Here is a 461,373-nt window from a genome sequence, read left to right on the forward strand (position 1 = left end):
AATAACTGCACGGAAATTCAAGCCACAGCGAGCAAAAATGTTAGAGTATGCTTTATATAAACGATCGTATACTTCATCTAAGCTCTCTTGTGTAGCATGGAAAGAGTATGCATCTTTCATTAGAAACTCTCTTCCACGTAATAAGCCGAAACGAGGTCTTTGCTCATCACGGAATTTTGTTTGAATTTGGTATAATGTTAACGGTAATTTTTTATATGATTTCACTTCATCACGCACAAGATCCGTAATTACTTCCTCATGTGTCGCTCCTAATGCGAATTCACGAGCATTACGATCTTTCATACGCATTAATTCAGATCCGTAAGAATACCAACGACCTGATTCTTGCCATAATTCCGCAGCTTGCATAGCTGGCATTAATAATTCTACAGCTCCTGCGCGCTCCATTTCTTCTCGAACGATACGTTCTACTTTGTGTAATACTTTTAATCCAAATGGTAGAAAGCTATAAATACCAGAAGCATTTTGACGCATAAAACCTGCACGAAGTAATAGCTGATGACTCTTAATTTCAGCATCAGCTGGAACTTCACGTAATGTAGGACTGAATACCATACTTTGTTTCATTTATTTGCACCTCTTCATTTTACTCTTACACGCAGTAAAACCCCTCACCTCGAGTTAGGTGAGGGATTTTATTCTACGAGCTCTATTTCATTATAAGTTTCACTTTATTTTACAAGAAAAACTTACGAATGTCATTCCAAGTTACAACTAACATAAGTAACATTAATAATGCAAAACCAATAAAGTGAACCATTCCTTCTTTTTGGCGATCAATTGGTTTCCCTCGTAACGCTTCAATTAAGAAGAAGAATAAACGGCCACCATCTAAAGCAGGAACTGGTAATAAATTAAATAAACCAAGATTAATGCTTAGAACTGCAGCTAAACTTAGTACACGCGTAAACCCATAATCTACAACTTGATCTGTTAGATTATAAATTCCTACTGGACCTGATAACTCATTAATAGAAAATTGACCAGTTACTAATTTAACAAGAGATTCAAAAATTAGTTTCGTCCATTGGTACGTTTGTTCAAATCCTGATTTAATAGAACCCATTACTGTTTTCTCTACAGGAGAATACACACCGATTCTACCAACTTCGTCTTTTCCTTCTTTATCGAGTGTTGGCGTTACTTTCACATTAAACTGTTCATTATCACGCTTTACTTGTAACGTAATTTCTTTATTTGGGTTTTCACGTACAATAGTAACAACATCTTTCCATGTACTTGTGTTTTTCCCATCAATAGCTTGAATTGTATCATTCTCTTTCAATCCAGCTTGCTGTGCTGCACTGTTATCCATCACTTTTCCGACCATTGGTTTGTCAATAGGAACCCCTTGTACAAATCCAAGAATCACAAAAATAACAAATGCTAAAATGAAGTTCATTGCAGGACCCGCAAAGATTGTTAAAGCGCGTTGCCCTAGTTTTTTCGAGCCAAATTGTCTATTATACGGAGCAATTTGAATTTCTTCCCCCGCAGTAATAATACGAGCCTTTTCATTCACTCGGAATGTTTGAAGCTCTTCCTCGTACTCTTCATAGCCCGAAATTGTTAAATTATGCTCCAAATCAGCTTGTTCGACTTCAATAACACGAACATTTGGATACTTTTCATATCCATCAAAAACTAATTTCACAACTTCGTCTTTTTCATTTAATACAAGGCCAACCTTTTTCCCAGGCTTTAACTCAACTGTGTCCGCATCCTCGCCGGCCATTCTTACATAGCCACCAAGGGGCAGTAATCGAATCGTATACACCGTTTCATTCTTTTCAAATGAGAATATTTTCGGACCAAAACCAATCGCAAACTCGCGGCATAAAATACCTGCTCTTTTTGCGAAATATAGATGCCCTAGCTCATGGAAAAATACGAGTGCACCGAAAATTAATATAAAGGCAATCGCTGTATTCAATTCCATAACCACCTTTGCTAAATTTGTTCCATCACAAACCGTCTTGTGGCCGCATCAATTTCCAAAATTTCCTCTAAGCTCGGTCGTGCAATGACATTGTGATGGTTCATTGCTTTTTCAATGAGGTCTTCCACTGTTAAGAAACCAATTCTCTTTTGTAAAAAGGCTTCAACAGCTACTTCATTCGCTGCGTTCATTACAGCTGGCATACTTCCACCTGCTTTTCCAGCTTCATACGCAAAACGTAAACAACGGAATCGTTCTTGGTCCATTTTCTCAAAATGCAACGTCCCTATTTCCCATAAGTTTAACTGTTTTGTGTCTGAAAGAGGCAATCTATCAGGATATGTAAGTGCGTATTGAATTGGTACTCGCATATCAGGTGAACCAAGCTGCGCCATTACACTACGATCTTCAAATTCAACCATAGAATGGATAATACTTTCTTTATGTAAAACAACATCGATTTGCTCATAAGGGATACCAAAAAGCCAATGTGCTTCAATTACTTCTAGTCCCTTATTCATCATTGTAGCAGAATCAATTGTAATTTTCGAACCCATTGACCAGTTTGGATGTCGAAGCGCATCTTCTACGGTCACATGATGCAATTCATCCCTCGTTTTATCACGGAAACTTCCACCAGAAGCCGTTATAATAAGACGAGAAATTCTTTTTTCATTTTCACCATTCAAGCACTGAAAAATAGCCGAATGTTCACTATCTACTGGAAGTAACGAAACATTATGTTTTCGTGCTGCTTCCATTACAAGATGTCCTGCAGTTACTAACGTTTCTTTATTTGCAATTCCAATTGTTTTTTTCGCCTCAATTGCACGAAGTGTTGGTAACAACCCTACGCTACCTACAACAGCATTTACTACAATCTCCGCATCTGGATGTAATGCTACTTCTAAAAGTCCTTCACTACCATATACAATTTTTGTATTACCAGAAACAGATTGTAATTTTAAAACATCTTCCTCTCTTTGCACAGAGACGATTTGCGGAGAAAATTCTTGAATTACCTTTACTGCGTAGTCAATATTTTTCCCTACAGAAAAAGCAACGAGACGGAATTGGTCTGGGTGCGAGCGTAATACATCTAAAGTTTGTGTACCAATTGATCCGCTTGCACCTAATAAACTAATGTTTTTCATGACTCCAACCCCTCGTTCATTTATTAATTGTATTGTAATAAGAAGTAGAGAATTGGTAAAACGAATAACCAACTATCTGTTCGGTCTAATATACCACCATGCCCAGGTAAAATTGTACCTGAATCCTTTACGCCATAATGACGTTTAAAAGCAGATTGTACTAAATCACCAATTTGTCCAAAAATAGAAATGATAATTGTCAGCACAATTAAAATTACTACATTCGATTCGACTGGGAAGAACACGTTGTAAACAAGTGCCACAATAATTCCACAAACGATACCGCCTAATGAACCTTCAATCGTTTTATTCGGACTAATTTCTGGCCACAATTTTCTCTTGCCCAATGCTTTTCCTACGAAATATGCGCCTGAATCAGTAGCCCATATAACAAATAATGCGCAAAATACATATTTAATTCCTAATATTCTCGTTTCATTTAAATATAAGAATCCCATTGCCACATATGTCGTTGCCATCAGTAAAAATGAAGCATTATCAAAAGTAAATGTATTCTTAGAAAGGACTGTATATGATAAAAGTAATAAAACAATCACAAATGTGATTTCCAATTTACCTAATCCAATCCATGTAAACAGTTCTGATGCACTACTTGGAATTAAAAGAATCCACAATAATACTGCAGCTAAAACTGTCGGTACTGAAATAAGCGTAAGCTTATTCATACGAATTAATTCATATAAACCTATAGAAGCAAGTGCATACACTAAAACCGTAAAAGGCACGCCACCGTATATTACGATGGGAATGAATAGCGCGGCAGCAACCACTCCAGTAATAATTCTCTGTTTCACTATCAAACCCTCTCTTTCTACACGCCTCCGAATCTGCGCCCTCTATGTTGAAAGTCAGTAATCGCATTTAGCAAATGTTCTTCTTTGAAGTCTGGCCAATACACGTCTGTAAACCAAAACTCCGAATATGCAATTTGCCATAACATGAAATTACTAATACGTAGCTCTCCGCTTGTTCGGATTAACAACTCTGGATCAGGTAAAGAACTCGTCATTAAGTAGGAGGAAAGCATTTCTTCACTTACCTCTTCAGAACGAATTTTTCCTTCCTCATTATCTTTCATCATATGTTGCACAGCAGAAACGATTTCATCTCGACTTCCATAGTTTAACGCGAAATTAAGAATTAATCCCGTATTCTCTTTCGTATCTTCCATGGCTTTCTCCATCGCTCTGCGTGTATGCGTAGGAAGACGATCTTTTTGCCCTATTACTCGGACTTGTACGTTTTCTTCAATCAATTCTGGTAAAAATGTACCTAGAAATTCTTCTGGAAGCTTCATTAAATAATCAACTTCCTTTTTCGGTCTTTTCCAGTTCTCAGTTGAAAAAGCATAGAGAGTTAACACTTTCACATTAAGTTTACTTGCAAATTTTGTAATTTTCTTTACAACTTGCATACCTTCATGATGTCCCGCAATACGAGGCATTGCTCTCCTCTTTGCCCATCTTCCATTCCCATCCATAATGATGGCAATATGTTCTGGGATATATCCTTTTTTCACTTCTTCAACGAGATGATCAAACGATGTGTCCTTTTTACCTTTAAAAAAAGGAAAGTTTTTAAACATCATTCATACCCTCCAGCAAGCAGACGTATGCCTAAAAGTGTAAAAAGACCCCCTTAAGAAGAGGGTCATATTTGCGAAGTTATCGCTATTACACTTCCATGATTTCTTTTTCTTTGTTTTTTGCGATTTCGTCAACTTTTGCAATATATTTATCTGTTTCTTTTTGGATATCTTCAGTATATCCTCTTAAATCATCTTCTGTAATCTCGCCAGCTTTTTCAAGCTTCTTAAGATCATCATTTCCGTCACGACGTACGTTACGAACAGCAACTTTTGCTTCTTCAGCATATTTTTTCACAACTTTTACAAGATCACGACGACGCTCTTCTGTTAGTGCAGGGAATGCAATACGAATTACAGTTCCATCATTAGAAGGGTTTAAGCCTAAATCTGCTTTTAAAATTGCTTTTTCAATATCACCGATAGAAGTTTTATCATAAGGTTGAATTACTAGTAAACGCGCTTCTGGAACTGTAATGTTCGCTAATTGCACAACTGGTGTTGGTGCACCATAGTAATCAACTTGTACCTTATCTAATACAGACGCGTTTGCACGACCAGCACGAACTGTTGCTAATTCACGAGAATAAGCAGCAACTGCTTTTTCCATTTTTTCATTTGAAGACTTCAATACTTGTTGTCCCATATTTATTTCCCCCTTACCACTGTTCCGATATTTTCGCCTAAAACGGCACGTTTAATATTACCTTTTTCCATAACTGAGAATACAATTAGTGGAATATCATTATCCATACATAGAGAAGAAGCTGTAGAATCCATTACACCTAAACCTTCTTTTAATACATCTAAGTAAGTAAGCGTTTCGTATTTTGTAGCTGTTGGATCAATAGATGGGTCCGCATTATATACACCATCTACATTGTTTTTCGCCATTAAAATTACATCTGCTTCAATTTCTGCCGCACGTAATGCTGCTGTTGTATCTGTAGAGAAGTATGGGTTACCTGTACCTGCTGCAAAGATAACAACACGTTTTTTCTCTAAGTGACGAACTGCTTTACGACGAATGTAAGGTTCTGCAACTTGACGCATCTCAATTGAAGTTTGTACACGAGTTTGAATTCCGATATTCTCCAAGCTATCTTGAAGAGCTAATGAATTCATAACTGTCGCTAACATGCCCATGTAATCTGCCCCTGCACGATCCATGCCCATTTCACTTCCAATTTTTCCACGCCAAATGTTACCGCCACCAACAACAACAGCAACCTCTACATCAAGTTCTGCAATTTCTTTTACTTGTTCCGCAACTGACTTAATAACAGTTGGGTTAATTCCAAATCCTTGCTCTCCAGCTAAAGCTTCTCCACTTAGCTTTAAAACGACACGATTATATTTCGGTTTACTCATAATGAACCTCCAATTGCTTACATCTTTATTTTAAAAAAGGGAACACAATGTGTTCCCTAATCTGTATTAGTTACTACCTTTTACTTGGTTCATTACTTCTTCAGCAAAGTTGTCTTCGCGTTTTTCGATACCTTCACCAACAGCGTAGCGAACGAATCCTTTTAATGTTCCGCCTTTAGACTCAACGAACTGACGAACTTTCATATCAGGGTTTTTAACGAATGCTTGGTCAAGTAAGCAAATCTCTTCGAAGAATTTGCCTAGACGGCCTTCAACCATTTTCGCAACGATTTTCTCAGGCTTGCCTTCGTTTAATGCTTGTTGTGTTAATACTTGACGCTCATGCTCAACTTCTTCAGCTGTTACAGCATCGCGGTCGATGTATTTAGGGTTAACTGCAGCGATGTGCATTGCAACATCTTTAGCAGCAGCTTCATCAGTAGAACCTTCAAGAACTGTTAATACACCAATGCGTCCACCCATGTGTAGGTAAGCGCCGAATGCATCTGCATCAGTTTTTGATACGATTTCGAAACGACGAAGTGTAAGTTTTTCACCAATTTTAGCGATTGCTTCGTTGATGTGCTCTTCAACTTTTTTACCGTTTTCCATTGTTTGAGCCATAGCTTCTTCAACGTTAGCTGGTTTGTTAGTTAATAAGTGAGCAGCTAATTCTTTAATTAGTGTTTGGAAACCTTCGTTTTTCGCAACGAAATCAGTTTCAGAGTTTAATTCTAAGATTAAAGCGTCGTTACCGTTTGTTTCGATGAAAGTTAAACCTTCAGCAGCAATGCGGTCTGCTTTTTTAGCAGCTTTCGCAATACCTTTTTCACGTAAGAAGTCAATTGCCTTCTCCATGTCGCCATTAGTTTCTGTTAAAGCTTTTTTGCAGTCCATCATACCTGCGCCAGTTTTTTCACGTAATTCTTTTACCATTTGAGCAGTGATTGCCATACTTTTCATCCTCCTAAAATATGTATTTATACCTTTTATAAAGGTGTTTATACCTTAAAAAAGGTGATAAAAGGCCGAACCCCTTATCACCTTTCCAACTTTGTTACGCAGTAACAGTTTCTTCACCTTGTTTTGCTTCAAGGATCGCGTCTGCCATTTTAGATGTAAGAAGTTTTACAGCACGAATTGCATCATCATTTGCTGGGATAACGTGATCGATTTCGTCTGGATCACAGTTTGTATCAACGATACCGATGATTGGAATGTGTAATTTGCGTGCTTCAGCAACTGCAATACGCTCTTTACGAGGGTCTACTACGAATAATGCACTTGGAAGACCTTTCATATCTTTAATACCGCCTAAGAATTTCTCAAGACGCTCTAACTCTTTTTTAAGTTGAACAACTTCTTTCTTAGGAAGTACTTCGAAAGTACCATCTTCTTGCATTCTTTCGATGTCTTTAAGACGCTTGATACGCTTTTGGATTGTTTGGAAGTTTGTTAAAGTTCCACCTAACCAACGTTGGTTAACGAAGTACATACCAGCACGAGTTGCTTCTTCTTTAATAGCTTCTTGTGCTTGTTTTTTAGTACCTACGAATAAGATGTCTCCGCCTTCAGCAGCGATGTCGCGCATCGTTCTGTAAGCTTCCTCAACTTTTTTCACAGTTTTTTGTAAGTCGATGATGTAGATACCGTTACGCTCTGTGAAAATGTAACGCTTCATTTTTGGGTTCCAACGACGAGTTTGATGTCCGAAATGAACACCAGCTTCAAGCAATTGCTTCATAGAAATTACTGACATAATATAGTTCCTCCTAAATGGTTTTTGATATCCTCCGTTTACTTCATCTCTAAGCGAAACTACAAACGTAGCACCAACACTTAAATCAGTAAACGTGTGTACTTTGTACTGACACCACTGCTTACTATATCATACTGAAATATTACAATCAAGTCGAAAATGCGAACAATGTAAAACTTTCTTTTTTCATACTTGAATTCTAGTATTACCAACCTTCTTTTCTTTTAAGCAAAAAAGTAAATACAATTAATAGTTTTCCCAGAAAACACGCTTATGACACTTTTCACAAGCATCTTCTATCCATTGCACAAAAAAACTCTCCTCAATTGAGGAGAGTTTTTTATAAATTAGTTTGTTTTTAATTTAGCAAGTTCTTGTAGAAACTTGTCGTTTAGCACTTTAATGTATGTTCCTTTCATACCTAAAGAGCGAGACTCAATAACACCAGCACTTTCTAATTTACGTAGTGCATTTACGATTACAGAGCGAGTAATTCCTACGCGATCAGCAATTTTACTTGCAACAAGTAAACCTTCTGTTCCATTTAATTCTTCGAAGATATGCTCAATTGCTTCTAACTCACTGTAAGATAATGAGCTGATTGCCATTTGAACAACAGCTTTACTACGCGCTTCCTCTTCGATTTCTTCTGCTTTTTCACGTAAGATTTCCATACCTACAACAGTTGAGCTGTACTCAGCAAGGATTAAATCATCATCTAAGAACTCTTGACCAAGACGAGCTAATACTAATGTACCTAGACGCTCACCGCCACCAACGATTGGTACGATTGTAGTTAAACCTTGACCGAATAATTCTCTGTTTTCTACTGGGAATGCTGTGTAAGCACTGTTCACATCTAAGTTTGAAGATGTTTCTGTAATGTTGAATAAGCTTTGTGTATATTCTTCTGGGAATTGACGTTCTGCAAGCATTTGCTTCATGCGTTCGTTTTCGATTTGTTGGTGAATTGCATAACCTAGTAATTTACCACGACGGCTAACTACGAATACGTTTGCTTCGATTACTTCACACATTGTGTCAGACATTTCTCTAAAGTTTACAGGCTTCCCTGCTGCGCTCTGTAATAACGCATTTAATTTTCTCGTTTTTGCTAATAATTCCATTTCAAAAGTTCCTCCTACATGTTACTCACATATTTTTTCATCACTTGGAAACTAGGGCGAGTCACCTGATGACACTATTACAAAATAAACTGGCTCACATCTTTATTTTTAGCAATTGTTGCTAATTTCTCCTCAACGTATTGAGGTGTTATCGTTATTTTCTCTAACGTAATTTCAGATGCTTCAAACGATAAATCTTCAAGGAGCTTCTCCATAATCGTATGAAGTCTTCTTGCTCCAATATTATCTGTATCCTGATTAACTTGATAAGCAATCTCAGCAATCTTACGAATAGCTTCGTCTGAAAATTCAATTTCTATACCTTCAGTCGCTAATAATGCCATATATTGTTTAATTAACGCATTGTCAGGCTCGATTAATATTTTAACAAAATCGTCTGTCGATAATTTTGTTAATTCTACTCGAATCGGAAATCTCCCTTGCAATTCCGGAATTAAATCCGACGGTTTAGACATATGGAACGCTCCAGCTGCAACGAATAAAATATAATCCGTTTTTACTGATCCGTATTTTGTCGCAACATTCGACCCTTCTACAATTGGCAGAATGTCACGTTGCACACCTTCACGTGATACATCTACGCTATTCGACTGCTTACCAGCAATTTTGTCAATTTCATCGATAAAAATAATCCCGAGCTGTTCAGCACGATAAACAGCCTCTTGTGTAACTTCATCCATATCAATTAAGCGCTGTGCCTCTTCATTTGTCAAGAGTTTTCTTGCTTCTTTTACAGAAAGTTTACGTTTTTTCGTTTTTTTCGGCATAAAACTTCCTAGCGCATCTTGGAAATTCATTCCCATTTGTTCCATGCCAGTTCCTTGTAACATATCAAACATGGAAGACTGTTGTTCAGTCACTTCAATCGATACAATTTCTTCTTCAAGAAGCCCTGCAGCAAGCTTTCTCTCCACATCTTGACGTTTCTTTTCGATTTCAACATCTTCTTGTGTATCAGACGTTTGATTCGAATTTTGAGCGCCTCCAAAAAGCATCTCTAATGGATTTTTGAATCCAGATTGCTTCTCCGGACTCGGCACTAAAATTTCAACAAGACGTTGATTCGCTTGCTCTTCTGCTTTATCTTGAACTTTCACTACCATTTCTTCTTTTACGATACGAACCGATGTTTCCACCAAGTCACGTACCATCGACTCTACATCTCTACCCACATATCCAACTTCTGTGAATTTTGTAGCCTCAACCTTAATAAAAGGTGCTCCAACGAGTTTCGCCATTCGTCGTGCTACCTCTGTTTTCCCAACACCTGTCGGTCCAATCATTAAAATATTTTTAGGCGCAATTTCGTCACGTAAATTTTCAGCTAATTTACTGCGGCGATATCGATTTCTCAACGCTACAGCAACCGCTTTCTTTGCGTCTTTTTGACCGATGATGTATTGATCTAATTTTTCCACAATTTGGCGCGGAGTAAAATGTAAATGCATATAAAATGCCTCCCTTACGATTCTACAATTCTTCAACAATTATGTTGTGATTCGTATAAACACAAATATCGCCAGCAATCTCTAAACTCGCTTTCGCAATTTGCTTCGCTGTTAAGTGTTCACTTGCATATTGCTTTAAAGCACGACCTGCAGAAAGTGCATAATTCCCACCAGATCCAATTGCTAAAATACCATCATCCGGTTCAATCACTTCTCCTGTACCTGAAACAAGGAGCATAGTTGTTTTATCCATGACAATGAGCATCGCTTCTAGCTGACGTAACATTTTATCGCCACGCCATTGTTTTGCCATTTCAACAGCAGCACGCTGCAAGTTGCCATTATACTCTTCTAATTTCCCTTCAAACATTTCAAAAAGAGTAAATGCGTCAGCAACTGATCCTGCGAAACCAGCTAAAACTTTACCTTGGAAAAGTTTACGAACTTTACGAGCTGTATGTTTCATTACAACAGCATTTCCCATTGTCACTTGGCCATCTCCAGCCATTGCACATTCTCCATTATGATGAACTGCAAATATCGTTGTAGCGTGGAAATTTCCCATAGAAAAAACTCCTTTATTTGTTTTTATAGCTTTTAAAGCAATTTATGCCCGCGGGTGATGCTTCATGTAAACAGAACGCAATCTTTCTTTAGAGACATGCGTATAAATTTGTGTCGTCGACAAATTTTCATGGCCTAATAGCTCCTGTACAGTACGTAAATCCGCCCCTTCATCTAGCATATGTGTAGCAAATGTATGCCTTAACATATGGGGACTTATCCGCATTGTCAGCGAAGCCTTTTTAATGAGTTCATTTAAAACATAACGAACCCCACGACTTGTTAGCGGTGTACCTTTCGCATTTAAAAATACCATATGAGAATCTTCGTCAGTCTTATTAACTAACTGTTTTCTCCCATTCTCTATATAAGTAATTAAAGAATCTTGCGCATAGCTTCCGAACGGAATATACCTTTGTTTTTTTCCTTTTCCCATTACTAAAATTGTTCCCACCGCAAAGTCAATATCGGTAAGTTGTAAATTGACACATTCACTCACACGGATCCCAGTCGCATACATCAACTCTAATAAAGCTTGATTCCTTTGACCTAATGGCGTTTCCGTGTCAGAAACTTCAAATAATTCCTCTAACTCTTCAGCATATAAAAACTTTGGGATTGACAATTCTTTTTTGGGGAGTGACGCAAGTGCAAACGGATTATCCTTTCGATAACCTTCACGCATCAAAAAACGATATAAACTTCGTAAGCTTGATACTTTTCTTGCGACAGATTTACGGGCTAACTTTTCATCGTGCAACGTCGTTAAGTACAAACGAACATCCGCGTATGTAACGTCTAAAAAAGAGGATATGCCTTCTCGTTCCATAAATTGCACAAAATGTTCTAAATCATTTTGATAACTTGCAATTGTATATTTTGAATAATTTCTTTCAATTTGTAAATATCCAACGAATAATTGTAACAATTTCTTCACATTCACACAACTCACCTCAATAAAGGCTACTAAATCGTATCACAACTTAGTAGCCTTTGCAAGAAATTTAACTAAATATTTACAAAATTTCGAATCGTTTCTAAAGCGCGTGCTGCGTACGCTTCATTTCGTTCTACTTTCTTTTTAATCTTCTTCTCTAACGGTGCAAATAGACCGAAGTTCGCATTCATCGGCTGGAAGTTTTTAGCGTTCGTTGCCGTAATGTAATTTGCCATGCTACCCATCGCAGTTACTGGCGGTAATACAACTGGCTCTTCACCTTGCACAAGACGCGCAGCATTAATTCCTGCTAATAATCCTGATGCTGCTGATTCAACATATCCCTCTACTCCAGTCATTTGACCAGCGAAGAATAAATCATCACGTTGTTTATATTGATATGTTGGACGAAGCAAATTAGGTGAATTAATAAACGTATTACGATGCATTACACCATAACGTACAATCTCTGCATTTTCCAATCCCGGAATTAACTGTAGCACTTCTTTTTGCGGTCCCCACTTTAAATGAGTTTGGAAACCTACGATATTGTATAAAGTTCCCGCTGCATCATCTTGACGTAACTGAACAACAGCATATGGCGTTTTCCCTGTTTTGGGATCTTCCAATCCAACAGGTTTCATAGGTCCAAATACTAACGTCTGTCTCCCTCTACTTGCCATAACTTCTACTGGCATACAACCTTCAAAGAAAATTTCTTTTTCAAACTCTTTTAAAGGCACCGTCTCAGCAGCAATTAGAGCCTCATAAAAACGATCAAACTCTTCTTCTGTCATTGGGCAATTTAAATATGCAGCTTCACCTTTGTCATAACGCGATTTTAAATACACTTTATTCATGTCAATGCTGTCTTTTTCTACGATTGGGGCTGCAGCATCATAGAAGTAGAAATAATCTTCTCCTGTTAATTCTTTCAATTTTGCAGAAAGATCAGGAGATGTTAATGGACCTGTAGCAATAATTGTCGGTCCCTCTGGAATATCTGTAATTTCTTCATTCATCACAGTTACATTTGGATGGTTCTTTACGTATTCTGTTACTTTAGCTGCGAACTCATGACGATCTACAGCTAAAGCACCTCCAGCTGGTACAGAGCACTCATCCGCCGCACGAATAATTACAGAATCCATTAAGCGCATTTCCTCTTTAATAACTCCAACTGCATTTGTTAAAGTGTTTGCACGAAGTGAGTTACTACATACTAATTCAGCGAATTTATCTGTGTGATGAGCTGGCGTTTGCCTTACCGGTCTCATTTCATATAATCTAACTTGGACACCACGTTTTGCAATTTGGTAAGCTGCTTCACTTCCTGCAAGACCTGCGCCAATGACGTTTACTACTTGTGTTGTCATTTATATCACCTTTCCTTTTCTTCCCGAAAAAAATGTGAGCAGTTACGCTCACATTTGTTGTTCTTCTTCATAATCGCACGAAATACATTGTACTTGCACGCCTTTTTTCAACTTTTTCTCTACAAGCATGCCTTCGCACTTCGGACACTTACGACCAATTGGCTTATCCCAAGATACAAAGTCGCATTCCGGATACGTACCGCACCCATAGAAAAGACGTTTCTTTTTATTACTACGGCGTTCAATAATTTGACCCTTATCACACTTTGGACAAGTAACACCGATTTCTTTCACAATCGGCTTTGTATTACGACAATCTGGGAAATTCGAGCAAGCCATAAATTTCCCGTATTTACCCATTTTAAAGACCATTGGGTGATTACATAATTCACAATCTTCCCCAGCTGGTTCATCTTTAATTTCCACTTCACGCATTTCTTTTTCCGCTTTTTCTAAACGCGGTTCAAAACCTACGTAGAAATCATCAACAATTTTTACCCAATTCGCATTTCCTTCTTCTACTTCATCAAGGCTTTGCTCCATATTGGCAGTAAATTCAATGTTAATAATTTCTGGGAAAAACTCTAAAATAAGTTCAATTACTATTTCACCAAGTTCAGTCGGAACGAAGCGTTTATTATCCAAACCTACATACCCACGCTTTTGAATTGTTTCAAGTGTAGGTACATATGTTGACGGTCTTCCAATTCCAAGTTCTTCAAGTGTTCTTACTAGGCGAGCCTCTGTATAGCGCGGAGGAGGTTGTGTAAAATGTTGCTTTGGTTCTAAATCCTTTGAAAATACAGTTTCCCCTACTTCTAAAGGTGGCAACATCTTATCCTTTTCTTCAGCACCATCATCTTTTGACTCTACATACACTTTCATAAATCCTGGGAACTTTACAACCGATCCACTTGCACGGAACTGAACATTGTTATTAATGAGTCTCGCTGTCACAGTATCCATTATAGCAGACGCCATTTGACTTGCAACAAATCGCTCCCAAATCAATTTATATAATCGAAGTTGATCACGACCTAAGAAACTTTTTAGTTCCTCTGGCTTTCTCATTACTGAAGTAGGACGAATTGCCTCATGCGCATCTTGTGCATTTGACTTTTTCGTTTCTTTCTTCTTTTCTGTTCCTATGTATTCCGTACCATACGCTTCAGTGATGTAAGTACGAGCCTCTGTTTGAGCTGTTTCTGAGATACGTGTTGAATCAGTTCTCATATACGTAATAAGACCTACAGTTCCTTGTTTTCCAAGATCTATCCCTTCATACAATTGCTGTGCAAGCATCATTGTTTTCTTTGCTCGCATGTTTAACTTACGTGCTGCTTCTTGTTGCAAGGAAGATGTTGTAAACGGTAATGCAGGATTACGTTTTCGCTCTTTGCGCGTTACATTTTCAACTGAAAACGCATTGTCTTTCATCTGTTCAATTATTTCATTCACTTGCGTTTCATTTGTTAATTGAACTTTTTCACCATCTACACCGTAAAAGCTTGCTTCAAATGTGTCTTTTCCTTTTACAAATTCTGTTTTAATTGTCCAGAATTCTTCAGGTTCAAAGTTTTGAATTTCCCTTTCACGCTCGATGATTAAACGAACTGCTACAGATTGTACACGTCCTGCACTTAATCCTTTTTTTACTTTCTTCCATAATAAAGGACTAATATTGTAACCAACAAGACGATCAAGTATACGTCTTGCTTGTTGTGCATCCACTAAATCCATATTAATTGCACGAGGATGTTTAAATGATTCTTTGATTGCATCTTTCGTAATCTCATTAAACACAACCCGACAATCTGATTCAACGTCCACATTTAACGTATTCGCTAAATGCCAAGCAATCGCTTCCCCTTCACGGTCTGGATCGGCCGCGAGATAGACTTTCTTTGCTTTTTTCGCCGCTGATTTTAAATCTTTTAAGACGGGACCTTTACCACGAATGGTAATATACTTCGGGGTGAAGTTGTTCTTTACTTCTATCCCCATTTGACTTTTTGGCAAATCGCGAACATGTCCCATAGACGCGACAACTTTGTATTTTTTCCCTAAATATTTCTCAATGGTCTTCGCCTTAGAAGGCGACTCCACGATTACGAGGTAATCTGACATGCTAGTGCCTCCTTAAGAGGTGGATTCAAGTCTTCATTAATCTTATTGATTTCTCTTGTTTTTGTCAATCAAGAATGAATATACCATACAGTGCCAATCTACCATTTGTCAATAATTGTTTAATAAAAACATAAAAATATAAGGTTAATTTAAAATCTCTTCCAAGATATCTTCTGCATTTCTTACTAGTTTTGCTCCTTGCTGAATAAGATGATTCGTTCCCGATGCCCCCTCTACAAATATAGGTCCAGGAAGCGCAAACACCTCTCTATTTTGCTCTAACGCAAGGTCTGCAGTAATAAGTGTTCCACTTCTCGATTTCGCTTCTACAACTAAAACACCTTTACTTATACCACTAATAATCCGGTTCCTTTTTGGAAAATACCATTTTTTCGGTGCATATTGCGGCGGATACTCTGTCAATAACAATATATATTCCTTCCACATTTCATATAAATGTCTATTTTCTTTCGGATACATAAAAGACAATCCATGCCCTAATATCGCAATAGTCGGGCAATGATGCCTTACTGTAATCTCATGAGACATTGTATCTATCCCTTTTGCAAACCCACTGACAATAAGCCACTCTCTTTCTAATAAAGGGTGTAAAATAAACTTCAAACTCTCATGACCATATAATGATGGTTCTCTCGTTCCAACAACTGCTAATTTATTTACTTTATTCAGGAAATCTTTCTCTCCTTTTCCATATAAAACGAAGGGAGGGTCTTGTATTTCACGTAATAATTGCGGATAATCTTCATCCCATATCGTTATATAAAAAATACGATTTCTCTCTAAATAAGATATATATTGCGGAAGATTTGAATTTTGAAGAAATTTTACTAGTTCTGAAGATTTTTTCGAGGATATTCCAGTGTAGTGTTCCATTTGTTTTTCGTTAAAATTATATATGTTCTTTAATTCTGGATCGACATATAGTAGCCTCTCCATCGCTTTCCAATAATCTGCTAGCAAGTAATGAACATGTAATAATCTCTCTCTTTTCATCTTGATTCTCCTTACCCATAATTTTTATTATGTAAACAGAAAAAAGTGTAAAAAGACACCCTCAAGTAAGAAGGTGTCTTTCAACAGATTAATAGTTTTTACAAGTCTCAAATAAACCTTTTTCTTTTAAAACAGAGATTAGCGTTTCTCCCATAACTGCTGGAGTTTCAGCTACTTTAATGCCACAAGCTTCCATTGTTTTAATCTTTTCAGCAGCAGTTCCTTTACCGCCAGAAATGATTGCACCAGCATGGCCCATACGTTTGCCAGCAGGCGCTGTTTGACCACCAATGAAGCCTACGACAGGTTTTGTCATATTAGCTTTTACCCATTCAGCTGCCTCTTCTTCTGCTGTACCGCCGATTTCACCAATCATAATTACAGCATGTGTTTCTTCATCTTCATTAAATGCTTTTAACGCATCAATAAAGTCTGTACCGTTAACAGGGTCTCCGCCGATACCTACAGCAGTAGATTGGCCAATACCTTCTTGTGTTAACTGATGTACAGCTTCATAAGTTAATGTACCAGAGCGAGATACGATACCAACATGACCTTTTTTATGAATATATCCTGGCATAATACCAATCTTACATTCATCTGGTGTGATTACACCTGGGCAGTTTGGTCCAAGTAAACGTGTATGTTTACCCGCCATATATCTCTTTACGTTTACCATATCTAATACAGGAATCCCTTCAGTAATACATACTACTAAATCAATTTCTGCATCAACAGCTTCCATAATTGCATCTGCCGCAAAAGCGGGTGGAACGTATACAACTGAAGCGTTTGCGCCTGTTGCTTTCACTGCATCTTCTACTGTATCAAATACTGGTACACCTTCAATATCAGTGCCGCCCTTACCTGGTGTTACACCACCGACAATTTTCGTACCGTATTCAATCATTTGTTTTGTATGGAATAAACCTTGAGAACCTGTAATACCTTGAACAATAACTTTTGTATCTTTATTAACTAATACGCTCATTTTTCTCCCCCGCTTTCTATTAGCCCACTAGTGAAACAATTTTTTGTGCACCGTCTGCCATAGATTCTGCTGCAACAATATTTAAGCCAGACTCATTTAAAATTTTCTTACCTAGTTCTACGTTTGTGCCTTCAAGACGTACAACTAAAGGTAACTCAAGACCTACTTGTTTCGTTGCTTCAATAACACCTTCTGCAATAACATCACACTTCATAATGCCACCAAAAATGTTAACGAAGATACCTTTTACATTTTTGTCAGAAAGGATAATTTTGAATGCTTCTGTAACTTTTTCTGCAGTTGCACCGCCACCAACATCTAAGAAGTTAGCTGGGTCACCGTGGTAATGTTTAATGATATCCATTGTAGCCATCGCTAAACCTGCACCATTAACCATACAACCGATATTTCCATCTAAAGGAATGTAGTTTAAGTCGTATTTTGAAGCTTCAATTTCTTTTGAATCCTCTTCATCAAGATCACGAAGCTCTAAAATGTCTTTATGGCGATATAACGCATTAGAATCAAAGTTTAATTTTGCATCTAATGCCATAACTTTACCTTCGCCTGTTGTAACAAGTGGGTTAATCTCAGCGATAGAGCAATCTTTTTCGATAAACGCACGATATAAGCCCATCATAAACTTCACAGCTTGTCCTACAAGCTCTTTTGGAATATTGATGTTAAATGCAATTCGGCGCGCTTGGAAACCTTGCAAGCCTACTGCTGGATCAATATATTCTTTAAAGATTTTTTCAGGTGTTTTTTCTGCTACTTCTTCAATTTCTGTTCCGCCTTCTTCAGACGCCATTAAAACAACTTGAGAAGTTGCACGATCTAAAACTAGACCTACATAATATTCTTTTTTAATATCGCAACCTTCTTCGATAAGTAAGCGTTTTACTTCCTTACCTTCAGGACCTGTTTGATGTGTCACAAGTGTAGTTCCTAAAATGCTTTCTGCATATGTACGAACTTCATCTAAATTTTTCGCAACTTTTACTCCGCCAGCTTTGCCGCGTCCACCAGCGTGAATTTGTGCTTTCACTACACATACATCTGTTCCTAATTCTTTCGCTGCTTCTACAGCTTCTTCTACTGTAAACGCAACCTTCCCGTTCGGAACGCTAACCCCATAGCTTCTAAGGACTGCCTTACCTTGGTACTCATGGATATTCATGGTCCCATCCTCCCCTGTTTTCCTGTTTTACTCGAAAAGTTTTTTAATGTTTAAAAAACATTACATTGCCATTGTATAAGATGATTGGCACGCTGTCTACAATAAAGTGTCAGAAAACTGAAATCGCTTTATTCTTTTTCGAAAATAGTAATGTTTATATGCCAAAATAAAAAAATAAGCTGTATATTTACAGCTTATTTTTGAATCATATCTTTAATTGGTGCGAATGACTTGCGGTGTTCATCTAGTACTCCATGCACTTCAATTGCCTCTAAATGTTGCTTTGTGCCATATCCCATATGTTGCTCAAATCCATATTCAGGATACTTCTCTCCCAGTTCTTTCATCATACGATCTCTCGTTACTTTTGCTATAATGGATGCTGCTGAAATCGAAACACTTTTCGCATCACCTTTAATAATTGATGTTTGCGGAATTGGTGTAGGAAGCTTCATCGCATCAATTAATAAATGTTGAGGTGTACAAGATAAATTTGCAACTGCATCTAACATCGCTTGTTTCGTTGCTTGGTAAATATTAATGTCATCAATAACTTGCGGTGATACAATTCCTACTCCAATTGCAATTGCTTGTACTTTTATTTCATCATAAAAACGCTCACGTTTCGCTTCACTCAACTTTTTCGAGTCATTTAACCCTGGAATATAAAAATCCTCAGGAAGAACGACAGCTGCCGTCACAACAGGCCCAGCCAATGGCCCGCGCCCTACTTCATCAATACCCGCGATATATGTGACCCCTTTTTCACGCAAAGCATTTTCATACTTGGACATTTCAAAAAACTTCTCTTTTTCTTTCTGTTCTAACTCTTTTTGTTTATACCACTTCAAAACGAGCTTTTGAACACCTTTTCGATCATCTTTCATTAACAGCTGAAAGCGATCATCTTCTTCATTCATAATTTCTTTCAATACATTTTCCGCTTCTTTTATCGTCATAGTTTGCATTTATACAAGCTCCTTTTTAAACATATCCAAAAAGAAAAGACGCACAAACGCACGTCTTATACTTCTTCTATTTTTTCCACATCTTCCACTTGCTCTCCAAACTCTTCCGGTGTTTCAAACGTCATTTTTCCAAGTTTGCCACCACGAAGCTCACGAAGCACAAGCTCAGATGTCTTATCATAATCAATCATTCCGCCGCCCATTAAGCAGCCTCTATTTTTTCCAATTGCATCGAATAATTCCACAATATCTTCTGGAATCTCATTTAAATTATAGCGTTCTTTCAAGCGTTCTGGATAATGTTTCTCCATAAAACGTAATGCGTAAACAGCTACATCTTGTAAATTTAAAATTGAATCTTTAATTGCACCCGTTGTCGCTAAACGAAGACCCACTAATTGATCTTCAAATTTAGGCCACAGAATACCTGGTGTATCTAACAATTCCATTTCCTTCCCAACTTTAATCCATTGTTGAGCTGTTGTCACACCTGGACGATCTCCTGTTTTAGCAATATTTTTCTTTGCCAATTTATTAATCAATGTAGATTTACCAACATTTGGTATACCTACAATTAATGCACGAATCGCTCTCGGTCTAATACCTTTTGCAACCATTTTATCAAATTTTTCTTTAACAAGCACTTTACAAGCTGCTGCAATTTCCTTCATACCTTGTCCAGCTTGCGCGTTAATCGAAATTGCCATATGGCCTTTTTCTTTAAAATATGCGATCCATTGTTTTGTTAAACGATCATCCGCCATATCCGCTTTATTTAAAACAACAAGCCTTGGCTTATGTGTAATGATTTCATCAATCATTGGGTTTCGAGATGATAATGGTAATCGAGCATCTACAAGTTCAATTACAACATCAATTAATTTTAATTTCTCCGTTACTTGGCGTCTAGCCTTCGCCATATGCCCTGGAAACCATTGAATTACCATGTTGCCACCTTCTTTTTCATTTATTTCACAATACGTGCGTCTTCTAACGGCCAATATAACATATTAGCTTTACCAATTACTTGATCCATTGAAATCGTACCGATTGAACGGCTATCTTTACTAAAACGACGATTATCACCTAAAACAAATAATCGATCTTTTGGAACGGTTTTCTTGCCTGTCATTTCTTCAAGATTAAAATCATATGTAAGCGGTCCGTCAGCAATTTGCTTTTTCTGCTTGTCTAAATACGGCTCCTCATAAGCCTTTCCGTTAACATACAGTTTATCATTACGATACTCTATTTCATCGCCTGGCAGGCCTATAATGCGCTTAATGTAATCTTTATCTTCTGTTGCTCGAAATACGATAATATCAAAGCGTTTTGGATCTCCAATGTGATAACCAATTTTATTCACAATCATTCGATCACGATCATGTAAAGTAGGTGCCATCGATACCCCGTCTACGAGAATTGGCGCAAAGAAAAACTGTCTAATAACACCAGCTAATACAACAGCAATCAAAATTGCCTTAATCCATTCCCAAAGTGAACTCTTCTCTTTTTTCATGCATTTCCCCTCCACGGTTATGTAAACTGCTCGTATTATACCAAAATTTCATATAGATTGGAAAAAGGGAGCTTGTGCATTTACAAGCTCCCATACATGTCTTATCGAATTTCTTTAATACGTGCTTTTTTACCGCGAAGGTTACGTAAGTAGTATAACTTAGCACGACGTACTTTACCACGGCGAAGTACTTCGATTTTCGCGATTCTTGGCGTGTGAACTGGGAATGTACGCTCAACACCTACACCGTAAGAAATCTTACGAACTGTGAATGTTTCACTGATTCCGCCACCACGACGTTTAATTACAACACCTTCGAAAAGCTGAATTCTTTCACGAGTTCCCTCAACAACTTTTACGTGTACACGTAAAGTGTCACCAGGACGGAATGAAGGAAGGTCAGTTTTTAATTGGCCTTTTGTAATTTCTGCGATTAATTGTTGCATATTAAATTCTCTCCTTTAAACAGATGCTCTTATAAAGTCTTAATAAATTACAGCGGAACATCGTTAATACGGCTACTGATTTCAGTAGCACAAATGTTATAATAGCATATTACTAGGCCTGTTGCAATAGCAAATATATGAAGTTATTACTGCTCTCGCTTTATTTCCTCAAGCCATTTTTTCTCTTGTTTAGATAACTCTCTCTCATCTAACAAATCCGGTCTACGCGTATACGTTCGACGCAAAGATTCCTTATGTCGCCATTCATCAATGTTTTTATGATTCCCTGACATTAATACATCCGGTACCTTCATACCACGAAAATCAGCCGGACGTGTATAATGAGGATGCTCTAATAAACCTGTACTAAACGAATCCTCTACTTGTGAAGCATGATTTCCTAGCACACCTGGCAAGAGACGTACAACACTATCAGTAATAACCATAGAGGCTAATTCTCCGCCCGTTAATACATAGTCACCAATAGAAATCTCATCCGTTACGAGATGCTCACGAATTCGTTCGTCATACCCTTCATAATGCCCACATACGAAGATCAAATGTTCTTCCCCTGCAAGCTCTTCCGCTTTCTTCTGCGTAAATCTTTCGCCCTGCGGACACATTAAGACAACTCTAGGCTTACGCTCTGTCTCTTTCGTCAAATCTTCTACAGCATCAAAAATAGGCTGAGGAGTAAGCACCATACCAGCTCCTCCGCCGTAAGGATAATCGTCTACACTATTATGCTTACTTGTTGTATAATCACGAAAGTTAACAACACGAAGGTTTACCGCTTCTTTTTCTTGTGCCTTCTTTAATATAGAAGATCCAAATACACCGGTAAACATTTCTGGGAACAACGTTAAAATATCAATTTTCATTATAGCAGCCCTTCCATTACATGAATGGTTACTAATTTATTTTCAATATTAACTTGAAGTACAACGTCATCGATATAAGGAATTAAGAGATCTTGACCCTTCGGGCGTTTAATTACCCAAACATCATTTGCACCAGGAGATAGAATCTCTTTGATTGTCCCTAGCGCTTCTCCTTCTTCCGTTACAACACTGCAACCAATAATTTCATGATAGTAGTATTCACCTTCAGCAAGTTCACCTAACTGCTCTTCTGGTACTTTTATTAAAGAACCTTTAAACTTCTCTACTTCATCTACATTGTTATATCCTTCAAATGTTAATAAATCGAATGTCTTATGTTGGCGATGAGAAGTTACCTTCACCGGAAGGTAGTCTGTGCCTTTCTCATTCGATATGTATAACGTGTTTCCTACTTTATATCGCTCTTCTGGAAAATCAGTACGAGAAATAACACGGATTTCTCCTCTTACGCCATGAGTATTTACAATTTTCCCTACGTTAAACCATTTTGTCATAAATAGTATGTCACCCCTGGTTTCTATATAAATTAAGCATCTCCATTTCACAGATGGAACATGCACTCTCTATTTAAATGTTAAAAAAGGGAGAGGAATAACTCCTCGCCCTTTTTTACGTTTATTGAATTTCCAGTGTTACTTTTTCATCATTATGATGTCCCACTGAATACAAGAGCATTCGAATCGCTTTCGCAACTCTCCCTTGCTTTCCAATGACTTTTCCAACATCCTCAGGATGTACAGTTAATCGATACTTTATCTCTCCGTTGCAAAGTTCCTGTGTAACTTTTACATCTTCAGGATAATCGACAAGAGGCTTGACAATCGTCTCGACTAACTTCTTCATAGTCATTGCCTCAATTACTTACCTTGTTTAGATAAGTGGAATTTCTCCATGATACCTTGGTTAGAGAATAAGTTACGAACTGTATCAGATGGTTTAGCACCATTTCCTAACCATTTTAATGCTGCTTCTTCGTTGATCTTAACTTCAGCTGGTTGAGCAACTGGATTGTAAGTTCCGATTTCCTCAATGAAACGTCCGTCACGAGGAGAACGAGAATCTGCAACAACTACACGATAGAAAGGAGTTTTTTTAGCTCCCATACGTTTTAAACGAATTTTAACTGCCATTTATAAAGCACCTCCGAATTTATTTCACACAGATAATTATATTAGCAAAAAGACTATTGCTTTGTAAAGTATTTTTTCTTAACAGAGCCATCTTTTTTTCCTTACATGAATGGAAACTTCAATCCACCTAGTCCTTTTTTCTTACCTTTTTGCATTCCCGTCATCGTCTTCATCATTTTTTTCATGTCATCGAATTGTTTAATTAGACGATTGATTTCTTGTACAGTTGTACCGCTACCTTTGGCAATGCGCTTTTTGCGACTAGCATTGATTATTTCCGGTTGTTCTCGTTCTAATTTAGTCATAGAACGAATAATTGCCTCAATATGCCCAATTTGTTTTTCATCAACTTGTGCATTTTTCAGCCCTTTAATTTTATTTGCACCAGGAAGCATTCCTAACAATTCATCAAGCGGCCCAAGTTGACGCACTTGTCCAAGTTGTTCTAGGAAATCGTCAAGCGTAAACGAAAGCGTACGCATTTTTTGCTCAAGTTCTTTCGCTTTCTCTTCATCAACTGTAGCTTGCGCTTTTTCAATCAATGTTAAGACATCGCCCATCCCTAAAATACGGGATGCCATACGCTCTGGATGGAACGCTTCAATTGCATCTAGTTTTTCACCCATACCAGCAAATTTAATCGGCGTGTTTGTTACAGCCTTAATAGATAATGCAGCACCACCGCGCGTATCACCATCTAATTTCGTTAATACAACACCTGTTAAACCTAACTGTTCATGGAAACTTTGCGCAACATTTACCGCGTCTTGTCCCGTCATCGCATCGACAACAAGGAAAATTTCATCCGGTTTCGCAACTTCTTTAACTTTCGCTAATTCATCCATTAGTTCTTCATCAATATGCAGGCGACCCGCTGTATCGATTAAAACATAATCGTGATGATCTTCTTTTGCTTTTGCAATCGCTTGTTTCGCAATTTCAACAGGACTTACTTGATCTCCTAAAGAGAATACAGGCATGTCCAATTGCTTCCCTAATGTTTCAAGCTGTTTAATCGCTGCTGGACGGTAAATATCCGCTGCAACAAGCATCGGTTTACGGTTATGCTTTTTACGAAGCAAATTCGCAAGCTTACCTGTCGTCGTTGTTTTACCCGCACCTTGCAGACCAACCATCATAATAACAGTCGGTGGCTTATTAGCAACAGCAATTTTGCTTTGCTCTCCGCCCATAAGTTCTGTAAGTTCTTCCTGTACAACTTTAATTACTTGTTGTCCAGGTGTCAAACTTTTCATTACATCTTGTCCGACAGCACGTTCAGACACACGCTTCACAAAATCTTTTACTACTTTAAAGTTAACATCTGCTTCTAAAAGAGCTAGACGAACTTCTCTCATCATTTCTTTCACATCGGCTTCAGAAACTTTTCCTTTGCCGCGGATTTTTTGCATTGTCTGTTGAAGTCGGTCGGCTAATCCTTCAAATGCCATATTGCCGCCCTCCTAATCTAATTTTTCGATAGCTTCAACAACTTGTTTCATTTCTTCATTTACATGCTCTTCTTCGCTGATTAGCTGTTTTAGCTTTGCAACAAGTCGCTGTCGCTCTTGAAACTTTTGAAGTAATACTAATTTTTCTTCATATTCTTCAAGCATCGCTTCAGTCCGTTTAATGTTATCATACACGGCTTGGCGACTTACATCAAATTCTTCCGCAATTTCACCAAGAGATAAATCATCTAGATAATAAAGCGACATATAACTTCTTTGTTTTTGCGTTAACAACGATTGATAAAAATCAAATAAATAGTTCATTCTCGTTGTTTTTTCGAGCATGTTGGATCATCCTTTGTTAAGTGATTTCCCTTTACATGAATTAGTTTACATGTAGTCCAAAAGAGTGTCAAGTTTTTTTCTTAACATCATATATTTTTTATAGAAAAAGAAGCGGAAATACCGCTCCTTTCACTTATACTTCTTCTGTTTCTACTAAGTTCGCAAATAAACCATACACATATTGTTCTGGATCAAACTGTTGCAAGTCATCCATTTGCTCTCCTAATCCAACAAACTTCACTGGTACATCCATTTCGTTACGAATCGCTAATACAATACCACCTTTAGCAGTTCCATCTAACTTCGTTAAAACAATACCAGTTACATTCGTTGCTTCACGGAATGTTTTCGCTTGGCTTAAACCGTTTTGTCCTGTTGTTGCATCAATAACAAGTAATACTTCATGAGGAGCACCTGGTACTTCACGCTCAATTACACGCTTCACCTTCTCTAATTCTTTCATTAAATTTACTTTATTTTGCAAGCGTCCTGCTGTGTCACATAGTAATACATCTACCTTACGTGCTTTCGCAGCTTGTACAGCGTCATACATAACCGCCGCTGGATCAGATCCAGATCCTTGTTTAATCACTTCTACACCAACGCGATCGCCCCATACTTCTAATTGTTCAATCGCTCCAGCACGGAATGTGTCTCCTGCCGCTAATAGGACTGACTTACCTTCTGATTTAAACTTATGCGCCAGTTTACCAATTGTCGTCGTTTTTCCTACACCATTAACACCAACAAATAAAACAACCGTTAATTGGTCCTCTTGCATATTAATTTCGTTACTAAAATCGCTGTCGCCTTTGTAAATTCCTACTAGTTTTTCTGAAATAACAGCTTGTACTTCTTTTGGATCTTGAATGTTACGACGTTGTACTTCTTCTTTCAATTGGTCAATTAATTCCATTACCGTCGCAACGCCAACGTCTGCACCGATTAAGATCTCTTCTAACTCTTCGAAAAAATCTTCGTCCACTTTACGGTAACGATAAACTAAATCATTCACTTTATCCGCAAATGAATTTCTCGTTTTTTCTAATCCTTGTTTAAATTTCTCTGTAACTGTATCCGTTTGTTTTGAAATTTTTTCTTTTAGTTTTTTAAAAAAACTCATACTTTCCCATCCTTCCTATTCACTTGCAATAAGCTCTTCTCCGGCGTCTAAACGAACCGAAACAAGTTTAGATACCCCTGATTCTTGCATTGTTACACCGTACAACACATCAGACTCTTCCATTGTACCTTTTCTATGTGTAATTACAATAAACTGCGTCTCATTACTGAATTTCTTTAAATACTGTGCAAAACGAGCTACATTCGCCTCATCAAGGGCTGCCTCTACCTCATCTAGTACACAGAATGGTACTGGGCGTACTTTTAAAATACCAAATAAAAGCGCAATTGCTGTTAAAGCACGCTCTCCACCTGAAAGTAAACCTAAGTTCTGCAGTTTCTTCCCTGGCGGTTGTGCTACAATATCAATACCCGTATTTAGTAAATCCTCTGGATTAGTCATTACTAAATCCGCTCTACCGCCTCCAAATAATTCAGAGAATACCGATTGAAACTCCATTCTAATGCCTTCAAACGTAGTAGAAAAGCGTTTTTTCATTTCTTCATCCATTTCGGTAATAAGCTGGTGCAATGTCGCTTTCGCTTCTTCTAGGTCGTCTCTCTGCTCTAGTAAGAATGTATGACGCTCCGCTACACGTTCATATTCATCAATTGCCCCTAGGTTCACTGTACCTAACTCTTCTATAGATAATTTGATTAATTTTACTTTCTTACGCGCATCTTCTGCAGGCATTGTCATTGTATATTTTAGTTTTGCCGCTTCAAATGAAATCGTATATGTTTCACGTAAATGTTGTAATCTATTTTCCAACTCTACATCAAGTCGATTTATTCTCACTTCTTGATCTTTCAACATTTCAAGAATATATTTATGTTTACCTGTCGTTTCTTTCAAATTGCGCTCTAAATGTTCTACCCTCTCTTGCAACGATACACGTTGTTCACGACGAGAGCGAATTAATTCTGAAGTTTGATTACGATCATATGCTTTCTTCTCAATCATATTCGTAATTTGCTCTTCACCACTTGAATTAGATGTCATTTCTTGTTTTAAGAACGCTAAATCCTCTTTCGTTTTTACAAGTGTCGCATCCGTTTCTTCTTTTTCCTTCGTCAATCGTTCAACTTTTTCTTTTTGATTAAATAAGCGTTGTTGCTTTTCAGCTACCAGCACTTTTAACTCCGTCATTTCTTTTTGAACTTTTTCTTTCGAAGAATGTTGCTCACTTTTTTGTTTTGTTAAAGCTACAATTTTACTATCTAACTTAGTGATATCAGCTTGAAGATTCGTTAAAATCCCTTCTAACTCCTCTTTACGCCCTTGCATTTTTACTCGATCTTGTAAAAACCCTTCAATCTCTAAATCATAAATAGACAATCGATCATTAATACGATGTTCTTCTAATTCTAGACGATTAATCTCTTCTCTTAATTTCTGCTCATCTACACGATCTACTTCTACAGTTTGCCTTAGTTCGCGTATTTTCACTTCTTTTTCTTGAATCTCTTGTTTTACTGCTTTAAGAAAGTTTTCTAACTTCATTGTTTTTTCTTCCATATCAGTTAACTTGCGAGTCCACTCTTCCAGTTCACGTTGGCGTCCTAATAAAGAAGATTTCGCTTGCTTTACCGCCCCACCAGTCATAGAACCGCCAGGATTCACTACATCACCTTCGATTGTTACAATGCGATAACGGTATTGCAGTTGTTTCGCCAACTCATTTGCTCCGCGTAAATCTTTCGCAACAATAACCGTACCTAATAAATTTGAAACTACATTTTCATATTTATTGTTGTACTGCACAAGTTCTGCCGCCACACCTACAAACGATGGGTGTTGATTTGCAATGCGTAATTGCTCAAATGATAAAGACCTGCTTTTAATAACAGCTTGCGGTAAAAACGTTGCACGTCCATGTTTATTTTGCTTTAAAAATGCTATCGCATTACGAGCATGCTCCTCTGTTTGTACAACAATATGCTGCATCGCTGCACCTAGAGCAATTTCCATTGCAACTTCGTATTCTTTCGGTACCGTTAACAGTTCCGCAACAGCACCCTCGATACCTTGCAACCTATTTTCTCTAGCTTTCAATACTTCACGTACACCTTGATAGAATCCAGAATAATCTTCTTGCATCTCTTCAAGCATTTCTTTTCGAGAACGTGCCTGTTGCACAAATTGATATGCTTGATACAGTTTTGTTTCATTTTCACTATACTGCGTCTTACATTTCCCAAGCGCCGCCTCTGTCTTCTGTATGTTTGAGAGAATGCCAGCTACTTTTTCTTTCGCTTGTTCGTAACTTTCTACAAGTTTCGTCTTTTTCGCTGTAATTTCCATACGCATTTCTACATATTTCGCATTCTCTTCATCTAGACGCTCGTTTTTAGACGTTTGCTGTTTAGATTGTTCTTCAATCATAGATAATTCATTACGATGACTAGCTTGTTGATTTAAAAGCTCAATATAGTCACCTTTTAAATTCTCAATCTGTTCCTCTAAATTGTCAGCAAAAGTAGCAAGCAGTTGCTCATTATCATGCAATTTTTGCTCCAACTCTTTTACTTCATTCACAAATTGCATTAAAGCTTCTGTACTTGACTCAATCTCACCATCGTAACTTTTAGTTTTCTCTGTTAATTCAACAATTAACTGCTCAAGTTGCGCACAATGCGTCGTAGCATTTTGCTTTCTCTCTTTTAACAACTCGCGCTGCCCTTCAAGTTTTTCTAGCTCTTTACTAGAAAGAAGAAGTACTTCTTGCAACGAGTCTACAGACTCATCTACCGCTTGTAATTGTCCTCGTAATTCCTCAAGCTCTTCTTCACTTTTTTGTAAATTCGTTGACATTTTAGCTTCTTCGTTTTTATTATGCCCAAACTGATTTCGAAGCGCTTCCCATTTCTCGTGCAATTCTTCAATTTCATGGACAATAAGCGCAGCTTCTACTTTCTCTAATTCTTCTTTATTCTCAAGATAATCTTTCGCAATAGAAGCTTGTCTTTCTAAAGGTTCTACTTGACTACTTAATTCATGAATTATATCTTGTACACGATTTAAGTTTTCTTGTGTTTCTGCTAATTTCCCTTCAGCTTTCTTTTTGCGAAGTTTGTATTTTAGTACGCCTGCCGCTTCTTCAAATACACCTCGACGCTCTTCTGACTTACTACTTAAAATCTCTTCCACTTTCCCCTGGCTAATAATTGAAAAAGCTTCTCTTCCCATACCAGAGTCCATAAATAAATCGATAATATCTTTCAATCTACATGATTGTTTATTAATATAAAAATCACTATCACCTGAACGAGATACACGACGTGTTACACACACCTCATTGTATTCAATTGGTAAACGTTGATCTTCATTATTTAAAGTTATTGTTACTTCAGCAACATTAACCGCTCTCCTCGTATCACTGCCTGCAAAAATAATATCCTCCATCTTTGCACCACGTAATGATTTTGCAGATTGTTCACCAAGTACCCAGCGAATTGCATCAGTAATATTACTTTTCCCGCTTCCATTAGGTCCTACTACAGAAGTTACACCTGGGACAAAATCAACAGATACACGCTCAGCAAAAGACTTAAACCCTGCTATTTCTAATCTTTTTAAAAACACGAAAGGCCTTCCTCCTATTCTCCGTCGTTATAAATGTTCTCTATACAAAAACAAGTATTATACGGATTTACCTTCTTTTTCATTATAAACAAAAAGAAAGTTTCATTCTATGCACAAGGAATCCCCCTCATTCAAAGGGGGATTCCTTATAGTTGTTCTTTTAATTTTTTCAATGCTTCTGCAGCAGCTTGTTGCTCTGCTTCTTTTTTCGACTTACCACTACCAAGACCTAAAGCTACGTTATTTAACGTAACACGTGACACAAATTCTCGATTGTGAGCTGGTCCTTTTTCTTGCAAAATTTGATACTCAACATTGCCACTGCCATCACGCTGAATCAATTCTTGCAACTGACTCTTATAATCCATCACATGAGAAAAAGCACCCTCATTAATTTTCGGATATACAATTTCTTTTAAGAATTCCCAAACTGTTTCTAGCCCTTGATCAAGATAAAGGGCACCAATAAACGCTTCAAAGACATCCGCTAATAAAGCTGGTCGTTCACGTCCACCTGTCATTTCTTCACCTTTTCCTAATAAAACAAGGCTACCAAATGACAATTCGTTCGCAAAACGAACAAGAGATGGCTCACATACAATAGCTGCACGTAGTTTTGTTAACTCTCCTTCGCTCATTGTCGGATATTTTTGAAACAGATACTGCGATACAGTCAGTTCCAATACTGCATCTCCAAGAAATTCAAGACGCTCATTATCTTCATGCGGTTTTTTTCGATGCTCATTCACATACGATGAATGCGTAAATGCTTGAATCAATAATTTTTCATCTGTAAACGTAATACCTATCTTTTCTTGAAACACTTTAAATGCTTCACGATATTTTGTTTCGTATTTTTTTTCTCTATATTTTCGGTACGGCATAGGTCCCTCCAGATATAAGCCAGAAAGCCCCGCTAAAAAACGGGACTTCACTTAAGCATTATAGATGACTCTCTATGTAAGTCACAGCATCGCCAACAGTAGCAATCTTTTCAGCATCTTCATCAGAAATTTCCATTTCGAATTCATCTTCTAATTGCATTACAAGTTCTACTACATCTAGGGAGTCTGCTCCTAAATCTTCCTTGAAGCTTGCAGCTGGTACTACCTCAGTCTCTTCTACTCCTAAACGATCAACGATGATTTTTGTTACGCGCTCTAAAACATCTGCCATTCCATTCACCTCCCCTCAAATATTATATTAAATATTGACCAAAAAAACTAGGTGAAATCGATTCTTTTATTACATTACCATACCGCCATCAACATTTAACGTTTGACCTGTAACATATTTGCTTTGATCAGAAGCAAAAAACGTTACAGCATTCGCGATATCTTTCGCTTCACCAAATTGAGCAGCTGGAATAACTTTTAACATTTCGGCTTTAATATTCTCATCTAGTACATCCGTCATATCAGTCGCAATAAAGCCCGGCGCAATTGCATTCACTGTAATATTTCGATTTGCTAACTCTTTTGCAGATGTTTTTGTTAATCCAATAACACCCGCTTTAGCAGCAACATAGTTAGCTTGTCCTGGGTTTCCTATAACACCAACAACCGAAGCGATGTTTATAATTCTACCGTGACGTTGACGCATCATATAACGAGATACTGCTTTTGTACATAAGAATACACCTTTTAAGTTTGTATTAATAACTGTATCCCATTCTTCTTCTTTCATACGCATTAATAAATTATCTTTCGTTACACCAGCATTATTTACAAGAATATCAACTTGTCCAAATGTATCTACTGTTTGTTTCACCATATTTGTAACATCATCAGCATTTGCAACATCTGCTCTTACCGCAATTGCATCAGAACCTAATTTTTTAATTTCATCTACTACTTCATTTGCTTTTTGTTCATTACCAGCATAATTTACTACTACATTTGCCCCTTGTTTCGCTAAATCAATCGCAATCGCGCGACCAATTCCACGTGAAGCGCCAGTTACTAATGCTACCTTCCCTTTTAACATCAGTTTTCTCCTCTCAAATTTGAAATGGTATCTTTTAATGTCTCTTCATCGTATATCGCATATGCTTTTACTGATGAATCAATTGACTTCATAAGTCCAGCAAGTACTTTTCCAGGTCCAATTTCAATAAATGTATCTACTCCCTGGTTCACCATATATTCAATAGACGGGTACCATAATACAGGCGAATAAAGCTGTTCGATTAACTTTTCTTGAATGTCTGCACCACGTGTAATAACTTCCGCCGTAACATTTGCAATAACAGGAATATTCGTGTCATGAATTGTAATTTCATTTAAAACACTTTGGAACTTCTCAGCTGCCGGCTTCATAAGTGAAGAATGGAATGGCCCACTTACTTTTAGTGGAATCGCTCTCTTTGCACCATTTTCCTTCGCTCTTTGAGAAGCAACCTCTACGCCTTGCTTCGTTCCAGAAATCACAATTTGCTTCGTACTATTCATATTAGCGATTTGCACTGCATATCCTTCACTTGTTACTTCTTCTGTAACTTGTTTCAGCATATGTGGGTCAGCACCTAATATAGCTGCCATTGCGCCTTCCCCGCCCGGAACAGCTTCTTCCATATATTCGCCACGTTTCCTTACAGCATATACAGCATCTTCAAAAGTTAATGCACCAGCTGCTACAAGAGCACTATATTCACCTAAACTATGACCAGCGACAAAGTCAGGTGTAATGTCATACTCTTTCAAAGCTGTCAAAATAGCAAAACTCGTTGTTAATAATGCAGGCTGCGCATTTGTTGTTAATGTAAGCTTTTCCTGCGGTCCTTCAAAAATCACTTCTGAAAGTGAATCTTCCAACACCTCATCTGCTTTTGCAAACACTTTTGCAACCTCTTTATTATTCTCTGCTAATTGTTTACCCATTCCAACTGCCTGTGAACCTTGGCCCGGAAAAAGAAATGCTATTTTTCCCATTTCAAATCCTCCTCTTATTGGAGTGACTCTTTCTCCATTACGCTTGAAATCGTAGGAATTACTTCTTTCGCTACCATTTCTCTCGTTTGACGAATCGCACTAAATATCGACTGATCATTAGAAGAACCGTGAGCCTTAATGACAGGTGCTTTCAATCCAAATAATGCAGCTCCTCCATACTCCGAATAATCCATTTTATCTTTTAATACCATAAGTTTTGGCTTTAATACCGCCGCTGCTAATTTGCTCGTAAATGAACTCATTAACTGTTCTTTCAACATAGAGAATAGCGCAAGTGCTGTTCCCTCTAATGATTTCAACGCTACATTCCCTGTAAAACCATCACATACAACAACATCTGCTACACCTTGCAATAAATCTCTTGATTCAACGTTCCCCACGAAATTAATTGGCGCATCTTTAAGCATTGCAAATACTTGCTTTGAAAGCTCGTTTCCTTTTCCATCCTCTGTTCCAACGTTTAATAGTCCAACGCGAGGATTTTCAATTCCTCTTACCTTCTCAGCATAAACAGATCCCATTACTGCATATTGATATAAATGAATTGGTTTTGCATCAACATTTGCTCCAACATCTAACATAACAAAACCTTTTCCATCTACAGTTGGCATTGTAGGCGATAAAGCTGGTCTCTCAATTCCTTCCATACGACCGACTACAAATAATCCAGCTGCCATTAAAGCTCCTGTACTACCTGCGGATATACAAGCGTCTGCTTCTCCATCCTTTACTTGTTGTGCCGCAAGCACCATTGAAGCTTGTTTTTTTCGACGAACCGCTCTTACTGGTTCCTCCGTTGATTCTATTTTTTCGTCTGTATGAAGAATAGTAATTCGTTCATCACTCGTTAAGTATTGACGAATTTCCTCTTCTTTCCCTACTAACGTAATATGTAAATCAGAATATTCCTTAATAGCTTTCATTGCCCCTAATACTACAGCCTTTGGAGCGTGATCTCCGCCCATTGCATCTATTGCGATTTTCATAAGTTGTTACCTTCCTCACTATAATTACTAGATCGATACATTTCAAAAGTGCCTGTAAAAACAAGTTCTTCTCCAACGAAGCTACGCACTTTGACAACCGTCCGTCCTTTATCATTCTCTACATCTTCAACGCGCGCTTTTGCAACAACACGCTCTCCTAATTTTACAGGGCGAATGTATCGAATGGTAGACTTTGCAGTTAAAGCTAATTCTTCATCAATAACCGCAACAGCTAGTGAGTTTGCTTGCGCAAACAGATGATGCCCACGAGCGATTTGATTTCTTTTAAATACATGTTCTATCTTTACTTCAAAGATAGAGATTGCATGTCTATCTAATTCAATATCAATAATTTCTCCAACAACCTCTTCTAACGGTAAAGATTTCACATCTTCTTCATGTTGCTTTGTAGCTACATGTTTAATTCTCTCTCTTAATTCAGGAATAGACAATTCCATACGATCAAGTCGTACCGTTTGTATACTCACTTGAAATTTTTCCGCTAAATCTTCATCCGTAATAAAAGGATTTGATTCGATTGTTTGTTGTAATAACTCTTGTCTTTCTTTTTTACTTCTTCTTTTTTTCATACCGCACCATCCATTTTTATGACTAGGTACTAACAGTAGTATATAATCATTAAAAGTAGAATGCAACAAAAACTTTTGTTGACTCCCTTTAATCGAGCTTCTCTCCTTGGAACACACCTGTCCCATCAAGATACGTACGCAAGGCAGCATACTGATCATTGTGCCAAAACGCTTCTGAATCTACTAGTATCGCCGCATCTTGCCTTGCCGTTTCTAACGCTCGATAATCATGTACCATGTCAGCAACCTTAAATTCTGGTAAGCCACTTTGCTTACTCCCAAAGAAATCTCCAGGACCTCGTAATTCTAAATCTTTTTCTGACAATACAAATCCATCATTTGTTTCAGTCATTATGCGCATTCTTTCTTTCCCTGTTTCTGATTTAGGGTCTGCTATTAATAAACAATATGATTGTTCACTACCACGGCCGACACGCCCTCTAAGCTGATGAAGCTGCGATAAACCGAAACGTTCTGCATCATAAATAACCATTACAGTCGCATTCGGTACGTTCACACCTACTTCAACAACTGTTGTCGATACAAGAATTTGTACTTTATTTTCACTAAACTGTCCCATTATCTCTTCTTTTTCCTGAGACGATAATCTCCCATGCATCAATCCAACTTGGCATTTCCCTTGGTAATGATGCGTCAGCATACTATGTAAGTCGATAGCATTTTGCACATCAAGTTTCTCAGATTCTTCAATTAGAGGACAAATAACGTATGCCTGTCTTCCTTTTTTTATCTCCTTTTCAACGAAACCGAGAACGCGATCTAACATATCATGTTTTGCCCAGTATGTTTCAATCACCTTTCTACCTGCTGGCATCTCATCGATTATCGAAACATCCATCTCTCCAAATGCAGTAATTGCAAGCGTACGCGGAATTGGTGTCGCTGTCATAAATAATACATCTGGACTTTCACCTTTCTCCCGTAAAACTCGGCGCTGCGCTACACCAAATCGATGCTGTTCATCTGTAATAACGAGACCCAACCTATGAAATATAACTTCATCTTGAATTAAGGCATGCGTTCCAACAAGAATATCTATTTCTCCTTGTTCTAACTTCGCTAAAATTTCTCGACGTCTCGCCCCTTTAACAGAACTTGTTAACAGTTCCACCTTCATACCAAAATGCGAAAACGTTTCAGCAAGCGACTGATAATGTTGCTCAGCTAAAATTTCTGTAGGAACCATTAAAGCACCTTGATAATGAGCTAATTTCGATGCATAAAGACCAATCGCAGCAACAACTGTTTTCCCAGAACCAACGTCACCTTGCAATAGTCGGTTCATCCGATAAGGAGATGTCATATCTTTCAAAATTTCATCTACAACTCGGCGCTGCGCACCCGTTAATGGAAACGGCAGTGCATCGATAAATTCTTGTAATTCTGCTGACGGAATCTCTTTCTTCGTCCCTTTTGAATTTTCCCTCTCCATTTTCCGGAGCGTTTGCATTTTCAGCTGAAATAAGAAAAATTCTTCATATACAAAACGGCGACGCGCTTGCTTCAAATCTTCCTGTCCTACCGGAAAATGCAATGCCCTGAGCGCTTCATATCTTGGTAATAATTTATATCGCCCTAACAAACCATCCGGTAACACTTCGACTATAGAATCTCCATATTCCTTTAACGCTTGAGCAATAAAACGACGCATCTGTTTTACTGTAAGTTTCCCCTTTACTGAATAAACAGGTTCCACTTCTTGTTGACGTACAACCGGTCCAAAATGAAGTTCTGATACAGCAATTGTTTGACGATGTTGATCCCATTTACCAGTAATCGTTATCGTTTCATCTAACTTTAATTTTTGCTTATAGTAAGGCCTATTAAAACATACCGCCGTAATTAAATAACGACCGACGAGAACACGAACTGTTAAACGCGATTTCTTCTTACCATAATATTGCAGCAAAGGAGCACTATGAACCTTCCCTTCAACCGTTACACGTTCATCATGCTTTACTTCAGCAAGATCTTTCATCGCATAATCTTCATAACGGTACGGAAAATGTTCTAATAGATGAGAAACTGTATAAATACCCATCTCATGTAGTAACTCAGATGTTTCTCCTCCGATCCCCTTTACATCCGTAACAGGAACTTGTACAACATCATTCAAGATTCTCACACCCCGTCACATTATTTTCTTTATTGCATTTTATTTGAGTACCAATTAGCATCTGTAATCGCTCTCTTTCACCTTATATATTCTATCATAGGCATTCTAAGAGAAACTACTCAAATCCCTTATATAAAACAAGTAAAAAAGAGCCTCACTATTAGCAGCAAGGCTCTTTTCTCTCTTCAATATGCTAGCCTTTTGAATAAAAACTAGTAATAAACTTCATATTACTACTTCTTATCCATTAGCAAGTAAGTAATCCATTTATTTTCAAAACGAATCTTATCTTATTCTACAGAGAAGATGAAAGAATACACTGGTTGGTTTCCAGCATGTACTTCTACTTCTGCATCTTCAAATTTCTCTTCTACAAATTCAACTAACTCCGCTACTTCTTCATCAGTTGCATCTTCCCCTTGTAGAATCGTTACGATTTCAGAATCTTCATCAATAAGCGCTTCTAGTAATTGCTTCGCAGCTCCTACTTTTTCAGCATTTGTAGATACAATTTTCCCATCTGCAATACACATGAAATCATCTTTTTGAATTGCTACACCATCAATTTCCGTATCACGTACAGCATACGTAATTTGACCTGTTTTCACATGAGATAAAGCTTCTTGCATGTTTTCTTCATTCTCTTCTAACGTTCCAACTGGGTTAAATGCTAACATTGCTGCCATACCTTGAGGAACTGTTTTCGAACGAACAACAATAACTTCTTGATCTACAACTGATGCCGCTTGTTCTGCTGCCATTACAATATTTCCGTTATTCGGTAAAATAATGATTTTTTCAGCATTTGCTTCTTCAATTGCCTTTACGATATCCTCCGTACTTGGATTCATCGTTTGACCACCTTCGATAACTTTCGTTGCGCCGATGCTCTCAAATAAAGTTTTAATACCAGATCCCATAGCTACAGTTACGATACCATATGGTTGTTTTTCTTTCGATTGAGCTGGTTGCTCAGGAACCATAGTAGGTTCATCTAACAAAGCAGTATGCTGTTCACGCATATTTTCTACTTTAATCTTAATTAAACTACCGTATTTTTGCCCGTAGTTCATAGCGTCTCCAGGATGTTCTGCATGGATATGAACTTTTACAATTTCATCATCAGACACAACTAGTAGAGAATCACCATATACACTAATATCTTCACGGAATTTTTGTTCAGAGAAATTATGCTCTTTCACCTTTTCAGCCTCTAATTTCACCATGAACTCTGTACAATATCCATACTTAATATCTTCTGTACTCAATTGGCTTTGTACACTACGGTGATGTTCTGCGCGTACCATTTCATTCATAGATGGTTGCGTCGGTGCATCAGAAGAAATCGTTTCTCCTTTTAAGTCAGCTAAAAACCCTTCGTATACCACTACAAGACCTTTACCACCGCTATCTACAACGCCAACTTGTTTTAATACAGGTAATAAATCTGGCGTACGATTTAACGATGCGTTTGCTTCTTTCACAACGTCTTCCATAAACAAAACAAAGTCGCGCTGTTTTTTCGCAACTGTTACTGCATATTTACCCGTTTCTCTTGCAACCGTTAAAATCGTTCCTTCAATCGGTTTCATAACCGCTTTATAAGCCGCCTCTACTCCAGCTTCTAGTGCTGCAGCAAAATCAACTGTTGTTAATTCTTCTTTTTGTTCAATGGATTTAGAGAAACCACGGAACAACTGAGATAAAATAACTCCAGAGTTACCACGAGCTCCCATTAATAATCCTTTGGCTAAACTTACGCCGACTTTACCAGCATGCTGTGAAGGATTTGCTTTCACTTCACGCGCACCTGAAGTCATAGATAAGTTCATGTTTGTACCGGTATCGCCATCTGGAACTGGAAATACGTTTAATGCATCAACAAGCTGAACATTATTTGTTAAATTATTCGCTCCTTGCATGATCATTTGTGATAAACGTTTTCCATCAATTTTTTGAATTGACACAGATTTTCCTCCTTAATGCACATTACAAGTTTATTACTTTAACTCCTTGTACGTAGATGTTTACAGAATCTACTGCTAGTCCTACAGTTTGATCTAATGTATATTTCACTTTCGTCTGCACATTATGTGCCACTTCTGAAATTTTCGTACCATAGCTCACAATAATATACATATCAATATGTACTTCATCTTCATCTTTACGAACAATAACACCTCTAGTGAAGTTTTCTTTTCGTAAAATGTCTGTTAATCCATCTTTTAACTGATTTTTTGATGCCATACCTACGATACCGTAGCAATCTACCGCGGCACCTCCAGCAATTGTTGCAATTACATCTGTACTAATATCAATTTGACCGTACTTCGTTTTAATTTCAATTGACATCTCGTTTCCCCCTTCATAAATGGTGAAAGTGAGCTAGACTACTTTAGTTACTATCATATAATCTTTTTAAAGAAAATTCCATCGTTCTTTCTTTTCACTCTCATATTTTATGTTTTAAATTACACTTTTTTATGATGAGCAAAATAGTCCATTGTTATTATACAACATGTACCACTATAATATGTCAAGCAATTTTTATGGATTTCAACTTTTCTTCATTGACATATAGTGTCAAGTAAATTTTCTTGATTTCTTTTTTCTACGGTGTTGCATTCTCTTTTTAGTTGTGTTAAATTATAGTAGTGTTTTTAGCATCGCATAAAAGACTAACATTGAAAAATTACGTATGGTAAGGTATCAAGGGAGGGAAATATAAATGGCTCGTGTTTGTGCTATTACTGGAAGAAAAGCTCGTTCTGGTAACTCTCGTTCTCACGCAATGAACGCTACAAAACGTAAGTGGGGCGCTAACCTTCAAAAAGTTCGCGTACGCATCGACGGAAAAGTTCAACGTGTTTACGTTTCTGCTAGAGCATTAAAATCTGGCAAAATCGAACGTGTTTAATAATAAAAAAAAGAGCCGATAGGCTCTTTTTTTACTATAACAATGGAAAAAGCACCGGTGATAGGTGCTTTTTTAATCTTTTTTGAAGGTATTTAACATTGCACGAACAATTCCACCAAGAAATTTAGGTAACTTAATTGTATAAAATCTCATGGTTTCCCTCCTAATCCCCATTACTCCACTTGGTCACTATATGATGTAAGGAGCAAAATTGTTTCTTCAATCAGTGCTTCTTATCAACATTAATATGCCAGAAGTAAATGAAAAAGTACCTTTTTCCTCAACGAGTTCGTTACTAGTACAAAGTGTTGATCCCCACTCTATTGTTTTATTAGTAAGCGGGTACTTAAAACCAAACAATGTAATCCCTTCCACTATTTCAGTAACTGGTACAAAAGATACATAAGGAAAATTTTTATTTTCTTCAATTATATGTGTACCCACTTTTTTAACTGTTATTTCATTTTTATTGTCCACAATACACATTTCTATCTCTACTTCTAACCCTTTTAAAAGCATCTGTATATTTGCCAAACCGTGATCAAGCCTTCCACCGGTAGCACCAAAAATACGAATTAGTGCCGGCTTCTGTCCTAATGCCCAGTTAATTGCAATTTCTAAATCCGTTTGATCTTTTTCTCGCGGAACAATATGTAATTCGTTCGTTTGCTGTCCCATCCATACTAATTCTTCTTCGGTAACTGAATCGTAATCTCCAAACGCAACAGCCGGTGTAATCCCTTTCTTTAATAGACGGTATACTCCCCTATCAACCGCTGCCCACACTACTTCCTCATCCTCATATCGAGCAAAATCTGCACAATATTCCGAAGGTCCTCCTGCCAAAATATGAATAATCATTTTTTCTTCCCCTTCCATTGTAAAAAGGCAATCTGCCATTCGGTAGATTGCCTTTTTACATATTTTTACGCTATCCTATGAATACCTTACTAGGATAAAGTTCATCACTACCCACGAATTACGCGAATTGCTTCACCGCGGTCTTTTTGATTGTATACTGCTGATCCAGCTACAAGTACATTTGCTCCTGCTTCCACACAAAGTCTTGCTGTTTCAGCATTTACACCACCATCAACTTCAATTTCTACTTCTAGATTGCGCTCTTTCACCATGTCTGCAACTTGTTTAATTTTCGGTAATACAGAATGGATAAACTTCTGTCCACCAAATCCAGGGTTTACTGTCATAAGTAATACCATATCTATATCTTCTAATACATGCTCAATTACTGAAACTGGCGTATGTGGATTTAATACAACGCCCGCTTTAATACCATGAGATTTAATTAACTGAATTGTACGATGTAGATGTGGACACGCCTCTACGTGAACAGTAATAATATCCGCTCCCGCTTGTGCGAAAGTCGGGATATAGTTATCAGGATTTTCAATCATTAAATGTACATCTAATGGTAATGATGTAATTGGACGGATAGCTTCTACAATTAACGGTCCAATCGTAATATTTGGTACGAAATGTCCATCCATTACGTCAACGTGAATGTAATCCGCTCCGCCCTTTTCTACATCTTTAATCTCTTCCCCTAATTTTGAAAAATCTGCTGATAAAATCGATGGTGCAATTTTAATCATAACTAATACCTCGGCTTTCTCTCTCTAATTTCTTCTACGAATTGTTTATAGTTCTTATAGCGATATTCTGTAATCTTCCCTTCTTCAACCGCAGCTTTCACCGCACATTTCGGTTCAGAAAGATGTGTACACCCTCTAAATTTACAGTATTGGCTCGCTTCTTTCAACTCTGGAAAACAATATGTAAGATCTTCTACTTCTATATTAATGAAATCTAGTGAACTAAAACCCGGTGTATCTGCTACTAGTCCACTCCCAATTGCAATTAATTCTACGTGTCTTGTCGTATGCTTCCCGCGTCCTAAATGGGAGGAAATATCATTTGTTTTCAGCTCTAATTCTGGACGTAGCACATTAAGCATTGAAGATTTCCCCACACCAGATTGACCCGCAACGACAGAAACACACTTTTCTAAGTATGGTTTTAATATATCAATACTTTCTGACGTATTAATAGAAGTAAATAAAACATCATAACCCATCTCACGATAATCATTCGCATAAGCTTCAACAGTTGCTTTCATCTTTTCATCTACTAAATCCATCTTGCTAATACAAATAATTGGCTTAATGTTATGATATTCAATCAGCACTAAAAATCGATCTAACAGTCCAGGATTAAAATCTGGTTCTACTGCAGAGAACACAAGGATCGCTTGATCGACATTAGCAATAGGAGGTCTAACAAGTTCATTTTTTCGATCAAACACTTCAAGCACATAACCTTCAGTTGGATTATCTGCCTGAAAAACAACTTGGTCTCCTACAAGTGGTGTAATTTTATTTTTTCTAAATACACCTCGTCCACGACATTGCGTAACCCCTTCTTCATGCTGCACGTAATAAAACCCACTTAAAGCTTTTATAATTTTTCCTTCTGGCATAGAATTCTCCTTTTTTGTATAAGGTGATGCTGAATTTAAAAATGAATGGATTTAAATTTTCTAAATAACGATTTCAAAACCTACCATATATACTTTTGCTAATATACATTAAATTTCCCATTAAATGCAAAAAAATATTTACAGCTGCATCACTTTACTAGCTTTTTGAATCATATATTTTTGCCTGCTATACCGTCCACTTTGTAGACAGCATAACAGGCAATAATAATAAGTAGACTTTCACTATTATTGAGTTGGATATGGTACTTCTTTATCAATAATCGTTACTCCATCTCGTACAATTTTATAGTGTCCCTTTGAACCTTCTTGAATTACAAATTCTAAAGAAATAGTCGCTGATTCAGTAATTGTTCTCGTTTCAACCGGTCTATCCATTTTTTGCTGCATGTCTTCTTTATAAATTTCTATTGTTTGCGGCTTTTTTTCACCTGTTACAGCAGGCTCATATGGGATAGAGATATTGTCCAATTTTACCGTTTTAGTCACTTTAGGCTTTTGACCATCAGAGATAATAATAGTTACTTTATCTCCCTCTTTTAATGGTGTACCTGGTTTTGGAAATTGCGAAATTACAAGTCCTTTTTCGACTATATCTGAATACTCTCGTTTTATATCTGACGTTAGTTTTCTCTCATTCAAATAACCAGTTACACTATTTTCAGTCCACCCCGAAAAGTCACCTGGTCTAATTTGATAAGGACCTTTACTTACCCAGATTTTCAGTTCTTGCTCCGCTTCTATAACCATTTGATCAGGCGTCGGAATTTGCTCTACAATTTCACCTTTCGGCTTATCATTTTCAATATAATTTACTGTAACTTGTTTATATTTTTCTTCTAACTCAGCTTTTACACTCTCAAAGTTTTGCCCTGTGAAATTCGCCATCTTACTTTTCTTTTTCCCACCTGATTGATAGATAGTAATTTTAGCGTTTTCTTTTACGACTCTTCCTGCTACAGGGTCCGTTTTTATTACATCCCCAACTTCAACATCATCTGTATATACAATATTAGGCTCCGTCACCTCAAAGCCCTTTTCTACTAATGTATTTACAGCTGTCGTGTATTTCATACCAGCCACATCAGGAACTTTCACATCTTTCGGAATAAATAATCCTGGAATAACCGTAAGCGCTAATGTTATTCCTATTGCTAAAAATAAAAATGTTGAAATTAAAACTTTAAGCCACTTGTTACTCCGTTTTTTCTTCTTATCTAACTCAGCTGCTTCTGCTCTTATCGGTTCTTCCACCTTACTCCCTTTTAAAACAATCGTTTCATCACTTACATTTTCAAATAATTGTTCTTGTTGAATAATCGGAATCGCTTTCGTCGCTTCCATATCTTCTGGTATGTAAAACGGTTGCTCATTTATCCTCTCTGGATATAGCGCAGTTTCAATATCTCGCTTCATCGCATTGGCAGATTGATATCGATGGAACGGATCTTTTGCAGTTGCTTTTAATATAATATTTTCAACACTTTGCGGAATATTTTCATTCCATCTTTTTGGTGATGGGATTTCACTTTGTAAATGTTTTAAAGCTATAGCAACAGCAGATTCGCCAGAAAACGGTTGTCTTCCTGTTAACAATTCAAACATAACTATCCCAAGAGAATAGATATCTGATTGTTTATTTGCTATTCCGCCACGTGCCTGTTCTGGTGATAAATAATGGACTGAACCGAGCACTGAATTTGTATGTGTAATTGTTGTTGCACTTGTAGCTGTCGCAATTCCAAAATCTGTTACTTTTATTATTCCATCAGCTCGAATTAAAATATTGTGCGGCTTTATATCACGATGCACAATTTCAAAATGATGGGCGTGTGCCATAGCGGATGTTAACTGCTCCATAATATCAAGAGCTTCTCCTATAGGTAACATCCCTCGCTCAATTATGTATTGCTTCAATGTTTGCCCTGGTACATATTCCATGACAAGATAGTATATACCATCTTCTTCTCCGACATCATACATATTCACAATATTTGGATGCGACAACGTTGTAACAGACTGCGCTTCTCGATGGAAACGTTTAATAAACTCTTCGTTATTTGAGTAGTCGAGTCTTAATATTTTTACCGCTACATCTCGGCCAAGTATATCATCATGAGCTAAATATACATTGGCCATTCCGCCACCACCAATCATTTTCAGCAGCTTATAACGGTCATTTAAGCGTTTTCCAATCAGCACGTTGCACTTCACCTACTTTCGTTTGTCGAACCCGCATAATCAATAAGAACAAGTGTGATATTATCTTCTCCACCGCGATCATTTGCCAATTGAATGAGATACTGCCCTTTACCTTCAAGCTGTTCATTTAACTGTAAAATTTGTCGCATATCATCAATAGAAACTTTGTTTGATAACCCATCAGAGCAAAGAAGTAATTGATCATCTTCCTCAATCACCAACGTTTTAACATCTAACCCAACTTTTTCTTCTGTTCCTAATGCTCTTAATAACACATTCTTTTTCGGATGATACTCTGCGTCTTCCTTTGAAATTTCACCATGTTTCACCAGCTCATTTACAAGTGAATGATCTTCCGTTACTAGCGTCATTTCTCCTTCTGATACCATATAGCAACGACTATCTCCTATATGCCCTATTGTCACAAAGTTTGGTGTACAAACAGCTATTATAAGCGTTGTTCCCATACCATTACATTCTGCATTTTGCTGAGCATATTCATATATACGCTCATTAATAATCCCAACACTAGTATGTAACCATTGTTCTACTTTTTTCGGCTCATTCATATTATGTGTTTGCTTCCAATAATCATGGAATAATTGAATGGCCATCGAGCTAGCTACATCACCAGCTCGATGACCTCCCATTCCATCTGCTACTACCGCTAATACATTTCCATCTAAATTGTGAAAAACTCCTGCACTATCTTCATTATGTTGACGAACTTTTCCTTTATCCGATAGAAATACGGCTTTCATCTCGTCACCTCGTCTCTTCTTTGCGCTCCTTCGCACGCAACTGACCGCAGGCTGCATCAATATCATGACCTTGTTCACGGCGAATCGTTACATTCACTCCACGATCTTTTAACGTTTTCTCGAACAAGAAAATTTGTTCACGTGGCGTACGTACATAATCACGTTCAGGTACGTAGTTTACCGGAATCAAGTTCACATGACATTTTACACCTTTTAAGAGCGCAGCAAGCTCTTCAGCATGCTCTACTTGGTCATTTTCTCCTCCAAATAATCCATATTCAAAAGTAATACGACGCCCCGTTCTATTTACATAGTATTTAATAGCTTCCATTAAATCTGGTAATTTATAAGCACGGTTAATCGGCATTAATTTTGAACGTAATTCTGAGTTTGGAGCATGCAATGAAATCGCAAAATTAATTTGTAGATCTTCTTCAGCAAACTTATAAATTTTCGGGATAATTCCACTCGTCGAAACAGTCATATGTCTCGCACCAATATGAAGTCCTTTTTCATGGTTAATGATGCGTAAGAATCCCATTAAATTATCATAGTTATCAAATGGTTCTCCAATCCCCATAACAACAAGAGAACTTACACGTTCTTCTGTTTCATCAAGCGCACGCTGAACTTCTACTACTTGCGCTACGATTTCTCCAGCTTCTAGGTTTCGCTTTAATCCACCAAGTGTCGAAGCACAGAACGTACACCCAATACGACAACCAACTTGCGTTGTTACACAAATGGAATTTCCATATTCGTGTCGCATTAATACCGTTTCAATAGAATATCCGTCATATAATTGGAATAAGAATTTAATTGTTCCATCCGAAGACGTTTGTTTTACTAACGTTTTTAAAGTAGTAATATCAAAGGAATTCGACAATTTATCACGCAATCCTTTAGAAAGGTTTGACATATCCTCATAATTTTTTACACGTTTTTTATATAACCAATCAAAAATTTGTCCAGCACGGAACTTCGGTTCTCCTTGTTCCTTTAACCAATCTTGCATTTCATGAAGTTGTAAAGAGTAAATTGATGGTTTCTTCGTTTCTAAATTTTTCTTTTGTTTTCTTACAGTCGTTTCCATGATGCTACACCTTCTTCCTTAAACAAGCAATATAAAAGCCATCCGTCGCAAAATAATGCGGTAAAATTTGCACTTGACCTTCATCAATATACGGAGTTAATTTTTCTGGCATACGCTCTTTAAGCGTAGTATCCCATTCAAATTCAGGATGTTCTTGTAAAAATTTCTCTATTACTTGTTCATTTTCTATTTTCTCAATTGTGCACGTACTATAAACAAGACGACCGCCTTGTTTTAATAATGGTGCTATTTTTTCTAGTATTGCAATTTGAATCGTCGATAATCTTTCACTATCGCCTTTATCTTTTCCTAACTTAATATCAGGTTTACGTCTAATTACACCAAATCCAGAACACGGTGCATCTACCAATATTTTATCAAACGTTTCATTTGCAAAGTGCTCTTGCACTTTTCTAGCATCTAGCGCTTTAGTTTCGACATTTTCTAGACCAAGTCGCTCTGCTTGCTGTTTAATTAAACGTACTTTGTGTGCATGTAAATCAAGGGACATGACCTTACCAGTTCCCTTTAATCGTTCCGCGATATGCGTTGTTTTTCCGCCTGGAGCAGCACAACTATCAAGAACTGCATCTCCCGTATTCGGTTCTAAAGCGCGTGCTACAAGCATAGAACTTTCATCTTGAATAGAAAGAAATCCTTTTTTAAACGCTTCTGTATGCGCTACATTTCCTCTTTCAATCTGAATAGCATCATCTGATAAGTCACCACGTTTTGCTTCTATACCTTCACTTGCTAACAACTCAATCGCTTCTTCTACAGTTACCTTATCAACATTCACACGCGCTGTTGGTACAGGGGGTAACATGTTTACTTCGCACATTTTTTCTGCAGTTTCTAAACCGTATTCTGAAGTCCACTCTTGGACAAGCCAAACTGGATGACTTGTTGTAATTGCAAGACGTTCTACTGGATCCTTGATTTCATCTACAGAAGGTACACCTTCTCTCTGAATCGAACGTAATACACCGTTCACCATACCAGCAATTCCTTTATGCCCGCGACGCTTTGCAATCTCAACCGCTTCATGAATAGCCGCTCTTTCTGGCACTCGGTCTAAATAAATCATTTGATATAAAGATAAGCGAAGCAATACTCTTACCCACGCCTCAACCTTCTTTTTTAAAAAAGGCTGTAAATAATAATCTAATGTGTCACGACGTTGAATCGTTCCATATACAATTTCAGTTAATAAACCAATATCTTTTCTATCAATTGCACTTTTTTCAATTAGATTATTTAAAAGTAAGTTGCTATATGCACCACTTTTTTCCACTTGAATTAAACCATCAAGAGCTAATTCACGAACATTTTGTCTCATGCATTTTCTCCTAACTTCGTTCCAATTTCAGGTTTTGTTCCACGTAAAAATTGTGAACAACTCATACGCTTTTTACCAGAAGGTTGCAATTCAGTAATTTTAACACCTGTTTCATTACTCGTTGCTACAACAAAACCATCTTCTTCGATTGCAACAATCGTACCTGCTTCAGCCGGTTCAGTTATAGGCACTTTTTCCCCCCACCATACTTTAACAACTTGTCCTGCTAAAGTTGTATAAGCAACTGGCCATGGATTCAATCCGCGAATGTGATTGTATACTTCTTCACCTGTTTTTGTCCAATCAATTTTCTCTTGCTCACGTTTTATATTGTACGCAAACGTTACTTCTTCTTCGTTTTGTTTAATCGGTTCTAACTTACCTTGAATTAATAAAGGCACTGTTTTAGATAGAAGGTGTGCTCCTGCTTCACTTAATTTATCAAATAATGAGCCTGTCGTTTCACGCTCTTCAATTTCAACTTCCACTTGCGTTAAGATATCACCAGCATCCAATTTTTCTACCATATACATAATTGTAATACCTGTTTTTTCTTTACCTTCCATAATTGCATAATGAATTGGTGCACCACCACGAAGTTCAGGAAGTAAAGAAGCGTGAACATTAATACACCCATACTTTGGTGCTTCTAAAATTTCATTTGGTACAATCTGCCCAAATGCAGCTGTTACAATTAAATCTGGCTCTAATGCCAATACTTTTTCATATTCATCTTTTTCACGAATTTTTAACGGCTGTAACACAGGGATACCATGTTTTTCCGCTTCAACTTTAACAGGTGTAGGTGTTAATACTTTTTTTCTACCTACTGGACGATCAGGTTGCGTCACAACACCTACTACCTCATAGCCATCTTCAATAAGACGACGAAGCACCGGCACTGAAAAGTCCGGTGTTCCCATAAACACTACTTTTATCATTTAAAAACCGCTCCTTTTAACACCTATTCTAGTTCGTTTTCTTCATAATATCTTGTCACTTTCGATGTAAATAAAACACCGTGTAAATGATCAATTTCATGTTGAATTGCACGCGCTAAAAATCCTTCCGCTTCTAATAAGAATACTTTCCCACGGCGATTTTGCGCTCTTACTTTAATATAATTGGCACGTTCTACTTCACCATAAAGTCCCGGGAAGCTTAAACAGCCTTCGGGACCTACTTGTTCACCACGTTTTTCTAATATTGATGGATTGATTAACTCGATTTTTCCAGTATCATCATCGACATCAACAACCGCTACTTGCAAGCTTACACCTACTTGAGGCGCAGCTAAACCGACTCCGTCCGCAATTAACATTGTTTCATGCATATCTTTCAACAATTTCACTAACTTTTTATCAAAGTTAATTACTCTTTCGCATGGTGTTTCTAACACTTCATTTGGATGCTTTATTATTTGTAAAACTGCCATATTTCCCTCCGCTACATTAACATTGTTGGATTAAAATCAATTGAGATTTGTAGCTCTTTTTGCATTTCTGCTTGATAATGTTCATTTACCATTTTGAGCACGTTCTTTAAGTTTGGTTCCCGTTTGTATTTTATCATGCATTGATAACGATATCTATCTTTTATCCTTGGAATCGCTGAAGCAACTGGTCCTAGCACCATTGTTTGCTGTGAGCAATGCGTTCGTAAATACGAGGCAATTTTTTCCGTCACTTGTACCGCTTTTAATAATTCTGGATGAGATACAGTTACGAGTACAACATAGTAATATGGGGGATATTGTCTTGTTCGTCTCATTTGCATTTCTTGGTCAAAAAACACATCATATTGTTGGTTCTTCGCTAACTCTATACTGTAATGTTCTGGCGTATACGTTTGAATCACAACTTCCCCTGGCAATTCATGTCTACCCGCTCGTCCACTTACTTGCGTCAATAACTGATATGTCTTTTCACTCGCCCGAAAATCAGGTAAGTGAAGCATCGTATCTGCAGTTAAAACCCCAACGAGCGTTACTTTCGGAAAATCTAATCCTTTAGCAATCATTTGTGTTCCAAGTAATATATCTGCTTTTTCTTCCCCAAACGCCTTTAATAATTTTTCATGCATTCCTTTTCGACTTGTCGTATCTACATCCATTCGAATGACTCGCGCCTCTGGAAATAGTTTTGTAATTTCTTCTTCTACCTTTTGTGTACCTGTACCAAAGAAACGAATGTATGTACTTTGACAAGCTGGACACTCAGTTGGCATATTCTCTTCGTAACTACAATAATGACATTTTAAACGATGATTCATTTTATGATATGTCAATGAAATATCACAATGCGGACATTGGACAACATACCCACAATCACGGCACATAACAAATGTAGAATGACCTCTTCTATTTAAAAAGAGTACCATTTGTTCTTTCTTTTCTAATCGATCTGCTATTTTTTCATGCAGCGCCTTAGAAAACATTGATCGATTCCCGTCACGAAGTTCTTCTCGCATGTCAACAATCTCTACCGTTGGTAAAGCTTGTTCATTCATACGTTTTTCCATTGTTAATAGTTCATAAACACCTTTTTTCGCCCTTGCAAACGATTCAAGTGTTGGTGTCGCACTACCAAGAACGATAGGACATTTATGATATTGTCCTCTCCAGACAGCTACATCTCTTGCATGATACCTCGGATTATCTTCTTGTTTGTAACTTGATTCATGCTCTTCATCAATAATAATAATCCCTAAATTCTCAAAAGGCGCAAAAACAGCTGAACGCGCACCAACTACAACTTTCACTTCTTTTCTTAAAATCTTACGCCACTCGTCATACTTTTCTCCAACAGACAACGCACTATGAAGAACTGCAACTTGCGAGCCAAACCTACCTTTAAAACGATCCACCATTTGGGGCGTTAGTGCAATTTCAGGAACAAGAACGATAGCTTCTTTTCCTTTCTTGAGCACTGCTGCTATAGATTGTAAATATACTTCTGTCTTTCCACTTCCTGTAACACCATATAGCAAAAATGGATTATAAGTTTCATTTGTAATTGATGATAAAATCGGTGTAATAACTTGTTTTTGTTCCTCCGTAAGTGGAAATGGTTTTGTTTGTTCAAAATCATCATCGTCATACGGATTTCGGTATACTTCCACATACTTTTCTGAAATGAATCCCTTTTTAACAAGTGCTTTTATTGGAGCATCTGTTATTTGTAACTCTTCTGTAATTACTTTCAACGGTGTACTTTTATAATTTTCCACAAAATAATAAAGTACATCTTGTTGTTTTTTACTTTTCAGTTCAAATGCCGCTAATTCCAATTTATCTTCTGGCAACTCCGGCTGAACCACTCTTTGCTTCTTCTTTTGTACTTTATCTTTCACTTGATAAACGACTTCAACCGTACCATTTTTAATTTCTTGTTGAATAGTTCGGTATAAATGTGGCTGTTGCTCGATTACTTCAAAATCAATTGCTTCTTTATCCTGAAATAAATATAGTATTTCAGGTGCTATTTCTTCCTGTTTACAAAGTTGTAGACGTTTTTTATACGTTGCTTTTATCGCAGTTGGAAGCATCACTTGAAAAGCTGAAATCATGTAGCATAACGTTTCACTTGTAAGCCAATATCCAAGCTTTAATAATTCATCATTTAAAACCGGTGTTACATCTAATATTTCATGGATTGTCTTTAACTTCTTACTTTCTACATCCACCGAATCTTTAATCCCAATAATAAAACCTTGCAATTTTCTTGGCCCAAACGGAACTACTACACGCATTCCTGTCTGTACAATATCTTCCCATTTTTTAGGAATAATGTAATCAAATGGTCGATCTGTCTGACGGGCAGGTACATCAACAATTACACTTGCAAATTTCATAAACGATCATCTTCTAACATCATTTCAATTTGCTTCAATATTTCACGAGCTACCTCTTTTTTCATTAAAAGTGGCAACTCAATAACTTTTCCATCTTTTCTATACATTGTTACAATATTCGTATCCGTGCCAAATCCAGCTCCTTGCGCTTTTACATCATTCGCGACAATCATATCTGCATTTTTCTCACGTAGTTTTTTCGTTGCATATTCCTCTACATTTGTCGTTTCAGCAGCAAAACCGATAAGTAACTGTTTATCCTTTTTCTGACCTAACGTTTTTAAAATATCCACCGTTCTTTCAAGTTCAATGACAGCATCACCATTTTGCTTTTTCATTTTATTCTCATGCACATATTTCGGACGATAATCTGCAACTGCTGCTGTTTTAATGACAACGTCTACGTTTTGATAATGTTGAAGAACTGCTTCTAACATATCTTGTGCAGATTCCACTTGCACTGTCGTTACATGTAACGGTGGATTTAATGCTGTCGGTCCTGAAACGAGTATAACATCAGCGCCTAAATTCGCTGCCACTTCCGCAATCGCATACCCCATTTTCCCAGAAGAAAAATTCGTCATAAAACGAACTGGATCAACCTTTTCACGTGTTGGGCCAGCAGTTATTAATATTCTTTTTCCCTGCAATGGTTTGTGTTCTGAGAAAGCTTCCTCTAACCGTGCAATAATTGCTTCAGGTTCTTCTAGTCGTCCCTTCGCTACATATCCACATGCTAAAAAGCCTTCCCCAGGCTCAATAAATGTATATCCTAGCGTTTTCAATGTCATCATATTTTTTTGAACTATTTTATTTTCATACATATGCACATTCATAGCAGGCGCAATCCATACCGGAGCTGTAGTAGCTAACAAAGTAGTTGTAATCATATCATCTGCAATACCACCAGCTAACTTTCCAATACAATTGGCAGTAGCAGGTGCGACAAGTACAACATCCGCCCAATCTGCTAAATCAATATGAGCAATAACAGCTGAGTCTTTCTCATCGAATGTATCCGTATATACATCATGGCGAGAAAGCGCTTGGAATGTAAGAGGCGTAACAAACTTCATTGCCGACTCACTCATCATTACTTTGACAATCGCGCCAGATTGTGTCAATTTACTCGTTAACGCAGCTGCTTTAAAAACCGCAATGCCTCCTGTTACACATAGAAGTATCTTTTTCCCTTTTAGCATATGACTCGTCCTCTTTCTTTTTCAAACTTATAATACTGAAATAGAATTCTCAGCTCGTCAGTACCGATATTTCATTCCTTTCGTAAAAAAATAACAACCTACTTGTAAATAGGTTGTTACCGTTACATAGAAAATTATAAAGTCTATGTTTTATTTTGTCGAAGGCAAAGGCTTATTCAGCTACTTTATCTTCACTTGGTACGTAGCTTAATGCTTCTGCATCGATTTCTTCTAATGCTTTACCTACACATTTATGAGAAACAGGTTTTTCTACAACACAGTTATTAGCAAGTTGCATTTCACGTGCGCGTTTTGCAGCCACTGTTACTAAAGTGTACTTAGAATCGATTTTTTGTAGTAATGAGTCAATTGATGGATTTAACATAATTATAGACCCTCCGTCATTTCTTTATAATATTTTGCTACCCTTTCGCGGCGGCAATGTTCGCCAACCACAATTGCTTTAATTCTATCACAAGCTAATTCAACTTGATCGTTTTCTACTACATAGTCGTAAGCGTCCATCATCTCGATTTCTTCTTTCGCTACAGTTAAACGATTTTCAATAACATCTTCAGTCTCTGTACCACGTCCGACAATACGGCTCTTTAGTTCAGATAAACTTGGAGGTGCTAAGAAAATAAATACACCTTCTGGGAAAGCTTTCTTAACTTGAATTGCTCCTTGCACTTCAATTTCTAAGAATACATCTTTTCCTTCTTGTAATGTTTTTTCAACATAGTCAATCGGTGTTCCGTAATAATTACCTACGAACTCAGCCCACTCAAGTAATTTTTCATTACGAATCATTTCCTCGAATTCTTCTCTTTCTTTAAAGAAATAATCCACACCATCTACTTCACCTTCACGCGGCTTACGTGTCGTTACTGAAATAGAGTACTGAAAACGTGTATCCTCATGGCTAAACAGCTCTTTACGAACCGTCCCTTTTCCAACCCCAGAAGGCCCTGAAAGAACGATGAGCAATCCTCTTCTACTTCTCATAAATATGTAAAACCTACCCTTCCTCACTTAAATCTTCTTTATTATTCAAACGATGTGCAATCGTCTCTGGTTGAATTGGACTTAATACAACATGCCCATCATCCATAACAATAACCGCCCTTGTTTTTCTCCCATACGTAGCATCAAGCAAAGCATTATGTTCCCGTGCTTCTTGTACTGTTCGTTTAATAGGAGCTGACTCCGGACTTACAATAGCAATAATTCGATGAGCAGATACAATATTTCCGTATCCAATATTTAAAAACCGCATGGCCATAGTTTGCGCCTCCTAGTAAGTCTATCCGATTTCTCCACCACGTATAACTTTATATATTTTTTGAAAGCTACTCAATATTTTGTACTTGTTCACGAATTTTTTCAAGGTTATTTTTCATTTCTACAACATATTTTGAAATTGTTAAGTCATTTGCCTTAGAACCAATCGTATTAATTTCTCTATGCATCTCTTGCACGATGAAATCCATTTTCCTTCCAACAGGCTCTTCAATCTGCAATGTTTCACGAAATTGCTCTAAATGACTTTGCAAACGAACTAACTCTTCATGAATATCACAACGCTCTGCAAAGATTGCGACTTCTGTTAGCAATCTTTGTTCATCTAGATCTTGATTATGTAATTCTTTTAAGCGATTTTCTAATCGTTCACGATATTTTTGTGTAACAATTGGTGCATGTGGAATAATCGCATTTACACAATTGCTAATCTCTTGTAAACGATACGCTATATCTTTATGTAATCGTTCTCCTTCGCCATCTCTCATCGTTTTCAACATATGAGCAGCTTGACGAACAGCCTCATATAAACTGTTCTCAAAATGTTCATTTACATTTTCTATTTCTTCAATTGCTGTTACTTCTGGCATTGCCATTAATTGTTCGAGTGTAATAGAATCTTGTAATTGAAATTTCCCTTTTATATCTTCCATCATCGATTGGTACTGCTCAAGAAGTGACCAATTCACACTTAATTTTCTTTCAACAAGTCCTTCACCTGCTATACTAATAGACACTTCGATGCGCCCACGTCGAACTTGCTGTGCAATTATTTTACGAATTTTGTCCTCAAATACCATCATTTGCTTAGGAAGTCGAATACTCATCTCTAAAAAACGGTGGTTCACCGATTTCATTTCTACTGTAATTTGAAAAGTATCACTTTCTACTTTCGATCTTCCAAACCCTGTCATACTAGAAATCATTTTTATCACATCCAAGCCATAAAATAACTCAATGAAAAAGGTAATAGAGACAAGGCTCTACTACCTTCTGTAAATTATATCACATTTTCATAACATTGACTATTTCAAGTTTAATCCCTTCTTATATAACATCGGCTTTTTCTTCTTAGCCTTTTTCCCTGTTAATAAAGAACCTACTAGTAAGAAAGTCGGAATTGATGACAAACCTCCAATTAATAACCAATCTCTTGCTTGTATCGGCATTGTGCTAAAGATCGGTTGTAACGGTGGATAATATATAACCACTAGCATAAGTAGTAACGAAATAATAACCGCCCCTACTAAATACACGTTCCCAAATGGATTACGGTGAAAGACAGAATGCTCACTACGACAATCAAATACATGAATAAGCTGTGCAAGTACCAACGTCGCGAACGCTACAGTTTGTGCATATTTCAGTTCATTTGGATGTTGGTTATACGCAATAATAAACGCCACTAACGTCACTGCTCCAATTAAAAACCCTCGACTTATTATTTTCCACGCAAGCCCTCTAGCGAATACCCCTTCTTTCGGGTGACGCGGTGTTCTCTTCATCACATCTCCTTCAGCCTTATCCAAACCTAATGCCATCGCTGGTAAACCATCAGTAACTAAGTTCACCCATAAAATTTGAATAGGAACCATCGGCAGTGGTAATGCAAGTAACATCGCAAATAACATAACTAAAATTTCTCCAACATTTGACGCCAATAAGTAGCGAATGAACTTACGTATGTTCTCGTATATATTTCTTCCTTCTTTAATCGCTGACTTAATTGTAGCAAAATTATCATCTAGTAAAACAAGTGAAGAGGCTTCTTTTGCAACATCTGTCCCTGTAATCCCCATCGCTATCCCAATATCCGCTGTTTTTATAGCTGGAGCATCGTTCACTCCATCACCTGTCATCGCTACTATATGTCCTTGATTTTGCAATGCTTTAACAATTTTCAATTTATGCTCAGGTGATACACGAGCGAATACATACGTATCTTCTACAACATTTTCTAATTCCTCCACATCCATATTCGCGAGTTCTACTCCTTCAACAACGCGTCCATCTGGTGGTAAAACTCCTAATTGTTCAGCAATCGCCATTGCTGTCACTTTATGATCACCTGTAATCATTACTGTTCGAATACCAGCTTCTTTACACTCTTTTACCGCCTGCGCGACTTCTGGCCTTGGCGGGTCAATCATACCTTGTATCCCAACCAACATAAAATCTTTTTCAACGTCTCTTTCATGTTCAATAGAATCCGTGACTTTTAAAGGTTTAAACGCAACTGCAATTGTTCGAAGCGCTTGACTACCTAAGCTATGAATAGCCGCCTGTACTTCTTTTCTATATAGCTCACTTAACGGCTGCTGCTTATCCCCCCATAAGATTGTTTGACTCATTTGCAAAAGAACATCCGGTGCTCCTTTCGTAACAATAAACTTTTTCCCCTCTCGATCTCGTACAATAACACTCATCATTTTTCGAGTTGAATCAAATGGAAATTCACGAATAATTTCAAATTTCCCTTTCAATGCCTCACGTGTTATCCCAGCTTTCATTGCTGCAGCTACAAGCGCTCCCTCTGTTGGATCCCCATCTAATACGTACGCCTTTTTCTTTTGAATAATATTTGCATTGTTACATAGTGAACCAAATGTAAGTAGCTGATAAAGTGATTTTGTCTTAGCTGGATTCACTTCTTTTTCACCTTTCATAAAAGAGCCATTAGGTTCATATCCTTGCCCTGTCACTTTCCACAATTCTCCGCCTGACCACATATGTGTTACCATCATTTTGTTTTGTGTCATTGTTCCCGTTTTATCAGAGCATATAACAGAAGCGCAGCCTAACGTTTCTACGGCCGGTAACTTCCTTACAATTGCTCTCTTTTTTATCATACGCTGTACACCAAGTGATAAAGCTACTGTAACAATTGCTGGCAATCCTTCTGGAATAGCCGCAACAGCTAGCGATACGCCAGCTAAAAACATATGATATACTTCATTCCCTTGATACACACCAGCCAATACAACGAGCGCTGTCAAAATAAGAGCTACAATAATTAATATTTTTCCGAGCTGTTCTAACCTTCTTTGCAGTGGCGTTTCCATTTGCTCTGCATTTTGCAACATATTTGCAATTTGCCCCATCGCTGTATTCATACCAGTTGCTACAACGACTCCTGTACCAGATCCTCGCGTAATCATTGTCCCCATAAAAGCCATATTTTTTTGATCCCCAATTGCAACATCTTGCCCTTGCAGTGCTTCTACCTTCTTTTGTACAGGTACGGACTCCCCTGTCAAAGCAGACTCTTCAATATATAAACTTGATGCCTCAACAAGACGCACATCAGCCCCAATACGATCACCACTGGAAAACTTAATAATATCACCTAAAACAAGTGCTTTAGATGGTGCTTTTACCCACTTTCCATTCCGCATTACAGTAACTTGCGGGGCAGCTAGTTCCTTTAAAGCTTCCAATGATTTTTCAGCTTTTCTTTCTTGAAAAAAGCCGAGAATACCATTGATAATAACAATGGCAACAATAGCAATAGAATCAATGTATTCACCTAAAAACGCAGAAACAATTGTTGCTCCAAACAAAACGAGTACCATGAAATCTTTAAACTGTGCTAAAAATACCATTAGTGCAGAAGGCCTTTTTGCTTCTTCTAATTCATTAGTACCAAATTTCTTTACTCGCCCTTCTGCTTCTTTCTCTGTAAGTCCAACCTTTACATTCGTATTCGTTCTTTCTTCCACTTCATGTGCTCGCATTCCATACCAGTTCATCCTGCTATCGACCTCCTGATTCCAGACATACTCTATTGAAAGCTTATTCAGCCTCGTCCAAAAAAATGCTATAATTAACATTTAGTTAGAAAGGAGTGTTCATTTATGGCATTCGATGGATTATTTACAAGAGCGATTACACATGAAATTGAAAATTCTCTTTACACAGGAAGAATTTCCAAAATATATCAACCTTCAAAATACGAGATTTTATTACATATTCGAGCGAATGGAAAGAACCAAAAACTAATTCTTTCATCTCATCCTACATATGCGCGTATGCACTTAACGAATCAAAACTACGATTCGCCAGCAATACCGCCGATGTTCTGTATGCTTCTTCGCAAACATTTAGAAGGTGGATTTATTGAAAAAATTGAACAAATCGACTTAGAACGCATTATTCAAATTACAGTTCGCAGTCGTAATGAAATCGGAGACGAATCATTAAAAACATTAGTAATTGAAATAATGGGACGACATAGTAACATTATCTTATTAGATACGAAAACAAACGTGATTTTAGATAGCTTAAAACACGTTTCATTAGCCGTAAACCGTCACCGAACTGTATATGCTGGTGCTGAGTACGTCGCGCCACCAGCCCAACATAAAATCAATCCTCTGCAAATTGAAACCGCAGATGATTTTATTAGACCGCTAGACTTTCTATCTGGAAATATGGATAAACAACTCGTCGGTGCTTTCATGGGAATATCCCCATTATTTGCAAAAGAAGTAGTAAAGAAAGCCGGTATGGTAAACGAGAAAGCATTATCAGAAGCATTTTTCTCTATACAAACACCATTACTATCTCATGCATATACACCTACAATGATTACTGCAAATGGAAAAGAATTCTTTTATCTTTTCCCTCTTACACACTTGCAAGGAGAAGAAAAAACATTCTCATCAGTGAGCGAATTGTTAGATCGTTTCTTCTTTGGCAAAGCAGAACGTGATCGTGTAAAACAACAAGCTCATGATTTAGAACGCTTTATGCAAAACGAAAAAAATAAAAACGAGAAAAAACTCATTAAACTCGAAAAAACACTGCAAGATGCTGGAAAAGCAGATAAATATCAACTATTTGGAGAGCTACTTACAGCCAATATGTACGCTTTAAAAAAGGGCGATAAAGATATTGAGGTCGTTAATTATTACGATGAGGATGGTGGAACTGTAAAAATCACATTAGATCCTTTAAAAACACCATCTGAAAATGCACAACGCTATTTCCAAAAGTATCAAAAAGCAAAAAATTCGGTTGCTGTTGTAGAAGAACAAATCGAAAAAACAAATGAAGAAATTCTTTATTTTGATAGCTTACTTCAACAAATGGAAGCTGCTTCTTCAAAAGACATTGAAGAAATTCGTGAGGAATTAGCTGAAGAAGGTTATGTGCGCAATCGCAAAACGAAAAACGCAAAGAAAAAGCCTACTAAACCAGTATTAGATAAATATGTAGCAAGTGATGGCACAGAGATTTTCGTTGGTAAAAACAATAAACAAAATGATTATTTAACAACGAAGTTTGCCCGCCGTGATGAAATTTGGTTACATACGAAAGATATACCTGGCTCTCACGTTGTCATTCGTTCTTTAGAGCCTGCTGAAGAAACTTTACTAGAAGCCGCCAAAATTGCTGCCTATTACAGTAAAGCGAAAGAGTCTAGCTCTGTACCTGTTGATTTCACCAAAATACGCCATGTCAAAAAACCGAGTGGTGCAAAACTTGGTTTTGTTACGTACGACAATCAGCAAACCGTATATGTAACACCAGATGCTGATATTGTAATGAAATTAAAAGCATAAATAAAAAAATGCGTTGCTTGTATGCAGCGCATTTTTTATATGTTTTCAATTTCGTTGCTATATCCATTCAATATTGTCAAAAAAATTGACAGTATCATTTCACATTTGTATAAAATTTTTTACAGCATGTAAATAAAGTACAAGTGTAACTCCAATCATTTTTCCCCATCCCCCTGCTATTCATTGAAGCAATCTAGATTTTATGAACAAACCGTCTCCCACAAATTACGGGCTATTTTTTTATCTCCCCTAAAATATATGTTGTCCCTACTATCCTTTCTTCAAATATACATTTTGGCACGCTATTTGCTTTATTCAATACTATGAATAGGAGGAATTAACATGACTTTAAAAATTAATAAAATCCAAAATCAACTACAAAACTATGAAATTGAGGGGTTACTTATTACAAAAAAAGAAAACCGCCAATATGCAACAGGCTTTACAGGTAGTGCTGGCGTCGTCTTACTCTCTGCCGATCAAGCTGTTTTCATCACTGATTTCCGCTATGTAGATCAAGCGAAATCACAAATAAAAGATGCTGAAATTATTATGCATAAAGGAAATTTAGAAAAAGAAATTGCACATCAAGTATCGAAATTAAACATTCAAAAACTTGGAATTGAAGAAAACAACATGACATTGCAACAATATAAAAACTTGCAAAAATACGTACAGGCGGAAATGATTCAAGTGTGCGAAATTATCGAAAATATTCGTATCATTAAAGACACGCCTGAAATAGAAACAATGAAAATTGCAGCTAATATCGCGGACGAAGCATTTCATCACATTCTTACGTTTCTAAAACCAGGAATAAGTGAAAATGCTGTACGAGATGAATTAGAATTTTTCATGCGAAAAAAAGGTGCTACATCTTCATCATTTCAAATTATTGTAGCTTCTGGTGTTCGTTCTTCTCTTCCACATGGAGTTGCATCAAATAAAATAATTGAACGAGGCGACATCGTTACATTAGACTTTGGTGCACTTTACGACGGATATTGTTCCGATATAACACGTACCGTAGCAATAGGGGAACCATCGGAAGAATTCAAAAAAATATACAATGTTGTACGAGAAGCGTTAAAACGTGGGACTGAAGCGATTAAGCCTGGAGAAACTGCGAAAAGTATCGATGATGTAACAAGAAACTACATTACAGATTGTGGATATGGTCAATATTTTGGTCATTCTACTGGTCATGGTCTTGGCTTAGAAATACATGAACCTCTTCGCTTATCCCAAGAAAGTAAAGCTACATTAAAAGAAGGTATGGTTGTTACAGTTGAACCGGGCATTTACATACCGAACTGGGGCGGTTGTAGAATTGAAGATGATATCGTCATTACAAAAGACGGATATGAAGTTATTACAAAATCAAATAGAGAACTAATTGTAATCCCTTGTTAAAATCATGGCCTTTTTAAAAGGAGTTTTTTTCTACACATAGAATTCCTTCTCTGGAGTGTTCATTTAAAGAGGGGGAATTTAAATTGAATTTTGTAATTGATAAAATAGATGGTTTACAAGTTGAGTTTTCAAAACTTGTTTCCATGATGAATTACGCTCGTTATACAACAATGCAAGCAGTGGAAAGTTTAACAATTGAAGAACTTGATTATTTATATGATAAAGAAGCCAATTCAATTGGCATGCTGTTATATCACATGGCTGCTATTGAATTTTACTACCAAATCCATACCTTTGAGGATCGTGAACCGACGGAAGCTGAATTAGAACATTGGTTGCCAGCTATTGAGTTAGGGAATCTTGGACGAGAAAAAATAAAAGGAAACTCTTTAGAATTTTACATTAATACATTACAAGAAGTACGCTCTAAAACAATTGAAACATTTCAATCTTTACCTGATGAATGGCTATTTAAAACGACAGACTTTTGGTATGACAAACCAGCTAACAACTACTTTAAATGGTTTCACGTATTTGAAGATGAAATCAATCATCGCGGACAAATTCGCTTAATTAGGAAGATGCAAAAAGCTCATGCAGTAAAATAAGAAAGTGCCACCAGATAAGGTGGCACTTTCTTTTATTCATTTTTTAGGATTAACTGTATTGTAACATCCATTTATCGTTCTCATCATTACAGTACATGAAATTTTACTTTTTTCTTTTTCCTATACTCACATACTTTCACTGCTTTCATACAATAAACTACACGAATGCCTAAAGGATGTGAACGTTATGGGAGTTGAATTAACGCTATTACACGCTCTCTACATTATTTGTTTACTCACTATTATTACCTTTTTTATTCTCCGGAAAGATACGACTATCATTTGTATCGTTTTTATCTTTTTATTAGCATTAACTGCAACAAGTTCTATCCCTCTTGCCATTAGCGGGATTTTTCAAAGTTTCATTTACGCCATTACTGAGCTATTACCAACTATATTAATCATCTCCATTATCGTATCAATGAGCAATTTACTCGTTCATACTGGCATAAATGATACGATGATTTCACCATTTACAAAAATGATTCGTACACCTACACTCGCCTACTGGATTATCGGCCTTTTAATGATGACCATTTCTTTCTTCTTTTGGCCTTCTCCAGCTGTCGCCTTAATGGGAGCTATTTTATTACCGGTTGCTGTACGTGTCGGCCTTCCTCCAATTGGGGTTGCAATTGCTATGAACTTATTTGGACACGGCATCGCCTTATCTGGAGACTTCGTTATTCAAGGTGCACCGAAATTAACTGCAGACGCGGCTGGTCTCCCTGTTTCCAGCGTCGTATCTGCAAGTGTTCCACTCGTTATCGTTATGGGCGTTGTGACAACTTCCGTCGCTTTTTTCTTCTTACGAAAAGAGTTTCATACAGGCTTAGCTATACAAGAATCTATTCTATCAACTGAGTCTTCTAAAACGCTCACTTCATTATCTCCTCGCACAAAGAAATGGCTCGCTATTTGTATCCCTATCGTATATATCATTGATATCCTTTGCATGATTCAATTTAAACTACAAGGAAGCGACGCAACTGCACTTATCGGCGGAACAACTGTTATTATGATTATCATCATTTCTCTCATCGCCTACAAAGGTAATGGACTGAATAAAACAACCGATTATTTCATAGAAGGGCTCCAATTTGGCTTTAAAATTTTCGGACCAGTTATTCCTATCGCTGCACTCTTTTATTTAGGAGATAGTGGCTTTGTGAAAATTATCGGAGACTATTTACCGAAAGGTTCACACGGAATCATTAACGACTTAGGCATCGCTTTATCTCAAACTGTTCCTTTAAATCAATATGTATCGGCAGGGACATTAACCATCGTGGGTGTCATTACCGGCTTAGATGGATCAGGTTTTTCAGGTATATCACTTGCTGGTTCCATTGCCAATCTTTTTGGAACAGCACTTGGCCATGGAACAGCTACATTAACAGCACTCGGGCAAATTGCAGCTATATGGACCGGGGGCGGGACGTTAATTCCTTGGGCACTTATTCCTGCTGCTGCGATTTGTAAAGTCGATCCATTTGAACTTGCACGCCGAAACTTTTTACCGGTTGTTATCGGTTTAATTGTCACCACGATCGTTGCGATGTTTATCCTATAACGTAAGCAAGTGTTCTCTTGCTTACGTTTTTTGCTTGTAAAATTCATCATGAATTATCAGTTTTCAAGAGGGATTCGTTATTACTCAGCGAAATTATATTAGGAGAGTAATTATTTCAAAACGTTTACGAGAAACAGATTACTGCAATTAGAAAAGGGGACATACCTATGAATGAATTGATTTTCGTCTTATTAATTTGTCCATTATTTATCTTTATCGTATCTGTTATTGGAACACGCAAAACGAAAACGTATTACGTAATGCCGATTGTAACGTTTGCTAGTTTTTTAATAATAGGTGTTATCGCCTTTACTCCAAAATTTTTCTTTTGGGTCGGCATGTATAGCATTTTCTCATTTATTATTTCTTATGTGACTCTATTGTTTGTAAAAAGATATAAGCTTGCAGAAAGCACTAAGTAGTTAAGGAGATTGTAATATGATTTTCTTTGATATTGATGGAACTTTACTTGAATTTTTAACAATAATATAAAAAAACGACCGCGTTCCCCCGCAGTCGTTTTTTTCGTGTTACGCTGTGATCCAAGCTTCGTTTGCTGGATTTTTACGCCACTCTTGTAATTTTTTCGTTTCAGCTTGTCCAATCATACCTTTTTCTGCTGCAACTTCAGTTAATGCACTGTAATCACTTAAAGAATATGATGCTACGTTAGCTGCTTCTAGTTTTTCTTTTCCTGCTTCTAACTCATATGTGAAGATTGATACGATTCCTAATACTTCACATCCAGCTTCGCGAAGTGCTTCTACACATGTAATTGCACTACCGCCAGTTGAAATTAAGTCTTCTACTACTACGACTTTTTGACCTTTTTCAGCTTTTCCTTCGATTTGGTTCCCTTTACCGTGACCTTTTGCTTTACTACGTACGTAGCACATTGGTAAATCCATACGATCGCTTACCCATGCAGCGTGCGCAATACCAGCAGTTGCTGTTCCTGCAATAATTTCTACAGTTGGGAAGTGCTCTTTAATTAACTCTTCTAATCCAGCTGCAATCGCTTGACGTACTTTTGGATAAGATAAAGTTAAACGGTTATCACAATAAATTGGTGATTTCATACCTGAAGACCAAGTGAATGGATCATTCGGTTGTAAAAATACTGCTCCAATTTCTAATAAATGCGATGCGATTTCTTTTTTCATACTGTTACACCTTCCCACTGTTGTTTTACTGTTTTATACGCTTCAAGCGGATTTTCTGCTTTTGTAATACTACGTCCAACTACGATGTAGCTTGAGCCAAGTTCCCTCGCACGTTTCGGTGTTGCTACGCGCACTTGGTCATTTACATCATCGCTTGCAAGACGAATCCCCGGTGTTACTGTTACAAATTCATTTCCGCATACTTCACGTAATTTTGGAACTTCAAGTGTTGAACAAACAACGCCATCAAGTCCACTTTCTTTCGTTAATTTTGCATAATGAGCAACCGCTTCTTCTAACGTTTTCTCAATGCCGATCTCTTTTTTCATCATAGCTTCCGAAGTGCTTGTTAGTTGTGTAACTGCAATACAAATCGGTCTCTCTTTTCCTTCTTGCTTACCTTCCTCTAATCCCTCAATCGCAGCTTTCATCATGCTGCTTCCCCCAGCAGCATGAACATTTACCATATCAACATCTAGACTAGCTAGGCTACGCATAGCGCTTTTTACTGTATTCGGAATATCATGAAGTTTTAAATCTAAGAAGATCTTATGTCCCTTTTCTTTTAAGTACGTAATAATCGCAGGGCCTTCTTTGTAAAATAACTCCATACCTACTTTGACAAATAACTCTTCCCCTTCAAAGTGGTGTAAGAATTGTTCTACTTCTTGTTTCCCTGGAAAATCTAGTGCAACGATTAACGACTGTGACATGTTTGCTTCCAGCTCCTTCCTTGACATTCCGAAATGTGATCAAATCCTAATTCATCTAATAATGCTGGTAACTCTTCAATAATTGTCGGACATACGAACGGATCGATAAAGTTCGCTGTACCTACTGCAACTGCGCTTGCGCCAGCATAGAAGAATTCAATTACATCTTCAGCTGTTTCAATACCACCCATTCCGATAATTGGAATGTTAACCGCTTGGCTTACTTCATGTACCATGCGAATTGCTACTGGCTTAATCGCAGGACCTGATAATCCGCCTGTACGGTTTGCTAAAATTGGTTTAGCTGTTTTTAAATCTAGACGCATACCAAGCAATGTATTAATCATCGTTAAACCATCTGCACCTGCATTTTCAATCGCTTTTGCAATTTCTACTATGTTTGCCACGTTCGGTGACAATTTCACGTATACAGGTACTTCAGAAACCTCTTTTACTCGCTTCGTTAAATCAGCAGCAATTTCAGGATTTGTACCAAAGGCGATACCACCTGTTTTTACGTTCGGACAAGAAATGTTTAATTCTAGTGCATGGACATTAGGCGCTTTAGAAATTTCCTTCGCAACCGCTACGTAATCCTCAGCTTGTGAGCCTGCAACGTTTGCAATAATTGGAAGGTCAAATTGTTCTAACCATGGTAATTCCGAATTCATTACTTTGTCTAATCCCGGGTTTTGAAGTCCGATTGCATTTAGCATGCCCCCTGGTGTTTCAGCAACACGAGGCGTTGGATTTCCATAACGTGGTTGTTCTGTCGTCGCTTTAATCATGATTGATCCTAGTACACTTAAATCGTAAAACTGTGCATATTCACGACCAAACCCAAAGCATCCAGATGCCGGTATAATTGGATTTTTTAATGATAATCCTGGTAATTCAACTTGCAATCTGTTCATAGTACAACCTCCCCGATTGGAAATACTGGTCCGTCGCTACACACCTTCTTGTAAGAATGTCCACTTGGATCTTCTTGTAAGTGGCATACACATGCGAAACAAGCTCCAATACCACAGCCCATACGTTCTTCTAATGAAATATAGGCTTTTTTCTCTTTGTAACGTCCTTCTAGTGCACGAAGCATCGCTAGCGGACCACATGAATAAAGAATATCAAAGTCAATTCCGTAATTATCAATTACATCTGTGACAAATCCTTTTGTACCGTGTGTACCGTCTACTGTCGCAACGTACGTATCACCAAGTTCTGCAAATTTTTCTTCATAGAAAACTACATCTTTCGTTTGAAAGCCTAAAATGTGAATAACACGTACACCTTTTGCAACGAGGCGCTGTGATAATTCATAAAGTGGTGGTACACCAATTCCCCCACCTACTAGTAAAGCTGTTTGACCAGCTTCTGCTTCTTCTACAGGAAAACCGTGTCCTAATGGTCCTAGTACATCTACCATTTCACCTTGTTTTCTAGTTGCTAATGTTTTTGTCCCTTGTCCTTCGGCACGATATAGCATTGTAAATTCGTTCTTCTCTTGATCTACATTACAAATACTAATTGGGCGGCGCAGAAGGGGCGCAATGCCCTCTGCTACCTTAATGTGTACAAACTGCCCTGGTTCGTTCATTTGCTGTACTAACGTTCCTTGAAGCACTAATTCGTAAATATTTTTTGCGATTTCTTTTTGGTTAACGACGATCATATTTTGCTTTTGCATCATGCATGTACCACCTCGTGACGCTTTGTTTGCGTAATTTCTTTCATTGAATGAGCTGAGAATGTCATAGATTCTAATACTCGTAAGATTGCTCTTGTTGTATCAAGTGATGTTAAGCAAGCCACACCATTTTCTACTGATTCACGGCGAATGCGGAAACCATCACGCGCTGGTTGTTTACCTTTTGTTAATGTGTTAATTACAAACTGTGCTTTTCCTTGACGGATAATATCTAGTAAGTTGTAGTCTTCAGAATCAATTTTGTTTACAACTTGTACTGGGATATTTTGCTCTTCTAATGATTGTGCTGTTCCAGCTGTTGCTAATAAGTTATAGCCGATTTCGTGGAAACGTTTTGCAATTTCCATCGCCTCTTCTTTATCTTTATCCGCTACAGTAATGATTACTGAGCCGTGCGTTGGGATGTTAATTCCAGAAGCAACTAATCCTTTATATAATGCTTTTTCAAGCGTTAAGTCTTTACCCATTACTTCCCCTGTTGATTTCATTTCAGGTCCTAATGTTGTATCAACTGAGCGTAGTTTCGCGAATGAGAATACCGGAGCTTTTACATATACTTCTTTCTCTTCTGGGTGATAGCCAGTTCCGTATCCTTGCTCTACTAGGTCTTGCCCTAAAATAACTTTCGTTGCAACATTCGCCATCGGTACGCCTGTAATTTTACTTAAGAACGGTACTGTACGGCTTGCACGTGGATTTACTTCAATTACGTACACTTGATCTTTGAATACTACAAACTGGATATTTAGTAATCCAACAATGTTTAATCCTTTTCCAAGTGCAATTGTATGTTCAATGATTTGTTCTTTTAGTTTTTCAGATAAACTTTGTGGTGGATATACTCCAATTGAGTCACCAGAGTGAACTCCAGCGCGTTCAATATGTTCCATAATACCTGGAATGAATACATTCTCACCATCGGAAATTGCATCTACTTCAATTTCTTTACCAACCATGTAACGGTCGATTAATACTGGGTGATCTGCATGAACTTTAACTGCATTTTTCATGTAGTGCAGTAGTTCTTCTTGACGATATACGATTTCCATCGCACGTCCACCTAGTACGTAAGATGGTCTTACTAATACTGGGTAACCAATTTCTTCTGCGATTGCTACCGCTTGTTCTACAGTCGTTGCTGTTTTACCAACTGGTTGCGGGATGCCAAGTTTTGTTAAAGCAGCTTCGAATTTATCACGATCTTCTGCACGGTCTAAGTCTTCAAGTGATGTTCCTAAAATTTTCACACCGTGTTCTTCTAGTTTCGCTGCTAAGTTAATTGCCGTTTGTCCACCGAACTGAACGATAACACCTTCTGGTTTTTCTAAATCGATAATATGCATTACATCTTCAATCGTTAATGGTTCAAAGTATAATTTGTCAGAAATACTGAAGTCTGTTGAAACTGTTTCTGGGTTGTTGTTAATGATAATTGCTTCATATCCAGCTTCTTTAATTGCCCATACTGAGTGAACTGTTGCGTAATCAAACTCAACACCTTGACCAATACGGATCGGACCAGATCCTAGAACTACTACACTCTTACGATCTGTTACAATCGATTCATTTTCGTCCGCATATGTGCTGTAGTAATATGGCGTTGCAGATTCAAACTCTGCCGCACAAGTATCTACCATTTTGAATACTGGCATCATATTATTTTCTTTACGCATATCGTAAATTTCGCGCTCCGTTTTGTTCCAAGCTGCTGCAATGTAGTGATCGCTGAAGCCCATTTCTTTTGCAGTTTGTAGTACTTCCATATTTCCTACATTCGCTTTTACTTCACGTTCCATATTTACGATGTTTTCAACTTTTTGTAAGAAGAAGAAGTCCATTTCACACCATTCATTGATTTCTTCTTTCGTTACACCTTGGCGAATTGCTTCTGCTACAATAAACAGTCGTTCATCATCCGCTTTAATGATACGTTTTTTCATCGTTTCTTTATCAAGTTCTTTTAAGTGGTCTAATTCTAAGTGATAAATGCCAAGCTCTAAAGAACGAACTGCTTTTAGTAATGATTCTTCTAAGTTACGTCCGATTGACATAACTTCACCAGTTGCTTTCATTTGTGTTCCAAGCGTTCTGTTCGCTGATTCAAACTTATCAAACGGCCAACGTGGAATTTTTGAAACAACATAGTCTAACGCTGGCTCGAAGCAAGCGTAAGTTTTTTGTGTTACTGGGTTTACGATTTCATCTAACGTTAAGCCGACTGCAATTTTTGCTGCTAATTTCGCAATTGGATATCCAGTTGCTTTAGATGCTAGTGCAGATGAACGACTTACACGTGGATTTACTTCGATTACATAGTATTGGAAGCTATATGGATCTAGTGCAAGCTGAACGTTACATCCACCTTCAATTCCTAGTGCACGAATAATTCGTAATGACGTGTTACGTAACATTTGGTATTCACGGTCGCTTAGCGTTTGGCTCGGTGCTACAACGATTGAATCACCTGTATGAACACCAACTGGATCGATATTTTCCATGTTACACACTACAATCGCGTTATCATTTGAATCACGCATTACTTCGTATTCAATTTCTTTACAGCCAGCAATACTTTTCTCTAATAAACATTGTGTTACTGGGCTATGTTTTAAACCACTTGTTACGATTTCAATTAGCTCTTCTTCGTTATGACAAATTCCGCCGCCCGTTCCTCCTAATGTGAACGCTGGTCGAACGATTACTGGGTAACCAATTTCGTTTACAAATCCATATGCTTCATCAAGGTTATGAATAATTTCACTTGGTGGTGTTGGTTCATTTAAATCTTGCATTAATGTACGGAATAAATCACGATCTTCCGCTTGCTCGATTGCTGATAATTTTGTTCCTAAAATTTCAACTCCGCACTCGTCAAGTACGCCTGATTTTGCAAGTTCAACAGCCATGTTTAAACCTGTTTGACCACCTAATGTTGGTAGGATTGCATCAGGACGTTCTTTACGAATAATACGGCTTACGAATTCTAATGTTAATGGCTCGATGTATACTTTATCTGCTGTTGCAGTATCCGTCATAATTGTTGCTGGGTTAGAGTTAACAAGGATTACTTTGTAACCTTCCTCTTTAAGAGATTGACAAGCTTGTGTACCAGAGTAGTCAAACTCCGCTGCTTGCCCAATTACAATTGGTCCTGATCCGATTACTAAAATTGTGTTAATGTCTAGGCGTTTTGGCATAACTCTTCCCCTTCTTTCTTGAAGTTTTCAATCATTGTTAAGAAATCTTCGAATAAATCATTTGCATCTTCTGGTCCCGCTGAAGCTTCTGGATGGTATTGTACTGTAAATGCCGGGAACTTCTTATGACGAAGACCTTCTACCGTTCCATCGTTTAAAGCAACATGTGTAATTTCAAGATCTGTATTTTCAACTGATTCTTCTTCTACTGCGTATCCGTGGTTTTGAGATGTAATTGCTACTTTTCCAGTTGCAAGATTTTTTACTGGATGGTTTAAACCACGGTGACCAAATTTCAACTTACTTGTATTTGCACCTGATGCTAGAGCGAACAATTGATGTCCTAGGCAAATTCCGAATAAAGGAACTTTACCGATAATGTCTTTTAACATTTCAATTGCTTCTGGTACATCTTTCGGATCTCCAGGTCCATTACTTAACATAATTCCATCTGGGCTAAGGCGTAAAATTTCTTCCGCTGTTGTGTTGTAAGGAACTACAATTACATCACAGTCACGCTTATTTAATTCTCGTAAAATACCATGTTTCATACCGAAGTCTACTAGTACAACTCGGTGACCACGACCTGGGCTTGGGTATGGATCTTTCGTTGATACGCGTTTTACATGATCTGTAAATACTGTCGCTTTTAATTGGCTTACAATGTACTCTACATCTGCATCCATGTTACAAAGGCGTCCACGTAATGTACCGTATTGACGAATTTTTCTCGTTAATTTTCTCGTATCAATCCCTGCTAATCCTGGGATATTTCTTTCTTTCAAGTAATCATTTAACGAAATTTCATTACGGAAGTTTGATGGGTGATCACAAATTTCGTTTACGATTAAACCATTTACAGATGGGTGAATAGATTCAAAATCGTCACGGTTAATGCCGTAGTTTCCGATTAATGGGTACGTGAATGTTACGATTTGACCGCAATATGATGGATCAGATAATGTTTCTTGATATCCAGTCATTCCTGTTGTAAATACAACCTCACCTGACTTTTCGATTTCGCCTCCGAAACCTGTTCCAATTAATACTGTTCCATCTTCTAAGATAAGTTGTCTTTTCATACTAATGCACTCTCCTTTTGCCATGCGATCTTACCACCAACGATTGTCATTACCGGCCATCCTTGGCATTTCCAACCTGCGAATGGTGTATTTTTTCCTTTTGATAAGAATGTTGTTGGGTCAATCTCTTCTTCTTGTTCTAAATCAATGATTGTAATATCAGCTTCTCTACCTTCTTTTAGGCGACCTGCTTCTAAGCCGAATGTATCAGCTGGCTTTTCTGTTAAGAATTGAATTAACTGTTCTAGCGTAATAACTCCCTTTTTCACAAGGTTTGTGTATAGAAGCGGGAATGCTGTTTCAAAACCAGTAATTCCAAACGGTGCTCTTTCAATTCCTTGTGCTTTCTCTTCCGCTGTATGCGGTGCATGGTCAGTTGCGATCATATCGATCGTTCCATCTAATAAACCTTCAATTAATGCTGCATGGTCTTCTTTTCCACGAAGCGGTGGGTTCATTTTAAAGTTAGGATCAGCTGATGGGATATCATCTTCACATAACACTAGGTGATGCGGTGTTACTTCTGCTGTTACTTTAATTCCAGCGCGTTTCGCATCACGGATTACACGTACAGAACCTTTCGTACTTACATGACATACGTGATAGTGGCAATCTGCTGCTTCAGCAAGCAGTATATCCCTTGCAATATGTACAGATTCACATACTGATGGGATACCGTTTAATCCGTGTTTCTCAGAAAACTTCCCTTCATGTACACAACCTTTATTAATAAGCGTATTCTCTTCACAGTGCGCAACTACTGCCATATCTAATTTTGCTGCACGTTTCATAGCCGCTAACATCATGCTCGCATCTTGTACGCCTACGCCGTCATCTGTGAAAGCAAATGCTCCAAGTTCTTTTAATGTTTCGAAATCTGTCATTTCAGAACCAGCTTGACGTACTGTAATTGCTCCGTATGGTAGTACGTTAACATGAGCTTTTTCTTCAATACGTTTTTGCAAGTCTTCCATATGTTCTCTGCAATCTGGTACCGGGCGTGTATTTGGCATTGCGCAAATTGTAGTGAATCCACCTTTTGCCGCTGCTAGTGTACCTGTTTCAATTGTTTCTTTATGTTCACCACCTGGTTCACGAAGATGTACGTGTACATCTACTAATCCAGGTGCGATTAACTTTCCGTTCACATCGATTACTTCAGCATTATCTGCCGTAATATTTTCTGCTACCTTAGCGATTTTACCGTCTTGTACGAGAAGATCCGTTGCTACGATTTTTCCTTCTTCATTCATATAACGACCATTTTTAAACAAATAATTCATGTTTCATTCCTCCTAATACATTTGGTAAGGCGCGTTTTAGTACAGCCATTCTTACGTAAACTCCATTTTCCATTTGTTTAAATATACGTGAACGCTCACACTCAACAAGTTCACTTGCAATTTCAACATCACGGTTTACAGGAGCTGGATGCATAATAATGCTTCCTTCTTTCATACGCTTTTCTCTTTCTACTGTTAATCCGTGTTTCTCATGATATTCTTTCATAATGTCTGTTTCATAATGATCATGACGCTCATGTTGTACACGGAGTAACATCATTACATCAACTTCTGGAACAAGTTCATCTAATGGTTTGTATGTTCCAAATGTGTTGTCTTCATCTTTCCACTCTTCTGGACTTGCAAAGTAAATTGTTGCACCAAGCTTCGTTAATGCTTCTGCATTAGAACGTGCTACTCGGCTATGACGAACATCTCCTACTATTGCAATCTTCAAACCTTCAAATCTTCCAAACTCTTGTTTAATTGTAAGAAGGTCCAGTAGGCACTGTGTTGGGTGGTTTCCGCATCCATCTCCAGCATTTAAGATTGGAATATTCACCTGATCTTTTAGTTCATCGAAGTAGCGATCTTGCTCGTGGCGGATGACCACTGCTTTTGTTCCGATTGATTCTAGTGTTCTTATCGTATCGTATAGAGTTTCTCCTTTTTGTACGCTAGATGCATCAGCTGAAAAGTTTAAAACATCAAGTCCTAATCTCTTCTCAGCAACTTCAAAGCTAAATCTCGTTCTCGTACTATTCTCAAAGAACAAGTTCGCAACAAAAGTTTGCTCTGTCGTTTTGCTCTCTTTTCCATTCGCAAAATCTTCTGCATCTTTTAGGATTTCTGAAATTTCTACTTCCGATAATTCACTCATCGTTAACAAATGGCTCATCGTCATCCCTCATCTTTCTGATTTTTATGTTACCACTTTTGAATTTTTATAACAACCTTTGCATAAAAATACCCTAATCGTGTGAGACTAGGGTGCAAGAAAGAAGCCACCCTTTCCGGTCTCACAGGACTGAATTAAAAGGTTATTATTATGAAGCAATCTGCTTAGATTGTTTTATTTGTTTCGTTTCCGGTAGTAGTAGATTTAACAGTACACCTACAATTGCTGCTAGTGCCATTCCTTCTACTTGGAATGATTCTCCTACGTGAAGTACCGCTCCACCAATACCGATTACTAATATTACTGATGCAATCATTAAGTTTCGTTTGTCACTTAAATCTGTTTTATCATCTACCATCATGCGTAATCCGCTTGATGCGATTACACCGAATAGTAAGATTGATACACCACCCATAACTGGTGTTGGGATCGAATGAATCAGTGCAGAAATCTTACCGATAAATCCGAACATGATTGCGAATACTGCTGAACCGATGAATAAGTATACACTGTATGCTCTCGTAATTGCTAGCACACCGATGTTTTCACCATACGTTGTATTCGGTGGCCCACCGATTAGTGACGCGATTAATGTTGCTACTCCGTCACCGAAGATTGAACGGTGTAAACCTGGTTTTTCAATTAAATCTCTTTTAATAACATTTCCAAGAACAATTTGATGTCCGATATGTTCTGATATTGTTACTAGTGCAACTGGTACCATCAAGAGTACAATCTTCCATGAAAACTCTGGTGTGTATGTTACAAATGGTACTGTGAAATCTGGTACAACAAACCATTTTGCCTCAGCTACCGGCTTTAAGTCTACTAGCCCTTGGAAGTAAGCGAAGATATATCCGCCGATAATGCCAAGTAACACTGGTATGATACTGAAAAATCCTCTTCCAAATATCGAGCATATAATTGTAATTGCTAATGTTACTAACGCTACTGAAAAGTGTGTAAAGCTATATTTGCCATCCGCACCGTTCATCGCCATGTTAACTGCTGTATGTGCTAAAGCTAGACCGATTACCATTACTACTGGACCAACTACGATTGGTGGTAGTAATTTCATAATCCACTCTGATCCTGATTTCTTAATTCCGAGTGAGATTAAGATGTACACAAGTCCTGCTAGCAAACCACCAAGCATTGCCGCTCCCGGTCCACCTGCCGTTTTCGCTGTTATAATCGGTGCGATAAAGGCGAATGATGATCCTAGATAAGCAGGTACTTGACCTTTCGTTATAAGAAGGAATGCTAACGTTCCTAATCCACTTGATATTAATGCTACTGATGGATTCAATCCTGTTAAAAACGGAACAAGCACTGTTGATCCAAACATCGCGAACAAATGTTGTATACTTAAAAATAACCATTTTCCCGGTTTCGGTACTTCATTAACGTCTAACACTGGCTTTTGTTCCATTGTTACATCCTCCTTCAGTTTAAATCTTTGCAATAAAAAAACTCTTTGTGCCTGTGCACAAAGAGTCCTACACTTTCGTATGCCAAATTTGACATATGAAAGCCAAGACCCTTTGGCAGCCTCACAGGACTACATTTAAAAGGGCTTTACTTATCGTATATGCTTACTCGATCTTGTTGATCTGTCTCTTGCAAATCAACTTCGATACGCTCTTCACTTGATGTTGGAATATTCTTCCCTACATAATCAGCGCGAATTGGTAATTCGCGATGACCTCTATCAACAAGAACCGCCAATTGGATTTGAGATGGTCTACCTAAATCCATAAGAGCATCCATTGCTGCTCGAACTGTTCTTCCTGTATATAATACGTCATCCACAAGGATAACTTTTTTCTTCGTAATATCTACAGGGATATCAGAACCTTTTACAAGTGGTTCTTTATTTTTCGATTGTAGTGTTAAATCATCACGATATAACGTAATGTCTAACTCTCCAACTTCCATTTCTTTTCCTTCAATTTGACCAATTCGTTCTGCCAAACGTTGTGCAATAAAAATTCCACGAGTTTTAATTCCGACAAGAACACAATTATCGACACCTTTATTTCGTTCCACGATTTCATGACTAATTCGTGTTAAAGCGCGGCGAATCATTTGGTCATCTAAAACGACAGCTTTCTCTTGCATGCTCTACACCTCCAAGCTTTTTTCTTGCGTGAGAGTAATGGTATAAAAAAAGTCCTCTCAGCGTGTGCGAGAGGACTTTTGAAAAAAGGGTACAACATACCCTAAGTATTTCAAACCGTTACCTTCTCAACCTCACGGGGCTGTGTTAAAGGATCATTATTTAACTGTTGTCAGTATCTCAGTTTTCTTATGATTTGTCAATACTATTTTCGTAAAATATTTAATGCGTCTTCAAACACTTCTGGAATCGGTGCCTCAAACTGAATATATTCACCCGTACGAGGATGATCAAAGCCTAAAATACCCGCATGAAGTGCTTGTCCATTCATATCTAACGTTTTCTTCGGACCATACTTCGGATCTCCTGCAAGTGGATAGCCAATATATTTCATATGAACACGAATTTGGTGCGTACGTCCCGTTTCTAAGCGACATTCTACAAGTGTAAAGTCTTTAAAGCGTTCTAACACTTGGAAGTGCGTAACAGCGTTCTTACCATTTTCATCAACTGTCATACTTTGACGCTCTTTCTTATCACGAGCAATCGGAGCATCAATCGTTCCCTTATCATGCGGAATCACACCGTGTACAATCGCTTTGTAGCGTCTCGTTACTGTTTTTGCTACAAGCTGATTCACAAGCGATTCATGTGCCATATCATTTTTAGCAACCATTAATAGTCCAGATGTATCTTTATCAATACGATGCACGATACCTGGACGCATTACACCGTTAATGCCTGATAAGTCTGTACAATGATGCATAAGGCCATTTACAAGTGTACCACTTGTATGCCCTGGTGCTGGATGTACAACCATACCACGTGGCTTATTTACAACAAGCACATCTGCATCTTCATAATAAATTTCTAAATTTAAATCCTCTGGTTGAATATCTAACTCTTCTGGTTCAGGAATTGTTACTGTAATTTCATCTTCTTCTTTTACTTTATAATTCCCTTTTACCGCTTTCCCGTTTACTGTCACAACGTCATCTTTAATCCATTGCTGCACTTGCGTACGTGACCATTCGTTATTTATCCCTGCAACGAATTTATCAATTCGCTCGTTTTTTTGCTCTGCTGCAACTGTTACTTGTACTACTTCACTCATTCAATTACTCCTTCGCTTTCTTGCCTTCTAATAATGTTTGAATAATAATTAATACAACACCAATACATAATGCTGAATCAGCTATATTGAATACTGGATAGTTGTACGAGAAAATATACACGTGAATGAAATCCACTACTTCTTGTCTAAATACACGATCAATAAAGTTACCAATTGCCCCGCCCAAAATTAGGCCTAACGAAATACCTAGAAGCCTGTCTGTTTTCGCATACTTTTTCATATAAAATACAATAAACACTACAAAAACAACTGTAATAATGTAGAAGAACCACATTTTATTTTCTAAAATACCCCAAGCAGCGCCTCTATTTCGATGTGATGTTATGTATAATACATTGTCGATAATCGGAATACTCGTACCCAATTCCATGTTCTTTACAATTAACCACTTCGATATTTGATCGATAGCAATGACGAATAACGCTATTACATAATATATCATTTTCATTTCCCCCACAAAGACAGTGTACCTCAAAATTTTAGCATAGCTGCTACCTTTTCACAATGAACCTTTATAGAAGAATAAAATAAATTAAAAAAAGGTAATATAATATCGTTGTGCGTATTCATACATTTACCTTTTCATAAAAGAATTCATGAATCGTACGGGCAGTCGGCATTGTCTTCATTTGCTTTGTCGAAATTAATCTCCCCGTCTCTTCACAAATACCATACATGTCTATTTCCATTTTAAATAATGCGCGTTCTACATCCTTTAAATCCTCTTTTATATCATGTAATAGCAATTTTTTCTTTATCTCTTCCTTAATTTCATATCCAAGCTCTTGGCTGAACTCGACATCATATTTGTGCATTACTTCTTTAGCTAGTCTCTCTTGCAACTCTTTTCTCATCAATTGCAATTCTTCTTTTATTTCCATGTAAATTTCATTCACGTGTACATTCCTCCTAGCTGTAATGTACAGTTAGTGTGTCCGAAATTTATTTGCTTACCTCACACACATTTTTCCTTCACAGGAAAGAGTCTGAAAGTGATTTTGATATGCCATAAACAAAAAAACTGACTGCATCAATAGCAGTCAGCTTTTTTTATTATTTTACATAGTTTTCTTTAACAACTGTTGCACAACGCTCACATAATGTTTCATGTTCAGCATCTTTACCAATTGTTTCTGAAACTACCCAACAACGTTCACATGTTTCACCAGTTGCTTGAGCAACAACAACCGCTGTATGTTCATACTTCGGTGCATCTGCTGGCGCTTCATCCATCATACCACCAAGTTTATACTCAGAAACGATGAATAATTGCTTTAAGTCTTCGCTAATAGACTCTAACATAGCTTTCATTTCTGCAGTTGGATATAGCGTAATGCTTGCATTTAATGACTTACCGATTACTTTTTCATTACGAGCTACTTCTAGTGCTTTTAACACGTCATCACGTAATGTCATAAATGCATCCCATTTTGTTTTTAACGCTTCCGCGTCATCTAATTGTACAGCTTCTGGCATATCAGTTAATTGTACACTTTCTTCTGTTACGCCTGGAATGTATGGCCATACTTCATCAGCTGTATGCGGTAAGATTGGTGTTACAAGTTTCGTTAACGCAACAAGAACATCATATAATACAGTTTGAATCGCACGACGATCTTCGTGGTTTGCACCTTCAATATATAAAATGTCTTTTGCAAAGTCTAAATAGAATGAACTTAAATCAATTGTACAGAAGTTATGAATTGCATGATACACAGCAGCGAAGTCGTATGTCTCATATGCTTCTTTAACTTTTGTAATTAAGTCATTTAATTTCACTAACATGTAACGATCTACTTCACGAAGTTCAGCTACAGCTACTGCATTTTCACTTGGCTTAAAGTCGTCTAAGTTTCCTAATAAGAAACGGAATGTGTTACGGATTTTACGATACACTTCTGCTACTTGTTTTAAAATATCATCTGAAATACGTACGTCAGATTGATAGTCAACAGAAGATACCCATAAGCGTAAAATGTCTCCGCCTAATTGATCCATAATTTTCTTCGGTACGACAATGTTTCCAATCGACTTACTCATCTTACGTCCTTCACCATCTAGTACGAAACCGTGACTTAGTACGCCTTTATATGGAGCTTTACCTGTTACAGCAACTGCTGTTGATAATGAAGAGTTAAACCAACCACGATACTGGTCAGATCCTTCTAAATATAAATCAGCTGGACGCTGTAAATCTTCGCGCTCTTCTAATACCGCTTGGTGAGAAGAACCTGAATCGAACCATACATCCATGATGTCTGTTTCTTTACGGAATTCGCCATTTGGGCTACCTGGATGTGTAAATCCTTCTGGTAATAGATCTTTCGCTTCACGCTCGAACCATACGTTAGAACCGTGTTCACGGAATAAATCTGCTACATGGTTAATTGTTTCATCCGTAATAATTGGATCACCATTCTCAGCATAGAATACCGGAATTGGCACACCCCATGCACGCTGACGAGAAATACACCAGTCACCACGGTCACGAACCATATTATGAAGACGAGTTTCTCCCCATGCTGGTACCCATTTTGTTTCTGCTACAGCTTCTATTAATTCTTTACGGAATGCTTCAATAGATGCAAACCACTGTGCTGTCGCACGGAAAATAATTGGTTTTTTCGTTCTCCAATCATGTGGGTATGAATGTGTAATGAATGTTAGTTTCAGTAACGCGCCTACTTCTTCTAATTTTTCTGTAATTGGTTTATTAGCTTTATCATAGAATAAGCCTTCAAATCCAGGTGCCTCATTTGTTAATACACCTTTATCATCGACTGGGCAAAGTACTTCTAATCCATACTTTTTACCAACAACGAAGTCATCTTCCCCGTGTCCTGGTGCTGTATGAACACAACCTGTACCTGCATCTGTTGTTACGTGGTCTCCTAGCATAACTAATGAATCACGATCGTAGAATGGATGTTTTGCAACTGTGTACTCAAGTTCGCTACCTTTTACTGTTTTCACAACTTCAGCATTTTCCCACTCTAACGTTTTTGCAACTGTCTCAAACAGCTCAGAAGCAATGATATATTTCTCATCGTTTACTTTTACAATGCTATATTCAAGCTCTGGGTGAACAGAAATACCTAAGTTTGCAGGTAATGTCCAAGGTGTCGTTGTCCAAATGATGTACTTTTCATCACCTTCTAATACGTTCTTTCCATCTTTTACAGGGAATGCTACGTAAATAGATGCTGATTTTTTATCTTGATATTCAATTTCAGCTTCCGCTAAAGCAGATTCACTCGTTGGAGACCAGTAAACTGGTTTTTGACCTTTATAGATATAACCTTTTTTCGCCATGTCACCAAACACTTTGATTTGTTGTGCTTCATAAGCTGGCTCTAAAGTAATATATGGATTATCCCAATCTGCACGTACACCTAGACGCTTAAATTGTTCACGTTGACGTTCTACTTGTTCATATGCATACTCTGCACATAACTTACGGAACTCAGCAACTGTCATTTCTTTACGTTTTACACCTTTATTTGTTAAAGCTTGTTCAATTGGTAAACCGTGCGTATCCCATCCTGGAACATATGGCGCACTAAAACCAGTCATTGATTTATAACGAACAATAAAGTCTTTTAATACTTTATTTAATGCATGTCCCATATGAATGTCACCATTCGCATATGGAGGTCCATCATGCAATACAAATAAAGGACGTCCTTTTGTATGTTCTTGTACTTTTTCGTAAATATTCATTTCAGCCCATTTTTCTTGCATTGCAGGCTCACGTTTTGGTAAATTCCCACGCATTGGGAACTCTGTTTTTGGCATCAGTAATGTATTTTTGTACTCCATGCTCAATTCCTCCTTACATGTATAAAAGAAACACTTAAAAAACGGAATAAAAAAGAGACCTTCTCATCCCAAAAAGGGACGAGAAAGTCTCCCGCGGTACCACCCTAGTAGATCATATACATATGTATAGAATCCTCTTTATATTCTTAACGCGAATACACGCCTACGCTTACTCTATTTGTTCAGCGCGGAACTCCAGGGTGATATTCCCACTATCTCCTTATCCTGAGCTTACACCATCCTCAGTTCGCTATATAAGGTTTGAAAAGGTACTTATCCCTATCTTCGTTTTTCTTAATAAATATGTTGTTTAAAATTATATGTAATAATGAGAAAAACGTCAAGCTTACACTGTTTCTTCTTTTTTCAACAGTTCATCTACTTCGTCTTCTAATTCAATTAGTTTATCCCAATCATCGTTGTTTAACATCTCAAGCTGTGTTTCTAATAACATACGGAAACGAGTTCGGAATACTTTCGCTTGTTTCTTTAGCTCTTCAATATCAAAAGCAACTTTTCTTGATTTTACTAATGCTTCGTTAATAATACGATCAGCATTCTTTTCAGCTTCACGCACAATTAATTTCGCTTCTTTTTGCGCATTACGTTTTACTTCTTCCGCTGCTTCTTGTGCAACGACGATAGATTTGTTTAACGTATCTTCAATATTAGAGAAATGATCTAACTTCCCTTCTAACTGCGCAACTTTTTCTTCTAAAGCTTTTTTCTCACGAATGACCAATTCATAATCTTTGATAATTTGATCAAGAAACTCATTTACTTGATCTTCATCATAGCCACGGAATCCGCGACCAAATTCTTTGTTATGAATATCTAATGGTGTTAACGGCACAACGCCACCTCCAAGTAGTTATCTAAATTTCCTCTTTCAATTATATCTTTTCTTCGACAAAATAGGAGGATTTCCTTCTAAAAAACCAATCATTTTAGTATACCATACAAAATTCTCCATTTGTCGCGTTTTGTTCTACCTTCTACAGAAAATAATTTACTTCGGCCATATCCTCTAACAGAAAAAACATCTCCTGGATAGCATTCATAAGAAGTTTGCTCCACTGTTTTCCAATTGACTTTTACTAAACCATTTTTTATGAAAGGTTGTACTTTCTGTCTAGATAAATGTAACATTTCAGCTAACATAACATCTAAACGAAGTGAAGAAACCGTTCCAGATTTCTCTCCCCACGTTTCATCTATCTGTAGAATTTGTTCTCCTTGCACTGACGCTAAAGAGACTTTTACTTTCCCTATTGATTGTAAGTTCATCTCAATATACGATACAATTTCTTTCGCAACTACAATTTGGGCACGATTTTCTTGCAGCAAAATATCACCACATTTTTCTCTTGTTAAACCAAGAGACATAAATGTACCTAATATTTGCCTATGTTCTAGCGTATAAAACTTGGAAGGATAGTCAATTTCTAATACTTCTACTTGAAATTCTTCTTCATTTAATTCTAGATAGTCTGGATAAATAAGTGCTCTTTTACGCTCTGCATTAGGCGTTGCACCACCAAATTGTACAGCAACATCACCTTGTCCTATTACCATAGAAACAATTTGTTGTTGCCTAGGATCAAGAAAATCCGTTAACTTCACTTGATGGTACTCCGCCGCTCGCTTCCACTCTAGCACTTTATCCACAAAGACCTCCTCATCAGGCCTAAAATGTTCGTAGATGCTCATGTATTTACCTTCTTACTATAAGAAATAGCTTAATAAACTGAACAAACCAGTTTTAGCAAGTTTCAACGCAAAGATCGCAACGATTGGAGAAATATCAATCATTCCAAGCGGCGGAATAAAGCGGCGGAATGGTTCTAAATACGGTTCACAAATACGTGCCAGGAACTCTCCAAAAGATGATTCCTTTGCACCAGGAAACCATGATAGGAGAATGTAAATAATAAGTGCCCACGAGTAAATCTCGATAGCATAACTTAACACTATAAAAACTGTTGTCATGGCGTATTACCACCTCTTTATATTTGTTTCTTCTTCTTCACCGAATAACTCTGAAATCGCACCAACAATATCTACATTTTCAGGTGTACACATAAATGTTTTCGGCCCTATTTTTTGAATGTCCCCGCCTATAGCGTATACAGTACCACTTAAAAAGTCAACGATACGTACCGCTTGATCAGTAGACATTCTCTGCAAATTAATTACAACAGCTCGTCTACCTTTTAAGTGGTCCGCAATCCCTTGTGCTTCCGAATATGTGCGTGGTTCTAATAAAACAACTTTTGAAGATTGTTTTGCTGTTTCAATACTCACAACATTTTGCTTCGGTTGCGCTTTCGGAAACGTAACGTCTTGTTGTTCTGGTGGATCTTGCTGCTTTTTCATGTCTGTTTGCTCCTTTTCATAACCATATTGAGCTGCTTCTTTTTCTTCCGGTGTATCAAAAAAGAAGTATTTTACTTTTGACCAACTCATAATAAGATTCTCCTTCCTTTTACGCTTTTCCTACTAAAATCGTTCCCAAACGAATATATGTAGCCCCTTCTTCAATTGCAATTGTGTAATCGTTGGACATTCCCATTGATAATTCTTTACATGGCGCATGTAATAACTCTAGCTCCTGCACCTCTGTTTGCAGCATACGTAATTCCTTAAAACAGCGTCTGATTTCTTCCTCTTCTTCTGTAAATGGAGCCATCGTCATTAGTCCAACCACTTCAATTTTATCGAATTCTTGCAAACTTTGAATAAAAGGAACAACCTCTTCTATTGCCAATCCTTGCTTCGATTCTTCAGATGAGGTTTTCACTTGAATAAAGCATTTCACTTTCTTATCAGCACGTTTCTGAATTTCTTTCGCCAGCGAAAGACGATCTAACGAATGTAAATAATCAATTTCATTAATGATTTCTTTTACTTTTCTCGTTTGTAATGAGCCAATAAAGTGCCAATTAACTTTTGAACCGAAATGCTCGTATTTCTGTAAGAAACCTTCATTTCTATTTTCACCTAAATCGATAATTCCAGCTTCAATTACTTCGTTTGTTTTTTCAATCCCTACAGTTTTTGTAACTGCAACAAGTTTAATATCTTGCAACGAACGTCCAGCTCGAGCGCAAGATTCTTTAATAGCTTCATTTACAATTACTAAATTTTCTTGTACTGTCACTTGCTTCCTTCCTCCTTAAAACCTATGAAACTCAACATTCTTCCTGTTTTACCTTGATCACGACGATGAGAGAAAAATAGTTGCTCTTCACAGCTTGTACAAAGAGATGACATTACAATATGCTCTTCTTTTATGCCTGCTTGTACACATAATATACGATTAATTTCTTTTAAATTAATTGCGTACTGCCCGTCAGAAATTTTTTGATGAGGAACAGCACCGCTAACTACTTCCTGTGCTGCTGTTAATACACGATCATCCACAACATAACAACAAGATCCGATCGACGGCCCAATTGCAACATGAATTTCATCACTTGAAATACCTTCTGCATTCCACTTTTGAATCATTTCCTTTGCAATCTCTTGTACAGTGCCTTTCCATCCAGCATGCGCAAGTCCTATCATACCATGTGATGGTGCATAAAAATAGAGCGGAACACAATCCGCGTAACAAGACGTTAACAGAACATCTTCATTACTCGTATAAATGCCATCTGTTTTTGAAATGCCGTCCTCATATGAATAGACACCACTTCCCTTTTCCTGTTGCCCTACTTTTTCAACATGATGAGCATGAACTTGTTCAGAGCAAATCCAGTTTTCTAATGGTTTTTGTAACTTATTTGCTAAAATGCGTCTGTTTTCATGAACGTTCTCCACGATATCATTCACATGTAATCCTAAATTCATCGCATGAAAGGAGCCCGTACTTATCCCACCATCTTTTGTCGTAAATCCAGCAGTAATGTTTCCAAGTTCTTTCCACGCTTGTAAATACAGTATACCGTCCACATATTTAAATGGTTCTCTCATAATAAAGCGGCTCCTTTTAATTAAAATAACAGAAAAAAGCATGGTACTTCCTGTCTATTTTACCATACTTTTATTTTTTCATAATCCTAACAGAAAAAAAAGAGGAATTTGTAATATTCTTTATGAAATTGTCGGTGTTTGTATTGATTCTGTTACAGAATTAACAGGATTTACTCTTACAAGTATGACATCTTCCCCAATTTTCACAATTTCCTTCCAAGGAATTACAATCTCAACATCTTTTCCAAAAATACCTAGCATACGTGTCTGTTTGGAAATAATAACAGAACAAATTTTCCCTGTGTTCATATCAATTTCAATATCTCCAATATTCCCAATCCTTTTTCCATCTGAAATATTTATAACATCCTTCATCTGTAACTCTGAAATTCGTATCACCATTTTTATCCTCTCCCTTATATGACAAATTGGAAACTGTTTCTCATATTTACAGGAAGCCACCTATACGAAACACCATGCTAGTTTCATTATATGAACACTAATCCCCTACTATGAGCACAAACCATATTACATATAAAAAGGTCTCACCATAATTGGTGAGACCTTATCCTTGAATCGTTTTATTCATTTGTTTAATGGCTGACTTCTCTAAACGTGATACTTGCGCTTGGGAAATCCCAATTTCTTCTGCAACTTCCATCTGTGTCTTTCCTTGGAAGAAACGTTTTCTAATAATCATTTTCTCTCTATCATTTAAACGCTTCATTCCTTCTTTCAATGCTAATTCTTCAACCCACTGCTCGTCCTTTTGTTTTTCATCACTTAACTGATCCATAACAAAGATAGGATCTCCCCCATCATTATAAATCGGTTCAAATAATGAAACTGGATCTTGAATCGCATCTAAAGCAAATACTATCTCTTCATGAGTTACTTCTAGCACTTTTGCAATATCCATTGCTGTTGGTTCTTTTGAATTTTCTGCAATCAATTTTTCTCTTACTTGCAAAGCTTTATACGCAATATCTCGCAATGAGCGCGATACGCGAATCGGATTATTATCACGCAAATATCTGCGTATTTCCCCAATAATCATCGGCACAGCATACGTTGAAAATTTTACATTTTGGCCTAAATCAAAATTATCAATTGATTTCATAAGTCCGATGCAACCAACTTGAAATAAATCGTCAACATATTCTCCTCTGTTATTAAATCTTTGGATGACGCTCAGTACAAGACGTAAGTTTCCATTCACTAATTTTTCTCTTGCGCTTATCTCTCCACTTTGCATTTCACGAAATAATTTACGCATCTCTTCATTTTTTAATACTGGAAGTTTAGCTGTATCAACACCGCAAATTTCTACTTTGTTTCTCGTCAAAGTGTTCCCTCCTATCGGGAGTTGCTGTACAGTGTAAAGTATTTCCTTTGAAGGGGATTTTATGCATGTGGTTTTTTCACGATTTATTATTTAAATTATCTTTCCTAATACAACTAAATAGAATAAGACCAGCCTACATAACGGCTGGTCTTATTCTTTACACCATTTTATTAAATTCTTTTCGTAATCTTTTTATAATTCTTTTTTCTAAACGCGAAATGTATGACTGTGAAATCCCAAGCATATCAGCCACATCTTTTTGCGTCTTTTCCTCTCCTCCAGCAAGCCCAAACCGAAGTTCCATAATTTGTTTTTCACGATCATTTAATTGGTGTAATGCTTTCATTAAAAGGTGACGATCTACAGTAGCTTCTAAATCTTTTGTAATAATATCATCATCTGTACCTAACACGTCAGACAATAACAGTTCATTCCCATCCCAATCAATGTTTAGTGGTTCATCAAAAGAAACTTCCGAACGATTTTTGTTATTTCGACGTAAATGCATTAAAATTTCATTTTCTATACAACGCGATGCATATGTTGCTAATTTTATTTTCTTTTCTGGATTAAATGTATTTACCGCTTTAATAAGGCCGATTGTTCCTATACTAATCAAATCTTCAATATTTATCCCTGTATTTTCAAACTTTCTTGCTATATATACAACGAGCCTTAAGTTACGTTCAATAAGTAATGACCTTGCTGCCTGATCTCCTTTTGGCAATTTATTCAAAAGAACTTCCTCTTCTTCTTTTGTTAACGGTGGTGGCAACGCTTCACTTCCACCAATATAATAAATTTCATCGGTCTTAATTCCTAATTTCAGCAATACTTTATACCAAAGGTATACTAAATAAAATTTTAATTTCATCATATTATCCCGCCTCTCATTTATTAAGCGATCACCATTTTTTGCGAAATCAACATTTTTGGATGCACAATACATTGATACTCCCCATTAGTAGACAGCTGTTGTGTATTTAATCCAATTAATACTTTGTTTACAACAATAGAACTACCTTCATGGTCAACTTGCACACTGTCAGGCTTAATTGCCCACAAAAATTGACTCTCTACTCCTACTGCACGGAAAGGAATTAAGCGTAATTTGGTCGCCCAACCAGAATCATTTTCTGGTATTTGAGGAATTTCTGTTTTGGAATAAATTTGTTCTGTTAACCAAGATGGTAAGCAATGTTCTAATGATGAAACATGCATAATCATAACAGGTGTTTTTGTTAATGGGTCATAAAGTTGGTTCCCACTGTCAATAAGACCTGCGAGTTCTAGTTCTTCTTCGGCTAATTGAATTTTTACTTTCACAATTTGATCATAGTGTATTTTCGTGACCTCTACGCTTTCAATACGCTTTTTAGAAAAATAATAAATTACTGGAAAACCAAAAATAACAAATAACCAACTAATTGGATCACCGTAAGAAATTGACTGAGATTGAACCAATCCATTTACCATTTCATTCGTTTGCAAAAAGAAATGAGTTCCAATTAATCCTCCGCCAACCATAAAGGTTACAAAGTAAAAAGTAAAAACAGTTTGTGCATAATTTCTAAATGTCGTAAACCCAAATGCTGTATACACAATAAGTAACGAGTACAGTAGTTTCATAATTGGATGTGTCATCATAGAAGCAAAAGGAGTAAAGGCAAAAATAACAATGGTTGAACCTATAAATGCCCCTAACACAAGCCTCCATCTTTTGATTTTCTTTTTTAACACGGTAGCTGTTAATAAAAGCAAAAGAAAATCAATGCAGGCGTTTAACAACCAAACAACATCGGCGTAAACAACCAAACAATTCACCTCTTTTTTCAAGTTGAGACTAGTATAATGCATATCCAATAGGAAAGTGTGTCAATTTGCGGAGGTGTTTTTTTGTTATTTTGTGATTTCTAGACATAATCTGTCGGTAAAAAATAAAAGTACAAATTCATAGAATGATATACTCTTATTTTCACAAACAAAATATATTGAAATATACGAAATAAAAAAAGACCTGCTTAGCAGGTCTTTTCCATAAAAAATAAAAAGGAGCATGAAAGCTCCTTTTTTTATCGTCTACGACGGTTACGTAAAAATGCTGGAATATCGATATCATCTGAATCTGAATGACGCTCATGTACAACTGGCTCTTCACGCTTCATTTCACGTTTTACTTCACGCTGTTTTGAAGGTTGAGCTACTGGTTGTTGCTGTTGTTGCGTGTGGTTCGCATTCGGACGAATAATTGGTTTTGGTGGTTGAGTTGCAATGCTATCATCAAAACCAGTTGCAATTACAGTTACAACGATATCATCTTTTAATCCTTCGTTAATAACAGAACCGAAGATCATATTTACTTCTGGATCTGAAGCTGAAGCTACGATGTCTGCCGCTTCTTGTACTTCATATAAGCTTAAGTTAGCGCCACCCGTAATGTTCATGATAACACCTTGAGCTCCATCAATAGATGTTTCTAGTAATGGGCTAGAAATTGCTTTTTTCGCAGCTTCTGCAGCACGATTTTCCCCATTACCAGAACCAATACCCATTAAAGCAGAACCTCTATTAGACATAATTGTCTTTACGTCTGCAAAGTCTAAGTTAATTAAACCTGGCGTTGCAATTAAATCCGAAATACCTTGAACACCTTGACGTAATACGTTATCAGCTTCACGGAATGCTTCTAACATTGGCGTATTTTTATCAACAATCTCTAATAAGCGATCGTTTGGAATTACAATAAGAGTATCTACATTTTCTTTAAATGCTGCAATACCAGATGCTGCTTGCGTCGCACGCTTACGTCCTTCAAAAGTAAATGGACGTGTTACAACACCTACTGTTAAAGCACCTAATTCTTTTGCAACTTGAGCAACAACTGGAGCTGCACCAGTTCCAGTTCCACCGCCCATACCGGCAGTTACGAAGACCATATCCGCACCACGAAGTGCTTCTTGGATCTGTTCTTTACTTTCTTCTGCAGCTTTTTTCCCTACTTCAGGGTTTGCGCCTGCACCAAGTCCACGCGTTAATTTTCCACCAATTTGCATTTTTGTTTCAGCTTTTGATAGATTTAATGCTTGTGCATCAGTGTTCACAGCGATAAAGTCTACACCTTGTACACCGTGTTCAATCATACGGTTTACAGCATTGTTTCCGCCACCGCCGACACCGATAACTTTTATATTCGCTAATTGATCTTGAGTAGTATCAAACTCTAACATGTCGAAATCCCCCTAGAACCTCATTTTTCGTGTCCAATTTTAATCCCATAAATAACGGAATACACGTTTTACTTTTGACATCATGCGGTCATCATTTTGATTATTATTGTTTTGATTACGAGTTTTTTGTTTCGTGGGTTGCTGTTGTACCGGCGTTGGTGCTGGTGCTGGTACTGGTTCAAAATGCTCTTGCTTTTCCTGCACATTTTTCCCACGTAATTTAGCTTTTTGATAAGAATGTTTAATTAATCCAACTCCACTTGTATATTGGGGCTCACGCACACCAATATAATCAGGAGTTGCTACACGAACATTTTCATGTAAAATATCATATGCAAGATCAAGAACACCTGGCATAGAAGCAATTCCGCCAGTTAGTACATAACCAGAAGCCACTTGCTTTACTCCTAACTTACGCACTTCATCTTGAACAAACATTAAAATTTCCTCTACACGAGCCTCTATTATATCCGATAATTCCAACTGAGAATATTGTTCTGTTTGATCACTTCCCATAATAGGAACCGTAAACATCTCTTCTTCAGATGCTGTATCATAAAAAGCATGTCCATATTTCAACTTAATTTGATCTGCATTTTCTGTTGAAGTTTTCAACCCAATCGCAATATCTTTCGTTATATGGTCTCCACCTAATGGTAATACGCTTGTCGCTTGTAACTCTCCATCTTTAAAAATAGATAAAGTTGTAGATCCTCCCCCCATATCAACAAGGGCTACTCCTCTATTTTTTTCATCTGAAGATATTGCAACTGTTGCAGCCGCTAAAGGTTGAAGACAAATATCAACAATTTCAAGACCTGCTTTTTCTACACAACGAAGTAGGTTATGTAGTAAAGTTCTCGAGCCTGTAATAAGTGTACCTTCCATTTCTAATCTTACACCGATCATCCCGCGTGGATCGTTAATCTCGTCAAGACCGTCTACGATGAACTGTCGAGGTACCACATCAATAAACTCACGTTCTGGAGCAATTGACACAACTTGTGCTGCATCTAGAACGCGTAAGACATCTTCATTCCCGATTTCACGATCTTCATTTGAAACAGCGACTACTCCGTGACAAGGAAGTAGCTGTACCTGGTTTGCATTGACACCTACTACAACTTGCTCAATGTGGATCCCCACCATGCGCTCAGCTTGTTCAATTGCTTTTTTAATTGATCGAACAGTCTCGTCTATATCAACTATCGATCCCTTCTTTAAACCATTTGATTTTACATTTCCAACACCAATAATGTTTAAGCTGTCATTAACCATTTCACCAATGATGACTTTAACATTGGATGTACCGATGTCAAGACTAACATATATTTCATTGCTGTTCATTCTTTGGCACCTCCTTCTTTATTTATACCATACAACTCAATATATGGAACAACAATCGCAACTTTACTATTTATAAGAAAAATATTCAACGTCTTTATACGTTTCCCTTTTTTAACCCTATATTTTTCTTATTTTTATTTAGCATTCAATTAAGAATATCGCAGTAAACTATGAATAACTGCTTATCTTGAAATAATTCTATTTCGAGTGTAAAGTTTACCGCCAAGTATAAGTCTACACTAAGATGTACTCATAGAAAAGTGAAACTTGTACCAATACTAGTATGAATCTAAGAATTTTTACATATTTTTCATCAAATGAACCATTCTTCTAAATTCGTATACACATAATAGAACATTCGTTTCGTTTTTTCTGCTATAAGTAACGAAAACTACCATTCTATTCTTTTTTTTCTTCCGCACCTAATTCTTTCGTATATGCACCTACTTCTAAGTCAATTAATACCTTCTTACCTGGCTCAATTGTTTTTAAAATAAGCGGATAGGCTTCCATACGTTTTGCGAAATTTTGAATTGTAGTGCTCACTTCATAACCTTCATTCATATATAAAGTAAGATGATCTTCATTCGCATTCGTTGGTGAATAGCGAATCTCCGAAATAGATTTTAAAATAGCTGGTGTTAATTTTTCTAGTTCAGCGATTAACTCCTTCATTTTCTCTTCTTTAAAAGGTTCGAAAATCGGTGCTGCAACAGGAAGTTTTCCGTTAGGTAGTACATCAAGCGTTTTTCCATTCTCTAATAACGGTTGTAATTTTCCCTCTTTATTTATATAACCAATCGTTAAATATTCTTCGATATGAATATCAATATTGTTTGGAAAACGTTTTTTTACATTTACTGCTTTAATTTCTTTTCGCTTCGTTAAGTTTTCTTCAGCTTTATGTGCTGTCACTCGGAAATAACTTGTATCATATGTCACGCCTGAATCCTTCATTACTTGTTCATCCGTCATATAGTGATTTCCAAACACACTAATCTTTTTTATATTACTAAGCGGAGACCGAAAATAAATTAAAAAGAGCACTAATAAAAATAAAATTGATATGTATAAAATCAATCGATGATTAACATTTTTTTTGTTTTTTTTCTTTTGATTTTTCAATTTTGGTACACGATCTTGTAGTTTAATCACTTTACTATTATTCATGTACGATCCCCCTATGTAACATAAAGAACGGCATGTTCCTCATGCCGTTCTTATCTTCTTATTATAACATAAATGATAATGAGCGGAACGAATAACCGTTATCTTCCAATGATTTCTACTTCTGTGTGCATATCTACATCAAATTTATCCTTAATTGTATGTTTTATTAATTCAATTAAAGACAATACATCTTGCGCTGAAGCTCCCCCAGTATTAACAATAAAATTGCCATGCATTTCAGAAATTTGAGCTCCACCAATCCTATAGCCACGAAGCCCTGCTTTTTCTACTAAATCTCCTGCAAAATGTGGGATTGGATTCCGAAATACACTTCCTGCACACGGGTGATTCCATGGTTGCGTTTCACGGCGGTAATCTTTATTATTTTGCATGCTACGTACAATTTCTTCACGTTTCCCCGCCTGTAATTGAAACACCGCCTCTAAAACAATACCAGGACGTTTCGTTTGCAATACAGATGCCCGATAAGAAAACTCCAGTTCTTTATTCGTTAACCAGTCAATTGCACCGTCTTCAAACAGAATGAGAGCCTTCGATAATACACTCGATATATCCGATTTATGTGCACCTGCATTCATATATACTGCACCACCGACACTTCCTGGAATACCGCTTGCAAACTCCAATCCAGCTAACCCTTGACGACTAAGTAAAGTTGACAATTTAATAAGAGGATATCCACTACCAACTCTTACCTTATGTTTTTCGACCTCTAAGTGATCTAATCCTTCTCCTAAACGAATAACAACACCTTCTATGCCTTGATCAGATACAAGAAGGTTTGAACCGCGACCAATTACAGTCCACTTCGTTTTGTATTGCTTTACTAACTGTAATGTTTTTTCAATACCTGCTACATGCTTTGGCACAATTAAAATATCCGCTGGGCCACCTATTTTCATAGTTGTATAACGTGCTAACGGCTCGTTAACCAAAACACGACCAACGTCTGCTTCTATAAGCTCATTTACTAATTGTTCCATAGACAATCTCCCCCATATTAAGTCTCCTTATGACAATAATATGCAGGGCGTTCACCTAACGTTATCCCTCTATTTACGGGCAGTACAGCTCCTAAATCAAAATTAGGTGATAACAAAGAAATTAGGCGGAATGAGGATACCAGTAAACATCCGATTAGTGAAAGGTAATAATCAAAGAGAGAGAATCACTCCCCACTGATTAAAGCCTCACTTTATTTTTTTACAAGTTTATTCATTACTTCATACAGCTTATTTGCTGCATCTGGAATACCTAGTTGCTTAGCAGCTAGCTTCATATTTTGTAATGTTTGTGTATCTAATAAAATCTCATCAATATCACGAATAAGCGTTTCAGCTGTTAAATCTTTTTCAAGTAACATTTTTGCCGCTCCTTTATCAACAACTGAACGTGCATTCTTTTCCTGATGATTATTTGTTACATACGGACTCGGTATTAACACACTTGGTTTTCCTAACGCTGTTAATTCTGCAAGTGTTGTTGCCCCAGCCCTTGAAACAACAAGGTCTACACCAGTTAGTACCTCTGGCATATTATGAATGAACGGCTTAATAATAACATTGCTTGGGTTCCCTTTTTGCTTCACGGCTTCCATCACTTTGTCATAATGTACTTCACCTGTTACATATAGTATTTCGTAGCTTTTGTTCCCAAACTGTTCAATTGCTTCAACGAAGGCATCGTTAATCGGTCTAGCCCCACGACTTCCACCAAATATAAGTACAGACTTTTTAGGAAGAGAAAGCCCAACTGAACGTTTCCCCTTCATTCCATTTTGTTCCATTACCTCTGATGCTCGTGGATTACCTGTCATTACCACTTTTGACTCCGGAAAATGCTCTATAGCTGCTTCAAAACAAACAGCAACTTTATCAACATAACGGCTTAAAAACTTGTTCGTTACACCTGGTACACTATTTTGTTCATGTACAATAGTTGGAATACCTAATTTGGCTGCAGCGTATACAACTGGTCCACATACATATCCACCCGTTCCAATTACGATATCCGGATTAAAACGACGAATATATCGTTTACTATCCTGTACACCTTTTAGAAAACGCATTACTGTTTTCACATTATCTAATGATATTTTTCGTTTAAATCCACTTATAACAATAGATTGAAATGGTATACCTGCTTTTGGAACGATTGTACTCTCTAGTCCATTTTCCGTACCAATATATAAAAATCTTGCTTCTGGATTTAACTTTTTTATTTCTCTAATTAAAGCAAGAGCTGGATAAATATGACCACCAGTACCCCCACCACTCACTAATACACGCACTACTAACTCCTCCGCTTCTCTTTTCTTATTTCCATTATATTTATTTCTATATACATATTGCATTTTTACACACATACGAAAAACCCTGTCTTATAAACAGGGTTTAGTAGCGAGAATGGCGACTTATATTTAATAATACACCTACTGCCATTAACATTAATGTCAAACTTGATCCACCATAACTTAAAAACGGCAAGGTAATACCCGTAACAGGCATTAGTCCTGTTACAACACCAACATTAATCATTACTTGAATCGCAATCATCGCCACAATACCTACTGCTAAAAACGTACCATATAAATCTGGCGCTCCTAATGCGATACGAATCCCGCGCCATAATAATAGACTAAATAATAATAACACAAATGAACCACCAATAAAACCTAATTCCTCGGATAAGATCGCAAATATAAAGTCAGTTTGTGGTTCAGGTAAATAAAGAAATTTTTGTCTACTTTGTCCAAGTCCAAGCCCAAATAATCCACCAGGTCCAATTGCAAGTAATGATTGGATAATTTGAAATCCACTCCCGAGCGGATCTGACCACGGATCTAAATATGATGTAATGCGTTTCATTCGATACGGTGCTGATGCAATTAACCCTACAAATCCTGCTACACCAATCAAACCAAACATTGCAAAGTGAAAAACTCTCGCTCCCGAAATGAATATCATAATGATACATGTCCCAACCATTACCGTTCCTGTCCCAAGGTCTGGCTGTAACATAATCATCCCAAAAGCAAGAAACACAAAACTAAGAGCCGGTAATAAACCACGTTTAAAAGATGTAATCAATTTTTGCCGTTCTGCTAAAAACTTTGCCAAGAAAATAATCATCGCAAACTTCATAAATTCTGACGGCTGAATCGAAAATGCCCCGATTCCAATCCAACTTCGTGCTCCTCCTCGAACAAGACCTACTCCAGGAATAAGAACGAGAATAAGAAGAATGAAGCAAACTAGCAAAATCACTTTTGAATACGTACGCCACACCCAATAATCAATTTTCATAATAAAAAACATAGCTACTACACCAAGACCCGCAAACAGTAATTGTCTTTTTGCAAAAAAGAATGAGTCCCCCATTTTATAAGAGGCCCAAACTGCACTCGCACTATAAACCATAATCATTCCGATTGTCAACAATGAAAGTGTTACGATGATGAGAATAAAATCAGGCGTTTTCTTCATTACCCACAAACACCACCTCTTTAGGCAGAACCTTTTGCCCTATGTAACAAAACATCAGTAGGTGTTAGCCTACTGATGTTTTGATTTACTTTATATAAGTTTATGCACAGCTTGTATAAAAATGTCTCCTCTTTCTTCAAATGTTTTAAATTGATCCCAGCTTGCACACGCTGGAGAAAGAAGAACGACATCACCATCTTTAGAATGAGCATAAGCTTTCACCACTGCTTCATCTAAAGTATCGACACTTTCAATTATATCTAATCCCGCTTTTTCTGCCGCTCTTACTAGTTTAGGAGCTGTTTGTCCAAATGTTACAATCGCTTTTACATTTTTGAAATACGGAATTAAATCATCGAATTCATTTCCGCGATCAAGCCCACCTGCTAGTAACACAATCGGTTGTGTAAACGCAGATAGTGCTTTCTCAGTCGCTAACATATTCGTTGCTTTTGAATCATTATAAAACTTACGGTTGTTAATCGTTGTTACATATTCTAAACGATGTTTTACACCCGTAAAACGTTTTAACACGACCGTAATTGCTTCATTAGAAGTACCTAATAATTTCGCAATACTCATCGCAGCTAAAATATTTTCTAGATTATGTTGACCAGGTAAAACGATATCGCTTACTTCAATAACTTTTTCACCTTTGAAATAAAGAGCGTTATCTTTTATACACGCACCATCTTCATTTTCTTTCGTTGTCGAAAACAGGATTTTTTGACCTTTAGAATACGCAGACAAAGCCATCACATCTGCATCATCCGCATTTATTACACTATAATCATTTTCTGTTTGGTTTTTAAAAATATTTGCTTTTGCTAAACCATATTCTTTCTTCGTCCCATGATAGTCTAAGTGGGCCTCAAATAAATTTAAAAACGCAGCAATTTTAGGTTGGAACAATTCTACTCCCATCAATTGAAACGATGAAAGTTCTGTAACTACAACTTCATTTTCTTTTGCATCCTGTGCTACTTCACACGCTACAGTTCCAATGTTCCCTGCAATTACAGGATGCTTTTGTCCTTCTTTTAGCATTTCAAATGTCAGCATTGTCGTCGTCGTTTTACCGTTAGACCCCGTAATCCCAACAAATGGTGCTTCTGAAATACGATATGCTAATTCAACTTCCGTAACAATCGGAATTTGCTTTTCTTTCGCAGCAACTAATATTGGATTAGAATACGGGATTCCTGGATTTTTTACTACAAGAGAAATATTTCTCTCTAATAATTCTAAAGGATGACCACCGCATACAACGTCCATTCCTTTTGCTTGTAATTCTGCAGCAAGTACATTCTCTGCTAAAGGCTTTCCGTCATTTACAATAACATTTGCCCCTAACTTTTGTAACAATGTAGCTGCTGCATAACCACTTTTTGCAATGCCCAATACAAGAATATTCTTATTTTGAAATTCAGTTACAGTTTTCAATTACATCCACACCCCGATATAAATTCCTAACACAGCTAATAAAAATCCTGCAGACCAAAACGTCACAACAACACGCCACTCTGACCAACCACATAATTCATAGTGATGGTGTAATGGACTCATTTTAAAGACACGTTTTCCTGTTGTTTTAAATGAAATGACCTGAATGATAACCGATAAAGTTTCCATTACGAATACTCCGCCAATAATTACAAGTAGCAATTCTTGTTTTAATAAAATCGCTACAGCTGCAATGGCTCCACCTAAAGCTAATGAACCTGTATCTCCCATAAACACTTTTGCTGGATTCGCATTGAATACTAAAAATCCAAGTACAGCTCCTACAACTGCCATACAGAATATCGCTACTCCAAATTGCTCTTGTGCCACAGCAATAATACTAAATGCTCCAAATGCAATAGCAGCTGTTCCTGATAATAAACCATCTAAACCGTCAGTTAAGTTAACTGCATTTGATCCACCAATAAGCATAAATAGTACAAGTACGAAATACGCCCAACCTAATTCAAACTTAACATCCGTTCCCGGAATCATGATGTATGTGTGGAACGCTTGCCCTTTTCCAATTAAAAAGAATGCAATAGCAATAACAAGCTGACCTACTAATTTTTGCTTTGATGTTAAACCAAGATTTCTCTTCTTAACTACCTTTATGTAGTCATCTAAAAATCCAATCAATCCGTAACCAAACGTCACTAATAGTAATAACGAAACCTCTGCACCTAAATAATTAAACTTAATCGCCATAATAAGTGAAGTTACCATCATAGATACGTATATGACGATACCACCCATTGTCGGTGTCCCTGATTTTTTTTGATGTGACTTTGGTCCCTCATCACGAATACTCTGTCCGAACTTTAATTTTCTTAAAAATGGAATAAACAATGGCGAAAGGGCAACAGAAATTAAGAATGCTACCCCAGCCGTTACTAATAAACCTTGCTCAAGCACATGTAGTCCTCCTCTCACGTTGTTACTCTTCGTTGTTTAAACGCCCTGTAATTGCTTCTTTAGCAACTTCACGATCATCGAAATGATGAACTTCTTTACCAATAATTTGATACGTTTCATGCCCCTTACCAGCAATAATAATGATATCATCTGCTTTCGCTTTAGCGATTGCATGGTGTATTGCTTCTTTTCTATCAATGATCATTTCATAATTTTTCCCGCTTGCACCATGTACCATATCATCTAAAATAGCCGCTGGATCTTCACTTCTTGGATTATCTGATGTATAAATTGCATGAGTTGCATATTTTGTTGCAACACTTGCCATTATCGGTCTCTTCGTTCGGTCCCTATCGCCACCACAACCAACGATACAATACACATCACCTTTTGCAAATTGTTTTGCAGTTTTTAATACATTTTCTAAACTATCTGGCGTATGTGCGTAATCAACAATAACTGTATAATTTTGCCCTCCATCAACAACTTCAAAACGTCCTGGAACCCCAGCTAAATCCTTTATAACAGCAATGATTGTTTCTAATTTCACACCCGAAACAAGTCCTGCTGCTGTTGCTGCAAGTACGTTATATACATTAAATTTACCTATTAATTTCATCGTAACATTTACACTTTCATATGGTGTGACAAGCGTAAATGTAGTCCCGCCACTCGTCATAACGATATTTTTTGCCATAATATCACTTGTTGTATCAATACCATATGTTACAACTGTTGCTGCAGTACTTCTCATATACTCTTCTGTTACATTATCATCGCTATTGAGCACAGCGTACTTTTCACGATTATGATTATAACTATTGCCAAGCTGTGCAAATAGTAACCCTTTTGCATGTTTATATTCTTCCATCGTTTTATGATAGTCTAAATGATCTTGTGTTAAATTCGTAAACACCGCTACATCGTAATCACATCCGTGTACACGACCAAGATCTAACGCATGTGACGAAACTTCCATTACCGTGCTGTCCACACCTTGTTCAACCATTTTTGAAAACGTCTGTTGAAGTGTTAGTGCATCTGGTGTTGTATTTTTCACCTCAAATGTTTCATCACCGATTTTCATATTAATCGTTCCAATTAGCCCTGTTTTATGACCATGTGCTCGCATAATCTCATCCATAATATGCGATGTTGTTGTCTTTCCATTTGTACCTGTAATTCCGATTAAATGTAACTTGTGTGTCGGTTGACCATAAAAATAATCAGCTAAAACCGCTAACGAACGAAAAGTATTTTTCACAAGTACAACTGGAACGTCAACATCAATTGGTCTTTCCGCAACAATAGCAGCCGCTCCTTGTGCCGCTGCTTGCTTAGCAAAATCATGGCTATCAACCGTATATCCTTTCATACATACAAATAAGCTTCCCTCTTTCACTTTACGTGAATCAGCTTCTATAGATGTGATTTCTGGATTTTCTTTTGGAACAACTGGAAAATCATGCAAACATGATACAAGTGTATGCAACTTCATTTCACTAAACCCTCTCTACATTGTTTATTTATCTTTTTTCAGTAAGCAACACATTACCTCCTATATAAGGAGGTAAGTGCTACTGACCTATTTATGAATGAGACACTTACTGTCTCAAATTAAGTAACTGTTCTATAAAGAACTCACTTCCACCAATTGTACCATAAAACGTACTATGTTACCTTTAATTCCCGAAGTAAATTCTAATTTTTGAGCCTTCTTTTACTTTAGCTCCCGCTTCTGGTGATTGTTTAATTACTTTCTCTCCATCTCCACTTATATCAAGCTTCAAATCGACGAGTTGTGTTTGTAAGTCTTTCTTTTTCATTCCAATTAAATTCGGAACTTCCACAGTTGGTGTATCGCCCCATTTATATTCTTTCTCAACTTGTTCTTTTCTCGGTTTCACTCCCATAACAGGAAGCGCATCTCGAAGGATATTCCCGACAATCGGAGCTGCTACCACTCCACCAAACTGTGTAACCCCTTTTGGATTATCAACAGCAACATACACAACAATCTCTGGATCATCCGCTGGAGCAAATCCGATAAAAGATACTATATAATTATTCTCTAAATATTTACCATCTTTCACCTTTTGAGCAGTACCCGTTTTTCCACCTACACGATATCCATCAATATAAGCACCTTTACCAGAACCTTTCGCTACAACATTCTCTAATGCATAACGAACTTTTTCTGAAGTTTCCTTGGAAATAACTTTTCTTTTCTCAACAGGTGTCTTTTTACTAACAACTTGATTATTTTTCGGATCAATAAACTCCTTAGCTATATACGGCTGATACAATGTTCCACCATTTACAGCCGCCGCTACAGCTGCTACTTGTTGAATCGGTGTAACAGAAACCCCTTGGCCGAATGAAGTTGTTGCTTGCTCTACTGGACCAACTTTATCTAAATTAAATAAAATCCCACTGCCTTCACCTTGCAAGTCAATTCCAGTCTTCTGCCCAAAACCAAAATTACGAATGTATTTAAATAATCGGTCTTTACCAAGGCGATCACCAAGTTCAATAAATCCCGGGTTACATGAGTTTTGAACGACTTCTAAAAACGTTTGACTGCCATGACCTCCTGCTTTCCAGCATTTCAATCTAGCTCCACCTACTTCAGCTGCTCCATCATCATAAAACGTATCCTTCTCTAAGTCTACTAAATTTTCATTCAATGCTGCAGCTAATGTAATGATCTTAAATGTTGAACCAGGCTCATACGTACTCCATACAGGTAGATTTCTGTTATACACTTCTGGAGAGACACTTTGAAAATCCGCTGGGTCAAAACTCGGTCGACTAGACATACCTAAAATTTCACCATTTTTAGGATTCATTGCAATCGCAATCATACCGTCAGGATTATAAGTTGACTCAGCAATATTCATTTCTCTTTCCATAATCCTTGTAATACGCGCATCGATTGTTAATCCTAAATTTAAACCAGCTTCTGGCTTTTTGAAATCATCACCAACATTAGGCATCCTTTGTCCTTTCGCATCTGCAAAAAAACGCACATGACCTTTGTCCCCATTTAGCTCTTTATCATAATATTTTTCTAGTCCCATAAGACCTTGGTTATCGCTACCTGCAAAACCTAATACATGTGATAAAAAGTTTCCAAATGGATAGTACCGGATAGAATCCTCTGCGATATACACGCCCTTCAAACTTAATCCTCGTACTTCTTTCGCTTTGTCATGTGATATTTTCCTTCCGCCTTTATCTAACCTTACAATCGATTCTTTTTTTGTAATCCTTTTATAAATCTCATCTTTTTCCACACCTAATACTGCAGCTAACTTCTCTGCAGTCTCTGCTGGTTTTTCAATTTGCCTCGGTACAACAAAGACAGTTGGAGCACTTTTATTCGTGGCAAGTTCCACACCATTTCGGTCTAAAATTTTCCCACGTTCGGGTTCAAAAGTAATATTACGACTCCATGAATCTTTCGCACGATCCGTTAACATATTCCCAAGAAAAAATTGCACATATCCAAGACGAATATCGATAATAGTGAAAATAAGTATACCTGATATAAGTATAAAAATAAGTCGTTTTCTAACTGTTACATTTGATACACGCATATCGGAACAAGCCTCCCTTACGCCTAGCTTGTTCCAATATATGCTTGTACTTATTTAATTAGAACTTATTCTCTTTTACCATTACGGCTTTTCTGCTTCTTGCTGTGGTTCGAGTGGCGGTACGAGTGTGACACCTAATTCTGTACCAGGTTGTAATAATGTTCCTTCCGCCACACTTTGTTCTGTTACGTATCCTGTACCAGAAGGTTTCAAGTTAAGCTGTAATGTCTTCGCTAAATTCATAACATCACGCAGTGCCCATCCTTGTATATTTGGCATTGTAGGCTTATCTCCTACCAAGAAGACTCGGTCGCCTTTTAATGTTTGTTCAGTCGCTTTTGGTACTTGTTGCTGTACTTTCCCTTCACCTAGTACGATTGGACGAAGTTTTGCTTTATCAATCGCTTTCCCCGCTTCAGCCATCGTTTTACCAGTTACATCTGGAACAGTAGTTTGTTGTTCTTTCAGATGCTTTTTCGGATCTTTCACTTCATTTGGCTTAATCTTTAAATACTCTAAACTATTTTTTGTTACATATTTAAAAATATCAGCTAAAGGTTGTGCGCCGTTCTCATCATCTTTTAATTTCGGCTGTTTAACAGCTACATACACGACAAGTTGTGGATCGTCCATTGGTGCCATACCTAAGAATGAGAATATATAATTCTGTCTTCCTGTCATATAGCCGCCTTTTCCATCCGGAATTTGCGCTGTACCTGTTTTACCACCAACTGAATATCCATCAATTTTATAAGCTGTCCCTGTACCTTTCGGAGATGTAACAACACGTTCTAATAACTGTCTTACTTGCGCTGCTGTTTCCTTTGTAACAGGTTTTCCTACTTCTTCTGGCTTATGTTCTAATTTTACTTTGTCTGTTATCGGATCTACAATTTTATCAATTGCATAAGGTTTCATCATTTTCCCATCATTTGCAATGGCCGTTGCAGCTTGTACAAGCTGAATTGGTGTTACAGTGGAACCCTGTCCAAAAGCTGTTGTCACTTGTTGTATTTGCTGATCAAATAAAATTGTATTCGATCCTTCACCTGATAAATCAATGTTCGTTTTTTCATCTAATCCAAAACTATGAATATATTTTCGGAAACGTTCTGGACCAAGTTTTTGATCTCCTAAAATTGCAAACGCTACGTTTGAAGAACGCTCTACCCCTTCATCAAACGTGATAGAGCCCCAACCAGCACCGCCATTATGATCTTTTATTTTCCTATTTCCGACTTGATATGTCCCGGATTGATAATAATCTTGTCCTTTGTACACACCTTCATTAATAGCTGCCGCTAACGTAAAAATTTTCATTGTTGATCCAGGTTCAAATGCATTGGCAATCGCGTCATTGAAGAAATATTTAATTTGGCGATCATTAGGGTCATAACTAGGTTTAGTAGACATCGCTAATATTTTCCCAGTTTTCGGATCTGCAACAATCCCTATTAAACTTTCTGGCTCATATTGCTTACTTGCTGCTTTCATCGCGTCTTCTAAATAACTTTGGACACGTTGATCAATTGTTAAATAAGCATTATCTCCATTTTTAGGTGCCTTTACATTAACTTTTCCCCCATCAAGGGACACACCTTTACGATCACCTGTATATGCTACTTCTCCATTCGAAGCACTTAAGTATTTATCCAAGCTTTTCTCTATGCCAAATTGACCTACCGAGGTTCCATTCTCATTTGGTTTTGCATGACCTATAACGTAAGATGCAAAATCACCGTTTGGATACACCCTTGCATTTTCTGTAATAAAAGATATTCCCGGCAACTTCAACGCTTCTATTTGTTCCTTCTTTTCTTTCGTCAAATCCTTGCCTAACGTTCCAAATTCGACTTGACTTCTACCTTCCTTGTTTAAAGAAGCTAAAATATCCTCTTCGCCTTTTCCAAGTACTCCTGCAATTTTCTTTGCAGTATCTTCTTTATTCTCAACTGAGTTAGCACCTTTTAGTGCAGCTACCATTTTGTAAGAGTTTGCGTCTTGCGCTAACACATGACCGTTTTGATCATAAATGGTTCCTCGGTTCGCTTCAAGAACTCCTTTTTTACTATGCTTTTGTTTAGCAAGTGCATCTAAATCCTGATTATGAACGGTTCCTGTTGATTGTATGTAAAAAAATCGGGCTAATAACAGCAAAAAGAGCAGGAGGAAAAATATCATAAAATAACCTGCTCCCTTATTGGTATGAAATTTAGTCATATTCTTCTTCATCGTTCCTTCACACCTATTGCCTTATTTGAGGCCTTTCACATTATTCGCATTAATTTCTAGCCCATGTTTTTTTGCAACTTCAGCGATTCGTTCATAGCGACTTAACTTCTCTACTTCAGCTTGTAATTCTTGATTTTCTTTTTGCTGCTGTACAATTTTTTCTTCTATCGTCGCTGCTTCTACATTAACTTGATAAAGGCCTGCTTTATTTCCAATAAACGCGACACAGGCATACAATAAAAAGCCAATAAACGCTACATACAACAGTTTTTCGATTCTTGTAATTTTCGCTTTAACCTTCGGCTTAGCCATCTGCTGTGGGGGCGTTTGAATTTGCACCTCTTCTTGCGCTTGTTGTTTGTACTTTACAGCTAAATTAGTCATACCTCTCTCTCCCTTTTATCGTTTTTCAGCGATTCTCAACTTCGCAGAACGCGCACGATTATTTTCTTCTAGCTCTATATCAGAAGGTAAAATCGGTTTTCTTGTAATAAGCTTTAATTTCGGCTTAAATTCATCAGGAATAATCGGTAATCCTGGCGGCAATTGTGGCGTTGTACTATTTCGCTTAAACGTTGTTTTACAAATACGATCTTCTAATGAATGGAATGTTATAACACTAACCCTTCCACCTGGCTTAACCATCTCAATAGCAGATTCCAATGCTTCTTCAAATACTTTTAATTCATCGTTTACAGCTATACGAATTGCCTGAAACACTCGCTTAGCAGGATGCCCACCCGTTCTACGAGCAGGAGCCGGAATACCTTCTTTAATTAGCTCTACTAATTCTCCTGTCGTTTCAATAGCTTTATTCTCACGATAAGCTTCAATTTTTCTTGCAATTTGTTTTGAAAATTTCTCTTCACCGTATTGGAAGAAAATCCTTACAAGTTGTTCATATGACCAGCTATTTACAACATCGTACGCTGTTAATGGGGCATCTTGATCCATCCGCATATCTAGCGGTGCATCATGATGATAACTAAAGCCTCGTTCTGGTGTATCTAATTGTGGGGATGAAACACCTAAATCAAATAAAATACCGTCTACTTCTGTTATACCTATTTCCTGCAGTTTTTCAGCTAAATAACGGAAGTTACTCTTTACTGTTATAAACTGTTCACCGTATGAAGAGAACTTTTCTTTCGCGTTTTGAATCGCTATCTCATCTTGATCAAACGCTATTAATTTTCCACCTTCAGTTAATTGGGATAATAAATAAGAACTATGTCCTCCTCCCCCCAGTGTACAATCTACATATGTACCATCTGGCTTTATATCTAAGCCGTCTACTGTTTCCTTTAAAAGCACTGTTACGTGTTTAAACATTGTTGCACCTACTCTTTTTCCAATTAATTATGTTGAATGTATCCCTTCCTCTAAACACATATTTCACGCTTAGAGAATGAAATAATACGAAAGAACGACTCATTTAACTTACCAACAAAGGCAACATACTATACAAATCGCTATTTTCTTTTATTATATACTAAATTTTATCATCTTTTGCGGGAATTTAAATAAAAAACTGTCGAAAAAGCGAATAATACGTTTACATTTTGTGCTATTTTGTCATATATTTAAGTATCCAACACAATTGCCATATTTAACACTTTTTTTGATTGATAATTCAGAAAAAAATCACTTCACAGTAAATTCAACGGAATAAAAATAAAATCCTGCTCCAAAGAGCAAGATTTTATAGTTTTATAACATGATGTTTTCCGTCCCAAGAAAAAGGGTTTTCCATTACACGATCAACGAAATCCAAACCAAACTGATTTAAATAATAACATACATTCCACACACGTTCTTGCGGTGCACCTAATGGACGAAGTGCGAATTGTATACGGCGGAATTTATTTAGCTGAACCTCATACTTTTTCTCAACATTTCTTTTCAACATTCTTTCCAGCAGTTCAATTTGTTCATTAATTTTCAATTCGTTTTTCCCTGCAAACGCACCTAACCCCGGCTCTATTTTCTTTACAAATTGCTGTAAAGATGTATGAATATCGGCAATTTCTTTTTTCGCCTTTTCAAAATGATCATCAATCGGTTCCTCTATTTGATTAGACAACCAGTTTTCACGCAATTTATCGACATCATTTAAAAACGGATCACTTTCTCTCAATTGCAAATCAAATAAATCCGTCGCTATATCTCTCTCCACATAAGTAATTGTAAGACGAGGAACGACAGGTGGCATTTGAAAACCGACAGTATGGAATACTTGTTGTAATTCACTCCAATAAGCTAATTCTCCTGGACCTCCAATAAATGCGAGCGTAGGAAATACATACTCTTGCATAAGAGGACGTGTTACAACATTATTACTAAAACGTGCCGGATTTCTCTCCATCTCTTCAATCAACTCTTCGTATGAAAAGGAATGCGCCCCATCCTTTCCAACAAACTTACCTTGTTGATCTTCAAGCAATACTCGTTCATCATCTATTTCCATGAATATATGCACTGCATGAGACTTCGTTTCAATAATCGGTTTGTATCCTAGTTCTTTAATTACTTCTTGCTGATTACGAAGCCCCTCTTGTACCTCTTTATACTTACTTATAATTCGCTTGAAAAATGGAATTTCTAACTTTCTTAATTCAGGATGATGTGAATCAACAAGGATTAAACCAGAATTAGCAAAGATTTTCGTAATAAGATGAGCAAAGAAATCTACATACGTATTCGATTTTTTCAAAGCATCATCAACAAATTTTAATACATCCTTTGTAAAATTTGTTTCTGGGTATGTTTTAAAAATCTCTTCAATCCAATTTCTACAATCTTCAACAGAAAGTTCAGACTCAGAAGCACTCGCCTTTTTCGGATTACGGTCATAAAAAATAGTTTTTTTCATCTTTTTATTTTTCGCTACAAAAATATGGTTAATCTCATCCATATCATGGTCTTCACCCGCAATCCAGAAGACAGGGACAACTTTAACTCCTAAACTTTCTTCCTTTTCCTTTGCAAGCTGTAAAATTGAAATAACTTTATGAATTGTATAAAGCGGTCCAGTTAATAACCCTGCTTGTTGTCCAGCTATAACAACATATGTATTTTCATCTCCAAGCGCTTTTACATTTTGAAGTGTAGATTCTCCCGCTTGTAATTTTGTATTATATTCTAATAAATGCGCTACTAAATCTTGGCGGAAAAACTCCCTTTCACGCAAATCATGTAAACGTTGTTTAAAAGCATCTTCTGTTAACATATAATCAAAACATGACTGTATCTCTTTTTTACCGTTCATATAGTCCGCTACAACACCTTGTTGCGGAACAGAGATTTCTTTTATCTCCATATAATTCTTCCTTTCGTATCCAGTTCTCTCACCAATCCACATTGTAGTCAATGTTTCACGTAAAAGCAAAGAATAACACTTATACTCTTGTTTCTAACCCTTTTATTGCATCGAACAAAAATTGAAGTGTCGGAACTGGTAGTTGCTGTTTCTTAGCTTCTTCTAATACATATCCAACAATCGCATTAATTTCCGTCTGTCTATTCGCTCTTACATCCGCTAACATAGAGGATGTATTACGAGACGTTCCTTCACACACATTTCGTACCATTTGCCATACCATTTCTTTTTCTCCTCTAATAAGAAATGCGACCTCCTGAAACACTTGCTCCATCATTTGATAAAAAAAACGATTCGTGATTAATTCACCATTCTTAACTCCCAATAGTGCTGTCAATGGATTGATACATACATTTACTACTAATTTTTTGTGCATAATCTCTTCCCAATCCGTTTCTATTTGAACTGGAAAATAAGTAACAGGAAAATAACGGAATATTTTCTTGAAATGTATAGATTGACCACAAACCACTCCAAATTTTGTTACCCCTATCCCAGTATGATGAACGATATGCCCTCCCTCTTTTTTCGCACCATGTTCTACAATACCAACAGCTATATTTTCACTCCCTATTTTCAGCATCTTTTGAAGATGCGACATTCCGTTTTGCAAAAAGATTAATGATGATGCCCCTTCCACAAACGGTAGTACGTCATCTATATGATATTGCTTCACAGAAATAAATATATAATCTAAATTTTGTGCTACCATACTTTCTATCGGTAAAACAGATGGATATACTGTTTCACATCTTCCATCTCTAATACAAGTTACACCTGTTTCATTCAACTCTTCAGCCTGCTTAGCCGTTCTTGTAAACAACGTAACATCTTGGTTACTTTTTTGTAAATAAAATGTATACAATAGACCAATAGCACCTGGTCCGACAATTCCAATTTTCATTTTCACACAAGGGATTCACATTAAGCGCCCTTGCCTCCCCTCCTTTTTATATCTTTTTAAAGTACATGAGCACGCCCTATAATTTCGTTGTCCTCTGTCAAACAAATACACTCTCTTTTTTCGCTATGTATAATACTGCCTATTAATACACTTATACTCTTAGTTTAGCAAATCCTCAAAAAAATAATAAAAGAAATATACTATCTTCTTCATAAAAATAAAAAAATGAGTTATAATATTATTGTAAATATTTTTACTTTTCTGCATTCAACAAGATAACAAAAGGATGTGATGTAATGGGATTCCCAAAAGTTGAGCGCTTGCTCATCAATTATAAAACGTTAGATGAATTCAAAAAATTTAAAGGGTGCGGAGCCCAAGAACTATCTATGCTGGAAGAATTGCAAGCAAACATTATTGAAAACGACAGTGAATCTCCATTTTATGGCATTTATTATGGTGGATCACTAATCGCACGTATGAGTCTATATATGAAAAGAAACGGCGGAGAACCATTCGAAATTACAGGTCCTTACCTAGAACTTTATAAACTTGAAGTATTACCAACTTTTCAAAAACAAGGATTCGGGCAAATGCTTGTAAATCATGCGAAACAAATGCAATTTCCTATTAAAACAATAGCACGTATTCATTCAGCTGGTTTTTGGGATAAATTAAATTTCAACCCCGTATCAGTAACTGATGGTGATTTTTATATTTGGCATCCAGAAACAAATTTGAATGCGGTTACAAACGAAGAATCGGCTTAAAAAATAAAAAAACAGCTGTATAACAGCTGTTTTTTATTTCTTAAGCTTCTCTAACTTCTCATTCGAGCGAGCATTGTTTCTTTCCGCTACCATTACACTTCTTTTTTGATCGATATAATCAAGTAATGTTCTATACTCTTCTTCATATACTGATAATCGCTCCAGAAGGCGCTCTCTTTCTGTTTGTAATGATTCAACTTGTTGTTGCAACACCGTTAAAGAGTTTTCATCTTTATAATTTTGCAAGAAATCAATAACATCATTCAACGTAATTGACGTAGGTTCTAACACCTTTGTCTCTTTCACTTCATAATGTTCTACTTTACGAAGTTGCTTTGCTTCCTCAATACGTTCTTTATATTGCTTTCTTACGTAAGAATTCCATCTAAACCCACATGCTGCTGGTGTACGAGATAAATTTTTTCCCACTTCCTTAAAGGCAGAAAGTTGTGTTCCACCTTCTCGAATATGCCGGAGTACTACTTCTGCCAGAAGCAAATCTTCATCATCAGTCCAAGCATCTTGTCTTGTTGTCGCCATCTCTCTAGTCCTCCCTATGCATTTTTTATTAAGCATATGCAGTTACTAGAAAAGATAGAATACAACAACTAAAGATTAAGACAAAAAAAAATAAACGCAGAAGATATCTTCTGCGTTTATTTTCCCGCAATTACTTGCTGATTACTTCTTTACCTTTGTAAGTACCGCATGCTTTACATACACGGTGAGCTAATTTCGCTTCACCACAGCTTGGGCACTCTACCATACCAGGTACTGATAATTTGAAATGCGTACGACGCTTTCTTTTTACTGTTTTAGAAGTTCTTCTAAAAGGTACAGCCATTCTTCCCACCTCCTTAAAAGAAATAGTTATTTTCATATGAAGGCCTGAACCAGTCTTCCGATTATTTGTCAAAAAACTTTGCAAGTCCTGCCAATCTTGGATCAACAGTCTTTTCTTTGTCTTCTTCCGAAATCACTTGCCAGTCTTGACCTTGCGTCGGTGCTCCACCAGAAACATCATCACTGAAAATTTGCATTGGAATCTCCAAAAGTATATTTTCCTTGATTACGGGCAGTAAGTCAAGTACTTCTCCTTCTAAAGAATGAATTTCAGCTTCAGTTTCAAATTCTTCTTGTGAAGTTTGGAACACCTCAGTTGTTTTAATGTCAAATGGTAATGTCACATCTACTAAAGAGCGAGAACATGGTAAAACCATGCTTCCAGTTATATGTAGATGAAACGTAAACTTACCGGAGCCAAAATCAACTCTTCCCGTTACATGAACAGGATTAATTTCACGAATATCTTTCTCGACCTCTTTTAGCTCACTTACATCTACCATCTCATCCAATGTCAATCCTTTATTTCTCAATTTATTCAATTGATGGATGGACCATTTCATATCATATCACCTCAAGGCAACAAACAAAATTATAGCTAGCCATTTTATATTTGTCAATGTTTTTTCTTTACACTATAATGAAGTCATCATAGTAAATAATATATAGAGTATCACGTTTTTCAAAAAGATGCTACATCGAAAGGAGAGATTACCATAAAAGCTGGTGGTATTGTTGTTGAATATAACCCTTTTCATAACGGTCATCTTTATCATGTGCAACAGACAAAAAAGTTAACACAATCCGATATAATAATTGCCGTTATGAGTGGTCCTTTTTTACAGCGTGGTGAGCCCGCACTCATTTCCAAATGGTATCGCACTAAAATGGCCTTAGCAAACGGCGTAGACCTTGTTGTAGAGCTTCCATACGTCTTTGCAACACAAAAGGCTGAAACCTTCGCAAATGGTGCTATTTCCATTTTAAATGCCCTACGTGTTTCCGAAATTTGTTTCGGTAGTGAGGATGGACAAATCGAAAATTTTTATAATACCATCTCCATACAAAAAAACGAAGAAGAGACTTTTAACTGCCTTGTAAAACAATTCATGGACGCTGGTAATAGTTATGCAAAAGCAACATCGGATGCTTTCTCACACATTTTAACATCTGAAAAAAACATAGATATGTCACAACCAAATAATATTTTAGGCTTCCAATATATGAAAGCAATTCTGTCACAAAATAGCTCTATACAAGCTCAAACTATAAAAAGATTTGCCTCTCATTATCATGATGAAACATTTAATGACCAACATATTGCAAGCGCGACAAGCATCCGAAAACAACTCTTTAGCGAAGAAGGATCATTTACAACAATTGAACCTTTTCTCCCACAGGCAACCACTTCGCTTTTAGCAAATTACAAACAAAACTACGGGATATTACATAATTGGGAACAATACTTTTCATTTTTTAAATATAGACTCATGACGATGTCTCCAGGGGACTTACGACATATATATGAAATAGAAGAAGGTTTAGAGCATCGTATTTTATCAAAAATACAAAACAGTTCCTCCTTCTATTCATTCATGGAAGCATTAAAAACAAAACGTTATACATGGACTAGATTACAAAGAGCTTGTACACACATTTTAACAAACACAACAAAAGAGGATATACGTAGCGCAAATATAGAACAACACGCACCATATATTCGCCTGCTAGGCATGTCACAAAAAGGACAAACTTACCTTTCAAAAAATAAGAAAAAAATCGAACTTCCAATCCTTACTCATACAAAAACATTCGACCATGCCGCTTTAGATATAGAGAAAAAAGCAAACTCTGTATATTTCTCCATCATGCACGAACCGTTACGCACACAACTATTAAAACAGGATATAACACACCATCCTATTCGCTATGATGAAACAACTACAAAATTCCTATAAAAAACCTCTCTATTTCAGAGAGGTTTTTTCCTTATCCATCTTTTCTAAATATGTTAACGCATCATCCAGCGTATCCACTGGTACAATTTTCATTTTTGTTTTAATATCCTTTGCAGTCTCAAGTGCATCTTTATAGTTCGATTTCTCCGCACCTTTTTCATTTGGCGCAAAGAACACTTCAGCCCCAGCATCGCTAGCAGCCACCACTTTTTGATTTATACCACCAATCGGGCCCACTTCTCCTTTTTCATTAATTGTACCTGTTCCAGCTATTTCATGTCCTTTCGTTAAGTCTTCTTCCACAAGTTGATTATATATTTCTAATGTGAACATTAAACCTGCGGATGGTCCACCAATTTCATTAGAATTAATTTTCACTTTCGGATCGACCACTAGTTCTCTTTCCGTAACGATAGAAACACCTATACCGACACGTCCATTCCCATTAGGAATCGTCTTTACATTTAAATTCTCTTTCAATTGTTTTCCATTTCTCATGTACTCAATACTTACAGCATCATTTTCTTTTTTCCCTGTCATATATTCAATAAATTGCTCCGTCTTTTCAAATGTTTTTCCGTCAACAGCTATAATAACATCACCAAGCTTAAGCTTTCCTTCTGACGGCATTCCTTTTGCCACACCAGCAACTAATACACCTTTATTTTCAAAAGATACTGAGCGATTTGCACGTTTATATGCATTATAAATCGCTGCATTTTGTGAATCTTTCATCGCATAATTTTGGCGAAATTGATATTCTTCATCACTCTCACCTTTTTGCAATATTTCTTCCGCTTTCGAAATATGTGTATATTTATTAAACTGTGCCGCTATTAAATTCACCACATTTGCTGGTCCCATTGAAACCGTAACAAGCATAAAATCACCAGATTCTTTCGTTCCACCCTCAACTTGAACATAAGGCTCTAATTTGGCAGCCATTCCTGGTTTTGTTATATAATACGGTAAACGTACGTAAACAAGTAACATCGCCAATATAACCCCTATTAAGATTGCATATATAAACCGAAAACGCTTAAACATTATGTTTCTCCTTCCACTGCTCAATTAATAAATAAATATTTGAAATATGTTTTTCTGCTTCTACTTCTCCAACTCGAATAATGTCTTCAATGTTTGTAAAAGCACGTGAACTAAATTGCTCTACAGCTGGTCGCATCATTAAATCCGATGCAATTTGCCGATTCATTACAAGCTCATGCTGCATAATTTCAATACTTTGCATGATTACGTCATAAATGGACGTAACATCGCCATTTACCTTAATTGGAGATACATCAACAGCGATAACAATATCGGCCCCTAACTCTTTCACAACCGATACTGGGATGCGATCAATGACTCCACCATCCACTAATAATCTTCCATCTATTTTTTCTGGTACAAACACTCCAGGAACAGATATGCTAGCCCTCACCGCATCTGCAACTGGCCCACTTGTAAAAACCACTTTTTCCCCCTTCAATATGTCAGTAGCCACAACAGCCGTCGGGATATCTAACTCTTCTAAATTTTTATTATATGTAAACATTTTAATCATATCTTTGACACGTTTTCCAGCAATAAATCCCATTTTCGGTACCGTGAAATCTAAATAATACTTCCGCTTAAAAACAGATGCTAATTTATACAATCTTTCAACGTTACTACTTGCCGCATAAAACGTACCTATTAGCGCCCCCATACTACTTCCTGCAATCATGTGAATAGGGATACCCGCTTCCCTTAAAACCTTTATTACACCAATATGAGCAAACCCTTTCGCTCCTCCAGACCCAAGTGCTAAACCAATCTTTGGTTCTTTCATTTTTCTCACCCTTTAATTTTTTTCATTCCTTTTTCATACTTATGGTCTAAATTCACTACGTATCCACGTATACTGAAATGAACGTTTTTTGGGACAAAGGGGGATTTACTTACATGTATGAAAAATGGAAAACCGCTTTCCTTACCATATCAACGCTATTTTTAACCTTTTCTCTTGTACTCCACCCCCAAGCCGCTTTGCAAGCTTCTATTCGCGGGTTAAATATATGGTGGGAAGTTGTATTCCCTTCACTACTACCGTTTTTCATCATTGCGGAACTTCTAATTAGTATCGGTGTTGTAAAATTTATTGGCGTTATATTAGAACCACTCATGCGCCCACTTTTTCGCGTTCCAGGGATAGGCGGATTTGTTTGGGCGATGGGAATGGCTTCTGGTTTCCCTGCAGGCGCCAAATTAAGCGCTAGACTACGAAAAAGCAATCTTTTAACTCAGATTGAAGCAGAGCGCCTCGTTTCTTTCACAAATTCTTCTAATCCACTTTTTATTTTCGGTGCTGTGTCTATCGGTTTTTTTAATAATCCGAAATTAGGAATTATATTAGCCGCTGCCCATTATTTCAGTAACTTTGCTGTCGGATTAATTATGCGTTTTTACGGCGATAATACCGCTTACAAAATTAATACACACACTACAAAAAAACGTCGCTTTCAAAACCCTTTTTTAATCCTTCACGAGACACGCTTACAAGAAAAAAGACCAATTGGTAAATTACTTGGGGATGCCATTGTTTCTTCTATTCAAACATTACTTATGATTGGCGGATTTATTATTTTATTCTCTGTGTTAAATAAAATGATTACTGTATTTCACATTACAGCAGCTCTTTCTTTTATTATGCAACATATTTTATCATTCTTCCAACTAAGTACAGATTTTAGTATACCTATATTATCAGGTATTTTCGAAATGACACTCGGAAGCCAAATGATTAGTCAAATAAATGAAACACCGCTCTTACAACAAGCTATGGTAACAAGCTTCATTTTAGCATTTAGTGGTCTTTCTATTCAGGCACAAGTTGCTAGCATATTAGCTGAAACAGATATCCGATTTAAACCCTATTTTTTCGCACGAATTATTCAAAGTATTCTTGCCCCTATTTTTACATTTGTATTTTGGACACCATTTTATGAGAAAGTGAGTTCTTTCTCGCCTATGCCAAAAGATATTCCTGTATTTTTATCCGAACATCCTTCTATACTACATGAAATTTGGACATCTTTTATACATTATGGACCAATTTTCACATTATTTTGTCTATACTTATATGTTATTTTATTATTTTTGCGCACATATAAAGAAAAACCCCGTTCACTTTAACGGGGTTTGAAACTTTTCTTTTAAAGCACGTTCTACAATAGGAGGTACAAGATCTACTACACTTCCTCCATACCTCGCAACTTCTTTTACAATACTCGAGCTTAAAAATGAATATTGATTGTTTGTCATAATAAAAAATGTTTCAATATTTTCATCTAATTTTCGATTCATAGAAGTAATTTGCATCTCATATTCAAAATCAGAAACTGCTCGTAAACCACGTAATATTGCATTTGCATTACGCATTTTTGCATACTCTACTAATAGCCCACTATGCGAATCTACTTTTACATTCGGGATATCCTTTGTCGCTTCTCGAATTAATTCTAATCGCTCTTCAACTGAAAAGAATGGTTTTTTTGATGAATTGTTTAAAACGACTACGTACACCTCATCAAATACTTTTGCTCCCCTTTTAATAATATCCAGATGCCCAAGGGTAATTGGATCAAAACTTCCTGAAGAAATAGCTATACTTGTCATTCTGTCCCCTCACCTTCATACTTATAAATCGATATTGCAGTAATCCCATAATTCTCAGCTCGTACTTTTACAAGCCTTCCTATTGAATTAGGTAAAACTACATCATTACCATGCTCTGCCATAATTAATCCATCACTATGTAGCAATCCATGTTGATCCATTATACTAATTAAAGATACAATTTTTTGCTCTTTATATGGAGGATCTATCAATATAAGATCGAATGACATTTCACGTTTTATTAGCGCCTTTACTGCACGTTCCGCATCATTTCGATATACTTCAGCTTGTTCCTGTACTCTACAACTTTCTAAATTTTGATGAATTACTTTTATCGCTTTACTATCCCGATCAACAAAAATTGCTTTATCAATCCCTCTGCTCAAAGCCTCAATTCCAAGACCACCACTACCACCAAATAAATCAAGGGCGATACCACCATCAAAATAAGGACCTATCATATTAAAAATAGATTCTTTTACTTTATCTGTCGTTGGACGTGTTGTATTACCAGGAACCGCTTTAAGTGGGTGTCCTTTACATTTTCCTGAAACTACTCTCATCTGTTGTCACTACCTTTATTTCAATCTATCGAGCGATTATAGAAAGCCATTCCCACTTCGGTAACCGTTAACAAACCACATTCACCTAACTATAGGAAAACTCGGCCTCAAATAACCTCTCGTTATTTTTATGTATTCATCTCATCATTCACTAATATGAACCCAATATGTATATTAGTTCCACTTTATCTTTTTTATCCTATCACAAAATAAAAAAAAGAAAAATAAAAAGCCCAACATAAAATTTAATTTCATTATGTATATCTTCATTTAGATTGGACATAAATAATTATAACAACATCACCTTCGATGTTGTTGCCAACCGCGGAGAAGACTTACGTTTCCCCATAAGTTCTTCCTCCGGTTTCTCCTCTCCCTTTGCCTTCTTACTAGTACATGCTAGTATAAGAAGGGCCCTGCTATGCAGGGTTTTTTTTCTTTGTGTGCTTTTCATTTAAAAAGTGAAATGGTACAGTAAAAGAAAGAGGAGGAAAAGATATGATTCAACGCTTTATAGAACTCGGAGAAGGCTACTCTGATTTATATGAATTACTTGAAATTGCCAAAACAAATCAAGAACGTATAGCACATATGTTACAATTTGAAACGATAAAAAACGATAAAAAAGTATGTTCGCTTGTTGTAATATTAAAACCAACTACTACTGGTGATTTCCAACCATTATACATATGTCGTGAAGGCATTCCTGTATTTGAAAATAAAAAAAGTAAACGTGTCATTTTATTTGAAGAAACGGCAGAACAACTCGGAAAAAAAGTGGCTACCTTTACTGTAAAACCATCTACAACTTTCCCAGAAAAAGAACTATTTTTTAATCATTTAATTGGTATTTTACGAATGAACAATTTCATTCCTCCGATGAAATAACACGTTATTCCAAGTGAAAAATCCCCGGCTAAATTTAGCCGGGGATTTTTTCTATTAGCTATAATCGTATTCTTTTGCTCGATCAGGACGGGAATTTTCAAATTCCGTTTTTAAATACGGGCGATACGACTGTTCTATCTTTTTCACAAAAGGAAGTTTGTTCAACTTATGCATCATATGCTCAATTTGTTCCATATCACAATATACTACAGCATATTTTAATCGTTTTGATATGTAATGTATGTTACCATATTTCCTTAAAATCTTGGCATGTTTCAATGAATGTAAATAAACAATCATACTTTGTCGTTGCCCGAACATAATCTTCTCCATCTTCTCCTTTTAAAAACATATATTTTATATTCTATGAAAACCAATCAGAAATTTATAACATTACAGGACAAACTCTGTATACGTTTTCTTCCAACTTCTAAAAAACGGGGTACATCACCCCGTTTTTTTACAACCACAACCTCCGCCAGTACCACAACCTCCACCACAGCCACCAGCATCAAAGAATGGATTTCCTGTTGGCACTTTAATGGAAGAAGACACTTCCGAACCGATTGCTACACTAACTTCGTCTAATAACTTCTGCAAAGCAGTTTCTGCTCTTTTAAAAGCTGCAACCTTATCATGTAAGTCCACAGAACGCTTTAATTCTCTCATTTTCATTGACACGGTAGTATAGTCAGGATGATATTTTCCAAAACGCTGTACTTCCTCATACCGTTCTTTCATCGCTGTAAATTGCTGAATGAGCGTCTGAAGTTCCATATCTTCATGTAATTCTCTATAATACTTACGATAATCTTCTGCTATATCTGAACAGATAATCGCTTTTGCAAGCTGCTCTGCCTTATCTAATATTAATACGCTTTCTAGCGTCGCTACAATCATGAGAGACACCTCCGAGTATCCATCATACCACATTTAGATTAGAACTACTAATTGAAGTGACTTACTCAAAAGAAAGATATAATGAAACTATTTTTACACTATATCCGTACACACTTATACATTAATATGTTCCGCTATATTATATTTAAGAACATCCCACTTTCCACTATTTTGTTTCACATAACTAATACACGCATTTTTTAATGGTGTCTTAAATGTAATTTCATCTGGTTCAATGGCATGTAAAATCGCTTTTATCGCGTGTGAGTGAGCAACAATAATAATACGTTTGCCAAAATGAGTTGTCGCAACATCTTCTAAAGCAGCAAAGCAACGAGCTACAATCTCTTCATCTCGCTCCATACCTTCTACTTTACCTTCAGCAATCAACTCTCTAACAGCCGCAACCGGCTTCCCTGAAGCTTCTCCAAAATTCCGTTCAACAAATCGCTCATCTAATAAAATCGATTGTAATCCAACTGTCTTTGCAATTTCATTAGCCGTTTCTTGCGCTCTAATTAACGGGCTACTTATAATGATATCCCACGTTTCTTCTTGTAAAGCAGCTGCACTCTGACTCGCTTGCTTCTTACCAACTTCATTAAGCGGAATATCTTCTCGCCCCTGAATAATTTCTTGAAAATTCCAATCAGTTTGTCCATGTCGTACTAAACAAATTTCCGTCATGCTGCAACTCCTTTTTAAATAATCAACCTCTATTGTAACAAAAGTTCTGCATGACGGACATATTTTTCACTTCCAATTAGGTTGCATTTTGTTGCTTCATATACTGAAACATATCAATCATGATCGAAGCAACGGCCAATTGATTTTGAAACTTTTCCACTTTATCTGGTATTGTTTTTTTGAAATGTTGCATCGCCGCTAACTCAAAAGCCTCTTTTTCTTCAGGATTTCGTGTTAATTTTCTATACCAGTACGGTTGCTCTCTAATATAGCGAGATAAATCCTCATCAGCCTTTATAAACTCCATAATTTCTGCTCTCATCATCTTTCCCCCTAATCCTTTTGAAAGAAAAATGGGTTATTTTCTGAAGTACTTTGCTCTTGCTGCGTACGGTTACCTTGAAATTGCTGAATAACTTGTTGCACGCTCCCGATTGCACTCGTCACATTGGCTAAATGGTTCTGCATTTGTTCCACGTCCAACTTTTTAAAAAAAGAAAGCATTTGCCCCATCACATCAGCAGTTTTTTCCTCTTCAGTTCGATTATCTTTTTCTTTTTTATTTTCTTTTACCGAAGAAAACGCAGGCGCTCCATCCGGTCTATAAGTTGCCCATATTGGATCTTCTTCACCAAGTAAGTACCATTCTTCATAAAATTGTTGCCATGTTTTATGACCACTTCTAACCTCATGAACCATTTTAGGGTGATGGTTTACAAATTCTTTAAACTGTTGAACCGATGGATGTAACGGTCCTTTTGTTGTTGGCATAATCCTCACCTCTCCATGTATATCTACTATATAGTAAGAAAAAAAAGGCGCATGGTTCGCCTATTTTTAGACGATTCATGCACCTTTTTTTCTGCTATTTGCATACGGTCAGATTCCCACCTACAATTCAGTGAATACGAAGTAACTAATTTGGTGATGTTAACACCCCACCGCTTACAATTTCACTTTATTTTCGAATAAAGTTTTGTGTATAAAATTTATCGTATACACCCACACCTAATCCTGTAAATTGTTCATTTAATAAATTCTTTCTATGCCCCTCACTATTTAACCAACCTTGCACTGCCGCAATTCCATCACTATGTTGCGCCGCTATGTTCTCACCAGCAAGTTGAAATCCTACTTTCCCGCGCTGCAAACGATCTCCTAGTGTACCTAATGTAGGTGAGTCATGAGAAAAATAATTATTGTCTTTCATATCTTTACTGTGACCAACAGCAACATCTGCTGTTTCCTGATCCCATGTTAATAATGGTAATTTATGACGACTTCGAATGATATTTGTTAAATCAAAAATTTGTTGCATATTCCCATTTTCTACTTGTTTTATTTTTTCTGGAGTCAATGGTTGTTCTGCTATTAATTCACCTGAATAAACGAGCTGATACGGTCTTTGGCGTAATAAAGTTTCATCATCCATATAACGAACACCAACAAGCTCATGTGTAAATTGATCAAAATACAATTGCGCCCATCCATCTTCTACAGGTATTAACGGTTGTTCCATGACTTCGGTATCAGATAGCTCAAATTGATAACTATTTTTCCCTCTTTTTAATGAAATTTCATGCGAAAGCGGACTTTTTTTATATACTTCTTCATATTTTTCATTTATATAATAAGGTGGAACCTTAACTTGTTCACCAGCTGCGTATGCCGTTACAACTTTACGTTCAGAAACTCCAAATTGAACATACTGAGTTAAATCCTGGTTGTATACCCACCATTCATATCCGTATGCAGATGGCTCTATTCGAGAGGGTTCTCCCCACTTCGCTAATAAGTTTTCAGAGTCTTCACCAATCATATTTAAAACAGTGTCTGAGGAGTCTTCCTTAATTTGCTTTTTCTTTTTCACAATTTTATTTTCTTGCTTTGATTGAGATGGGGTTAATATATATTGTGAAACGAGTAATTTCCCGTATAAATCAACAGCTAAAATTAAAAATGTAATCATTACGATACGCAATAATTTCTTCAAACGATATACCTCCTGAACAAAACATAAAATTGAGATATACACAAATCCTTTTCTTTCTTTTTGTGTGTACCGTACTCTTTTCACTATATCATATTTTTGTGAAAAAAGTCTGGATTATCCCTTTTCTCTCAATATGAATTGCACTTTCTTATTATTCATACTATTATAAAAATAATGGTGTAACATTAAAAAAGGAGGTATTATATGCAATTTACAAATACGAAATTTAATGGAGCCGTCGTTGAATTAACTCTTTTAACTGAAATCATGGAAAACAACCACTTCGTACTTGCCGGACAGTGGGATTATGAGCGAGTTACATACGATTATAAATTTGAAATATTAAAGGATGTTTATTATTTACGAGTGCAAGGAGTTGCTGTTGAAGGTGACATTGGCAGTAGACACGCTGAAGTAAAACTACTTCCCCCCTTATTAGGAAAACATTATTATCCTCACGGCGTTGAATATGGTGATGATGAGACTTTCCCAACGAATGTACTTCAAAAAAGCGAACAACTCCTACAAAATGTCGAAAAAGAGTTAAAAGAATTTCAAATTATTGATTAACAAAAACAAGCGCATCAATATGATGCGCTTGTTTTATTTCCCTTCCCTAAGAATGAATCGTTTTTTTTACTGGATATCCATAAATAGATCCATCTTTTACTTTAATCTCATCTTCCCAAGGAACCTTATATTTACCTTCAGCTAAATCTTTTACAAACGTATATGGATTTTCTTTCACCCCACCAGGAGTTGCTACATATCCTCTTGAACCTAGATTATATATATTATTTTCCAATCCCCATCCTAATCTAGCCTGATCTGCTAGTTCTGGATATACTTCAGCAGTAACAATCTCCCAAGGATTTCGATGTCCCTGTACTAAAGTAGTCCCATCAAAATTACATACTTGTCCTTCACCAAAGTAATAAAATACGCCATCATAACCCGCTAAGTTTACCGACAATGTATACATTAAATTCTGCCATGCATTTGAACGATTGGTTAGCATCCATTGTTCACTAACTTGTGTACTATATCCAGAAATACGAATTAAGACATTTGCACCTTTATAGGCCGCTTCACGAGCTACTTCAGGGAACATGCCATCATGACAAATACAAACAGCTAATTTACTTCCTCCAGGTCCATCACAAACAGGTAAGCCTAAATCTCCAGCTTTCCAAGGCTCGACTGGCACCCAAGGATTTAGCTTACGATACTTCAAAATCATTTCACCTTGTGGATCAATAATAACTGCTGTATTATATGGCTCTCCACCATCAGGATTTTTCTCCATTATTGAAAAAACACCATATACTTTAGATTCTTTACATGCCTCAGCAAATAAGTCTGTTTCTGGCCCAGGCACTGTGCATAAAAATTCTTCTGTAGTCCATTTTTTTGTATTGAGCCCTTGTGTACTATATTCAGGAAATACTATCAATTCTAAACCAGGGTAACCTGATTTGGTCGAATGAATTGTTTTTATGATTTGTTGAATTTGTTTATCAATGTCTGCACGCGATTCTACTACTGGTACTGGATATTGAATTAGTGCTGTCAAAAAACCACTAATCGGCTTTACCATACTTCCACTACTACCCATTTAAACTCCCCCTTAAAATAGTTCGTGTTTATTAAAGATAACAATATATATTTGTAACTCTCTAAAAAACTTGCACTACATATGGAATTATTACGCATGAAAGCTAGTAGTAAATTTTATCTCCACTTTTAGTACACGCCTACACTAACTTAACATAAAAAATTAGAAAATTCAATCTTTTTAAGGTAGCTAAAACTAAAAAGAAAAAGCGCATGGAATCCCATACACTTTTTTTACTTAGTCTGTAAATACGGCGGCAATTGTTGCAACTGCTCCTTATCCTTTTCACGTTCTCTACGTGCCCATCTAAAGAATACATAGCCTATAATTGTACCGTACACTATTTCCTGGACAATTTTCATTATGATACCACCAGTTTGCTGGTCTTGTACGACTGGCATCCAGTGCAAAAATTCTGGTCCCGTTATATTTAAATCTGATAAAGTGCCCGCTGGTACACATAGTTCCATCGCTTTCATCCAAGCAGCCGGATCCGTATACGTTGCAAATAACGGGGCTGTCGCAAAAATTATTAACGCACAAGCAGGCGTTAATAATATGCCATTAGCAAACATATAACCAAGTTTCTTTATATCACTTAATGTTTGATATTCTGGTAATGGATTTAACATCGGCCACCACATCATGATTGCTGTAAAAAACAATATAGCGAGACAAATAGGATGAGCTATTTGACTTTGTTTTACCGTATCAAAAACAACTGGTAAATGATAAAAAGAAAACAGGCCGTTAAATACAAATAACGCAATAAGCGGTTTAGCAAATGCCTTTAATATAATTTGAACAAACTTAAAAGAAGTAATATAACGATATAACCAAATTGGTATACCAAGCAACAGTAACGGTGGAACTGCAATATACATGACTGCCATTTCAAACATATGAGCACTAAATATAATATGGCCAATTAAATCAATAGGCCCTCCCTTTACAAAATACAAAAGAACAATACCAGTCGTAAAATAAAAAATTTGCTTCTTACTTACCTTCGTCGCATTTTCAAATCGCATTCTATATGGCCCAATAATTAAGAAGTACCCAATAAGAATCGAAAGCATAAATAATAAAAAGATTGGACTCCATAAAGCCTGAAAACCAAATATCCACAAGTTACTCATTTTCACACCTACCTTCGTAAGGTTATCTCATAATATGAAGAGGGAGCTGTGACAACACAAGCTCCCTTATTTTTCACTTTTCAAATCCACACGATTGTCATAAAAGCTAAAATTGTAATTAACCCTATTAGCAGACCAGAGTAAAGAAAGAAACTTGCTGCTTCATGTCCTTTATGACTCATATGCATAAAATAATACAATTGAAAAATTACTTGTACCACTGCTAATAGTAAAATAAACGGTACAGAGAAAATCGGACTAAAAGTTTTTGGATACGCCACCGCTACAAATGCAACTAATGTTAAAAAAATCATTAATGCAAACGTAATAACTTGATGCCTCATTTCCTCCGCACTTTTTCTCTTCCGATAAACAAGATCAACTTTAGGATTATTCGTTTGCTTTATCGCCATTGTTTATCCCACCATTCCCATTAAATATACTACAGTGAAAATAAACACCCAAACTACGTCAATAAAGTGCCAATAAATCGATGCAACATAAAACTTCGGTGCATTGTATAAATTTAGACCTCTCTTCGCATTTCTAAAGATTAATGTTAGAATCCAACATAACCCAAACAATACGTGGAGTCCATGTGTACCAACAAGAGCATAAAACGCAGAGCCAAACGCACTACTTCTCATAGTATGCTTAAATTCATGTGTATAATGATAAAACTCATATATCTCAAACCCTAAAAACCCTAAACCTAGCAATACTGTTACTAGTAACCAAAGCTGCATTTTCTTAAAGTTAAAGTTTTTCATGTGATACATCGCATATACACTCGTTAAGCTACTCGTTAATAAAAGCATCGTCATAATGAAAACGAGTGGCATTTGGAACATCTCTTGAGATGTTGGTCCACCATTTGTAGAATTCTTTAACGCTAAATATGTTCCGAATAAGGAAGCGAACAACACTGTTTCGCCTCCAAGAAATAACCAAAAACCGACAAACTTATTTTTCCCTTCAAGGGTTGCTTTTTCAGGCTCTGCTGGAAATGTTTCATTCGTTAATTTTTCATCTACATGCATTATGCCTTGCCCCCCTTATCCTCTAAATCTTCTTTATGAATATGATACCCATGATCATCAATTACTGAACGTAGGAACATTGCGCCAAATGTAATGATTAAACCAATAATTGCTACTAATAACCAGAACTTATCTTTTCCGCCCTGCATATACATCGCACCAAATGCCGCTATAAACAATCCGAAAGAAATGACAAATGGTGAAAACGAAGGATTTGGCATATGAATATCACCAACTGGTTCCGCTGCTGTCATCTCTTCATTACCTTCACGTTTTTCAATCCAAAACGGATCTAATCCGCGAACAAATGGTAATTGTTTAAAGTTATATTCTGGTGTCGGTGCTGGCATTGTCCATTCTAATGTACGTGCATCCCACGGATCACGACCAGCTTTTTCTTTTGATACTGTCGTTTTAATTACATTGAATAGAAGAACAATCGTTCCAAGAGCCATAAACACCGCTCCGATGGAACTAATCATATTCCCCATTTCCAACCCTTGCCCTTCAAGATATGTGTAGTAACGGCGTGGCATACCAATCAAGCCAAGGAAATGCTGAATAAAGAACGTTAAATGGAAGCCGATAAAGAATAGCCAGAACGTTATCTTTCCTAATGTTTCATTTAATACTTTATTAAACATCAGTGGCCAATAATAATGAGCTCCTGCAAGTAAACCAAATACAACACCGCCAACGATTACATAATGAAAATGCGCTACTACGAAATAGTTATCATGAAATTGATAATCAGCTGGTGCAGATGCTAGCATAACCCCTGTAACTCCACCCATTACGAATGATGGAATGAAAGCTACTGCCCACATCATTGGTGTCGTAAAACGAATACTTCCGCCCCACATTGTAAAGAGCCAGTTGAATATTTTGATACCAGTTGGAACCGCAATCGCCATTGTTGCGACCGAGAAAATAGCATTAGCAACTGGACCAAGTCCAACAGTAAACATATGGTGCGCCCATACCATAAATCCTAAAAATCCAATTAATACAGTCGCAAACACCATCGATGAATAACCAAACAATCGTTTTTTCGAAAATGTCGCGAAGATTTCTGAGAATATTCCGAAAGCTGGGAGTATAAGAATGTATACTTCTGGATGACCGAAAATCCAGAATAAATGCTCCCATATAATTGTATTCCCGCCCAATGCCGGATTAAAGAAACTTGTTCCAAATAAACGATCTAACATTAAAAGTCCTAATCCTACAGTTAACGGCGGAAAAGCGAATAATATAAGCGAAGATGTTACAAATGTCGTCCATGTAAACATCGGCATACGCATGTACGTCATTCCTGGCGCCCGCATATTAATAATGGTTACAAGGAAGTTAATACCTCCAATTAATGTACCAATACCTGAGATTTGCAAGCCGAGTACATAGAAATCAACACCATGACCTTTAGAGGCTAAAGCTAAAGATGCATAAGATGTCCATCCTGCATCAGGTGCTCCACCTAAAAACCAACTTAAATTTAAAAATACTCCACCAAAGAAAAATAACCAAAATCCGAGTGAATTCAAAAACGGGAACGCTACATCACGTGCACCAATTTGAAGTGGTACAGCGGCGTTCATAAATGCAAACACGAGTGGCATAGCTGCGAGGAAAATCATTGTTGTACCGTGCATCGTTAATACTTGATTATAAGCATCCCCAACAAGAAAAGCATTGTTAGGAATCGCTAATTGAAGGCGAATAAATAGAGCTTCTATTCCGCCTATTACAAAAAACAATCCACCTGCAATTAAATAGAGAATGGCAATCTTTTTATGGTCTACTGTCGTTAAATAATCCCATATGACAGCACCCATCCCCTGTTTTTTTGCTACAGAACTCACGTTTTCAACCTCCCCTTCGCGAATAATCCCTCTTTACTTTTCAACTTTTAACGTTTGTAAGTATGCATTTAATGCATCAATTTGATCATCCGTTAAGTTGCCATATTTGCCAGTCATTTTGTTTCCTGGCTTCATATTTTCAGGATCTTTCAGCCATTTTTTTAAGTTTTCTTCATTGTTTTCGGCAATACCGGCAACCATATCGCGATCCGCAAAGTTTGCTAAGTTTGGTGCGATACGAGCGGAAGGTGGTCTACTATCATTAGATCCAACTGCATGACAACCAATACAGCTTTTATTAAATATTTCTTGGCCCTCTTGCGCCTTTGTTGAAGCTACTTCTTTCTTCCCATCAATCTTCTTCATATCAGCAAGCCATTTTTTGTACTCGCTTTCATCTAAAGCTTTCACTTTAAATTGCATTAAAGAATGTGATGGGCCGCAAAATTCTGTACAAAAACCATTATAAGTGCCCGATTTATCTGCCTTTAACCACATTTTGTTCACATTGTCTGTATTTGTATCCATTTTCCCTGCTAAAGATGGAACCCAAAATGAGTGTTTAATATCGGCACCCTTCAAATTTAAATACACTTTCTTACCTGTGGGGATGACCAAATCTTGCGAAGTTACTATCTTTTCTGATTTATAAGAAAATTCCCACCAATAAAGATTCGCTGTTACATCAACAACGATAGTATCTTTATCAATATTCTTTTTCTCCATCGCACTTACATCAGCAAGTTTGAATGTATATGTAACTGTTGGAACAGCTAAGATTAGTAAAAGAATAATCGGAATAACTGTCCATATAATTTCTAGCTTGTGATTCCCTTCAACTTGCTCTGGAATATAATCTTCCTGACCTTTCTTTTGTCGGAAACGCACAATTACATATAAGAAAATAATAGTAACTACTAGTACTACTCCTACCATGATTGCACTCGCCAGTAGAAGTAAATCATATTGCATTTTTGCTACTTCTCCTTGCGGAATTAAAGTAGATTGAAAGGCTTTACCGCATCCCCCTAACAGTAAAGCCAGCAGTGAAACGAACGAAAGCAGTCGCCACTGTTTCTTCATACAAACAACCCCCACTTTCCTTGTGAATTAGATTGTACTTTATAGTTAAGTAAAGTAAATCTCAACGTAAAGAAATCCAATTATGTCGTTGTCTTAGAAGAATGTAACTACAATCATTGATACAAATAAGATTGTTAAATAATTTAGGGAATAAACAAACATTTGCACGGACCATTTGATGTCATCTTTCTTACGGAAGCCATAAAATCCTAAAACGATCCATCCGATGTTAAGCAGTGTTGCAATTACCATAAATGTTATCCCTAGTCCACTCATATAAAATGGTAGTGGTAATAAACATACTGTCCAAATCATAATTTGGCGTTTCGTAATTTCAAATCCATGAACTACAGGAAGCATTGGAATTCCTGCATTTCGATATTCATCAACACGTTTCATTGCTAATGCAAGGAAATGTGGGATTTGCCAAATAAACATAATTAAAAATAACATCCAAGCAATTGGATGGCCTAAAGATGGATCGATTGCTGCCCATCCAATTAAAGGAGGAACTGCACCAGATATACTACCTACAACAGTATTTAGTGTATACTTTCTCTTTGTCCATAAACTATATAGAACAACATATGTGAAAGCACCAATAAATCCCATTAAGACTGCCATTGGTGTTGTTAATAATAAAAATACAAAACCAAGAAGTAATATGACTAGTCCAAATGTAAGTGCAAATCCTGGTTTATACTTTCCAGTAACCGTTGGACGGGTCTTTGTTCTTTCCATTAATGGATCGATGTCTCGATCAATGTAGTTGTTTAAACAACATACCCCTGCCATAACTAATCCAGAACCAACGATTGTAAAGAATAACTTATCCAGATTGTCCATTACACTTAATCCATTAAAGTGTAATGCCAACCAAAATCCTGTAAATACAGTAAGTGTATTTGAGTTTACAATCCCCATTTTAACGAGTGCTTTTAAATCTTGTAACCGAGTTGTTTCCGGTACACTTGTAACAGCGGACTCATCATGCAGCTCACTTGTTGCATGGTTCATCACTCTAACCCCCTCTTAAAACTTTCATCTTTCTTTTTGCGCATATTTCAAATGAAATAATTCGCTTCTATATAGCAATATTATTACAGTAGAAACATTGTTAACCCATTCTACTACTAATCTACGCCCATACTCCAATATATTAAATCATATTTCCCGAACATTTTGTGAAGAAAACATGAACTTTTTGTGTCGAATATAAAAAACTTCATTCTGACTTGTCCTTATCATAACATGATGTTACCTTCTATAATAAACTATTTTGTCTTATTTAACACGTATTCTCCCCATTTCTTTTCAAAATAGCCTATTTTTCACCTAAAATTTTCCTTAGGAACCCTGTTTTTACACCTATTTTCTCCCCCTTTCCTTCCCCCTCCATTTCTTTGCTATTTTATTATTTTTTATATATCATAGGAACTAGCGCGTTTTATTCTATACATAATGGAATGAAAATATTTCGCAATAACTTCATAGCAGAAAGATGGTGAAAGAGATTGCAACGCTTTATTAAATGGTTAGCAGTCATTACAAGCCTTGATTTATTAATAGTTTTATTAGGAGGCGCTTTAGTTACAAAAACAGGTTCTGGTCAAGGTTGTGGTAAATCATGGCCACTTTGTAACGGTGAATTTGTTCCATCTAATTTATCAATGGAAACTATTATTGAACTTAGCCACCGATTAACATCCGGATCAGCTGGAATTCTTGTCACTCTCCTTTGTATTTTGTCCTGGAAATATTATAAACATGTGCGTGAAACAAAAACGTTAGCAATTTTATCCTTCGTATTTTTAGTTGCACAAGCATTAATGGGAGCAGCAGCAGTTGTTTGGGGCCAAATGCCAGCTGTACTTGCTATCCACTTCGGTATTTCCTTAATTTCATTTGCTTCTGTCATTTTATTAACGTGTCTTATCTTTGAAATTGACCAAAAATTTGATGCACGTTCACTTATTATGGACAAAAAAATGAAATTTCATATTTATGGTGTAACAATTTACAGTTATATCGTCGTCTACACAGGTGCTTTAGTACGTCACGAACGAGCTAGCTTAGCCTGTCCAGACTTTCCTTTATGTAGCAAAAACAGACCTATGCCAACTCAACTACATGAATGGGTTCAAATGGGCCATAGAGTTGCAGCGATGTTAATTTTCGCTTGGATACTATACGCGATGATTCTCGCTATTCGCCATTACAAACAGCAACCTGTCGTATATTGGGGATGGATCATTTCATTTATCCTTGTTACACTTCAAGCTGTAGTAGGAGTTTTAGTTGTATTTACAAACGCTAGTTTAGCAATGGCATTGTTACATTCTCTATTCATTTCTTGCTTGTTTGCCGTACTATGCTATTTAGTTATGTTAGGAACAAGAAGTAAAGTGAATGCAAAAGAAGCCGAATTAACTTCTAAACAAACAAAATAATTTAAAACTAAAATCCCTTGCCAATTCGGCAAGGGATTTTTTGCAATAAAAAAAGAGCTGTATTTTACACAGCTCTTTTTTTATTTTAGTGATCTAATTCAATAAGTAAATCACCCGTTTGAATCGCATCACCATCGTTAACATATACTTTCTTCACTTTACCATTGAACGGCGCTTGAACTGTCGTTTCCATTTTCATCGCTTCTGTAATTGCCATAGAATCGCCTTTTTTCACTTCATCGCCTTCTTTTACAACTACTTTAATTACCGTTCCTGGCATCGTTGCACTAATATGATTTGGATTCTCACGGTTTCCTTTCACACGTTGTGCAACTGTTGCTTTTACACTCTCGTCTTTCACGATAATTTCACGTGGTTGACCGTTAAATTCCAAGTAAAGGACACGATTTCCATCCGGCTGAGGTTCTCCAATTGATACTAGTTTAACCATCAATGTTTTACCCTGTTCAATTTCTACATCAATTTCTTCACCTAGTCTCATACCATAGAAGAACGTCGGTGTATCAAGTACAGATACATTTCCATAAAGCTCAGCAACTTTTTCATAATCCATAAATACTTTTGGATATAAAGCATATGCAACTACATCAAAAATCGTTACTTCGCGTCCAAGTTTATGGAATAATTCTTCTTTTAACGCTTCGAAATCTACTGGCTCTAGTAATTCACCTGGTCTTACTGTTAATGGCTCTTTCCCTTTTAAAATAATCTTTTGTAATTCTTTCGGGAAACCACCGTACGGTTGACCTAAATCACCAGAGAACATTTCAACAACAGATCCTGGGAAGTCCATAGCATGTCCACGCTCTAAAACATCTTGTTCTGTCAGATGGTTTTGAACCATAAATAATGCCATATCACCAACAACTTTTGATGATGGCGTTACTTTTACAATATCTCCAAACATGTCATTCACACGGCGGTACATTACTTTCACTTCATCGAAGCGATCTCCTAAACCAACCGCCTTCGCTTGTTGCTGAAGATTACTATACTGCCCACCCGGCATTTCATGCATATATACCTCTGTATGAGGCGCATTCATACCACTTTCAAACGGTGCATAGTATTTGCGTACATCTTCCCAATAATGAGATAGTTTTTCTAAAGAATCTATATTAACATCTGGTTGTCTTTCGTTTCCACCTAATGCATAGTATAGCGTGTTCGCACTTGGTTGTGACGTTTGACCAGCCATAGAACTCACTGCTACATCGACGATATCAACACCCGCTTCAATTGCCTTCGTATACGTTAATATACCATTTCCACTCGTATCGTGCGTATGCAGGTGAATCGGAATCGACACTGTCTCTTTTAATGCAGAAACTAAATCATATGCTGCATTTGGTTTTAATAAGCCCGCCATATCTTTAATACCTAAAATGTGAGCTCCTGATGCTTCTAACTCTTTTGCTAAATTTTTATAGTAATTTAAATCATATTTACTACGCAGTGGATCATGGATATCCCCTGTGTAGCACATTGTTGCTTCTGCAATTTTACCAGTGTCTCGTACAGCGTCAATTGCAACTCTCATGCCTTCCACCCAGTTTAAGCTATCAAAAATACGGAATACATCAATGCCTGCTTGAGCAGAACATTCCACAAATTTTTGAATTAAATTATCTGGATAGTTTTTGTATCCAACTGCGTTTGAAGAACGAAGTAACATTTGGAATAAAACGTTCGGCATTTTTTCACGAAGATCTAGTAATCGTTCCCATGGATCTTCTTTTAAGAAACGATACGCAACATCAAACGTTGCACCGCCCCACATTTCCGCTGAGAATAGGTTCGGTAACATTCTCGCTGTTGGCTCCGCAATTTGATGTAAATCTTTTGTACGAATACGAGTTGCAAGTAATGACTGGTGTGCATCACGGAATGTTGTATCCGTTAAAAGTACACGTTTTTGATCCTGTACCCATTTTACTAATCCGTCTGCTCCACGCTCGTCCAAAATTTGTTTCGTTCCATTTTGGATTGGCTCTGAATGTTTTAAACATGGAATACGAGCATCTGGGAATATTGGTTTTTCTTTTTTACCTACTCCTGGGAAACCATTTACTGTTACTGTACCAATGTAATTTAACATTTTCGTTCCACGGTCTTTACGTTTCGGGAACAAGAACAATTCAGGTGACGCATCGATAAATGAAGTATCATATTCTCCTGATAAGAAGTTTTTATGTTTTACTACATTCTCTAGGAATGGAATATTTGTTTTAATACCACGAATACGGAATTCTTTTAAGTTACGTTCCATTTTTGCAGCAGCTTGCTCAAAAGTAAGTGCCCAAGTTGTAACTTTTACAAGTAAAGAATCGTAGTACGGTGTAATAACTGCACCTTGGAAGCTATTTCCTGTATCAAGACGTACACCAAAACCACCGCCTGATCGATACGCCATAATTTTTCCTGTATCCGGCATAAAATTATTTAGCGGATCTTCAGTTGTTACACGAGATTGAATTGCAAATCCATGTACAACTACTTCCTCTTGCTTCGGAACACCTACCATTTTGCTATGTAATGAATGTCCATCAGCTATTAAAATTTGTGATTGAACAATATCTACTCCCGTAATCATTTCTGTAATCGTATGTTCTACTTGAACACGTGGATTTACTTCAATAAAGTAAAACTCATCATCTTTTACAAGGAATTCTACTGTTCCTGCATTTAAATAATTTACATTTTTCGTTAACTTCACAGCAGCATCACAAATACGCTGACGCAGATCATCTGAAAGTGATACACTCGGTGCAATTTCTACAACTTTTTGATGACGACGTTGTACAGAACAGTCACGCTCGTATAAATGAACAACATTGCCTTCTTCATCTGCTAAAATTTGTACTTCTATATGTTTAGGTTTTTCAACGAATTTTTCGACGTAAACCTCATCATTACCAAAGGCTGCTTTCGCTTCTGATTTCGCTCGATTATATGATTCTCCTAATTCCTCACTAGTACGCACAATACGCATACCACGACCGCCACCCCCAAGGGATGCTTTAATAATAATCGGGTAATCATACTTTTCAGCAAATTTTTCGACTTCTTCTAATGAATTTACTGGACCATCACTACCAGGTATAACTGGAATTTGTGCTAGCTGCGCTTGTGTTCTTGCTTTCACTTTATCTCCAAACATATCTAAATGCTTACTTTTCGGACCGATAAAGATAATTCCTTCTTCTTCACAACGTTTAGCGAATTGAATATTTTCTGACAAGAAACCATATCCAGGGTGGATTGCATCTACATGATTACTTTTTGCAATCTCAATAATGCCTTCAATATCTAGATAAGCATCAATTGGTTTTTTTCCTTCCCCAACTAAATAGGACTCATCGGCTTTATAGCGATGATAAGAACCACTATCCTCTTTAGAATAGATTGCAACTGTTTTTAATCCAAGTTCCGAACAAGCTCGAAACACACGAATTGCAATCTCTCCACGGTTAGCTACCAATACTTTTTGAATACGTTGCAGCTTTGTCATGATTTTCCCCCTCTACTTTCCTACCACTCTAGAGATAAAATATATACACACCTTAAAAAGCGTGAAGTTCTTCACTTTCCACATTATATTATACTTAGAAAGCTTCACTTTATTTTTATCCATCATACCTTATTTTTTAACAAATGATAAGTTTTCTGTGCAATTTGTTTCACAAAAATAGTATAGCATACCTCTTCCTTTTCTAACAACTTAATTGTATATCACATTAAACTAAATGTGATATATTGTTTAACCGAAAGATATATTAATACATCACATTTAAAACTACTTAAAAATAAAAACACATCATGCTCTAAAGCACAATGTGTTTTTATTTTACAACTACAAGATGTGGTCCATTTTGTTCTTTTTCTTTCATTAATCCATTCTGTTGTTTCTCTTGTCGTTTCACGTGACTAGCAATATTGAGTAGTATCCCCATCGCAAGTAGATTAGCTATTAAGGAACTTCCACCATAACTAATAAATGGTAAAGGCACTCCCGTAAGCGGTATTAATCCAGACATACCACCAACATTAACAAAAGTTTGTACTCCTATTAAACTTGCAATTCCGATTGCAATTAAACTTCCAAAAGGATCGTTACATTTTTGAGCAATCCTGAATGAACGAATAATAATAAGTAGCAAGCAAATTAAAATAATAGCTACACCAATAAAACCTAATTCTTCAGATATAATAGCCATAATAAAATCTGTTTGCGGTTCTGGTAAATATCCATATTTTTGCACACTATTTCCTAATCCTCGACCATTTAGCCCTCCTGAAGCAATTCCAATAAAAGAATTTACTAATTGGAATCCATCATTCTGAGGATCATTGAATGGATCAAGAAAAACTGAAAAACGTGCCTTTTGATATCCACTTAATTTATAATTAGCCAAAAAATATAGAGCTGGAATCCATACTATAGAAGTTAAAACAATTCGTTTAATCCATAAATTAATCCTTACTCCTGAACAAAGAAACATAATCCCTACTGTTCCTGCAATTAACAAATCGGTACCTAAATCATTTTGCTTTAAAATTAAAAACATTGCCATTCCAACAAATCCAAGTGTAAGTCCCGACCCTTTAAAAACAGGTGTATTTGTTTCTTGTCTCCTTGCAAAAAAGCGAGCTAATATAATAATAATCGATAGTTTAACAAATTCAGCAGGCTGTATACCTAATATCCAACCTTTTGCACCATTTATTTCCTTACCAAAAATCAAGGCTGCTGCTAGTAAAGCAATACTCCCTAGCCCCATCGCGGATAAAATTATTCGTTTCCTCCAAAACTTATAAGGTAACGAAGCTACAATTACTAACAATACCGTTCCAATAGCTAAAGTTATTAATTGTTTTTTAAAAAAGTAATTTGCCGGCCAGTTATGCCTCGAAATCGCAACAATGGAACTAGAACTATATACCATTATTACTCCCAGCACACATAAGATAACAAGAGGAAGTAATAATGAATAATCCATTGATTTCCATACTTTTTTCATTTCATTTCCTCTTTCTGTTTCAATTTAATTATTGTTGTATTCCATATGTACATTGATTCTTCCTGCTTTATTATACAAATAAAAAGCTCAAACTAATTTAGTTTGAGCCCCCTTATTTGAACCCGTTATTGTTGTTTGTTTGTAAATGCTTCATGAAGTGCAGATAACTCACGTTCGAGCTCACCTAACATTGCTTTCCCTTGTTCTTCTGCAATAAGACCAAGGCGAACTGCAAAATCGACCTCGCGGGATAGTCCAAACATTTGTGTGTCTAACACTTCTTCATATAATGGACATTGCGGCATTGTAAGATGGTCCATTTGCACCTTAATAAGTCTTAAAATCTTCTCTGCATCCGCTTGTAGAAGGGCTAGTGCCTTTTCCTGATGATTTGCTACTGTCTCAGACGCCAAATTGATTCCCTCCGTTTCCGTCCTACTCTCCTCTATCCTATCTATTAATATTAGCGATAGTTTTAATAAATTGCAATAGAAACATTTTTTGTGACAACAGTGTCTAATACTATTATACTGAAAAGTGGGAGTATAACACAAATGGGGGAACAACAATGAGCGAAATTTTATTTATTAACGGAAAAGTACGTTTTCCAATCACTATTGATCCAACTGTTTGGATCTTTGATGATCGAAAAGTAGATTTGACAACTTACTTTGATGAAACTAGAGAAAACACGTCTGAACTAGAAACTTATTTAAAAAACACTTCAGAACATTGGGATCGCGAAATCCGTGATGGTGCCGCTTTTCCTCCAATACAACAAAGTGTGAAGAAATATAAAAAAGAACAGCTGATTACTGGAACATTTGGTATACCATTTCATCCATTCCTTGCTAACGCTGAAATTTTAGAGGACGCTACGCAAGTTGAAATTGAAACGGTAGATCATACAATGACACTTCCATTAGAAACTGTCAAAAATGCTATACTAGGCTTTTCAAAAGAAGGAAAACCATTAAAAGAAGACGGGCCTGTTCATCTCTATTTCAACGATGGATCTAATCAACAAAATCCAATCCGTAACATCCGTAAATTTACAATTATTTAAAGAAAAGGAGTGAGCTTAAGCTCACTCCTTTTTACAATAAATCTGCTGCTAGTTGAGCTAAATTAGATCGCTCCCCTTTAACAAACTTCACATGACCACTAATACGCTGTTCTTTAAACTTCTCTACAACATACGTTAAGCCATTATTATATTCATCTAAATATGGGTGATCAATTTGCTGAGGATCTCCCATCAATACAATCTTACTCTTTTCCCCTACCCTAGTTAATATCGTCTTCACTTCATGCTTTGTTAAATTTTGTGCTTCGTCAATGATAATGAACTGATCTGGAATACTTCTCCCGCGTATATAAGTAAGGGCTTCTACTTCAATCGAACCCATTCCAGCTAAAATAGCATCTAACTCTCCTGGCTTTTTCGTATTAAATAAATACTCTAGGTTATCAAAAATTGGCTGCATCCATGGTCTTAATTTTTCTTCTTTTTCTCCTGGTAAATAACCGATATCTTTTCCGACTGGAACAATTGGTCTTGCCACAAGTAATTTTTTATATAACCCTAAGTCTTCTGTTTGCATAAGTCCCGAAGCTAACGCAAGTAACGTTTTTCCTGTGCCGGCTTTCCCCGTTAACGTTACAAGCGGAATATCTTCACGAAGCAACAATTCTAATCCCATAATTTGCTGCACGTTTCGTGGTCGTATCCCCCACACTTGTTCATTGTGAAAAATAAGTTTCTTTACCTTCTTCCCTAAGTGATCCACAATGCCAAGCGCAGAACTAGAGCCCCCTAATGCATCTTTCATTACTACAAATTGATTTGGGTAAAAAGGATGATTCGCAATTTCAGATAGAGGCAATTCACCTTTCTCATAAAAATAATCCAATTGTTCTTTTGATATATATCCTTCTAAAAAACCAGAATATATATTTTCTACTTCAATTACGCGATCACTTAAATAATCTTCAGCCTTCAAACCAATTGCATCAGCTTTTACCCTTACGAGTACATCTTTACTTACTAAAATAACAGACTTCCCGTCCTCTTTTTCCTGTTCTTCTAAAGATAGATTTTTTGCTACAGCTAAAATTCGATTATCATTTGTTTTTTCTACAAAAATATCTTGTAGTTGCACAAATGAACGATGGTTCAATTCAATACGAAATGTTCCGCCGTTTTCTAGCGGGATACTTTCATGCAGCTTTCCTATTTCACGAAATTTATCTATTAACTTAGATACATAACGAGCGTTTCTTCCTACTTCATCCATATAACGTTTTTTCGAATCAACCTCTTCTAATACAACTGCTGGAATCACTACTTCATTGGTTTCAAATGAAAAAATAGATAAAGGATCCTGCAAAAGTACATTCGTATCTAACACATAAATTTTATCCAACCTGTTACCCCCTGACTCCACTTTTAAATTTGTAGAACAAGGGTTTCATCCATAAAATATGGACGAACCATTGTTATAATTATATGTACCGTGTAAACGAGGTAGAATCGAAAATCATAGTCATTAAACCTTTTATTTATTCTTTATTCATTTCTATTCAATATATTACTTTTTATTATAATTATTAACGTTAAATCACAATAACCGACTACAAAAGTGAATAAACGAATTTCTTATTTAGCATCTTTATAATTCTCTTATCCCTACTAACACTTCGTTATCCAGCTTTTTCGCTGCCCGAAGATCATATGTTTTTTCATATGTTGGTTCAATTGCAAGTTTCGCTCCATAAAACATAACATCACGCACTTCTTGCACCTTTACTTCTATTACAGTTAATTTTAGAGAAATACCTTCCATTCTATCTGTCAAAATTTCACCTGCACCACTTATAGAAAATACGGATTCATTCGCCATTATAGTCAATACCACACCTGTATTATGACGTATATTTTCCACAATACGTGAACGTTGATCTACTGCAAATCGAATACTAGTTTCACTCACTGCATACACCCAAGAAATAGCACTTACGTTAGGAACTTGTTTTTCGAAATCTGTCGTTGCTATCATAACAATACACTCTTTACGCAACGTTTGTACTAAATCCTCTGTTAAGGTAGGCTCTACTACATTCGCCATATTTTCACCTCCAAATATACTTGGTATATCCTTATCATAACTTATTTTTTGAATTGCGAAAATATTATTTTTTCCCACTATTATTCAAAAACATTATACTTCCATGATATACTTATACTGATAGAATTCGTATTGAGGTGACGAAATGAGAGTCAAATGTATGATTTGTGATAAAAAAGATATGTTAGATGATGAAAATCCTATGGCAAAAAAACTGCGTAATCGCCCTATTCATACATATATGTGCATGGAATGTTCGGAACGAATTGCAGAGCGTACAATGGAACGTCATGCAAGTGGTAATTTCCGATTATATCGTGATAAAAAAATCGAAGATGATTGGTAAAATGTAAATAAGTCCTTACTCATATAGATAAGGACTTATTTATATTTTTCTGGTTCACGATTCATCTGATCCAAAAAACAATCAATGGCTTCTAACGGAAACCTTGCAGATTTCCGTTCTCCATTTATTTCATATGTAATTAAATACATTTCCTCGTTCCTTTCGACTTCCACATTTCTTAATTTATGTTCTTCATATACCATATTTTGAAATAACAAATATGTTTCTTTTGCAGCACTATCATCTGGACGTGCTTCCGCAACTGTTTTAATTGTTAACCAATTATATAGTGCATCTTGTACTGAACGCATGAAAACTCCCCTTTCTTATCCTGCTTTTTGTTGTTTCGCTTGACGCAAACGCAGTCTATAAATTCCAAGTACAATTGCCGCTACAACAAGTCCTTCTCCAACAGGTAAAAACACAGCAAAAAAGGTTAATACTGTGCATCCAATTGCTAATGATATGTATATCACAATATTTTTTAGTACAGACAACTTTCTAGCAAACCCTAAATTATAAACGAGAGCACTTAATATAATAATCGTCCCATAAAGTAACCACATTCCTAACTCTGGATTTTCATCTACCTTACACAATTTTGCAAAAAAAGACATCCTTTCTAACACACTCTTCCCCCCCTAGCAGTAAAATGCAATTTTCTTTATACACTTAATACAAGAGTAACTCGCAAAAAAAATACTGTCCACAAAAAAGAGTAAATATTCTAAAAAATAAACAAAATAAAAAAACAACGCCCTTTATAAAGGGCGTTGTTTTTTTATTTTTACGCTTCAACAGATTTCTTTTTCTTAGCAGCTCTTTCGCGCTCACTCTTATCAAGAATCTTTTTACGTAGACGAATTGATTCTGGAGTTACTTCACAGAACTCGTCATCGTTTAAGTACTCTAATGATTCTTCTAAAGTCATTAGGCGTGGTTTCTTCATTGTTGAAGTTTGATCTTTCGTCGCAGAACGAATGTTAGTTTGTTGTTTCATTTTCACAACGTTAACTGTTAAGTCGTTCTCACGAGTGTGTTCTCCGACAATCATACCAGCATATACTTCTGTACCTGGTTCAACGAAGATTACACCACGGTCTTCAACTTGCATAATACCGTATTGTGATGCTTTTCCTGTTTCAAGTGAAACTAGAACACCTTGGCGACGTCCACCAACTTGTCCAGCGTGTACTGGTTGGTAGCAATCGAATGTATGGTTTAAAATACCGTAACCACGAGTTAATGTTAAGAATTCTGTTGTGTAACCAATTAAACCACGTGCTGGAACCATGAAAGTAAGACGAACTTGACCGTTTCCGTTATTCACCATATCTAACATTTCACCTTTACGTGCACCCATAGATTCCATAATAGAACCAGTGTATTCTTCAGGTACATCGATTTGTACGCGCTCTACAGGCTCACATCTTACGCCATCAACTTCTTTAATGATTACTTCTGGCTTAGATACTTGTAATTCATAACCTTCACGACGCATGTTTTCAATTAAGATAGATAAATGTAGTTCCCCACGTCCAGATACGATCCACGCATCAGGAGAATCTGTATTATCTACACGTAAACTTACATCTGTTTCTAATTGTGAACGAAGACGCTCTTCAATTTTACGAGATGTAATGTATTTACCTTCACGACCTGCAAATGGGCTGTTATTTACAAGGAACGTCATTTGTAGTGTTGGCTCATCAATACGTAATAATGGTAACGCATCTTGATGTTCAACTGGACATACTGTTTCACCTACGTTAATGTCTTCCATACCAGAAACGGCTACTAAGTCCCCTGCTTTTGCTTCTTCAATTTCTTGACGTTTTAATCCCATGTAACCGAATAATTTCGTTACGCGGAATTGCTTCACGCTTCCGTCTACTTTCATTAAAGCAACTTGTTGTCCAACCTTCATTGTACCGCGGAATACGCGACCAACTCCAATACGTCCAACGTAGTCGTTGTAATCAAGAAGTGCTACTTGGAATTGAAGTGGCTCTTCGCTGTTATCAATTGGTGCTGGAATATGTTCGATAATTGTATCGAATAATGATTTCATATTCTCTTCTTGATTTGCTGGATTTGAATCTAAGCTTGCTGTTCCGTTCATTGCTGATGCAAATACAACTGGGAACTCTAATTGATCTTCGTTTGCACCAAGCTCAATGAATAAGTCGATTACTTCATCAACTACTTCATCTGGACGAGCGAAGTCACGGTCAATTTTGTTTACAACTACGATTGGAGTTAAGTTTTGCTCAAGAGCTTTCTTTAAAACAAATCGTGTTTGTGGCATACAACCTTCATATGCATCAACAACAAGTAAAACACCATCAACCATTTTCATGATACGTTCTACTTCTCCACCGAAGTCAGCGTGACCAGGTGTATCTAAAATGTTAATTCTTTTATCTTCATAGTGAATCGCTGTATTTTTCGCTAAAATTGTAATACCGCGTTCTCTTTCTAGATCATTTGAATCCATTGCGCGTTCTTCAACGTGTTCGTTCGCACGGAAAGTCCCCGCTTGACGTAATAACTGGTCAACAAGTGTTGTTTTACCATGGTCAACGTGGGCAATAATTGCTATATTACGTAAATCTTGTCGTTTTTTCAACATGTCCAACTCCTAATGTCTTTTTAATCCTTCTCTATTATAAGAGCGAAGGGGATACAATAGCAATTAAAATAAAAGCAAGAATGAAAATATAGTTGTATTCTTACTTTTGTGAAAGTAAAATGAGATTGGAGGGTGAAGAAATGGAACACATTCAATATCGCTTTTTATTAACTGCAATTATCGGTGTTATTTTCTTAATCGGTATCGGCATTATGATTGCTGAAAATAGTCCAATCGGTATTATTATTTGCATTATCGGCACATTTGTTACAGTTGGATACGGTTTTGTAACAAAAAGAAAAATGCGCAAATCACAATAACGCTAAAAAGTAAGAAGCTTATACACAGCCTCTTACTTTTTTTGTTGCTCTCATATAAACGATAACACTTCTTCATACACTCCTGGTTTTGCAACTAACACACTGCTCTTCTCTATGATAGAAAGTGGCGCTCCAGAGAATGTCGTCACCTTACCTCCAACTTCTTCTACAATTATCTGCCCTCCGCCAAAATCCCATGGTGATAATCTCGGCGTTACATATGCATCTATTCTTCCTGTTGCAACGTATACCATCTCTAATGCTGCACAGCCATATGACCTTGTGCCCCTTGCTTTCTTAACAAGTGCCATCATACTTTCCATATTAAGCAATGGATTATCTGTAAGCCATATCGCATTTAAAGCTACAATACCTTGCTCTACAGTTCCTTTTTCCAATGGAGGAATTGATATATCATTACAAAAAGCTCCAGATCCCTTGACTGCATGATATAGTTCATCATGCACTGGATCATATATAAGTCCAATCTTTCCGATACCGTTCTCATAAATCCCAATTGAAATCGCAAAATTTCTTTTTTGATGAACAAAGTTCATCGTGCCGTCAATTGGATCAATTAACCAAACAACCCCGTCAGAAGACGTTATCTCGTCTCCATAACCCTCTTCTCCTAAAATATTATGATTCGGGAATGTTTCTTTAATTTTCCCAATTAAAAACTGTTCTATCTCTCGGTCCATATTTGTAACTAAGTCAGCTGCATTTGATTTTGTTTCTATAATAAGTGCTTTTTTCATTGATGCCATTAAATGCTCTCCTGCATCCCGAATCCACCGTTTGGCGTGTGCATCGATGTCTTTCCATACTTCTTGCATGTTTAAACACTCCGATCTATACTGTTCACAGAAAAAACGAACCCTTTATAAGGTTCGCACCAACTAATTTTTTATACATATACTATTATTACGCTTCTAAACGAATCATTTCAAGTCTTAATACTTCTAACTTTTGTACACACTCTTCTTTTTTCTGGTTATCATCTTCCATCATCGCATCATATAAAGTTGCTAATTCATAATCTAGCTCCAAACGTAGCACCGGTATTCTCTTTTCAGCATCTGTTCTCTTTAACGCATTAATCACCTGTCTCATATTATTTGCCTCCTCCCAATATTCGTCTGCCCTCGGACTAGAATTAATTCAATTTTCTGATTTTTTGTTTTATACTATACTATGTTGGATAAATCATCTATGCAACAAAATTATATTTTTTTATTTAAATTTTTTTGTGCTGTTTTTTTTATGAATAGTACAAGCTATGCTAAAATAAAAGCAAAATAGGAGTTGGAGGAACAATCATGACAATACAAACATTCAAGTCAACTGATTTTGATGTCTTTACAGTTGATGGTCTCGAAGAACGAATGAGTGCAATTAAAACGAACATTCATCCTAAGCTAGAAGCTTTAGGGGAACAATTTGCAGAATACTTATCCAAACAAACTGATGAGAACTTTTTTTATCATGTTGCAAAACACGCACGCCGCAAAGTCAATCCACCAAACGATACTTGGGTTGCTTTTTCAACAAATAAACGAGGATATAAAATGCTACCGCATTTCCAAATCGGCTTATGGGGTACTCATGCCTTCATATACTTTGGTTTAATCTATGAGTGTCCACAAAAAGTTGAGACGGCTCATGCCTTCTTAGAACATTTAAATGATTTAAAAACAAATATTCCAAATGACTTCGTTTGGTCCATTGACCATACTAAACCAAGTGTGAAATTACATAAAACACTTGAAACCGAAGACTTACAAAAGATGATTGAACGATTAGCTACTGTAAAAAAAGCAGAATTATTAGTTGGTATTCATATATCACCAGAGGAGTTTTCAGCAATGACCAACGAACAATTCCTTGCTAAGATTGAATCTACGATGCAATCACTCCTTCCTTTATATGCACTTTGTAATCGATAGTAGAAAACGGACAATTTATATTGTCCGTTTTTAGTTGTTATCACATTATATCACTTCAGTTTTTATTTTTCAAAATATTTTTTACATTTTTACAAGCTTTTGTTCTTCGACTTCTTTTGCCCTTTGAATAGCACGATATATAGAGTATCCACTTACTTCTTGAAATTCTTTATCAATTTTCTTTTCTTCTGCTTTCGATGGAACAATCTCTTTAAAACGACGATATAAACCCATTAACTCTTCTCTTATAATTCCTTTTTCATAAGCTTTCTCAATCGCTTCATAAAACTTCACCATTGTAACCATTTCCTCATTTGACCAATCATAATCTAACGGATATTGATATTCCATTTTGCACCTCATTTATCATTTCTTCTTGTTTCATTATGCTATCTTAAAGAGAATATTTTATTCTTCATTATAGCCACTCTGCATTATACACTATTTATTCATTTTAATGGAATTGTCTTCCTCTATTCATTAGTTGAGGCTAACTATTAAACATACTCACCTTAAAAAGATTTTTTTCTATACATCTATAATTATTGGTGATATAATGCTTTTGTTTTATAGAAAATAAAGTGAAGCTACCATCTCAAAAACGATTTTTTGAATGGCAGAAAAACAAGCCTTATTCTAAAAAGGGCTACACTTTTTTAGAGCAGGATTATATAAAACAAATTACACTAAATATTATGAAGAAGAAGGGGTGTATAGATTGTCCCAATACGAAACACCATTGTTTACCGCTTTAGTTGAGCACAGTAAGCGAAATCCAATTCAATTCCATATTCCTGGTCATAAAAAAGGACAGGGCATGGATCCTACATTTCGCGAATTTATTGGGCATAATGCATTAGCAATTGATTTAATTAATATTGCGCCACTCGATGATTTACATCATCCAAAAGGTATGATTAAAGAAGCACAAGATTTAGCAGCAGCCGCATTCGGTGCAGATCATACTTTCTTTTCTATTCAAGGTACAAGTGGCGCTATTATGACAATGGTGATGAGCGTTTGCGGTCCTGGTGACAAAATCCTAGTACCACGAAACGTGCATAAATCAGTAATGTCAGCTATTATTTTCTCAGGTGCAAAACCGATTTTCATGCATCCTGAAATCGATCCGAAGCTCGGTATTTCTCATGGAATCACAATTCAATCTGTCAAAAAAGCACTTGAAGAGCACTCAGATGCAAAGGGCTTACTTGTTATTAACCCAACGTACTTTGGGTTTGCTGCAGACTTAGAACAGATTGTACAATTAGCACATTCTTATGACATCCCTGTACTAGTCGACGAAGCTCATGGTGTTCATATTCATTTTCACGATGAATTACCTATGTCAGCGATGCAAGCTGGTGCGGATATGGCAGCAACAAGTGTTCACAAATTAGGAGGCTCTTTAACTCAAAGTTCTATTCTTAATGTGAAAGAAGGCTTAGTGAATGTAAAGCATGTCCAATCTATTATTAGCATGCTTACAACCACATCAACTTCTTACATCTTGTTAGCATCCCTTGATGTTGCGAGAAAACGTCTTGCTACAGAAGGAACAGCACTCATAGAACAAACAATACAATTAGCTGAGCATGTTCGTGATGCTATAAATTCTATTGAGCATCTTTACTGTCCTGGAAAAGAAATGTTAGGTACAGATGCTACCTTTAACTATGATCCTACAAAGATAATTGTATCTGTAAAAGATTTAGGTATTACCGGCCACCAAGCTGAAGTATGGCTTAGAGAGCAATATAACATTGAAGTAGAACTCTCAGATCTATACAACATACTATGTCTTATCACTTTGGGAGATACAGAAAGTGATACAAATACACTTATTGCAGCATTACAAGATTTAGCAGCAACATTTAGAAATAGGGCAGATAAAGGTGTTCAAGTACAAGTAGAGATTCCAGAAATTCCAGTGCTAGCACTTTCTCCTCGAGATGCTTTTTATTCGGAAACAGAAGTCATTCCATTTGAAAATGCAGCGGGTCGTATTATAGCTGATTTTGTTATGGTTTATCCGCCAGGGATTCCAATCTTTACTCCGGGGGAAATTATTACACAAGAAAACTTAGAGTATATTCGTAAAAACTTAGAAGCAGGTTTACCTGTACAAGGTCCTGAAGATATGACATTACAAACATTACGTGTTATTAAAGAGTACAAGCCTATCAGTTGATAGGCTTTTTTTTCACCTTTTTTCCTTTTCTTCATACGATACTTAAGAATGTAACGTATAGGTGGGGATACTATTATGATTGTAATAGGCCGTTCTATTGTACATCCTTATATTACAAATGAATACGAGCCATTTGCAGCAGAGAAACAACAAATTTTATCAATAATGGCAGGAAATCAAGAAGTTTATTCCTTCCGAACAGCTGATGAACTCAGCTTTGATCTCAATTTACGAGTTAATATTATTATCTCTGCACTAGAGCTTTTTCAAAGTGGATTTCAGTTTCGTACATTTCAGCAATCCTTTTGCAACCCCCAGTATTGGAAAAGAACGTCTCTTGGAGGATTCGAGCTTCTTCCAAACATACCACCTTCTATTGCCATACAGGATATTTTCAAAAACGGAAAACTATATGGAACTGAATGCGCAACCGCTATGATCATTATTTTTTATAAAGCTTTACTATCATTGTATGAGGAAGAAACTTTCAATCGTCTATTTGCAAACCTTTTACTTTATACATGGGACTACGACCAAGATCTAAGGCTCATAACAAAAAACGGTGGCGATCTTGTTCCAGGTGACCTCGTTTACTTTAAAAACCCACAAGTAAATCCAGCTACGATTGAATGGCAAGGAGAAAATACAATCTATTTAGGAAATTTCTTTTTTTACGGGCATGGCGTAGGTGTAAAAACAAAAGAAGAAATTATTTATTCATTAAATGAACGACGAGTCCCTTACGCTTTTATTTCAGCTTTCTTGACCGATACTATTACCCGTATCGATAGTCGTATAATGAGCCAATACTCTTCTTCTAGTACACCACAGACCTCCATAAGCTTTATTCCGATTAGGGATGATGCAATCGTTGCAACAGTTGGTCATACAACTACAATTTATTAAAAAAGCGCCTACACATGTAGGCGCTTTTTCTTATTATTAAGCTTTTGTATGTTCTTTATGGTCACATTCGCAATGAGATCCACATTTCCCGTATAGTACTGTTGATTTTTCATCTTCAAAATGTCCAATTGTTCCTTCACACACTTGGCATACGATTGTTCCCATTTTCATTTCCCCCTGAGTTTCAATAGTAATCTATTTATTTATCATTAAGCTTTCGCATTATCTTTTCTAGCACAGTCACAATTTGTTCCGCATTTTCCGTAAAGTACCGTCGTTTTCTCATCTTCAAAATGTCCGATTGTTCCTTCACATACTTGGCATACGATTGTTCCCATTTTTCATTTCCCCCTAAGTTTATGGTCCTAAAAACTTTTAGCTGTCCATTTCCTATCAATTATTGGGCTTTTGTATGCTCTGTGTGATCACATCCGCAAGATCCACATTTCCCGTAAAGTACCGTTACTTTCTCATCTTCGAAGTGTGCAATTGTACCTTCACAATCTTGACATACGATTGTTCCCATTTTTCATTTCCCCCTAAGTTTATAATCCCAAAAACTTTTTGTAACCGCTTAACTTTCTGTCTTTATTTTAATATGTTATACTTTTTACGTCAATAGGTTTTTAGTATAACACATTAAATATTTTAAATTTAAATTAGTATGCGATATTCAAATAAAAAACAGCCATATTTATAAGTACGACTGTTTCACATTAATTATTCTTCATATTCCGCATGTAAAGAAGTTGACGGAACTAGAAATTTGAAAAACTGAGCTAACTCCTTTGCTTCCTCTTCTGATCCTAATTTAAAAATCTCCTGTATATATTGAACATTCTCTACATCATCTCGTCCGAGTAAAGTAGACCTTCCTGTTTGCATACAAACAATGAGCGGCTTTCCAAAAAACATATTTGTATAAATAACACCAAAATCATAACGTGTATCATGTGTCATAAACCCTAAAAATCGTACCTTCACACTTTCATGCTCATCATACAATTTTTCAAACATTGGTTTCCACCTTTCTACATCACGTTTCATTAATAGTATATTAAACAAAACATGTAATACTCCTTTTAATTGTCAAAAAATTCAGTAGGATGTAGAATAATAGTATTCTACTAAGTTAGGGGGAACTTATATGCAACACGCCTTTATTACGCTTGTACCGAAATCCAACCAACAATCAGTTTCAATAGATGATATAAAACAACTTTTTCATTATTATAAAACAGTTACTTCTAAAACTGGTGCCCAAATTAATTACACGTATACAAATACCGCTTTTCCTTATGAAATTTTAGATACATCTACAACAACATTAAAACTTCAATCCAATCACGACCGGTATGACTCAATTTATATTGGTGTTGGTATAGAAAATGAACAATCTTTCATCCAAGTTTCTTTACCACCTAATGCAACATTTGGTGACAAAGGGAAAGCAAATGAATTTTGCCGTTTTTTAGCGAAGAAATTAGAAGGAGAGTTACAATTATTTAATGGACGAACAATGTATTTTTATAAACGCTAATTTAAAAAATAGATAATATGATTAAAAATAATATACAATTCGAACATGTAAGAAATAAAGCTTGCTTTCTTACGTGCAATACAAAATATGCTATTACATAGGCTAAATATAGAAATACGAAAAAAAGAATAACTTTATAATGAAACTTATCACCATTCGATAATGTTAATACAGTGGAAAAGCCACTCCATAGTAGTAAATGATAAAATATAACATGTAATATTTTCATGGAACCTTCTCCTTTGACATGCTCTATTTTATTAATATATGGGGGTACGTTTGAATCAATTACATATTATAGGATGATATATATTACCTTTGAAGTAAGTTAAGCCGGAATCATTTGTTAAAGTATTATATATTCATTCGACAAGTACGTTTAAAGACCTTGCAAGTCATTTGATGAAAATAAAAATAGCCCCTCTCTTACAATAAGAGAAGGGCTATTTACATTACTTAAATTATTTTACAATGTGAATTGGCATTCCAAGAGCAACTTCAGCTGCTTCCATTGTGATTTCACCTAATGTTGGGTGAGCATGGATTGTTTGAGCGATATCTTCAGCTGTCATTCCAGCTTCGATAGCTAAACCAATCTCAGAGATAATATCAGAAGCACCTGCACCTGCAACTTGAGCACCTACAAGAAGACCATCTTCTTTACGTGTTACAAGTTGTAAGAAACCGTCAGTGCTGTTTAATGATAATGCACGACCGTTAGCAGCGAATGGGAACTTAGATACAGTTACAGTCATTCCAGCTTCTTCAGCTTGTTTTTTAGTGTAACCAACAGATGCTAATTCTGGATCAGTGAAGCATACTGCAGGAATTCCGATGTAATCGATAGCTGATGCATGGCCACTAATTGCTTCTACAGCTACTTTACCTTCGTAAGAAGCTTTGTGAGCTAATGGTGGTCCAGGAACGATATCACCGATTGCATAGATGTTTGGTACATTTGTACGACATTGCTCATCGATTTCGATGATGCCGCGGTCAGTCATTTTAACTCCAACCTGCTCAAGACCGATTTCTTGAGTGTTTGGACGACGACCTACAGTTACTAATACGTAATCTGCTTCTACAGTTTGGATTTCACCTTTAACTTCAAAGCTAACTTTTACGCCAGTTTCTGTTTCTTCAACGCCTTTAGCCATAGCTTTTGTATGGATATTTACGTTACCTTTTTTCTGTAGAGCACGTTTAACAACAGAGCTCATAGCTTTTTCGAAACCAGCTAAGATTTCATCGCCAGCTTCTACTACAGTAACTTCTGTACCGAAGTTAGCATATGCAGTACCTAATTCCATACCGATGTAACCGCCGCCGATTACAACAAGTTTTTTAGGAATTTCAGGTAAGCTTAAAGCACCTGTAGAGTTGATAACACGTTTAGAGTATTTGAATCCTGGAATTTCGATTGGTGTAGAACCAGTTGCAAGAACAGCATTTTTAAACGTATAAGTTTGAGCTGCATCTTCAGTCATAACGCGTAATGTATTAGCATCTACGAAGTAAGCTTCACCGCGAATGATTTCAACTTTGTTACCTTTAAGAAGGCCTTCAACACCGCCAGTTAATTTCTTAACTACGCCGTTTTTCCATTCTTGAACTTTTGTAAAGTCAACTTTTACGTTTTCTGCAGTAATACCCATGTCATCAGAATGCATTGCATTCTCATAACGATGACCTGCATTGATTAACGCTTTTGAAGGAATACATCCAACGTTTAAGCATACGCCACCAAGGTTAGCTTTTTCAATGATTGCTACCTTTTGACCTAATTGTGCTGCACGAATTGCCGCAACGTATCCACCAGGACCTGCACCAACAACGACTGTATCTAATTCAATTGGGAAATCTCCTACTACCATTGTTATTACGCCTCCATTACTAATAATTGTGGGTCATTCAATAGACGTTTAATTTGGTTTAACGCTTTTTGAGCAGTTGCACCGTCAATTAAACGATGGTCAAAGCTTAGAGATAATGCTAATACTGGAGCTGCAACGATCTCACCGTTTTTCACAACTGGTTTTTCAGCGATACGGCCGATACCAAGGATTGCTACTTCTGGGTGGTTGATAACTGGAGTGAACCATTGTCCACCTGCAGAACCAATGTTTGTAATTGTGCAAGAAGCACCTTTCATTTCAGCTGGAGCTAGACGACCTTCACGTGCTTTACCAGCAAGATCATTGATCTCGTTAGAGATTGTGAAGATAGACTTACGATCTGTATCTTTAACAACTGGTACTAATAGACCTTTGTCTGTATCAGCTGCGATACCGATATTGAAGTAATGTTTATGAACTACTTCTTGAGATGCATCGTCTAAAGAAGTGTTTAACATTGGGTATTCACGTAATGCAGATGTTAAAGCTTTAACAACGTACGGAAGGTAAGTTAATTTAATACCTTTGTCAGCTGCTACTGCTTTGAACTTCTTACGGTGAGCAACAAGTTCTGTTACATCTACTTCGTCCATTAATGTTACGTGAGGAGCTGTGTGTTTAGAGTTAACCATTGCTTTCGCAATCGCTTTACGGATACCACTCATTTTCTCACGAGTTTCTGGATATTCACCAGCTGGGATTGGTTGTGCTTTTGGTGCTTCTTCTTTCGCTGCTGCTGGAGTAGCTTCTACTGCTGCTGGAGCCTCAGTTGCTGCTACAGTTTGTCCACCATTTGCAAATGCATCGATGTCAGCTTTTACGATACGGCCATTCTTACCAGTACCAGCTACTTTATGAATGTCTACACCTTTTTCACGAGCGTATTTACGAACAGATGGCATAGCGATTACGCGCTCATTTACTACTTCTGCAGTTGCTGCTGGAGTAGCTTCCGCTGCTGGAGCTTCTACTGCTGCTTCTTCAGCTTTTGGAGCTTCATCATGATCGTCACCTTTAAATTTAAGGTTTTCGTATCCAGGAGCATCAAATTTAATTAATGTATCTCCTACGATTGCAACTGTTCCTTCTTCTACAAGTACTTCAAGTACTTTACCTTTAACAGGAGAAGGGATTTCTACTACTGCTTTATCATTTTGTACTTCAAGAAGTACATCGTCTTCGTTTACTTCATCGCCTGGTTTAATAAACCATTTTACGATTTCACCTTCGTGGATACCTTCACCGATATCTGGTAGTTTAAATTCAAATGCCACGGAATTCAGCCCCCTGATTCATTTCATTATTATGGAATATGTACAAAAGAAACCAGCATGTGCTGATTTCTTTTGCACATGAAAAGCTAAAAATTAGAAGTTCATTACTTTGTTTACAGCTTCAACAATATCTTTGTGGTTTGGTAACCATACGCTCTCTGCTTGAGAGAATGGGAATACTGTATCAGCAGCTGCAACACGTACAACTGGAGCTTCTAAGTTTAAGATTGCACGGTCGTTAATTTCCGCTACAACGTTAGCTGCAATACCAGCTTGTTTTTGAGCTTCTTGAACTACAACTACGCGACCTGTTTTTTCAACAGAAGCGATGATTGTTTCGATATCTAATGGTTGAACTGTACGTAAGTCAACAACCTCTAAAGAGATACCTTCTTTTTCAAGTTCTTCAGCAGCTTTTAATGCAGCGTGAACCATAGCACCGTAAGCGATAACAGATACATCTGTACCTTCACGTTTGATATCAGCTTTACCTAAATCAATTGTGTAATCACCTTCTGGTACCTCTTGACGGAATGAACGGTACAATTTCATATGCTCTAAGTAGATAACTGGATCGTTGTCACGAATCGCAGAGATTAAAAGACCTTTAGCATCGTATGGAGTAGATGGAATAACAACTTTTAGACCAGGTTGTTGAGCCACTAATCCTTCTAAGCTATCAGCATGAAGTTCAGGAGTATGAACACCACCACCGAATGGAGAACGAACTGTTACTGGAGCAGTCCAACGTCCACCAGAACGGTAACGCATACGAGCTAATTGACCAGAAATTGAATCCATTACTTCATAAACGAAACCGAAGAATTGGATTTCTGGAACTGGACGGAATCCTTCAAGTGCAAGACCAACTGCAAGTCCACCAATACCAGACTCTGCAAGTGGAGTATCCATTACACGATCTTCACCAAATTCAGCTTGTAAACCTTCAGTAGCACGGAATACACCGCCGTTTACACCAACGTCTTCACCAAATACAAGTACGTTAGGGTCATTTTTCATTTCAACGCGTAAAGCATCAGTGATTGCTTGAATCATTGTCATTTGAGCCATGGCTTACTTCGACTCCTTTTCTTTGTAGATTTCATATTGTTCAGCTAAGTTGTAAGGCATTTTTTCGTACATGATTTCCATTAAATCAGTTACTTTTTGTTTTGGAGCTTGGTCAGCCTTAGCAATTGCTTGTTTGATATCTTCTTTTGCTTCTTCGATTACTGTCTCTTCAACTTCTTGAGACCATAGGCCTTTAGCTTCTAAGAACTTACGGAAGCGTACGATTGGGTCTTTTTGTTCCCATTCGTTTTCGATATCTTTTGTACGGTAACGAGTTGGGTCATCACCAGCCATTGTATGTGGACCGTAACGGAATGTTAAAGTCTCGATTAAAGTAGGGCCTTCGCCATTTACTGCGCGCTCACGAGCGAAAGCAGTTGCTGCGTATACAGCTAATGGATCCATACCGTCTACTTGAATTCCGTAAATACCTGCTGCTACTGCTTTTTGTGCTACAGTTTTAGCTGCAGATTGCTTTTCTACTGGAGTAGAGATTGCATAACGGTTGTTTTGAACAACGAAGATTGCTGGAGCTTTGAATGCACCTGCAAAGTTCATACCTTCGTAGAAGTCACCTTGTGAAGCACCACCGTCACCAGTGTAAGTAATTGCAACAGATTTTTTACCACGTAGTTTCATACCTAACGCAACACCAGCAGTTTGGATGATTTGCGCACCGATAATGATCTGTGGAGCTAATGCATTTACATTCTCAGGCATTTGGTTACCCATGAAGTGTCCACGAGAGAATAAGAATGCTTGGTATAATGGTAATCCGTGCCATACTAATTGTGGTACATCACGGTATCCTGGTAAGATGAAGTCTTCTGCTTCAAGTGCGAAATGACTTGCTAATTGAGAAGCTTCTTGTCCAGCTGTAGGTGCGTAGAAACCTAAACGTCCTTGACGGTTTAAAGAAATAGAACGTTGATCTAATACGCGAGTATACACCATACGACGCATTAATTCTTTTAATTGATCATCAGATAATTCAGGCATAGCTGCTTCATTCACAACTTCACCGTTTTCATTTAAAATTTGTAATGTTTCAAATTGAGCTGCGATAGCTTTCATTTGCTCATCAACATTAAATAGGGTCTTTTTTGTTTTAGTACCCATTCCGTTCACCTCTTCCTCTCTTGAACCATATTCTGAAACGCTTTCACTGGCTATTTTCCAGTTTAAAAAGCGCAACGATGTAAACCAACATGTTTGTATGTCGGTTGAGAATAATTTTGTGTACCTAACAATCTGTACTAATGTTTTTTCAGAAACATATTAATACAATCTTGATCACGTTTTTTAGTTTACAACTATTCTAATTACGATGTCAATTACTTTGAATACGTTTTTTTATAAATAATATGCAGGTTTCTACTACACAAACGTGTTTTTATTTTTTACATCTGTATTAGTAAGCATTGACCTACTGTTATATTATTCCCTTTTTCACTTATTTTTTCTCTTAGAATAATATGTAAACGATTTAATTCTCTTTAGTTTTTCTCTCTTCGTAACAAAAATATACAAACTACTCTTCCTTTTTTAGGTAAATACCTATACATTTCTACCCTCTCTTCCATACATTATAGTAACCGCAGTATTAGCGGGAAATGATAAAGGAGGTCATCTCATGTACGGATACTCATATTGCTATCCAACTTGTTCATATCCTTCCTACGGTTATGGCGGTTCTTGTGGCGGGTCTGGACGCGGCTTCGCCTTAATCGTTGTGTTGTTTATTCTTTTAATTATCGTTGGTGCTGCTTGCATTCGCTAATTGTAAAACGAAACAACTATGGAAAGAAAAAGACGGCTTTGCCGTCTTTTTCTGTTTACCACATACATAACTACTCTATAATAGAACGATTTCCAAAATGCCTTCCCTTTCTTGCCGATGACTTTTTCCATCTCCTTTGGTAGACTAAAGAGGAAAGGAGAGATTACATATGCTTACAATGAAAGATGTTATTCGCGAAGGAGATCCTATTTTGCGCAACGTTGCAGAAGAGGTGTCCTTACCGGCAAGCGAAGAAGATACAACTACCTTAAAAGAAATGATTGAATTCGTAATAAATAGCCAAGATCCTGAAATGGCTGAAAAATATAGTTTACGCCCTGGAATCGGATTAGCGGCTCCGCAAATCGGTGTTTCAAAAAAAATGATTGCAGTTCATGTAACCGATGCGGATGGTACATTATATAGCCATGCATTATTCAATCCAAAAATCATTAGCCATTCTGTTGAACGTACATATTTACAGGGTGGTGAAGGCTGTCTATCTGTAGACCGCGAAGTACCTGGTTATGTTCCTCGTTATACAAGAATTACAGTAAAAGCAACTTCTATTAACGGAGAAGAAGTAAAATTACGTTTAAAAGGTTTACCAGCAATCGTATTTCAGCACGAGATTGACCATTTAAATGGCGTTATGTTCTATGACCATATCAATAAAGAAAATCCTTTTGCCGCTCCTGATGATTCCAAACCTCTAGAGCGATAATAATAAAAAGGCGGAAGTTAATCTTCCGCCTTTTTATTATGAAATGGGTTCCATATTCACTTATAGCAATCCAGCCCACTTTAGTCCATGATATATACCGTCTTCATTAACATCCTTTGTCACATGATTTGCAAGTTTTTTCAAGTCTTCATGGCCATTTCCCATCACAATACCTGTGCCAACGGCTTCGATCATTTCTAAATCATTTAAGCCATCTCCAAATGCATACACTTGATCACGATTAAAACCTAACTTTTCAATGTATTTCTCAATTCCTTTTGCCTTAGAACCACCATTCGGAATGATATCCATTGAATATGCATGCCAACGAATAAAATGAAAATCTGGATAATGATTAATAAACTTTTCCTCTTCATTTACTTCACAAAAAAGTAGTGTTTGATAAATATTACGTTCCTCATAAAAATTAGGCTCATATGCTGGATGCTCAAAGTTTAAGCTTCCAAAGCCTTCTTTCACATAATCATGATATTCCACTGATGCTCTCATATCTTGATGGTCAAGATATACAAGTGGATATCCTTCTTGTTTTGCAAACTGAGTAAACTTATGTAAAGCATCTGGATGTAACGGATTATTAAATATTACCTCATCTTCAAAGACAACATATTGTCCATTAAAACTAACATAATTATGTATATCAAGTTCCTTACGAATATCTTCGAACATAAATGGCGCGCGCCCTGTCGCAATTGCTACATGTACACCTTTTTCTTGTAACTGTTTTACTGCATCTCGTGTAGATTGCGGAATTTTTTTATCATGATCTAATAATGTTCCATCAATATCAAAAAAGACAATTTTATCATTCATTTGTCAAAATCCTTTCTGGCACTCTATATTCCTATTTTGAATATCACTTTTCAAATTCTAAAAAAAAGTATAACATATTAAACATCTGTGAAGAAAGCGTTCCCTTTCTGACCTTATTTGTAAACTTTGCATATATATATTAGTAAAACATGTGGATACTTGTTCGTATGAATTTTCTTTTCCATTCTTCCTCATACTATACCTATAACTAACGGCTACTAATCGTTACTATAGAATAACTTTCACTGTATGGGAAAGGACAAGATTCACCATTCACTTTTGTCCTATCTCTTATATCAGAGATAGAGTTTTCACTAGTAATAGGCATGTTTAAAATAAGGAAAGGAAGGAGTAATCATGCTGAAGAAGCTGAAGAAAAAGCTCAAGCGTTATTTAAATGGTCTAGTCCGTAAAAAGACAGTCGCTTAAATTGTGCCCATTTCGGGCTTTTTCTTCATTCTCATTCGAAAAAACATGAAAATCGTGACTGTTTGCTTTATAATAAGTAACAGATAATGCAAAACATAGACAAGGAGAGGTTTTCCAAATGATTTTTAAAGTATTTTATCAAGAAAAATTAACTGAGGTTCCAGTACGTGAAAATACAAAAGTTTTATATTTAGAGGCTACGTCTGAAAAGGATGTTCGTACAAAATTAAATAAGTTCGCATATAATATCGAGTTTGTTCAGTCTGTTACTGGCGCTCATCTTGAATATGAAAAAGAAAACGCTGATTTAACATTAGCGGAAATCGTATAGCGATATGAAATTTCTAAAAAACGACCAAGTTGCTGTATTTGCTCTCGGTGGGCTTGGTGAAATCGGTAAAAATACATACGCTGTTCAATTTCAAGATGAAATTATTATAATTGATGCTGGAATTAAATTTCCAGAGGACGAACTTCTCGGAATCGATTATGTAATACCAGACTACACTTATTTTGTGCGAAACGAAGATAAAATTAAAGGGTTATTCATTACACATGGTCACGAAGATCATATCGGCGGAATCCCTTACCTATTACGTCAAGTGAACATTCCAATTTACGGCGGAAAATTAGCAATTGCACTCATCAAAAACAAACTAGAAGAACACGGCTTACTTCGTAAAGCAAAACTTTACGAGATTCAAGAAGATGACGTTATTAAATTCAAAAAAACGTCTGTATCCTTCTTCCGTACAACTCACAGTATTCCAGATTCGTACGGCGTTGTTGTGAAAACACCTCAAGGTCAAGTCGTTCATACAGGTGACTTCAAATTTGACTTCACACCAGTTGGTGAACCAGCTGATTTAACAAAAATGGCTGAAATCGGTAAAGATGGCGTACTATGTCTATTATCTGATAGTACGAACAGTGAAGTTCCAAACTTTACTATGTCTGAGCGTCGCGTTGGTGATAGCATTCAAGACATTTTCCGTAAAGTAGAAGGACGGATTATATTCGCAACCTTTGCATCAAATATTCACCGCTTACAACAAGTTGTTGAAGCTGCTGTTGAAAACAACCGTAAAGTAGCTGTGTTTGGTCGAAGTATGGAAGCAGCGATTGAAATTGGACAAAACCTTGGTTATATTCGTTGCCCGAAAGATACATTCATAGATGCATCTCAACTAAACCGCTTACCAGCTAATAAAGTTGTTATTTTATGTACAGGTAGTCAAGGTGAACCGATGGCAGCACTTTCACGTATTGCAAACGGTACACACCGCCAAATTCAAATTATTCCTGGAGATACAGTTGTTTTCTCTTCTTCACCAATTCCAGGAAATACAATTAGCGTAAGTCGTACAATTAACATGTTGTACCGCGCTGGCGCTGATGTAATTCATGGGAAACTTTCAAATATCCATACAAGTGGACACGGTGGACAAGAAGAACAAAAGTTAATGTTACGTCTAATTAAACCGAAGTACTTCATGCCAATTCATGGTGAATATCGTATGCAGCGTATGCACATGAACATAGCAAATGATTGTGGCATCCCTGAAGAAAATTGCTTCATTATGGATAATGGCGATGTTCTTGCTTTACGTTCGGATGAAGCTAGCGTAGCTGGAAAAATCCCATCTGGTTCGGTCTACATTGATGGAAACGGTATTGGAGATATTGGCAATATCGTATTACGCGATCGTCGTATCCTTTCTGAAGAAGGACTTGTAATTGTAGTTGTAAGCATTGATATGAAAGAATTTAAAGTTGCAGCAGGACCTGATATCATCTCACGCGGTTTCGTTTACATGCGTGAAAGTAGCGATTTAATCAATGATGCACAAACATTAATTACAACTCATTTAGAAAAAGTAATGGAGCGTAAAACAACACAATGGTCTGAAATTAAAAATGAAATTACAGACACATTAGCTCCATTCCTATATGAGAAAACGAAACGCCGTCCAATGATTTTACCAATCATTATGGAAATATAAGAAAAGGACAATGCCATGAAGGCATTGTCCTTTTCTTTTCTCTTATCTTAAAAAGTGTTTAAATCGATCCACTTCATCGTCATGACCAATGACAATTAATATATCTCCTGCTTGAATATTCTCCGTAGCTCGAGGGGATACGATAACTTCTTTGCCTCGTTTAATTGCTACAATATTCAATCCAAACTTCGCACGAATATCTAATTCAATTAAAGAGTGCCCATCAATTTTTTTATTCGCAATAATCTCTACAATACTATGCTCATCTGAAAGCTCAAGGTAGTCTAGCACATTGCTTGATGCAATATTATTAGCAATCCTTTTTCCCATATCACGTTCTGGATGCACAATATGATCTGCACCTATTTTACTTAACACTTTTTCATGATAATCATTTTGAGCTTTTACAGTAATATTTTTTACACCCAACTCTTTCAAAATCAAAGTCGTTAAAATACTTGAATTTAAATTATCTCCAATAGCAACGACTACGTGATCAAAATTTCGAATACCAAGGCTTTTTAATACCATCTCATCTGTTGAATCTGCAATTACAGCATGCGAAGCTATATTTGCAAATTCATTAATTTTATCCTCATCTGAATCGATTGCCATTACTTCCATTCCTAATTGAGCTAGTTCTCGGCAAATACTTCCACCAAAGCGACCAAGTCCAATGACAGCAAATTCTTTTTCTTTCTCACCCACGGGAATTCCTCCAATAACTTCAAGTACTATTTATTTTCAGTGTAACACACTTTATATGCGTCACAAAAACTGTAATTAGCTCTTATTTTTGTTTTTGTATATAAAAATATTGTTGCAAGTAAAAAGCGATACCAACAAGTAGCATAGCAAATACAAATATATTTCCAAAAGAACTAAATGTTTCAAAAACGAATAATAATGTTTCTTGACCAAAAAAGGCAAATAGAAGCTGTGTGAATGCAAATAACAACGCCCATATGTAATGATGTTGATGGAATAAATAATGCGTTGCACCTAAAAAAGCAATAAACGAAAAGATAAAGATCCACCAATTTTCTAAAAATAGTTGCCAATTAGAAAATTGATATCCATTTACTAATATCGCAATAAGCGCGATAACTACCATCGTCGGCACACTCCAAAATAATGCCCGTCCTCTAAAGAAACGAGTGCCTTTAACATCTCCTTTTTCATGTGCAATATATGTTAGTACTACTGTGCTTATATACAAAACAGAAAGAATTGTTAAAACGATAATAAGCCAAAAATGTAATTGATAATATTCATGCTCTATATTTGTCACGATTGCAGCTAACATGCACGGAATTAACATTCCCGTCCAACCATCTACTTTTCTTTCATTCCAAAAGACCGTATTACCAATCCTTATTCCTAACAACATAAAAATAATGATACCCAATACAAATAACGTAGTTTTATTCCCTACTAAACTCGTTGAAAAAGCAATTAATCCAATAAATAAAAAGAGCACAAACCCATTCATAATTTCTAGTACAGGTGATAAATATCTCTTCACCCATTTGTATGTTTCGTCATATTCATTATTATCTACTAGACGATAGGCATAAAAACTTATCCCAAAATAAACCGCCGCAATAATAACGTACGCATATAAGACGAAACATAAAATCGCACTGCTAATTTGCACGTAATTCCCCACCCTTTTTTCTATGTTTCACATTGATTTTACACACTTTTCATACTAAAAGTAAACATATATAAGTTAGTCAAATAATTAATAATGAGCAGTGGCTAACCCCCCTGCTCATTATTAAAACAGTACAATTAACTTTAATTCTTCCATTTGTATGTCAATGTCTAAAATCAATCTATACGAGCGTTACTTACACCTCAGAACAAAAAGTTTTTTGGAACCTTCAAGAAAGTGGAAGTTTTATTTTCTATTCCCTTTCCACTTTACATATTGGCTTAAAAATGTAATTGCCTTTTCAATCACTTCTTCGTCTGGTTTTAATTTTGCATGATGTAAACCATATTCTGAATTTACTCCAAGCCAAAACATAAATCCAGGGATTTCTCGAAGCATATAACCAAAATCTTCACCCGTCATTGCCTCAGTACATGTAATAACATTCATATCAGTTTGTTTATGTACAAATTCCATAAACTCTCTCGTTAACTCTTCATGGTTATATACTTGATGATACATTGCTCCGTAATCTATAATCGCCTCACACTGGAAAGAAGCTTCGATACCTGCAACAATTGACTCAATTCTGCTTTTCACACGCTTCATTGATTCCACTGATAATGTTCGAATCGTTCCTTCTAAACGAGATTTTTCTGCAATAATATTTTGAACCGTACCACCAGTAATTTTCCCGATTGTAATTACTGCACTATCAAGAGGATTTACATTGCGACTAATAACGGATTGAAGCTGTGTAACAAGATGACTCGCTGCAACAATCATGTCATTTGCAGTATGTGGATAGGCAGCATGGCCACCTTTCCCTTTTAAATCAATATATAATTCTGAAGTATTGGCAAATAACAGTCCTTCTTTCGTTGCAATTGTCCCCACAGCGTATTCTGGTGCAATATGAAGACCAAGAATTATATTTGGTTTCCATTCTTTTAACTCTTCACTTTCTAACATAGGAAGAGCACCGCCTGGTCCTTCTTCTGCTGGCTGGAATAGAAATACAAGGTCATCATCTATTCTTTCGCTCACAGCTTTCGTTAGAAGGCCTAAACCGATTGTTGTATGTACATCATGGCCACATGCATGCATCATTCCTTCATGAATAGAAGCAAACTCGTATCCAGTTTCCTCTGTAATTGGTAAACCGTCTATATCTGCACGATAACCTATTATTTTTTCGGGATTTTTTCCATTTACTTTAACGATTACACCCGTTTTCCATGTCTTCACTTCCACAAATTCATGAGAAAGTGTTCCTATATAATCTAAAATATACTGTTGTGTTTTCCATTCCTTAAATCCGATTTCTGGAATTCTATGTAGATCTCTACGAATTTGGACAAATTTGCTTACTGTCATTTTTGCACCTCTATCTATAAAAAGCGTAAGAGCCCATTTACGCTCTTACGCTTTTTTTACTTTTTATTTCTCTGGGTTTAATTGACGAAGCTCTTGTTTAATTTCTGTTTTTGCTTTTGTCTTCTCATCAATTTCTTTAATTACACGTGCTGGAGTACCTGCAACAACTGTGTATGGAGGCACATCTTCTGTTACAACAGCTCCCGCTGCTACAACTGCACCTTTACCTACTGTAACACCCTCTAAAACAACTACATTTGCACCGATTACTACATCATCTTCAACGATAACTGGTTTTGCAGAAGGTGGCTCAATAACACCTGCAAGTACAGCACCTGCACCTACGTGACAGTTTTTACCGACTGTTGCACGTCCACCAAGTACTGCGTTCATGTCGATCATAGAACCTTCACCAATTACAGCACCAATGTTAATTGTTGCATTCATCATAATTACAGCGTTGTCACCAATTTCAACATGGTCACGAATAATAGCACCTGGCTCGATGCGAGCTTTAATACCTTTTAAATCAAGCATTGGGATTGCAGAATTACGACGATCGTTTTCTACAACGTAGTCAACGATGTGCTTATTATTCTCATCAAGAATTGTCTTAATTTCAGACCATTCTCCGAATAATACACCTGATTTTTTATTCACAAATGCTTGTACTGTTTCAGGGAATGTTACTTCTTTTAAATCCCCTTTTATGTATACCTTTACAGGAGTTTTCTTTTCACTTTTTTGAATAAACGAAATAATTTCGTTAGCGTCCATCATTTTCATTCTTGTTGCCTCCTAAATCCATTTATAATGTTACTCTACCAAACGAAAGAGCGAGTAGCAAGATAATAATCTTATTTTCCCCTTTGAATTTCTTCTATAATTTCTAAAAATGCTTGTACTTGCTTCAACTGCCTTGCCGAGTCACTTGTTAACAACCATGTTTCTCTCGTCAGTTGAACAGGTGTTTTATACATATTTTCCTGTACTTCCTTTAAAACAGTAGAAGGTAAAAGGGCATAACCTATACCATTTAAAACAAGTTGTTTACATGTTTCAATTTGGTCAACTACAATCGTTCGCTTAGGCGGATTAGAAAATAAACCATACCACCAATTTTGTATTTGTCCATAATAAGTCGAGTCACTTTTAAATTGAATGAACGGCCTATTTGTTTCTTTTAACATCGAAATATCTTTTATTTCTTTATCAACTAAATACAGTTCATCTTCAAATAATTGTTGCTTCTGACCTTTATATTCTTGTGTTCCCCTCAGTATAGCAACATGCACGTCTCCTTCATAAAACTGCTTTTGCACTTCACTACTCCATCCAGTAAACAGCGATATCTTTACAGAAGGATATTTATGCACAAACTTTTTCAAAACAGGAGGGAGCCAATATTGACCAATAACTGATGCAACAGCTATTTTTAACGTTCCATGAGTTTCCGTTCTGAAAACAGCCAGCTCACTTTTTATATCTTCTTCCCTTTGCAACATTTCTTTGGCATAATTTGCAACTTTTTCCCCTTCAGGTGTAATTGTCAATCCTTTTTGTGAGCGAATAAAAAACTTCATTCCCCATTGTTTCTCCATAGATTGTAATCGTTGACTCAGCGCAGGTTGGGAAACAAATAAACGTTCCGCCGCTTTTCTCATATTTGATTCCTGAGCTAACACAACCATCATTTGAAAATCATCAATTTGCAACTTTCTCCCTCTTTCCTTAGCTTCCATACACCTTATTTCAATAAGCTTTTCATCCTTAATTTACCCGAATGCTTTCATTCAGAAAATACAATTGTCCAGCACAAACTTTCCTTATGTTTTATGTCTTTTTAAATATAATACATACACAAGTGATATGCACGAAAAAAAAGTGACTTCTTCGTTTCTATGAAGTCACTTTTTTCACTTTATCGATTATGTTGCCTTACTTTCTTATTCAACAATTTTAAAATAGCCCGACGTGTTAAAATCCCCTCAAAATAGCCTTCTTCATTAACAGCGCAAATAAAAGGATGATCAATTGTCATTTCTAAAGCCTTTGCAAATGAATCGTCTAATTTAAGAACAGGTATATCTTCTTTCATCACCTGCTCTACTTTCATATCATCGAGCCTTTCAAACTCAATACGTTCTAATCCTAACATACCATCTAATATCATGGCAGTACTAATCAAACCATGTAGTTTATACATTGGATCTAAGACAGGTATCGCTGAATATCCAGATTTTACAAGAACGAGTAAAGCATGTTCTAAACTATTTCCAATTTGGACATGAGCTACTTTTTCCGATGAAATCATTAAATCCTTCACAAGAATTTGTTGAAATTCGTCTTTCGGAATACTAATCATATTACATCCCCCATTTTCCCTTTTTCCTGCTTATGTTCACAACTCTATTCACATTTTATGACAGCGTTTTCATATTATTATTTTGTCCTAAATTTATTTCAATAAAAATACAATCACACAGCTATTTTAGCATACCGCACAAAAAAAAGACTACCATTCCGGTAGCGCTTAATACCCTTTATTTTTTAATCTGTAAAATAACCTTGTGATTTTTTTATATTGCATCACATCTGTCTGTTTCAAACCATTCTCAATATCTGTAAGTTCCACAGCTAAAATTTCACTTGCGTAATTTTGCTGAAATAAAATATCTAGTAGTAAACTTTCTTCTTCCTTCGTTAAAACAACTTCCCTTTGCATATACCCCTCTCCTTACACTCGCATCGTTACTCTTATTATATAAAAAATTCAACCTATTTAATAGATGTAATATTCAGTTTTCGTTTAAAGATATGTAACAATCGTACACATACAAAAAAATCATTTCGTATATCGATTTGCATAGCTAAACGCCGCATAAGCATCCGGCTTAATTTTTGCAGTTAATCCCATCGCTCGAATTTTTTCTGTCATATCTAAAATAAATTCTTTTGTTAAGCCATCATTCCCAATGTCTAAATGAATTTCCATTATGAATCCAGCCCCATCTTGAGCATAAGGATGCAATAACTCCCATATTGTTTGTATATGAGTAGGCGTAAATAGACATGCGATTTCTTGACTAAACTGCGTTTCTAAATATATTTTCTCACGTAAGGTCGCTGGCTTATCTTTTACTGATTTATGGTGTAAACAACCCCAGGCACCTTTTCCAACACGATGAATATGGATTGCTGTAATAAACCTCGTATCCTTTTGATGCGCTTGCGAGTCTGTCCCAATGGATAATCGATACAAATTTCGCGGATCCTTTTCAATGAAACTACAAATACGGTTAAAGACCATATCAAAATTTAAATGTCTCTCTGAAACATTGTAAAATTTATGTGCACCGTCCACAGAGTCACGTCCTTTCAATTAGACAGACTTTTCGTATTCTCATTGTATGGGACAAAAACTAAAATTATAACTTCCTATCCTTTATTCGTTTCAATATTTCGAATTACAAAGTGACAAACTTGGCACGTATAAATTACATTTTGATTAGATTGAGCCGTTAATACATGAATAATCTCAGCAGAACTTTGACAATTAGGACAAATCACAACTGGTAAACGTTCCATACGATAACCTCCTAGTTATATTTCTCCCGCTATTTGCAAAACCCAGCGATAGTGAGAAGTTTAGCTTCACATATTCACCCGGTTGACGGGACTAATTATCCACATGGATAAGCAAACTTGCACGGATTAAATTTTCATTTTAATACCATTGTAGGAAAAATAAAAAACTTCTATACATTATGCTAGAAAGTAATAGAACTAAAAAAGGTACTGCCATGTGGCAGTACCTTTTTTATATGTATCAAGAAATGATATCGTAAATCTCAATTGCAACCATGTCGATATTATCGAATTGATATACTTGAGGTTTTTCACCTTGTTGATACACTTCTAACTCATACATTTCACTTTTATCGAAAAATTTCACGCTACATTTGCGCTCACCGTTCACTTCAAAATAGCGTTGTGCTACTTCACCGCTTTCAGCTTGTTCTTGTAGACTAACAAGTCGAGTTAAAATTCCTTGGAGTAGAGACATGAAATCTCTCCTTTCTCTGATCTTCCTACCAATAGGTTTTACAGCTATACTCATTCTATCCGTCATAACAGAAAAAATGTTCCACACTCTAGGATAAAGGTTATTGGCCAGAAACTCAACTAAAAATTTGTCGAAATGCGAAGGAAAAAACAGAAAGAACATATTTCTCCTTCATTATTGCGGTTTTTATACTGGAAGAATATAATAAAAAACAGAAAAAAGGAGGAATTACAATGAAAAAAATTGAGGTTTATACACAACCCGATTGTCCGCCATGTGTTATTGTAAAAGAATTTTTGAAGCATAATAACGTTGCATATGAAGAATTTGACGTAAAAAAAGACGCTGCTGCTCGCAATCGTCTTTTAAACGACTATGATTCCTATTCAACTCCAACAGTCGTAATTGATGGCGAAGTAGTTGCAGGTTTTCAAATTGAAAAGTTACAACAACTACTCAATATAGAATAGGAATAGGAATAGGTAAATACCTATTCCTATTCTTATCCCGCTGTTTGTAGGTAGTAAAACTCCCACTAATTAAAAGTTTCACTTTATAATTGTTGCAACCTTTTTATTTCAGTTAAAAGTTCCTGACTTTCATGATATCCTGCTAACTTCCATTTATCTTGATCCCTTTTCAATGTTACAATTTGATATTGTCCACTTTTTGTCCGCTCGTATACATATAAATTTTTATGTTCTTCATCATACGACATTTTCGTTTCTGAATTAAAAGAAAACGGTGCTTCTTTTGCCGGAAGTAAATATTCACCACTTTGTTTATCACTTCTGCTATTTTCATCTGTAAATACTTGAAGGAAATTATCTGTAAAATACGGTGATAACGTCTCTATCATCTTATTCATCGGCAAATGCTTCCCACGAATTGAAAACTGGGTTTCATAGCCTTTTTGTATCGTTGTAAATACTTCTTTCCGATCGACTTCCACTTCCTCTTTTCCTAAAACAGTCGTAACACTATAACCAACTAGAAAGGCAACACATACAAATAGAACAAGCCATATTCCATATTTCCTCATTTTTTCACCTTCCTTTTAAAAGAACTTGTCTTTGTAGTATTCATTGTAACAATGATTATGCAAAGAAAGGACAGATTTCGTTCGTAAAATCTTTACAACGATAGACAGCATTTTCATCACCATTTTCACTATTACCAATTTATGATAAAAACAAACAAAAAATGCACGAATCTCTTCGTGCATTAAAATAAAACATCTTCTTCATATAAATATTCATAAGATAAATCTATAAATAAAAAGTTGTCATCATCAATCGGGAAAGAAAATGTTCGTACCATTTCTCCCGTTTCAATATCTGCATATAAATCTGAAAGCCTCGCCTTATTCTCAAAACGCATTTTCATTATATTCTCGAGAAAATACGGGCGCCAGCTCCAGTTCTTCATATAATAATCCGGCATCACAATCCATTCTCCATCTTTTTTCATAACATTTCCTGATTGTTGGAAACCATCTTCATTACAAATAAATATACGAAAACTACACTGTGATACACTTTGACTAAATTGTAATAACCAATCATTTATATCTTCATTCTTTTTTTGTTTTGATAAAACATCGCCAATGCGATCGCGTAACATCTCTGTTAAATTATAAATTTTTTGTAACTTCTTCTTTTCATGCTGAATAAACTGATGACATTCATTACCTAGTCGCTCTTTCAAAACATTCGTTTCAATAAAATCAGGTAAACATTCTTTTAAATAATTACCTTGATAATATCTTCCGCCGTTCTTCCAAGCATATTGCAGTTGATAAAAAGCATCTATTTCTTCATATAATAAAGTTGCACCAATTCTTCTAGCAAGTAATGATAAAGAATATAAAATATCTTGATAAGATTGTAAAAGTGCTGTTTGCCTTAAGTTCGTTAAATCTACTTTTAAAATATCAGGTGCTAACACGCTAATACGCTCTAAATTACTTGTACCCGTTCCGACTTTATTAATCGAAATTTGAATACCATATGTACGATAATACATAAGCAAATGATTAAATTGCTCTATATCTTCTTTACATTCATGCTCTGTAATCTCTAAAACAATTTGTTTTAAATTTAAACCTTGTTCTTCATACCTCAATAAAAGTTGAAGCAAGCTTTCATCATCATCATTCATTAATACATTAGCATTCCGATGTATAAATAATAATAATTTTTGATCGCTTTCTAAATAACGATTTAAAGCTTTTTCTACTATAATATTATCCGCTTCCAGTTGAAATTCACTTGGAATCGAATCATCGTGAAAGAAAGAAGCTAAACTTTGTATGCCCTCTTCTGTTTGAATACGTCCTACTACTTCATATCCAATTACAGTATGCTCATCAGCACTAAAAATAGCTTGATAATAAGGAAGGACTTTATCCAAGTTACTCATTACATCTAATGCATCTATCAACGTGCTTCCCTCCCTTTACTTTTCAAAAATTATAACATGATATTTACGGAAAAATAATAAAAAATCCCTTCAGTTTTCCTGAAGGGATTAGAGGGGTAAAATGCTAAGGGGAATTAGCAATTCTACTATGAAGAAAAAAGAGGTCTTAAATATAACGTATATATGACCTCTTGTAAACACTTTTCTTTCATATGTCACAATTCCGTCACATTTAACCGTAAAAAAATGAATCAAACATTCATTTTTTTATCCCTTTTAAAATGGATATTGATGTAAATGTTGTCCGCCATCCATTGTCATGCAAGTTCCATTTATGTACGCAGCTTCATCTGAGCATAAATAATAAGCTAGACCAGCGATTTCTTCTGGCGTACCCAGCCTTCCAAGCGGAACACTTTGTATCGTACGCTTAGCCATTTCTTCTGAAATCCATAATTTATCAGCACCGCCCGTACGTTCAATTGGTCCTGGAGCGATAGCGTTAACTCGTATTCCATATTTACGTCCCCACTCAACAGCGAGCGTCTTCGTCATCGCTAATACTCCTGCCTTCGCTGCAGCCGAATGAATAACTCCTGGACCTGCATCCCATGCATATGTTGCTACCATGTTAATGATATTCCCTTTTATACCTTTTTCAATCCAATATTTTCCGACAGCATGGCTACAGTAAAATGTACCGTTTAATACAATATTAATGACCGAATTCCAGCCATTCACGGATAAATCTTCTGCTGGACAAATAAAGTTTCCAGCTGCATTATTTATTAAAACATCAATTCGACCAAACTTCTCATCAATCTGTTCAATCATTTTCTGAATGTCATCCGTATTTCTTACATCCATTTGTACAGGTAATACTTGCCCTGGAAATTGTTCAATTTCCAACTTTGTTTCCTCTAGTTTTTCTTTTGTACGTCCTGTAATAACAACTCGTGCCCCTTCTTTTGCAAAGCGAGTCGCCATTCCTTTTCCCATTCCACTCGATCCACCTGTTATAATAACTACCTTTTCTTTCACATACATCCCCTCCAAAAAAATGAATACACATTCATTTTATCACTTTATTTGATAGAAATCTTTATATTTTTAAACTTTTCTGATATTTTAATGTAAAGAACTTTCTTTTTATTCATTTTTTTCGTAATCTATACTAATTTTTTATTATGTAAAGTATATTTTTAAATAAACTGAAAGGAGATTTGAGTAGCCTGTAAATGGAATAAAAACATTGAGGTATACTCATATTTTTATGACGCACATTACAAGAAGAAATTTTTTAAAAATTGGTATGCGTACTTGTCTCTATTCATTTATAACCAGTGGCATCGGATACTACTATGCTAAATATATAGAACCCCATTTCATTTCTTTTACACAGCACACATTAAAATCACAACTCATCCCAAAAAGTTTTCATGGTATGAAAATTCTTCAATTCAGCGATTTACATCTCGGATACTATTTCTCGCTTCAACATTTATCTCAAGTTGTTTCTAAAATTAATGCTGTAAATCCAGATATTGTCCTTTTTACCGGAGATCTCATTGATAATTATCAAACGTATACTGACACTCCTTTTGTCGCATCCATTTTAAAAAATATACAAGCCCCCTTCGGTAAATTCGCTATTTATGGTAACCATGATCACGGTGGATATGGAACTGAATACTATGAGCACATCATGCGTGAATCAGGATTTGAACTATTGCTAAATAGTAAAAAAAGAATTCGTCTAATGGATAATAGTGAAATTTCTATTTTCGGTCTCGATGATATACTACTAGGCAAGCCAAAAATAGAGAAAACATTACAACATGCACGGCAAAATACTTATAACATCGTTCTTGTTCACGAGCCAGATATCGCGCCGCAAATTTCCAAATATCCAATCAACTTGCAACTTTCTGGTCATAGCCATGGCGGACAAGTACAAATTCCTTTTTTAGGGGCTATTATTACGCCATCACTCGCCAAAGACTATATTGAAGGCTTCTATACGATGCAGGATTTAACTCTCTATGTCAATCGAGGCCTCGGGAGAACACGTGTCCCATTTCGTTTCATGTCAAAACCTGAAATCACAATTTTCACACTCCAACATTCGTAATAATTCGCCTATTTTCTTACATATCCTTTCTTGTACGCGCTCATCCATGTTTCGTTTACCATATGATAAAAGTGAGTCCAATAAAGGAGGTATGTTCATGTATCCATATTATCAACCAATTCCAGTCCGTTCAGCACCTATTGGTCCAGTAGGCGACTCACGCTTCTTCCCGTTTTTTGGCGTTCCCTTTCTAGCTGGAATTGCTGGTGGATTGCTCGGCGGAGCATTAGCTTTCGGCCCTCGACCATTTTATCCACCTTATCCACCACCTTTCCCGCCGCCAGCACCTTATCCTTGTTACGGTGGACCATGTCAGCAACCCTACTATTACTAGGTTAAAGTAACGATTCTTTCAAATATTATTCTCTCAACGAGCCATCTCATTACACGCTTATAATAAAACTATTGTTTCTACTCATCCTTCCATTTTTGGAGCATATGAGTAGAAAAAAGTAAAAACCTCTTATGGACATAAGAGGTTTTTACTTTTTTTCATTATTCAGCGTCTGTATTTTGATACGCCATCTTAAACAACTTCACTTGGCTATCAATTTCTTCTGTACTACCATTAATAACATAATAGTAATCACCATCTTTATTTTGTTCACGTGTTTTCACATTATCAGCTAATGTAAGCTGTAAAATCGCCTTAATTCGTGCCTTCATTTCAATATCTAATATCGGGAAAGATATTTCCACTCGCTTCTCCATATTTCGCGTCATCAAATCAGCTGAAGATAAATATATTTTCTCCTCCCCATTATGATGGAAATAATAAATACGGCTATGTTCTAAATATCTTCCAACAACACTAACTACACGAATATTTTCACTTACATTTGGAATACCAGGTCGTAGGCAACATGTTCCTCGAACAATGAGCTCTACCTTTACTCCAGCTTGTGATGCTTCGTACATTTTTTTTATTAACGGTTTATCTGTTAATGAATTCATCTTAGCGATAATATATCCATTTCCATATTGCCTATGATAACGGATTTCTTCATCTATTAAATCCATAAATTGCTCTCTTATATCAAATGGAGCAACCGATAAATGATGAAAATGTGGCTTTGTTGTATAACCACTTAAATAATTAAAGAAATTGGTTGCATCGACCCCAAAATCTTTTCTTGATGTAATATATCCAAAATCAGTATATAACTTCGCTGTTGCATCATTATAGTTCCCAGTTCCGAGATGTACGAACCTTTCGATTTTTCCGTTTTTTCTCCTTACAACTAGCGTAATTTTACTATGTGTTTTCAAGTGACTGACACCGTAAATAACATGACAGCCTGCCTGTTCCAATTCTTTAGCCCAGTGAACATTGTTTTCTTCATCAAACCTTGCCTTTAATTCAACTAATACCGTCACTTGTTTTCCCTTTTCAGCCGCTATCTTTAACGCCTGAATAATCGGTGAATCACCACTTACACGATATAACGTTTGTTTAATCGCAAGTACATTCGGATCGTCTGCCGCATCACGGACAAAATCAACTACCGGCTGAAATGATTCAAAAGGATGATGTAATAAAATATCATGCTCAATTGCTTTTTCAAATACATCTTCTTCATCACCTAAATCTTGAGGCGGTTGCGGAATAAGAGCTGGATATACAAGATGTTCATATAAAGGAGCTAGTTTTTTATATAAAGAAAACAAACATGTTAAATCTAATGGGCCATCCATTATATATACATCTTCATCTTTTACTTCCAGAACCTCATATAATAACGCTAATACTCTTTCATCAATGTGTTCTTTCCCAACTTCTAAACGTACAGCAGCCCCCCACTTACGCTTTTTTAATTCTTTTTCAATTACCTTTAATAAATCTCTCGCACCTTCTTCATGAATCGTTAAATCTGCATTGCGTGTAATACGGAAACGAGTAACAGATGATACTGTATATCCCGTAAATAATTTATGAGTAAAGCTACTAATTACGTCTTCTAATAAAATAAATTTATGCTTTTGCCCTTCACTCGGTAAAATTATGAAGCGCTCAAGTAATGAAGGAACTTGTACAATCCCTAACTTCGTCCTGTTTTCTTCTTCCGCTTGCTTCTCATCATATAAAAGAGTAGCCAAATTCAAACTTTTGTTTAATAACATTGGAAATGGGCGATATGCATCAATAGCTACAGGAGTTAACACCGGAAAAATTTGCTCGTCAAAATACTCTTCTATAAATTCTCGCTGCTCTTTCGTCAAATCATTGAATGTTAAACGTTCAATTCCCTCTAACTCAAGCGCTGGTAATACATAATTTTTAAATGTATCATATTGTACTGTCATTAGTGCATGGGCTTTTATCGCAATTTTATTTAATTGCTTTTTCGGTGTTAAGCCAGCTTTATTTTCTGGTTGATTAAATCCAGCACTCACTTGATCCTTTAATCCCGCTACACGTACCATAAAAAATTCATCTAAATTCGAACTAAAAATACTAATAAATTTCAATCTTTCCAAAAGTGGATTATTTGCATCTTGCGCTTCTTGTAAGACACGTTCATTAAATGCTAACCAACTTAACTCTCGATTATTGTAATAAGCTGTATCATTTAAATTTACTGCATTCCCCTTCAATAATTCCATTCTCTTCACACTTCCCCTTGAAACTTTTTTACTATAATTTAGTTAATTTCATTTTATCAAATTACAATATTACAAAGTGTAAATTTTTCGTAAAGACATCCGTACAACCCTAATGTTTTAGTTCAAATAATAAATTAATATTCGTTTTTAATACTCTTTCTAACTGTTTTTTTTGTTTTTCAGCTTGTACTTTTTCTGCTAATGCCGATTGTTCACATAAAACTTTAAACGTTAATCCCTCTTCGCTTTCTGTTATAGATATGGTATCAATAAGCGATCGTTGCCTTACATTTAAAGTAGCTGAAAATTGTAAAACAGCTCCTAACAGGCGGATTTTTTTTTGTTCGCTTTTATCAAACCAACCTTCAAATGGAGATAAATGTTGTTTAAATAACATTTTTGATTTATACGATGCAATAAGCGCTAGCCTTACTCGATCTTTATGCATCATGCCATCAATTGTCTTATTCGCTAATAAATAAAACGTATGTAAACGGCTCGCTTCTTCGTCTATATATTTGCCTATATTAAATACTTTCGCAGCTTGATGGAACACTTCCCAGTCTTTTACTGACATAGAAATAAGCCCTATTTCCTCAAGTTGTTTGCAAATTAGTCTTCCATGTTTAATAAGTTGAATAACAAATTCCATGTCCATTTCGTATTCATGTGATAGTAAATGCAAACTTTCTTCAACTACGTTCGGATAATATGAAATCCCCAAATCTTTTGTCAACTCTTCATAGAAAACACCTTCTCTTAACCCTTTTCTACTTAATACAAATGCCGGTGCCTCTATAACATGAACAAGTGTATGAAATACTTCAACCGCTGGAATAATCGTATCTGCTCGATCTTTTGCTAATCCTTCCAATTTCTGAAGTTCTATGAACGACAATTTTTCCAATTCCTCTTTTACACTTTCAACATCTTCTTCTTTCATCTTGTATAAATGTAATCCTGCTATAGGATAACATATTAAATTTTGATGGATTTTTACTAAGTTCCTAGCACTACCACCAATTGCAATAAGAGGCAATTTCTTATTGATTAACCATGGTAACGTTCGAAATTGAAACTCTAAATACTGTTGCATTCCCTCTAACTCATCTTTAGTAGGAATATCACCTTTAATAAATTGTTGCTTTAAAGAAAGTGCCCCAAAAGGAAAACTATGGTACTCTAAAATCTCTCTATTTCTAAAGTATGTAACTTCCGTACTCCCCCCACCAATATCTACCGTTATTCCTTCTGAAAACGATGTAGAATTCATAACCGCCAGGTATCCGTAACGCGCTTCCTCATACTCTGATAATACTCTAAGAGTAAAGTCCGTTTGTCCTTCAACAAGCTTTTTAATTTCCTCTTGATTCTCCGACTGTCTAATTGTTGCTGTTGCAACACAAAGTACATGATGCAACTGATGGAATCTTGTACTTTCTTGAAATTGAAATAATGTCTGTAATAATACTTCTATTCCCTCTTCATTCAATACACCATCAATTAAGTAATTCCTTAACCTAGCAACAACTTTCGTATTTTCAATCTCTTTATAAAAACCTCCATTTTGCTTTTCATAAATAACTAAACGCATTGTATTAGATCCAATATCTATAATGGCATACTGTTGTTTTAATATTTCTTTCAAACTTCTCACTCTTTCATTATCAAATTTCAAAAACATATTCTATTACTATTATACAAAATAGTTGTTTTTTGTAACAATATTGCTTTAATATTGAAAATATATACAATCACTTTTTGCGTATAATAAATACCTATTTTATTTATGGTATAATAATGAAAAATTGAAAGGAGATTCAATATGAAACCTTCACAACCACAATCTCAATTACAAAACCAACATTCTATTAATCGACTAGCTCAATCTATTTTCGTTGTGAATCGTCATGCTAAAGCAGCTACTAATCCTAAATATTTATACTGGTTAAAAAAGACAGCTTTAGAACGTTTGATTGCTGAAAAAAAAGCAATTAAAGAAGGATTGCATTTTTCTAGAAACCCACGTTTTAGCCAACAACAATCTGATGTCCTTATACGTTTAGGCGATTATTTTTTCCACATCCCTCCTACGAAAGAAGATTTTCGAATTCTACCGCATCTTGGTCATCTTGAATCCTCCTATCGAAATCCGAAAACAACCTTATCTTTAACAGTAGCAAAAAAAACACTTCAAGATTATATTGGTCCTGAAGCATTAAAACAAGAAAAAAAATTAAGTGAGCCTGTTCCATGGTATAGTCGTACTTATACAAAAAAATAAAACAGTTTGGCCAAGTGTAGGCCAAACTGTTTTATTTTTTCTCTTCTTTAATTTTAATATTTGCTTGTTTATAAAAAGCTACTTTTTCTGTATTATAAGACTTTGTAAATTCATTAAATTTATCTTTTTCTGACTCAATATCCTTATAAGATTGATTTACTACTTTTACTTTTTCACTAATATCTTTTAATTTAGTACCTTTATCTTGTAACATTGTATATAACTCTTTTTCTTGTTTTAAAGATTTGTTATAGCTGTCATACATTTTATTAAATGAATCGTGGCGTTTCTCATACGTGCTTTTCACTTTATCAGCTTGATCTTTCAATTTCTTATCTTCAATTTTCTTCACATACTTATCAGCTGACTTCACTTCTTCTTGCGCTTTATTTAAAACTTCTTTTTCTTTTGTAAGCACTTTTTCTCGTTCAGTTGTATTTTTCACTGCTTGATTCAGTTTTTCTTTAACAGTTTGATTATTATCTTTTCCTTCTTGAACAATCTGGTTATATAATTCTTGTCCTTCTTTCTCTAAAGTCTCAAGTTTTTTTGCATCTTCAAACATTGTTTTTTCTTGTTTAGCAGCGTTTTCAAACGCTACATATAATTCTTCTTCTGGTTTCGGACCGAAACAACCGGCTAATAAAATCATTGATAATGTAGTTACAATTGCTAATTTACTATATTTCAACATCTCTTCCTCCTACTTATAAACGACCATCGTGTAATATAAAAAAGTTATAAAATATGTAATTGTTCTATACACTCGCATCTTTTTTACGAAGATCATTAATATTGTTTGTACAAATTATTACTTGATATTACATTATTCTTTTTGAATTATTTAGCAATTCCATATCCATTTTTAAGTATACTACTTCGTGTTTTTTAAGGCCTGTTCACACTATGTATTACTTTAATATCCACGGAATTTCACCTCAGTCTTAATAAGACTATAATAGTTCACCTGATAAAAGGTGATCGCTCCGCTCTCACGTCTATCATTCCCTTTCCAGCTTTCTATCAATTAATCTCTTTGTTCATTTTACACAGTACAATCGATATCTCGCAACAACTTACAAATATTCTTTTCATTTCCTAAAAAGGAAAAGTGTAGAGCTTGCTTTCCTCTACACTTTTAAAATAAAACACACTGTGCAAATTGCATTGGCACTACCATCATAATTATATGCTTATTTCATATATTTTTAAAGACTTTTATTACAAAAGTGGCGTTTTTTTGTAATAAAAGTCAAAAAAATGTTACAAATAAAACATCTTCCTATCATATATCTTCAAATCAAAGCTTCACTCATTTTCTTGCAAATTTCTATACTGGTACAATTGATTTTGCGACTTTCTCAACAGTTCTTCAAACGTTTTTCCTTCTACTGGATAGCTAGCTGCTCCAAATAAAAGAGTGACACTGAGTAAATCACCTTCTATTTCACTTTCAATATTTTTCATTAATCGTTTTGTTATTGTTGATGTTTCATGACCATTATCAATTGCTACAATAACGTACTTATTTTCATCCCACTTTGTAACAACATCGCCCTTCCGAATTGTCTTTACAATGGTACTCTCTAATTTTTGTACTAACACTCCCAACTTTTTTTCTTGCAACGTGTCTTTTAACCCTTCCCATTCTTTTACAGAAAGAATGTACACTGTAATATTACGAGAATCTCTTTCAGATAAAGCAGCTACTTTCCCAAAAAAATCAACAACAAAATCATTGCTTGCCATTCCTCCTACTTCCATACCCATACGCTCGTTTGTTCTTTTATCGTACCAATGTCCAAAATAATAACTTAGTATCATTTGCAATATATAAATAATAAAGACGGTATAAAATGATCGTGAATCCAGTTTTGCAATTACATCCTGAAGTGCAATCCATTCTGTAACTGCCACAGTATTGCCAAGCAATAATCCACTAATTTTTCCTTTATGTTTCATACTTTTCCCCCTTTTATACCAATATATGTTTCTATATCAATAATGTTTTTCTACAAAATAAAAAATGTACATATGCAATGTACATTTCTGCTTAAGCTTGTATACCTTTTCTACTCTATTTCATATATATAATATATAACTTTTATAGAAAGGAGTAATCTATATGCTACAAAAAGAGAATCTATCAGATGCTATGCGTTTGCTAGCTGGTTTTCTATTATCATTAAAATTATTATTTACCTCTTTCGGGATACACTTTATTACAAACGATCAAATCGACGCTATTGTTAATGTTGTTTCATTTTTATTTATTCTATACTTTGGCTACAAAAATAACTATGTAGGAAAAAAAGGAATGGAGCAAAAGAAAATACTCAAAAAACACAACCTTCACTAAAAAAGGAACCTTTTGTACAGGTTCCTTTTTATCATTGACGCACAACAACTTCATTTGTTTGCAGTGGGCCATATGATATCTCTTTATCTTGAAATGTATATGTAGCCTGAAAGAATGTTTGTTTAAGAGCTTTATCTTTATTAGCTTTTATTTTACAACGTAGTTCCACCTTCTCATTCGGTAACAAATCATCAATTCGCCATCTAACAAGCTGGAATAAAAACTCACTTATCCCCTTATCAACTTTTAAAGAATTAGGAATATAAGCAAAGTAATCTCGAATCATATGACTTACAACAACTCTCGAAATCATTTCTACCCCTTTATTTTCCACTTCAATTCTCATAATAAGTATGTCGTTTACATCGTAGGTCAATTCATACGAAAATTGTTCTGTATACATACTACCAATTTGTAATGTAACGGCTACTTGAGGAAATTCGTTTTCCTTTTTCGATCCGTCAATCCACAATACTGGTTGTAGCGGTATTGAATACTTTCCTGTATCCGAAATTCGTCCCCATATTTTCATAATATATATTCACCTCATTTCAGATGTAACATACACACAATGAATTCCCCAAATTCCTAAAGCTTGCTACAAGCAATGTTTAATATTTCTCTTCCTTTTATCCTATTCGACAATATGAAGAAAAAACCATTTTTCATCTATTAACAGAAGGTGTTCTTTATGAAATTTTTTTACAATTTACTTCATTCCCTTCATAGCAATATTCGTATGGCTCACTCGTTCTCTACTCATACGAAAGAATATTTTGACGGAAGAAAAAATTTGCCTTATAGTCAAATTTGACTATAATATTCTTTATGGCATATAAGTGCACTTATGGAAAAGAAATTAACATCAACTATACATTTAAATTTTTTATCCACTGCACTCAAAATTTAATATAGTTTACTTATTTCTAAAGGAGGGTTATATTTGGAAACTCAACCATTAAAAAAAGAAGCCAACAAGACAAAATTTGTTGTTGCTGGTTTACTGCTTGGTATATTAATGGCCGCAATGGATAATACAATCGTTGCAACCGCAATGGCAACAATCGTTGGAGACCTGGGAGGATTTGATAAGTTTGTTTGGGTCACATCAGCTTATATGGTAGCAACAATGGCAGGGATGCCTATCTTCGGGAAACTTTCTGATATGTACGGGCGGAAACGTTTTTATATTGGTGGCCTCATTCTTTTCTTATTCGGTTCTGCGCTCTGCGGAACAGCTTCAAGCATTGAGCAATTAAGTATTTATAGAGCTATTCAAGGGATCGGTGGTGGTGCCCTTATGCCTATCGCCTTCACAATTATGTACGATATCTTCCCACCAGAAAAACGCGGGAAGATGACAGGACTATTCGGTGCTGTTTTCGGGACATCTAGTGTATTCGGTCCTTTATTAGGTGCTTATATTACAGACTATATAAGTTGGCATTGGGTCTTCTATATCAATATTCCATTAGGACTTATCTCCTTTTTCTTCATTACTAAATACTACAGTGAGTCTCTAGAATTTAGAAAACAAAAAATTGATTGGGCTGGTGCTATTACACTTGTCATAAGTATCGTTTGCTTAATGTTCGCATTAGAACTTGGTGGTAAGGAATATGCCTGGAATTCTACTGTAATTATTGGCTTATTTACAACAGTAGTTATTACGCTTATTATTTTCTTCTTTGTAGAACGAAAAGCAACCGAGCCTATTATTTCATTCCATCTATTTAAAAAACCTTTATTCGCAGCTAGTCAAGGAGTTGCCTTTTTCTATGGTGCCGCTTTCATTATCTGTACAGTTTATATTCCAATCTTCATTCAAGGCGTCCTTGGAGGTTCCGCCTCTAATGCTGGATTAATTTTAACACCAATGATGGTTGGTTCTGTAATTGGAAGTCAAACGGGAGGACAATTAGCTTCTCGAACAAGCTATCGTAACATTATGATGGTATCTGGTGTCTTCTTCGTTCTTGGTATTTATTTATTAAGTACTTTAACAATGGACACACCTCGTTTACTCGTAACACTATTTATGATTCTCGCTGGGCTTGGTGTTGGTTTCTCATTCTCAGTATTAAGTATGTCTTCTATTCACAAGTTGGAAATGCGGGACCGTGGTTCGGCGACATCAACAAACTCATTCTTCCGATCACTCGGTATGACTCTTGGTGTAACGATTTTTGGTACAATTCAAAATCATATTTTTACAGATAAACTAAACTCTGTATTCCCCCCTGAACTAGCAAAATTAGCTCCAAAAGGCGGAGACACAAGTTTCTTATTATCACCAGGCGCTACCGCAAAAATTCCTGCTGAAATATTAGCGGGTATTAAGGAAGCTCTCGCTACATCTATTGCGAACACATTCTTCTGGGCACTCATCCCGGCTGTACTAAGTATTATTTGTATTTTACTTATGGGAAATGAACGCCTCTTTACAGGCCCTAAAAAGAAAGAAAAACAAAAGCAAGTTAGTTAATATAAAAAAGAAGCGGCATATCCCTTTATGAAAAAGGATATGCCGTTTATAATATGTATAAAGTTTTTATATACAGGAGTTGAGACAGCATGAGCATGAAATTAGTCATTCTCGGCTTACTACTCGAAGGAGATAAACATCCATATGAAGTGCAGCATATTATGAAAGAACGACAAATGGATTGTTACATTAAATATGCTAAAGGATCACTTTATTACGCCTTCGAGCAATTAGAAAAGCAAGGGGCAATTCATATTACAAATGTAATTAGAGACACAAATCGACCTGACAAAACGATTTTTCATATAACAGAAGAAGGCAAAAAACTATTCCACACTTTACTATTAAAACAATTCGAAGCCAAAAACCAAATATATAAACCTATTTATTCAGCCTTATCTTTCGCTCACTTTAGCAATGATCACGAATTAGTTCCTATTTTAGAAAAAAAGAAAAACGATACTCTTCAATATTTACATACTATGCAAACGATATATGATTGTAATAAAGGAAAGGTTCCACGTGCACAACTATATATTTTGCAAAGTGTAATTGAGCATATTACAGTTGAATTACAATGGCTAAACACCCTCCTTAAAGATGCTATAGCAGGCCAACTTTCAGAAGTTGCTATAGATGAAGATTGAGCTATGAAAGAAGACATCCCTACTTCTTTCATAGCTCAATTTCTCTTTTCATACTGTAATATTATTAGTTACTCCAGAATATAAAAAGTCAGAATACTAAGAAATAAAAACTTTAGAATTTTCTTATTTTAAAACAGTAGACAAAATTCCAAAAATTATGTTAAAATTTGTTTCAATATCATATCGCTTGTTAAATTCCTTTCAAAAGGAAAATAGGTACACGAAAGTTTCGTTTCGTGTTTAAAAGGGAAGCTTGGTGAAACTCCAACACGGTCCCGCCACTGTAAATGCTGAGATTTCTTTTTGGTGCCACTGTGAAAACGGGAAGGTGAAAGAAATTATATGAAGCATAAGTCAGGAGACCTGCCTGTTTTAACAACACTGATAGATTCACGGATGATGATGAGGTGTTAAAACAAAAAGGAAGGCTTATTTTCTATGTCTTTGTACTTTTTGTTATAGGTATTTCCTAGTAAACGGAAATGCTTACTTTCAATTAGGGAGGAATTTAAAATGGCAATTCAAACAAGTAACTTAGGTTATCCACGTATCGGACTACAACGAGAGTGGAAAAAAACATTGGAAGCTTTTTGGTCCAATAAAATCGATGAAGAACAATTTTTAACAACAATGAAAGAAATTCGCCTTCAACACGTAAAAGTACAGCAAGAAAAAGGGATTGAACTCATTCCAATTGGCGACTTTACATATTATGATCACGTTTTGGATACTGCCTATATGCTAGGATTTATTCCATCACGTTTTTCTGAGTTTACATCTTACCTTGATGTATATTTCGCAATGGCGCGTGGCTCTAAGGATCACGTAGCTTCCGAAATGACAAAATGGTTTAACACAAACTATCACTATATCGTTCCTGAATATGAAGAGGGATTACAAATCTCTTTAAAAGATAATCGTCCACTTCGCTTATACGAAGAGGCAAAACAAGAATTAGGAGTAGATGGAAAGCCTGTTATTTTAGGACCATATACTTTCTTAAAATTAGCTAAAGGTTATACACAAGAACAATTTCCTACCATTTTAAAACAGTTAGTTGCACCTTACGTACAACTGCTTTCAGAACTACATGCAGCTGGTGCACCAGCCATTCAAGTTGATGAACCGATTTTCGCTTCTTTAACTAAAAAAGAAGTTCAACAAGCAAAAGAAATTTATGAAGCTATTCGTAAAGAAGTTCCAAATGCGACTCTTCTTTTACAAACATATTTTGATAGCGTAGAAGAAAACTATGAAGAAATTATTACATTCCCGGTATCCGGTATTGGATTAGATTTCATTCATGGTAAAGAAGGTAATCTAAATGCTATTTCAAAATATGGATTCCCAGCTGATAAAACTTTAGCTGTCGGTTGTATAGATGGCCGTAACATTTGGAGAGCTGACCTTGATGAAGTTCTTGAGTTATTTACAACGTTACAAAAACAAGTCCAAACGAAAGATATCATCGTTCAGCCTTCTTGTAGCTTATTGCATACACCAATCGATAAAACAGAAGAAACTCACTTATCGACTGAGCTGTTTGATGCGTTAGCATTTGCAAATCAAAAATTAGAAGAATTAGTTCTTATTCATTCCGCTCTCACTCAAGGTACAGAAAGCATTAGTAATGAGCTGGAAACATATCGAAACGTACATCATACAATTCGTTCATCTGCTGCACGTAACCGAGAAGATGTCAAAGCAGCACGAACAGCACTAAAAGAAGAAGATTTTTCACGTCCTCTTCCATTTGAAAAACGATACGAATTACAACAAGTTGCTCTAGAGTTACCGCTATTACCAACAACGACTATTGGTAGCTTCCCGCAAACAACTGAAGTTCGTCAAACGCGAAAAGAATGGCGTAACGGTGTTATTTCAAATGAACAATATGAACAATTTATTGAAAAAGAGACAGAAAAATGGATTCGTTACCAAGAAGAAATTGGGCTTGATGTCCTTGTACATGGTGAATTTGAAAGAACTGACATGGTCGAATATTTTGGTGAGCGCCTTGCTGGTTTCTCATTCACTAAAAACGGTTGGGTACAATCATACGGTTCCCGCTGCGTAAAACCACCTGTTATTTATGGTGATGTAGCCTTTATTAACGGCATGACTATTAAGGAAACAGTTTATGCGCAAAGCTTAACAGAGAAAGTTGTAAAAGGAATGTTAACCGGACCTGTTACAATTTTAAATTGGTCCTTCGTTCGAAATGATATTCCAAGAAAAGAAGTTTCGTATCAAATTGCACTAGCTCTTCGTCACGAAATTGAACTACTTGAATCTTCCGGAATTAGAGTAATCCAAGTCGATGAGCCCGCACTTCGTGAAGGAATGCCACTAAAAGAAAAAGATTGGGATGCTTATATTACATGGGCAGTACAATCCTTCCTTTTAGCAACTTCTTCTGTAGCAAATGAAACACAAATTCATACTCATATGTGTTACAGTAACTTCGAAGATATTGTTGACGCGATTCGCGCATTAGATGCAGATGTAATTTCTATCGAAACATCAAGAAGTCACGGAGAATTTATTGATACATTAAAACATACAACATATGAAAAAGGCATCGGCCTAGGTGTATATGATATTCATAGCCCACGTGTACCGAGTAAAGATGAAATGTATAAAATCGTAGAACAATCTTTAGAAGTATGTGATCCTAAATATTTCTGGATTAATCCTGATTGTGGTTTAAAAACGAGAAGAACAGAAGAAGTTATTCCAGCTTTAGAACATATGGTGCAAGCAGCGAAAGATGCTCGTTCCCTTTTAAAAACAAACGCATAACAAAAATGGGTTATCCTTTTCTCAGGATAACCCATTTTTTATTCTTTACTTTCAAAAAAGAATTCATATTGTATTTTATATAATTCATCATCCGTTGGCTCTTCAAGAGGAATTGCTTGTAATACAACTGTATACTCACCATTTGGAATAGGTATTTGAAATTTATTAGAAAGAATACTCGTTATAACGATACTTTCATTTTCAACTGTAAAAGGAACCGTAATCGTTCTAACTACTTCTTCTTTTTCAATATGTTTCCCTGGGGTCACTTTCACTTCACAAGTATAATCAGAAAGTGCTTCAAAAATAACAGTTCCATCTGCCTTAGCATAACCTCTTTCAAAATCTTCATCAGTCCAATCTACATAAGGCTGCTCACCGTCATAGTTCATCAACATTAATTGCGAATAAGAAATCGTTAACTCCATAGTTCCCCTTCTCCTTCATTATGAAATATACAACTACTACTTCACTTCAAATTTTACTCGCGTACCATCTGGGTATTTATCTAACTTATTCCCTACCCAAGAACCTGCTCCGCGGTTATCCGCCGGACTTATATATTCAATATGTGCTCCTTTTCCGCCTTCCTTGCACATCGCCATTGGCCATTCATCACGATCATACCCTTTTTTTGATGGATATGGTGCTAACGACAATTTCCTTCTATCTGCAGCACCACCACGATCGATTGTACAAACTTCTGAATGCCCTTCTTTTATAGCATCCGTAATATGTTTTCCTGTCTCTGGATAACGTTCTTTCGGAAATTCTAACACTTGATCATACGTATTCGTTTTCTTTACACTTGTTTCCTCTGGCACAAGTACTTCATAAACTGCTACTAAAATAGACAGAATTGCGATAATTGAAATGATAATACCTTTTAATTGCTTCATGTATACCTCCATGTTTCTACCAGTTTCTTTTCCTCCGTTATTATAACAAACTTCTCCTGTATATGTTTTCAGACATTATTTTAGTTATTCCTTGCCATTCCGCCAAAAATTTTCATTTTTTCACTAATGCTGTAGAAAACTAATAGCCTTCCGACATTCTTTTTCAAAGGAAGTCCTCATAAAAGATTGAAATGATATATACGATACTTTTTGGGGAGGAAATATGATGGAAGCTACCTATAAAACGAAAGATGTCACGAATAAAACAGGCATCCCAAAACATATAGTTCGCAAATATAGTCAACTGTTAGAAGAACATGGTTATATGATTTCCAAAACAGCTGATGCTCGTATTTATAAACTTGATGATTTAAAATTATTGAAATCTATACACGAAAGAGCTGCTACATTACAAGAAGATATTTCAGAAACGATACCGATTATTTTAAAAGAAAAAGAGGCCCCACCTGTACCAGTTATACAAGATAAGCAAGAGATACAAACGAAAGAAAAAGAAGATGGGCGTAACTTTGAGGAGTTCATGTTAAAACTTGAAATGCTAGCTCAATTAAATGAGGCAATTATTCATCAAAATTCTACTTTAATTACACAAAATCGTTTAAAGGATGAGAAACTAGACGAATTGATGCAACAAGTTTATGTAAAAGAAGGCTCTCAAGAAAAAATGCTTCAAGAGTTAGTCGATCACGCCGCTCAAACAGATGCACTGCAAAAAGAAAAGATGGACTTATTAATGAATCATATGTATAAACGAGAATCCAAACAGGAAGAAAAAATGAATAAACTTGTTAGTCAAATTTATAATAAAGACAGTAACCGTGATGCACAGCTTATGCAAGTTATTCGAGAAATTCAAGAAACAAAAAGAATGGTTGCTGCCTCAAAAGAGCAAAGCTTCTTTCAATCATTTAAAAGTTTATTTAGCCGAGCAAAACAAGAAAAAACAAATGAATAAACAATATAAAATAAAAAGTTACCTTTCATCGGTAACTTTTATTCCTTATTTTGTACAGCTGGTAATATAATAATTGCTTCAGTGCCTTTTCCACTTTCACTCTTATATTCCAATGTACCATTATGCGCTTGTAAAATACTAAATGTTACCATAAGTCCTAATCCTGTCCCTTTTTCTTTTAAAGAATAATATGGTTGCCCAAGCCTTGCTAACTGTTCATTCGTCATACCAACACCACTATCTTTAACTCTTATTATGATTGTTTCGTCTTTTTGAATAGCTGTTACTTTTAAATATCCTTTATTTCCTTGAATTGCTTCAATACCATTTTTAACAACATTCATAATAGCTTGCTTCAATTTTGTCTTATCACCAATCGTATAAAGACTTTCTGAAATTTCAACTTGTAAATATACACCTTGCATCGCTGCAAATGACGACATGAGAGTGGTCATTTCTATTAATTGGGCTGATAAACAAATGTGTTCTTTTTTCTCAATTTGCGGCCTTGCTAAATTTAAGTAATCTGAAATAATTTGTTCCGCCCGATCCAATTCAGCTAATACGAGACGCATATAATCCTTATTCTTCACATCTTCCGTACTTTCTAGCAATTGGATAAATCCACGAACAACAGTTAGTGGATTTCGAACTTCATGTGCCACACTTGCTGCTAACTCACTTACAATATTAAGCTTTTCTGATTTTTGCATCTCTGTACGTAGCAATGCATTTTCATTTAAATATTCAGTTAAATACACCTGAAATACCATTGTCATGACCATGATAAGCGAGGCAAATATAAATCCGCTATATATTTGCGAAATATACGGTGTAAATCCTGTTTCCAAAAGAACATTAATCATGCCTAATACTAAAGAAACAAGCACATAAAATGATGAAATCATAAATGCTAAAATTAATTTCTTATCCCTTGAAAAAAGAGACCATTTCTTTGATAAAAATAGCGGAACTATCAATAAAAATATTACTTCTAAAACTGGAAGAAAGCTCATTCCCTTTAGTAACCATTCATATGCAACAAAAATAACCGCTGGGATTAAACCAACAATCCCACCATATAAAAAACCACTGACAATTGGAATGGGGTGAAAGTTATACCCACACACATTGCCAAAACAAATAGAGTATGTCATGGAGAGAACGAGCGTAACGCTAGATAAAAACATAATAAAGTAACGATTTGGCTTCGGAGGCATTTCTTGATAGCGATTTAAACGAATCGCTTCATATAAAAATAGTGGCAAAATTATGATGGCAATTTGAATCAATAAATCACGGATAAGCTCCATAACCTCTCATCCCCTATATGTATTTTGATATGATTATATCATTTTATAGGTGTATTTGTTTTAAAATTTTGATTTTTCTTAACATATTTGTTAATTCTTTGTTAACAACTCATAATAATTGTTACAGATTTTCGAAATGATTGTAAACCCTGTACCAAATTTCCTTCGTGCAGTATACAATGAATACGGATTACAAAGAAAATATAAAAATACTTTTTTAGACGGACAACTATAGCAAAATACAGCATATAATCCATACTATCTATGTTTACAAATAAGTGATCATTACTTTAGTAGGAGGAAGATAAATATGGCGGGTACTACGCTTGTTTTAAAAGAAGAAAATTTGGTTGTTCTAGAAAATGTTGAAAAATCAGTATATGAAGAGTTACAGCATAAAGCGGGAGATGAAAACTGCACATGTGCTGTGAACCAATCAGTCGTTCACCTTGGCAAGGTATCCTCTGTACTCTGGAATGAAGATGAAATAGATTGGGAATACGGATATTAAAAAGTCGCTTATAGCGGCTTTTTTTCTCTTTTCTCTCTCTTTCTAAATAACATATACAAAGCGTAATCATAGAAAATATGATAAAATGAACTTAATTTTCAAACGGAAGAAAGGGAGATACAATGGAACAATTCATTAACCCTAGAGTGAAGGACATCCAAATTTCTGGAATCCGTCAATTCTCTAACATGATTCAAAACTACGATAATTTGATTTCTTTAACAATTGGACAACCCGATTTCCCTACACCTTCTCTCGTAAAAGAAGCGGCAAAACGGGCGATTACAGAAAACTATACAAGCTATACACATAACGCTGGTTTACTAGAATTACGTAAGGCAGCTTGTAACTTTGTAAAAGATAACTACGATTTACATTACTCACCTGAAAACGAAACCATCGTTACAATCGGTGCTAGCGAAGCAATTGATGTTGCATTCCGAACGATTTTAGAGCCAGGAACAGAAGTAATTTTACCTGCTCCTATTTATCCAGGGTACGAACCCATTATTCGATTATGCGGTGCAACGCCTGTTTTTGTAGATGTTCGTGAAACTGGATTTCGTTTAACAGCTGAAGCGCTTAAAAATGCTATTACAGAAAAAACAAGATGTATCGTACTACCGTATCCTTCTAATCCAACTGGTGTAACTTTATCAACAGAAGAGCTAAAAGATATTGTAGATGTTTTAAAAGATAAAAATATTTTCGTCCTTTCAGATGAAATTTATAGCGAGCTTGTATATGAACAAAAGCATACATCTATCGCTCATTTCCCAGAAATGCGTGAAAAGACAATTGTCATTAACGGTTTATCTAAATCACATTCTATGACTGGCTGGCGTGTTGGACTTTTATTTGCACCAAGCTATTTAGCAGGACACATATTAAAAGTTCATCAATACAATGTAACGTGTGCTACTTCAATCGCTCAATACGCTGCAATTGAAGCATTAACAGCAGCTAAAGACGCACCAAAAATGATGCGCCACCAATATAAAAAACGCCGTGATTACGTATATAATAGACTCACTCAAATGGGATTAACAGTTGAAAAGCCAACAGGTGCATTTTACTTATTCCCATATGTTGGTCATTTGACATCTTCATCATTTGATTTTGCACTTGATCTTGTCAAAGAAGCGGGACTAGCTGTAGTTCCTGGGACAGCATTCTCTGAATACGGTGAAGGCTACCTTCGCTTGTCCTATGCGTATAGTATCGAAACTTTAAAAGAAGGCTGCGACCGATTAGAAGCCTTTCTAATGAAAAAAGCTAAGAGTTAAACTCTTAGCTTTTTTATGCATAATGATCACAAGTTTGACGTTTTAGTAATTTATGAGGAATAATGATACACTTTGCAGTGGATTCTGCATTCTCTACTTTATCAACTAAAGCTTTTGCCGCCTCATATCCTAGCTGATAAATATTCACATCAACTGTCGAAAGTGGAGGGCTCGCAATTTCCGATAATAAAGCATTATTAAAGCTTACAATAGAAACATCTTTCGGTACAACAAATCCTTTTTTAGAAAGAGCACTTAACACACCAAGTCCAATTAAGTCATCCGTTGCCATAATTGCCGTTGGCGGTTGCTGCAGTCCCATTAATTCCTCAACAGCTTGTTGACCACTTTCCCTCGAAAAATCAAAATGTAAAATATATTCTTTTGGTAATACAATGTCTGCTAATTTCAAGGCATCACTCATACCAGCTAAACGATCTCTCGTTACAAGTAAATCTGATCCACCACCAATGAACGCGATTTGTTTATGCCCTAATGAAATTAAATATTCTGCCACTTCTCTTGCAGCTGTATAATTGTCATTATCTACATATGTAATTTCATCTTTTCGATCATATGGTTTTCCTATTAAAACAAACGGGAAATTTTGTTCATGTAAATATTGAATAATCCGATCATTCTCCCTTGAATATAAAAGAATAATGCCACCAATTTGGCGTCCTTGTACCATCTTTACGACACCATTAAAAATTTCTTCTTCCGTTTCACCTGTCGACATGTAAAGCGCATAACCTTCTACGTGTGCAAATGAACTAATCCCTCTTATAACTTCTGGGAAAAATGGATTTTGAAAAGCTTTACTTGCAGAACTTGGCATAACAAGACCAAGTGTTTTCGTCGTTTGGTTCGCAAGATTTCTCGCATTTAAATTGGGATGATACCCTAATTCACTCATCACTTTCCTAACACGGCGCTTTGTCTTTTCACTTATACTTGGATTATCAGCAATTACACGAGAAACTGTTGATGGTGCAACATTCGCTTGCTTCGCCACATCTTTAATTGTAACTGTCATAAAAATCCCCCTCCTCTCATTTCTCTGCCATTTTTCATATATTTTATCTCGCACTCATTGCAAGTCATAAACTTTCATTTCTTATATCTTGCAAAACTAATCCTATTCTCCCTCTTCATGTATTGTAAGGGATATAGCTATTTTTTCCTATACTATAATATACTATTTATTTCACTTCTTTTCACATGTGATGTCAAATCTCTTTTCATCTCCCTATAAACTTATTTATAGGGAGATGAAAAGAAAAATGGGACGTAATGTCCCATTTTTCATCCTTTTGTACCTCCAGCTGTTAAACCAGAAATAAAGTATTTTTGTAGTGATAGGAATAAAATTGAAATTGGGATCGCAATTAACACAGAACCCGCTGCAAACGTTGTAAATTCATTACCGAATTTCTTCGCAACCATTTCATATAATCCAACTGCTAAAGTATAATTTTCTGGTGTTCGCAAAATAATACTCGCTAAAATGAAATCTGTAAATGGACCAATGAAAGTAAATAACGCTACAACCGCTACGATTGGCTTTGCAAGTGGCATAATGATTTGCCAAAAAATACGAAAATGCCCTGCTCCATCCATTCGAGCTGATTCATCTAGTTCTTTCGGAATCGTATCAAAATACCCTTTCATAAGCCATGTATTCATCGGAATAGCCCCGCCTACATAAATTAAAATTAATGCAAGGTGTGTATCAATTAATCCTGTTAATTGAGCTAATACGTATAAAGCAATTAACGCTGCAAAGTTTGGAATCATTTGCAGAATTAAAAATGTTAATAAACCATTTTTTCTTCCAACAAAACGATATCTCGAAAATGCATAAGCAGTAAAGCTAATTGCTAACACTGAGAAAATCATCGTTAAAACACTTACTTTTAATGTGTTTTTATACCATAGTAAGTAATTACTATTCTCTAGATCTAATAACTTACGATAATGATCTAACGTTGCATTTTGTGGAATAATACTTGATCCAGATAAACTATCACCCGGATTAAACGATGAGCCAATAATCCATAATAACGGATAGAAAATGATGGCACACATTACGAAAATAACTAAATAACTTAATGAGAGACGTAACATCTTCTGTCTTTTAATATTCATTTACATCATATCCTCTTCTTGGAATGATTTTGTTCTCTTAAATTGCCATAACGCAACTGTAATAACGATTAACGATAATATCATTGTAAGAGCTGCTGCTTTTCCGTACTGCGCTGAAGTCATCGTTAACTTATAAATCCATGAAATTAAAATATCCGTTCCACCTGCGTCTTGTCCAGCTACAGCAGGACCTCCACCGTTAAATAGATAGATGATACTAAAGTTATTAAAGTTAAACGTATATTGCGTAATTAATATTGGTGCTGTTGCATATAACACAAGTGGCAATGTAATTTTACGAAACTGTTGCCAAGCTGTCGCTCCATCTACTGTAGCCGCTTCATATAATTCTCCCGGAATCGATTGCAGTATACCCGTTGTCATCGCAAAGATAAACGGGAACCCAAGCCACGTTTGAATCATAATTAAAGCAATCTTCGCCCAAAATGGATCTGTCATCCAAGCAATTTTTTCAATTCCGAATAAAGCTAATACTTGATTGTTAATCGCTCCGAATGTTTCATTAAACATACCAGAGAAAACAAGAATAGATACGAATGCTGGAACCGCCCACGGTAAAATGAAGATTGTTCGAATAATTGCCTTTCCTTTAATACCGGGCTGATTTACGATAATCGCTAAGAAAATACCAAGCGCAACTTGTAATGTTGTTGCAACGAATGTCCAAATGACAGTCCAAGAGAATACACTTACAAATGTCTCTCTCCACATCGGTAAAGTGAAAATATCAATAAAGTTTTTAAAGCCCACCCAATCTACTAATTTTGCTGGAGGAGAATGATATAAATCATAGTTTGTAAATCCAATTAAAATTACGAAGATGATTGGAAATACGACAACAAAGATAAGTAGTAGAAAACCTGGTGAAACCATTAAATAAGGAAAACCTTGATCTAACAAATTACGGTATTGCTCTTTTACAGAATTTAACGGTGTTCCGATATCACGTTTCTTTCCATTTTGGTATGCATCGTATAAGTTAAATGCATATATGCCGAGCCCAAAAGCGATAACGATAAGGGCCAAGATTCCTTCTACTAATAGAAAGACAGAATGGTCACGTGGAACTTCTGTACCAAGCGTTACAATACCCCATAATCCCATATTTAATAAATCAGCAAAGGCTACAATAAATGAACCTGTTAATACTAGAAAAATAAGACCTTTTACAAATTGTTTATTATACATTTGGCCCACGCCTGGAATGATTGATAACATGGTTGCCATTTTTCTATGCTTTGAATGGTTTAACCCATTTGCTGGTTCCATAGATGTTTGCATGTTCCTTCCCCCTTTTTTCTTCCTACATGGAAGGGAGAGAATTCGTGCCTCTCATATTCGAGGCACGAATTTCACCTTATTTTTTCTTGTTATGATTTGCCTCAATATTACCTTTAATTTGTTTCACTGCACTATCAAGCGCCGCTTTTGGTGCCTCTTTATCTGTAACAACTAATTGAAGCGCATCTCCAGCTGGTTTCCAAACTTCTTGCATTTCTGGAATGTTTGGCATTGGAATTCCATTTTCAGATTGCGTTGCAACTGCTTTTGCAGCTTCGTTATCTTTAATAATTGGATCTTCCATTACTGATTTTACTGGAGGAATTTCTTTTGTTTTCTCAAATCGAATTTTTGCGTTTTCTTCATTTGTTACCCACTCAGTGAATTTTGTAGCTAAATCATTTTGTTTAGAGAAACTTGTTACATGCCATCCTTTAACCCCAACAAACGTTTTCATTGGTTGACCATTTGGTAATTTCGGCATTGGAGCAACGCCATAATCAATCCCGTTCTTTTCCATTGCTTGGAACGCCCATGGGCCATTCATGATAGAAGCTGCTTTTCCTTCATTGAATAGTCCATCAGCAGCAGGCCCACCTGATTCACCGATAATACCTTTTGGGAATAATTTTTCCTTGTACCATTTTTGAAGATATTCAGCACCTTGTACTGCTCCGCTATTATTTAATCCAACATCACTTGCATTTGGCTTTCCATCTTTTTCACCAAATACATAACCGCCCATACCTGCCATGAATGCATTAGCAAAGTAGAAGTTATCTCCTAATGCTAAAAATCCGTACTTGCCATCTTTCGTAAATTCTTTTGAGAAGTTAAACAGCTCGTCCATCGTTTCTGGCGCTTTTGGCATTAGTTTTTTATTGTAAATAAAGACTGGTGTCTCAATTGCTTTTGGTAAACCATATAATTTTCCATTATATGTCTGTGCTTCTATTGATGAATTAGTAAATTTACTCTTTACAGCATCATCTGCTTTCACTTCAGAAAGTAAACCTTCTGTTACTGCATTTCCGATTTGATCGTGTGGCAATGTTACAACATCTGGTCCAGTCCCCGCTGGTCCATCAAGGCGTAACTTCTTCACTTGATCTGTCATTTGCATTTCAACAACTTTTACTTTTACTTTATATTTTTCCTCAAAGCTTTTCACTGCTGGTTCTAAACCAACACCTTTTTTATCATCTTCCCAAACAAGAAGATCATAGTCTTTTTTCGCTTTACTTTCCTCTTTTTTCCCTGAATCTTTCGGTCCACATGCAGATAACATACCAATAGATAATGCTGAGACCGTTAATAATGATAATGCTTTCTTCATCCCAAAAACCTCCCTAAATTGTCTATGTACCTCAGTAACTGAAAACGTTTGCATTTAATAGTTTAATTGAAGCGCAAACAATATCTCAATCTATGAAAACGTTTGCGCTATTTGTCTATCATTATACATTCTTTTATTCATTTTGCAAATATTAATTTAAAAATTATGTCATTATACTCTTTATACATTGACTTTATATGAAATGAATACTACTCTTATAAGCAATATTAAAGCTACGAAAAAGGCAATCGTTTGCAATATAGGCTTTATTATTACACTTAAGGGAATACTATGTATAGAGATATTGAAGGGGGATTTTCTATATGTTTAAAGAAGCTATTTATCATAGGCCGAAAGATAATTATGCATACGCTTATGATGAACAAACAATTCACATCCGAGTACGTACTAAGAGAGATGATATTCAAAGCGCCGATCTTATTTACGGTGATCCTTACGAATGGAAAGACGGGAAATGGATATCAGCAAGTACACCCATGAAAAAAACGGGTTCTACTGCATTATTTGATTATTGGTCCATTTCAATCGAACCAAAATTTAAGCGCTTACGTTATGGGTTTGAATTAAAATCTGAAACAGACACTCTTATTTATGCAGAGCGAGGATTCTTTTCTAGCATTCCAAATGATGATGTTGGTAACTTTTTCTGTTTTCCATTTATTCATGCAGATGATGTATTCAAAGCACCATCTTGGATTAAAGACACCATTTGGTATCAGATTTTCCCTGAGCGATTCGCTAATGGCGATAGTACGCTGAATCCAGAAAACACCCTTCCTTGGGGAAGTGCGAATCCAACTCCAACTAATTTTTTCGGCGGAGATTTTTCTGGTGTTATTCAAAACCTTGATTACCTTGTTAAGCTTGGCATTTCCGGAATATATTTCACACCTATTTTCAAAGCTCATTCAAACCATAAATATGACACAATTGACTATATGGAAATTGACCCACAATTTGGGACGAAAGAAACTTTTAAAGAGCTCGTTGAAGAATGTCATAAGCACGGTATAAAAGTAATGCTCGATGCTGTGTTTAATCATAGTGGATACTTTTTCGAGAAATTTCAAGACGTACTAGAGAATGGTGAGAAGTCCGTATATAAAGAGTGGTTCCACATTCATGAATTTCCGATTATAACCGAACCACTTCCAAATTATGATACTTTCGCCTTTACACCGTATATGCCTAAATTAAATACAGCTCATCCAGATGTAAAAGAATACTTACTTGAAGTAGGACGTTATTGGGTACGAGAATTCAATATAGATGGCTGGCGCCTTGATGTCGCCAATGAAGTCGATCACAACTTTTGGAGAGAATTCCGAACTGAAATAAAGACACTAAATCCTGAAGTATATATTTTGGGAGAAATTTGGCACGATGCCCTTCCGTGGCTACAAGGCGATCAATTTGATGCTGTCATGAGCTATCCTGTTACAAACGCTCTACTTTCTTACTTTGCTAACGATTCCATTAAAGCAAGTGAATTCATGAAGCAAATTACAGAATCTCTACATTCCTACTCTATGAATGTAAATGAAGCAGCATTTCATTTATTAGATAGCCATGATACTCCAAGAATTTTAACAACATGCAACGGAGATAAAAATAAGTTGAAATTGCTCTATGTATTCCATCTTTCTTTCATCGGCTCTCCTTGTATTTATTACGGAGATGAAATTGGTATGGATGGCGGCATGGACCCTGATTGCCGTAAATGTATGATTTGGGATACTAAAGAACAAGATCATGCATTATTTACCCATATACAAACATTGATTTTATTACGGAAACAACATAAAGCATTTGGAGGACATGGTACTTTTCAATTCATCGAAGCAAATGATGAACATAATTATATTTCTTATACGAAAACATATGAGGATGAAACTATCTTTTTCGTTTTAAACCCTACTAATAGTGAAGTTACAGTTTCACTCCCTCTTCATGTTACTGGTAAGAAAATAATTAACATTTATACAAACGAAGAATTTTCAGCAGAAGCAAGTGTATTACAAGTTACACTTCCTCCATATGGATTCTCCATATTAAAATGGTAATCCAAAAAAGCCTTATGCCAAGTTTGAAGTGGCATAAGGCTTTTTCTTATTTCAATTTGAACACTATCGCTTCATACGGACGTAATGGAATGTTATCTATTGATCCGATTTCTACATCGTAATTGTGTATAAATAACTCTGATTCACTATAACTAATATCCTTAGGCATTTCAAATACACTTTCATCCGCAGTAAAGTTTGCAATGACAAGTAGTTTTTCATCTCCATATGTTCTTACATAAGCAAAAATAGAAGGGTCATTATTTAATATTAAATCATATGATCCATACACAACTATTTCATTATTTTTGCGTAGTTCAATTAATTTCTTATAGTAATAAAAAATTGAACCTTCATCTTGGATTGCTTGTTTCACATTAATCTCTTTATAGTTAGGATTTACAGTAATCCAAGGTTCACCTTTTGTAAATCCAGCGTGATTCTGATCATTCCACTGCATCGGAGTTCTAGCATTATCACGACCCTTTATATAAATAGATTCCATTACTTTTTCTATATCTTCACCATGGTCTATCACTTTTTCTTTATACATATTTAACGTTTCAATATCTCGATATTCATCAATTGACTCAAATCGGACGTTCGTCATTCCGATTTCCTCTCCTTGATAAATATATGGCGTTCCTTTCATCATATGAAGAACTGTCGCTAACATTTTTGCTGATTCAATGCGATACATTCCATCATTACCAAAACGAGATACAACGCGAGGCTGATCATGATTATTCCAATAAAGGCTATTCCATCCGGTATGCTCTAATGCTTTTTGCCACTTTGTTAAATTCTCTTTTAAAGTAAGAAGTGAGCATGGTTTTACATCCCACTTTCCACCTTCTCCTGAATCTAAATCCATATGTTCAAATTGGAATACCATTTGCAATTCTTTTCGTTCTTCTCCAGTATACAATTTCGCTTCTTCTGTCGTTACACCAGGCATTTCACCAACCGTCATAATATCATAATGCGATAATACTTCCTCATTCATTTCATGTAAATATTTATGAATGTTTGGACCGTTCATAAAATGCTTATGACCTGAAACATACCCCTCTTCTTCTGTTTCAACAGCTGGTAATCCCTCTTCTTTAGAAATAAAATTAATAACATCCATACGGAAACCATCAATTCCTTTTTCTAACCAAAACTTCATCATTTCATAAACATCTTGTCTTACCTTTTCATTATCCCAATTTAAATCTGGCTGTTTTTTAGAAAACAGATGTAAATAATATTCATCTGTCATTTCATCATACTGCCATGCAGATCCACTAAAAGCAGCTCCCCAGTTGTTCGGTTCTTTTCCTTCTTTTCCAGGGCGCCATATATAGTAATCTCTATATTTATTATCTTTTGATTTACGTGATTCAATAAACCAATTATGTTCATCAGATGTATGATTAACAACTAAATCCATCATCAATTTCATATTACGTTCATGCATTTCATGTAATAGCTCATCCCAATCTTCCATTGTTCCGAACTCGTTCATAATTTTACAATAATCGCTTATATCATAACCATTATCATCATTTGGAGATTCATAGACTGGTGATAACCAAATCACATCAATCCCTAACTCTTTTAAGTAATCTAGCTTTGAAATAATCCCTTGAAGATCTCCTATACCATCACCATTACTATCCATAAAGCTACGAGGATAAATTTGATATACTACACTTTCTTTCCACCATTGTTTTTCCATTATGCTACCCCATTTCATTCATCATTCATTTTTCTCTTTTTTAAGGCGCAAACGTTTTCATTAATGAATGATAACAGATTCTATCTCAATTTAAAATAGCGCTTACAATTTTTATTGTTCTTTTTCTAAGAAAACATATGAAAACCACTAATAAATCTCCAATAAATGAAAACGTTTTATTTTTTTATTTATTTTTTGAATCTATTCGTTTATAATGAACTCAAAGAAAACGTTTGCATAATTATTTCTAGGGGGAAATACCATGGCAGAACTTAAATTAGAAAACATTTATAAAATATATGATAATAACGTAACAGCTGTAACTGATTTTAATTTACACATTCAAGATAAAGAATTTATTGTATTTGTCGGTCCTTCTGGATGCGGAAAATCTACAACATTACGAATGGTAGCTGGACTTGAAGATATTTCAAAAGGCGAGTTTTCAATTGATGGTAAACTAATGAATGATGTTCCTCCAAAAGATCGAGATATCGCTATGGTATTCCAAAACTACGCTCTTTATCCACATATGAGTGTATATGATAATATGGCATTTGGATTAAAACTTCGAAAAATACCAAAAGATGAAATCGATCGTCGTGTGAAAGATGCAGCAAAAATTTTAGGACTTGAACAATATTTAGATAGAAAACCGAAAGCATTATCAGGTGGACAGCGCCAACGTGTTGCGTTAGGTAGAGCAATCGTTCGAGATGCAAAAGTTTTCTTAATGGATGAACCATTATCAAACTTAGATGCTAAACTCCGTGTTGCAATGCGCTCAGAAATTTCTAAGCTACATCATCGTCTTGGAACAACAACAATTTATGTAACACATGATCAAACAGAAGCAATGACTATGGCTTCGCGTCTTGTCGTTATGAAGGATGGAAAAATCCAACAAATTGGAACTCCAAAAGAAGTATATGAAACACCAGAAAACATCTTCGTGGGTGGATTTATCGGCTCACCAGCTATGAACTTCTTCCGTGGTAAATTGACTGAAACCGATTTCGTTATAGACAATACTATAAAAATTAAAGTATCTGAAGGAAAAATGAAGATGCTACGTGAACAAGGCTATGTAAATAAGGAAATTGTTTTAGGTATTCGTCCAGAGGACATTCATGATGAACTACTATTTTTAGAAGCTTCACAATCTACTGCCTTCACAACAAAAATTGAAGTCGCTGAGTTATTAGGTGCTGAATCCATTTTATATATGAAACTTGGGAATCAAGATTTTGCGGCACGTGTAGATGCAAGACATACGTTTTCACCTGGTGACCAAATTAAATTAGCATTTGATATGAATAAAGCGCATTTCTTTGATAACCAAACTGAACAACGTATTCGCTAAAAAATTTATCTTTACTATACACATATAAAAAACCGTCCACATATATTGAGGGCGGTTTTCATTATTATACTAGGGCTTCTCCTGTATGAAATGATTGTCCTTTCGTGCCAATAATACCGAAAATCGGTAAATCACTAAGCACCACTTCTTCTTGCTGTTTCATAAAAGATGACGTTAATTGTTTTATCTCTATCCAAACGTCATTAATACAAAGTACATTGGAATCGTTCTCTTGTTGGCGAGAAAAAATAGAATCTATTTTATATAAACCAGCATTTTGAAAAAGCATGTCAATGCGACTGAATGCATTCAAAGTAATGCTAATAACGCGTTGCCAATCTCCTTGCTTTTCCATATCATAGAATACAAAAAGGGCTTCTCCGCCTAGATTCGTAATTTCCTCCACTGTTGCTTGTCCACTCTCTTGATCAATGTCCGTCACAATAACTTTTGCGCCTTGTTTAGCCAACAAAAGAGCTGTATTACGTCCAATACCGATGCCACCGCCAGTTACGATAGCAACTTTTCCTGCAAGCTTCATTTTCATTACCCCTTCTATAAGTCTTACCGTCATTCAGTATACTCCTTTATGAGATTATTCTGCAAGCAAGAAAAATTGCCATTCGATTTGTAAACGTTTACTTTTTATCCTTCTTTTTTCTTACTCTTACGCTGATCAAGAACTAGACCGATAAAAATGAGAATGCCCCAAAAAATTATGCTACCTCCTGTCATCTCAACTTCCCCCTTATTATATAAAGTAAAACTTTAATCAGCCCCAAATGGTGAGATAAAGATATTATTTTTAATCATTATACCATTATCTTAATTTTCAATCTATTATAAATAGAAATGACACATTTTAGTTTTTCCTTACTGTAAATATTCACAATATACTTATAAAATAAAAAAAGACCCTTTTATATATAAAAGGGTCTTTTTTTATTTTATTATACAAGACTTATTATTTTCGTCTTTGTAATTAAGTCCTGAAAACCGCAATTGTCTTTGCGGAACAACATCATATATACGTTACATATTAATGGAATTCCTAATAGCAATACGTTCGGTAATAACACTACAAAAAATCTTATAATTAATGTTTGCAACGTTAGCTTTTCACTCTTCAATGAAATTAATTTTATTCTCGTTACCTTTTTGCCAAGTGTAACACCGTTCCAAATAAAGGGTAATACAATAAAATATATCGCCATTAATATGAAAACTACTGCGAAATCATATCTAAAATCACCTAAGCTTATATTAAAGCGCTTAAACATAGCACTATAGTTTCCGGTCATAATAGCTACTACTGCACCATACATAACCGAGATTAAAAACATGTCAATTAGGGAAGCACCTATGCGATTCATTACAAGCGCTGGACGATGCATCTTTAACTTCATTTTATGTCGACTCCTTCATATCCTTCTTTACCCGTCTCATCGTACCACTTCTAAAAAACATTGTAAACTAGCGTTTCTCTTACTTTTCTTGTACAATTTGTTACAATAGCATTATAAAGGAGGTTCCCATATTGAAAAAATGGATAATCCTATTCGTCGCCTTCCTATTAACTGGTTGTGCAGGAAACACAAGTCACTTAACTTATACGGTTAACGATGAATACGAACTCATACGTACTTCTGGAAATGCATTTGAACTTTTCCCCTCGCAAGATGCTGTATATGCCACACAATACATCCCTGCAAAAATTACAGACATTGCTTGGGATGATAAATACATTATTGCAAAACAAACTGAGGAAAAATCAGATCCAAATAACCCTGACGCAGCAATTGCGAATAAAAAAAGTGAACATTATTGGATTATTGATGTAAAGCACAATAAACGTTTCGGTCCCTACAATGAAAAGCAATTTAATGAACAAAAAGATGCGTTTAAAATTAAGGTGCCTTTTCAAAATGTAGATTCATACATAAAAGAAATAAAAAAACAGTCAGCATAATATTTGTATGCTGACTGTTTTGTCTTACATTATTTTAGTGAGATGTTAAACGTTTGTGGCTCTTTTACAACATCTTGTGTTTCTGAATCTCCTGCAAGTAAATCATCAGTTGTAAACTGAATATCCTTTACCTTGTCTTTTCCATCGTCAAGTATTAAACCAATAATACCATCTCTTATTTCACCAGGCTTATAGTCTTCTCTTGATACATTTTTTGTACCAACTAACGTATCTTCGTCATATAAAAAGTTTTGAGTGGCTACTTTAAAATGTTGCTTACCATTAATCATAACATCATTCATAGAGAAAAATTGCATATTTTTATTTCCGCTATTCTCCACTTTATATGTAATCTCAACGTAACGAATTGTATTACTAATCTCTGTTCCACTTAGCGATGCATATAATTCTGCATCTTCTTGGCTTACTTTATCCCCTAATCTACGTTTTACTTCTTCAGGAGTTAGTGCCGTGTATACTTTCAATGTATTTTTTGCCTTTTCACTCATTTGTGATAAAGAGATTACTTTCACATCTTGTACGTGAATTTTCATTGGCGCTACTTCAAATGTTTGATTCACAGAATGCATCTGCTCTAACTTGAAAGTACCCCATCCTGTTTCTTTCACTTTTTGTCCTACTTTTTTCAGCTCACGCCCACCATATTCTTTCGTTTCAGGAATAGATTCTTTCTTCTTCGGTTCAGCTTTCTTTTCTTCTTGATGGAAGCAACCACTTAACATAAGAAGAAAACTACATAAAACAAAAATACTTTTCCATGCTTTCATCATTTCATTTCTCCTAACGCTATCATTCATGAATATAAAATTAGTCCCTTGCTTTGTAAACTATAGAAACAATGACAATTCCACAAAATGAACTTGTCAGTCCAGATACTATTATACCTCCAATTTGGAAAATATGAAAATAGGGGTCTAGGAACGCATGCACGATAAATATAAAAGCTGTCACAATGATTATCGAAACCCAATACTTTCTTTTTTCTAAAGCTACAATCATATCTTTCCCTGTTTCATCTTTATACTTCCATAGTACGTATAATAGCAATAATAAGCCAACACATGTACTCCCATGTTGCATATATTTATACAATGGAATACTGTGTAATTCAATTTGTAACAATGCTATTTTCATAACGAAATAGCCTGTATTATGAGTAAATGCATCCAAAACGACATGCGTGAGCATACCGAATAATGCAGAATAGCAAAATACAAAGAATTCTTTCCAGGTATGTAGCCCCCACCTCTCATCTATTGCATATGAATAATAACCAGCAAACGGTTTAGGCAAATGCGTTATAAACGGCTTTTTTAAAATGTAATGATATATGTATGCGATTAGAAATACAAGCGGTAAATTTAAATATAAGAACCCAAGCCATGTATGGCCAATAACACCATAGGGTCTAAAGTGCAAAAAATATTCAAAGTCAGGCGCCATACTACCTAATATAAGAGCCGTTACTGAAATATGTTTAGAGTGCTTTTTCGCAAAAGGAAGAACTGCTGCTGGATGTGCAAATGTAAACGGCATACTTTAACTCCTTCTCACATTTTCAATAGAATACCATATATCATAACGAGAGAATGAATCTTCATGCAATATTTATTTTCACATTGGAATATGATAGTTTAAATGATATAATCCACATAAAATATTCAGAAAACAAGAAGGGATTCAGGTGTCATTAACACTTGTATTTGCTGCCTTTTTAAATTCAAAATCCGTTATGAATTGAGGTTTATATATTGATTGACGTACCCTTTTTACAAAATGTCACATTAAAAAAAGAAAATATCCCTAGTTTTTCCGCATATCCTTACTGCTTACCCGCTATTCGAACATTACAATCACTAGATTTCCATCCAAATGTAACATTCATTATTGGAGAAAACGGAACAGGTAAATCAACATTACTTGAAGGAATTGCAATTGCGTTAGGTTTTAATGCAGAAGGTGGAACGAAGAACTTCCGCTTTAGCACAAACGATTCCCATTCATCTTTACATGAATACCTTCGAATTTCAAAAAGTTTCAATACACCAAACGACGGTTTCTTTCTTCGCGCTGAATCATTTTATAACGTTGCTTCTTATATTGATGAAATAGATGCTGATAGAGAAGCACGTGGGAATCCGGTTATCAACTCTTATGGTGGTATCTCACTACACAAACAATCACACGGTGAATCATTCTTCTCATTATTTATGAACCGTTTTTCAGGACAAGGTTTATACATTTTAGATGAGCCTGAGGCAGCTTTATCACCAATGAGACAACTTTCCATGCTCATTCGAATGCACGAACTAGCTGAACAAGGTTCACAATTTGTTATCGCGACGCATTCTCCTATTTTAATGGCTTATCCTGAATCCACTATATATTCTTTAACACAAGAGGGAATTCACGAATCCACATTAGAAGAAACTGAGCATTACCAAACGACGAAACTTTTCTTTGAAAATCGCGATCGATTATTCCATCATCTATTTGAGTCGTAAAAAAAGAAGCAGCAATAGCTGCTTCTTTTTTATAGTGCTTCTATAAATAAGGCAACCCCGATACCGCCACCGACGCATAAAGAGGCAATTCCTTTTTCTAACCCACGTCTTTTTAATTCGTGAATTAAACTTACTGTAATACGAGCCCCTGTACAACCAATTGGATGCCCAAGTCCTACGCCACTACCGTTTACGTTCACTTTTTCACGGTCTAAGCCTAACTCTTTCTCTACAGCTAAATATTGAGCCGCGAAAGCTTCATTAATTTCAAGTAAATCTGCATCTTCCAATGACCAATCTACTTTTTCTAAACCTTTACGAATTGCTGGTGCTGGTCCAATACCCATAATTTTTGGATCTACTCCAGCTACTGAATATCCAACAATTCTAGCTAACGGTTGTAAACCTTTTTCTTTCGCTTTTTCTTCGCTCATTAATACTAGAACTGCACTCCCGTCATTAAGGCCAGATGCATTTCCAGCAGTCACTGATCCATCTTTACGGAACGCCGGCTTCAATCCAGCTAATTTTTCAGCTGTAATATCTGCACGTGGATGTTCATCCTTCGAAAATACAACTTCTTTTCTACGCTCTTTTATTGTAATAGGAACAATTTGATCGTCAAAGTATCCAGACTCGATTGCCTTCAGTGCCAATGTATGACTGCGAAGAGCAACTTCATCTTGTTCCTCTCTTGTAATTTCATATTGTTTAACTAAATTTTCCGCTGTTTCACCCATCATAATATGGTGAATCGGATCTTCTAACACTTCCCACACCGTATCACGAATTTCTCCGTGCTGTAGACGTTGTCCCCAGCGGTGCTGTTTCAATGCATAAGGGCTCGAACTCATCGCTTCTACCCCACCTGCAACAACAACATCACTTACACCTAATTGGATTTGCATTGCAGCTGACATAATTGCTTGCATACCTGAAGAACATTGACGTTGGATTGTATATCCCGTAACTGTGTCAGGAAATCCTGCCGCTAATGCAGCTGTTCTCGCCGTATTTGCTTCATCAGTTCTTTGAATACAATGACCTAAAATTACTTCATCAACTTCATGTGGTTCTACCCCGCCTCGTTTTACAGCTTCCTGAAGTACAGGAACAGCTAATTCTACTGGCGTTACATTTTTTAGCGCTCCTCCAAAAGTTCCAATTGGCGAACGAACTGCAGCTGTAATAACAACATTATGCATTTTGCACTTGCCCCTCTCTTATGTACCCTAGTCAGTTTTTAGGTGAAATTCCATAAGATGTATATCTATAACTATCATACTATAAACATACTAAAAAATCAAAATATTTAATATAATAAAAATAGAAGGAATTAACCTTCTATTCTGTCAGCGCATATAAAAACTTTTGTAAAATTTTCTCTGTCGTTTCATTCAATTTTGGCAACTTATCTACTGGAAAATATTGAAGTTTTAACCCTTCATGATCGAGCTTTAATTCCCCGCTCACATGATGTGCCTGATACAGATGAATAACATTGAAAATTTCATCGCCATTCGGATAACGGAAATATACTTCTTTTCCTGATAGAACACCAAGAAATTGCATTATTTTTGCAGTTAACCCCGTTTCCTCAAATAACTCTCTACGTGCAGTTTCTTCTGTCGTTTCGCCCAGTTCCATCGCCCCACCAGGTACACCCCAATCATATGTATCTGAACGATATTGAAGCAATACTTCTTGATTATCGTTTAATATAATAATTGCTGATCCTACGAGAATAAGCGGCCTTGTACCAACGACTTTTCGTAACTCTTCAATATACCCCATATGTAAATTCCCCTTTCCCTAACCTCCCTTATCATAACAAAATTTTGCTCTTTTTGTTCATGTAATTTTAAAGAAAAAAAGAAGCTTTCGCCTCCTTTTTTTCACCTTTATTTCTTAAAACTTTCATATTTTACAGCTTCAAAAGCTTCCTCAATTTCATCATTACGATAATGGACATATGTAAAACGCCCCAATTCTACTAATCTTGCTATTTCCTGTAACGCTTTATGCTGCTCATATGTTTCTTTCAGCTTAATATGTACATAAAACTTCATTAACGGATGTTCATATAAAGGTTCTCCCACCTCTACATATACATCTTCCACCCCTTGTACAACTCTTACATAACTTGCAAATTGATAAAGAGCTTCTCTGTCTGAAACGATTTTTAATGTATACATATATTCTCCCCCTTTTCTTTACTATATCAAAAAGATGATCACACTACGTTATAGAACTATGAAATTTTTTCGACTTGTCATCTATATATTCAATAAAGAAGGCGTTTATCCATACATGACATCTTTTCCCCACATATATTATAGGAAGAACTTTTTTTCAGTTGAGGTGTTCCTTATGGATCCATACGTCAATATATGTATTTGTATTACTCCCGGCGCCGATATTTCTGATGACCGCATCGCAAAAGATTTAGCTGTTGCAGAATCAATTTGGCACCCCATTACATTTCAAATTCAAGAAGTAATTGTATTAAATGAACTTTTCCGTTTTTTTGACCGTGAAATCAGTTATAAAAATTCCATTCAAAGTCAAGAAAAGCTGGCATCCTTTTTCCAAACATGTGTAAATGAAGCTCCTGAATGCGACCTTTATATTTGTTATATTGGCAGTGATTATTTCAAAGAAACAGCAGTAATTGCCTGCGCTTACTCTTTAGCAAAACAGCAACAACTTACCGGATATATCGTTTTAACAAACTCGGCTGCTCCTATGAAAAATATATATACGCTTGCTCACGAAATCGGTCATATTTTATTTACAAGACGTGTTCACGGAAAACTTACTCACGCAGATCCTCATTCCCCAACTGGCTCGGAGCACCATCCTTCTCCAACCAATCTTATGTATCCGATAGTCCCGCGCCCTGAAAATGTTCCTATTCAGTCTCTATTGACGAACGAACAAAAAACACTCTCTTTACAAAGCTCTTTATTGCAAAGAAAAAAACAGTAACCCTCATGTTACTGTTTAAAACAACTTATTCCAATCAACAAAACAAATCCCGGCTGCTAGAAATAAAAATAGACAACTAAATGTAAATGTAATCCCTCTAAAAATCCCTATATAATATTTCTTTGGAAATAATTTTTGGTATATCCAGAGCAGCCGCTTTTTATTGAATTTCTAGTTCACACTTTTTCTTTCTTCAATTTTTAAAGACCATCTCATTAATCCATATATACTTCCATACATAAGTAATATCTTTGCAATTCCCCAAAATACATTTCTTTCTTCTAAGTCTTTAAATAAGAACATAATCGCAAGAGGAACAATTAGTACCAAAACACCCATCCAACCAAGAACATATACTTCACCAATAAGAAGTAATAAAAATATACTTACTGCTAATATATATGTCTGCATTGTCGACAATTGTAAAATTGGCGTCCCATACCATTTATTCATAAACATTAATAACACTAATAATAAAATAGGTATCATTACTATTACATAAATAATTCCAAACTCTACTGATTTACTTTTAAAAGAAGACATTCTAAACGCAAAAACCGTTCCAATAATTGTAATAATTAAAACGATAGGATAACCAATTACCTGTACATTTGTTAACGTAAATTGTTGATTCGGATTTCCAAATAAAATATTGGTTAGTAACCAATACCCACCTATCCCAATAATCATTCCTAAAACACTCTTTATACTTCCGCCTTTATCCTTCTCCATCTCTTTCGCTAATTCTTCCGCATATTCTTTTGGCGAATCACCAAATATATTACTTACCGTTTTTCCTTCTTTCTCACCTTCAATTAAATGAGGTTCTGCATCTTCTAAAAAAGCGTCAACATCTTCTTCTTTAATTCCTTGTGTTATTAAATATACTTTCGTATCGATTAAGAACTTTTCTCCTTCTTTAGAAATCTGCATTATAGCCCCTCCCTTATTTAACCATTTCTCTTCTATTCGCCTTCACCATAATTTCAACAAAAATTAAAATAAATAAACTTCCGTATAAACATATAATTTGAAATAACATTGGAACAAGATCTTCCGTTGTAAATGTTTTAAACACTAACATAATTGAAAGTGGAATGATTAAATATAAGTTTTTAAACCATCCTTCAAAGTATATATTTATAGCTACTGTGATGATAAAAATCCCACCAGCTACTATATAACTTTGCACTTCGGTGAATGTGAGCATTTTTGTCGGATATATCACGTCTAATATCGTAACAGCTCCTAATAAAAACATTGGAGCGATCATAACTAAAGACCACATAGAAAACCATGTTTTTGTAAAACTTGTTACGAAGGCCATTTTGCGAAGTAGAAAATTAGGACCTATAACAACTAAAATCAATGAAAAACTATAACCGATACACTGAATAAGTGAAATCTGTAACATTCCATGATTCACTATTAAGATAGAAGCAATAATCCAAAACGATACGATATTCATTACTGTAAAACCAATTTGCTTCCACGTTTCCTGTCTATCTTTTTCCATCACTTGTACAAGTTCATTTGCATATTCTTTCGGTGAGCTTCCGAAAATATCTTCTACACTTTTCCCATCACTCTCACCCTCAATTAAATGGAGTTCCGCATCTTCTATAAAATTTTCAATATCGCTTTCTTTCACACTCTTTGCCGTCAAAAATAATCTCATATCTAACAAAAACTTTCGCGCTTCACTTGATAGCATTATTTTCTCCTTCCCTTCCCTTCAAGTAGACGTTCTACACTACTTTGCATCGTTTCCCAGCGATCCATAAATTCATCAAGTGCTTCCTCGCCTTTTTCTGTTAATGTATAATATTTTCTCTTTGGACCAGATGGAGATTCCTTCATTACGCTTGTTATTAGTCCTTCTTTTTGCATTCGTATTAATAACGGATAAATACTTCCCTCACTCGCCATTGTAAAACCATACTTCCCTAGCTTTTCACTCATTTCATAACCGTATATTTCGCCTTCAGAAATAATAGCAAGTAAGCATCCTTCTAAAATCCCTTTCAGCATTTGACTTGTCGACATAATTCAAATCCTCCTACTATCTTGCTTTACAAGATAGATAAGCGTAAGTATCTTACTTTACAAAATAGTATAGCAAAGACTATTTTGCAAAACAAGATAGCTAACGATTTTTTTTTCCAAATGTTTGCAGGAATTTCATTATAGCTTCTCTAAATAGAGCACTATGAAAACTTTATTATGAAGGGATGTTTTTCATCATGGTTACAAATCGAGTTGTCTTTTTAACAGGTGCTGCAAGTGGCATTGGTTATGAAATGGGAAAGGCTTTTGCAAAAGAAGGTGCAAAAGTTGTGATTACCGATCGGCTTGAAGAACGTGCAAAAGAAGCTGCTGAACAATTACAAAATGAAGGTTTTCAAGCTATCGGTTTAAAATGTGACGTTACATCTGAAGAGGAAATTACAGCAGCAATTTCTCAAACAGTTGATCATTTCGGTTCATTACATATATTAATTAACAACGCAGGAATGCAACACGTTTCACCCATTGAAGACTTTCCAACTGAAAAGTTCGAGCTACTAATTCAAATTATGCAAATTGCTCCGTTTATTGCAATTAAGCATGCCTTTCCGATTATGAAACAACAAAAATATGGTCGTATTATTAATGTCGCTTCTATTAACGGCCTTGTCGGGTTTGCTGGAAAAGCTGCCTACAATAGTGCAAAACATGGCGTAATTGGATTAACAAAAGTTGCCGCTTTAGAAGGTGCTACGCATGGTATTACTGTTAATGCCCTTTGCCCTGGTTATGTTGATACCCCCCTTGTACGTAATCAACTACAAGACTTAGCTACTACACGAAATGTACCACTTGAAAATGTTTTAGAAGATGTTATTTATCCACTCGTTCCACAAAAGCGCTTATTACAAGTACAAGAAATTGCAGATTATGCGATGTTTTTAGCGAGTGAAAAAGCTAAAGGTATAACTGGTCAAGCTGTCGTTATCGATGGTGGTTATACCGCTCAATAAAAATAAAGTTTGCTCAAGAAGAGCAAACTTTATTTTTTATCCCGAGGATCTTCGTACTTTAGTAATTGCCGCGGGAGCTTCTCAATTGCAACAATTACCCCCTCTAATTTACTTTCAATACGGTGGAGTAAATATAATGTTACAACAATCGGAAACCCTACATTACCTATCATCTTGATCCACTCTTCCACCCTCTTCCCCTCCTTTCATTATATAAGTAAGAGAAAACACTGCATTTAGGCATAAAAAAACAAGCTATTATGTATTAGCTTGTTTTTCAAATAATGATGCAATTTCTCGTTTATAGTCCCCGCGTATAATACCTTTCTCAGTAATAATTCCTGTAATTAATTCATTCGGCGTTATGTCAAATGCTGGATTATAAACATCCGTTCCAATTGGTGCTACTTGTTTTCCAAAGATTTTCGTAACTTCTGTTTCATCTCTTTCTTCAATAATAATTTCGGCTCCAGTTTCTTTCGTAACATCAAATGTTGACAGTGGCGCAGCAACGTAAAATGGGATATTAAAGTACTTTGCTAAAATAGCTAAATTCATTGTCCCTATTTTATTGGCTGTATCTCCATTTGCGACAATTCGATCCGCCCCCACAATAATTGCGTTTATTTCTTTCGTTTGAATAGCATGAGCTGCAGTATTATCTGTTATAAGGGTCACATCAATATTTGCTTGCTTCAATTCCCACGTCGTTAAGCGACCACCTTGTAAAACTGGTCTCGTTTCACACGCATATGCATGTAAACGCACACCTTTCTCTTTTCCAATATAAAAGGGAGCTAATGCAGTTCCATATCTGGCAGTTGCGATACTTCCAGCGTTACAGATTGTTAAAATATTATCGCCATCTTTAAAACATGTTAACGCATATTCCCCAATATTTCGACACACCTCTTCATCTTCCTGTTGAATGCGAAGCGCTTCTTCTTCTAATATTTTTTGTGCTTCTTTTATTGTAGTAATCTCTCGAATAGATTCTCTCATACGATCAATTGCCCAAAATAAATTTACTGCCGTTGGGCGTGATGTCCCTAAATAGTTACAGTCTCTATTAAACTTCTTTTGAAATTCTTCGATATGTAAAGTATTATATTTTTTCGCTGCAAGCGCCAAGCCAAATGCAGCTACAATTCCAATTGCAGGCGCTCCGCGTACTTCTAACATTATGATACTTTTCCAAACCTCTTCAATAGTCGTTAATGTTTTGTATTCTGTGCTATGTGGCAATTTCGTTTGATTTAATACCGCAATTGCATCCCCTTTCCAACTTACAGATCTCGGAACAGTAACGATTGTACTCATGCTTTTACACCCCTTGAAACTGTCTGTTGAAATAATGTTCGAAACAGTTGAATATCAGCACTTTTAGATTCATATTTTATTAGTTCTTTTCCTAAGGATAGCGCTTGTTTCTTAGCTTGAATTCTTGTTTCTTTATTTTCTATTTCATCTAAATCTGCTACATGAGCTAAACCAATTGTTCTACGAATTAGTTCACATCCGGCAAATCCAACAGCATCAGTAAAGATATTTTGCAAAATAATTGGTAACCATTGTTTTTCTTTCGTATATGCTTCTACACCTTCTCCAATCCATAACTTTGTAAAAGTCTCTACAAAATAACTCCACGTCTTTTCTATATGGAAAAATAGTACACTTCTCTTTTCTTCTTCTCTAGATAACGCATTTAATAATAGATTTGCAATAAATTGACCTATGTCAAACCCAAATGGGCCATATGCCGCAAATTCTGGATCAATCACTTTCGTTTCAGAAGGTGACGAAAAAATACTACCAGTATGTAAATCACCATGAATAAGAGTTTCTTTTCTTGTTAAGAACTTATATTTATATTGTGCTACTTTTAGTTTTAAAGTTTTATCACTCCAAAGTTCATCAACCACGAGCTGTAAATCTCGCTCATAATCATTTGTATCATAATGTCCAAACGGATCTGTAAACACTAAATCCTCTGTAATTTTACAAAGGTCCGGATTTACAAAGGTACCTTCTAGTACCCTTTTCTCTTTTGACTGTAAACCAAAATCTGAAGTGTAAAATAAAACATGTGCTAGAAAACGACCAATATGCTGGGATAAAAGCGGATATTCTTCTCCGTCTATTAATCCTTTTCTTGTAATTGTTAGTCTTGATAAGTCTTCTATTACCGTTATCGCTAACTCTTCGTCATGACTGTACACTACTGGAACATAATCCGGTACATACTGCGCAAAAATTTGTAATGCCTTGCTTTCAATCGTTGCTCTTTTTATAGACAATGGCCAGCTTTCACCAACTACTTTCGCATAAGGCAGTGCTTGTTTTATTATAATGGATTTCTCTCCATCATCTAATTTAAACACGTAATTTAAGTTTCCATCTCCAATTTCATGACAAATGACATTTGCCTTCTCTTCAAAATAGCCATGATCTTTCGCATATTGTACAGCTGTTATTTCTGTTAATGAATAATATCCCATCTTCTTCTCCCCCTTTTTAAATTCAGAGGTTTTTCTAACATAGAAAAACCTCTTTCCACTAAGAAAGAGGTTTGAAGTTTATCTTCTCCCCTCTTATCTGCCAGAAAGTTTTACTTTCTGCTGGAATTAGCACCGTGCCTTTTGGCGTAATAAACGCCCCATTTCACAATGGTATTACGGTCGGTTGCTGGGCTTCATCGGGCCAAATCCCTCCACCTGCTCTTGATAAGAGTTGTATAATTTTTTGAATTTTTAACTTTATGTTGAAGACTATACCAAGAATAAAAATCACTTGTCAACATTTTATTTGTATAATTCTGGACGGCGATCCGCAAAAACTGGAATTCCTTTACGTACTTCTTTAATTTTCTCGAATTCAAGCTCTCCAAATAAAATTGATTCCTCTTCATTCGCCTCTACTACAACTTCACCCCAAGGATCCACAATTAAAGAATGACCTGCAAACACATTATTCGGATCCTTCCCTGCTCTATTACACGCAACAACATAACACTGATTTTCAACTGCTCTTGCTTGCAATAGCAAACGCCAATGTGCTAAACGAACTAATGGCCATTCAGCTACAACAAATAATACTTTTGCCCCTTTAGCAGTATGAACACGCATCCACTCTGGAAAACGAATATCATAACAAATTGTTCCAGCGCATTCAACAGCATCTAGCTTAAATTCGCCCGTACCATTACCAGCTATTAAATATTTATGTTCATCCATAAGCTGAAATAAATGTACTTTACTATATTCGTTGACTAACTGTCCTTCATTATTTACAACATACATCGTATTTGTAACGCCTTGCTCTGTTTGCTTTGCTATGGACCCACCAACAATATGTACATCATATCGCTTCGCCCATTCTATTAACTTTTCTTTCGTTTCCACTCCATCCCTATCTGCAATTTCAGAAAGTCTCGTTAAATCATATCCTGTTGTCCATAGTTCTGGTAAGACGATAACATCTGGCCTTTCCTTCATAGCTTCACTTATTTTATTTTTAGCATTCTCAATATTTTTTTCTACATCTCCAAAAACAATATCCATTTGAATACATGCGACTTTCATTTTTTCAGCCCCATTCTTATTTTTCTCTTTACAAAATACTGGAAAGATTATATCATTTGTCACTAGAATTGTAACAACTTTCAAAAGAGGTGGAAAGTATGAAATTATTTCAACCTTCTGAGATAGTAACATCATTGCCAACACAATTTTTCGCTTCACTTGTTGCAAAAGTTAACAAAGTCGTTGCAGCTGGTCACGATGTTATTAATCTAGGTCAAGGTAATCCAGATCAACCAACACCGCAGCATATCGTAAAAGCTTTACAAGATGCTGCCGAAAAGACCATTCATCATAAATATCCGCCATTTCGCGGACATGAAAGCTTAAAGGAAGCCGTGGCTACATTCTATAAACGTGAATATGGCGTCGAATTAAACCCAAAAACTGAAGTTGCTATTTTGTTTGGTGGGAAGGCTGGACTAGTAGAATTACCGATTTGTTTTACAAATCCTGGTGATACGATTCTCGTTCCGGATCCAGGTTATCCAGATTATTTATCCGGGGTTGCTTTAGCAAAAGCACACTTTGAAAGAATGCCACTTATTGCAGAAAATAACTTTTTACCAGATTATACGAACATTGATGACTCTATTGCAGAGCGTGCAAAATTAATGTTTTTAAACTATCCAAATAATCCTACCGGTGCTACTGCATCAAAAGATTTTTTTGATGCAACCATTCACTTTGCTAATAAACATAATATATTAGTTGTTCACGATTTTGCTTATGGCGCTATCGGATTTGATGGTCAAAAACCTGTTAGTTTCTTGCAAGCAGATGGTGCGAAAAATATAGGAATTGAAATTTACACATTATCAAAAACTTTCAATATGGCTGGCTGGCGCATCGCTTTTGCTGTAGGGAATGAAAGTGTGATTGAAACAATTAACCTATTACAAGATCATATGTATGTTAGTATATTCGGTGCAGTTCAAGATGCTGCTCGAGAAGCGCTATTAAGTTCACAGTCTTGTGTAATAGACCTTGTAAATAGTTACGAATCTCGAAGAAACGCTCTTATTTCAGCCTGTCACTCAATTGGTTGGAATGTAGACATTCCAACAGGATCATTCTTTGCATGGCTTCCCGTTCCAAAAGGATATACCTCTGAGCAATTTTCTAATATTTTACTAGAAAAAGCACATGTCGCAGTTGCTCCTGGTGTTGGATTTGGTGAGCATGGCGAAGGGTATGTCCGTGTTGGTCTCTTACATACAGAAGATAGATTACGAGAAGCCATTAATCGAATTGATAAATTAAATTTTTTCAAAAAGTAATTGACAACACGAAAAATATCTGACAAAATTCAGTTATCTTAAAAATTTAAACATTTCTAAATACTTCTTATCAAGAGCAGGTGGAGGGACGAGCCCGACGAAACCCGGCAACCGATCTACAATTGTAGACACGGTGCTAATTCTCGCAGCATTACGCTGACAGATAAGGAGCTGGTTGTAAAAAAACCTCTCCTTAGCTGAGAGGTTTTTTTATTTAACTAGGAGGTTATAACAATGAGCGGAATTATAGCGACGTATTTAATCCATGATGATTCACATAACTTAGAAAAAAAAGCTGAGCAAATTGCACTCGGTTTAACAATTGGCTCTTGGACTCATTTGCCACACTTATTGCAAGAACAATTAAAGCAGCATAAAGGCAACGTCATTCATGTTGAGGAATTAGCTGAACATGAACATACCAATTCGTATTTACGTAAAAAAGTAAAACGCGGAATTATTAAAATCGAATATCCGCTATTAAACTTCAGTCCAGATTTACCAGCGATTTTAACGACTACATTTGGAAAGCTATCACTTGATGGCGAAGTAAAATTAATTGACTTAACTTTTTCAGACGAGTTAAAAAAACATTTTCCTGGTCCAAAATTCGGGATAGATGGTATTCGAAATCTTTTACAAGTGCATGATCGTCCCCTTTTAATGAGTATTTTTAAAGGAATGATTGGACGAAACATTGGGTATTTAAAAACGCAATTACGCGATCAAGCAATTGGTGGTGTAGATATAGTAAAAGATGATGAAATATTATTTGAAAATGCATTAACACCACTTACGAAACGCATTGTATCTGGAAAAGAAGTTTTACAATCCGTATATGAAACATACGGACATAAAACGTTATATGCCGTAAATTTAACAGGACGAACTTTTGATTTAAAAGAAAATGCTAAACGTGCAGTGCAAGCTGGAGCTGATATTCTATTATTGAACGTATTTGCTTACGGACTAGATGTACTACAATCACTTGCAGAAGATGATGAAATCCCAGTTCCTATTATGGCACATCCTGCTGTAAGTGGTGCTTATTCAGCATCCAAGTTATATGGAGTTTCATCTCCATTATTACTTGGAAAGCTACTACGTTATGCTGGGGCTGACTTTTCATTATTCCCATCTCCATACGGAAGTGTTGCGCTAGAAAAAGAGGAGGCTCTTGCTATCTCAAAATATTTAACTGAAGACGATGCATCTTTCAAGAAGAGCTTTTCTGTTCCGTCTGCTGGTATTCATCCTGGTTTCGTTCCCTTTATTGTACGAGATTTCGGTAAAGATGTTGTTATTAATGCTGGCGGCGGGATACACGGACATCCAAATGGAGCGCAAGGCGGCGGTAAAGCTTTCCGTACTGCAATTGATGCTACTTTGCAAAATAAACCACTCCATGAAGTAGACGACATAAATTTGCATAGTGCACTACAAATATGGGGAAATCCCTCTTATGAGGTGAAATTATGAGTATTCAAGTATTTTGTGATTTCGATGGCACGATTACAAATAATGATAACATTATGTCCATTATGGAAAAATTCGCACCACCAGAAGCCGAAGAAGTAAAGAATAAAATTTTATCACAAGAACTATCCATTCAAGAAGGTGTTTCTCAATTATTTCAATTAATACCTACTAATCTGCACGATGATATTATTCAATTTTTAATAGCAACTGCTGAAATCCGTAGTGGTTTTCATGAGTTTATACAATTCGTAAAGGAAAATAACATTTCTTTTTACGTGATATCAGGTGGAATGGATTTCTTCGTCTATCCACTCTTACAAGGAATCATTCCAAAAGAGCAAATTTATTGTAATGAAACAGACTTTTCAGCAGAGTTTATTACAGTTAAATGGCCTCATTCTTGTGATGATCATTGTCAAAATCATTGCGGATTATGTAAATCATCATTAATCCGTAAATTAAGTGATACAGATGACTTTCATATTGTAATTGGAGATTCTATTACTGATTTACAAGCCGCGAAACAAGCTGATAAAGTATTCGCTCGCGATTTTCTTATTACAAAGTGTGAAGAAAATCATATTGCTTATACACCGTTTGAAACATTTCAAGATGTGCAAGCTGAATTAAAACTTTTGTTGGAGGTGAAGGCATGAAACAACTTTTTCGTCAATGGTATGACTTAAGCGAGATAAAAAAAGAGTTAACAACACGAAATTGGTTCCCAGCAACAAGTGGTAATATTTCTATAAAGGTTAGTCATGAACCACTTACTTTTCTTATTACGGCAAGCGGTAAAGATAAAACAAAAACCACTCCAGATGATTTTCTATTAGTAGATCATGTAGGAGTTCCCGTTTTAGAGACTGAATTACGCCCTTCAGCAGAAACAATATTGCATACACACATTTATAACAATACGAATGCCGGTTGCGTACTTCATGTTCATACAACCGATAATAATGTCATCACAAATTTATATAGTGATGCAGTCACCCTTCAAAATCAAGAAATTATTAAAGCTCTCGATATTTGGGAAGAAGGTGCAACCATTCACATTCCTATTATCGAAAACCATGCCCATATCCCAACACTTGGAGAAAACTTCCGAAAGCATATACAAGGAGATTCGGGTGCAGTATTAATCCGTAACCACGGTATTACCGTATGGGGCCGAGATAGCTTTGATGCAAAGAAGAGATTAGAAGCTTATGAGTTTTTATTCCAATTTCATATAAAACTATTATCAATTCAAGGAGGCGTTTCTAATGGCGCAAATTCGTATTCATGAAGTAAATACTCGTATTGAAAATGAAGTGGAAGTATCTAAATTTCTACAAGAGGAAGGCGTTTTATATGAGAAATGGAATATTTCTAAACTTCCTACCCATTTAAATGAAAATTATTCGTTAACAGATGAAAACAAAGCTGAAATATTAGCTATTTTTTCAAAAGAAATCGCTGATGTTTCAGCACGTCGAGGTTATAAAGCACATGATGTAATCTCACTTTCAAGTAGCACACCTAACCTTGACGAATTATTAATTAATTTCCAAAAGGAACACCATCATACAGATGACGAAGTTCGCTTTATCGTCAGTGGTCACGGCATTTTCGCTATTGAAGGTAAAGATGGGAAATTCTTTGATGTTGAACTTGAGCCAGGCGATTTAATATCTGTTCCTGAAAATGCAAGACATTATTTTACCTTGCAAGATGATCGCCAAGTTGTAGCTATTCGTATTTTTGTGACAACTGAAGGCTGGGTTCCAATCTATTAAGGTAGTTAGTTGAATAAAAGGACTTGGACCCCCTTTTCCAAACTTTTATTCACTCTACATATATACATCCTCCTATGGAACAGGCTTATTTCATTTTGAAATAAGTCTGATTTTTTATTTACTTGAAAGTACCATTTCATCACAAATTTACACCTTAATTTTTCAAGTGCATTTTTCGAACATTTTTTGAACATTTATTGAATTTTTTCTGAAAATTCTGTTTTATATGTGATATACTACAATTAACTTAGAAGGAAAATAATATCGCAAACAGAGGGGGATAATCATGAGCTTACTTATCGCACTTATACTTGGAGTTACATGTGGAGCATTTCCTGTTATTTTAGGAGCTATTATGGAAGAGTTAGAAATTGGTGTTTTAGGATTTGTCGCATCTTGTGTAAGCGCTTTATTATTTGGTTTATTCGGCGCTATTCCTGTTTCAATTCTGTGTGCTTTTTATATAATACGCCATGCTCGTACAAAACAATTTGGTCCTAATCACATCGCACAAATTATCCCGTTCCCGGTTGAACGATGCCGACGCGCTTCTAACTTATAATTATAAAAATTAAAGATGACTAAATAAATAAAAGTCCTCAAATGAGGACTTTTATTTATTTTCTTCTAGAAATTGAAACAATTCTTGTAGATGTAGGGCATCTTCACCATAGCTAACAGATACATGAAATATACCATCAATCTCAGCTTGCATATAAAGATCCACTCCATCACGATCATATTTCAATGCCAAATAAAACTCCATTTCTTCTAACATCTTTTTTGAGGTTCGAATTACATAATGTCCCTTCTCATCTCTTCCATATTCAAATTCTGGTTCAAAATCATATTTTTGTTTAAAAGCTTCTTTTTGTTTTTCATTAATTTGCATACAAGTAGCTCGCTGTACAGTATCAATCATCTCATCAAACTTTTGAAGGTCCACCTCGTTTACCCCCTTATATATTTTTTATATAGTACTTGTGTTCCACTATTTTCTTCGCCATCCTTAATTAACTCTTCATACAATTCTTTCGCCAAACTTAAGCCTGGGACTGGTAATTGTAATTTTTCTGCTTCCTCTAAAGCAATTTTCATATCTTTCATAAAATGCTTTACATAAAATCCTGGCTCAAAGTCTCCTTTTAACATTCGAGGAGCTAAATTACTTAATGACCAGCTACCTGCTGCCCCTGTTGAAATACTCTCTAACACTTTATCTGGATTCAGTCCAGCCTTCTTCGCGTAAGCAACAGCTTCACATACTCCAATCATATTGGAAGCAATCGCAATTTGATTGCACATTTTTGTATGTTGTCCACTCCCAGCTGGTCCTTGTAATTGAATGTTTGTTCCTAACTTTTCAAGTAAAGGTAAGCATCTATCATATATTTCTTTCTCCCCACCTACCATAATTGCGAGTTTTGCTTCTTTCGCACCAACATCTCCTCCTGAGACAGGTGCATCTAACGTATATATATTTTTGCTTTTTGCAACTTCATTAATCCGTTTTGCTAAAGTAGGTGTAGATGTCGTAAAGTCAATTGCTATCGTACCTTCTTTTGCATGTTCTATAATTCCTTCTATACCAAAATACACTTCTTCTACATCATGTGGATATCCAACCATTGTCATTACAATATCAACTTGCTTTACTAACTCTTTTGGCGTATTACACCAATTTGCACCATCTTGCACTAAAGAATCTGTTTTTGCTTTCGTTCTATTATATACATATACTTTATGACCATCTTGCATTAAGTGATAAACCATACTTTTTCCCATTACGCCAATACCAATGAAACCTATTGATAAAGTTTTATGTTCCATTTTCTCATCCCCTTTGTTCTAATAAATCATTTACCATCTTTCGGAACTCTTTATTAAAGTCATCATCCATACTATTTTTCACATTTGAAAATAAAATAACAAAAGTTCCTTTTTCTTTATTAAAATTATTGAAAGTGTTCCAACCAGATAATACACCATGATTATGAAAATAATCTGGATATATATAAAAACTAAATGCATATTTCCGTTCTGCTGAAGGTGAAAACATTGCTTGTATACTTTGTTCAGAAAGAAGTTTTCCATTTATAATTGCTTCGTCTAATTTCTTCATATCTCCAACTGTCGTATACATCTCACCACAACCATATAGCCAATCCATGCCTAACTTCTGCGCTGGTACAAGCTCTTGATCTTTTTTCACATAACCCTTTGTAAAATTTTTATCTCCAGGTACCATATTTCCCATACCGGATTCATGCATATCTGCTTTTACAAATATGTTTTCTTTTATGTAATCTCCTAAAGGTTTTTTCGATATATGTTCTATTATATAAGCAAGCACCATATAATTATAATCTGTATATCTCCAACCTGTTCCTGCAGGAAATTCTAAATTTTGACGTCCAATCCAATTAATTAATTGTAAGCGGGAAGCCGCATTAATATTGCCTTTTGCGTGTTCAGGTAAACCAGAGGTATGCGTTAATAAATGATATAGCGTAATATTTTTATTCTCCGGAAATGAAGGAATATATTTATTTACATTATCTTGAATATTCAATTTCCCTTGTTCTTGCAGCTGTAAAATAGATGTGGCAACGACTGTTTTCGTAATAGAACCGATACGATATTTTGTTTGAGGCGTATTTTCTATTTTATTTTGAACATCAGCATACCCATATCCTTTATTCAATATAACATGCTCTTTATCTGTTACCAAAACTGTTCCATTGAATTGCTTTCCGACTAAATATTGATCTAATTTTTGAGATATGCTAGCATAATCAATTTGTTGCTCTTCTTTTTCTTCTATATTCCCTTGTACTTCCGATTCAATAGTAGGATTCACTTTAGTTGTTAATACAGTGTTTTCCTTTATATTGGGGCTAACAAGAAAATAGTATACTCCGCCGCCAACTATAGCAGACAGTGAAGCCACCACCATTACTTTTTTTATCATATTGATCCTCCATAATTCCTTCGCTAAAAATTGTCCCCCTATTCTATTATCAAACAATAAAAAAAAATCGCAACAATTTGTTGCGAAAAATCACATTTTTTCTTTTCTATACACACATACTTGATTCTTTCCATTTTTTTTCGCTTCATATAATGCAATATCCGCTCGTTGCATTAATTCTTCTCTTGTAGTTCCTTGTTCATATAACGCAACCCCAAAGCTAGCTGTTAACTTCGAAATTCCAGTGAATTGCTTTGTTTCAATGAAGAATCGTAATGATTCCGCAACTTGAAATGCTTCCTTTTCTACTGTATTTGTCACTAATATAATGAATTCTTCCCCTCCCCATCTTGCAAATACATGTTGCTGCTCCACTTTAGATTTCATAAGCTCTGCAAGTTGTATTAATGCCAAATCGCCAAAATCATGACCATATGTGTCATTAACTGTTTTAAAATTATCTATATCAAATAAAATAATTGCTATTTTCTCATCATTACGTATTACCTTTTCCCATTCTACCTCTAGTATTTGTTGAAACTTTAAACGATTATAAATCTCTGTCAATGAATCTATCATAGCAAGTCTTTCTTGTTCTTGATAGATTTCATCTAATTCTGTAATTTCCGTGCACTTTACAATAAATCTTGATAAATCTTCTGGCAATGGTGTCGCACGTAATAGAAAAGTAGATACTGCCCCTTCATAATTTGACATCTTAATTCTTCTACCGCTTGATAAAGTATCGTCTAGCCATGTTATATCATGCGTCGTCGAGTAGTATCCATTTTCTCTAATAAAATGTTCAGCAAATACTAAATGTTGCTCGCGATAGGCAAACAAATTTTCATATCCGAAAAACGTTAAAAAATTTGTATTACAATCAACAATTTCATCATCTTCTACTATAAATAATAAATCATTTTGAAAATCAAACATCGTTTGAAGCAGTTCCTGTTGTAAACTAACTTGCCTTACTAAAGAAAGTTGATACAAACTCTTATTCACTTCTTCTAACACTGCTTGCGGAGTTACAGGGGCTATTACAATATTACGTATTCCTAATGCAAGTACATCTGTAAATTCCTTTGTTATTTGTTGATCCCAAATGACAATGAATGTACTTTGCGAGGTATACATATTCTTTATATATTTTATTTGAGAATAATCTGTTACATACATAATTATAATGTGCGGTTTCGTTCTTTGAAATAATAGTTCGCCCTCTTCAAAACTATTTGCTATAAACATACATTTTGGATGGATATTTTCTATCGTTTGTTGATGTTTACATCCATTTTCTATATAAAGGACATTTAACTGCAGATCTTGTAACACATTTTGGAAAACCGTATTCTCTAATAAAAAATGTAGTATGTTCATCACTAGTCTTCACTCACTTCATATATCTTGTTCTACTGAATTCCTCACAAACATTTTTAAAAGACTGTTCTCCAATAAACTTTAATTTGTGAGAAATACATATTAACAAGCTAATTGAGAATGTTATCTTCCCTTTTCACTCTATAAATTCCTTTTTTAGTGTATGATTATAGGAATTATATCGTTTGTATGAATGCCCTAGCTTATTTCTTAAAACTTGACAATTAAAATAAAGATATTATATTCTTAAATTCGATAACTTACAAAATGTAAGTAATATACATTGCGTTTTCCCGATAATTTTATATACAATTTGGAGGATATATTATGACAAACGACAACTTTTTTAACGTTCTATATGAACGCACATCTACACGTGCATTCAACCCAAATAAAGAAATCTCATCTACAGAATTACATGAGATTTTAAAAGCAGCAGCACAAGCACCTTCCGCTTGGAACTTACAACACTGGAAATTCCTTGTTTTTCAAGGTGAAGATGTACAAAAACGATTACACCCAATAGCTTATAACCAACAACAAATTCTTGATGCTTCTGCAGTAGTCGCTATTTTAGGTGATTTAGAAGCTTATAAAAATGTTGAGCCAGTATATGGTCCAATTGTAGAACAAGGATTTATGAAAGAAGAAGCAAAAGAACGCTTAGCTAAAAATATTGAATCTGCATATGCTCGTGAACAATTCCCAAGAGATGCTGCCTTTTCAAATGCATCTTTAGCAGCAATGCAACTTATGCTTGCAGCTAAAGCAACTGGTTGGGATACTTGTGCTATTGGTGGCTTCAATCCACAAGCACTGACAGACGAATTTAACGTTTCATCTCGTTACGTTCCAATTATGCTTATTACAATTGGTGAATCAACTTTAAAAGGCCACCCTGCACCTCGCATGAGCGTAGAGCAAGTAAGCGAGTGGGCAAAATAATAAAAAACGAAGGCAACTACATTGCCTTCGTTTTTTTATTCCCTGTCATACTTTTGTAATATTACTACAAATCATTCGACATTTATACTTATGGAAAAGTATATTCTATTCCCTTCTCATAAATAAACGTGACGTTTCATGTCGAATTTTGTTAAGGCGTTGAAATATACCCGTGTATTTTTGTTACAATTGTGATACAATGATAACAAATAGATAACAAGAGAGGGATTTTCATTGAGTTCATACGGAAGCTTTATCGCACTTTTATGTTACATAGTAACTGTACTGCTTCTATATTTTATTGGTGATGCCGCAAACATCTCCATTTTACAATTTCCAAAAGAAGAAGCATTCCAATTAGAATCAGAAAAACATACTGCACGATCCATTGTACCACTACTCCTAGCTCTTCCTGTATATATCATCGTTTTATATAAAAGTAAAAAAGTGTAAAGGCTACCCATTTCATTTATTTCGGTGGTTTTTACATTTTTTTGTTATATTCCACCTATTTTAAACATCATTCCATACTAAACACCCAGCTAGTCATTTAAAATGAGAAAATCCCCTAGAAAAAATTCCACTCTCTGTCCAGTCACTAACTACCGAACTTACATAGATTATAAGTGTGAAGGGGGTGATGAGGATTATGTTTGGATCATTTGGATGCTGTGATAACTTTAGAGAATGTCATCATCATGAAAGAGAGCGCGACCATCGCGAGAAAGAGAGAGAGAGAGAGGTTAGACCACAACAACCAGCTGTATGTAACGTACTTGCTAGCATTTCAGTTGGAACAGAACTTTCTCTTTTAAGCATTAGAGGTAATGGTACTTTCAACAATGTAATTTTTGAAGGTTTCGCTAACGGTGTTGCTCTTTTCTCTGCTTTAGCTCGTAATGACAAAGACAACAAAGATAACAATAAAGACGATAAGAACAATCAAAATCGAAATACTTTTACTGGTATTTTACGTGTATGCCCAACTGATATCGTTGCAATCGCTATCTAATTCTGTCTCTTATCCTCGATAGTAAGCAAATAAGATTTACTTTTCTCATAGAAAAAACCTGAGACCGATTTCAAATCGACTCAGGTTTTTTTATTAATTAGATGCTTTTAACTAGTTCAACAACTTCTTCAGCAGTTGACATCATTAATGCTTTTTCTGCTAATGTTTCCATTTCTGCTTTTGACAACTTGCTTAGCTGTGTTCTTGCAGGAAGAATAGATGTTGCACTCATACTGAACTCATCTAACCCTAATCCTAATAGTAATGGGATAGCAAGTGAATCGCCCGCCATCTCACCACACATACCAGCCCATTTTCCTTCTTTATGAGCAGCATCGATAACCATTTTTACAAGACGTAAAATAGATGGGTTATATGGTTGGTATAAGTATGATACTTGTTCGTTCATACGGTCTGCAGCCATTGTGTATTGGATTAAATCATTTGTTCCGATAGAGAAGAAGTCAACTTCTTTCGCGAATTGATCTGCTAATACTGCTGAAGCTGGGATTTCAACCATCATACCAACTTCAATAGAATCAGAAACAGTTGTACCCGCTTCTACAAGTTTCGCTTTCTCTTCTAATAAAATTGCTTTCGCTTGACGGAACTCATCAAGAGTTGCAATCATTGGGAACATAATTTTTAAGTTACCGTATACGCTAGCACGAAGTAATGCACGAAGTTGTGTACGGAACACATCTTGCTCATCAAGACATAAGCGAATTGCACGATATCCTAAGAATGGGTTCATTTCTTTTGGTAAATGTAAGTATGGAAGCTCTTTATCTCCACCGATATCAAGTGTACGAACAACGACTGGTTGACCTTCTTTTACACCTTCAAGAACTGCTTTATACGCTTCGAACTGCTCTTCTTCTGTTGGAAGATTGTCACGGCCCATGTATAAGAATTCTGTACGGTATAAGCCAACGCCTTCTCCGCCATTATCGATAATACCTTGTACATCATTTGGTGTTCCGATATTTGCAACAAGCTCAACGTGATGTCCGTCACTTGTTACAGTAGCTTGGTCTTTTAATTTAGCCCATTCAGCTTTTTGCTCTTCAAATTTCGCTTTCTTTTCTTCAAACGAACGAAGTGTTTCTTCTGATGGGTTTACAATTACTTCTCCATCTAAACCGTCAATGATAACGATATCGCCATTTTGGATTTTCTCCATAACAACTTTTGTACCAACAACAGCTGGAATTTCCATAGAACGAGCCATAATTGCTGAGTGAGATGTACGTCCACCGATATCAGTAGTGAAACCTTTTGCATACTTACGGTTTAACTGAGCTGTATCAGATGGTGTTAAATCTTCAGCAATGATGATTACCTCTTCAGAAATTGTACCAGGATTTGAGAAGTTAATTCCTAGTAAATGTGCAAGAACGCGTTTTGTTACGTCACGAATGTCCGCAGCACGTTCTTTCATATATTCGTTATCCATGTTTTCAAACATAGAAATAAACATTGATGCAACTTCATCCATTGCAAATTCAGCATTTACTTTTTCGCTATTTACTTTATCTTTTACTGGGTTTACTAGTTCTGGATCATTTAACACTAATAAATGTGCTTCAAAGATCGCAGCTTTGTCAGCACCTAGCTCAGCAAATGCGTGGTCCTTAATAGCTTCTAATTCAGTTTTTGCTTTCTCAAGCGCAGCGTCTAAGCGTGCAATTTCTACAGCTTCGTTTGTAATTGATTTCTTTTCGATGTTAAATTCAGGATTTTCAAGTCTGAAAGCCTTTGCAATAGCAATCCCACTTGATGCAGCGATCCCTTGAATGTTAAGAGTCATTATTCTCCTAATCCTTCGTTTTTCATAGTTTCTTCGATAGCTGCTAGTGCTTGAGCTGCATCATCACCATTTGCAGTGATTTTAATTTCTGCGTTTTGTTGAATGCCTAAAGACATAACGCCCATGATTGATTTTAAGTTAACGTTCTTTCCGTTATACTCTAAGTTAATGTCAGAACCGAATTTGCTTGCAGTGTTTACAAGTAGAGTTGCTGGACGAGCATGAATTCCTGAGTCGCTAGTTACTTTAAAGATTTTTTCCATGATAATTTATCTCCTTTAAATTACAGTATTTTTTAGTTGTATAGACGTGAGTACTACATCATCTATTGTATATAATAGGCGATGTTCGGTCAACCACATCGCCTATTATAATTATAAACATTTTGCGTCAAATTCCTACTGAATGTCAATAATAGCGGTTTCGCCCTTCTTAACATTTCCATCTTTTTTCAATTCGACTTGTTGCCCTTGTTGTAAGTTTGTAAAGACAATTGGTGTAATGATAGATGGTGCATTTTCTTTTACAAATGCAAGATCTACTTTTAATAATGGTTGGCCTTGTTTCACCTTGTCGCCTTGTGCTACAAGCGCTTCAAAACCTTCACCATTTAATTTTACAGTATCAATACCGAAGTGAATTAAAATTTCTTTTCCGCCTTCAGATTGAATACCAATCGCATGTTTTGTAGGGAATACATTGACAATCTCACCGTTCACTGGAGAAACTACTGTTCCTTCAGTTGGCTCAATTGCAAATCCGTCTCCCATCATTTTTCCTGAGAATACTTGGTCAGGTACTTCTGTAATTGGTAAGATTTTTCCTTCGATTGGTGATACAATTGTTTCATTTTCATCAACTTTTTGAGGAGTTTCTTCCACTTTTACAGGTTCTTCTTTTTCAACATGAGGTGTACGACCTGACATAATATCATGAATTTGTGATTTTAATGTGTCAGATTTCGGTCCGAAAATAGCTTGAATGTTATTTCCAACTTCAAGTACACCAGCTGCTCCAAGTTCTTTTAAGCGGTCTTTGTTTACATTCTTTTGTTCGTTAACTTGAACACGTAAACGAGTAATACAAGCATCTAAAGAAGCAATGTTTTCTTTACCACCAAGTGCTACTAATACTTCACGAGGAAGTTCGCCTGCTTCTGCTTTTCCTGCGCCGTCATTTGCACTTGCTACTTCACGACCAGGTGTTTTTAGATTCCATTTACGAATTGCAAAGCGGAATCCGAAGTAGTAAATAACTGCTAGTACAAGACCAACAATAATTACCCACCACCATGCTGTACGGCCTGGTAGTACACCGAATAATAGGAAGTCAATTAAACCACCAGAGAATGTCATACCAATTTTAACACCTAAAATTTGCATTGTCATAAATGATAGACCAGCAAATACAGCGTGAATTCCGAATAATACTGGCGCTACGAATAAGAATGAAAATTCAAGTGGCTCTGTAATACCTGTTAAGAAAGATGTTAATGCTGCAGAACCTAAAATACCTGCTGCTAATTTTTTATTTTCTGGACGTGCTTCATGGTACATTGCTAAAGCTGCTGCTGGAAGACCGAACATCATGAACGGATACTTACCAGTTGTAAATGTCCCTGCTGTTAATTCTACACCGTCTTTTAACTGTGCCATAAAGATTTTTTGGTCACCACGGATTAATTCGCCAGCTGCATTTGTATACTGACCGAATTCGAACCAGAACGGTGAATAGAAAATGTGATGTAATCCAAATGGAATTAATGAACGTTCAATTAAACCGAATATAAATGCTGCAATTGTTCTATTTGCATCAATCATTTGATGTGAGAACGTGTTTAAGCCACCTTGAATGTATGGCCAAACGAAGCACATGATAATACCTACTATTAAAGAGAATGTTGCAGTTGCAATCGGTACGAAACGCTTACCTGCAAAGAAACCTAAGTATGATGGTAATTCAATATTGAAGTATTTATTATAGCAATATGCCGCTACTATACCGACGATAATACCACCAAATACCCCTGTTTGTAGCGTTGGAATACCTAATACGTTTGCATACGCTGGATCTGCAAATCCAATTTTTACTGGGTCTGCTCCAGAACTTGTTACTTTCACTAGCTTATCTACTTCTAAGAACACACTCATCGTTTTGTTCATAATTAAGTAGCCGACGAATGCTGCTAAACCAGCTACTCCATCTCCACCAGCTAAACCAATTGCTACCCCAACTGCGAATAATAATGCAAGGTTAGCGAAAATAATATCACCAGATTGTTCCATAATTTTTGCAACCATTACGAACCAATCTGCTTTTAAAGCAGGAATAACATTTGTTAACTGTGGATTTTGAAATGCATTACCAAATCCAAGTAAAATACCTGCCGCCGGTAAAATCGCTACTGGAAGCATTAACGCTTTTCCGACTTTTTGAAGAACACCAAAGATCTTCTTAAACATGGAAACCCTTCCTCTCTTATCTATATTGATACCTTCCGACAAACGCCAAAAAGACATGAGGAAAAAAAGATAGAACGATAGCTATACAAAGGGTAGTATATCCCTTTCTCTAGCTTACATTCCTTACTTTTCTCCACTCATGCCTGATCGAATCAGTAACACGTGTCAAAAATAGGTTTACGTATAAGTTCACTATAATTAAGGCAAACGTTTTCGTTACTCACCTTAATGTGTTTGTCGAAATTTGTATAACTTTGCAATAGTTATTATACATAACTATTGTAAGCGATTCAATCATTTTTTTTAACGTTTTCATTTTAGACAAAAATATATGGCTTTTTACACATGCTCTGCCTTTACTAAGCGTTGCAAGTGCATCGTTAAATAAATACTTTCAGCTTCATATACAGGTAGTTGCAACTCTTTTTGCATGACCTTAACTAGCTTCCAAGCCAAGTTATAGCAAGCTGGATACTCCGCCTTTAATAAATCAGCAAAACTTTGCGATTCCTCTACTTTTTCTCCTTTTTTCACCCTCTCAATAGCATATTGAAGATGACGAATAAGACGTAAATAATGAATGCTCTCTTGATCTAATGTAATTTGTAAGTTTGTCTCAATTAAAGATACAAGTTGTGCAATGAGACGGGAGTTTTGATTAACTGAAGATAAATCAGAATTTGTAAGCGAACTGTAAATGTGAAGTGCAATAAAACCAATTTCTCCTTCTGGCAATGTAATTTGCAAACGAGAATTTAAAAGTTCTACAACACCTTCCGCAATTTCATATTCCTTTGGATAGAGCATTTTTGTTTCAACTAAAAAAGGGTTATCAATTGTAAGTCCTTGTTTTAACCTTTTAATCGCAAATGAAATATGATCTGTTAACGCAATATGAATATGTTCATTTAGTGGCGATTTCGCTTTCCCTTGAATGTACAGCATAATATCGTTCATCAATTCAATTAATTTTTCACTAATATGCGGCACTAATAATTTGTATTGTTCACGATCACGTTCATTTTTTAAGACAAACATCTTTTCGATTTGTTCTTGCTCCAATACATCTTTCGCTTTTTTCCCAAATCCAATTCCTTTACCAATCACTACTACTTCCTCGTGTTCCGGATGGCTAGCAATGATGACATTATTATTTAAAACTTTTTTAATTTCTAGATAATTACTCATATAACACCACCCTCGTACTTAAATAGCCTACTTTTATGTTACAGAATATTCTTCTTTGTCGTCAATGTAAAACATCTGCCATTTAATAAAAATTCATTTTTTAGACATGTTTATATATGATGCGTATAATGTAAGAGCAACTGTACATAGAAAGGAGATAACAGCATGATTAAAATGTTTGTAAGTGATATCGATGGTACAATGATGCAACACGGAGGTCTTATTGACGAACAAGATGTTGCGGCACTGCGCAGCCTTGCCGAGCAAAATGTTATTCTTTGCTTCGCTTCCGGAAGACTTGATAATGAAATTGCAGACTTAATGAAAGCTGTAAATACAAATTTTCATCGCATTAGTGTAAATGGTGTTTTTGTATATACACATGAAAATAAACAACTATTATCTGCAACTTTTGATTCCAGCATACTTCCCGATTTGTTAGCTATGACGAATGAAGAGCCTTATTTCCGTTATGTAAGTGATGAGCATAATTATTACATTGAAGAGAAAACACCTTTCATTCAAGAACTTGAACAACAAGTAACTATGACTTCTGTTGAAGAACCAAACTTACTACAGAAGATTGATGATACAATTTTCCCAAATAAAATTTCTGTCGGTGGAACAAAGGAGAGCTTACAACTCCTTCAGAAAAAAATTGATGAAAAATTCCACGGGAAAGTTAGTACTTTCATCTCAGCAGAACAATGTTTAGATGTAATGCCACCGAATGTTAGTAAAGGCTCTGCCATTTCTGTTTTATTAAATGAGTTTCAAATAAAACCTGAGGAAATTGCTTGTATAGGGGATTCTTATAATGACATTCCTATGTTTTCTTTAACTCCTCACAGTTTTGCTATGTCGCAAGCAGATGATGCAGTAAAAAAACACGCTCACTATGTAGTAAATCACGTCAAAGATGCTGTTAACCACGTAATTGCTCATAATAAAAATACGACTCATTCCTTATAAGGATGAGTCGTATTTTTATTTCTTTACATGTTAACCATTTTCAATTCCACTGTACTTCACAAACTGAAATATACTATTTGTTACGTGCGATATTCGTAATAAATTTATAACGATCTCCACGATAAATACATTTCACGTACTCTAGCGGTATCTCACCTTCTGAATATGACCATTGACGCATTACAAGTACAGGCGCCTTTTTAGGAATATGCAGATGTTCAGCTTCATTTTCCGTCGCAACGGAAGCTTCAATTGACTGAGTAGCGCTAACAAGTTTAAAGCCCAGTTTTTTCTCTAAATGTTCATATAAAGATTGTTGCAATATCTCTTCGTTAATATCTTTTACAAGAGCTGGCGACAAATATGTCGTCTCAAAAGCAATCGGTTCATCATCAGCTAAGCGAATACGCCTCACTTCATAAACCGATTCCCCCTCCTGTATTCTCAACCGGTCTGCTATTTTAGCAGTAGCTGGAACTAGGCGGAAACTAAGTAATTGACTACTTGGGTTCATCCCACGAGAAATCATGTCTTCTGTGAATCCCGTCATTCCTTGCAATTTTTGTTCCACTTTCGGAAGTTGGACAAATGTTCCAATTCCACGCTTCCGATATAAATAGCCTTGTTCCACTAAATTATTAATCGCCTGTCTGATTGTCATTCGACTCACTTCGAACTTATCACAAAGTTCATTCTCAGATGGGATTTTATCTCCCGGCTTCCATTCGCCGTCCTCAATTAGCTGTTTCACCCACTCTTGAATCTGATAATAGATCGGAAATGGTGAATACTTGTCGATGTTCATCAGCAATCGCCTCACTGCATAAAGATAGAGCTTCTTGATCAGCGATTACGGTTACATTCGGATGACGTTGTAAAACTGTAGCCGGACACTCTTCACTATATTCACCTTGCAATAATTCTTTAACAGCTTCTGCCTTTTTAGAACCCATAGCAACAAGTAGAACTTGTTTCGCTTTCATAATGCTTCCAATTCCCATTGTAATCGCATGAGTTGGCACATCTTCTTCTTTTTCGAAGAATCGAAGGTTTGCTTGGCGTGTAGATTCTGTTAATTCAACAATGTTTGTTGGAGAATTAAACGGTGTTCCTGGCTCATTAAATCCGATGTGACCGTTTTCACCGATTCCAAGAATCTGTAGGTCAACTGGGTTAGCAGCTAGAATGCTCTCGTAACGTTTGCACTCTTCCTCTAAATCACTTGCCATCCCGTTTGGTACATAAGTTTGTTTAAATGGAAGATGATCAAACAACTGTTCTTGCATGAAATAGTGATAGCTGTTTTTATCTTCATGTGGTAAATTTACGTACTCATCTAAGTTTACAGTGGTTACACGGCTTGTATCAAGTTTATTTTTTCGCATTTCTGCATAAATACCTAATGGAGAGCTTCCTGTAGCCATTCCTAATGTTGGATTTTCTTTTGTTTTTACAACTTCTTCAATTAATTTATAACCTGCTTCTGCTAATTCTTCTGGAGTTTTTACAACAAGAATATTCATTTAATTACTTCCCTTCCTTCATATGAATTCCTAAACGAACCGTATCATATACATGTAAATCTTCATTCATCACAACAAAGTCTGCATCTTTTCCTACCGCTAATGCACCTTTATTATTTAATCCAAACTCTTCTGCTTGGTTAACTGATGTCATAAGTACTGCATCTTCGATTGAACAACCTGTAAATTCAATTACATTTCGGAAAGCTTGATCCATTTTTAGAATACTACCAGCTAACGTTCCATCTTCTAATCGAGCACTACCATCTTTTACATGTACTGGCTGTCCGCCAAGCTCATATAATCCATCTTCAAGACCTTTTGCACGCATTGCGTCAGTAATAACACTTACTTTTTTCGGTCCTTTTAACTTATATGCTAATTTCACCATATCAGGGTGAATATGAATACCATCTGTAATTACTTCAACCATTACATCTGGATTTAATAACACATGACCAACAACTCCTGGTTCACGGTGATGTAATCCACGCATTTGATTGTATAAATGTGTCGCATGTGTAATCTTTCTATTTTTTAGTTGCGCATCAATTGCATCTGTATGCCCCATTGTGCCAACTACACCAGTTTCAGCAAGATATTGTTCAAACTCTAATGCTCCCTCTTCTTCTGGTGCATATGTTACTAATTTAATTAAGTTCCCACTTGCTTCTTGCCATTGTTTAAATTGCTCAATATTTGCAGGAACGATATGTTCAAGTGGCTGTGCACCTGCACGTTTCTTTGAAACATAAGGTCCTTCTAAATGAATATATTCGAAATGCGCTCCTTTTTCTTTTGCTTCTTTCGCAGCAGTTAACGCTGCTTCAATTGCCTCTGGAGCTTGTGTCATTGTTGTTGGGAAGTAAGTTGTAACCCCTTCTTTTAACATTTCTTTACCTAGAGTTACTAACCCATCGCTATTTGCATCCATCGCATCAATATCGTATCCACCATGAATATGAACATCGATCATACCTGGAATTATAATCTTCCCTGTAGCATCAAAAACAGTTTCACTTTCTTGTGGTACATATTGAGCCATCAAACCAATTTCTTTAATGGTTTCTGCGTAACGAATAAATCCGTTTTCCACTATTTCTTGACCTGTGTAAATTTTGGCATTGATGACAATTTGCGTTTTCATTTTCATCGATCCTTTCCCATGAATTACCTACTTGTTATTATTACCTTATTCGCCTAGTTCCATCTTAATATACGCACGAGTAGTTGTCTATACATTCTAATGAAATTTCCTTTTTATTCAACAGAAAAGGAAATTTCTTACGTCTCTTATAATTATAATATATATTATTCATTTTTCCAAAAAGGGACAGTATCGCCCCCTAATATAGAAATCACTTCAACAATGGCATTAATCCGCTAGATTCTAACATAATATGTTCACCATCTGTTTCCATTTCTACTGTACGTTTATTCGTTCTATATACCATTATACCGTGCCTTTTTAAGCGTTTCACTACACTTTGGTGAGGATGTCCATACGGATTATTACTCCCGTACGATAGAATAGCAAACTGCGGTTCCACTTTTTTTATAAACGTTTCACTTGTTGAAGTATATGAGCCATGATGCCCCACTTTTAACACATCTGCATGGACATCAAATTGTTTTAATATTTCATGTTCTGTCCGTACATCCGCGTCACCCATTAATAAAAAATCCGCTTTTCCATATCGCACCTTTAAAACAATTGAGGATTCATTATTTTCATCTTTTGATTTCCCGTTGTTTAATACTTGTATAGAAACATGTGGATCCAGCGGTATATATTGTCCTTCCTTTACTGAAACGAAAGGTATCCCTCTTTTTTTTATGTTATTCCGATACGTATGATAAGTAAGAGAACTATATGTTTTTCCGCTATCTAATATAAGCGATACCGGCATTTGCTCTACAATTGGAATTAACCCCCCTATATGATCCATATCGGGATGCGTACTGACAATTACATCTAAATGATTAATCCCTTTCTCAATTAATTTCTGAATAATAACCTCTCCTGCTTCATAAGGTCCTCCATCAATTAACATTGTTTGTCCATTTGGCATTATAATAAGTGTTGCGTCACCTTGCCCCACTTTTAAAAAGCTCACTTTCATTTTACTAAGATGTTGCCGATGCATATGTAAAGGAGACGTAGTATGAATGGACATCATATACCTTTTAGCTGATGCGCTATTTAAAGAAAAACATAATAAAACAGAAACTAATAATAAAATAATCCGCATACCTCTCATAACTCGTCTCCTTTTTTCATTTAGTATGGCACTGTAAATAATTGATATACAAAAAAAGCTTAGCAAAATGCTAAGCTTTTATTTCGATATCTCTTGTAAAGAACCGAAGAATAAATCTGCTTCATTCATTTGTTCATTCTCTTCAGAAAGCGGTGGTAAATCATCTAATGTTTTCAATCCAAATGTGTCTAAAAATTCTTTTGTTGTTCCGTATAAAATAGGACGCCCTGGTCCTTCTGCTCTTCCCATTTCTTTTATAAGTAAATGTGAAACCAACGTTTGTAACGCCTTATCAGTTTTAACTCCTCTAATCTCTTCCATTTCAGTCCTTGTGATTGGTTGGCGATATGCAACAATCGCTAACGTTTCGAGGGCAGCTTGTGAGAGTGAAGCAGCTGTTGGTGTATCTATTAATTTTTGATAATATGAAGCATGTTCTTTCTTTGTAGCAAAACGATATACTTTTGCATACTGTACAATTTGCAAACCACGGTTTGCACCTTCACATTCTTGTTGCATTTCTTCTAAAATATTAATTGCTTCATTCATTTCAATTTCAAGAACTTTCGCTATTTGTTCTGGATAAATCCCTTCATCACCAGAAACAAATAAAAGGCCTTCAATAATTGACTTTTGTTCTTTCCTATCCATTTCACGAGCTCCTTCCTTCTATTTTCTCATAAAAATACACATCAAAAAACCGAATCACAATTAATGCGTTCGGTTCAATATTTTTTCTCTTGTTCCAAACGATACATTAAAACATAGCATGAGATAAAATGTTGCTATCCCATTTTCACATACTGGCTCTATGCAGATTTATTAGAGCTTGATACGAAAATTTCATCAAAATTATGTTCTTGCTCAATTATGATTTGTTGGTTTTTCATAAGTTCCAGAACTGCTAAAAATGTTACAACCATTATTTCACGTTCATCATCAACAAACAAATCATAAAAACTTTGGCGACCACCCTTTATTTTTAACTGTTTTAAAATATCAGTCATTCGCTGTTCAATTGGTATTTCTTGACGAGTAATACGTGTTGTTACAGGTTTTTTTGCCTTTTTACGGCGCATTAATTTTTGAAATGCTGCTAGCATATCATATAACGTAACATCAAGAGGTAAGCTTGTCTCCTCTTCTTGTTGCAACGATGTAAAGTCAATTGGTGGACGTGTATATAGCTGTGCTCTTTCTTGTTCTCTTTCTTTTAACTCAGTAGCAACTTGCTTATATTTCTTATATTCAATTAACCTCTCCATCAATTCTTGACGAGGATCATCTATAAAATCATCACCGTTATCAAGTACATCTTCTTCATGTTTCGGCAACAACATCTTACTTTTAATTTGTAATAACGTTGCAGCCATTACTAAATACTCACTTGCAACATCTAATTGAAGTTCTTTCATCGTATGCACATAAGATAAATATTGCTCTGTAATATCTGCTACAGGAATATTATATATATCAATTTCATAACGATGTATTAAATGTAACAATAGATCTAACGGCCCTTCAAAAGCCTCTACTTTAAAATTATATTGCACAAAGCATCCCACCACATTTTTTCTATAACAACATAAGTATAGAGCATACTCATGTTCTATCCAACCTTTTTAAGAAATTTAATTAAAAATAGACCGATGCCTATGTCATCATGCCCACCACTTCATATGATAACAGTGTAGTAAGAACAATGTAGGAGGTCAAAAAACTATGGGTCACGTTGATTGTGGTTTTAGCGGTGGGTTCGCATTACTTGTTGTACTGTTTATTTTACTAATTATTGTAGGAGCAGCTTGCTTCTGCTAATATGAACAATAACGGCTAGGGGGAAACCTCCTAGTCGTTTATTGTTCATATTTCTATGATACACTTATATGTATAACCGTTAGATAGGAGCGAGAAAACATGTATCCTACCGAATACATACAATTTTTAATTCATTTCCATGGAGATTATGACTATTTTGAATGCCACGAAATACTAGAAGAGTATTGGAAGACAAAACCAAGAGGTAATCGTGATCATTACTTAGTTGGTCTCATTCAAATTGCAGTTTCTTTATACCACCAAAGACGTGCTAATTGGAATGGTTCTACAAAAATGATGAAAAGCGCAATTACAATTTTAGAAAAAAGCGGTGTGCCTTTACAACGTTTAGGAATTAATCAAGTACAACTTCTTTCCTTGCTCAATGAAAGATTGCAATCTATCCATAAAAAAGAACGTTTTGTACCTTTATTTTTACCCTTATCAGATTCATCGTTAGAGAAGCAGTGCATAGAGTTATGTCAAAAACAAAACCTCTCTTGGAAAGACTTGAATGCTATCCCAGGTGAATATATTATAAACAAGCACACTTTGCGTGATCGCACAGAGGTCATTACTGAACGAAACGAACAATTACAAAAAAGAAAGCAGAGATAATAAACTACTTATCTCTGCTTTCACGAATGTATATTTTGTTCTAGCCCTTTACATTTTTCGCAAAAACTTGCTGTTTGCTCATTTCCGCAAATTGTAAACTCAAGAAATTTACTCTTTAACTCTTGAACCATCTTCGTCCCAATCCCCACATGACGGTGAGACGGGTTCACACTCAAATGCTGAATTTCTAATACTTGATTCTCTTTTTTTACAATCCCCATTATTCCAACAAAATCTTCATTTTCTTTCCACAAATACAATTGCCAATCATCTTTTGCTTCATATTCTTTCATTGTCAATTGTAATGTTTTCACATCTTTTTCAGTTGGCATAAACGAAAGAAGCCCCATTGCAATTTTTTCATAACTTTTTTTAAAACGAATTAACATAACCCTTATCCCTTCTTACAAAAGTTACAAACTAGTAATCCCCTCAATCACTCTTTTCATATCACATTCATTTTACAATATTTTCAACAGAGTGAGAAGAGTCTAAAACAACTTGATAATCATACAAAGCGAAAAGAAGAAAGTCAAATCTATGTTTCAGCACTATTCCTTTAATAAATAGAGTTAAAAAAAGAAAATTTTATATGGAATGGAAAGAAACATATCATTCAACAGCACTTCATTTATAGTTACTCTAAAGCAGCACAATTCTAGCAAAATTAATATAACAAAAAATATTTATTGAAACATATAATGTAATGTATTCTATGTAATTGGTTAAAGGTTTGTTCTCACAAACAATATATTTTAGCAACAATACTACTTGTATGATGAGCTGTAGAAGTAGTACTCAATCTCATTAAAAATAAAAAAGAGAGCAAAAGCTCTCTTTTTCCTTACCTTATTCTTCCCAAACTTTAACTTCTTTCATTACATCGCCTTGACGCATTTTTAATACTGTTTCAATACCGCTTGTTGCTTTACCGAATACAGTATGAACACCATCTAAATGCGGCTGTGGCTCATGAACGATAAAGAATTGGCTACCGCCTGTGTTACGGCCAGCGTGAGCCATAGAAAGTGATCCTACAAGGTGTCTATGAGGGTTTCCATCAGTTTCACATGGAATAGAGTAGCCTGGGCCACCTGCACCTGTACCTGTTGGGTCTCCACCTTGGCTTACGAAGCCAGGAATAACACGGTGGAATGTAACACCGTCATAAAATCCTTGCTCTGCTAATTTTTTAAAGTTTTCTACTGTTTTCGGTGCTTCTTCTGGGAAAAATTCCAAGTCGATTTTTTCACCGTTTTCCATTAATATGTATCCTAAAGTTTTCATACGTATATGTCTCCTTTCAACTATCTCAGCACTATATTACCACATTCATGACTAGAAACAAAAAGAATCCGACAATCTAGATACTTCTTTTTTGAAATGTGGAAAAAGCTAGGTGACAAATAAGAAATATATACTATAATAACTTTGTTGCCCGAAAATTTTAGAAAGAGAAAGGGAGCGATTTTTCGTGAAAACGAAATTACTAGCTCTGCTATTAGCTGTAACGGTATTTATGATGCCAACAGCTTCGTTTGCAGACATCATCGAGGGAGAATCAATTGTTACATTAGGAGAGAACTTATCTGAACAACAAAAACAAGATCTGTTAAAAGAAATGAAAGCACCGAAAGATGCTACAATTATTACTGTATCTAATGCGGAAGAACATAAATTTCTAGAAGGCATTGTTCCAAAAGCACAAATTGGTACGAGAGCAATTTCTTCTTCTATGATTACATACACAAAACCAGGATCTGGTCTTATTGTACGATCAAAGAACATTAACTGGGTAACAGATGCAATGTACACTAACGCTTTGATTACAGCAGGTGTAAAAGATGCAGAAATTCAAATTACTGCACCTTTTAAAGTTTCAGGAACTGCAGCTTTAACTGGATTAATGAAAGCATACGAAACTGCGTCCAATAAACAAATTCCTGAAGAAGTTAAAAAAGTAGCGAATGAAGAAATGGTACAAACAGCCCAGCTTGGTGATAAAATTGGTGAAGAAAAAGCAGTTCAACTTGTTGCAAAAATTAAAGAAGAAATTGCAAAAGAACAGCCAAAAACAACAGAAGATTTACGTTCATTAATTAAAAAAATTGCTGATCAACTCGGCATTACATTAACAGATGAACAGTTAGATAACTTAGTATCGTTATTTGATAAAATGAAAAATCTTAATATCGATTGGAATCAAGTTGGTAGTCAATTAAACAAAGCAAAAGAACATGTTTCTGCCTTTTTAGGATCTGAAGAAGGGCAAAGTTTTCTAGATAAAGTGAAAGATTTCTTCTCAAGTATCATTGATTTTGTTAAATCTTTATTCAAGTAAAAAAGAAGCCCGCCAATGACGGGCTTCTTTTTTATACAAGTAACGGTAATTTCATAACAGCCTCTTCAACCGAACGCACTATATGATTTGCTTTCTCCTTTACATATGGATGGGCATGATGAAGAGTAAATGAATGCGGGGTTACTTCAAACATAGAAATATCATTGAAAGAATCTCCAATACAAGCAACTTCATTTGCTTCAATTTGCAAATGATCCATTAGTCGCTTTAGAGCACTCCCCTTACTCACGCCTCTTGGCATAATATCAACATAGCGTTTACCTGATATAAAAACTTCCGCTTCGCCTTGAAACGTATCTCGTAGCTCTTGATCTAACGTCACAATTTTCTCTTCTTCTCCAAAAACAAACAATTTTGCAGGGTGTACAGTCTTACCAAACTCTTCTTCTAACGCTTCAATTTCAGCGATATGCACGCCCATATACGCTTCAAAATTATGGTGATGTTCATTCTTCCTTTTTGTATATCGCTGCTCATTTGCACAAACAATATCCGCTAGTCCTTTTTTATGTATATATCGATATATTTCCTGGGCAACCACATTTTCAAAACTCGATTCATGAAATAAATTTCCATCCGGAAGTAACATTGTCGCTCCATTTAAGCCAGTTGTGTAATATGGGAATGCAAACCTTTTTACAACTTCATCAATTCTGTGTGTAAAGCGGCCAGAGGCAAAACAAATATTTGTCCCTTTCTCAGCTAACCAACACAGCGCACGTTCATCTTCTTTTTGCATATGATTCACATCGTAAACGAGCGTGTCATCTAAATCACTTACAAATAATTTAATCATGTCCTCTTCCCCTTCCATACACAATATCTACTCTAAGTGTACACAAAAAATGTTTGATTTTTGTTAAAAAATAATAAATTTTTGCTAAAAAAAATAAACGGGTGTATAATCCCGTTTATTTTTGTCTTTTTACATTTTGAGGTCTTACAATACTTGGTCGTACTTTTAAACTAGACATCGTTGGACGGAGTAAAATTTTTGTTAATGCGCCCCAATCAAATGGTAAAAACGGCCATAAATAAGGTGTTTGTAAACTTTTTATAGACGTTAAAAATAAAATTAATATCGTCATACCAATTACAAATCCCATCTCATGGAAGAGGCCTGTTAAAATAATAACAAACAATTTCCCAACCTTATTCCCTAATCCTAATTCATAACTCGGTGTTGCATATGCACCAATCATCGAAACTGCTACATACAAAATTACTTCTGGCACAAACAAACCTACATCAATTGCAATTTGACCAATTAATATAGCGGAAATCAACCCTGCTGCAGACGATAACGGCGTTGGAGTATGAATGGCTGCCATCCTTAAAAACTCAAGTCCGACCTCTGCCATTAACACCTGTAATAAAATTGGTAAATGCGTCATCTTAGTCGGTCCAATAAAAGCAAGATTTGCTGGCAAAAGAGTTGGATCAAATACAAACACTAACCAAAATGGTAATAAAAATAACGAGAATATAACACCTAAAAAGCGCACCCAGCGTAAAAATGTACCGACAGCTGGATTTTGTCTAAACTCTTCCGCGTGCTGTAAATGATGAAAATATGTTGTCGGTGTAATCATAGCACTTGGCGATGTGTCAACAAGTACTAACACATGTCCTTCTAGTAGATGATTTGCTGCTACATCTGGCCTTTCTGTATATCGAATAAGTGGAAATGGGTTATAGCTTTGCTTTACAACAAATTCTTCTACTGTTTTATCCGCCATCGTAATTCCATCTACATCGATGTTATTTAATTCTTGTTTTATAATCTTTACTAAATCTGGATTTGCAACATCTTGAACGTATGTAATGCAAATATCCGTTTGTGATCTATCTCCTACTCGAACCATTTCATTTCGAAGACGTGGATCTCGAATTCTTCTACGGATTAATGCTGTATTTACAACGATATTTTCAACAAATCCATCCCTTGCACCGCGTACTACCTTTTCGGTATCTGGTTCTGTCGGCGTTCGCCCTGGATAACTACGAACATCGATTGCAAACGCTTCCGTTTCACCTTCCACAAATATCACGATGAGTCCTGATAATACTTGGAGCATTACCTCATCCATCGTTTTCACTTTACTTACTTGTTGATGGATTAAGCGATTCTCTAAAAGCTTCACTGTATCTTCTTCTACATCCCTTATCTCATTTGTATCCACCGCTTCTTCTAAAATAGGGATAATATAATTCGTATCACAAAGTCCGTTTACAAATAACACACCAATTTCTTTATTCAAAATTTGAAATTTACGAATGCCAACATCGTATGTAACGCCTAGCCCAACTGTCTGCTTTAAATAATTTTCATTGTCACTTATGAAAGTTGATATAGGGATATCCACTTTTTTAGGCTTCGTCATAAAAACCACTCCTTTCCAAAATTAATTGAATTGCTTTCTTCGTAATAGGTGATCCCCTCTCCCATTCATCATTTCCACACATCTTACCAATGTCACCGACTCCAACGATGACAGGAACATTCAAGTCATCTAAACAATAAATTGTATCTCCGCTAATTCTGCCAATTTCGCCATCTGGAAGTCCAAATTTATCAACACCGTATTCGGTTAAATTCCCGTTCCGATCTACACTTACATCTACACGTGCCCATTCCCAATGATGCGTATTAGACGCTACCGCTAAAATACCGAGCACATCAATTTGTTTATGGGTAGCCACATATTTTAAAGCCTTTTCACCAGATCCTTCTCCAATAAATCCACTGTCATCAAACATGACAAATACAGGGTCATATGGCGTTTGCATAATAAGCTCAACAACTTTTTTCCCTGTCAATTTGGTTGGATTACTTTGTGATGCTGAAATACACCTTCCCCCAAATTCCTTCGTTAAAAGCTCAATTGTCCGCTTTGCATATTCATCTCCATCTGTGACCAAAACAACCCTTCGTCTCATTTGATTTATCCTTTCGGTTTACATATAAGTGCTATAAAAAACGAAAACAATATCGCTGCGGAAATGCCCGCAGACGTTAAACTAAACATGCCAATACCAATTCCTAAATATCCATGTTTTTCTGCTGCATGCATTGCTCCGTGCAATAGTGAATGTCCAAAACTTGTAATAGGGACTGTTGCTCCAGCACCTGCAAACTTTATTAGTTTATCGTACAATCCAAATCCATCTAAAATTGCTCCGATGACTACAAAAGTTGCCATTAAATGAGCTGGTGTTAACTTTACGAAATCTAACAATAGTTGCCCAATTAAACAAATAACTCCACCTACAAGAAATGCATATATAAAATCCACAATTCACTCTCCTTTAACTCTCTCAAATACGACACCATGTGCAATTGTTGGAATCGTTTCCTTCTGTTGCATCATCATCGGGCTTAATAATGCACCAGTCGCAACGACAAAAATTCGTTGTAAATTCCCTTTTTGCATCTCGTGTAATAAATGACCATATGTGACAACTGCTGAACAAGCGCAACCACTACCACCTGCAAACACTTCTTCTTGACTTGATTCATAAATCATCAATCCACAATCATTGTATATATGCCCAAGATCATAACCTTCCTCAAGTAAAAGTTGTTTCGCAATCGGCGTCCCAACAGCTGATAAATCACCCGTAACAATCAAATCATAATCATCGGCACTTCTTCTTAAATCTTCAAAATGTTGTTGAATTGTATGAGCTGCTGCTGGAGCCATCGCTGCCCCCATATCCAAAGGATTTGTAATTCCTAAATCTTGCACTTTTCCAATTGTAGCTGACGTAATTTTAATTGCACTTTTTTCATTGCTAATTAATATAGATCCTGCACCAGTCACAGTTGAATTTGCTGTCCCTGGCTTTTGTCCACCGTACTCTGTTGGATAGCGAAATTGTCTTTCAGCCGTTGCATTATGACTACTTACTGTCGCTAAGACACGATTTGCAAATCCACCGTCTATAAAAGCTGAGCCAACTGCTAAAGTCTCCATAGACGTCGCACAAGCGCTAAACATTCCTAAAAAAGGAATGCCCCACTTACGCGCAACATAATTTGCTGTCACTGTTTGATTTAATAAATCTCCCGCTAAAAAGAAATCAATTTGCGATGTTTTTATATTCCCTTTTTGCACTGCTTGTTGAATTGAGTCTGACATTAATCTTCGTTCGGCAAGCTCCCAATTTTCTTCTCCACAATGCAAGTCACCATATGAAATATCAAATTTTTTCCCGAGAGGGCCCTCAGCTTCTTTCGGACCGACAGCAGTACCCGTTGCATTCACATATATATCATTTTGAAATACCCACGTTTGTTTTCCGGTCAACCTCATACTAGCCCTCCTTTAAGACATAAAAATTTTAAAGGTATACCTTATTAACCCAATGATATATGCACCAACAACCCCAAATACAATCACACTTCCTGCCAGTTTAAACATATTTGTAGCAATCCCTAGAACAACCCCTTCGCTCTTATGTTCTAAGGCAGCGCTCGCCATAGAATTTGCAAATCCTGTTACCGGTACCGCTGATCCTGCTCCAGCAAATTGACCGATTTTATCATATACACCACACCCTGTTAAAATCGCGGATAATAAAACAAGGGTTGCAACAGTTGGGTTTCCTGCCTCTTGTTCACTGAAGTGAAAATAATGTATATAAAATTTCATCAATACTTCTCCAACTGTGCAAATGAGTCCACCTACAAGAAATGCTTTGATACAATTTAGTAAATAGTTTGGCTTTGGATGATACTCCTTCACTTTATTTATGTAATCATCCTTCAATTTCTGACTTGTCATTTATATACTGCCTCCTACTTTACGAAATAAATCCAGTGAAACAACGATCCTATTACTTTTCCAAGTACAAGAGCAACGAGTAAAACAATAATCTTCCCCTCTACCCCTACTCGTTTCGCTAAAATAGGCAGAACATTTAACACCTCTGTTAATGCCGCAGCAAGCATTCCGATGAATGTGCCACAAAATATCCCTAATATAACGAGCCAATACTGCGACGTTTGAAATGTAATGTTTTTCAAACTGCACCAAGCCCCTGTTAAAGTACCTGCAATGACTGCCCACTCAAAATATTGAATATGCTTTCCACTTCTCGTTAATTGGGCTAAACGGGGGATTATACCAAGTACAGCTAAAAATGCGACATATCCGCTACCTACCGCAATCCCTCCAGCTAAACCAATTAAAATAACAAATCCAGACTCAATCATCGGCAAGTTGTTTCATATTATCCTTGTTTTCATTAACGATTACATACTGATCAAGTGACTGTTGGTATTGAAACATCTCAACTTCTAACGGACTCGGCTCTTCATTAATTCGCTTTTGAAATACATGATTAAAAAATAAAACCATCCCTAAGCCAAGACCTAAAGAATAAGGGATTTGAAATAAAAGTGGTTGCGCATTAAATTCTCCAGTAATCATGTAATATAACCGTTGATGTACTTGTTGCATACTTACATCTTCATGGAAATAAATGATCGCAAGGGCCGCTCCAATGAACAGTAACAGCCATACAAGCCCGAAAAAAATTGGGTGTGTCTTCTTTTTTTCGTATATAATTTCAACAAGAGTTTGTCCAGAACCGAGTAAATTAATTTGTACATGAGATGCTTTCTGTTGAATAATCTCAATTACTTTCATAACATCAATTACAACATGCGTCTTATCATGCGCTGTTATTTTGTAAACTATCTCATTTTGTAACAACTCAACTACGGAAGAATCTCCGGCAAGTTGAGCAACATCGCCCAGCTTTACTTCATAAGTAGGAGAAACTTTTAAACGATTGCGCATTTTAATATAAATCGTTTGTTCCAACTTTCATTCACCCCTTCACTCTTCCTCGTAGTTGTAGTATGGTTATTGAATTTTTTTCTAATACAATTTTTTCATAAAAAAACATCTGCACCATTTCGGTACAGATGTTTTTTACTTATGCCTTTTTCTTAAATAAGTTTACAATACTTAATGCAAGCCCTCCCCAAATGACTACTATTCCAATAACCATCATCATAATCGCTGATCCACTCATTATGAAACACCTCGATCTTTCCATTCTTTTTCAAGCTTGGCAGAATCCGAATGAATTTGTGCATCCCATTTTTTCAGGCCAATGATTATTGCAACTATGAGGAATGCTGCTGCTATCGACCAACCATACGTTACAACAAACTCAGTCGGATAATCTCCGTAGTTCTTTTTAATATTTTGGATTGTACCATCAATTAGCATATACCCTAACATAAGCGGAGTAATAACGAGTAAACTCACTCTCCAAAACGTTCCTAATTTAATATCAGATACAAAGTTTGCATGATTTTGATAAACTGGTAAACGGCGTAAAATGAGCCCTATCGTAACTACTTCCGCAAGTGCAATTGTAATTAATCCGAAATTATTAGCGAAATAGTCGACAACATCTAAGAACATAAGTCCACCACGTGTTGCAAAAACAAGAGAAACTAACACGAGAAGGGTTCCCATAATTCCAATAGTTTTTTCCCGACTTAAACTGAATTTTTCAGATACAGCGGCAAAGCATACTTCCGCGAGTGAAATAAGTGATGTAATTCCAGCAACCGTTAACGATAAGAAAAATAAAACACCAAACAACGGTGACATCGGCAATTCATTAATAATTTGGGGAAATACTACGAACGCAAGCCCAACGCCAGCACTTGCTACTTTATCAACCGGTACTCCCATATTATTTGCCATAAATCCAAGAGCTGCAAAGACCCCAATACCTGCTAATAATTCAAATCCTGAGTTTGCAAATCCAGTAATAAAGGCATTATTTGTTGTATCCGAGTTTTTCGGTAAATAACTAGAATACGTAATCATAATTCCAAATGCTAAAGATAAACTAAAGAATATTTGACCGTAAGCAGCAAGCCATACTTTCCCATCAAAAATACGACTCCAATCTGGTTTAAAGAATGCATCTAGTCCTTGCATAGCACCTTCCATCGTCACTGCACGAACAACGATAATAAGGAACATAACAACTAATAAAGGAATAAATATACGGTTAACAACTTCGATTCCTTTTTTAACTCCTTTAAATGCAACGCCAAGCACAATAATCCAAACGAGAGCTAACGGAATTAATACTTCTGGTACAAGTCCTCCAAATTGTCCTGGCTTATCTGCAACATGTAAGTACTCTTTAAATAAAAATGATTGCGTGTCTTTTCCCCATGCTCCAGTAATTGCAAAGTATGTATACGATATAGACCAAGCAATAATCACTGCATAATATGTTGAAACAATAAATGTTACGCACATTTGCCACCATCCAATAAATTCTGCACGCGGGCTAATACGGAAAAATGTAAGTGGTGCTGAGCCACGATGACGATGACCAAGGGCAAACTCAAACGCTAACAATGAAATACCAGTCGTTAATAATGCAAATAAATACGGTAAAAAGAATGCTCCTCCTCCATTTTCATACGCTGTATAAGGAAAACGCCATATGTTTCCTAATCCAACGGCAGATCCGACCGCTGCGAAAATAAATCCAGCTCTCGTTCCCCATTGTTGCCTCGTTTCCATGTTTCCTTCCCCCTTTATGACAAGTTCATACTTGGATTATATTTTAAATTGACTAAATTATCAATAAATTCTGTTAATTTTTGCGAAAATTAACATCTCTCTCCTATTAACGGCATAAAAAAATCGAATAGACAATTATTCGTCTATTCGATCTTTCATCTGTTTTAATATTTTCTTTTCAAGTCTTGAAACTTGTACTTGCGAAATGCCTATGCGCTCGGCTACTTCTGACTGTGTTTGATCTTTATAGTAACGCAAGTATACAATTAAGCGCTCTCGTTCATCTAGTTCTCTAATCGCTTCTTTTAAAGCGATTTTATCGAACCATTTCGTTTCAGATTGATCTGCAATTTGATCTAAAATAGTGATTGGATCTCCATCGTTTTCATATACAGTTTCATGTATAGATGAAGGGGCCCGGCTCGCTTCTTGTGCTAGAACAACTTCCTCTGGCGTTAGTTCTAGTGCCTCTGCCACTTCATTAATCGTTGGAGCCCTTCCGAATTCTTTCGAAAGCTCATCTCTCATCTTTCGAATTTTGTTTCCTGTTTCTTTTAAAGACCTACTAACTTTCACTGATCCATCATCGCGTAAGAAACGTTGTATTTCACCAATAATCATTGGAACTGCATATGTTGAAAATTTCACGTCGAAAGATAAATCAAATTTATCTACCGATTTCAAGAGCCCAATACATCCAATTTGAAATAGGTCGTCTGGTTCGTATCCTCGATTAAGAAACCGCTGTACAACCGACCAAACGAGGCGCATATTACTTTGAACGATTGTATCTCTCGCTTGTTGATCTCCATCTTGACTTTTTTGAATTAACGCTTTTAGCTCGTGGTCCTTTAACTGAGGTTTCTTCTTCTCATTTTTGACCTCTATGTCCATAGGCTATTCTCCTTAATTGCATAGAGCGTTACTATTTGATAAGTATTTTGTCAAATGGATTGTTGTCCCGAAAGATTCGTTTGAAATAACTTCTACTTCATCCATAAAATTTTCCATGATAGTAAATCCCATTCCGGAACGCTCTAATTCAGGTTTAGTTGTAAAAAGGGGTTGTCTCGCTTCATCTAAGTTAAAGATTCCAATCCCTTCATCTCGAATCGTGAGTTTCACCATTGCTTCTTCCAAAATTACAGAAATATAAACAATACCTTCTGCATTTCCTTCGTATCCATGAATAATTGCATTTGTAACCGCTTCTGACACAACTGTTTTAATCTCCGTTAATTCTTCCATCGTTGGATCTAGTTGTGCAATGAAAGCCGCCACTGTAACGCGAGCGAATGATTCATTTTGACTTAATGCTGAAAATTGAAGGTTCATTTCATTTCTCATCTATGCCACCCCCAACGTCGCGAGCGCGTGCGCTTCACTTTCTTCTAAGCGAACGATTTTGAATAAGCCCGACATTTCAAATAAACGCTTAACAGGCGGTGAAATTGCACAAACAACCATTTCTCCACCTAATCCCTTTACGTGTTTATATCGGCCTAATATAACACCTAGACCAGAACTATCCATAAACGATAAGTTCTCTAGGCTCAAAACAATATGATGAACACCATGTGTCTCAATCATATCTGTTACTTTCGTTCGCAACTCTTCAGCCGTATGATGATCTAATTCACCCTCTAGTCTCACACATAGGACGTCACGTTTTACTTCTAATTGCATGGAAAGACTCACACGATTTCCTCCTTATGCTCAAACTTTACTTATTCACATACATAAAGATTTTCGTGATACAAAATAAGAATCCTTCCTGCTGACAAAAGAAGAACTATTTCGTCATAAAGTGAAACCTTTCAGCATTATTCACTTACATACGAATAGAAAAGCGGCAAAATATTTGCCGCTATTTTGATGTTGAAAACATCCCAAAACTTCTTTTAAATAACTCCCACCAGCTCGCTGCAGCAACATCTTCTTTTGCTACAATTGTTTGTTTTAATAAAACATCTTTATCTTTTTTAATAACAAGGGTGCCAAGCGCGTCACCTTTTTTAATCGGTGCTTTTACTTTCTTTTCAGCAATTACTTCTTGTTTTACCTTGTCCATATTCTCGCCCTTCTTCATAAGAAGAGAAACATTATCTGACGCAACTAAATCTACTTTTTCTTTTTTCCCTTTTCCTACTTGAACTGTCTTAATTTTTTCGCCGCGCGTATACAATTTCTTTGTCATATATTGTCCAAATGCATAGTCAAGAAGCTTTGTCACTTGGTTGTTCCGTTCTTTTGATGTTGGTGCTCCCATGACAACTGAAATGACACGCATACCATTTTTTTCAGCCGATGCTGTTAAACAATATTTCGCTTCTGTCGTAAAACCTGTTTTTACTCCATCTACGCCAGGATAAAAACGTACTAGTTTATTCGTATTAACGAGCCAAAACTTTTTATCCGTATCTTCACGTAAATAATCTTCGTACTTACCTGTGTATTTACGAATAAGTGGATACTTCATCAATTCTCTCGCCATTATAGCCATATCATTTGCTGTCGAATAATGGTCTTTGGCCGGAAGACCTGTTGGGTTTTGAAAATGTGTATTTTTCAGCCCTAAATCTTTCGCCTTTTTGTTCATCATATTTACAAATCCTTCTTCTGAACCTGCGATGTGCTCGGCTACCGCAACAGATGCGTCATTTCCAGATGCAATTGCAATACCCTTTAACATCTCATTTACAGTCATCTCTTCCCCAGGTTCTAAAAAGATTTGCGATCCACCCATTGAAGCTGCATGTTCACTCGCTCTAACTTTATCGGTCAGTTTTAATTTTCCTTTTTCAACTTCTTCCATAATTAAAAGCATTGTCATAATCTTTGTCATACTAGCAGGTGGTAATTTTTCATTTGGGTTTTTATCAAATAAAACTTTACCTGTATCTTGCTCAATTACGATTGCTGACGACGCTTGTTCCGCTAACTTCGGCGTTGTTTCTTCTGTTTTCTCTGGCTTCGTTTTCTCAGATTGCGCGAAACTCACTGAAGTTCCAGAAAGCAATAACATGAAACAAACAAGTATTCCAAAAACTCGCTTCATGACTAACCCTCCATTCTATATCAGACCTATTTTTTCCAATTTATCTTTTTTTAATACCAATTTTTTCTATTATTTTCAGTTGACAAATACATTCGTCCCCTATATTGTATTAAGTGTATTACATATAGTAGTACACTTAATACATATGAGGAAGGAGACATTGCTCTTGCATATTCAACTTGACCCAAGAAGCAACACTCCGATATGGGAACAAATTGTTCAAAATATAAAAGAACTCGTATTGAAAAGCATGTTGGCTCCAAGTGATAAACTTCCTTCTGTACGCGAACTCGCTTCTTTACTCGTTATAAATCCAAATACAGTGAGTAAAGCGTATCAAGAGTTAGAGCGACAAGGAATTATTGAAACGTTACGAGGAAAAGGAACATTTGTATCCCAATCGATTACCCCAACATTAGACGAAAGGAAAATCGCTATGGTTGAAAAGCAATTTCATCAATTACTATTAGAAGCCTCTTATCTTGGTGTTACGAAAGATAAAATTCATGATTGGATAGATTCATACTATAAAGAGATTGGAGGAAATACGGATGCTGAAAGTGACAAGCTTGAAGAAAACAATTGATACTCAAACAATTTTAGACGATGTTTCTTTCACATTACAAAAAGGTAGTATCATCGGGTTACTTGGAAGAAACGGCGCGGGAAAAACAACTTTATTACGAACGATGGTCGGCATTTTAGACCCAGACGAGGGAACTGTTACATATGAGGATATCGACATTCATAAGAATCCTGAAACGAAACAAAAAATCGTATATGTTCCGGATTCTACTAACATACTGAACGGTTATACAGTAAAAGAAATCGTGAAGTTTTATAAAGCAGTTTATACAGCTTTTGATGAACCATATTTCTATGAACTACTAGAACATTTCAACTTACCAAATAAACGAATTCGTAGTTATTCAAAAGGAATGAAAGCACTGCTTGCCATCATTTTAGCTGTTGCTGCAAAAGCAGAATATATTATTTTAGATGAACCAACAAACGGACTTGATCCTATCGTTAAAAGACAGATTTTACAGTTTCTCGTTGGAGAAGTTGCAGAAAAAGAAATTACCATTTTCATCTCTACCCATCATTTAGATGAAGTGGAACAAATTGCAGATACAATCATTATGTTAAAAGGACATACTGTAGCATCTATTACGTCACTAGACGATGCAAAATCACAATTTGCAAAAATACAAGTAGCTTACGAGCGTTCATTACCTCAAAAACTAGAAAACTTAAGCAATATTAAAATATTAAATCAAACAGGAAAAGTATATACAATCTTAATTGAAGGAAATGTGACTACAACACTCGAGAAGTTTTATAAAGAACAACCACTGCTCATTGAAGAATTAACAATGTCACTTGAAGATGTCTTCGTTACGACACTGGAGGAGGATGGATATGTTTCATAAAGCGTTATGGATGTGGAATTGGAAGCGTGGGAAATATGCTGCGTTACTATTCTTCTTTAGTTCGCTTTATCTTCTATCTCTCGGATACTATAGAAGTGCTCAGATGGAACTCGATAAATATTACGAATTACAAGAAAAAGGGGAACAGTATTATTATTTTTATACCTTTTCTGCACGAGATGGTAATAGTTTTTGGTTAACTGTTCTTATCATTGCTTTAGCCTGCTTATTGATAGGATGGGAACGTAGCAACCAATCTAATACACTACTTATGACGATGCCATTTAAAAGAAAACATGTTTTCTTATCTAAATGGGCTTTCGGTTCCTTCTGTATTGTGAGCTCGTTACTTATAAATTGGATTATTATGTATGTTATTTATAGAACAACTATCCATTTTGATTATCAATCATTTAGTCCACTTCACCGATACTTTCTTTATGCGATAGTTTCTTATGTTGCAGTCTATACAGCTGCTCTATGTATCGGTACTTTTACTGGAAGTATTGTTTCACAGGTCATTTTTTGCATTCCATGGCTACTAATGGGCCTTACATTTATTCCACTAGTGTACACTTTTACACTAAACCATTTAGAGGCTACCGATACTAAAAATAATAAATTAGATCAACAACTATATGAAATCAATCAAAAAACAAATATAGTTGTACCAATATATCGCTTTTCTATTGATTATAACTATCAGCCAGATTCTCGGAAGAGGGACAACGATCCAACTACTTTAAGAAATCCAGCATCTCACGTATATTATTCAGCCAAATCAATGTTAGTCCCTATTTTCTATACAATATTTTATTTACTACTTGGGACATATTTATATGTGCGTTCACCAAATGAAAATAGTCAAAGGATATTTATTTTCCAAAAACATTTAAAAATATGTATATGGGGGACAACCATTTACTTTTCATTACTAGGTGGCTATAAAATCAATCAATTTTATTTCTTACCTAACTACTATATCAGTTTGTTTCTCGCTGGAATCATTACTTATGTTGTATTATCACGCCTAACAAATTATAAAGTTTTTTAAAGGAGAGATCCTATGTTTCAAAAAGCACTATGGCTAAGAACGTATCAACAAAGTAAATATGTTGTATGGTTATTTTGGCTCGTCAGCTTCTATAGTTTGTCATATAAATACTATATGACTTCTATTCAACAGCAACACTTTCTAAATGACAATAAAAAATGGAACTATGTATATCATTATCACTTTGATTTAACACTTTTAGATCCTATCATGCTGTTAGGTAGCATACTGACCATTCTAGCTTGTACGTTAATTGGATGGGAAAGACAAAATAACGCTAGCGACTTGTTATGGTCTATGCCCTTTAAACGTTCACACCTTTATATAACAAAGTGGTTGTTTGGAATCTGTAATATCGCCGCTGTTGTCATTTTAAACTGGGGGCTATTTGCTATTATGAAAAGGTTGACTTTTCATAATAAATATCAAGTATTTTCACCGTTTCATAGTTACTTTATATATATGTTAATTGTATTAATCGCTATTTATACACTTGCCTTATGTATAGGAACAATCGCTGGAAATGTGATATCGCAAGGATTTCTTACTGCAGCTATATTAATCTTCCCAGCGTTACTTCCATCTCTAATATCAGGAGTCATTGCTGTTCACTCGAGTGCCGACTTTCATGAGAACAATGGCATTATACATGATGTTATGGAAAACATACGTATTTCTAGTCCAGCAGAAGATTTTACTATTAACTTTAATTATGATCCACAAAGCGCTTATACTGATCAAAATGGAGTACGTCATAACGAACCAAACTTTACAAAGATTCCGCCGGCAAAAACATTGATTGCACCTATTGCACATATACTTATTTTATTACCACTCGGTATTTATTTATATGCCCGTTCAATCAATGAGCGAAATGGTAACTATCTATTATATCCAAAGTTACAAAAGTTAGTAATGGCATGCGCTATTTTCTTTGGTGGGATCGTTGGAGGTTTAATACTAAGTCGCGCGCACTCATTGTCCAGCTTTTACATCGGATTTTTAATAACTAGTTTCATTACGTATTTCTTCCTACCTAAAATATTAAAATGGAAAGTCTCTTGGAATTTCAAATAAAATAACCTCCTCTCGATGAGGAGGTTATTTCACATTCTCTCTCCTATCCCCATACACCATCTCTTCTTTCATCCCAAATCCATCACCATTTTGCACAATTTGCTCTGTCGGTGCAACTACACTTTCGGCAATTTTCCATTCCCCACGCTCTTTTACGAATACTTGTAGAAAATAGTTCATGCCATCTAATTGATATGCATTTTCTTTTTTCACATTATAGTGAATCGCAATGTAGTACACTTGAATGTTTTCTTTCCCTATTTTTGATACGTATTGCGATAGTCTCGGTATATAAAGTGCTGCTTTCTGAAAAGATAGTTGCTTCGCTTTAACAAGCGATGAACTTGTTACATTACGTAATGTGTCCCGATTACGAATATTATCGCTATGGTGGAATAATACTGCGTTTTGCATAGAACGAACCCATAATTTTGAATATAAGACTGTATTATCGTTTTCGATGTACTTCACTTCTTTTCGCACCACTTGGATAGGCGTATCTGCGTACGTGAATGTTTGAAAACAGAAAAAACTACCAAATAAAATGGTAAGTGCAGCAATATATTTCATAATCTTTCCTCCGATCTTTTAATTAAAGTATCGGAGTTTCAAAATATTTTTATTCAAAAGAAAAAGGATAGGAATGCTTTCGCTTCCTATCCTCATTTATTATAATACGCGGCCAAATAGTTCTAAGACCATTTCTATTTCTTGGTCGCTCCAACCTTTAAATCTCTCTTTATAATATTCTTTACGCACAGCTTCAAGTTTTTCAGTTACTTCTCTTCCGTGCTCTGTAATTTCTAAGTACACGATTCGACGATCTGAATTAGAACGTTTTCTTTCTACTAATCCTTTTCGTACGAGACGATCTGTAACAGCTGTAATATGACTGGAGGTTACGTTTACTTCACTCGCAATTTGCGAAGCCATCTGTGGACTGTTTAAAAATAACGCACGTAATACAGAAAATTCATTATATGGCATATGTTCTGCAAAACGTGTATTAATATCATTTTGTAATAAACGTATCATTTTTCGAAATGATGCAGATAAATCTAAAATCAGCGTTTCTCTTTTTTCGTTCAATAGCCTCGTCCCTTTTTTATCATATTTACACATATTATAATCTATAAATACCTATGTTGTATATGCTTTCTTTCCTCAACATTCTCATTTATGTAACTTTTTTCATATAAATTTCTTTTTTGTTCACACATATACATATAAAAAGGATGGTGATGGAAAATGCAGGGTGGAATGAATCCTTATTTACACAACGTACGCACTGCTAATACTGGTAAAGAAGCTACTATTACTGTACAAGGAGAAGGTGTTGTAAAAGCAAAACCGAATGTTGTTATATTAACACTCGGCATTCGAACAGATGATAAAAATGTAAAACAGGCTCAAGAAGAAAATGCAGTGCAATCCAAACAATTGCTGGATGCACTTAAACAGCTTGGTATTGCCGATAAAGATATAGAGACGATTTCTTATACAATTACTCCTCAATACGAATATGTAAATGATAAAGCATTGCTGCAAGGATACCGCGTGGAGCATTTGTATGAAATTACCGTTTTAAATGTACAAAAAGCTGGGGAAGTATATGATATAGCCGTTTCAAATGGTGCAAATGTAGCAAAAGGTTTACGTTTCCGAGTATCTCATCCAAATAAATATTATGAGCAAGCTCTCATTCAAGCTCTGCACCAAGCAGTAGAAAAAGCTCGTGCTATTGCGAGTACATATAATTTAAATATTAATCCTGTTCCCCTCTCATTCGTTGAAGAATCTGCCCAATTACCAAGGGAGGTTACGTCTTATGCTACTTTACATGCGCAAGCAGCTCCACCCATTCAATCGGGAGAGTTAGAAATTATTTCAACAATACGGGCAATTTTTACGTATTTATAAATAATTTCATTTATAAGTAAACGTTATCATTTTCCTTGTTGTAAAAACATGATGTTCTGATATAATAAAGGACGGTGAGCTCTTACGAAAGAGATATCACGGGTGGGAGAGGGATATGAAAAAGAAGGTTTAACATGAAAGGAATACTTGAAAGAACATTTAAATTAGGTTTACACGAAACATCACCAAAACAAGAAGTTTTAGCTGGAGTTACGTCATTTTTCACGATCGTATATATTATGATTGTAAATGCATCAATTTTATCCGATGCTGGCATTCCTCTTGAAGCTGGAATTTTAGCAACTGTTTTCAGTTCATTTGTCGGATGTCTACTCATGGCATTTTGGGCAAATGCACCTGCTATTCTTGTCCCTGGTATGGGTGTAAATGCATTCTTCACGTACACAGCTGTGCATACGCTTGGACTAACTTGGCAAGAAGCATTGGCTGCTGTCTTTATCTCTGGTATTATTTTTGCAATTGCCGCTTTTACACCAATCGCTCGCGTGCTATCAGTATCAATTCCAAAGTCATTAAAGGAAGCAATTACTGTCGGCATCGGATTATTTTTAGCGTTTATCGGATTGCAAAAAGGTGGCTTAGTCGTTTCGAACCCAAATACTGCTGTTGCAATGGGTAAATTAAGTAACCCTGTCGTTCTTGCGACCGTGCTTACTCTTATCGTTGCACTTGTACTATTTATTCGTAACGTACGTGGAAACTTTTTATGGACGATTGCAATAGGAACTGGTATTGCATGGCTATTTGGCCTTGTTGATACAAGTCAAATCGGAAATAGTTCATTCTCATTCGCTAATTACGGCGATGTGTTTGGAGCTATGTCATTTGGCAAACTTTCTTCCTTACCGTTTTGGATTGCAACATTCTCCTTAAGCATGGTGCTTATTTTTGAGAACATGGGACTTCTGCACGGTTTATTAGAAGATGACCGTAAATTCCCACGTGCTTACCAAGCCAATGCAATTTCAGCAATGACATGTGGTCTATTTGGCACAAGCCCTACCGTATCAACAGTAGAGAGTGCCGCAGGTATTACTGCAGGCGGAAAGACAGGTCTGACGTCTATCGTTACGGGGTTGTTATTCTTTGCATCATTGTTTGCACTTCCGTTTGTCAAACTAATTCCTGATAGTGCCATTGCACCAATCTTAATTATTATTGGCGGCCTGATGATTACAAGCATTCAGCAAATTCCTCTGAACGATTTTTCAGAAGGATTTCCAGCGTTCTTAATTATCGTCATGATCCCGCTCACATATAGTATCGCTGATGGCATTGCGTTCGGATTTATTGCTTACCCTATCTTAAAAGTTGCTCTTGGAAAGCGTAAAGAAGTCGCACCATCTATGTATATCATTACATGCTTATTCTTAGCTATGTTTGTATTACATGCTATTGGTTGAAAAAAAACACCGAGGAAATCCTCGGTGTTTTTTTACTTAAACCATCCTTTTTTATAAAACCAGGCCATCATTCCGCCGCCAATTAATGCCATTAGAAGAAGACAAATAAAATAACTATATTGTCCACCAAGCTCTGGCATATGCGTAAAGTTCATTCCATATACTCCCGCAATAAATGTTAATGGCATGAAAATAGTCGAGAATACAGTTAATGTTTTCATAATGTTATTCATATGATGTGAGTTTAATGAAAAATAACTATCCCGAATATCCGCCGTTAACTCTCGACTTGCCTCAATCATTTCCGTAAGTTTAAGTAAATGATCATGTATATCTTTAAAATAAATCTCATGATCACTTATACCGTAAAAACGAGTGGAATTCAAAATACGATACAATAAATCACGCATTGGAATAATTGTACGTCTTAACTTAGATAAATCTGCCCTAATATCAAATACTTCTTCTAGTACGGCTCCTGCTGTCTCACCTGTTAAGTTATCATCAATCGCATTTAAATGATCTTCAATGTAATATACAGGTGCGAAATAATCATCTACAATTTGATCAGTGATCGTATGTGCTACATGTAAAGGTCCTTTCTTAATCCGCCTCTTCTCACCAAGTGTTTTCCATACTCTTTCAATTGCATTATTATGAGAAAAATGGAAAGAAACAATATAGCGATCACTAACAAACAAATCAATTTCATGTGGTTCTAGCCCATCTTCTCCAAACGCGTGAAGAACTAAAAAGTTATATCCATCATAAAAATCAACTTTTGGCCTCTGTACGTATTCTAGACAGTCTTCAATTGCAAGGGGATGGAACTTAAAATGGTCTTGCAGAATATATGTATACTCTTCTTTCGTTGGCTTATATAAATCTAGCCAATACCATACAATATGGTCTTTCTTTGTTTCTTCTAGAGAAACATCATATAATACTTCATCTGTTTTTGTTACTGCACAAATTCTAATCATAATTTCACCCATTATTATTATAAACAAAAAATAGTAAAAAAAGCCAAGGAGAAATCTCCTCAGCTTTTTTTATTACTTCGTTACGATACCGTGTACTAAAGTTGGTGCATCTACGTGTTCTTTAGAGATCTTCATGTTCTCATAAATTTTCGCTTTTACATCTTCAACATTTTCGCGGTTTGCGTAAATTGTAACGAGAGATTCACCTTGCTTCACGCTATCGCCTACTTTTTTGCGCAGCATTAGACCAACTGCTAAATCAATTTCAGACTCTTTCGTTGCACGTCCTGCTCCTAAAAGCATTGCTGCTGTTCCGATTTCGTCTGCAACGATTTCTGATACATATCCGTCTTCTTTCGCTTCCACTTCAATTTTAAATTGTGCTTGTGGCAATTTAGAAGGGTCATCAACAACAGATGCGTCACCGCCTTGCGCTGATAAGAACGTTTTAAATGATTCTAGCGCTTTTCCGTTGTTCATTACTTCAATTAGCTTTTCACGTGCATCTTCTAAAGATGAAGCTTGTCCAGCAAGGTACACCATTTGACTTCCAAGTGTTAAACATAGCTCTTCTAAATCTTTCGGCCCTTTACCTTGTAATGTATCAATTGCTTCTTGAACTTCTAATGCGTTACCGATAGCTTCACCGAGTGGTTGACTCATATCAGAAATAACTGCCATCGTATTACGACCAACGTTATTACCGATACGTACCATTGCTTCTGCTAAACGTTTTGCATCTTCATCCGTTTTCATAAATGCACCTGCTCCAGTTTTTACATCAAGAACAATTGCATCTGCACCAGCAGCAATTTTTTTACTCATAATCGAACTTGCAATAAGCGGAATTGAGTTTACTGTTGCTGTTACATCACGAAGTGCATATAGCTTTTTATCAGCAGGTGTTAAGTTACCACTTTGGCCGATAACAGCGATTTTGTTTTCATTTACAAGACGCATGAATTCATCGTTTTCAATTTCCACATGGAATCCTGGAACTGCTTCTAATTTATCAATTGTACCACCAGTATGTCCTAAACCGCGTCCAGACATTTTCGCTACTGGTACATCTAAAGCAGCTACTAATGGACCTAATACAAGTGTCGTTGTATCACCAACACCACCTGTTGAATGCTTATCTACTTTTACACCTTCAATAGCCGATAAGTCGATTGTATCACCGCTATTTACCATTGCCATCGTTAAATCAGCACGCTCTTGATCGTTCATATCTTGGAAGAAAATTGCCATTGCAAGTGAACTTACTTGATAATCAGGAATATCACCATTCGTATATCCTTCAACAATAAAGTTAATTTCTTCTGTCGTTAATGCATGTCCGTCACGTTTTTTTGCAATTAGGTCCACCATTCTCATTGTGAAGTCACCCCTTCATTTGTTTTACGATTGCTTTTACTAATGCTAAGAAGTTAGCTTTAACACGTTCTGTCGTTTCAATTACTTCATCGTGGTGAAGTGGTTGATCTAAAATACCAGCTGCCATATTTGAAATACAAGAAATACCTAATACTTTCATACCAGCGTGACGCGCTACAATTACTTCAGGTACTGTTGACATACCAACTGCATCTCCGCCAAGTGTACGAAGCATACGAATTTCAGCAGGTGTTTCATATACAGGACCTGTCATTCCTACGTATACACCTTCTTGTACTTTAATATTTAAGTCTGCTGCAACTTGTTTCGCCATTTCGCGAAGTTCTACTGTATATGATGTAGACATATCAGGGAAACGTACGCCCATTTCAGAATCATTCGGTCCGATTAATGGATTCGTACCCATGAAGTTAATGTGGTCTGAAATTAACATAAGATCGCCTGGCTCAAATGATGTATTTACACCACCAGCTGCGTTTGTTACAACTACTGTTTCTACACCTAGTTCTTTCATAACACGAACTGGGAATGTTACTTTTTGCATGTCGTATCCTTCATAGAAGTGGAAACGTCCTTGCATTGCTACTACTGTTACACCTTGAAGTGTACCAAATACTAGTTGACCTGCATGGCCTTCTACAGTTGATACTGGGAATTCAGGGATTTCACTGTAAGGTACTGTTACTGCATTCTCAATTTCGTCTGCTAATACACCTAGTCCTGATCCAAGGATTAGTCCTACTTGTGGTGTCTCTTGAAACTTCTCTTTTAAGTATGAAGCTGATTTTGTAATAAGTTCACGATTCATTTGTTTATCCCCCTATTTCTTTAGCTCGTTTAAGAAGCTTGTTCCGTATTCTGGCATTTTCACACCGAAGTTTTCTGCTACTGTTGCACCAATATCAGCAAATGTTTGACGAAGTGGTAACTCTTGTCCGCCTTCTTTCATGCTTGGGCTATATGCTAATAATGGTACATATTCACGTGTATGGTCAGTACCAGGGTGAATTGGATCATTACCGTGGTCTGCTGTAATTAATAATAGATCATCTTCTTTTAGTTTTGCGAATACTTCTGGAAGACGTGCATCATATTCTTGCAGAGCTTCTCCGTATCCTTGTGGATCACGGCGGTGACCGAATAATGCATCAAAGTCAACTAAGTTTAAGAAGCTAAGACCTGTAAAGTCCATATTTAATGTATCTACAAGCTTATCCATTCCATCCATGTTAGACTTCGTACGAAGTGATTCAGTTACCCCTTCACCATCATAAATATCAGAGATTTTACCAATAGCAATTACATCGTAGTCACTATCTTTTAATTCGTTCATTACTGTACGGCCGAATGGTTTTAATGCATAGTCATGACGATTTGGTGTACGTGTAAAGTTTCCAGGTTCACCAACGAATGGACGAGCAATAACACGACCTACCATGTATTTCTCATCTAATGTTAATTCACGTGCAATTTTACAGATTTTATATAACTCATCAAGTGGCACTACTTCTTCGTGTGCTGCAATTTGCAATACGCTATCAGCAGAAGTATAAACGATTAAAGAGCCTGTTTCCATTTGCTCTTGACCAAGTTCATCAAGAATCTCAGTTCCAGAAGCTGGCTTATTACCGATAATTTTACGGCCTGTTTTTTCTTCTAATTCATCAAGTAATTCTTTCGGAAATCCTTCTGGGAACACTTGGAATGGTGTATCAATGTAAAGGCCCATGATTTCCCAGTGACCTGTCATTGTATCTTTACCAGTAGATTTCTCTTGCATTTTTGTGTAATATCCAAGTGGTTTCTCTACTTTAGAGATACCTTTCATTTCTCGAATGTTACCAAGACCTAATTTCACCATGTTAGGCATTTGTAACCCATTCATATGTTCAGCAATGTGACCAATTGTGTCAGATCCTAGATCACCAAATTGCTCAGCATCTGGTGCTTCACCGATTCCCACAGAGTCCATTACGACTAGGAATATACGTTTATATTTATTCATAACTGCGACCTCCTATAAGTTCAGTTCTACTTCTTGTAGTATGTTCAAAACGCTATAAAGTGAAACTGTTATCCAAAAGAATTCTCATTGTCAAACAGTACTTCTTTAAATCATTTTCTAACCTATTTCGTTTACTTGAAACGATTCAAAAACATTTCTAGTTTTTTCTAAGTCAGATGTCAGACATCTGATACTGATATCATAACATGTTTACGCTTTCTTTTTAATACATTTTCGTAGATTTTCTCATTTTCTTCACACTTCTATTGTAATCCATTCTGCAACGAAGTGCTAATTTTTTTATGATTTATTTCTTCATATTAAAAATAAAAAGTAGCTCTAAAGAGCTACTTTTTATTTTACTTCTATTGTTTCTTCTTTATGTTCATGCAATTCGCCTTTTCTTACATGTACTTTCACTTTGTAAGCACCGTTCTCTTTGAAAGTATGTTTCGTTTCATACTCTCCTTTATTCCCTTCTTTCGCTGGAATAAATTCGTGTTTTTCAACACCATCTTTCCAAATCTCTAGTTGTACTTCAGCACCAGTTAATGCTTCTTCTTTTTGCTTTAAATGAACTTTCATTGTAGATTCGGCATTTGCCTTTATGTCTCCAGCCATAAGATGGATCATTGTGTCACTTTTATGATCTCCATGTCCTGCACTGTGATCACTATTTTCTTTTTTCGCATCTTCTACTTTCGCATTTCCTACAGCAACTTTCACTTCTGGCATAACGTGCATTTCACGTGCATTTGTGTGAGCAATAATATGGTATACTCCATCCGTTTCGAATGTTTTCTCTACTGCATAAACACCTTTTCCTTTATGCTTACCATCTAACATCTCGTGCTTTTCGTCGCCATCTTTCCAAATTTCAAACTTTACATCATCGGCATCCGTTACTTTTTCTTTCCCTTGTGTAACAAGTGCTTGTACTTCTGTTTTTTCACCTGGTTTAATTTCTTTCGGATTTGTTTGGACTGCTACTTTTACAGCTTCAAGTTTCTGTTCTTTTTTCGGTTCTTCTTTGTTTGTATTACAGCCAGCCAACGCTAGCATCGCGATAAATAAAGTTATAATCAGTTTTTTCATCATCATTTCCTCCTTTATACTTTATTTAGTATAGAGGAAATACATTGTAATATTCTAGTCTTCTGCTGAAAACAATATACGAAATGTTTGTGAAGTTTCTGTGAAACGGTCTTCCCCTCTTAATCTATGAAAAAAAGAGCATAGTAACTATGCTCTCGGATGAAACTGTTTATATACATCTTTTAATCTAGTTTTTGAAACGTGCGTATAGATTTGCGTAGTTGAAATATCTGCATGTCCAAGCATTTCTTGTACAGCACGTAAATCTGCTCCATTTTCTAATAAGTGCGTAGCAAACGAGTGACGCAACGTATGAGGTGTAAGTTCTTTTTCAATATTTGCCTCTTTCGCTAATCGTTTTAATATTTTCCAAAATCCTTGTCTTGATAATCGATTACCATGATGGTTTAAAAAGAGTGCATCTACTACTTTTTTCCCCATTAATTCTCTTCTTCCTTTTTCAATATACTTTTGAATCGCTTCCGTTGCTAAACTTCCTAGTGGAATAATTCTTTCTTTATTCCCTTTCCCTATGCAACGAACAAATCCCATCGTTAAATGTACATCTTCTAAATTGAGTGCAATCAATTCTGAAACACGAAGTCCTGTCGCATACAGTAACTCTAGCATCGCCTTATCACGAATACCAAAAGCACTTGTCATTTTTGGTGTTTGAAGTAACGCCTCTACTTCATCAACTGATAATACCTTTGGTAATTTCCGTTCCCCTTGTGGCGTTTCAATATGTACGGATGGATCATGTTCTACCGCTCGTTCACGAAGTAAAAATTGGTGGAACGAACGAATTGATGCGATATGACGCGCCAATGTTTTCGAAGATTTTCCGTTCTCTTTTAAATACTGCAAAAAGTTAACAATGTGTAAACGGGTCACTTCATGAAAAGTTTTCGTCTGTTCCACATTTTGCAAATACTTTACGTAGCTTTTTAAATCCCGTTCATAAGATACTACTGTATTCTTTGCTAATCCTTTTTCGACAACCATATAATGAATAAAATCTTTTAATTGATCTTCCACTCTACACTACTCCCCATTTTCATAGAAAAACATCATTCTATTTACGAAAGCATCCTTTGCCGGTTCTTCATTCCCTGATACTTTTTCTACAGTCTCTTCTTTAGGTTTTTCATAACGATGATAGCTTTCATATTCTTCATTTATCCATAGTATAGCGAAATAAAACAAAATCGTACAACTTGTAAATAATAAAAATACTTTTATTCCATCAAAAGTTAATTTTAAAGCTCGGCGCATTGTAAATTCCTCCAAAATATAAGTTATTACAACATATGCCAAGCTTTCACCAATTTATACCTTATTCAAATAAAAAACCTCTTCCTAGATAAATAGGAAAAGGTTATTTTTCATCCGTTTCATTTTCTTGACAATTTTTACAAATCCCATGGAATGTTAAACGATGATCTTTCACCTTAAAGCTCCAGTCTCGTTCTACTTTCCTTTCCACTTCACCAAGTAAATCTTCTTGTATTTCTTGTACAGCACCACATTGTGTACAAATCAAATGATGGTGGAAACGCTGCGCACCTTCTTGGCGTAAGTCATAGCGTGAAACACCGTCTCCGAAGTTAATCTTATCGACAACTTTTAACTCAGATAATAGTTCTAAAGTTCGATAGACGGTTGCTAATCCGATCTCTGGCGACTTTTCTTTTACAAGGAGGTAAACATCTTCTGCGCTTAAATGATCTTCTTCATTTTCTAGCAGCACACGAACTGTTGCTTCACGTTGCGGTGTTAATTTGTAGCTCGCTGCATGTAATTGCTTCTTAATTCGTTCAATTCTTTCTTCCATTCGGTACTACTCCCTCCTCGCCACTCTTACACCATTATATCAGAAGAAGGGCTTCTGTCAAAAGAAAAAACAATAAAAACAAATTGATAATTATTCTCAAAAAGTATTTATTTTTTATTAATAGCCTCAACGACTTCTTTCATTAAAACTGGTGATGCGTAAGCCTCCACACTAGAAGCAAGTGCTAACACCACTCCAATTACGAGAAAGAAGCATGTATAACGGATTAATAATGGTAATAGTGGCTCGGTTATTTTTCTAATAAATTGATGCCTAATCATCCGTAAAGAAAAACTTGCAGCAATGGTTGTCATAACGAGAAAGACTGGAATGATAATTAAATTTTGTGGCAAAACAGATACAAATGCTAATAATAGTCCATTCCATCCATGCTGACTTACTAAAAAACCAACTGTAAATCCAACGACAACTCCTTTTACAAATAATAAAATAAAAATAATTGGTAATCCAATAATTGAAATTCCTAAAATCCAAATAAATCCGATGTATTTTAATTGCGAAAAGTAACTTTCTCGAAACATTTCGCCCGCAATGGCAAATTCTCCTTTAGAGACTTGTCCAAAAAAACGTTGTAAATAAAATGATAAATCTTGTTTTTGATTGATTTGTAAACTATTCACGAGAATGGCTCCGAATATTACTCCCATCAATAATAAAACAGCGTTAAATATATATAATGAAGAGTTTTCCTGTATGTGAGACATTACACGGTCTTGCCAATTTTTTCGCCACATTTTTCTTCCCTCCGTTCACACTCTTATTAAAAATGTATGAAAGAAAGAAAAAAGTATGACGAATTAACATTGAAATTCCGCTCTACTTTGCTAAACTAAAAAGTAGAGAATAGGAGGGATTTCTCTTGAAACCATTATTATTAGATTTTCCAACATTATTTCAAACTGAACGCTTGCAAGTTCGTAAACCATTTCCAGGTGATGGTGCAGAAGTATATGAAGCAATCCAAGCTTCTCTAGAAGACTTAGTACCGTGGATACCAATTAACGCTGAAACAGAAGAGAGTGCTGAAGAAATTGTTCGCGAAGCTCACGGACAGTTTTTACTTCGTGAAACACTTGATTTTCACTTATACGATAAAGTATCTGGTACATTCATCGGAGCAATTACACTAAAGCCTGAAAACTGGGATATTCCAAAGTTTTCACTTCACTTCTGGCTACATAGTGCCTATACAAAACAAGGCTATATGACCGAAGCTGTTAAAGGTGCAATTCAGTTCGCCTTTGATAAACTAGGCGCTAGAAGAATTGAAATTCGTACTGATGCAACAAATATAAATGCATGTAGCTTAGCAGAACGTCTAGAATTCATTCTAGAAGGGACAATGGAAAATGATTTCCTAGCACCAGATGGTAGCTTACGTGATGCACGTGTATATGCAAAAATCAATTAAAAAACACTCGCCTTTGGCGAGTGTTTATTTTTGTAGTTGTAAATATTGTACTGCAAACATCGTCTTCGCATCATGAATACGAAGATTTTTCATAAGAGTAATCGCTTCTTCTAACGATACTTCCATTAATTCCACAAACTCATCTTCATCTAACTCAGCTTTATTTTCTTTTCTTGTCAAACCTGTCGCTTTATATACATATAAAATTTCATCTGCGAATCCTGGAGATGTATAGAAAGAAGTAATGAGCTCCATATTTTCACATACATATCCTGTTTCCTCTTCTAATTCACGAACTGCTGTTACCTCAGGTTTTTCACCAGGTTCTAACTTGCCAGCCGGAATTTCTATAATCGCCTTTTCAAGTGCTTTACGATACTGCTCAACAAGCACAATTTTCCCCTCATCAGTAATAGCAATAATAGCAACTGCACCAGGGTGATTTACAATTTCACGTTTACTCATTGCTCCATTTGGTAATACTACATCATCAACACGAACTTTTATAACTCTACCATCAAAAATTGGCTCAGTTTTTACTGTTCTCTCTGCAAGATTACTCATACTACTTCATCTCCCTGTTCTATTTCCTATTCTTTCCTCATACATTTTACCACATTGAAAGGAGCGTGATAGAAATGAAAGTTTATATTTTACCAAATCGCGTCACTTTAGTCGGAAAAGCATGGCAAATTCGCCATAAGCTAAAGCAATATAGCAAAGAGTATACAACTGTACAAGAGTGGATTACAGCAAATAAAGTGAAACATTAATCATGCTTTTACGGGCAGTTAATGCGAAGCGGAAAGTAAACGTTTGTCAACCTCTTTTCCCTCTCGTACAATAAAGGTAAGGAGGTTGACCTATGAAAAAACGTCAATTAGGAAACTCAGATTTGTTTGTTACAGAAATGGGCCTTGGCTGTATGTCTCTCGGTACATCTGAAACAGAAGCTATGCATATTATCGATGAAGCGATCGATTTAGGAATTAATTTTTTTGATACAGCAGATTTATATGATTACGGATTAAATGAAGAATTTGTTGGAAAAGCCTTGAAGGGAAGAAGAGACCAAATTGTACTTACAACGAAGGTTGGAAATCGTTGGACAGAAGAAAAAAATGGCTGGTCTTGGGATCCTTCTAAAGCTTACATAAAGACTGAAGTAAAGGAAAGTTTACGTAGACTTCAAACTGATTATATTGACCTTTACCAACTTCATGGCGGAACAATTGAAGATCCAATAGATGAAACAATTGAAGCTTTTGAAGAATTGAAAAAGGAAGGTATTATTCGCCATTACGGTATTTCTTCTATACGCCCAAATGTCGTTCGTGAATATGCAAAACGCTCAAACATCGTTAGTGTACTAATGGAATATAACCTTTTAAATCGTCGTCCAGAAGAATGGTTCCCCCTTCTAAATGAACACCAAATTAGCGTCATTGCCCGCGGGCCACTTGCAAAAGGAATTTTAACTGACAATAATGCAAGAAAGATAGAAAGAGTAAAGGAAAAGGATTATCTCTCTTATTCTTACGATGAATTACATGCAACTCTAGCAAGTGTAAAAGAAATGATTGGAGAACGCTCTTTAACAGGAACAGCTATTCAATATTGCTTACATAATAAGACTGTTGCAACTGTTATACCTGGTGCAAGCTCTCTTCAACAATTACAGGAAAATATACGAGCTAGTCAACAGTTACCTTTAACGAAAGAAGAATATATACAACTTCAAAAGATTGTTAAATATGACACATATGCTTTGCATCGTTAAAAATATCGAATTACCGATAAAACAGAAGACTGTCTCCAGTATTAGGAGACAGTCTTTTTTATAACGTATCATATTTATCAGGATTCGTTCCTACATGTAAATCACGATTCAACGTGTTAATTTGACGTATCTCTTCTTCAGTTAGTGCAAAATCAGAAATAGTAAAGTTTTCTTTAATACGAGATGGTGTAACAGATTTAGGAATTGTAACAATCCCGCTTTGAATATCCCACCTTAATATAACTTGTGCAGGTGTTTTTTCATATTTGTTAGCAATAGCCTGAATGATTGGATGCTGGAATACTTCTCCGCCCCTCATTAACGGACTCCATGCTTCCATTTGAATTTGCTCATCTTGACAATAATTTCGCAACTCAAATTGCGTCAACATCGGATGAAGTTCCACTTGGTTTACCATCGGCTTCACTTTGCAATTTGGTAATAATAGTTCTAAATGATGTTTATGAAAATTAGAAACACCAATCGCACGCACTTTACCTTCTTCATACAATTTCTCTAAAGCTCGGTACGTATCAACATACTTCCCTCTTACCGGCCAATGTATTAAATATAAATCTACATAGTCCATTTGTAATTTTTTCAAACTCTTTTCAAACGCCTCGAGTGTCTCCTCATATCCTTGATCGTCGTTCCATACTTTTGTTGTAATAAATATATCTTCTCTTGGAATTCCTGATTCACGTATCGCCTCTCCGACACCGCTTTCATTTTCATATACAGTTGCTGTATCAATCGAACGGTATCCAACTTCTAACGCTGTTTTTACTGCTTGCTTTACTTCGTCTCCTTCTTTCGCTTTATATACGCCTAGACCAATCATCGGCATTTTCACGCCATTATGAAGTGTAGTTGTTGGAATATGCACAGTCGTCTCCCTTTCATTGTTACATTTTTTATAAGCCACAATTTTATTTCAACAAGATTCATCCCAAAAGTCAAAACATACGTACAGTTTACATAACACTTTTATATAGCTAAAAAATAGCGTGAACTCATTCATTCACGTTATTTTTTCTCCATTCTTTCGCTTTTTCATCCACATTGCGCACAAACTCATTTTTTCCTTCCGTATATAACGCGCCATCATATGTATACTTTTCGGCTAATTCTTTCTTTAAGGTTGCATATGCCTCTGCTTCTTCACAATGAGCCATCATATAATCACGAAATGCTAAATGCCTTACTATCTCTGGATTTCCTTTTTCAAACACGTGTAAATGATACGAGCGTTTTTCTTCAGTTCCATGAATAAAATATCGGCGTCTTGAAATACCATTTTCCCCTTTTACGATGTAACCAAGCTCTATAAATCGTTCATTCCACCCATCTACTCTTTCGATATTTTCTACTTCCATGATCATATCAATAATAGGTTTAGCTGCCAGTCCGGGAACTGACGTACTTCCAATATGATAAATTTTTACCGTTTCTGGCATCGCTGATTTTAATCTTTTAGCCTCCATTTGAAATTTTTCACTCCAATGGTTTTCATGTGGAACAACGACAATTTTTCTCATTCTAACTCCCCTTTTCTTACAAGCTCGTCAAAAAATGATCAGTGGTATTTCACTGATCATTTTTTTATTATTTAAAGTCTTTCCAAGTAAGGTTACTTTCACTTAGCAGTTCTTCAAATGATTTATTCTTTTCACGTTCTTTTTGTTCTTGGCGCTTTCTTTCCAGTTCAGCTGCCTCTTTTTCCTCTTCCCTCACTTGCAACTCTTTCTTCTTACTCTTTAATTGTTGCATGAGTGAATCATTTAATTGATCGCCTAATGTAAGTGTTTCTTTCTTTGGTTGATTCACTTGTGATTGTCTTTGCATTTGTCTTTGTTTCTTTTTCTTCATGCTACTCACCTTTTACTTTTTTCTCCATTATAGTAGATACACAATGAAATCGACAATAAAAAAGGGTCTTTACTCTATTATTCACTTTTTGTAAATATGTTAATTTTTCGAAAAGACTAAATTTTTATGTAGCTATAATCCTATGAATCTATTAAAATTATGTCGTATGATGTCAGATTATAAAAAAGGAGAATTATATTATGTGGAAAAAAATTATTCCTGCCGTTGCTGTTTTAAGCACCATTACTTTTTCAAGCGTATTTGCCGCTCCCCCATCTCAGAATCCAGCTGAACAAAACCGCTACATAGACGTACAAATGCTTGGTATTAATGATCTCCATGGACAACTAGATACTGTTAAAAAAATCAATAATAAAGAAGCTGGTGGCGCTGATTACTTAGCTACTTATTTAAAAGAACATAAAAAACAAAACCCTAATACACTTCTCGTACATGCTGGTGATATCGTCGGAGCTAGTCCACCAGTTTCAGCATTATTACAAGATGAACCGACGATTGAATTTTTAAATGACTTAAAATTTGATGTCGGTACAATCGGGAACCATGAATTTGATGAAGGCATTGATGAAATGAAACGCCTCATTTACGGTGGATATCATGAAAAAACAGGAAATTTCAAAGGGGCTAACTTCCCCTATGTAGCTGCTAATTTCTATAACAAATCAACTGGCCGCTTATTTTTACCACCATTTACTGTAAAAATGGTAGATGGTGTTCCTGTAGGATTCATTGGGGTTGTTACAACTGATACACCAAATGTCGTTATGCCTACGATGCTTAACAATGTACAAATTACTGATGAAGTAGAAGCAATTAATAAATCAACACAACAATTAAAACGCCTCGGCGTTAAATCTATCGTCGTTCTTGCTCATGTCGGTGGAACAACCGATGAGTCTGGGGTAACAAATGGCGATCTTACTCGAATTGCAAATGAAACAGACCCAGAAGTTGATGTTATTTTCGGTGGACATAGTCATACGTATGTAAATGGTACAGTAAACAATAAACTAATTGTCCAAGCAAATTCATACGGAATGGCTTTCTCAGACGTCGATGTAACAATTGATCGTAAAACAAAGGATATTGTAAAGAAAAAAGCTGAAGTTGTTACAACGTATCATGAAGGTGTAGAACCTGATAAACAAGTAAAGAAAAAACTAGATCAATATAAAGAAAAAATCGCACCACTTGTAAATGAAGTGGTCGGAAAATCTACAGCACCTATCGACCGTAAACAAAATGATGCTGGTGAGTCCACTCTTGGAAATTTAGTTGCCGATGCTCAGCGTCAAACGATGCAAACTCAAATCTCCCTCATGAATCCTGGTGGCATTCGTAATGACTTAGATGCTGGTGATATTACGTGGGGTGAGTTATACGGCATTCAACCTTTTGGAAATCAATTGGTTAAAGTAGATTTAACAGGTCAAGACATTCGCGATATTTTAAATCAGCAATGGCAAAAAGGAACAACAAGAATGCTTCAAATTTCAGGTATTCAATATACGTGGGATGCAAATAAACCAAACGGTGAAAAAGTTACAAATATACGTTTAACAAACGGAGAAGAATTATCTCCATCTACAACGTATAGCGTAGTTGCAAATGCCTTCTTAGCTTCTGGCGGTGATGGATTCGTATCATTTAAAAATGGTAAAAATGCAGAAACTGGGCCAAACGACTTTGAAGCGTTAGTCAATTACGTAAAACAATTAAAAGAACCAATTCAGCCAGTTATTGATGGAAGAATTCAAAAAGTAAATTAAGTGTTTCTCTAATAATAAATTTCATTTTTCACGTATAAAGGATTTGTACTGATCCTCTATTTTATACGTAATATACATCATAAAAAGGATACTCGTTCTTCTAATGAACATAGTATCCTTTTCTTTAGTTATCAAAATGTGATGTTTTGTCAACTTCATATTGCTGTAAAAATTGTTGCAACGCCTCTTCTACAAGTTTAGATTTTTGAATTCCTTTCGATTCTGATATAAGGTCCAATCTTGCTAATATTTCTGTATTAATAGAAAAGGTTCGTCTCTTTTTCTCTGTACTTTTACTCACAATTGGTGCAATTACTTCTTCTCTTTTTCTTAATAACTCATAAATACTTTGTAATTGCTCATAAATTAATAATTGATAATCTGTTTTCTCATATTGAAGGGCGGTCGCTTCTTGGAGTTGTAAGTGACGTGGTTCTTCTCCATCTCCTACAAAAATACGTTTCTTCTGCTCTCCATCATATTCGTATCCAATCAATCTTAATTTCTTCGATAATGTATACGGGCTTATTTCAAGACGTTTTGCTATAATAGCGATGGATTCACGTCTATTTAAACCATCTATAATTTCTCCAATCGTCACAATTTCCCTCCTCCCGTGTTGAAATGACACTAGTATGGTATGTTACAATGATTTTCTAACAGTATATGCAAAATGAATAGCCTGTGCGATTCATACGATTTCACAAAAGGAGGTTTTCAATATGCTTTTTCGTAGCTACACCCCTCAGTTCTATAACGAAAACAAACAACTTATTCCTAATAGTATCGCTACGATAGAAAGCGTTATGATTAATAATCGAAAACAAACTCTCCTTATGCGTGGACAAAACGTAGAGCAACCTATTTTATTATGCTGTCACGGCGGACCTGGGATGGCACAAATCGGATTTATTCGCCATTTTCAAAAAGAATTAGAGAAGCAATTTATTGTTATTAATTGGGATCAGCGCGGAGCTGGTAAATCCTTTTCAATGAAAGATTTCGGAGCAAATTTCACAATCGAACAATTCGTTTCCGATGCAAAAGAAGTGATTCAATATGTACTTAAAAAGTTCAACAAACAAAAACTATTTCTCGCTGGTCATTCTTGGGGAAGTATTATTGGGCTTAACATAGCACATCAATATCCAAAGTATATCGAGGCTTACATCGGTATTGGGCAAATTGTACATATGAAACAAAATGAAGAATTGCTATATCAACATTTAATTCATTCTGCAAAAAAACATGATCATAAAAAAGCATTAGCTTCCCTTTTAAAATTAGGCAAACCACCATTTTTAGATACGAGACGTCTCATTATTCAAAGAAAGTGGCTTGGCACATTTGGAGGCGCAATCCAAAACGGATCTTCCTTTTCTTTCATACGAAAAGGTTTCTTTTCTCCCGAATATACGCTATTAGATTGGTTCAAGTTTCTCGCAGGAAATTTAAAATCTGGCATTTTATGGGAAGAAATGCTGACAATCGATTTCTTTTCTTCTATCTCAAGTTTATCTATTCCAGTTTATTTTTGTTCTGGTCGCTATGATTATCAAACTCCTTATGCACTCGTTCAGGAATATTGCGATATTATTGAAGCGCCTATAAAAAAGATGATTTGGTTCCCAAATTCAGCACATTCTCCTGATTTAGAAGAACCAGAATTATTCGCTAATTCTTTACAATCAATTAAACAAGAGCTAGCTTTTCAGCATTAGTAACAAAAGGCTCTTTTACATTTCATAGAAAACATTTTATAATAATATGTCGCAAGTATGTATAAACATAGCAAAATGTTTCATATTTACTTGTCTTAACAGAATAAAAATTTAGGGAGATTACATTTATTATGAACGCTGTACTCGTCGCAGTAGCAATTATGCTATTGCTTAGTTTGTTACGTGTCCAGGTCATTGTCGCCATCATTGTTGGAGCTTTAACAGGCGGACTTATCGGCGGACTCGGTATTTCAGAAACGATTAACACTTTTACAACTGGTCTTGGAAACAGTGCTCCAATCGCTTTAAGTTATGCAATGCTTGGTGGTTTCGCTATTTCCCTTTCCAAAACAGGACTTCCAGATGCTATGATTCAAACTGCATTAAAATGGATTGGCAATGAACAAGACACGAAAAAACAAGTTTATTCTAAAATACTTATTTTATTCATTATTTTAACGATGGCTTGTTTCTCACAAAATGTGATTCCTGTTCACATTGCTTTCATCCCCATCTTAATTCCAGCACTTTTAAAAGTATTAAATGAGCTGAAAGTGGATCGCAGACTTGTCACATGTATTATTACATTTGGATTGATTACTCCTTATATGTGGATCCCTGCAGGGTTCGGAAAAATTTATCATGACGTATTGCAAACCAACGCTGCGCAAAGCGGCCTTACATTTGATGTCACACTTATTCCAAAAGCAATGACTATTCCAGCAATCGGTATGATTATTGGATTATGTGTAGCGGTATTCATTACGTACCGAAAACCTCGTACGTATGAAACAGAACAAATTCATACTACCGAAAATGAAATCGTTCCCTATACAAAACGTAGCATTACTTTCGGGTTATTATCTATCATTGCTACATTAACTGTTCAATTAACAACAGAATCCATGATTTTCGGTGCTTTAGCAGGTATTATCGTCTTATCAGTTAGTGGCAGTCTACCACTTAAAGAAGCAGATGCGATATTAACAAGCGGAATGCGTATGATGTCCTTTATTGGCTTTGTTATGATTGCTGCCGCTGGATTCGGCGCTGTTCTTCGAAAAACAGGACATGTTGAATCTCTAGTGCAAACGAGTGCACATATAATCGGAAATAACAAACCACTCGCTGCATTTCTTATGCTCGTTATTGGACTTCTCGTTACGATGGGAATTGGTTCATCCTTTTCAACCATCCCTATCTTAACAACCATTTTTGTACCTCTTTGCATTCAGCTTGGATTTAGTCCAATGGCCACAATTGCAATTATCGGTACAGCCGGAGCACTAGGTGACGCAGGATCTCCAGCATCGGATAGTACCCTTGGACCAACATCCGGTTTAAATGCTGATGGTCAGCACCATCATATATGGGATACATGTGTACCCACTTTTCTACATTACAATATACCGTTACTTATATTTGGCTTTATTGCCGCAATTACATTATAAAAAGGTGCGTATAAAACGCACCTTTTACTTTTTTATTTTTCCTTTTAATTGTTGAAAAGCTACTTTTCCGTTATCTTTGACATAGCTTTCAATTGTCGGTAGTGATGAACCTATCCATTCACACTCTATACTCCCATTCGGTCCAACAATTTTTAATTTATCTGGTATATGTATATTTAGAAATCTCGCTGACCGAATTAACTCAATAGCAATCTGATCACTTGAGGCTACAATTCCATCTATATACGGATTGTTTTGCAATAATGTAATAAATTGTTTATTTGTATACCCTTGTACACATTCTTCTCGATAAGAGATTCCTTCATCCCAAACAGCGTCTAAAAACCCTGCTATATGATCTTCCATTTCTTCACTTTCTTCTCCCTCACCGAAATATGCAAGAAAGTGACACCCTTTCTCTTTTAATAAAGAAACAGCTCTCTGTCCACTTTCATAATAATTTCCATGTGATTGTTGCTCATCGATCACAACAAACGGAAATGGAATTTCTCCTACACTTTTAAAAACTGCTCTCGTCAAAATAACACCTGCAATGTTATTTTGCTTCAGCATATGTATGTATCTATCTTTATTCTCTATATTACAAATAATGATTTGATAGCCTTCTTTATATGCTATTTCCTCAATACAATGTAGCAAAGTGATGTTTGATTGGTTACATAAATTATCTACAAGTAATGCAATTATCGTTGAACTCTCTTTAAATAGTGGCTTCGCTGCACTGTTTGGCTTATAACGTAATTCTTCAATTGCTTCCTTTACTTGTTTTACTGTGTCCTCATGAACGTATCCTTTTTCATTAATAACTCGTGAAACGGTTGCGACTGAAACACCTGCCAATTTTGCAACATCACGTATAGTTGCCACATCGTCACCCCTTAATATGGTAATAGATTACAATTTTACGGTAACCTAAATTACACTATCCGTCAAGATTAATAACTCACATTTCTGAAAATTGTTACATCATTTCACTAAACGATACTCCAACTGAATTTCATGTAAAATTGGGATATTATCATATCCCATACGTGGAATTTCTTTCTTTATTTTTCGTGCCTCCTCTACCGCATTCACATATAAATTAGTCATTACAAAATTACGTTTTTGGTAAAATCGTAACGCATTCATATTATCATTTGTTGTAATAAGCCAAACCTGTCTGCACCGTTCTTCTTCTGCAACTTGTAATACACAATCCACAAGTTTCGTCCCTATTCCTTTTCTTTCTTCAAAGCTATCTAGCGATACAATTTCGCATATATTTCCGGTCACTTCATACGTTATAATTCCGATTATTCTGTCATCTGAGAGCGCAACAAATCCTGGCAACTCTTCTAACTGATGTCCCTTACCACGTGAAACCATCAATGAACTTCCCCAGTTCTCACACATGAACATTCGGATTGTTTCTTTCATCGCTGGCGTAATTTTTTGTATATGCAGCATTTCCTATTTCTCCCCTTTTATATCATTGTGATACAATATAAGTGTATCACATGTAACGGTATTTGGAGGATGAGGTAAAGTATGAAACGTTTTTTTGCAGCATTGTTTACTATACTAGGTGCAATAACTGCCCTTGGGATTTTCTTTACAAATAAAGTGATGTACTTAAAGAAAAAAACAGAGGAAGAAGTACTCGAAAGAGAAACGAAAAAACATTTTCGTATAGAGGATTTTGATGCTCTTCATAAAGAAGAAATTCATATCCCTTCACAATTCGGATACGACCTTCACGGATATTACATTCCTGCTGGTCATTCCACCAATAAGTTTATGGTTTTTTGCCACGGTGTAACTGTAAATAAAATAAACTCTGTAAAATATGCAAACTTATTCTTAAAAAGGGGATATAACGTCCTCATTTACGATCATCGTCGTCATGGTAAAACTGGCGGAAAAACAACAAGCTATGGATACTATGAAAAACATGATTTAAAATCCGTAGTTGACTGGCTAAAAAACCGTTTTGGCACCAATATTACACTTGGTATTCATGGTGAATCTATGGGAGCTGCAACACTTCTTCAATACGCAGGACTTGTAGAAGATGGTGCTGATTTCTATATTGCAGATTGTCCTTTCTCTGATTTTCACGGACAATTACAGCACCGTTTAAAGGTTGAATTCCATTTACCAAAATGGCCTTTATTACCTTTAGCAAACGCATTTTTGAAAGTTCGTGACGGTTATACAATTCGTGAAGTTTCACCAATCGACTGTATAAAAAACATTAACAATCCCGTTCTCTTTATTCATAGTAAAGATGACGACTATATTTTAGCTGATATGACAAAAGCGTTATATGAAGCGAAAGAAAATAATAAGCAGCTTTATATTGCAGAACACGGTGCACACGCTTGCTCTTATAACGAAAATAAAGAAGAGTACGAAGCAGCCGTCGATCAATTTTTAAACACATATGTGAAAGAAACAAAAAACAGGCTTGCATAAGCCTGTTTTTTATTGCGCTAAAACGTCTGTAACTTGTTCCATATTTTCAGAAATCCATTGCATTGCATCATCTAACGTTGGGAATTCTGTCGTTTGAAATGTTACTTCATCTTGAAGTAACCAAACATCCTTTGCCTCTTGCCCTACACCTGCAATGGACCAATGTAACAAACTATATGGATGATTATCATTCAAAAATGATGCCCACGTGCGCTCATTTGCAATGTTTCGTAATGTATGTAATTGTTTATCCATCTCTCGTCACCTTACTCTAGTCAGTTATGAAAACTATTATAACACTCTCTTCTTTCTCAAACAAAGTGCTCTTTTTATATTGTCAAGCACTTCCCTTGATTATATGATGAAATTAAGCGTTTGGGAAGGAGGGATAACGTTGGCAAAAGTACAAATTAAAGTAAATGATAATGGCTCTTTTCGCATTACAGGGGACGTGGAATTAGTCGACTCACAAGGGAATGTATTCCCAGCAAAACCGGCATTTTCTTTATGCCGTTGTGGTTTATCAAAAAATATGCCTTATTGCGACGCTTCGCATAAAGGTAAATTCGAGTCTGTTGTTAGAGCACCAGAGGCAGAATAATTTTACATGTGACATGCACATTTTTTTGTGCATGTTTTTTCTTTTTAGCAACTCCGTTATATCCCTTCTCCTTACAACATTTCTAATACTTTTATTTCCATTCCAGCCTGCATATATTTTCACACAATTCTTCACATTCGAATATTTTTTACTAGCCTTTTATTTTTTTTGTGCTATAATTTGAGCAAACAGCATCCTTCGGGGTCGGGTGAAATTCCCAACCGGCGGTGATGAAGTGAAAACTTCTAAGTCCGTGACCCGTTTTCAACTCGAAAACGGTGGATCTAGTGAAACTCTAGGGCCGACAGTATAGTCTGGATGGGAGAAGGATATGTTTCTAGTTTTTTATATAGTGAATACACTTTTATTTCAGTATGCATATTTTTAAAGATTCATTTTGATTCTTTATATATGTTTAATTTTCTATACTTATTTTTTATACTGAAATAAAAAGAGACAATTAGCGTTTAAAAATTCGATATTTTGCTAGGTTTTTTCCTTATGCAGAAATATCAATTATCGTTAGGTTTCTTTCCTATACTTTCGTATTCAAACTATATTTCTAGAAATCACGTCTCCCAAACCCCAAGGATATTAAATCCTTGGGGTTTTTTGATTTTTTTAGGAGAGGTGAAGAAAATGACAGATCAAGAATATATGAGGATTGCCCTGCAGTTAGCAGAAGGGACATCAGGACAAACAAGTCCAAATCCTATGGTTGGTGCTGTTGTTGTAAAAGATGGAAACATCGTTGGTATGGGGGCTCATTTACGAGCTGGTGAAGAACACGCAGAAGTTCATGCCCTTCAAATGGCTGGTCAGAACGCCAAAGACGCTACCGTTTATGTAACACTGGAACCGTGTAGCCACTTTGGAAAAACACCACCTTGTTGTGAATTGCTCATCGAAAAAGGAGTTAAGCGTGTTGTAATTGCTACTCTCGATTGTAATCCGCTCGTTTCTGGTAACGGAAAAAGAAGATTAGAGGAAGCTAGAATTGAAGTAACGACCGGTGTTCTTGAGGCAGAAGCAGTTTTATTAAATCGCTACTTTTTTCACTACATGAAAACGAAGCGCCCTTTTGTAACAATCAAAACAGCGATGAGCTTAGATGGAAAAACAGCAACTGTAACTGGTGAAAGTAAGTGGATTACAGGTGAAGAAGCACGTGCTGATGTTCACCAATATCGCCATACACATGATGCAATTCTTGTTGGAGTGAATACAGTTATAGCTGATAATCCTCATTTAACAACAAGAATTCCAAATGGTGGGAAACATCCTATTCGCGTTGTTTTAGATACCCATTTACGAACGCCACCATCTTCTCATGTTATAACAGATGGTTTAGCACCGACATGGATTATTGTCGGTAAGGATGTAAAGGAAGAGAAGATATCTTCTTATGAATCTAAAAATATAGCTATATTCCAAATGGAAACGAAACATATAGAAATCGAGGACCTTCTTTCCTTTCTTGGAGAGAAACAAATTCTTTCTCTATTCGTTGAAGGTGGCCAATCGATTCATGCAAGTTTCTTAAAAACAAACAATTTTAATGAAATTGTAACCTATATAAGTCCGAAATTAATTGGTGGGAAAGATGCTCCTACTTTATTTGGAGGAAATGGTTTTTCAAAATTACAAAATGCGCTTTCCTTGAAAATTCAAGAGATGAAACAAATTGGTGATGATATAAAAATCGTTGCGAATGCCCGAAACGAGGTGACGAAATGTTTACAGGAATTGTAGAAGAATTAGGAACGATAGCAAACATGCAACAAAGCGGAGAAGCGATGAAATTAACGATTCATGCAAAAAAAATTTTATCAGATGTTCACTTAGGTGATAGTATCGCGGTTAACGGTATTTGCTTAACTGTAACAAGCTTTACAACTACTTCATTTACAGTTGATGCAATGCCTGAAACGATGCAGTCGACATCACTTCGCATGCTTAAACCGCACTCTAAAGTAAATTTAGAGCGCGCAATGGCTGCAAACGGACGATTCGGTGGACATTTCGTTTCAGGACATATTGATGGAATCGGAACGATTTTAAATAAAAAACAACATTACAATGCCGTCTATTACAAAATAGCAATTTCTGATGAACTACTGCGCTATTGTTTGCAGAAAGGGTCCATTGCTGTTGATGGAACGAGTTTAACGATATTTGATATAGACGAATCTTCCATAACGATTTCACTCATCCCGCACACAGTAAGCGAATCTGTCATTGGAGCAAAAAATGCCGGAGATATCGTAAACATTGAGTGTGACATGATTGGTAAATATATTGAACGCTTTATTACTAAACCTACAAAACGAGTAGGTTCAATGACCGAAAGCTTTTTACAAGAAAACGGATTTCTATAAGGGGGAAGCACAATGTTTCATCGTATTGAAGAAGCTCTAGAAGATTTAAAAAAAGGTAAAGTCGTTATCGTATGTGATGATGAAAACCGAGAAAATGAAGGCGATTTTATTGCTTTAGCAGAGTACATTACACCAGAAACAATAAATTTTATGATTACACATGGCCGTGGTCTCGTTTGTGTACCGATTACGGAAGGATACGCAGAACGTCTACAATTAGAACCAATGGTATCTCATAATACAGATTCACATCATACTGCGTTTACAGTGAGCATTGACCATGTCTCTACAACAACAGGGATTAGCGCTCACGAACGTGCAACTACGATACAAGAATTGTTAAACCCCGCATCAAAAGGTGCTGATTTCAATCGACCTGGACATATCTTTCCATTAATTGCGAAAGAAGGCGGTGTCCTGCGTCGTGCAGGTCATACAGAAGCTGCTGTTGATTTAGCAAAGCTATGCGGTGCCGAACCAGCTGGAGTTATTTGCGAGATTATAAATGAGGACGGCACGATGGCACGTGTACCTGATTTAATAGAATGCGCAAAACAATTTGATATAAAAATGATTACAATAGAAGATTTAATTGCTTACCGCCGCCATCATGAAACACTTGTGACGAGAGAAGTGGAAATTACATTACCTACAGATTTCGGTACTTTCCACGCAATTGGCTATTCTAACTCATTAGATACGAAAGAACATATCGCACTTGTAAAAGGTGATATTTCAACAGGTGAACCGGTACTTGTACGTGTTCATTCTGAATGCTTAACAGGAGATGTATTCGGTTCACATCGCTGCGATTGCGGACCACAACTCCATGCAGCACTTGCTCAAATTGAGCGTGAAGGAAAAGGTGTTCTTCTTTATATGAGGCAAGAAGGAAGAGGCATTGGGCTTCTTAATAAGCTTCGTGCTTATAAATTACAAGAAGAAGGATTCGATACTGTAGAAGCAAATGAAAAACTCGGCTTCCCTGCTGATCTTCGTGATTACGGTATCGGTGCTCAAATATTAAAAGATTTAGGTTTACAGAGTTTACGATTATTAACGAATAACCCAAGAAAAATTGCTGGCTTACAAGGTTACGATTTAGAAGTAGTCGAGCGTGTACCGTTGCAAATGCCAGCAAAAGAAGAGAATAAATCGTATTTACAAACGAAAGTAAACAAATTAGGACACTTACTAAACTTATAATTAAAGGAGAGATTTATTATGGTATTCGAAGGTCATTTAGTTGGTACAGGATTAAAAGTTGGAGTTGTTGTTGGACGTTTTAACGAATTTATTACAAGTAAGTTACTTGGCGGCGCTTTAGACGGATTAAAGCGTCACGGTGTAGAAGAAAATGATATTGATGTTGCTTGGGTTCCTGGTGCATTTGAAATTCCTTTAATCGCTAAAAAGATGGCTAGTAGCGGAAAGTATGATGCTGTTATTACATTAGGTACTGTAATCCGAGGTGCTACAACTCACTACGATTACGTTTGTAATGAAGTAGCAAAAGGTGTTGCGTCTTTATCACTACAAATGGACATCCCAGTTATTTTCGGCGTATTAACGACAGAAACAATTGAACAAGCGATTGAACGCGCAGGTACGAAAGCTGGTAATAAAGGATATGAATCAGCTGTTGCTGCAATTGAAATGGCTCACTTATCAAAACAATGGGCATAAAAAAAGAGGCTGCGGCCTCTTTTTATTTTTTCACCTTTTTTTGTACATCTTTTATTAATTCATTCATCGTTTTTCCTTCTGTTTTTATATGAAGAGCTTGTGCCGTTCTCCATACATTCTCTCTTTTTTTCGCTTCTTCTATAATAGTAATTTCTTTTCTAACTTCCTTTAAATCTTTTCCTTCCGTTTTCAATCCAAAATGTTCAGCTTTCGTTCGAAAGTGTTGTTCGATTCTTTGTTGCATTTCTTTTTGTTCAGGATTTTCAGCAGCCTTAACTGGATCAGAACTTATTGCTTTTATTAAAATTAAACAAGTCATAATCGCTAATATGTATTTGTACATGTAAAATCCTCCACCCCAATATAAATTACATATTTACTATGTACAACTAGGGCTTGGAAAATTCGTCCACAAAAATTCTTTTTTTCGCTTAAAAACCAATAATATCAAGCGTTCACAACTATTTATTACATTTTATTTACAAAAAAAGCAAACCCTTTTACAAGTTTGCTTTTTCATCTATCTTATAATGCACATTCTTCAATCTCAAATCCTAAATCTGCAATCATACCCCAGTCCGCAGTCGGCTCTTGTCCAGCTGTCGTTAAGTAGTCCCCGACAAAAATAGAATTTGCTGCAAATAAACCGATTGGCTGTACAGAACGTAAATTGATTTCACGTCCTCCTGAAATACGAATTTCTTTTGTTGGGTTTACAAAACGCATCATTGCCAGTACTTTTAAACATTCTACTGGAGTTAACTCTTTTTGTCCTTCAAGAGGTGTCCCCTTTACAGCAACAAGGAAATTACAAGGGATAGAATCTGCATCTATACGTTGTAATTCAAATGCAATTTCAGCACGCTCTTCAATTGTTTCTCCCATGCCAAAAATCGCTCCCGAGCATGGGGAAATGCCCGCTTGTTTTGCTTTTTGAACTGTATCAACACGATCATCATACGTATGAGTTGAACAAATACTATCGTAATTATTTGCATGTGTATTTAAGTTGTGGTTATAACGATGCACGCCTGCTTCCGCTAAACGTCCTGCTTGATCTTCATTTAAGAAACCTAAACAACAACAAATCTTCAAGTCTGTCGTTTCACGAATTTCCTTAACTGCTCCAATTACGTGATTTACCTCTTTATCCGTCGGACGACGACCAGACGCTACAATACAATATGTACCTGCTTTACGGCGTATTGCTTCATGTGCCCCTTCTACAATCTTCTCCTGCGTTAACCATGCATATTTATCAATCGGTGCTTCTGAAATAATAGACTGTGAGCAATATCCACAATCTTCAGGACATAATCCAGATTTCGTATTAATAATCATATTCAATTTTACTTTCTTACCAAAGTGATGATGACGAATGATGTAAGCTGCATTCATAATTTCTAGAACTTCTGTATCATCAGCTTCTAATATCGCTATTGCATCTTCTTTCGTAATCATCTTCTCTTCCACTACGTCGTATGCAAGTTTTTTCCAATCCCTTTTTGTTTGTACTTGTTTCATTTCATCTCTTCCCCTCTTTTGTTATATGCATAAATAAAGCATGATACGTTGCCATTATCCCTTCATTTCCCGTGAAGTCTCTTTCGTATATGCGCAGCATCGCACGAAAGAGTGAGGGACTTTGACAATATGATCCTTCATTGCTATTAGTCGCTCCTACTTTTCGAATAGAATGTAGAAACTCCTTAACTTCTGTAAAACTCTCTATGTAACATGTTTCAGAAACATGCACATCCCCTGTTTCTATCTTGCATATATGAAGCAACTGATCTTTCGAATAAAAACGTTGACCAATCGATGTTTCATTTTTTATATTTCTTTCTTCTTTCGCACGTTGGAACGAAGCATGCAATTCTTGAAACGTTTCATGTCCAAACGTTGAAAAGAGTAATATCCCATCTATAGACAAATGTTGAAATAAATTTCTTAACACTTGTTGTAAATTATTTAACCATTGAAATGTAGCATTTGAAATAATGACATCATATGATTCTTCTAATCGTAATCGCTCAATATCTTCACAGTGAAACGTTACATTTTTTACATTTTGTCTAGTTTGCGCAATTGCAATCATACTTTCAGCAAAATCAACTGCTGTAATATGTGCTTTCGGAAATAACTTTGATAATTGCTCTGTTACATACCCCGTCCCGCACCCCAGTTCTAAAATACGTATTGATGCCGTTTCACTATATCGTTCCTTTAAGATTGAAAGTAATGAATGTGCCATCTTTTTTTGTACATTTGCATATCGATCGTAAGATACAGCTGCCCCATTAAACCGTTTTTGTAGTAGCGTTTTGTTGATCATGTCGTATCCCCTCTACAAATTGAATCGTCTCATTTGCGCAATATTCAAAATTCGTCACACATAACGCATGCCCTGCATCACTTACTACTTTCAGCTCGCTGCTGCTATTCTCCATCATACTACGTGCCGCAGACAATGGGCATATTACATCCTGTTCTCCGTGAATAAGTAGTATAGGTACTTTAATTTCTTTTAGTTCTTCTCTCATATCTGTTTCTATTAAATAATCCAAACCTAGTTGTAAAGACTGAATAGAATCACCTTTAAAACGGTCTACAATGTCTTCAAAGTTTTTATTCTCTTTTAACTCATCTTTCGTAAACATATTTTCATAAAACCGCTTGAGCGTATCTTCTTTCCTTCTCGCCAAATTCCTTTTCAGCCGTTCTACATGCAAAGCATTCCATCCGTTACTGTAATCGCTCGTATTTGTAAATTTAGCAGTACCACCAATTAATACGATGCCTTTTGCCTTAATCTTTTTATAAGCTTCAACTGCTGCTAACGCTCCTAGTGACCAACCAACTAAAATTACGTTGTCGTTATGCGCTACATCTATAATTCGTTCCACAAATTCACTTCGTTCGTTCACATTACGCCAATCTATGCATTGAACAGGATATCCTTTAAAATACGGAAGTACTAAATCCCAAATATTCTCTTCCATTCCCCATCCGGGGATAAAAATAATCTTTAGCTCGTTCATACGAAAAGCTCCTCTTCTTTCGCAATGTGGATAATTCGGTCAATAGCCCATTTTAAATCAGCTATTGTATGTTGCGATGTAACTGCAAAGCGAATTCGAGAACTATGAACCGGCACAGTTGGCGGACGAATTGCAATAGCCGCAATCCCTGCCTCTTGCAACCTTTTACTAAACCGTAAAGCATGTTCATTTGAACCGACTACAATCGGTACAATATGAGTTGAACTATTCCCAATATCAAAACCAGCATCCCTTAATTTAGTTCTGAAGTATTCTCCGTTTGCTATAAGGTTCTCTCTTCTTTCGTTATCTTCTTTTACAATTTCAATTGCTTTTTGCACCGCTCCTAACGTACTTGGTGGTAAAGCTGTAGTAAAAATAAAGCTTCTCATCATATTTTGTAAATACTCTATATAAATTTCATCACCTGTCAAATACGCACCATAACACCCTAAAGCCTTGCTAAACGTCCCCATATGTATATCAATTTTTTGAGCAAGATTTTTTTCTATATGAGATAACCCAGCTCCGCCGATTCCATATATTCCACTCGCATGTGCTTCATCGACTATAATGATTGCCCCGTATTTCTCTTTCAGCTGTACTAAATCTCTCAAATACGCAGTATCACCGTCCATACTAAAAACGGTATCTGTTACGATTAATTTCCTTTTTTCAGGCGAAGCCATTTTCAACAACTTCTCTAAATGATCCAAATCATTATGACGATACCTTTTATGCTCTGCCCCGCTTAATATGATTCCATCAACAATACTTGCGTGATTTAACTTATCACTAAAAACAATATCGTGCCGAGAGGCTAAAGAAGATATGGCACCTATATTTGCCGTATACCCACTATTTACAATTAAAGCTCTTTCAGTACCTTTCCAGTCACATATGCTTCTCTCAACCTCTTCATATAATAGATGATTTCCTACAACGAGACGAGAGGCAGTCGCTCCAGTTCCATATCTTTTTGTACAGGCAATAGCAGCTTCTTTTAACCTTTCATCTCCAGCTAACCCTAAATAATTATTTGACGCTAAATTTAACATCCTTTTTTTATCTCGAATAAGCCAAGTCTCTTCTGCCTTCTCTGTTACATGCAAATCACGATACTGCCCTTCCTCATGTAATTGTTGTAATTTACATTGAAGGTGCGCCCGCCACGTTTGATTCATTTTGGATAAACTCCTCTAATTTTGAAATCATAATATGTTCTTTTGCAGATTCTAATACTTCTTCTTTCGTAAACTCACCTGCAAAGAATGGTAATAATCCTAAAACTGGTACCCCGCTCAGCTCTTCAATCATCTCTTTATTTTCTTGCACTCTTTCCATTTCACATTCTTTGCAACCTGATAAAATGACACCCGCTACGGTTAAGCCATGCGCCTTTGCGTAAGCAATCGTTAACACTGTATGATTTACTGTTCCTAATGTAGGACGAGCTACTACAATAAGAGGCAACTGTAATTCTTTTGCAAAATCAATTACTAAAGCATCTTCTGTATATGGGACAGCAAGCCCACCTGCTCCTTCTACAAATAAGCTATTAAACTCTTTTAATAGTTCATTATAGTAATCAGTAATTTCTTTTAACTTTACTACTCTTCCAGCTCTTTTCATGGCAAGTCTCGGAGCAAGTGGTTCTTCAATAGAATAAGGGCAAATTTCATTTTCTTGTGTCGGTACACCTGATAATGATTTTAACCTTGCCGCATCTCCCTCAGGGTTTGATGCAACATGCCCACTTTGCAACGGTTTATATACCCCTACGTTATATCCTAATTCTCTAAATACACCTGCTATAGCACCTGCAACTACTGTTTTTCCAACTTCAGTATCAGTTGCTGTTATGAAAAAACCACTCATTATTCTCCCTCCGTAACATCCGAGATTGCCTTATATAAAATGCGTAACATATCATCAATTTCTTCAAAAGTAGAAGCAAGTGGCGGCATAAATACAATCGTGTTACCTAGCGGTCGTAAAATCATACCCAGCTCTCTTGAGCGTTTACATACTTGAACACCGACTCTCTCTGTCCAGTCAAACGCTTCTTTCGTTTCCTTATTCTTCACAAGCTCAATACCAACCATTAATCCGCACTGACGAATATCACCTACATGTTTATAAGCAAAGAGCTTTTCTAATTGCGCTGCCACATAATCCGTTTTACGTGCCACTTCTTCTATTAAATTTGTTTTTTCATATAGTTCTAGATTCGCGATTGCTACGGCACACCCTAACGGATTGCCTGTGTAGCTATGTCCATGGAAAAATGTTTTTTGTTCTTCATATTCTCCTAAGAAGGCATTATATATTTCATCTGTCGTTACCGTAACTGCAATTGGTAAATATCCACCTGTTAAACCTTTCCCAGCAGTTAAAATGTCTGGCGTCACATTTTCATGTTCACAAGCAAACATTTTCCCTGTACGCCCAAATCCAGTTGCTACCTCATCTGTAATAAATAATACATTGTACTTAGTACATAAATCGCGCAGTCCTTTTAAATATCCTTTTGGCATTGTAATCATCCCGCCAGCACCTTGCATTAATGGCTCTACAATGATGGCAGCTACTTCTTCATGCTTTTCTTTCAACAATTCTTCCATTTCTTCTAAATGGCTTTTTACAATTTCCTCCTTATTATTTCCGTAAGGAGAACGATATGTATATGGATACGGCATTTTAATCGCATCAAATAAGAGCGAACTATACACTTGGTGAAACAAGTCTATTGCTCCTACTGAAACAGCTCCAATTGTATCACCGTGATATGCTTCTTTTAATGTAACGAATCTTTGTTTCTTTGGTTTCCCTTTATGCTGCCAATATTGGAAAGCCATCTTAATTGCAATTTCAACAGCGGTAGAACCTGAATCAGAATAGAATACCTTCTTCAATCCATCTGGTACAACCTCAATAATTTTTTCTGCTAATAAAATAGATGGAACGTTAGCAAGTCCTAGCATAGTAGAATGAGCAATTTTATTTAATTGCTCACGAATTGCTTCATCTAATTCCGGTACTTGATGTCCGTGAACATTTAACCATATAGATGAAACACCATCCCAATATTCATTACCATTTACATCGTATAGCTTTCTTCCCTCTCCACGTTCAATAATGACAGGATCTTCTTCTAAATAATCTTTCATTTGTGTAAATGGGTGCCATACGTAAGCTTTATTTTTCTCTGCTAATTCTTCATATGTATAAGATGATTTTTCAATCGTTTTACTATTTATTGTCACAATTGTCACCCCTAATGTTAACTTGTTTACAAATAAAGTTAACATTAAATCTGAATGACTGTCAATTATTTTAAAATCAAATAGTTCTTAAAAAAGAACAACTTATCATACGATAAGTTGTTCTACTTTCCATGCTGTATCTTTCCAATTTCTAAAATAATTTCTTCATCTTTTTTTCCCTCTGTATTAATTCCAAGCTGCTTCGCATGCTCAATTAATAAATCATGACGCTGCTCAAATCTAGCCTTATTTACTTCTTTCGTAATTTCTTCTTTTGTTTTTCCATCACTAGAAACCCCTAGTTTCGTAGCTGCTTTCTCCATCGACTTCTTCTCTTCCGCTTCTTTCGCTTTCTTCACTTCTGACTGCTGTACTTGCTTTTGCTTCGCTTGCTCTGATTCAGCTGCAAAAGCTGTGTAAATGCCAGCACTTCCGCCAATGACTAGTAAGGTGGTAAAAAGAATTATTTTTTTCTTCACTCTTTCCTCCCCTTTCAAATTCATTATAACGCACATTTTTTAGTGTTAAAACCTATCTCCTTTATTTCCCTAAAAAAATATCACATATTTTTATTGACATGTATGATGAATATATGATAAAAATTTAACTAACATCATATGAATCGGCGTTGATAGGATTTAGTAGTATTTCGATTTCTGATTTCAGAGAGCTGGTGGTCGGTGCGAACCAGTACAGAGCGAATTATGAATTACCCCCTGGAGCTTCTTTTACGAAACGTAAGGAGTAGTGAAAGACGGTTATAGACCGTTATGTCTAAAGAGTGGTGAAACGAAACTGTTTCACAATTTAGGGTGGTACCGCGAATTTTTCGTCCCTGCATATATTGCAGGGGCGTTTTTATTTTATAAGCGCATATCATATGACCCTTTATTTTGTGATACATTCATTTCACAAGCTAGGGTGGTACCGCGATTTCTTCGTCCCTGCATAATTATATGCAGGGACGTTTTTTTATCCAATCATTTCCGTATCATATAGAAGGACTAACAATTACCGGTAATTTGTCACAAAATTCTAAATTTTAGAAGGAAATATACAATATTGGCGAATTTTATATAAAAAAGAGCTATTTCACATTATTTAGGAGGGGAAAACAATGGTTTCAAAAATTGAGTCTGTTCTTTTAACAATTTTTATCTTTTTCTGTATTGGTTTTAGTGTTATTCAATTAGAAGTTTCACCACACATCCCAATTTTATTTGGTATCGTTCTTTTATTAGCATTTGGATTCTTGAAGAAAATCTCTTGGTCTACTATGGAGAAAGGGATGATTAGTAGTATTTCAGCTGGCATTCCATCTATATTTATTTTCTTACTTGTAGGCGTATTAATTAGCGTTTGGATCGCAGCTGGAACTATTCCCACTTTAATGGTATACGGCTTCCAACTTGTATCTCCAAAAATTTTCGTTCCAACTGTTTTTGTTGTTTGTGCAATTGTTGGAACGAGTATCGGTAGTGCATTTACAACTGCTGCAACTGTAGGACTTGCCTTTATGGGAATGGGTACTGCCCTTGGATACGATCCAGCTCTTATTGCTGGTGCAATTATTTCTGGTGCATTCTTCGGAGATAAAATGTCTCCTTTATCTGATACAACAAACTTAGCGCCTGCTGTAACAGGTGTAGATTTATTTGAACATATTCGTAACATGCTTTGGACAACAGTGCCAGCTTTCATTATTGCTTTTATCGCATTTTTCATTTTAGGAAGCGGATCTGGTGGAAACGTTGATTTCTCAGCATTTATTAACACACTAGAAAAAAATGCAACGATTTCTATCGTTACACTGATTCCTATTTTATTACTGTTCCTATTCGCATTTAAAAAGGTACCCGCAGTTCCAACATTACTTGCAGGAATTGTGGTAGGAATTATTATTCTCTTTATTTTTAAACCTAGCACTTCTTTAGCTGATTTAATTAAAATTATGCAAGACGGTTACGTTTCTAAAACTGGTATCAAAGATATTGATAGCTTATTATCTCGCGGTGGCCTGCAAAGTATGATGATGTCAATTGCTCTTATTTTCCTAGCTCTTTGTATGGGAGGATTATTACAAGGAATGGGTATTATAGCGCAGCTGATGAATATTATCTCTAGCTTCGTAAAAACTAGTACACGCTTAATTATTTCTACTGCTTCAACTGCAATTGGTGTAAACTTCTTACTTGGTGAGCAGTACTTATCCATCGTTTTAACAGGACAAGCATTTGCTAATAAATACGATGAAGTCGGTTTAGAACGTCGTAATTTATCACGAGTATTAGAAGATGCTGGTACAGTAATTAATCCACTCGTACCATGGGGTGTAAGTGGCGTATTCTTAACAAACGTTCTTAGCGTTCCAACATTCGATTACCTGCCATACGCAATCTTCTGTTTAGCATGTCCAGTCGTAACCATTATTGTCGGTTTTACTGGATTCGGTCTTTCATGGAAAAAAGAAAAAGCAGTACCAGTTTCATAATATAACAAAAAGGATTACCAAATCGGTAATCCTTTTTATATTTCTTGACTATCTATTCGCTTTCTTTCTTCTAAATAACAGAAGTAATCCCGCTCCAACAAACGCAAGACCAGCTCCAATTGTAGAAGCAATACTTGCACCTGTTTTCGGTAAATCACGTTCATCTTTTTCAGCTTCTTTATTTTCACTTACAGTTGTTGTTTCTTTTGTATTTTGATCATCTGTTGTAGTTTGTCCAGATCCAGTATTGTTTCCATCTTGCTTTGGTTCATTACCATTATTACCTTCTTCTGTTGGCGGTGTTGTTGGGTTTTCTCCATCACCTTTTGGTGGTGTCGTCGGATTTTCTCCATCACCTTTCGGCGGTGTTGTTGGGTTTCCTTCACCAGTTTCTTTATCATCATTTTTCTTCGTTATATCAATTGCATATTTCGCAAATTCATTTTCAGATGGTCCAACATATGAAATCTTTCCATCTTTCTTTATATACTTTTGTGCATTTGGTGAAGAATCAAATGTTGTATTTAATTTATCTGCAACAATCGGTTTAAATGTCCAATTTTGATCAGCTGCTGGATCAATATCTTTTATTTTTTGCATATACTTCACAATGATTTGACGTGTTTCATCTTGTGATTGGTATACAACTTCCCCTTTACTTACACCTGGGAACGTTTGGCTACTTCCACGATAGTTATTTGTAGCGACGATGAACTCTTGCTTGTCAGCTACTGGCTTACCTTCATATGTCATATTTACAATACGATTCGTATTTGCATTTACAACTTTTCCATCTTTATCGTATTTCGCCGGTTGTGTTACATCAATTTCGTATTTTAAGCCATCTAAAATATCAAAGTTATATGTAGGATACCCTATATTTACTAACGGCTGTTCTTCTGTTTTCTTTGGATCAATTTGATTAAACTGACCTGCAGACATTTCAAGCCATTCTTTCACTTGTGCCCCATTTACTTTTACAGCATATAACGTATTTGGATATACATATAAATCTGCAACGTTTTTAATCGCTAACGTTCCAGCTGGAATATCCGTATAATATGTAGCACCGTTTCGGCCACCTGCTTTAAATGGTGCGCCTGCAGATAAAACCGGAATATCTTTAATCTTTTCGTACTCTGGTTTTTTAAGTTCTTCTTCTACATACCATTTTTGCGCATTTGTCACAATTTGTACGGAAGGATCATCTTGTACTAATGAAAAATAACTATTAATTGGTGCTTTCGTTTCACCTACATGTGTATTTACATATTCGATTGTCTTTTCATGTTCATCTTTAATTTCATTAACTAATTTTTGATCAGATTCTACTAATGGGGTACCTTTACTATTAGCAATCGGGCGAAGTTGTGGCTTAGATTGATCTTTTTGCACTTCCCATTTTCCGTTTACCTTTTTCAATTGCATATCAATAATACCTAAGTTACTACCAAAAACACCCGGCATTACAACTGGAACACCATTAAATACATCCTTCACTTCAGTATGTGAATGTCCCATTAATACTGCATCTACGCCAGGAACTTGTGTTGCTAAATGATATGATGCATTTTCCATTTTATTCGCTTCTTTATATTCGCTCTTATCGACGCCTGAATGAGCCAATGCAACGATAATATCCGCACCCTCATCTTGCATTTTTTTCACCATTATTTTTGCTGTTGCGACGATGTCTTTCGCTTTTACTTTTCCTTCTAAGTTCGCTTTATCCCAGTTCATGATTTGTGGTGGAACAAATCCCATTACACCAATTTTCACTATTTGTTTTTGGCCTGCTTCATCCACTACTTCTTTCTTTAAAATATGATATGGTTTAAAATAATTTTCATCGTTCTCTTCCTTATCATCATGGTCAACTTTATATACATTCGAGTTAATAACCGGGAAATCCGTTTTTTCAATCACCTTGTTTAAATAATCTAAACCGTAGTTAAATTCATGATTCCCAAGAGAGATGACGTCATACTTCATTAAATTCATTACACGATATAATGGATGTGTATAACTAGGATCCACAGGATTCTTCGGATCTTTTATTTTATTCGCTACGTAATCCCCAAGCGGTGTCCCTTGTAATGCATCCCCATCATCAAATAGGACAGAGTTTTTCACTTCTTCACGTGCTTTATTAACGAGTGTTGCCGTTTGTACAAGACCTACTTTATTATCTGTTTTCGTTTGATAATAATCGTAATTCATTAAGTTAACGTGAATATCTGATGTTTCTAGAATTCGTAAGTTAACTGTACTCTCCCCAGTGTTCTCATCTGCATGAGCTGTTGCTGGCATTACTTGCGGTGCCATTACACCAATCGCAAGAGTTGCTCCAGCTAGCATTTTTTTTGACTTTTTCACAAAAAATCCCCCTTATACAATTACCAGAAATAATGAAATGAATCCCTATCTGTCTCTAACCACATACCTTTTTTCTTCTATTAGAGACACAATTTTCATTTCACCCTGCGCTAACGAGTAGTCCCCTTAAACGCCCGATTGATGAAGACTAACAATTAATAGGAAATAAAGCTCCCACTAATTAAAATTTCACCTTATCTGACATTATCATATATAAAGTTCTTTCCTATCGTCAATATTTTTTGACAAACTTCAACAAATTTTCTGTAAAGTTATTATAAACTTTTCATAAACATATAATATGCCCTTACATTGCTAATACTGCTGAATATGATACAATTACCAATTACAAGGAGGATGAATTTATGAAAAAAGTCATCTTAACAATTGTTTGTCTCCTCCTTCTGATCATTTCTTATTCTTATTTTGAAAAGAACGACGAGACAAAACAAAATGAACCCGAAGAAAAAACAGAAAAAACATCTACTCCAAGTTGGATTGATAAGCAAACAAACGATTCCTTTTATCATCTCGTACTAGGTGATTCGCTCGCCAAAGGATATGGATCAACACAAGGTGGATTTGCTGAATTAGCCTCTAAACAAATAGAAGCACAAATTCATAAACCAATTACTGTAGAAAACCTTGGGATAAACGGTCTTACAACAGATCGTCTCGCTAAAAAAGTTCAATCAGAAGATGTAAAGCAAAAAATTAGAGCAGCAAATATCATTACCATTAATATTGGAGGAAATAATTTATTTCGCTTAAATCGTGATGTCGGTGTTATAGACGGTATTAAAATGTTAAATAAAGAAAAAGCTCATTTTGAAGCGGATGTAAAAAATATTGTAAAGACAGTCCGAGATCAAAATCCGGATGCTTTACTCATTCTTTCTGAACTCTATAACCCGTTACAACTCGATGACTCCATCGCAAGTTATGCAGATATGTTTTTAGACGGCTGGAATGAATCCGTTTATTCCATTGCAAAAGTGAATCAACCATCTATCGTTTTGCCAATTCGTAAATTAATATCGAATGATAAAAAAGAATTGCTCTTTGACCAAGTACACCCAAATGATAAAGGCTATACGATTATTGCCGATTCATTTACAAAAAAAGTGTTGGCCTACAAATATTAAAATTCCCATGAAACAATTCTATTTTTATAACATGTCTTTTTTGTTACAATGAGAGTGGAAGGGGGCCTTTATATGGAATCACGCGAGTGGGAACGTATTGTTGATCATCTTCTTTCGCTAGTGCCTCTTTTTTATCGCAAATTTATGCTTCCTGGAGAATTTTCTTCTCAAAGACATATGCCGCCATCACATACACAAGTATTACTGCTTTTGCATGAAAACGGCACATTAGCAGTTTCCGAAATCGGCAAGCGGCTAGCGATTTCACGGCCTAACATGACACCTCTATTAAACAAACTTATTCAAGAAGAACTAATAGAGCGTCATTATAGCGAAAAAGATCGACGGGTCATTTTAATTTCTCTAACAGCTGAAGGGAAATTATTAGTAAATCAGTATCAGCAATTCATTTTAGACAAACTAAAAGAAAATTTCCAAACATTATCTGAGGAAGAGCGCGAAAAGCTCATTCATTCTCTTCAAACCATTCAAAATTTAATTTTGAAAACAAACGTATAAAGCTGCTTCTAAATAGAAGCAGCTTTATGATTCGTAATAATTACCATAGTACACATTGGAATATGGCCATGTTGTTAAATATGGTTTTTTTTCCTGTGTAGGCTGTTGTTGTGGTATTTGTGGTATTTGTGATAATTGCTGTAATTGTTGTTGCCGATATAATTCGTATTGTCTACTCGTATCATAAACCGGATAATAATTTACATATGGATATACTTGAGGTACGTAATAATAATACATTATCCTCTCCTCCTTTTTCTTAAACATATTCAAAGGAGAAAATGGATGTGACATTGTTTATAATTGTACAAGTGGTTCTCTCACTCGTTTCTTCCTTTTCTTCAAGCGTAACTTACGGTTCTTTTCGTATAAATAATGCACAACGAAATACGAAATGAGACCAAACACAACTCCTAAAATCGTCATTCCAATTAATACATACACTTCACTTTGTAATAAGCTCTTTAATATCGTAAAAATGTGACTTGAAAACAAGTCCGATATCTTAAATGGTTCATGATGAATTTTCTGTACATGAAATGGATAAATCATTTTTCCTAGCGCATACGCAAGCGGAAATAAAAATACTGGGAGAAACGATATTTTCCCAATAATATTGCCAATAACTGCCGCAGGAAAAGATCCCTTTGCTAACCTGACGATTGGATAAAATATTACATATACGAGCGATGCCGTATAAATGACTAACATTTCTAAGCCGAATCCTATAGCAAACCCTAACGATACTTTCTTTGCGCCTTCTGGCGATCGAAGCAACTTATAATATTGAAACTTTAATATTCTCCACATCCGCTGAAAAAACGAATATGTTTTCTTAGTTGTTTTCACCCTCATCATCTCTTTAACTATATTTTTATATGTAGTATGTCCTTACACACTCTGAAAAACAAATTTAGTTTTCTCTTTTATTATAAATGATATCGAAATGGTTAACTAAATATACATATGACATTTTAATATAAAAAAACCTCCCTTTTAGGAAGGCTCTTCTACATTTTTAAATAAACTCACTAATAACGCTTTTTGAGCATGCAATCGATTACCAGCTTGCTCAAAGACGATAGAATGTGGTCCATCTATAATTTCTCCTGTTACTTCTTCTTCACGATGGGCAGGTAAACAGTGTAAGAAACGATATGTTTGCTTCGCATGCTTAGCAAGTTCGTTATTGATTTGGTATGGCTGAAATAAAGAATATTTCTCTTCTTCGCCCTCTTGCCCCATGCTCATCCAAACGTCAGTATAAATGAAATCAGCTTCATTCACCGCTAATTCAGGATCATGCAAAACTTCAATTTCAGCTCCTGTTTCCTTGGCAATCGCTAACGCTTTTTTTACAATCTCTTCATTCGGTTCATATCCTACAGGCGTTGCAACAGTCATATGCATTCCGACTTTTGCACTCGCTAGCAACAATGAATGACATACATTATTTCCGTCACCTACGTAAGCCAATTTTATTCCTTTAAATGTATTTGTTTCTTCATATATCGTCATGAGGTCTGCCAATGCTTGACAAGGATGATGATCATCCGTTAAACCGTTAATAACAGGAATACTTGATTCTTTTGCAAGCTCTTCTACATCCGCGTGGGAGAATGTACGTATCATGATCCCGTCAATATACTGCGATAATACTTTCGCAGTATCTGAAACGGTTTCTCCTCTCCCCATTTGCATCTCTTTCCCACTTAAAAACATACCATGTCCCCCGAGCTGTACCATTCCCGCTTCAAAAGATACGCGAGTACGAGTTGAATGCTTATCAAAAATAAGCCCTAATATTTTGCCTTGTAATAAAGGCTCTTGCTTATTCTTTTTTAAATATATAGCGAACTCAATTAAAGAAATAATTTCTTCTTTCGTTAATTCTTCTAGTGTTAAAAGATCTTTCGTATTTAATTTCGGTACTTGTACAGTTGACATGAAACTTCCCCCTTATATGATTGATACGTTTTTTGTACAAACTACTTTTTTTATTATATATACTGCCTGTTCTAACTCTTCATTCGTGACAATGAGTGGCGGTAATAGTCTTATAACATTAGGGCCTGCTTGTAATACGAGAAGTCCTTCGTTTTCTAGTTGTTCTATAAAACTTGCAACTTCATGCTTACACTCAATCCCAATCATAAGCCCCTTACCACGTATATTTTGAATACATCCGACATGCTGTAATTCCTCTTGCAACTTCTCTAATACGTACTCGCCTTTTTCTTGTACTTCTTTTAAAAACGATGGTTTTTTACTCACTTGCAATACTTCTTTCGCTGCAGCCATCGCGATGTAATTCCCGCCAAAAGTTGAACCGTGTGATCCTGCAGTAAACGACGTTCCGAGCTCTTTCCCGCCAATCATCGCTCCGACAGGAATCCCATTCCCAAGTGCCTTTGCAACGGTAACGATATCAGGCTCTATTCCCACTTGTTCATAAGCGAATAGTGTTCCAGTTCTTCCTATCCCCGTTTGTACTTCGTCTATAATAAATAAGGAACCGAACTTATTACATAATGTTTCAATCTCTTTCAAAAAAGATAGATCAGCAGGTATTACTCCTCCCTCTCCTTGAACTACTTCTACCATTACCGCCGCAACTTCTTCATTCATTACTTCCTCTAATGCTTTAATATCGTTAAAAGGGATATGTAAAAAAGATGGAAGTAATGGACCAAATCCTTCTTTCACCTTATCTTGGCCTGTTGCACTCATCGTTCCAAATGTTCTACCGTGAAAAGACTGCTGGCATGTTACGACGAGAGATTTTCCAGTATGCTTACGTGCTAACTTTAAAGCCGCTTCATTTGCCTCTGCCCCACTATTACAGAAAAACACATAATCTAATGCTCTATTTTCTGTTAATAATGACGCAACTTCTTCTTGTAAGCTGTTTGTAAACAGGTTAGATATATGCCATATATCATCAAGTTGCTCTTGTACACCTTTGAGAACAGTAGGGTGACAATGTCCTAAATTACATACGCCAATTCCTGATGTGAAATCTAAATATTCCTTACCGTTATTATCAATAACTTTCGTTCCAGTTCCCTTTACAAACTCAATAGTTCTTCTGCCATACGTTTGAAAAAGATGACTCGTCATGCAATACTCACGCCTTTCGTTACCGTCGTTCCAATACACTCTCCCGTAACCTCAGTAAAATCTTTTGTACCATTCACAATACTTATCTTTTGCACTCCCATTTTTAATGATGCTAGTGCCGCCTGTACTTTCGGAATCATCCCACCTGTAATAACACCTGTTTCTATAAAAGTAGCAATTTCAGATTCATCCGTTTCCTTTACCAAATTCCCTTCATGTAATATTCCATCTACATCCGTAATAAAAATCAGCTCTTTTGCCCCTAACGCGGCCGCAATCCCAGCTGCAGCATTGTCCGCATTTATGTTATAAATTTCATTACCATTTACCCCGATTGGAGCAATAACAGGAATATACCCCATATTTATTAATCCTTTTAATAAGGCTGTTTCTACATAACTTACTTCTCCCACATATCCTATCTCCTCGCTGACAGGTTGAACTTGAAGTAAATTGCCGTCACACCCTGAACAACCTACAGCAAGTAAATTATGCTTTTGTAAATTCATTACGAGTTTTTTATTCATACTTCCGCATAGCACCATTTGAACAACATCCATAACTTCTTTTGGTGTTATCCGTAATCCATCTCTTTTTTCTACGTTGATGTTACAATCTTTTAATTTGGCATCAATTTCTGGTCCACCACCATGAACAATCACTACTTTATACTTCTGTTGCAATTTCTTTATACATTCAAAAAACACATCATTTAATTGATTCAACATACTACCGCCGCATTTCACTACAATATAATCGCTCATCTTCTCTCTCCTTATGTACGATAACAAGCATTTATTTTCACATATTCATAGCTTAAGTCACAGCCCCAAGCTGATCCTGTCTCTTCACCTAAGTGTAAGTACACATTAATGACTATTTCATCTTCTTGTAATCTCTCTTTCATTTCTTCTTCAGAAAATATTTGAGGCTCACTATTTTTTAATACCGATATAGATTGAAGAGTAATGTCAATTGTGTTCGGATTAATAACTACTTCACTTTGTCCAATACTGCTAATAATTCGCCCCCAGTTTGGGTCTTCACCATGTATTGCTGTTTTCACAAGACTCGAACCGACTATTTGCTTTGCAATTTTTTTTGCCTCTTCATTCGTTTGAGCTCCTAGCACATTTACTTCTATTAACTTCGTAGCTCCTTCACCATCTTGCGCAATTTTTTTCGCTAAATCTTCACATACCTTCTGTAAAGCACATACGAAAGTTTCCCAATCTGTATGTTCCATATTTATCGGTCTTGTTTCTGATAATGCACTTGCCATAACGATGACCATATCATTCGTAGAAGTATCTCCATCTACCGTAATTTGATTAAATGTATGATTCGTAATTTGGGATAACACTGTTTGCAATACGTCATGCTCTATATGAGCATCTGTCGTAATAAAACTAAGCATCGTTGCCATATTCGGATGAATCATCCCTGAACCTTTTGCAACACCCGCAATCGCCACTTTCTTCCCATCAATAATCATTTCATAACAAGTTTCTTTCGTGATAAGATCCGTCGTTAAAATTGCTTCAGAAAAACAATATGCTTCACTTTCTTCCTTCGTCGGTATAAGAGTTGCAACTCCCTTTCGGATTATATCCATCGGCAGTGGAACACCAATTACACCTGTTGAAGCTACTGCAACGTAATTTTCTTTCATCCCAAAATGTTCCGCCCCTAATGCGCGCATCTCGTATGCGTCTTGTAATCCTTTCATTCCAGTACAAGCATTTGCATTTCCACTATTAACGATAATTGCTTGTAACTTCCCTTCTGCCGTTATACTATCCTTCGTTACTTGCAAAGGAGCTGCTTGTATTTGATTCGTTGTATACACAGCGGCACATGATGCTGGTACATCACAAACGATGGCACCTAAATCCTTTTTCTCCTTTTTCAGACCATTTACAGTACCAATTGCCGAAAAGCCTTTAGGCGTTACAATTGAACCATTTTCTAATTTTGTAATAGACGCTACTTTAATCATCATGTCCCCCTTATAGATAAAGCGGCATATGTTGTAAACCTGTTGTCTCTTCTAGTCCCGCTATTATGTTTGCATTTTGAATCGCTTGCCCAGCCGCGCCTTTCATCATATTGTCTATAACAGAAACGACCGTAACTCTTTCAGTTCTTTCATCGTAAGCTATGCCAATATCACAATAATTTGAGCCTCTCACTTCTTTTGGACTTGGAAATTTCCCTTGCGTACAAATTCGGATGAAAGGCGATTGTTCATACGTTTCTTCATACAATTTTTGAAGTTGCTTTATTTCCATCTTTTGTTTTACTTTTGCATAAAGTGTAATCATAATTCCTCGTGATATCGGTATTAAATGTGTGCTAAATGTAATTGGCTGTGATTCACTATTCCATTCTGTAAGCATTTGCTCAATCTCTGGAACGTGCTGATGCTGGTTTACTTTATAGATATGTAAGTTATCGTATAGCTCAGGAAAATGAGTCATTGTTGTTGGTGTTTTTCCTGCTCCTGATACCCCTGATTTCGCATCAATAATAATCGAATCTTCTTCAATCATGCTACTACGTATTAACGGCGCTATCGCTAGCAATGTGGCTGTAGCAAAACATCCTGGGTTTGCAATTAAATTTGCCTTTTGAATCTCAGTCCTTTTCCATTCACTTAACCCATACACTGCTTTTCTAAGAATTTCTTCTTTCGCTGCTGGCCTTTTATACCACAGTTCATATGACGAAGGATCTATCATACGAAAGTCTCCAGATAGGTCAATTACTTTTAAACCTTCTGCTACTAACTTGGGAGTTAACTCCGCCGATACTCCTGCTGGGGTTGCTAGAAATACGATTTCTGCTTCTTTCCCTATTGTCTTCACATCAATTTCTTGTAACGTATGAAAAAGGACATTTCGAAGATGCGGATATACATTTGTTATACACTCACCAACTTGCGAAAAAGAATGAAGAGATGCTATCGAAAAATATGGATGTTGTTCTAATAAACGAATTAACTCAATGCCCCCATATCCAGTGGCTCCAATAATTGCGACTTTCATAAGTTCCTCCTCAAATCGATTCTTTAAATTAAGTATGATTATAATATTGTATATTTATAGAGTCAATTAAATATTTATAAATTTTTAAAAGTAAAAAAACTTAATTTTATTAGAAAAATAATATACTCAACCGAATTTTTATACAAAGATAGTGCATGGTAGTTTTTTTATTTCACTTCAAGTACAATAAAACAATACATACGTACATACAGGCGGGAAAAAATATGAACGAAAAATTAATTGAGAAAATGATTATAAAAAGTTTTCAGCAATATCAATGCAGTCCAATATCAAAAGAAGATCAGGAAATGCTAGTGAAACATATTCAAACGGTGACTCATTCAAATATTGAAATTGATTTATACGAGGAGATTGAGGATATTGTTTATGATTATGTGACTGGAAAACAATAAAAAATAGGAGATTTCCATGTGGAAATCTCCTATTTTTTACTTAATGATTTACCTGCTACACGTTCAAACAAACCTGGGAATAAAGCATAAAGTTTTGGGCCAATTCCCATCCACTTCGGTAAGTTTACTTCACGTTTTTTCGTGTGCATCGATTTTACGATTTGTTCTGCTACGTATGTTGGTTTTAACATGTAACGTCCCATATTCTTTACATATGTACCAGATTGATCCGCTATTTCAAAAAAGTTTGTATCTATCGGACCTGGATTAATTGCTGTAACATAAATATCTGTATTCGCTAATTCCATGCGTAAACTATTCGTAAATCCTAATACAGCATGTTTCGTTGCTGCATACGCACTTGATTTCGGAGTTGCAATTTTTCCGGCAAGTGAAGCAATATTAATAATATGTCCTTCGTTCTTGTTTACCATATAAGGTAGTACCGCTTTCGTACATGCTACTAATCCAAATACATTTACTTGGAACATATCTTTTACTTCACCCATTGACGCATCTTCAAACGTTTTAAAAATACCAAATCCCGCATTGTTTACTAATATATCAATACGTCCCACTTCTTGTAATACCTTTGAAAAAACAGACTGTACTTCCATCTCTTCACTTACATCTAATACATAATAATAGCAAGGCGTATTATAAGTTTCTTTAATTTTATCTACTAACACTTGTAGTTTCTCTTCTGTTCGAGCCATTAATACTGGCGTCGCTCCCTGTGCTGCAACTTGCATTGCAACTTGCTCACCAATCCCACTAGAAGCACCTGTAATGACGATTACTTTATTTTGTAAACGTCCTGTCATTGCTGTCACCTACTTTGCATAATAAATCAATTGTTGCGATGACTCATCAATCATCACTTGTTGATTATATGCTAAATAGTCCAATTGTCCAACCGTTTCTGAAATAGTAAGTGGTAATTGTTCTTTATATAATACCGGAAATAGTTTTACACATACTTCAAATGCTGTCATTGGTTTTTCCTTTAATAATTCAAGCACTTTAAAAGCACGTGTTTCTTGCTTTTGTAATCTCGTTTCAATAAGTTGTTTCACATTTAGAACATCTTCCCCATGCCCTGATAAAATGCGTGAAATATTCATTTCGCTTAAACGCTGTAATGTTTGATTATATTGTAGTAATGGGCGTGCCCGCTCTGTTTGCCCTTCATATGGTGGTTCTAGTATTGGATTCGAAGAAATATGACTAATGAGAGCATCTCCACCAATTAATATTCCATCAGATTCTCTATATAAAGAAATATGAGTAGAAGCATGACCTGGTGTTTCAAGTACTGTAAATCCAGGCAAAGAATCAATACGATCTCCTTCTCTCACAGTATGCGTTAACGATCTATTACAAGAATATTTAAGTGTCCTCGTCGTCAATAACGACTCGTCTTTCAAAAATGCTGCTGGCACACCAAACTGTAAGGCCGTCTCTCTAAAAAATTCATGATACCGCTTTAAAAATTCTGGATTTTGTGTAATCCAAGGCTCATTCCAAGGATGTCCAATAATATTCGTCTTCTCAGAAAATATATTTAAAAGTCCACAATGATCTGCATGATGATGCGTAATGACTACTGTTTCAATATCTTCTATCGTATGTCCTAATGCACCTAATTGACTTTCTAACGCATTCCTTGCCTCTTCTGTATTCGTCCCTGTATCAATTAATGTTAATGTCTCCCCCTCAACTAAAAACACATTCACAGTTTCCACTGCAAATGGTACAGGAATCTCCATTCGGTGAATCGCCGTCATGCTTAGCCCCCCTGTCTCTTTCCGGTTCAAAAATGAATACTTCTTCAGTTTACAACTTCTATATATATTTGTCATTATTTTCAGATAAAAAGAGGTGTTTCCTATAAAAAAACGAATGTATGTACATTTATAAGAATTTCTAACCAAAATTAAAGGAGGAACATCATGTCTATTCAAAACATTTCCTTTCTCGGTGCAGGCTCTATTGCCGAAGCTATTATTGGTGGCTTGTTACATGCAAATGTCGTTAAAGGTGAACAAATTACTGTAAGTAATCGTTCTAACGAGACAAGATTACAAGAGCTACATAAAAAATACGGTGTCAAAGGTACTCATAATAAAAAAGAATTACTTACTGATGCAAATATTCTTTTTCTAGCAATGAAACCAAAGGATGTTGCAGAGGCGCTTACCCCTTTTAAAGAATACATAAATAATAACGTGCTTATTATTTCATTACTAGCAGGTGTTTCTACTGACTCAATTAGAAAACTACTTCAAAAAGACGTTCCAATTATTCGTGCAATGCCAAATACATCCGCAGCCATTTTAAAATCAGCTACCGCTATCTCCCCTTCAAAACATGCAACAGCGGAGCATATTCGCACTGCAACATCTTTATTTGAAACGATTGGTCTCGTCTCTGTTGTAGAGGAAGAAGATATGCATGCTGTCACTGCATTATCCGGAAGTGGACCTGCTTATATTTATTACGTAGTGGAAGCTATGGAAGAAGCTGCAAAAAAAATCGGTTTAAAAGAAGATGTTGCAAAATCACTTATTCTTCAAACGATGATTGGTGCTGCTGAAATGCTAAAAGCAAGTGACAAACACCCTTCTATTTTGAGAAAGGAAATTACTTCTCCTGGTGGAACTACCGAAGCAGGTATTGAAGTATTACAAGAACATAAATTTCAACAAGCACTTATTTCTTGTATTACACAGGCAACGAAACGATCACATAATCTTGGAAAAACATTAGAACAACTAACAAAAGAAAAATAGAAAAAGGAGCTCAAGTTTATTTGAGCTCCTTTTTCTATAATTACACTTAGTTATTGTTCTTCCCAAAAATCTCTTCTTGCAGGCGACGACCAGTCGGCGTTGCTGCAAGTCCACCTTCTGCTGTTTCACGAAGTGCTACTGGCATCGTTTGTCCGATTCTAAACATTGCCTCAATTACTTCATCACATGGAATTGTACTCGTTACACCAGCTAATGCTAAATCTGCTGAAATCATCGCATTCGCAGCTCCTGCTGCATTACGTTTTACACAAGGTACTTCTACAAGTCCTGCAACAGGATCACACACTAAACCAAGCATGTTCTTTAATGAAATTGCCATCGCTGTAGCTGCTTGATCTTGTGTTCCACCAGCCATCTCAACTGCGGCTGCAGCCGCCATTCCACTTGCTGAACCAACTTCAGCTTGGCATCCTCCCGCTGCACCAGAAATACAAGCGTTATTCGCAACAACCATACCGAAAGCTCCTGCTGTAAATAAGAATTCAATCATTTCTTCACGTGTAGGCTGCAATTTTTCTCTTAGTGCAAATAGTACACCTGGCACTGTTCCAGCAGACCCTGCTGTTGGTGTTGCACAAATAATTCCCATCGCCGCGTTTACTTCATTTGTTGCAACAGCTTTGCTTACTGCGTCCAAAATCGTATCTCCTGATAAGCCTTTTCCACTCTTCATATACGCTTGAACTTTTACAGCATCTCCACCAGTTAAACCAGTTGGTGATTTCACGCCGCGAATACCACGTTCTACTGCTTGCTCCATCACGACTAAGTTCTTTTCCATACCAGCAATTACTTCTTCACGTGAAATACTTCTTGTTTCCATTTCACATTGAATCATAATTTCTGCGATTTTTACATTTTGTTCTTTAGCTTGCGCCACTAGTTCCGCTGCGTTCCGAAACATGGTGTGTCCCCCCTGCAATTATTCCATAATAGTTACTTGACAAATATTTTGTTGCGCTTTTATTTCTTCAATCACTTCATCTGCTAATAATTCATCTGTTTCAATGACCATAAGCGCTCTTCTTCCTTTTTCTTTACGAGAAACACTCATTGTACTAATGTTAATCTCATGTTTCGCAAGGATTGAAGCTACCGCTGCAATAGCACCGAAGCGATCGTTATTTACAATAAGTAGTGCTGGGCTCGTGCCTGATAATTGAAGATCGAATCCGTTTAATTCTACAACTTCAATTTTACCGCCACCAATTGAGCAAGCAACAACTTCAATTTCATCTTCACCTTTATACAAACGAATTCTCGCTGTATTTGGGTGAGGTGCATTGGCATCTTCTTCAATGAATTCCACTTCAATTTCGCGCTCTTTTGCTATTTCTAGCGCCTCTGGAATACGTAAGTCATCTGTTTCAAATCCTAATATTCCACCGATTAGTGCTACATCCGTACCATGCCCTCGATACGTCTTTGCAAATGATCCATATAACGAAATGCTTACTCTTTCTGGTTCATGACGAAACAGCTGGCGAGCAACTTGCCCCATTCTTGCTGCGCCTGCTGTATGTGAACTTGATGGTCCAATCATAACTGGACCGATAATATCAAATACTGAGCGATACTTCATCATAACTCCCCCTAAACCTCTATGAAAAAATTTATTCTACTATTCTATTAAGCTGCTACATCTATCGCTTTTCCAGTTGTACCACGAATTTGTTCTGCTGTACGAATTGGATAGTTTTTGAATAAAAGTAATCCAATATAACCTGAAATAATACCAGTTATCATAATACATAAGAATCTTAGCATTATTTTCATTTAAAAATGATACAAGATAATCCAGAATAAAGTCTGGTAGCAATCCAAAGTTTAACACAGAAGCCATTGCAAGCATAGCATAAACAAGTGATATAACCATTGCTAATGCAACTAAATTTGCACCCGCTATTCCGCCTAGACTACCTGCTGATGTTCTGAACTCTTTTAAAGAGTGGTGTACCAATTAAATCTCCACCACCTTATTAATAAAAAGCTTCTACTAAGGAACTCGCAATAGCTACACTTGCTAATCATATCGTTTAGCTAAAAAGTGAAAAAGACTTATGACAAATAATAGTAATATCTTTCCTATTATAATTCTCGTGTTACTCTCTCATGATTTAGTCAACTTCACTTGTTACGATAATGACTAAAATACATGCGACTTATCATAAATTATAATCTGCCCTCATTATAGCTTGTTTTTTATAAAACGCTTACTTTTGTTGAATTTTAAAAGTTCTGAATAAAATTCCATTTCTGCTATTTGTATCACTTGTATGTCATCTGACTTATATAACAGTTTTTCTAAATAATCATTATTTCGTATTTTTATCCTATATATTCAAAGCATCCTAATTTTCTGTATCATCCAAGTATAAGTATAAAATAATAACAGTTTTATTTTTAAATTTTTTTAGACATAAAAAAATGGTAACCCACCGTTACCATTTTTTACAAAATTATTATTTTTCTACTGGGAATGATTTCAAATCTGTCGCTATTTCTGTATTAGAAAACAACTCTCTAGCCTCTTTCAATAATTCCTTATATGTATCTCCTTGATAGCGAGAACTAATGTGAGTTAATATTAGTCGCTTCGCATTTGCCTGAAGTGCAATGCTCGCAGCTTGCTTAGATGTAGAATGAAAATAATCATACGCTTGTTGCTCATCTTCTGCTGCGAAAGTCGCTTCATGGACAAGTACATCTGCATCTTGCGCAAGCTCCCTACTCGCTTCGCAATATCGCGTATCACCTAAGATAGTAATAATTCTTCCTTTTTGAGGTGGGCCGATAAACTCATTTCCATTTAATATCGTGCCATCCTCTAATTCAACTACTTCACCATCTTTTAAACGTTTAAAGATTGGACCTGGTTTCACACCCATCTCAAGCAACTTATCAACTAAAAGAGCACCTTGTATATCTTTCTCTACAATACGATATCCAAAGCATTCTATACCGTGTGACAATCTTTTCGTTTCTACATAAAATTCATTATCTTCAAATACGGTACCTTCTTCTGTTATCTCCACAACTTCAAGTGGATATTTCACATGTGTCGTACTTATCGATAATGCCACTTCAATAAATTGTTTAATTCCTTTCGGTCCATACACCGTTAAAGGCGTAGTTCCTCCTTGAAATGAACGGCTACCTAATAAACCAGGCAATCCAAAAATATGATCGCCATGTAAATGCGTAATAAATATTTTTTCAATGCGGCGCGGACGTACAGATGTATGTAATATTTGATGTTGCGTGGCCTCGCCACAATCAAATAACCAAGTTTGTCCTCGTTCTTCTAACAATTGTAAAGCAATTGCTGAAACGTTCCTTCCTTTTGAAGGAACACCTGCACCAGTTCCTAAAAATACAAATTCCACTTTCTTTCCTCCAGCTCTAAATATACTCTATCTCTCATCTTACGGAATGTTATTTCAAATGGCAAATTGAATTTACATAACCAAACATCTAGACAACTATATAACACGAACGTTATACTCAAAAAATTTAGCTATCGTTCGTGTTTTGTGTTAAAATAATTATACTACATTTTAAGGGAGCGTTTTATTATGAAAGAAGTATTTCGTTTACAAACTGATTTTTCATCTTCATTTGATCGCTGGGTAAGTTCTTTCGTGTCTGATCACCCAGCACAATTAGAATGGACAACTTTAAAGGAATTAATCCATGAATATACAACATCACATACAAATGATACGTTACCAGCATATATTTCTTCAGCTTTAACATATTACGCCCAACGTGTTTCAACTACAAACAGTTCAGAGATTGTTATATTTGAAAACCCTACAATCTCGTAATTTATAATAAAAAAGCACTGGTTACAGTGCTTTTTTATTTATACTTATTTAGCAAATGATTATATTCCGTCCAAAAGTCTGTATACATACTTTGATCAAACTCATCTAAAATTATCTTTTCACTTGATTTATTGAATAACTCTTTTGCTTGTAGCGCAAAAGAAACAATTTGTTTTCTATTTTTGATTCTCAATATTTATAATAAAATTTTGTGGTACCATTACAAATTCCCCTTTTATAAAAATATTTATTTTCCATATTATTCATAATCAATATCATACATTTCATCCCATATATCTATTATAAATCCATTTAATATTTTAAAAACACAGATAAAAAGATATTGACACTACGATTTTACAGTGCTAACATTCAACATGTAATTGAATATGGTCTCTGTTAGGTGAGGCTCCTGTATAGAGAAACGCTGCTGCCCAAAAATGTCGAGAGACGCCAATGGGTCAACAGGAAAGGTCGGAATGAAGGCCTTTTTTAATGTAGCTGGTTTCAGTACCTATGCTATACAGTGCTAAAACTCAACGAGGGAGAGGTGCATGTATTTTGTCATACACAAAAACTGTTTTTATTTATGTCTACTAACAGTCTTTGTTGTGGACTCTTTTAACTGCGAATTCAGACCTTTACTCGTTTTGAGTAAAGGTCTTTTTACGTCTATATGCACCTTACTATGAAACAAACATAGCATATTCAGAAACTACTAAATTGTACGGAGGTGAGGAACAGTTGGCAATTGATGATTCGGCCCAGATACCCATACGTTTTACATTCATATTTCATCATGTAGGTAGGAAAGAAACTGTTCCTCACCATTTCAAATAGTTAGGTAACAGATTGTTTCCTCCTTCATGACAGAGGAGGAACTACCGATGTTTAATTTACAAAGACAAGAAACAAAGCATGCTTATGAGCAAGATAGCATGAAAACAAATAACGAATTATTAGTGGAGGTTGCAACACAAGATGTAAGCTCTGCGTTAAAACTTTTAGAAACAACACAAGATGGATTATCTAAACAAGAAGCGTCTCGTAGACTTTCTTTATATGGTCCGAACGAAATAGCTCATAATAAAATGGCGCCGTGGTACATTCAATTTCTGTTGGCATTTAAAAATCCATTTATTTTCGTTTTATTAGCTCTTGGAGCACTCTCCTTTTTCACGGATGATATGCAAGGAACAATTGTCGTATCTGCAATGGTACTACTTAGTGCAACAATTCGGTTTTCCCAAGAATTTCGTTCTCAAAAAGCTGCCGATAAGTTAAAAGCTATGGTTCGAACAACTGCAAGCGTATTTAGAATAAATGGATTTGTACATGAAACAAAAAATGTAACGAATTTAAATCGAAATTACACAACAGAAATTCCAATTGAGGAACTTGTACCTGGCGATATCATTTCCCTTTCAGCCGGTGATATCATTCCAGCTGATGTGCGTATTGTATCCGCTAAAGATTTATTTGTTAATCAATCTTCTTTAACAGGGGAAGCACTTCCTGTAGAAAAATACGAACACTGCTACCATACAGAAAATAAGCATATCTTACCGACAAACATGAAAAAAAATTACAATCCACTCGATATGGAAAACCTTTGTTTCATGGGAACAAATATTGTAAGTGGTAGCGCAAAAGCTGTTGTCATCTCAACAAGTACCGATACGTATTTCGGCTCTTTAGCCAATAAGGTAATTGGAAAGCGTGTAGAAACAAGCTTTGATAAAGGTGTAAACAAAGTAAGCTGGCTCTTAATTACATTCATGCTTATTATGGCACCTATTGTCCTTCTCATTAATGGATTCACAAAAGGTGATTGGCAAGAAGCTTTCTTCTTCGCTATTGCCGTCGCTGTTGGCCTTACACCTGAAATGTTACCAATGATTGTAACTGCTAATTTAGCTAAAGGTGCCGTTAAAATGTCTAAACAAAAAGTAATTGTAAAACAGCTAAATTCTATTCAAAACTTAGGTGCTATGAACATTCTTTGTACAGATAAAACCGGAACTTTAACAGAAGATAAAGTTGTCCTTGTTCGTCACTTAGATCCCAAGGGAAATGAATGCAATCGCGTCTTGCAATTTGCCTATTTAAATAGTTTCTATCAAACTGGATTGAAAAATTTAATAGATAAAGCTGTTATTAAGCATACAGAGGAAAACAATACATTTAATCCATCAGCTTTTCAAAAGCTAGATGAAATTCCATTCGATTTCGCCCGCCGGCGTATGTCAGTCATCGTAAAGGATATTTCAGGTGAACATACAATGGTTTGTAAAGGTGCCGTAGAAGAAATTTTATCAATTTGTAACTACACTGAAGTGGATGAAAAAATCATTCCACTCACCGAGGAAATACGTTCAAATGTCAAAAAAATAAGTGAGACACTAAATAGTGAAGGTATGCGGGTTATTGCTGTGGCTTATAAAAAAGATAGAAGAATAAATGATACAGAGTACGCAGTAAAAGACGAAACTGATATGATTCTCGCTGGATATATCGGCTTTTTAGATCCACCGAAACCATCTGCAGCAGCTGCAATTCAAGCATTACAAAAACATGGTGTACAAGTGAAAATTTTAACTGGCGATAACGAAATTGTTACAAGAAAGGTTTGTAAAGAAGTTGGATTAGATATCTGCGAACCAATCCTCGGTTACGAGATTGATTCTTTACCAGATAAAGCATTAGCAAAACTTGCCGAAGAAACGACTGTATTTGCGAAGCTTAATCCCATGCAAAAATCTCGTATTATACACGCATTACAAGGAAATGGATACACTGTAGGTTACATGGGAGACGGCATTAACGATGCTGTAGCATTACGTGAAGCTGATGTCGGAATATCTGTTGATACTGCTACTGATATTGCGAAAGAAGCTTCCGATATTATTCTACTCGAAAAAAGTTTAACTATATTAGAAGCAGGGATTTTAGAAGGACGTACTACATTCGGAAATATTTTAAAATATATTAAGATGACAGCTAGCTCTAACTTCGGTAATGTGTTTAGCGTGTTAGTAGCAAGTGCTTTCATTCCTTTTTTACCGATGCTTGCCATTCATCTTTTAATTCAAAACTTACTTTATGATATTTCACAACTTTCTATTCCATGGGACAAAATGGATAAAGAGTTTCTAGAAAAACCACGAAAATGGGATACTGCAAACTTACGAAACTTCATTATTTGTATCGGCCCAATTAGTTCTATATTTGATATTATCACATACGTAGTCATGTGGAATGTATTTGGTGCAAATACACCGAGCGAGCAATCATTATTCCAGTCCGGTTGGTTTGTCGTTGGGTTGTTAACACAAACTTTAATTGTTCACATGATAAGAACACAAAAGATTCCATTTATTCAAAGCACTGCATCAACACCAGTCGTTTTATTAACCGCTCTTATTATGGCAATCGGGATTTATATTCCATTCTCACCACTTGGTGCAGCCGTTGGTTTACAAGCATTGCCACTTAACTATTTCCCTTGGTTAGTAGGAATACTATTAGGCTACGCTTTTTTAACACAATTCCTGAAAAAGCTTTATATTAAAAAGTTTCATAGCTGGTTGTAAAAATAAGAATGAGTGGGTATCCCCCGCTCATTCTAAAAAACATAACACATATTATATATGGAGGTGACCATGATGGTATGGTACGACATTGTATTCAGGTTAGTTATAGCAATTATTGTAGGAGCTTGCATTGGAATGGAAAGACAATGGAGACACCGAATGGCTGGGTTACGGACAAATGCTCTCGTATCACTTGGTGCCTGTATATTTGTTTTATTATCCGTCATGCTTGATCATGATGCTAGCCCATCCCGCATTGCTGCTCAAGTCGTTAGTGGTATTGGATTTTTAGGGGGTGGCGTTATTATCCGCGATGGTTTTAGTATTAGAGGGCTAAATACAGCAGCTACTTTATGGTGTGCAGCTGCTGTCGGTACTCTTACAGGCGCCGGTTTCCTCGTTGCAGCTATATTAGGTGCAGCCGGCGTGTTACTAGCAAATATACTTCTTCGCCCAATTGCTCTTTTTATGAATAAAAAATCAAAAGAAGAATCACCAGAACAAACGAACTACTTACTTTCCCTTACTTGTTCAGAAGAAAATGAAGCACATATTCGTTTTTTACTTATGCATATGGTAAGTACAGAAGGAATCGGTTTAAAAGAGTTGTATAGTGAAGACGTAGATTCTAATCAAAAGGTGTGTATACAGGCTACATTACATTGCAAGACAAATGCGGCTATCTTAATTGAAAAAATAGTAAGTAGAATGCTATTAGAATCTGGCGTTACTGGAGCTGGATGGAAGACTTCTTTAAATTTAGAAGCGAGTTAACTAGGAAAGGTGTCATGATTTTACTACTTCATGACACCTTCTACATAAACTTATTTTCTAACTTTTGTTGAAACGACTTCTCTTGCTTACGTAGTAGTTGACTACCTCGTTGTAAAATCGGTGTTCCATACTTATCGTTAATTTGATCAATGACAGCAAGTAGTGGTTCTTTTTTCGCATCCTCTTCAAATGAAAATAAATCTAATTGTTTCACCGATTCTGTCTTCCACTCTATTTCAGTAGCTGTAACACCTAGTAAACGAACGGAATCACCATCCCAATGTTGCTTCCATAAACGGGATGCTGCTTGAAAAATATCGCGTTCTTCCCAAATTGCATTTTTCAATTGCTTACTCCGTGTTACTGTTCGCCTATCATGGTATTTAATCATAATTTGAATATTATAGCTGACAAGGGTTCGCTTTTGTAATCTTTTACTCACTGATTTTGATAACCGTTCTAACATATCAAGTAATTCTTTCTCTTCATCCATATCCTTTGAAAAAGTCATCGAGTTACCGACACTTTTATGTTGGCCCATTTGACTCGGATCCACTTCCCTATCATCCGTACCTTTTGCACGCTTTTGTAAATCAATACCGTGCTTGCCAATTTTAGCGCGAATGATATGCTCGTCTCCCTTCGCTAACTGTTCAATTGTATGTATATGAATTTCATTTAATTTTTCAGCTGTTTTTTCTCCAATCCCATGCATTGCTTCAACTGAAAGTGGCCAAATCATTTCTGGAATATCACGTTTTCGAAGTACGGTAATACCGAGAGGTTTTTTCATATCAGAAGCTGTTTTTGCTAGGAAAAGATTTGGAGCGATTCCGATACTACACGGAAGCTGCAACTCTGTTAATAGTGCTTGTTGAATCATCTTTGCTATTTCAAGAGGCGAACCAAGTGCGTAGCAATCTGTAATATCTAAATATCCTTCATCTATTGAGACTGGTTGTATCTTTTCTGTAAAACGAGAAAGGACTTGAAACATTTGAAATGAAGCTTCGCGATATAATGTGAAATTAGGACGCCTTACAACTAATTGCGGGCATAACCTTTTCGCTTCCCAAAGGGGCATCGTCGTACGTATTCCGTATTCTCTCGCCTCATAACTACATGTTATAATAATTCCTTTTCTCTCTTTTTCATTTCCAGCAACCGCTAATGGCTTTCCTTGTAATGATGGATCATGAGCAATTTCAACAGATGCGAAAAAGCAATTCATATCTACATGTAAAATAACACGACCATTTTTCGGATACATTTCTCGCATAGTACTCACTCCCTAATCAGAACGTTCGTTCTTTTATTATATCAAATTTTGCACAATAGTTATAATAATTACTTGTTCTTTTTTATAATCGATATAAATCGAAACTTTAATCAACTCTCACTAATCGGACTTTTACGGGCAGCAGGGCCCCCACCTAACTTCTTTACTTTCGCTGAATTTTGAGGTAGGGGTCTTACTGTCCGACAAATAGCGGGATAAACTCAACTATACATTCCTTGTAGTTATATTAATCATTGCAATTAATTATTTACTACTTCCGATTTTCAATATGAATACGTTAAGGTTATTCCCTCGTCTAGTACATGTAGCAACAACGTATATACTTCCATAGTTTTTCTTATATTCGCTTATACGTCTTGTCAAAGCAATCGAATCAAAATAAAAAGCGTGTAAATCATAATTGATTTACACGCTTTTTATTTTCCATTACTTCGCTACTTCTTCAATAATTGCAACAACTAATTCTGCTGTTTTTGCTAATTCTTCAACAGGAATCTTCTCGTTTGTTGTATGAATTTCTTCATAACCAACCGCTAAGTTAACTGTTGGGATACCATGTCCTGCAATTACGTTTGCATCACTTCCGCCACCACTTTGGTGAAGAGAAGGTGTACGACCAATTTTTTCAGCTGCACGTTTTGCAACTTCTACAACGTGATCACCATCAGCAAATTTAAACCCTGGGTACATAACGTTTACTTCAACGTCTGCATGACCTCCCATTTCTTTTGCAGTTGTTTCAAATGCTTCTTTCATTTTCGCAACTTGTGCTTCCATTTTCTCATTAATTAAAGAACGAGCTTCTGCAAAGATTTGTACATGATCGCAAACGATATTCGTTTGTGTACCACCTTCAAAACGTCCAATATTTGCAGTCGTTTCAGAGTCAATGCGACCAAGTGGCATCTTCGCAATTGCTTTCGCTGCGATAGTAATTGCAGATACACCTTTCTCCGGCGCTACACCAGCGTGAGCTGTTTTCCCGCGAATAATTGCGTTCACTTTCGCTTGTGTTGGAGCTGCAACAACGATTTCACCAACTTTTCCATCGCTATCTAATGCGTAGCCATATTTCGCTGTAATACGCTCACGGTCTAATGCTTTTGCACCAACAAGACCTGATTCTTCTCCGACTGTAATAATAAATTCTATTTTACCATGAGGGATATTTTTCTCTTTTAAAACACGGATTGCTTCGAACATTGATGCTAATCCAGCTTTATCATCCGCACCTAAAATTGTTGTACCATCTGATACGATATATCCATCTTTAATAGAAGGCTTAATTCCATTACCAGGAACTACTGTATCCATATGAGAAGTAAAGTAAATTGTATCAACACCATCTTTTGTTGCTGGTAAAGTACAAATTAAGTTACCTGCACCATGACCAGTTACAGCCATTGTGTCATCTTCAAATACTTCTACACCTAAATCTGTAAATTTCTTCGTTAATACTTTGCAGATTTCTGCTTCAAATTTCGTTTCTGAATCTACTTGTACTAATTCCATAAATTCATTTACTAAACGTTCTTGATTAATCATAAGACTGCGCCTCCTGCACTACCATTATGTATGTAACACTATTAATTATAACAGAATTTCGCAAAAGTTTCGAAATACAAGACAAAAAACAGATGGTTTACATGTCTAGATAACCATCTGCTTTCTATTACTCATTTAACAATACCCAGCGCATATGATCTTCCCACACGCCATTTACCATTAACATCTTCCTAGACACGCCTTCATATTGAAAACCTATCTTCGTTACTACTTGTATAGATGCTAAATTACGAGGCATAATCGGAGCTTCTATACGATGTAACTGAAATTCCCCAAAAGCAACTTGAATTGCTTTTCTAAGCGCTTCTGTCGTATACCCTTTGTTTAACTCTGCTTTATCTAATTTATAACTGAGTACACAAGATTGATAAATGCCACGAACGATTAAATTAAATGAAATACACCCAATTATTTTCGTATCATCACCCTTTTTAAAAATCCATAGTCTGATGATTTTCCCTTCTTCGAACTCTTTTCTATCCTTTTGCAACTTTTTCTTTTGATAATCTAGCGTAAAAAAATCATCCGGTCTATACTCTTCCCAAGCTTTTAAAAATTCACGATTTCTGTCGTAATATTGAAGAACTGTTTCAGCATACGACTCATCAATTTCCCTTAAGTATAAACGATCTGTTTCGTATATTTTCATCATCGTATCTCCATTCTTCAGCTTGCCCAACTAAAAATTAACAATATACCCTTTTACTATATTCTCTATACACACTCAAATTTCCTGTTATATTTTGCAATCCCCTCCCGAATTTTGTCCTCACTCTCCCCTTGTCCATAATTTCATTTCTCGTTACAATGAAATTGTACTGATTTGCAAGGAGGTATAACGATGCATAAAAAAGCTCAAAAAGTTATGGTTTATGTGATGCTGATTTCTATGCTTGTAACAACATTACTTGCTGGCGCGAGTATGTTTTGGTAAAAAGGGCGATGTGTTCGTCCTTTTTTTACTTTTCACACATGACAAAATAAACCATCTCGACATCGAGATGGTTTATTTTATATAAAACACAATCGCTACAATACTAAAGGAAAATGACATTACAAGTGCTATTACAAAACTTGTATACTGTTTCTGCTGAAATGCTCCAATAACAAAAGTTAGATTAAGTAATGCCATACATACAATCGCTACAAGATAAGAACATATATTAAAAGTTGCCAATATGAATGTAATAACAAATAGAAATCCCATAAAAAACTGCATATACGAAAGTTTTGGATTCAAGTACATATGAGCAACCCCTTTATCTAATTTTATCTTTCTATATTCTCATTAACGCACGGTTATGTACACATGTCAAGACAACTTATTATAATAGAAAAAGCCAACCTTTTCGTTGGCTTTTTCATATGCAACGGCTCCTTTTTCTTTTGCCAATTGCTGAAATGATTTTTTCGATTTCACAATCCATACTTTCGTTCCAATTGGAATGCGATCAAACAAATATTCCACATCGTTTTTCTTCATTCTTATACACCCTTGTGAAATATACTTTCCAATTGAACTCGGTTGGTTTGTTCCATGTATTCCATATTTACTTCCATCAGTTCCTCTTGCATTAAATCCAATCCACCTTGACCCAAGTGGATTTTTTGGCGACCCACCTGGAATATCCTTCGCAATATAATACGGATCCTTCGCTTTCATTACAACATCAAAAGTTCCTTCTGGAGTTAATTCATTCGTTTTCCCTGTCGCTACTGGAAAAACCTTTTGAATCTTTCCATCGTCAATGTAAGCTAATTTATTCGTTGCTTTATTTACAATAATAAAAGGATCTCCGGCACGTGGATTATCCCCAAGAGGCCAAATCGGCGATAAAGAAAGACATAATATGATAGAGAGAAGATACGGCATAGATAATTCCTACCTTCTATATAAGTTCTTTTATATTATCCTTTCCCTTAAAGCGACTTTTAATGAGTAAATATTGTTCCATTTCATACACAAGTTGAACAAGTTTCGCACGTATCTCAAATTCTTCGCGTGTAGCTGGTAATGGCATGTCTCTAAATAATTCCCTCATTTCTTGAAGCTGCCTTAAGGAAATAACGCCAGTACTCTCAGGGCTAATAGCATTACCAATGTTTTCAACAACATCTGCAATCATATCAGCTTGTTCATATGTCCATGATAAAGAAGCTGCTAGTGGTATCATTCGCTCTAAAATTTCGAATTGTTGCATACGCATATTAAAATAACGATAGTAATAATCATCTTCTCGCATAAATGCATTCTCAAGTTTTTTAAACGATAAATCTCTTGCTTCATTTAACATATTCTCGGTTTCAATGAGCTCTGCCCCACTCCAACTACTTTCTCGATTTCGTAAATACACAACCATTTCAAACAAAATCGTTTTAAAATTGCTCTCTATTTTATCCTGATACTCTTTTAGCTTATTTTCACTACTCGGCATATACATATTTACTAATAACGCCACGCTAATCCCTATCGTTAATATAGCAATTTCATTTCCAACTATAAGCCATGTAATTTGCTTCAATGAATATAGATGCATAACAATAACTGAACTCGTGACAATGCCTTCTTGAATTTTAAGCATTACTGCAGTCGGAATAAATGTAAGTAACAATATGCTAATTGCAAGTGGTGTATAGCCGATCGTTTCAAAAATACAAAACGCGAATACCATTGATAATACACAAGCTAGAAAACGATGTAACGACACTTGAAGCGATTTGCGCTTCGTATTTTGTACACATAAAATAACTAAAATACCTGCTGAACTATAAAATTCCAACCCTAATAACTGAGCAATAAAAACTGCCGCGCCTGTCCCTATTGCTGTTTTTACTGTACGGTATCCAATTTTAAACATATCATTACTCCTATATGTATAAACGTATTTACAGCTAGTATAAAAAAAGGATGACACAATGTCATCCTTTTCTACTTATTATTCACATAACCTTTTCATATTACAATATTTTTTGTAAAAATTGTTGCGCACGTTCACTTTTCGGCGCTGCAAAAAATTCTTCTGGCGCACTATCTTCTACAAGCTTTCCTCCGTCCAAGAAAAGAACACGATCTGCCACTTCTTTTGCAAAGCCCATTTCATGTGTAACGATAGCCATCGTCATTCCTGTCGTAACTAACGATTTCATAACTTCTAACACTTCTTTCACCATCTCTGGATCTAGCGCCGATGTCGGTTCATCAAATAACATAACTTCGGGTTCCATTGCTAACGCTCTTGCAATTGCTACACGTTGCTTTTGTCCTCCCGAAAGACGATTTGGATACGTATCTTTTTTATCTACTAGTCCAACCTTTTCTAAAAGTTTCTCAGCTTTCTTTTCAGCTTCTTGCTTCGTTACCCCTTTTACATTGGTAGGAGCATACGTAATATTTTCTAATACAGTCATATGAGGAAATAAGTGAAAATGTTGAAATACCATACCGACATTTTCACGAACATGCATAACATTCGTTTTCGGATTCGTTACTTCTTCCGTTCCAATCCAAATGTGACCATCCGTTGGTGCTTCTAACATATTCATACAACGTAAAAATGTTGATTTTCCTGATCCAGAAGGTCCTATAATTGCAACTACTTCCCCTTTTTCAATCGTTGTTGTAATTCCTTTTAATACTTCGTTTTTACCAAATGATTTATGAAGGTTTTCAATTTTAATCACTTTTCTTCATTCTCCCTTCAATTGCCTTCCCGACTAATGTAAGAATAATGACTAACATATAATAAATCAGTCCAACAAAAAGTAATGGTTCAAGATATTTAAATGTCTCACCGCCTACGATGTAAGCACGACGCATTAAATCAGTCGCGCCTATTACTGTTACTACAGCCGATTCTTTCGTAAGTGTCGCAAATTCGTTCACAAGCGCTGGTAATATATTTTTTAATGCTTGAGGGAAAATAATATTTCTCATCATTTTTCCGTATGGTACCCCTAAAGCCATTGCTGCTTCTGTTTGTCCTTTATCCACCGCTTGAATACCAGCACGAATTACTTCTGACATGTATGCACCTGAATTCAAGCTAAATGCAAGTACAGCAGCTAAGAATGCTGGTATTTCATAACCAATTATTTGCGGGACACCGAAATAAATAATCATTAATTGCAATACAAGGGGTGTACCACGAAAAATTGATGTATAAAAATCTGCTGCTATATTTAATGCTCGTATTCTAGCAATTTTACAAAGTGCTAATAGCGTTCCTAAAATAAATCCTGCTAAAGCTGATACTGCTACAATTTTCAAAGTAACTTCTAAACCTTTTAGTATATATGGTATCGAAGGCGTAATCGCCGAAAAATCTAAGTTCATTCTTTTCATTCCCCTCACAGAAAAGTGAAAGGCAGCTTATTTTCCGCTGCCAAACCATTTCTTCACTAATTTATCCATTTCTCCATTTTCTTGCATTTTTTTAATTACTTTATTAAATTCAGCTGTTTTATCACTGTTTTTCGGAAGGGCAATTGCTGCTCCAACTTCTTCTGGCGCTTCTTTAATTTCAATTCCTTGTAAATCTTTCATTTTCTCTAAATAATTTTTAGCAACTGTGTCTTCTATAATTGCAGCGTCAAAACGACCAGCTTTAATTTCTTGTACGATTTCTGGTATACGGTCACGTCCCTCAACTTGGAAATCTACTTGTTTTTTAAATTCTGCTGCTTTCTCTTCTTGAATAGACCCTGTTTGTACTCCTACTTTTTTCCCTTTTAAATCCTCTACAGATTTAATGTTAGAATCCTTTTTAGAAACGACCATATTTTTCGCAACAAAATAAATATCTGTAAAATCAACATTATTTTTACGCTCTGCAGTTGGCGTCATGCCTGCCATTACGAAATCAACTTTTCCTGAACTAAGAGATGCTAATAAACCACCAAAATCCATATCTTTCACTTTCACTTCATACCCAAGTTCTTTTCCGATATATTTAGCAACATCAACATCAAAACCAATAATTTCATCGCTCTTTGACGCATCTACATATTCATAAGGTTTATAATCTGCTGAAGTTCCCATTACGAGTACTTTTTTATTTCCTTTTGTTTCTTTCGATTCCCCATTACTACAAGCGCTGAATATACTTACAATTAAAATAAGTGCAAACGATATTGATACTAACTTCTTCATCTTTCTTCCCCCTAATGATGTATATTTAAAAGTTTAATAGAATATTTATTCGATGTTTGTATTGTATCAGCACTTTTATTTTTATGCAATATATAAAATAAAAATAAATAACAAAACAATATAAATGCTATTTTTTATGTATAAAATGATGCATAAAATAACACAACTATGCATATTCCATAAATTTTAATAATAAATAAAAAAGGCGGCACATCCACTTGATTGTGGACGTGCCGCCTTTTCTCTTATTTTTTATAGTTCTTCACAATTCTCTTCAAAATATGATTGTAGTTTCGCAATAACTTGCATCGGTTCATGACCTTCAATTTCATGACGCTCTACCATCGTTACAATTTTTCCATCTTTTAATAAAGCAAATGATGGAGAAGAAGGTGGGTACCCTTCGAAATATTCACGCGCTCTTGCTGTCGCTTCTTTATCTTGACCTGCAAACACCGTTACAAGGTGGTTAGGACGTTTATCATAATGTACGGAATGCGCAGCAGCAGGACGAGCAATACCACCTGCACAACCACATACAGAGTTTACCATTACAAGTGTTGTTCCATTTCTTTTAAACGCTTCTTCTACCGCTTCTGGCGTCGTCAATTCTGTATATCCAGCAGAGACAATCTCTTCACGCGCTTGGCGGACAACATCATTCATAAAAAAGTTAAAATTAATCACTCTTTTCCCTCCTCTAAAACTACCTATTTGTATCTTACCAGTTAATGTTTATGAAATACAAGTAAGTTTACTTGTATTTAAGTATAGAAAAGGTGTTAGAGCTCTTGCTCTAACACCTTTTCTTTAATGACCACGATGTTTTTGCTTTGCTTTTTGTACTTTCATTAAACGTCTTCTTTCTTTTTCAGCTTCTCGCTTCTCTTTAGACTGCACTTTCTTTTCTTGTTTATGCAATTCATAAGATAAACTAATCGCCTCTTGCGCCTTAGTAAAACGTTTAATATTTATTTCTTTTGCTGCTTGTCGTATGATACGCTTTATGTTTTTAGGACGCTGTTTTTCTTTAACTTCTACACCACATTTTGCAAAGTGCTGAAAATGCTCTAAAAGTGAACCATTCACAAACATAAGCACTTCTTCATCTGACGGTTCCGCCCCAAAAATATACCTCGCCCCATACAATTTCCCTTGTTCTTTACATGTAATGATTCCAACAAAAAATTGGCCATCGTGATATACTGTCAAATCCATTGACAGCCCCTCCTTTAAAAGATTAGAAATACAGGACATCCCGGAGGGGAAGGTTACTGACATGAAATCATGCGTCTGGACTACCAACCAGAACTGTGTTTTTGTATTTCTTTCACTATGATTATATCTTTTTTTCCATAATCTTCATATATTCAGCAATCATTTTTTTATGCGATCCTACAATATAGTCAGGTAGTTCTGTTACTGAAAAGAATTTAAGCTGAACTGCTTCTTCTTTATTCATAACAAAATCCCCTTCGTATTCATCTGTATAATAGGCGGTTGTTACAGATTGAAATTCATCACCGTTTGCTAATTTTGTAAAGTAGTTCGCTCCAGAAAATACATTGATTAGTCGCAAGTTCTTCACTTTTATTCCTGTCTCTTCATATACTTCACGATAAGCTGTTTCTTCTGGTGATTCACTAAGCTCCATTAGCCCGCCAGGTAGCCCCCATTTTCCGTACGGCTCTGTCCGCTGCTGCAATAAAACATATCCATTTTCATTTATAACGAGTACAACAGCACCAACTAAAATTAAAGGGCGATGACCAACTATTTTTCGTAATTCTTCTACATATCCCACCGTATCGCCTCCTTTTTCGTTGTCCACACTATTGTATCATATGTTCGAAACGACAAAATGCGTATATTTTTCATTTTTTTAACAAAATATTTATTTTATGTGATTCATCTACTGTAGCTAACATAATAGATTCCACTTCTGTACTCTCCTCTAGAAATTCTCGCGCCCAAGCTTCTGTTTTTCCTAATAATGCAAGAACATCTTTCTGTATCCTCCCATCCTTTACTAATACAAAAGAAACTGGAGATTTTTTTCCCGCCACTTTAAGATCAAGCCGCGAAACTGCTTCATATTCTGGATACCGAAATATAGAAACGACACCGTTTGCTTCCCATAATGCTAATTTAATCGTTTGAATATCGCTCACATTTCGCATACGAAGTTCCGAAAACAAATATTCCACGGTAATTCTCGCCTTTTTCAAATTGCTAAAATCAATGGAACCATTATGTATAAGAATGATAGGTGCTGGCTCTAAAAAACGTCTCCATCTATCCCATTTCAGCATTAAAACTGAGCTTATAATATGAAGTACAACGAGTATGAACGTTGTAATCATCGAGCCCAGTAACCCTACTTTTTCATCAGACAATGCGTTAGAAATATTCCCACCAAGCAATAACACTAATACAACATCTAAAAAACGAAGTTGTGCGATAGACCTTTGTCCCATCGCTTTCGCAACTAATATTAAAAATATGTATGCTATAATAGCCCGAATAACCCATTCACTACTAGAAAGATGCCGTGCTCCTTCAAAAATATGCATATGCATCACTTTGCACTCCTTACCCGTCTCAAACTGCTAACCTGTTTTAGTTTGCAACGTTTATGAGCATATATGTAAAAAAGCTGGTTCGTTTAAAAACGAACCAGCTTTTTTTACTTAACTGAAAACATATATTTTTTATACGTTTTCCGTACCGATAGTATGAGCCCCATCATAATCATATTCGAGAATAAGGAACTTCCCCCATACGATAAGAAAGGTAATGCAATACCTTTTACAGGCATTAATCCAACGATCATACCGATGTTTTGGAATATTTGAACTGTTAATATACCGATCGATCCAGCGCATAATAATGTACCAAATAAATTATCAGCGGAATAACCAATAATAATTGTTCGATATAGTAGTAATAGGAACAAGAAGACAACTAAGGCTGCTACGATAAATCCACCTTCTTCGGCAATTGTAGCGAAAATAAAGTCAGTATGCTTCTCTGGGATATAGACGCTTCCTCCCCCAAACCCTTTACCTTCCATTCCTCCACTACCTACAGCTAAAATCGATTGTTGCGTTTGATAACCTTGATCTGCATTTTCAAATGGATTTAACCAACCTACAATACGCGACTGTTGGTGAGGTTTTAGTAAAGTAACTAAATTATTATAGAAAAAATCTTGATACTTAAAGAAAATAAATATTAAAGCAGATAATATGGTCAACGGAATAACTGTACATAATGCTATCAATTTCTTTTGAATACCTGACATAAATAAAATACATGCAATAGCAGCAGCATATAAGAACACCATACCTGTATCAGGTTGACTATATACAACCGCCATAGGTGGAAGTGACACTAGCATAATTTTACCTACTAGCTTTAAATCTGTTTGGAATGTCCTTGCCATATACTGTGCATTATGTTTCACTGCTATACTCGCTACTACAAGTAGCAATGCAATTTTGAAAAACTCAGACGGCTGAATTTGTCCAAATACTGGGAAAACAAACCATCTTTTTGCACCTAATTTTTCAGGTGTAAAACCTGATGGTGGTAATACTTTCAAAAGAATAAGTGAAGCAAACCCAGCAATATAAAGCGGCCAAGATAATTTTTGTAACTGATCTAAATCAATGCTTGCAACAAGAAGTAACAATACAACCCCAATTATGTAGTTAACACCTTGTTTCATAGCAAAGTTTGCAGCTCCATACTGTCCCGTTTGCTGACTGCTATATATAGCAGCTATACTCGTCACACATAGTGCACACAAAATTAAAATTAATTTTACATCTAAACTTTTTAGAAACTCGGTACTTCTTTTCATGACATCCTCCTGAAACATTGTTACGGCAAAAATAAAAAACCAGGAGTCAACATTCTTCATGTTTTGACGACTGATTACACATTATCTATAAAACACTTATATAGAATAACTCTCTTTTTCATACAATACAATATATTATACTACAGTTTCATCAGTAAGATTTGCCAAAAAAATTATTCTTTTCTTATTTTATATCCATATACCATATATCAGCAATGTATTTTCGTAAATTCCTAATACATAATCGTTTATTGTAAGATTACTGGGAAAGGTATTTATACATATAGTAGGATGTAGATGAAGAAATAAGATGATAAAAAGCTCGCATAAGCGAGCTTTTTATTAATATACAGATGTATTATTTTCTGACATGTTTTCTAAAATTTCTTTAACACGCCCTAAGAACTTACCACAAATTAAACCATCAAGTACTCGGTGATCAAGTGATAAACATAAGTTAACCATGTCACGAGCACCGAACATACCATTATCCATAATTACTGGGCGCTTTACAATTGATTCAACTTGTAAAATAGCCGCTTGTGGGTAATTAATAATACCCATAGATTGAACAGAACCGAATGATCCTGTGTTATTAATTGTAAATGTTCCACCTTGCATTTCGTCTGCTTTTAACGATTTCGTACGTACTTTTCCTGCAAGTTCTGTAATTTCACGAGCGATACCTTTAATTGTTTTCTCGTCCGCTTGCTTAATTACTGGTACAAATAGTTCTTCCTCTGTTGCAACAGCGATAGAAAGGTTAATATCTTTCTTCTGAACAATTTTATCGCCAGCCCACATTGAATTAATTTGAGGATACTCTTTTAACGCTTGTGCTACTGCTTTTACGAAGAAAGCAAAGAACGTTAAGTTAAAGCCTTCACGCTTCTTAAAGTCACCTTTAATTGAGTTACGGTATGACACAAGGTTTGTCACATCTACTTCAATCATCATCCAAGCATGTGGTGCTTCATGTTTACTACGTAACATGTTTGCTGCGATTGCTTTACGCACACCTGTTACTGGAATTTCGATATCTCCAGGCATTGTAGGTACAGAAACTGGTTTCGCAGCTTCTACTTTTTGCGCTACTGGTGCTGCTTTTGGTGCTTCTGGGCGAGCTTCTACTACTGCCGCTACAGCTTCCTCTTTCTTCGCTGCACCTGCTTGCGGAATATTTCCAGATTCCACTAGCTTTAAAATATCTTTACGAGTGATACGGCCGTTTGCTCCCGTACCTTCTACTAGATCTAAATCAACGTTATGCTCACCCGCAAGTTTTAACACAGCTGGTGAAAAACGTGGTTTTCCATCAGTTGGTTGTTTTACTTTCGGTGCTTTTTCAGACGTAGCTACTTCTGCCTTTGGTTCTTCTTTCGTTTTTTCCTCAACAGCTGTTGCTGCTACTTCATCTGCGCCTTCTACTTGAATCACACAAACTACTTCACCTACAGCTAACGTATCACCTTCACCAGCGATTAACTCTTTTACAATCCCCGTGAAAGAAGATGGTACTTCAGCATTTACTTTATCAGTCATTACTTCTGCAAGCGGATCATACTTGTTTACGTGATCGCCAACATTAACGAGCCATTTACTAATTGTGCCCTCTGTAACGCTCTCCCCGAGCTGAGGCATTGTAATATTTTCTACAGCCATGTATAGTCCCCCCGATTAAAATTCCGCAAGTTCACGCATTGCTTTTTCAACTTTATCTGGATTTACCATAAAGAATTTTTCCATTGTTGGTGCATATGGCATTGCTGGAACGTCTGGACCTGCAAGACGTGCGATTGGCGCATCTAAATCAAATAGACAGTTTTCAGCAATAATTGCTGCCACTTCACTCATAATGCTTCCTTCTTTATTGTCTTCTGTTACAAGAAGAACTTTACCTGTTTTAGAAGCTGCTTCAATGATTGCTTCTTTATCTAATGGATATACAGTACGTAAATCAAGAATGTGTGCAGAGATGCCATCTTGTGCTAACTTTTCAGCCGCTTGAAGAGCAAAATGAACACATAATCCGTACGTGATAACTGTAATATCATCACCTTCACGTTTTACATCTGCTTTTCCGATTGGTAATACGTAGTCATCCTCCGGCACTTCACCTTTAATTAAACGATATGCACGTTTATGTTCGAAGAATAATACTGGATCTTCATCACGAATGGCTGCTTTTAATAAGCCTTTTGCATCATATGGTGTAGAAGGGATAACGATTTTTAAACCTGGTTGGTTTGCAAACATCGCTTCTACAGATTGTGAATGATACAATGCACCGTGAACACCCCCGCCAAATGGTGCACGAATTGTAACTGGACAAGTCCAATCATTATTAGAACGATAACGAATTTTTGCTGCCTCAGAAACAATTTGGTTTACTGCTGGCATGATGAAATCAGCAAACTGCATTTCAGCGATTGGACGCATACCATACATTGCCGCACCAATTGCTACCCCAGCAATTGCAGATTCTGCAAGCGGTGCATCAAGCGCACGATCTTCACCAAATTGATCATACAAACCGTGTGTCGCTTTAAACACGCCACCTTTTTTACCAACATCTTCTCCTAAAACGAATACTTTCTCATCGCGTTCCATTTCTTCGCGCATTGCTAATGTAATAGCATCAATATAAGACATTACAGCCATGAAACGTTCCCCCCTATTCTGCGTATACGTGCTTCAATGCATCTTCAGGTGCTGCATACGGAGCATTTTCTGCATATTCTGTTGCTTCATTTACGATATGCATAATTTCGTCTAACATTTGTTTTTCCGATTCCTCAGTTAATACACCAGCTTCTTTTAAATAAGCCGCGAATGTTATAATTGAATCTTTTTTCTTTGCTTCTTCTACTTCTTCTTTATCACGATAAACACGATCATCATCGTCACTAGAATGTGCTGTTAAACGATATGATACTGTTTCAATTAAAGTTGGGCCTTCACCACGGCGACCGCGATCTGCTGCTTCTTTTACAGCTTTATATACTGCAAGCGGATCGTTTCCGTCTATTGTATATCCAGGCATACCGTAACCAATCGCACGATCTGATACGTTTTTACATGCTAATTGTTTTTCAACTGGAATAGAGATTGCATATTTGTTATTTTCACACATAAAAATAACAGGTAGTTTGTGTACACCAGCAAAGTTTGCCCCTTCATGGAAGTCACCTTGGTTTGAAGAACCTTCTCCAAATGTAACGAACGTTACTAAATCTTTCTTCTCCATTTTTCCAGCTAATGCAATACCAACTGCATGTGGTACTTGCGTTGTTACTGGAGATGAACCTGTAACAATACGATTTTTCTTTTGACCGAAGTGACCAGGCATTTGACGACCACCAGAGTTTGGATCTCCAGCTTTCGCGAAAGCAGACAACATAAGCTCTTTAGCTGTCATACCAAATGCTAGTACAACACCCATATCACGGTAGTATGGTAATGCATAATCTTTCTCTCTATCAAGAGCGAACGCCGCTCCAACTTGTGCAGCCTCTTGTCCTTGACAAGAAATTACGAATGGAATTTTACCAGCACGGTTTAATAACCACATACGTTCGTCGATTTTACGTGCAAGTAACATCGTACGGAACATTTCTAATACTTGCTCATCACTTAAGCCAAGCTCTTCATGGCGCTTTTCTTTTACTTCTGCCATTTTTCATAACCTCCTAAATCCACATTTTTATGCGTGTAACGCTCTTCCATCTACAGCAAGTGCTGCTTCACCAATCGCCTCAGATAATGATGGATGCGGATGAATTGTATGTGCTACTTCCCAAGGTGTTGCATCAAGTACTCTTGCAAGACCAGCTTCAGAAATCATATCTGTTACATGTGGTCCAATCATATGAACACCAAGAATGTCATTTGTCTCTTCATCAACTACAAGTTTTACGAAACCATCTGATTCTCCGTATACAAGTGCTTTTCCGATTGCGCGGAATGAGAACTTACCTACTTTTAACTTATAGCCTTTTTCTTTTGCTTCTTGTTCTGTTAAACCGACAGAAGCAACTTCTGGACTGCTATATACGCATTTTGATACCATAGAGTAATCAATTGGTGTAACTTCTTTCCCTGCAATATGTTCTACTGCAGCAATTCCTTCATGAGAAGCAACGTGAGCAAGTTGCAGGCCACCGATTACATCTCCAATTGCGTAAATATGCGATTCTTTCGTTTGATAAAACTCATTTGTTTGAATGTATCCTTTTTCCACAACGATATCTGTATTCTCTAAGCCAATATTTTGCGTATTCGCTTGTCTTCCTACAGATACAAGCATTTTTTCTGCTTTAAATTCTTTATTTTCACCGTTGTGTTCAGCTTGGATTGTTACTCCATTATCTTTTACCAATGTTTCTGGTAATACTTTTGCACCAGTTACCACTTTAATACCTTTTTTCTTGAATAGACGTTGCATTTCTTTTGAAACGTCTTGATCTTCTAGTGGTAATATCGTTTTCGCATACTCTAATACTGTAACTTCTACACCGAAGTCAGCAAGCATAGATGCCCACTCAATACCGATTACACCGCCACCAACGATAATAATCGAACTAGGAAGCGTTTCCATTTTTAGAGCATGATCTGAAGACATTACGTACTCTCCGTCTAATTCTAAACCTGGTAATGAATTTGGACGAGAACCTGTTGCAATAAGTACATTTTTTGGAATTAACATTTCATTCTCTTCTCCACTTGCAAGTTCAACTGAAATTGTCCCTGGCATCGGAGAGAAAATAGATGGGCCAAGAATACGGCCAATACCTTCAAACACATCAATTTTACCTTGTTTCATTAAATGTTGAACGCCTTTATGAAGCTGCGTTACTATCTTCTCTTTACGCTCTTGTACTTTCGCAAAGTTTAGTTCTACATTGCTTGCAATAACTCCGAACTCTTCGCTTTTTTTAGCAGTTGCATATACTTCCGCACTACGTAAAAGAGCTTTACTAGGAATACATCCTTTGTGTAAACAAGTACCACCAAGATTTTCTTTTTCGACTAGTGCAGTTTTTAACCCTAGTTGTGATGCACGAATTGCAGCAACATATCCACCAGTACCGCCGCCAACGATGACTAAATCATATTCTTTTGCCATTATCTCAACCCCTAGCTACCGTTTCTTTTTCACGTACAACGTATTCTTTTGGAGCTTCTTCTTCACGTAATACACGAAGTGCTCCTTCTGCTAACGCTTCTAACTCATCTTCGCCTGGATGTACGATAACATCTGCAATCCAGTCCACTCGCTCTTTTATTTCATCGACAAGAATTTTACTGTATGCCAGTCCACCAGTTAATACGATTGCATCGATTTTCCCGTGAAGTACAGCGCTAGCTCCGCCAATCTCTTTTGCAACTTGATATGCCATTGCTTTATAAATAAGAGTTGCTTCAGGATCACCTTTTTCAACCATTTGCTCTACTTTAATCGCATCATTTGTACCGATTAAACTTACAAGTCCACCTTGTCCGACAAGTTTTTTAATCATTTCATCACGGTAATACTCACCAGAGAAACACATTTCTACTAGTTGCCCTACTGGTACTGTACCAGCGCGCTCTGGACTAAATGGTCCTTCTCCGTTTAAACCGTTATTCACATCGATTACTCTTCCTTTTTTATGAGCACCAACTGTAATACCGCCACCCATATGTGTAACTAATAAATTTAAATCCTCGTATTTGTGATTTAACTGTTCAGCTACTTTACGAGCAACTGCTTTTTGATTTAATGCATGGAAGATACTTTTGCGTTCCATACCAGCAATGCCACTTATACGAGCAACCGGCTCCATCTCATCTACAACGACAGGATCTACAATGAATGCAGGAATGTTTAATCCAGAAGCAATTTCATATGCTAAAATGCCTCCAAGGTTTGAAGCGTGATGACCGCTAAAGCCATTTTTCAAATCTTCTAACATCGCATCGTTTACTGTATACGTACCGCCTTCGATTGGACGAAGTAATCCACCACGCCCACAAACAGCGTTTAATTTTGAAATGTTAATACCATGAGAATGTAGAACTTCTAAAATCGTTTCTTTTCGAAACTCATATTGGTCGATAATTCTCTTATATTTTCCAATCTGTTCTACGTCATGACGAATCGTTTCTTCTAGAACGGGTCTTTCATTATCAAAAACACCAATTTTTGTGGATGTACTACCTGGGTTAATAACAAGAATTCGATTTACAGACAATGTTGCTACCTCCACTAATAAATTCAAAAGGAAGTGGAAACCTCATAAGAGGTAACCACACCTTTTGTAAAAGTTATATATGAATGATTAGCGACGGCTAATAATATCGTGACCGTTGCGTAAGTAAGTGCTACGAGAATTCTTCAAGCTTGCAATGCGCTCTTCAGCTAGACGATCTGCCGCTACATAAGTTGCTATGCCATCGCGTTTTGAAATTTCGATTACTTTTGCAATCGTGTCATAAATAGACTCAACACGTTTTAGTGCACGTTCTCTATTGTATCCATATAATTCGTCTGCTACGTTAATTACGCCACCTGCATTAATTACATAATCTGGTGCGTATACAATACCCATTTCATGAATGATGTCACCATGACGATCTTCTTTTAATTGGTTATTTGCAGAACCTGCGATTACTTTTGCTTTAAGTTGTGGAATAGTTTCATCATTAACTGTTGCGCCTAGTGCACATGGTGCGTAAATATCGCATTCAACACCGTAAATTTCATTTGGTTCAACTGCTGATGCACCGAATTCTTCTACAGCACGTTGTACAGCTTCTTTATTAATATCTGTAACGATTAATTTTGCTCCTTCAGCGTGTAAATGTTTGCATAGGTGATATGCTACGTTACCAACGCCTTGAACAGCAATTACTTTTCCTTCTAAATTGTCAGTACCGAAAGCTTCTTTTGCAGCTGCTTTCATACCACGGTAAACACCGTATGCAGTTACCGGAGATGGGTTACCAGAAGAACCGAATGATGGTGAGATACCTGTTACAAAGTCAGTTTCTTCATGGATAATATCCATATCATCTACTGTTGTACCAACATCTTCAGCTGTAATGTAACGTCCGTTTAGTCCTTGGATATAACGTCCTAGTGCACGGAACATTGCTTCGCTCTTATCTTTACGAGGATCACCGATAATTACTGTTTTCGCACCACCTAAGTTTAAACCAGCTGCTGCGTTTTTGTATGTCATCCCTTTTGCAAGACGCAATGCATCTTCAATCGCCGCTTCTTCAGAATCATATGTCCACATTCTTGTTCCACCAAGAGCCGGTCCAAGTGTTGTATCATGAATTGCAATAATTGCTTTTAAACCAGATTCTTTATCTTGACAAAATACTACTTGCTCATAATCATATTTTTCTAAGTATTCGAAGATTTCTAATGTCATTGTCGTTTCCCCCTAATGTTTTACCCTTTTTGGTTTATTTTGAAGCAGTCGCAACTGCCAATGCTAATGAATATACTTTTGTTTCTGCTGAATCAGCACGAGATGTTAAAACAATCGGTGCTTTTGCGCCAGCAATCATTGCTCCTACTTTTGCATCCGCAAAGTATACGAGTGATTTATATAGCACATTTCCAGCTTCAATCGTTGGGACGAGTAAAATATCTGCCTTACCTGCTACATCACTTACTATGCCTTTATGCTCTGCTGCAATTTGTGATACTGCATTATCTAAAGCAAGTGGTCCATCAACGATACAATCTTTAATTTGTCCGCGGCGATTCATTTGTGTTAACATCGCTGCATCAATTGTCGCCTGCATCGCTGGATTCACAACTTCTACTGCTGCAATTGGTGCCACTTTTGGCAAGTCGATTCCTATTGCCCGGGCAACTTCTACAGTATTTTGTATAATAGCAGCTTTTTGTGTTACATCAGGTGCGATGTTCATCGCTGCATCTGTAACGAAAATAAGACGATCGTAATTTGGAACTTCAAATGCTGCTACATGTGAAAGTACGCTACCTTTACGTAGGCCCCACTCTTTGTTTAACACAGCCTTCAAAATATTCGCTGTTGGGATGTTCCCCTTCATAAGCACGTCTGCTTCACCATTTCTCACAGCTTTAACAGAAAGTTCTGCAGCCTCTGCACTAGACATTGCTGCAATCACTTCAACATGTTCTGAAGTTTGTAAACCATGTTCTTGTAGCATCCCCATTATTTTTTCTTGATTTCCATATAGACGAAATTGAGCTAACTGTAATTTAATTGCTTTCGCTACAGCTTCAATTACTTCATGATCTTCAGCTACTGCTACAGCTACAGTTTTTTTAGGCTGCCCTGCTGCTTGATCAATTAAGTATTCTAACTTCATATTTTGTAATCAACCCTTTCCGTCGTCCCTCGTCTATTTATAAAGCAAATACCGTGCCAACTTTTAAAAGTGGTCTTACCAATAATGAAAACGCATTCAAAATGCAGTAAAATCAATACTTTGGAAAATAACAAAAGATTCTGTCTTATTTTGTCGCTTTTTGTATACCATGCAATAAATTGCACGGTACGCAATTTATTGCATGCTATTTTTTGCATGGTCATACTTTTCTAGCTTGTAATATAAATTTCGAACGGAAATTCCTAACGCTTTTGCAGTTTGCGTTTTATTCCCATCAAATCTCTCCAAATATTCATGAATAATATTCCCTTCAAACTCTGTCACTAAATGTTCAAGTGGCTTTTCTTCTAATTCAGGTAATAAATGAGATTGCTTTGACTCCACCTGCTCTTCGTTATGTAATGGCGGTAAATGGTGTACATCAATATAGGTCTCGTTATAATTCATAAAGATAATAGCTCTTCCCAGAATATTTTCAAGTTCCCTCACATTCCCTGGCCATTCGTATGATTGTAAATATAAAATGGCTGAATCAGTGAGCCCTTCTACATTACGACCGTAATCTTGATTAATTTTTTGAATCAATCTGTCCGCAATTGTCGGTATATCTCCTTTACGTTGACGAAGAGATGGAATTTGAATTGGGATTTTATTTAATCGATAATATAAATCCTCCCTAAACTTCCCTTCTAGAATAGCCTTTTCTAAATTCACATGCGTCGCTGCAATTACTCGAACATTAATAGGTATCGCTTTCGTTCCACCAACTTTTACAATTTCTTTTTCCTGCAGTACACGAAGGAGTTTCGCTTGTGTATTTGCAGATAACTCCCCTATTTCATCTAAAAAAATACTACCGTTATTTGCTTCCTCAAAGAACCCACGTTTCCCGCCTCTTTTCGCTCCAGAAAACGCCCCTTCCTCATAACCAAATAATTCACTTTCTAACAACGTCTCCGAAATGGCCGCACAGTTTACACGGACGAACTTATTGTATTTTCGATTACTTCCATTATGGATTGCATGTGCAAACAATTCTTTACCAGTCCCAGATTCACCGCGTAACAGCACTGTTGCTGGTGTATTTGCTCCTAGCTTCGCCTGTTCGATAGCTGCCGTTGTTTCATCTGAATTCCCGACAATATCATCAAATGAATATTTCGCTTCTAATGTGCGAATAATTTGCCTTGCTCTATTCAATTCATTTGTTAACTTTTGAATTTCCGACACGTCACGGATAACGCCGACGCTTCCTTTCAATATTCCATCCACAATGACTGGTGCCACGTTTACAATTACATCGCGCTTTTTTTGCCCAATCTTCATATGTATTCCGCGCACCGCACGACGCGTTCGAAGTACTTTCATATGCATACTTTCGCCTTCTACAATATCAGTTGTAGCAGGCTTCCCAATAATATCTTCTTCTGTTAAACCCGTTAATTTCGTATATGCCGGGTTAATGACTAAACCTCTTCCTTTTTCATCCACAACCGAAATTGCTTCTTCAGATGAGTTAATAATTGCCTCTAATAGTGTTTGAATCTCCTTTAAATCTGTAACTTCTTCCGCTAAATCTACAACTTCTGTTATATCTTTAAAAATTGCAAATGCCCCTTGTACCTCTCCGCCCTCTTTTAATATCGGTATACGCGTTGTAATAATTTTCTTTCCATTCTCTAATGTTAGTTCATAATTTACTTCTATTTGTTTCGTACGTATAATGCGAAGTAATTTACTAGTTGGAATGACTTCTAAAATATATTTTCCTATCGCCTCTTCTTTTTTATATCCGATAATACGCTCTGCACTTTTATTAAAAAGAAGAACTTGTCCCTCTCGATCAATTACGATCATGCCGTCATGTGTAGAATTTAAAATTAATTCTCCTTGTTGCGTTTGTTCCTCTAATCGCCCAATCAGCCCTTCCTTCTCATGCGCTAATCCTGTAACAATTTTTGCGATATCACCTGGTATAAGAAGAGTGTCTTTTTTCTTTTTTTCCAATAAAACCTTATGCACATCATCTTCACCTGTCATATCAAATATTACATCGATATGCATAGAAAGAAATGGAGTTACACTTTCTCCAATTGCAATCCCGTATTCCTTAGCAATTTGTAGTCCTTTTGCCAACGGATTTATATCAATAATCCCTATAATTTGAAATATATTCGAACTTTGTAACAGATTCAGCAGTGCGCTCCCGCCTTCACCTGCACCAACAATTAATACTTTTTGTTTCATATATCCCACTTCCTCTCGAAGTAACTCTGCAAATTTTTTCACACCTTTATCTTACTCGTTCAGCACCCTCTTGACAAACCCCCTTTTCTTATAACATCATTAAAATATACGAAATAATCTGAAAAGGAGCGTTATGTATGCAGCGTTACGTTGCTCTACTATTAGCACTCATCCCTATTTCATTAGCTGTGTTTGGTATAAAGTTAATGAGAGATACTGTATTCGGGATTCTATTTCCACCAATCTCTATACTGTGGTTACAATTTTTAATCGGCGCTCTCTGCTTCGGGCTCGGGTTTTATATCTTCGGTGGCTTCGTCTTGCACCGAGACCGTAAACGAAATAAAGTACAAGCTCGCTTTAGAAGATAGGAATGCCCCACTATTTATAAATAAAAAAATGAGACCGTTACACGCGGTCTCATTTTTTTATTGGCATTAACGTTCTGGCCGTTTCAGGGTAATCAGTAATAATCGCCGATATATTCATATCAAAATATTTACGCATAAGCGTTTCTTCATTAATTGTATAAGGGCGAACCTCTACACCACTTTCCATCGTTAGTTCGGCAATAGCATCTTGAAGGTAACGATAATTCGGATGTACTGCTGTAGCGCCCATTTTTTTCGCGTATGCCCACGGACTATGCAAACCTTCGCGATATAAAATTGCTGTTTGAATATCAGGAGCCATCATATGGCACCGTTTCATACTGTAGTGATTAAACGAAGAAAATATAACACGATCCTCTAGACTAAATTTCCGTACAAGCGTTATAACTTCTTCCTCTAAACCTCTGTATGGAATTTTATTATTTTTAAGTTCAATATTAAGTAGCAAACTCGTTTGTGCAAGCCATTCTAATACCTCTTCTAAAAGTGGTATTTTACAAAAACCTACTTTATCACCAAATTTATAACTTGCATCTAACTTGCATAAGTCCTCATATACATAATTCCGAACCGCACCTTTTCCATTTGTTGTCCGGTCCACCGTTTCATCATGAATGACGACAACTTTTCCGTCTTTCGTTAATTGAACATCAAGTTCAATTCCATCCGCTCTAAAAGACTCAGCCGCTTCAAATGAAATCATTGTATTTTCTGGGTACGTTCCAGCCGCACCACGATGTGCAAATATAAGAGTCATCCTCACTCCCCCAATCTTATGCTATACTATACGAAAAAGGAGGTACTTCTATGAGACCATTACAAATCTCTCCAGATACTGCAGTCCGCTTATCAAAAGCACTAGGTGTTCCACTTGAACAACTCATGCATATGCCGCAGCACATTTTAATTCAAAAGCTAGTTGAATTAGAAAAACAAAATAAAGACGAAGAATAATACAGTCCTGTTTTGCAGGACTTTTTATTATTTTCTATTATATCACGGATGCCTTTCCTACTAAAATCCTTTAACAGATGTACTACGATGTGATTTAGCTGTTCCTTCATCATTTAATAATGAATCACATCTTTTCTTTTTTTGTTACACGTCATAAAGAAAGCAGACCATTTATTTATAAGTCCCATTACGTCCTTAAAACACGATAATAAAAAAACTAGAGAAGTCCTTTATATTATTTTTTATTGAACGTGCGGAGCATCCCCTGATTCGTATAGTTCTTTCGCTTTTTCCTCCCCGAATGTAGTTAAAATATAATGTTGCTCTTCTAACGCATCCATTGCTCTAGTTACTTTACAAACGCTATCTTCTTGAGCATCCGAGAAATAATTGTGATCTTCTACAATTTTACTAAAATCTTTTTTCGCCCATCTATCAGCAATTGCTAAAAGTTCATTTTTCTTCGTAAAGCTACTCTTATTTATAATTTCTTTTAATTTTTTAGCATTACTTTGAATCATTGGGATAGAGCCCGATTTTCGTTCTGCCACCACTTTTTGATGAGTCATGCGATGCATCGCTGTAATGACTTCGCTTTCAGTAGAATTTTCAGTAACATACACATCAACAAAGACCCCATCCACCTCTCTACCTACTATTGTTTGGTCTTCTTTTTTATCTATTTGAGCGCTCACTTCTTTATCTACTGGATTATCTGCAAGTTCTAACATTCCAAATGTAACTGCAATAGCAAGAACTCCCATAGCTGCTACTATTCCTAGCCAAGTTGAAATTTTATTTTCCATTCCCCTTCTCCCTATCTATATCTATTTTATTGCCTTATAAAAAACTCACTTACATGTAATATTACTGAAAATAGGTTTTATTTTCCACACTATCAAATAATCTCTTTTTCTCAACAAAATAAAAAGACCAACGAATTATAACATTCATTGGTCTTTCATTAAAAAGTTTATTGGCTTTAAAATTAACATCGAGCATAGCGTTCCAGCATACATCGGTTTTACTAAAACGAAAACCCATTGCTACTTCTACTCTCAGCTAGCTTTATGTTCAAGTCTCAGCTTATCCGCAACCATTGCGATAAACTCAGAGTTCGTAGGTTTTGCTTTTGACATGGATACTGTATAACCGAATAAGGACGAAATAGAATCAATATTCCCACGGCTCCAAGCTACTTCAATCGCGTGACGAATTGCGCGCTCCACACGGCTTGCTGTTGTATTATATTTCTTTGCGATATCTGGATACAATACTTTCGTAATCGATCCTAATAATTCGATATCGTTGTATACCATGGAGATTGCTTCTCGTAAATACATATATCCTTTAATATGAGCGGGTACACCAATTTCATGAATGATACTCGTAATACTCGCATCTAAGTTTTTCGGTTTTCCATCTACTGTTGTTGCTGATCGGAATGATGGTAGTGGACGTTTAATCATAGCGTTTGCTTTACCACTCACTTGACGAATATGACTCGTTAAATTCTCCATATCAAATGGTTTTAATATGAAATATGAGGCACCTAAGTCAACTGCTTTTTTCGTCACATCTTCTTGGCCAAATGCTGTCAACATAATTACGCTAGGCTGTTTTAACCTTTCAATATGTCGCATTTTCTCCAATACAGCTAAACCATCTAAGTGTGGCATAATAATGTCTAAAACGAGTACATCAGGTTGCTTATCTGTTAATAAGTTTAAACACTCTTGACCATTATAAGCAGTACCGATTACTTCCATATCATCTTGAGCGGCTACATAGCTCTCTAACATTGATACTAGTTCTTTATTATCATCCACAAGACATACTTTAATTTTCTCCACAGCTTTTCCTCCCTTACCGAATCGATTCTCCGACATGTGTATCCTTCTAGGCTACATGAATTGTTCGACAATTGTGTGAAAATTCCCTTTTAAAGTTTCTTACTTTCCGATAAAATCACAAAAAAATATGTTTATCGTTCATTTATTCCCTTTCGCAACACATTCCATCATAGAAATACAACGAAACGTTCAACCCTTTCCTTTTATTTTACAACAAAAAACACCTCTTGCGGAGCTTTTACAAAATTTCAACGAATTTTTCAACAGAAAAAGCGAGCTAATAATATATATTAGCTCGCTTTTTTCTCTTGATCATAAATATTAATTCCAGCTTGATGTAACATCCATTCAATATGAACACCATATCCTGATGTTGGATCATTTACAAATACATGTGTAACAGCACCAATTACTTTTCCATTTTGTACAATTGGACTTCCGCTCATTCCTTGTACGATACCGCCCGTTTTCGCTAATAGACGTTTATCTGTTACTTTTATTACCATACCCTTTGTGGCTGGGAATTTTTGCTGCACTGTACTAACGACTTCAATATCAAACGCTTCTACTTTATCTTGATCAATAACTGTTAATATTTTTGCCGGTCCTTCTTTTACTTGATGAGATAATGCGATAGGCATTGCTTTATCCATTATCCCGTTTTTCATATTCGTATTTAATTTTCCAAAAATACCATATGGACTATTAATTGTAATATTGCCAATCACTTCACGGTCTGGTGAGAATCTTGCTAATTTCTCCCCTGGATTCCCATGACTACCTCTTTCAATTGATGTAACTGTCGAGCGCATAATTTGTCCATCTTCGACTTGAATCGGCTTTTTCGTATCATTATCAGAAATAACATGACCAAGTGCCCCATATTTCATAGAATCTGGATGAACAAATGTCATCGTTCCAATTCCAGCTGCCGAATCACGGATATACAAGCCAATTCGATAAGACGATTCACCGTTGTCTTTTTGTGGAGTTAGCTTCGTACGAATATATTTTCCATCTCTTAACAATACAAGATTAAGCGGTTCACCTGTTTCTCCACTATTATGAATAAACGGTGCTACATCACTCATTCTTTCAATTGTTTTACCATTAATTTCAGTAATCATATCTCCAATTTGTACACCTGCTGTTTCACCAGGAGATATTTTACCTTTTTCAGTTTGAATTAAATGATGGCCTACAACAAGTACACCTTTTGTATTTAATTTCACACCAATTGATTGTCCACCTGGAATCACTTTAAAATCTTTTAACACTTTCACATTTACTTTTTTTACTGGAAAACCAGCAAGCTGAAATACCATATCAGCTTCACCATTTTGATGAGAATTTACCATAAGTCCTTGTTTTTGTTCATTCGAACTCACTGTAAATACATGACGATTTGTGGATGAAGCTTTGAAAACTGGTAATGATGATATTTCTGATTGTTGTCCTTCAAAAACAACAAGTTGTTTCGGTGATGAAATAAACGTTCGAAGCGGTTTAAAACATCCAATAAAAACTAAAGAAACAAGGAGACAAAGACCTATTATTTTTCGAAATTTTTCTAATTTCAACTTGTTCACTCTCCTCGCTCCTACCCCACATTCAGCCTCTTGGCTTCACTTTTTAATCTCTCCTTGCAGTGCTTTATTTATAACCGGAAGAATTAAGAAATCGTCATTTGAGAAAAAAAGCTATCCATTACTGGATAGCCTCTGCTGTCTGTTTAAAATGATGCGCTTGCGTAAGTAATTCTTTCGCATGCTCTGTCGTTAAATCTGTGATTTCCACACCAGAAATCATTCGAGCTATTTCTGTTACTTTATCCTCCATAGTTAAAACAGTAACCGATGTAATTGTCCGATCATTCGCTACTTGTTTTCGAATAAATAAATGTGAATCTGCCATTGAAGCTACTTGAGGTAAGTGCGTAATACAAAGTACTTGCGAGTTTACTGATACTCGATAAATTTTTTCCGCAATAGCCTGTGCGACCCGGCCACTTACACCCGTATCCACTTCATCAAAAATAACAGATGCAACCCCTTGATGCTTAGAAAAAATGCTTTTTAAAGCTAAAATGATACGAGATAACTCTCCGCCAGATGCAACCTTTGAAAGTGGTTTTAGCGGCTCTCCTGGGTTCGTTGAAATATAAAATTCCACATGATCGTAACCATCCGCCGTAAGTCTTACCGGCGCACCTTCCACAAGGGGCTCTTCTACATTTCCTTCTCTCTTCATAATTCTCACTTCAAATTTCGTTTTTTCCATATATAATTCTTTTAATTCCTGATGAATTGCATTTGTAAGGTGTTCTGCAAGCTCATGACGCATATTACTTAACAACGTTGCTTCTTTCAGAATAACACTTTCTAATTCCTTCAACTGTTTCTTCGTCGTTTCAATATGAACGTCTTTATTTTCAATCGTAAAAATTTCCTGTTCAATTTTATCAGCATACGCTAAAATCTCTTCTACAGTATTTCCATATTTTCTCTTTAGCATACGAATTTCATTCAAACGTGTTTCGATTTCATCTAAACGATTTGGATCATATTCCATCATATCGAGCTTTTCTCTCAGTTGATAGGCAACCTCTTCTAATAAGTAATAGCTATTTGCAATTGAATCATGATTCTCCTGATACACTTCATCTAAATGTGTAATACTTTCCATTTGCCCCATTGCACTTCTTACATTATCTAACCCTTGTCCGTCGGCACTTAACGAACGATATGCATCACCTAACGCTTTATAAATCTTTTCAAAATTAGAAATTTGCAATCGTTCCTCAGTTAATTCATTTTCTTCATCCATCTTTAAATCCGCCTTGCGAATTTCTTCATGCTGAAATTGAATTAAATCTAAGCGATGTGCCATTTGTTGCTCATTTTCACTTAACGATTTCAATTGTTTTTTTAATTTTTCATAGTCAGCGTATACGTTTTGATATATGTCTAATTGTTTAACGATTCGATCCCCATCAAAGTGATCAAGCATAAACAGATGTCGTTCTTCATTCATTAAATCTTGCGTTTCGTGCTGTCCATGAATATCAACAAGTGTTTTCCCAATTTCTTTTAATATGCTAAGTGTAACAAGCTTCCCATTTACACGACATACACTCTTCCCGTTCGCAGCAATATCACGCTTTAAAATAATCATGCCATCTTCTATTTCTATATCTAACTCTTCTGCCTTTTCAATACATGGATGCTTCTCATCTTCAACATAAAATAGCCCTTCAATCTCAGCCTTCTCTGTTCCATATCGAACAAATTCTGCTGACCCACGGCCACCTACAAGTAAACTAATTGCATCAATAATAATCGATTTTCCGGCCCCTGTTTCACCGCTTAAAACCGTTAAACCTTTTTGAAAAGAAATATTTAATGCTTCAATAATAGCAAAGTTTCTAATCGATAATTCCGATAACAATGCCCCATTCACCTCGTTATAAAATAATCCCTTACTAAAGGATTTTCTCAGTTCTTCATTCAAATAATCATGCTATATATTTGTATGTATATACTCTTCTAACCCGCTTCATTGTACCAAACATTTGTTTTACGGGTCAATCCATCTATTTTCTAACTTTATGCAAACAAAATATTATATTACAATTGAAAATTCATATTTTTAACCAATAAAAATATCTTGTTCACTTTCCACTTTACGATGGAAAGCAAACAAGATTTTTTGTTACAACATATTTAAGAAACGATCAGAGACAACACCTGTATCGTCAGGTGTACGGCAAATAATTAAGCAAGTATCATCACCACAGATGGTTCCGATGATCTCATCCCACTCTAAATGATCAATAAGTGCTCCAAGTGAATGAGCGTTACCAGGCAATGTTTTTAGCACAAGCATATGTCCTGCCGTGTCTAATTTTACAAATGAATCCACTAGATTTCGTTTTAATTTTTGTAACGGGTTAAATCGTTGATCTGCTGGCAAGCTATATTTATAGCGCCCATCATGTAATGGCACCTTCACTAAGTGCAGTTCTTTAATATCGCGCGATACTGTTGCTTGCGTTACATTAAATCCCTCATTACGTAAAATATCAACTAATTCATCTTGTGTTTCAATTTCTTTGTTTGCAATAATTTCCCTGATTTTAATATGGCGCTGACCTTTATTCATACATTTGCACCTCACACTATCTCTTACCATAGTTTAAACATTGGTATACTTCACTTATTTATGTTAACTTATAATTCGTTTCTTGTACACAATTGTTTTTACAATCATTATACAATTACAGCAAAAAGAGGAACAACATATGTTATTCCCCTTTCCCTTTTTGTTTTAGAACTTCATGCGCTTCTGTAACAACTTGCTCTATAGAAATCGGAGAATGATTTTCGCCATTCTCACGTTCACCATGCCATTTCAGATGAATTAAAAATTCAATATTACCATCCCCACCCGTAATTGGTGAGAATGTTAAACCTTCCACATCATAGCCTTCTTTTAAAGCAAACTCGACAATCATTTCTACAACAGCTTCATGTACTTTTCTATCACGAACGATACCTTTTTTCCCAACTTGCTCTCTTCCAGCTTCAAACTGCGGTTTAATTAACGCTGCTACATCTCCGTTAGGCATAAGCATTGTTTTTAAAACTGGCAGTATAAGCTTTAATGATATAAATGAAACATCAATACTTGCAAATTGAGGTAAACCACGTTCTAAGTCTGCTGGTGTCACGTAACGGAAGTTTGTTCGTTCCATTACAACAACACGCTCATCTTGACGTAATTTCCACGCTAGTTGATTGTATCCTACATCTAATGCATAAGATAATTTCGCTCCATTTTGAAGCGCGCAATCTGTAAAGCCACCAGTTGATGAACCAATATCTATCATAACTTTATCTTGTAAATCAAGATGAAATGTCTCTAATGCCTTTTCAAGTTTATAACCACCACGACTTACATACGGCATAACTTGTCCCTTCACCGTAATCTCAGTATCTTGCGAGATTTTCTCTCCTGGCTTATCAAGTCTCATCTCATTTGCATATACGAGTCCGGCCATAATGGCGCGCTTTGCTTTCTCACGCGTTTCTATAAGTCCTCGCTCTACTAATAGTACATCTACTCTTTCTTTTTTTACGCTCATTTGTTACGCCCTTTTTTGTTTTGATGGAATCATTGTATGAATACGGTCTACAACAGCATCTGTCGTTAAACCAATTTCTTCTAATAATTTTGTTACACTTCCGTGCTCTATGAAGCGATCTGGAATACCCATTCGTTCAACTAATGCACTATGGTAACCATTTTCAGATGCAAATTCAACTACTCCTGTTCCAAAACCACCGATTAAACAAGCTTCTTCAATCGTTAAAATCGGTATATTCTTTCCTAGAAGATCATGTAAATATGCTTCATCCATTGGTTTAATAAAGCGAGCATTCACTACTTTCACTGAAACCCCAGCTTTTTCAAGACGCTCAGCTGCTTCCATTGCCATTGGTATTGTCGTACCAAACGTTAAAATAGCTGCTTGTGTACCCTCTTTTAACGTCTCCCACGTACCGATTGGAATCGCCTTTAATTCTTCATCCATATGAACGCCAAGTCCATTACCGCGCGCATAACGCAATGCGATTGGTCCATCTTCATATTGCATCGCCGTATAAACTAAATGTTGACCTTCATTTTCATCTTTCGGCATCATAAGCACCATATTCGGCAAGTGACGTAAGAATGAGATATCAAATACGCCTTGATGCGTTTCACCATCTGCTCCTACTAATCCCGAACGATCTATTCCGATGAAAACATTTAAATTTTGGCGGCATATATCATGAACAACTTGGTCATATGCTCTTTGTAAAAATGTTGAATAAATCGCTAAGAATGGTTTCATTCCTTGCGTTGCCATACCTGCTGCCATTGTTGTAGCATGCTGTTCTGCAATACCTACATCAATCATACGATCTGGGAATTCTTTTTGGAATTTCTCAAGTTTTGATCCAACAGGCATTGCAGGTGTAATTGCTACGATACGCTCATCTGCTCTCGCTAGCTTAAGTACTGTTTCACTAACGACAGCACTCCATGCTGGTGCAACTTCTTTCGGCTTAACGAAGTCACCTGATTCAATTTTATAAGGTCCTGTTCCATGCCAAGTTCCAATAACGTCACTCTCAGCCGGTTTATAACCTTTTCCTTTTTTCGTAATAACGTGAACGAGTACTGGGCCTTTTGTTTTCTTTGCATATTGCAACGTTTCGAATAACTTTTCATAATCATGCCCATCGACTGGACCTAAATATGTAAAGCCTAACTCTTCGAAAAAGACACCAGATACTAGTAAATATTTAAGACTATCTTTTATTTTCTCTGCTGTCGCAGCCACTTTCCCGCCAACTGCTGGAATTTTCTTTAATATATACTCTAATTCATCTTTTACCCAGTGATATTTTCCTGCGGTACGTAAACGACCGAGCACATTATGAAGCGCACCAACGTTTGGTGCAATTGACATTTCATTATCATTCAAAATAACAATCATGTCTGTTTTTTCATGTCCAATATGGTTCAATGCCTCTAAAGCCATTCCGCCTGTTAAAGCACCATCTCCAATAATTGGTATAACATATTCTTTCGTTTTCTTTAAATCACGTGCCAGAGCCATTCCCATTGCAGCCGATAACGAAGTCGAGCTATGACCAGTTTCCCATACATCGTGCTCACTCTCACAACGTTTCGGGAAACCACATAGACCTTGATATTGCCTTAATGTACCAAACTCTTTCGCGCGTCCAGTTAAAATTTTATGTACATAGGATTGATGTCCTACATCCCATAAAAATTTATCTTGCGGGCTATCAAATAATTTATGCAGAGCAATTGTGAGTTCTACTACACCTAAATTAGGTGCAATATGTCCACCTGTTTGAGAGAGCTCTTCAATTAAAAACTTACGAATATCCTCACTCAATCCCTCTAGTTCACTGATAGACATATCTTTCAAAAAACTAGGGTTTTGAATTTGCGTTAGATCCACACGGATCACTCACTTTCATTTCATAATCTGTCAACATGTCAAATATTATAAAAAACATTTACACAAAACAAGAAATTCTCTTTTCTATTTTTCGTCTTGTCCCGCTATTAACCAGTCTATTGCGCCTTAATCCTATTATAAACCATATTTCTTTAGGCGATGAAAAAAATAGCCGCTAACACGAAGTGATAACGGCAATGTAATCTACATATATTTTTGCCAATAACAAGAAAAGAAAAACCTTTTCCTACATTTATATCATAAAATGATGAATGACTCAACAAATGAAAACGCTGTTATATTAGTTATTACGTTTTGCAATCAAATCGCAAATAGATAGTAAATATTCATCTTGTAATTGCAAGGAGCTAATCGCACCTTTTGCTTCTGCAATTGTTTCTTCTAAAATCTCCTTTGCTCTATCTACAGTAAACAACGTCGTATATGTGCTCTTTTCATTAGAAAGATCGCTACCAATCGGTTTTCCAATCTCTTCTTCAGTTCCTTCCACATCTAAAATATCATCTCGAATTTGGAAAGCTAGACCGATATATTTGGCAAACGTAAGCAACTTTTCTTCTTGCTCTTCTGTCGCATCAGAAAGTATCGCACCCGCAAGTACAGCAAATTCAAGTAGTTTTCCGGTCTTATGTTTATGGATGTACTCCAATTCATCAATCGTAAGGCGTTTCCCTTCCGCTTCCATATCTGCCACTTGTCCGCCAACCATTCCTTCTGGTCCTGCTGCTTTTGCGAGTTCAAGTACAAGTCTTACTTTTTTTTCAGCAGAAATTTCTTTTTGCTCATATGCCATAATAACTTGAAAAGCGTATGTCAATAAGCCATCTCCTGCTAAAACTGCCATCGCTTCACCAAATACTTTGTGATTTGTGGGCTTTCCTCTTCTTAAATCATCATCATCCATACAAGGTAAATCATCATGAACTAACGAATATGTATGAATCATTTCAAGAGCACAAGCTGCACCTACTCCAAGATTTCTTTCTTTCCCAAACGCTTGTAATGTTGCAAACAAAAGTAACGGGCGGAGACGTTTTCCACCCGCTTCCAAAGAATATGCCATCGCTTCACGAAGTACATTTGGACATTGTAATCCATTTGCATAGCTTACAAGTTTTTCTTCTACGAAAGTTTTACTTTCTTTCAAAAAAGTATCAAAAGCAATCGTCACTATGCTTCATCTCCTAAAGCAGTAAACGGTTCAAGCTCTCCATCTTCCCCAAGAATAACTGCCATTTGTTCTTGTACATTCTTCAGCTTCTCATCACAAAGCTTAGATAATTCCATACCTTCTTTAAAATAAGAAATCGCTTCTTCTAAAGGTACGTCACCTTGTTCTAGCTTAGAAACAAGATGCTCAAGTTGCGAAATTGCCTCTTCAAAGCTTAATTTATTTTCCATTATTCAATTCACGCTCCTCTATGCCTGATACGCTACAATCTAGTATTCCATCTTGTAATTGAACTGAAACAGCATCTCCAAGGCTTACATCTTTCACACTTTTTAACACTTGCTTCTCTTCATCATATACAAGCCCGTACCCTCTCATCATTACTTTAAGCGGACTTAACGCTTCAAGTTTTTGAGCAGCTCTTACAAAGGCAAATTCTTTCGTTTGAAGTAACGTTTGCATTTCACGTTGTAATTGCTTTTGCAACGTTTCCACAGCTACCTTCGTTTGCATAATTTTTTGAGATGGGTGGTGCTTCTCTAAATAAAATGAAAGTTGCTTTAACTGATTCACCTTTTTATCAATATAGCGCTCTTTCGCTAAAACAAGCTGTTCTAGCGCTCTATCTAATTGCTCTTCCTTTTGCTCATATACTTGTCTTGGATAACGGAACGCATACGATTTTTGCAACACTTGTAGTTTTTCTTCTTTTTTATGTACTAACTCTCTCATTGCTCTTTGCAATCTCAGAGTTCTTTGTAATACCTTTTCTTGTAACTCTATAATGTTAGGTGCTGCCAACTCAGCTGCTGCGGTCGGTGTTGGCGCGCGTAAATCTGCAACAAAATCTGCAATTGTAAAATCTGTTTCATGGCCTACTGCCGAAATAATAGGAATTTCACTCTTAAAGATTGCTCTTGCAACCATTTCCTCATTGAAAGCCCATAATTCCTCAATAGAACCTCCACCACGACCAACGATTAGTACATCTATCTCTCCCATTTCATTCGCTGTACGAATCGCTTGTACAATCGAGGGAGCCGCTGACTCCCCTTGTACAAGTACCGGAAATACAATAACATTCCCAATTGGATAACGACGTTTAATCGTTGTTATAATATCACGAATCGCTGCTCCTGTTGGCGACGTAATCACACCTATTGTTTTAGCGTAAGGAGGAATCGCTTTTTTATAAACTTGAGAAAAAAGTCCTTCCTCTTCTAAACGAACTTTTAACTGTTCGTACGCTAAATGTAAATTTCCGACTCCGTCAGGCTGCATGTCTTGAATATAAATTTGATAAGAACCACTCGCCTCGTAAACAGAGATTTTTCCTTTCACGAGTACCTTCATCCCATTTTCAGGTTTGAATTTAATATTACGATTATGGCCCGCAAACATAACCGCTGCGATTCTTGCATTTTCATCTTTCAATGTAAAATACATGTGGCCACGGCTATGATTTTTAAAGTTGGAAATTTCACCTTTTAACCAAACAGACTGCAAATGCGGATCATATTCTATTTTTGTTTTTATATAGCGTGTTAACGCTGTAACGGTTAAATATTGCTTCTCCATTTCTCTCTCCTCATAGCCGACTCAAATTATTTACAAACGACACCTGCACGTTTGGCAGATTCAACAGTATTATGAAGAAGCATTGTGATTGTCATTGGACCAACACCCTTTGGCACAGGTGTAATGTAACCCGCAACATCTAACACGTTGTCAAAGTCAACATCACCACAAAGTTTTCCTGTTTCTAAACGGTTAACACCAACGTCAATTACAACCGCCCCTTCTTTAATATAATCCGCTGTTATCATTTTAGGTCGTCCAACAGCTACGATTAAAATATCAGCTAACTTCGATAACTCTTTCATATTTTGCGTCTTAGAATGACAATATGTGACAGTGGCATTTTCATTTAAAAACAATTGCCCCACTGGTTTACCGACAATATTACTTCTTCCAATTACTACTACATGTTTTCCAGAAATATCAAGATTTGTTTCTTTTACTAATTCTACAATACCATGCGGTGTACATGGAAGGAATGTATCTTGTCCCGTCATCATACGTCCCACGCTGATTGGGTGAAATCCGTCTACATCCTTTTCTGGTGAAATTCTTTCAATGATAGCTTTTTCTTCAATATGTTTTGGTAAAGGTAATTGCACTAATATGCCATTAATACGGTCATCGCCATTTAAGCGATCGATTTCAGCAAGCAAACGTTCCTCAGTAATTGTTTCAGGAAGTTCAATTAGCTCTGAGTAAATCCCTACTTGTTCACAGCCTTTTTCTTTTCCTTTCACATAAGAACGAGATGCTGGATCTTCTCCAACTAAAATAACTGCTAATCCTGGTACAATACCTTGCTCTTTCAACTTCACAACTTCTTCTGTTAATTGTGCTCGTTTTTTCTCCGCAACTTCATTTCCTTTGATGATTACTGCTACCATTTTAAGATTCCCCCTTAAAGAATTTACAGTGTATCTTTTATATTAGATAAAACGCCGTTAATAAAACGACGAGATTCCTCATCCCCAAATGTTTTAGCAATTTCAATTGCTTCGTTAATTGTTACGTTGTGTGGAATTTCTTCCATGTATTTCATTTCATACACAGCTACACGTAAAATACTGCGATCAACAATACTAATACGCTCAAGCTTCCACTTTTTTAAATTTTGACGAATCGCTTCATCGATTGCTTCTTTATTTTCTACAAAACCTACTACAAGTGACTCTAGAAACTCATTTGTTTCTTCGCCTTCATCTAGCGTGTTTTCCACTGCTACTTTCGGTTCTAATTCACCTGTAATATCCATTTGGTATAATGCTTGCATTGCTCTTTCTCTAGCCGTCCTACGTTTCATTGTAACTCTCCTTTATGCTTCAAGTCTTTCCTTATACTTTGTTATATTATTATAATTTATAAGCCGTCAATTCACTTACTCTTACAGTTTTCATTGATTTTCCAACCTTATAATACAATGATAATAACACAATTTATCGTTTCACACACGGGTTACAAGGCTGAAAAATAATAAAAAGATTAACTTCAAGTTCCATATCTTATCACAATGTACGTTTTTTGGAAAAACGACACATTTTCTTGTTTATTTCTTATTTTTTGAAATAGTATAATAATTAGAGGGTTGTAATTTGTGAAGAAATGAAACGATAAAAAAGATGCCTATGTTACTAGGCACCTTTTCATTCTTACACTGGTTCGATTTCTGTTTTTTGTGTTTCGAATGTTACGCCAACGATGTGAACATTCACTTCTTTTGGCTCAAGTCCTGTCATTGTAAAGAGTGCTTGGCGAATATTGTCTTGAATCTTTTGTGCAACAACTGGAATTGCTACACCAAAATACATTACAACATAAAGGTCAACGATAATATCTTCGTTTGCTAATTCAACCTTTACACCTTTACCATGATTTTTCTTACCTAACTTCTCAACAACATCTGTAGCAAAATTACCGCGCATTGCCGCTACACCTTCTACTTCAGCAGCTGCAATACCTGCAATTACTTCAATTACTTCTGGTGCAATTTCTACTTTACCAAGAGTTGTATCTTGACCCATATCTAACATATGTTCAGCCATGAAAAAAACCTCCTTTAATGTATCACTGCGTCACAAGTTCATGCTCTTCCAAAAATTTCGTATTAAACTCACCTTTTACAAAATCAGGATGATCTAGCAATTGCAAATGGAACGGGATTGTTGTATGTACGCCTTCAATGACAAATTCACTAAGTGCGCGCTTCATTTTTGCAATTGCCTCTTCACGTGTTTTTCCGTGAACAATTAATTTAGCAACCATCGAATCATAGAAAGGTGGGATTGAATATCCCGGATATACAGCTGAATCGACGCGAATACCAAATCCTCCTGGTGGTAAGTACATTTCTACTTTACCTGGAGATGGCATAAATTTTTTGGCAGGGTTTTCCGCATTAATTCGACATTCAATTGCCCAACCATTAAATTGTACTTCTTCTTGCTGTAACGATAACTTTTCTCCTGAAGCAACAAGAATTTGTTCTTTAATTAAGTCCATTCCTGTTACCATTTCAGTAACCGGATGCTCAACCTGAATTCTCGTATTCATCTCCATGAAGTAAAAGGTTTTCGTTTTATATTCATAGATAAACTCAACCGTACCAGCACCTGTATAATCAACCGCTACCGCCGCTTTAACTGCCGCTTCACCCATCTGCTTGCGAATCTCTTCATCAAGTGCAGGTGATGGACTTTCTTCTAATAGTTTTTGCAAACGGCGCTGAATTGTACAATCACGCTCTCCTAAATGAATGGCATTTCCGTGTGTATCTGCCATTATTTGAATCTCAACATGGCGGAAATCTTCAACGTACTTTTCTAAGTATACACCAGGGTTCCCAAAAGCGGTACTAGCTTCTTGCTGTGTAATTTGAATTCCTTTTATAAGCTCTTCTTCATGGCGTGCAACACGAATACCTTTTCCACCGCCACCTGCAGTCGCTTTAATAATAACTGGATATCCAATTTGATTAGCAAGCTCAATCGCTTCTTCGGTATTTTTAATAATCCCTTGTGAACCTGGTACAATCGGAACCCCTGCTTCTTTCATTGTATCACGAGCAACGTCTTTTGTGCCCATCTTTGAAATAGCTTCTGGACTTGGACCGATAAAAATCAAGTTACATTCACGGCATAACTCTGCGAAATCTGCATTCTCTGCTAAAAATCCGTATCCCGGATGAATAGCATCGCAGCCTGTTAACTTCGCAACGCTAATAATGTTTGTCAAATTTAAATAGCTTTCTTTCGAAATCGTTGGTCCTACACAATACGCCTCGTCTGCAATCTGTACGTGAAGTGACTCTTTATCTGCTTCTGAATAAATTGCAACTGTTTCAATATCCATTTCTTTACAAGCACGAATAATTCGTACAGCAATTTCCCCACGATTGGCTATTAATACTTTTTTTATCATCACAAAGACTCCCTTATTACGCTTTTACAAGAAATAGCGGTTGTCCATATTCAACAAGCTGTCCGTTATTAACAAGAATTTCAACAATTTCGCCCTCTACATCAGCATCAATTTCGTTAAATAACTTCATAGCCTCGACAATACATACGATAGAATCTTTCGATACTCTATCCCCAACACTTACATATGGAGGTGTATCAGGCGAAGAAGAAGAATAGAATGTACCTACCATCGGTGATGTGATTTTATGTAGGTTTTCATTTTGAACAACCTTCTTCTCTTCTTGTTTTGGCACTTCTGCTTGCGCTGCTGCTACTGTCGTTTCAACTTCAACAGGCGCTACTGGTTGCATAGCTTGTTTTGCTGCAGGTGCTTGCACAGCAACAACTTCATTACCACGCTTTTTCATTTTGATTGTTGTACCGTCTTTTTTGTATTCAAATTCATCAATATTAGAGCTATCAATTAATTTAATTAATTCACGAACTTCTTGAATTTTAAACATGTAAAATCCACTCCCATACTCTTGTTTGTCCCGTTTTTACAGATTCTCGTCACGAAAACTAGATTGACTGTAAAAATACGATGTACTCTATTAGAAAATATATTTCATTAACTAATAGAAATATTTACTATTTCCATCTTACGATAAATTTTTTAAACATTCCAATTTATATTTCTTTATAATAAATCGAAATTCCTGTAAAAATATTATTCCAATAAAAATTTAATACCTAGTAATAATACCAAGTTTCACATGAAATTGGCAAGACCACTTCTTAAAAAACATTCACTACTTTTGCAAAACGTTACAAAGCAAACATGCCATTCCCTCCTCACTCTTCACCACACCTATAGTCAATAACATATTTTTACCAAATATTATTTTTTTGTTTACACGCCGTTCATCATTCCTTCATATAAGAATAGTATGTTCAAAGTGTAGAAAATATATTGTGTTGAGGTGTGGAAATATGATATGGCTCATTCTCTTTTTACCTGCCGTAATCGTTTGGGCATGCGTTCTTTTCATCCACGTCAAATCCGGAAAAAGTAATCATCAGTACCATGAACCATTAATCTTTTACTCACAACGTGTTTCTCCATTCCGAGTTGAACATAGTAAAAATAATTACAAAGACGACATAGAAAAAAGCTATCGAAAATGATAGCTTTTTTCTATTCACACATTTACTTACATACTCTATTTTACTATTTGCATACCCTTTGCTTAGTAAAAGATAATAATCCGCAGGGAAATCCCTACGGATTAAAGTTTCACTTATTTCGCTGGTGGATCAAATTTCACACCTACATCTTTTGATCCGCCTTCACTTCTTACAAGTTGAATAATTTTATTTGCTTCTTTCTGTGAATGTTTTGCCGCTTTAACCGTTACTCTAATATCAGTGCCATCAGCTCTTACAAGAGCATCTGGATATCCTCCTTGAGATTTAATTACTGTCTCAAGTAATTCTTGCTTCGTTTCCATTGTCGTAATGGCATCAAAATTTTCTTTCGCTTTATTCTTTTCTGTTGCTGAAGCTTTTGTTGAACTCATCACTTCTTGTAATTTTGCTTTTTGTTCACTACGCTGATCTTCCATTTGCATACGTAAAGCTGTGAAATTCTCATCACTTGATTGAACTGATACATTGCCCTCTTTTTTACTTGTTTCTTTTTTTGCATTTTCTTTTTTGTCTGTTTCTTTATTTGTTGTTTCCTTGCTTGTATTTTCTTTTTTCGGAGTTTCTTTAGGCGCTTCGTTTGTTACTGCTTTATCAGTACCTTGTTTTTCTTGTCCAATCTTTTCACCTGTTGCCGGCGATGCTGTATTCATTTTGTCAGGAGTTGTCACGTAATACACAGATAGTACAACAACTAAACTTAACATCGTTAATAACCAAACTGTTTGTTTTTTTAACACTTTATTTCCTCCCTATCAATTTTTCGGTGAAACTGAAACGCGATGGGCCGGTACATCTAGCAGCCTTATCACAGCTTCTTTTACCATTGCTTTAACTTGTATATTATCCACTCCCTTTGCTACGACAAGAACACCACGTACTTTCGGCTTCTCTGTTCGTAAAACAACAGGAGTTTCTTTATCCCCTTCACGTATAATGACAGTCTTTTCATCAAGAGACTCGTCCTCTACTTCTCTCTTACCGCCTGTTTTATCTGTTTCACCTGTTGTTTGTGAGCGTTTCACTGTATTTTTTTCTAAAATTTTTTCTTCAGATGAATCTAAATTCACTTTAATCGTTACGTCTTTTACTCCTGCTATTTCTTCTAAAGCAGTTTTTAATTCTTGTTCATACGCTTTTTCATATTTTTCTACATTTGACATATTATCATTATTTTTTTGTCCAAAAGTTGGTACATCTTTTTCCTGGTTTTGAGTTTTTTGTTCTTTAAATACAGGTACTTCTTCTTTTTTACTTGAAAAAAAACTACTAGAAAACATAAGCAAAATTCCAAGTATGAGTAGGACAAGTAAGAACTTAGGTGTTACCTTTCTTCCCTTCTCATTACTTTCTTTTTCATCTCCATTCAATAAGTTTCGAAAAAATGAGAACTTCGAATTTTTATCTTTATTGTCCATTTACTCTACCTGTCCTCCCTTCCATTTGAACTTGGATTTGTTTATTCTCTAGTTGCCACCTGCTTGAAAAGAAGTCTTTCATTTCTACATTCGTTTCCTCTACTTTTTTCGGTGGTTCTTTCGTGTTAATTTCAACTGGTTTTACTGTTTCGATTGCATCATTTTTACTACGTTCTTTTTCTTTTAACGTCACAACAACAGATTGAATATCTTTCGCTGACTTTACTTCCGCTGTGCTTTCCGCTGCGACTATTTGTATTTCAGAGACTGACATACCATACTGTTTCTCAAACTCTTTTCCTACTTCTTTTTTCATTTTGGTAGCCATCTCTTCTAAACTATATGCACGTGTTAGAGCTTGTATTTCTTTTTTCTTCGAATCTATTGAATTTTTTACAGATCCTTCTGCTACGTACTTTTCTTCATTAAAATTTGCAATTACTTCATTTACATCTGTCTGCAATAGTTTAAAAAGGGGTGTTAAAATTAATACGACTAACAAAAGACTTACAACGAATTTAACGTATTTTTGCAAATTCGAATTTGGAAGAATAAGATGAAGCATTGTCGCTAAGAGCAAAAAAACGATAATATTTCTGATCCACTCTGTAACAAATTGCATACTCTTCACCTCCTACCGCATCATAAGTGTAATATTCCCCGCAGCAATAATAATTGTAATACTTAAAAAGAACATAAATGATACGATAGCTAAGCAAGCAAATACGTAAATGATGCTTCGTCCAATAATGTCTAAGCATTGAATAATTGCTCCGCCGCCAACCGGTTGCAATACTGCTGCTGCGAATTTATAAATAAATGCGATACAGAAAATTTGAATCGCTGGAAAAGCAACAATTAAACATAAAATGACGAGCCCAATAATTCCGACTGTGTTTTTCAATAATCCTGATGCGCTAATAACAGTATCTGCCGCTTCTGTAAACATCCTTCCGACTACTGGAATGAAGTTCCCTGTTACAAATTTAGCAGTTTTCACAGCTATTCCATCAGCAACGGCTGTTGCTGTTCCTTGTACAGATAATACTCCTAAAAAAATCGTTAAGAAAATACCGATAATCCCAACGCTAACGTTTTGCAGAAGCTTGGACAATTTCGTCACTTTATATTGATCACTCATTGTACTTACAATACTTAATATCGTTGCCAGTAATAAAAGCGGTAGAACGATATAATTCATAAGAAGCCCGCTTGTATTCATTAAGAAAATGATAATCGGATGAAAGAAAGATACAGATACAACCCCGCCACCAGTCGCTATAAGCGCCAATAAAATTGGCAATAGCGCTAATATGAAATCTACCATTGTTTGTATCGTTTCTCTTGCATATGTCATAACGACATAAAAACTATTTAAAGCAAAAATAATAAGTACCATATATACAACAGCATCAGCAATTTTACTTACACTACTTTTTGAAAAAGCGGATTGCAGTGATTGCAACAATGCACTAAAGATTGTGAGCATAATGAGTGTGCCAAGCAGTTTTCCATTAGCTGCAAGCTCATGAAATAAATATTTTAATAACCCTATCATCCACTCTTTTAGAGAGAATTCTTTTTCTCCCTTTACAAACTCCATAAAACTCCCTTTTTGACTCTCTGGCAAATAGCCTCCATATTTTGTAACAAGCCCGTCCCAAAATTGCTTCACATCTTCAATTCCGAGCTTATCCAATTGTTGATCAACGACGTTTGTTTCTACAGGAGAAGCTTGTACAACAACCGGTAAAGAAAAGAAAAGGAAGCAAGCAAATAGCAGCTTAGCTCCAAACCTCCTCAACATTCACTCCCCCTTATCCCGTCGGTAAAAATCCGAGAATAGTTTCAATTACAACCGTCAAAATAGGAATTGCCATAACGAGAATTAAAATTTTCCCAGCAAGTTCAATTTTCGAAGCGATGGCACCTTGACCAGCATCTTTTGTAATTTGAGCTCCAAACTCGGCAATATAAGCAATTCCAATAATCTTTAGTAACGTTTCCACGTAGACGTTACTAACTTTCGCTTCACTCGCTACTCTCTCAATCATTTGTAAAATAGAATGAATTTGATCGATTAAAATTAGAAACATCACGCTACCTACGAACACAATAAATAAAGATGTAATACTAGATTTATGCTGGTTCAAAACAGCAGCTAAAAACGTAGCAACGAGGCCTAATCCGACAATTTGTATAATTTCGATTCGAACCGCCTCCTTTACTGGAAGAGAAAGACACTTTTAATCTTGTCGAATAGCGTATTAATTAAAAATGCAACATGAAATAAAATGACGACAAAACCGACAAGGATAACCCAATTTGCAATATCCTCACGCTTCAATTCTTTTAGTACAGTATGAATGAAAGCTAAAACAATGCCGATTCCGGCGATTTGAAATATTAATCCAACATCAATGGACATCGCCTTTCTCCCCCCTATAGCAGTAAAATTACAATTAGTAGCCCTGCTAGTACCCCTAAGCTCTTAATCATTTTTTCGTATTGCAGTTGTAAAGCTTTCGCTTCCTCTTCTTCTCTCTCCAAATGTGTAATACATAAGCGAATATGTTTTTGTTGTGATTCACGATCATGTTGCCCGAGCGTTTCACCAAATTGCTGCAGTATTTCATACTCGGTTTGTTGAAAAGCCGTCAACTTCCAATTCTCTTTCAAACTATCTATCCAAGCTTCCCTTACCGTTTGTTCTCCACTTTCTAGTTTTTTAGCGAAACTTTGAAATATCCAATTTAATGGCTTTGGCATTTGTTTAACTAATCGCTCGGCAGCCTCAGATAAAGGTGTGTGTCCATACATAATTTCTGCCTCTAATGATTGAAGTGCTGATTTTAATAACCTAAGTTGCCTCGGCCTCTCACTGTATCTTTTAGCGTACGAAAACCCGAAAAAGGTGCTGACCGCAACGATTAACACTGCACCAAATATTTTCACCATACGCCCTCAGCCTTTCTATTTGATAACACTGGTTTTCCATATTTATCTTTCACCTGCATAACCGTTCCTGGACCCCTCGCTTTTGACAACTCCACAAACCTATCAAATATACCAAGCTCTAGCACTGCCTTGAGCGATGGACGTCTCACAACATCCTCATAGGAAAATCCGTGTGCGCTTATAAAAAGCTGAACACCTGCATGCACTGCCTCCATAATTGCTTCACTATCTTCTTTACGGCCAATTTCATCTACGATCAAAATATCAGGACTCATAGAACGAATCATCATCATCATTCCTTCTGCCTTTGGACATGCGTCTAACACATCGACTCGGGTACCAAAATCATATTGCGGGATTCCTTTCACACAGCCAGCAATTTCTGACCGTTCATCAACGATCCCCACTTTACAGGAAGGAATTTCCGAAGCACTTACCCCTTGACTCATGCAACGTGCTACATCTCTTAAAAGTGTCGTTTTTCCCGTTTGGGGAGGGCCAATTACCATCGTGTTTAACCACCTTTTTTCATACAAATATGGCAAAAGCGGTTCAGCAATCCCTATTTTTTGACGAGCAATACGAATATTAAAGGAAGAGACATCACGAATCATTTTCACTGCGCTTTTTTCTGTAATGACTTTTCCTGCTAACCCGATTCTATGCCCCCCGCGAAGCGTCACATACCCACGTTTTAATTCCTCTTCCATCGTATAAATTGAGAATTGACTTAATTTATTCAATAAGTAAATAGCATCCTCTGCAGTAGTGATATAGTCATAAAAAAACACCTTTCCGTGTGCAATACACTCTAGCGGCCTTCCAATTCGAACACGAATTTCCTCTAAAGCATCGTATTGCTTACATTCTTCAATTAAGTACTTCATCGTTTTTGGTAAAACTTCTAATACCTCTTTCATCGGCTTCTCCCCACTATACTCGACTTACTATTTCAGTAATGCGATAAAAATACAGCAAATTCCAAGCGCTAGAAAAAAGAGCTTCAAGAAAGAAATTTCACTTGCTACACTCGCTATCCCAATTGTCATTGTTAAAATTAATACGGTAGGTCCAACAAACGCCAACATACCATTTATAAACAACGCTTTCTTCGCATCATTCACATAAAGCATAAGCAAAGCAGCAAATATCTCCGCACTACCTGAAAATAATCGAAGTGCCCCCATAACAAGCACGGATGTTTCCATTGCCGCTAGCCACTGTTTCATTCTTCCACCTTCTCCCGTAACAGTTACTAACTTCGTATTCTAAAAAAGAATATATTTGTACAACCATATGCAGAGGTTGTCTATTTCAGAAGTAAAAACATAATTTTTCTCTAAAGTCTGAATTAGAATCTGAATATTCTTATTATTTTATGGTATATTATGGTATATTTAGTTTGAAAGGGGTTTAAACCATGCAGCACGTCACTTTATTACCACTAGATTTATGCTATACAAATGTGATTTTCGAGCTATCAAGTGATCCACATATAAAAAATGCATTGGGGATAACGGTAGAAAACATCGAAGACACGAAAACATTTCTTCTTTTCGCAATAGAAGAAGAGCGTCAAAAGAAATCCTTATCGAGAATGATTGTGAATGAAGAAAATGAAATAATTGGCCTCACCACACTTAAACATATTAATAATGAAAAAAAGCAATCTCACATTGGTAGTTGGATTGGCTATCCATACTGGGGAAAAGGCTATAACGAGGCTGCTAAAAAAGAAATCTTTAAAATCGCCTTTTTAGACTTACAACTTTCCTACGTATTTGCTGGTGCTAAAACGAATAATATCCGCTCACTAAAAGCACAAGAAAAACTACCCTATATTTCATTGCATGTGGAAAACAAGTTTCCAGACGAACACGCTGCACTAGAGAAAGAAGTAAGGTCACCTTGCTCTCTGCATGTCGTGTCACGTGAAAATTTTTTAAACTGGTTGAAATTACAGAATGAGGAGGAAAAATATGAAGGCATTGAAAATTAGTTTAACCGTTGTAGTAGAATTAGCTCTTATTTATCTTTTTTCATTATTAGTCGGTTGGTCATTTATAGAGACCTTTTTCCTTGGTAGTTTAGCAATATTTGCAATTATGTGGTTAATTATTATGAGTAACCATAGAAATAACATTACAGATCACGCAATAAGCAAAACATTAACTGGCGTTGAGACTGGCGAAATAAAACCATTTCAAATTGTTTTGACTCCATCTATTATGGGTACTCTTTCACTTGTTTTAGTCAGTTTTATAGTAACAGCTATTTACTATCTACCCTATTTCCTATAAAAAAACACTCGTGAATTATCACGAGTGTTTTTTTACTATGCACGAGAAACGTATTTACCTTCACCAGTGTTGATGATAAGCATTTCGCCTTCGTTAATGAAGATTGGTACTTGTACAACAAGACCAGTTTCTAATGTAGCTGGTTTTGTTACGTTAGAAGCAGTATCACCTTTAATACCAGGCTCTGTTTCTGTAACTTGTAATTCAACTGTGTTTGGAAGTTCAACACCAAGTACTTCGCCTTGGTAAGTCATAATTGCTACTTCCATGTTTTCTTTTAGGAATTTAAGCTCGCGCTCGATTTGTTTTTCACCAAGTTCGATTTGCTCATAAGTTCCGTTATCCATAAATACGTGAGCCTCACCGCTTGCGTATAAGTATTGCATACGACGGTTTTCGATGTGTGCTTTTTCTACTTTCTCACCTGCACGGAATGTTTTCTCTTGAACAGAACCTGTGCGAAGATTACGTAGTTTAGAACGAACGAATGCAGCACCTTTACCTGGCTTTACGTGTTGGAAATCAAGTACTTGCCAAAGGGCATTGTCCACTGAAATTGTTAAACCTGTACGAAAATCGTTTACTGAAATCATGTAAAAAAATCCTCCTGTGTATTACAAAATAATAAGTTCTTTTGGTGATTTCGTAATTACTTCATTACCTTCACTTGTCACAATGATATCATCTTCAATACGTACGCCGCCAATACCTGGAATATAAATACCTGGCTCTACTGTTACAGCCATACCTGGTTCAAGTACTGTATCAGAACGGAACGCTAAACCTGGTGCTTCATGGATTTCAAGACCTATTCCATGACCAGTAGAGTGTCCAAAGTATTCACCATATCCTTTTTCCGTTATGTAGTCACGCGTTAGCGCATCAGCCTCGCGACCTGTTAAACCAGCTTTAATACCGTTCACACCACGTAGTTGTGCTTCTAAAACGATATTATAAATTTCTTTTAATTTATCAGATGGTTCACCGACTGCAATCGTACGAGTAATATCAGAACAATATCCTTTGTAATAAGCGCCGAAGTCTAATGTAACGAAATCTCCTGTTTCTATCACTTTTTCAGATGCCACGCCGTGCGGTAATGCCGAACGAAGACCTGAAGCAACGATAATATCAAACGAAGAAGATGTTGCTCCTTGTTTTCTCATGAAAAATTCAAGTTCATTTGACACTTCAATTTCAGATACTCCCGGGCGAATGAATGATAGAATATGCTCAAAGGCAGCATCTGCAATCTGTGCAGCTTCCTTTAATATCTTAATCTCTGAATCAGTCTTTATCAAGCGTAACTTTTCTACAAGTCCAGAAGTCGGGATAAATTCAGCATCAATCGCTTCCTTATGCACTGAATAAGAACTATATGTAAGAGTATCTTGCTCAAAACCAAGTTTTTGAATTCCAAGCTCTTTCACTTGCTTTGCCACTTCATCAATGATCAATCCTGCGTGCTGTACAACCTCATATCCAACCGCTTGTTTACTTGCCTGCTCGACGTAACGGAAATCTGTAATAAATTGAGCACGATCTTTTGAAATAAGAACAACGCCTGCTGTTCCTGTGAAGTTAGCCATATATCTACGACTATGTTCATTTGTTAACAAAATACCGTCAATGCCAGCCTCATCAAATGCACTTCGTAATCTTTCAATTTTCTCCATTACTTTATGCCTCCCTCAATTTCTCCATTAATGCAAATAATGCTAACTTATAGCCATAAAAACCAAATCCTACAATTTGACCTGCACAAACAGCTGCCGTCACAGATTCATGACGGAACGATTCACGCTGATGAATGTTAGAAATATGTACTTCAATAACAGGAATCGAAATGCTCGCAATGGCATCACGAATCGCATAGCTATAATGCGTAAATGCTCCCGGATTTAAAATGATCCCTTCATATATATCTTCCGCTTCATGAATAATGTCGATAATGGCACCTTCATGATTCGATTGGAAACATTCTAACTCCACTCCCATTGTTTCTGCTTCTTGCTTCATATCTGCTTCAAGTGTCGCTAGCGTGCCCTTTCCATATACATTTACCTCACGAACACCGAGGCGATTTAGGTTAGGACCGTTTACGAGGAGTAACTTTTTCATATTCTTAAAACTCCTTAATATTAAATATCTATACAATATTTTAACATAGGAGTTACTTATTTGAATAGTTCGTCTTCTCTTGCCCTTCTTGTTCTGCTTTATTGCTATTTACTGCGTAAGAAACAGAATATGCTATAAACACACCATACAATATAAAAATACATATTGTCGTCACAATTGTCTCTTTTGGTAAATGGAGCGCACTTTTAATAACAGGAGCCATTAAACCCATCCCCAAAAACAGTAGTGCCCACCAAAATAGCCCATAAATAATTCCCGCTATAATCCCTTCAAACTTCGCAAAAAATGCTTTATACAAAAAGGCGATCAAAATTGAAAGAAGTCCCATACACACTATTCCGAACACATTGCCCCATACACCCTCTTTCCAACTTCCAAACGCAAATGGTAAAAGGAAATAATTCGGTCCCGCCTCCGTGAATGAAAATATATGAAGGAAATACCAGATCCCGCCCCAAAAGATTCCACCAAACAAACCAATCTGCACAAAATTCCTTGTTCCTAATTGTTCTTGACTCACATCGACACCTCCGCTCAATAGTATGCCCGAAACTATTTTGAAGCATGTTTAAATCCTGCGAAATTTGTCTATAAAAAGAATAAGAAATGTCCGACTCTCATAACATTTTCCCTTGTCATCTACTTGTATTTGCCGATAAAATAAAGGAAACTCGGTGATTGTCTTATTTCAAAACGACAGAACCCAGTATGACAATTGCCTCTTTTTCTACATAAGAGAGAAACAAATACAGGTTGGTGTTAACATGGCAGAAGAGTCAAAACAAATATATGGCGGGCAAGCGGTCATAGAAGGAGTTATGTTTGGCGGTAGAGAATATACTGTTACAGCGGTTCGTCGTAAAGATAAATCGATTGAATTTTATCGATTACCACGCGTTCGTAATAAAGTACTATCTACCCTAAAAAAAATTCCATTTTTACGAGGGATTGCCGCTATTGTGGATGCAAGTGCGAATGGAGCAAAGCATTTAAACTTCGCTTCAGAACGATTTGACGTCCACCCAGAAGATGATGAACAAATTGCAAATAAAAAAGAAGAACAATCAAAATTAACGATGGTATTAGGAGTTGCAGCTGTTGGCGTTTTATCTTTTATATTCGGTAAAGTCATTTTCACAGCAGTTCCTGCACTATTAGCTGAATTAACGAGACCGATTTTCCCATCTCATACTGGGCAAATCATTGTCGAAAGTGTCATTAAGCTCATGCTATTATTGAGCTATATATACTTTATTTCTTTAACCCCACTTATTAAGCGGGTATTTCAGTATCACGGTGCAGAGCATAAGGTAATCAATGCTTACGAGAATAACCTTCCTCTGACTGTAGAAAACGTTCAAAAGCAAACTCGTCTCCATTATAGATGCGGCAGTAGCTTTATTATATTTACAGTCATTATTGGAATGTTCGTTTATTTCCTAGTCCCTACAGATCCTCTTTGGGCACGAGTTATAAACAGAATTTTATTAATTCCGGTTGTACTTGGTATTTCTTTTGAAGTATTGCAATTTACAAATCGATTACGAGACATTCCCGTATTACGCGTACTTGGATATCCTGGATTATGGCTACAACTATTAACAACGAAAGAACCAACAGATGATCAAGTGGAAGTAGCAATTGCATCGTTTGAAGAATTATTACGTTTAGAGAACAAACAATAATTATTTAAAAATGGTGTTCAACTCCTTTCCTCATCGTTAATATACTAATTTCAATATATGTTTTTAGGAGGTGTCCCTTATGAACGGTCGTTCGTTTACTTTCGCTATATTTGTGCTTATTATCGGATTGGCAATATTCGGCCTTGTTTCATCTGTTATTACAAATCCCATGGGTGTATTAAGAAATATCGGGTACATGTTACTTGTTGTCGGTATCTTTTACTTGCTATACAAGATGTTTACAAATTCCAGTGGTTCCGCAAATTCGCAAAGCTCATATAAGCGTGCGGCAAAACAATCGAACCGCAAACATGGGAAACAAAATGTAGCACCCCTAGGCAATTCTTTCTTTAAGTCAAATACTTCTAATGACAAAAGTAAAAAAGGGAATTCTTCCACTTTGAAACGAAAAAGAAAACAGTCTCATTTAACTGTCATTGAAGGCAAAAAAAGCAAAAAGAAAGACCGTGCTTCCTTTTAGGAAATACGGTCTTTTTTTATACTTTGAAGCACTTCTTTTAAACTTTTCTCTCTCATACTTTCAATTCGAAGATGATGATTTTCAAACGGTAAATTCCGTGTCACATCATTAGGTACCACAACGCACGTTAATCCCGCTGCAACTGCTGCTCTCAATCCATTTAATGAGTCTTCAAATACAACAGCTTCAGATGGCTTAATTCCTAATTCTTCTATTGCAACTCGATAAAGAGCTGGATCTGGTTTTACCTTCTCAACATCTTCTCTCGTTTTAATTACTTCAAAATATTCTCGAATTTGTAGCTCTTCTAAAAAATGAATAACCCATTCTCTAGAAGAACTAGAAGCTAGTGCGATTTTTAATCCCATTTCTTTCGCTTCTTCTAAATATTCTTTTACCCCGTCACGAGCTTCTGGTATTCTCATTTTCTCTTTATGTAAAGTTGCCACTTTTTCTTTTAATACACTTTTGTTAAACTTCTCTTTTAATTGATCATTTAGATATGTATAAAGTACCTCATCTGTTGTTCCAATGCATTTCGCAAATTCCTCTAAAGGTAGTTCCCCGCCGTATTCACGAACAGCATCTCTGAAAGAGTGAAACCATATCGTTTCTGTGTCCACAATTAATCCATCAAAATCAAAAATAATTGCTTTCATAATTCTCCCATCCTTTTCGAATTGAAATAAAAAAGGAAACGCCATACGTTCCCCTTAATTACTTTTCTCTTCATTTGCTCTTTGAACACCGCGAAGTGTTTCCACTCGGACTGTATCTTGTTCAAAGTATTGCACTAAATCACCAATGCGATCAATCGCTTCCCAACTTAAATGATGTTCAATTCCTTCTACATCATTGTAAATTTTACTTTCATCCACACCGATAATACGCATAAATTGCTCTAGCAAGTCATGACGATATACGAGACGTTCTCCGATTTTTTTACCTTTTGTTGTTAATACAAGCCCTCTATATTTTTCATAAATTAGATATTCATCTTTGTCTAATTTTTGCACCATTTTTGTTACAGAGGATGGATGTACACTAAGCGCTTCAGCAATATCAGATACGCGGGCGTAACCCTTTTCATCAATCAACAAATAAATTTGTTCAATATAATCTTCCATACTAGGGGTAGGCATCGGTTTCCTCCATCCAAGTTCATTTTGCTTATTCCGTACGAAGCAATCAATAAAATGATACACCAGAAAGAATAACGTGACAAGTTGAAAACGAGCCTAAATATATAAAACAAAAAAGAATCTGTATTTGCATACAGACCCCCCTTAAGTAAAATATTGTATTTCTGCATTAGGAAAAAATTCATTTATATAACCTCTTATCGTTTCTTCCAATACTGCTGCATCATCCTTTTTATATACATATTTTCCGATGCCATATCGTCCCCATTTATACTTCCGCTTCTCTTCATCCATTTCAAGCTTCGTATTTGGATAACGCTCTTGAATAACCTTTTTCGCTGGTTTCGTAAAACGATGCTGAATTAATTCAAACGTTAAATTTGGTATCGTCATATCTTTCAGCGCATTGTACAGTCGCTCAAATAGTTCACGATATCCTTCTTCCCATCCTTCATGCATATAAAGTGGCGCGACTATAAAACCAAGTGGATAACCTGCACCTGCTACTTTACGTGCCGCCTCAATTCGCTCCTCAAATGGCGATGTCCCTGGTTCAAAATTTTTAATTACATATCGTGAATTTATACTAAATCTGAAACGAGTTTTCCCATTATGCTTTGCATCTAATAAATGATCAACGTGCGAATATTTCGTGACGAAACGTAAGCGCCCATATTCACTTTCTCCAATGAATTCAATCGCCCGCTTTAATGCATGTGTTAAATGATCAATCCCAACAATGTCTGATGTACACGCTGCTTCAAATCTTGTTATTTCAGGTGCCCTTTCATCCATATATTGCTTTGCCTTCTCAAATATTTCATCAAGATTGACATACACACGAACGTAAGGCTTACTCCCAAGTGTTGTTTGCAAATAGCAATAATGACAATGTCCCATACACCCTGTTGCGAGCGGAATTGCATATTCAGCTGACGGTTTTGACGTATCAAACTTTAGCGTCTTCCTTACTCCAACGACAAGTGTAGCCTTTGCATTACGATACTTTTGCAAATCATTTTCTCCTGGCAAATTTCTAATTTGATTATGTGATGTCGTTTCACGAATTTCTAATCCCATCTTCGTAAACTTCTCATAAAGCTCTTTTCCAAGCGGATATTCAAGTGCCTTTGGTTCAAAGTAAACGAGTTTTGGCATAAATGGTTTCATGTGCTTCCCTCCCTCTCGTTAGTATGGGAAACGTTGAAAAATTAACACGCATTAAAGTTTTCCACTTCAGTAACTTGCCTTGCAAGTTACTGAATGTTATAATTTGGATAACAGCTACCTTGCAACGCAAGTTACCTGAGTAAAAGGTGGTGAAATCATGCACAGCCAAATGTTAAAAGGTGTATTAGAAGGTTGCATCCTATACATCATTTCACAAGAAGAAGTGTACGGATATGAACTGAGCACAAAATTAAATAAACACGGATTTACATTCGTAAGCGAAGGAAGCATCTATCCGTTATTATTACGTATGCAAAAAGAAAAATTGATCGAAGGCACATTAAAAGCTTCCTCACTCGGTCCAAAGCGAAAATATTATCACATAACCGATAAAGGATTAGAGCAGCTTGAAGAATTTAAACAAAGCTGGGGAATGGTTTCAACTACGGTAAATAACTTATTACAGGGGGAGTGATAGGGATGAATGCACAAGACATGATTGAATTGAATAATAAAAAACGTGAGCTTCTAACACCTGAAAATGAAGTTGCTTATAGCGATATGTTAGTTTATCTTCGTTTATCTAACGTGCCAGAGCAACAAATGGAAGAACTGTTACTAGAAATATTAGATCACCTCATCGAAGCACAAGCAGAAAATAAAAACGCTTATGACATCTTTGGAGATAATTTACAATCTTATTGCGATGAACTTATATCAGCTTTACCAACTCAAACAAAGTTAGAAAAAGCCTCTTTAATTGGATTTTCTATTAGCTTACTTCTTGCTATACAGTTTGGCATAAATGCAATTATTTCATTTTTTATGTTTTTCTTTGAAAAAAACAATACATTATCAAGTCCGCCTTTTAGCATCCTTGGAACTACTTTGTCTGTTTCAATAATTATACTAGGTATACTATTTATTTTATATTTATTAAAGCGTTACTCCTTTAATCAAAAAATAAATTGGAAAAGAAGAATTCTATTTGGATTCGCATTTGCTACTCCATTTTGTTCCGCTGTATTCTTAAATATTTATTTCCAAAAGCAACCTTATCTCATTTATCATCTAAACTTTTGGCAAAATGCTTTAATTGCTATCTTATTTTTTATTTTATATAAATTACTATATAAAAAATCAAATTTTTAACAGCCCTTCAAAAGGCTGTTTTTTCTTCTGTCTAATTTTACAAATTGAAAAATTTCATAAAGAAAATAAGAAAAATGCAAAATAATTAAAGTTAATTGTTGACGTGATGCTTTTATTATCGGTATCATAAATCTTCGTGAGCAATTATTTTTCGTTATACGATTTTTTTATTATTACTGAATTTTTGAGAGGAGAAATTAGATGTCAGTTAAGAAGAAAACGCAAGTACGCACCGGCAAAATGGTACGTGAACTAATGTTAGCAGACGAAGATGTAAATGCTTCGCTAATTATGGTATATAGTGAAAACGGTGTAAACGCAGAAATTAAAATCGAGGGCTTAACGCCGAAATGTAACGAAGAATTATTTTTGAGCGGAAACGTGGATTGGAACAAGAGTGTTATTTATAAAATTGTTGATTTCACTGGAAACGCTGAAGTTGGTAAAGTTACATTAACAGCGATGAACAAAAACAATGTTTCTCTAGAAATTGAACGCGTTATGTGGAGTAAAGAAAATAAAGAAGCTGCCGAGCAAGAAGAAACACAGGTAAAAGCAGCACCGAAAAAGGAAGTAGTTGTAGAAGCTCCAAAAGCAATTACGCCTGCTCCTAAGCCTGTTACGCGTGTGGAAACACCTGCTATGGCACCTAAGCCTACTCCGGTACCGACACCGAAGCCAGTAAGCGTAGAAGCAGCTGTAGAACTAGTTACTCCAGCGCCTGTGAAAAAAGCGGTCCCTACTCCAGTTACAAAGCAAGAGACAGCACCGGTTGCTCCTGCAAAACCGAAGCAGCCTGCTTTGACTGAAACAAATTCAAAACTACAAGAAAATTATGTTAAACTCGTGAAAAAGACAATTGAAGTTTGTCAAGATTACGAGCTTGGCATCGACATAGATGATTCTATTGAAAGCTTAAAAGAAGAACTACAAAGCCAAGGTATTAGCGTTACATTTGACAAAGAAATTATGGACGTTGTAAATCGCCTTCGTTCTTTACAAGATAAAGGAATCAAAGTAGAAAAAGTACTTAATTTACTATAAAAAAATAAGAGGTGGCAATTGCCATCTCTTATTTTTTATAATTCCACTCATTACTTTCATACTTTTCTTTCGCTAACGTTTGAACTTCATGTAACTGTTCTTCTGTTAATTCATATGGAACAAGTTCTACATCCAATCCTTTTTCAAAGCCAACTTCAAACGCTTTAATTAACTGTTCTATCGTAAATGTACGGTCTGTTAATTCATTAATTGCTACTGCTTTAGAAGAGAACATACTCTTCATGCGTTCCTTCACACGTTCATTTGGGAATAAAAATAGATCATATAGTTCATCTAAATCAATTTCTAATGGAATCGATCCATGCTGTAGAATAACACCTTTTTGACGCGTTTGAGCACTACCAGCAATTTTTCGTCCTTCCACTACAATTTCATACCAAGATGGTGCATCAAAACATACGCCGGAACGTGGATTTTTTAAATTTTCACGATCTGCTTCTGTTTTTGGAACTGCATAATATGCTTCTAACCCTAATGCCTTAAAACCATCTAATAAACCTTGCGAAATAACACGATACGCTTCTGTAACTGTTTTCGGCATATTCGGATGATCTTCAGACACAATAACACTATACGTTAACTCTTTGTCATGTAGTACACCCCTGCCGCCTGTTTGACGACGAACGAATCCATATTTCTTTTCGTTAACTACATCCATATTAATATCTTTTTCAACACGTTGAAAATACCCAACTGTTAATGTTGGTACTTCCCATTCATAAAAACGAATTGTTGGTGGCATTTTCTTTTCACTTTGCCAATTTAATAAACATTCATCTAACGCCATATTAAATGCCGGTGAACATTGACCAGAGTTAATATAACACCATTTTTCTTTTCCCATCCTGCACCTCATATAACCAATTATTTTTCACATTCTCTAGTCTACCAAATTCGACAAAATTTGTGAAAGAATACGAAATTTCTTCTTATATGCAAATGAATCTGTTGCATAAATACATAAGGGCATTATAATATTGAAAGTAGGATAAGAAAAAAGGGAGCGATAGAATCGTGTCAACAACTTGGATTATTTTATTAGCCGTAATCGTAGCATTTATCGGCTACACTGTATGGATGTACTTCTATCAGAAAAAATTAATTAAAACTCTTACAGAAGAAGAATTTCGCGCTGGCTACCGTAAAGCACAGCTTATCGATATTCGTGAAGCAGACGAATATAACGCAGGGCATATTTTAGGTGCACGTAACATTCCGTTATCACAAATTCGCCTTCGCCATAAAGAACTTCGTCAAGATCAACCTGTTTACTTATATTGCCAAAGCGGATTCCGTACAGGTCGTGCAGCGCAATACTTAAAAAAACAAGGCTACAAAGATTTCTACCAATTACAAGGTGGATTTAAATCTTGGACAGGCAAAATTAAAAAGAAATAATAACATACAAAAAACTAGCTGAATAAATCAGCTAGTTTTTTCATTTCATCTTATTCGCAATGTATAATAAATTCTGCTTGATTACCTTTTCATCGTTCTCTTCTACATTCCGATACAGCAGTTGATATTCAATTCCTTTCTCTTTCCATATAAGCGTAGCAAATTCGTCACCACGTTCATAATCATCTTTATTTTTAAAATAAGCAGACGTTCCATTATTCAGTTTCATTTGTTCTTGAAATCGCTTCTCTTCCACAAGATCCGGAAAACTATAAGGAAAGTTCGCGACATTTAACTCAATATACTCATTTCTACCTGGTTCTTTCTGTTTATATTTAATCGTTAAGACAGTGTTCTTTTTCCCAAGCGTTCTTACTTCCCCCTTCACATCACTTGTAATATCGTACGGTAAAAACGTTGGAACTTTAAACTTCACCGGAAAATATTTTGGAAGTTCCTTTAGCGGAATAGGATCCGTAACACGATCCATAGCTCCTCCCGTTGTTCCCACAAAGTGTTTTTCTTCTTGCATCGTTTGCTGAAACGAACACGAACTAAGCACGAAACTAGAAAACACGAAACAAATGATTCTTTTTTTCAATTTGTTTCCGCCCTTTCATATCGCTCTCTTAACGAACGAAGCGTTGATATTCTCTTCATATTCGCTTTGTCACCAAACTCCACCTTTGAAAACTTTCCACGTTATTCTCACACATTTTGACAACACTTTTTGCAAACAAAAAAGACCCCTATCATTCTTACGCCCAAGTGAAAAGGTTACGCGAATAAAAAGAAGTCTTATTAATACCATAGTTTGTGAAAAGCTTTTCAGGTCAAGATTTTTTCTTTCTTATTATTTTCCCTTTATAATAAGGGAAAGAGGTGATACATATGGCCAATATAAAACAAATTGCTAAAACTGCTGGTGTATCGATATCAACTGTTTCTCGTGTCCTGAATAATCACCCTTACGTAAAAGAAGAAAAGCGTAAGCGTGTTCTAGATGCTGTTGAAGAATTAAACTACGCAAAAAATATAAATGCTGTCCATTTAATAAGAGGGAAAACATATACAATTGGCGTTATGCTTCCTTTCATTAACCTCCCCTACTTCAGTACGATTATTGAAGGAATCGGAAACGAAGCGTTATTAGCTGGGTATCATATTAATTTATGTCAAACGAATTACGATAGCATTGAAGAAATTCGTGTTCTTGAAATGATGAAAATGAAACAATTTGATGGGATGATTATTTGCTCCCGAACGAGCTCTTGGGAACAAATCGAACCTTTTGCAAAATTTGCCCCTATTATTTCATGTGAAAAAATGAAGCATCCCCTCATTTCATCCATCTACGTAGATCATTATGAAGGTTTCCGTCTTGGTACTGCCTATTTACTAAGTAGAGGCCATGAAAAAATCGGAATTTGTTTAGCAAGAAAAACAAGTGTAAATTCCATGGAGCGCGAAAAAGCGTTCGCCGATACACTTCGTAACGAAGGGAAAACGTTGCATCCTGAATGGATTTTCCACCAATGCTATACAATGCAGGACGGAGCACAAATACTCCATCGTATTTTAAATATGAAAAATCGTCCAACTGCTATTTTCACAGCGAACGATCAAGTTGCAGCTGGTTTATTAACAGAGGCTCGAAAACATGGTATTCGAGTACCTGAAGACCTTGCTATCCTTGGATTTGATAATCATGAAATTTCAAAGGCATTAGAAATTTCCACAATTGAACATCCCGGTCTCGCAATGGGCTCACATGCTTTTTCTTTATTCCATAAGCAGATCCAAAGCGAGCAAATTGTCGGCAGTGCAAAAGAACTTTCATTCCATTTAATTGAGCGAGAGACTGTCTAAAAAGAGCGTTACTTATAACGCTCTTTCTCAGCTCTTCACCTATTGACTTTATATTTCCCATCTCATATAATGAAACTAACGAACGGTAGGTAGGGGATGAAAATGACAGCAAACCGCATTAAAGCTGTAGCACTTTCTCATTTCGCACGCTACGGCTATGAAGGAACTTCATTGGCAAATATTGCTCAAGAAGTTGGGATTAAAAAACCATCGATTTACGCACACTTTAAAGGAAAAGAAGAGCTATATTTCATATGCTTAGAATCTGCTCTTCAAAAAGATTTGCAGAGCTTCACAGGCGATATCGAAAGCTTTTCCAATTCGTCCACTGAAGAATTGCTTTTAAAATTATTAAAAGGGTATGCAAAACGATTTGGTGAAAGTGAAGAATCAATGTTTTGGTTACGAACTTCTTATTTTCCGCCTGATGCATTTCGCGAACAAATTATTAATAAAGCAAATGTACACATTGAAAACGTCGGAAAACTTTTATTCCCTGTATTTAAAAGAGCAAGCGAACAAGATGAGCTGCATAACATTGAAGTAAAAGACGCCTTAGAGGCTTTTCTATGCTTACTCGACGGTCTTATGGTTGAACTATTATACGCAGGTTTAAATCGTTTTGAGACACGTTTAGACGCTTCTTGGAAAGTATTTTGGCGCGGACTTTCAAACTGACGGATTGCTCCTTTGCAATGCGTCGTTTTTAAGCCCTTTACCTAACGACTGGTAGGAAGGAGAAATGACATATGGCATGGATTTATGTAATCATCGCTGGTATTATTGAAATATTTTGGGTGATTGGACTAAAAAAAGCAGAGGCACCACTTGAATGGGCTGGTGTTGCTCTATTAATTACAATTAGTTTCGTCTTATTATTTAGAGCTTATAAAGATTTACCTGTCGGCACTGTATACGCAGTCTTTACAGGAATCGGAGCTGGTGGAATCGTTCTTACAGAGATTTTCATCTTCGGAGAACCTTTCTCTATCGTAAAAGTTTTATTAATCGGTTTAATCTTCTTCGGAGTAATTGGTTTAAAACGAGTAACAGAAGAAAAAGAAGCGAAGGAGGCCGCATAAAATGGCTTGGGTATTTTTAATTCTAGCTGGTATTTGTGAAATTATTGGTGTACTCTTTATGAAAGTAGCCACTGAAAAGAAAGGCTGGGCACCAAAAGTTATTTTAATCGCTAACTTCGGCGTAAGCTTCTTCTTCTTATCTCTTGCGATGAACACATTACCGATGGGAACTGCTTACGCAATTTGGACTGGAATCGGAACTGCCGGAAGTGCACTTCTAGGCATTCTCATTTTCCGAGAATCAGCGGATTGGCGTCGTCTTGCTTTCTTAAGCTGTATTCTATGCGGCGCTGTTGGCTTAAAACTATTAAGCTAACGAGAGGTGAATGTCATGTGGAAAGAACAAGGAAAGAAAATATTAGCATGGATCACACTTGGTATCGTCATTCTATTACAAATAAGTTTTCATATAATAGAATCATTGTTTCATAAAGTATTATCCATTCTCACATTCCTTCCTAACATGACAATTGAAATGATATCAATTGTTTGGTCCATTATCGCCTCCATTGCAATCGTCATTATATGGAGTATCGCCAAACTATGGAATAAGTTATTAAAAAAGGACAGTACTTCTGAAAAAGAGTAACTGTCCTTTTTTATATTCATTCAGACTTTCTGTAGAAGTTAGATGTGATAAGACAAAACAGACCAACTATGGCAATACTTATACCAACCCTTTTATGTAAACTTGGAAATAACGGTGGTATATCCGAGTAAACATTTGCTAATATGAGACCGATTGAAAATAAAAATATTCCTATTCTATATAACCATTTTCTTTTGTTCATCATTCTCCCCTCCTAACATTTTTCATACACTCCTTTCTTTTGGACATACTACCTAAAAAAGGAGTGGATAATATGCAAAATTCTATACATAAGCAAATTCTATTTTTATTTTTCCTCTTTCTTATTCTCGTTATCGTTTTCAGCTTTATATTACATACTCCAAAAGATGTACCAAATAGCGTTTCTTTTTATAAACTACTGCTCTCGTATTGTCGTTATTGAAGAAGGTGCCTTTTTTAAGGCACCTTTTAAAATTCTCTTTTTTCATATATTTTTACTGAAACAAAGGTAGATGCTATGAACATGCACATGGAACTAATGAATAACAAGCTGTTGTATAGTTGAATTTGTTCTAAGTTAATTTGAAACAAAGCTTCTAAAACAACTATCGGTGCCATGAATATTACTATCGTAATGAAAATGGTTTTCTTATACCCTAGCCAAAAGGATATTGGTAAAACAAAACTTAAATACAATAAAATAAAGCTAATACTAGCAACCATTGTCGTTTCAATAAATTCAAATAAGTTAACCCCACTCTTCATTCCCATCGTGAAACAACCGACCGTTACACTTATAAAAAGAATAATAATTGCTACTATATATTTCGCATACACAATTTGTTTTCTCAATATTGGTAAACTATTTACTATAACTTCACTCTCATTTTTACTATCTGCTTCAAATGTTTTTACTGTTGCCCCAATTGTAATAATTAGTGACATAATTATGAACAGATTTTCCGTATCTGTTAAGGCCATATAAAAGAAAACAGGATACAGTATGTACCAAATTAAAAATTTCCATTGAATGATGAAATCTTTTAAAATTAGTTGCTTGATCATGTATTACCCCTCCTAATATGAAAATGCCCCTTCTATAACTCTGCCTCCTGAAACATTTTCATTGAGAGAAACATTGATATGACTATACTTACTAACACTCCAATACCAAGAACACCCATTGCTAGTGTAGCCTCTTGAGAGTGGAGTACTTTTAGCATAATTGTTTTATCACCAAAAATATTGCACATAAGACCAATCATACCCATTAAAGGAAAAAACATACTCAAATTTAAGACAGTAATAACTTTATATCCCCCAATGTAATTAGTCGGTATCGTTACTGCACAATAAATCAAAGTTGCTACTATTGCTGAAAATATTGCATACCCAGGCATAACTATATCTCTGTTCAATAAAATATTTCCTAATATTACGACTATAAAAGTTACACTCAAACCAGCCATAATAAATAATGAACTTGCAATATATTTAGCTATAACTATCTCTGTTCTCGTTATAGGCAAACTCACTAACACTTTTTCTGCTTTACTTTTCTCGTCATAATAAAAAGAAATATATATAATCGTACTACATGTTATAAATACTCCTATTGCAATCCCCATTGGTTCGACGGAATCCTTAAAAATAGATAAAATGGGTATTAAAAAATAGAAAGGAAACATCTTCTTCTGTAAGAAAAACTCCTTCAAAATCAATTGTTGCATATAAATTCTCCTCTCTATAAATCACGCGTTTCATAAATTTTAATTGTAAGAAACATAGAAACGATATAGACACTAGCTAATATCATTCCTCCAACTATAAATACACCAATATGTACTGGATTCATAATCCACTCACTGAATGAAGATGTTGTTTCATACAGCCCATCACTAATAAATATCCAAAGAATTACACCCACTCCTATTGATGCTGCTGATCCTATACTTCTTACTACCTTCGATTTTGTACCATAATAACTAGGGAAAAACGTGACAACAAAAAATGTGGCATAAACAGCTCCATTTATGACTTCATACCATGGAATTTCAATGTATAGATTAGGATGATATACACCGATATCACTAATAACCACAATACCCCTTATAAGAAAAACAACTAACATCGTAGAGAGAATGGCACCAACAATGAATATTGCACAGGAAATATATCTAGCAATTATGATATCCTTTCGACTTACCGGTAAACTATTTATAACAATGTCACTTTTATTTCTTTCATCCATAACGGTTAACGTCATAACCGATGAAAAGGTTATAAATAGACAACTCATTGGAAATAACAATTCACCACTTGCATCTAACATAAAGAACAAAAGGGGCATAACAAGATTCACTAACCAAATTACCCGAAAAAAGAACAAATCTTTATATACGAGCTGACGCATAGGCACCTCTCCCTTTCGCAGTGTAAACGATAATGTCATCTAATGTAGGCTTTTCTAGTACAACCTCATTTCCAAACCAATCGATAATTGTTTGTTTATCCTTCGCTAAACCTTCAAAACCAAATTTATTTTTTCGTAATCCAACAAATAGTTCTTTTCCTTCTCGGTCTAATAAATCATTACTTCCTTTTACGATTACGTAGTTCTCCATTAAGTCTTCTTTTTCACCAGTAAATATAATTTCTCCATCGTTGATAAACGTAATATAATCTGCAATGCGCTCTAAATCTGTTGTAATGTGCGTTGAGAATAATACGGATACTTCATCTTCCATTACAATTTCTTGCAACATATCAAGTAATTCACTTCGAACAACTGGATCTAACCCTGCTGTCGGTTCGTCCATAATAATAAACTCTGCGTGGTGCGAAAGTGCGATGGCAATCGCAAACTTCATTTTCATCCCTTTAGATAGCTCTTTAATTTTTTTATACTTTGGAACTTGCAATCTATGCATATACGATTGATACTGCTCTTCGTCCCACTTTTTATATAACGGTGCAATAATACGCTTCATTTGTTCACACGTTAAATCTTCGTAATAATGATTTTCATCATATACAAAACCAATATTTTGTTTTATGTCCTTTTCGGCTTTCTTATTGTCTTTGCCAAAAATTTTTATATCGCCGCTATCTTTTCTAATTAAATTCATAATCATTTTGATCGTTGTACTTTTCCCAGCACCATTGGGTCCGACAAACCCCATAATATATCCTCGTGGTAATGCAAAACTTATATTTTTCACTGCAAAATCTTGATAACTTTTACAAACATTTTTTAGCTCTAACATCTCTTATTCCCCCTTATATAAACACGCAATCATCTGCTGCAATTCTTCAAGTGAAAGCTGCAACACTTTACTTTCTTTTACGATTTCTTCAGCTTTACTTTCCAATAGGCGAAGCCTTTGTTCTTTTAATAGTTCATTATTTTTACGTGAAACATAAGTCCCCTTCCCAGCAACAGTTTCTATATATCCTTCTTTTTCAAGCTCCTCGTATGCACGCTTCGTTGTAATGACACTAATTTGTAATTCCTTCGCTAAGCTACGAATAGACGGTAATTGATCTCCACCCTTTAAACCGCCATTTAAAATAAGCTGGCTTAATTGTTTTCTTATTTGCACATAAATAGGGTCTTGGGAAGAATTCGAAATAATAATATTCATGTTTTCCTCCAGTGTGTGTATATACTGTGTATACCTTATATATACAGTATATACACACCATCCTATTTTTGGCAAGAAAAAAAGACCAACATTTTCCTGTTGGTCTTTCGTATATGTATCACTTTTCAAAGCGATCTAACATCTCGTCTCTCATTCCGAAACTTACTACTGCAATTCCTATATACATAAACAGAAGGAATGCCGGATGAACCGTGTTGTACCAGCTGCTGTCAACAATTAAGTAAATCGTTAATGCCACAACAAGAACAAACGCTAAGATAAACATATAAAAGTGTCTTGTACTACCCATGATAAACTCCTCTCTTCTCACTTCACCATTCAACAGTTTATTTTATCGAATAATTCGATATGACTCAAGGTTAACTTTCTGTTATGTAATCAAGTTCCACCTTTACAATGTCCTCACATGCTATTGAAATGATTGTTCCTTGTTTATCAATCGCCGTCACTTCTCTATTATCCATTACACGATTTGCTACTCTTTCTAACACTTTCCCTTGGTCTCGATAGCAAAATTCTTTTACATCTTTAATTGTTTCTCCATTTTCTAAATGGTATACCATTCTATAACATCGATATCCCACACTTTCACCCCCGTCTTGTTCGTTTTTTCACATATACATAAAAATGAGTAATCTTTGCCTCATCACATCTTCTTAATTTCAATAAAATTCTAACAAAAATAAATACTTTTATCAAACCGACTTTTTCAACAAAACTACCTATAAAACTACACCTTTACACCATTAGGAAACAAAAAATATATTTTTTTAACATTTTCTTCACTATTTCTGCATAAAGTGAAACTTTAATCAGTGGGGATTTTTGTTCATCCCCACTGATTATTAGTTGAACCAATCGGGCATTTACGGACAGTTTATCTCCCACCTGGCTTCTTTGCACCAGCTAAGTTTTGAGTTGGAAGTTTACTGTCCGTTAATGCGGGACAAATTATCCATACAAAAAAAGAACCCGCCTCAGCGAGTTCTTCTTTTGTTATTCTAATCAAACTTGTACAGGAGCTGGCTTTGCATAACGTAAAACTGGTTTACGTGCAGCCATCGTTTCGTCTAAACGTTTAATGACTGTCGTATGCGGTGCTTCTTGTACAACTTCTGGATTTTCTTCTACTTCTTTAGCGATTTGAATCATCTTATCAATGAAACCATCTAATGTTTCTTTTGATTCTGTTTCTGTCGGCTCAATCATAATACATTCTTCCACATTTAATGGGAAGTAAATTGTTGGTGGATGGTAACCAAAATCAAGCAGACGTTTTGCAATATCTAATGTACGTACACCAAGTTTCTTTTGACGACGACCTGATAATACAAATTCATGCTTACAATGTCTATCGAATGGAAGATCATAGAATGGCGCTAATCTTCTCATCATATAGTTCGCATTTAATACAGCATACTCCGTTACTGCACGCAAACCATCTGGACCCATAGAGCGAATATACGTGTATGCACGAACGTTAATTCCGAAGTTACCATAGAATGGTTTCACACGACCAATTGCTTCTGGGCGGTCGTAGTTGAAGTGATAACCACTTTCCGTTTTCTCTAAAATCGGTTTTGGTAAGTACGGAATTAAATCAGCTTTCACACCTACTGGACCAGAACCTGGGCCACCACCGCCGTGAGGACCTGTAAATGTTTTATGAAGGTTTAAATGCACAACGTCAAATCCCATATCTCCTGGGCGTGCTTGGCTTAATACCGCATTTAAGTTTGCACCATCATAGTATAATTTACCGCCTGCATTATGGACGATTTCTGCCATTTCTAAAATATTTTCTTCGAATAGACCTAATGTATTAGGATTTGTTAACATAAGTGCTGCTGTTTCTTCGTTTACAACACGTTTTAAGTCTTCTAAGTCAACAAGGCCATTTTCATTTGATTTTACTGTAATTGTTTCAAAACCAGCTACAGTTGCAGATGCTGGGTTCGTTCCGTGAGCAGAGTCAGGTACAATTACTTTCGTACGGTTAAAGTCACCATTCGCTTCATGGTATGCACGAATTAACATTAAACCTGTCCATTCTCCGTGTGCACCAGCTGCTGGTTGTAAAGTAACAGTATCCATACCTGTAATTTCAATTAAATGCTCTTGTAAGTCGTACATTAATTCCATTGCACCTTGTACTGTCTTTTCATCTTGCAGTGGATGAATATTTGCAAATCCTGCGAAACGAGCTACACTCTCATTAATTTTCGGATTATATTTCATCGTACAAGATCCAAGTGGATAGAATCCAGAATCAACACCGTGGTTACGGTTTGAAAGTGCTGTATAGTGGCGCATAATATCAAGTTCAGATACTTCTGGTAGCTCTGCATCTTCTACTCGAATATAATCGCTCTCAAACACATCTTCTAGTTTCACTTCTTCTACATCTAATTTGGGTAAGCTATATCCTATGCGTCCTTCTTTACTCACTTCAAAGATAAGTGCTTGGTCTTGATTCTTCATTGGATAGCCCCCATTTCGTTTACAAGTGTGTCAATTTCCTCTTTTGTACGAAGCTCAGTTACTGCTACAAGCATATGGTTTTCATGCTCTTTATAATCACGGCCTAGATCGTAACCACCGATAATATTCTTTTGTAATAATGCATCGTTTACTTCTTTCACTGGACGTTTGCAATCTACAACAAACTCATTGAAGAATGGTCCAGCAAATGTTACTGTGAAGCCTTTCGCTTCAAATTGACGTTTTGCATACTGTGCTTTAGAAATGTTTTGACGTGCCATTTCTTTCACACCCTGTTTGCCAAGTGCCGTCATTGCAACAGAAGCTGCTAATGCATTTAACGCTTGGTTTGAACAAATGTTAGATGTCGCTTTATCACGACGAATATGCTGTTCACGTGCTTGTAACGTTAATACAAATCCACGTTTACCATCTGAATCTACAGTTTGTCCAACAAGACGTCCTGGAATTTTACGCATAAATGCTTTCGTTGTTGCAAAGTAACCACAGTGCGGTCCACCAAACTGCGTTGGAATACCGAATGGTTGTGCATCACCGATTACAATATCAGCACCAAATTTCCCTGGTGGTGTTAATGCGCCTAATGATAATGGATTTGAAGAAACGATAAATAATGATTTTTGTTGATGAACGATTTTTTCAATATCAGCTAATTTTTCAACTTGTCCGAAGAAGTTTGGATATTGAACGATTACACAAGCAACTGTATCATCTACTTCACTTTGTAATACATCTAAATCTGTTACACCATCTTTATGATTAATTTCAACAACTTCAAGATTTTGACCTTTTGCATACGTTTCAAGTACTGCTCTTGATTCTGGATGAACCGCGCTAGATACAAGAATTTTCTTTTTGCGAGTATGGCCAGCTGCTAACATTGCCGCTTCAGCTAAAGCTGTACCCCCGTCATACATAGAAGAGTTTGCTACATCCATTCCTGTTAATTCACAAATCATTGTTTGGAATTCAAAGATTGCTTGTAATTCCCCTTGTGAAATTTCCGGTTGGTATGGTGTATAAGCTGTATAAAATTCTGAGCGAGAAATAACATGATCTACAATTACTGGAGCATAATGATCGTATACACCTGCTCCTAAGAAAGAAGCGTATTCTTTTAAGTTAGCATTTTTACTAGCCATTTGAGATAGCTCTTTTAAAAGCTCTGGCTCTGATTTTGCTTCTTTAATTTTTAAATCCCCTTTAAAACGAACACTCTCTGGAATATCAGAGAATAATTCATCGATCGTTTGAACGCCGATCGTTTGTAACATTTCTTTTTTGTCTTCTTCTGTCATTGGAAGATAACGATGCAACATGAAATCTACCCCTCTCCCCGTTACTTTGAACGTTTGTAAAATGGTGTTGGAACAACTACTGCTTTGACGCGTTTATTACGAATTTCAATTTCTACTTCTGTATCAACTGCTGCGTATTTTACATCAATTAGTGCTAAACCAATGCTTTTCTTTAACGTTGGAGATTGTGTACCACTTGTTACTTCCCCAATTTTTTCTTCACCAATAAATACAGGGTAATGCGTACGAGGAATTCCACGTTCGATTACTTCGATGCCGACTAATTTACGAGGCGCACCGTTTTCTTTTTGCTCTTTTAACGTTGCTTTTCCAAAGAAGTCTGCTTCTTTATTTGTTTTTACCGCAAAGCCAATTCCAGCCTCAATCGGTGTAATATCTTTTGATAATTCTTGTCCATAAAGTGGTAATGTTGCTTCGAATCGAAGTGTATCACGAGCACCTAAACCACATGCTTTTAAGCCCTCTTCTGCTCCAACTTCAAGAAGTTTCTCCCAAAGTTTTGCAGCATCTTCACTCTTACAGTAAATTTCGAATCCATCTTCACCTGTGTAACCTGTACGAGATACAAGTGCTGGAATTCCATCTACAAGAATATCGTTTTTAAATTTAAAGAACTTAATTTCTTTCAAATCTTCTGACACAACTTTTTGTAAAATGCCTTCTGCTTTTGGTCCTTGAATTGCAAGCTGTGCAACTTCACTAGAAACATTGACTACTGTCGCATCGCCAATTACATGACTTGCTAACCATTCGTAATCTTTCTCGATATTTGATGCATTGATTACTAATAAATAGTCTTCTTCACCACGTTTGTAGATTAATAAATCATCTACTGTACCACCATTTTCGTAGCACATAGCTGTATATTGTGCGCCCCCTACCTTTAAGGTAGATACGTCATTTGTAACAACACGTTGTAAAAATGCTAAACTATCTACACCTTTTACTTCAACTTCTCCCATATGAGACACATCGAACAAACCTGCAGCTGTACGTACAGCTTCGTGTTCTTCTTTAATGCTTGAAAATTGAACTGGTAATTCCCAACCACCGAAGTCGATTGTTTTCCCACCATACTTCGCGTATACATCAAATAACGGTGTACGTTGTAATGTAATCATGCTCTCTCCCCCTTATGCTTTGACAAATCAATAAAAGTTGCTTCCCTTTTCTAAACATTTTCATTCTGAAAAGATAGGATATACGGAATCTCATTATATTTTTTTATGAAAGCGTAAATAAAAAATCACTTTCTTGGATAAAATACGAAAGATTCCACACATTTCACACCATTATCCTAACATCATTCGCTATATTTCATCAATATTCTAGCATAAAAAATAATTTAGAATTTTTTATGTTAAAACACAATAAATACAGCTTTTGAGATTTAATACTTTATTATTGTCTATCATATAGCCTTTAATAACGATAATTATGCCTTCTTTTAAGGTAAATCATCATACATTAAAAAATAATTACTTTAGTTTATAAAAGGTGGGAGAGTTGTAATGAATGTCGATATTTCCGTAGATCGGACGTGGCAAAACAATTTTTTAAATAGAATTGACGAAGATGGTCCTTGGACAAACTGGGATTTATATCACTTAGCTTATGAAACAGAAAAATCGTTACTTGTTCCTACTTTTGATGGACTACAAGCACCGAAACATTTATCCCATTTCACACCGCTTCCGCATCAATTAGAAGTCGCTGAAAATGTGATTGAACAAATGAATGGTAAAGCGATTCTAGCAGATGAAGTAGGCCTTGGAAAAACAATCGAAGCTGGACTTATTTTGAAAGAATACATGGTCCGCGGGCTCGTGAAAAAGGTACTTATACTTGTCCCAGCTTCTCTCGTATCACAATGGGCATACGAACTGAATACAAAGTTTTTCATTCCCGCTGTAGCACAAAAGAAAAGCTACTCATGGGAACAAGCTGACGTAATTGTATCGTCAATTGATACTGCGAAACGTTCACCACATCGCGATATCGTGTTGAACTTGGAATATGACCTTATTATTATCGATGAAGCACATAAACTGAAAAATAATAAAACAAAAAACTATGAATTTGCACAACGATTAAAAAAGAAGTTTTGTTTATTACTAACCGCTACTCCTGTTCAAAATAAGATTGATGAAATTTTTAACCTTGTTTCTTTATTAAAACCAGGACATTTAGGCAATCAATCCAACTTTGAAGAATATTACGCTTCCAAAAATCGTTCAGCCGAATCAGATGAAGACTTAAAAGCTCTCATTAATAAAGTAATGGTGCGAAATAGACGACATAATACCGGTATCGATTGGCCGAAGAGACATGTACGTACAATTTTTGTTGAGTTTAATGAACAAGAACAAGCTCTATATAATGATATCGAAAATTGGCGAGGACAAGACGCCTTCACATCTGCTTTCTCATCGTTAACGTTAAAACGGGAAGCGTGTAGTAGTCGTGAGGCTGTTTACTATTCATTGAAAAAGCATGTAGAAAAAAGACAGAAAGAAAATGAACATTATATAAAAGATCCACATATCGATGTGCTAATGGACAAAATTAATCATATTCCTTTCAACTCAAAAGCAACTAAAGCTCTAGAGCTTATAAAAGAAATTGACGATAAAGTCGTCATTTTCACGGAATACCGAGCATCACAGATGTACTTACAATGGTTTTTACAACAACACGGTATTTCTTCTGTCCCATTCCGCGGCGGATTTAAACGCGGGAAGAAAGATTGGATGAAGGAACTTTTCCAAAATCGTGCCCAAGTGTTAATTGCAACGGAAGCTGGCGGAGAAGGCATTAACTTACAGTTTTGTAGCCATATGATCAATTATGATTTGCCATGGAATCCAATGCGTCTTGAGCAAAGAATTGGACGTATTCACCGTCTCGGTCAAAAGAATGATGTTCATATTTATAACTTAGCTACAAAGCATACTGTTGAAGAACATATTCTGAAACTGTTATATGAAAAAATCAACTTATTCGAGCGTGTTATCGGTGAACTCGATGAAATTTTAACGAGAATTAATATGAAAAACATCGACGCGCACATTCAAGAAATTTTCGCGCAATCAAAAAGCGAAGGTGAAATTAGAATTAAGATGGAAAACTTAACATCTATAATCGACTTTGCGAAACGAAATGAAGCTGAGGTGCAAGGCTATGCAGCAACATGAAATTCATAATTACTTATACAATTTCTTTGAGGCGAATAACTGTGAAATTTTAGAACGTTCTCCTCATTTATTAGATGTACAGTTAACAATTGAGATGGATAAATTATTAATGAATCGCCCTTTTTATTGGCACTATCTTGAGAAAACAGGAGGCGTACCGAATCCGATGCGCCTTACTCTTATTACAAATCCAGAAAATGAAGAAAATGATGGTGAGCTTATTCACTACGGTTCACCACGTCTACATCAAATTTTCCAAACGACAAAAGAATTAGGCTCTTACATACGTTTATATGAGGATGTAAGACATAATGGGGCAACACATACACCGCTCCACCCTTGGCTCGGTATTAATATAAAAGTTTCCTATCAATGTGATCGAAAAAAAGACATCCTTCACTCGATTGGTATTCATCTCATTTCTGGAACAATGATGGCAAACTTTCATGAAACATTAACAAACATTAAACTTACACCAAAAATACCTGATTTTTGTTTTACGCTCTCGCCCATCATTAAACCTCAAAGTGGTTTACAACGCATAGAAGACGCTTTAAAAAATATAATTGCAGAAGATGACCATACGTGGGCAAAAGAAGCAAGAGTGCGTTGGAATCATGATTTAGACCTTTTAAACCGTTTTTATGAAGAAAGTGACGAACTTCCTGAGAGCTATGAAATTGAAAAACAAGCTCTGCAAGAACAGTATGAACCACGTATTACAGTGCAAATTATTAACGGTGGACTCTTTTATGTTACCGCGAATCATTTTCTATCAAAATAAAGCTCCTTCTGCTTTAGAAGGAGCTTTATTTCGAGTTACTCTCTATCCTCATTACGCTCTTGTTGTTTTTGCTTTGCCATGCGTTTTTGATACGCACGATCCTTCGCGCTCACATGATTTGCATCAGTTGGAAGATTTTCTTTCGAACGTCCAATTCCATTGCTCATCTTTCCCACTCCTTTTTACGTTTTTCAGAATACATGTTTATTTTCAGCTAGAGTTACAATCCTTATACAAAAAAATAAGAGCAGCCATTGGCCACTCTTACTCGCTCACATATTTTTGAAACATATCATGGATGCCTTTATTTACTAGGTTCGAGATCTGCTCGTCAGATTTATTCGGATAACGATCACGCAATCTGATAGATGCCTTCACCATTAAATTTTCTAATACAGAACGGCCACCTTCTCCATAAATAATTTCAGCATATTTAACAAGCCTTCCATCCTCTACTGTTGCTGGATTATGATTGAAGAAAAATTTACTCATTGTCTCCACCTCTCTCTTTTGATAACGTTTACATTTATATAGATTATTTATGTTATTTATTTCACAATATTGTATGCATGTATATTTAATTAGTTTCATTATAAAGCAACATATCGATAGTAAATATGTGATTTTCCGTCCATTTTGTGAACAAATTAAAAATGAAAGCGTTTCCTTTATTATATACTAAAAAAACTTACTACGCTAGGGGCAATTTTTTTCAATCTACTACCCCCTCGAAAATTGATATATTTTTTCTTTTCCCATTAAACCTTATACAATTTTCAGAAATTATATTATAAAATATATGTATGACTTAAGGAGGCTTTGTATGAATCAAAATAAAAAAGCTATATTAGATCTTGTCTTTTATCTCGTAATCCCATTCCTCATTTGGAAATTTGCAAAACCTTATATCGATCCTTATTACGCGATGTTACTTTCCTCTGTTCCGGGGATTATTTATACACTGTATACCTTTAAAAAAGAAAAACAGTTTAACGTGACAGGGTTCTTTATTTTAATTACACTCATTTCTAATACAACGGTAGATTTATTATCTGGGTCAGCTGAACGAATGTTGTGGAATGATGCATATTATCACATCGTACTCGGTATTATCGTCATCTGTACAATTTTCATAAAAAAACCACTCATGTTATATTTCGCTGCGGATATTGCAGCACTGCAAGGGCATGACCGTGATAAAAGTCGTGAACTGTATCGTGATAGTCGTATCTATCCAGCATTGCAATATTTAACGCTCTTTTTCGGTCTACAATTCATATTAAAAAGCTTCTTAAAAATTTATTTCATCTCTGTTTTCGGTGTAGATGGCTACGGTGAAATGAGAGCAATTATGACCGCTGTTGGATGGGGCATTTCTATTTGTATCGGAATTGGATTTGTCTGGGTGAACAATAAAATACATGCCGTTACGGAAGAACAAGAATCCGTGCAGTAAATAAAAATCCCCTAGTATAATACGACACTAGGGGATTTTTGGTTTGCTAAACATATGACTAAAATTCAACTTGATTTTTTTCTTTTACTTTTTACATTTCGGTAAAACAAAGCAGCACTCAGCGGCATAACACCAAACCACTTATTCATAAATGGCTCTTTTTCAGCACGGCGTTGTTCTTTCTTTTGTTTTCGATCTTCTTTTGGAGCATCCATATATGACACAAACTGCTGCGTCACAAAGCGAACATAATCATTAGTAGACATATTATCATCACCTCTACTTGATTAGTATGTCCACTTTTTTATACATTAATCTTTTCCTTTAATTCATTCATAATTTGCTTTACAGACTTATTTGTCGTATCGATATGAATGTGAGCCTCTTCATAATAAGCTCGACGTGATTCAAATTTCGTTACAAATGCATCTATATCTTTCTTTTGAAATAGTGGACGTGTCGTATCTTCACGAAGCCTTTCTGCAATTACGTGCGGATCACAATATAAATACACGACAGTTCCGTTCTCTTTCATCCACTTGCGATTTTCCGCTCGTTCAATAATTCCCCCACCAGTTGTAATAATGACATTATGGACTGGTAGCGCACGTAACATTTCGCTTTCATATTCCCGAAAAGCCGTTTCGCCTTCTTCGGCAAAAATATCACGAATTGCCTTCGCTTGCTTCTCTTCGATTTTTTGATCAGTATCTACAACATCCATTTGAAGTTCTTGACTTAATGCTTTTCCAATTGTTGTTTTCCCTGCTCCCATATAGCCGGTTATGTATATAGATTTCATTTTCTGACCTCTCAATCGTCATTTATTAATTGTTATTATAACGAAAGATGCTACTTTGTTTAATAAAAAACGTTTTGTTCTTATACTATGAAGAACAAAACGTAACACTCGCTTTTACTTATAAGTACCTCTTCTCACCCACTGCGTTGCAATCCATTTCTCGCCTTTCGTTACAGGTGCCCCTCCATGTAACGTAAGCTCATTTAGTGATTGATCTTGATAAAAATACTCAAAGTATACTGCCATTCCTTTTCTAGGATGTACAGAAAGATTTAATTTCGGGAAGTACGTTTCCCCGCCTTCTTCTACATCATTTAAGTACATTACAAGCGTACTAATACGATTGTTAGCAGCTGATCTACTATGTTCCGCAAAATAATCATAGTGTGCTTTATATTGTTGATCCACTTCATAATTTAAAATGTGCAATCCTTCACCATGCGACGCAGGAACATTCATGATAGATGAAATTCGTTTTTCAATCTTTGAAGTAAGTTCATTGTCTTCCAAAAATGCACCGCTACTTGTTCGAATATCATTTACATCACGTGATGAACCAACTTTAGAACGCTTCATTTTATTTTTAGACATTTCAATCAATTCATCACACTCTTCATCACTTAGTACATTTGCTAATACGACAATAAGAGGTTCTTCAAATTTTGAAATAATGTGTATTTCTCTATCTTCTGTCATAATCGTATTTCCTTTATGATCAAAAATAGTTTGTTCCTTATTTTCACCTATTTGATTGTTGTTTGTCATTTCCCTATTCTCCCTAAAAATAATGATTGGATAGCATGAATATATCATATTCTTTCTACCTTTCTCTTTTTTGAGAAAATTTAAACTTTTAATCATTATATTTATCCATTTCTTCTAAAAAATCAATTTAATTTACAATAGGAAACCTTGATTTATTTACATATATTTTACATATTATCCTTCTATCCAATCGACTATTTTCCCATCCTTTTTTCTATACCGAAAACCTACCGTATAGAAAGCTTCCTGTTTGAGTGTGCACTGCAACGTAACGAGAATTAAATCATTTTCAAAGACATAATTTCCACTCGCTTCTCCCTTTTCATACTGAAAGAAAAATGTACCTTCTTTTTCTTTTTGCTGTAAATCTTTTTTTATATCTGTAATAGATCGGTTAAGTAATTCATCCAATAAAAACTTTTGTTCTATTTCTATATAAAATTTTTTATCTGTAAACAACATATTTGTTTCGTATATAAAAAAAGAAGTTAATAAAATAAGAAAGATAATCGTTCCAGGCATTGTAAATCCATTTTGCTTTCTCATACGTTTATTCCTATTTCGCTATATCGCATAACTACACCTTCATATATTTTCCCACTAGTATCTTTCACATTTATAATGAGTACATGAGGTGTTAGTTTGTAAGAAACCGTTCCAATATTTTGTAAAACAACTTCCCTCCCGCGCCTATTTACCTTTCTTATAAGACGACTATTCTCTTTTTCATACGATACTTCACTCCCATTACGCGATCGGAATCGTAAAATACTTTCTCCATTTTCAAATGCTAGCTGTTCTCCAGATGATACTTCACGAAACTCCAATTGCATTTGCCCTAAATATAGATACAACCCTTTTATCCGTTTTTTTATCCTTATAAATATCTTGTTGTATCAGTGTTTTAACTCATAACCTTTTCTAAATGTTTTCTATCTTTTTCTACAAAGCGGGGCAAAGGTGGGGCATAACTAAAAAAAGGGGGGCAAAAGAGCTGGATTTTATTCAGCTCTTTTTTATTGAAATTCTGGGACAACATACACCTTCACATAAACGCCATTCTTCATTGCAAACTGCTCTAAAGTTTTTTGTCTGTATTCCGTTACGGTAAAAAAATGAACGATTGGTATTTTGCCCTTATATTTATTTTTGTAGTAAGTTGTAAATTCACCATACCTTTTCATCTTCTCACTATTTACATTCATCATCTGAGTGCGATCTATTTCAACAGCATTTAAAATTCCTTCTTCATCTCGGAATTTAACATCTGGAATAATTGTCTTCTTTTTATCATCTATTTTATAACGTATAGGTGTTTCTATCTGCCAGTCATCCGGACAGAACAGATAGAGCCAAGCTTCATTTCTCATAAGGCTGTGTGCTAGTCGAATTGTTGGTACTATTTTTTCTGTATCATCGAATAGCGCACGCCCTTTTTTATTTAAGTAATATACATATTCTTTTTTATACACTGTACTATTAACGAACGATCCTAAATCCTTTAATATACGGTTTGCATTTCTAATGCCCCCTAAATCATGTATAGCCATTAAATGCCTACGTGTAGCAAATTTCAACTTTCTAATCGAGGTCAGAATCATCATCTGACGATTCAATTTGATGTGTGTTTGTATGTTCATGTTTCTCCACCTCATATTGTTTTAGTACATTCCACATCGTTTCATTAGAAATATAAGGCACTTGAATTTCTGTTAACCTATCCGTTTTAAACAAAGCGCGCCCAGGTATACTTTTAATCGATTCCAATCCACATTCATCTATAACTACTTGAGAAGCTGTCTGTGTTGGCAATCTAAACCCTAACTTCGCATCTGAATTTTGCTTAACTTGTCGCGGCAATGTGTCTCCAGTTGGATATTGTGTACAAAAAATCAATCTGAAGCCAAGCGCCCCGCCAATCCTTGCTATATAAGAAAGCATTCTCTGACAAGCAATTAACAACTTTTGCTGCTCTTTACTCATACTCTTATCTGGACAAAGCTCAGCACCTTCATCAACTATGATAAAATGTCGTTCTTTTATATTTGTTTCTACAACGTTTGTATAGTGCCTTTCCTTCATATAGCACATTTTTTCTTCCATCTTTTCAAGAATTGTATTTAAAACTTGAAACGCTTGAATCGGCTTTTCTGCTATAGATTCAACTTGCTTTAAATTTTGATATGGCCCGAATTCTAATCCACCTTTTAAATCAACAATGTATAAATGAGTATGGTCTGATTGTGCTGTAATAAGAGATGTCATTACATTCTTTAGAAAAACGGTTTTCCCCATACGTGTCAAACCACCTAAAGTCATGTGTGGTGTTTTATCAAAATCATGATAAATTAATTCTTCTAAGCTTTGCCCTATAGGTACAAGCCATTTCCCTTGTTCAATTAATGTTTCGGACCATCTCCACATATTAGGTATGTCTTTATGAAATACTCGAATGCTTAATTTATAATTATCGTAATGGATCCGAACAGGTTTGTTTAATCCCTCGCTTACAACGTCCTCAACTTTTTGAATAATTTTGCTTGGCATACCTACAGGTAAAGTATAAATATATGTTGTGCTGCGATCATCATCAATTTGTTTTTGAAACTTAGGATAATGCAACTTATCGTCCCTTTTAATAGCAATCCCACTCACCTCGAAAAAGACTTGAATCTTCTTTTTATCATCATCTTTTCGTTTGAACTTATCACTTACTAATGCATAAGTTAGTGCTGCCGTGGGAACCAGTAATAACTCCAACATAAACATTTCCCCCTTAAATATCCTATAAGGATATCATTGCACTCTTTTGGAATATGACGGAACAAGTCTTTCTTTATACCTTCTCTGTTGTCCCACCCTTCCATATTGTATTCCTTCATAGAAACATAACTAGAACATAACGTAGAAGGTATAAGAACGAGCCCGTGAGCGTTGTGTACAAAGTAATACGTGGAAGCCAATGAGGAACACTCTTCCCCATTTTTTCTGCTACCTTCATTGCAACTACTGACAAACCTGTTGCTGTCCAAATAACTACCGCTTCCCCTGCGAGTGTCATATCTATTCCTCCTCTTCTTTCTCACGGAATATAATACCTTTTCTCGTAAGGACTGCATCATAACAATCCATTAAAGTTTCCCAATTTAGAATGTCTTCTTCCTCACCGTATAGATCCTCTTCAATAACCTGGGATAAACTGAAATATCTTTTATACTCCCTGTTATTAAACACTTCATGATTTTTCATGTGATTCATAATTGATTCCGTTTCTGCTCTTGATCTGGATTCATTGTACATCGAGCGTAATTCCTTTGAAGGATGAAGATATGGAATTGTGTTCAGATGATTGTACTGCCAACGCATGTAACCCTCTCCCCTCTTGGTGTCCTTAGTTCTACTTGGTATTCCTGGTGGTCTTGATATAGGTATATGAACTAGAATGAAATACATTGCCTGTCCATACTAAATTTATTTTTTAAAAGGACAAAAATGATTTCACAAGAATATACATATAGGGGGTGGGAATGTGTTACGTAGCAATTTAAAACAAATTGTAGATGAAAAAGGATTACGTTATGGTTTTGTAGCTAAAAAAGTTGGTATAGCTAATTCTACAATGACCAACTTACTCCAAGGGGGCTCACCTACACTTTTAGTTGCGATTCGAATTGCTAAAGTCCTTGATATGCGAGTGGAAGATATATGGATTGAAGAAGAAGAAAAATAATAATATAAAATCAAACTTTTAAAATATCGTATTAATTGGTATGATTTATTTAATTAAAAGGGGATGATACGGTGAAGGTTGTCCGGTCAATATTTAGAGGATTTCGTTTAATCAGTAGGATTGTTAATCCAATACTAAAGGCATTATCTAAAAGTAAATTTTAATTACATAGAAATAATAGTGAGCCAAATCGTAAAAGATAGGCTTTTTTTCACCCTTGAAAAGAACGTACGTTCGTGTATAATGAGGCTAAATAGCATGAATCGGGGGATCATCATGGATAATACAAATTGGGGAACACCTAAGATTAAAGGACGCGGCATGGTGAAGTGGCAGCCGTTTGCCAGTATGCCGGAACAGTTCGCAGGAATTAGAGAAATAATGGCTGATTTAAATAAAGTACCAAAACCAATAGTATCTGAAGATATGCAGGAACAAATTGAACGAAGTCTTATTCATTCGATGCAAAGCAAAGAGGAAATATCTATTTCATACTATCGTGACGGAATGGTGCACGACATGTACATAAATGTATTACATATCGAACCAATGCTAAAAACTGTGTATTGTACAGATGCTTTTGGGTTAAATACTGAGTTTAAGTTTGATGAATTGGTGAATATAAACTAAAAAAAGCCGCCCATTAGGACGGCTCTTATTTTTACTTTTCAAACTTCACATATTCACCTGAAACCCATTGGTCGCCACCAACATTATACCAACCGTCTCTATATCCCCAAGACTGATATCTTTCGCTCTGGTACACATTTTTTACGACACCATAGTTAGTTCCTGGACCAGTACGAACGCGTAACACATCAGCAGTAATAGTTACTACACCAATGCCATCATTTGAAGGTTTAGAAGGTGCTGGTGCATTTTCTCCTGTATAACGAATGTATGATGAATCATTATATACCCACTGATCGCCACCTAAGTTTAGCCATCCATTTGACTCACCCCATACTTGGTAGCATTCTCCTTTCCCTAATTGACGAATAACCCCGTATCCAGTACCAGGTCCTTTACGAAGGTTAACATTATTCCCCTCAATATATGCAATACCTGTCCCACTAGATGACGGTGGAATAGGAGTTTGGGGTACATTATTACCTCCACCGTTATACGCATTTTGGACTCTTTCAATAAAGCTATTCCAACGTCCTTCTGCTAACATACGATGAGGACAATACTTTCCACTCCATGATTGGTGTGTGCGAACTTTACTCATTGGAATATTGTACTGTTTCATGAGTTGGGCTACAACGATAGCTGCATTATCTTCTGCTTTATAATATCGATTCCCACCGTTTAAAGAGTAGCAAATTTCAACTCCAATAGATTTACGATTTCCGTTACCACCACCATCACCGCAATGCCAAGCGTTACGTTCTAAAGGAATTCCTTGTACAGCTTCTTTATCATCTACCGCAATATGAAACGAGACTTGGTTATCATTGCGAATCATATAAGATACTTCATTTTCTGCTGTAGCATCATTATACGTATTATGAACTGTGATAAATTCTGGATTCATTGTATATGGACACTTTGTACTATATTTACTTGGATCAACTAATTTTTTTCTGATTTCCATTATTGAACATCTCCCTTTTTCTCTTCTTGTTTTTGTTTACCACCTAAAATTTCAACTGCATTTGTTAAAGCTTGTGGCAACGGAATACCCATTCGACCAGCATTTTCTAAAAGTGAAAGTAATTCATTACCCATGAAGAAGAAAATTGTTGCTTCTCGAATAGCACTATTACTTCCAAGTGCCACATCTAGCTGGGTCGCCACTCCAACCAAAAGAAAAAGCACCACCTTTTTGGCGATGCCTTTGAAACCAACTTTACTTTTTAGCTCTCCGTTGTATCCTGCCGCGACTACTCCTGTGATATAGTCGATAGCTGCCATGATTACTAGAACTTTCAATGTTGCATCCCATCCTCCCAAGAAATACCCACAGAAGCCACCAAAAGTGGCAATAAAGGTTTTTAATAATACATCAATACGATCCATCTTTTCCTCTCCTTTTTTAGATAATAAAAAAAGACCAGCTTATGGCTGCTCTGGTTTCTCGTCTATTAATTTTTGTACTAATTCTGTTAATGTGGACACATCGTTTGTTAGTTTTGTAACTTGCTCTTTTAGTTGTTTATTCTCACCTTTAACAGTAGTTAACTCTTCGTTAAATTGATGATACTGCTGTTGGAAAGCTGCAATAAGAATAGAAACAGTATTATATAAATTAATGGCCCGCTTCTCTTTATCTGTAAATATAGCATCCGTATCGTCTGCAATCATACCAAAATAGGTTTCAATTTCTTTTGTTGTATATGGTTCTGTTTGTTCCTCTGGTTTGTTCACGCGCATTTGATACAGATCATACATATCGTCTTTAAAGTTGTATTGTTTTATAGCCAAACTCATGATTTTATCAAGAGCTGAGAAAGGAATATCTTTTATATTTTCTTTCATATTTCTAGCCGATGTAGTCTTAAAGGCTTTTGCCCACATATTTTGAGTAGCTATCGCATCCTCTTGCGCATATAGCGTTCTTAATTCTATATCTTTCCATCCCTGACCCATCATATCTTTAATCTGCAAGCCATTGTTATAACCTTGTACAAAACTTGACCTTATCATTGCATTACCCATGATTAAATCATGATCGGTGGCGCCGTTTAAGAAATGTATTTTATAGTCACTGCCTTTTCTTTTGAAAGTAAACTGTCCCCAGTTATTTGTAAAAGCATGAGGCTCCGTTGTGGTCACGCTGAAGGAACCAGCTCCAGATGTCCATCCTTCAGATTCTATCTCAATATTATTCAAACATTTTAAACGTAACTTCCCATCTGCATATATGTCCATATGACCACCATCATTTTGCATTTGAATATATGATGACCATATATTGTTCCCTTCAGCGTTTTCTCCTTTAGAGATTCCAAATTTAGCCCAAGCTTTAGAAGGTTGTTCGAATCCATTGATTCGCGGAGTCGCTTGATAAATATAGAAAGCTCCTGCACCCCTGTATTTAATATTGTCAGAACCAAGGACGAGTGAAGGTTGAATACTTCCATCTGTTGTCTCCATAAACCCAAGATAAGCACGATTAGCGCCACTTCCATATAAAGTCATATCCTGTGCATTTAAGCGGATGTGGTTACTATTAGAACCCTGTGGTGCTGTTTTGATAGTAACTCCTACTAATTCTTGTGCTCTTAAGTGTTTTGCTTCAATGTATCCGTCAAGATAAATTTTCCTAGCCTGAATCAATACAGCTTGAGCTGTTTGGTTAATTGCGGAAGCTATTTCACCAGCTTTAATTCTTGTGCTAATTTCATTACTCATTACAGATAACTGAGAACTATGAGATTCTACAATAGCTTTGCTTCCAAATGTATCGTCTGCTTCTATTTTCGTGTAAACATTTGTAGCTTCTGCCTTTAAGTCAATTCGGTGAGATTGCTGATTGATCGTAGTCTCCATTTGAGTGAATTTATTATTGAAATCACTAGTAGCTACTTTTTTAGCAATCTCACCAACAAGCTGGTCATAGTTGGCGTAATCTTTTGGATTCTCCATGAATGTAGAACGAGTAGATCCTTTTTGTAATTGGGGTTGAGATACCCAAATTGTACCGTTCTGTCTAACCCATATGTCACCTTGTAAATGCGTTACCGCTACGTTAGGAGAAGTAATTTTAACAGATACTAGTACCCAAGAATTGTTGACTAATAAATCTTTAAACTCGGTTTGTACAAATGTTGAAACTGCATTTGCCCCATTAAAGAATTGAAGTTTAATCGCTCCACCATTATCAAGTGTATTCTTATCCTGGACGTATACCCAAGCGGAGAATACATGATCACCGCCATTTTGTACAGCTGGAACCCGCTGCATGATACCAGACCACTTACTAGCAGTTTGCCCGGTAGCTGTAATTTTGACAGAATTGTAACCTTCATGATGCCTAGCACTCTCAGGAACTATAGTAATCCCTGAACCTGTACCTACAATGCTCCATTTCGTTGTACTTGGGGTTGTATTTGTTACAGCTCCTGTGGAAGCGTTTATTACTCGGTCTTCAAATGCAGCATTAAATAGTAAGTTCGTGCTTCCTAACCCACCTACATATTCCTGCATTTGTGTATCAGACACTTTAGATTTCATTTGATTATTCAACTGTGTGATATCATTCGTATTTTGTTGAATAACCTCTCCCTGTTTACCTTGCGTTTGAGATAACGTTGTAATGGTTTGAGAATTAGAATCTGTTGTTTGTTTAACTTGATTCAAGGTGGATTGCATTGTATTTTGATCTTTTTGAACGGTTGAGATTTTAGTTGTAACACCCTCCACACTTTTTTCAATCTCTGTTGTTTTCTTGGTGAATTCATCGGTTGTTACTTGATCTTCTGGAGCTGGTGTCCATTCGGTAGCTTTATTGCCTATTTCAATTTGAAAATTATATACTGTAATTTTTGCTCCAGTTGTGAAATTATCTAATCTCATGTTTACAGCCTTAAAAGCACTACCACTAATCGTTATTACACCCAAATATTTGCCGCTTAAATTTTGAGGGGAAAATGTAATTTTGGATGCAATAAGAGGCCACGGATTGCTCCCTTGCATATACATAGAACCCGATGGTGTCGTTGTACCTTCAACTTTCCAATCAAAAGAAACACAAATTTCCTTATTTAGAATTGAACTAGAATCCCCACCTGCAAAATTATAAATACTTAAAGTTTGATTCGCTGTATTATTACCAATTAAACTAGCTGGAATTGATGTGCCGAGAACAGCATTTCGTCCACCTATTTTAGTGTTATTTACTTTGGTCTCTACACTCGTTAACTTCTCACTGATTTTCCCAGCCTCTTCTTTAATTTCAGTTGTTATTTTCTTAAGCTCACTTGTTGTTTGCTGCACATCAGAAATCGTCTTTTTTGTGCCTTCTACGGTTTGTTCGACTGTATTTAATTTATTACTGATTTCAGTATCTTTTTTTGTTAACGATTCAATAGAAGTTTTAAATCCATTAGAATCCTGTTCAAACTTAGTTACTTTCTTATCAATTTCACCTTGTTTATTTTCGATATTAGAAATTGTGCGACTAACACCTTGTAAACTTTCCTTTACTTCGTTGAATTGTCCTGTCGCCTGATTTTGTGCTTCTTGAACCTTTTGATTCAATTCTGTTTTTGCTGTTTCAATATCTTCCTTAACATCTTTAATACTTTGCTTTAATGGGCCTGTATCTGGAGTAACCCTTTGCCATTGACCACCTTTCCAAAGTTTCTGGACCTTATTTTCAGGATCAGAACTATCTATCCACAAAGTTTTTCCATCACGTAAATTCTCAGTAGGAGCTGTTGGTTGTTCGATAATATCAACCATGTTCTGCTCTATATATTTCTGTGTTGTTTCCGCTAAATCTTTTGCTGTTTGACTTTCTTTTTGTGCCTGATCAGCTTTATCTTTAGCATCAATGATGTCTTTGTTTTGTTCTTTTACTTTATCTTTTAATTGATCAAATAACTCTTGCGGAACCTTGTCATACAACGAGCTTAGTATCTTTTGATACAACCTTCGCAACTCATCATTTTGATCAACGATTTCACGATAATCACCAAATACATAGTTATCTAGTGTAGGATCTTTAAAAGATTCATCACCAGCAATAGCTCGCGCTTCAATATACAGCTTAGGTGTAAACCCTTCATCTATAATTCGAATTGTATCTCCCTCATTGATTTCCTCATGTGATAAACCAGGTATTCTTGCTATATTTTGCGCATCGACTCCATAAGAAACGGAAGCATTCACAAGCTTACCCATTTCTGTTTTCATTAGAGTCAACAGTCTCTCTGGAGACATATTTTGGTCGTCTGTTTGTGGAGTGTAGAAAGCGAATTTATGTTTTCCGTTCTCATTCCAGCGTTGATAAGCTGCATCATCTACAAGATAAGGAACTCCCTTATTTATGGATGAGATTGTAATGAATTCTCCGTTTTCTTTTTTTACAAAACCTAATAAGGCTGTACAAATACTTTGAGAGTTCTCAATACGTTTAATTCCTATTAAATCTTTACCAAAGGTTATTTCTTTTCTTGTATCTCTTCCTCGTTTCTGAACCATATCCACATAGCGTCCAACGATTTTAGAACCAACAACTTCAGCACGATATTGAATTTCTAATTCAAATGAAGCGGCGATTTTCTTAAGTAAATCCAACGGATCGGTAAATTCTTCAATTACCATTGAATGTGCTCCGTCATGTTCCGTTTTACCTATTTTCCACTTCGTCCCTTTAAGGGCTATTTCCATACATTGTTTCAATGTTTTACTTTCTATTTTTTGTGGCTCAATAATTCCTGCCTTAGCAAGCTGAATCCATTCGCCAGATGCATAAACCATTAATGATCTATCTTTAGAATCTTTTTCCGTTTCTGTAATGACATAAGGAACGATTCTGCCACCACGTACTTCTTTTAATACTAAATTTTGTTGTACTAGTGTTGCTGCCTGATCTGTATTCTCAAACACCCTAAACTCTAATGTATCTATATTATTCTTGATTTCCCAATGGCGTTTGTCATCCCAATAATCTTTTGGTTGTATAGCTGAAACGATTTGATTTGTTTTAAAATCAACAACATGTAAGTCTCCACTTGGTGTACTCATCTAAATCGCTCCCTATACGTTAACTTTGCTATTCCTACATTTGCTGGACGTATTATAACTTCATTTTTTCCTCTTTTTATAACAGGGAATGAACTAAATATATCCTTTAGTGCGATTGCATTTGTTCCATTGATTGTTACTAATGATCTTTCTGTATCTATTTGAATTTTATCTCCTATATCAAAAATATAAGGTGTTACATCTTTATCGAAATGATTAATCTTGTAAAACTTAACGTCTTCAACAAACGCGACTTCCATCGCATCATTATTTCCGTATTTAGTAACTGCTACAGCTATTTTCTTTGGCTTCATACTTGTATATTTTGATGTATTACTTACGTCTATCCAATAATCTAATTCAGTATCGTTATCAATCTCTGTATTCGTTCTGTATTTAGATGCTTTAGCAAACCACTTGTTGCCCTCGCGTTTCATTGACAAATGACCTCTAAAGTCATTGAACGACCCTTCACGAATACCACCTGTAGATTCGATAATTCTATAGTTATCTTTATTGACTTCAGATTCCATCCAACCTACACCAACTCTAGCGTTAATGTTCTGCATGGTATTGTAGTAATCTGTTAAATCTAGCATGGTCATAACTTCGTCATTGTCTCCTAGAAGGAATACAGCTACAGAACCCATCTGACCAACTCTATTAGAACGTATTGTGAATTGACAATCTAAAATAAAATCAGTAGCATCTTGAGGAATTGCTCTAGTCATTACAGGTCCATGCCAAGCGGTACCATTACCATAATCTTCAGCATAGAATGCGTAACCTTGCCATATTTTAAAACTACCTGCGGGCTGAATATAACCGATTTTTTGAGTATACGGTGTCCATTTAGTTAAGTCAGTCATTTCATCCCATAAAATACGTTCCTCTCTAGACACCACAACCGTCTGTACTGGAACTGGATAACCTAGCCTAAAGTATTCGTCGCCATTCCATACATCAAGAAAAGGACTCTTTGCTCCTACAGTTATATCAATAATTGGATTAGACTCTACAGATCCTTTGTTAATAAAGTTAGACTTTAAATCACTGTTCTCAATAGCAAGGGTTTTACTTTGTATAGGACCTAACTTATATGGCATTGGGCAAATGAACGTAAGAGTTCCTATTCCAAGTGTTACAAATTCATCTAGATCAAAACTATCATCCACAACCGCTAAATATGTTCTATTTGGTTCTACATCAAAAATAAGCTCTACTGGTTGATCCGTTATTAACCAACTTGCAATTTCTTCTTTTACCATTTCTAAATCTGCATCATCAGGAACTATGATTCCTACAGGAATTGATAAAACACGCATTTCTGTTTGTGTATTTAATAACCTCGCCCCTGGATATCCTGGGGTACTTAGGAAATTCCGTTTCAATGGTGCCCAAGTTGGTCTTTTCCAACCTTTTGCAATTTGAATATAAATTTTACGTTCATTGTTAAATTTGAAAGAGCTCATTTTGACACCTCATTTCTTTATAAAATAAAAGAAACCCAAACCTAAAAGTCTGAGTTTCTCTTTTCTTCTCTTTCTTGATACTCGGTTGTATATCGATAAGTACCACGCGCTACATCTCGCCCTTCTAAAACAACAGGGACTTCCACAACTAAATCGCCACCAAGCATTGGAATTACTCCGCCTCCAGATGATCCGAAAGAATTATTAATTACTTGATTTGATACACTATTTGTCATGGCTTGTCTGCTGTTTGACATACTTCCATACACACCACTCATGACGGTCTTTAATCCTGCTAATTGGCTTGCGGAACTAGCCATCATACGGCTCATATCGTCCATTAATTGATTTATTTCTCCTGATATAGCAAATTGTTGTCTTGGCATGGCTGCTACGATTCCTGCGCCAATATCTCCAAGTGTCTTTTTATTTAAAGGTAAAACCGCTTCTTTTCCAGCTTCACCTGCACCTTGCAAGTTCCCACCATTCATTCCAAATATAGTCGGTTTAGTGAAGATACCACCTTTTGCACGCCAATCTATATTAAGTCCAGAAGGGAACGTAACATCCTTCCCTAAAATATTTTTCGTACTAGTTTGCAAGCTAAAGTGTGGAAGTGGTGGCATTTCAGGTTTAGGAATCTTTAACTTCAAATCACTAAAGAAGCTCTTAATCTTCCCAATAAATTTTTCTACACTGTCAACTGCATCTTTAATTGGATCAATTATAAAGCGTTTAGCTGCTTCGAATTTTTCTTGTGCAGCATTCTTTACGGAATCAAATTTTTCTTTCGCTGAATTATATAAATCAGTAAATTTTTGTTTGGCTGAATTGTAAGCTTCAGTTACTGGATCAATCACGTATTTCTTTGTCAAATTCCAAGCTGTTAGCGTATAGGATTTTATAGTTTCCCAGTTTGATAATATCCAATTAGCCAAATCTGAAAGTTTTTGCTTGGTTGTATTCCACAAGTCTTGAACAGGTTGAATAACATATTCTTTTACCAAATTCCAAGCTGCAAGAGTATATGATTTAGCAAGTTCCCATTTCGAACTTAACCAAGAAATTAAATCGCTAAATTTTTCTTTTACAAAGTTCCAAGTATCTAGGACAGGTTGAATGATGTATTGTTTAAATAATCCCCACGCAACTTGTGCCACCGCTTTTGCAATTTCCCATTGTGTACCAAGCCATGTAACTAATTCGCCAATTTGTTTACTCACCCAATTGTAAGCTTCTTGGATTGGTTGAATAATATACTGACTTATCGCTGCCCATGCAATTTGCACTCCTGCTTGGATTAATAACCAACCAGCCTCAAGAACCGTAGAAATCAATGAAATGATAGGGTCTAAGACCGTAAGTACAGTATTCCACGTTTCCTGCCAAGCTTGTACGAGTGCCCCCCACAATTCAGAAGCTGTTGTAACTAAAGATGACCACCAAGAAGAAGCCGTTTCAACAATTCCGGACCATAAACTACTAAAGAATTCACCTATCGGATCAAAGAAACTATGCATCATTTCAGTGAATGAAGCCCAAGCTCCAGAAAAGAATTCAACAATAGAATTCCAGGTATTACTACATATCTCGCCTATACCTGTCCATAAATCGCTAAAAAACTGACCTATCGGATCAAAGAATGAGTGCATTGTTTCTAAAAATGAATTCCATGCTTCACTAGAGGATTGAACGATGCCATTCCAAAGTTCTATTAAATATTCTTTAATAGAATTCCACATATCAATAGTCCACTGTTTTATAGAATCCCAATTTTTATAAATAGCAACTCCTAGAGCCACTATAGCTGCGATAATAATAGGAACGATAGCAACAAGTCCTGCTGCTGCTAAAGCTCCAATCCCAAAGAAGCTCATGACTGTCATAACTATAGGAGCAAGCGCCATAATTGCACCTGAAATTACGCCAATAGCTATTGCAACAGCCGTTAATGTGGCTGCTAACTTTGGATTGTTTGAAACCCATTCAGCTATTTTGGAGATGACATCCGCTATGACACTAAGAACTGGCTGAAGCGCAACTTGTAAATCCTGCATCGCTTTTTGAAATTCAACTGCTGGATTTGCATCCATTTTCTTAATAGAATCATTCAGTTTATCTTGTTGCTTCCCAAAATCAACTGTTTTCTCTTTCGCACCTAGCAAAGTATTAATGATGTTTTGTCCTTGATCTTCGTACATTGTCATTTTGTTATCGTAAAGGCTTTTTATCCTCTACTTCTTGCACTTCATATTAATGCAAGCTCGGCATACGTTTTCACTTATAAAGAAGTGTCGCGGTCTCGTGGAGGGATTATATCTTTTCACCCTCTATGCTCTGCCCCTGACTATACTTTGTATAGCCTTCGGTTCAAATTAGGATTCGCACCCTCTTTGCTTTATACCGCGATTTTACTTCGGCACAATTCACCATCTACCGAAAAACTTAACACCTAATTCATTACGCTTTGTTTCATCCTCAACTTCTGATAAAGCCTGTGCAATTTCAGTCATTGCTGCCGAACCATCTTTACCACCTTTAGCTACTGCCTGACCCCATTTTTCAACTTGTTCTGCTGAAATTTTTGTGCCTTCAAGCGATTCTTTCATAGCTTTATCGACACCTTGACCGAATTCAGCCGCTTTAATACGCCCTTCTTTTAAACCATCTAAGAGATTATCAATCATTTACATTCAACGTGATTCGCAAGGCCACGCCCGTTCTCTATGAACTGCTATACGTCACCGTATAGATTAGACTATATCTTCAACTACTTGAGTTGCTCCCCGTTTCGAGTGTCATATGCTTACACCCTACGTCTTTCGACTAGTCGTTGCACGTTCCTTAATTAAAAGGCTTCGCTCAGTATTGTCTCATTTGAGAGTTTCACTGAATTAAAGGAGTTTTTCATTGTATGTCGCCATACAAGGGAACTATAATCTAATTCCAAGTACCTGTTTCGACCCCAGCTGCCATAATAGCTTGCACTTCTTCAGCATTGTATCCGGCCCGCGTCAGCTGACCACCATATTCAGCAATAATATCTAATTGTTCCGGTGGAAAACCCATTTTTAATAAGGCATCAGCCATACCCAGAGCGCCTTCTTGTGAAATACCTAATTCATTACCTATTTCATTTGTTTCTTGAATTAATTCAGTAAAATCAATGCCAGCATAAGCATTAGAAATAACAGCTGCACTCTTTACGAAAGAAGCATTTGCTTCATCACTAACATTTTTATTCAAAGCCCATTGTCTTCTTACACCCTCAAGTGCTTCTTCTGCATCTAATCCATAGGCTGAAATTCCTCTCACAGCATCCTCTACTGATTTTTTTGAGGACTCAGGAACATCAAATCCTATTTCAATTTTTGTTTTTAACTTCGACATGTCCATTGCTTTTTCAATTGCGGTTGCAATTCCGCCACCAGCTGCTAACCCACCGATAACATTTTCTAACCCTACTTTTAATCCTTCAAACTTTTTCTCAGTTCTTCCGGCTTCTTGTTGTAAATCTCTTAATTCATTTTGCACTTGCCGTATTGAGTTTCCAGCATCCACAGATCGAAGAGCTCTTTGTAATTTTTCAATATCAGCTTCTGTACCTAATGCCTCACGACCAATAATTCCAATCGCTTGCTCTAACTGACGACTTGTAGCTGTTCCATTTCGAATTGCATTCACAAGACGATTTCCTAATGCTCCTGCAAAATCATCAACGCTTTTTCCTGTAGCTCTAAACAATGTTTCTAATTGCCTTGTAGAACTCGCTACATTCTCTTGCTCAGCTTTCATGTTTCCGAGTTTATTTTTCAGACCATTAAGCGATCCTTCTGTAAATTCAATTTCACGTCTGAATGCACGATATTGTTCTTCAGAAATTTTACCGTTTTGAAATTGAGCTTGTACTTGTTGTTCCGCTGCTTTCAACTTATCTAGTTTTTGCGTTGTATTTTCAATCTGCTGTGTAAGTAACTGTTGTTTTTGCGCTAATGCTTCCACATTACCAGGATCGAACTTTAACAAACGCTCGACATCTTTTAATTCTTTAGCTAAAGCATCACTTTGTTTATTTACATCTTTTAAAGCATTCTGTAACGGCTGAGTATTACCGCCAATTTCAATCGTAATCCCTTTAATTCGTCCTGCCATTTTCTCACCCCTTTCTTAGAATAAATCGAAGTCTTTTTGACCTGCTTTTCTAACTTTTTCTTTATCTGGATTCTCTAACTCAGCGAATTCAGCAATGTAATCAAAGCAATCACCAACGGTCATTTCTTCTAAATCACCTTGTGTTAATTTTGCTTTATAACAAAGAGCAAGAAACAATTCAGTGGTAAATTCTTCATCACTGAATGTCCCTTGCTCTCCATTATTTTTCTTTATTTTTTTTTTGCTCCCATAGTGACCTGAACTAACTCCATAACCTCTGGCATAATTTCTTCAATTGGGAATTCTTCAAATTCATCTAACCATGTCATAGGATCAGGAATATTTGGATCAGCGGTTTTAGCATATAACCAAGTTAAATCATAAATAAGCTCAAAATCCACATTGCTTAAATCAACATTAGACATATCAAGAGGTTGTTGTGAGCCATCTGGTGAAGTTAACGTACTAATTGCCCCTAAACCCATCAAATCTGCAAATAAATTACGTCTAAATTGAGCCTTATAGCGTTTGACTGTTGCTGCTGTAGCTTTTAATCTGACTTTTTTTCCGTCTATTGTAATTGTCTTTTCCATTCACTTACGCCCCTTTTGGTAATGCAGGTACTTTTGTATAAACTTTTTTGTACCAATTATCATAAATTTCTTGTTTTGATTTAGTTGTAGTTTTCGTTTTAACCATACGTTTTCCATTAATATCAATAGGGCTTGATACAAATTTAAGCTCATTTGTATTTGGCTCTGCTGAATTAGTTTTCGTTTTAGATGCAATCGTTGGACGACTTGCTGAACAGTTAAACATAACATGTCGAGTCGCTCGTACATCGCCATCAAATTCAAACAATAAAGCAAATGGTTTTCCTTTTGCGTCAGCTAATTCATTTAATACACCGTCTTCTGCGTCTAATTCCTCTCCTAATGCATCAACTGCAAATTGCTCTGGAATAGTCGCAATAGATAGCGTCCCATCATAACCTTGATTATTACTTGCTGCATAGTAAAGCATGTCATCTGCATAGAACTCAATTAAATCCCCTCGTGGATCAAATGTTAATTCAACCGCACCTGGTAATCGTATCGGTGTACTAAATGTAACTACACCATCTTTAATGTCATAGAGTGCATAGTGGACATTTTTCAGACCGAAAGCTACTTTATTTTCATTCATTTATATCAACCTCGTTCCGTATATTTTTTGATACACTTTTTCAGATTCAATAAAAGTCCCGTACGAGTCATAAGGAATCTCGTAATCGTCTAGGACTTTTTCAAGTTTGGCTTCTGCAACTAAGTCTTTTTTAGTTGTATAAAGCTCAATATTTGCATCGTCTATCTTGTGATACACCTTGTTATCAGCCATTAAATTTGCTGATCCATCCACAAGGAAACATATATAAGGTGGCGCTGGAACTGGCTTGGTCGGCGTTGCTGTAAAATGAGAATAAGCTACAGGATAACCTGTAGCTTCAAGAATTTTTGTTAATTCACCTAATGTCATTATCCAAGCGCCCTTTCAATCTGTCTTGGTAATTCATTAATTACATACTCTTCAACTGGACGAATATGAACTTGACCCGGAACACGTCCACCGCCAACTTTCGCATGTCCTTTTTCTAAAAGATGTGTTAATTGCCCTTGAGTATTATGAATAACAACACCATTATCTTCTTTTTTCTTACGCCACCCTTTACGATAAGCACCTGTTTTTTTAGGACTGTTTTGTTTTAATTTATTCACAGCAACATCAGCAACTTCTTCTTGCGCTGTCAGTAATTCTTCTTCTACAACATTTGCATATCTTTGCAATTCTCTAGCAAGTTCGCTCGCAAAATCATTCATATTAAACATGCTCCTTTGCGATAATAGTCAATGTTTGATACATTTCATCATCATTCATTGGCGGTTCGATAATATCAAAGATACGCCCTTTCATATTGATTCGCATTAATTCTGTAATACCTGTTGTATAAGGAATAACAAACCGATAAATTCGTGTAGACTGTGAAGCCGAAGCTTCAATATACTCCGAACCTTTTACCGTTTTAATCATCGCCCACGCTTTTTTTACTTCTTGCCAATTACCTGTTTCAACTTCTTGATTTAATTCATCTTTTATTACTTCAGGTTGTTCAATGATAATTCGATTTCTACGATCACCTGTATTCAATGGCTTTTTGTACTGAAAAGGACGCATATTAATCACCGTCCAATTTAATTTCTTCTAATGCTTTATCGATGCCTAAACTATTAATCTGACTTAAAAAATTCTTGTCAAAATACTCTAATGCATCGTTATAAACATAACGAGAGCGTTCAAAGACTAATTCTTTGAACTCCTCGTCATTATTTAAATCATAACTCCCGCAAATCCTAAGTAACGCCTTGTTAGACGTAGAAAGGATGCGCTTTAGGTTATCATCTTCATCATCACCCAAGTGCATCCTATCTTTAAATTCCTGTAATACTCCATTCGAAATTACCTTATCCATTCACATCATCCTTGTGTCGGTGGCGTTACTTCTTCAAGTTTCAATGTATAAACTTGTGAAGTGTATTTATCCTTTGGTTTACCTGTAGCATATTGTTTAGCAATATAAACAGTTGCATCTTCTAAAGCTAATGTTTCTTCATACTTTTTGATTGGCTCTGTTCCACCCATCGCTGCAATGTATTCTCCTTTAACAAAGAAAACCACTTGTCCTTGAGGTACAAATACAGATTCTGTTGGGATTGGATTAAAAGGTAAGCTCGTTACATATACACCTGCCGCATTTTGAATCGTAGCATTTGCTTGAATATCAAAAGTATCGAATGGATTTGTTACCATAACTACTTTACCAGCAATATTTTTTGGTCGATTTGCATCTGTCTTACCATCAGGATTTAATTTTTTAGCCAATAATTTGACCACGCCTTTTAATTCATTAATTGTTTTGCGACCAGGCTCAAACGTTAAAGTTCCAGCAACTTTTTTATCTGGATATACTCCATTCGTGACACTTCCGCTAGGGTCTTTTAATAATCCAATAGGTTCATTTTTACCCGTACCAGCTACAAAACCACGTTCTAAACCTACTGACATCGCTTCTGTAATCATAGTACGAACATATCGTTCCACCCATACTGGACCAAGCTTCAACATATCATTCGCTAATGGAATAAATGCCGTTAATTTCAGTTGAGTAATAGATTCTTTTCGGAATGTAGCATTTAATTGCCCTTTAATATCACCAAATAAAGGTCCCCATACAGCAGCACCCTCTGAATCTCCATAAATAAATTCTGTCACGGCTCCTAAATTCTCTAAACCGATATGCTCTAGTAACGGATGACCTTGAACTAAATCATCAAAAATTCTCTCTTGTGTTGTTTTAGGTAAAGTTTCAGTAGATTTAAAACCACCATCTTCAACAACAGCATTAAAGAACTTCATTTCTTCACTTGTTAGTACATTAGCACCGCGAGATTGCATAATAGAACGATCTACCATTGATTCATTCACTTGATTTAAAATATCTGAACGAACATCTGTAGCAAGTGCTTCAATCATGGAATTTAACGCTACTGATTGTTCTTCCGCTGTACCATCCTGTGTCGCTTTTGCAAAAGCTAGTTTTTTCTCTTCGAAATTATTAAACTTAATAACCATATTTTATTTTCCTCCTAAATTTAAAAAGAGCGTACTCAAATTCTGTTTTGTATGAACAGGCTTTTGAATAGGCTCTTTTGGATTTGTATTCGTTTGTAAATCATTCAAAATTTCATTTTTCAAACCTGATAATGCTGCATTTAAATCTTCTTTTGTAATCCCTGGGCTTTTGTTCATGGTTCCATTTCTAAAGCCATCGATTACCTTCTGTGGAAGCATGGCAGCAGTAGAAGCTGACGCTGTCATTTTAACCTGATTATCTATAAACATGATTTCATCCACAAAATTATTTTCTAATGCTTGTTGTGGACCCATCCAAGTTTCTTCAGCCATCATATGAAGTAGTTCCTCTTCTGATTTACCACTTTTAATGACATAGGCGTTTACAATTGCTCGATCAGTTGTTTTCAACATTTCAGCAGCTTTTTCCATATCACGATGATCTCCACCATTCCACATAGAAGCATTGTGAATCATAATTTGTGCTGTAGGTGAAATTCGCACTTTATTACCAGCCATCGCAATTACAGAAGCCGCACTTGCTGCTAATCCAACGATTTGAACTTCTACATGACCAGGATAATTTTTCAACGCTGTGTAAATCTCTGAACCTTCATGTACATAACCACCAGGGCTATTAATTGATACAACTAAGTCATCTCCATTTGCATCATCAAGCGCTTTTGAAATCTTACCCGGGCTTGCAGCATCCATTTCAAACCAATCATAAATCCAAGCTTCATCATTAGAAATAATTGGACCTTTCACGTCAATTTTCACCGTCATTTTCTTTCTCACCCCCTTCAGAGTCATTTAATTTTGTATAGTTTTTCGTAATATGATGGATATTCAGGTTTGGATCATCCGACTCTTCATAATCTACTTCCGAACGAATTTCATTTCCTGTAAATGCACTTGAAGAAATGAGTTTATCAATACTTGTCGCAAGTTCAAATATACTTTGATAGGAAACCGCCTTAACCTCAATTTTTTGTCCCAAAAGATATTCACTCATTTCGAAGAATTTAACATTCGCTTCATCAGATAGTTTTTTTAATAATGGTCGTACTGTGAAAAGCATATAATTTTTCGTTTGCTTTTCTACATCAGCCATTTCTCCATATATCAAAGCTATAGGAATACCGATTGCCATAGCTACTTGATTTAAGAAACCATTTGTTACTTTATTGATTTCTTCCACACTTGGGCCATTTGCAACACCATTGTATATCTCGTTATAATTAATACCTTTTTGCTGTGGAACAATAGCTATATCTTTCGAACCAATTGACTTATACATGTTGTCTATAAACTCTTGTAACTTTGCTATTTGTTCCTCAGTTTTAGCACCAATCATATCCATATCAACTGTTCCGCGAACTTGATTTTTACGTTTTTGAGAGTTTAATATTCTGCCGAACAAATCCCCATAATCTGCAAATAACCCATCAATAAGTGGGGTTAATTTATCATTCCGATACTTCAAATGAATAACTTCGCTTTGTTTAAAACTTCTCTTAAACGTATAATCTTTTACTGTGACATTCGTAAAGGTATCTTCAAACACAGCGTACTCATTATGTTGAAATCCATCTGCAATAAGTAAATCACCATCATCTGCTTGTATTACTAAACACTCATTATCATAAATTAGTTTTCGAACAAACCGTTCCCAAAAGGTACTTGCGGTCATATTCTTGTTTGGTCTTACGTTTAATCGATAATAAAGCACATCCTTCTTAAATGTTTTACCATTTCTTATTCTAAATTCAGATTGACTAATCGTCCTTCCTAAAAATGAAACGCATGTATCAATTGCCAATCGTTTCATATGAAGCCTGTTTGCTGTATCAGTTATTATGTCCAGATCTAACATGAATTCCAGTTCCTTATTTCTTTTAAATACTGAACCTAACCATCCAATGATTATCACCCCCTTTATTAGAATTTAATATTGCCTATAACAAAATCAGTGGCTTCTTGTATCTCATCCGCCCGATAAAGAGCATGCACAAAACACTGAAACCCATCTGTTTTTCGACGAACAGGCTCTTTCTTTTCGTATATTTTATTTCCATCAGCTTTAATAACAACCAACACATTTTGCGTATACCAACGCATTAGTGGATTATCCTCAAAAATAATTTGTTTATTTGCAAACGCCATTTCAATACGTGGAGCTAACAAACTATGAATTGCTTTTGGGTTTCGTATAACCTCTATTTCAAATCCTTCTGCTACCAATAATGGTCTTATTGCTTCCATTCTGAAGTTATCAGCTATAATCTTTTTAATCCCATATTGTTCACGCATTTCTACAAACCAATCAACAATGTGCTGAGGATTAATAGTCGGTTCATCCACAACTGTTAGTAGTCCTTGTTCTTCCCATTCTTTTATTGGAGCAAATTTTTGTTTTTTAAACTCACCTGCTTTTTTAGAGTATCCATAATAGATATCAACAAATTCTTTTCGAACAAACGAATGAGTTTTAAAAATGTACTCCCCATTTTGTCTAAATAATAGACCACATGCCGCAAAGTCTCGAATACTTGCAAAGTCTAACGCTCCTATGCATTCTTGAGCATATAAATCAGGAAATGGACGATTTGTAGCAAGAATTTCTGACCATTTTGCAACGGACCGTTCTAAATTTGTAACAGGTAAGTTCATTCGCTTAGTCATGAACTCTTCTCGGTTACTTGGATCGTCCTCTAAATCCTCATACTCTTCTTTTATTGTTTCAAGTAAGCCTTCAGCATACTCACTTAACGGCTGAGATAACATTGGATTCGCCATTTCCCAATTATCGATGTCATCAACTTCTTTTTCATCATTTAATTTACAGATGAAAGGGAACAGCGCATTGGGACGGGCCTCACCTTTTAAAACTTTCATTGCCTTTTCTTTTAATTTATCTAAGAATCCATCTCTTACATATCCATCTGTACCAATGTAAAACTCACGCGGATTTTTCTTTTTTCCCAAACCACTGATGTGAACACGGACATCTTTATTGCTTTCATATTGATGGACTTCATCGAACATTACAGCGCCATCGCGAAGACCATCTTTTGTGTCTCCGTTTGATGTTCTAAACTTCACTACACTTCCAGTCGATTTCGAAATGGTTTGTGTTAATGTTGTTTTAAAAGCTCTCTGTAAAACTTCATTTCTTTTAATACATTTATGAATTTCATCTGGGCTTGTTTTTGCTTGTTCTTCACTATTCGCAACAACGGAAATGTTATATTCAGAAATTCCATGTAATTCACTTATTAAAAAGTGAAGAATAACTGTCATTAAACCATTTTTACCGCCGCCACGGCCAAGCATCCACAAGAATTTCCGATAAAATACACGGCCATTTTTCTTATAAAATAAAAAGACGAATGCTATTAAGAATTTTTGAAATGATTGTAATGGAAAGTACCACTTTTCACCAAAGCGGATACACTTCTCGATCATTTCATCATCAAAATACAAGTCGTCTCTGTTTAAAACGTATTTTTCCAGGTATTCAATTAACAGTTTTCTTTCATTGTTGAACTTTACTTTATCACTTCTATAAAGTTCAATGTATTCATCTACATATTTTTGCCTAATCATACTAAATCACTTGGACTGTAACCCGAATTAGAAGCACCAACTTTAGGAGAAATTTTTATATCTCTTCCCAAAGCAATTAATGAACTGTTAATTTTATTCCTCTCACTTATAAGAGGGTGGGCTTTAACAAAAACTTGAGAACCGTTTTTTATCGTTACGGACTCGCCTTCTTTATTAATAGTTTTATTTATTTTTCTAAATGCTTTTACAAGATCAATATATCTTTCTACCTTTTCAACTTCGACTAAATCTGTAATATCAATACTATTCATAAGCTGTTCTTTTAACCTCACAATACTAACAGCCATTTACCCACCCCCCTTACGTGCGTAAAATCGAAAAAAACCTGACAGTTAACCCCCTCCTCCGGTGCCCCTTAGAGCAATTTTTGATGAAATATTTTAAGGGGGGGTATTATTATCGAATCATTTTTACCACTTTTCATCGTTTTCCCATTTGTTTATCTTTTTAACAAACACTCTACCGTGTTCTTTATTATGGCAATCCACACAGACTGTTTCTAAGTTATCTATTTCTAAAGCAAGTTCCGGATAATGTTCCAGTTCTTTTATATGATGGACAACGAGTTGAATCTTCTTACGCTTTGCACTTTCACTGTACTCATTGGTGTCCACACGAACACTACCATTGCGCTTACACTCTTGGCATTCATAGTTGTCCCTCTTCTTTACTTGTTCACGTATGCTCTTCCATTCACCACTGTCATAGAACTTACGCTTCTGTTGTTTGGTTTTGTATTCCTTCACTAATCATTACACCACCATGCTCACAATGTTTGCACCGCAATCCATCTTTTGTTCTAGCTTGTTGCTCAGTGTATTGAACTGTATATCCACATGATACACATCTAAACTGTACAACTTCTTGATTTCTTTTTCTCTTTAATAAGTCATCAATTAGTTTATTAATTAGACTTACATCCGCTTCTTTCTTTACCTTTGGTGTTGTGTTTCTATGAAACTCGTCTAACACTTCAACGATTGGTGGTAATGTTTCTAAATCTACATACTCTTCAATATCATCCACACCAATAGAATTAAGAATTGTGCCAAGAACAATTGCTTTCTCAAGTTTAGTTAATTGCATCTCTTCTTTTCTCCTTCCTCAATCCGTCCACGGAATTGAATATCAAGACATTTTTCACAATAGAAACTCCCTAAGATATGGATAGATACTTGTCTGTTATCAGCTTGTATCTGTGTTGTTTTACTATCCATCAATCGATATCTATGTTCACATTCTTTAAGTTGATTAATATTTTGTTTGTACTTTTCTAACTTCCATATATCTACAAAAGCACCGTTACATTTAGGACAAACAGTTACTTCTTGATATTCATCTTCTGGTGCTTGATAAGTTTTAATTTGATAGTCACAAGCTAAACAGCATCTTGAAATATTACTCATTCATCCTCACCCCTTACACTTAAATCCTTTCTCCATTTATCTTTTTCCAATAATTCTTTTATTGATGTTTGCATGAGATATTCCACAGAATAAAACATAGGTTTCCCACCATATAGCTTGTAATACTTAACATCTATTCCAGACTTTTTGTGCGCTTTTTCAAGTGGTTTAAGGTATTTGATATATGCTTTCTTATCAATAGGCATAAGACCAAGTGCAGCAATCTTACCGTTTAAAACGCTATCCAACTATCCTCACTCCTTTTAGCAAACCGTCCTTGCTCTAATACATCTAGGCTTACGATCCATCACTTGGGATTTCATTACTTTGTGTTTAACATATCCATATATTTGTTTAGGTGTTGTTGGTTCATATTCATAATTAAGGCATTGTGTGAAAGCTCTCGTCATTTCCACAATCGATTCCCAATTATCTCGAATCCAATTGCTGATTACTTTATACGCTTCATATAATTTATAGAACTCTTTTAATCGAGCCTCAATATCATCTTTCATTACCTCACCTCAGTTTAAAAAATATTCCGATTATATATTTACCAAATAAATACAAGTTGTTATAATAAAGTTAACATTGCCATCAGGAAAAGTGATTCGCCCCCCAAGCGAGTTGCTTTTCCTTTTTTTGTTTATTGTTTTAAGAATTCGTCTATCGCCTTATCCAGTACACTAATAAGCGATTCTCTTGTTTGTTTTGGTGTCATATCATCATTGATCTCATTATGTAAAGCCACAGCCTTATCTAATTTCCGTGGTTCAATGTGTCGTTTAACCACTTCCATTCCAATAACAATGTTGATTAAATGACCGACAACCACTGTTTGTTCTTGTTTATTTAGTTTCATTTCTTATCACCTCAGTTTAAAATCTCTCTTTAATTTCGGTAAATTCGCTGACTTTTTGAGCTATCGTTTTACCATTTAAAACAACAGGAACTTCTATAAATAAAGAATCAGTTTTATTCGTAAACCTACCCATAACCTTATCCAAGTTCTCAAATGCTTCCACACATGCATAAGCTACGTTTGTTAATTCCTTCATTTGTTTCAATGCTTCAGTCGTATCAACATTCACCTGAATTGCTAATTCACTAGTTGTACTTTGATCAGTTCGCTTCTTAACCGGATTATAAGGTTTAGGTGTTGCTGGTCCGCCACATTTGACACATCTCATCCCATCTAAAAAATGTCCAAACATCACGGTGCGACACTCATTGTCCATACATTCTAATTGCCTTTTAAATTTCATCTTTCATCCTCCTCCAAAATAAAAAAAGCACCTGAATGGATGCTTTTTTTAGATTATTAATTTGTACTTTAATTCCGGTACGTGAAGTTTCATCCTTATTCCAATCACCTAATGATGAACCGCTGATACATATCAACAATATTAAGTAACTGGAAGAAGAGCAAAAGCTCTCCCTAATGACAGTATCATTCAATCATTACCATCTGCTGGTTTCGGATTTTATGTGCCATCATTACGAAATCGTTTAGACAACATATAGTTTATAAAGGAACATTGTGAGTTGTGTTTTCCGCCACTTCTCACAATACAAATATATCACGTGAATTCCAAAACAACCGGCACATTTCCTGCCAAAAAGCGGTCACGACTCTGCCACTTTTTTCTATACATTATTGTTCTATACTCAGTTATTTATCGTATGGCAACCCTAATTCTTTTCTCAAACTATTATACTTTGAATAAACATAGTAAAATAGTTCTTCGAAATCATATGCTGCTTTAGGACCACTATAATTCCCTATTGTTACATCCATAAAACGCCCACCTGCTTTTGTATCTTCAATAATTTCTCTTAAGCGAGAGTCTACTAGTTCACTATTGCTATGTATAATATTCTCTATTTCCCCTAGCTTTCCCGGTCCTTTATAATCCGAAAAATAACTTTTATCCTGCGACAATATCTGATATATAGGAGCATAAACTTCTTTTAAAATTTTTTCTTTATTATTACGTTTTCTTCCACGCCGTTCCCTACTCCAAGTAAAAATTTGATTTAATAACGCACCCACTATCGCACCAATAACTGCATATATTATCTTCTCGTAATCCATTTGTTTATTCACCTCCAATTTCTATTATATATTAATTTCAGCTTCTATCTACTTACCCATATCTTGTATTGTGTGTAACTGACCCCTTCGCCAAACCCCTTGATATCATTGATTTCGTTTCACTTTCTCTTTTGAGTTACACAGTACGAAATTTATGAGTAACTGTATAGATTTAAAAAGAAAAAGCAATGCTTAGATTTTAAACCTAGTCATTGCTTTATCCATTGCATCTTGGTTTACACCTATATAACGTAACGTGACCTTCTCTGACGAGTGATTGAATATCTCCATAAGTAATGCTATGTTTTTCGTTTGCATGTACATATGATACCCATACGTCTTTCTCAGTGTATGTGTTCCTATTTCATCTAGTCCAAACTCTGCCGCTGCTCCGCTTAATATCTTATATGCCATACTACGACCAATTGGACGATTTCTACCTTGTCTACTTTGCAATAAGTACTCATTATCATCCCTTTCCTCAATAAACCATTTAAGTTCTCTTTTCAGTGCTGCAGTAATTTGTATTCGTTTCTGTTTCCCTGTTTTCTTTTCTCTCATAGATATATGACTACCTTTGACATCTCCTACCTTCAATTTCAAAATATCTGAGATTCTCAGGCCTGTATTGATTCCCATAATGAAGAGAATGTAATTACGTAAGCTCTTTTCCTTAAAATAATCTTTTAACTGCTGTATTTGCTCCGGATCACGTATCGGTTGAACAAAATTCATTATTCATTACCTCCAATCTCTTCTGTCTCGTAAACTTCTAATCCAAGTGCAAAAGCAAGCTTATAAAATGCTTTAGACTTCCAACGTCGATAAGTACGCTCTGACATCCCTATTTCGTTGTAAACCATGTAATCACATACGTCCTCTTCTTCTAAATAACGTTTATAAATAATATCTCTTTGAATACTTCCTGCACGTCCGTTCCCTAATCGATTTAGAAACTGATCAATACGTACTGACATTCTTTCAAGCCACTCTTCTCGTTTACTTTGTTGGATATTTGCTAGAGCAACATCTTCTAATGGTTTTCCGACTGTATGTGTAGGACCATGCTCGCGCACTTCATAAGACGGAGTGACTTTCATTTCTTTACGCATCATCCCAAATTGTCTATGTATACGTACGCTTTCCAACACACCTTCTAATTCCTCTTGTGTTGCTGTTCTATCAATTTTTGGTAAGAAAGATAATTGTTTAGTCATGTAAGACCACTCCTTTTTATTTTTAAATTACTTTTGTCTTATTGCTCCACGTCTTCGTTCATAACAAGGTCTATGCATCCCCATTAAATCCTCAATGTCACGAGTACTTAATTTCTCTTTTCGTTTTTTCTTCTTCTTCTTTTTCTTCTTTGCTTGATTCGATTGCTTTTTCCATTCACGTAACTGATCCTTTAGCCCCTTCATTTCCCCATCTCCCTTTTCAAAATAAAAAGGACACCCATTCCTAAAACAGCTTTAATTGCTGCTTTAATGAATTGGTGTCCTCTAGTTTTCTAGCCGGACGATATTTATTTTTCATTCACTTTAAAATTAGTCACTTCTGTCATAAAAACAGTGATGTTTTGAGGTGTTCCAGTAACAATTATCTGTCCTAAATCAACAGTCACTTCATCTTCTTTTCGAGATAGGTTTATTATGGTTTCTAGCTTCTTATTAATGATTCTTAATCTACTTAGTATTTTAAAAGTTAGTTTCTTCATATGAATTTCTCCTTTTCTACAAGAGGATTATTTTGTTCGAATTTATCTTGTAGCACCATCAAGAAAGAAAAGTGCTGAAATAAAACAAGATGCTATTAGTAACCCTAGCGCTGGCTCATATCCGAAAAACATCATAATTCCAGTAATGGACCAATAAATGAAGGCTAACCACTGTACTACTTTCATTTCCCTCTACCCCCTACATATTTTCAATGTAAATATTTAAAACATCTTCAATTTCTCTAACAACCGATTGAAAACTTTCTATGTCTTCTACATCCACGCTATTTAACCATGATTCAATCGTCTCTTTTAATTGCTTTTCTTTACTCATTTTCTATTCCTCCCCTGAATAAAACTCAATATTCCGTCAATACTGTAGACAACCCATTAAGTTACTTTCTCCTTGTTCCCCCTTGGAGATGAGCAGTTGGCTTTTGCTAGCTGCTCTTTTATTTACGCTTAAAGAATGATAAAAATTCACTGTAGCTGAAATGCTCGAATGTTCCTATATCATTTTTGACAGCTACACCTACTTCATCTGGTGTTCTGAACATCTTGAAGTCTTCGCGATTGAAAAAGTATTCTTTGTCAGTACTAAATCCTCTTTGATCAGTATGCGGCACTACATACATCCAATTTCTGCACTCCGTCATCAATGAGTCTAGCGCGTCCTGTAAAACATCTAAAGTTCTAGCCATTCTTTTATTTTCAGAATTCAATAATGATAAATCGTACCCGTTTTTCACAAATCGCACACATAATGACTTGTTCGTTCCATTTCCTAAATACGTGTAGATCAGTCGCATTTCTTTTTTAGTAAAGCTTGTCCCCAATAACCAATTAAAGCTTTTCAGTACCTTTTTTGACCAATATGAATTCAATCCCTTACTAATTGGTCTTGATAACCACGCGAACAATTTACATTTAAAATCTAATTCGCTCTCTACATCGTCTAATCGGAAATACAGGTTGTTTTTAGGTTCAAATATTAACTCATTGCCACTGTTTACAAACGACTTAGGAAAGTACGATAACACCTTGTCTACTAGCTCTTTTACCTCTTCATTCATATCCATTCCCCTTTTCTACAAAATGAAATTTTTATACTAATCTCTCAGCAATTGCATGGATTACATTAACCGTGACAGAGTTACCGGCCTGTTTATAAAGTTGCGCGTTTGAAATCCTAATAACTCTTTCCTCATGACTGAAATTCCGCTTACCTTTATGATTAGGATGTCTTTGTAATATCTTCTCGCTTTCTTCGAGTGAAAAATATTTCGCTTTATCAAACGCCCAATCAGGAAATCCCTGGAGTCTCCAACATTCTCTTGGCGTTAGTTTTCTGATTCGATAATCGTTTAACAATGTTGCCTGATTGCATGCCGTATCTAATGTTTGCGCAATTTGTTTTCCGACTCTTCCCCTTCTCGTTTTTGAGTTCGGGACCGAAAAATTAATGCTGTCTCCTACTTCCGCTACTGCATATCCTTGCTTTGTGGCTTCCTTCACCAATACTTTCGGTTTCTTAATGCTGTTCACGTTCAAGAATATACGCTCCTGATCCCAATGCTGATCCGTATCTTGATGTGAGTGTATTGGCGTAAATTTGTTGTCCTGGTACATTATCAATCTCTTTGTGGTTTCCTCCGATAGGAAATACTTCTCTTCCACATTTGTTTCGAGAATGTCCAATAATAAAGACTCTTTCTCTGTTTTGTGGGACTCCGAAGTCTTTAGAATTGAGCAATTGCCATTCTGCATCGTACCCTGCTTCGTCCAGGCTAATGAGAATTCTGGCAAAGTCCCATCCTCCATTAACTGAAAACAAGTTTTTAACGTTTTCAATGAAAAGGTATTTAGGTTTATCTTCTTCTTTTTGGCTTTTGAGGAGTTCAATTGTTTTATAAAATAATCCTGATCTTGCTCCGAACAATCCTTTTTGCGGTCCTGCGATTGATATATCGGTGCAAGGAAATCCAAAACACCAAACGTCAGCTGCTGGGATTTCTCCTGGGTTAACATCGTTAATGTCATTTACTGTCCACTCTCCTTCAGTGTTATGAATTGCTTCGTATGATTTTCTAGCAAACTTGTCCCATTCTACATATCCCAGGCATTTATGACCCGCCCGTTCCATACCCATTCTAAAACCGCCTATGCCTGGCGAATAAGTCTATAAATGTAAGACTCATATCACCACCTCACTTTCTAATAAAATAGCGTTTTGGTTACAAAATCATTTATGTTTCCTTTGGCAATCACCACAGTAGTTTTTAAAGGCCTTACCTTCTTGTTTAAACGTATAACCCTTCGAGAGCGCTCCATTCATTTTCCCGTTAAAGCCTAGGGGTTCAAATGTTGAGCATAAAATTCTTTCTTTTCCACAATCATCACAAATCACTGTAGTGGTATATGACTTAGTCTCCTTTGTTCTAAAAGCCATTACTCATTCCCCTTTCAAATAACGATTTTGTATTAAATCACGAACTTTCACTGGATCCAGTAGTGCTTTTTGTTCGTTTTTCAAATAGAGATTTTGTATTATTTTTGTGCGCTCATTGCTTTTTCTTCTTTAACACGTTTCTTATTACACCAATAGCAAAGATTTGGGCCTTTATGACTCATTGATGGTCTATATAAAGTTTTAACTGGCTTGCTACATTTCGGACATTCTTGTTTATCATATTTCACGATTTCGTTCCCCTCTCAAATAAAGATTTTGTTATAAATCACTCAAATTCATATGCTATTAACTCATCTATCTCTTCTCTATAGATTAAGATTTCAAAGTAATTACCATCCTCAATGCTATTAAACTTATTCGGATCAAAAACAAACCACTCTTCATCTTGATCTGTTTGCTTTTCTAAAATCCCCTCATCTTCAAGCTGTTTATATAGAAACGGACAAAGTAGAACGTTTGTTAAAAACGCATAAGCATCATTTCCTTGTTGCTGCCATTCTGCATTGATTTGACTTAATACATGATTTGTAACTGTATTCATCTCCATCTCTCTATCCCTCCAAAATAAGAATTTTGTTTAGTTTTCTAATAGCTCTGGATTCTCATAAACGTTTCCAACCACTTCACACTCATTCCCAATCCAGTCAAGATCTTCTTCGATTGAGCTATACCCTAAATAAAAAGAACAATTTTTATACGTTACTTTCCACTGATCGTAAACAGGTGATGTACTCTCTTCACTTTCGTAATACTTAGGGCCTCTCAATATATCCCCCTCATAAATCTCCGCGCCATATCTATCTGTTAATCCTGTGTATTGAGTTACTTCAAATTCAGGATCATCAACAAACTCACCGATAACATAGTCTCTAATGATGTCTCCTTCTTGAAATTGTTTGTGCACTTTATCCCAGACACGAAACTTAATTTCTCTCATTCTCTTTTCCCTCCAAAATAACTATTTTGTTTAAATTAGTAGGAGTAAACCCCACCTCTAATTACTCGACTTTTTTCATCAAATTCAATATCGTATTCGGATTCACACTTATCACATACAAGTCGGTCTACACACCCTTCAATCAAGATTCCGTTTCTACAAGGTTTTTTTGCTTTCCGACCACTCTTATTAATCTTGTATACTAAAGTCTGTACTGGCTGTGTCCAATACACCAATTCTTCTCCACAATCACATTTTGGCTTTTTATATTCGGACATCTCTTTCATCCCATTTCTGTACAAAATAACGCTTTTGTTTAGTTTTCTTTTTTAATTTCAACCATTTGGATTTTACTAGTTTTTACAATCGCATTATTAAATTGAATCGTATTCTTATTAGTGATAATATCCGTTAATTCCGTTCTATCCTTAGCATACATTGTACCGTCAAAAACAAGTCCATCGTGTAAGTAAACCTTAACTGTAAACCCCTTCATAAGCATTCCCTCCTCACTTTTGTACAAAATTCAAATTTTGTCTTACTTTACATCGACACGTGCTTGACTTGCTTCTCGACTAAAGCCGTCTGGATATCTTTTAGCTAATTTAGATATATTCATTTGAGCAATATCTTCTAGGGTATATCCCATTTCGTGGGACATGATCGAAATGTAGTACAAGATGTCTCCCAGCTCTAAAGCGATTTTATGCGTATTCCCTTCTTCTTCTCCTGGACAATGAGCCGGATCAAATCCATGACCATGGAAAATAGCTTTTTTTACAATATCAGCAACCTCACCAGATTCTCCTGAAAGTCCTAATGCTGCATTTAAAACACGTCCACCAAAATCCTGATTTGTATTCCATGTGCGTAATGCCGCTTCTTGATATTGATCTAATTCACAAATTTGATTGTTGTTCATTAAGGCTTGGCTTTCCTTTGATTTACTGATTAATTTAGTTACTTCCATAACACTGTTTTTCATTGCTTTCATTTTGATTTCCCCTTCCTATTTAGCAAATCCCTAATCCTATCGGACGATTTTCAATTAAATACTTATCAGCTTGATCTATTACAAGAAGCGCAACTTCCGCTTGGTGTCTCCTTAACGCTTTGGCCATCTTCGGTAAACTCATACCTTGACTCCACATTTCACGAAAACGTACTACATCTCTTTCATCCCAAATGAAGTTAGCTTCTTCTAAAGCGATGTATATTTTTAAACGTGATTCCTTCATCGCTTCATGATTTCTTGCTACACTCATAAGCGAACCTACTTTCTAAAAGTGATTATTTTATCTTTTCAGTAAACTTAGTATCCACACGATCAACTTTACCGTTTACCCAAACCGCAACTTGCTCACCAAATCCGCTCATTGGTGGATTTACCGCTGTGACATTTCCGTCCTTCACTATTAAAAGTTTGTTACTACTAACATCAATTTCTATTTTTTTCATATGTCCCTCTCCCTTTTACTACTGCATGTACTCGACAACATCAGGTTTAAATCCACTTCCTAAGTAAACCCGTACCGGAATTATTTCTTTTTTATCCCTTGCTGCCTTACACAATTCTTCAGCCGTATCCCAATTAAAAAACTTATCTACAGCCCTTTGAAATCTCCATATTGCCATTACATATTGTTCAAAGATGTCATAACGATCATCTTGTTTAGTTGTGCGTGGTAACTCATCCGTACACTTTGCATTCTTTGGAACTTGGACGCGCACATCAGCGTATGTATTGCGCCCAGTTCCTTTCTTAACATTGGCCTTCATTACATCGAACTGACAAATTTCCGGTTCTACATCAAAAATATTAAGTTGTTTAGCCATGTGCGATTCCACTCTTTTCAAGAATGCCTAGTAATTCAGTTGCTCCTTCTTTACTTAGAAACATTCTTCCATCCAGCAATTCCATGTTTGATTCAGAAACTTTACCCGTAACAAAGCATGACTTATCCTGTTTTCTTAAAACAATGTTTTCCCCTTCAACATGAAAGCCTAATGCTGTTCCTTCAGCAATCCCTAAAGTTCTGCGTAACTCTACTGGAATTACCACTCGCCCTAGCTCGTCCACTTTTCTTGAAACACCTGTGTTTTTCATTCCTTGCTCCCCCTTGTTAACTTACTTTTTGTTGTTGATTCCGTTTCAACTCTTGTTTCATTAATTCAAATTTGATTAACCATGCTTGCCAACGCTTATCGTTTTCTTCTTGTTGCTGCTTTGCTACTTCACAGTTACAGCCTTCCGTTATAGTTACACCTGGATAAGTTTCTTTACGAATAATTCCTGTATCATGACATAATACACACATGTTTATTCCTCCTTAGAAACCAATATCTAAATTTAAAATTCTTTTATCTGTTGTTGTTTTAAACACGATCGTTTCATCTTTTGATACTCCATTTAACAACCTACTCGCTAATTTCGGATCATACTTTTGAAATAGCTGCTTACTTGATAAATTTGATGTAGTAATCGTTGTTTTGTTTGCCCCTTGCCTTCCATTAGCAACACCATAAAGTATTTTATGGACAAAATCGCTTGCTTCTCCATTTCTATTCATAGAACCACTTTCAGCACCTAAATCATCAATAACTAGAAAATCAGCTTCAACCATCAAGCTAATACAGTAATCCATCGTGTACTTCGACTCTTTATTCCGAAATGAGTCTTGTATTAAACGAATTAATTTTTCAATCTCTACAAACAAACAACTTTTCATTTCCTTAAATGCGTATTCATCATTAAGAGCTTCACCATCAGAGATTGCCCAATAATGTCTTACCAGTTCATATAACATTGCATAAGCTAAATGACTTTTTCCTACACCTTGAATCCCTGCAATATAAACATTTAAGGTTTCACCTTTTTTGATACGCTCCAATATTGCTATTGCTTTTTTCTTATTTGCTTTAGTTTCTAGGCAGTCCGTTTCATATGATTCTAGCCTTGATTCTGTAATTAACTGATTTTCGATAACACTATGTTTAAAAAGAAGATTCTTCTGCCGTTCTCTATTGATCTTCTTGTAGTAATTGTTCGCTTGCTGGAATAGGATTGAATCCTGCTGTTCCACTTTGCATCTTGGGCAATAAATCGAACCATCATTTTTATCAATCATCATTCTTACAGGCTTTACAGTTACTTGTCCGCCTTTGCTAAATGTATGATTTTCGCAATATTCATCTGCAAATTCTAATGCTGCTATCTTTTCAAATGATTTCTGCATTTTTTGCACTTCTGTTCACCTCGTTAAAATGGCATATTCCCCTTGAAACCTGGGATATCTATGTGATTACCGTATTGTTGTTGATTAGACTGAGGTTTACTAACCGTTTCATTCAAATAATTATCAAAATGTTTTTGAGCGAATAATGTACTTGGTCTCAAATATTGGTTAAGAGGTTTCCCTTCTCTATCAAACTTACCAAGCCATTGTGATACCTTGTTATCAATGACTGTTTTAAAGTTTTCAACTTTATAACCTTCATTCCACCTAGCTCTAATTAGCTTTCTGTGACTTTCTGCTTTATGGTTAAAGTTCTTTTCAGCTTTTTCATTTAAGTATTCTAAGATTTCTTGATAAGGTATTGGTACCTTTGTATCTGATTCGCTAGAAAAAGATGTATTAATTATTTCTAATTCTTTTTCTTTATCTAATTCTTTTTCTTCTTCTATATCTGTTGCGTGACTTTGCGTGATTGTCTCGTGACTGTCACGTGACATCTCTAATTTAAGCTTTTCCCTCTGTTTTTGTTTGCGTAATCGATTTTGCTCACGAATTTTTTCTAATCCGTCAACATTTTGATGCTTTTCCCAATTCGAAATACAAATGTACTGATCATCTGTTATCTCAATCATTCCAAATTGTTGAAATGTTTGAAGCGCCAATCTTACTGTTGCAATTGGCCTGTTAAATAGCGTTGCAAGCATTTCATCTGAGTAAGGAATATTTTTACTAAGAAAAATATATCCACTTGCATTTGTTTTACCAGCTTGTGCTAATAATCTAATCCATATAATTAGTAAGGTATCAGCTTCAGGCATACTTTCGATTAGACGTATTTTTTCATCCTCAAACATACTAGTTGAAAGCTTTATCCATTTAACTTCTGACACTACAACTACCTCCTCGTACAAACTGCCACATATGCTTGTCCACTTTTGATAATCCGTTGAATTTCATACTGCGGATAACCGATTTTGAAATACTGTTCAATCATTTGTTTCAATTCATCTTTGCTTTTCGCTAAGTCCCAAAACTTTTTAGGTAATAGCACTTGATATTCAATTGAATGCATGTACTATTTCCCTACTTTCCGTGGTATACTTATAACATCTTATTTTTTTCAAAGGACCCATTGCCGTGGGCCTTTTTATTTTGTTTCACATCACTCCAAGCCCATTGCTTTATTGGCTCATAAGTGATGTAAAGCAACCATGAACCACATGCGATTAACATTGCAAATATGACTAACGATGTTGTATCTTCCACTAAATCACCTCCTTATTGTTCGGATATCCATTGCAACAAGAACTCTTTTACTTGTTGAGCTGGAAAATACCATTTACCCCCTACTTTGTGTTTCGGAAATCTAGGGTCAAAAAAGAATGTTTTTTGAATGGTATTCCATCCCATACAAGTTCTCTTTTTTAACTCGTTAGCGTCCCAATACACTAACTCCGCATCGATTTCTTTAACTATTTCTTCAACTTTTGCAAGATAAAGATTTCTTACTTCTTTTTCATCGACTTGAACACTAATCATTTTTCATATCTCCTTTTCAAAGGTTAAATTTAAGTTAACCTTTAGTTAAAAAAATAAGATAACAGTTAGTTAACCTATTAGTAAATCATCCACTTTTATTTCATATAACTTAGCTAACATCCCTAATTTAGATACACTAGGTTGTCTATCGCCAGATTCTAGTAGAGAATAAGCACCTTTATGTGTGTATCCTAGGTACTCAGCTACAAGCTGTTGGCTATAACCATGTTGTTCTCTTAAGGCTTTCACCTTCTCTGTATTAAGTCTTATCATCTCATCACCTTTGTTCAATTCGTTAATTTGATTATACACAAGGGTTAACTTAAAGTAAACCCTGTTTTTAATTTTTTTCAAGGGGGTTGTCTTAGAGTTAACTTTTCTGTTACATTTTATATAGAAAGTTACTGTGCTACTACTACAGTAATACACAACAACGGAGTTTCTATATTTTGTAGAAAGGGAGAATTTTATAATGAATCATGAATTGATTAGTCGAAGGGTAAAAGAAATCAGGACTGAACTTTTAAAAATGAGTCAAAGAGAATTTTCTGAGGCGTTAGGAGTAAGTAAACCTCTTATATCTATGTGGGAAAACATTAATACTGAAAAAGGACCATCTAAAGAGATGGCGATTAAAGTGGCTAGATTAGCAAATGTATCTGTAGCTTATGTACTTGGAGAGTCTGATGAAAAGAACCCAATTACAAGTGCTCAAGATGAATTTGAAGAATTAATAACTCAATTTAGAGAAAAAGACCCAGAAAAACAAAAAGAGATTATGAAATTATTTAAAGACTTAATGAAACTGACAGGCAATTGATAGCATTATAAGCTACCGATCGCCTGTTTCATTTTTAATACGATTTCAAGCGAATATTCATCACCTTCATGTGCCGCTTTTGTGATTTCTAATAACTTTGCTTCGAATTCTTCTACTTCTGATATAACTAAACTTTCTACATTGTCTATTTTCATCCCCTACATCCTCCGATTTCCTCATAATAGTTTGTGATTTATTTCACGATGTTTCGGATATATCATATTTTGATAAAAACCGAATTTCTCCAGAAAGCACGAATGCGACCGTCATATAGACGATCGCATTCAAAAATATATTTTAAGACCGCTGCTTACCAGCCTGTCCCAGGTTCTTCAGAATATAAAACGATTGGTTCCTTCGCTACAGCTACTTGTTTTTGATCTTCTTTTGAAGTATCAGCACCATTAAACAATAATGCACCTGCAACCACTAGCGCTGGAATAATAGCTAGAATTTTTTTCACTAAGATTCACCTCACTTATGAGATAATTATACCATTTTTTCAAATGATACCCAAGTACATTTTAGGTAATTTAGAATAAAAAATATTACCTGATTCTTCAAACATCTCAAGTGATTTTTTTAATATTTCTCTATCATTTCTAGCTAATCCTAAATAGAAAGTTTCAAACGATGTTAACTTACCATTCTTTCTTTCGATCTGTTTTAACAATTGTTCAGCCTCTTCATTTCTCCCTTGTCTACATCTTAAATATGCCATCCCTGCGTCACCTAACATTTTTTCAAGTCCATCTGTATCCTTCCAATGAAACATCTTTAAAAAGTTCAAGGTATATTGAAACATCTCTTTTTTCTTTACTAATCCAACTTCAGAAAAAGTATCTAGCAAGGATATCCCTTTTTCCAAAAAAAGTTTTGCTTTTTCATAGTCATCAAAGAAGTAAGACTCTCCGAACTTTCCGATTGCTGTTATATACGGAATTAAAAAGGATACATCATTTTCATATATATCTAATATATCTTTACAAACATTTCTAGTCTTTTCTGCATACCCACGTTGTAATGAGATAACACCACAAGCTTCTTTATACCGAATCATAAAGCTATTTCTTATAAATTTATTTTTGATATCATCAATATCCTTTTCGACATCTGAAAGTCTATCGAATAAAGAGCGATAGTTTTTATTTTGGTATAGCGCTTGACACATAAGCAATTCAGTAAGTATTTGCATTTCTAAAGTCTTAGCGCAACGATTTTTCCTTTCAATCATCGCGTAAAATTCTTTTGGCTTAATTTTTTCAGTATATCTTTTTAAAATTAATGCATATACTCCAGCCCACTCTCTATTCACTTTATTAGGCGAGTCTAATTCTTTTTCCACAACATTCTTTAGTAAAGAAAATTCACCTCTTGAAGATAAATATTCCATCGCTTCCCGCAAACTTCTAGGCTTAGTCATACTAATGTATCTTTTTACTTTAGTTCTTCGAATTTCTCGGTCTTCATATAAATTAATTAATGTTTTTGACAAATAATAGAAGCGCATCTGTGTTTTTCCGTTGAATACATCCGAAACTATCCCAGAGCTGACTCCCCATTTTTTTGCAAGCTCGTTATTTGTAATGCCTTTAGCATACAGATCATCTTGTAATTCTCTTAGTAACACTTTCATTTAATTTGCTCCTCCTTACCGGAACAAAAGACACGTTATACCCTACTTTTTACATTTAAGGAAAACGCGTCACTATATCTAAGTTGTGTGTTATAATTATGTATGAGACTTATGACAAGAGTTTTCCCTAGCTGGATTAGGGAGGACGGTGTAAGGGTGTTGGTAGCGCCACTTTCACAGTCATGGGTCTTTTTTACGTCCGTTTTGTTATTTTATTATTTTCATAATATCACAAAAATTAGGAAATTCAGTCATGTGATTTTCTGAAAAATGTTGAGAAACTTTTAAAATCGTTATATATCAACAATCCTCAAGCATCTTAAAATAAAATATGCAATTCTGCATATAACGTACGATGACCTCTTATGCATATTTTACCACAAAACCGAACTTTTGTTCTATTATATTTTGAGTTTTAAATAGATTTCCTATCAATATAACATAAATGACAATAAATCTATCATTTATAGTATATCAATATGTCTATAATTATACTTGTACTATGAAGACATTTAGTGAAACTTTAAAAACGTTAAGAAAAAGTCGTTCGTTAAGGCAAGAAGATTTAGCTCATGAACTAAACCTTAGTAGAAGCCAAATAAACAATTACGAAAATGGTTTTTCTGAGCCTGATCTCACTACATTATTTCGCCTCGCTTCCTATTTCAATGTAACACTAGATGTGCTTACAGGTCGCATTGATAATTCGGATGATGAAATGTTACATAATACCTTGATTGGCGTTCAGAAAACATATGGGGTGTTATCTGAAAATCAAAGAAAAAACTTCTGCAAGCAACTAGATTATTATGTACGTTTCCTTGGTGAGAATAATGAAATACTTTGATTTGATTTCATAATAAAAGAAATCATTTCCAATTTCAAATTGTAAAATTTTCTTTCTTTTACAATTTGAAGGAGAGAGGGGATTATCCCTCTCTCTTTTTATTTTTACATTAATTAGGTTATCATGCTATTATTCAATTAGATTAGGTTGCCTTAAATTCAATATTAAAGCAATATCATTTATATATATTTAAACATCGAAATAAAATATAAAGGTTGGTGTTTTACATTGGAATTACATAATATTAACGAATTAACTGATTTACAACAGGATAACTTAATGAATTTATTGAAGGAAACCTCAGGTGCTCATCTAGAAAAGATAAAAATAAAGTATGGAATTGCTAATAAAAGGACGAAGGCATTGGTACATCAAGAGATATGGAATAGCCTACTCACCGGTCTTATCCCTCTTACAGATTTCATGAGTTGGTTATGTTCCTGTAATTTAGAAGGTAATAATTCTATCTTTGTTTATGAGCCTACAGACCAAAAGGTATTCAAAAACAATTCATTGGAAAAACTGTATAAAAAATTACAAACAAAATTAACACCTTTATACAATATTCATAAAGAAACTTTAAATACTATTGAATTGGTTGATTTACAAATTCTGAACGAATCAAAACAACTGGTAATTACTTTTGCGGCACCATCTCAATTACAAATAAAAGATAAAGATAACTCCACAACACGTCTTGACAGAGAAATTTATTTTGCTTACTTTATTCTAGATTATACATACAAACATATTGTATTATTAATGCATCCAACAGCCAACCTAATATCAATAGGTGGAGAAACAAAAAAAGAATGGGATGACCTAACCTGGATTTTATTAAAAGCTTTTAAAGGTCAAATTTTCTCATTTAATTCAAATGATCCTGAATGGGTTGTGGATTCCCTGTACGAAATAACAGAAGAATATTTTAACCATAATAACCCTCAAATTGATAAAAAAATGAGAGAAATAAGAAAAAAATTCATACCAGATTTATTAGATAATATAAAGAAGGTAGATCCATCATTTGAAGATGACGAATACATCTTGCGATTTGAACGCTCATTAGAAAATATATTTGAAAATGAATTTATTAACAGTTATGGAGCAATCACTAAACATCTTCCATTTGAAGTTTTTTTACAAGAATCAGATAAGGGAATTACTCAATTTAAAACAAATTCACGTGGGCAGGCCCTTAATTATGCTGATGCTGCTGAATTTGTAAAACTTATGTGGAATCATGGTGATATTGTTTCGTTAGGAATTACATATATTGAAAAAAATCAAAATAATATAGTAAAACGACATCCATATAAGGTAACCAAAACAAGTGATTTTTACTCATTTAAAAAAACAAATACTACCGGCACTAAGAAGGAGGTTATTGATTATGTATTACGAGTATTTGATGAATATAAACAAAAAGTTCAATCTCCCCTCTCAGATGCTGGAGAAATTGAACAAAGAACTTACGATGCTGAGAACGAATGAAACAATTTCACCACACTTCCTTTACCGTAAAACCAGAATAAACGTTAATATAATCACTGATTTATTAATTGATTTATCATTCGAATGTCCGCTTCTAGGCACAAAATACATCATACTATGTAATAATTCAGATTCGGACATGGTACATGCATTTGATTTTAATACTCTAAAAGATATGAAAGAATTTATTGTACAGAGCGGAAAGAGATGTCCCGAATGTGACTCCACGTTAAATTTAAACCAGAAAGATATTAGAGTTCGATTTTATAAAAAAAAAGTATACGCTAAAGTAATGTAGGTGAATATTTATGAATAATGATTCTGTTTCATTTGATAGGTACTCCAATCGTGCACCAGATGATCTTTATTGGAAACCTATCCCTATAGAAGATATAGATATGTATAAAAAGATGATCCAGCGTGTCAAAGTTGCATTTAAAGGGAACAATAACAAAGAAAAGGGAGATTCCCTAGAAGAGTTAATGACATATGTATATAGTAGATTTGACGAAATTGCTGAAGTTTCAGCAAATATTAGAAGGAAAGACAATCAATTGGATCATTTTATGGAATTGGTTGAAGGAGTAGCCCCTCAATTTTTAATGGAATACTCAGGTGGTAGAATAGTAGGCGAATCTAAAAATCATAATCAAAGTATAACTTCAAGAGAAGTAACTAACTTATATGACTTACTTCAAACGGCAACTGCAAGGTTAGGGATTTTTTCTTCTATGCATACTTTTTCAAAAGGAAGAAAAAGTATGTGGGCAAACGGTGAAGGAAAACGTCGGAAACTCTGTTTAGCTAGTGAAAACAAAACTGGGAATAAACGTTATGTAATAGGTTTTACTTTAAAAGAGTTGGAATCACTTTTAGAAAATAATTTTTATTCAATGATAAAACAAAAAGTAAAATGTTTACAGGATGAACTTGATGATGACTTTACAGAAGATGAAAACGGTTTAGAGTATCACGAAAGACTATATCATTCTTTAATACAATTAAAAGATTTAGGCATTATTTGTGATCAATCATTTTTAGATGCTAAGAATAAGATAGAAGAAATCTATGGTGAAATAAATAATGAGATAGTTTAAAAAGCCTTTATTAAGGGCTTTTTTTTATATCATTAAAAACCATATTTTTTACAATAATTAGGTTAGTATGCTATCATTCTAATTAAGTTCGACAGTGACATATCCCATATCAAGTGCTATGTCACGATTATAAAGGAGGATTTCATATGGCAACTTTCAGAAAGCGGGGCAAAAAATGGGAATATCGAATCCGATATGTCGATAAAACTACAGGTAAGAAAAAAGAAATTAGTAAAGGTGGATTTGAATCAAAAAAAGAAGCTACTTTTCATGCTAACGAACGAGAACGCCAGTTGTTTCACGGAATGGCTGCGGACAGTAAAAAAACTCTATTAAGTGAATATTTAATTGAGTGGCTTGAAACTTATAAAAAAGGAAAAGTGGGGCAAAGCACTTATCTTCTCAATAAAAGAAATATTAATCAGCACATCATTCCGTATTTTCAAAACATAAAATTAGCGGATATGAATAAAATTGAATACCAAAAATTTATTAATCACCTTATAAACAAAGGTTATTCCAAACGAACAGTGGAAATTATAAACTCAACAATGTCAAATGCAATTAAACGTGCTATAGATTTAGAAATGGTCTACAAAGATTTCACGAACAGAATTCTAATTGCTGCGGATCGTTTCAATCAGCATTCAAAAAAAGAAAACTATTTAACAAAAGAACAAGTATCAAAATTATTGAATGCGGCCCATAAAGATAAAATTCTGTACTATACATTAATTTATACCTTGGTGGAATCTGGTATGCGTAAAGGTGAAGCAACAGCATTAGAGTGGGATACAAATATTGATTTAGATAACAAAATGATTCACATTGATAGAACTATAAATTATCACGCTTATACTCCTACAGGACAAAAGAACAGTAAGGACTTAATAGGCAAAACGAAAACTTATGATTCTGTGCGTTCAATTACTATTTCGGATAGACTTGTCTCTGTACTTAAAACTTTTAAAACATATCAAAATGAATGTAAACTAAAACTTGGCGCTAAGTATGATAAAACCTTTGATTTTGTGTTCACAACTACAGGAAAACCGATACCACATTCCACATTAAAAAACGTTTTAGATCGTATTTTAAAAAATGCTGAAGTACCTAAAATTCCTGTTCATGGATTAAGACATACTCATGCTGTTCTTCTTTTAGAAGCTGGAGTAGAAATGAAATATATCCAGGAAAGATTGGGGCATAAAAGTATAGAAATTACTTCTAATATTTATTCACATGTCACACCCAAAATAATCGAAAATGAACAGAGCAAATATGAAGCTTATGTGGGGCGAGAATTTGTTTTTTAAAAAAAGCGGGGCAAAAGCGGGGCATTTCAGTTTTTTCAGACAAACCATCTTCCTTCGATATTTGAATAGAAACCCGTTAAAAACTTATATACCAACGGGTTTCGGATTTGATTCAATTACTTCCAAGAGGTGCCAAATAACTTATGGTATTTGCCCTAAATACACATCCCACTCCCAATCATTTAACCCTTTCGACTGTTTATTTTCCATTTCAATGAAATGTAGGCGGGGAAAGAGCAAAAAAAATATTGATAATAGAAACAGACATACAATCATTTCTATTAATGAAAAACCAAATTCTAATTTATTTTTTCTCCTACATAAAAGCATTGTTCCATCATTCTGTCTTTCACATCTCTCCACATAGTACAAACTTCATTGCCTCCCCAATATGTGTAATACACAATTCCATTTATATTCTTTTCTATTATTCGCTTGTCTTCATTTCCATACATATATATAGCTGCTTCTTTTTTTAATAATCCAGTTGCCTTATAACGAATTTGTATATTTTTTCTTTCTTGCATAACTAATACTGTTTGCGGTAGTAGTAACGATACAGCCATCATTAAAACACTTAACGATACAATCATTTCAGCCATTATGGATCCTTTTTGACATTTCACGATACGTAAATCTCCCTCTTCCAAGCTGAAATACAATTTCATATTTATAATTTCGATACGAAATTATAATCGTACCACCTCTATTAATATTTCCACTTGGATTATATGTCATCGGATTTGGAAACGTATGCAAATCAATTTGTATATCTTCTTCATACTCTCGCTTGACGATATAATACTTTGTACCTGACTCTTTTATAGCATACATATTTCTATCTTTATGCCAACGTAATGTATAGTGCTTTTGACGGTTTATCGCTAATTGCTGCATATACAAAATATCATTTGAAAACTGTCTCAAAAATTGTTCAACTTTTTGTCGCTCGTATAAGGAATGAACACTAAAATACGTAACTATACTTAATACAGAAATAGCAAATAAAACGAGTAACATTTCTAAAAAAGTAAACCCCTGTTGTTTCACAATGCCCTAATTGATACTGCGCCATCATCTGAAATATGAATAGATTCGCCATTCGGGCACTTATCAGTTGTAATATACTTTTCATCTGTCAGTTCTTTTAACGATGGAATTTTATTATGTTGTAATTGATATACTTGTATTTGCGCTTCTATAGATTTCACGTAAGCTGCACAACCTTTTCCTTGGACCGATGAGCGCTGTGTAACTACATTCGGAATAATTAATAGTAATAATATAGTTATGACAACCATTACTAATAGCATCTCTAACAGAGTAAACCCTTCCTCATTCTGCATACAAATGCCCCCTAAATAGAATTCATCATTTGAAACATCGGCATAATCATCGCTAAGTACATAAGGACAACGATTCCTCCAATACATGTAAATAAAATAGGCTGAATGATAACTAACATATGTTTAATTTTCCGTTCCATCTTTTCCATAATAAGATCGCTATAGTCACCTAATTCAATCCCTAAATTGCCGTTTGCTTGTCCATGCGTAATAACATAAGAAAGTTCTTTCTCGTAATACCCACTTTTAGCAATGATAGATTGTAACTGTTCTCCTCCAATTAATTGTCTTTCAATCCGGCTCGCTTCATATTTAAAGAACGGATGATATCTTTGCTCCATCATTATTGTTAAAGCTTCACATACTGATAGTCCACCATTTAATAAACCACTCAACTGAGTAGCAAAATAATGTGAATGCTTTAAAATAAGAAATGTTTTGATGAGGGGAATACGAAGCATAATTTTTACCTGTCTAATATGTGGAAGTTTCCTAAAATACAACATGTATAAAATACCTCCAATAATAACAGTTAAAATAGCGGTTAAAATAATGTAAGGTAGCAGTTTTATTGCACTTAAAATTTGTTCTGTAAGTAGTGGTGTATTAGAACCGAACGAACTATAAACCATTTCAACCTGAGGTAATAAAATGAGTTTAAAAATAAAGAGCATGATTAGTAGAAAAAACATCAAAAACATAGGATACTGCATTATTTTCATCATGTCTCTCCTATACTTATCTTTCTTATAAAGAAGTGCACTTCCTTGTTGCAAAGCAAAAGAAATATCACCATGTTGCTCGGCATAAAATAAATAACTTAACATGTCCTGATGAAACTTTAACTGATGAAAAGAATCGTGTAGACTTTTCCCATCTTTTAACCCCTCAATCATGCGCTGCAATTGTACTTTCTTTTCTACAGGTAATTGAAACTGTAAAAATTCTAATGCTTGTAAAAGAGAGTAGCCTTTTTCTAATAATTCTCCTAAACGTTTCAATAATACTACTTGATCACTTAAACTCCATGTTTTCTTAAACATAAACATCTTCTTCTAAAAAACCTAAAGCATATCCTTTTCGTATTGACGATTCTAAAGTCTCATGTTTGTAAGTAACACATTCTCCACCAGCTTCTTTAAGCGCTTGTTTTAACTCATATCCATATAGTAGCTCATATATGCTAGCCTGCCTTACTTGCCTCATTGATTTACATAAAGTTGAGCACTTTCCTCTGCAAAACGGACACTTCAATTCGACAAGTCGCTGTGCAGCTACAGCCAATAAAGACTGTTCAATCTCTTGCCTCGTTATACCATAATCCATGAAGCGAATGATTGCTCCTTTCGCATCATTCGTATGCAGTGTTGTCATTACTAAATGTCCTGTCAAACTTGCTCTTATAGCTATTTTTGCTGTTTCTTCATCACGGATTTCACCGACTAAAATAATATCTGGATCATGACGTAAAATAGCCTTTAATCCTGTTTCATATGTGAGACCCGCTTTTTCATTTATTTGAATTTGTAATACATCGTCACTTCTTTTTTCAACCGGATCTTCAAGTGTAATGATGCGACGTGTTTTCTTTTTTCTAATTACCTCTAATAATGCATACATTGTCGTCGTCTTCCCAGATCCAGTCGGTCCAGTAAACACAAGTAGCCCCTGTGAATAGCGTAAAAACGAGAGTAGTTTTGCTGCCGTACTTGGAAATAACGAAAGATGTGATAAGGGCTGAACAGATGCTTGTAAATGAAGGCGAATAACGAGACTTTCTTGATATACTGTTGGAAGTGTTGAAAGGCGTAAATACACTTCTTGTCCATCAATTTGCAAATACAACAAACCATTCTGTGGCTTCCGTTTCTCGCCTATGTCCATAGATGCTAAAAATTTGAAATGTGAGACAAGTTTTTCTCCAAATTCCTTTTCAATACACTGTCTCGTCATTAAATCTTTTCCTATACGTAGTTGAACCGCTACATCCTTCTGCCGGGGCACAATATGTAAATCTGACGCTTGTACCCTACACGCTTCTTTTAAAATTGCATTCGCAAAAATTTCAATCCCATTCATCACTTTTCCCTCCTCACTATGTATATAGCATGAAAACATGCGCAATAAAAATTTGGACTTTTGTATTTTCAATAGAGGAAAAAGGAAAAATATGTTTGTGAAATTATGAACAATTTCCGAATTATTGTCTGAAATTACCTATACTCATGTTTATCTGTATTATAATGTTATTATCTTGGATAAAGTGATAAAGGTGGAGATCCTCATGGAACAAGCTTTAAAAATTACAGGTGTATTATCTGACCCAACTCGTTATTACATTTATAAATATATTTCGCAAAAACATAGTTACGTAACGGTACAAGAAATTGCAGATGAGTTTGACATTCATCCAAACGTAGCGCGTTTACATTTATCTAAATTAGAAGATGTTCATATGCTAAAATCGGAAACGAAGAAAACTGGAAAAGGCGGACGACCGAGCAGATTGTATGTCTTATCTGAAGATGTTATCCAATTACAATTTCCATTCCGTGATTATCAATTGTTAGCAAGAATCGCATTTAATTCTTTACTTAGTCTTGGTGCTGCTGGTGAGAAAGCGCTATACGAAACAGGAAAACAATTCGGAGCTGAATTAATGCAACAACATATGCAACGTTTAAATGTGAGTGAAGATGCTTTAACAGTGGAACAAAAAGTTCAAATTGCAAAAGAAGCTTTCTCAACAGCTGGCTTATCACCTGCATTTGAATTAAGTGCAGATGGAACAAAAATTTTCTATGATGTACACAATTGTCCATTTAAAGAAGTTGCTGTTCATCATCCAACTGAAATTTGTAACATGCACGGAGATATGATGAAAGGGATTTTTGAAATCCTATTCCCTAACATGGAATTAACTCGAAATGATAGTCTATTAGATGGATGTAAATCTTGTAATTATAAACTAACAATTTAATTTTTCATATAAAAAGAAGCCAATAATAATTGGCTTCTTTTTATATGAACGAATATTTACAATAGTAAGAAAAATAAACTATAATGAGGTGAGGTTTACTTTTTTTAGAAAAGGAGGGAGATGGCATGGAGCGCATGTTTCGCGTTCTCGGCTTTTGGACTGGAATTTTCTCGGTTATGTTTTACGTAGGGGATATGCAACCGGCCGCACTACTATTTTTAGGACAAACAGGTTTCTTCGTACTTTTAAGCTATTTAAAATTAACAGAGCGTATGTATATATACGTATTTGGGGCATATTTAACTGTTTTCTTCATAGGATTTACATACTACACGACATTCTTACTTGTGCCTGGGGCTGGACATTAAAAGATGGCATTTTGCCATCTTTTTTTTAATTCCGGAATTTCCTAGTTGACTTATAGGTTTTATTACCTTATATTCTATATAACAGATTGGAATTAGGGGGAATCAACATGAATACACTGCTTGTCGGAATTAACGTTGCAGTCATGCTCATCTTAGTTGGCGTATTATATTATATGCAACGTAAGCATGTATCTTTTAATAAACGTGTATTTACCGCTTTAGGAGTCGGAATTTTATTCGGTCTTATATTACAATTTATTTATGAGCCAACTTCTAAAGTAATTATTGAATCAAATACTTGGTTTGGCTTAATCGGTAACGGTTATGTAAAATTACTTCAAATGATCGTTATGCCACTTATTTTAGTATCTATTATTTCAGCATTTACAAAATTACAGTTAACGAAAAACCTTGGTAAAATTAGTGGCCTTATTATCGGTATTTTAATTCTTACTACAGGAATCGCTGCAGCTGTCGGTATCGCTGCAAGTGCAGGATTTGATGTATCTGCAACCGGCCTACAACAAGGTGATGCAGAATCTGCTCGTCTGAAACTAGTTGAAGAAAGATTTACTTCTATTGAAAAGACAACAATTCCAGATAAATTATTAGAGCTATTACCTACAAATCCGTTTCTTGATTTAACAGGCGCTCGTCCAACATCAACAATTTCTGTCGTAATATTTGCAGCCTTTATCGGCATTGCCTTTATAGGTGTAAAACGAAAATATCCAGAACAAGCAGAGCTATTTAAGAAGATGCTTGATGCTGTATATGCAATCGTAATGCGTATGGTAACATTAATTTTACGCCTTACTCCATACGGCGTATTAGCTCTTATGGCAAAAACAGTTGCTGGTAGCGACATAAATGCTATTTTAAAACTTGGCAACTTCGTGTTAGCGTCTTACGTAGCACTTATCGTAATGTTCGTTATCCACTTATTATTAATTGCGCTATCTGGTTTAAATCCAATTCAATATTTAAAAAAGGTGTTCCCTGTATTAACATTTGCATTCACATCTCGCTCTAGTGCTGGTGCGATGCCATTAAATATTGAAGCGCAAAAAGAAAAGCTTGGTATTTCCGAAGGAATTGCAAACTTCGCAGCTTCATTTGGGGTATCTATCGGACAAAACGGTTGCGCAGGTATTTATCCAGCAATGCTTGCAATGATGGTCGCTCCAACTGTAGGAATTGATCCATTACAACCACAATTTATTTTAACTTTAATCGCTGTTGTTGCTATTAGCTCATTCGGTGTTGCCGGAGTTGGTGGCGGCGCAACATTCGCAGCTTTAATCGTACTATCTACAATGAACTTACCAATCGGTATTGTTGCTCTAGTTATCTCGGTTGAGCCATTAATCGATATGGGGCGTACAGCTCTTAACGTAAGTGGCTCTATGACAGCAGGTCTTATTTCAAGTAAATGGCTTGGTGAATTAGATCAAGATACGTACAATCAAGATGATACAAAAACTGGTGAAATTGCTTCATAATGAAAAAAGACGCTAACATACAATTGTTAGCGTCTTTTTTATTCCGTCCCCTCTTTATAGATTTTATCTTGAGAATTATCACTCTAAGTATTCTTCTAGTTGCTCTTTTAACTCTTCCTCAATCTCATAACAAGATTCATCAGCGAGTTCCCCTACTTTCTTACTCCCAAAATGTTTGATTGAATTGGCATTCCTAAAAAGATTCTTTCACATTTCCAAATTGGAATATTATGAAATCCAATCAGCTCTTTTTCTTCATCTAATATAGCTATAGCAACTGATGAATAATAACCCACCTCAAAGGGATTCTCTTTTTCTCTTGCAAATCCCATATCTAATTCCATGTGTTTTTCTATGTATAAATGTGAATACTCTTTATGCAGTTTAAGTGATATTCGCTCTATTTCCTTCTCCATACATTGAATGTTCTCTTTTAACTCCAACGTAAACTCCTGTTCTTTATATTTCATTTTCGCCTCCTTAAACATAGAAAAAGAGAATACAATAACATATCCTCTTTCCTCAAATATATTTCATTATCTCACAGCCCGTCCTTTTCACAAATAACCATTTTGTTCGCACCATTTATGAAATTGTCCTACGTCTACTCCAACTAACACGATATCCTTTAGCTCTACATCAATGACTTGTTCTCCAATTACAATAGCAAACTGCGATGCTAATTTTGTCTCATTTTTCTTTACAATTCCAATTCGGTTCCGATGCGGTCCATCTTTTATATATGCTTTTTGTCCTACAATATCAAAGTTCAAAATTCTCACCTCTTTTACTGCGCTCAAATTGGAAATACGATCTCCACCTCGGAAAATTTCCTTTCATTGCACTATTTCTCTATATATATGACGAAACAATAAAAGAGTCCTTCCTTCTTTACAATTATTTTTTCTTTGTTTCATTTTTGTGATTGAAACGTAAAGTTTATAATAAAATACACTTGGAAGCGCTTTCTATGTAATTTTTTATGTTATAATATATAAGTAGAACTTCGTAAAGAGGGTTAAAAAATGAATACAAAAATGATTAAAAAAGTAATTGAAGCATTAAAAGTATATGGCTTTCAGGATGTATCATTCTGTGACAAAACGAGGCAATTTTTATTTCATAACGAAACCGATATTATGAGCGGCTATGCAGAAATAACATATAGTAGTCAATTTGAAAAATTCAACGTACAAATTCATCCAATTGAAACACATCACCAAGCAGAGTTACAAGAGATTGAAAGACATATACAAGCTTGTATAAGAAAAGTGGAATATTTAAACGCACTTCTTACCGGGCAGACAAAACTAGATGATAAAATTATTATTATGTAAAAAAAGAACGTGATCCAATCACGTTCTTTTTTCATTATACGTTCATCTTTTCCTTTAGTTGTAATCCTGTAACAGATTCTAATACATCCATCGATTCTCCAAATGTCATATCAAAAATTGTCTTGTCCTCTATGTATGGAAACTGTCTGAAACGCTTTTCTAACACCTTCACAGCATCTGATGTAAAGTTTGCACTATCAATGCCAAATTCTGTTTCAACAAGAACGATCCAATCTAACACATGAAAACCTAATCCATTGACGAATGAAATCAATTTTTCTTCTGGGTTTGAAGATAAGAATACTTGGCGTTCCATCTCACTAAAAAGTTCTTCTCCTAAGATTTCAGCTAACTCATCATCATGTTCACGTTCAACAAGTTCTTCGTAGCCGTAATCATCCACAAGCTCTTCTACTTCTTCACTATCCTGACAAAGCAATTGACTAAGAAGTGCCTCTTTCTTAAATTCACTATTTTGTACGACTTCTAAAAAGCTCGTTTCCCATCCATTTTCTAATTTCATATTATGTACTCCTTTATATACGTTTCTTATCATCACTGTACCCAAAAGATCACTTTTATAACCTTTTAGGTAGTTACTATTATTTCATATGATTCATAACATAAGATGCAAACTCAGCTACATCTCCTTCAAAAATATTTATTTCTGGCAAGTGATAGAACGTTGTTTGGAGCGGGCTTCCTGCATGATATACATATATCGTTTTCTCTAGTGCAATCGCCATTCCAAACTCTGTATGGCTCCCATTTCCGCCATCTAATATAAGTAAAAATACATCCGCTTCTTTTACAGCATTTTGTTCTGCCTGACCAATTTCTCTTAATTGTTCTTCATTTGCTGCTTTTTCGTTTTTGGTCCAATCATATGTATGGTGCCATCCTGCATGTTTCAGTTCATTTGCTACGGAACGTACAAGATGTTTATTTTGGAAACCTGAGGCGATATAAAAATTCATTTATATACACTCCTTCATTATGTATAGGGAAACTCCTTTTTAGCGTTATTTGTTATAGCTATAATAAAGAACAACTTCAAAAAAAATCCCCATCTTTAAAACTTATTTGCGTTTAAATGATGGGATGCTTCATGGTCTTCTTTTATTTTTTGTTTTTTATAACTTTCATCAGCTAACATTTCTAGTTCAGCTGTTATCTCCGACTTTTCAAGCTCTCTTTCTTGCGAAAATTTCCTTGAAATATAAACAATAACACTACCAACGTACAACACAAAGCATATAATAAGTGCAGTATTTTCATAGAGACTTAGCTCCAACACAGTCACTCCTAATCCATTCGTATTTTCACGCCTCATTAATTGGAATTTCCCTATTAACCCATTTGTTATCCCGCTATTTGAGGGCAGTAAGACTCCCTCCTCAAAATTCAGTAACAGTAAAGAAGTTAGATGTGGGATGCACCCAACTGATTAAAGTTTCACTTTATTGTAACATAAAAATATCAATTCTTGGAATCTTTCACCCTACTAAAAGAGGCATGATTATTTCATCATGCCTCTGAAATATTTTGAATGATTGTTTTAATTGCTTCTTTTCCATTATATTTTTTTAGTGCTGTTTTATACTTCTCATTATTTTGATTTAATTCTTCGACATACTTTATAAGAGATTTTACATTTACATCTTCTTCATATAATACGGAGGCATATCCTTGTCTTTCAAAGGACTCTGCATTTAATATTTGATCTCCACGGCTTGCAAATTTCGATAATGGAATTAAAACCATCGGCTTTTGTAATGTTAAAAATTCAAAAATTGCGTTGGAGCCCGCGCGTGAAATAACAAAATCTGTTACCGCTAATATATCTGGCAGTTCTCCATGTACATATTCAAATTGTCTATATCCTTCTTTATTTTGTAAACTTTCATCAAGGTTACCTTTTCCGCAAAGGTGAACAATTTGATACTTTTTAAGAAGTTCTGGTAATGCTTCTCGAGCCGTATCATTAATTTTTTTCGCGCCCAAGCTGCCTCCCATAATCGTAATAACTGGCTTTTTACGTGAAAAACCTAAAAACGCTAAACCTTTTTCACGATTTCCCTTCAGCACTTCTTCACGTACAGGAGACCCCGTATATATTACTTTTTCTTTCGGTAAATGTTTCGCTGCTTCTTCAAATGTAACAAATATTTTCGAAGCAAAACGAAGCGCAATTTTATTTGCTAGTCCTGGCGTCATATCAGATTCATGTAATAAAACTGGTACTCTATTTAGCCATCCGCCAATTACGACTGGTACAGATACGAAACCGCCTTTTGAAAAAATCACATCTGGTTTTAGTTTTCGAATTCTTACATACGCATCCATAACACCCTTCATTACAAGAAAAGGATCTTTTATATTTTTTAAATCAAAATAACGACGTAGCTTTCCACTCGAAATACTATAGTAAGGAATGCCTTCCTTTTCTATAATCGTTTTCTCAATACCTTGGTGAGAACCAATATAAGAGATATCCCAGTTGTCTTCCTGTAAATATGGGATAATGGCTAAATTAGGTGTTACATGTCCTGCCGAACCGCCACCTGTAAAGACTATTTTCTTCATACGTCTCCCCCTTCTAGACTATAATACACTAAAATATCTTGCCTCAGGGTGAGAAAATACCATAGCCGTTACGGACGCTTCTGGCTCCATCATGAATCCTTCTGTTAATGAAATACCTATTTCCTCTGGATGAATTAAGCGAAATAGCTTTTCTTGATCTGCAAGTTCTGGACACGCCGGATAACCAAATGACACTCGTATTCCTCTATATTTCGTACGGAAACGTTCTTCCATCGTCAGTTCAGGTGAGTCCGGAATGCCCCAGCGGTCACGAATGAGCATATGTGTTTTTTCAGCAAGTCCTTCCGCTAATTCAAGCGCTAACGATTGAATGGCATGACTACGTAGGTAATCACCTTTCGCCTTCCACTCTTCAGCAATATCCCGAACTCCTTCCCCAACCGTAACAGATAAGAAAGCAACATAGTCCATCTCATCTCCTATTGGGCGCAAATAATCACCTAAAGTACGATAGGGAGCCTTTCCTTGTCTAGGGAATGTGAAACGCTCTATAACACGCGTATGATCTTCTGGATCATATATTACAATGTTTTGTCCGTCGCTTTGCGCTGGGAAAAATTGATACACTGCTTTCGGCTTTAACCAAGATTGTCCTTCCTGCAATAATTCATCTATTAAATCATTTAATTCATGTGCTCTCTTATCTCCCTCTTTCAAAAGCTTCTTCACATTTCCTTTTAATCCAAGGTGATGCCCAAGTAGCATTTGTCTATTCAGAAATGGTGCGAGATGAAGGGCGGGAACATCTCGTAATACAATTCGTTTTGTTGAATCAGGCACCATAACCTCTGATTTTGGTAATGGCTCAATTACTGCTGGAATTTCTACTTTCTTCTCCTCTTTTTTTACGATATGAAGATGACGTTCTTTTTTATCCTGCTTCATCTTCTCACGCTCTTCTTCTTTTTGAAGCTTATTAATAATATCGAGCCCCGTCATCGCATCACTCGCATAACAAACGAGTCCTTTATATGATGGTGAAATCCGATTATCTGTAAACTTTCTCGTTAACGCTGCACCACCTACAACAATGGGCACATCAATATTTGCCGCTTTTAAATCTTCAGCAGTCGTTACCATTTGTTGAGCTGATTTTACTAATAAACCTGAAAGGCCTATAATGTCCGGCTTCTTTTCTTGTACTTCTTGAACAATTCGATCCGAACGTACATTAATTCCTAAATTAATAATCTCATATCCGTTATTCGCTAAAATAATTTCAACGAGATTTTTCCCAATATCATGCACGTCACCTTTTACAGTTGCTAACAATACTTTCCCTTTTTTCGCACTATCACTAGATTCCATATGTGGCTCTAAATAGCTTACAGCGGCTTTCATACTTTCGGCACTTTGCAATACTTCAGCAACAATAAGTTCATTATTATTAAATAGTCGTCCTACCTCGTCCATCCCTGTCATAAGCGGACCGTTAATAATATCAAGAGGTTTTCTTCCTTCTTCAAGTGCAAGACTTAAATCCTCGTGTAATCCTTGTTTTGTACCTTCTACAATATAATTTGCTAGTCTTTCATCAAGCGTTAACGTTTCTTGCACAACGACATCTTTCTTTTTAGCAACTCGGTAAAAGTTTGTAAATTCTTCTAACGTCTCTTTCGTCGTTTCAAACAGTAATGCATCTGCAAGGCGTTTTTCTTCCTCTGGAATCGACGCATAGCGTTCTAATTTTTCCGTATTCACAATCGCGTAATCTAATCCTGCTTTCGTAGCATGATATAAAAAGACTGAATTTAATACTTCACGTCCAGCCGGTGGTAAACCAAATGATATGTTACTTACACCTAAAATCGTTAAACACTCTGGTAACGCTTCTTTAATAAGGCGAATTCCTTCTATAGTCGCTGCCGCTGAGCCAATATATTCTTCATCACCTGTCCCTACTGGAAACACAAGTGCATCAAAAATAATATCTGACGGGCGTATCCCATACTTCTTTGTAAGTAATTCATAGCTTCTTTTCGCAATTTCTATCTTTCGTTCCGCACTAACCGCCATACCGTCTTCATCAATTGTTCCTACAACTATAGCGGCACCATACTTTTGAAGAAGCGGTGTCACTTTTTTAAATCGTTCTTCTCCATCTTCTAAATTAATTGAATTAATAACAGCTTTTCCTTGAATATAAGTAAGAGCTCGCTCCATCACATTTTCATCTGTTGAATCAATCATAATCGGTACTTTTAAAACTTTCGTAACTTCTGCTAAGAAGTTTTCCATATCTTCTATTTCATCGCGATCAGGATCTGCCATACAAATGTCAATAATATGAGCATTTTTCTTCACTTGCGCTCTTGCCACTTCAGCAGCCTCTTCAAATTTCCCTTCTGCTACTAAGCGTTTAAATTTACGTGACCCAATAACATTCGTTCTTTCACCTACAAATAACGGTCTCATAGACTCATCATATTGCAGTGCTTCTAATCCACTAATTCCATGTCCTTCTCTCTCATGATGGTCACGAGGCCTAAGAGATGCTAGCGCGGATTTCATTGCTTTTATATGTTCTGGTGTCGTGCCACAACAACCACCAATAATATTAACCCATCCTTCTTCAGCAAATCGCTTCACCTTTTCAGCAAGAGAAGATGGAGATTCATGGTAATGTCCATCTTCATCAGGAAGACCTGCATTTGGATAACAAGAAATGTAACACTCCGATAAATCAGATAGTGAACGAATATGGTCCCTCATAAACTCCGGACCAGTCGCACAGTTTAACCCAACAGATAATGGTTTCATATGTTCTACTGATAAATAAAAAGCTTCAATTGTTTGCCCAGCCAGAGTCGTTCCCATTGGCTCAATCGTTCCTGAAATCATAATAGGAACCGTTTTTTTCAGTTCTTCAAAAGCGGCTTGAATTCCAATATAAGCTGCTTTCACGTTACGCATATCTTGACTCGTCTCAACGAGTAATACATCAACTGCTCCTTTTAATAATCCTCGTGCCTGCCTTGTATAAGCCTCAATCAATTCTTCAAAAGTCACACCACCTGTAACACTAATTGCTTTCGTTGTTGGTCCCATCGCTCCCGCAACATATACTTCCTTCCCGCTTTCTTTAACAGCTTGCTTCGCCAAAAGTGCTGCCTTTTCATTTAGTTCTTCATCTAAATGAGACAGATCATAATCACTTAGTACAATATTCGTTGCCCCAAATGTATTTGTTTCAATAATATCCGCTCCAGCTTCAATATAAGCTTTATGAATCTTTAAAATAACGTCTGGTCTTGTTTCCACTAAATATTCATTACAGCCCTCGTACTCTTCTCCTCCGAAATCTTCAGCAGTTAAATCCTCTTGCTGAATCATTGTCCCCATTGCACCATCTAATATTAAAATGCTATTTTTTAATTTTTCTTCTATACACTTCATCAATTAATACCTTCTTTCACTTCTTGCTTTTCTCTTACATATTTAACAAGATGTTCTGTAATTTCATACTTTAAAAATGGTGTAATAAGATAAATACCATTAAAATATTTCATCGCTGCGTCGACCAATTCTTGTGAAATGCGGATCCCTTCCTCAATTGCTGCCTCTTTCGTTTCATGTCCATCCATTCTCTCTCTTATTTCTTCAGGAAGAGTAATACCCGGCACCTCAAAATGAAGAAAATCTGCATTCCGCTTACTTACTAACGGCATAATTCCAATAAAAATAGGTTGTTCCAAATGCTTTGTCGCTTCATACACTTCTTCAATTAACTTGATATCGTAAATTGGCTGAGTTAAAAAATACTCCGCTCCAGCATCTATTTTTCGTTCCATTCGCTTAACCGCTGCTTTTAAGTGCCTCACGTGAGGATTAAATGCGCCGCCTACAGAAAACCTTGTCGCCGGTCCAATTGATTTCCCTAAAATTGAACGTCCATCGTTCATTTCTTTAATCATTTTAATAAGCTCAATAGAGGATAAATCATATACAGAAGTGGCACCGGGAAAATCACCAACGCGCGCTGGATCACCAGTTAAAGCTAACACTTCTTCCATCCCTAACGCCGATAAACCTAACAAATGAGATTGTAGTCCAATGACGTTATGATCTCTACACGTTAAATGCGTCAATACTGGGATATCATGCTTCGTTAATAACGCACCCATCGCCATATTAGAAACACGAGGCGATGCTAATGAATTATCTGCTAGAGTAATAGCATCTGCTCCCGCTCTTTTTAACGCTCTTGCTCCTTCAAAAAAACGCTGTGTATCTAACGTTTTCGGTGGATCTAATTCCACTACAACTGTTGTTTGTTTTTTCGCTTTCTCTGCTAGAGTGACGTGAGCCTTCGAACGTTTCTCATGCGTATGAACGACTTTCGGCCTTTGAATCGTGTCTTTTTCTATTACAGGGGTAATATTCGCAACAGCGCGCTTCATACTTTGAATATGTTCTGGAGTCGTACCACAACAACCACCCAATAACCGAATACCTTGCTCAATAAATCTCGGTGTCATCGCTTCAAAATAAGCTGGACTTCCCTCATATACGTAACGTCCATCCACATAATTCGGGAGGCCTGCATTTGGGTATGCTGATAAATAGCCATTTTGAGGAATCGATATCATTTTGAAAGCTTCCGTCATATGAAGCGGCCCTAGTTGACAATTCAATCCAACAACATTTGCACCGTAATCTATAAGTTGCTTTAATATTTCATTGACATCATTTCCATTTTGAGTCGTACCTGCTTCATGTAACGCTAATTGCGCAACAATTGGAATATTCGTTTGCTTACGCAATACTTTAACGGCATGAAGTAATTCAAATTCATCGTAAAAAGTTTCTAATAGTAATCCATCAACCTGTTCTTCTAGTAAAGCCCCTGCCTGTTCAAGTAACATAAACTCTCTTTCCATATCAGTCGTTGTAACAGCTCCGATATGTTTCATACCACCAATTGTTCCTAAAATTGCATTTTTATCTGTCACAGATGCTTTCGCTAGTTTTACTGCCGCTCTATTAATTTCTGTAACTTGATTTTCTAAACCATACATACGTAATTTCGCCTCATTTGCTCCATACGTATTCGTTTGAATTACATCTGCTCCAGCAGCTACATATTGTTTATGAATCGATATAATTAAGTCTGGATCAGATACATTCAATTCTTCAAAGCTACTTTGCAAACCATGTGAATGCAATAACGTCCCAACCGCACCATCACCTATTACAATTCCTTTTGATAATAAATCTAGTAATTTCACGACTCTCCCTCATTTCTATCAATATAAAAACCCCCTCTTCACTTTGAAGAGGGGGACATAATCGTTCCTCCTCTTATTATGCAAAACATTCGTTTTGCAGGTATTAGCACCGTTTCAAACATTTCGTTTGAAGGTTGCCGGGTTTCACAGGGCCTTTCCCTCCACCGCTCTCAATAAGAGTTGTCTTTATTATTTTATTTATGTAGCTAAAAGGAAATGCGTTCCCCTTTTAACAATGTTTGTTAATTTTTTAATAAATTTAGCATGCACAAAAGTAAAAGTCAATGACACTTGCGGAAAAATAAAAATTATTTAAAATAAAGTTGCAATTCAGTTATATTTTATTGTAAAGTTAAAAACATAATAAAAATTTCATACGAACATTCTTATCTAGAGAGGTAGAGGGACTGGCCCTGTGACGCCTCAGCAACCATTAACATATTGTTAATAAGGTGCTAATTCCAGCAAATTGTGAAAGATTTGACAGATGAGAAGAAGACTCTATTCAAACCGAAAGCCTTCTTCTTAGAAGGCTTTTTTTATTTTATATTCACTTAATGTTTCAATTTAAAAAGGAGGAATTTTCATATGTCAACAATCGAAACAAAACTAGCACAAATCGGAAATCGCAGTGAAACTACAACCGGAACGGTTAATCCACCAGTTTATTTCTCAACCGCTTATCGTCACGAAGGAATTGGTAAATCTACTGGCTTTGACTATTCACGAACTGGCAATCCAACTCGAGGTCTTTTAGAACAGGCGATCGCAGACTTAGAATATGGCGAACAAGGTTATGCCTGTAGTTCAGGGATGGCGGCTGTTCTCCTCGTCCTTTCTCTATTCCGCTCTGGAGACGAACTTATTGTATCTGAAGATTTATACGGGGGAACGTATCGATTATTTTCTGAGCATGAAAAAAAGTGGAATGTTCGATGTAGATACGTAAATACACAGTCTATTAAACAAATTGAGCAAGCTATCACAACTGAAACGAAGGCTATTTTCATAGAAACTCCAACTAATCCATTAATGCAAGTTACTGATATTGCTGCTGTCGCAACTGTAGCGAAAAGGAACGGACTACTCCTTATTGTAGACAACACTTTCTACACACCTTATATACAGCAACCATTAACAGAAGGTGCTGACATTGTACTTCATAGCGCAACGAAATATTTAGGGGGACATAACGATGTACTAAGCGGGCTTGTTGTTGCAAAAGGAAAGGAACTTTGCGAGGAAATCGCTCATTATCATAATGCATCAGGTGCAGTTTTAAGCCCATTTGACTCATGGTTATTAATTCGCGGTATGAAAACGTTAGCGCTTCGCATGAGGCAACATGAAGAAAATGCGAAAGCAGTTGTTGCGTATTTAAATGATGAAGACGGGGTGACAGATGTATTTTATCCAGGAAGAGGTGGCATGATCTCATTCCGCCTTAAAGATGAAGCTTGGATTAATCCATTCTTACAATCTTTATCCTTAATTACATTTGCCGAAAGTCTTGGTGGTGTAGAAAGTTTAATGACTTATCCAGCAACGCAAACACATGCTGATATTCCTGAAGAAATTAGAACAGCAAACGGCGTATGCAATCGTCTTCTTCGATTCTCAGTTGGCATTGAAAATAGTAACGATTTAATTCAAGACTTAAAGCAAGCAATTAAACTCGTAAAAGAAGGTGTAAGAATATGAGCTATTCTATAGATACACTCTTACTACACAACCAATATAAACACGACTCGCAAACAGGCGCTGTGAACGTTCCTATTTATAACACATCAACTTTTCACCAGTTTGATGTAGATACGTTCGGAAAATATGACTATAGCAGGTCAGGAAACCCAACTCGTGAAGCTCTTGAAGATATCATTGCTTTATTAGAAGGCGGAACAAAAGGATTCGCCTTTGCATCAGGCATTGCAGCGATTTCCACTGCATTCCTCCTTCTTTCACAAGGTGATCACGTACTCATTTCAGAAGATGTGTACGGAGGCACTTACCGAGTGATAACTGAGGTACTCTCCCGTTACGGTGTTTCACATACATTTGTTGATATGACCAATTTAGAAGAAATAAAACAAAACATTAAACCAAATACAAAGCTCTTTTATGTAGAAACACCTTCTAACCCACTTTTAAAAGTGACAGATATTCGCGAGGTTTCTAAACTCGCAAAATCTATTGGGGCTCTTACTTTTGTTGATAATACATTTTTGACACCACTATTCCAAAAACCACTTGAACTTGGAGCTGATGTCGTTCTTCATAGTGCTACAAAATTTATTGCTGGTCATAGTGATGTTACTGCCGGATTAGCAGTAGTAAAAGATTCAGAACTCGCTCAAAAGCTTGGATTTTTACAAAATGCATTCGGTGCTATTTTAGGACCTCAAGATTGTTCTCTCGTACTTCGCGGTCTAAAAACATTGCATGTACGCCTCGAACATTCAGCTAAAAATGCCAATAAAATCGCACATTATTTACAAGAGCACTCTAAAGTAAAAAATGTCTATTATCCGGGATTACAAACTCATCTCGGATTTGATATTCAACAATCTCAAGCAACATCAGCTGGAGCGGTCTTATCGTTTACTTTGCAGTCAGAAGATGCACTCCGCAAATTTTTATCAAAAGTAAAATTGCCTGTTTTTGCAGTTAGTTTAGGAGCTGTAGAGTCAATTCTTTCTTATCCAGCAAAAATGTCACATGCAGCACTGTCGCAAGAAGCTCGTGATAAAAGAGGAATCTCTAATTCATTACTTCGGTTATCAGTCGGTCTTGAAAATGTTAACGATTTAATATCCGATTTTGAAAATGCCCTTTCTTATGTAGAAGAACCTGTAAATGCATAGAGAAAAAGAAGATATGAGATTAGGTTTTCATATCTTCTTTTTATGCGGTTTAGCTATATTCATTTGAATTTCTTCTTTTCTTATAGTCCATAAAAAATAAAAGTATATCATCTATTTCTAAATAATGGATTAATTGATATATTAAGAAATAAAAAGGGGTGAAAATAATGGATACTTGTGCAGATATTTTAATCGTTATCGATTTACAAAATGGCGTATGTTATAGCGAGGAGCATTTATTTGATTTACAGAACTTACTAAAAAAAGTAAATAAAAGAATTTATTCATATAGAAAATTAAATAAACCAATCCTTTTTGTTCAACATTGTGATGATGATTTAGTACCCGAGAAAGAACTTTGGGCTATTCATACCGATCTAGATGTTCAAGAACAAGATTTTTTTGTAAGAAAAACACATGCAAATTCATTTTATAAAACAAACTTAAAAGAAATTTTAGATCAATTATCTGTAAATCGCATTGAATTTTGTGGCGCCCAAACAGAGTACTGTATGGATGCAACGATTAAGTTTGCCCACGGACTAGGATACGAAAACTTTATGGGACAGAAAACAACCTCTACGTTGAATAATCCTTTTATGTCCGCAAAAGAGACAATTGATTTTTATGAGAACATATGGAATCACAGATTTTTAACGTTGCTAAAAGATGAATTTTAGAATAAATGACTAATGACTTGATCATCCTAAGATTTATCAGCCGTAATCAAATATTTCATTATCACCATAAAGAAGCGAATGACATTCAGCTTCTTTTCTTTTAACCTGTTTTATATTCTATATATATCATTATAATTCCTTTGTCATATTATTTTAAAAATTTCGTATATTCATTTGAAAGAATAAGAAAATCATGATAAAATTGTGTTACAAATATATCTATATCTTTCAATTTTTAAAACGCATCGAAATTTTCACCCAAAAATGTCATTTTACAAAAACATGCTAATTTACCTATTTTATTTACATCCGGGTCTCTTTTCTTACAATTTCTTTACTTTAGGACTTTTTTTCTGCAACAACTATTTTCTTTTCTTTAAATTTTTGGTATGTATAGTATGGTATAATAGCTCACACGGAGGTGGAAAAGAACATGTTAGAAACCTTTCAAAAAGAATTAGAACTATATGAAAGTAATGCAGAATTATTAAAAGTGCTAGCTCATCCTGTTCGTTTATGTATCGTAAAAGGATTAATCGAGCGCGGTCCAAGCAACGTTTCTACAATGTATACTGGCTTAAACATGCCACAATCTACAATTTCACAGCATTTAGCAAAATTAAAAAGCGCTAAAATCGTTTCTAGTGAAAGAAAAGGATTGGAAATTTATTACAAAGTAGAGAATGAAACAATCATTCAACTCGTTCGTGTATTATTAGGTTAGGGACTAATAATCGCAGAAAAAGAACGTATTCTATATTTTTTATCTCATATCTTTAATATAAATATATATCATGAGAGGAAATATATAATACTACATAAGTCGTATTAAAAAACAAGACACAGTATATACTGTGTCTTGTTTTTTATATTGTTACATACTGATCCAAATGTAAATGTTGCATATCTTTTGTATGTATAACAACATCAAACGAACTCCCTACTCCTCCATTTAAAATCATAGAACGAACTGCTCGATTTTGTTTTTGCGTTTCAGAAAAAGGATTCGTATCTTGATGGCTCGTAAGCTGTTCTAATATCCCTGCAGCTAACAAGAACTCAGATTGTTTCTTATGCCATACTGCACTCATTCCTTGCATACTAAAGATCTCCTTTAGCTCGTCCCAATGAACATGAGTAGTAAGATCCATTTCACCTGGATGCGCTAGTGGGTTACGCATTAGCTTATGCTGATAATATCCTCGCAAACTTCCTTCGCGGTGTGCTGGATGCATCCATTCTTCTTTTGTGTATCCGTAATCAACTGTAATACATATACCTTTTTGAAACCATTTCGAAATTTCTTTTATATACTCCTCCATAACAATTGGTACTTCAAAACGTTGCCCTTCAGCAATATAAATATTATATTTCAATAAATAGCGACCAATTCTTTTATTTAACGGCCTACATACTTCTGAAAGGTTTCCTTCCTCTGTATATGTAATACGTACTTCATACAATATACCATTTCTTTTCTCAATTACTTCAACAGGAAATGCATCAAACAACTCATTCGAAAAAAGAATTCCCTCGAAAGAATCTCCCATTTCACTATAGGAGGTATAGTACGATACATTAGAAAATGAGCCAAGTTGCTCCTGCTGTAATTTCCTATGAAAAGGGCTCACTTCAATCATTGAATAGTTTAAATTAATAAAGGTGTTTGGAGATAATTGCTTCCATTCTTGTAAAACATCATAGGCAAACTTCCCTGTTCCCCCACCAACCTCACAAATATTCGAAGCAACTTCACCATTTTCAACAAGACGAATAAAAAGTTTAGCAAAAGTTTTTGCAAAAACAGAGGATACATTGCTACTTGTAAAAAAATCCCCTTGTCTTCCAATCTTTTCACGTTCTTTCATATAATATCCATGACCCTCCGTATACAATACAAGGTTCATATACGTACTATATGAAATTGAATAATCCTTTTCTTTCCCCATCCATTCTCTTAAAATGAGCTCCATTCCCATAATAACTCCTTATTGTAAAAACGGATTATTTTCTTTTTCAAAGCCAATGCTTGTTTCTGGACCATGTCCACATAACACCGCTGTTTCATCTGGTAATACAAATAATTTCTCTTCAATACTTCCAATTAATTCAGCAAAACTTCCACCAGGCAAATCTGTTCTTCCAATGCTCATTTGGAACAATACATCTCCTGAGAATACAGCATTCGCTTCTTTACTATAATAAGAAATACTTCCTGGAGAATGTCCTGGTGTCTCAAAAACTTCAAAATTAAATGATCCAATTGTTAATGTACCTTCTGCATCAATAATATGATCCGCTGGTTTTGCTGTAATACTGCGGTTCATCATAAAAATTTGAGAGCCGTTTACAGTTGCATCTCCTAACCAATCTGCTTCTTCTTTATGTACGTACACAGGAATATAAAAAGCGTCTCTTACGGCATCAACAGCACCGATATGATCAAAGTGAGCATGTGTTAATAAAACAGCCAATGGTTTTAATTGTTCTTCTTGTAAATATGTAACGAGCTTTTCACCTTCATGACCAGGGTCAAAGATAATGCACTCTTTTTGATCGTTCATTAAAATATAAGCATTTGTTTGTAATGGGCCTAACGGCATTTGTATCCATTTCATATAAAAATCTCCTCCAGTTATTAAAAACTTACTTTTAATGATACAACATTTCTTTCTCTGAGGAAAAGAAAGGATGCTATCTCGACAATCATTTTTAAAACATGTACAATATAAAAGAGTAAATATTCCAAAAACTCATAATAAGAAATGGGTAGACAGAGGAGGATATTGTATGGGCCTTGTTATTATTTTTACACTTGTCACTCTGTTAGCTGTATTTGCTACGCTTAGAACACTTCGTGAAAAAAACTTTTTCGCGAGCGGCTTTGCAATTGCAACTGTACTCGTTTTCGGATGGTTTACGATCATGACTGTTCTATATAACGGGTATCCACCAGCAGCTTAATTCGTTTACACTTTATTCTTCATCGAGATTTTACACAAAAAGAGGAAGGGTTCCCCCTTCCTCTTTTCATATTTCACAACTTATATCATCTTCGCTTCGTATTTGTGCTTTTTTACAAGCCAAGCTCCTCCGATAACACCTGCATCATTACCAAGTGTTGCAATAGCTAACTTCGTGCTCTTTACAGCACGTGAGAAAGCGTATTGCTCGAAATAGCGTTGAATTGGTTCTAATAGCGCATCTCCAGCTTTAGACACGCCTCCACCAATAACAATTTTCTCTGGGTTCAATGTACTAGAAAGGTTCGCTACAGCTAATCCTAAATAAGAAGCTACTTTTTCTACTACTTCACCTGCTAATTCATCACCTTGTCCAAGTGCTTCAAAGACATCTTTTGATGTAATACGTCCTTCTTCAGCTAACATAGAACGCAACACGCTCTCTTTATTAGTCTCTTGTATTTTTTGCATAGCAACACGTACAATACCTGTCGCAGATGCTACTGTTTCTAAGCAACCAGACTTCCCGCAATTACATGGGAAAGCATTTTCTGTAACGACTGTAATATGTCCAATCTCACCAGCAGCACCACTCACGCCGTGTACAATCTCACCATTGGCGATTACACCACCACCAACGCCCGTACCAAGTGTCATACAGATTAAATCTTTTGCACCTTCACCAGCACCTTTCCACATTTCACCAAGCGCTGCTAAGTTCGCATCATTATCAATAACAACAGGTAATCCTGTTTCTACTTCTAATAAATCTTTTAGCGGATAGTTTTTCCATCCTAAATTAACCGCTTCATAAATCATTCCAGACGCCACATGTACAGGACCAGGAGCTCCCATACCAATACCAATTAATTTGCTCTTCAATTCGCCTAATTCTTCTAGCTTTTTATCAATTGCTTTCGCAACATCAAGTGTAATATGTTTTCCTTGCTCACCTGTATTCGTAGGGATTTCCCACTTATGTAAAATTTCACCGTATACATTAATAAATGCTAATTTAATCGTTGTACCACCAAGGTCAACACCAACTAACCATTTCTCTTCCATGTTGCTTACCTACCTTTATCTAATTCTTATTTAGCTCTTTTTGAATTTCTTGCTTCAATAAAAATAAAGCTGTTTGATAGTCTTGTGGATCGATTAGCTGTGATTGATTTAATTCACGCAATTCATCTTGCATTAATTGTAAATCTGCAATTCGATCTCCCGTATAAATAATCGTACCAAATTTCTTTAGCAATTGCTGAATATCATAAATAGATACCATTTCATCACCCTCTATGCTCACTTACTATAAAAAATTATAATAAGAAAACGTTCACATATTTTATTATAATCAAGAAGAAAAAGTCTCGTCAATTTTTATTTGTCTATACAAGCTTATTTATAAGCAGTGTTCCTTTTTCTGTAATAATTTTTTCTATGTTTTTATCAAATGGCTCTACTGGAATGTGTTTTACCATTTGAAAATCATACGCTAATGACAGCGTTTTCCCTTTATAATGCACGAGATAACGATCATAATAGCCACCGCCGTACCCAATTCGCTCTCCTCGTTCTGTATAAGCTACGCCTGGGACAATTTGAAGATCAATTTCATCCATATTCACTTCTTCCGTAAGCCCGGGAATCGGTTCACGTAAATTCATATACACCGTTTCTAATTGATCAAAATCATTAATTTGCCGGAAGGACATCGTTCTAGTTCCTTTATTACACTTAGGAACTACAACTTTCTTTCCTTCTTCCCAAGCTTTTTCGATAATAGGATATGTATTCACTTCATTTTCCATTGAAAGAGTAATTCCAATTGTTTTAGCTTCAACCCACTCTTTTTGCGCATACAACGAAAATGCAATCTGTTCTGATAAAGTTGTATACTGTTCTTCTGATAAAGAATTCATGTGTTCTATTATTTGTTTACGTAAACGTACTTTCTCTGCTTTCACACATTCTCCCCCTTACAGTGACACTTTACTCTATGCTGATAGTGTATCACTTTTAACATAGGAATCGAATAAAAAAAGAAACAGTAGGAAAATATTCCTACTGCTTACTTTGTTTCACGGTGTAACGTAGACTTCTTGTCACGCTTGCAATACTTTTTAAGCTCGATACGCTCAGCGTTGTTACGTTTATTTTTCTTTGAGATATAGTTACGATCTCCGCATTCTGTACATGCTAGAGTAATATTCACACGCATTCTTATTTCCCTCCAGTACTAATAACTTAAATCAGACTATACTATAATACCACTTTTAAAATAAAAATTCTACACCTTTTGATATTGTCTAATTTTTTCTATAAGATTTTTCATATTTTCCCTTGCTATTACTGGGTTTCTAGCATGTGAATACACCAAAAATTTTGGTTGTTTTGTGTCAGAAACGATATAAGACCACTCTTTTTCAGTATATTTGAACTGTACTCCTTCAAATATACCTTCTCCCTTCCTTTCTATATCATCCAATAATTTCCTCATAATTTCCCCTTTTTCATTCCATGAACATACCACTTCATCATAAAGTAAATAGAGCGGAGGTGATTGCTCTACTATGCTGAGAAACGTTTTTCCTTGCAATGCTATTAGCTCGAATAATTTTCCAATCCGATATAAAATATCTCGCTTCCACCTTACTTGAAACGACTTTCTTTCATCCTGCGTATAAAATAGAAGATAACATTCTCCTAACTTCAAAGACATTGGGTAAATATTTCCTGTCGATTCGAGTAAGAAATCTGGAATATCGACCTCTTCCAAATCTGTACCTTGGTAAATATTACTATGTTTATCGTATAACTCGAAATGATTTCCTTGCTCAGAAAACATAAGAGCCATATTCGCTTTACTTGATTTCATCAAAGCTTTCACATGATCTTTTTGTTCGCTTGCATAAATCCATGTAACTGTACAACCAAGTCTTTGTAGAAAGAGCATAAGTAAATGTTGCAACGTATCATTTCTCTTATTAATAAGAAGATGAAACTTCTGCATCTGTATTTTCTCGATATCAATATGCCCCAATATAACTTCTATATACTCATTCATAGAAACATGAACCAGCTTATTTCGCCCCATCTCTTTCTCATGCACGTAATAAAACAATTCGGACATATATACTTGTTCTATCTCTTTTTGCTGCTTATACGTTAACGGCATGCCAGCTTGACCATACAACTTTATAACAATCTCATTCTCATTCTCCACTTGAATGAAAACCCCACCTGCACATTGCAAATGATGAACACTATATTGAAAAAGTGACTCGTTCATTTCTTTACATTCCATCGTATGAATCCCTATACCATGAATAGCATGTAAAAATAAATTTTTATAAGAGGTTGTTTCTATATTTTCTTGACTTCCAATTAATATACTTTCTCCTTTTTTAAAAAGAGAACCATACGCCATCGCAATCTTCACGATAAACTGGGGAGTAATTTCAACATTCCCTCTTCCTACAATGCGGCTTTTTTGTAACCACCCTGCACTCATTTCACTTTCTTGAATACCAGCCGCTCCTACTATCGAATGACTATCAATCGCCTTATAAGGCCATAGTTTTCCTTTTTGCTTAATTACCGTACTTCTTCCGATGTGACAGTGATCCGCTACAACACTTTTTTGAAACAGTGTAACATCATCTTCAACTATTGTACGCTCTCCTATTGTCGTTTCTAATAGTTCACAATACTTCCCAATGTGGGCATTTGCAAAAACAATACTTTTTTGAAGATGAGAATAATTTGAAACGATACTATTTTTCCCAATAATAGAATATGGCTCAATTACAGCTCCTGTACCAATCTTTGCTCCTTCTCCAATAAAAGAGGGGCCATGAATTTTCGTCCCTTTACCAATCGTCACCCCTTCTCCCATCCATACCATCGGTAATACTTCTGTATAAGGAATAGGTACTTGTAACTTTTTCGTTAACAAATCAAATTGTGCTTGTCGATATTGATTAAATGTGCCGATATCTAACCAATAACCTTCTGACAAATATGCGAATAACACATTTTTGTTTGCCAATAACGGAAACACATCATGACTGAAATCAAAAAATTGCCTAGGCGGTATGTAAGAAAAGATTTCTGGCTCCATAATATATATGCCTGTATTCACAACATTAGATACTACCTCATTCCAGCCCGGCTTTTCTATATATCGTGTAACCTCCTGGTCTTTATTCATTACAACCAATCCAAATGAGAGTGGATTTTCTACTTCTTTCACAAACATTGTTACCATTCTTTTCTTTTGTTCATGAAACCTAATTCCTTCTGATAATTGAAAGTCAGTTAATGCATCCCCGCTTATCACAACAAATGTTTCATCTAAAAATTGTTCTGCTTGTTTAATACTCCCTGCTGTGCCAAGCGGAGGAGAGTCTTCAAAATAATACAAGTTAACTCCCCATTTACTACCGTCACCAAAATATTGCTTAATGGTCGTACTCATATATTGAACAGTAATTGCAATTTCACGAATACCATGCTGGCGTAATAACTCAATATTATATTCTAAAACTGGTTTTTCTAATAATGGTAACATCGGCTTTGGAGTATTACATGTTAATGGTCTAAGGCGCCTTCCTTTTCCTCCAGCTAAAATAACCCCCTTCATATACTTCAGCCTCCACTTATATAATGTTCAGTAACTCCATATACCATATGTATATTCCCTATCCCACATGAACTAGCAGCATAAACTTGATTAGTTAAACACATCCTCATTTAGAAGACTATATAATTAAATTTCTAACCTATAAAAAAGTACATTTCAAACAACAAGAAAGCGCTTACTATAAATTGGTAAATAATACTTATTAACGACAAACATATATACTAATTTTTCCATTACATTATGATACATCTTATCATCATAAACTAAAGGAAACAACGAGCTTTTTTTGTCATGTTTTGACTAAAAAAAGCAGGTGATTTCTCATCACCTACTTTCATTCCTACTCATTCAATAAATAATGCTTTCCTTTTACTAAATAAAAGACATTTTCAGCAATATTTGTAATATGATCTGCTACACGCTCAATATATCTCGCGACAAATGATAATTGTGTAATTTGCGTAATTGCTTCTGGTCGTTCCGGAACTGAAGATATAAACTCACGAATTGCTTTTCCATATATTTCATCAACGGAATCATCCATTTCAGCAATTTGTTTCGCAAAAGTTAAATTTTCTTGTTCATATGCTTCTAACGCTAAATGCAACATCTCATTTGCAACCGCAAACATTTCATCTAGGTTGTGCAAACTAACAGCCACTTCTTTTTCCCCAAGACGAATTGTAGCCTTTGCAATATTAACAGCATGATCTGCAATGCGCTCTAAATCTGTCGCTGTTTTAATTGAAATAAAAATCCTTCTTAAGTCACTTGCTACAGGTTGCTGCTTCGTAATGAGCATAAGCGCAAGATCGTTTATTTCCTCTTCTAAATTATCCATGCGGTAATCACCATCAATGACCTCTAACGCTTTCTCTACATCTCTTGTATGCAGACCTTCCATAGCAATCAATAAAGCCGCATTTGCTAATTCTCCAAGCTCAATCACCTTTTGCTGTAACGCTTTTAAATCACCTTGAAACTGTTCTCTTACCATTTTTCTTCCCCCTCAATATTATGTGCCATTATATAAAAGTGAAACTTTAATCAACCCTCATCAATCGGGATTTGATAGGCAGCAAGATCCCCTCCCTAACTTCTTTGCTTTCGCTAAATTTTAAGGTGGGGGTCTTACTGCCCGCAAATAGCGGGGTAAATCTCCTACATAGCCTCTTACGCTTGTAATAAAACTTAAGATAAGGAGAAGTATTACTTCTTTATTAACAGTAAGATAAAATAAGAAATGCCCTCTGTTAAGAGGGCATTTGCTCTTAGCTTTGAAACGATATCAACCAAAGCGACCTGTAATATAATCTTCTGTACGCTTATCTGAAGGAGTCGTAAATAATTTGTTTGTATCTGTATACTCCACAACTTCCCCGCTTAAGAAGAAAGCTGTTTTGTCTGAAATACGCGCTGCTTGTTGCATATTATGCGTTACGATAACAATACTAAAATCTTTCTTTAGCTCTTGAATTAATTCTTCTACTTTTAATGTTGAAATTGGGTCTAATGCCGATGTTGGCTCATCCATTAAAATAACGTCTGGCTCAATAGCTAAGCAGCGTGCGATGCATAGACGCTGTTGCTGTCCACCAGATAAACCGTATGCATTATCGTGCAAACGATCTTTTAACTCATCCCAAATCGCTGCTCCACGTAAACTTTTTTCAACAATTTCATCTAATGTCTTTTTGTCACGAATACCATGGATTTTTGGACCGTATGTTACATTCTCATAAATAGATTTTGGAAATGGATTTGGCTTTTGGAACACCATTCCTACATGCGTTCTTAATTCTTCAACTGGATATGATTTATCAAATATATTGCGTTCTCTATACTCAATTACACCTGTAGTTCGAACGATCGGTACTAACTCTACCATGCGATTTAATGTTTTTAAGTAAGTTGATTTACCACAGCCACTTGGACCGATAATGGCTGTAACTTCATTCTCATGAATACTTAAATTAATATCTTTTAAAGCATGGTCTTCCCCGTACCATAAATTTAAATTTTTCGTATCAAATACTACCTTCTTTGGCGCAGTCTCGATTTTCTCTTCGTTTTTCACCTGTACATTTACTACTGTTGCTACCATTTGAATTCCCCTTTCATCCACTTCCAACTTATTTTCGATTTCGTAACCATAAAACAAATATATTGATAAATAGCAACAAACCTAACAAAACAATCATCCCAGCTGCTGCTACATACTGAAATTCTTCTTGTGGCCTACTCATCCAATTAAAAATTTGAATTGGTAGAACTGTAAATCTATCAAACATACTAAATGGAACATAATTTGCAAACGCAAGTGCCCCAATAACTAATAGTGGTGCAGCCTCTCCAATTGCTCTTGATATCGCTAACGTACAGCCCGTTATAATCCCTGGGAAAGCATATGGCAATACAATTTGATACATCGTTTGCCACTTCGTAGCACCTAATCCGTAAGAACCCTCTAATAAAACACTTGGTACTGATCGAATTGCTTCTTGACTCGCCACAACAACTGTTGGTAAAACGAGTAGACTCATCGTCAATGCTGCTGCAACTATACTCTCTCCTAAATGAAGAGCATATACAAAAATAGTTAAACCAAGCAATCCAAATACAACGGATGGTACTCCTGCCAACGTTTGATTATTAATCTCTATTATTTTTTTAAATAGAGATTCCTTCGCATATTGCTCTAAATAAAGTGCTGTTCCAACTCCAAATATAAAAGAAACAGGTATAACAATACTCATAAATAATATTGTCCCTGACAAAGCTGCAGCAATACCAGCTTCTTTCGGATTACGTGAAGCGAAATTTGTAAAGAAATCTATTGAAAGATAACTTATACCTTTTTCAACAATTTGAAACAGTAACAAAAACAAAATTACGATTGAAAATAAAATTGCTATATAAAATAACAATTTGTAAATTCGATCTTTTAAAAAGCGTGATGCCATATTTTTTTGTATTTTTTTATGATTCAACATTCGCATATTATGTCATCCTCCTAAAACGGCGCATAATTGACTGCGAAATGATGTTCATAATAAAGGTAAACAAAAATAACGTTGCGCCTACAGCATACATGCTGTAATACGTAATCGTTCCATGCGGAGCATCACCTAAACTTACTTGCACAATATAGGCTGTTAACGTTTGAATAGAATGTGTCGGATCAAGCGATACATTTGGTGTGGATCCTGCTGCAATTACAACGATCATCGTTTCACCAATTGCACGAGAAGCTGCTAATATAATTGCTGCCATAATCCCTGTAAAAGCGGACGGAAACACCACTTGTTTTACCATTTCAAACCGCGTCGCTCCGAGTGCTAATGAAGCTTCTTTCGTCCCTTTCGCCACAGCTCTCATCGCGTCTTCAGATAGAGATGCAATTGTAGGCATCATCATAAATCCGATAACGATTCCTGGACTAATCGCATTAAAAAACTGTAAATCTGGTATAATCCTTTGTAAAAGCGGTGTAACAACTGTTAATGCAAAAAAACCATATACAATTGTCGGGATACCTGCTAATAGCTCTAACATCGGCTTTAATATTTTCCGTGCACTATTTGAAGCATATTCGCTTAAAAATACGGCACACGCTAAACCGATAGGAATTGCTACAAACATAGCAATTGCTGTTACAAGGAACGTTCCACATATAAGTGGTAATATACCGAATTTAGGATCTTCAAAAAATGGTAACCATTCTTTCTCCGTTAAAAAGGAGTATAATGATATTTTTTGAAAAAACATGATTGTTTCATTAGAGAGCGTAAAAACAATTCCAAGTGTCGTCACAATAGAAACACTAGCAATTATTTTTAGTAATAAAGGCACTATTCGATTGATTCGCTGCGTTTTTTTTCTTTGTTTTGTATTTCTTTCAATCAAATGTTGTACAGAAAATGTAATTTGACTTTTGTCATTATGAGCCAAAGATGAAAACCCCTTTCCACCCTGACATTACCTTTTTATTTCTGTTAACATACGCAGCTGTTCATTGTATTTTTCTTTTCTTAATTTTACATATCCGACCTCTTCAGCGAGGTTACCGACATGCTGAATCATAAACTCAACATAGTTTGCTACATTCATTTTATTTCGGATAGATGCATTATTCACATAAGTAAGTAGCGGCCTAGATAACGGCTTATACTTACCTGATTGAATGGTCTCTTTCGTCGGAAATACACCATTTACTTTTATTGCTTTCACCTTATCTCGATTAGCCATATAATAAGCATATCCTACAAAAGCAATGGCATGTTTATCATTCATTACCCCTTGCATAATAACTTGATCATCTTCAGACAAAGAGACTTTTTTTACAATGCGATGATTTTGTAAGATGACATTTTGAAAATAATCATACGTACCAGAGTCTACGCCTGGTGCATAAAACTTCACTTGTTCACGTGGCCATGTTGAATGAATTTGTGACCATCGCTTCTCTCTTCCATCTTCACTCCAAAGTAGTCGTAACTCGTCTACTGACATATCGTCTACCCATGTATTATGGCGATTCACAACAATCGTAAGACCGTCGTTAGCAACCTCAAAAGGTGTGAACTGAATAGAGTTTTTCTTCATTTCATTTTTCTCGACTTGTTTCATTACTCTCGAAGCATTATTTATATCTACTTCTCCTTTACTGAAACGATTAAATCCTCCCCCAGTTCCAGAAATACTGATGGAAATTTTCACGTCTGGATGCACCTTTGTATATTCCTCCGCTACTGCTTCTATAATAGGAAAAACCGTTGAGGATCCATCAACTCTCACTTCTCCCGTATCATTTAAAGCAAATGCAGTAGACATTTCAAAACAGAGGAACCATATTGATAATACGAAAACTTTAATCGGTGTACGCATCCATTTCACGTGTTCTTCCTCCTAGAAGTAACCGGAAATAACAGGATTACAGATATAAGAATACTGCTAAACTATTAATTCGGTTTTAATTGTTTGTAAAAGTTTTGTAAAGTTCCACAAAAATCAACATACGGTACAATTTTAATTCAGTAGTAGCTATTCATTTCCTCTGATGATTTCCCTATAAAACAGTTATCCCCTATCCCATCATATACAAGTATCATTTATACGGCCGCGTTTTTTCAATGTTGTATACTTGTCCACATTTATTACACGATATGCATAAACCATAAAAAAAAGCACACTATCTTTTCAGATAGTGTGCTTTTTTACAACTTTTTTATTCATCATCTTGCTCTTTATTTTTATTGTCTTTATCATCTTTTGGAGCTTCACCATTTACTTCCTTGTTTTTCAAATCAAAGTAAGCGTCCATAATTTCACGACCAATATATCCATTAATACCAGTCTTATCATCATGTACCCATGGAACGACAACAGAGAATGCTACTTCTGGATCTTCAAGTGGCGCATAACCTACTAATGTTAAGTTATATGTTTCCACACGTTCACCTTTTGCATTTCTACCAATCTCTTTATCTCCACCATACACAGTTTGCGCCGTACCCGTCTTCCCTGCCGCTTTATATTTTGCACCTGTAAAGTATTTTGTAGCTGTACCACCTGAATCATTATACACTTGTCTAAATCCTTCTTGAACATGTTTAATTTGCGATTCCGGCATATCAATACGATTTAATACTTTCGGTTCCATAGATTGAACAACTTTCCCAACTTCATCTGGTTTCACTGCCGGTTGACGAATTTCTTTTACAACTTGTGGTTGCATGCGATATCCGCCATTGGCAATCGTCGAAATATATTGCGCTAATTGAAGCGGTGTATACGTATCATACTGTCCAATTGATAAATCTAGTAAGAAACCTGGTTGACTACTTCTACCCATCTGACCAGCAGATTCATTCGGTAAATCAATTCCTGTTTTTACACCAAGTCCAAACTGTCCAAAATAATAACGCATCGTATCAAATGCTTTTTGAGGTATATCTAACGTACCACCTCTCACATATTTAACACCGGCGATATTCATCGCTGTTTTAAACATATAAACGTTAGAAGACATTTTTAAAGCTGTAAGGTCATTAATGTATCCCATCGTTTTCCAAGACGACTTCGTAGGTGTACCTTTTAATTTAATTGGTTCATCCAATTGCACCGATCCTGGTTGAATCGCACCAGTTTGATATCCAGTAAGTACTGTTGCACCTTTTACAGTTGATCCCATCGGATAAGAACTTGTCATGGTACCTAATGCAAAGTCATTTACTTTCGTTTGACCATCTTCGTTAACTAATTGTTTCCCCGCCATAGATAAAACTTCACCATTTTTTGGGTTCATCATTACAACGAATGCGCGATCTAAAAGAGGTTCGCTTCCTTTAAATCTCATTAAATTCTTCGCAAGAATATCTTCCACACGCTTTTGTAATTCCATATCAATTGTTAAATTCAGATCATTACCACTTTGTCCTTTTGATACATTAATCGTTTCTAAAATATTACCGTTTTTATCTGTAACATTTCTAACTTCTGCTTTCGTACCGTGCAGACTATCTTCATACTGTTGTTCAAGATAACTTTTTCCTACTCGGTCATTTCGATTATAATCACGAACAAGATAGTAATCTAGTCTTTCTCTCGGTAAGCCTTCATCAGATGTCGACACCCCACCTAATACACTTCGGAATAAATCATCGTACGTATATTTTCGCTCCCAATCAACATTCGTATCTACACCTGGTAATGCTGCTAGGTTTTCACTAATAATCGAATATTCCTTTTCTGTAGCATCCTTTTTAATAACTTGAGGTGTCATTGCATATCCGCCGTCCATCTTACTTTTAATCGCTAGTATTTCTAGATCTTTTGCGGATAATTGAT

Annotated in this window: 516 protein-coding genes, 8 pseudogenes, 7 riboswitches and 2 other annotated features (2 of these 533 running past the window's edge); of the genes and pseudogenes, 116 read left to right on the forward strand and 408 right to left on the reverse strand. The window is 35.8% G+C overall.

Annotated features, from left to right (window positions below; all coding sequences use genetic code 11):
- The 39 genes from GD442_RS18355 to GD442_RS18545 all read right to left on the reverse strand — a co-directional run.
- Positions 1–588, reverse strand: the 5' portion of a protein-coding gene (locus GD442_RS18355; protein WP_000814299.1) for a proline--tRNA ligase. Its footprint begins 1,113 nt before the window's first position; 588 of the gene's 1,701 nt are visible here — the first part of the coding sequence; it begins with the start codon at positions 586–588; the stop codon falls past the left edge of the window.
- A gap of 109 nt (positions 589–697) precedes the next feature.
- The gene (rseP, locus tag GD442_RS18360; RefSeq protein ID WP_001090243.1) at positions 698–1,954 is read right to left on the reverse strand and encodes an RIP metalloprotease RseP; all 1,257 of its coding nucleotides are present in this window, start codon (positions 1,952–1,954) and stop codon (positions 698–700) included.
- A 17-nt stretch (positions 1,955–1,971) separates the two neighbouring features.
- Entirely contained in the window at positions 1,972–3,114 is a 1,143-nt protein-coding gene (dxr, locus tag GD442_RS18365; protein ID WP_000790373.1) for a 1-deoxy-D-xylulose-5-phosphate reductoisomerase, read from the reverse strand.
- A gap of 23 nt (positions 3,115–3,137) precedes the next feature.
- Entirely contained in the window at positions 3,138–3,929 is a 792-nt protein-coding gene (gene cdsA / locus GD442_RS18370; RefSeq protein WP_000813592.1) for a phosphatidate cytidylyltransferase, read from the reverse strand.
- A gap of 17 nt (positions 3,930–3,946) precedes the next feature.
- A complete protein-coding gene (gene uppS / locus GD442_RS18375) occupies positions 3,947–4,723 on the reverse strand; it encodes an undecaprenyl pyrophosphate synthase (RefSeq protein WP_000971296.1) in 777 nt (258 codons plus the stop codon).
- An 85-nt stretch (positions 4,724–4,808) separates the two neighbouring features.
- Positions 4,809–5,366 (reverse strand): ribosome recycling factor, encoded by a 558-nt coding sequence (gene frr / locus GD442_RS18380; protein ID WP_000531501.1) that lies wholly within the window; start codon positions 5,364–5,366, stop codon positions 4,809–4,811.
- Between the two features lie 2 nt (positions 5,367–5,368).
- Complete coding sequence (gene pyrH / locus GD442_RS18385; protein ID WP_000042668.1) at positions 5,369–6,091, reverse strand: UMP kinase; 723 nt, start codon at positions 6,089–6,091, stop codon at positions 5,369–5,371.
- A 66-nt stretch (positions 6,092–6,157) separates the two neighbouring features.
- A complete protein-coding gene (gene tsf, locus GD442_RS18390; RefSeq protein WP_001018578.1) occupies positions 6,158–7,045 on the reverse strand; it encodes a translation elongation factor Ts in 888 nt (295 codons plus the stop codon).
- A gap of 103 nt (positions 7,046–7,148) precedes the next feature.
- Positions 7,149–7,850, reverse strand: coding sequence for a 30S ribosomal protein S2 (gene rpsB / locus GD442_RS18395; protein ID WP_000111485.1), 702 nt, complete (start codon positions 7,848–7,850; stop codon positions 7,149–7,151).
- 347 nt (positions 7,851–8,197) lie between these two features.
- Positions 8,198–8,977, reverse strand: a complete 780-nt coding sequence (gene codY / locus GD442_RS18400; protein ID WP_000421290.1) for a GTP-sensing pleiotropic transcriptional regulator CodY — start codon at positions 8,975–8,977, stop codon at positions 8,198–8,200.
- A gap of 77 nt (positions 8,978–9,054) precedes the next feature.
- Positions 9,055–10,446, reverse strand: coding sequence for an ATP-dependent protease ATPase subunit HslU (gene hslU, locus GD442_RS18405; protein WP_000550078.1), 1,392 nt, complete (start codon positions 10,444–10,446; stop codon positions 9,055–9,057).
- Between the two features lie 22 nt (positions 10,447–10,468).
- Complete coding sequence (gene hslV / locus GD442_RS18410) at positions 10,469–11,011, reverse strand: ATP-dependent protease proteolytic subunit HslV (RefSeq protein WP_000526272.1); 543 nt, start codon at positions 11,009–11,011, stop codon at positions 10,469–10,471.
- 42 nt (positions 11,012–11,053) lie between these two features.
- The gene (gene xerC / locus GD442_RS18415; protein WP_001101243.1) at positions 11,054–11,953 is read right to left on the reverse strand and encodes a tyrosine recombinase XerC; all 900 of its coding nucleotides are present in this window, start codon (positions 11,951–11,953) and stop codon (positions 11,054–11,056) included.
- A 65-nt stretch (positions 11,954–12,018) separates the two neighbouring features.
- Positions 12,019–13,323 carry an FADH(2)-oxidizing methylenetetrahydrofolate--tRNA-(uracil(54)-C(5))-methyltransferase TrmFO gene (trmFO, locus tag GD442_RS18420; protein WP_000213003.1) on the reverse strand — a complete coding sequence of 435 codons (1,305 nt, stop codon included), beginning with the start codon at positions 13,321–13,323 and terminating at the stop codon, positions 12,019–12,021.
- A 48-nt stretch (positions 13,324–13,371) separates the two neighbouring features.
- Complete coding sequence (gene topA, locus GD442_RS18425; protein ID WP_001286963.1) at positions 13,372–15,450, reverse strand: type I DNA topoisomerase; 2,079 nt, start codon at positions 15,448–15,450, stop codon at positions 13,372–13,374.
- A gap of 144 nt (positions 15,451–15,594) precedes the next feature.
- A complete protein-coding gene (gene dprA, locus GD442_RS18430; protein WP_071741405.1) occupies positions 15,595–16,464 on the reverse strand; it encodes a DNA-processing protein DprA in 870 nt (289 codons plus the stop codon).
- 88 nt (positions 16,465–16,552) lie between these two features.
- Complete coding sequence (sucD, locus tag GD442_RS18435; protein ID WP_000115178.1) at positions 16,553–17,455, reverse strand: succinate--CoA ligase subunit alpha; 903 nt, start codon at positions 17,453–17,455, stop codon at positions 16,553–16,555.
- 19 nt (positions 17,456–17,474) lie between these two features.
- Positions 17,475–18,635 carry an ADP-forming succinate--CoA ligase subunit beta gene (gene sucC / locus GD442_RS18440; RefSeq protein ID WP_001020791.1) on the reverse strand — a complete coding sequence of 387 codons (1,161 nt, stop codon included), beginning with the start codon at positions 18,633–18,635 and terminating at the stop codon, positions 17,475–17,477.
- Between the two features lie 194 nt (positions 18,636–18,829).
- Entirely contained in the window at positions 18,830–19,603 is a 774-nt protein-coding gene (locus GD442_RS18445) for a ribonuclease HII (protein ID WP_001194265.1), read from the reverse strand.
- A 56-nt stretch (positions 19,604–19,659) separates the two neighbouring features.
- Positions 19,660–20,550, reverse strand: coding sequence for a ribosome biogenesis GTPase YlqF (gene ylqF / locus GD442_RS18450; protein ID WP_000236704.1), 891 nt, complete (start codon positions 20,548–20,550; stop codon positions 19,660–19,662).
- 20 nt (positions 20,551–20,570) lie between these two features.
- Positions 20,571–21,122 (reverse strand): signal peptidase I, encoded by a 552-nt coding sequence (gene lepB, locus GD442_RS18455; protein WP_098213875.1) that lies wholly within the window; start codon positions 21,120–21,122, stop codon positions 20,571–20,573.
- 101 nt (positions 21,123–21,223) lie between these two features.
- The gene (gene rplS / locus GD442_RS18460; RefSeq protein WP_001186516.1) at positions 21,224–21,568 is read right to left on the reverse strand and encodes a 50S ribosomal protein L19; all 345 of its coding nucleotides are present in this window, start codon (positions 21,566–21,568) and stop codon (positions 21,224–21,226) included.
- A gap of 146 nt (positions 21,569–21,714) precedes the next feature.
- Complete coding sequence (trmD, locus tag GD442_RS18465; RefSeq protein ID WP_086400993.1) at positions 21,715–22,449, reverse strand: tRNA (guanosine(37)-N1)-methyltransferase TrmD; 735 nt, start codon at positions 22,447–22,449, stop codon at positions 21,715–21,717.
- Positions 22,449–22,964: a ribosome maturation factor RimM gene (gene rimM / locus GD442_RS18470; RefSeq protein WP_000170278.1), complete on the reverse strand. Its 516-nt coding sequence runs from the start codon at positions 22,962–22,964 to the stop codon at positions 22,449–22,451. The genes trmD and rimM overlap by 1 nt, the downstream gene beginning before the upstream one ends.
- A gap of 121 nt (positions 22,965–23,085) precedes the next feature.
- Positions 23,086–23,313, reverse strand: coding sequence for a KH domain-containing protein (locus GD442_RS18475; protein ID WP_000737401.1), 228 nt, complete (start codon positions 23,311–23,313; stop codon positions 23,086–23,088).
- Positions 23,314–23,327: 14 nt separating this feature from the next.
- Complete coding sequence (gene rpsP, locus GD442_RS18480; protein ID WP_000268750.1) at positions 23,328–23,600, reverse strand: 30S ribosomal protein S16; 273 nt, start codon at positions 23,598–23,600, stop codon at positions 23,328–23,330.
- 101 nt (positions 23,601–23,701) lie between these two features.
- Positions 23,702–25,051 (reverse strand): signal recognition particle protein, encoded by a 1,350-nt coding sequence (gene ffh, locus GD442_RS18485; protein ID WP_000863460.1) that lies wholly within the window; start codon positions 25,049–25,051, stop codon positions 23,702–23,704.
- Positions 25,052–25,063: 12 nt separating this feature from the next.
- Positions 25,064–25,396, reverse strand: coding sequence for a putative DNA-binding protein (locus GD442_RS18490; protein WP_000891062.1), 333 nt, complete (start codon positions 25,394–25,396; stop codon positions 25,064–25,066).
- Between the two features lie 133 nt (positions 25,397–25,529).
- Positions 25,530–26,519: a signal recognition particle-docking protein FtsY gene (gene ftsY / locus GD442_RS18495; protein ID WP_000007655.1), complete on the reverse strand. Its 990-nt coding sequence runs from the start codon at positions 26,517–26,519 to the stop codon at positions 25,530–25,532.
- Positions 26,520–26,534: 15 nt separating this feature from the next.
- Entirely contained in the window at positions 26,535–30,104 is a 3,570-nt protein-coding gene (gene smc, locus GD442_RS18500) for a chromosome segregation protein SMC (protein ID WP_159365140.1), read from the reverse strand.
- Positions 30,105–30,250: 146 nt separating this feature from the next.
- Complete coding sequence (gene rncS, locus GD442_RS18505) at positions 30,251–30,988, reverse strand: ribonuclease III (protein WP_001146875.1); 738 nt, start codon at positions 30,986–30,988, stop codon at positions 30,251–30,253.
- A 58-nt stretch (positions 30,989–31,046) separates the two neighbouring features.
- Positions 31,047–31,280, reverse strand: coding sequence for an acyl carrier protein (gene acpP, locus GD442_RS18510; protein ID WP_000786062.1), 234 nt, complete (start codon positions 31,278–31,280; stop codon positions 31,047–31,049).
- Between the two features lie 69 nt (positions 31,281–31,349).
- Entirely contained in the window at positions 31,350–32,090 is a 741-nt protein-coding gene (gene fabG / locus GD442_RS18515) for a 3-oxoacyl-[acyl-carrier-protein] reductase (RefSeq protein WP_098213874.1), read from the reverse strand.
- Positions 32,090–33,034, reverse strand: a complete 945-nt coding sequence (gene fabD / locus GD442_RS18520) for an ACP S-malonyltransferase (RefSeq protein WP_000515899.1) — start codon at positions 33,032–33,034, stop codon at positions 32,090–32,092. The genes fabG and fabD overlap by 1 nt, the downstream gene beginning before the upstream one ends.
- A 14-nt stretch (positions 33,035–33,048) precedes the next feature.
- Positions 33,049–34,041: a phosphate acyltransferase PlsX gene (gene plsX / locus GD442_RS18525; RefSeq protein ID WP_000684100.1), complete on the reverse strand. Its 993-nt coding sequence runs from the start codon at positions 34,039–34,041 to the stop codon at positions 33,049–33,051.
- On the reverse strand, positions 34,038–34,631 hold the full coding sequence (gene fapR / locus GD442_RS18530; RefSeq protein WP_000747348.1) for a transcription factor FapR: 594 nt from the start codon (positions 34,629–34,631) through the stop codon (positions 34,038–34,040). The genes plsX and fapR overlap by 4 nt, the downstream gene beginning before the upstream one ends.
- 88 nt (positions 34,632–34,719) lie before the next feature.
- The gene (gene recG / locus GD442_RS18535) at positions 34,720–36,768 is read right to left on the reverse strand and encodes an ATP-dependent DNA helicase RecG (protein WP_001000816.1); all 2,049 of its coding nucleotides are present in this window, start codon (positions 36,766–36,768) and stop codon (positions 34,720–34,722) included.
- Positions 36,769–37,058: 290 nt separating this feature from the next.
- Positions 37,059–38,735 (reverse strand): DAK2 domain-containing protein, encoded by a 1,677-nt coding sequence (locus tag GD442_RS18540; protein ID WP_000027129.1) that lies wholly within the window; start codon positions 38,733–38,735, stop codon positions 37,059–37,061.
- A 22-nt stretch (positions 38,736–38,757) separates the two neighbouring features.
- Positions 38,758–39,120, reverse strand: a complete 363-nt coding sequence (locus GD442_RS18545; RefSeq protein WP_000021109.1) for an Asp23/Gls24 family envelope stress response protein — start codon at positions 39,118–39,120, stop codon at positions 38,758–38,760.
- A 376-nt stretch (positions 39,121–39,496) separates the two neighbouring features.
- On the opposite strand from GD442_RS18545, the gene rpmB reads away from it, so the two are divergent.
- Positions 39,497–39,685, forward strand: coding sequence for a 50S ribosomal protein L28 (rpmB, locus tag GD442_RS18550; protein WP_000124776.1), 189 nt, complete (start codon positions 39,497–39,499; stop codon positions 39,683–39,685).
- A 72-nt stretch (positions 39,686–39,757) separates the two neighbouring features.
- On the opposite strand, the gene spoVM is transcribed toward rpmB, so the two are convergent.
- From spoVM to GD442_RS18635, 17 genes are all read right to left on the reverse strand, one after another.
- Positions 39,758–39,838 carry a stage V sporulation protein SpoVM gene (spoVM, locus tag GD442_RS18555; protein WP_001213599.1) on the reverse strand — a complete coding sequence of 27 codons (81 nt, stop codon included), beginning with the start codon at positions 39,836–39,838 and terminating at the stop codon, positions 39,758–39,760.
- 66 nt (positions 39,839–39,904) lie between these two features.
- Positions 39,905–40,585, reverse strand: a complete 681-nt coding sequence (locus GD442_RS18560) for a thiamine diphosphokinase (protein WP_159365141.1) — start codon at positions 40,583–40,585, stop codon at positions 39,905–39,907.
- A 68-nt stretch (positions 40,586–40,653) separates the two neighbouring features.
- Positions 40,654–41,298: a ribulose-phosphate 3-epimerase gene (gene rpe, locus GD442_RS18565; protein WP_000589974.1), complete on the reverse strand. Its 645-nt coding sequence runs from the start codon at positions 41,296–41,298 to the stop codon at positions 40,654–40,656.
- Between the two features lie 2 nt (positions 41,299–41,300).
- Positions 41,301–42,182 (reverse strand): ribosome small subunit-dependent GTPase A, encoded by an 882-nt coding sequence (gene rsgA, locus GD442_RS18570; RefSeq protein ID WP_098213873.1) that lies wholly within the window; start codon positions 42,180–42,182, stop codon positions 41,301–41,303.
- A 246-nt stretch (positions 42,183–42,428) separates the two neighbouring features.
- Entirely contained in the window at positions 42,429–44,402 is a 1,974-nt protein-coding gene (gene pknB / locus GD442_RS18575) for a Stk1 family PASTA domain-containing Ser/Thr kinase (protein WP_159365142.1), read from the reverse strand.
- 8 nt (positions 44,403–44,410) lie between these two features.
- Positions 44,411–45,163, reverse strand: a complete 753-nt coding sequence (locus tag GD442_RS18580; RefSeq protein ID WP_088321974.1) for a Stp1/IreP family PP2C-type Ser/Thr phosphatase — start codon at positions 45,161–45,163, stop codon at positions 44,411–44,413.
- Positions 45,164–45,167: 4 nt separating this feature from the next.
- Entirely contained in the window at positions 45,168–46,256 is a 1,089-nt protein-coding gene (gene rlmN, locus GD442_RS18585) for a dual-specificity RNA methyltransferase RlmN (protein WP_000450540.1), read from the reverse strand.
- A gap of 4 nt (positions 46,257–46,260) precedes the next feature.
- Positions 46,261–47,595 (reverse strand): 16S rRNA (cytosine(967)-C(5))-methyltransferase RsmB, encoded by a 1,335-nt coding sequence (gene rsmB / locus GD442_RS18590; RefSeq protein WP_001249666.1) that lies wholly within the window; start codon positions 47,593–47,595, stop codon positions 46,261–46,263.
- Positions 47,592–48,536 (reverse strand): methionyl-tRNA formyltransferase, encoded by a 945-nt coding sequence (gene fmt / locus GD442_RS18595; RefSeq protein WP_000598804.1) that lies wholly within the window; start codon positions 48,534–48,536, stop codon positions 47,592–47,594. The genes rsmB and fmt overlap by 4 nt, the downstream gene beginning before the upstream one ends.
- 23 nt (positions 48,537–48,559) lie before the next feature.
- Positions 48,560–49,030, reverse strand: coding sequence for a peptide deformylase (def, locus tag GD442_RS18600; protein ID WP_098213872.1), 471 nt, complete (start codon positions 49,028–49,030; stop codon positions 48,560–48,562).
- 11 nt (positions 49,031–49,041) lie between these two features.
- The gene (priA, locus tag GD442_RS18605; protein ID WP_000666720.1) at positions 49,042–51,447 is read right to left on the reverse strand and encodes a primosomal protein N'; all 2,406 of its coding nucleotides are present in this window, start codon (positions 51,445–51,447) and stop codon (positions 49,042–49,044) included.
- On the reverse strand, positions 51,444–52,649 hold the full coding sequence (coaBC, locus tag GD442_RS18610) for a bifunctional phosphopantothenoylcysteine decarboxylase/phosphopantothenate--cysteine ligase CoaBC (protein ID WP_000911750.1): 1,206 nt from the start codon (positions 52,647–52,649) through the stop codon (positions 51,444–51,446). Before coaBC ends, priA begins: the two co-directional genes overlap by 4 nt.
- 172 nt (positions 52,650–52,821) lie before the next feature.
- Positions 52,822–53,034, reverse strand: a complete 213-nt coding sequence (gene rpoZ, locus GD442_RS18615; RefSeq protein WP_000933960.1) for a DNA-directed RNA polymerase subunit omega — start codon at positions 53,032–53,034, stop codon at positions 52,822–52,824.
- Positions 53,035–53,036: 2 nt separating this feature from the next.
- A complete protein-coding gene (gmk, locus tag GD442_RS18620) occupies positions 53,037–53,654 on the reverse strand; it encodes a guanylate kinase (protein WP_001257741.1) in 618 nt (205 codons plus the stop codon).
- A 13-nt stretch (positions 53,655–53,667) separates the two neighbouring features.
- Complete coding sequence (gene remA, locus GD442_RS18625) at positions 53,668–53,931, reverse strand: extracellular matrix/biofilm regulator RemA (RefSeq protein ID WP_001251456.1); 264 nt, start codon at positions 53,929–53,931, stop codon at positions 53,668–53,670.
- Positions 53,932–53,998: 67 nt separating this feature from the next.
- Positions 53,999–54,874, reverse strand: coding sequence for a YicC/YloC family endoribonuclease (locus GD442_RS18630; RefSeq protein ID WP_000625866.1), 876 nt, complete (start codon positions 54,872–54,874; stop codon positions 53,999–54,001).
- Between the two features lie 99 nt (positions 54,875–54,973).
- Positions 54,974–57,697, reverse strand: coding sequence for a calcium-translocating P-type ATPase, SERCA-type (locus GD442_RS18635; RefSeq protein WP_001104778.1), 2,724 nt, complete (start codon positions 57,695–57,697; stop codon positions 54,974–54,976).
- A 105-nt stretch (positions 57,698–57,802) separates the two neighbouring features.
- On the opposite strand from GD442_RS18635, the gene GD442_RS18640 reads away from it, so the two are divergent.
- The 5 genes from GD442_RS18640 (at position 57,803) to GD442_RS18660 (ending at position 63,528) form a co-directional block, all read left to right on the forward strand.
- Positions 57,803–59,512: an Rqc2 family fibronectin-binding protein gene (locus GD442_RS18640; RefSeq protein ID WP_000863284.1), complete on the forward strand. Its 1,710-nt coding sequence runs from the start codon at positions 57,803–57,805 to the stop codon at positions 59,510–59,512.
- A 342-nt stretch (positions 59,513–59,854) separates the two neighbouring features.
- Complete coding sequence (locus GD442_RS18645; protein WP_000172817.1) at positions 59,855–60,925, forward strand: M24 family metallopeptidase; 1,071 nt, start codon at positions 59,855–59,857, stop codon at positions 60,923–60,925.
- An 83-nt stretch (positions 60,926–61,008) separates the two neighbouring features.
- Positions 61,009–61,533: a DinB family protein gene (locus tag GD442_RS18650; protein WP_001012048.1), complete on the forward strand. Its 525-nt coding sequence runs from the start codon at positions 61,009–61,011 to the stop codon at positions 61,531–61,533.
- Positions 61,534–61,720: 187 nt separating this feature from the next.
- Positions 61,721–63,106: a membrane protein gene (locus GD442_RS18655; protein WP_000537875.1), complete on the forward strand. Its 1,386-nt coding sequence runs from the start codon at positions 61,721–61,723 to the stop codon at positions 63,104–63,106.
- 167 nt (positions 63,107–63,273) lie between these two features.
- Positions 63,274–63,528, forward strand: coding sequence for a YbeF family protein (locus tag GD442_RS18660; RefSeq protein WP_159365143.1), 255 nt, complete (start codon positions 63,274–63,276; stop codon positions 63,526–63,528).
- Positions 63,529–63,636: 108 nt separating this feature from the next.
- On the opposite strand, the gene pyrE is transcribed toward GD442_RS18660, so the two are convergent.
- From pyrE to panE, 39 genes are all read right to left on the reverse strand, one after another.
- Entirely contained in the window at positions 63,637–64,269 is a 633-nt protein-coding gene (gene pyrE, locus GD442_RS18665) for an orotate phosphoribosyltransferase (protein WP_000711440.1), read from the reverse strand.
- Positions 64,266–64,982, reverse strand: coding sequence for an orotidine-5'-phosphate decarboxylase (gene pyrF, locus GD442_RS18670; protein ID WP_000083510.1), 717 nt, complete (start codon positions 64,980–64,982; stop codon positions 64,266–64,268). Before pyrF ends, pyrE begins: the two co-directional genes overlap by 4 nt.
- Positions 64,967–65,896 (reverse strand): dihydroorotate oxidase B catalytic subunit, encoded by a 930-nt coding sequence (pyrD, locus tag GD442_RS18675; RefSeq protein ID WP_001081049.1) that lies wholly within the window; start codon positions 65,894–65,896, stop codon positions 64,967–64,969. The genes pyrF and pyrD overlap by 16 nt, the downstream gene beginning before the upstream one ends.
- Positions 65,893–66,672 carry a dihydroorotate oxidase B electron transfer subunit gene (gene pyrK / locus GD442_RS18680; RefSeq protein ID WP_000983359.1) on the reverse strand — a complete coding sequence of 260 codons (780 nt, stop codon included), beginning with the start codon at positions 66,670–66,672 and terminating at the stop codon, positions 65,893–65,895. Before pyrK ends, pyrD begins: the two co-directional genes overlap by 4 nt.
- A complete protein-coding gene (carB, locus tag GD442_RS18685) occupies positions 66,669–69,887 on the reverse strand; it encodes a carbamoyl-phosphate synthase large subunit (protein WP_001126101.1) in 3,219 nt (1,072 codons plus the stop codon). Before carB ends, pyrK begins: the two co-directional genes overlap by 4 nt.
- Positions 69,872–70,969 carry a carbamoyl phosphate synthase small subunit gene (locus GD442_RS18690; protein WP_000828680.1) on the reverse strand — a complete coding sequence of 366 codons (1,098 nt, stop codon included), beginning with the start codon at positions 70,967–70,969 and terminating at the stop codon, positions 69,872–69,874. The genes carB and GD442_RS18690 overlap by 16 nt, the downstream gene beginning before the upstream one ends.
- Positions 70,966–72,252 carry a dihydroorotase gene (gene pyrC, locus GD442_RS18695; RefSeq protein ID WP_001108368.1) on the reverse strand — a complete coding sequence of 429 codons (1,287 nt, stop codon included), beginning with the start codon at positions 72,250–72,252 and terminating at the stop codon, positions 70,966–70,968. Before pyrC ends, GD442_RS18690 begins: the two co-directional genes overlap by 4 nt.
- Complete coding sequence (gene pyrB, locus GD442_RS18700; protein WP_000018849.1) at positions 72,236–73,150, reverse strand: aspartate carbamoyltransferase; 915 nt, start codon at positions 73,148–73,150, stop codon at positions 72,236–72,238. Before pyrB ends, pyrC begins: the two co-directional genes overlap by 17 nt.
- A 148-nt stretch (positions 73,151–73,298) precedes the next feature.
- A complete protein-coding gene (gene uraA / locus GD442_RS18705) occupies positions 73,299–74,582 on the reverse strand; it encodes a uracil permease (RefSeq protein ID WP_000435928.1) in 1,284 nt (427 codons plus the stop codon).
- 146 nt (positions 74,583–74,728) lie between these two features.
- The gene (gene pyrR, locus GD442_RS18710) at positions 74,729–75,271 is read right to left on the reverse strand and encodes a bifunctional pyrimidine operon transcriptional regulator/uracil phosphoribosyltransferase (RefSeq protein ID WP_001156491.1); all 543 of its coding nucleotides are present in this window, start codon (positions 75,269–75,271) and stop codon (positions 74,729–74,731) included.
- A gap of 203 nt (positions 75,272–75,474) precedes the next feature.
- Entirely contained in the window at positions 75,475–76,383 is a 909-nt protein-coding gene (locus tag GD442_RS18715) for an RluA family pseudouridine synthase (protein ID WP_000005829.1), read from the reverse strand.
- A 4-nt stretch (positions 76,384–76,387) separates the two neighbouring features.
- The gene (gene lspA, locus GD442_RS18720; RefSeq protein WP_000642185.1) at positions 76,388–76,846 is read right to left on the reverse strand and encodes a lipoprotein signal peptidase LspA; all 459 of its coding nucleotides are present in this window, start codon (positions 76,844–76,846) and stop codon (positions 76,388–76,390) included.
- 124 nt (positions 76,847–76,970) lie between these two features.
- Entirely contained in the window at positions 76,971–77,300 is a 330-nt protein-coding gene (locus tag GD442_RS18725; protein WP_001002956.1) for a TraR/DksA C4-type zinc finger protein, read from the reverse strand.
- 157 nt (positions 77,301–77,457) lie between these two features.
- Entirely contained in the window at positions 77,458–80,223 is a 2,766-nt protein-coding gene (gene ileS2, locus GD442_RS18730; protein WP_000455951.1) for an isoleucine--tRNA ligase, read from the reverse strand.
- Positions 80,224–80,294: 71 nt separating this feature from the next.
- Positions 80,295–80,518 (reverse strand) — a binding site (T-box leader).
- Positions 80,519–80,569: 51 nt separating this feature from the next.
- Entirely contained in the window at positions 80,570–81,076 is a 507-nt protein-coding gene (gene divIVA / locus GD442_RS18735; protein WP_001131611.1) for a septum site-determining protein DivIVA, read from the reverse strand.
- A gap of 89 nt (positions 81,077–81,165) precedes the next feature.
- Positions 81,166–81,933: a YlmH family RNA-binding protein gene (locus GD442_RS18740; protein WP_002164454.1), complete on the reverse strand. Its 768-nt coding sequence runs from the start codon at positions 81,931–81,933 to the stop codon at positions 81,166–81,168.
- 15 nt (positions 81,934–81,948) lie between these two features.
- Positions 81,949–82,212, reverse strand: coding sequence for a YggT family protein (locus GD442_RS18745; protein ID WP_000214233.1), 264 nt, complete (start codon positions 82,210–82,212; stop codon positions 81,949–81,951).
- Between the two features lie 6 nt (positions 82,213–82,218).
- Complete coding sequence (locus tag GD442_RS18750) at positions 82,219–82,689, reverse strand: cell division protein SepF (protein ID WP_000119129.1); 471 nt, start codon at positions 82,687–82,689, stop codon at positions 82,219–82,221.
- Between the two features lie 19 nt (positions 82,690–82,708).
- Positions 82,709–83,383, reverse strand: coding sequence for a YggS family pyridoxal phosphate-dependent enzyme (locus GD442_RS18755; protein WP_000218003.1), 675 nt, complete (start codon positions 83,381–83,383; stop codon positions 82,709–82,711).
- Positions 83,380–84,198 (reverse strand): peptidoglycan editing factor PgeF, encoded by an 819-nt coding sequence (gene pgeF / locus GD442_RS18760; RefSeq protein ID WP_001209008.1) that lies wholly within the window; start codon positions 84,196–84,198, stop codon positions 83,380–83,382. Before pgeF ends, GD442_RS18755 begins: the two co-directional genes overlap by 4 nt.
- Positions 84,199–84,318: 120 nt before the next feature.
- Positions 84,319–84,600 (reverse strand): YlmC/YmxH family sporulation protein, encoded by a 282-nt coding sequence (locus tag GD442_RS18765; protein ID WP_000236745.1) that lies wholly within the window; start codon positions 84,598–84,600, stop codon positions 84,319–84,321.
- 163 nt (positions 84,601–84,763) lie between these two features.
- A complete protein-coding gene (gene sigG / locus GD442_RS18770; RefSeq protein WP_000197755.1) occupies positions 84,764–85,543 on the reverse strand; it encodes an RNA polymerase sporulation sigma factor SigG in 780 nt (259 codons plus the stop codon).
- A 157-nt stretch (positions 85,544–85,700) separates the two neighbouring features.
- Positions 85,701–86,420, reverse strand: a complete 720-nt coding sequence (sigE, locus tag GD442_RS18775) for an RNA polymerase sporulation sigma factor SigE (protein WP_000976948.1) — start codon at positions 86,418–86,420, stop codon at positions 85,701–85,703.
- 20 nt (positions 86,421–86,440) lie between these two features.
- Complete coding sequence (gene spoIIGA / locus GD442_RS18780) at positions 86,441–87,358, reverse strand: sigma-E processing peptidase SpoIIGA (protein ID WP_000261975.1); 918 nt, start codon at positions 87,356–87,358, stop codon at positions 86,441–86,443.
- A gap of 257 nt (positions 87,359–87,615) precedes the next feature.
- Positions 87,616–88,770 (reverse strand): cell division protein FtsZ, encoded by a 1,155-nt coding sequence (gene ftsZ, locus GD442_RS18785; protein WP_000888984.1) that lies wholly within the window; start codon positions 88,768–88,770, stop codon positions 87,616–87,618.
- Between the two features lie 39 nt (positions 88,771–88,809).
- Positions 88,810–90,117 (reverse strand): cell division protein FtsA, encoded by a 1,308-nt coding sequence (ftsA, locus tag GD442_RS18790; RefSeq protein ID WP_001087558.1) that lies wholly within the window; start codon positions 90,115–90,117, stop codon positions 88,810–88,812.
- Between the two features lie 399 nt (positions 90,118–90,516).
- Positions 90,517–91,287, reverse strand: a complete 771-nt coding sequence (divIB, locus tag GD442_RS18795) for a cell division protein DivIB (RefSeq protein ID WP_001065793.1) — start codon at positions 91,285–91,287, stop codon at positions 90,517–90,519.
- Positions 91,288–91,385: 98 nt separating this feature from the next.
- The gene (gene murB, locus GD442_RS18800; RefSeq protein ID WP_000437020.1) at positions 91,386–92,291 is read right to left on the reverse strand and encodes a UDP-N-acetylmuramate dehydrogenase; all 906 of its coding nucleotides are present in this window, start codon (positions 92,289–92,291) and stop codon (positions 91,386–91,388) included.
- A 212-nt stretch (positions 92,292–92,503) separates the two neighbouring features.
- Entirely contained in the window at positions 92,504–93,598 is a 1,095-nt protein-coding gene (murG, locus tag GD442_RS18805) for an undecaprenyldiphospho-muramoylpentapeptide beta-N-acetylglucosaminyltransferase (RefSeq protein ID WP_011110342.1), read from the reverse strand.
- 103 nt (positions 93,599–93,701) lie between these two features.
- Positions 93,702–94,793 (reverse strand): stage V sporulation protein E, encoded by a 1,092-nt coding sequence (spoVE, locus tag GD442_RS18810; protein ID WP_000753520.1) that lies wholly within the window; start codon positions 94,791–94,793, stop codon positions 93,702–93,704.
- Between the two features lie 90 nt (positions 94,794–94,883).
- Positions 94,884–96,236 (reverse strand): UDP-N-acetylmuramoyl-L-alanine--D-glutamate ligase, encoded by a 1,353-nt coding sequence (gene murD, locus GD442_RS18815; protein WP_000860117.1) that lies wholly within the window; start codon positions 96,234–96,236, stop codon positions 94,884–94,886.
- Positions 96,237–97,211, reverse strand: a complete 975-nt coding sequence (gene mraY / locus GD442_RS18820) for a phospho-N-acetylmuramoyl-pentapeptide-transferase (protein WP_000893060.1) — start codon at positions 97,209–97,211, stop codon at positions 96,237–96,239.
- A 22-nt stretch (positions 97,212–97,233) separates the two neighbouring features.
- Complete coding sequence (murE, locus tag GD442_RS18825) at positions 97,234–98,709, reverse strand: UDP-N-acetylmuramoyl-L-alanyl-D-glutamate--2,6-diaminopimelate ligase (RefSeq protein ID WP_000766313.1); 1,476 nt, start codon at positions 98,707–98,709, stop codon at positions 97,234–97,236.
- A gap of 184 nt (positions 98,710–98,893) precedes the next feature.
- On the reverse strand, positions 98,894–100,810 hold the full coding sequence (locus tag GD442_RS18830; protein ID WP_001266234.1) for a stage V sporulation protein D: 1,917 nt from the start codon (positions 100,808–100,810) through the stop codon (positions 98,894–98,896).
- An 81-nt stretch (positions 100,811–100,891) separates the two neighbouring features.
- Positions 100,892–103,042, reverse strand: a complete 2,151-nt coding sequence (locus GD442_RS18835) for a penicillin-binding protein (protein WP_000739960.1) — start codon at positions 103,040–103,042, stop codon at positions 100,892–100,894.
- A 21-nt stretch (positions 103,043–103,063) separates the two neighbouring features.
- Positions 103,064–103,426 carry a cell division protein FtsL gene (gene ftsL / locus GD442_RS18840; protein WP_000182804.1) on the reverse strand — a complete coding sequence of 121 codons (363 nt, stop codon included), beginning with the start codon at positions 103,424–103,426 and terminating at the stop codon, positions 103,064–103,066.
- A 15-nt stretch (positions 103,427–103,441) separates the two neighbouring features.
- Positions 103,442–104,374 (reverse strand): 16S rRNA (cytosine(1402)-N(4))-methyltransferase RsmH, encoded by a 933-nt coding sequence (rsmH, locus tag GD442_RS18845; RefSeq protein ID WP_000472508.1) that lies wholly within the window; start codon positions 104,372–104,374, stop codon positions 103,442–103,444.
- A gap of 370 nt (positions 104,375–104,744) precedes the next feature.
- Positions 104,745–106,361, reverse strand: coding sequence for a bacillithiol biosynthesis cysteine-adding enzyme BshC (gene bshC / locus GD442_RS18850; protein ID WP_000403036.1), 1,617 nt, complete (start codon positions 106,359–106,361; stop codon positions 104,745–104,747).
- A gap of 79 nt (positions 106,362–106,440) precedes the next feature.
- Positions 106,441–107,325, reverse strand: coding sequence for a 2-dehydropantoate 2-reductase (gene panE, locus GD442_RS18855; RefSeq protein ID WP_002182931.1), 885 nt, complete (start codon positions 107,323–107,325; stop codon positions 106,441–106,443).
- A 296-nt stretch (positions 107,326–107,621) separates the two neighbouring features.
- Between panE and GD442_RS18860 the strand changes: the two genes are divergently transcribed.
- Positions 107,622–108,095, forward strand: coding sequence for an N-acetyltransferase (locus GD442_RS18860; protein WP_000506694.1), 474 nt, complete (start codon positions 107,622–107,624; stop codon positions 108,093–108,095).
- 33 nt (positions 108,096–108,128) lie between these two features.
- Here the strand turns inward: GD442_RS18860 and GD442_RS18865 are convergent, their stop codons facing one another.
- From GD442_RS18865 to GD442_RS18875, 3 genes are all read right to left on the reverse strand, one after another.
- Entirely contained in the window at positions 108,129–108,635 is a 507-nt protein-coding gene (locus GD442_RS18865; RefSeq protein WP_000246467.1) for an RsfA family transcriptional regulator, read from the reverse strand.
- A 130-nt stretch (positions 108,636–108,765) separates the two neighbouring features.
- A complete protein-coding gene (gene rpmF, locus GD442_RS18870) occupies positions 108,766–108,939 on the reverse strand; it encodes a 50S ribosomal protein L32 (RefSeq protein ID WP_001984764.1) in 174 nt (57 codons plus the stop codon).
- A gap of 61 nt (positions 108,940–109,000) precedes the next feature.
- The gene (locus GD442_RS18875; RefSeq protein ID WP_000872149.1) at positions 109,001–109,501 is read right to left on the reverse strand and encodes a YceD family protein; all 501 of its coding nucleotides are present in this window, start codon (positions 109,499–109,501) and stop codon (positions 109,001–109,003) included.
- A 213-nt stretch (positions 109,502–109,714) separates the two neighbouring features.
- On the opposite strand from GD442_RS18875, the gene GD442_RS18880 reads away from it, so the two are divergent.
- On the forward strand, positions 109,715–110,896 hold the full coding sequence (locus GD442_RS18880; RefSeq protein WP_002182932.1) for a nucleotidyltransferase: 1,182 nt from the start codon (positions 109,715–109,717) through the stop codon (positions 110,894–110,896).
- A 9-nt stretch (positions 110,897–110,905) separates the two neighbouring features.
- Here the strand turns inward: GD442_RS18880 and GD442_RS18885 are convergent, their stop codons facing one another.
- Together GD442_RS18885 and GD442_RS18890 are read right to left on the reverse strand one after the other, a co-directional pair.
- A complete protein-coding gene (locus tag GD442_RS18885) occupies positions 110,906–111,943 on the reverse strand; it encodes a SepM family pheromone-processing serine protease (RefSeq protein WP_000476281.1) in 1,038 nt (345 codons plus the stop codon).
- Positions 111,936–112,727: a patatin-like phospholipase family protein gene (locus GD442_RS18890; RefSeq protein WP_000662588.1), complete on the reverse strand. Its 792-nt coding sequence runs from the start codon at positions 112,725–112,727 to the stop codon at positions 111,936–111,938. The genes GD442_RS18885 and GD442_RS18890 overlap by 8 nt, the downstream gene beginning before the upstream one ends.
- A gap of 113 nt (positions 112,728–112,840) precedes the next feature.
- Here GD442_RS18890 and ylbJ point away from each other — a divergent pair, with 113 nt between their 5' ends.
- Positions 112,841–114,070 (forward strand): sporulation integral membrane protein YlbJ, encoded by a 1,230-nt coding sequence (gene ylbJ / locus GD442_RS18895; protein WP_000273082.1) that lies wholly within the window; start codon positions 112,841–112,843, stop codon positions 114,068–114,070.
- Here the strand turns inward: ylbJ and coaD are convergent.
- Both coaD and rsmD read right to left on the reverse strand, forming a co-directional pair.
- Positions 114,062–114,553, reverse strand: coding sequence for a pantetheine-phosphate adenylyltransferase (gene coaD, locus GD442_RS18900; protein WP_000200601.1), 492 nt, complete (start codon positions 114,551–114,553; stop codon positions 114,062–114,064). The genes ylbJ and coaD overlap by 9 nt on opposite strands.
- Positions 114,550–115,116, reverse strand: coding sequence for a 16S rRNA (guanine(966)-N(2))-methyltransferase RsmD (gene rsmD / locus GD442_RS18905; RefSeq protein WP_001266978.1), 567 nt, complete (start codon positions 115,114–115,116; stop codon positions 114,550–114,552). The genes coaD and rsmD overlap by 4 nt, the downstream gene beginning before the upstream one ends.
- Positions 115,117–115,614: 498 nt before the next feature.
- On the opposite strand from rsmD, the gene GD442_RS18915 reads away from it, so the two are divergent.
- Positions 115,615–116,004, forward strand: a complete 390-nt coding sequence (locus GD442_RS18915) for a DUF7147 family protein (protein ID WP_000616017.1) — start codon at positions 115,615–115,617, stop codon at positions 116,002–116,004.
- Between the two features lie 54 nt (positions 116,005–116,058).
- Here the strand turns inward: GD442_RS18915 and GD442_RS18920 are convergent, their stop codons facing one another.
- From GD442_RS18920 to GD442_RS18945, 6 genes are all read right to left on the reverse strand, one after another.
- Positions 116,059–116,325 (reverse strand): YlbG family protein, encoded by a 267-nt coding sequence (locus tag GD442_RS18920; protein WP_002082261.1) that lies wholly within the window; start codon positions 116,323–116,325, stop codon positions 116,059–116,061.
- Positions 116,326–116,451: 126 nt separating this feature from the next.
- The gene (locus GD442_RS18925) at positions 116,452–116,904 is read right to left on the reverse strand and encodes a YlbF/YmcA family competence regulator (RefSeq protein ID WP_000634366.1); all 453 of its coding nucleotides are present in this window, start codon (positions 116,902–116,904) and stop codon (positions 116,452–116,454) included.
- 114 nt (positions 116,905–117,018) lie between these two features.
- Entirely contained in the window at positions 117,019–117,591 is a 573-nt protein-coding gene (locus GD442_RS18930; RefSeq protein WP_000134946.1) for a histidine phosphatase family protein, read from the reverse strand.
- 76 nt (positions 117,592–117,667) lie between these two features.
- Positions 117,668–117,913 carry a YlbE-like family protein gene (locus tag GD442_RS18935; RefSeq protein WP_001200990.1) on the reverse strand — a complete coding sequence of 82 codons (246 nt, stop codon included), beginning with the start codon at positions 117,911–117,913 and terminating at the stop codon, positions 117,668–117,670.
- 11 nt (positions 117,914–117,924) lie between these two features.
- Positions 117,925–118,362 carry a YlbD family protein gene (locus GD442_RS18940; protein WP_001143346.1) on the reverse strand — a complete coding sequence of 146 codons (438 nt, stop codon included), beginning with the start codon at positions 118,360–118,362 and terminating at the stop codon, positions 117,925–117,927.
- Positions 118,363–118,549: 187 nt separating this feature from the next.
- The gene (locus GD442_RS18945; RefSeq protein WP_000735378.1) at positions 118,550–119,584 is read right to left on the reverse strand and encodes a CAP domain-containing protein; all 1,035 of its coding nucleotides are present in this window, start codon (positions 119,582–119,584) and stop codon (positions 118,550–118,552) included.
- A gap of 204 nt (positions 119,585–119,788) precedes the next feature.
- Between GD442_RS18945 and GD442_RS18950 the strand changes: the two genes are divergently transcribed.
- Positions 119,789–120,154, forward strand: a complete 366-nt coding sequence (locus tag GD442_RS18950) for a YugN family protein (RefSeq protein ID WP_001160947.1) — start codon at positions 119,789–119,791, stop codon at positions 120,152–120,154.
- A 46-nt stretch (positions 120,155–120,200) separates the two neighbouring features.
- On the opposite strand, the gene GD442_RS18955 is transcribed toward GD442_RS18950, so the two are convergent.
- The 7 genes from GD442_RS18955 to ctaB form a co-directional block, all read right to left on the reverse strand.
- Positions 120,201–121,199, reverse strand: a complete 999-nt coding sequence (locus tag GD442_RS18955) for a formamidase (RefSeq protein WP_000535802.1) — start codon at positions 121,197–121,199, stop codon at positions 120,201–120,203.
- A 233-nt stretch (positions 121,200–121,432) separates the two neighbouring features.
- Complete coding sequence (ctaG, locus tag GD442_RS18960; protein ID WP_000069023.1) at positions 121,433–122,338, reverse strand: cytochrome c oxidase assembly factor CtaG; 906 nt, start codon at positions 122,336–122,338, stop codon at positions 121,433–121,435.
- A gap of 80 nt (positions 122,339–122,418) precedes the next feature.
- Complete coding sequence (gene ctaF, locus GD442_RS18965; protein ID WP_000985706.1) at positions 122,419–122,751, reverse strand: cytochrome c oxidase subunit IVB; 333 nt, start codon at positions 122,749–122,751, stop codon at positions 122,419–122,421.
- Between the two features lie 3 nt (positions 122,752–122,754).
- Positions 122,755–123,378: a cytochrome c oxidase subunit III gene (ctaE, locus tag GD442_RS18970; protein ID WP_000557861.1), complete on the reverse strand. Its 624-nt coding sequence runs from the start codon at positions 123,376–123,378 to the stop codon at positions 122,755–122,757.
- A complete protein-coding gene (gene ctaD, locus GD442_RS18975) occupies positions 123,378–125,213 on the reverse strand; it encodes a cytochrome c oxidase subunit I (RefSeq protein ID WP_201450785.1) in 1,836 nt (611 codons plus the stop codon). The genes ctaE and ctaD overlap by 1 nt, the downstream gene beginning before the upstream one ends.
- A 60-nt stretch (positions 125,214–125,273) precedes the next feature.
- Positions 125,274–126,323, reverse strand: a complete 1,050-nt coding sequence (gene coxB / locus GD442_RS18980) for a cytochrome c oxidase subunit II (protein WP_000745268.1) — start codon at positions 126,321–126,323, stop codon at positions 125,274–125,276.
- A 93-nt stretch (positions 126,324–126,416) separates the two neighbouring features.
- A complete protein-coding gene (gene ctaB, locus GD442_RS18985) occupies positions 126,417–127,340 on the reverse strand; it encodes a protoheme IX farnesyltransferase (protein WP_001015058.1) in 924 nt (307 codons plus the stop codon).
- Between the two features lie 497 nt (positions 127,341–127,837).
- Here ctaB and ctaA point away from each other — a divergent pair, with 497 nt between their 5' ends.
- Positions 127,838–128,773 carry a heme A synthase gene (gene ctaA / locus GD442_RS18990; RefSeq protein WP_001188743.1) on the forward strand — a complete coding sequence of 312 codons (936 nt, stop codon included), beginning with the start codon at positions 127,838–127,840 and terminating at the stop codon, positions 128,771–128,773.
- Between the two features lie 85 nt (positions 128,774–128,858).
- Here ctaA and pyc read toward each other — a convergent pair whose 3' ends face one another.
- The 3 genes from pyc to GD442_RS19005 all read right to left on the reverse strand — a co-directional run bounded on the left by pyc (position 128,859) and on the right by GD442_RS19005 (position 134,228).
- Positions 128,859–132,305 (reverse strand): pyruvate carboxylase, encoded by a 3,447-nt coding sequence (gene pyc / locus GD442_RS18995; protein WP_000164087.1) that lies wholly within the window; start codon positions 132,303–132,305, stop codon positions 128,859–128,861.
- 331 nt (positions 132,306–132,636) lie between these two features.
- Positions 132,637–133,815 (reverse strand): FtsW/RodA/SpoVE family cell cycle protein, encoded by a 1,179-nt coding sequence (locus GD442_RS19000; RefSeq protein ID WP_000758411.1) that lies wholly within the window; start codon positions 133,813–133,815, stop codon positions 132,637–132,639.
- A gap of 125 nt (positions 133,816–133,940) precedes the next feature.
- Positions 133,941–134,228: an Fpa/YlaN family protein gene (locus tag GD442_RS19005; RefSeq protein ID WP_000135694.1), complete on the reverse strand. Its 288-nt coding sequence runs from the start codon at positions 134,226–134,228 to the stop codon at positions 133,941–133,943.
- Between the two features lie 155 nt (positions 134,229–134,383).
- Here GD442_RS19005 and GD442_RS19010 point away from each other — a divergent pair, with 155 nt between their 5' ends.
- Entirely contained in the window at positions 134,384–134,881 is a 498-nt protein-coding gene (locus GD442_RS19010) for a molybdopterin-binding protein (protein WP_001289809.1), read from the forward strand.
- 31 nt (positions 134,882–134,912) lie between these two features.
- Here GD442_RS19010 and GD442_RS19015 read toward each other — a convergent pair whose 3' ends face one another.
- Together GD442_RS19015 and GD442_RS19020 are read right to left on the reverse strand one after the other, a co-directional pair.
- The gene (locus GD442_RS19015) at positions 134,913–136,241 is read right to left on the reverse strand and encodes a PhoH family protein (protein ID WP_000358083.1); all 1,329 of its coding nucleotides are present in this window, start codon (positions 136,239–136,241) and stop codon (positions 134,913–134,915) included.
- Positions 136,242–136,487: 246 nt separating this feature from the next.
- Entirely contained in the window at positions 136,488–136,943 is a 456-nt protein-coding gene (locus GD442_RS19020; RefSeq protein ID WP_000024593.1) for a pyridoxamine 5'-phosphate oxidase family protein, read from the reverse strand.
- Between the two features lie 145 nt (positions 136,944–137,088).
- Between GD442_RS19020 and GD442_RS19025 the strand changes: the two genes are divergently transcribed.
- Complete coding sequence (locus tag GD442_RS19025; RefSeq protein WP_002082250.1) at positions 137,089–137,289, forward strand: YlaI family protein; 201 nt, start codon at positions 137,089–137,091, stop codon at positions 137,287–137,289.
- A gap of 35 nt (positions 137,290–137,324) precedes the next feature.
- On the opposite strand, the gene GD442_RS19030 is transcribed toward GD442_RS19025, so the two are convergent.
- The 3 genes from GD442_RS19030 to typA form a co-directional block, all read right to left on the reverse strand.
- A complete protein-coding gene (locus tag GD442_RS19030; protein ID WP_001258152.1) occupies positions 137,325–137,600 on the reverse strand; it encodes a hypothetical protein in 276 nt (91 codons plus the stop codon).
- Positions 137,601–137,615: 15 nt separating this feature from the next.
- Positions 137,616–137,918 (reverse strand): YlaH-like family protein, encoded by a 303-nt coding sequence (locus GD442_RS19035; protein WP_000893662.1) that lies wholly within the window; start codon positions 137,916–137,918, stop codon positions 137,616–137,618.
- A 158-nt stretch (positions 137,919–138,076) separates the two neighbouring features.
- Complete coding sequence (gene typA, locus GD442_RS19040; RefSeq protein WP_000914762.1) at positions 138,077–139,921, reverse strand: translational GTPase TypA; 1,845 nt, start codon at positions 139,919–139,921, stop codon at positions 138,077–138,079.
- A gap of 140 nt (positions 139,922–140,061) precedes the next feature.
- On the opposite strand from typA, the gene GD442_RS19045 reads away from it, so the two are divergent.
- On the forward strand, positions 140,062–140,241 hold the full coding sequence (locus tag GD442_RS19045) for a DUF5325 family protein (protein WP_000400127.1): 180 nt from the start codon (positions 140,062–140,064) through the stop codon (positions 140,239–140,241).
- A gap of 50 nt (positions 140,242–140,291) precedes the next feature.
- Here GD442_RS19045 and GD442_RS19050 read toward each other — a convergent pair whose 3' ends face one another.
- Complete coding sequence (locus tag GD442_RS19050) at positions 140,292–141,077, reverse strand: inositol monophosphatase family protein (RefSeq protein ID WP_001158701.1); 786 nt, start codon at positions 141,075–141,077, stop codon at positions 140,292–140,294.
- Positions 141,078–141,165: 88 nt separating this feature from the next.
- Positions 141,166–141,354: a hypothetical protein gene (locus GD442_RS19055; RefSeq protein ID WP_001250165.1), complete on the reverse strand. Its 189-nt coding sequence runs from the start codon at positions 141,352–141,354 to the stop codon at positions 141,166–141,168.
- 206 nt (positions 141,355–141,560) lie between these two features.
- Between GD442_RS19055 and GD442_RS19060 the strand changes: the two genes are divergently transcribed.
- Positions 141,561–142,187 (forward strand): YktB family protein, encoded by a 627-nt coding sequence (locus GD442_RS19060; RefSeq protein WP_000155317.1) that lies wholly within the window; start codon positions 141,561–141,563, stop codon positions 142,185–142,187.
- An 81-nt stretch (positions 142,188–142,268) separates the two neighbouring features.
- Here GD442_RS19060 and GD442_RS19065 read toward each other — a convergent pair whose 3' ends face one another.
- Entirely contained in the window at positions 142,269–142,538 is a 270-nt protein-coding gene (locus GD442_RS19065; RefSeq protein ID WP_000456562.1) for a UPF0223 family protein, read from the reverse strand.
- A 367-nt stretch (positions 142,539–142,905) separates the two neighbouring features.
- On the opposite strand from GD442_RS19065, the gene speA reads away from it, so the two are divergent.
- Together speA and GD442_RS19075 are read left to right on the forward strand one after the other, a co-directional pair.
- Complete coding sequence (gene speA / locus GD442_RS19070; protein ID WP_000084899.1) at positions 142,906–144,378, forward strand: arginine decarboxylase; 1,473 nt, start codon at positions 142,906–142,908, stop codon at positions 144,376–144,378.
- Between the two features lie 75 nt (positions 144,379–144,453).
- The gene (locus tag GD442_RS19075; RefSeq protein ID WP_000635338.1) at positions 144,454–145,284 is read left to right on the forward strand and encodes a protein-glutamine gamma-glutamyltransferase; all 831 of its coding nucleotides are present in this window, start codon (positions 144,454–144,456) and stop codon (positions 145,282–145,284) included.
- Positions 145,285–145,320: 36 nt separating this feature from the next.
- Here the strand turns inward: GD442_RS19075 and GD442_RS19080 are convergent, their stop codons facing one another.
- From GD442_RS19080 to GD442_RS19095, 4 genes are all read right to left on the reverse strand, one after another.
- Entirely contained in the window at positions 145,321–145,449 is a 129-nt protein-coding gene (locus GD442_RS19080; RefSeq protein ID WP_000536796.1) for a GapA-binding peptide SR1P, read from the reverse strand.
- A 44-nt stretch (positions 145,450–145,493) separates the two neighbouring features.
- A complete protein-coding gene (locus GD442_RS19085) occupies positions 145,494–145,622 on the reverse strand; it encodes a GapA-binding peptide SR1P (protein ID WP_000536803.1) in 129 nt (42 codons plus the stop codon).
- Positions 145,623–145,681: 59 nt separating this feature from the next.
- On the reverse strand, positions 145,682–145,810 hold the full coding sequence (locus GD442_RS19090; protein ID WP_000536778.1) for a GapA-binding peptide SR1P: 129 nt from the start codon (positions 145,808–145,810) through the stop codon (positions 145,682–145,684).
- A 194-nt stretch (positions 145,811–146,004) separates the two neighbouring features.
- Positions 146,005–146,301: a DUF3055 domain-containing protein gene (locus tag GD442_RS19095; RefSeq protein ID WP_000462038.1), complete on the reverse strand. Its 297-nt coding sequence runs from the start codon at positions 146,299–146,301 to the stop codon at positions 146,005–146,007.
- A gap of 130 nt (positions 146,302–146,431) precedes the next feature.
- Between GD442_RS19095 and GD442_RS19100 the strand changes: the two genes are divergently transcribed.
- Positions 146,432–146,824 carry a DUF1885 family protein gene (locus GD442_RS19100; RefSeq protein WP_001163299.1) on the forward strand — a complete coding sequence of 131 codons (393 nt, stop codon included), beginning with the start codon at positions 146,432–146,434 and terminating at the stop codon, positions 146,822–146,824.
- A 1-nt stretch (position 146,825) separates the two neighbouring features.
- Here the strand turns inward: GD442_RS19100 and GD442_RS19105 are convergent, their stop codons facing one another.
- The 5 genes from GD442_RS19105 to pdhA all read right to left on the reverse strand — a co-directional run bounded on the left by GD442_RS19105 (position 146,826) and on the right by pdhA (position 152,183).
- Positions 146,826–147,053, reverse strand: coding sequence for a hypothetical protein (locus GD442_RS19105; protein ID WP_000697469.1), 228 nt, complete (start codon positions 147,051–147,053; stop codon positions 146,826–146,828).
- 232 nt (positions 147,054–147,285) lie between these two features.
- Positions 147,286–148,698, reverse strand: a complete 1,413-nt coding sequence (gene lpdA / locus GD442_RS19110; protein WP_000260104.1) for a dihydrolipoyl dehydrogenase — start codon at positions 148,696–148,698, stop codon at positions 147,286–147,288.
- A gap of 5 nt (positions 148,699–148,703) precedes the next feature.
- Entirely contained in the window at positions 148,704–149,993 is a 1,290-nt protein-coding gene (gene pdhC, locus GD442_RS19115; RefSeq protein WP_000863419.1) for a pyruvate dehydrogenase complex dihydrolipoyllysine-residue acetyltransferase, read from the reverse strand.
- 93 nt (positions 149,994–150,086) lie between these two features.
- Positions 150,087–151,064, reverse strand: coding sequence for a pyruvate dehydrogenase complex E1 component subunit beta (gene pdhB / locus GD442_RS19120; RefSeq protein WP_000068168.1), 978 nt, complete (start codon positions 151,062–151,064; stop codon positions 150,087–150,089).
- Positions 151,065–151,067: 3 nt separating this feature from the next.
- Positions 151,068–152,183: a pyruvate dehydrogenase E1 component subunit alpha gene (gene pdhA / locus GD442_RS19125; RefSeq protein ID WP_000536895.1), complete on the reverse strand. Its 1,116-nt coding sequence runs from the start codon at positions 152,181–152,183 to the stop codon at positions 151,068–151,070.
- Positions 152,184–152,697: 514 nt separating this feature from the next.
- Between pdhA and GD442_RS19130 the strand changes: the two genes are divergently transcribed.
- Together GD442_RS19130 and def (GD442_RS19135) are read left to right on the forward strand one after the other, a co-directional pair.
- Positions 152,698–152,844 (forward strand): YjcZ family sporulation protein, encoded by a 147-nt coding sequence (locus GD442_RS19130; protein WP_000274562.1) that lies wholly within the window; start codon positions 152,698–152,700, stop codon positions 152,842–152,844.
- 169 nt (positions 152,845–153,013) lie between these two features.
- Positions 153,014–153,568: a peptide deformylase gene (gene def / locus GD442_RS19135; RefSeq protein ID WP_000957048.1), complete on the forward strand. Its 555-nt coding sequence runs from the start codon at positions 153,014–153,016 to the stop codon at positions 153,566–153,568.
- A 60-nt stretch (positions 153,569–153,628) separates the two neighbouring features.
- Here the strand turns inward: def (GD442_RS19135) and GD442_RS19140 are convergent, their stop codons facing one another.
- Positions 153,629–154,402, reverse strand: a complete 774-nt coding sequence (locus tag GD442_RS19140; RefSeq protein ID WP_000998268.1) for a Cof-type HAD-IIB family hydrolase — start codon at positions 154,400–154,402, stop codon at positions 153,629–153,631.
- Positions 154,403–154,949: 547 nt separating this feature from the next.
- Between GD442_RS19140 and GD442_RS19145 the strand changes: the two genes are divergently transcribed.
- Both GD442_RS19145 and rnjA read left to right on the forward strand, forming a co-directional pair.
- Entirely contained in the window at positions 154,950–155,162 is a 213-nt protein-coding gene (locus GD442_RS19145; protein ID WP_000576435.1) for a DNA-dependent RNA polymerase subunit epsilon, read from the forward strand.
- A 4-nt stretch (positions 155,163–155,166) separates the two neighbouring features.
- Positions 155,167–156,834 (forward strand): ribonuclease J1, encoded by a 1,668-nt coding sequence (rnjA, locus tag GD442_RS19150; RefSeq protein ID WP_000670377.1) that lies wholly within the window; start codon positions 155,167–155,169, stop codon positions 156,832–156,834.
- A gap of 42 nt (positions 156,835–156,876) precedes the next feature.
- On the opposite strand, the gene GD442_RS19155 is transcribed toward rnjA, so the two are convergent.
- The 10 genes from GD442_RS19155 to GD442_RS19195 form a co-directional block, all read right to left on the reverse strand.
- Entirely contained in the window at positions 156,877–157,542 is a 666-nt protein-coding gene (locus GD442_RS19155; RefSeq protein WP_000504032.1) for a potassium channel family protein, read from the reverse strand.
- An 82-nt stretch (positions 157,543–157,624) separates the two neighbouring features.
- Positions 157,625–158,491 (reverse strand): cytochrome c oxidase assembly protein, encoded by an 867-nt coding sequence (locus GD442_RS19160; protein WP_001167324.1) that lies wholly within the window; start codon positions 158,489–158,491, stop codon positions 157,625–157,627.
- Positions 158,492–158,737: 246 nt separating this feature from the next.
- Positions 158,738–159,868: an N-acetyldiaminopimelate deacetylase gene (locus tag GD442_RS19165; protein WP_000218672.1), complete on the reverse strand. Its 1,131-nt coding sequence runs from the start codon at positions 159,866–159,868 to the stop codon at positions 158,738–158,740.
- Between the two features lie 63 nt (positions 159,869–159,931).
- Complete coding sequence (gene dapD, locus GD442_RS19170) at positions 159,932–160,654, reverse strand: 2,3,4,5-tetrahydropyridine-2,6-dicarboxylate N-acetyltransferase (protein WP_000783241.1); 723 nt, start codon at positions 160,652–160,654, stop codon at positions 159,932–159,934.
- 71 nt (positions 160,655–160,725) lie between these two features.
- The gene (locus GD442_RS19175; RefSeq protein WP_002026259.1) at positions 160,726–161,610 is read right to left on the reverse strand and encodes a transcriptional regulator CcpC; all 885 of its coding nucleotides are present in this window, start codon (positions 161,608–161,610) and stop codon (positions 160,726–160,728) included.
- A gap of 179 nt (positions 161,611–161,789) precedes the next feature.
- Positions 161,790–162,233, reverse strand: coding sequence for a cyclic-di-AMP-binding protein CbpB (gene cbpB / locus GD442_RS19180; protein WP_000623579.1), 444 nt, complete (start codon positions 162,231–162,233; stop codon positions 161,790–161,792).
- 168 nt (positions 162,234–162,401) lie between these two features.
- Positions 162,402–162,593 (reverse strand): antirepressor AbbA, encoded by a 192-nt coding sequence (gene abbA, locus GD442_RS19185; RefSeq protein WP_001188692.1) that lies wholly within the window; start codon positions 162,591–162,593, stop codon positions 162,402–162,404.
- 120 nt (positions 162,594–162,713) lie between these two features.
- Positions 162,714–163,232 (reverse strand): ribonuclease H-like YkuK family protein, encoded by a 519-nt coding sequence (locus GD442_RS19190; RefSeq protein WP_000348488.1) that lies wholly within the window; start codon positions 163,230–163,232, stop codon positions 162,714–162,716.
- Positions 163,233–163,306: 74 nt separating this feature from the next.
- A complete protein-coding gene (locus GD442_RS27835) occupies positions 163,307–163,456 on the reverse strand; it encodes a hypothetical protein (protein ID WP_000440540.1) in 150 nt (49 codons plus the stop codon).
- Between the two features lie 241 nt (positions 163,457–163,697).
- Positions 163,698–163,934 carry a YkuJ family protein gene (locus GD442_RS19195; RefSeq protein ID WP_000055151.1) on the reverse strand — a complete coding sequence of 79 codons (237 nt, stop codon included), beginning with the start codon at positions 163,932–163,934 and terminating at the stop codon, positions 163,698–163,700.
- 233 nt (positions 163,935–164,167) lie between these two features.
- Between GD442_RS19195 and GD442_RS19200 the strand changes: the two genes are divergently transcribed.
- Entirely contained in the window at positions 164,168–164,404 is a 237-nt protein-coding gene (locus tag GD442_RS19200) for a glutaredoxin family protein (RefSeq protein ID WP_000717873.1), read from the forward strand.
- Between the two features lie 83 nt (positions 164,405–164,487).
- Here GD442_RS19200 and GD442_RS19205 read toward each other — a convergent pair whose 3' ends face one another.
- From GD442_RS19205 to fadH, 3 genes are all read right to left on the reverse strand, one after another.
- Entirely contained in the window at positions 164,488–164,976 is a 489-nt protein-coding gene (locus tag GD442_RS19205; RefSeq protein ID WP_001233804.1) for a DUF3993 domain-containing protein, read from the reverse strand.
- Positions 164,977–165,158: 182 nt separating this feature from the next.
- The gene (locus GD442_RS19210) at positions 165,159–166,376 is read right to left on the reverse strand and encodes an EAL domain-containing protein (protein ID WP_000564306.1); all 1,218 of its coding nucleotides are present in this window, start codon (positions 166,374–166,376) and stop codon (positions 165,159–165,161) included.
- A 255-nt stretch (positions 166,377–166,631) separates the two neighbouring features.
- Complete coding sequence (fadH, locus tag GD442_RS19215; protein WP_000660913.1) at positions 166,632–167,396, reverse strand: 2,4-dienoyl-CoA reductase; 765 nt, start codon at positions 167,394–167,396, stop codon at positions 166,632–166,634.
- A gap of 232 nt (positions 167,397–167,628) precedes the next feature.
- On the opposite strand from fadH, the gene GD442_RS19220 reads away from it, so the two are divergent.
- Both GD442_RS19220 and GD442_RS19225 read left to right on the forward strand, forming a co-directional pair.
- Entirely contained in the window at positions 167,629–168,486 is an 858-nt protein-coding gene (locus GD442_RS19220; RefSeq protein ID WP_002026257.1) for a metallophosphoesterase, read from the forward strand.
- A 97-nt stretch (positions 168,487–168,583) separates the two neighbouring features.
- Complete coding sequence (locus GD442_RS19225) at positions 168,584–168,820, forward strand: hypothetical protein (protein WP_000283738.1); 237 nt, start codon at positions 168,584–168,586, stop codon at positions 168,818–168,820.
- Positions 168,821–168,981: 161 nt separating this feature from the next.
- Here GD442_RS19225 and GD442_RS19230 read toward each other — a convergent pair whose 3' ends face one another.
- Together GD442_RS19230 and GD442_RS19235 are read right to left on the reverse strand one after the other, a co-directional pair.
- Positions 168,982–171,090: a polyphosphate kinase gene (locus tag GD442_RS19230; RefSeq protein WP_000421680.1), complete on the reverse strand. Its 2,109-nt coding sequence runs from the start codon at positions 171,088–171,090 to the stop codon at positions 168,982–168,984.
- Between the two features lie 109 nt (positions 171,091–171,199).
- Complete coding sequence (locus tag GD442_RS19235) at positions 171,200–172,774, reverse strand: Ppx/GppA family phosphatase (protein ID WP_002198132.1); 1,575 nt, start codon at positions 172,772–172,774, stop codon at positions 171,200–171,202.
- Positions 172,775–172,915: 141 nt separating this feature from the next.
- On the opposite strand from GD442_RS19235, the gene GD442_RS19245 reads away from it, so the two are divergent.
- Entirely contained in the window at positions 172,916–173,374 is a 459-nt protein-coding gene (locus GD442_RS19245) for a YkyB family protein (protein WP_000804864.1), read from the forward strand.
- Positions 173,375–173,405: 31 nt separating this feature from the next.
- On the opposite strand, the gene GD442_RS19250 is transcribed toward GD442_RS19245, so the two are convergent.
- A complete protein-coding gene (locus GD442_RS19250; RefSeq protein ID WP_000922498.1) occupies positions 173,406–174,068 on the reverse strand; it encodes a YkyA family protein in 663 nt (220 codons plus the stop codon).
- 614 nt (positions 174,069–174,682) lie between these two features.
- Positions 174,683–175,336, reverse strand: a complete 654-nt coding sequence (locus GD442_RS19255) for a diguanylate cyclase domain-containing protein (RefSeq protein WP_000680820.1) — start codon at positions 175,334–175,336, stop codon at positions 174,683–174,685.
- 163 nt (positions 175,337–175,499) lie between these two features.
- Between GD442_RS19255 and GD442_RS19260 the strand changes: the two genes are divergently transcribed.
- Positions 175,500–175,733: an SPP1 phage holin family protein gene (locus GD442_RS19260; RefSeq protein ID WP_000939448.1), complete on the forward strand. Its 234-nt coding sequence runs from the start codon at positions 175,500–175,502 to the stop codon at positions 175,731–175,733.
- Positions 175,734–175,764: 31 nt separating this feature from the next.
- Here the strand turns inward: GD442_RS19260 and GD442_RS19265 are convergent, their stop codons facing one another.
- The gene (locus tag GD442_RS19265; RefSeq protein WP_000708120.1) at positions 175,765–176,265 is read right to left on the reverse strand and encodes a hypothetical protein; all 501 of its coding nucleotides are present in this window, start codon (positions 176,263–176,265) and stop codon (positions 175,765–175,767) included.
- Between the two features lie 411 nt (positions 176,266–176,676).
- Here GD442_RS19265 and GD442_RS19270 point away from each other — a divergent pair, with 411 nt between their 5' ends.
- The 3 genes from GD442_RS19270 (at position 176,677) to metE (ending at position 181,667) form a co-directional block, all read left to right on the forward strand.
- On the forward strand, positions 176,677–178,218 hold the full coding sequence (locus tag GD442_RS19270) for an MDR family MFS transporter (RefSeq protein ID WP_000449912.1): 1,542 nt from the start codon (positions 176,677–176,679) through the stop codon (positions 178,216–178,218).
- Between the two features lie 89 nt (positions 178,219–178,307).
- Positions 178,308–178,865: a PadR family transcriptional regulator gene (locus GD442_RS19275; protein WP_000062061.1), complete on the forward strand. Its 558-nt coding sequence runs from the start codon at positions 178,308–178,310 to the stop codon at positions 178,863–178,865.
- A gap of 197 nt (positions 178,866–179,062) precedes the next feature.
- Positions 179,063–179,250, forward strand: a riboswitch (cobalamin riboswitch).
- Between the two features lie 128 nt (positions 179,251–179,378).
- Positions 179,379–181,667 (forward strand): 5-methyltetrahydropteroyltriglutamate--homocysteine S-methyltransferase, encoded by a 2,289-nt coding sequence (gene metE, locus GD442_RS19280; RefSeq protein ID WP_001007608.1) that lies wholly within the window; start codon positions 179,379–179,381, stop codon positions 181,665–181,667.
- Positions 181,668–181,705: 38 nt separating this feature from the next.
- On the opposite strand, the gene comJ is transcribed toward metE, so the two are convergent.
- Together comJ and nucA are read right to left on the reverse strand one after the other, a co-directional pair.
- On the reverse strand, positions 181,706–182,095 hold the full coding sequence (comJ, locus tag GD442_RS19285; protein ID WP_000424030.1) for a competence protein ComJ: 390 nt from the start codon (positions 182,093–182,095) through the stop codon (positions 181,706–181,708).
- Positions 182,096–182,131: 36 nt separating this feature from the next.
- The gene (nucA, locus tag GD442_RS19290; protein WP_000811494.1) at positions 182,132–182,566 is read right to left on the reverse strand and encodes a DNA-entry nuclease; all 435 of its coding nucleotides are present in this window, start codon (positions 182,564–182,566) and stop codon (positions 182,132–182,134) included.
- A gap of 226 nt (positions 182,567–182,792) precedes the next feature.
- Between nucA and GD442_RS19295 the strand changes: the two genes are divergently transcribed.
- A complete protein-coding gene (locus GD442_RS19295) occupies positions 182,793–183,542 on the forward strand; it encodes a DUF3967 domain-containing protein (RefSeq protein ID WP_000388471.1) in 750 nt (249 codons plus the stop codon).
- A gap of 38 nt (positions 183,543–183,580) precedes the next feature.
- Here GD442_RS19295 and kinB read toward each other — a convergent pair whose 3' ends face one another.
- The gene (gene kinB / locus GD442_RS19300; RefSeq protein ID WP_000420370.1) at positions 183,581–184,855 is read right to left on the reverse strand and encodes a sporulation sensor histidine kinase KinB; all 1,275 of its coding nucleotides are present in this window, start codon (positions 184,853–184,855) and stop codon (positions 183,581–183,583) included.
- Positions 184,856–185,165: 310 nt separating this feature from the next.
- On the opposite strand from kinB, the gene GD442_RS19305 reads away from it, so the two are divergent.
- Complete coding sequence (locus GD442_RS19305) at positions 185,166–185,366, forward strand: hypothetical protein (protein WP_000929278.1); 201 nt, start codon at positions 185,166–185,168, stop codon at positions 185,364–185,366.
- A gap of 122 nt (positions 185,367–185,488) precedes the next feature.
- Positions 185,489–186,652: an aminotransferase A gene (locus GD442_RS19310; RefSeq protein ID WP_000434582.1), complete on the forward strand. Its 1,164-nt coding sequence runs from the start codon at positions 185,489–185,491 to the stop codon at positions 186,650–186,652.
- 13 nt (positions 186,653–186,665) lie between these two features.
- On the opposite strand, the gene malR is transcribed toward GD442_RS19310, so the two are convergent.
- The 4 genes from malR to GD442_RS19330 all read right to left on the reverse strand — a co-directional run bounded on the left by malR (position 186,666) and on the right by GD442_RS19330 (position 191,438).
- Positions 186,666–187,688, reverse strand: a complete 1,023-nt coding sequence (gene malR / locus GD442_RS19315; protein WP_000219053.1) for a maltose operon transcriptional repressor MalR — start codon at positions 187,686–187,688, stop codon at positions 186,666–186,668.
- Between the two features lie 269 nt (positions 187,689–187,957).
- Positions 187,958–188,800 carry a maltosaccharide ABC transporter permease MalD gene (gene malD / locus GD442_RS19320; protein ID WP_001022608.1) on the reverse strand — a complete coding sequence of 281 codons (843 nt, stop codon included), beginning with the start codon at positions 188,798–188,800 and terminating at the stop codon, positions 187,958–187,960.
- Positions 188,801–190,102, reverse strand: a complete 1,302-nt coding sequence (gene malC / locus GD442_RS19325; RefSeq protein ID WP_001194993.1) for a maltosaccharide ABC transporter permease MalC — start codon at positions 190,100–190,102, stop codon at positions 188,801–188,803. It lies immediately after the preceding gene.
- A gap of 76 nt (positions 190,103–190,178) precedes the next feature.
- Entirely contained in the window at positions 190,179–191,438 is a 1,260-nt protein-coding gene (locus GD442_RS19330; RefSeq protein ID WP_000709923.1) for an extracellular solute-binding protein, read from the reverse strand.
- A 323-nt stretch (positions 191,439–191,761) separates the two neighbouring features.
- On the opposite strand from GD442_RS19330, the gene GD442_RS19335 reads away from it, so the two are divergent.
- On the forward strand, positions 191,762–193,522 hold the full coding sequence (locus GD442_RS19335) for an alpha-glycosidase (protein ID WP_000471783.1): 1,761 nt from the start codon (positions 191,762–191,764) through the stop codon (positions 193,520–193,522).
- A 46-nt stretch (positions 193,523–193,568) separates the two neighbouring features.
- On the opposite strand, the gene malL is transcribed toward GD442_RS19335, so the two are convergent.
- Positions 193,569–195,245 carry an oligo-1,6-glucosidase gene (gene malL, locus GD442_RS19340; RefSeq protein ID WP_000415177.1) on the reverse strand — a complete coding sequence of 559 codons (1,677 nt, stop codon included), beginning with the start codon at positions 195,243–195,245 and terminating at the stop codon, positions 193,569–193,571.
- Between the two features lie 262 nt (positions 195,246–195,507).
- On the opposite strand from malL, the gene GD442_RS19345 reads away from it, so the two are divergent.
- Positions 195,508–196,608 carry an ABC transporter ATP-binding protein gene (locus GD442_RS19345; protein ID WP_000818931.1) on the forward strand — a complete coding sequence of 367 codons (1,101 nt, stop codon included), beginning with the start codon at positions 195,508–195,510 and terminating at the stop codon, positions 196,606–196,608.
- Positions 196,609–196,672: 64 nt separating this feature from the next.
- Here GD442_RS19345 and GD442_RS19350 read toward each other — a convergent pair whose 3' ends face one another.
- From GD442_RS19350 to GD442_RS19360, 3 genes are all read right to left on the reverse strand, one after another.
- On the reverse strand, positions 196,673–197,182 hold the full coding sequence (locus GD442_RS19350; RefSeq protein WP_000218412.1) for an SDR family NAD(P)-dependent oxidoreductase: 510 nt from the start codon (positions 197,180–197,182) through the stop codon (positions 196,673–196,675).
- A 71-nt stretch (positions 197,183–197,253) separates the two neighbouring features.
- The gene (locus tag GD442_RS19355) at positions 197,254–197,343 is read right to left on the reverse strand and encodes a hypothetical protein (protein WP_000145638.1); all 90 of its coding nucleotides are present in this window, start codon (positions 197,341–197,343) and stop codon (positions 197,254–197,256) included.
- A 215-nt stretch (positions 197,344–197,558) separates the two neighbouring features.
- The gene (locus GD442_RS19360; RefSeq protein WP_000769080.1) at positions 197,559–198,014 is read right to left on the reverse strand and encodes an RDD family protein; all 456 of its coding nucleotides are present in this window, start codon (positions 198,012–198,014) and stop codon (positions 197,559–197,561) included.
- 131 nt (positions 198,015–198,145) lie between these two features.
- Here GD442_RS19360 and GD442_RS19365 point away from each other — a divergent pair, with 131 nt between their 5' ends.
- The gene (locus tag GD442_RS19365) at positions 198,146–198,577 is read left to right on the forward strand and encodes a DUF3997 domain-containing protein (RefSeq protein ID WP_000758789.1); all 432 of its coding nucleotides are present in this window, start codon (positions 198,146–198,148) and stop codon (positions 198,575–198,577) included.
- A 29-nt stretch (positions 198,578–198,606) separates the two neighbouring features.
- Here the strand turns inward: GD442_RS19365 and GD442_RS19370 are convergent, their stop codons facing one another.
- The gene (locus GD442_RS19370) at positions 198,607–199,368 is read right to left on the reverse strand and encodes a hypothetical protein (RefSeq protein WP_000973899.1); all 762 of its coding nucleotides are present in this window, start codon (positions 199,366–199,368) and stop codon (positions 198,607–198,609) included.
- A 37-nt stretch (positions 199,369–199,405) separates the two neighbouring features.
- Entirely contained in the window at positions 199,406–200,134 is a 729-nt protein-coding gene (locus tag GD442_RS19375) for a DUF4184 family protein (RefSeq protein ID WP_001116851.1), read from the reverse strand.
- 215 nt (positions 200,135–200,349) lie between these two features.
- On the opposite strand from GD442_RS19375, the gene GD442_RS19380 reads away from it, so the two are divergent.
- Entirely contained in the window at positions 200,350–201,102 is a 753-nt protein-coding gene (locus GD442_RS19380) for an AAA family ATPase (protein ID WP_000568006.1), read from the forward strand.
- A 29-nt stretch (positions 201,103–201,131) separates the two neighbouring features.
- On the opposite strand, the gene GD442_RS19385 is transcribed toward GD442_RS19380, so the two are convergent.
- The 3 genes from GD442_RS19385 to GD442_RS19395 form a co-directional block, all read right to left on the reverse strand.
- Complete coding sequence (locus GD442_RS19385) at positions 201,132–202,307, reverse strand: acetyl-CoA C-acetyltransferase (protein ID WP_000552081.1); 1,176 nt, start codon at positions 202,305–202,307, stop codon at positions 201,132–201,134.
- Positions 202,308–202,446: 139 nt separating this feature from the next.
- Positions 202,447–202,896 carry an NUDIX hydrolase gene (locus GD442_RS19390; protein ID WP_000540529.1) on the reverse strand — a complete coding sequence of 150 codons (450 nt, stop codon included), beginning with the start codon at positions 202,894–202,896 and terminating at the stop codon, positions 202,447–202,449.
- 107 nt (positions 202,897–203,003) lie between these two features.
- Entirely contained in the window at positions 203,004–203,297 is a 294-nt protein-coding gene (locus GD442_RS19395) for a DUF3928 family protein (RefSeq protein ID WP_000288330.1), read from the reverse strand.
- 175 nt (positions 203,298–203,472) lie between these two features.
- Here GD442_RS19395 and GD442_RS19400 point away from each other — a divergent pair, with 175 nt between their 5' ends.
- On the forward strand, positions 203,473–204,090 hold the full coding sequence (locus tag GD442_RS19400) for an ImmA/IrrE family metallo-endopeptidase (RefSeq protein WP_000371608.1): 618 nt from the start codon (positions 203,473–203,475) through the stop codon (positions 204,088–204,090).
- 15 nt (positions 204,091–204,105) lie between these two features.
- On the opposite strand, the pseudogene GD442_RS28155 reads toward GD442_RS19400, so the two are convergent.
- From GD442_RS28155 to GD442_RS19420, 4 genes and pseudogenes are all read right to left on the reverse strand, one after another.
- Positions 204,106–204,249 (reverse strand): annotated as a pseudogene (locus GD442_RS28155) (DNA-binding protein); the annotation flags it as partial.
- A gap of 12 nt (positions 204,250–204,261) precedes the next feature.
- Complete coding sequence (locus tag GD442_RS19410; protein ID WP_001167278.1) at positions 204,262–205,023, reverse strand: DUF1129 domain-containing protein; 762 nt, start codon at positions 205,021–205,023, stop codon at positions 204,262–204,264.
- 13 nt (positions 205,024–205,036) lie between these two features.
- Positions 205,037–205,804, reverse strand: coding sequence for a DUF1129 domain-containing protein (locus tag GD442_RS19415; RefSeq protein ID WP_000952890.1), 768 nt, complete (start codon positions 205,802–205,804; stop codon positions 205,037–205,039).
- A complete protein-coding gene (locus GD442_RS19420; protein ID WP_000107997.1) occupies positions 205,804–206,136 on the reverse strand; it encodes a PadR family transcriptional regulator in 333 nt (110 codons plus the stop codon). The genes GD442_RS19415 and GD442_RS19420 overlap by 1 nt, the downstream gene beginning before the upstream one ends.
- Positions 206,137–206,333: 197 nt before the next feature.
- Here GD442_RS19420 and GD442_RS19425 point away from each other — a divergent pair, with 197 nt between their 5' ends.
- On the forward strand, positions 206,334–207,110 hold the full coding sequence (locus GD442_RS19425) for a 3-hydroxybutyrate dehydrogenase (protein WP_000258428.1): 777 nt from the start codon (positions 206,334–206,336) through the stop codon (positions 207,108–207,110).
- A gap of 29 nt (positions 207,111–207,139) precedes the next feature.
- Here the strand turns inward: GD442_RS19425 and GD442_RS19430 are convergent, their stop codons facing one another.
- The 4 genes from GD442_RS19430 to GD442_RS19445 form a co-directional block, all read right to left on the reverse strand.
- Positions 207,140–207,301 (reverse strand): YvrJ family protein, encoded by a 162-nt coding sequence (locus GD442_RS19430; RefSeq protein ID WP_000393336.1) that lies wholly within the window; start codon positions 207,299–207,301, stop codon positions 207,140–207,142.
- Between the two features lie 67 nt (positions 207,302–207,368).
- A complete protein-coding gene (mtnA, locus tag GD442_RS19435; protein WP_000104604.1) occupies positions 207,369–208,430 on the reverse strand; it encodes an S-methyl-5-thioribose-1-phosphate isomerase in 1,062 nt (353 codons plus the stop codon).
- Positions 208,427–209,608, reverse strand: a complete 1,182-nt coding sequence (gene mtnK, locus GD442_RS19440) for an S-methyl-5-thioribose kinase (protein WP_000542684.1) — start codon at positions 209,606–209,608, stop codon at positions 208,427–208,429. Before mtnK ends, mtnA begins: the two co-directional genes overlap by 4 nt.
- A 90-nt stretch (positions 209,609–209,698) precedes the next feature.
- Positions 209,699–209,840: riboswitch (SAM riboswitch) on the reverse strand.
- A 71-nt stretch (positions 209,841–209,911) separates the two neighbouring features.
- On the reverse strand, positions 209,912–210,775 hold the full coding sequence (locus GD442_RS19445) for a carbon-nitrogen family hydrolase (protein ID WP_137396677.1): 864 nt from the start codon (positions 210,773–210,775) through the stop codon (positions 209,912–209,914).
- A gap of 14 nt (positions 210,776–210,789) precedes the next feature.
- Here GD442_RS19445 and GD442_RS19450 point away from each other — a divergent pair, with 14 nt between their 5' ends.
- From GD442_RS19450 to GD442_RS19475, 6 genes are all read left to right on the forward strand, one after another.
- Entirely contained in the window at positions 210,790–211,968 is a 1,179-nt protein-coding gene (locus GD442_RS19450) for a pyridoxal phosphate-dependent aminotransferase (protein WP_086400821.1), read from the forward strand.
- A gap of 64 nt (positions 211,969–212,032) precedes the next feature.
- Positions 212,033–212,138, forward strand: a riboswitch (SAM riboswitch).
- Positions 212,139–212,202: 64 nt separating this feature from the next.
- Positions 212,203–213,447, forward strand: a complete 1,245-nt coding sequence (gene mtnW / locus GD442_RS19455; RefSeq protein WP_000014186.1) for a 2,3-diketo-5-methylthiopentyl-1-phosphate enolase — start codon at positions 212,203–212,205, stop codon at positions 213,445–213,447.
- The gene (locus GD442_RS19460; RefSeq protein WP_000027459.1) at positions 213,444–214,103 is read left to right on the forward strand and encodes a 2-hydroxy-3-keto-5-methylthiopentenyl-1-phosphate phosphatase; all 660 of its coding nucleotides are present in this window, start codon (positions 213,444–213,446) and stop codon (positions 214,101–214,103) included. The genes mtnW and GD442_RS19460 overlap by 4 nt, the downstream gene beginning before the upstream one ends.
- Complete coding sequence (locus tag GD442_RS19465) at positions 214,100–214,738, forward strand: methylthioribulose 1-phosphate dehydratase (protein WP_000811341.1); 639 nt, start codon at positions 214,100–214,102, stop codon at positions 214,736–214,738. The genes GD442_RS19460 and GD442_RS19465 overlap by 4 nt, the downstream gene beginning before the upstream one ends.
- Entirely contained in the window at positions 214,716–215,228 is a 513-nt protein-coding gene (locus GD442_RS19470) for a 1,2-dihydroxy-3-keto-5-methylthiopentene dioxygenase (protein WP_000057314.1), read from the forward strand. The genes GD442_RS19465 and GD442_RS19470 overlap by 23 nt, the downstream gene beginning before the upstream one ends.
- Positions 215,229–215,514: 286 nt before the next feature.
- Positions 215,515–215,790 (forward strand): hypothetical protein, encoded by a 276-nt coding sequence (locus GD442_RS19475; RefSeq protein ID WP_000054659.1) that lies wholly within the window; start codon positions 215,515–215,517, stop codon positions 215,788–215,790.
- A gap of 51 nt (positions 215,791–215,841) precedes the next feature.
- Here GD442_RS19475 and GD442_RS19480 read toward each other — a convergent pair whose 3' ends face one another.
- The 4 genes from GD442_RS19480 to GD442_RS19495 form a co-directional block, all read right to left on the reverse strand.
- On the reverse strand, positions 215,842–216,174 hold the full coding sequence (locus GD442_RS19480; RefSeq protein WP_000365619.1) for a DUF3909 family protein: 333 nt from the start codon (positions 216,172–216,174) through the stop codon (positions 215,842–215,844).
- Positions 216,175–216,179: 5 nt separating this feature from the next.
- Positions 216,180–217,058 carry an NAD(P)-dependent oxidoreductase gene (locus tag GD442_RS19485; RefSeq protein ID WP_000400431.1) on the reverse strand — a complete coding sequence of 293 codons (879 nt, stop codon included), beginning with the start codon at positions 217,056–217,058 and terminating at the stop codon, positions 216,180–216,182.
- 4 nt (positions 217,059–217,062) lie between these two features.
- On the reverse strand, positions 217,063–218,199 hold the full coding sequence (locus GD442_RS19490) for a serine hydrolase (RefSeq protein ID WP_000592910.1): 1,137 nt from the start codon (positions 218,197–218,199) through the stop codon (positions 217,063–217,065).
- Between the two features lie 90 nt (positions 218,200–218,289).
- Entirely contained in the window at positions 218,290–219,582 is a 1,293-nt protein-coding gene (locus tag GD442_RS19495) for a GGDEF domain-containing protein (protein ID WP_001023185.1), read from the reverse strand.
- Between the two features lie 327 nt (positions 219,583–219,909).
- On the opposite strand from GD442_RS19495, the gene GD442_RS19500 reads away from it, so the two are divergent.
- From GD442_RS19500 to GD442_RS19510, 3 genes are all read left to right on the forward strand, one after another.
- Positions 219,910–220,527, forward strand: coding sequence for a nitroreductase family protein (locus GD442_RS19500; RefSeq protein ID WP_000180387.1), 618 nt, complete (start codon positions 219,910–219,912; stop codon positions 220,525–220,527).
- A gap of 234 nt (positions 220,528–220,761) precedes the next feature.
- Positions 220,762–220,980, forward strand: a complete 219-nt coding sequence (locus tag GD442_RS19505; protein ID WP_000100485.1) for a hypothetical protein — start codon at positions 220,762–220,764, stop codon at positions 220,978–220,980.
- A 196-nt stretch (positions 220,981–221,176) separates the two neighbouring features.
- Positions 221,177–221,539, forward strand: a complete 363-nt coding sequence (locus tag GD442_RS19510) for a DUF3915 domain-containing protein (protein ID WP_000468041.1) — start codon at positions 221,177–221,179, stop codon at positions 221,537–221,539.
- 97 nt (positions 221,540–221,636) lie between these two features.
- On the opposite strand, the gene ptsP is transcribed toward GD442_RS19510, so the two are convergent.
- The 4 genes from ptsP to glcT all read right to left on the reverse strand — a co-directional run bounded on the left by ptsP (position 221,637) and on the right by glcT (position 226,999).
- The gene (ptsP, locus tag GD442_RS19515; protein ID WP_069358197.1) at positions 221,637–223,349 is read right to left on the reverse strand and encodes a phosphoenolpyruvate--protein phosphotransferase; all 1,713 of its coding nucleotides are present in this window, start codon (positions 223,347–223,349) and stop codon (positions 221,637–221,639) included.
- The gene (gene ptsH / locus GD442_RS19520) at positions 223,349–223,612 is read right to left on the reverse strand and encodes a phosphocarrier protein HPr (RefSeq protein WP_000411080.1); all 264 of its coding nucleotides are present in this window, start codon (positions 223,610–223,612) and stop codon (positions 223,349–223,351) included. The genes ptsP and ptsH overlap by 1 nt, the downstream gene beginning before the upstream one ends.
- Before the next feature lie 135 nt (positions 223,613–223,747).
- Positions 223,748–225,811 carry a PTS glucose transporter subunit IIABC gene (ptsG, locus tag GD442_RS19525; protein ID WP_000473180.1) on the reverse strand — a complete coding sequence of 688 codons (2,064 nt, stop codon included), beginning with the start codon at positions 225,809–225,811 and terminating at the stop codon, positions 223,748–223,750.
- Positions 225,812–226,150: 339 nt separating this feature from the next.
- On the reverse strand, positions 226,151–226,999 hold the full coding sequence (glcT, locus tag GD442_RS19530; protein WP_000073860.1) for a glucose PTS transporter transcription antiterminator GlcT: 849 nt from the start codon (positions 226,997–226,999) through the stop codon (positions 226,151–226,153).
- 165 nt (positions 227,000–227,164) lie between these two features.
- On the opposite strand from glcT, the gene GD442_RS19535 reads away from it, so the two are divergent.
- Entirely contained in the window at positions 227,165–227,971 is an 807-nt protein-coding gene (locus GD442_RS19535) for a Cof-type HAD-IIB family hydrolase (protein WP_000594247.1), read from the forward strand.
- A 73-nt stretch (positions 227,972–228,044) separates the two neighbouring features.
- Here the strand turns inward: GD442_RS19535 and GD442_RS19540 are convergent, their stop codons facing one another.
- From GD442_RS19540 to scpA, 6 genes are all read right to left on the reverse strand, one after another.
- Positions 228,045–228,776, reverse strand: coding sequence for a GntR family transcriptional regulator (locus GD442_RS19540; protein ID WP_014894892.1), 732 nt, complete (start codon positions 228,774–228,776; stop codon positions 228,045–228,047).
- Positions 228,706–229,494 (reverse strand): glucosamine-6-phosphate deaminase, encoded by a 789-nt coding sequence (nagB, locus tag GD442_RS19545; protein ID WP_001024210.1) that lies wholly within the window; start codon positions 229,492–229,494, stop codon positions 228,706–228,708. The genes GD442_RS19540 and nagB overlap by 71 nt, the downstream gene beginning before the upstream one ends.
- 4 nt (positions 229,495–229,498) lie before the next feature.
- Complete coding sequence (gene nagA, locus GD442_RS19550; RefSeq protein ID WP_002164437.1) at positions 229,499–230,641, reverse strand: N-acetylglucosamine-6-phosphate deacetylase; 1,143 nt, start codon at positions 230,639–230,641, stop codon at positions 229,499–229,501.
- Positions 230,642–230,852: 211 nt separating this feature from the next.
- Positions 230,853–231,755 carry a ComEC/Rec2 family competence protein gene (locus GD442_RS19555; protein ID WP_001214826.1) on the reverse strand — a complete coding sequence of 301 codons (903 nt, stop codon included), beginning with the start codon at positions 231,753–231,755 and terminating at the stop codon, positions 230,853–230,855.
- 78 nt (positions 231,756–231,833) lie between these two features.
- Positions 231,834–232,406, reverse strand: coding sequence for a segregation/condensation protein ScpB (gene scpB / locus GD442_RS19560; protein WP_000375168.1), 573 nt, complete (start codon positions 232,404–232,406; stop codon positions 231,834–231,836).
- Positions 232,407–232,564: 158 nt separating this feature from the next.
- A complete protein-coding gene (gene scpA, locus GD442_RS19565) occupies positions 232,565–233,308 on the reverse strand; it encodes a segregation/condensation protein A (protein ID WP_001199753.1) in 744 nt (247 codons plus the stop codon).
- 169 nt (positions 233,309–233,477) lie between these two features.
- Here scpA and GD442_RS19570 point away from each other — a divergent pair, with 169 nt between their 5' ends.
- Together GD442_RS19570 and GD442_RS19575 are read left to right on the forward strand one after the other, a co-directional pair.
- Positions 233,478–233,573 carry a YjcZ family sporulation protein gene (locus tag GD442_RS19570; RefSeq protein WP_000510194.1) on the forward strand — a complete coding sequence of 32 codons (96 nt, stop codon included), beginning with the start codon at positions 233,478–233,480 and terminating at the stop codon, positions 233,571–233,573.
- 99 nt (positions 233,574–233,672) lie between these two features.
- Positions 233,673–234,191 carry a DUF309 domain-containing protein gene (locus GD442_RS19575; RefSeq protein WP_000283597.1) on the forward strand — a complete coding sequence of 173 codons (519 nt, stop codon included), beginning with the start codon at positions 233,673–233,675 and terminating at the stop codon, positions 234,189–234,191.
- Between the two features lie 20 nt (positions 234,192–234,211).
- Here GD442_RS19575 and ribT read toward each other — a convergent pair whose 3' ends face one another.
- Entirely contained in the window at positions 234,212–234,580 is a 369-nt protein-coding gene (ribT, locus tag GD442_RS19580; protein ID WP_000908401.1) for a GNAT family N-acetyltransferase RibT, read from the reverse strand.
- 460 nt (positions 234,581–235,040) lie between these two features.
- Positions 235,041–235,478 carry a peptidylprolyl isomerase gene (locus tag GD442_RS19585; protein ID WP_000853782.1) on the reverse strand — a complete coding sequence of 146 codons (438 nt, stop codon included), beginning with the start codon at positions 235,476–235,478 and terminating at the stop codon, positions 235,041–235,043.
- A gap of 187 nt (positions 235,479–235,665) precedes the next feature.
- Between GD442_RS19585 and GD442_RS19590 the strand changes: the two genes are divergently transcribed.
- Positions 235,666–236,532: a DUF1002 domain-containing protein gene (locus GD442_RS19590; RefSeq protein WP_000850515.1), complete on the forward strand. Its 867-nt coding sequence runs from the start codon at positions 235,666–235,668 to the stop codon at positions 236,530–236,532.
- Positions 236,533–236,563: 31 nt separating this feature from the next.
- Here the strand turns inward: GD442_RS19590 and GD442_RS19595 are convergent, their stop codons facing one another.
- The 14 genes from GD442_RS19595 to dacF form a co-directional block, all read right to left on the reverse strand.
- Positions 236,564–237,367, reverse strand: a complete 804-nt coding sequence (locus GD442_RS19595) for a Cof-type HAD-IIB family hydrolase (protein WP_002000777.1) — start codon at positions 237,365–237,367, stop codon at positions 236,564–236,566.
- A 97-nt stretch (positions 237,368–237,464) separates the two neighbouring features.
- Positions 237,465–238,937 carry a spore germination protein SpoVAF gene (spoVAF, locus tag GD442_RS19600; protein ID WP_000165595.1) on the reverse strand — a complete coding sequence of 491 codons (1,473 nt, stop codon included), beginning with the start codon at positions 238,935–238,937 and terminating at the stop codon, positions 237,465–237,467.
- Entirely contained in the window at positions 238,924–239,493 is a 570-nt protein-coding gene (gene spoVAEA, locus GD442_RS19605; RefSeq protein ID WP_001254415.1) for a stage V sporulation protein SpoVABEA, read from the reverse strand. Before spoVAEA ends, spoVAF begins: the two co-directional genes overlap by 14 nt.
- Positions 239,494–239,498: 5 nt before the next feature.
- Positions 239,499–239,849: a stage V sporulation protein AE gene (spoVAE, locus tag GD442_RS19610; RefSeq protein ID WP_000345916.1), complete on the reverse strand. Its 351-nt coding sequence runs from the start codon at positions 239,847–239,849 to the stop codon at positions 239,499–239,501.
- A gap of 3 nt (positions 239,850–239,852) precedes the next feature.
- Positions 239,853–240,869 (reverse strand): stage V sporulation protein AD, encoded by a 1,017-nt coding sequence (gene spoVAD, locus GD442_RS19615; RefSeq protein WP_001241166.1) that lies wholly within the window; start codon positions 240,867–240,869, stop codon positions 239,853–239,855.
- A 12-nt stretch (positions 240,870–240,881) separates the two neighbouring features.
- Positions 240,882–241,340 (reverse strand): stage V sporulation protein AC, encoded by a 459-nt coding sequence (gene spoVAC, locus GD442_RS19620; RefSeq protein ID WP_000203810.1) that lies wholly within the window; start codon positions 241,338–241,340, stop codon positions 240,882–240,884.
- A gap of 14 nt (positions 241,341–241,354) precedes the next feature.
- Positions 241,355–241,771: a stage V sporulation protein SpoVAB gene (spoVAB, locus tag GD442_RS19625; RefSeq protein ID WP_000572936.1), complete on the reverse strand. Its 417-nt coding sequence runs from the start codon at positions 241,769–241,771 to the stop codon at positions 241,355–241,357.
- Positions 241,764–242,384: a stage V sporulation protein AA gene (locus GD442_RS19630; RefSeq protein WP_000438369.1), complete on the reverse strand. Its 621-nt coding sequence runs from the start codon at positions 242,382–242,384 to the stop codon at positions 241,764–241,766. Before GD442_RS19630 ends, spoVAB begins: the two co-directional genes overlap by 8 nt.
- Before the next feature lie 115 nt (positions 242,385–242,499).
- On the reverse strand, positions 242,500–242,598 hold the full coding sequence (locus tag GD442_RS19635; protein WP_000016828.1) for a methionine/alanine import family NSS transporter small subunit: 99 nt from the start codon (positions 242,596–242,598) through the stop codon (positions 242,500–242,502).
- The gene (locus GD442_RS19640; RefSeq protein ID WP_000450088.1) at positions 242,598–244,124 is read right to left on the reverse strand and encodes a sodium-dependent transporter; all 1,527 of its coding nucleotides are present in this window, start codon (positions 244,122–244,124) and stop codon (positions 242,598–242,600) included. The genes GD442_RS19635 and GD442_RS19640 overlap by 1 nt, the downstream gene beginning before the upstream one ends.
- A gap of 135 nt (positions 244,125–244,259) precedes the next feature.
- Positions 244,260–245,018, reverse strand: coding sequence for an RNA polymerase sporulation sigma factor SigF (gene sigF, locus GD442_RS19645; protein WP_000350729.1), 759 nt, complete (start codon positions 245,016–245,018; stop codon positions 244,260–244,262).
- 12 nt (positions 245,019–245,030) lie between these two features.
- Complete coding sequence (gene spoIIAB, locus GD442_RS19650; RefSeq protein WP_001243398.1) at positions 245,031–245,471, reverse strand: anti-sigma F factor; 441 nt, start codon at positions 245,469–245,471, stop codon at positions 245,031–245,033.
- Positions 245,472–245,822, reverse strand: coding sequence for an anti-sigma F factor antagonist (gene spoIIAA / locus GD442_RS19655; RefSeq protein ID WP_000059135.1), 351 nt, complete (start codon positions 245,820–245,822; stop codon positions 245,472–245,474). It abuts the gene before it with no gap.
- 169 nt (positions 245,823–245,991) lie between these two features.
- Positions 245,992–247,182, reverse strand: a complete 1,191-nt coding sequence (gene dacF, locus GD442_RS19660; protein WP_000831981.1) for a serine-type D-Ala-D-Ala carboxypeptidase DacF — start codon at positions 247,180–247,182, stop codon at positions 245,992–245,994.
- 166 nt (positions 247,183–247,348) lie between these two features.
- Here dacF and GD442_RS19665 point away from each other — a divergent pair, with 166 nt between their 5' ends.
- Genes GD442_RS19665 through GD442_RS19680 form a run of 4 tightly spaced genes read left to right on the forward strand, consistent with a single transcriptional unit; the run spans position 247,349 to position 250,746 of the window.
- Positions 247,349–247,768 (forward strand): GntR family transcriptional regulator, encoded by a 420-nt coding sequence (locus tag GD442_RS19665; protein ID WP_000548045.1) that lies wholly within the window; start codon positions 247,349–247,351, stop codon positions 247,766–247,768.
- On the forward strand, positions 247,734–248,615 hold the full coding sequence (locus GD442_RS19670; protein ID WP_000922165.1) for an ABC transporter ATP-binding protein: 882 nt from the start codon (positions 247,734–247,736) through the stop codon (positions 248,613–248,615). The genes GD442_RS19665 and GD442_RS19670 overlap by 35 nt, the downstream gene beginning before the upstream one ends.
- Positions 248,605–249,669, forward strand: a complete 1,065-nt coding sequence (locus tag GD442_RS19675) for an ABC transporter permease (protein WP_000468523.1) — start codon at positions 248,605–248,607, stop codon at positions 249,667–249,669. Before GD442_RS19670 ends, GD442_RS19675 begins: the two co-directional genes overlap by 11 nt.
- A gap of 12 nt (positions 249,670–249,681) precedes the next feature.
- On the forward strand, positions 249,682–250,746 hold the full coding sequence (locus GD442_RS19680; protein WP_000486538.1) for an ABC-2 transporter permease: 1,065 nt from the start codon (positions 249,682–249,684) through the stop codon (positions 250,744–250,746).
- Between the two features lie 24 nt (positions 250,747–250,770).
- Here GD442_RS19680 and GD442_RS19685 read toward each other — a convergent pair whose 3' ends face one another.
- Both GD442_RS19685 and GD442_RS19690 read right to left on the reverse strand, forming a co-directional pair.
- On the reverse strand, positions 250,771–251,316 hold the full coding sequence (locus GD442_RS19685; protein ID WP_000873787.1) for a hypothetical protein: 546 nt from the start codon (positions 251,314–251,316) through the stop codon (positions 250,771–250,773).
- 99 nt (positions 251,317–251,415) lie between these two features.
- Positions 251,416–251,835, reverse strand: coding sequence for a MarR family winged helix-turn-helix transcriptional regulator (locus GD442_RS19690; RefSeq protein WP_001003307.1), 420 nt, complete (start codon positions 251,833–251,835; stop codon positions 251,416–251,418).
- Positions 251,836–251,994: 159 nt separating this feature from the next.
- On the opposite strand from GD442_RS19690, the gene GD442_RS19695 reads away from it, so the two are divergent.
- Both GD442_RS19695 and GD442_RS19700 read left to right on the forward strand, forming a co-directional pair.
- Entirely contained in the window at positions 251,995–252,666 is a 672-nt protein-coding gene (locus tag GD442_RS19695) for an SIMPL domain-containing protein (protein ID WP_001161449.1), read from the forward strand.
- A gap of 134 nt (positions 252,667–252,800) precedes the next feature.
- Positions 252,801–254,090, forward strand: coding sequence for an NCS2 family permease (locus tag GD442_RS19700; protein ID WP_000676248.1), 1,290 nt, complete (start codon positions 252,801–252,803; stop codon positions 254,088–254,090).
- A 32-nt stretch (positions 254,091–254,122) separates the two neighbouring features.
- Here GD442_RS19700 and corA read toward each other — a convergent pair whose 3' ends face one another.
- From corA to spoIIM, 9 genes are all read right to left on the reverse strand, one after another.
- Entirely contained in the window at positions 254,123–255,085 is a 963-nt protein-coding gene (corA, locus tag GD442_RS19705) for a magnesium/cobalt transporter CorA (RefSeq protein ID WP_002026281.1), read from the reverse strand.
- Between the two features lie 60 nt (positions 255,086–255,145).
- Positions 255,146–256,450, reverse strand: coding sequence for a pyrimidine-nucleoside phosphorylase (locus tag GD442_RS19710; protein WP_001243069.1), 1,305 nt, complete (start codon positions 256,448–256,450; stop codon positions 255,146–255,148).
- 7 nt (positions 256,451–256,457) lie between these two features.
- On the reverse strand, positions 256,458–257,279 hold the full coding sequence (locus tag GD442_RS19715) for a purine-nucleoside phosphorylase (protein ID WP_001078446.1): 822 nt from the start codon (positions 257,277–257,279) through the stop codon (positions 256,458–256,460).
- Between the two features lie 12 nt (positions 257,280–257,291).
- Positions 257,292–258,476 (reverse strand): phosphopentomutase, encoded by a 1,185-nt coding sequence (gene deoB, locus GD442_RS19720; protein ID WP_001046079.1) that lies wholly within the window; start codon positions 258,474–258,476, stop codon positions 257,292–257,294.
- A gap of 354 nt (positions 258,477–258,830) precedes the next feature.
- Complete coding sequence (locus GD442_RS19725) at positions 258,831–259,571, reverse strand: FixH family protein (RefSeq protein ID WP_000733456.1); 741 nt, start codon at positions 259,569–259,571, stop codon at positions 258,831–258,833.
- Between the two features lie 147 nt (positions 259,572–259,718).
- Entirely contained in the window at positions 259,719–260,609 is an 891-nt protein-coding gene (gene xerD / locus GD442_RS19730) for a site-specific tyrosine recombinase XerD (protein ID WP_000390088.1), read from the reverse strand.
- Between the two features lie 6 nt (positions 260,610–260,615).
- On the reverse strand, positions 260,616–260,846 hold the full coding sequence (locus tag GD442_RS19735) for a YqzK family protein (RefSeq protein WP_001250432.1): 231 nt from the start codon (positions 260,844–260,846) through the stop codon (positions 260,616–260,618).
- Between the two features lie 103 nt (positions 260,847–260,949).
- Positions 260,950–261,405, reverse strand: a complete 456-nt coding sequence (gene fur, locus GD442_RS19740; protein ID WP_000392657.1) for a ferric iron uptake transcriptional regulator — start codon at positions 261,403–261,405, stop codon at positions 260,950–260,952.
- A 107-nt stretch (positions 261,406–261,512) separates the two neighbouring features.
- Entirely contained in the window at positions 261,513–262,130 is a 618-nt protein-coding gene (gene spoIIM / locus GD442_RS19745; RefSeq protein WP_236582420.1) for a stage II sporulation protein M, read from the reverse strand.
- A 155-nt stretch (positions 262,131–262,285) separates the two neighbouring features.
- On the opposite strand from spoIIM, the gene GD442_RS19750 reads away from it, so the two are divergent.
- Positions 262,286–262,837 (forward strand): GNAT family N-acetyltransferase, encoded by a 552-nt coding sequence (locus tag GD442_RS19750; protein ID WP_000803479.1) that lies wholly within the window; start codon positions 262,286–262,288, stop codon positions 262,835–262,837.
- 24 nt (positions 262,838–262,861) lie between these two features.
- Here GD442_RS19750 and GD442_RS19755 read toward each other — a convergent pair whose 3' ends face one another.
- The gene (locus tag GD442_RS19755; protein WP_098213727.1) at positions 262,862–263,401 is read right to left on the reverse strand and encodes an NUDIX hydrolase; all 540 of its coding nucleotides are present in this window, start codon (positions 263,399–263,401) and stop codon (positions 262,862–262,864) included.
- Positions 263,402–263,475: 74 nt separating this feature from the next.
- Between GD442_RS19755 and mciZ the strand changes: the two genes are divergently transcribed.
- Together mciZ and GD442_RS19765 are read left to right on the forward strand one after the other, a co-directional pair.
- Entirely contained in the window at positions 263,476–263,610 is a 135-nt protein-coding gene (gene mciZ / locus GD442_RS19760) for a Z-ring formation inhibitor MciZ (protein ID WP_000870302.1), read from the forward strand.
- 92 nt (positions 263,611–263,702) lie between these two features.
- On the forward strand, positions 263,703–264,617 hold the full coding sequence (locus tag GD442_RS19765; RefSeq protein ID WP_098213728.1) for an aldo/keto reductase: 915 nt from the start codon (positions 263,703–263,705) through the stop codon (positions 264,615–264,617).
- Positions 264,618–264,675: 58 nt separating this feature from the next.
- Here the strand turns inward: GD442_RS19765 and GD442_RS19770 are convergent, their stop codons facing one another.
- The 3 genes from GD442_RS19770 to GD442_RS19780 all read right to left on the reverse strand — a co-directional run bounded on the left by GD442_RS19770 (position 264,676) and on the right by GD442_RS19780 (position 266,486).
- Complete coding sequence (locus tag GD442_RS19770; RefSeq protein WP_000547993.1) at positions 264,676–265,503, reverse strand: aldo/keto reductase; 828 nt, start codon at positions 265,501–265,503, stop codon at positions 264,676–264,678.
- Positions 265,504–265,630: 127 nt separating this feature from the next.
- The gene (locus GD442_RS19775; protein WP_001227190.1) at positions 265,631–266,155 is read right to left on the reverse strand and encodes a GrpB family protein; all 525 of its coding nucleotides are present in this window, start codon (positions 266,153–266,155) and stop codon (positions 265,631–265,633) included.
- 67 nt (positions 266,156–266,222) lie between these two features.
- Positions 266,223–266,486 (reverse strand): YqkE family protein, encoded by a 264-nt coding sequence (locus GD442_RS19780; RefSeq protein WP_000727561.1) that lies wholly within the window; start codon positions 266,484–266,486, stop codon positions 266,223–266,225.
- 200 nt (positions 266,487–266,686) lie between these two features.
- Between GD442_RS19780 and GD442_RS19785 the strand changes: the two genes are divergently transcribed.
- Complete coding sequence (locus tag GD442_RS19785; protein ID WP_159365145.1) at positions 266,687–268,276, forward strand: bifunctional metallophosphatase/5'-nucleotidase; 1,590 nt, start codon at positions 266,687–266,689, stop codon at positions 268,274–268,276.
- 124 nt (positions 268,277–268,400) lie between these two features.
- Here GD442_RS19785 and GD442_RS19790 read toward each other — a convergent pair whose 3' ends face one another.
- Positions 268,401–268,877, reverse strand: coding sequence for a ribbon-helix-helix domain-containing protein (locus GD442_RS19790; RefSeq protein ID WP_000151931.1), 477 nt, complete (start codon positions 268,875–268,877; stop codon positions 268,401–268,403).
- 121 nt (positions 268,878–268,998) lie between these two features.
- Here GD442_RS19790 and GD442_RS19795 point away from each other — a divergent pair, with 121 nt between their 5' ends.
- Both GD442_RS19795 and GD442_RS19800 read left to right on the forward strand, forming a co-directional pair.
- Positions 268,999–269,997: an alpha/beta fold hydrolase gene (locus tag GD442_RS19795; RefSeq protein ID WP_000898969.1), complete on the forward strand. Its 999-nt coding sequence runs from the start codon at positions 268,999–269,001 to the stop codon at positions 269,995–269,997.
- Between the two features lie 131 nt (positions 269,998–270,128).
- Positions 270,129–271,448: a Na+/H+ antiporter family protein gene (locus GD442_RS19800; RefSeq protein ID WP_000994816.1), complete on the forward strand. Its 1,320-nt coding sequence runs from the start codon at positions 270,129–270,131 to the stop codon at positions 271,446–271,448.
- Positions 271,449–271,472: 24 nt separating this feature from the next.
- On the opposite strand, the gene GD442_RS19805 is transcribed toward GD442_RS19800, so the two are convergent.
- Complete coding sequence (locus tag GD442_RS19805) at positions 271,473–272,336, reverse strand: LacI family DNA-binding transcriptional regulator (RefSeq protein ID WP_098213729.1); 864 nt, start codon at positions 272,334–272,336, stop codon at positions 271,473–271,475.
- A 99-nt stretch (positions 272,337–272,435) separates the two neighbouring features.
- Positions 272,436–272,918: a GNAT family N-acetyltransferase gene (locus tag GD442_RS19810; protein ID WP_000902435.1), complete on the reverse strand. Its 483-nt coding sequence runs from the start codon at positions 272,916–272,918 to the stop codon at positions 272,436–272,438.
- Positions 272,919–272,999: 81 nt separating this feature from the next.
- Between GD442_RS19810 and GD442_RS19815 the strand changes: the two genes are divergently transcribed.
- Positions 273,000–273,926 carry an alpha/beta hydrolase gene (locus tag GD442_RS19815; protein WP_000819234.1) on the forward strand — a complete coding sequence of 309 codons (927 nt, stop codon included), beginning with the start codon at positions 273,000–273,002 and terminating at the stop codon, positions 273,924–273,926.
- 9 nt (positions 273,927–273,935) lie between these two features.
- On the opposite strand, the gene GD442_RS19820 is transcribed toward GD442_RS19815, so the two are convergent.
- Complete coding sequence (locus GD442_RS19820) at positions 273,936–274,181, reverse strand: DUF2552 family protein (RefSeq protein ID WP_000360793.1); 246 nt, start codon at positions 274,179–274,181, stop codon at positions 273,936–273,938.
- Between the two features lie 139 nt (positions 274,182–274,320).
- Between GD442_RS19820 and GD442_RS19825 the strand changes: the two genes are divergently transcribed.
- The 5 genes from GD442_RS19825 to ribH all read left to right on the forward strand — a co-directional run bounded on the left by GD442_RS19825 (position 274,321) and on the right by ribH (position 278,591).
- Complete coding sequence (locus GD442_RS19825; protein WP_141551338.1) at positions 274,321–274,527, forward strand: CDGSH iron-sulfur domain-containing protein; 207 nt, start codon at positions 274,321–274,323, stop codon at positions 274,525–274,527.
- 190 nt (positions 274,528–274,717) lie between these two features.
- Positions 274,718–274,861: riboswitch (FMN riboswitch) on the forward strand.
- 305 nt (positions 274,862–275,166) lie between these two features.
- Complete coding sequence (ribD, locus tag GD442_RS19830; RefSeq protein WP_000131986.1) at positions 275,167–276,279, forward strand: bifunctional diaminohydroxyphosphoribosylaminopyrimidine deaminase/5-amino-6-(5-phosphoribosylamino)uracil reductase RibD; 1,113 nt, start codon at positions 275,167–275,169, stop codon at positions 276,277–276,279.
- Complete coding sequence (ribE, locus tag GD442_RS19835; protein ID WP_000493908.1) at positions 276,261–276,905, forward strand: riboflavin synthase subunit alpha; 645 nt, start codon at positions 276,261–276,263, stop codon at positions 276,903–276,905. The genes ribD and ribE overlap by 19 nt, the downstream gene beginning before the upstream one ends.
- A 12-nt stretch (positions 276,906–276,917) precedes the next feature.
- The gene (gene ribBA, locus GD442_RS19840) at positions 276,918–278,111 is read left to right on the forward strand and encodes a bifunctional 3,4-dihydroxy-2-butanone 4-phosphate synthase/GTP cyclohydrolase II (protein WP_000468976.1); all 1,194 of its coding nucleotides are present in this window, start codon (positions 276,918–276,920) and stop codon (positions 278,109–278,111) included.
- Between the two features lie 18 nt (positions 278,112–278,129).
- Complete coding sequence (ribH, locus tag GD442_RS19845) at positions 278,130–278,591, forward strand: 6,7-dimethyl-8-ribityllumazine synthase (RefSeq protein WP_000230895.1); 462 nt, start codon at positions 278,130–278,132, stop codon at positions 278,589–278,591.
- A gap of 22 nt (positions 278,592–278,613) precedes the next feature.
- Here the strand turns inward: ribH and GD442_RS19850 are convergent, their stop codons facing one another.
- From GD442_RS19850 to GD442_RS19885, 8 genes are all read right to left on the reverse strand, one after another.
- On the reverse strand, positions 278,614–278,934 hold the full coding sequence (locus GD442_RS19850; RefSeq protein ID WP_000280032.1) for a hypothetical protein: 321 nt from the start codon (positions 278,932–278,934) through the stop codon (positions 278,614–278,616).
- A gap of 182 nt (positions 278,935–279,116) precedes the next feature.
- A complete protein-coding gene (gene bioB, locus GD442_RS19855; RefSeq protein WP_000815856.1) occupies positions 279,117–280,115 on the reverse strand; it encodes a biotin synthase in 999 nt (332 codons plus the stop codon).
- 1 nt (position 280,116) lies between these two features.
- Positions 280,117–280,926, reverse strand: a complete 810-nt coding sequence (gene bioC / locus GD442_RS19860; protein WP_000608912.1) for a malonyl-ACP O-methyltransferase BioC — start codon at positions 280,924–280,926, stop codon at positions 280,117–280,119.
- The gene (locus GD442_RS19865) at positions 280,892–281,632 is read right to left on the reverse strand and encodes an alpha/beta fold hydrolase (protein ID WP_098213731.1); all 741 of its coding nucleotides are present in this window, start codon (positions 281,630–281,632) and stop codon (positions 280,892–280,894) included. Before GD442_RS19865 ends, bioC begins: the two co-directional genes overlap by 35 nt.
- A complete protein-coding gene (gene bioF, locus GD442_RS19870; RefSeq protein WP_098213732.1) occupies positions 281,629–282,816 on the reverse strand; it encodes an 8-amino-7-oxononanoate synthase in 1,188 nt (395 codons plus the stop codon). The genes GD442_RS19865 and bioF overlap by 4 nt, the downstream gene beginning before the upstream one ends.
- Positions 282,782–283,510 (reverse strand): dethiobiotin synthase, encoded by a 729-nt coding sequence (gene bioD / locus GD442_RS19875; protein ID WP_025687583.1) that lies wholly within the window; start codon positions 283,508–283,510, stop codon positions 282,782–282,784. The genes bioF and bioD overlap by 35 nt, the downstream gene beginning before the upstream one ends.
- Positions 283,510–284,943: an adenosylmethionine--8-amino-7-oxononanoate transaminase gene (gene bioA / locus GD442_RS19880; protein WP_044307303.1), complete on the reverse strand. Its 1,434-nt coding sequence runs from the start codon at positions 284,941–284,943 to the stop codon at positions 283,510–283,512. Before bioA ends, bioD begins: the two co-directional genes overlap by 1 nt.
- A 77-nt stretch (positions 284,944–285,020) precedes the next feature.
- On the reverse strand, positions 285,021–285,377 hold the full coding sequence (locus GD442_RS19885; RefSeq protein WP_000726896.1) for a hypothetical protein: 357 nt from the start codon (positions 285,375–285,377) through the stop codon (positions 285,021–285,023).
- 140 nt (positions 285,378–285,517) lie between these two features.
- Positions 285,518–285,738 (forward strand) — a binding site (T-box leader).
- Between the two features lie 277 nt (positions 285,739–286,015).
- Here GD442_RS19885 and nhaC point away from each other — a divergent pair.
- Positions 286,016–287,389: a Na+/H+ antiporter NhaC gene (nhaC, locus tag GD442_RS19890; RefSeq protein WP_000253730.1), complete on the forward strand. Its 1,374-nt coding sequence runs from the start codon at positions 286,016–286,018 to the stop codon at positions 287,387–287,389.
- Between the two features lie 48 nt (positions 287,390–287,437).
- Here nhaC and cpdB read toward each other — a convergent pair whose 3' ends face one another.
- Positions 287,438–289,765, reverse strand: coding sequence for a bifunctional 2',3'-cyclic-nucleotide 2'-phosphodiesterase/3'-nucleotidase (gene cpdB / locus GD442_RS19895; RefSeq protein WP_000748668.1), 2,328 nt, complete (start codon positions 289,763–289,765; stop codon positions 287,438–287,440).
- Between the two features lie 365 nt (positions 289,766–290,130).
- On the opposite strand from cpdB, the gene GD442_RS19900 reads away from it, so the two are divergent.
- Positions 290,131–290,910, forward strand: a complete 780-nt coding sequence (locus tag GD442_RS19900) for a GDSL-type esterase/lipase family protein (RefSeq protein ID WP_000755838.1) — start codon at positions 290,131–290,133, stop codon at positions 290,908–290,910.
- Between the two features lie 72 nt (positions 290,911–290,982).
- Complete coding sequence (locus GD442_RS19905; RefSeq protein WP_000445819.1) at positions 290,983–291,429, forward strand: MarR family winged helix-turn-helix transcriptional regulator; 447 nt, start codon at positions 290,983–290,985, stop codon at positions 291,427–291,429.
- 24 nt (positions 291,430–291,453) lie between these two features.
- Here the strand turns inward: GD442_RS19905 and GD442_RS19910 are convergent, their stop codons facing one another.
- The 7 genes from GD442_RS19910 to argC form a co-directional block, all read right to left on the reverse strand.
- On the reverse strand, positions 291,454–291,669 hold the full coding sequence (locus GD442_RS19910) for a hypothetical protein (protein WP_000291955.1): 216 nt from the start codon (positions 291,667–291,669) through the stop codon (positions 291,454–291,456).
- 57 nt (positions 291,670–291,726) lie between these two features.
- Positions 291,727–292,287, reverse strand: a complete 561-nt coding sequence (locus GD442_RS19915) for a DUF2062 domain-containing protein (protein WP_002026296.1) — start codon at positions 292,285–292,287, stop codon at positions 291,727–291,729.
- A 138-nt stretch (positions 292,288–292,425) separates the two neighbouring features.
- Positions 292,426–293,376: an ornithine carbamoyltransferase gene (gene argF, locus GD442_RS19920; RefSeq protein WP_048538476.1), complete on the reverse strand. Its 951-nt coding sequence runs from the start codon at positions 293,374–293,376 to the stop codon at positions 292,426–292,428.
- A gap of 12 nt (positions 293,377–293,388) precedes the next feature.
- A complete protein-coding gene (locus GD442_RS19925) occupies positions 293,389–294,549 on the reverse strand; it encodes an acetylornithine transaminase (RefSeq protein WP_000200553.1) in 1,161 nt (386 codons plus the stop codon).
- A complete protein-coding gene (gene argB / locus GD442_RS19930) occupies positions 294,546–295,313 on the reverse strand; it encodes an acetylglutamate kinase (RefSeq protein ID WP_001286795.1) in 768 nt (255 codons plus the stop codon). The genes GD442_RS19925 and argB overlap by 4 nt, the downstream gene beginning before the upstream one ends.
- Positions 295,314–295,324: 11 nt before the next feature.
- Positions 295,325–296,548, reverse strand: a complete 1,224-nt coding sequence (gene argJ / locus GD442_RS19935; protein WP_000598391.1) for a bifunctional glutamate N-acetyltransferase/amino-acid acetyltransferase ArgJ — start codon at positions 296,546–296,548, stop codon at positions 295,325–295,327.
- Positions 296,549–296,558: 10 nt separating this feature from the next.
- Positions 296,559–297,596, reverse strand: a complete 1,038-nt coding sequence (argC, locus tag GD442_RS19940) for an N-acetyl-gamma-glutamyl-phosphate reductase (protein ID WP_000861245.1) — start codon at positions 297,594–297,596, stop codon at positions 296,559–296,561.
- Positions 297,597–297,820: 224 nt separating this feature from the next.
- Between argC and GD442_RS19945 the strand changes: the two genes are divergently transcribed.
- Positions 297,821–298,009 (forward strand): YqzH family protein, encoded by a 189-nt coding sequence (locus tag GD442_RS19945; RefSeq protein WP_001003222.1) that lies wholly within the window; start codon positions 297,821–297,823, stop codon positions 298,007–298,009.
- A 29-nt stretch (positions 298,010–298,038) separates the two neighbouring features.
- Here GD442_RS19945 and GD442_RS19950 read toward each other — a convergent pair whose 3' ends face one another.
- Both GD442_RS19950 and GD442_RS19955 read right to left on the reverse strand, forming a co-directional pair.
- Positions 298,039–298,833, reverse strand: a complete 795-nt coding sequence (locus GD442_RS19950) for an SDR family NAD(P)-dependent oxidoreductase (RefSeq protein WP_000147797.1) — start codon at positions 298,831–298,833, stop codon at positions 298,039–298,041.
- A 9-nt stretch (positions 298,834–298,842) separates the two neighbouring features.
- Entirely contained in the window at positions 298,843–299,796 is a 954-nt protein-coding gene (locus GD442_RS19955) for an MBL fold metallo-hydrolase (RefSeq protein WP_000125119.1), read from the reverse strand.
- Positions 299,797–299,961: 165 nt separating this feature from the next.
- Between GD442_RS19955 and proI the strand changes: the two genes are divergently transcribed.
- Positions 299,962–300,801 carry a pyrroline-5-carboxylate reductase ProI gene (gene proI, locus GD442_RS19960; protein ID WP_000027249.1) on the forward strand — a complete coding sequence of 280 codons (840 nt, stop codon included), beginning with the start codon at positions 299,962–299,964 and terminating at the stop codon, positions 300,799–300,801.
- Positions 300,802–300,847: 46 nt separating this feature from the next.
- Here proI and sdaAA read toward each other — a convergent pair whose 3' ends face one another.
- The 3 genes from sdaAA to rnz all read right to left on the reverse strand — a co-directional run bounded on the left by sdaAA (position 300,848) and on the right by rnz (position 304,208).
- On the reverse strand, positions 300,848–301,726 hold the full coding sequence (gene sdaAA, locus GD442_RS19965; protein ID WP_000489461.1) for an L-serine ammonia-lyase, iron-sulfur-dependent, subunit alpha: 879 nt from the start codon (positions 301,724–301,726) through the stop codon (positions 300,848–300,850).
- An 18-nt stretch (positions 301,727–301,744) separates the two neighbouring features.
- A complete protein-coding gene (sdaAB, locus tag GD442_RS19970; protein ID WP_000877445.1) occupies positions 301,745–302,404 on the reverse strand; it encodes an L-serine ammonia-lyase, iron-sulfur-dependent subunit beta in 660 nt (219 codons plus the stop codon).
- 880 nt (positions 302,405–303,284) lie between these two features.
- Positions 303,285–304,208, reverse strand: coding sequence for a ribonuclease Z (rnz, locus tag GD442_RS19980; RefSeq protein WP_000397439.1), 924 nt, complete (start codon positions 304,206–304,208; stop codon positions 303,285–303,287).
- A 189-nt stretch (positions 304,209–304,397) separates the two neighbouring features.
- Between rnz and GD442_RS19985 the strand changes: the two genes are divergently transcribed.
- The gene (locus GD442_RS19985) at positions 304,398–304,649 is read left to right on the forward strand and encodes a DUF3932 family protein (RefSeq protein WP_000665709.1); all 252 of its coding nucleotides are present in this window, start codon (positions 304,398–304,400) and stop codon (positions 304,647–304,649) included.
- Positions 304,650–304,683: 34 nt separating this feature from the next.
- On the opposite strand, the pseudogene GD442_RS19990 reads toward GD442_RS19985, so the two are convergent.
- Positions 304,684–304,827, reverse strand: a pseudogene (locus tag GD442_RS19990) (DNA polymerase IV); the annotation flags it as partial.
- Positions 304,828–305,037: 210 nt separating this feature from the next.
- Positions 305,038–305,205, forward strand: a riboswitch (M-box (ykoK) riboswitch).
- Between the two features lie 331 nt (positions 305,206–305,536).
- Here GD442_RS19990 and mgtA point away from each other — a divergent pair.
- Together mgtA and GD442_RS20000 are read left to right on the forward strand one after the other, a co-directional pair.
- Positions 305,537–308,242: a magnesium-translocating P-type ATPase gene (gene mgtA / locus GD442_RS19995; protein ID WP_141551339.1), complete on the forward strand. Its 2,706-nt coding sequence runs from the start codon at positions 305,537–305,539 to the stop codon at positions 308,240–308,242.
- Between the two features lie 72 nt (positions 308,243–308,314).
- Positions 308,315–309,016 carry an MgtC/SapB family protein gene (locus GD442_RS20000; RefSeq protein ID WP_000262342.1) on the forward strand — a complete coding sequence of 234 codons (702 nt, stop codon included), beginning with the start codon at positions 308,315–308,317 and terminating at the stop codon, positions 309,014–309,016.
- 40 nt (positions 309,017–309,056) lie between these two features.
- Here GD442_RS20000 and GD442_RS20005 read toward each other — a convergent pair whose 3' ends face one another.
- The 3 genes from GD442_RS20005 to GD442_RS20015 form a co-directional block, all read right to left on the reverse strand.
- On the reverse strand, positions 309,057–310,295 hold the full coding sequence (locus GD442_RS20005) for a DNA polymerase IV (RefSeq protein ID WP_001208858.1): 1,239 nt from the start codon (positions 310,293–310,295) through the stop codon (positions 309,057–309,059).
- A 447-nt stretch (positions 310,296–310,742) separates the two neighbouring features.
- Positions 310,743–311,861, reverse strand: a complete 1,119-nt coding sequence (locus GD442_RS20010; RefSeq protein WP_000609803.1) for a tripeptidase T — start codon at positions 311,859–311,861, stop codon at positions 310,743–310,745.
- 127 nt (positions 311,862–311,988) lie between these two features.
- The gene (locus tag GD442_RS20015) at positions 311,989–312,534 is read right to left on the reverse strand and encodes a GNAT family N-acetyltransferase (protein WP_001987197.1); all 546 of its coding nucleotides are present in this window, start codon (positions 312,532–312,534) and stop codon (positions 311,989–311,991) included.
- Positions 312,535–312,723: 189 nt separating this feature from the next.
- Here GD442_RS20015 and prli42 point away from each other — a divergent pair, with 189 nt between their 5' ends.
- On the forward strand, positions 312,724–312,816 hold the full coding sequence (gene prli42, locus GD442_RS20020) for a stressosome-associated protein Prli42 (protein ID WP_000549040.1): 93 nt from the start codon (positions 312,724–312,726) through the stop codon (positions 312,814–312,816).
- 72 nt (positions 312,817–312,888) lie between these two features.
- Here prli42 and GD442_RS20025 read toward each other — a convergent pair whose 3' ends face one another.
- The 19 genes from GD442_RS20025 to GD442_RS20115 all read right to left on the reverse strand — a co-directional run bounded on the left by GD442_RS20025 (position 312,889) and on the right by GD442_RS20115 (position 331,519).
- Positions 312,889–313,128: a DUF3894 domain-containing protein gene (locus tag GD442_RS20025; protein ID WP_000281167.1), complete on the reverse strand. Its 240-nt coding sequence runs from the start codon at positions 313,126–313,128 to the stop codon at positions 312,889–312,891.
- 66 nt (positions 313,129–313,194) lie between these two features.
- Positions 313,195–313,755: a L,D-transpeptidase gene (locus GD442_RS20030; protein WP_001146566.1), complete on the reverse strand. Its 561-nt coding sequence runs from the start codon at positions 313,753–313,755 to the stop codon at positions 313,195–313,197.
- A gap of 16 nt (positions 313,756–313,771) precedes the next feature.
- Positions 313,772–314,740 (reverse strand): aromatic acid exporter family protein, encoded by a 969-nt coding sequence (locus GD442_RS20035; protein WP_000472671.1) that lies wholly within the window; start codon positions 314,738–314,740, stop codon positions 313,772–313,774.
- Positions 314,741–314,840: 100 nt separating this feature from the next.
- Entirely contained in the window at positions 314,841–315,563 is a 723-nt protein-coding gene (locus GD442_RS20040; RefSeq protein ID WP_000590206.1) for an amino acid ABC transporter ATP-binding protein, read from the reverse strand.
- Entirely contained in the window at positions 315,556–316,215 is a 660-nt protein-coding gene (locus tag GD442_RS20045; protein WP_001046916.1) for an amino acid ABC transporter permease, read from the reverse strand. The genes GD442_RS20040 and GD442_RS20045 overlap by 8 nt, the downstream gene beginning before the upstream one ends.
- Positions 316,216–316,251: 36 nt before the next feature.
- Entirely contained in the window at positions 316,252–317,031 is a 780-nt protein-coding gene (locus GD442_RS20050; protein ID WP_000737673.1) for a transporter substrate-binding domain-containing protein, read from the reverse strand.
- 252 nt (positions 317,032–317,283) lie between these two features.
- A complete protein-coding gene (locus tag GD442_RS20055; protein WP_001979317.1) occupies positions 317,284–317,697 on the reverse strand; it encodes a BrxA/BrxB family bacilliredoxin in 414 nt (137 codons plus the stop codon).
- A 144-nt stretch (positions 317,698–317,841) separates the two neighbouring features.
- Positions 317,842–318,249 (reverse strand): YjdF family protein, encoded by a 408-nt coding sequence (locus GD442_RS20060; RefSeq protein WP_000366599.1) that lies wholly within the window; start codon positions 318,247–318,249, stop codon positions 317,842–317,844.
- A 121-nt stretch (positions 318,250–318,370) separates the two neighbouring features.
- A complete protein-coding gene (locus GD442_RS20065; RefSeq protein ID WP_000542551.1) occupies positions 318,371–318,835 on the reverse strand; it encodes an NUDIX hydrolase in 465 nt (154 codons plus the stop codon).
- A gap of 70 nt (positions 318,836–318,905) precedes the next feature.
- Positions 318,906–319,610 carry a DUF421 domain-containing protein gene (locus GD442_RS20070; protein WP_000550974.1) on the reverse strand — a complete coding sequence of 235 codons (705 nt, stop codon included), beginning with the start codon at positions 319,608–319,610 and terminating at the stop codon, positions 318,906–318,908.
- Positions 319,611–319,717: 107 nt separating this feature from the next.
- Entirely contained in the window at positions 319,718–320,896 is a 1,179-nt protein-coding gene (locus tag GD442_RS20075) for an FtsW/RodA/SpoVE family cell cycle protein (RefSeq protein WP_000831181.1), read from the reverse strand.
- Between the two features lie 342 nt (positions 320,897–321,238).
- Positions 321,239–322,558, reverse strand: a complete 1,320-nt coding sequence (locus GD442_RS20080) for a dihydrolipoamide acetyltransferase family protein (RefSeq protein WP_000257660.1) — start codon at positions 322,556–322,558, stop codon at positions 321,239–321,241.
- A gap of 15 nt (positions 322,559–322,573) precedes the next feature.
- On the reverse strand, positions 322,574–323,557 hold the full coding sequence (gene bfmBAB / locus GD442_RS20085; protein ID WP_000290071.1) for a 3-methyl-2-oxobutanoate dehydrogenase subunit beta: 984 nt from the start codon (positions 323,555–323,557) through the stop codon (positions 322,574–322,576).
- 13 nt (positions 323,558–323,570) lie between these two features.
- Complete coding sequence (gene bfmBAA / locus GD442_RS20090; protein WP_000852551.1) at positions 323,571–324,572, reverse strand: 3-methyl-2-oxobutanoate dehydrogenase subunit alpha; 1,002 nt, start codon at positions 324,570–324,572, stop codon at positions 323,571–323,573.
- 27 nt (positions 324,573–324,599) lie between these two features.
- A complete protein-coding gene (gene lpdA / locus GD442_RS20095; RefSeq protein WP_001051289.1) occupies positions 324,600–326,021 on the reverse strand; it encodes a dihydrolipoyl dehydrogenase in 1,422 nt (473 codons plus the stop codon).
- Between the two features lie 4 nt (positions 326,022–326,025).
- Positions 326,026–327,129: a butyrate kinase gene (gene buk, locus GD442_RS20100; RefSeq protein WP_000115781.1), complete on the reverse strand. Its 1,104-nt coding sequence runs from the start codon at positions 327,127–327,129 to the stop codon at positions 326,026–326,028.
- 87 nt (positions 327,130–327,216) lie between these two features.
- The gene (locus GD442_RS20105) at positions 327,217–328,317 is read right to left on the reverse strand and encodes a leucine dehydrogenase (protein ID WP_000171355.1); all 1,101 of its coding nucleotides are present in this window, start codon (positions 328,315–328,317) and stop codon (positions 327,217–327,219) included.
- 34 nt (positions 328,318–328,351) lie between these two features.
- Complete coding sequence (gene yqiS, locus GD442_RS20110; RefSeq protein ID WP_000764677.1) at positions 328,352–329,251, reverse strand: phosphate butyryltransferase; 900 nt, start codon at positions 329,249–329,251, stop codon at positions 328,352–328,354.
- 195 nt (positions 329,252–329,446) lie between these two features.
- Positions 329,447–331,519 carry a sigma-54 interaction domain-containing protein gene (locus GD442_RS20115; RefSeq protein ID WP_098213763.1) on the reverse strand — a complete coding sequence of 691 codons (2,073 nt, stop codon included), beginning with the start codon at positions 331,517–331,519 and terminating at the stop codon, positions 329,447–329,449.
- Between the two features lie 137 nt (positions 331,520–331,656).
- Here GD442_RS20115 and GD442_RS20120 point away from each other — a divergent pair, with 137 nt between their 5' ends.
- Complete coding sequence (locus GD442_RS20120; protein WP_001190211.1) at positions 331,657–331,890, forward strand: DUF2627 domain-containing protein; 234 nt, start codon at positions 331,657–331,659, stop codon at positions 331,888–331,890.
- 49 nt (positions 331,891–331,939) lie between these two features.
- Here the strand turns inward: GD442_RS20120 and GD442_RS20125 are convergent, their stop codons facing one another.
- The gene (locus GD442_RS20125) at positions 331,940–332,668 is read right to left on the reverse strand and encodes a glycerophosphodiester phosphodiesterase (RefSeq protein WP_000172575.1); all 729 of its coding nucleotides are present in this window, start codon (positions 332,666–332,668) and stop codon (positions 331,940–331,942) included.
- A gap of 50 nt (positions 332,669–332,718) precedes the next feature.
- Here GD442_RS20125 and GD442_RS20130 point away from each other — a divergent pair, with 50 nt between their 5' ends.
- Positions 332,719–332,865: a YycC family protein gene (locus GD442_RS20130; protein ID WP_001247671.1), complete on the forward strand. Its 147-nt coding sequence runs from the start codon at positions 332,719–332,721 to the stop codon at positions 332,863–332,865.
- Positions 332,866–333,107: 242 nt separating this feature from the next.
- On the opposite strand, the gene GD442_RS20135 is transcribed toward GD442_RS20130, so the two are convergent.
- The 15 genes from GD442_RS20135 to accB form a co-directional block, all read right to left on the reverse strand.
- Entirely contained in the window at positions 333,108–333,671 is a 564-nt protein-coding gene (locus tag GD442_RS20135) for a PRK06770 family protein (protein WP_000428229.1), read from the reverse strand.
- A gap of 252 nt (positions 333,672–333,923) precedes the next feature.
- The gene (gene spo0A / locus GD442_RS20140; protein WP_011110369.1) at positions 333,924–334,718 is read right to left on the reverse strand and encodes a sporulation transcription factor Spo0A; all 795 of its coding nucleotides are present in this window, start codon (positions 334,716–334,718) and stop codon (positions 333,924–333,926) included.
- A 290-nt stretch (positions 334,719–335,008) separates the two neighbouring features.
- The gene (gene spoIVB, locus GD442_RS20145; RefSeq protein ID WP_002000940.1) at positions 335,009–336,307 is read right to left on the reverse strand and encodes a SpoIVB peptidase; all 1,299 of its coding nucleotides are present in this window, start codon (positions 336,305–336,307) and stop codon (positions 335,009–335,011) included.
- A gap of 118 nt (positions 336,308–336,425) precedes the next feature.
- Positions 336,426–338,165: a DNA repair protein RecN gene (gene recN / locus GD442_RS20150; RefSeq protein ID WP_000947768.1), complete on the reverse strand. Its 1,740-nt coding sequence runs from the start codon at positions 338,163–338,165 to the stop codon at positions 336,426–336,428.
- Between the two features lie 264 nt (positions 338,166–338,429).
- Entirely contained in the window at positions 338,430–338,879 is a 450-nt protein-coding gene (gene argR, locus GD442_RS20155; RefSeq protein ID WP_001032580.1) for an arginine repressor ArgR, read from the reverse strand.
- A 142-nt stretch (positions 338,880–339,021) separates the two neighbouring features.
- Positions 339,022–339,861, reverse strand: coding sequence for a TlyA family rRNA (cytidine-2'-O)-methyltransferase (locus GD442_RS20160; protein WP_000111875.1), 840 nt, complete (start codon positions 339,859–339,861; stop codon positions 339,022–339,024).
- 3 nt (positions 339,862–339,864) lie between these two features.
- Positions 339,865–341,757 carry a 1-deoxy-D-xylulose-5-phosphate synthase gene (gene dxs, locus GD442_RS20165; RefSeq protein ID WP_000366452.1) on the reverse strand — a complete coding sequence of 631 codons (1,893 nt, stop codon included), beginning with the start codon at positions 341,755–341,757 and terminating at the stop codon, positions 339,865–339,867.
- Between the two features lie 301 nt (positions 341,758–342,058).
- Complete coding sequence (gene ispA / locus GD442_RS20170) at positions 342,059–342,949, reverse strand: (2E,6E)-farnesyl diphosphate synthase (RefSeq protein ID WP_000150381.1); 891 nt, start codon at positions 342,947–342,949, stop codon at positions 342,059–342,061.
- On the reverse strand, positions 342,949–343,179 hold the full coding sequence (gene xseB, locus GD442_RS20175; RefSeq protein ID WP_000428423.1) for an exodeoxyribonuclease VII small subunit: 231 nt from the start codon (positions 343,177–343,179) through the stop codon (positions 342,949–342,951). Before xseB ends, ispA begins: the two co-directional genes overlap by 1 nt.
- A complete protein-coding gene (gene xseA, locus GD442_RS20180; RefSeq protein WP_000415249.1) occupies positions 343,169–344,527 on the reverse strand; it encodes an exodeoxyribonuclease VII large subunit in 1,359 nt (452 codons plus the stop codon). The genes xseB and xseA overlap by 11 nt, the downstream gene beginning before the upstream one ends.
- 26 nt (positions 344,528–344,553) lie before the next feature.
- Positions 344,554–345,414: a bifunctional methylenetetrahydrofolate dehydrogenase/methenyltetrahydrofolate cyclohydrolase FolD gene (gene folD / locus GD442_RS20185; RefSeq protein ID WP_000226732.1), complete on the reverse strand. Its 861-nt coding sequence runs from the start codon at positions 345,412–345,414 to the stop codon at positions 344,554–344,556.
- A 23-nt stretch (positions 345,415–345,437) separates the two neighbouring features.
- A complete protein-coding gene (gene nusB / locus GD442_RS20190; RefSeq protein WP_000830247.1) occupies positions 345,438–345,830 on the reverse strand; it encodes a N utilization substance protein NusB in 393 nt (130 codons plus the stop codon).
- Positions 345,831–346,176: 346 nt separating this feature from the next.
- The gene (locus GD442_RS20195) at positions 346,177–346,569 is read right to left on the reverse strand and encodes an Asp23/Gls24 family envelope stress response protein (protein WP_000807630.1); all 393 of its coding nucleotides are present in this window, start codon (positions 346,567–346,569) and stop codon (positions 346,177–346,179) included.
- A gap of 22 nt (positions 346,570–346,591) precedes the next feature.
- On the reverse strand, positions 346,592–347,944 hold the full coding sequence (accC, locus tag GD442_RS20200; RefSeq protein ID WP_000592871.1) for an acetyl-CoA carboxylase biotin carboxylase subunit: 1,353 nt from the start codon (positions 347,942–347,944) through the stop codon (positions 346,592–346,594).
- A gap of 16 nt (positions 347,945–347,960) precedes the next feature.
- The gene (accB, locus tag GD442_RS20205; protein WP_000472866.1) at positions 347,961–348,449 is read right to left on the reverse strand and encodes an acetyl-CoA carboxylase biotin carboxyl carrier protein; all 489 of its coding nucleotides are present in this window, start codon (positions 348,447–348,449) and stop codon (positions 347,961–347,963) included.
- Between the two features lie 469 nt (positions 348,450–348,918).
- Here accB and GD442_RS20210 point away from each other — a divergent pair, with 469 nt between their 5' ends.
- Positions 348,919–349,113 carry a hypothetical protein gene (locus GD442_RS20210; protein WP_002179810.1) on the forward strand — a complete coding sequence of 65 codons (195 nt, stop codon included), beginning with the start codon at positions 348,919–348,921 and terminating at the stop codon, positions 349,111–349,113.
- Positions 349,114–349,226: 113 nt separating this feature from the next.
- On the opposite strand, the gene GD442_RS20215 is transcribed toward GD442_RS20210, so the two are convergent.
- Genes GD442_RS20215 through GD442_RS20255 form a run of 9 tightly spaced genes read right to left on the reverse strand, consistent with a single transcriptional unit; the run spans position 349,227 to position 354,736 of the window.
- On the reverse strand, positions 349,227–349,871 hold the full coding sequence (locus GD442_RS20215; RefSeq protein ID WP_000914710.1) for a SpoIIIAH-like family protein: 645 nt from the start codon (positions 349,869–349,871) through the stop codon (positions 349,227–349,229).
- A gap of 15 nt (positions 349,872–349,886) precedes the next feature.
- A complete protein-coding gene (gene spoIIIAG / locus GD442_RS20220; RefSeq protein WP_000368880.1) occupies positions 349,887–350,549 on the reverse strand; it encodes a stage III sporulation protein AG in 663 nt (220 codons plus the stop codon).
- Positions 350,539–351,171, reverse strand: coding sequence for a stage III sporulation protein AF (spoIIIAF, locus tag GD442_RS20225; protein WP_001161052.1), 633 nt, complete (start codon positions 351,169–351,171; stop codon positions 350,539–350,541). Before spoIIIAF ends, spoIIIAG begins: the two co-directional genes overlap by 11 nt.
- A 12-nt stretch (positions 351,172–351,183) precedes the next feature.
- Positions 351,184–352,356: a stage III sporulation protein AE gene (gene spoIIIAE, locus GD442_RS20230; RefSeq protein ID WP_000946110.1), complete on the reverse strand. Its 1,173-nt coding sequence runs from the start codon at positions 352,354–352,356 to the stop codon at positions 351,184–351,186.
- A 10-nt stretch (positions 352,357–352,366) separates the two neighbouring features.
- Complete coding sequence (gene spoIIIAD, locus GD442_RS20235) at positions 352,367–352,750, reverse strand: stage III sporulation protein AD (protein ID WP_077393170.1); 384 nt, start codon at positions 352,748–352,750, stop codon at positions 352,367–352,369.
- 23 nt (positions 352,751–352,773) lie between these two features.
- Positions 352,774–352,977: a stage III sporulation protein AC gene (spoIIIAC, locus tag GD442_RS20240; RefSeq protein ID WP_000020914.1), complete on the reverse strand. Its 204-nt coding sequence runs from the start codon at positions 352,975–352,977 to the stop codon at positions 352,774–352,776.
- A 14-nt stretch (positions 352,978–352,991) separates the two neighbouring features.
- On the reverse strand, positions 352,992–353,507 hold the full coding sequence (gene spoIIIAB, locus GD442_RS20245) for a stage III sporulation protein SpoIIIAB (RefSeq protein WP_000238702.1): 516 nt from the start codon (positions 353,505–353,507) through the stop codon (positions 352,992–352,994).
- Positions 353,501–354,427, reverse strand: a complete 927-nt coding sequence (gene spoIIIAA / locus GD442_RS20250) for a stage III sporulation protein AA (RefSeq protein ID WP_000665905.1) — start codon at positions 354,425–354,427, stop codon at positions 353,501–353,503. Before spoIIIAA ends, spoIIIAB begins: the two co-directional genes overlap by 7 nt.
- 27 nt (positions 354,428–354,454) lie before the next feature.
- Positions 354,455–354,736: a YqhV family protein gene (locus GD442_RS20255; RefSeq protein ID WP_000816050.1), complete on the reverse strand. Its 282-nt coding sequence runs from the start codon at positions 354,734–354,736 to the stop codon at positions 354,455–354,457.
- 191 nt (positions 354,737–354,927) lie between these two features.
- On the opposite strand from GD442_RS20255, the gene GD442_RS20260 reads away from it, so the two are divergent.
- Both GD442_RS20260 and GD442_RS20265 read left to right on the forward strand, forming a co-directional pair.
- On the forward strand, positions 354,928–355,506 hold the full coding sequence (locus GD442_RS20260) for a GNAT family N-acetyltransferase (RefSeq protein WP_001164986.1): 579 nt from the start codon (positions 354,928–354,930) through the stop codon (positions 355,504–355,506).
- Positions 355,487–355,807 carry a hypothetical protein gene (locus GD442_RS20265; protein ID WP_000645572.1) on the forward strand — a complete coding sequence of 107 codons (321 nt, stop codon included), beginning with the start codon at positions 355,487–355,489 and terminating at the stop codon, positions 355,805–355,807. Before GD442_RS20260 ends, GD442_RS20265 begins: the two co-directional genes overlap by 20 nt.
- A gap of 35 nt (positions 355,808–355,842) precedes the next feature.
- Here the strand turns inward: GD442_RS20265 and efp are convergent, their stop codons facing one another.
- The 4 genes from efp to GD442_RS20285 are packed head-to-tail and all read right to left on the reverse strand — an operon-like array spanning position 355,843 to position 358,469.
- Entirely contained in the window at positions 355,843–356,400 is a 558-nt protein-coding gene (efp, locus tag GD442_RS20270) for an elongation factor P (protein ID WP_000626516.1), read from the reverse strand.
- 21 nt (positions 356,401–356,421) lie between these two features.
- Complete coding sequence (pepQ, locus tag GD442_RS20275; RefSeq protein WP_000411040.1) at positions 356,422–357,483, reverse strand: Xaa-Pro dipeptidase; 1,062 nt, start codon at positions 357,481–357,483, stop codon at positions 356,422–356,424.
- 4 nt (positions 357,484–357,487) lie between these two features.
- Complete coding sequence (aroQ, locus tag GD442_RS20280; protein ID WP_000735140.1) at positions 357,488–357,928, reverse strand: type II 3-dehydroquinate dehydratase; 441 nt, start codon at positions 357,926–357,928, stop codon at positions 357,488–357,490.
- A 52-nt stretch (positions 357,929–357,980) separates the two neighbouring features.
- Positions 357,981–358,469, reverse strand: a complete 489-nt coding sequence (locus GD442_RS20285) for a YqhR family membrane protein (protein ID WP_000076881.1) — start codon at positions 358,467–358,469, stop codon at positions 357,981–357,983.
- A gap of 244 nt (positions 358,470–358,713) precedes the next feature.
- On the opposite strand from GD442_RS20285, the gene GD442_RS20290 reads away from it, so the two are divergent.
- Both GD442_RS20290 and GD442_RS20295 read left to right on the forward strand, forming a co-directional pair.
- Positions 358,714–359,634 (forward strand): DUF1385 domain-containing protein, encoded by a 921-nt coding sequence (locus tag GD442_RS20290; protein WP_000807121.1) that lies wholly within the window; start codon positions 358,714–358,716, stop codon positions 359,632–359,634.
- 79 nt (positions 359,635–359,713) lie between these two features.
- Positions 359,714–360,115: an SA1362 family protein gene (locus GD442_RS20295; protein WP_001014463.1), complete on the forward strand. Its 402-nt coding sequence runs from the start codon at positions 359,714–359,716 to the stop codon at positions 360,113–360,115.
- On the opposite strand, the gene GD442_RS20300 is transcribed toward GD442_RS20295, so the two are convergent.
- From GD442_RS20300 to splB, 3 genes are all read right to left on the reverse strand, one after another.
- A complete protein-coding gene (locus GD442_RS20300; RefSeq protein ID WP_025687934.1) occupies positions 360,112–360,774 on the reverse strand; it encodes an HAD family hydrolase in 663 nt (220 codons plus the stop codon). The two genes, GD442_RS20295 and GD442_RS20300, sit on opposite strands and share 4 nt — an antisense overlap.
- Positions 360,775–360,828: 54 nt before the next feature.
- Entirely contained in the window at positions 360,829–361,257 is a 429-nt protein-coding gene (gene mntR / locus GD442_RS20305) for a transcriptional regulator MntR (RefSeq protein ID WP_001143085.1), read from the reverse strand.
- 144 nt (positions 361,258–361,401) lie between these two features.
- Positions 361,402–362,427 (reverse strand): spore photoproduct lyase, encoded by a 1,026-nt coding sequence (gene splB, locus GD442_RS20310; RefSeq protein WP_000802107.1) that lies wholly within the window; start codon positions 362,425–362,427, stop codon positions 361,402–361,404.
- Positions 362,428–362,584: 157 nt separating this feature from the next.
- Between splB and GD442_RS20315 the strand changes: the two genes are divergently transcribed.
- From GD442_RS20315 to GD442_RS20325, 3 genes are all read left to right on the forward strand, one after another.
- The gene (locus GD442_RS20315) at positions 362,585–362,902 is read left to right on the forward strand and encodes a PadR family transcriptional regulator (RefSeq protein WP_000556078.1); all 318 of its coding nucleotides are present in this window, start codon (positions 362,585–362,587) and stop codon (positions 362,900–362,902) included.
- Positions 362,903–362,907: 5 nt separating this feature from the next.
- Positions 362,908–363,579 carry a DUF1129 family protein gene (locus GD442_RS20320; protein WP_000993580.1) on the forward strand — a complete coding sequence of 224 codons (672 nt, stop codon included), beginning with the start codon at positions 362,908–362,910 and terminating at the stop codon, positions 363,577–363,579.
- Positions 363,580–363,780: 201 nt separating this feature from the next.
- Positions 363,781–364,623: a hypothetical protein gene (locus GD442_RS20325; protein WP_000111902.1), complete on the forward strand. Its 843-nt coding sequence runs from the start codon at positions 363,781–363,783 to the stop codon at positions 364,621–364,623.
- A gap of 28 nt (positions 364,624–364,651) precedes the next feature.
- Here the strand turns inward: GD442_RS20325 and GD442_RS20330 are convergent, their stop codons facing one another.
- Positions 364,652–365,488 carry a lipoate--protein ligase family protein gene (locus GD442_RS20330; protein WP_000514081.1) on the reverse strand — a complete coding sequence of 279 codons (837 nt, stop codon included), beginning with the start codon at positions 365,486–365,488 and terminating at the stop codon, positions 364,652–364,654.
- A 170-nt stretch (positions 365,489–365,658) separates the two neighbouring features.
- On the opposite strand from GD442_RS20330, the gene GD442_RS20335 reads away from it, so the two are divergent.
- Positions 365,659–366,042: a rhodanese-like domain-containing protein gene (locus GD442_RS20335; RefSeq protein WP_000108653.1), complete on the forward strand. Its 384-nt coding sequence runs from the start codon at positions 365,659–365,661 to the stop codon at positions 366,040–366,042.
- 40 nt (positions 366,043–366,082) lie between these two features.
- Here GD442_RS20335 and GD442_RS20340 read toward each other — a convergent pair whose 3' ends face one another.
- A complete protein-coding gene (locus GD442_RS20340) occupies positions 366,083–366,619 on the reverse strand; it encodes a hypothetical protein (RefSeq protein ID WP_033666640.1) in 537 nt (178 codons plus the stop codon).
- A gap of 314 nt (positions 366,620–366,933) precedes the next feature.
- Between GD442_RS20340 and GD442_RS20345 the strand changes: the two genes are divergently transcribed.
- From GD442_RS20345 to GD442_RS20365, 5 genes are all read left to right on the forward strand, one after another.
- Positions 366,934–367,911, forward strand: coding sequence for a LacI family DNA-binding transcriptional regulator (locus GD442_RS20345; protein WP_001273985.1), 978 nt, complete (start codon positions 366,934–366,936; stop codon positions 367,909–367,911).
- Between the two features lie 96 nt (positions 367,912–368,007).
- Complete coding sequence (locus GD442_RS20350) at positions 368,008–368,589, forward strand: TetR/AcrR family transcriptional regulator (protein ID WP_002005730.1); 582 nt, start codon at positions 368,008–368,010, stop codon at positions 368,587–368,589.
- Positions 368,590–368,660: 71 nt separating this feature from the next.
- On the forward strand, positions 368,661–368,993 hold the full coding sequence (locus GD442_RS20355) for a DMT family transporter (protein WP_000312339.1): 333 nt from the start codon (positions 368,661–368,663) through the stop codon (positions 368,991–368,993).
- Between the two features lies 1 nt (position 368,994).
- The gene (locus GD442_RS20360) at positions 368,995–369,309 is read left to right on the forward strand and encodes a DMT family transporter (protein WP_000312623.1); all 315 of its coding nucleotides are present in this window, start codon (positions 368,995–368,997) and stop codon (positions 369,307–369,309) included.
- Positions 369,310–369,324: 15 nt separating this feature from the next.
- Positions 369,325–369,582: a DUF3975 family protein gene (locus tag GD442_RS20365; protein WP_000265429.1), complete on the forward strand. Its 258-nt coding sequence runs from the start codon at positions 369,325–369,327 to the stop codon at positions 369,580–369,582.
- Between the two features lie 16 nt (positions 369,583–369,598).
- Here GD442_RS20365 and GD442_RS20370 read toward each other — a convergent pair whose 3' ends face one another.
- The 11 genes from GD442_RS20370 to gcvT all read right to left on the reverse strand — a co-directional run bounded on the left by GD442_RS20370 (position 369,599) and on the right by gcvT (position 378,171).
- Positions 369,599–369,787, reverse strand: coding sequence for a hypothetical protein (locus tag GD442_RS20370; protein WP_002164431.1), 189 nt, complete (start codon positions 369,785–369,787; stop codon positions 369,599–369,601).
- Positions 369,788–370,032: 245 nt separating this feature from the next.
- Positions 370,033–370,626 (reverse strand): ABC-2 transporter permease, encoded by a 594-nt coding sequence (locus GD442_RS20375; RefSeq protein ID WP_079998907.1) that lies wholly within the window; start codon positions 370,624–370,626, stop codon positions 370,033–370,035.
- A 35-nt stretch (positions 370,627–370,661) separates the two neighbouring features.
- A complete protein-coding gene (locus GD442_RS20380; protein ID WP_001186550.1) occupies positions 370,662–371,294 on the reverse strand; it encodes an ABC-2 transporter permease in 633 nt (210 codons plus the stop codon).
- A gap of 14 nt (positions 371,295–371,308) precedes the next feature.
- Positions 371,309–371,977 carry an ABC-2 transporter permease gene (locus GD442_RS20385; protein ID WP_001249555.1) on the reverse strand — a complete coding sequence of 223 codons (669 nt, stop codon included), beginning with the start codon at positions 371,975–371,977 and terminating at the stop codon, positions 371,309–371,311.
- Complete coding sequence (locus GD442_RS20390) at positions 371,958–372,830, reverse strand: ABC transporter ATP-binding protein (protein WP_000891311.1); 873 nt, start codon at positions 372,828–372,830, stop codon at positions 371,958–371,960. Before GD442_RS20390 ends, GD442_RS20385 begins: the two co-directional genes overlap by 20 nt.
- A 3-nt stretch (positions 372,831–372,833) precedes the next feature.
- Positions 372,834–373,208, reverse strand: coding sequence for a GntR family transcriptional regulator (locus GD442_RS20395; protein ID WP_001021349.1), 375 nt, complete (start codon positions 373,206–373,208; stop codon positions 372,834–372,836).
- A gap of 118 nt (positions 373,209–373,326) precedes the next feature.
- On the reverse strand, positions 373,327–373,518 hold the full coding sequence (locus GD442_RS20400; protein WP_000535933.1) for a hypothetical protein: 192 nt from the start codon (positions 373,516–373,518) through the stop codon (positions 373,327–373,329).
- A gap of 70 nt (positions 373,519–373,588) precedes the next feature.
- A complete protein-coding gene (locus tag GD442_RS20405; RefSeq protein ID WP_000262496.1) occupies positions 373,589–373,792 on the reverse strand; it encodes a DUF3929 family protein in 204 nt (67 codons plus the stop codon).
- Positions 373,793–374,234: 442 nt separating this feature from the next.
- Positions 374,235–375,710, reverse strand: a complete 1,476-nt coding sequence (gcvPB, locus tag GD442_RS20410; RefSeq protein ID WP_000795703.1) for an aminomethyl-transferring glycine dehydrogenase subunit 2 — start codon at positions 375,708–375,710, stop codon at positions 374,235–374,237.
- Positions 375,707–377,050, reverse strand: coding sequence for an aminomethyl-transferring glycine dehydrogenase subunit 1 (gene gcvPA / locus GD442_RS20415; RefSeq protein WP_000903240.1), 1,344 nt, complete (start codon positions 377,048–377,050; stop codon positions 375,707–375,709). The genes gcvPB and gcvPA overlap by 4 nt, the downstream gene beginning before the upstream one ends.
- A 20-nt stretch (positions 377,051–377,070) precedes the next feature.
- The gene (gene gcvT / locus GD442_RS20420) at positions 377,071–378,171 is read right to left on the reverse strand and encodes a glycine cleavage system aminomethyltransferase GcvT (RefSeq protein ID WP_000631769.1); all 1,101 of its coding nucleotides are present in this window, start codon (positions 378,169–378,171) and stop codon (positions 377,071–377,073) included.
- Between the two features lie 390 nt (positions 378,172–378,561).
- Here gcvT and GD442_RS20425 point away from each other — a divergent pair, with 390 nt between their 5' ends.
- Together GD442_RS20425 and GD442_RS20430 are read left to right on the forward strand one after the other, a co-directional pair.
- Complete coding sequence (locus tag GD442_RS20425; RefSeq protein WP_001100031.1) at positions 378,562–380,244, forward strand: DEAD/DEAH box helicase; 1,683 nt, start codon at positions 378,562–378,564, stop codon at positions 380,242–380,244.
- Positions 380,231–381,028, forward strand: a complete 798-nt coding sequence (locus GD442_RS20430; RefSeq protein ID WP_001183964.1) for a YqhG family protein — start codon at positions 380,231–380,233, stop codon at positions 381,026–381,028. Before GD442_RS20425 ends, GD442_RS20430 begins: the two co-directional genes overlap by 14 nt.
- 35 nt (positions 381,029–381,063) lie before the next feature.
- Here the strand turns inward: GD442_RS20430 and GD442_RS28285 are convergent, their stop codons facing one another.
- Both GD442_RS28285 and GD442_RS20435 read right to left on the reverse strand, forming a co-directional pair.
- Positions 381,064–381,195 (reverse strand): hypothetical protein, encoded by a 132-nt coding sequence (locus GD442_RS28285; RefSeq protein WP_000064668.1) that lies wholly within the window; start codon positions 381,193–381,195, stop codon positions 381,064–381,066.
- A gap of 97 nt (positions 381,196–381,292) precedes the next feature.
- Positions 381,293–381,520: a hypothetical protein gene (locus tag GD442_RS20435; protein WP_000032702.1), complete on the reverse strand. Its 228-nt coding sequence runs from the start codon at positions 381,518–381,520 to the stop codon at positions 381,293–381,295.
- A gap of 73 nt (positions 381,521–381,593) precedes the next feature.
- Here GD442_RS20435 and GD442_RS20440 point away from each other — a divergent pair, with 73 nt between their 5' ends.
- A complete protein-coding gene (locus GD442_RS20440) occupies positions 381,594–381,710 on the forward strand; it encodes a hypothetical protein (protein ID WP_001987222.1) in 117 nt (38 codons plus the stop codon).
- A 141-nt stretch (positions 381,711–381,851) separates the two neighbouring features.
- Positions 381,852–382,484, forward strand: coding sequence for a VC0807 family protein (locus GD442_RS20445; protein ID WP_001073111.1), 633 nt, complete (start codon positions 381,852–381,854; stop codon positions 382,482–382,484).
- A 65-nt stretch (positions 382,485–382,549) separates the two neighbouring features.
- Here the strand turns inward: GD442_RS20445 and GD442_RS20450 are convergent, their stop codons facing one another.
- From GD442_RS20450 to GD442_RS20490, 9 genes and pseudogenes are all read right to left on the reverse strand, one after another.
- The gene (locus tag GD442_RS20450) at positions 382,550–382,750 is read right to left on the reverse strand and encodes a YqzE family protein (protein WP_000106083.1); all 201 of its coding nucleotides are present in this window, start codon (positions 382,748–382,750) and stop codon (positions 382,550–382,552) included.
- 38 nt (positions 382,751–382,788) lie between these two features.
- Positions 382,789–383,286 carry a shikimate kinase gene (locus GD442_RS20455; protein ID WP_000836659.1) on the reverse strand — a complete coding sequence of 166 codons (498 nt, stop codon included), beginning with the start codon at positions 383,284–383,286 and terminating at the stop codon, positions 382,789–382,791.
- A gap of 114 nt (positions 383,287–383,400) precedes the next feature.
- A complete protein-coding gene (locus tag GD442_RS20460; protein ID WP_000183863.1) occupies positions 383,401–384,051 on the reverse strand; it encodes a 2OG-Fe(II) oxygenase in 651 nt (216 codons plus the stop codon).
- Positions 384,052–384,225: 174 nt separating this feature from the next.
- Complete coding sequence (comGG, locus tag GD442_RS20465) at positions 384,226–384,597, reverse strand: competence type IV pilus minor pilin ComGG (RefSeq protein ID WP_001231316.1); 372 nt, start codon at positions 384,595–384,597, stop codon at positions 384,226–384,228.
- Positions 384,594–384,920: pseudogene (locus GD442_RS20470) on the reverse strand (competence type IV pilus minor pilin ComGF); the annotation flags it as partial. The pseudogene GD442_RS20470 and the gene comGG, both read right to left, overlap by 4 nt.
- 147 nt (positions 384,921–385,067) lie before the next feature.
- The gene (locus tag GD442_RS20475) at positions 385,068–385,691 is read right to left on the reverse strand and encodes a replication-relaxation family protein (RefSeq protein ID WP_159365146.1); all 624 of its coding nucleotides are present in this window, start codon (positions 385,689–385,691) and stop codon (positions 385,068–385,070) included.
- A complete protein-coding gene (locus tag GD442_RS20480; protein WP_159365147.1) occupies positions 385,633–386,814 on the reverse strand; it encodes an FtsK/SpoIIIE domain-containing protein in 1,182 nt (393 codons plus the stop codon). Before GD442_RS20480 ends, GD442_RS20475 begins: the two co-directional genes overlap by 59 nt.
- 115 nt (positions 386,815–386,929) lie before the next feature.
- A complete protein-coding gene (locus GD442_RS20485; protein WP_016099698.1) occupies positions 386,930–387,112 on the reverse strand; it encodes a hypothetical protein in 183 nt (60 codons plus the stop codon).
- Between the two features lie 2 nt (positions 387,113–387,114).
- Positions 387,115–387,417, reverse strand: a complete 303-nt coding sequence (locus GD442_RS20490; protein WP_159365148.1) for a hypothetical protein — start codon at positions 387,415–387,417, stop codon at positions 387,115–387,117.
- A 163-nt stretch (positions 387,418–387,580) separates the two neighbouring features.
- Between GD442_RS20490 and GD442_RS20495 the strand changes: the two genes are divergently transcribed.
- Positions 387,581–387,781 (forward strand): helix-turn-helix transcriptional regulator, encoded by a 201-nt coding sequence (locus GD442_RS20495; protein ID WP_159365149.1) that lies wholly within the window; start codon positions 387,581–387,583, stop codon positions 387,779–387,781.
- 276 nt (positions 387,782–388,057) lie between these two features.
- Positions 388,058–388,411: a YolD-like family protein gene (locus GD442_RS20500; protein ID WP_159365150.1), complete on the forward strand. Its 354-nt coding sequence runs from the start codon at positions 388,058–388,060 to the stop codon at positions 388,409–388,411.
- Between the two features lie 31 nt (positions 388,412–388,442).
- On the opposite strand, the gene GD442_RS20505 is transcribed toward GD442_RS20500, so the two are convergent.
- From GD442_RS20505 to GD442_RS20740, 51 genes and pseudogenes are all read right to left on the reverse strand, one after another.
- The gene (locus tag GD442_RS20505) at positions 388,443–389,378 is read right to left on the reverse strand and encodes an N-acetylmuramoyl-L-alanine amidase (protein WP_159365151.1); all 936 of its coding nucleotides are present in this window, start codon (positions 389,376–389,378) and stop codon (positions 388,443–388,445) included.
- The gene (locus GD442_RS20510; protein WP_000373890.1) at positions 389,378–389,803 is read right to left on the reverse strand and encodes a phage holin family protein; all 426 of its coding nucleotides are present in this window, start codon (positions 389,801–389,803) and stop codon (positions 389,378–389,380) included. The genes GD442_RS20505 and GD442_RS20510 overlap by 1 nt, the downstream gene beginning before the upstream one ends.
- Positions 389,804–389,842: 39 nt before the next feature.
- A complete protein-coding gene (locus GD442_RS20515; RefSeq protein WP_159365152.1) occupies positions 389,843–394,477 on the reverse strand; it encodes a phage tail spike protein in 4,635 nt (1,544 codons plus the stop codon).
- Positions 394,474–395,949 (reverse strand): distal tail protein Dit, encoded by a 1,476-nt coding sequence (locus tag GD442_RS20520; RefSeq protein WP_159365153.1) that lies wholly within the window; start codon positions 395,947–395,949, stop codon positions 394,474–394,476. The genes GD442_RS20515 and GD442_RS20520 overlap by 4 nt, the downstream gene beginning before the upstream one ends.
- 41 nt (positions 395,950–395,990) lie before the next feature.
- Positions 395,991–398,156 (reverse strand): phage tail tape measure protein, encoded by a 2,166-nt coding sequence (locus GD442_RS20525; protein ID WP_159365154.1) that lies wholly within the window; start codon positions 398,154–398,156, stop codon positions 395,991–395,993.
- A 228-nt stretch (positions 398,157–398,384) separates the two neighbouring features.
- A pseudogene (locus GD442_RS20530) lies at positions 398,385–398,633 on the reverse strand (hypothetical protein); the annotation flags it as partial.
- A 259-nt stretch (positions 398,634–398,892) separates the two neighbouring features.
- Positions 398,893–400,101, reverse strand: a pseudogene (locus GD442_RS20535) (DUF2207 domain-containing protein); the annotation flags it as partial.
- A 230-nt stretch (positions 400,102–400,331) separates the two neighbouring features.
- On the reverse strand, positions 400,332–400,694 hold the full coding sequence (locus tag GD442_RS20540) for a hypothetical protein (RefSeq protein WP_159365156.1): 363 nt from the start codon (positions 400,692–400,694) through the stop codon (positions 400,332–400,334).
- Between the two features lie 4 nt (positions 400,695–400,698).
- Positions 400,699–401,286, reverse strand: coding sequence for a major tail protein (locus tag GD442_RS20545; RefSeq protein ID WP_159365157.1), 588 nt, complete (start codon positions 401,284–401,286; stop codon positions 400,699–400,701).
- Positions 401,287–401,616, reverse strand: a complete 330-nt coding sequence (locus GD442_RS20550) for a hypothetical protein (RefSeq protein WP_159365158.1) — start codon at positions 401,614–401,616, stop codon at positions 401,287–401,289.
- On the reverse strand, positions 401,616–401,957 hold the full coding sequence (locus GD442_RS20555) for an HK97 gp10 family phage protein (protein WP_159365159.1): 342 nt from the start codon (positions 401,955–401,957) through the stop codon (positions 401,616–401,618). The genes GD442_RS20550 and GD442_RS20555 overlap by 1 nt, the downstream gene beginning before the upstream one ends.
- A 1-nt stretch (position 401,958) precedes the next feature.
- Entirely contained in the window at positions 401,959–402,312 is a 354-nt protein-coding gene (locus tag GD442_RS20560; protein ID WP_159365160.1) for a phage head closure protein, read from the reverse strand.
- 1 nt (position 402,313) lies between these two features.
- Entirely contained in the window at positions 402,314–402,607 is a 294-nt protein-coding gene (locus GD442_RS20565) for a hypothetical protein (RefSeq protein ID WP_063537139.1), read from the reverse strand.
- 5 nt (positions 402,608–402,612) lie between these two features.
- Entirely contained in the window at positions 402,613–403,767 is a 1,155-nt protein-coding gene (locus tag GD442_RS20570) for a phage major capsid protein (protein ID WP_159365161.1), read from the reverse strand.
- A 3-nt stretch (positions 403,768–403,770) separates the two neighbouring features.
- Entirely contained in the window at positions 403,771–404,553 is a 783-nt protein-coding gene (locus GD442_RS20575; RefSeq protein WP_159365162.1) for a head maturation protease, ClpP-related, read from the reverse strand.
- Entirely contained in the window at positions 404,537–405,700 is a 1,164-nt protein-coding gene (locus GD442_RS20580) for a phage portal protein (protein ID WP_159365163.1), read from the reverse strand. The genes GD442_RS20575 and GD442_RS20580 overlap by 17 nt, the downstream gene beginning before the upstream one ends.
- An 8-nt stretch (positions 405,701–405,708) precedes the next feature.
- The gene (locus tag GD442_RS20585; RefSeq protein WP_159365164.1) at positions 405,709–407,376 is read right to left on the reverse strand and encodes a terminase TerL endonuclease subunit; all 1,668 of its coding nucleotides are present in this window, start codon (positions 407,374–407,376) and stop codon (positions 405,709–405,711) included.
- A complete protein-coding gene (locus GD442_RS20590) occupies positions 407,373–407,684 on the reverse strand; it encodes a P27 family phage terminase small subunit (protein ID WP_097920522.1) in 312 nt (103 codons plus the stop codon). The genes GD442_RS20585 and GD442_RS20590 overlap by 4 nt, the downstream gene beginning before the upstream one ends.
- 123 nt (positions 407,685–407,807) lie before the next feature.
- A complete protein-coding gene (locus tag GD442_RS20595; RefSeq protein ID WP_159365165.1) occupies positions 407,808–408,143 on the reverse strand; it encodes an HNH endonuclease in 336 nt (111 codons plus the stop codon).
- Positions 408,109–408,483 (reverse strand): SIR2 family protein, encoded by a 375-nt coding sequence (locus GD442_RS20600; RefSeq protein ID WP_159365166.1) that lies wholly within the window; start codon positions 408,481–408,483, stop codon positions 408,109–408,111. Before GD442_RS20600 ends, GD442_RS20595 begins: the two co-directional genes overlap by 35 nt.
- The gene (locus tag GD442_RS20605; RefSeq protein ID WP_159365167.1) at positions 408,474–408,803 is read right to left on the reverse strand and encodes a hypothetical protein; all 330 of its coding nucleotides are present in this window, start codon (positions 408,801–408,803) and stop codon (positions 408,474–408,476) included. The genes GD442_RS20600 and GD442_RS20605 overlap by 10 nt, the downstream gene beginning before the upstream one ends.
- Positions 408,800–409,051: a hydrolase gene (locus GD442_RS20610; RefSeq protein WP_159365168.1), complete on the reverse strand. Its 252-nt coding sequence runs from the start codon at positions 409,049–409,051 to the stop codon at positions 408,800–408,802. Before GD442_RS20610 ends, GD442_RS20605 begins: the two co-directional genes overlap by 4 nt.
- A gap of 15 nt (positions 409,052–409,066) precedes the next feature.
- Complete coding sequence (locus tag GD442_RS20615; RefSeq protein WP_159365169.1) at positions 409,067–409,318, reverse strand: hypothetical protein; 252 nt, start codon at positions 409,316–409,318, stop codon at positions 409,067–409,069.
- Between the two features lie 131 nt (positions 409,319–409,449).
- Positions 409,450–409,665, reverse strand: coding sequence for a hypothetical protein (locus GD442_RS20620; RefSeq protein ID WP_159365170.1), 216 nt, complete (start codon positions 409,663–409,665; stop codon positions 409,450–409,452).
- 16 nt (positions 409,666–409,681) lie between these two features.
- Entirely contained in the window at positions 409,682–410,068 is a 387-nt protein-coding gene (locus GD442_RS28165; protein ID WP_236582421.1) for a hypothetical protein, read from the reverse strand.
- Positions 410,069–410,475: 407 nt separating this feature from the next.
- Positions 410,476–410,898 carry a hypothetical protein gene (locus tag GD442_RS20630; protein WP_159365171.1) on the reverse strand — a complete coding sequence of 141 codons (423 nt, stop codon included), beginning with the start codon at positions 410,896–410,898 and terminating at the stop codon, positions 410,476–410,478.
- A gap of 192 nt (positions 410,899–411,090) precedes the next feature.
- Complete coding sequence (locus GD442_RS20635; protein ID WP_159365172.1) at positions 411,091–411,633, reverse strand: site-specific integrase; 543 nt, start codon at positions 411,631–411,633, stop codon at positions 411,091–411,093.
- Positions 411,633–412,115, reverse strand: a complete 483-nt coding sequence (locus GD442_RS20640; protein WP_159365173.1) for an ArpU family phage packaging/lysis transcriptional regulator — start codon at positions 412,113–412,115, stop codon at positions 411,633–411,635. The genes GD442_RS20635 and GD442_RS20640 overlap by 1 nt, the downstream gene beginning before the upstream one ends.
- Before the next feature lie 27 nt (positions 412,116–412,142).
- Positions 412,143–412,319 (reverse strand): hypothetical protein, encoded by a 177-nt coding sequence (locus GD442_RS27840; RefSeq protein ID WP_201450778.1) that lies wholly within the window; start codon positions 412,317–412,319, stop codon positions 412,143–412,145.
- Between the two features lie 104 nt (positions 412,320–412,423).
- Complete coding sequence (locus GD442_RS20645; RefSeq protein WP_159365174.1) at positions 412,424–412,615, reverse strand: hypothetical protein; 192 nt, start codon at positions 412,613–412,615, stop codon at positions 412,424–412,426.
- A gap of 42 nt (positions 412,616–412,657) precedes the next feature.
- On the reverse strand, positions 412,658–412,801 hold the full coding sequence (locus GD442_RS20650; RefSeq protein WP_158236268.1) for a hypothetical protein: 144 nt from the start codon (positions 412,799–412,801) through the stop codon (positions 412,658–412,660).
- A gap of 13 nt (positions 412,802–412,814) precedes the next feature.
- Positions 412,815–412,949: a hypothetical protein gene (locus GD442_RS28290; protein ID WP_255849804.1), complete on the reverse strand. Its 135-nt coding sequence runs from the start codon at positions 412,947–412,949 to the stop codon at positions 412,815–412,817.
- Between the two features lie 118 nt (positions 412,950–413,067).
- Positions 413,068–413,688 (reverse strand): hypothetical protein, encoded by a 621-nt coding sequence (locus GD442_RS28170; protein ID WP_236582422.1) that lies wholly within the window; start codon positions 413,686–413,688, stop codon positions 413,068–413,070.
- 31 nt (positions 413,689–413,719) lie between these two features.
- Positions 413,720–414,764: pseudogene (locus GD442_RS28175) on the reverse strand (DNA cytosine methyltransferase).
- 93 nt (positions 414,765–414,857) lie between these two features.
- Positions 414,858–415,064 (reverse strand): hypothetical protein, encoded by a 207-nt coding sequence (locus tag GD442_RS20675; protein ID WP_159365175.1) that lies wholly within the window; start codon positions 415,062–415,064, stop codon positions 414,858–414,860.
- A 98-nt stretch (positions 415,065–415,162) separates the two neighbouring features.
- The gene (locus GD442_RS27845) at positions 415,163–415,312 is read right to left on the reverse strand and encodes a hypothetical protein (RefSeq protein WP_000872736.1); all 150 of its coding nucleotides are present in this window, start codon (positions 415,310–415,312) and stop codon (positions 415,163–415,165) included.
- Positions 415,313–415,350: 38 nt separating this feature from the next.
- Positions 415,351–415,632 (reverse strand): hypothetical protein, encoded by a 282-nt coding sequence (locus GD442_RS20680; protein WP_159365176.1) that lies wholly within the window; start codon positions 415,630–415,632, stop codon positions 415,351–415,353.
- Positions 415,633–415,662: 30 nt separating this feature from the next.
- Positions 415,663–416,022, reverse strand: coding sequence for a YopX family protein (locus tag GD442_RS20685; RefSeq protein WP_086409326.1), 360 nt, complete (start codon positions 416,020–416,022; stop codon positions 415,663–415,665).
- 316 nt (positions 416,023–416,338) lie between these two features.
- A complete protein-coding gene (locus GD442_RS20690) occupies positions 416,339–416,518 on the reverse strand; it encodes a hypothetical protein (RefSeq protein WP_159365177.1) in 180 nt (59 codons plus the stop codon).
- A 42-nt stretch (positions 416,519–416,560) separates the two neighbouring features.
- A complete protein-coding gene (locus GD442_RS20695; RefSeq protein ID WP_000646472.1) occupies positions 416,561–417,016 on the reverse strand; it encodes a nucleoside triphosphate pyrophosphohydrolase family protein in 456 nt (151 codons plus the stop codon).
- A 19-nt stretch (positions 417,017–417,035) separates the two neighbouring features.
- The gene (locus GD442_RS20700) at positions 417,036–417,287 is read right to left on the reverse strand and encodes a hypothetical protein (RefSeq protein WP_000109490.1); all 252 of its coding nucleotides are present in this window, start codon (positions 417,285–417,287) and stop codon (positions 417,036–417,038) included.
- A 25-nt stretch (positions 417,288–417,312) separates the two neighbouring features.
- On the reverse strand, positions 417,313–417,480 hold the full coding sequence (locus GD442_RS20705) for a DUF3954 domain-containing protein (RefSeq protein WP_000717826.1): 168 nt from the start codon (positions 417,478–417,480) through the stop codon (positions 417,313–417,315).
- Between the two features lie 18 nt (positions 417,481–417,498).
- The gene (locus GD442_RS20710) at positions 417,499–417,858 is read right to left on the reverse strand and encodes a cell division protein SepF (RefSeq protein WP_159365178.1); all 360 of its coding nucleotides are present in this window, start codon (positions 417,856–417,858) and stop codon (positions 417,499–417,501) included.
- Positions 417,851–418,129 carry an AbrB/MazE/SpoVT family DNA-binding domain-containing protein gene (locus GD442_RS20715; RefSeq protein ID WP_159365179.1) on the reverse strand — a complete coding sequence of 93 codons (279 nt, stop codon included), beginning with the start codon at positions 418,127–418,129 and terminating at the stop codon, positions 417,851–417,853. Before GD442_RS20715 ends, GD442_RS20710 begins: the two co-directional genes overlap by 8 nt.
- Positions 418,130–418,145: 16 nt before the next feature.
- Complete coding sequence (locus tag GD442_RS20720; RefSeq protein ID WP_159365180.1) at positions 418,146–418,340, reverse strand: hypothetical protein; 195 nt, start codon at positions 418,338–418,340, stop codon at positions 418,146–418,148.
- A gap of 12 nt (positions 418,341–418,352) precedes the next feature.
- The gene (locus GD442_RS20725; protein WP_159365181.1) at positions 418,353–419,267 is read right to left on the reverse strand and encodes a P-loop NTPase family protein; all 915 of its coding nucleotides are present in this window, start codon (positions 419,265–419,267) and stop codon (positions 418,353–418,355) included.
- A gap of 14 nt (positions 419,268–419,281) precedes the next feature.
- Positions 419,282–420,148, reverse strand: a complete 867-nt coding sequence (locus GD442_RS20730; RefSeq protein ID WP_159365182.1) for a phage replisome organizer N-terminal domain-containing protein — start codon at positions 420,146–420,148, stop codon at positions 419,282–419,284.
- Positions 420,149–420,153: 5 nt separating this feature from the next.
- On the reverse strand, positions 420,154–420,330 hold the full coding sequence (locus GD442_RS27850; protein WP_000555610.1) for a hypothetical protein: 177 nt from the start codon (positions 420,328–420,330) through the stop codon (positions 420,154–420,156).
- Positions 420,331–420,359: 29 nt separating this feature from the next.
- A complete protein-coding gene (locus tag GD442_RS27855; RefSeq protein WP_201450779.1) occupies positions 420,360–420,524 on the reverse strand; it encodes a hypothetical protein in 165 nt (54 codons plus the stop codon).
- A gap of 12 nt (positions 420,525–420,536) precedes the next feature.
- Positions 420,537–420,797 (reverse strand): hypothetical protein, encoded by a 261-nt coding sequence (locus tag GD442_RS20735; protein ID WP_016099711.1) that lies wholly within the window; start codon positions 420,795–420,797, stop codon positions 420,537–420,539.
- A 69-nt stretch (positions 420,798–420,866) separates the two neighbouring features.
- On the reverse strand, positions 420,867–421,070 hold the full coding sequence (locus GD442_RS20740) for a helix-turn-helix domain-containing protein (RefSeq protein WP_159365183.1): 204 nt from the start codon (positions 421,068–421,070) through the stop codon (positions 420,867–420,869).
- A 199-nt stretch (positions 421,071–421,269) separates the two neighbouring features.
- Here GD442_RS20740 and GD442_RS20745 point away from each other — a divergent pair, with 199 nt between their 5' ends.
- On the forward strand, positions 421,270–421,617 hold the full coding sequence (locus GD442_RS20745) for a helix-turn-helix domain-containing protein (RefSeq protein ID WP_159365184.1): 348 nt from the start codon (positions 421,270–421,272) through the stop codon (positions 421,615–421,617).
- 5 nt (positions 421,618–421,622) lie between these two features.
- On the opposite strand, the gene GD442_RS27860 is transcribed toward GD442_RS20745, so the two are convergent.
- The 3 genes from GD442_RS27860 to GD442_RS20755 all read right to left on the reverse strand — a co-directional run bounded on the left by GD442_RS27860 (position 421,623) and on the right by GD442_RS20755 (position 423,253).
- Complete coding sequence (locus GD442_RS27860; RefSeq protein WP_201450780.1) at positions 421,623–421,772, reverse strand: hypothetical protein; 150 nt, start codon at positions 421,770–421,772, stop codon at positions 421,623–421,625.
- 155 nt (positions 421,773–421,927) lie between these two features.
- The gene (locus GD442_RS20750) at positions 421,928–422,080 is read right to left on the reverse strand and encodes a hypothetical protein (RefSeq protein WP_159365185.1); all 153 of its coding nucleotides are present in this window, start codon (positions 422,078–422,080) and stop codon (positions 421,928–421,930) included.
- 39 nt (positions 422,081–422,119) lie between these two features.
- Positions 422,120–423,253, reverse strand: a complete 1,134-nt coding sequence (locus GD442_RS20755) for an AimR family lysis-lysogeny pheromone receptor (RefSeq protein ID WP_159365186.1) — start codon at positions 423,251–423,253, stop codon at positions 422,120–422,122.
- 502 nt (positions 423,254–423,755) lie between these two features.
- Between GD442_RS20755 and GD442_RS20760 the strand changes: the two genes are divergently transcribed.
- The 4 genes from GD442_RS20760 to GD442_RS20775 all read left to right on the forward strand — a co-directional run bounded on the left by GD442_RS20760 (position 423,756) and on the right by GD442_RS20775 (position 428,007).
- A complete protein-coding gene (locus tag GD442_RS20760; RefSeq protein WP_073543816.1) occupies positions 423,756–424,100 on the forward strand; it encodes a helix-turn-helix domain-containing protein in 345 nt (114 codons plus the stop codon).
- 228 nt (positions 424,101–424,328) lie between these two features.
- Positions 424,329–425,594 carry a hypothetical protein gene (locus GD442_RS20765; RefSeq protein WP_159365187.1) on the forward strand — a complete coding sequence of 422 codons (1,266 nt, stop codon included), beginning with the start codon at positions 424,329–424,331 and terminating at the stop codon, positions 425,592–425,594.
- A 308-nt stretch (positions 425,595–425,902) separates the two neighbouring features.
- Complete coding sequence (locus tag GD442_RS20770) at positions 425,903–426,691, forward strand: hypothetical protein (RefSeq protein WP_159365188.1); 789 nt, start codon at positions 425,903–425,905, stop codon at positions 426,689–426,691.
- A gap of 146 nt (positions 426,692–426,837) precedes the next feature.
- Positions 426,838–428,007, forward strand: a complete 1,170-nt coding sequence (locus tag GD442_RS20775; RefSeq protein WP_153598528.1) for a site-specific integrase — start codon at positions 426,838–426,840, stop codon at positions 428,005–428,007.
- 147 nt (positions 428,008–428,154) lie between these two features.
- Here GD442_RS20775 and GD442_RS20780 read toward each other — a convergent pair.
- The 6 genes and pseudogenes from GD442_RS20780 to comGA all read right to left on the reverse strand — a co-directional run.
- A pseudogene (locus GD442_RS20780) lies at positions 428,155–428,337 on the reverse strand (prepilin-type N-terminal cleavage/methylation domain-containing protein); the annotation flags it as partial.
- Positions 428,307–428,609, reverse strand: coding sequence for a hypothetical protein (locus GD442_RS20785; RefSeq protein WP_000829468.1), 303 nt, complete (start codon positions 428,607–428,609; stop codon positions 428,307–428,309). The pseudogene GD442_RS20780 and the gene GD442_RS20785, both read right to left, overlap by 31 nt.
- A complete protein-coding gene (gene comGD / locus GD442_RS20790; RefSeq protein ID WP_000813141.1) occupies positions 428,602–429,057 on the reverse strand; it encodes a competence type IV pilus minor pilin ComGD in 456 nt (151 codons plus the stop codon). The genes GD442_RS20785 and comGD overlap by 8 nt, the downstream gene beginning before the upstream one ends.
- On the reverse strand, positions 429,054–429,353 hold the full coding sequence (gene comGC / locus GD442_RS20795) for a competence type IV pilus major pilin ComGC (RefSeq protein WP_001178687.1): 300 nt from the start codon (positions 429,351–429,353) through the stop codon (positions 429,054–429,056). Before comGC ends, comGD begins: the two co-directional genes overlap by 4 nt.
- 11 nt (positions 429,354–429,364) lie before the next feature.
- Positions 429,365–430,396: a competence type IV pilus assembly protein ComGB gene (gene comGB, locus GD442_RS20800; RefSeq protein ID WP_000475187.1), complete on the reverse strand. Its 1,032-nt coding sequence runs from the start codon at positions 430,394–430,396 to the stop codon at positions 429,365–429,367.
- Positions 430,389–431,432 carry a competence type IV pilus ATPase ComGA gene (gene comGA / locus GD442_RS20805; RefSeq protein ID WP_159365189.1) on the reverse strand — a complete coding sequence of 348 codons (1,044 nt, stop codon included), beginning with the start codon at positions 431,430–431,432 and terminating at the stop codon, positions 430,389–430,391. The genes comGB and comGA overlap by 8 nt, the downstream gene beginning before the upstream one ends.
- A gap of 205 nt (positions 431,433–431,637) precedes the next feature.
- Here comGA and GD442_RS20810 point away from each other — a divergent pair, with 205 nt between their 5' ends.
- From GD442_RS20810 to GD442_RS20820, 3 genes are all read left to right on the forward strand, one after another.
- Positions 431,638–432,333, forward strand: coding sequence for a helix-turn-helix transcriptional regulator (locus GD442_RS20810; RefSeq protein WP_000434125.1), 696 nt, complete (start codon positions 431,638–431,640; stop codon positions 432,331–432,333).
- 125 nt (positions 432,334–432,458) lie between these two features.
- Positions 432,459–432,701, forward strand: coding sequence for a DUF2626 domain-containing protein (locus GD442_RS20815; RefSeq protein ID WP_000440716.1), 243 nt, complete (start codon positions 432,459–432,461; stop codon positions 432,699–432,701).
- Between the two features lie 107 nt (positions 432,702–432,808).
- A complete protein-coding gene (locus GD442_RS20820) occupies positions 432,809–434,203 on the forward strand; it encodes an L-cystine transporter (RefSeq protein WP_001094345.1) in 1,395 nt (464 codons plus the stop codon).
- Positions 434,204–434,281: 78 nt separating this feature from the next.
- On the opposite strand, the pseudogene GD442_RS20825 reads toward GD442_RS20820, so the two are convergent.
- Together GD442_RS20825 and GD442_RS20830 are read right to left on the reverse strand one after the other, a co-directional pair.
- A pseudogene (locus GD442_RS20825) lies at positions 434,282–434,673 on the reverse strand (hypothetical protein).
- Between the two features lie 87 nt (positions 434,674–434,760).
- Positions 434,761–434,976 carry a DUF3912 family protein gene (locus GD442_RS20830; RefSeq protein WP_001008327.1) on the reverse strand — a complete coding sequence of 72 codons (216 nt, stop codon included), beginning with the start codon at positions 434,974–434,976 and terminating at the stop codon, positions 434,761–434,763.
- A 252-nt stretch (positions 434,977–435,228) separates the two neighbouring features.
- Between GD442_RS20830 and GD442_RS20835 the strand changes: the two genes are divergently transcribed.
- A complete protein-coding gene (locus tag GD442_RS20835; protein WP_001093239.1) occupies positions 435,229–435,540 on the forward strand; it encodes a hypothetical protein in 312 nt (103 codons plus the stop codon).
- A gap of 34 nt (positions 435,541–435,574) precedes the next feature.
- On the opposite strand, the gene GD442_RS20840 is transcribed toward GD442_RS20835, so the two are convergent.
- The 6 genes from GD442_RS20840 to GD442_RS20865 all read right to left on the reverse strand — a co-directional run bounded on the left by GD442_RS20840 (position 435,575) and on the right by GD442_RS20865 (position 443,375).
- Entirely contained in the window at positions 435,575–436,063 is a 489-nt protein-coding gene (locus GD442_RS20840) for a hypothetical protein (RefSeq protein WP_159365190.1), read from the reverse strand.
- A gap of 79 nt (positions 436,064–436,142) precedes the next feature.
- Positions 436,143–436,517, reverse strand: a complete 375-nt coding sequence (locus GD442_RS20845; RefSeq protein WP_001012342.1) for a nucleoside 2-deoxyribosyltransferase — start codon at positions 436,515–436,517, stop codon at positions 436,143–436,145.
- A 95-nt stretch (positions 436,518–436,612) separates the two neighbouring features.
- Positions 436,613–436,873 carry a DUF3966 domain-containing protein gene (locus tag GD442_RS20850; RefSeq protein WP_001250699.1) on the reverse strand — a complete coding sequence of 87 codons (261 nt, stop codon included), beginning with the start codon at positions 436,871–436,873 and terminating at the stop codon, positions 436,613–436,615.
- A gap of 194 nt (positions 436,874–437,067) precedes the next feature.
- A complete protein-coding gene (gene murG / locus GD442_RS20855; protein WP_000724776.1) occupies positions 437,068–438,126 on the reverse strand; it encodes an undecaprenyldiphospho-muramoylpentapeptide beta-N-acetylglucosaminyltransferase in 1,059 nt (352 codons plus the stop codon).
- A gap of 18 nt (positions 438,127–438,144) precedes the next feature.
- Positions 438,145–441,543, reverse strand: a complete 3,399-nt coding sequence (gene metH, locus GD442_RS20860; protein WP_000649674.1) for a methionine synthase — start codon at positions 441,541–441,543, stop codon at positions 438,145–438,147.
- Positions 441,543–443,375, reverse strand: coding sequence for a bifunctional homocysteine S-methyltransferase/methylenetetrahydrofolate reductase (locus GD442_RS20865; RefSeq protein ID WP_000770352.1), 1,833 nt, complete (start codon positions 443,373–443,375; stop codon positions 441,543–441,545). Before GD442_RS20865 ends, metH begins: the two co-directional genes overlap by 1 nt.
- A 70-nt stretch (positions 443,376–443,445) precedes the next feature.
- A riboswitch (SAM riboswitch) is annotated at positions 443,446–443,555 on the reverse strand.
- Positions 443,556–443,758: 203 nt separating this feature from the next.
- Positions 443,759–443,869, forward strand: a riboswitch (SAM riboswitch).
- Positions 443,870–443,963: 94 nt separating this feature from the next.
- On the opposite strand from GD442_RS20865, the gene metI reads away from it, so the two are divergent.
- The 4 genes from metI to GD442_RS20885 all read left to right on the forward strand — a co-directional run bounded on the left by metI (position 443,964) and on the right by GD442_RS20885 (position 447,640).
- The gene (gene metI, locus GD442_RS20870) at positions 443,964–445,076 is read left to right on the forward strand and encodes a cystathionine gamma-synthase/O-acetylhomoserine thiolyase (protein ID WP_000103897.1); all 1,113 of its coding nucleotides are present in this window, start codon (positions 443,964–443,966) and stop codon (positions 445,074–445,076) included.
- Entirely contained in the window at positions 445,073–446,236 is a 1,164-nt protein-coding gene (metC, locus tag GD442_RS20875) for a cystathionine beta-lyase (protein WP_000122299.1), read from the forward strand. Before metI ends, metC begins: the two co-directional genes overlap by 4 nt.
- Before the next feature lie 167 nt (positions 446,237–446,403).
- Positions 446,404–446,916, forward strand: a complete 513-nt coding sequence (locus GD442_RS20880) for a cysteine hydrolase family protein (protein ID WP_000379156.1) — start codon at positions 446,404–446,406, stop codon at positions 446,914–446,916.
- A 433-nt stretch (positions 446,917–447,349) separates the two neighbouring features.
- Positions 447,350–447,640 carry an ArsR/SmtB family transcription factor gene (locus GD442_RS20885; RefSeq protein WP_000894377.1) on the forward strand — a complete coding sequence of 97 codons (291 nt, stop codon included), beginning with the start codon at positions 447,350–447,352 and terminating at the stop codon, positions 447,638–447,640.
- Positions 447,641–447,782: 142 nt separating this feature from the next.
- Here the strand turns inward: GD442_RS20885 and GD442_RS20890 are convergent, their stop codons facing one another.
- Both GD442_RS20890 and GD442_RS20895 read right to left on the reverse strand, forming a co-directional pair.
- The gene (locus tag GD442_RS20890) at positions 447,783–448,895 is read right to left on the reverse strand and encodes a class I SAM-dependent methyltransferase (protein WP_000525154.1); all 1,113 of its coding nucleotides are present in this window, start codon (positions 448,893–448,895) and stop codon (positions 447,783–447,785) included.
- Between the two features lie 9 nt (positions 448,896–448,904).
- On the reverse strand, positions 448,905–449,534 hold the full coding sequence (locus tag GD442_RS20895) for an MBL fold metallo-hydrolase (RefSeq protein WP_000871231.1): 630 nt from the start codon (positions 449,532–449,534) through the stop codon (positions 448,905–448,907).
- Between the two features lie 172 nt (positions 449,535–449,706).
- On the opposite strand from GD442_RS20895, the gene GD442_RS20900 reads away from it, so the two are divergent.
- Complete coding sequence (locus GD442_RS20900; RefSeq protein ID WP_000524852.1) at positions 449,707–449,880, forward strand: DUF2759 domain-containing protein; 174 nt, start codon at positions 449,707–449,709, stop codon at positions 449,878–449,880.
- Between the two features lie 80 nt (positions 449,881–449,960).
- On the opposite strand, the gene glcK is transcribed toward GD442_RS20900, so the two are convergent.
- From glcK to GD442_RS20960, 11 genes are all read right to left on the reverse strand, one after another.
- Positions 449,961–450,944 (reverse strand): glucokinase, encoded by a 984-nt coding sequence (glcK, locus tag GD442_RS20905; protein WP_000391704.1) that lies wholly within the window; start codon positions 450,942–450,944, stop codon positions 449,961–449,963.
- Between the two features lie 19 nt (positions 450,945–450,963).
- Positions 450,964–451,164, reverse strand: coding sequence for a YqgQ family protein (locus GD442_RS20910; protein WP_000253699.1), 201 nt, complete (start codon positions 451,162–451,164; stop codon positions 450,964–450,966).
- Between the two features lie 103 nt (positions 451,165–451,267).
- Positions 451,268–451,846, reverse strand: a complete 579-nt coding sequence (locus GD442_RS20915; protein WP_000642749.1) for a 5-formyltetrahydrofolate cyclo-ligase — start codon at positions 451,844–451,846, stop codon at positions 451,268–451,270.
- Between the two features lie 104 nt (positions 451,847–451,950).
- The gene (rpmG, locus tag GD442_RS20920; RefSeq protein WP_001265616.1) at positions 451,951–452,100 is read right to left on the reverse strand and encodes a 50S ribosomal protein L33; all 150 of its coding nucleotides are present in this window, start codon (positions 452,098–452,100) and stop codon (positions 451,951–451,953) included.
- 69 nt (positions 452,101–452,169) lie between these two features.
- Positions 452,170–454,524: a sugar phosphate nucleotidyltransferase gene (locus tag GD442_RS20925; RefSeq protein ID WP_000679334.1), complete on the reverse strand. Its 2,355-nt coding sequence runs from the start codon at positions 454,522–454,524 to the stop codon at positions 452,170–452,172.
- Between the two features lie 340 nt (positions 454,525–454,864).
- Complete coding sequence (gene phoU / locus GD442_RS20935) at positions 454,865–455,521, reverse strand: phosphate signaling complex protein PhoU (protein WP_000251242.1); 657 nt, start codon at positions 455,519–455,521, stop codon at positions 454,865–454,867.
- A gap of 291 nt (positions 455,522–455,812) precedes the next feature.
- Entirely contained in the window at positions 455,813–456,628 is an 816-nt protein-coding gene (gene pstB / locus GD442_RS20940) for a phosphate ABC transporter ATP-binding protein (protein ID WP_000226686.1), read from the reverse strand.
- 28 nt (positions 456,629–456,656) lie between these two features.
- A complete protein-coding gene (gene pstA / locus GD442_RS20945; RefSeq protein ID WP_001242557.1) occupies positions 456,657–457,523 on the reverse strand; it encodes a phosphate ABC transporter permease PstA in 867 nt (288 codons plus the stop codon).
- A gap of 1 nt (position 457,524) precedes the next feature.
- Positions 457,525–458,475, reverse strand: a complete 951-nt coding sequence (gene pstC, locus GD442_RS20950; RefSeq protein ID WP_000940918.1) for a phosphate ABC transporter permease subunit PstC — start codon at positions 458,473–458,475, stop codon at positions 457,525–457,527.
- Positions 458,476–458,502: 27 nt separating this feature from the next.
- Positions 458,503–459,420 carry a PstS family phosphate ABC transporter substrate-binding protein gene (locus tag GD442_RS20955; protein WP_000871830.1) on the reverse strand — a complete coding sequence of 306 codons (918 nt, stop codon included), beginning with the start codon at positions 459,418–459,420 and terminating at the stop codon, positions 458,503–458,505.
- 331 nt (positions 459,421–459,751) lie between these two features.
- Positions 459,752–461,373 carry the 3' portion of a peptidoglycan D,D-transpeptidase FtsI family protein gene (locus tag GD442_RS20960; RefSeq protein ID WP_000038992.1) on the reverse strand. Its footprint extends 505 nt past the window's final position, so only the last 1,622 of its 2,127 coding nucleotides appear in the window; its start codon lies beyond the right edge, outside the window; its stop codon occupies positions 459,752–459,754.

Source organism: Bacillus sp. A260 (assembly GCF_009861435.1).
GTDB classification, from domain to species: domain Bacteria; phylum Bacillota; class Bacilli; order Bacillales; family Bacillaceae_G; genus Bacillus_A; species Bacillus_A cereus.

Coding starts and splice junctions, on each gene's coding strand:
- GD442_RS20000 (WP_000262342.1), top strand. CDS start 308,315: ATGGTATGGTACGACATTGTATTCAGGTTAGTTATAGCAATTATTGTA.
- GD442_RS18890 (WP_000662588.1), bottom strand. CDS start 112,727: ATGAAAGAACCAAAGATTGGTTTAGCACTTGGGTCTGGAGGAGCGAAA.
- GD442_RS20925 (WP_000679334.1), bottom strand. CDS start 454,524: ATGAAGGGGGTTATTTTAGCTGGAGGAAAAGGAAGGCGCCTTAGACCA.
- ctaG (WP_000069023.1), bottom strand. CDS start 122,338: ATGAGTAACTTGTGGATATTTGGTTTTCAGGCTTTATGGAGTCCAATC.
- mtnA (WP_000104604.1), bottom strand. CDS start 208,430: ATGAGTACAATCGTTACTGTTCCGAGATCTGTAAGTTGGAAAGGGGAT.
- hslV (WP_000526272.1), bottom strand. CDS start 11,011: ATGGGAAATTTCCACGCTACAACGATATTTGCAGTTCATCATAATGGA.
- GD442_RS28170 (WP_236582422.1), bottom strand. CDS start 413,688: ATGAATGAAGAGGTAAAAGAGCTAGTAGACAAGGTGTTATCGTACTTT.
- GD442_RS20885 (WP_000894377.1), top strand. CDS start 447,350: ATGTTAGAAACCTTTCAAAAAGAATTAGAACTATATGAAAGTAATGCA.
- dxr (WP_000790373.1), bottom strand. CDS start 3,114: ATGAAAAACATTAGTTTATTAGGTGCAAGCGGATCAATTGGTACACAA.
- GD442_RS28290 (WP_255849804.1), bottom strand. CDS start 412,949: ATGAGTAAAGAAAAGCAATTAAAAGAGACGATTGAATCATGGTTAAAT.
- bshC (WP_000403036.1), bottom strand. CDS start 106,361: ATGGAGATAAAAGAAATCTCTGTTCCGCAACAAGGTGTTGTAGCGGAC.
- GD442_RS20030 (WP_001146566.1), bottom strand. CDS start 313,755: ATGCCGTATCTTCTCTCTATCATATTATGTCTTTCTTTATCGCCGATT.
- dprA (WP_071741405.1), bottom strand. CDS start 16,464: ATGAAAAGAGAGAGATTATTACATGTTCATTACTTGCTAGCAGATTAT.
- dacF (WP_000831981.1), bottom strand. CDS start 247,182: ATGAAGCGAGTTTTTGGAATACTTGTTTGTTTCATGTTATTGCTTTCT.
- xseA (WP_000415249.1), bottom strand. CDS start 344,527: ATGGAGAAGCAATATTTAACCGTTACAGCGTTAACACGCTATATAAAA.
- fmt (WP_000598804.1), bottom strand. CDS start 48,536: ATGATAAAAGTAGTGTTTATGGGAACACCGGACTTTTCAGTGCCGGTG.
- malD (WP_001022608.1), bottom strand. CDS start 188,800: ATGAATATTAAAAGACAGAAGATGTTACGTCTCTCATTAAGTTATTTA.
- GD442_RS19470 (WP_000057314.1), top strand. CDS start 214,716: ATGGCGCAAATTCGTATTCATGAAGTAAATACTCGTATTGAAAATGAA.
- GD442_RS19900 (WP_000755838.1), top strand. CDS start 290,131: ATGAAAAAAGTCATCTTAACAATTGTTTGTCTCCTCCTTCTGATCATT.
- GD442_RS20505 (WP_159365151.1), bottom strand. CDS start 389,378: ATGGAAATCAGAAAAAAATTAGTTGATCCAAGTAAATATAGTACAAAG.
- GD442_RS18560 (WP_159365141.1), bottom strand. CDS start 40,585: ATGGCAGATTGCCTTTTTACAATGGAAGGGGAAGAAAAAATGATTATT.
- GD442_RS19850 (WP_000280032.1), bottom strand. CDS start 278,934: ATGTACAAATACATATTAGCGATTATGACTTGTTTAATTTTAATAAAA.
- GD442_RS20890 (WP_000525154.1), bottom strand. CDS start 448,895: ATGGGAATGGAGCTCATTTTAAGAGAATGGATGGGGAAAGAAAAGGAT.
- GD442_RS19820 (WP_000360793.1), bottom strand. CDS start 274,181: ATGGATAAACAATTACATACATTACGAAACATTGCAAATGAGCGCACG.
- GD442_RS20620 (WP_159365170.1), bottom strand. CDS start 409,665: ATGAAACTAAATAAACAAGAACAAACAGTGGTTGTCGGTCATTTAATC.
- GD442_RS20130 (WP_001247671.1), top strand. CDS start 332,719: ATGAGACCATTACAAATCTCTCCAGATACTGCAGTCCGCTTATCAAAA.
- xseB (WP_000428423.1), bottom strand. CDS start 343,179: ATGGAAAATAAATTAAGCTTTGAAGAGGCAATTTCGCAACTTGAGCAT.
- GD442_RS18830 (WP_001266234.1), bottom strand. CDS start 100,810: ATGCGTGTATCAAATGTAACAGTTAGAAAACGACTTATTTTTATACTT.
- nagB (WP_001024210.1), bottom strand. CDS start 229,494: ATGAATATTCTTGTTGTAAAAACTCCAGAAGAATTAGCAGAAGCAGGT.
- ileS2 (WP_000455951.1), bottom strand. CDS start 80,223: ATGGAGTACAAAAATACATTACTGATGCCAAAAACAGAGTTCCCAATG.
- GD442_RS18930 (WP_000134946.1), bottom strand. CDS start 117,591: ATGACGGAAATTTGTTTAGTACGACATGGACAAACTGATTGGAATTTT.
- GD442_RS20120 (WP_001190211.1), top strand. CDS start 331,657: ATGCAGCGTTACGTTGCTCTACTATTAGCACTCATCCCTATTTCATTA.
- GD442_RS18865 (WP_000246467.1), bottom strand. CDS start 108,635: ATGGCGACAACAAGACAAGATGCTTGGACTGATGATGAAGATTTGCTT.
- rpmB (WP_000124776.1), top strand. CDS start 39,497: ATGGCTCGTGTTTGTGCTATTACTGGAAGAAAAGCTCGTTCTGGTAAC.
- GD442_RS19130 (WP_000274562.1), top strand. CDS start 152,698: ATGTACGGATACTCATATTGCTATCCAACTTGTTCATATCCTTCCTAC.
- malR (WP_000219053.1), bottom strand. CDS start 187,688: ATGACAGTTACAATTAAAGATGTGGCGAAGCAAGCGAATGTTGCACCA.
- GD442_RS19225 (WP_000283738.1), top strand. CDS start 168,584: ATGTATCCATATTATCAACCAATTCCAGTCCGTTCAGCACCTATTGGT.
- GD442_RS19765 (WP_098213728.1), top strand. CDS start 263,703: ATGAAAAAACGTCAATTAGGAAACTCAGATTTGTTTGTTACAGAAATG.
- ctaB (WP_001015058.1), bottom strand. CDS start 127,340: ATGAACCATGCAACAAGTGAGCTGCATGATGAGTCCGCTGTTACAAGT.
- GD442_RS20135 (WP_000428229.1), bottom strand. CDS start 333,671: ATGGAAAATAAAATTTCAACTTGGCTAGGAATAGTAGCAGCTATGGGA.
- murE (WP_000766313.1), bottom strand. CDS start 98,709: ATGAAGTTGCATACACTTGTATCATGTTTGCATGATTTTCCAGTTGTT.
- GD442_RS20815 (WP_000440716.1), top strand. CDS start 432,459: ATGGAGCGCATGTTTCGCGTTCTCGGCTTTTGGACTGGAATTTTCTCG.
- GD442_RS20265 (WP_000645572.1), top strand. CDS start 355,487: ATGAAGGCATTGAAAATTAGTTTAACCGTTGTAGTAGAATTAGCTCTT.
- ribD (WP_000131986.1), top strand. CDS start 275,167: ATGACAGATCAAGAATATATGAGGATTGCCCTGCAGTTAGCAGAAGGG.
- typA (WP_000914762.1), bottom strand. CDS start 139,921: ATGTTGAAAAAACGACAAGATTTACGTAATATAGCAATTATTGCCCAC.
- argR (WP_001032580.1), bottom strand. CDS start 338,879: ATGAATAAAGGTCAGCGCCATATTAAAATCAGGGAAATTATTGCAAAC.
- GD442_RS20015 (WP_001987197.1), bottom strand. CDS start 312,534: ATGATGAAAATATACGAAACAGATCGTTTATACTTAAGGGAAATTGAT.
- GD442_RS19165 (WP_000218672.1), bottom strand. CDS start 159,868: ATGACAGTAAGCAAATTTGTCCAAATTCGTAGAGATCTACATAGAATT.
- rsmB (WP_001249666.1), bottom strand. CDS start 47,595: ATGAGACAAAATGTTCGTGAATTAGCTCTTGATGGTTTAATTCAAGTG.
- carB (WP_001126101.1), bottom strand. CDS start 69,887: ATGCCAAAACGCCTAGACATTAACACAATTTTAGTAATCGGATCAGGA.
- GD442_RS19335 (WP_000471783.1), top strand. CDS start 191,762: ATGTTTAAAGAAGCTATTTATCATAGGCCGAAAGATAATTATGCATAC.
- GD442_RS19065 (WP_000456562.1), bottom strand. CDS start 142,538: ATGGAATATCAATATCCGTTAGATTATGATTGGTCAAATGAGGAAATG.
- GD442_RS19395 (WP_000288330.1), bottom strand. CDS start 203,297: ATGTATACATTAAAAATCGTTTCAGACAGAGAAGCTCTTTATCAATTT.
- gmk (WP_001257741.1), bottom strand. CDS start 53,654: ATGAGAAGTAGAAGAGGATTGCTCATCGTTCTTTCAGGGCCTTCTGGG.
- GD442_RS19345 (WP_000818931.1), top strand. CDS start 195,508: ATGGCAGAACTTAAATTAGAAAACATTTATAAAATATATGATAATAAC.
- GD442_RS19985 (WP_000665709.1), top strand. CDS start 304,398: ATGAAAGAAGTATTTCGTTTACAAACTGATTTTTCATCTTCATTTGAT.
- ribT (WP_000908401.1), bottom strand. CDS start 234,580: ATGTTAATTCGTTTTAAAAAAAGTTATGAAAAAATTGCAATGGGGCTT.
- sucC (WP_001020791.1), bottom strand. CDS start 18,635: ATGAATATCCATGAGTACCAAGGTAAGGCAGTCCTTAGAAGCTATGGG.
- GD442_RS19250 (WP_000922498.1), bottom strand. CDS start 174,068: ATGTTGAAATATAGTAAATTAGCAATTGTAACTACATTATCAATGATT.
- GD442_RS20500 (WP_159365150.1), top strand. CDS start 388,058: ATGGATAATACAAATTGGGGAACACCTAAGATTAAAGGACGCGGCATG.
- gcvT (WP_000631769.1), bottom strand. CDS start 378,171: ATGATTACATTACAACGTACACCGTTATTTGATGTATACGCGAAGTAT.
- trmFO (WP_000213003.1), bottom strand. CDS start 13,323: ATGACAACACAAGTAGTAAACGTCATTGGCGCAGGTCTTGCAGGAAGT.
- spoIIIAC (WP_000020914.1), bottom strand. CDS start 352,977: ATGTCCATTGATGTTGGATTAATATTTCAAATCGCCGGAATCGGCATT.
- GD442_RS20510 (WP_000373890.1), bottom strand. CDS start 389,803: ATGGATCGTATTGATGTATTATTAAAAACCTTTATTGCCACTTTTGGT.
- GD442_RS18445 (WP_001194265.1), bottom strand. CDS start 19,603: ATGCAAACTATGACGATAAAAGAAGCGGAAAATGTATTGAAAGAAATT.
- GD442_RS18640 (WP_000863284.1), top strand. CDS start 57,803: ATGGCATTCGATGGATTATTTACAAGAGCGATTACACATGAAATTGAA.
- GD442_RS19055 (WP_001250165.1), bottom strand. CDS start 141,354: ATGAGACAGGTGATTAATGCGTTAAAGAGAACAGATGCTGAAAAGAGA.
- GD442_RS19375 (WP_001116851.1), bottom strand. CDS start 200,134: ATGCCGTTTACATTTGCACATCCAGCAGCAGTTCTTCCTTTTGCGAAA.
- argF (WP_048538476.1), bottom strand. CDS start 293,376: ATGTCAACTGTACAAGTACCGAAATTAAATACGAAAGATCTTTTAACA.
- GD442_RS19945 (WP_001003222.1), top strand. CDS start 297,821: ATGAACGAAAAATTAATTGAGAAAATGATTATAAAAAGTTTTCAGCAA.
- rpe (WP_000589974.1), bottom strand. CDS start 41,298: ATGATTAAAATTGCACCATCGATTTTATCAGCAGATTTTTCAAAATTA.
- GD442_RS20710 (WP_159365178.1), bottom strand. CDS start 417,858: ATGGCTAAACAACTTAATATTTTTGATGTAGAACCGGAAATTTGTCAG.
- GD442_RS20445 (WP_001073111.1), top strand. CDS start 381,852: ATGAATCAAAATAAAAAAGCTATATTAGATCTTGTCTTTTATCTCGTA.
- spoIIIAE (WP_000946110.1), bottom strand. CDS start 352,356: ATGTTGAGGAGGTTTGGAGCTAAGCTGCTATTTGCTTGCTTCCTTTTC.
- sdaAA (WP_000489461.1), bottom strand. CDS start 301,726: ATGTTTCGGAACGCAGCGGAACTAGTGGCGCAAGCTAAAGAACAAAAT.
- nagA (WP_002164437.1), bottom strand. CDS start 230,641: ATGAAAACGCAAATTGTCATCAATGCCAAAATTTACACAGGTCAAGAA.
- GD442_RS20400 (WP_000535933.1), bottom strand. CDS start 373,518: ATGGGTAGTACAAGACACTTTTATATGTTTATCTTAGCGTTTGTTCTT.
- rnjA (WP_000670377.1), top strand. CDS start 155,167: ATGAAATTTCTAAAAAACGACCAAGTTGCTGTATTTGCTCTCGGTGGG.
- abbA (WP_001188692.1), bottom strand. CDS start 162,593: ATGCAAAGGGAAGTTGTTTTAACGAAGGAAGAAGAAAGTTTACTACTA.
- efp (WP_000626516.1), bottom strand. CDS start 356,400: ATGATTTCAGTAAACGATTTTCGTACAGGTTTAACAATTTCAGTGGAC.
- GD442_RS20290 (WP_000807121.1), top strand. CDS start 358,714: ATGGCAGAAGAGTCAAAACAAATATATGGCGGGCAAGCGGTCATAGAA.
- comGC (WP_001178687.1), bottom strand. CDS start 429,353: ATGCAGAATGAGGAAGGGTTTACTCTGTTAGAGATGCTATTAGTAATG.
- rlmN (WP_000450540.1), bottom strand. CDS start 46,256: ATGGAAACGACTGTAAGAAAACAAAAGAAAAATTTAGAAACGAAGAAA.
- bioC (WP_000608912.1), bottom strand. CDS start 280,926: ATGATCAACAAAACGCTACTACAAAAACGGTTTAATGGGGCAGCTGTA.
- GD442_RS19390 (WP_000540529.1), bottom strand. CDS start 202,896: ATGGGGTATATTGAAGAGTTACGAAAAGTCGTTGGTACAAGGCCGCTT.
- GD442_RS19780 (WP_000727561.1), bottom strand. CDS start 266,486: ATGAAGAAAAAGAAACAAAGACAAATGCAAAGACAATCACAAGTGAAT.
- GD442_RS19100 (WP_001163299.1), top strand. CDS start 146,432: ATGCAACACGCCTTTATTACGCTTGTACCGAAATCCAACCAACAATCA.
- ptsH (WP_000411080.1), bottom strand. CDS start 223,612: ATGGAAAAAATCTTTAAAGTAACTAGCGACTCAGGAATTCATGCTCGT.
- spoVAB (WP_000572936.1), bottom strand. CDS start 241,771: ATGATTGAGTCTGGATTTGTTATTTTAATTGGTTTAGCTGGAGGGATT.
- GD442_RS19095 (WP_000462038.1), bottom strand. CDS start 146,301: ATGTTTGAAAAATTGTATGATGAGCATGAAAGTGTGAAGGTACGATTT.
- GD442_RS20515 (WP_159365152.1), bottom strand. CDS start 394,477: ATGAGTACACCAAGTGGAGACTTACATGTTGTTGATTTTAAAACAAAT.
- ftsL (WP_000182804.1), bottom strand. CDS start 103,426: ATGACTAATTTAGCTGTAAAGTACAAACAACAAGCGCAAGAAGAGGTG.
- GD442_RS27840 (WP_201450778.1), bottom strand. CDS start 412,319: ATGAAGGGGCTAAAGGATCAGTTACGTGAATGGAAAAAGCAATCGAAT.
- GD442_RS19695 (WP_001161449.1), top strand. CDS start 251,995: ATGCAGGGTGGAATGAATCCTTATTTACACAACGTACGCACTGCTAAT.
- GD442_RS20810 (WP_000434125.1), top strand. CDS start 431,638: ATGGAACAAGCTTTAAAAATTACAGGTGTATTATCTGACCCAACTCGT.
- GD442_RS20565 (WP_063537139.1), bottom strand. CDS start 402,607: ATGGATAAGGTAATTTCGAATGGAGTATTACAGGAATTTAAAGATAGG.
- GD442_RS19535 (WP_000594247.1), top strand. CDS start 227,165: ATGATTAAAATGTTTGTAAGTGATATCGATGGTACAATGATGCAACAC.
- pyrH (WP_000042668.1), bottom strand. CDS start 6,091: ATGAGTAAACCGAAATATAATCGTGTCGTTTTAAAGCTAAGTGGAGAA.
- GD442_RS19230 (WP_000421680.1), bottom strand. CDS start 171,090: ATGGAATTATTGAAGGGGAATGCAGTAAATTTAAATGATACAGCTTAT.
- malL (WP_000415177.1), bottom strand. CDS start 195,245: ATGGAAAAACAATGGTGGAAAGAAAGTGTAGTATATCAAATTTATCCT.
- GD442_RS19635 (WP_000016828.1), bottom strand. CDS start 242,598: ATGAGTGGATCAGCGATTATGATGATGGTTATTGGAATAGTAGTCATT.
- def (WP_000957048.1), top strand. CDS start 153,014: ATGCTTACAATGAAAGATGTTATTCGCGAAGGAGATCCTATTTTGCGC.
- GD442_RS20300 (WP_025687934.1), bottom strand. CDS start 360,774: ATGAAAGCAATTATTTTTGATTTTGATGGATTAATTGTGGACACAGAA.
- bioF (WP_098213732.1), bottom strand. CDS start 282,816: ATGAATCAAACGTGGCGGGCGCACCTTCAATGTAAATTACAACAATTA.
- bioD (WP_025687583.1), bottom strand. CDS start 283,510: ATGAGTGGTTTTTTCATAACAGCAACTGATACTGAAGTTGGAAAAACA.
- GD442_RS20005 (WP_001208858.1), bottom strand. CDS start 310,295: ATGCGAGAAATGTATCCGAAAAATGGTCGTGTTATTTTACATGTAGAT.
- GD442_RS19025 (WP_002082250.1), top strand. CDS start 137,089: ATGAGAGTCAAATGTATGATTTGTGATAAAAAAGATATGTTAGATGAT.
- fur (WP_000392657.1), bottom strand. CDS start 261,405: ATGGAAGAAAGAATTGAACGAATTAAGAAGCAATTACATGCAGCGAGC.
- GD442_RS19360 (WP_000769080.1), bottom strand. CDS start 198,014: ATGAAGTTAAAGATGCATCGTCCAGCGCTTGTAATGAATCGCATAGGT.
- GD442_RS20820 (WP_001094345.1), top strand. CDS start 432,809: ATGAATACACTGCTTGTCGGAATTAACGTTGCAGTCATGCTCATCTTA.
- GD442_RS19175 (WP_002026259.1), bottom strand. CDS start 161,610: ATGGAAGCTAAGGAAAGAGGGAGAAAGTTGCAAATTGATGATTTTCAA.
- GD442_RS20025 (WP_000281167.1), bottom strand. CDS start 313,128: ATGTACTTGAATCCAAAACTTTCGTATATGCAGTTTTTTATGGGATTT.
- GD442_RS19905 (WP_000445819.1), top strand. CDS start 290,983: ATGGAATCACGCGAGTGGGAACGTATTGTTGATCATCTTCTTTCGCTA.
- acpP (WP_000786062.1), bottom strand. CDS start 31,280: ATGGCAGATGTTTTAGAGCGCGTAACAAAAATCATCGTTGATCGTTTA.
- GD442_RS20260 (WP_001164986.1), top strand. CDS start 354,928: ATGCAGCACGTCACTTTATTACCACTAGATTTATGCTATACAAATGTG.
- fabG (WP_098213874.1), bottom strand. CDS start 32,090: ATGTTAAAAGGGAAGGTAGCATTAGTAACTGGCGCTTCACGTGGAATT.
- folD (WP_000226732.1), bottom strand. CDS start 345,414: ATGGTAGCAGTAATCATCAAAGGAAATGAAGTTGCGGAGAAAAAACGA.
- GD442_RS19075 (WP_000635338.1), top strand. CDS start 144,454: ATGATTGTAATAGGCCGTTCTATTGTACATCCTTATATTACAAATGAA.
- GD442_RS19495 (WP_001023185.1), bottom strand. CDS start 219,582: ATGAACATACTACATTTTTTATTAGAGAATACGGTTTTCCAAAATGTG.
- comJ (WP_000424030.1), bottom strand. CDS start 182,095: ATGGAGTTAACGATTTCTTATTCGCAATTAATGTTGATGAACTATGAC.
- GD442_RS20635 (WP_159365172.1), bottom strand. CDS start 411,633: ATGAATTTTGTTCAACCGATACGTGATCCGGAGCAAATACAGCAGTTA.
- ribBA (WP_000468976.1), top strand. CDS start 276,918: ATGTTTCATCGTATTGAAGAAGCTCTAGAAGATTTAAAAAAAGGTAAA.
- GD442_RS20910 (WP_000253699.1), bottom strand. CDS start 451,164: ATGGTATCTATTTATGATATTCAGCAATTGCTAAAGAAATTTGGTACG.
- spoVAD (WP_001241166.1), bottom strand. CDS start 240,869: ATGAGGTTGACCGGAAAACAAACGTGGGTATTTCAAAATGATATATAT.
- rpsB (WP_000111485.1), bottom strand. CDS start 7,850: ATGTCAGTAATTTCTATGAAGCAATTGCTTGAAGCTGGTGTTCATTTC.
- topA (WP_001286963.1), bottom strand. CDS start 15,450: ATGTCAGATTACCTCGTAATCGTGGAGTCGCCTTCTAAGGCGAAGACC.
- GD442_RS20050 (WP_000737673.1), bottom strand. CDS start 317,031: ATGAAGAAGTTAGTATCAATATCGTTTGCACTTATTTTAATTGTAAGT.
- ctaE (WP_000557861.1), bottom strand. CDS start 123,378: ATGCATGTAGATGAAAAATTAACGAATGAAACATTTCCAGCAGAGCCT.
- metH (WP_000649674.1), bottom strand. CDS start 441,543: ATGAAGTGTATAGAAGAAAAATTAAAAAATAGCATTTTAATATTAGAT.
- GD442_RS18950 (WP_001160947.1), top strand. CDS start 119,789: ATGCAATTTACAAATACGAAATTTAATGGAGCCGTCGTTGAATTAACT.
- GD442_RS19735 (WP_001250432.1), bottom strand. CDS start 260,846: ATGCGCCGAGCTTTAAAATTAACTTTTGATGGAATAAAAGTATTTTTA.
- pyrF (WP_000083510.1), bottom strand. CDS start 64,982: ATGTCACAGTCGTTAATCGTTGCACTAGATTTTCCAGGGAAACAAGAA.
- GD442_RS20475 (WP_159365146.1), bottom strand. CDS start 385,691: ATGAACATACAAACACACATCAAATTGAATCGTCAGATGATGATTCTG.
- GD442_RS20755 (WP_159365186.1), bottom strand. CDS start 423,253: ATGAAAGTGTTACTAAGAGAATTACAAGATGATCTGTATGCTAAAGGC.
- corA (WP_002026281.1), bottom strand. CDS start 255,085: ATGGGTGAAATTATGATTAGAATTTGTGCAGTAACAAAAACAGATGAA.
- pyc (WP_000164087.1), bottom strand. CDS start 132,305: ATGACAAAGCTGCAACGTATTCAAAAAGTATTGGTAGCTAACCGTGGA.
- GD442_RS19385 (WP_000552081.1), bottom strand. CDS start 202,307: ATGCATAATGTTGTTATTACAGCTGCAGTTCGTTCGCCAATTGGAACT.
- GD442_RS20195 (WP_000807630.1), bottom strand. CDS start 346,569: ATGGCTGAACATATGTTAGATATGGGTCAAGATACAACTCTTGGTAAA.
- def (WP_098213872.1), bottom strand. CDS start 49,030: ATGGCAGTTTTACAAATAATAAAGCATCCAAATGAAGTGTTAGAAACA.
- murB (WP_000437020.1), bottom strand. CDS start 92,291: ATGGAACAATTAGTAAATGAGCTTATAGAAGCAGACGTTGGTCGTGTT.
- accB (WP_000472866.1), bottom strand. CDS start 348,449: ATGTTTAAAATTCAAGAAGTTCGTGAATTAATTAAATTAATTGATAGC.
- scpB (WP_000375168.1), bottom strand. CDS start 232,406: ATGGATAGGAAAGAACAAAAGTCAATTATTGAAGGCCTTTTATTTGTT.
- GD442_RS18875 (WP_000872149.1), bottom strand. CDS start 109,501: ATGAAATGGTCCATCCATCAATTGAATAAATTGAGAAATAAAGGATTG.
- mtnW (WP_000014186.1), top strand. CDS start 212,203: ATGAGCGGAATTATAGCGACGTATTTAATCCATGATGATTCACATAAC.
- remA (WP_001251456.1), bottom strand. CDS start 53,931: ATGGCCATGCGGTTTTTAAATATTGGATACGGAAATATTGTATCTGCT.
- GD442_RS19675 (WP_000468523.1), top strand. CDS start 248,605: ATGTTTCATAAAGCGTTATGGATGTGGAATTGGAAGCGTGGGAAATAT.
- GD442_RS19815 (WP_000819234.1), top strand. CDS start 273,000: ATGAAACGTTTTTTTGCAGCATTGTTTACTATACTAGGTGCAATAACT.
- deoB (WP_001046079.1), bottom strand. CDS start 258,476: ATGAATAAATATAAACGTATATTCCTAGTCGTAATGGACTCTGTGGGA.
- GD442_RS20115 (WP_098213763.1), bottom strand. CDS start 331,519: ATGAAACAAAAAGTATTAATTGTTGGTGCAGGTGAAGGCGGGAGCGCA.
- GD442_RS19350 (WP_000218412.1), bottom strand. CDS start 197,182: ATGACGGTAAGACTTATAGAAGGGGTAATGAAAATGAAGCTTGCAGGA.
- GD442_RS18490 (WP_000891062.1), bottom strand. CDS start 25,396: ATGCTCGAAAAAACAACGAGAATGAACTATTTATTTGATTTTTATCAA.
- sigE (WP_000976948.1), bottom strand. CDS start 86,420: ATGATGAAATTAAAATTTTATTTAGTATACCTTTGGTATAAAGTATTG.
- GD442_RS20365 (WP_000265429.1), top strand. CDS start 369,325: ATGTGGAAAGAACAAGGAAAGAAAATATTAGCATGGATCACACTTGGT.
- GD442_RS20070 (WP_000550974.1), bottom strand. CDS start 319,610: ATGCATATGCATATTTTTGAAGGAGCACGGCATCTTTCTAGTAGTGAA.
- GD442_RS19640 (WP_000450088.1), bottom strand. CDS start 244,124: ATGGAAACGAGGCAACAATGGGGAACGAGAGCTGGATTTATTTTCGCA.
- ctaF (WP_000985706.1), bottom strand. CDS start 122,751: ATGGCGATAAAGCAAACGAATAATCCTAAAGTTGATCTTGTTTATCGG.
- GD442_RS19585 (WP_000853782.1), bottom strand. CDS start 235,478: ATGAAAACTTTAGGATACATATTAATGGAAAACGGTGAAAAAATCGAC.
- GD442_RS20055 (WP_001979317.1), bottom strand. CDS start 317,697: ATGAATGATGTTGTCCGCCAAGCGCGTGAAGAGATTGTCTCTGCTGGA.
- comGB (WP_000475187.1), bottom strand. CDS start 430,396: ATGTTTAAGAAAACATGGAGTTTAAGTGATCAAGTAGTATTATTGAAA.
- pdhA (WP_000536895.1), bottom strand. CDS start 152,183: ATGGGTACTAAAACAAAAAAGACCCTATTTAATGTTGATGAGCAAATG.
- comGA (WP_159365189.1), bottom strand. CDS start 431,432: ATGAATGGGATTGAAATTTTTGCGAATGCAATTTTAAAAGAAGCGTGT.
- pstB (WP_000226686.1), bottom strand. CDS start 456,628: ATGGTAGCAACAGTAGTAAATGTACAGGTGAAAAACGAAGAGAAAATC.
- divIB (WP_001065793.1), bottom strand. CDS start 91,287: ATGAATAATAGTAAAGTGATTAAACTACAAGATCGTGTACCAAAATTG.
- ftsA (WP_001087558.1), bottom strand. CDS start 90,117: ATGAACAGCAATGAAATATATGTTAGTCTTGACATCGGTACATCCAAT.
- bioB (WP_000815856.1), bottom strand. CDS start 280,115: ATGAAACAAGTACAAACAAAAAGGGATTGGAAAAAACTTGCATACGAC.
- tsf (WP_001018578.1), bottom strand. CDS start 7,045: ATGGCAATCACTGCTCAAATGGTAAAAGAATTACGTGAAAAAACTGGC.
- gcvPA (WP_000903240.1), bottom strand. CDS start 377,050: ATGTTGCATCGTTATCTTCCAATGACAGAAGAAGACAAAAAAGAAATG.
- GD442_RS19060 (WP_000155317.1), top strand. CDS start 141,561: ATGACAATACAAACATTCAAGTCAACTGATTTTGATGTCTTTACAGTT.
- GD442_RS19220 (WP_002026257.1), top strand. CDS start 167,629: ATGACGCACATTACAAGAAGAAATTTTTTAAAAATTGGTATGCGTACT.
- GD442_RS19020 (WP_000024593.1), bottom strand. CDS start 136,943: ATGGCGAATGTAGTAGAGCCTACCTTAACAGAGGATTTAGTACAAACG.
- ptsG (WP_000473180.1), bottom strand. CDS start 225,811: ATGTTTAAGAAGATCTTTGGTGTTCTTCAAAAAGTCGGAAAAGCGTTA.
- pgeF (WP_001209008.1), bottom strand. CDS start 84,198: ATGAGAGAACCATTTAAATATGTGGACGGTATACTGTATTTACAAGCG.
- metE (WP_001007608.1), top strand. CDS start 179,379: ATGGCAATTCAAACAAGTAACTTAGGTTATCCACGTATCGGACTACAA.
- GD442_RS19105 (WP_000697469.1), bottom strand. CDS start 147,053: ATGAAAATATTACATGTTATATTTTATCATTTACTACTATGGAGTGGC.
- GD442_RS28165 (WP_236582421.1), bottom strand. CDS start 410,068: ATGAAATTTAAAAGGCAATTAGAATGTATGGACAATGAGTGTCGCACC.
- GD442_RS18765 (WP_000236745.1), bottom strand. CDS start 84,600: ATGGTGATACGAATTTCAGAGTTACAGATGAAGGATGTTATAAATATT.
- GD442_RS19725 (WP_000733456.1), bottom strand. CDS start 259,571: ATGAAAAAACTGATTATAACTTTATTTATCGCGATGCTAGCGTTGGCT.
- prli42 (WP_000549040.1), top strand. CDS start 312,724: ATGCATAAAAAAGCTCAAAAAGTTATGGTTTATGTGATGCTGATTTCT.
- GD442_RS19205 (WP_001233804.1), bottom strand. CDS start 164,976: ATGAGGAAATATGGAATATGGCTTGTTCTATTTGTATGTGTTGCCTTT.
- comGG (WP_001231316.1), bottom strand. CDS start 384,597: ATGAGAAAGCAAAATGGATTTACAATGCCTGGAACGATTATCTTTCTT.
- GD442_RS19755 (WP_098213727.1), bottom strand. CDS start 263,401: ATGAGTAATCTTGCAGAGAGAACAGTAAAAACTGAGCCAATTTTTGAT.
- GD442_RS20555 (WP_159365159.1), bottom strand. CDS start 401,957: ATGAATGATTTTGCGAGCGAACTTGCTAGAGAATTGCAAAGATATGCA.
- GD442_RS20785 (WP_000829468.1), bottom strand. CDS start 428,609: ATGGCTGAAATGATTGTATCGTTAAGTGTTTTAATGATGGCTGTATCG.
- GD442_RS20590 (WP_097920522.1), bottom strand. CDS start 407,684: ATGGCTGTTAGTATTGTGAGGTTAAAAGAACAGCTTATGAATAGTATT.
- pyrR (WP_001156491.1), bottom strand. CDS start 75,271: ATGCAAGAGAAAGCTGTCGTTTTAGATGACCAAATGATTCGCCGCGCT.
- GD442_RS19800 (WP_000994816.1), top strand. CDS start 270,129: ATGAACGCTGTACTCGTCGCAGTAGCAATTATGCTATTGCTTAGTTTG.
- GD442_RS18835 (WP_000739960.1), bottom strand. CDS start 103,042: ATGAAGAAGAATATGACTAAATTTCATACCAATAAGGGAGCAGGTTAT.
- fapR (WP_000747348.1), bottom strand. CDS start 34,631: ATGAAAAAAAGAAGAAGTAAAAAAGAAAGACAAGAGTTATTACAACAA.
- GD442_RS20075 (WP_000831181.1), bottom strand. CDS start 320,896: ATGAAAAGAAGTACCGAGTTTCTAAAAAGTTTAGATGTAAAATTAATT.
- GD442_RS20255 (WP_000816050.1), bottom strand. CDS start 354,736: ATGAAACAGTGGCTAGCGGCAATGGAAACATCCGTGCTTGTTATGGGG.
- codY (WP_000421290.1), bottom strand. CDS start 8,977: ATGGAATTATTAGCAAAAACGAGAAAATTAAATGCGTTATTACAGAGC.
- GD442_RS19955 (WP_000125119.1), bottom strand. CDS start 299,796: ATGACGGCGATTCACCGAATGGAGATTCCTGTACCATTTGCAGTGGAA.
- GD442_RS20045 (WP_001046916.1), bottom strand. CDS start 316,215: ATGAACTTAGATTTTTCGGCGATTACGCCTTCGATACCATATATACTA.
- GD442_RS18955 (WP_000535802.1), bottom strand. CDS start 121,199: ATGGGTAGTAGTGGAAGTATGGTAAAGCCGATTAGTGGTTTTTTGACA.
- GD442_RS19410 (WP_001167278.1), bottom strand. CDS start 205,023: ATGCAGATTTCTAAAGAAGGAGAAAAGTTCTTAATCGATACGAAAGTA.
- bioA (WP_044307303.1), bottom strand. CDS start 284,943: ATGTTAACTTTATTTGTAAACAAGTTAACATTAGGGGTGACAATTGTG.
- GD442_RS20575 (WP_159365162.1), bottom strand. CDS start 404,553: ATGACGGTGAAAATTGACGTGAAAGGTCCAATTATTTCTAATGATGAA.
- GD442_RS19090 (WP_000536778.1), bottom strand. CDS start 145,810: ATGGGAACAATCGTATGTCAAGATTGTGAAGGTACAATTGCACACTTC.
- GD442_RS20680 (WP_159365176.1), bottom strand. CDS start 415,632: ATGGAGATGAATACAGTTACAAATCATGTATTAAGTCAAATCAATGCA.
- rpsP (WP_000268750.1), bottom strand. CDS start 23,600: ATGGCAGTTAAAATTCGTTTAAAACGTATGGGAGCTAAAAAAACTCCT.
- GD442_RS19295 (WP_000388471.1), top strand. CDS start 182,793: ATGGAAGCTACCTATAAAACGAAAGATGTCACGAATAAAACAGGCATC.
- GD442_RS20895 (WP_000871231.1), bottom strand. CDS start 449,534: ATGAAATGGATACAAATGCCGTTAGGCCCATTACAAACAAATGCTTAT.
- GD442_RS19010 (WP_001289809.1), top strand. CDS start 134,384: ATGAGCGAAATTTTATTTATTAACGGAAAAGTACGTTTTCCAATCACT.
- GD442_RS20350 (WP_002005730.1), top strand. CDS start 368,008: ATGAAAATGACAGCAAACCGCATTAAAGCTGTAGCACTTTCTCATTTC.
- GD442_RS18935 (WP_001200990.1), bottom strand. CDS start 117,913: ATGAGAGCAGAAATTATGGAGTTTATAAAGGCTGATGAGGATTTATCT.
- GD442_RS19305 (WP_000929278.1), top strand. CDS start 185,166: ATGGCGGGTACTACGCTTGTTTTAAAAGAAGAAAATTTGGTTGTTCTA.
- GD442_RS19030 (WP_001258152.1), bottom strand. CDS start 137,600: ATGCGTTCAGTACAAGATGCACTATATAATTGGTTAACAATTAAAACA.
- GD442_RS18750 (WP_000119129.1), bottom strand. CDS start 82,689: ATGAGTTGGTCAAAAGTAAAATACTTCTTTTTTGATACACCGGAAGAA.
- GD442_RS19275 (WP_000062061.1), top strand. CDS start 178,308: ATGAGCATGAAATTAGTCATTCTCGGCTTACTACTCGAAGGAGATAAA.
- GD442_RS19450 (WP_086400821.1), top strand. CDS start 210,790: ATGAAATTATTTCAACCTTCTGAGATAGTAACATCATTGCCAACACAA.
- fabD (WP_000515899.1), bottom strand. CDS start 33,034: ATGGGAAAAATAGCATTTCTTTTTCCGGGCCAAGGTTCACAGGCAGTT.
- pyrD (WP_001081049.1), bottom strand. CDS start 65,896: ATGAACAGATTGCAAGTTGAATTACCAGGATTATCATTAAAAAATCCA.
- GD442_RS20745 (WP_159365184.1), top strand. CDS start 421,270: ATGAATCATGAATTGATTAGTCGAAGGGTAAAAGAAATCAGGACTGAA.
- uraA (WP_000435928.1), bottom strand. CDS start 74,582: ATGGAACAAAAGCCAGTGTTAGACGTTAATGAAGTACCGAAACCGGGA.
- GD442_RS20650 (WP_158236268.1), bottom strand. CDS start 412,801: ATGAAAGTAGTACAGTGGTTAGCCTTCATTTATTGGTCCATTACTGGA.
- GD442_RS19715 (WP_001078446.1), bottom strand. CDS start 257,279: ATGAATCGTGAACTTATTACAAAATCAGCTTCATACTTAAAAGAGAAG.
- GD442_RS20700 (WP_000109490.1), bottom strand. CDS start 417,287: ATGAGTGTAGCAAGAAATCATGAAGCGATGAAGGAATCACGTTTAAAA.
- GD442_RS20735 (WP_016099711.1), bottom strand. CDS start 420,797: ATGATTAGTGTTCAAGTCGATGAAAAAGAAGTAAGAAATCTTTATCTT.
- pepQ (WP_000411040.1), bottom strand. CDS start 357,483: ATGGAGAAAATTGAAAGATTACGAAGTGCATTTGATGAGGCTGGCATT.
- spoIIIAB (WP_000238702.1), bottom strand. CDS start 353,507: ATGGTGAAAATATTTGGTGCAGTGTTAATCGTTGCGGTCAGCACCTTT.
- pyrE (WP_000711440.1), bottom strand. CDS start 64,269: ATGAAAAAAGAAATCGCATCGCATTTATTAGAAATTGGAGCAGTATTT.
- pyrC (WP_001108368.1), bottom strand. CDS start 72,252: ATGAATTATTTGTTTAAAAATGGTCGTTATATGAATGAAGAAGGAAAA.
- GD442_RS20630 (WP_159365171.1), bottom strand. CDS start 410,898: ATGGATTACGAGAAGATAATATATGCAGTTATTGGTGCGATAGTGGGT.
- GD442_RS19415 (WP_000952890.1), bottom strand. CDS start 205,804: ATGCTATCAAGTGAAGCGCGAAAGTTTTTGTTAGATATGAGATTATTT.
- GD442_RS20430 (WP_001183964.1), top strand. CDS start 380,231: ATGCAGCAACATGAAATTCATAATTACTTATACAATTTCTTTGAGGCG.
- GD442_RS20315 (WP_000556078.1), top strand. CDS start 362,585: ATGCACAGCCAAATGTTAAAAGGTGTATTAGAAGGTTGCATCCTATAC.
- trmD (WP_086400993.1), bottom strand. CDS start 22,449: ATGAAAATTGATATTTTAACGTTGTTCCCAGAAATGTTTACCGGTGTA.
- ribE (WP_000493908.1), top strand. CDS start 276,261: ATGTTTACAGGAATTGTAGAAGAATTAGGAACGATAGCAAACATGCAA.
- GD442_RS19310 (WP_000434582.1), top strand. CDS start 185,489: ATGGAACAATTCATTAACCCTAGAGTGAAGGACATCCAAATTTCTGGA.
- GD442_RS18915 (WP_000616017.1), top strand. CDS start 115,615: ATGATTCAACGCTTTATAGAACTCGGAGAAGGCTACTCTGATTTATAT.
- frr (WP_000531501.1), bottom strand. CDS start 5,366: ATGGGACAACAAGTATTGAAGTCTTCAAATGAAAAAATGGAAAAAGCA.
- rpmF (WP_001984764.1), bottom strand. CDS start 108,939: ATGGCTGTACCTTTTAGAAGAACTTCTAAAACAGTAAAAAGAAAGCGT.
- GD442_RS20525 (WP_159365154.1), bottom strand. CDS start 398,156: ATGACAATGTACGAAGATCAAGGACAAAACATCATTAATACTTTGCTA.
- GD442_RS20600 (WP_159365166.1), bottom strand. CDS start 408,483: ATGCAATTAACTAAACTTGAGAAAGCAATTGTTCTTGGCACAATTCTT.
- argC (WP_000861245.1), bottom strand. CDS start 297,596: ATGAAAGTCGCAATTATTGGAGCCACTGGATATGGGGGCATTGAGTTA.
- GD442_RS18940 (WP_001143346.1), bottom strand. CDS start 118,362: ATGCCAACAACAAAAGGACCGTTACATCCATCGGTTCAACAGTTTAAA.
- sigF (WP_000350729.1), bottom strand. CDS start 245,018: ATGGACATAGAGGTCAAAAATGAGAAGAAGAAACCTCAGTTAAAGGAC.
- GD442_RS19000 (WP_000758411.1), bottom strand. CDS start 133,815: ATGAAAAAAGTATGGAAATCAATGGATTATTCATTATTACTTCCTCTT.
- pyrK (WP_000983359.1), bottom strand. CDS start 66,672: ATGATGCAAAAGCAAAATATGATCGTCGTTAACCAAAAAGAAATCGCA.
- spoVE (WP_000753520.1), bottom strand. CDS start 94,793: ATGAAGAAAACGCCTGATTTTATTCTCATCATCGTAACACTTTCATTG.
- GD442_RS20370 (WP_002164431.1), bottom strand. CDS start 369,787: ATGATGAACAAAAGAAAATGGTTATATAGAATAGGAATATTTTTATTT.
- GD442_RS19260 (WP_000939448.1), top strand. CDS start 175,500: ATGCTACAAAAAGAGAATCTATCAGATGCTATGCGTTTGCTAGCTGGT.
- sucD (WP_000115178.1), bottom strand. CDS start 17,455: ATGAGCGTATTAGTTAATAAAGATACAAAAGTTATTGTTCAAGGTATT.
- nucA (WP_000811494.1), bottom strand. CDS start 182,566: ATGAAGCAATTAAAAGGTATTATCATTTCAATTATCGCAATTCTGTCT.
- GD442_RS19080 (WP_000536796.1), bottom strand. CDS start 145,449: ATGGGAACAATCGTATGCCAAGTGTGTGAAGGAACAATTGGACATTTT.
- accC (WP_000592871.1), bottom strand. CDS start 347,944: ATGATAAAAAAAGTATTAATAGCCAATCGTGGGGAAATTGCTGTACGA.
- nusB (WP_000830247.1), bottom strand. CDS start 345,830: ATGAAACGTAGGACGGCTAGAGAAAGAGCAATGCAAGCATTATACCAA.
- lpdA (WP_000260104.1), bottom strand. CDS start 148,698: ATGGTAGTAGGAGATTTCCCAATTGAATTAGATACAGTCGTTGTTGGT.
- GD442_RS18475 (WP_000737401.1), bottom strand. CDS start 23,313: ATGAAGAAGTTAGTCGAGACGATTGTCAAGCCTCTTGTCGATTATCCT.
- GD442_RS18655 (WP_000537875.1), top strand. CDS start 61,721: ATGGGAGTTGAATTAACGCTATTACACGCTCTCTACATTATTTGTTTA.
- GD442_RS19810 (WP_000902435.1), bottom strand. CDS start 272,918: ATGCTGCATATACAAAAAATTACGCCAGCGATGAAAGAAACAATCCGA.
- GD442_RS28285 (WP_000064668.1), bottom strand. CDS start 381,195: ATGAGCAATGGAATTGGACGTTCGAAAGAAAATCTTCCAACTGATGCA.
- ffh (WP_000863460.1), bottom strand. CDS start 25,051: ATGGCATTTGAAGGATTAGCCGACCGACTTCAACAGACAATGCAAAAA.
- GD442_RS27850 (WP_000555610.1), bottom strand. CDS start 420,330: ATGCATTCAATTGAATATCAAGTGCTATTACCTAAAAAGTTTTGGGAC.
- GD442_RS20690 (WP_159365177.1), bottom strand. CDS start 416,518: ATGAAGGGGTTTACAGTTAAGGTTTACTTACACGATGGACTTGTTTTT.
- GD442_RS18645 (WP_000172817.1), top strand. CDS start 59,855: ATGACTTTAAAAATTAATAAAATCCAAAATCAACTACAAAACTATGAA.
- GD442_RS20615 (WP_159365169.1), bottom strand. CDS start 409,318: ATGAAAGATGATATTGAGGCTCGATTAAAAGAGTTCTATAAATTATAT.
- GD442_RS20835 (WP_001093239.1), top strand. CDS start 435,229: ATGAATACAAAAATGATTAAAAAAGTAATTGAAGCATTAAAAGTATAT.
- GD442_RS18745 (WP_000214233.1), bottom strand. CDS start 82,212: ATGACAACAGTTTTTATAGTGTTAAGTTATGCTATCGAGATTTACTCG.
- GD442_RS20695 (WP_000646472.1), bottom strand. CDS start 417,016: ATGAAAGCAATGAAAAACAGTGTTATGGAAGTAACTAAATTAATCAGT.
- lspA (WP_000642185.1), bottom strand. CDS start 76,846: ATGATATATTATGTAATAGCGTTATTCGTCATTGCTATCGATCAAATA.
- GD442_RS19420 (WP_000107997.1), bottom strand. CDS start 206,136: ATGTCGACAAGTCAAATGCTGAAAGGGATTTTAGAAGGATGCTTACTT.
- GD442_RS20550 (WP_159365158.1), bottom strand. CDS start 401,616: ATGACATTAGGTGAATTAACAAAAATTCTTGAAGCTACAGGTTATCCT.
- GD442_RS19575 (WP_000283597.1), top strand. CDS start 233,673: ATGTATCCTACCGAATACATACAATTTTTAATTCATTTCCATGGAGAT.
- GD442_RS20900 (WP_000524852.1), top strand. CDS start 449,707: ATGGGCCTTGTTATTATTTTTACACTTGTCACTCTGTTAGCTGTATTT.
- GD442_RS19425 (WP_000258428.1), top strand. CDS start 206,334: ATGGTTACAAATCGAGTTGTCTTTTTAACAGGTGCTGCAAGTGGCATT.
- proI (WP_000027249.1), top strand. CDS start 299,962: ATGTCTATTCAAAACATTTCCTTTCTCGGTGCAGGCTCTATTGCCGAA.
- GD442_RS20775 (WP_153598528.1), top strand. CDS start 426,838: ATGGCAACTTTCAGAAAGCGGGGCAAAAAATGGGAATATCGAATCCGA.
- GD442_RS19865 (WP_098213731.1), bottom strand. CDS start 281,632: ATGAACGAGCTAAAGATTATTTTTATCCCCGGATGGGGAATGGAAGAG.
- GD442_RS20295 (WP_001014463.1), top strand. CDS start 359,714: ATGAACGGTCGTTCGTTTACTTTCGCTATATTTGTGCTTATTATCGGA.
- GD442_RS19925 (WP_000200553.1), bottom strand. CDS start 294,549: ATGACGAGTCATCTTTTTCAAACGTATGGCAGAAGAACTATTGAGTTT.
- spoVAEA (WP_001254415.1), bottom strand. CDS start 239,493: ATGAGACGAAGGGTTGTTTTGGTCACAGATGGAGATGAATATGCAAAG.
- GD442_RS20675 (WP_159365175.1), bottom strand. CDS start 415,064: ATGGCTTTTAGAACAAAGGAGACTAAGTCATATACCACTACAGTGATT.
- murG (WP_000724776.1), bottom strand. CDS start 438,126: ATGAAGAAAATAGTCTTTACAGGTGGCGGTTCGGCAGGACATGTAACA.
- uppS (WP_000971296.1), bottom strand. CDS start 4,723: ATGATGTTTAAAAACTTTCCTTTTTTTAAAGGTAAAAAGGACACATCG.
- GD442_RS20740 (WP_159365183.1), bottom strand. CDS start 421,070: ATGATAAGACTTAATACAGAGAAGGTGAAAGCCTTAAGAGAACAACAT.
- GD442_RS20450 (WP_000106083.1), bottom strand. CDS start 382,750: ATGTCTACTAATGATTATGTTCGCTTTGTGACGCAGCAGTTTGTGTCA.
- GD442_RS19570 (WP_000510194.1), top strand. CDS start 233,478: ATGGGTCACGTTGATTGTGGTTTTAGCGGTGGGTTCGCATTACTTGTT.
- coaD (WP_000200601.1), bottom strand. CDS start 114,553: ATGACAAGTATAGCTATTTCTTCAGGAAGTTTTGATCCAATTACCCTT.
- GD442_RS19145 (WP_000576435.1), top strand. CDS start 154,950: ATGATTTTTAAAGTATTTTATCAAGAAAAATTAACTGAGGTTCCAGTA.
- rplS (WP_001186516.1), bottom strand. CDS start 21,568: ATGCAACAATTAATCGCAGAAATTACAAAAGGCCAATTAAAAACTGAC.
- nhaC (WP_000253730.1), top strand. CDS start 286,016: ATGGTTTCAAAAATTGAGTCTGTTCTTTTAACAATTTTTATCTTTTTC.
- GD442_RS20330 (WP_000514081.1), bottom strand. CDS start 365,488: ATGGGAAAAGAAAAATGGTGTTATATTAACTCTGGTCAATGTTCACCG.
- argJ (WP_000598391.1), bottom strand. CDS start 296,548: ATGATTAAAGTAGCGTCTATTACAAAATTAGAAAATGGTTCAATTGTA.
- GD442_RS27860 (WP_201450780.1), bottom strand. CDS start 421,772: ATGAAAATAGACAATGTAGAAAGTTTAGTTATATCAGAAGTAGAAGAA.
- GD442_RS20570 (WP_159365161.1), bottom strand. CDS start 403,767: ATGGTTATTAAGTTTAATAATTTCGAAGAGAAAAAACTAGCTTTTGCA.
- GD442_RS19200 (WP_000717873.1), top strand. CDS start 164,168: ATGAAAAAAATTGAGGTTTATACACAACCCGATTGTCCGCCATGTGTT.
- GD442_RS20105 (WP_000171355.1), bottom strand. CDS start 328,317: ATGACATTAGAAATCTTCGAATACTTAGAAAAATATGATTATGAGCAA.
- GD442_RS19460 (WP_000027459.1), top strand. CDS start 213,444: ATGAGTATTCAAGTATTTTGTGATTTCGATGGCACGATTACAAATAAT.
- malC (WP_001194993.1), bottom strand. CDS start 190,102: ATGCAAACATCTATGGAACCAGCAAATGGGTTAAACCATTCAAAGCAT.
- hslU (WP_000550078.1), bottom strand. CDS start 10,446: ATGCATTTACATTTTACTCCGCGCCAAATTGTGGAAAAATTAGATCAA.
- GD442_RS19670 (WP_000922165.1), top strand. CDS start 247,734: ATGCTGAAAGTGACAAGCTTGAAGAAAACAATTGATACTCAAACAATT.
- GD442_RS19475 (WP_000054659.1), top strand. CDS start 215,515: ATGAGCTTACTTATCGCACTTATACTTGGAGTTACATGTGGAGCATTT.
- GD442_RS18690 (WP_000828680.1), bottom strand. CDS start 70,969: ATGAAAAGACAACTTATCTTAGAAGATGGAACAGTATTAATTGGAACA.
- glcT (WP_000073860.1), bottom strand. CDS start 226,999: ATGAGTAATTATCTAGAAATTAAAAAAGTTTTAAATAATAATGTCATC.
- GD442_RS20345 (WP_001273985.1), top strand. CDS start 366,934: ATGGCCAATATAAAACAAATTGCTAAAACTGCTGGTGTATCGATATCA.
- rpmG (WP_001265616.1), bottom strand. CDS start 452,100: ATGCGTGTGAATATTACTCTAGCATGTACAGAATGCGGAGATCGTAAC.
- cbpB (WP_000623579.1), bottom strand. CDS start 162,233: ATGATTAGTATTCCGAAAGACGAATTTCAACAAATTCTTGTGAAGGAT.
- GD442_RS20605 (WP_159365167.1), bottom strand. CDS start 408,803: ATGAGTAATATTTCAAGATGCTGTTTAGCTTGTGACTATCAAATTAAA.
- GD442_RS19510 (WP_000468041.1), top strand. CDS start 221,177: ATGTTTGGATCATTTGGATGCTGTGATAACTTTAGAGAATGTCATCAT.
- kinB (WP_000420370.1), bottom strand. CDS start 184,855: ATGGAGCTTATCCGTGATTTATTGATTCAAATTGCCATCATAATTTTG.
- ftsZ (WP_000888984.1), bottom strand. CDS start 88,770: ATGTTAGAGTTTGATACTACTCAAGATCAATTAGCGAATATAAAAGTT.
- GD442_RS19045 (WP_000400127.1), top strand. CDS start 140,062: ATGGAACACATTCAATATCGCTTTTTATTAACTGCAATTATCGGTGTT.
- mntR (WP_001143085.1), bottom strand. CDS start 361,257: ATGCCTACCCCTAGTATGGAAGATTATATTGAACAAATTTATTTGTTG.
- GD442_RS20560 (WP_159365160.1), bottom strand. CDS start 402,312: ATGCGTCCTTTTCAGTACAAAAAGCCATTGAATACAGGTGATCGTAGA.
- spoIIIAG (WP_000368880.1), bottom strand. CDS start 350,549: ATGGACAATAAAGATAAAAATTCGAAGTTCTCATTTTTTCGAAACTTA.
- ftsY (WP_000007655.1), bottom strand. CDS start 26,519: ATGAGTTTTTTTAAAAAACTAAAAGAAAAAATTTCAAAACAAACGGAT.
- GD442_RS19555 (WP_001214826.1), bottom strand. CDS start 231,755: ATGAGAGGTATGCGGATTATTTTATTATTAGTTTCTGTTTTATTATGT.
- GD442_RS19355 (WP_000145638.1), bottom strand. CDS start 197,343: ATGACAGGAGGTAGCATAATTTTTTGGGGCATTCTCATTTTTATCGGT.
- GD442_RS20850 (WP_001250699.1), bottom strand. CDS start 436,873: ATGAGGCGTGAAAATACGAATGGATTAGGAGTGACTGTGTTGGAGCTA.
- GD442_RS18860 (WP_000506694.1), top strand. CDS start 107,622: ATGGGATTCCCAAAAGTTGAGCGCTTGCTCATCAATTATAAAACGTTA.
- dapD (WP_000783241.1), bottom strand. CDS start 160,654: ATGAAAATGATGGACGCTAACGAAATTATTTCGTTTATTCAAAAAAGT.
- GD442_RS18920 (WP_002082261.1), bottom strand. CDS start 116,325: ATGTTCGGGCAACGACAAAGTATGATTGTTTATTTACATTCATTGAAA.
- mgtA (WP_141551339.1), top strand. CDS start 305,537: ATGTTTAATTTACAAAGACAAGAAACAAAGCATGCTTATGAGCAAGAT.
- panE (WP_002182931.1), bottom strand. CDS start 107,325: ATGAAAATTGGAATTGTCGGACCAGGTGCTATTGGTCTATTGTATACA.
- GD442_RS18635 (WP_001104778.1), bottom strand. CDS start 57,697: ATGAACTGGTATGGAATGCGAGCACATGAAGTGGAAGAAAGAACGAAT.
- pyrB (WP_000018849.1), bottom strand. CDS start 73,150: ATGAGCCATTTGTTAACGATGAGTGAATTATCGGAAGTAGAAATTTCA.
- GD442_RS19465 (WP_000811341.1), top strand. CDS start 214,100: ATGAAACAACTTTTTCGTCAATGGTATGACTTAAGCGAGATAAAAAAA.
- rpoZ (WP_000933960.1), bottom strand. CDS start 53,034: ATGTTAAATCCATCAATTGACTCATTACTACAAAAAATCGATTCTAAG.
- spoVM (WP_001213599.1), bottom strand. CDS start 39,838: ATGAGATTTTATACAATTAAGTTACCTAAATTTCTTGGTGGAATTGTT.
- GD442_RS20160 (WP_000111875.1), bottom strand. CDS start 339,861: ATGAGCGTAAAAAAAGAAAGAGTAGATGTACTATTAGTAGAGCGAGGA.
- GD442_RS20545 (WP_159365157.1), bottom strand. CDS start 401,286: ATGAATGAAAATAAAGTAGCTTTCGGTCTGAAAAATGTCCACTATGCA.
- GD442_RS19085 (WP_000536803.1), bottom strand. CDS start 145,622: ATGGGAACAATCGTATGCCAAGTATGTGAAGGAACAATCGGACATTTT.
- ribH (WP_000230895.1), top strand. CDS start 278,130: ATGGTATTCGAAGGTCATTTAGTTGGTACAGGATTAAAAGTTGGAGTT.
- pdhB (WP_000068168.1), bottom strand. CDS start 151,064: ATGGCTCAAATGACAATGATTCAAGCAATCACTGATGCTTTACGCGTT.
- glcK (WP_000391704.1), bottom strand. CDS start 450,944: ATGGAAGAGAAATGGTTAGTTGGTGTTGACCTTGGTGGTACAACGATT.
- GD442_RS20125 (WP_000172575.1), bottom strand. CDS start 332,668: ATGACTCTTATATTTGCACATCGTGGTGCGGCTGGAACGTACCCAGAA.
- GD442_RS20840 (WP_159365190.1), bottom strand. CDS start 436,063: ATGAAATTAGAAAATGGATGGGAAACGAGCTTTTTAGAAGTCGTACAA.
- GD442_RS20640 (WP_159365173.1), bottom strand. CDS start 412,115: ATGACTAAACAATTATCTTTCTTACCAAAAATTGATAGAACAGCAACA.
- lpdA (WP_001051289.1), bottom strand. CDS start 326,021: ATGGCAAAAGAATATGATTTAGTCATCGTTGGCGGCGGTACTGGTGGA.
- GD442_RS18885 (WP_000476281.1), bottom strand. CDS start 111,943: ATGTTTAAGCGTTTTCGGTTTATATATGCAATCTTAATAGGGGTTATA.
- GD442_RS20845 (WP_001012342.1), bottom strand. CDS start 436,517: ATGAATTTTTATATCGCCTCAGGTTTCCAAAATAAACATCTTGTACGT.
- gcvPB (WP_000795703.1), bottom strand. CDS start 375,710: ATGAAGAATCAAGACCAAGCACTTATCTTTGAAGTGAGTAAAGAAGGA.
- GD442_RS20540 (WP_159365156.1), bottom strand. CDS start 400,694: ATGGAAAAGACAATTACAATAGACGGAAAAAAAGTCAGATTAAAAGCT.
- GD442_RS20210 (WP_002179810.1), top strand. CDS start 348,919: ATGATATGGCTCATTCTCTTTTTACCTGCCGTAATCGTTTGGGCATGC.
- rncS (WP_001146875.1), bottom strand. CDS start 30,988: ATGCCGTACCGAAAATATAGAGAAAAAAAATACGAAACAAAATATCGT.
- GD442_RS20355 (WP_000312339.1), top strand. CDS start 368,661: ATGGCATGGATTTATGTAATCATCGCTGGTATTATTGAAATATTTTGG.
- GD442_RS19680 (WP_000486538.1), top strand. CDS start 249,682: ATGTTTCAAAAAGCACTATGGCTAAGAACGTATCAACAAAGTAAATAT.
- ctaD (WP_201450785.1), bottom strand. CDS start 125,213: ATGGGTGCTGTCATATGGGATTATTTAACGACAGTAGACCATAAAAAG.
- spoIIAB (WP_001243398.1), bottom strand. CDS start 245,471: ATGAGAAATGAAATGAACCTTCAATTTTCAGCATTAAGTCAAAATGAA.
- GD442_RS18630 (WP_000625866.1), bottom strand. CDS start 54,874: ATGATTTCTAGTATGACAGGGTTTGGAAGATCGAAAGTAGAAAGTGAT.
- spoVAC (WP_000203810.1), bottom strand. CDS start 241,340: ATGACAAGTCAGAAATTGAAGGATGATTACATAAATAAAGTGAAGGAG.
- GD442_RS20390 (WP_000891311.1), bottom strand. CDS start 372,830: ATGTTAGAGCTAAAAAATGTTTGTAAAAGTTATCAAGATTTTGCAGTG.
- lepB (WP_098213875.1), bottom strand. CDS start 21,122: ATGAAAAAAGAGAAGAGTTCACTTTGGGAATGGATTAAGGCAATTTTG.
- GD442_RS20440 (WP_001987222.1), top strand. CDS start 381,594: ATGCATGTATATTTAATTAGTTTCATTATAAAGCAACATATCGATAGT.
- GD442_RS19795 (WP_000898969.1), top strand. CDS start 268,999: ATGCTTTTTCGTAGCTACACCCCTCAGTTCTATAACGAAAACAAACAA.
- GD442_RS20585 (WP_159365164.1), bottom strand. CDS start 407,376: ATGATTAGGCAAAAATATGTAGATGAATACATTGAACTTTATAGAAGT.
- GD442_RS20385 (WP_001249555.1), bottom strand. CDS start 371,977: ATGCGTCAGCTCGTATATAAAGATTTGTTCTTTTTTCGGGTAATTTGG.
- ylbJ (WP_000273082.1), top strand. CDS start 112,841: ATGTATGAAAAATGGAAAACCGCTTTCCTTACCATATCAACGCTATTT.
- GD442_RS20480 (WP_159365147.1), bottom strand. CDS start 386,814: ATGTTGGAGTTATTACTGGTTCCCACGGCAGCACTAACTTATGCATTA.
- spoIIIAF (WP_001161052.1), bottom strand. CDS start 351,171: ATGCAATTTGTTACAGAGTGGATCAGAAATATTATCGTTTTTTTGCTC.
- GD442_RS20080 (WP_000257660.1), bottom strand. CDS start 322,558: ATGGCTGTAGAAAATATTACAATGCCTCAGCTCGGGGAGAGCGTTACA.
- ylqF (WP_000236704.1), bottom strand. CDS start 20,550: ATGGTAATTCAATGGTTTCCAGGGCATATGGCGAAGGCTAGACGCCAA.
- GD442_RS19700 (WP_000676248.1), top strand. CDS start 252,801: ATGAAAGGAATACTTGAAAGAACATTTAAATTAGGTTTACACGAAACA.
- GD442_RS19915 (WP_002026296.1), bottom strand. CDS start 292,287: ATGATGAGGGTGAAAACAACTAAGAAAACATATTCGTTTTTTCAGCGG.
- coaBC (WP_000911750.1), bottom strand. CDS start 52,649: ATGCTAAAAGGGAAAAAGATACTTCTATGTGTAACAGGAGGCATTGCG.
- mciZ (WP_000870302.1), top strand. CDS start 263,476: ATGAAAGTTTATATTTTACCAAATCGCGTCACTTTAGTCGGAAAAGCA.
- metC (WP_000122299.1), top strand. CDS start 445,073: ATGAGCTATTCTATAGATACACTCTTACTACACAACCAATATAAACAC.
- GD442_RS19500 (WP_000180387.1), top strand. CDS start 219,910: ATGACAAACGACAACTTTTTTAACGTTCTATATGAACGCACATCTACA.
- GD442_RS20715 (WP_159365179.1), bottom strand. CDS start 418,129: ATGAAAAACACAGGTGTTTCAAGAAAAGTGGACGAGCTAGGGCGAGTG.
- GD442_RS18545 (WP_000021109.1), bottom strand. CDS start 39,120: ATGTCAATTGAAATTAAAACGAAGTACGGTCAAATTGATATTAGTACA.
- phoU (WP_000251242.1), bottom strand. CDS start 455,521: ATGGTAAGAGAACAGTTTCAAGGTGATTTAAAAGCGTTACAGCAAAAG.
- mtnK (WP_000542684.1), bottom strand. CDS start 209,608: ATGGGATATTATTCATTAACAGAAATAACAGCTGTACAATATGCGAAA.
- rimM (WP_000170278.1), bottom strand. CDS start 22,964: ATGACAAAATGGTTTAACGTAGGGAAAATTGTAAATACTCATGGCGTA.
- aroQ (WP_000735140.1), bottom strand. CDS start 357,928: ATGAAAAAGTTACTCCTCGTAAACGGTCCTAACCTAAATCGCCTCGGT.
- GD442_RS19400 (WP_000371608.1), top strand. CDS start 203,473: ATGGATCCATACGTCAATATATGTATTTGTATTACTCCCGGCGCCGAT.
- GD442_RS20060 (WP_000366599.1), bottom strand. CDS start 318,249: ATGGATTTGACAGTATATCACGATGGCCAATTTTTTGTTGGAATCATT.
- GD442_RS20685 (WP_086409326.1), bottom strand. CDS start 416,022: ATGAGAGAAATTAAGTTTCGTGTCTGGGATAAAGTGCACAAACAATTT.
- GD442_RS18660 (WP_159365143.1), top strand. CDS start 63,274: ATGAATGAATTGATTTTCGTCTTATTAATTTGTCCATTATTTATCTTT.
- GD442_RS20720 (WP_159365180.1), bottom strand. CDS start 418,340: ATGTGTGTATTATGTCATGATACAGGAATTATTCGTAAAGAAACTTAT.
- GD442_RS20395 (WP_001021349.1), bottom strand. CDS start 373,208: ATGAATATTATTATTTCGAATTCTTCCCAAGACCCTATTTATGTGCAA.
- GD442_RS27835 (WP_000440540.1), bottom strand. CDS start 163,456: ATGGAACGTTTACCAGTTGTGATTTGTCCTAATTGTCAAAGTTCTGCT.
- GD442_RS18925 (WP_000634366.1), bottom strand. CDS start 116,904: ATGATTGTAGCGACGCTAGAAAGCGTATTAATATTAGATAAGGCAGAG.
- GD442_RS19195 (WP_000055151.1), bottom strand. CDS start 163,934: ATGTCTCTACTCCAAGGAATTTTAACTCGACTTGTTAGTCTACAAGAA.
- GD442_RS20380 (WP_001186550.1), bottom strand. CDS start 371,294: ATGCAACAATTGATTTTGAAGGAGTTTTTCTTACAGAAGAAGATGTTT.
- GD442_RS20645 (WP_159365174.1), bottom strand. CDS start 412,615: ATGAAGAAACTAACTTTTAAAATACTAAGTAGATTAAGAATCATTAAT.
- GD442_RS19255 (WP_000680820.1), bottom strand. CDS start 175,336: ATGAAACATAAAGGAAAAATTAGTGGATTATTGCTTGGCAATACTGTG.
- GD442_RS20705 (WP_000717826.1), bottom strand. CDS start 417,480: ATGAAAAAAATAGAAATTGATGTTAGTAGTAACAAACTTTTAATAGTG.
- GD442_RS19050 (WP_001158701.1), bottom strand. CDS start 141,077: ATGCAAGAAGTATGGAAAGACATCGATGCACACGCCAAACGGTGGATT.
- GD442_RS19265 (WP_000708120.1), bottom strand. CDS start 176,265: ATGAAAATATGGGGACGAATTTCGGATACAGGAAAGTATTCAATACCG.
- GD442_RS19910 (WP_000291955.1), bottom strand. CDS start 291,669: ATGTATTATTATTACGTACCTCAAGTATATCCATATGTAAATTATTAT.
- GD442_RS20435 (WP_000032702.1), bottom strand. CDS start 381,520: ATGAGTAAATTTTTCTTCAATCATAATCCAGCAACAGTAGAGGATGGA.
- coxB (WP_000745268.1), bottom strand. CDS start 126,323: ATGAAGAAACAGTGGCGACTGCTTTCGTTCGTTTCACTGCTGGCTTTA.
- GD442_RS19540 (WP_014894892.1), bottom strand. CDS start 228,776: ATGAACATCGACAAGTATTCACCATTTCCGATCTATTATCAGATTCAA.
- sdaAB (WP_000877445.1), bottom strand. CDS start 302,404: ATGAAGTATCGCTCAGTATTTGATATTATCGGTCCAGTTATGATTGGA.
- GD442_RS19685 (WP_000873787.1), bottom strand. CDS start 251,316: ATGAAATATATTGCTGCACTTACCATTTTATTTGGTAGTTTTTTCTGT.
- GD442_RS19235 (WP_002198132.1), bottom strand. CDS start 172,774: ATGTTTTTGAAATTTGATAATGAAAGAGTGAGAAGTTTGAAAGAAATA.
- spoIIIAA (WP_000665905.1), bottom strand. CDS start 354,427: ATGAAAGAGGTATTAGAAGTTTTACCAAAAACGATGAAGTACTTAATT.
- GD442_RS20325 (WP_000111902.1), top strand. CDS start 363,781: ATGTCAGTTAAGAAGAAAACGCAAGTACGCACCGGCAAAATGGTACGT.
- GD442_RS20360 (WP_000312623.1), top strand. CDS start 368,995: ATGGCTTGGGTATTTTTAATTCTAGCTGGTATTTGTGAAATTATTGGT.
- GD442_RS18715 (WP_000005829.1), bottom strand. CDS start 76,383: ATGAGTGAAGTAGTACAAGTAACAGTTGCAGCAGAGCAAAAAAACGAG.
- GD442_RS20880 (WP_000379156.1), top strand. CDS start 446,404: ATGGATACTTGTGCAGATATTTTAATCGTTATCGATTTACAAAATGGC.
- GD442_RS19775 (WP_001227190.1), bottom strand. CDS start 266,155: ATGAGAAAAATTGTCGTTGTTCCACATGAAAACCATTGGAGTGAAAAA.
- pstA (WP_001242557.1), bottom strand. CDS start 457,523: ATGCGAATGTTGAATCATAAAAAAATACAAAAAAATATGGCATCACGC.
- bfmBAB (WP_000290071.1), bottom strand. CDS start 323,557: ATGGCTGTAATGTCTTATATTGATGCTATTACATTAGCAATGCGCGAA.
- GD442_RS19490 (WP_000592910.1), bottom strand. CDS start 218,199: ATGATAAAAAAAGTAATGGTGGTGGCTTCACTGTCTGCTATAGTTGGC.
- GD442_RS20425 (WP_001100031.1), top strand. CDS start 378,562: ATGAATGTCGATATTTCCGTAGATCGGACGTGGCAAAACAATTTTTTA.
- GD442_RS19245 (WP_000804864.1), top strand. CDS start 172,916: ATGAAACCTTCACAACCACAATCTCAATTACAAAACCAACATTCTATT.
- GD442_RS20460 (WP_000183863.1), bottom strand. CDS start 384,051: ATGACAAACAACAATCAAATAGGTGAAAATAAGGAACAAACTATTTTT.
- metI (WP_000103897.1), top strand. CDS start 443,964: ATGTCAACAATCGAAACAAAACTAGCACAAATCGGAAATCGCAGTGAA.
- rsmH (WP_000472508.1), bottom strand. CDS start 104,374: ATGTTTAAACACGTAACAGTGCTTTTAAAGGAAACAGTAGACGGCTTA.
- GD442_RS19950 (WP_000147797.1), bottom strand. CDS start 298,833: ATGACAGGACGTTTACAAAATAAAGTAATCGTCATTACAGGTGCTTCT.
- GD442_RS20010 (WP_000609803.1), bottom strand. CDS start 311,861: ATGATTAATCAAGAACGTTTAGTAAATGAATTTATGGAATTAGTACAA.
- GD442_RS20485 (WP_016099698.1), bottom strand. CDS start 387,112: ATGACACTCGCAGGGGAAGCGGTAGTTATTTGGACAGCAACAGGTTTG.
- GD442_RS20770 (WP_159365188.1), top strand. CDS start 425,903: ATGAATAATGATTCTGTTTCATTTGATAGGTACTCCAATCGTGCACCA.
- GD442_RS19370 (WP_000973899.1), bottom strand. CDS start 199,368: ATGATGAAAGCATGGAAAAGTATTTTTGTTTTATGTAGTTTTCTTCTT.
- spoVAF (WP_000165595.1), bottom strand. CDS start 238,937: ATGACGAAGCCTAAAAAAGTGGATATCCCTATATCAACTTTCATAAGT.
- GD442_RS20760 (WP_073543816.1), top strand. CDS start 423,756: ATGAAGACATTTAGTGAAACTTTAAAAACGTTAAGAAAAAGTCGTTCG.
- bfmBAA (WP_000852551.1), bottom strand. CDS start 324,572: ATGGCAGAAGTAAAAGAAAAGCGCCATGAAGAGCTTGGCTTAAGTGAT.
- GD442_RS19595 (WP_002000777.1), bottom strand. CDS start 237,367: ATGGAAGGGGAAGAGGACATGATTAAATTATTTGTAAGTGATTTAGAT.
- GD442_RS19330 (WP_000709923.1), bottom strand. CDS start 191,438: ATGAAGAAAGCATTATCATTATTAACGGTCTCAGCATTATCTATTGGT.
- GD442_RS20035 (WP_000472671.1), bottom strand. CDS start 314,740: ATGTTTAAAATTGGATACCGTACAGTAAAAACAGCAATAGGGACAGGC.
- ptsP (WP_069358197.1), bottom strand. CDS start 223,349: ATGACTCTTAACATTCAAGGGATCGCTGCATCAAGTGGGATTGCTATT.
- GD442_RS19785 (WP_159365145.1), top strand. CDS start 266,687: ATGTGGAAAAAAATTATTCCTGCCGTTGCTGTTTTAAGCACCATTACT.
- plsX (WP_000684100.1), bottom strand. CDS start 34,041: ATGAAAATCGCAATAGATGCAATGGGCGGAGATCACGCTCCAAAGGCT.
- splB (WP_000802107.1), bottom strand. CDS start 362,427: ATGAAACCATTTATGCCAAAACTCGTTTACTTTGAACCAAAGGCACTT.
- GD442_RS19140 (WP_000998268.1), bottom strand. CDS start 154,402: ATGAATGATAAAATTGTCTTTTTTGATATTGATGGAACATTATTAGAT.
- yqiS (WP_000764677.1), bottom strand. CDS start 329,251: ATGAAGTTAGAATACTTAATTGATCAAGCAGCAGGGCAGCCTAAAAAA.
- GD442_RS19710 (WP_001243069.1), bottom strand. CDS start 256,450: ATGAGAATGGTGGACCTAATTGCAAAAAAACGTGACGGACATGCATTA.
- GD442_RS18580 (WP_088321974.1), bottom strand. CDS start 45,163: ATGAAAGCCGTATTTCTATCGGATAAAGGAAAAGTTCGTCAACATAAT.
- GD442_RS20405 (WP_000262496.1), bottom strand. CDS start 373,792: ATGGTATACCATTTAGAAAATGGAGAAACAATTAAAGATGTAAAAGAA.
- GD442_RS20520 (WP_159365153.1), bottom strand. CDS start 395,949: ATGAGCTCTTTCAAATTTAACAATGAACGTAAAATTTATATTCAAATT.
- GD442_RS18740 (WP_002164454.1), bottom strand. CDS start 81,933: ATGAGCATCTACGAACATTTTAGGCCTGATGAGGAGGTCTTTGTGGAT.
- rsgA (WP_098213873.1), bottom strand. CDS start 42,182: ATGCCAGAAGGAAAAATTATAAAAGCTTTAAGTGGGTTTTATTACGTG.
- argB (WP_001286795.1), bottom strand. CDS start 295,313: ATGAGCGATTATATTGTAGTGAAATGCGGCGGTAGTATGTTGAATCAA.
- GD442_RS20490 (WP_159365148.1), bottom strand. CDS start 387,417: ATGCGTTGGCAGTACAATCATCTGAACACAATTCCATATCTTCATCCT.
- priA (WP_000666720.1), bottom strand. CDS start 51,447: ATGAAATTTGCAAGTGTAATTGTTGATGTACCTGCCCGTCAGACAGAT.
- GD442_RS19485 (WP_000400431.1), bottom strand. CDS start 217,058: ATGGAACATAAAACTTTATCAATAGGTTTCATTGGTATTGGCGTAATG.
- GD442_RS20320 (WP_000993580.1), top strand. CDS start 362,908: ATGAATGCACAAGACATGATTGAATTGAATAATAAAAAACGTGAGCTT.
- spoIIM (WP_236582420.1), bottom strand. CDS start 262,130: ATGTCTCACATACAGGAAAACTCTTCATTATATATATTTAACGCTGTT.
- rsmD (WP_001266978.1), bottom strand. CDS start 115,116: ATGAGAGTAGTTTCAGGAAAATGTAAAGGACACCCACTTAAAGCGGTT.
- GD442_RS20455 (WP_000836659.1), bottom strand. CDS start 383,286: ATGAAATCTATATACATAACCGGCTATATGGGAGCAGGGAAAACAACA.